This is a genomic window from Microbispora sp. H13382, from assembly GCF_014161445.1.
Lineage (GTDB): Bacteria > Actinomycetota > Actinomycetes > Streptosporangiales > Streptosporangiaceae > Microbispora.
In genome coordinates this window covers 57,672-519,044 of sequence record NZ_JABBXA010000003.1, presented here as the reverse complement: position 1 = coordinate 519,044, position 461,373 = coordinate 57,672, and the positions used below count along the sequence as shown (strand labels likewise).

The window sequence follows — 461,373 nt, the reverse complement described above, 5'->3', positions numbered from 1 at the left end:
GGCGGCGTCCGCGATGGGCACCACCGGCGGCCGCGAGGTGCCGAGCTTGTCCTTCGGCGGCAGGGCGCCGTCCTCGCCTGGGACGACCACGGGCAGCGCGGGCGGCGGATCCGCCGTGCTCTCCATGCGGGCCGCCCCGGTGCCCGCCGCGACCACGGTCATCGCGGCGATCGTCACGGTGGCGAGCGCGGTGAAGCCCGCGTGGGACATCTGCGCCCCCGAGCGCGCCGCGCGGCGCCGGGCCGCCCTGCCCTGTGCCGCTCCCTGTGCCGTCCCCTGTGCCGCTCCCCGCGCCGCGCCGGCCCGGGTGCGCACCCCGCGTGCGGCAGCCCGGCCGGGGGCGGTGCCCGCCGGGTGGGGCACGGGCTGCCAGATCTCGTCGAGCACGGCGGCGACCGCGCGCCGGGGGTCGGCGGTCGCGTGGACCCCGCCCGCGGCGAGCAGGAAGGCGAGCAGCCCGGCCGCGTCGGGGCGGTCGGCCGGCTCCCGCCGCAGCGCCGCCGCCACGCCGTCCCACAGCGGCTTCGGCACGGCGTCGATCCGGGGCTCCTCGACCAGGATGCGCCGCGTGAGCACGTCGAGGTCGCCGGCGCCGAACGGATGCTGCCCGGTCGCCGCGAACGCGACCAGGCAGCCCCAGGAGAAGACGTCCGAGGCGGGGATGGCGTGATGGCCCCGCAGCCGCTCGGGCGCCACCCAGCCCGGGCTGCCCATGATCTGCCCGGCCTGTGTGTGCGCCATCGCGACGTCGAGGTCGCGGGCTATCCCGAAGTCGATGACGAACGGCCCGCGCGGCGACAGCAGCACGTTGCCGGGCTTCAGGTCCCGGTGGACCAGCCCGGCCTCGTGGGTGGCCACCAGCGCGGCGGCGGTGCCGAGGGCCACGCCGTACGCGAGGTCGGGCGTGAGCGGCCCCCGGGCGGCGATGACCTGGGAGAGCGCGGGGCCGGGGACGTACTCGGTGACGAGGTAGGGCCGGTCGCCGTCGAAGCCGTCCTCGATGACGGCGGCCGTGCAGAACGGCACCACGCGGCGGGAGAGCGCGATCTCCTCGGCGAACCGGGCCCGCAGCGTGGGGTCGCCCAGGTGCATCGGATGCGGCGTCTTCAGGGCGACCTGCCCTCCGCCGGGATGCTCGGCCAGGTAGACCACGCCCATTCCGCCGCTGCCCAGCCGGCCGAGCAGCAGGTAGCGCCCGACGACGACCGGGTCGCCCACGGTCAGCGGGCGCACACCGGGAGGCATGCCGTTCTGGAAGGCCGTTCCGCCACGTGCCATACGGAAGCTACCTCTCTCGAAGTGCCGCACAGCCACTGTGGCCGCTTGGAACGCGCCACGCGCTCAACTAGCGCCAAGCGGCATGAGAGGTAAGCCCAATGGCACCTCCAGGTAAGGTCAGCCGGAGAAACCCCAGGTCACATTGGTCCCATTGACCCCAAAATGACCCCTACGCGGCCTCTGCGCCCGCGGCGGAGCGGTGGACGTCGACGGCGTCGAGGAAGCGGGAGACGTGATCGAAGAACAGGCGGCCCTCGGGGAGGACGTCGGCGAGGAGGGGGAAGATGTGCGGCATGCGGTTCCACTCCTCGTAGGTCACCTGCACGCCGTTCTCACGGGCGCTGAGGGCGACGTGGCGGGCCTCGTCGCGCAGGACCTCGGTGGAGCCGGTGACGATCATCAGCGGGGGGATCCCGGTGTAGTCGCCGTATACGGGGGACACGAGGGGGTCGAAGCAGTCGAGGCCGTCGGTCCAGCGGCGGGCGAGCCAGTCGACACGGCCGGCGGGGAGCATGGGGTCCGCCCAGACGTTGGCGCGGCGGCGGCTGGAGCTGAGGTCGGCCCAGGGGGACAGGCAGATCCCGGCGGAGGGGAGGGGCATGCCGCGGTCGCGCAGGGACAGCAGCGTGGCCAGGGTGAGGTGGCCTCCGGCGGAGTCCCCGGCCAGCACGATGTCCTGGGCGTCGTATCCGAGGTCGAGCAGGCACTCGTACGCCTGGAGCGCGTCCGTCAGCGACTCGGCGAGGGAGTGGACCGGCCCCTGGCGGTAGTCGAGCGAGAACACCGGGCGGCCGGTGACGGCCGACAGCCGCCATGTGATCGGCCGGTGGGTGGCCGGGGAGCAGACGAAGTAGGCGCCGCCGTGGAAGTAGAGCACCACCTTGCCCTCGTCCAGGCCCGTCCCGCCGTGCACCCATTCCCCGGTGCACGAGCCGAATCCGTCTGGAACGATGGACACGTGCTTGGGGAGCATGCCCGGGACCCGCTCGCCGAGGCAGCTGATGCGGCTGGCAACGGCCATCCCCCTGGTGTTGCGCACGAGAATGGTGGAGATCGGCTTCATGGTGCCCCGCAGAACCCCGTTGATCGCGGCCGCCTGCCAACTGACCGGATATTCCGGACGGATGTCTACATTCAGCTCATGCTCCATGCAAGCCTCCCAAAAGGGACATTCCCCATTAGGTCAACCGTTCTACCGGCTGGCATGTTTCACTCCGCTTACAGCAGTGTTACGAGCAGGTAACGGCTGGAGGTCATGAGGCTCCCATGGACGAATATTCGAGGGCTCAGCTGCCCCGGAAGCTCGGTGTCAAGCCCGGCCACCGGGTGCTGCTGGTAAACGCTCCGCAAAATATTCGTATGGACGGCGATGAAGGGGACGACGGAAATCCCGAGCCGTATGACGTGATCGTGATTTTCTGCCCCGACAAGGCCGCGCTGGCGGCCGCGTTCCCGCGGGCGCGCGAGCGCCTGGCCCGGGACGGCGGGCTCTGGGTGAGCTGGCCCAAGAAGGCGAGCGGCGTCGCCACCGACCTGTCCGGCGACCTCGTCCGCGCCTTCGGGCTCGGCGAGGGCCTGGTGGACAACAAGGTGTGCGCCGTGGACGAGGTGTGGTCGGGGTTGCGCTTCGTCCGCCGCCTCGCCGACCGGTGATCCCCGGCCACGGCGCCGCCGTCTCCCTCTACCCGCGGCTCGCCTGGTACGGCTTCCGCAGGCACGCGGCCTACTGGGCCGCCGCGCTGGCCGGGGCCTTCACCAACACCGTCTTCGGGGTGCTCCGCGCGTACGTGCTGATCGCGCTGTGGCAGGCCCGGCCGGGGCTCGGCGGGTACGACGTCGCGGCGGCGGTGACCTTCACGTTCCTCACGCAGGCGTTCATCGGGCCCATGCAGCTGTTCGGCGGCGGCCTGGACCTGCCGCAGCGGATTCGCAGCGGCGACGTCGCGCTCGACCTGGTCCGCCCGGCGTCCCTGCAGGCGTGGTGCCTGTCGGAGGACCTGGGCCGGGCGGCGTACCTGTTCGCCGTCCGCGGCGCCCCGCCGGCCCTCGTCGGCGCATCGCTGTTCGGCATCCTCGCCCCGCGCGCGCCGGCCGCGTTCCTCGCGAGCGTCGCCCTCGGCGTGGTCGTGAGCTTCGGGTGGAGGTACATCATCGCGCTGGCGACGTGCTGGGTCATGGACGACCGGGGCCTCGCGACGCTGTCCATGGTGCTCACCACGTTCTTCAGCGGGCTCATGCTGCCCCTGACGATCTTCCCCGGGTGGTTCGGCGAACTCGCCCGCGCGCTGCCGTGGTCGGCGATGGCCCAGGTGCCCGCCGACGTCTACCTCGGCACGGCCGAGCCCGCCCGCGCCCTTGCCTTCCAGGCACTGTGGGCCGCCGTCCTGCTGGCCCTGGGCGCGCTCATGACCCGTGCCGCCCGCAGGAAGGTCGTGATCCAGGGTGGCTGAGCGGTCGTGATCAGGACGTACGCGCTGCTCGCCTGGGCCTGGACGCGGGCCGCGGCGCAGTACCGGCTCTCGTTCGCGCTCACGACGGCGGGCGCCTTCGTCGTCGGCGGCCTCGACATCGCGGTGATCTGGGTGATCTTCGCCAACACCGACTCACTGGCCGGCTTCGGCCTGGCCGAGGTCATGTTCCTGTACGGCGCGTCGGAGCTGGCCTTCGCGCTCGCCGACATGCTGTTCGGCAACGTCGACCGGATCAGCCAGCACATCAGGGCAGGCACCCTCGACGTCATGCTGATCCGGCCCGCGTCGCTCTTCGTGCAGGTGGCGGCCGACCGCTTCACCCCGCACCGGATCGGCCGGGCCGTACAGGCCGCCGTGGTGCTGGGCGTGGCCCTGACGCGGCTGGAGATCCCGCTCGGCCGCGTCTGGATGGTGCCCGTCATGGTGGCGTCGGGGGCCGTGATCTTCACGGCGTTGTTCACGCTGGGCGGCGCGCTGCAGTTCCTGCTCACCGACGCCCCCGAGGTGGCCAACGCGCTCACCTACGGCGGGGCGATGCTCAACCAGTATCCGCTGAGCGTCTACGACGCCCGCATCGTCCGGGGGCTGACCTTCGTGCTGCCCCTGGCGTTCGTCAACTGGCAGCCGGGCCTGTTCGTGCTCGGCCGGCCCGACCCGCTCGGGCTGCCGTCCTGGACGGGTTTGCTGTCCCCCGCCGCCGCGCTCGCGCTGGCCGCCGTCGCGGCGCTCGCCTGGCGGGCGGGGATCCGCCGCTACCGATCGACGGGGAGCTGAACAGTGATCGAGGCAGACGGGGTCGGCAGGACCTTCACGGTCCGCCGCCGGGTCGTGCACGCCGTACGGGACCTGTCCTTCCGCATCGCGGCCGGGGAGTTCGCCGCCTTCCTCGGCCCGAACGGCGCGGGCAAGTCCACCACGATCAAGATGCTGACCGGGATCCTCACACCGACCTCGGGCCGGGTCACCGTGGCCGGTCTCGACCCCTCCCGGCGGCGTACGGCTCTCGCCCGCAGGATCGGCGTCGTCTTCGGCCAGCGGACGACGCTGTGGTGGGACCTGCCGCTGCGGGACAGCCTGGAACTGGTCCGGCTCCTGTACAAAGTAGATCGCAAGGTGTTCCGGGAGCGGCTGGACGAGCTGTGCGACCTGCTCGACCTGGGCGCCTTCCTGCGGACGCCGGTGCGCCAGCTCAGCCTGGGCCAGCGGATGCGGGGCGACATCACCGCCGCCCTACTGCACGATCCCGCCGTGCTGGTGCTCGACGAGCCGACGATCGGGCTCGACGTGGTCAGCAAGGCGGAGGTGCGCGACTTCCTGCGCCGGCTGAACGCCGAGCGCGGGACGACCGTGCTGCTGACCACCCACGACCTGGGCGACGTGGAGCGGCTGTGCCGCCGCGTGTTGCTGATCGACCACGGCCGGCTGGCCTTCGACGGCACGGTGGACGACCTGCGCGCGACGGTGCCGGAACGCGCGTCGATCGAGGACGTGGTGGCCGAGCTCTATCTCAGAAGCCGAGCGACTCCTCGTACTCCTCCTCCTGCTCCTCTTCCCGCTCGCGACCGGCCCAGCGGGACGGCATGAGCACCGGGAGGAACAACGCGACGCCGAGCAGGCCGTACACGCCGGTGGACAGCAACGTGAGCATGCCCCGGCCGGCCTGCAGCAGCTCGGCCTGCACCGACGGCCCGGTGGGCACGAGGCTCGCGGCACGCGACACGTCGAGGACGTAGACCACGGTCCAGGCCAGCAGCGCCATCGACGGGACGAACGTCGCCAGCGGGGACACCCGGCCGACCAGCACCAGCCCGAGCAGCAGGCCCACGACGGCCATCACGCCCAGGGCGATCAGCATGCGGGTGTCCTTGGCCGGGTCGATGCTCTGGGCCGCTCCCCGGACCGCCTCCTGGGAGGCCCATCCACCACCGAGGAGAAGAGCCGCCCCGACGACAACGCCCAGGAGCAGCCCGAAGAAGTGCCGCATGAACACCACCTTGGGTGAGAGGTCCGCGGCAACACTAGCGACAAAGAACGGTAAAGGGCAGCACTTACGCCGTGATGTCCTTGCTCGTGAAGCGCGCCCAGGCGACGGACCCGGCGACGAGGGCGTAGGCGGCGAAGGCGAGCAGCCCCTGTCCCATCTGGTCGAACGCCACCGGCGCCCGCAACGCCCCGTCGAACGCGCCCCACCACGAGGTCAGCAGGAACGGCCGCACGGCCGCGACCTGTGGGATCGCGGACAGGACCTGGCTGACCACCACCAGCACGACGCTCGATGCCACCGCCCCGATCGGCGCCTCGGTCAGTGTGGACACCGCGAGCGCGACCGCGCCGAGCGCGGCCATCCCCGCGGCGGCGTACAGGACGACCACCCCCACGCGCAGCAGGGCGCCGCCCGCCGGGATCGTCGTGCCGGACAGCAGCGTCACCGGCCCGACCGGGAACAGGACCAACCCGGCCGCCAGCGCCGACAGCGCCACCACCGCGCACGCCGCGAGGCAGAAGACCACGACGTTGGCGTACTTGACCGCGAGCAGCCTGGTGCGGCCCGCCGGGGCGACGAGCAGGTAGCGCAGGGTGCCCTGGGCGGCCTCGCCGGCGATCGCGTCGCCCGCCACGACCGCCACGGTCAGGGGCAGCACGATCGGCATCATCGCGACGAACGCGGCGAACGTCAGCATCAGGCCGTTGCCCGCGATCTGCCCGACGATCGAGCCGCCCACGTCCTCACCCGACGCGACCCGCACCGCGACGCCGACCAGCACCGGCACCACGGCCAGCACCCCGAGCATCGCGAGGTTGCGCGGGCGGCGGAACGTCAGGCCGATCTCGGAGGCCAGCAGCCTCGTCAGATGGCGCGTCGTCCGCCCCGCCGACGGCACGCCCGCTGCGGGCCCGGTGGCGTGGGCGGACGGCCGCTCCTCCCGCGCCGGCGGCCCGGCCTCCTCCCCCGGCCGGACCCCGGACACGGCCTCGGACACGGCTGTCGCGTTCTCACGCACCGACATCGAACCCCTCCCCCGTCAGCCCGACGAAGATCTCCTCGAGCGTGGGCCGGACCACGCCGAACCCGCGTACGGCCACGCCCTCGCCGACGAGCAGCGCGCAGAGCCGTTCCGGCGCCTCCTCGCCGGCGACCGCCGTCACCTCGCCGTCCCCCGCGCGCACCTCGCGCAGCCCGGCCCGGGACAGCACGGCCGCCGCCGCGCCGACGTCCGGCGTCTCCACGCGCAGGCGCGCCTGTTCGCCCGACGCTCGAAGGGCGGCGATCGGCCCCTGGGCGACGAGCCTGCCGGTGCGCATGACGCCCACGTGGGTGCACATCTGCTCGACCTCGCTCAGCAGGTGGGAGGAGACGAAGACGGTCGTGCCGTCCTCGGCGATCCTCCTGATCAGCGTGCGCACCTCCCTGGTGCCCTGCGGGTCGAGGCCGTTGGTCGGCTCGTCCAGCACGAGCAGCTCCCTCGGGACCAGCAGCGCGGCGGCGATGGCCAGGCGCTGGCGCATGCCGAGCGAGTAGTTCCGGTAGCGCTTTCCGGCCGCCGCCGTCAGCCCGACGCGCTCCAGCGCCGCGCCGATCCTGGCCCGCGCCGTACGCGGGTCGGCCCCCGGGCCGGCCGCGTCCAAGCGGCGCAGGTTCGCCTCGCCCGACAGGTACGGGTAGAAGGCCGGCCCCTCGACCACCGCGCCGACGCGCGGCAGCGCCCGCGCCAGCCCGGCGGGCATGGGCGTGCCGAGCAGCGACCACGTGCCGGCGGTCGGGGCGACCAGGCCGAGCAGCATGCGGATCGTCGTGGTCTTGCCCGAGCCGTTGGGGCCGAGGAAGCCGAAGACGGCGCCGCGCGGCACCGCCAGGTCGACCGCGTCGACCGCCACCTGGCCGCCCCGGAAGCGCTTGGTGAGACCGGACGTGACGATGGCGTGCGCGCCCGCGCCCTCGGAGGAGGGCGAGGGTGCCCCGGCGTCGTCCCGGAGCGCCCCCGCGCGCGTGCCCACCGTCACCGCGTCCACCGTGATGTCCATCCGGCTGTCCACCGTGATGTCCCGCGTGATGTCCTCCGCGATCCCGTCCGTCCGCGGTGCGTGGGCCGGGTCATCTCTTCTCACCCGCCGCCCGGTAGAGGGCCTCCGGGGTGACGGCGCCGGCGAGCAGGCGGCCGTCGTCGGTGATCAGGATCGACACCACCTTCGTGCGCAGCAGCCTGCCGCTCCCCCACGCCCCGCTGACCGGGGTGGCCGACGAGCGCACGCCGTCGAGCAGCGCCGCGAGATCCACGCCGTCCCGCTCGCCGTCCCGCTCGCCGGACCGTTCGGCGGGGGCGTCGGGCAGGGACGTGACGAGCACGCTGTCCCAGCCCGAGCCGACGACGCGGCCCCGGTCGCGGGCCTCGGCGGCCGCCTCCGGCCGGTGCCCGGCGGAAGGCACGGCGGTCCCCTCCTCGACCTTCGCGCCGGGCGGCGGCGTGAAGGCGAAGTTCTCCGGGGCGGGAGCGGTGAACGACAGCGACTCGAAGCCGACCTCGAAGACCGGCTCGGCCGCGCCCTTCGCGTACACCTGGACACGCAGCGGCATCAGCTTCTCTCCGTCGAGCGCCACCCGGACGTCCTTGATCAGCGAGTCGGCCGCCTTGGGCGTCAGCACGATCTGGTAGGCCGCGCGGCCCGCGACCGTCACGTTCTCGCCGACGCCGATCGCGGTGTCGGTGCCGGCCGCCTCCAGCGCCTGCCGCGCGGCCTGCTCCGGCGTCGCGAACCGCGTGTCGAACGGCGTCGCGGATCCGGGCCGCATCGGGAAGGCGCCCTCCGGCCTGCCGCCGGTGGCCGCCGGAGCGGTCATGCGGGTCGCCTTGTTCGCGGCGCTGTCCCACAGCCACACCTCGTCGCCGTCGGCGATGAGGTCGGTCTCGCTCATCTCCCCCGGCAGCATGAGGCGGAACCGGTTCTCCCCCGCGTACCAGATCTTGAGCTGGTGCGACCCCGACAGCAGCGACGCCGGCGAGGCCCCGGCCGACCCGGGCGGCCCGGACAGGCCCGACAGGCCGGGCAGCGCGGGCAGGCCGAGCGACGCCGTCTCGACGATCGTGCCGGACATCTGCGGCATCCGGCCGTTCTGCCAGGTGCGCGCGACCTCGGCCAGCAACTGCTCCGCCGTACGGTCCGGCAGCGACGGGTCGCTGCGCACCGCCGCGATCACCGGGCCGGTCCCCACGGCCGCCGCCACCACGGCCACCGCCGCCACCGGCACTCCCCACCTCACGGCTCGGGCTCTCTTCGCCATCTCACATCTCCCACTATGGGCGGAAACCTGACGACTCGAGACTGCCGGGAGGTTCCTGTGCCGACGCTGAGACGGGCTGAGAGGCCTCTCAGGCACGCCGCACCCGCACGGACGAAAGGGGCCACACTGGGGCAATGCGGGTTCTGGTGGTGGAGGACGAGCGGCGGATGGCGGCGGCGCTGCGCCGCGGACTGCAGGCGGAGGGCTTCGCCGTCGACCTGGCGCACGACGGCCACGAGGGCCTGCACCTGGCCCGCGTCGGCGACTACGACGTGGTCGTGCTCGACATCATGCTGCCCGGCATGTCCGGCTACAACGTGTGCAAGCAGCTGCGCGCGGAGGAGAACTGGGTGCCGATCCTCATGCTGTCGGCCAAGGACGGCGAGTACGACATGGCCGACGGGCTCGACCTCGGCGCCGACGACTACCTCACCAAGCCGTTCTCGTACGTCGTGCTGGTGGCCCGTCTCCGGGCGCTGCTGCGCCGGGGCGGCGGCCGCAGGCCCGCCGTGCTGCGCGCGGGCGACCTGTCGCTCGACCCCGCGGCCCGGCACGTCGCGCGGGGCGAGGAGCCGGTCGAGCTGACGCCCAGGGAGTTCGCGCTGCTGGAGTATCTGATGCGCCGGCCGGGCGAGGTGGTGTCGAAGCCGGAGATCCTGGAGCACGTGTGGGACACCTACGACACCGATCCGAACGTGGTCGAGGTGTACGTCGGGTATCTCCGCAGGAAGATCGACACGCCCTTCGGGCGCGCCGCCCTGCAGACCGTGCGCGGAGCCGGATACCGGCTCGCGAGCGACGGCGGCTGAGCCGTGCGCCCGCCCGATCCCCCCGTTCTCGCGCGCCCCGTGACGTGGTGGCGGCGGCAGAGCCTGCGGTTCCGGGTGACCGCCGCCGCGACCGCCGTGCTGGCGCTCGCCCTCGCCGTGTCGGCGTACGTGTTCGTCGCGGTGCTCGGCGAGGCGCTCGTCCGCCGCATCGACGACCAGGTCTACCAGCGGGGCCGTGAGATCGTCGCGCTGTCGGACGCGGACCGGCTGTCCGATCCCGTCGTCTCGGCGGACAACACGATCGTCCAGGTGCTCGACCGGGACGGGCGCATCGTCGACGCCACCCCCAACACCGACCGCCTGGTCCCCCTGCTGCCGGCGGAGGCGCGGGAGGCCGCCGTGCGCACCGGCGAGCCCCTCTTCCTGGACGGCAGGCCGTACGCGCTGCCGGGGCCGCTGCGGGTGCGGGCGCTCAGCGCGGATCGCGGCGTGACGGTGATCGTGGCGCGGTCGTTCGCCGAGGTGGAGAGCAGCCTGGTGACCACCGGGCACGTGCTTGCCGTCGGCGTGCCGCTCCTGCTCGCGCTGCTGGCGGCGGTCTCGTGGCTGGTCGTCGGGCGCACGCTGCGGCCCATCGCGCTGCTGCGGCGGGGCGCGGCCGAGGTGGGCGCGACGGCGCGGTCGCGGCGGCTGCCGGTGCCCGAGGCCCGCGACGAGGTCCACGCGCTCGCGACCACGCTCAACGACATGCTCGGGCGGCTGGAGGAGGCCGACGCGCGCCAGCGGGCGCTGGTCTCCGACGCCGCGCACGAGTTGCGCAGCCCGCTCGCGAGCATCCGGCTCCAGCTGGAGGTCGCACTCAGCCACCCGGAGGGGCAGGACTGGAAGGAGACGGCGGAAGGGGTGCTGGAGGACACCCTCCGGCTGTCCCGGCTCGCCGAGGACCTGCTCGCGCTCGCCCGGCTCGACGAGGGCCGCCTGGGCCGGCGGGAGCCGGTCGACCTGGCCGAGCTCGCCCGCCGTACGGCCGAGCGGCACGGCCTCGACCTCGACCTCGCGCCCGGGCCGTCTCCCGTCGTGCTCGGCGACGCCCTGGACCTGCGGCGGGTGCTCGCCAACCTGGTCGGCAACGCCCTGCGGCACGCGGCGTCGGCGGTCCGGATCGGCGTACGCGCCGACGGGGCGGTCGCGGAGCTGACCGTCGCCGACGACGGGCCGGGCATCCCGCCGGAGGACCGCGAGCGGGTCTTCGACCGGTTCACCCGGCTCGACGACGCGCGCAGCCGCGACGACGGCGGCGCCGGGCTCGGTCTCGCGATCGTGCGCACCACGGTCGAGGCCCACGGCGGTACGGTCCATCTGGAGGACGCCTCCCCCGGACTGCGCGCCGTCGTCCGGATCCCCCTGGCACGTTGAGGAGTTCCATGCTTCCCGACCACGGCAGGCCCGTCGCCGAACTGCTCGCCGAGCTCACCGCCCTGAAGGCGGCCGACCTGCCGGTCCGCGGCGGCAAGGTGACGGCCTACGTCTACGACACCGGCCTGCCGGAGGTGCACGAGGCCGCGCACCGGGCGTACGCGGAGATGCTCGAGGTCAACATGCTCGACCCGACGGCCTTCCCCAGCATGGTCGCGCTGGAGCGTCAGGTCGTCGGGGCGGTCGCCGAGCTGCTCGGACGTCCCGGCGCGCCGGGGATCTTCACCAGCGGCGGCACCGAGTCGATCATGCTGGCGGTGAAGGCGGCCCGCGACGCCCGCCCCGGCGCCACCCGGGTCGTGCTGCCGGTCACCGCGCACCCGGCGTTCCACAAGGCCGCGCACTACCTCGGCATGGAGATCGTGCCGGTCCCGGTGGACCCGGCCGGCTACCGCGCCTCGGTCCCGGCGTTCGAGGACGCGCTGGACGAACGGACCGCGCTGGCCGTGGTCTCGGCGCCGTCCTATCCGCAGGGCGTCGTCGACCCGGTCGAGGAGGTCGCCGCGCTCGCCGCCTCGCGCGGCGTGCCGTGCCACGTGGACGCCTGCGTCGGCGGCTGGCTGCTGCCGTGGCTGCGCGAGGCCGGGGCCGCGATCCCGCCCTTCGACCTGAGCGTGCCCGGCGTCACCTCGATCTCCTGCGACCTGCACAAGTTCGGGTACGCGCCGAAGGGGGCATCGGTGCTGCTGTTCCGCGACGCGGAGCTGCGCCGCCGGGCCTACTTCGCCTCGGCGGCCTGGCCCGGCTACACGATCATCAACGCGACCGTGCAGAGCTCGCGCTCGGCCGGGCCGCTCGGCGGCGCCTGGGCGACCCTGCAGGCCCTCGGCCGGGAGGGCTACCTGGAGCTCGGCCGCAGGACGCTGGAGGCGACCCGGCGGCTGGCCGACGGCGTCGGGAAGATCCCCGGCCTGCGGGTGCTCGGTGAGCCGGAGGCCGCGCTGGTCGCCGTCGCCGGCTCCGCCGAGGTGGACGTCTTCGTGCTCGCCGACGAGGCGCGCCGGCTCGGCTGGTTCCTCCAGCCGCAGCTGTCGTACGCCGGGATCCCGGCCAACATCCACGTGACGGTCACCGGCGTGACGCTGGCCGGGGTGGACGCGATGCTGGAGGTGATCGCGGAGGCGGCCGAGGCCGCCCGGAAGCGAGGGCCGGCCGAGGTGCCGCAGGGCCTGCCCGAGCTGATCGCGTCCATCGACCTCGACGCGCTGGACGACGCCACGTTCGCCGAGCTCGCCGCGTCGGTGGGCATCGACCTCATCGCCACCGGGCAGCCCGGGATGGCCGTCGTGAACGCCGTGCTCGACGCGCTGCCGGCCGCGGCCCGCGAGGCGGTCCTCGTCCGGTTCCTGTCGGTCCTGTACTCCTGAGCCGCCTCTCGCGGAGGAGGCCCTCGGCCCCGGTGAGCGCCCCCCGGTTCTCCCGGGGTGGGCACGGGCGTGCCGGTGATGCCAAACTTCGCCTTATGAGGGAGAACGAGCAGCGGTCGCTGGTTCCCAGCATGCGGCTGGACGATTTGCTGGCGGAGTTGCAGGCGCGTCTGGAGGCAGTGCTCGCCACGCGTGACCGGGTGCACGCGCTGCTGGAAGCGGTCGTGTCGATCGGCAGCGATCTGGACCTGGAGGTGGTGCTGCGGCGGATCGTGGCGACCGCCACCACGCTGGTGGATGCGACCTACGGGGCGATGGGCGTGATCGGGGAGGAGAACACGCTCGTCCAGTTCGTGCCGGTGGGCTTGAGCGAGGAGGAGATCGCCAGGATCGAGCACTGGCCGCACGGGCTGGGCCTGCTCGGTCTGCTGATCAAGGAGCCGCAGACGCTGCGGTTGTCGCACATCGCCGAGCATCCCGAGTCCTATGGGTTCCCGCCGGGTCATCCGCCGATGGGGAGTTTCCTGGGTGTGCCGATCCGGGTGCGTGACGAGGTGTTCGGCAATCTGTATCTGACCGAGAAGCGCGGGGGCGGGGACTTCGACGAGGACGACGAGGCGATCGTGGTGGCGCTCGCCACGGCCGCGGGTGTGGCGATCGAGAACGCGCGGTTGTACGAGGACAGCCGGCGGCGGGAGACCTGGCTGCAGGCCTCGGCCGACATCACGACCCGGTTGTTGTCCGGTGGCGAGCCGCAGGAGGTCCTCACGCTGATCGCGCGGCGTGCCCGTGAGATGGCCGACGCCGACGCCGCGGCGATCCTGCTCCCGGGCAAGGGCGACGACACCCTGCACGTGGCACTGGAGGACGGCGCACCGGCCGACGACGGGCAGCAGGGCGTCCGTCTCGTCGGCGACGAGGTCGCGATCGAGGGGTCCCTGGCGGGCCGGGCGTTTCTCAGCGGCGAACCGCTGGCGCTGGACGATCTCGACCACAACCAGGTGCGTCTGGTCTGGGCCGACGACCCGCCGGTGGGCCCGGCCGGCGCCGTGCCGCTGGGTGCGCCGGGAGCCGTGCGCGGGGTGCTCGCCCTGGTCAAACGCTCGGGACGGATGCCGTTCAGCCAGTCCGAACTACGGACACTGCACGCCTTCGCCGGACAGGCCGCCGTCGCCCTGGAACTGGCCGAGACCCGCCGCGACGCCGAACGGCTCGGCCTGCTGGAAGACCGCGACCGCATCGCCAAGGACCTGCACGACGTCGTCATCCAACGCCTGTTCGCCGTGGCCATGACCCTGATGAGCGCGGTACGCCTGGTCGAACGCCCCGAAGCCTCCTCCCGCCTGCAGAACGCGATCGACGAGCTCGACACCACCATCCGCCAGATCCGCTCGACCATCTTCGCCCTGCAGACCCCGCGCGAGCACACCGCGCCCAGCCTCCGCGCCCAGATCGTCGACCTGGTCGAAGGCGCCCGCGGCCACCTGGGCTTCATGCCCGGCCTGAGCCTGGAGGGCCGCCTCGACAACGACGTGCCCCCCGAGGTCGCCGAACACCTGCTCGCCGTGCTCCGCGAGGCCCTGTCCAACCTCGTCCGCCACGCCAAAGCCCGCCGCGCCGACGTCACCGTCCACGCCGCCGACGGGCACCTGACGCTCCTGGTCCAGGACGACGGCGTCGGCATCCCATCCGAAGGCCGCCGCAGCGGCCTGCGCAACCTCGCCGACCGCGCCGAACGACTCGGCGGCGCCTTCGACGTCACCTCCCCCGAGGCCGGCGGCGCCCGCCTCGAATGGACCGTCCCGCTGCACGGATGAGACCCCTCCCCTACGCCGGCGGATCCTCGCCGGCGTAGGCGCCGTCCGGCGGCGGGTGGCGAAGGTCACCGCCGCCGCACGTCACTCGGCCCGCCACGCCATGCCTTCCGCCCGTGGCCACCGCCGCCGGGCGCGGCGAGGCTGAGGCCAGGGCCGCTCCCGGTCCGGTCCCGAAGTAGTCCGGGGTGAGGACCATGGCGGCCGAGCCGAACCCTCTGTCCGAGGACCCGGCGTTGTTCGACATGTACATGACCGCGCTGGACCGGGTGATGGCGCGGCCGGAGATCAGGAGCGCGCTGGCCGACCTCCGCCTGCCCGGAAGCGCGGTGCGGTCGAGGCTGCTGATCGGTGCGCACCGGGTGCTGAGCCTCGCGCCGGACGAGTACGCCGCGTACCGGGCCGAGCTGTCCAGACGTACGCACGTCGGCCGTGAGGAGCTGCCGGGTCCGGATCCGCCCCACGAGCAGGTCGTGCTGCGGTACCTGAGCCGCGGAATCGCCGGGGCGGGGACAGTCATTATCGCGTTCGGCGCCCTCGCCCGGTGGTGGGACTGGTCGTGGATCGCACTCTGGGCAGGAGGCTCGGCGGTGACGGCGGCCGCCGCGGCGCACCTGCTGTCGAAGCCGCGCATCGGGCTCATCATCGGACACAAGATCCTGCTCCCGGGACTGATCCCCGACTGGTATTCGCCGCTCACGCTCGCGCGCGACCGTCTGATCGTCGCGGTGAGCCGCGTCGAGCTCCTCGCCCAGGTGCGGACGCTCCTCAACACGATGCGGGAGAACCGCTTCGACCACGCCTTCTCGGTGAGCAGCAGCCCCGGCCTGAGCGAGGTGTACGACAGCGCGTACAACGTGGACACCCACACCATCGACCAGGTCGACGCACTGATCAGGAGCGTCGCGGGGATCAGCCTCGGCATCGCCGGTCCCCGGGGGTCGGGCAAGTCGACGATCGTGCGGCGCTACTGCTCCCCCGGGTCGCCCCCGGCCGCTCCCGGCGAACCTCCGGGCGCGACGGGCGATGACCTGCGGTGCATGGTCTCCGCGCCCGTCGACTACGCGGCGCGCGACTTCGTGCTCCATCTGTTCGCGACGTTCTGCCGGGCCGTCGTCGCCCATTACGCCACTCCCCGGCACGCGGGCCGGGCGGCGTTCCGCAGGCGCGTACGCGGGCTCAGGCGCGTCCTGGCCGAGCGGGCCGGAACCGTCGTCAATCATGTACTCGTCCTGCTCCTCATGCTCGTTGCGGCAGAGCCGGTCTCGGCCTCCCTGGGAGTGCCGGCGGTATGGATCGTCACGCCGGCGGCGGCCCTCGGTCTGCTCGGACTCGCGCGCCGGACGAAGCGGTGGAGCGGCCTGCTCGTACGGCGGCGCGCGTCCCGGCGTGCCCGGGCGGGCATCGTGGCCGCGGCCCGGCGCAACCTGCTCAGGGTGCGGTTCCTGCAGTCGCGCACCCTCGGGTGGTCGAGTGGGGTCAAACTGGCCGCCGGGTTCGAGGGCCAGGTGACGGGAAGCGTCACCCACGCGGAACAGCCACTCAGCTATCCGGAGGTCGTGGAGCAGTTCCGATCCTTCGCCCACCGGGTCGCCACGTTCGCGCACGCGCGAGGGGAGAACGTGTTCGTCGGGGTGGACGAACTCGACAAGATCGGGTCCGCCGATCAGGCCGAGCGGTTCCTCAACGAGATCAAGGGCATCTTCGGCGTTCCGCACGTGTACTTCATGATCTCGGTGTCCGACGACGCCCTCATGGCCTTCGAGCGGCGGGGCATCCCGGCGAGGGACGCCTTCGACAGCTCCTTCGACGAGATCGCGCGCGTCGGGCTGCTCGACTACGCGGAGAGTCGCAGGCTCCTGTACCGCCGGGTGATCGGGCTGAGCGAGCCGTACGTCGCGTTGTGTCACGTGTTGTCGGGAGGGCTGGCCCGCGACCTGATCCGGTCGGCGCGCCAGTTGGTGCGCATCGGCGCCTCCATGATGGCGGGAGACGCCGGCGAGGAGCCGTCCGCGCTCGTCATGGAGGCCGACCGGTACGTGCTCGCGATGGAGGACGTCGCCGGGCGGGGGACCGCCCTCGCGCCACCCTCGCTCGGCGACCTGTGCTCCGCGCTGGTCCGGGACGAGCTGACCCGCAAGGCCCGGGCGATCGGCCATGCGCTCGGTGTCGCCTGCCCGAGCGGCGGCGGAGATCTCGAGGAGGTCCTCTACGACATCGGTCACGCGGGCGGCGCCGCCAAACCGCCGATGGAGATCATCGACGCCGTGCTGAAGGGGGAGCCGGGCGAATCCGCGGACGCGGCCCGCCTTCGCCTCGACTTCGCCGCCTACGCCTATTTCTGCTCCGCTCTGCACGACGTGTTCGGAGAGTCGCTCGGCCACGACCGCATGCGCGAATGCGCCGGCGGCGGGGAGTGTCCGGGCAGCTTCGACGCGCTCGCGAACGCGCGGCACGCGTTCGTGGTCGACCCACGGATCGCGTGGGCCAGGGTGACCGCCTGCAGACGGGCGTGGCACCTCGAGGTGCGGGAGATCCCTGGCTGACCACGGTGACAGAGTCGCGGATCATGAACCGGCTGCGCGCTCATGGCACGACCGCGCCCGCCGCAGGCGCGACCGCAGCCCGCAGGTGGTGCTGGCCGCGGACATTGCCAGTGCTGTATTCGAGGCCGGTCTGCCGCTGTACGACAGCGACCGCCAGAGCTCGCTCGGCGGTGTGTACCTCGGCCGCGCGTGGCAGGCAGACGGCTACACCGTGCTCTGGGCTCAGCACGACCGGCAAGCCCGCCTTGACGTGCGCGGCTATCAGGTGTTCGCCGACGTGCAAAACGTGATAGGGCCATCGGGGTGCGACTGATTCGAAGGGACGTGGTGTGCACCGCGCGCGGCCCCTACCGCCATCGTCCTTATCGATAGTTGATCAATTTACAGGGGAGCGAGCAGGATGGAGCGCCAGGTCGACGGGGTGATGCTGCGCGGGAAGGTAGTCTTCGCCGGAGACGATCTTCCCGCTCCGGACGCTCCTCGTGAGTACCTCACCGCCGAGGCCGCCGCGCTGATCTACGACGGCGTCGCGGAGAACACGCGCACCGCCTACCGGCGCGCCTGGACACAGTTCGAGTCCTGGTGCGAGCGGTACGGCTTCACCGCGCTGCCATGCGGGGAGCTGACCCTGGCCAACTACGTCGCGACCATGGTGATCGCGGGCCTGTCCCCGGCGACGATCGACCAGGCCATCGCATGCATTCTCAGCCGGCACGAGCTGGCGCACCAGCCGAAGCCGAACACCAAGGCCGCCCGGCACGCGCTGCGCGGCTACAAGCGGCGACTTCTCGAGGACGGCTGGCGGTAACGGAAGGCCCCGCCGATCCTGCCCGAGCAGCTGCACGCCATGGTCGCCGCGCTGCCGCGCACCATGGCCGGCATGCGCGACCAGTTCATCCTGGTGGTCGGCTGGTGGATGAGGCCCGCCGCTCCGAGCTCGTCGCGCTCAACGACGCCGACCTGCGCTTCGTCAAGGAAGGACTGGAGGTCTACGTCGCCAGCTCCAAGACCGACCAGGAGGCGCGCGGCACGGTGTGCCCGCTGCCGTACGGGCAGTGGGCCGACACCTGCCCGGTCCGCGTCACCCAGCAGTGGCTCGACGTCCTGTCCTCGCGCAGCGCACGGACGGCGGTCCTTCGCGGCGTCGACCGTAACGGCCACCTCCGTGACCGGCTCACCGCCCAGTCCATCGACCTGCGCGTCAAGGCAGCCGCCGCGGCCGCCAGCTTGGACAACCCGGGCAGCTACTCCGCCCACTCACTCCGCGCCGGCGGCGCCTCGGCCGCAGCTGCCGCCGGCCGTTCCATGCTGGCCATAGCCCGCCACGGCCGCTGGGTCGAGACCTCACCCGTCGTCCATGGGTACGTCCGGGCAGCGGACATGTGGCGCGACAACCCCATGCGCGGGCTCGGTGTATAACCGGCGACTATCACTTGCGGAAAGTACGCAGCCGTGACCTCGCACGCGCCAAGCAGGCATCGCCGAGGTGCACCTTGTCAGTAGCTGACAGCCCTCCCATGGAGCACATGCCCCGGCCCGCGCAGGCTGAATGAACATCGCGATGCCCGCCAGCTAACCGTGCCCGAGGCACATCACCAACCGGCCTACCTGGCCTACCTCATGAGGTATTGATTGTTCTCGTTACGCGAGCCGGACGTACGGCCAGGACGTTGCGGGATGATTAGCACTGGGGTACTTCAAACACCTCCCCTAGAGGGAGTCGACTATCCAGCCGAGACGCAAGACATGTGGTATGCGCGAATAGGTCCTGCGAAGCCTGCATGCCATCTCTCTTGACTGTTAGCCTCAGTTCCGCCTCGGGTCCCTTGATTTGCATAGGGTTGAAGCAGAAAGCGCACGTGTACAAGTCATCACCAGTCAAGTTTACACCACCGTACCTTTTTCTATCTGAGCGTCCACTTACCTGTCGGTGGAGTGCTGCGTGGTGATGTTCCGCCCAGTGGCAGGATTACGAATCAATATCTGATTTTCGCCGTTCGGCCGCCGCCATACGTAAACCTGGTTGCCGTTCTCGGCGGCAGCCGCTGGCCGTTACATGCTCGCCATCGCCCGCCACGGCCGCTGGGTCGAGACCTCACCCGTCGTCCACGGATACGTCCGGGCAGCTGACACGTGGCGCGACAACCCCATGCGCGGACTCGGTGTGTGACTTGCGACGACCACTTCCAGGAAGTGCGCTTCCATGAAGTAACAGGGTGACAGTGTGCGTGTGATCGCACCTGGGAAGTTCTGTACTGCAGCGCCATGGAGCAGCAACTCCTTGGTACGCACGCATTTCCGCCAGCCTGCATCTACCGCCGAAAAAGGGCGACCAGCCCCTCAACAAGTGGCCCGCCTTTCCCTCCTGAGGAGTGGTGCGTGCGCAGTCACATAGTCCGGTTTACTCGATTCCCGCTGCTCTTGCGCATGCCGCAGCGCCTGTAGCAAAAACGCTCTCTGCTGCGATACATAAGCATGAGCCAGACGGAGACCAGCGGGACGACTGGAAGAAATGCCCGCCTCCTGGCTCAGCCGCACCTCGTGGTTGCCACAGACCTCCGGGCGAGTTGCATCGTTTCCAGGAGACCGTTGTCACCGAAACGCACAAGAACGCCTGACCGTAGAACCTTCCACCAAAGCTCTCCCTTAGCGAAAGGCTCACAGCGCTCAACGTCGTAACCATCTGATCGCAGGTCTTGCAAGAAGCTGCTCCGGTCGGTCGTTTTTCTGATCATCTCTCCACCTAGCACTGTCGGCAGAACCAGGACTTCCCCACGCGGTTCTACTTGTATCAGCCAAAGCATACGGTTCGCCGAGAAACCGAGTTGTAGATCCTCGAAGGCATAGATTGCATCGTCTCCTCCCGTGCTGCCATCAGCAGGACCAAGGAGTGCGATAACCTCATCGAAGCGCATCCCGATTCCTATGGATCGCAGCTTTCCGGTCCTGGCGAAGGACATGACGACATCGGACACGTTGCATCCCGCGGGGTGGGCCTGTAACCGGGCAGGCTGATCGCACAGGGTGGTGCGGGTGCAGCCGGTCCATGCTCGCCATGATCAAGGTACTCCTCGGCCACGCCATATCGGCGTCAGCCCGCCCTCACTCCGACGAGAAAGCGAACCTGCTATTGACACGGACGGCCCGCTTCAAGGAACTGCCGATAAACGAGGTCGAGCAGCGCCGTGTATGCATGTTGCGAGCGGGCGACGGTTTGGTCGCCGCCCGATGCCATGCCACCGAGCCGATCAATTCGCTGCATCAGCTCTTGAAGCATCGTGAGGACATCAACCGGCGCCGGTTTGAAGATCCCGCGTTCCACATATCGAATCACCGTCGTCACGTACTCGTCGGCTTCCGCCAGATCGCTGTGGGCCCGAATAAGGTCCCTGCTCGAACCGCTCCGAGGGAACGGCAGGTTGCGCCACAGGATGTAGGCATCCATGAAGCTGAGGATCACGTCTTCCTTATTCCTAGTGGTCGTCGTCGTACCAGAAGGAAACGACTCGTCCGTCCGGGCCGATGATCCCACCCATGCCTCCGTTAGGATCCGAATATTTCACGCCCCACTTACCGTCGTCGAATTGCATCCTCTTTGCGTTGTACCCCTTCTTGCCGCCCGGCACGCCCCGGCCAAGCTGCACTGGGTCGCCCGCGATAACAAAGAGCGGCTGGAGCTGGCCTACACGGTGGCTGGAATCGACGGCTTGCATGTCGTTGCGGTCGGGTCCCCGGTCCACCAGCGCAGACAAGAGCGCGCCCGCGCCTACTGCCTTCACCAGCTTGTGCTCGAACTGCACGAGTTCGGAGTCGAGCAACTGTTCATGGAGGCCCGCCAGCCAACGCTCAACACCAGGGACGTCACCACTATGCAGCACGCCCGATACACACTGCCCAAGGGCACCCGCTTCCGCATAGATCATCTGGACCGCCGAAGCCACCTCATCGTGACCGCCGGCTGGGTCGCCGAACCCGAAACGTGGTCCGAGCAACCCATCAGCTGAACGCCGCACCATGCAGGAAGCCATGGCGCCCACTGCCGGTACTCCGCAACGAGACCCCGCGGCCACGTACTCATGCAGGCGTGCCCTAGCCGCACGGCCATGCAGGCCCGTACGGCCGAAAATCGTTTGCCTGGCATGACGGGGCTCAGAGAATGTGGTGTCCACGAGGCTCTGACGGACAACACCCCCGCGACTTCCAGATGTCACTGCGCCGACTCGCGCCGTGATGCCGCCTGCTCATGCCCTGTTTCAGCGAAGAGAGCGTCTTTGTCTCACCAAAACTCCCCGCAGGAGTTCCTGCCGCCGCCCACTATGGCCATGGGGTCGGCCACCGTCACCGTGTTCGCCTCCCCCACCAGCTGGATCGAATCCGATGCCGTCGCGCAGTGCAACCAGGTGGCCGCCCTCGACGGCATGATGCACGTCGCCGCCATGCCGGACCTGCACCCCGGCAAGGGCGCCCCAATCGGCGCCGCCATGGCCTCGACCATCTTGTACCCGTTCCTGGTGGGCTCCGACATCGGTTGCGGCATCGCCGTGTTCCCTGTCACGCTCAAGCGCGCCGTACCCGAGAAGCTCGCCGCCCGGTTCCCCGATCTCGATCGCGCGCTGGACCCTGAGCAGGATGCCGACGACCCGGCCTGGGCCGTTGTGAAGGGCGATATTCCCGCCGGTCACCTCGAGGGCCTCGGGACGGTCGGCCGGGGCAACCACTTCGTCGAGCTGGCGCGCATCGGGACCGTATACGAACCGGGCCACGCGAGCCGGCTCGGACTCGCCGTCGGCGACCTGGTCCTCATCGTCCACAGCGGCTCCCGAGGCCTGGGCGAACAGATCCTGCGGGCACACACTGAGCTCCACGGCGCGGGCCCTGCCCCTGATCCCGGCGCCTACCTGGCGATGCATGACGGCGCCGTACGCTGGGGATCACTCAACCGGCGGCTGCTGGCCGCCCGGGTCGCCCACGCGCTGGGGACCGAGCCCACCGAGCCGATCGTCGACCAGTGCCACAACCTGGTCGAGGTCCGCGACGGGCTCTACCTGCACCGCAAGGGGGCGGCGCCGGGCGACGGCCGCGACGTGCTCATCGCCGGAACGCGAGGCACCCCTTCCTACCTGGTGGCCGGCCACGCCGGGCCGGACGCCAACCATTCCGTGGCGCACGGCGCTGGCCGCAAGATGTCCCGTGCGGACGCCCTGCGCCGGGGCCGGGCCAAGCACACGGTCGAAGAGCTGCGCCGCACACCGATGGGGTCGCTGGTGGTGTGCGGCGACCGCCAACTCCTCTTCGAGGAGGCACCAACGGCCTACAAGCGCATCGAGCAAGTCATCGCCGACCTCGTCGACCATGACCTGGCCACGCCCGTGGCCACCACCATCCCTCTGGTCACCTACAAGACGCCCGACCTCGGCTCCACACCCCAGAAGGACCACCGGGACCACCGCCGCAAGCGAGGCCGGCCGTGAGCGTCCACCTGCTCCTGTCAGCCGGACGCGGGCCGCAGGAGTGCGCCTGGGCGCTGGCCCAGCTACTGCACCGCCTGGAAGGCGACGCCACCCGGCACAACCTGGAGACCCATCGGGCCCAAACTGTCCCCGGTGACCGGGCCGGCACCTACCGATCGGTCCTCATCCAGATCTCAGGAGACGGCGTCGAGGCATTCGCCGCCTCATGGACCGGAACCCTGTGCTGGCAGGCCCCCAGCCCATACCGGGCCAACACCGGACGGAAAAACTGGTACGTCATCGCCCAACCGTGCCAGGTCGACACCCCACGCACCACCTTCGCCGAAGCAGACGTCGACATCGTCGCCTGCCGCACCGGCGGCCCCGGCGGTCAACATCGCAACAAAGCCAGCACCGCGGTACGGGCCACCCACCGGCCCACCGGTATCGTCGTCGTGGTCGACACCGAGCGGCAGTTCAGCCTCAACCGCCGCATTGCCATACGGCTGCTGCGACAGGCCATCGAGCACGGCGACGAGGCGGCAGAGCGCGCCGCCACCACCGACCGCTGGCGCATCCATGATGACCTCGTACGCGGCAACCCCACCCGCATCGAACGTCCGGAACCGTCGAAGCAGGACCTGGCCCCGCAGAAGCAGACGCGCCGACGACGGCGGCAGTCCACTGGACCGCGCCCACCGACCGGGTGCCCGCCCGCCAGCGAGGGCGGGTTGGCCGAGGGCGGCAGCGCGGGCAGGTCGAGCACCGAGACCCGGATCTGAAGACGTCGACGCCGGTCGCTTCGGTCAGCAACCGGTGGCCGGCGAGTTCCATACCGCGGTCCCAGGTGAGAGTGCTGAGCAGGCGAGCATCCATCCGTGAGAACGCCTGCTGCAGGGCGGGGATGACCGTCGTGGTGTGACGGCTGGGTAGCGCGACCATGGTCAGGTAGCGTGACTTGCGGTCGACCAGCGTCGCGACCTGGCTGTTCTTGGCTCCCACGATGAGATCGCCTTCGAGGTGCCCGAGCTCGGTTCGGGCGTTGGCTGCGACAGGCCGTTCCTCGATCGGCCGCGCCCCGATGATCTGGGAACGCCACTGGCCCTTGACCGTGTTCTTCTTGTTCTTACGGATGGGACGGCGCGTGCGCAGCTTGGTGCACAGCTCACGCGGGATCACTTTCCAGCGGGTCGTGTAGATCGCGCGGTAGATACTTTCGTGGCTGATCCGCATGAGCGGGTTGCCGGCGTGCATCAGCCGCAGATGCCCCACGATCTGCTCCGGGGACCACTCGTTGTCGAGCAGTTCGATCACCAGCTGGCGCAGCACCGGGTTGTCCTGCAGGGCGGACGGTTTTGGGCGACGTGCCTGCTCTTGAGCGCGTTGCTCGGCGGCGACCGCACGGTACTTCACTCGGCCGCCGTTGCGGGCGACCTCCCGGCTCACCGTGGATGCCGGGCGGCCGATCGACACGGCGATCGAACGTAGCGAGGCTCCAGCCTCGAGGCCGCGAGAGATCGATTCCCGGTCCTCGGCGCTCAAATGGTCGGCCCGGCGCACCCGCTCGGCCGGCGCGATGCCGCCATGGTGCTTCAGCACCGTGAAAACCGACCCCGGGGGCTTGCCCAGTGCCCGGGAGATCACGCTGATGGAGTCACCGGCGCGCCACCGCCGCCACAAGTCTTCTTTCATCGCGTCCGACATTCCCGGCCGACCCATCCGAGCCACGATCCACCCATCCACTAGCAGCGTTGCGTTGATCGTCTGAATCTAAGGATGCCGCCTTGAGGATCTCATTGGCCCGGCGCAGCCCGCGGACCTCCCGTTCCAGTTCCGCGATCCTCCTAGCCTCGTCGGTGGTAGTCCCCGGCCGCCGGCCGCCGTCGACCTCGGCCTAGCGCACCCAGCTGCGCAGGGACTCCGACCCGATGCCGCAGTGCGAACCTGCGCGGCACGGACCTGAGCGGCACGAACCTGGGGCAGGTACGGGGGATGACCGAGAAGGAAATCCGGGCCGTGGCCATTGTCGATGCTGGAGCGCGGTTTTGACGGTGCCCTGGACAAGGTGGCCGCGTGAGTGCCCTTGAGAGCAGCAGGAAGACGCTCAGCCCGCCCAGTGGCGTGCTGACCCCGAGCGGGTGCATCGGCCCGAGTGTGCTCGACGTGAAGGGCGGTTCGACGGCGAACGGGGCGACGGTTCAGCTGTGCGCGCTGAAACAAGAACGCCCAGCAGTACTGGCGGCGGGTCCGCGGACGAGGTCACGCGTCTGGGCGGCGGACGCGGGGAACGGCCTGGCCGCGGCGGGCGGCCTCGGCCTCCAGGCGCTTCCTGAGCAGCCTGCCCTGGCCGAGGAACGAGCGCATCCGCTCGCGGCGGTTCCCCGACAGGCTCCAGTCGTCCAGGGCCCGCTCGACCCGCACGCTCAGCCGGTCGCCCTCTCCGGTCGCGGTCCCGACGAGCACCACGTTCTCCTGCCACTCCATGGCCGGGCCGTGCCGGTGGAAGGTCAGGCACACCGGCCCTTCGGCCGCTTGGACGCCCGCGGGAAGCCGCAGGTCGAAGCCGGTCTCGGTACGTACGGCCGAGCGGGTGCGCACCGCAAGCGGCATGTCGTCGGCCACCATGGTCACGACGGGCTCGCCCAGGCGGGCCGCGCGGCCTGCGAAGGGCCGCCAGTCCGCGGGCGGGGCCGATCGGCTCGGCAGCCAGGGGCCCGTCGGGGCGGGGTCGGAGGCGGGAACCGCGACGTCTCCGGGGGCCGTCCAGACCTCGGGCGTCCTGGACAGGTCGCCCTCGGGCCACCAGACCATCCTCTCGGGGGTGACCTCCACCCAGATGCGAGCGAAATACCACCCCAGCCGCTTCACCAGGAACCACGGCATCCCGGCGAACCCGGCGCCGGTCTTGGCGAGCGACTCGCGGACGTACCGGTCGGTGTTGGCCTGCAGATCCGCGTCGCGTACGGTCGCCCGGCCCTGCACGAGGACGACGGGCGGCCGGCTGAGCCCGCTGCCCGTGTCCTCCGCGCCGGCACCGGAGTAGAGCAGCGCGACGCGCGGATCGTGCCGGGCGCGCTCGGCCTTGCCGGGGTAGGTGAGCCCAGTGCTCACGTCGAGCGTGCCGGCCGCGCCGGCGTACGGCGTGACGGGCCAGGTGACGGGCCGGCCTTCGCGGGTGAGTGAGGCGTATTCGCAGACCATGGCGCGGACGAGAATCTCAGCCACCTCGTGCGGCCACGTGGTCGGTGTGGATGCGGTCATTACGACTCCAGGACAGCGTTCGCGGGGATGGTGACGCCGTACAGGCGGGTGAAGCGCCGCCGGTAGGCCGGCCACCAGAACAGGCGGAACATGAGCCGGGCCACGACCGGCAGGTCGGCGTACGACGTCGCGAGCAGATCGGCGTCCGCACTCGAGGCGAGCCAGCCGAAGATGACGGCGACACGGCGGCGGCCGAAGTCGTCCATCGCCCGGCGTTTGTCGGCCTCGACGTCGTCGAGGGTGAGGTGGCGGAGCATGAGCGGCACGGCGGTCCGCTCCTCGTGGTCGAGGTGCTCGTTGACGAGCTCGTGCAGCCGCCGCAGGGTGGGCGCGCGCTCGGCCAGGGGCACCCCGCGATCGGAGGCGGCCGCGATGAGCGGGTCGAGCACGGAGTGCTCCGACTCCAGCTCGGCCAGCACGTCCGCCGCCTCCGGGGCACGGCCGGCGAGCGTGGGCCACAGGCTGGCATCCTCGTGCGAGTGATGGGCGTGCAGCATGTCCAGCACGAGCGCGAGCTGCTCCTCCAGCAGTTCCTCGTGCGCGTCGTCACGCGGGTTCGCGCACGCCTCGGCCAGGCGGCCGAACTCGGCGCGGAAACCGGCGTGCATCATCAGGAAGCCGGTCAGGTGTTCTGGTGTGATCATCAGTCTGTTTCCTCACGTGTCGGAAACAGACTGCGCGCCCCGCCCCTACGCGCACTTGTCGAGGGCTTGCCGGGCCCTTGTCAGCCAGTAGCCGCCGCCCGCCCGCTCCAGCAGGCGCACCGCCTCCCGCAGGTGGGCCCGCGCCCCCTCGCGGTCCCCGAGCGCCAGCAGCGCCTCGCCCATGTGGCCGTCGTACGCGCCGTCGATCGTGGTGCAGGTGCCGCTCACATGCAGCAGCCCGGCGAAGGGACGGAACGCGTCGTAGACCTCCCGCACGATGTCCGTCTCGCCGAGCCGGATCGCCGCGTGCAAGCGGCACATGGCGGCCATCGCCCAGTGGTAGTCGCGCGGCGGCAGCGGGGTCTCCCGCAGGAGCCGCCGGGCGCGCCCGTGATCGCCCCGGTCCGCCAGCGCGTACGCCAGGACGTAGGCGAGGCCGGCCATGCCCGTCCGCTGGAACATCTCCTCGATCCATTCCGCCTCCTCGCCGAAGCGGTCCTCCTGGATGAGCGTCTCGGCCCGCACGGCGAGCATGCCCACCTCGAAGTACGCGAGGTCGGAGAAGGACAGCGTCGCCCTGACGGGCTCGAAGTGGCGAGTCGGGTCCGGCACACCCTGGAACAGGTCGAGACCCACGTGTGCGATCGCCGCCTGCAGCGCCAGCGTGGGGTTGTGCAGGTCGCGCAGCAGCGCGTCGGTCTCCGCCAGCAGCGCGCGGGCCTGCGGCACCCTGCCGTGCTCGACGTGATGGGCGACGAGGTGGAGCTGTGCGATCGCCCTCAGCTGGGACGACAGGTCCGGCTCTGCCAGCAGGCGCCGCGCGGTCGCGGCGAGCTGCTCGACGAAGTCCTGTCCCTGCATGGCGAGCAGCCGCAGGTGGAGCACGCGCCGCAGCAGGGCGGGGTCGCCCAGGCGCTCGGCCGCCGCCACGGCCCGCGACGAGACCGCGTCGACCTCGTCCTCGCGGCCGGTCTGGGCGTGCACGACGGCCCGGACGGCCTGCGCCGTCGCCCACGCGGACGTGTCCGGGGACAGCTCGCGCACGGCCCGGTCCATCGCCTCCCGCAGGGCGGCCACGTCGAGGCCGTAGCGGAACGGCACCCAGACGCCGTGTCCCATCGCGATGTCGGCGGCCCTGACGGCCTTGTCCAGGTCGGCGCCGGCCAGGGCGAGCGCCTGCTCGACCGCCTCGTAGCCCTCGTCGAACCGCCCGGCGGTGTAGCGGCTCTCGGCCAGCCCGACGGCGAGCTCGAACCGCTCGGCCGGGCCGGCCCCGGCCGGCCCGGCCGCCGCCAGCGCCTCCTGCCACGAGATGGCCGCGTCGTCGGGCGCGTGCCGCCGCAGGGCCACCCGCGCGGCGCGGGCGGAGTAGTCCATCGCCATGCGGGCGGGCTCCGCGCCCAGCTCCGCCGCCGCGAGCCAGTGCCGCGCGATGACCGCCGCGCGGTCGTCCCTGTCTCCGTGGACGCGGGTGAGGACGCCCGCGACCTGCTCGTGCACGCGCGCCCGCCACAGCCGCGACCTGCGCGACAGCAGCGCATCGGTCACCAGGGCGTGCGCGAACTCGTACCCGCCCAGCCGGTACGACGACTCCCGGATCAGCCCCGCGCCGAGGGCCGCGTCGAGCGGCGGCAGCAGGTCGCCGACCGTGCCTCCGGCGACCTGGGCCAGGACGCCCGCCTCGAACTCGTCGCCCATCACGGCGGCGAGCTCCAGCACACGGGCCGCCTCCTCCCCCAGGCCCGCCACCCGGTGCAGCACGACGTCCAGCACGCCCTGCGGCAGTTCCTCGCCCGCCCGGGCCAGCTCCGCCAGGAAGAACGGGTTCCCGGCGGTGCGCCCGCGCAGTTCCTCGGCCTTGCGGCTGCCCGGGTCGCGGCCGGACAACTCCCGGACGAGCGCGCGGACCTCCTCGGCGGCGAGCCCGTCGAGCCCGAGCCTGCGCGCGCCGAACCGCGACAGCGCCGACAGCGTGCCGGTGAGCGCCGACGCCTCGTGCCGCCGGAAGGTCGCCACCAGCAGCAGGCCCGGCCGGGCGGTGGACACCACGTGGACCAGCAGCCGCAGCGTCGCGTCGTCGGCCGCGTGGATGTCCTCCAGCACGACGATCACCGGGCCGGCGCCGGCCAGGAACGTGCCGACCGCCTCGAAGAACCGCAGCCGCGCCCCCTGCGCGTCGGACGCCGGGATCGCCTCCAGGCCGCCCGACAGGAACGTGCTCACCTCGCCGGGCAGGGCGACCTCCGGGGCCGCGGCGGCGAGGTCGCGCAGGACCCGCTCCCAGGGCCACAGGGCGGGCGCGGTCTCGTGGTCGGGACTCGACCCCCAGCCGACCGGCACGTCGGCGGTCGCGCGGAACCGCTTCAGCAGGCTCGTCTTGCCGACGCCCGGTTCACCGTCCACCAGTACGACCTGCCCGGCGGCGGACGACGCCTTCAGCGCCTCGTACAGGAACTCCAGCGCGCTCTGCCTGCCGACGAAGACCGGCTGTTCCGCCGCGGGCTCGGGAGCCCTGCGTGCCGTCGTCTCTTTCGGCGTCCACTGTTCCTGCGTCCGCTGTTCCGGCGTCCGTGCCGCAGGCCGCCGCGGGGGTGACGGCGTGGCAGGACGCTCCGGCGGGAGCAGCGCGGCGTCCTGGCGCAGCACCGCGCCTTCGAGCTCCCGCAGCCGCGGCCCGGGGTCGATGCCCAGTTCCCCGGCGAGCACCTCCCGCACCCTCCGCAGGCAGCCGAGGGCCGCCGCCTGCCGGCCCGCCCGGTAGTGGGCCAGCACCAGCAGTTCCCAGGCACGCTCCCGCAGGGGGTGTTCGCGGACGAAGGAGTCCAGCCGCGCGACCACGTCCGTGTGGCGGCCCAGCTCCAGCAGGGCCGCGGCCAGCCCCTCCACCGCGTCCAGCCGCACCTGTTCCAGACGGGCGATCTCCGGCTGCGCCCACTCCTCGGACCGCACGTCCGCGTACGGGTCGCCCCGCCACAGGCCGAGCGCCTCGGCGAGGGCGTTCGCCGCCACCTCGTGCCGTCCCCCGGCCAGATGGCCGGTCCCGGCCGACGCGAGCGTCTCGAAGTCCCTCGTGTCGAGGTCGAGCCCGCCGGTCATCAGGCCGTACCCGTCGGCGGCGCTGACCAGGACGGCCGCGGTCGCGCCCGGCCGCCGGTCGGGCTCCAGCCGGCGGCGCAGGTTGGAGACGTAGACCTGCAGGCTCCCCTGGGCGCTGGCCGGCGGGTTGCCTGACCACAGCCGGTCGGCCAGGAGGTCCACGGGGAGCACGCGGTCGGCGTGCATCGCGAGGAGGGCCAGGAGAGCTCGCTGCTTCGGCGGTCCGGCCGGTACGGCCTGCCCGGCCACGACGAGTTCCATGGGCCCGAGGACGTTCAGCCGCACGGGCCAATGCTACGGAGACGCATTCAACCGGTCCAGTTGTCACATTCCCGGAGCCGTCCCCGTTCCCGCACCGTGATCGGGACCCGTGCGAACCCTCTGACGCCGGCGACCTGAGCCCCCTCTGATGGGATCTTCACGTCGCCGGTCACAGCTACCATTTGCCCTACAATGCGACGCCATCCCCCTTTGATCCTCGCCTGTCTCCTTGCGACGGCCTGCACCGCCGATCCCACCGCCCGGGCGACCCCCATGCCGGCCGCACCGTCGACCGAGACGCTCCGGTCGCCGGCGGCTGCCCCACCCTCGCCCTCATCCTCGGCGACGTCCGGACCCCGGCTGGTTTCCGTGCCCATGGGTGAGAGCGCCGCCCTCGAAAGCCCGATCTACGCGGCGCCGCGTACGAGCGCGCGCTGCGAGTTGCCGGCGATCAAGCCGGACCACTGGGGCTCGATGAAGAGGTACCTCGCTTCGACGTCGGCCTGCCTGGACCGCGTCTGGACGCGCGAGTTCGCCGCGGTGCGGGTCTTCTACTCCCCGCCCCGGCGCAGGTACATCCGGCACCGCACGCGCGATCCCCAGTGCGGGATGATGCCCGCCAAGGGCGCCGCCGGCACCTACTGCCCGCTCACCTCGACCTATTACATCCTCGTGCCCGGGGACACCATCGGACCGTGGGGGGCGGCGTGGGCGGCGCAGCTGATCGCCCACGAATACGGGCATCACGTGCAGTACATGACGAACATCCTCGACTACGCGGACTTCCGGTCCGAAGGCGCCGCCAAACGAGCGATCGACCTCGCCAGCCGGCGGCTCGAACTCCAGGCCGAGTGCTTGTCCGGAGTGGCGCTCAGGGCAGCGCGCGGCGAACTGCCACCGTTGACACAGTTCCAGGACCTCTACGCCGGCCGGCTCCCCGCACAGTGGGTGCGTGACCACGGCCGCCTGAGCACACAGCGGCACTGGTTCGAGCAGGGATGGCGCAGCGGCAGGCCCGCCGCGTGCGACACCTGGTCGGGACCGGAGCGCGAGGTCAACTGACCTCCGCCTCGGCGCCGTTTCGCGAGCCCGGCGCGCCGCCGAGGCGGGAGACCACCGCGAGAGCCGTACGGGCGCTCGCCGCGTCGTGCACGCGGAACACCCGGGCGCCCTGCAGCGCCGACACGGCGAGCGTGGCCAGCGTGCCGGCGTGGCGATCCTCCACGGGCAGGCCGCCCAGGGTCTCCCCGACGAAGTCCTTGTTGGAGACGGCCACCAGCACCGGCCACCCCGTGGCCGTCAGCTCGCCGAGCCGCCTGCTGACCTCCAGCGAGTGCCACGTGTTCTTGCCGAAGTCGTGAGCCGGGTCGACCAGGATCGCGTCGCGGCGGACCCCCGCCGCGACCGCGCGCTCCGCGAGGTCCGTCGTGTACGCGATCACGTCGGCCACCACGTCGGCGTACGCGATGCGGTGGGGCCGGGTGCGCGGCTCCACCCGCCCGGCGTGCGCGCACACCAGGCCGATGCCGTACGCCGCGGCGACCTCGGCGAGCTCGGGGTCCACGCCGCCCCAGGTGTCGTTGAGCAGGTCGGCCCCGGCCTCCGCGACGACCTTGGCGACCTCCGATCGCCAGGTGTCGACACTGATGATCACGCCGGGGTGCCGCTCACGCACTGCGGCGACGACCTCGGCCACGCGGCGTATCTCCTCGGCCGGGTCGACCTCCGTGCCGGGACCGGCCTTCACGCCGCCGATGTCCACGATGTCCGCCCCTTCCTCGACGAGGCGGGAGGCGGCGTCCACCGCGGCGGAGAAGGCGTAGGTCGATCCCCTGTCGTAGAAGGAGTCGGGGGTCCGGTTGACCACGGCCATGACAGCGAAGTCGCCGGGACCGAAGGCACGGCCGCGCAGGCGCAGGACGGGCGAAGGGCCGGGCGCCTCTGCGGGCATCGGCGTAGTGGGCATCGCCCGCCAGCGTACTAGGTGCGCGTCGTCCGATCCGTGCCCGCGGGAAGCTCACGGCCGTGGAACGCTCCAAACCGCGGGCAGATGGTCATGCCGCGGAGCCGCCCTCGGCCAGGGCCACGAAGTCCTGCGCCATCGCGGGCAGCCGCCGCCGGGCGTGCACGACCGCGATGATCTTCCGGAGCGAGGGATCGAGCGATCGGACCACCAGGCCGGCCCTGGCCGCCTGCTCGGCCATGCTCCGGTACCACAGCAGCGAGGCCCGCCCCTCCCGTACGGCCCGCAGCCAGCCCCGGCGCTCGTCGGACTCGACGGCGGGGATCGGGCGGACGCCGTACGTGGCGAAGATCTGGTCGAACTCCCTGCGGCGCGGGCTGCCGGGGGCGGGCAGCACCAGCCGCATGCCGTTCAGCCGGGCCACGGGGACGGGGTCGGGCAGGTCGAGGCCGGGCGGGGAGATCAGCACGATCTCCTGGCGTTCGAGCGGGTGGCTCACCAGGTCCGTGGGCACCGGGAGATCGGTCAGCCCGAGATCGGCGCGCTGCTCGCGGACCGCGCTGACCACCCCCTCCCGGCCCTCGCACCGCACGATGTGCACCCGGATCCCGGGATGCTCGGCGGCGTAGGCGGGCAGCAGGCGCCCGGCGAGGCCGGGCTCCAGGCTCGGTGTGGACGCGATCCGCAGTTCGGCGCCGGAGGAGTTGCCCTGCGTCGCGAGGGCCTCGATCTCGGCCACCGCGTCGAGGGCCTCGCGGGCCAGCTTCACGACCCGGCGTCCCTGGGCCGTCACGACGACCCCGCGGCCCGAGCGCGCGAAAAGCGTCATTCCGAGTTCGCGTTCCAGGTCGCGAATCGCGCGGGACAGGGCGGGCTGCGCGATATAGAGCGATCTGGCGGCATCGGTCATGGTGCGGTGCTCCGCAGTGGCGACCACGTAACGGAGCTGCTGCAGATTCATGCGAAAAACGCTAGGGCAGACGAGCCCGGCGATTCCGGAACATCGCAGAGATCACGCCGCTCGATTACCCATCGTGCCCGACATCTGCTACATCCGTGATGGATGAGATTTCAGTATTCTTTTGCCCCAAATCCACAAAGGGGGCAATGTCGTGGCGCAGCAGTACCCTCCCCAGGAGCAGCCCGGGGGGAGTTCTCCCTATTCAGGGCCACCGTTTCCGCCGCCCGAGGCTGTGCCCGGCTCGCCGGAGGGACCGCACTCCCCCGGCCCGGCCCCGGGACCGTACGGCCCGCCCGCCTGGGGCGGTGCGGGCGGCGCGGGCGGCCCTGAGGGCGGCGGCCCGCAGCCCTCCGGGCCCGGAGCATGGAACGGGCCGTCCGGATGGCCTCCCTCTCCAGGAGAGCAGCCGCCCGTGCGGCCGGGTGGCCCCGGCCCCTACCCCGGCGCGGCTCCCTATCCGCAGCCCCCGCAGCAGCAGAGCGGTCCCCCTGCGCCCGGGACGCATCCTCAGGGACCGGCCGCGTACCAGAACGGCCCGTCCCACGGCGGTCCCCAAGTTCACGGTGGACAGGTCCACGGGGGGCAGGTTTACGGCGGGCAGGTTTACGGCGGGCAGGTTTACGGGGGGCAGCAGCCCTACCCGCAGGCCGCGCCGCCCCCCGGCCACGGCGCTCACCCGGCGGCCCCGGCGCAGGGCGGCGTCCATCCGCAGAACGGTCCTCAGCCGGGCGCGACGCCGTACCAGCCCGGAGCTCAGCACCCGGGCGGCGCGCAGCCGTACCCGCAGACCCCGGCGTGGCCGGGCGCGACGGGTGAGGGCCCGCACGCACAGGCACACGCCCAGTCCCCCGCCGCCTACGCGCCCCCGCCGTCCCCCGCCGCGCCAGCCGGTTCTCCGTACGACCCGGCGAACGGAGCCCCGGGTCATCCGGGCGGCCAGGCGTACGCGCCGGGCGGGCCCGCGTACCCGGCGAACGGCCGTTTCCAGGCTCCGCCGGGGAACCCGGGGGCCCCCGCCCCGCCGCAGCCCCCGCCGCCCCCGGGAACCCCGGCCTGGGGAACGCCACCCCAGCCAGCACCGCCCCAGCCGGCACCGCCCGCGCCGCAGGGCATGCCGTTCCCGCCGGCGCCGCCGCAGGGACCTCAGGCACCGCCGCAGGGGCCCGGATGGGCGCCACAGCAGGGGGCGCCGCAGGGGCCGCCCCAGGGGCCGGGATGGGCACCGCAGCCTCCGCCTCCCCCGCGCGGGCCGGCCGCGCCCTATCCTCCGCCCGCCTGGCGCCCGCCCCGCCGCAGGTCCGGCGCGGGGGCGGTCGTCGGCGCGCTGATAGGCGTGCTCGCGGTCGTGTTCGTGCTCGTCGTGGTGGTGAGCGCACTGGCGGGCCTGTCGGACCACGAGGAGACGGTCTCGCCCGTCGCGCTTCCGACCCTCACCCTCTCGCCGTTCCCGTCGCACAAGGACACCACGGACGCGGAACCGACCCACAAGCCCACGACGCAGCCCACGACACAACCCACGACGCGGCCGACCCCGGTGCTCAACCGCACGACGAAGAACAACAGCCTCTACCGGGCCGGGTCGCCGGCGAAGACGAACTGCCGGGCCGGGAACGCCAGCATCTACAACCACGCTCAGTTCAAGGCGCTGATCCTCAGGACCGGCACATGCATGGGCAAGGCGTGGGCGCCGGCGCTGCAGCGGGCCGGGATCGAGTGGAGCCCGCCGAAGTACATGATCGCGGCCCGCAAGGGCAGGGGCGCCTGCGGCGACTACCCCGCCCCCGGCAGCAACGTCCCGTACTACTGCCCGAGCAACAGCACGATCTACGCCTCCACCTCGGCGATGGCGAGGGAGTACGGCCCGCTCGGGTCGTGGAACGGGATCATCATCAGCATGATGGCGCACGAGTACGGCCACCACATCCAAAGCATCTCGGGCATCTCCGACTCCTGGTGGCGGCAGACGCTCGACTCCACCTCGCGCAGCGGCCGGCTGGCCCTGAGCCGCCGGCACGAACTGCAGGCGACGTGTTTCGGCGGCATGTTCATGCGGTCGGTCGCCGCCTCGTATCCGATCGACACCACCCGGCGCAACACGCTCCTGTGGGCGTACGGCCACCTGGGCGACCCGCCGGGAGGGCCGCGCGACCACGGGAACACGCGCAGCAACGCCGCGTGGTTCCGCCAGGGGTACACCCGCCCGATGACCTACCAGTGCAACACCTGGGTCGTCGGGTCCGCGTCCGTGTCGTGATCATCGGCTTGATGATCTACGTCTACCTTGTCCGGATATGGGAGTTAGAATCCCTAGCCACGGCTTCGGAGGAGAGAGCGGTGAACCATGCGAGGCGGGGGTCCCGCTGACGACACCGGGGGTCCCCGGGAGGGTCGGCGCCCAGGTCAGCCCGGCGGAGACACAGGTCAGCCCCGCGGAGACACAGGTCAGCCCCGCGGAGACACAGGTCAGCCCCGCGAAGACGCTGGTCAGCCCGGCGCGCATACGGGTCGGCCCGGTGGAGACGCGGCTCAGCCCCGCCCGGAAGCGAGCCGGCCCGGCGGCGGCACGGATCAGCGTGGCGGGGCCGGGAGCGACGGGGGACCCACGGGCTCGCCACGCGCGGCCTCCGCGCGCGGCGGGGCGGCGCGTTTCAGTCCCCCGCTGACCACCGCCTCCCTGATCGGCTGGACGGCGCTGTCGGCCGTCCTCCCCGGGGCGGCCCACCTGCGGGCGGGCAACCGCCGCACCGGGATCGCTCTGCTGGCGACGTTCGGCGTCGTACTGGTCGCCCTGGTGGTCCTGGTCCTGAACCTGAAGGACAACGCGGGCGTGGCGCTGCGCGGCAGCACGCTGACCGCCGTCATGGTCGGCGCGGCCGTGTGCGCGCTCGCCTGGTTCACGCTCGTGTTGCTGTCCTTCATCGCCCTGCGCCCGCAGCGCCTGCACCAGACCGGGCAGGTGGTGTCCGGCATCGTCGCGGGCGTGCTGTGCGTGGCGGTGATGGCGCCGTTCGCCTTCACCGCGAACACGATCAGGACGGCCAACCAGTTACTCGACGACGTCCTGGCTCCGGTGGACGACGGCTCGACTCCCGCCCCCGTACGCGCCGAGGACCCGTGGAACGGCCGCAAGCGGGTGAACTTCCTGCTGGTCGGCGGCGACGCCGCGGGCAACCGGGTCGGGGTGCGCACCGACTCGATGACCGTGGCCAGCGTGAACATCGCCACCGGCAACACGGTCCTGTTCAGCCTGCCGCGCAACCTCCAGTACGTCCGCTTCCCCCCGAGCAGCCCCCTGCGCAAGGTGTTCCCCAACGGCTTCAACGACGAGGGCCAGGGCCTGCTCAACTCCGTCTGGTACTACGCCGACAACAACCCCCAGGTCATGGGAGGCAAGAACCGGGGCGCGCAGGCGCTGAAGGACGCCATCGGCTACACCCTGGGCCTGCACATCGACTACTACGCGATGGTCGACATGTACGGCTTCGCGGCTCTGATCGACGCGGTCGGCGGGCTCAAGATCCGAGTCGAGCAGGACGTCAAGTGGGGCGGCAAGTTCGGCACCGCCGGCACCATCAAGGCCGGTTACCGCACGTTGAACGGCGAGGAGGTGCTCTGGTACGGCCGCTCGCGGGTCGACAGCGACGACTTCTCCCGCATGGGCCGCCAGCGCTGCGTCATCGGCGCGCTCGCCCAGCAGGTGACCCCGGCCACGGTGCTCGCGAACTTCAACAGGATCGCGGCGGCGGCCCGGCACATGTTCCGCACCGACATCCCCCGCGACCTGCTCGAGCATCTCGTCCCCCTCGGCATGAAGGTCAGGAACGCCAAGATCACCAGCCTCCAGTTCGTGCCGCCGCTCATCTACACCGGCAACCCGGACTGGGCCAAGATCAGGAAGCTGACCCTGGAGGCGATCCGCGAGTCGATGACCGACCGGGGCGCCGTCGCGGCCACCGCGTCGCCGATGACCTCCGCGGGATCGGCGTCGTCCGCGACGCCCTCCGGTTCGCCCTCGGGGTCCGTGTCGCCGTCCGTGTCGCCGTCCGCCTCGCCGAGCCCGTCGGCCTCGCGCACGCCGGTCCTCGCCGGGGCGAGCCCTCGCGCCACCCCCACTCCCAACGACAAGCCGGCCAAGAGCCTGTCGGAGCTGTGCGGCTTCTGAGCCGGAGCCGCTGAGGGGGCGTCACGCACGTTGACGTCCCTTCCGTCGCCTGCGCTCGGGATGGCGTGCCGGTCGAGGGCTCTTCGGGGCTACGGCCGAGGCCGGGCGAACGATCCGGGCTCGTCGGCCGGGGGCCGCAGGCCGAGCCACTGCTCGGCGTCCCAGGCCTGGAACCGCTCGACCTCGGTGAACCCCAGCTTCGCCGCGAGGCGCATCGAGCCGGCGTTGGCGCTTTGGGTGGTGAGCACCATCGGCTCGCCGGGAAGGGCGGCGTCAAACCAGTCGAGTGCCGCCGCGCACGCCTCGGCCGCGTACCCGTGCCCCCAGGCCTTCGGCAGGAACAGGTAACCGAGATCGGCTTTCCCCACGGCAGCCGGGCGACGGTGCCCGGTTGCTCTCCTGAGCAGGATCTGGCCGATCATCGCCCCGTCGAGCTCGACGACGAAACTCCCGGGCCATCGCTCGGGCACCTCGGGCATCTCACGCTCAAGCTCGTCACGCGGGCGGGGACCGCCGAGGTAGGTGTGCACCTCCGGCGAGGCGAGCAGCTCGATGAACGTTGTACGGTCCCGCGCCTCGGGCTCGCGGAGCACGAGCCGCTCGGTCCGGATCGGCTCAGGCGGCCACGCCACATTTCCTAGATCCGACATGCGCGCAAGCTAACCAACCCTGTAGGACGACGCTCAACGTGGGCATCGACGCGTGGCTCACCGGCCGGGCCATGAGCGGGCGGGGTTCGGATCGGCAGACGTCGGGTCCGGTCAGGTCCGCCGCCATGACGAGGCCGTGCCACGGGTCGGGCGGCGGGGACACCACATCCGCCATCGGCCCGATACACCCGGGATTCGGAGCCGGCCGGCGGGTCGCCCCGCCAGAGCTTCTGATCGGCGCGACACCGGAAGGTTTTCCGTGAAGGCGTGGACGCGGCCTCCCGGATGCAGCAAGGTGGTCACGTAAAGTATCCGCCCAGTCACCATCCGCCGAGTAACGGAGTGGACTCGTCGTGCGCGTACTCATCCAGTTGCGTCCGTCCCCCGACCTGGTCGCCGCGGTCGCCGACCCGTCGGTTTCGTCGATGGCGTCGGACGTGGCCGACGGCCTGCCCGGGGTCGTCCTCGACCAGTCGTACGCACCCGTGGCCGTGCCCCGCCCGATGCCCGCCTCCCCCGGCGGGGATCCGCTGTCGCTCAACCAGCCGCTGATCTTCTCCATGGCGCCCCAGGACGCCTCGGTCGTGGTCCGCGGGGAGATCGCCGACGACGAGGTCACCAGCAGGATCGCCCTCCTGCCGGCGACCCGCCGCGACGTGGTCGCGGTGTACGCCGACCCGGCGATCGAGACCACGCTCACCTGTGCGGGCGACCCGGCCGTCGGCGACTGGCACGACGTCGAACGGCTGCTGCGCGTGCCCGACCTGACGTCCGAGGGGCTGGACGGCTCCGGCGTCCCCCTCGCCGTCATCGACACGGGAATCAACGCGGCGTACGTCAAGGCGGCCCGCGGCCACGATGTGACGGTCGACCACGAGCGGAGCTGGAACCCCGCGAGCGTCTCCGGGACCCCGGGGGACTTCCCGGTCGACCACGGCACGATGTGCGCCTTCGACGCGCTCATCGCCGCGCCCAAGGCGTCGCTCGTGGACGTGCCCGTGCTGCTGTCGCGGCGGCAGGGCGGCTCGACGCTCGACGGCCTGCTGTCCGACGCGATCGCGGCGTACGCCCACCTGCGCGAGGTCCTCGACGCCCAGCCCGCCGAGTCGCGGGCACTGGTGGTGACCAACAGCTGGGGATCCTTCTCTCCGCGCTGGGACTTCCCGCCCGGCCACCCCGGCAACTACTCCGACAACCCCGCCCATCCGTTCAACCTGATCGTCGGCAGCCTGGCCGAGGCGGGGGCGGACATCCTGTTCGCCGCGGGCAACTGCGGGACGCAGTGCCGCGACAGCAGGTGCGCCTTCCCCGACCGGCCCATCGTCGGGGCCAACTCCCATCCCCGCGCGCTGTCGATCGGCGGGATCGACACCGCGGGGACGCGGGTGGGCTACTCCTCGCAGGGTCCCGGGCGGCTGACAGCGCGCAAGCCGGACGTCTGCGCCTACACGCACTTCGCCGGCTCCGGCGCGCTCGGCGACGGCGAGCCCGACTCGGGCACCTCGGCCGCCTGCCCCGTCGCGGCCGGGCTGGTCGCCGCCGTGCGCTCCCGCTGGCCCGCCACCGTGCTGCCGCCCGCCCAGCTCCGGACCCTGCTGCGCCGGACGGCCGATGATCGCAGTGCCGTAGGGTATGACCACGACTACGGGTACGGCGTGGTGGACGCCGCCGGCATCATCGCCGCGCTGCGCCGCCGCGCCGCGAAGGCGGCCTGAAAGCACAGCGCCGCCAAGGCGGCCTGAAGATCACAGCGCCGCGAGAGCGGCCTGAGGCGGCCGCGCCGCCCGGCGTCGAGACGTCCACCAAGGGGAGGCGGGGCCGGTGGCAGAGGTGCTCATCACCGTGCGGCTTCCCGCGCCCGCGACGCTGGAGGCCGCGATGCGGCGGCTCGACCTCGCCGAGGACGAGGTCGACACCGCGTACGGCCTGGTGCCGGTCGATCCGGACAGGGACCTGTACGTCCTGCGGGTGACGGAGGACGCCGGACGGCGCGTCGGCGACTCGGGGGGCGCCGGGGTGGCGGACGGCGGGCCCTACTCCGATCCGCCCATCGAGCCCTACGGCCCGCCACGATGACCGCTCCCGTCTGGGTGGTGTCCGGTCCGCCGGGCGCGGGCAAGTCGACCGTCTGCGATCTGCTGCTGGCCCGCCTGGATCCCGTGCCCGCCCTGCTCGACAAGGACACGATGTACGGCGGCTTCGTCGAGGCCACCCTCGCGGCGCACGGCAGGCCGCCCGGCGAGCGTGAGGGGCCGTGGTACGACGATCACGTCAAGCGGCACGAGTACGCCGGCATGACGGCGACGGCCAGGGAGATCCGCTCCCACGGCTGCCCGGTGATGCTCGGCGGGCCGTTCACCTCCCAGGTGCACGACGCGGCGCTCTGGCACGCGTGGGTGGAGGCGCTGGGCGGCCCCGAGGTGCGCCTGGTCTGGATCCGCTCCGACGGCCCCACGCTGCGTGAGCGGCTGGTCCGCCGGGGTCTTCCCAGGGACGGGCAGAAGCTGGACAGGTTCGCCGAATACCTGCGTGCCATCCGCGTGGACGAGCCGCCCGCCGTGCCGTACCACGAGATCGACAACCGCCTCGGCGCCCCGCCGCTCGCCGGCCAGATCGACCGGCTGCTGACGAGGACCTAGGCCCACTTCGCCGTCCTTCACGCGGGCCGGGAATTTCGCATCCCGGTCTCGGATCAGAGAGCGTTCTCCGGTGTGGCCCCACGATGGATTCTCGCGAGGGCGGCCGTCAGCCCGGTTCGTACCGTGTTCAGGAGTGCGGGCTGGGCCGTGCGCAGGAAGAAGTGGCCGCCGGGAAGCACCTGGTGCAGGAAGGTGGCCGATGTCTGCTCCTGCCAGGGAGAGACCCGCTCGGCGGGCACCTCCTGGTCCTCCGTGCCGGCGAAGGCGAAGATGGGGCACGTGAGCGGCGGCTCGGGCCGGTACGCGTACGTCTCGCAGACCGCGAAGTCCGCGCGGATGGCCGGCACGAGGAGTTCGAGCAGTTCGGGCTCGGCGATGACCTCCTCGGGCAGGCCGCCCATGGACCGCAGCCGTGCGATCACGACGTCTTCCGGCTGATCGTGGATCCCTGGCCGCTCCCGCCGGAGTTGGGGGGCGGCACCGCCGGAGGCGAACAGTACGCGCGGCCCGGCGGCGCCGCGCCGGCGCAGCTCGCGGGCCAGCTCGAACGCCACCAGCGCGCCCATGCTGTGCCCGAACAGGGCGTACGGCACGTCGAGTTCGCCGGCCAGCGCCGAGGCCAGCGCCTCGACGAGCGGTTCGAGGCGAGTGAAGGGCCGCTCGTGCCAGCGGGTCTGGCGGCCGGGCAGCTCGACGGGGCACACCTCGACGTCATCGGCGAAGGCGTTCTGCCAGCTCGCGTAGGACGAGGCGGCGCCGCCCGCGTACGGCAGGCAGAGCAGCCGGATGGCCGGGGCGGGACGGCGGGGCGCGGCGCCCACGATCCAGCCGTGGGCGCGCGTCGTCCGGGATGCGGTGTGGCTCACCTACGGGTCTCCGTGGTCCGGGATCCGTCGGCGAGCAGCGAGCGGGCTTCTTCGTCGGACATCTCCTCCAGCTCGGACAGCAGCCGGTCCTCGATGAACAGCGCGGTGTCCTCCAGCGTGGGGCTGTCGAACAGCACGCGGATCGGCAGCTCGACGTCGAGTGCCTGCCGCAGGTGGACGACCGCGCGCATGGCCATGAGCGAGTCGCCGCCGAGCAGGAAGAAGTTGTCGTGGACGCCCACCCGTTCGACGTCGAGCAGGTTCGACCACACCTCCGCGACGATCTGCTCCAGGGAGGTGCGGGGCGCCTGGTACGCCCGCGTCTCCTCCTCCAGCGCGTCGTCCGGCACCTCCAGCGCCTTCCGGTCGACTTTGCCGTTCGCGGTGAGCGGGAGCGCGTCGAGTTCGAGGTAGACGCCGGGCACCATGTACGCCGGAAGTTTCCCGCCGAGGAACTCGCGCACGTCCTCCGGCACCTTCCGCGCCGCCCCGGGCACGACGAACGCCACGAGCCGTTTGGCGCCGCGCGGCTCGCCCTGGGCCACGATCACCGCGGCCTGGATGTCCGGGTGCTGGATGAGAGCGGCCTCGATCTCGCCCAGCTCGATGCGGTAGCCCTGCACCTTGACCTGGAAGTCCTCACGGCCGAGGAATTCGATGTCGCCGCCGGGCAGGAGGCGGCCGAGGTCTCCCGTACGGTAGAGACGCTCGCCGGTCTCGGGGTGGACGGGGAAGCTCGCCTCGGTCTTGGCCTGGTCGCGCAGATAGCCGAGGGCGAGGCCCACGCCGCCGATGTAGAGCTGTCCTGGCACGCCCGTCGGCCTCGGGCGGAGGGCGTCGTCGAGGACGTGGAACGTCTGGTTCCGCATCGGGCGGCCGTACGGGATGCTCGTCCAGTCCTCGGGCACCTCGCCGATGGGGTGGAGGATGGACCAGATGGACGCCTCGGTCGCGCCACCGAGGCTGACGAGCTCGGGCGCGCCGAGCACCTGCCGGATGCGGCCGGGCAGCGTGACGGGGATCCAGTCGCCGCTCATGAGCACCAGCCGCAGCCCGCTGCCGGTGGCCGCGTGTACGCTCATGTGCTCGACGAGCAGCTCCATCAGCGCCGGCACGGAGTTCCAGATCGTGACGCCGGCCGTCTCCATCAGCTCCAGCCAGGCGGCCGGGTCGCGGTGCGCTTGCGCGTCCGGTATGACGACCGCGCCGCCGACCGCGAGCGGGCCGAAGATGTCGTAGACCGACAGGTCGAAGCTGAGCGATGACAGTGCCAGGACGCGATCGTCCTGGCCTACGGCGAAGCGTTCGTTCACGTCGGCGACGGTGTTGAGCGCGCCGCGGTGGTCGATCATCACGCCCTTGGGCAGGCCGGTGGAACCCGAGGTGAAGATGACGTACGCCAGATCGCCCGGCGTCGTGGCGACCTCGCGTCCTGCCCCCGCCGGCGGGTCCGGCGCCAGCTCGTCGACGCGGATCACCGTGCGCCCGTCGCCGAAGCGGTCCTCGCCGGCCACCCGCGCCTGGGTCAGCACGGTGCGGACCTGGCCGTGGTCGAGCAGGAACCGGATCCGCTCGTCGGGCAGTTCGGGGTCGACAGGCAGGTACGCGCCGCCCGCCGCGAGGATGCCGAGCACCGCGGCGCACTGCTCCCAGCCCTTCTCCATGACCACGGCGACCAGCTCGTTCGGCCGCGCGTCGAGGCGGGCGGCGATGCCGTGCGCGCGGGCCGCCAGCTCGCCGTAGTCCAGTGTGCGGGACGGTGTGATGACGGCGGGCCGGTCAGGCCTGCGCGCCGCCTCGGCGAAGAACGGCGTGTGAAGCAGCCCCCCGGGCACCGGGCCTGCGGTCCGGTTGTAGGCCTCCCATGCCGCCAGCTCCGCGGCCGGGACCAGTGACGGCATGGGACGGCTCCAGCGCGTCTCGTCCTCCGCCAGCCAGGCCAGCAGCTCCAGCGTTGCGGCGTGCATGGCGGGAACCAGGCCGTCGGGGAAGAGCTCGTCGACGGCGTCGATGTCCAGCGCGAGCGCGCCGTCGACCTCGTACACCTGCGCGTCGATCCAGACCTGCGGGGTCTGCGAGATGCTGTAGACCACCTCGCCGAGCTGCTCGCTGTCGCCGTGGGCGGCGAACAGGCTGGTGAACACCACGGGCATCGCCGCCGCGGCCTCGCCGCGCGTCCGCTTCATCTCTCTCAGGACGCGGACGCCGCTGAACAGGCGGTGGTCCAGATCGGCCGCCAGCCGATCCCGCACGGCCGCCGCGCGCGCCTCGAACGACCGCTCGGCGGCGTCGATCTCCAGAAGCGTCACCGAGGTGAAGTCACCGAGGATCGCCTCGACCTGCGGGTGCAGCGGGAGCCGGTTGGCCATGGGGAGGTTGAGCGTGAAGCGCCGGTTCTTCGACCATGTGGCGAGCACCTCGCTGTAGGCGGCCAGTAGCAACGCGGTGGGCGTGATGCCGCGCCGCGTGCCCCACGCCTTGACGCTCGTCCACATCTCGGCCGGCAGCTCGCCCGCCACGCGGACGAACCGGGGGGCGTCGATGTGGCGCGGATCGCGGGCGAGCGGCAGCTCGGGGGCGAGGGCCAGGTCCGGGATCCGCTCCCGCCAGTACGCCTCCGCGCGGGCGTACAGGCCCGTCGATTCCAGGCTCCGCTCGGCCAGCACGTAGTCGCGGAAGGACAGGTCGAGCTCCGGCAGCGGGAGGTCCGGGTGCAGGTACAGCTGGGTGAGCTCGCGCAGGATCAGGTTGGAGGCCCACGCGTCGGTGATGAGGCCGTCGATGCTGTAGTGCAGGCGGGTGCGGTCGTCCAGGACGGTCGCGCGCAGCTCGAACAGCGGCCAGCGGTCGGTGGCGAAGTTCTGGTGGGAAATGGCGGCACGGGTGCGGTCGAGCACCGCCTGCGCCTCCTCCGCCGGGCGTCCGCGGACATCCTCGGTGACGATGACATAGTCGGGGACGTCCGGCAGGATCCGCTGCTCGCCGTGCGGGAGCACGACGGCGCGGAGCATGCCGTGCCGCCTGATGAGCCTGCGGAGCGCCTGCTCCAGGCGCGACAGGTCCAGATCGGGGACGTCCAACTCCTCGTAGCCGTGCATGCCGACGTTGCCGATGTCGAAGACGCCGGTGCGGCCGATCCAGTACGCCTGCTGCACGTCGGTCAGCGGGAACGGCTCCGACGCGGACCCGGGATCGGGGACGACGGTCGGCAGCGTCTCGATCGGCGCGGACCCGGCCCTGGCCGCCCTGACGACGGCCGCCACGCCCCGGATCGTCGGGTCCTCGACGAAGGCCCGGAGGGGCACCTCGGCGCCGCAGACCGTACGGATCCGGGCGGCGAGCTGGGCGGCGAGCAGGGAATGGCCGCCCAGCTCGAAGAAACTGGCCGACGGCTCGATGCGCGGCACCCCGAGCAGGTCGGAGAAGACGGCGGCGACCTCACGCTCGACTTCGTCCACGGGCGCCGTCACGGCTTCTTCCCTGACCTCGGCGGTGTCGCCCTCCGCGGCGCCCCGCCTCTTGAAGCCGCGCAGAGTGATGCCGTCCAGGGACCGCGACGGGCGAGGGCGCGCGCCGCGCGGCGGGTCGACCCAGTAGCGCTCGCGCTCGAAGGGGTACGTCGGCAGGGCGGTGCGGCGCGGCGTCGTCCCGCCGTGCAGCGCCTCCCAGGCGATCGACGCGCCGTGCCGCCACAGGTCGCCTGCGGCGGCCATGACCTCCGCCTGCGCGTCGCCCCCCGCGCTGTTCATGCCATCCATGCCGGACGACGGCAGCGATGCCACCGCGGCCCCGCCGTCCCGCAGGACGGTGCGGGCCAGAGCGGTCAGGACGTGGCCGGGACCGACCTCCAGCAGCAGCGTGCCGGGGCAGCCGACCGTACGCAGGCCGTCATGGAAGCGCACCGTGGAGCGCAGCTGCCGCGCCCAGTACGCCGGGTCGGTGGCCTCGGTCTCGCTGATCCAGGCACCGGTCACGTTCGACACGAACGGGAGGCGCGGAGGGGCGAGCCGCACCCGCGCGGCCTCCGCCTCGAACGCGGTGGCCGCGCCGTCCATCATGGCCGAGTGGAAGGCGTGCGAGGTCTTGAGCCGCTTGGCGGGCACCTCCAGCCCGGCCAGGCGGGCCTCGAAGTCCGCGACGGCGTCGAGCGGGCCGGAGACGACGCACTGGCGCGGCCCGTTCACGGCGGCCACCGCCAGGCCGTCGCCGAGCAGCGGCGTGAGCTCGGTCTCGGGCAGCGGCACGGCCACCATGGCGCCGGGGAGGGCGTCCTGCATGAGCCGGCCACGCACGGTGACCAGCCGTGCGGCGTCCTCGAACGTCATCACTCCGGCCAGGCACGCGGCCACGAGTTCTCCGATGCTGTGCCCCAGCATGGCCGCGGGGCGGACGCCCCAGGAGATCCACAGTTGCGCGAGCGCGTACTCCACCGCGAACAGCGCGGGCTGGGCGTACTCGGTCCGGTGGATCGTCGCGCTCTGTCTCGCTTCAGCGGGATACAGCAGGTGGCGCAGGTCCCTGCCGAGGATCGGCAGGAGGAACTCTGCGGCGCGGTCCACGTGCGCGCGGAAGACCGGCTCGCGCTCGTACAGGGTGCGCCCCATGCCCGCGCGCTGGGATCCCTGACCGGAGAAGGTGAAGATCACCTCGCGATCCTGGGCGGTCTCGGAGGCGAGGTCGCGCGGCGACCGTTCCAGGGCGCCGGCGGCCTCCTGGAGGCTCCGGCACACGACGAAGCGCCGGTACGGGAGCCGCCGGCGGCCACGCTGCAGCGTGTAGGCGACCTCGTCCAGGCGCTCGCCGGGGTTCGCGCGCAGGTGCGCGGCGAGCGCCGACGCCGAGGCGGCGAGCGCTTCCGGCGTGGCGGCCGAGAGGGGCAGCACGTGCAGGTCACGGCCCGCGCCGGTGATGACGGGCGGACGTGGCGGCGCCTCCTCCAACACGACGTGCGCGTTGGTGCCGCCGATGCCGAACGAGCTGACGCCCGCGCGCAGCACCTCACCGCGCCACTCGGCCAGGGACGCGTTGACGTAGAAAGGGCTGCCCTCCAGGCCCAGCTGCGGGTGGGGCGTGGTGAAGTTGAGCGAAGGCGGGAGCTCGCGGGCCTTCAACGCGAGCACGGTCTTGATCAGGCCGACCACGCCGGCCGCCGTGTCGAGATGGCCGACGTTCGTCTTCACCGAGCCGATGGCGCATCGGTCCGCGTCCGCGAACACGCTCTTCAAAGCGGCCACCTCGATGGGGTCGCCGAGTGGCGTGCCGGTGCCGTGGGCCTCCACGTACGTGATGCTCGCCGGGTCCACCTCGGCCACGCCGAGCGCCTCGGCGATGACGTCGGCCTGGCCCTCGACGCTCGGGGCGGTGAAGCCGACCTTGCGGGCGCCGTCGTTGTTGATCGCGGACCCGCGAATCACCGCGTGGATCACGTCGCCGTCGGCGAGCGCGTCCGAGAGCCGCTTCAGCACGACGAGGCCGGCGCCGCTGCCCGGAACGGTGCCGGAGGCGTCGGCGTCGAAGGCGCGGCAGTGCCCGTCGGGCGAGAGGATGCCGCCCGGCTCGTACAGGTAGCCCTGTCTCTGCGCGACCGTCGCGCCACCCGCCAGCGCGACGTCGCACTCGCCGCCGATGAGCGCCTGACACGCCAGGTGCACGGCCACGAGCGAGGTGGAGCAGCCGGTCTGCACACTGATGCTCGGGCCGCGCAGGTTCAGCTTGTACGAGATCCGCGTCGGCACGAAGTCCTTGTCGTTGCCGAGCGAGGTCTGGAACGCGCCGATCCGCGCCACGAGGTCCGGATTGGGCAGCAGATTGTGCAGGAAGTACGTGCTCGCTCCGACGCCGGCGTACACACCGGTCACGAGCTCGTCCGCATCCGACGCGAGACCCGCGTGCTCCAGCGCCTCCCAGGCGCATTCGAGCAACAGGCGGTGCTGCGGATCGAGTAGTTGCGCCTCACGCGGGTTGAACCCGAAGAACCGCGCGTCGAATCCCGCCGCGTCGTCAAGCACGCCGAGTGCCCGCACGTAGCCGGGGCGCCGGATCTCCTCCGGCGTGGCGCCGTCCGCCAGCAGCTCGTCGTCGGTGAGGGTGGCGATCGATTCGACGCCGTCGCGCAGGTTCCGCCAGAACCCCTCCAAAGTGGTGGCGCCGGGCACCCGCAGGGCCATCCCGACGACGGCGACGGCGTTGGCGGGCGGCACGTTCTCGTCAGTCATCACTCATGTCTCCAACGTCACGGGGTGTGGTCGCCCGCCTTCTGGGGCCTCGTTCGGCCTGGCGCGTCCGCCGGGCCTCGGCCCTGCGGCGTCCCGCGCTCCCGCCGGCGGGACCGTCGCCGGCGGCGAGGTGCCGGGCGAGTGTGCGTACGGTCGGGAATCGGAACAGTTCCACCACCGGCACCTTCGTGCCGAGCAGCGCGGACAACCTGGACTGGACGCGCACGATCAGCAGTGAGTGGCCGCCGAGTTCGAAGAAGTTGTCGTCGGCGCCGACGTGGTCGAGCGCGAGGACGTCGCGCCAGATCGAGGCGACGGCGCTCTCCATTTCGCCGGCGACGGCGCCGCGGAGCTCACCCGCTCCCCTCGGCACGTCCCGCGCGGGCGCCGGGAGCGCGCGCCGGTCGATCTTGCCGCGCTCGCCGCGCGGCAGCCGGTCGAGGACGACGACCATACCCGGCACCATGTAGCCGGGCAGCCGTCCGGCCAGGTACCCGCGCACGTCCCCGGCCGTGGCCCCGTCCGCGAGCGTCACGTACCCGACGAGCATGGGCCGGCCCGGGGTGTCCTCGCGCAGCACGGCGGCTGCCTCGCCGACGGCCGGGTGTGCGGCCAGCGCGGCCTCGACCTCGCCGAGTTCGATACGGAAGCCGCGCAGCTTGATCTGGTCGTCGCCACGGCCGAGGAACTCGAGCACGCCGCCGGCCCCGCGGCGGGCGCGGTCCCCGGTCGCGTACATGCGGTCGCCGGGCGCGCCCCAGGGATCGGGCAGGAAGTGCCCGGCGGTCCTGGCCGGATCGCCGAGGTAACCCTGCGAGACGCCGGCGCCCGCCAGGTACAGGTCGCCGGGCACCCCCCGCGGCACCGGGCGCAGGGCGGCGTCGAGCACGTAGGCACGCACGCCGGGCAGCGGCCGCCCGATCGGGACGGTGGTCCCGTGGACGGGCGCGGGCGGCGGCTCGTGGACGGTGGCGGTGATCGTCGTCTCCGTCGGGCCGTAGGCGTTGAGCCAGCGCACGTGCCCGGGAGCGGCGGCCTGCCACTCGGCGAGCTTGCCGCCGTCGACGCGCTCACTGCCCACGACCACGAGGCGGAGCGAGGGACACGCCGCCGGCGGGTGCTGGACCAGCACGGACACCCACTCGTGCCAGTAGGACGCGGGCAGGTTGAGCACGGACAGGCGCTCCTCCCGCACCAGGGTCGTCAACTCCTCGATCCCGGGGGCGGGCCCCACCGGCGGGAGGACCACAGCCGCACCGCGGATGAGGGTCGCGAACAACTCCTCCGCTGCCACGTCGAACGTGAGCGCCGCGAACTGCAGGACACGGTCGTCCGGTTCGAGCGCATACCGGTCGGCGACGGCCTGGAGCGTGTGCGCGAGGTTGGCGTGACCCACGCACACCCCCTTGGGACGTCCCGTCGTGCCCGAGGTGTAGAGGATGTAAGCCGTCCCTGCGGGGTGCGCCGCGTACGGCACGCGTATGGCGGGCTGCTCGCCGATTTCCTCGACGGCGGCGAACGGCACCGGACAGTCCGGCGGCGCGCCCGTGGCCCGCGACCCGAGGACCAGGACGGCCGCCGAGTCGCGCAGCACGTGCTCGGCGCGTTCGCGCGGGCCGTGCACGTCGACGGGGACGTAGGCCGCGCCCGCCTTCATGATCCCGAGCAGGGCGACCGGCCAGGCGAGCGACCGGTCCATCCAGACCGCGACCGCGCTGCCCGGGCTCACGCCGCGCGCCCGGAGGTGGGCGCTCACGGCGTCGGAGCGCGCGTCCAGTTCGGCGTAGGTGAGCGAGCGGCCGACCTGGCGCAGCGCCGTCCGCTCGGGCCAGCGGGCGACGGCTGCGGCGAAGAGCGCCGGGACGGTGGTGTCGCCGGAGGTGCCGGGTACAGTGCCGGTCTCGAGCAGGGCGGCGAGCTCGTCCTCACCCGCCATCGCCAGGTCGGACACGCGCGTCTCCGGCGCCGCGAGCGCGGATTCGAGCAGGGTCAGGTAGTGCCGCATCATGCCCTCGACCGTCTCCCGGTCGAACAGGTCGACGTCGTACTCGACGCTGCCGCGCAGCTCGCCGGAGCCCAGGGGCGCCTCCTCCCACGCCACCGTCAGGTCGAACTTCGCGACCCGGCCCACCGGCTCACGGGCCGACACGGACAGGCCGGGCAGCTCGGCCGTGCTCATGGACGCGTCCTGCATCGCCAGCATGACCTGGAACAGCGGCGCCCGTCCCGGGTCGCGCGGCGGCTTCAGCGCCTCCACCACCTGCTCGAACGGCACGTCCTGGTGGTCGTAGGCGGACAGCGTCTCCTCGCGCACCCGCGCCAGGAAGCCGGCGAACGTGGGCTCGTCGTCCCAGCGGGCACGCAACACCAGCGTGTTGACGAAGAACCCGACGACTCCGGCCGTCTCCGGCCGGGTACGACCGGAGATCGGCGTGCCGACGCTGACGTCCGTGACCCCCGCGTACCGGCCGAGCAGCAGGTGGAAGGCGGCCAGCAGGGTCATGAACCGGGTGACCCCGTGGGCGCGGCTCACCTCGTTCAGCCGGCGGGCGAGCGCGGCCGGCAGCCGCAGCGGGAACGTCTCGCCCGCGTAGCGGGGCACGGGCGGGCGCGGACGGTCCGTCGGCAGGTCGAGTGCCGGCGGCGCGCCCGCCAGGCGGTCCTTCCAGTACGCGAGCTGCGCCCGGCCCACCCCGTCGGCCAGGTACGCGCGCTGCCAGAGGGCGTAGTCGGCGTACTGGATCGGGAGCAGTGGGAGTCTCGCCTCCTCGCCCCGGCGCGCCGCCTCGTACAGCGTGCCGAGCTCGGCCAGCAGCACGCCCATCGACCAGCCGTCCGCCACGATGTGGTGGACGGTCAGCAGCAGCACCCACCGCTCGTCGGCCACGCGCAGCGCCCGCCCGCGCAGCAGCGGCCCGCGTTCCAGGTCGAACGGCTCCGACGCCTCCGCCGCGATCGCCGCCTCGGCGTCGCCCCCGCGAAGATCGGCGATCTCCATCGGCACCGCCCCGTCCGCCTCGACGACCTGCCGCACCTCGTCGCCGTCGGTGGTGAAGCGGGTGCGCAGCGACGGGTGCCGCGCCGCGAGCGCGGCGAGCGCCGTACGCAGGGCCGTGACGTCCAAAGGCCCGTCGACGTCCAGCGCGACCGGCACGTTGTAGAGCGGGCTGCCGGGGACGAGCCGGTCGAGGAACCACAGACGTCGCTGGGCGAACGACGCCGGGTGCGGCCCCGGCCCGGCCGGTGGGATGGGCGCCGGCGCGTCCGTCCCGCGGGCGGCGCCGGCGCGGGCCGCGAGCGCGGCGACCGTCGGCGCCTCGAAGATCGCGCGGACGCCGAGCCCGACCCCGAGCCGCGCCGAGACGCGCGCCACGACCTGCGCCGCCAGCAGCGAGTGGCCGCCGAGCGCGAAGAAGTCGTCGTGGGCCGAGACGCGCGCCAGGCCGAGCACGTCCTCCCAGACCTGGGCGACGAGTTCCTCGGCCGGGCCGCGCGGCGCCACGTACGTGCCGGCCCGCACGCCGTCCCCGTCGGCCGGGGCGGGCAGGGCACGGCGGTCCACCTTGCCGTTGGGGGTGAGTGGCAGGGCGGGGAGGGCGACGTACCAGTTCGGCACCATCGCCTCGGGCAGCCGCGCCAGCAGGTACGCGCGCAGCGCCGCCGGCTCGACCGCCGGTTCGCGGTCCGCGACGACGTACGCCACCAGGTGCCTGCCGCCGTCCCCGTCCCGCGCGTCGACCACGGCCGCCGACACGCCGGGGCACGTCGTGAGCACGCTCGCGATCTCGTCCGGCTCGATCCGGACCCCGCGGATCTTCACCTGGGCGTCGGTGCGGCCCAGGTAATCGAGCGTGCCGTCCTCGCGCCAGCGGACCACGTCGCCGGTTCGGTACAGGCGTTCGCCGACGCCGTACGGGCTCGGCACGAAGCGCTCGGCGGTGAGGCCGGGACGTCCGGTGTAGCCGCGGCCGAGGCCCGCGCCGCCGAGGTGGAGCTCGCCGGGAACGCCCACGCCGCTCTCGCGACCGCGGGTGTCCAGCACATGCAGGCCGGTGCCCGCGATGGGACGGCCGATGGGCACGCGGGGGGCCGCGGCGTCGGCGTCGGCGACGTCGTACGTGCTCGCGATCGTGGTGCCCTCGGTCGGGCCGTAGGCGTTGACCAGCCGCAGCGCGGGCGCGGCGGCGCGGACGGCGGCCACGCGGCGCGCGTCGGCCGCCTCGCCGCCGAAGAACAGCGTGCGCAGCGGCGCGAACATCGCCGGGTCGGCGTCCGCGCACAGATGGAAGAGCGAGGTGGTGAGCAGCATCGCGGTGACGCCGCCGGTCTCGATCCGGGCGCGGAGCCGGTCCGGCGAGAGCACGTCGTCCTGGCCGATCCCCGCGAGCCGGGCGCCGTTGAGCAGCGCACCCCACACCTCGAACGTGGCCGCGTCGAAGGAGACGCTGGCGACCTGCGCCACCACGTCCGATGGGCCGAAGCCGAGATAGTCCGCCTCGCACACCAGCCGGACGATGCCGCGGTGGGTGATGTCCACCCCCTTGGGACGCCCGGTGGAACCGGAGGTGTAGAGCACGCACGCCCGCTGCTCGGGGTGCACGCCGGGCAGGGGCGCCCCGGGCGCGGCGGGGTCCAGCTCACCGAGCCGGACGACGGGCACGCCGGGCGCGAACGCCGGCTCCCGATCCACGAGCACCAGGCACGCGCCGCTGTCCTCCACCATGTACGCCAGCCGCTCCGCCGGATGCCCGAGATCGAGCGGCAGGTACGCCGCACCCGCGGTCACGACGGCGAGCATGGCCACGACCAGCGCCGCCGAGCGGTCCATGGCCAGCCCCACGACGCTGTCAGCCGTGACGCCCCGCTCGCCCAGCGCCCGCGCCAGCCGCTCCGCGCGGGCGCGCAGTTCGGCGTAGGTGAGCGTGTCGTCGTCGAACGTCAACGCCACCGCGCCGGGCGCCGACCCGGCCCGTGCGTGGAACGCCTCCAGCACGTCTCCCGCCCGCGCCGTCGCGCCGCGCGACCCCCACGCGGCCAGCAGCGCGCGTTCCTCCCGCGTGGTGTGCGGGAGGTCGGACACCGGCGAGTCCGGCGCCGCCAGCGCGGCCTCCAGCAGCGTCACGTAGTGCCGCATCAACCGCTCGACCGTCGCCCGGTCGAACAGGTCGGCGTCGTAGTCGACCGTGGCGCGTAGCTCGCCGGACTCCAGCGGCGTCTCGTCCCAGGTGACGGTCAGGTCGAACTTCGCCGGGCGGACGACGGGCTCGCGCACGGACGCCGACAGGCCCGGCAGATCCGCCTCGCCCTCCGGTGCGTTGGCCATCGCCAGCACGACCTGGAACAGCGGGGTACGGCGTGGGTCGCGCGGCGGGTTGAGCGCGTCCACGACGTGTTCGAAGGGGACGTCCTGGCGTTCGTGCGCCCCGAGCGTCGTCTCGCGGACCCGCTCCAGCAGCGCGGCGAACGTCGGCTCGTCCTCCCATCGGGTGCGCAGCACGATCATGTTCACGAAGTAGCCGATGAGCCCTTCCAGCTCCGGCCGGGTGCGGCCCGAGGCCGGGGTGCCGACGCTGACGTCCTGGACGCCCGCGTGGCGGCCCAGCACGAGCTGGTAGGCGGCCAGCAGCGTCATGAACCGCGTGACCCCGTGGGCATGGCTGACCTCGGCCAGCCGCCGCGCCGTGGCGGCGTCGAGCGTGACGGCGAAGGAGCCGCCGACGTGCCGCGGCACGTCGGGGCGGACGCGATCGGTGACGAGGTCGAGCGTGGGGGGCGCGCCGGCGAGCCGGTCCTTCCAGTACGCGAGCTGTGCCCGGCCCACCCTTTCCGCCAGATGGGCGCGTTGCCAGGCGGCGAAGTCGGCGTACTGGACGGGCAGCGGCGCGAGGTTCGCGTCCTCGCCCCGGCACGCGGCCCCATAGAGGGCGCCGAGCTCCCGCAGGAGGATGCCGAACGACCAGCCGTCGTACACGATGTGGTGGACGGTCAGCAGCAGCACCCACCGCTCGTCGGCCAGGTGGAGCAGGCAGGCGCGGAACAGCGGTCCGCGCTCCAGGTCGAACGGGCGCAGGGCCTCGGCTGAGGCGCGTGCGGTGACCGCGGTCGCGAGGTCGCCGCACGCCCGGAGGTCGGCCACCTCGACCGGCACCTCGCCCGGCGGGTCGACGATCTGCCGGACGTCGTCGCCGGCGCCGGTGAAACGGGTGCGCAGCGGGGCGTGCCGGGCGGCCAGCGCGGCCAGCGCCGTACGCAGGGCCGCGACGTCCAAAGGCCCGTCGACGTCCAGTGCGATGGGCTCGTTGTAGACCGGGCCGCCGGGGTCGAGCCGGTCGAGGAACCACAGGCCGCGCTGTGCGTACGAGGCCGGTTGCGGCCCGTCCCCGGCGGGCGCGATGACCGGTGCCGCGGCGGTCTTCGGCGCCCGTTCCACGCGGCGGGCGAGCGCGCGTACGGTGGGCGCCTCGAACACGTCGCGCACGCCGAGTTCCACCCCGAGCCGCGCGGCGGCGTGGGAGGCGACGCGGGCCGCCACCAGCGAGTGACCGCCCAGCGAGAAGAAGTCGTCGTCCGCGTAGACCTGCGGGATCGCCAGCAGCTCCCGCCAGATCCCGGCCAGCAGGTGCTCGACGGCGCCCTCCAGCGGGGTGTCCGCGGAACGCTCCCCGGCGTCGTCGCGCGTGGGCGCGGGCAGCGCCCGCCGGTCGAGCTTGCCGCTGGGGGAGAGCGGCAGCGCTGTCACGGGCACGTACCAGTTGGGCACCATGTAATCCGGCAGCGCCGCGCGCAGGTGGTCGCGGAGCTCCACGGGGTCGGCGACCGCCCCGGGGCGCGGCACGACGTACGCGGCCAGCCGCTTGTCCTCGGCCTCGCCCAGGGCCGCCACCGCGGCCTCGCGGACCGCCGGATGGCGGGAGAGCACGCTCTCGATCTCGCCGAGCTCGATGCGGTAGCCGCGGATCTTCACCTGGTCGTCGGCGCGCCCCAGGTATTCCAGGACGCCGTCGGCCCGCCACCGGGCCAGGTCGCCGGTGCGGTAAAGGCGCTCGCCCACGCCGAACGGGCTCGGCACGAACCGTTCCGCGGTCAGGCCCGGCCGCTCGACGTACCCGCGGGCGAGCGGCCGGCCGCCCAGGTAGAGCTCGCCCGACACGCCGATCGGGACGGGTGTCAGGGCCTCGTCGAGGACGTACACGGTGGCGTTGGCGATGGGCCGGCCGATGGGGATGGCGCGTGTGGCGGCCTCGGGCGGGCACGGGAAGAAGGTCACCTCGACGGCGGCCTCGGTGGGGCCGTACAGGTTGAGCAGCTCGGGGGCGACGCGCCGCTCGTGGAAGCGCCTGACGAGGTCGGCGCTGAGCGCCTCGCCGCTGCAGAAGACCCGCCGCAGGCTCGCGGTGCGGCCTTCCAGGCCGGGCTCGTCCAGTAGGGCCCGCAGCATCGAGGGCACGAAGTGCACCAGGGTGATCCCGTGCTCGGCGATGGCCCGGACCAGGTACGGCGGTTCGCGGTGGCCGTCGGGCCGGGCCATCACCAGCGTCGCGCCCTGCAGCAGCGGCCCGAACAGCTCCCAGACGGACACGTCGAAGCTGACCGGCGTCTTCTGCAGGATCCGGTCGGAGGCGGTGAACGGGTACACGTGCTGCATCCAGTGCAGCCGGTTCACCACGGCCTCGTGCGTGTTCATCACGCCCTTGGGCCGGCCGGTGGATCCGGACGTGAAGATCACGTACGCGAGCGAGGCGGGGTGCACGGTCACGCCCGGCCGCGCCGGGCTCTCGCCGGCCAGGTCGTCGAGGTGGAGCACGGCCGCGTCCCCGGCCGGGACGAGACCGGCCTGCTCCCGGTTGGTCACCAGCGCCACGAGCCCCGCGTCCTCGGCCATGTTCGCCAGGTGCTCGCGCGGATAGCCGGGGTCGAACGGCACGTACGCGGCGCCGGACTTGAGGATGCCGAAGATCGCCACCATGAGGCCGAGCGAGCGCTCCAGGCAGAGGCCCACCCGCGACTCCGGGCCCGCCCCGGCGCGGATGAGCGCGTGGGCGAGCCGGTTGGCGTGCTCGTCGAGCTCGCGGTAGGTCAGGACATCGTCGTCGAACCGTACGGCGACCGCGTCGGGCGTACGGTCGGCCTGCTGCTCGAACAGCCCTGCGAGTGTGCCCTTCGGCAGGTCCACGCAGGTGTCGTTCCAACGCCTGACCGTGAGCTCGCGCTGCTCCGCGGCACTCATGTGGGCAGGCCGCGCAGACGGCGCGGACGGCTCTGCGGACGTGGGGAACGCGTCCTCGCTCATGGCGTCCTCAGTGCGTCGGCCAGCGAGCCCGGGCGCTCGTCGGTCACCACGCGCGCGACCCGGCCGCCGTCGAGCATGACGACGCGGTCGGCGTCCGTGAGCGTGCCGCGCCGGTGCGCGATCATGAGCACGGTCGCTCCTTCGAGTTCGGTCTTGAGCGCGCGCTGAATGCGCGCGTCGGTCTCCGCGTCCAGGTTCGAGGTCGCCTCGTCGATGAGCACGACCTTCGCGCGGTGGAGCAGCGCCCGGGCCAGGCAGAACAGCTGGCGCTCACCGGCGCTCAGCTCGGCGCCGCCGGTGCCCGCCTCGTGCCCGAGCCCGCCCGGCAGCGCCTGCAGCCTGCCGCTCAGGCCGACCTTGTCCAGCACACCGGCGATCTCCTCGTCGGGAAACGCGCCGAACGGGTCGAGGTTGTCCCGCAGCGTGCCGGGCATCAGCACCGGCTCCTGCGGGATCACCGCGATCTTGGTGCGCAGGTCGCGCAGCCTGAGGGCCGACACGTCCACGCCGTCGATCAGGACGCGGCCCGACTCCGGCTCGGTGAAGCGCAGCAGCGCGGCGAACAGGCTCGACTTGCCGGCGCCCGTCCGGCCCGCGATGCCGGCCTTCTCCCCGGCGGGGACGTCGAAGGTGACGCCGTCCAGCGCGGGCGGCGCGCCTTCCGCGTAGCGCAGGGTGACGTCCTCGAAGCGGACCTCGCCCGCCGAGGGCCAGCCTTCGGGAGCCGGCCGGCCGTCCGCGGGTTCGATCGGCAGAAGCGTGTAGTCGTGGACGCGTTCGAAGCTCGTGAGCGCGAGGTCCATGGTCCGCACGGTGAGCAGGGCCATGGCGAGCGTGCCGGTCAGCGCGTACACGAGGCTGAGCCCGACGCCGGCGAAGCCCGCGCCGATGCCGCCCTGGACGACGAGCAGCACGGCGTAGCCGAACAGGATCGCCGCGCCCAGCAGGTCGAGCCGCAGGTTGAAGTGGCGCGACAGCGAGTTGACCGTGTAGTCGGCGTGCTGCGCGGTCCGTACGCGCGCCAGGAACGCCTCGTCGTAGCCGCGTACGCGGGCCGACCGGCCCTCGATCGAGGTGACGCCCTCGACCACCTCGGAGAGCATCGACAGCACCGGCTCCTTGGCCTGCCGTGCCAACCGGGACGCCTCCACCGTGCTCGACCGCGTACGGCGCTGCCACCGCAGGTAGAGCGCGATCGCGAACGGAGCGAAGATCAGTGCCGGCGGGCTCGTGGTGGCCAGCGCGATCCAGGGGACGGCCAGGCCCACGGCCACCCCGAGCGTGTCCAGCGTGTAGCCGGGCAGTTCGAGGTCGATGGTCTCCATGTCGGCGGAGAAGCGGGTCAGGACGCGACCCGACGGGTTCCTGTCGAAGAACGACAGCGGCGCGCGCAGGACGCGGCCCAGCATCGACCGATGCAGCGTCATGCCGGCCTTCACGCCGCGGGAGAAGGCGAAGGAGAACAAACTGCGGTCCAGCGTCAGCGCCATCAGGCCGAGGACGGCGAAGACGCCCGCGTACAGCAGCGTGCTCTGTCCCGGGCGCTCGGTCCACAGGCCGAGCCAGAACGAGGAGCCGGCCAGCACTCCCTGCCCCAGGACCGCCAGCGCGACCAGCGCCACGAGCAGCACGCCCGGGGTCAGCACACGCAGGTAGCCGCGGTAGGTGTTGCCCACGATCTTCCCGGTGCGGGACGGCAGGACCGGGGCGTCGGCCTCCTCGACCGCTTCCTCGTAGTCCTCCGCCTCCGGCTCGGCGTCCGCGGCGGCGGAGGGGGTGGCGGCGATGGCGGGCAGCAGTTCCGGCAGGCGGGCGGCGATCTCGTCGAATGTGCCGACGGCGGCCACGCGCCCGTCCTCCAAGACGATCACCCGGTCGGCGCGGCGGGCGTAGTCCAAGCGGTGGGTGGCCACGATCCTGGTCCGGCCGGCCAGCACGCCGGACAACAGCTCGTCCACGATGGTGACGGCGACGGCGTCGTCCACCGCGCTGGCCGGGTCGTCGACGAGGTAGACGTCGGCGTCCTCGTACGCGCCGCGGGCGAGCGCGACGCGCTGACGCTGCCCGCCGGACAGGTTCCAGCCGCGCTCGCCGATCACGGTCGCGTCCCGCGCGGGCAAGGCCGCCAGGTCGTCGCCGAGCGCGGCGGCGCGGATCACGGCGGCGTACCTGGCCGGGTCGTCGGGAGCGAAGCAGCGGATGTTCTCCGCGATCGTGGCCTGCATGATCCACGGCTTCTGCGGGACGTACACGATGCTGCCCGGCACCCGCGTGGCGCCGGAGACCGTACGCAAGGTGCCGGCGAGGGCGCCGAGCAGCGCGGACTTGCCGCTGCCGACTCGGCCGAGCACGCAGACGAACTCGCCCGGCGCGATCTCCAGGTCGACCTCGCGCAGGCAGGGCGCCGACTCCTCGGCCCCGGGCCAGGCGAATGAGGCGTTCGACACCGTGACGGCACCGCTGGGGAGGTGCTCGGCGTCCTGTCCGGTGTCCCCGTCGCCGGCGTCCGGCGCGTCGAGGAACGTGCCGATCTTGCCGAGCGCGACCCGCCACTCGTTGCGCATGTCGAGGTAGCGGACGAGCTCGGGCAGCTGCGAACGCAGCACGGTGAGGACGGCGATGGCGGAGAACACGTCCGCCGCCCGCAACGTGTTGCCGAAGGCGGCGTACGTGACCAGCGTCAGCGTGACCATCAGCACGGGTGTCGCCGAGCTCACCAGGTAGAGCGTGGCCAGCCGCTTCTGGCGGCGGACCAGGAGCTCGTTGAGCACCGAGCGCTCCCGGGTGACCGCCTGCTCGGCCACGTCCTCCCAGCCGTGCGCGCGCAGCGTCCGCATGGCCGCGACGAACTCGCTCACCAGCCCGATCCGTACGCCGTTGGCCGCCCGGATCTTCGGCACCAGCGCGTAGACGCGCGTGTTGGCCACGTTCGACAGGGCGAGCCCGGCGATGAGGACCGCGATACCCACCAGCCCGGCCCAGCCCACCAGGAAGCAGAGGATCACGCACGAGCCGGCGATCCCGAAGGGCACCGCCCACGCCATGTGCACGAACCCGAGCTGGCCGACGCGCTGCGCGTCCGACGAGGCAAGGGTGATCACCTCGCCGGTCGGGTGCGCGAGCCGCGCGCCGCGGTCCATCCGCAGGTACTTGCGCAGCACCTGGGTCCGCAGGAGCGCGGTGACCGACTGGGCCGTCTTCCACGCCTCGGACCACTGGTGCTTGTGCGCCACCGACTCCACCACGTGGAACAGGCCCAGGCCCGCGGCTATGAGCAGGCCCATGGCCAGCACGCCCGGCTCGGTCCCCTCGAACCAATCGATGAGCTCGCGCACGATCAGCGGCCCGACCGTGGCGAAGCCCTGGTAGGCGAGGAAGATCAGCGCCGCGAACCAGAACCGCCGCCGGTACGTGTCGTACAGCGCCGCGCGTAACGCGCCCGGTCGCGTCCGCCGGGCGGCGTACGCCTCCTCGAAGGCGGGCACGACGCGCCCGAGGTCGTCGTAGGGCGGGGGCACCAGGCTGTCGGACAGTTGCAACGGACGTTTCGTCCCGATCTCCACCAGGGAGGAGGGCCAGTGGATGAAGATCCGCGAGATGATGCCCGCCTGTCCTTCGCCGTTCGGGCGGATCGGTGTCTCGGTTTGCGCCACGTCTTCTCGTCTCAGGTCGTGTGCGGGGAAGGGGGGGCGTCACTCAGCGGGGCGAATCCGTAGGCCCGCTCGAGCGCGTGACGGGCGGCATCGGGCAGGTAGCGGCGCATCGCGTCGAACTCCCGCTCGCGGCTGTACCTGCTCGACTCGGGAAAACGGGGCCGCTGCTCCAGCCAGTTGGCCACGGTGAGGGCCGCGAGGTCGGAATACTGCGCGTCGATTACGCCGACCTGCTCGCCGGTACGCGTCTCCAGCAGGAACGGGGCGCCGTCGTAGGCGGCGTCGAACAGGCTGGTACGCGTGACGGTGCCGAAAAGGTGGACCAGCGTCTCCGCCTCCTCGCCGATGAGCTCGCGTACCGCGGGCCTGAGCTCGGGCGGTACGGCACCGGTCGGGAAGATCTCGGTGCCGTACACCGAGTGGAACAGTCCCGCGTCGCACAGCGCGTCCCGGGCGCCCCAGCTCCGCAGCAGGGCGTGCACGCCCTGGAGGTGGGCGAGCAGGTTCTCTCCCGAGTGCGCCAGCGCGTCGGCGCCGTGCCGCTCCAGGAATGCGATCTTGTCGGGGTGCCGGCTGATCATTTCCGTCCCCACGACGCCGGCCGGCCACCGACCGAGCCGGTCATGGCGACCAGGAGCTCACGCGGGCCCTCGAAGCGGTTGCGCCCGTGGGCCATGGCGAGGTTGTCGACCATGAGCAGGTCGCCCTCCTGCCAGGGGAAGGCCAGGGCCTCGGCGTCGTAGGCGTCGCGGATCGCCTTCAGATCGGCCTCCTCGATCCGGCTGCCGTCCCCGAGGTAGGCGTTGCGCGGCAGGTCCTCCTCCGCCATGAGTTCGAGCAGCGCCTCGCGGGTCGCCTGGTTCAGGTTGGAGACGTGGAAGAGGTGCGCCTGGTTCATCCAGACGGTCTTGCCCGTGACCGGGTGCTCGGTGACGGCCTGGCACGTCTCGGAGGTGCGCAGCATGCCGTCGTCCAACCACTCGTAGGCGATGCCGCGCTCGTCGCAGAACCGCTCCACGCCCGCGCGGTCCATGCCGGTGAACGTCTCCTTCCACGAGACGCCGAGACCGGGGCGGTAGTTGCGTACGTAGCGCACGCCGTACCGCTCGAACCGTTCCCGTACGTCGGCGGGGATGCGCTGGTAGACGGCGTGGCTGTCGGCGAGCGGCGTCTCACCGCCCACTGGGGCCGCCACCGCGGAGTAGAACCAGATGCGCTGCGGCCAGGAGGTGGTGTAGCTCATCTCGTTGTGCAGCGGGATGATCTCGGTCGCCGGGTACTCGGTCGAGGTGTAGACGTCGCCGACCTTGCTGCGCGGCGTCGAGCGGTAGGTGTACTCGGCCATCTCTTCGCCGAAGACTCGTACGAAGCGGGAGAACACCGAGGCGTCCGGCACGTCGAACCCGCGCAGGAGGCACGCGCCCGCGCTGGTCAGCCGCTCGTTGAGGCGGTCGGCGTGCTCTTGCGCCCACGCCACCGGGTCGACGCCCGGCGTGGTGGCCTCGTACAGCGCCACCCGGTCGCGCTCAGGGAATAGACACGACTCTTTCACGTCATCCATGGGTCCTCGCAAACGATCGCAGGGCGTTCTCGACCAGGCCCGCGAGGCGCTCGACGCGCTCGCGGTCGTGCAGGCTCGCGCTGAAGCGGAAGGTGAGCGTGAGCTTGCCGCCGGAGATGCGGCCGTGGACAGTGAGCGCGTACATCCGGGCGATGCGCGGCGGCTCCCAGCCGTCCTCGACGGGCGGGCCGAGCAGCGGCGACTCCTCCGCCGGCCCCTCGAACTCGCCCCAGTTGCTCAGCAGGATGCCCGGCTGCCCCAGCGGCGCGAGCCGCCGCGCGACCTCCGGGCGGGTGCCGAGGTAGCGCAGCAGGCCGAAGCCGAGCCCGCCGCGCGGCACCGCGCGCACCTGCGCCGCGACCGATCTCAGGAGCGCTCGCGGCCCCTCCTCCTCCGGCAGGTCGAGTAGCCGGGGCGAGGTCATGGAGAAACGGCCGATGGCGCGCGACAGGTCGAGGTCGTCGCCGCCGAGCTCACGGCCGCGGCCGACCAGGTCGAGCAGGATGGAGCGCTGCCCCGACCAGTCGGCGTAGCCGCGCAGCATGGCCGCGAGCAGGCCGTCGTTGAGCGTCAGCCCGTACTCGCGCGGCAGCGTGCGGCGCAGGGCCGCCGTGTCGTCCGCGTCGAGTCCGACGACGACCGTCTCCTCCGAGGACATGAGGTTGTCCCCGCCCTCGTGGTCCAGCGGCAGCCTGGGGACGGGCCGCTCGGCCAGCGCGGTCCAGTACGCGACGTCCTCGTCGAGGTCGGCCGAGCGGGCGAGCTCGTTCATGCTCCGCGCCCACGCGGCGAACGACGAGGTGGGCGGCTCAAGCCACGGCTCGACCCCGTCGACGAGTGCCAGGTAGGCCGTCTGCAGGTCCTCCAGCAGGACGCCCCAGGAGCTGTTGTCCATGAGCTGGTGGTGGACGATGGCGACGAACCGGTCGGGCCGCCCGGCCCCGAACCGCACCAGCGCGACATGCAGGAGAGGGCCGCCCGCGTAGTCGAGCTTGCGGTGCAGCGTCCTGTCCAGCCTGGCGAACGCGGCGTCCTGGGCGGCCGGGTCCAGCGCCGACAGGTCCACGCTGGTGAACGGGGTACGGTCAAAGGAGTTCTGGATCTTCACCCGGTAGGCGTCGCCTTCGCGCGGGAAGCCGATGCGCAGCGACTCGTGATGGGCGATTACGTGGGCCACCGCCTGCTCCATGAGCTTCGGGTCGAGCGGCCGGAGGGTGTCGAAGATGAAGATGTGCGTGTACAGGTGCTTGTCGGCGAAGTCGCGTCGCAGGAACGCGTGGTGCGAGGGCACCAGCGGCACCGTGCCGCCGGTCTCCACCTTCGTGGCGGTGCCGCCGGCCTGTGCCGCCACGGCGGCGAGATCGGCGACGGTGGGGTTGGCGATGAGCTGCGCGGGCGTGATCGCGACGCCCGCCTTCCTGGCCCGGTCCACGACCCGGATGACGTGCAGCGAGTCGCCGCCGAGCGCGAAGAACCCGTCCCGCCGGCCCACGGCGGGCAGCCGCAGCACGTCCTGCCAGATGGCGGCCAGCGTCTCCTCGGTCGCACCGCGCGGCGCGTCGTCCTCGGTCTCGGCGGTGGTCACCTCCATCGCCCGCAGCGCCACGCGGTCGGCCTTGCCGTTGGGCAGGCGCGGCACCGCGTCGACCGGCACCAGCGCCGGGATCATGTAATCCGGCAGCTGGTCCGTGAGCGTCGCGCGCAGGCGCTCCACGGTGGCCGCACCGCCGGGACGCAGGGCCACGTACGCCACCAGGCGCCGCTCGTCGGGGGCGTCCTCGTGGCAGAGCACGACGCACTCGGCGACGCCGTCCAGCGCTCCCAGCACGGACGCGACCTCATCCGGCTCGACCCGGTGGCCGCGGATCTTCACCTGGTCGCCGAGACGGCCGAGGAACTCCACCTTCCCGCTGGGCAGGAACCTGCCGCGGTCGCCCGTACGGTAGAGGCGGCTGCCCGGCGGCCCGAACGGGCTGGCGACGAACCGCTCCGCGGTGAGCGCGGGGTCGCCGAGATAGCCCCTGGCCAGGCCGGGGCCGTCCACGACGATCTCACCCGGGTGCCCGACGGGCACCGGGCGCAGCGCCTCGTCCACCACGTGCAGCCTGGTGCCTGGGATCGGCCGGCCGAGCGGCACCACGGCGCCCCGCCCTTCGCGCTCGGCCGCGATCGGGGCGGCGGCGACGATGCCGGTGGTCTCGGTCTGGCCATACATGTTGACCAGGCGTATCGGCTCGCCCGGCAGGCGACGCAGCGCCTCGGGCAGCTCGTAGAGCAGCGGCTCGCTCGCGGTGAGGACGACGCTCGGCCGCCACCCGTCGAGGCGGGCGAGGGCCGGCTCGACCACGCGCAGGTAGGACGGTACGAGATCCAGGACGTTCACGCCGTGCTCGGCCGCGTACGCCAGCAGCGTCTCGGGCGAGGCGAGCTGGTCGCGTCCGGCGATCACCACCCGGCCGCCGCGCGAGAGCGGCACCGCCAGCTGCCGCACCGAGGAGGAGAACGCGAACGACGCGGTGTGCAGGAACACCGGCTCTCCGGGCAGCGGCAGCGCGGCCGGCAGGGCGTCGAGGTAGGCGGCCAGACCGCCCTGGGTCACGACCACGCCCTTCGGCCGGCCCTTGGTGCCGGAGGTGTAGACGACGTACGCCGGGTGCTCGGGCAGTGGCGCCGCCGGGCGGGCCGCGTGGGTTTCGGCCTCGGCGTCCTCCAGCAACAGCCGCTCACCCGCAGGGGCGGTGGCGGCCAGGGCGCGTGAGGTGAGCACGAGCGCCGGGCGGGCGTCCGCCACGACCGCCGCCACGCGTTCGGCCGGGTAGGCGGGGTCGAGCGGCACGTACGCGGCCCCCGCCTCCAGGACCCCCAGCACCGCCACCACGAGGTCGGCGCTGCGCTCGAAATACACGGCCACCATGGACTCCGGTCCGACGCCCCGGGCGCGCAGCGCAGCGGCCACCGCGACGGAGCGGCGGCGCAGCTCCCCGTACGACAGGGTCACCGGACCACAGGTCACCGCCGGGTCCTCGGGACGGAATCCGGCCTGCTCGGCGAAGCGCTGCGCGAACGTGTGGACCTGCCCGCCCGTGTACGTGCCGCGGCTCAGCTCGGCCAGGCTCTCCCGCTCGCCCGGCAGCATGATGTCCACCTCGAAGACGCGCTGCCCCGGGTCGCGGACGAGCCGTTCGAACAACGTCTCCAGCCGCGCCATCAGGCGGGCGATCGTGCCGGCGTCGAAGAGGTCCGTGCTGTACTCGGCGTGCCCCTCGATGCCGTCCTCGGTCTCCCACAGGTCGACGACGAGGTCGAAGCGGGCCGTGCGCTGCTCGTTGTCGATGACGGTGAGCGTCAGCCCCTCGCCCGGGTCCGGCAGGCCGCCCACCGCGTTCTGCAGCGCGAACCGCACCTGGAACAGCGGCGAGTGGCTGAGGCTGCGCGCCGGCGCGACCGCGTCGACCACCATCTCGAAGGGCACGTCCTGGTGGGCGTACGCGCCGTACGCCACCTCGCGCACGCGCCGCAGCACCTCGGAGAACGTCGGGTCGCCGGACAGATCGACGCGGAGCGCGAGCGTGTTGGCGAAGAAGCCGACGATGCCCTCCAGCTCGGTCAGCGTGCGGTTGGCGATGGGCGTGCCGACGGTGATGTCGCGCTGCCCGCTGAGGCGGGCCATGAGCACGTCGAATCCGGCCAGCAGCGCCATGAACAGGGAGACGCCCTCGCGCCTGGCCAGCTCGCCGATCGCGCGCGCCAGCCCACCGGACCAGCTGATCTCGTGGCGGGCGCCGCGGAAGCTCTGCACCGGCGGGCGCGGCCGGTCGGTGGGCAGTTCGAGCATCGGCGCGTCCGCGAGTTGCCGTTTCCAGTAGCCGAGCTGCGCCTCCAGGTCCGCGCCCGCCAGCCAGGACCGCTGCCACATCGTGTAGTCCAGGTACGTGTACGGCAGCGGCGCCAGCGGTGACGGCTCACCCTTCGCGAACGCCCGATACAGCGCCATGAGCTCGTTCAGCAGGATGTCCAGCGACCAGCCGTCCGAGACCGTGTGGTGCAACGTCATCAGGAGCACGTGCGCGCCGGATCCCAACCGGACGAGCCTGCCCCGCAGGAGCGGGCCACGGGCGAGGTCGAACGGCGTGCGCGCCTCCTCGTTCATGAGCGCGTCGAGCCGCTCCCGCGGCGCGGACCGGAGGTCCACCTCCTCGTACGGGACCGCGTCGGCGGGCAGGATCTCCTGCACCGGCTCGCCGTCCAAGGACGGGAAGCACGTCCGCAGTCCCTCGTGCCTGGCCCACAGCGCCGCGAACGCCTGGCCGAGCGCCTCGGCCCGGAGTTCGCCGTCGAACCGCAGCGCCATGGGAACGTTGTAGAAGGAGCTGTCCTGCGCGAGCCGGTTCAGGAAGTAGAGCCGCCCCTGGGCGTACGACAGCGGCGCCGGCGAGGTGCGCGGCGCCGGCACGAGGCCGGCGCGCGGCGCCTTGCCGCCGAGCGTCTCGACGCGCGTGGCGAGGTCGGCCAGCGACGTCGCCTCCAGGAACACCGTCAGCGGCAGGTCGAGGTCGAGCGCCTTGCGCAGGCGGGCCATGGCCTGCACGGCCAGCAGCGAGTGACCGCCGGCCTCCAGGAAGTTCGCCTCGCGGCTCACCGAGGGCACGCCGAGAACCTCCGACCAGACCTCGGCGATGATCTGTTCGATCGGGGTCGCGGGCTCGGAGCCCGCTTCGGGTCCCGCGGCCGTCGGACGAGGGAGCACGGTCCTGTCGACCTTGCCGTTCGCGGCCAGGGGCAGCGCGTCCAGGACCACGAAGACGTCCGGCACCATGTAGTCGGGCAGGTCGCGGCGCAGCTCCGTACGCAGGCCGGCTTCCAATCCCGGCGTGCCGGTCGCGGTCGTGGTGACGTACGCGACCAGCCTGGCCTCGCCCGGCAGGTCTTTCCGCAGCAGCACGACCGCTTCGCGTACCGCGTCCAGCCGGGTCAGCGTGGCCTCGATCTCCTCCAGTTCGACGCGGTAGCCGCGGACCTTGACCTGGGTGTCGACGCGGCCGAGGCATTCCAGCTCGCCGTCGGCGCGCATCCTGGCGAGGTCACCGGTGCGGTAGAGGCGGGCGCCCGGCGTGGTGGAGAACGGGTCGGGCAGGAAGCGCTCGGCGGTCAGGTCGGGCCGGTTCCGGTAGCCGCGTGCCACGCCGGCACCGCCGACGTACAGCTCTCCGACCGCGCCGCGTGGGACAGGCGCCAGGTTCGCGTCGAGGACGTACAACCGGGTGTTGGCGATGGGCCGGCCGATGGGGACGGTCCCGGACAGGTCGGTGTGCTCGTCCACCTCGTGGACGCAGCAGCCGACGACGGTCTCGGTGGGACCGTACTCGTTGACCACGCGCAGCCCGGGCGCGCGCTCGCGCCAGGCGGCGACGGTGCTGCCGTGCAGGCTCTCGCCGCCGGCGACCAGGTAACCCTCCGCCTCGACGGTGGCCGGGGGAAGCGCCTTGTCCAACGCCTCCAGGTGGGCCGGGGTCAGCTTCACCAGGCCGAATTCGAGCCGGTCCGCGCCGAGCGACTTGGCGAGCATGTCCAGTTCCTCGCCTTCGCGGACGAGCACCACCGGGCGGCCGGCCAGCAGCGGGCAGAACAGCGTGGTCACGGACAGGTCGAAGCGCAGCGGCGAGACGAGCGGCGCGCCGCCGCCGTCGGCGACGCGGTAGAAGGTCAGCGCCCAGGCGAGATAGTTGGTGAGGCCCCGGTGCGTGACGACGGCACCCTTGGGCCTGCCCGTCGAGCCGGAGGTGTAGATGATGTAGCTCGCGCTCTCCGGGTGCGGCCGGGGGTCCTGGGCCTGCTCCGCGTGCTCCTGCGGCACCGGCTGCTCCGGCTGGTCGGGCCGGTCGGGCCGGTCGTCGTCGGCCAGGAGCACGTGCGCGCCGGTCTCCGGCAGCGACTCCCGGCGGGCGCGGGTGGTGATCACGATCTGGGTGTCGGCGTCGGCCAGCATGAACGCCACGCGCTCGGCCGGGTCGCTCACGTCGAGCGGCACGTACGTGCCGCCGGCCTTCAGCGCGGCAAGCACCGCGACCACCAGCTCGACGTCGCGCTCGAGGAACAGGCCGATCCGCGTCTCCGGCTTGACGCCCGCGCCGCGCAGGCGTGCAGTCAGCCGGTCGGCGCGTCGGCTCAGCTCCGCGAACGTGAGCGTTCGGTCCCCCGACACCAGCGCGGGCGCGTCCGGCGTGCGTCGCGCCTGCCGTTCGAACAGTTCGTGCGCGTACGTCTCGCCCAGGAGCGGGTCGTCGGTGCGGTTCCAGTCGACGACGATCTCGCGCAGTTCCTCATCGGACAGCAGGCGGGCGTCCGCGATGGTGCCGTCCGGGGCGTGGGTGAGGCTGTCGAGCAGGGTGCCGAGGTGCGCGGCCGTGTCGGCGACGGTGGCCGGTTCGAACAGATCGGCGGCGTACTCGAGGACACCGTGCAGCACGCCGTCGGCGTCCGGCCAGAGCTCCAGCGACAGGTCGTACTTCGCCGTTCCGGTGTGGTGGTCGACGGTCGTGACGCGCAGGTCGCCCGCCGTGACGTCCAGCCCCGGGTTGTCCACCAACGCGAACAGCACCTGCGCCAGTGGCGCGTGGCTCAGGCTGCGCGGCGGATCGACCGCCTCCACCACCGCGTCGAACGGCACGGCGCTGTGCGCGATCCCTTCCTGCGCGACCTCGCGCACACGGCGCGCCAGCTCGCGGAAGGTCGGGGCGCCCGAGGTGTCGATCCGCAGCACGATCGAGTTCGCGAAGAAGCCGACCATGGTTTCCAGCTCGACGCGCGGCCGGTTGGCCACCGGCGTCGACACCGAGATCTCGCCCTGTCCCGAGTAGCGCGACAGCAGCGCCGCGAACCCGGCGAGCAGCACCATGAACGGGGTCACCCGCTCCTCGCGCGCGAGCTCCTTGACCGCCGGCCAGATCCGCGTGGGCAGGGTGAACCGGTGGCGGGCGCCACGGAAGCTCTGGGCGGACGGGCGCGGACGGTCGAGCGGAAGCTCGATGACCGGGATCGCGCCGTCCAGCTTGTGACGCCAGTATGCGAGCCCGTCAGCCAGTTCGGCCGCCCGCTCCGGACGGGCCTCCCAGGCGGCGTAGTCGGCGTACTGGAGGGGGAGCGGCTTCAGGCTCGCCTCGCGTCCCGCCACAGCGGCGGAGTAGAGCTCGAGCAGCTCGTCGACCAGGACGCTCATCGACCATCCGTCGCACACGCTGTGATGCACGGTCAGGAGAAGGACGTGGTCGGCGGGATCGCGGCCGAAGACCTGCGCGCGCGCCAGCGGCCCCCGCTCCAGCGAGAACGGCCGCGCCGCCGCCTCCCGCAGGACCGGTTCGAGATCGGCGTCGCCGGGTCCCGCGCAGGGGAGCGGAACGGGAGTGAGGTCCACCTCGACGTCCGGCCGGATCCGCTGCACCGGCTCGCCGTCCGCCGCGGTGAAGACGGTCCGCAGCGCCTCATGCCTGAGGAAGAGGCGCCGTACCGACTGAGCCAGCAGGTCGAGCCGCAGCGGCCCCGAGAAGCGGAGCGCCACGGACACGTTGAACATCGCGCTGCCCGGGCTGAGCTGGTCCATGAACCACAAGCGCCGCTGCGCGGACGAGAGCGGGAGCGCCTCCGTCCGCGGCACGGGGACGATGGTGTCGTCGTTCTCGGCACGCCGCCGGACGAGACGCTTCTCGAACAGCAGCCGCTTGGCCTCGGACATGGACTCCAGGCGTGCCTCCGCGGCGGCCCTCTCGTCCCCTCCGGCCTGCCCGACGCCGGTCGCGCCCGCGCTCGCTTCCGAGGTCATCGAGTCGCCTCCTGCCCAGGCGGAGCCACCTGGTCCAGGTACGCCACCAGACTGCGCGGCCGCATGTCCGTCCAGTTGGCGTTGATGTATTCCAGGCAGGAAGAACGGTCGGCCGCCCCGTGAACAATCGTCCAACCAGCCGGCACATTGCCGGACGCCGGCCAGAGCGAGTGCTGACCTTCGTCGTTGACCACGACAAAAAACCGACCAGCGGGATCGTCGAAAGGATTGGACACCAAAACACACCCCTTGACAGTGTTTACTGTGTGATAAGCGCACGGTGCGATCAGCGCACGGTTCACCAAGGCAACGCTTTTCGCAGATCAGGTCGCCAAGCGTGCCGCATCTCCCGCCGATCTCGACGGGAGTGTCCACCGCACGCCATGAGCCGAAGTCGCGTCGCCCGCCCGGATCGCCGCCGTACTACCTGGTAATGGCCTTCAGCAGGCGCGATGGGCCGTCAGAGGCCCTCTAACTCCATGCCGTCGCGGCATATCCCCGAATCCCGCTCACACCCCGTGACGTGGCCGAAAATCCTTGCTTCGGCATACGTCGGACAGCTCTTTCCATATTTCCCCCGGTAACGCCGATCTCTCACCCCTGGAGATCGTCGGAAGGTCCGGCCAACGAAAGGACCCAAGCCATATATATCCGACTCCCTGCTATACGCATAGCCTTACATCGAGAAATCCAACTTTCCCAATGAGGCCGCTCGATCGGCTTCCCCTGCCGCATTCGTCCCGCTGCCTGCCCGGACTCCACGACATCAACAAGCCGGCGGTCGCGAGAGTCAAGCCCCGGTGAAAGACCGCCGAGCGGTCTTCGGCGATGCCGTGCTCCGCCTCGACGACGGGGCGGCCCGCCCCGGGCGCCGGACCGCGAGCTCATCGCGCTGTCCCGGCCGCCGAGGCGTCTCGGCCGCCAAGCCGCCGTAGAAGCCGCCCGAGGCCATGCGGACGGAGATCCGGCGGCACCTGGCCGAGGGCCGGACTCCCGGCCAGGTGTGGGTTGTCACACCACCCGAGGGGACGTCACCGCCTACTCCGGTTCCCCGCGCACGCGGGGATGGTCCCCCGGGAAGTGGCGATCACGAGCTGGGCACCCGTTCGCCCAGGCTCTCGCGCAGGCCCCTGATCTCCTCGCGCAGGGCCGACAGCTCGGCGAGCGTCGAGCTGTCCTGCCTCGCCTCCTCCTCCATGGCGCTCACCACGACCGCGATGAAGAGGTTCAGCACGACGAAGGTGCAGACCAGCACGAACACGACGAAGTAGATCCACGACGAGGGGTGGGTCTCCATCAGCTCACGGTTGATCTCCGACCAGCCGTCCCCCGTCATGACCTGGAACAACGTGTACAGCGACGTGGGCAGGTCGCCGAAGTAGTCGGGCGCGGCGGCGCCGTACAGCTTGGTGCCCATGACGGCGGCGACGTACAGGACGAGGCCGAGCAGGACGACGATCGAGGTCATCCCGGGGACGGCGGTGAGCAGCGCGGAGACCACCCGGCGCAGCGACGGCACCACCGAGATCAACCGCAGCGCCCGCAGGACGCGCAGGGCCCGCAGCACCGACAGGCCGCCCGCGGTGGGCAGGAACGAGAAGCCGATGATCAGCAGGTCGAAGACGTTCCAGGGGTCACGCAGGAACCGCCACCGGTAGACGTAGATCTTGGCCAGGATCTCCGCCACGAAGACGTACAGCGCGACGTGGTCGGCGACGTGCAGTTCCGTGCCGTACCGGGCGACCGCCGCGGCGGAGGTCTCGACGCCCAGCGTGGCCGCGTTGAAGAGGATCACCACGGTGATCGCCTGCTGGAACCGCCGCGACTCGATCAGGCGGCGGACACGTTCACGCACGAAGGACTCCTGGGGGGCCACGGAAGATCGACAAGAGCCTAGTGCCCCCGTCGGACAATTCCGTTCCGGCCGGATGGATCCCCCGGCCGCAGCCGGCCCGACGAGCCCTCGGCACGACACCTGGACGGGGCAGGTGCTTTCGCTACTCTGGCCCGCAGAGCCGTGATCGCGATGGATGAGGGGCTGCATGGCCGAAAGTCCGTTACGTGCCGGAGACCCCGAACGGCTGGGTGACTACCGCCTCGTGGGCCGACTGGGGGAAGGCGGCCAGGGCGTGGTGTATCTCGGCGAAACCCCGGCCGGGGAGAGGGTGGCGGTGAAGGTCGTGCGGGTGCGGCCGTCCATCGGCGTTCCCACGTCCTTCGCCAGGGAACTGGCCGCGGCACGCCAGGTGGCGGAGTTCTGCACGGCGCGGATCATCGACGCCAGGCTGGACGCCGACCCGCCCTACATCGTGAGCGAGTTCGTCGACGGCCCATCGCTCCAGCAGGTGATCGAGAGCGGCGGGCCGCTCATGGGCGCGGTGCTGCATCGCCTGGCCATCGGCACCATCACCGCCTTGGCTGCCGTCCATGGAGCGGGGGTGGTGCACCGCGACTTCAAGCCGAGCAACGTGCTGGTCGGCCCCGACGGGCCACGTGTCATCGACTTCGGCATCGCCCGGCTGGTCGACGCCTCGACCACCACCGGCCTCCCAGCCGGTACGCCGCCGTATATGGCGCCCGAGCACTTCCACGGCGACCGGATCGGGCCTCCGGCGGACGTGTTCGCCTGGGGCTCCACCATCACGTACGCGGCCACGGGGTCGCCCCCGTTCGGCCGGGACACGCCCGCGGCCATCGCCTACCGCATCGTGCAGGGCGACCCCGCCCTCGGTGACCTGACGGGCGGGCTGCGCGATCTGGTGACACGCTGCCTGGACAAGGACCCGGCGCGACGGCCGACCGCCCGCGAGGTCCTCCTGAGCCTCCTGGACGACGTGCCGTCCTCCGGCGGGGACGTCGCGGCGCTCCAGATGGGCCGGCAGGCGGCGATCGAACAGGCCCCCGATCTCCTCGCGCCGGGGGCGACGGGCGGCGGGGAGCACCGGCTCCCCCGCCGGGCGCTGCTGGCCGGCGCGGGAGCGGTGGTCGCGGCCCTCGCGGGCACCTGGATCGCGGTCACCCGCCTGCCCGGCGGGACCGGAGCCGGCGGCGCCGTGCCGTTCGGGTCGAGGTCAGGGGCGTCGCCCGTGCCGACGGCCTCCGGCTCCTCCTCCCTCGCCGCAGCTTCGGGCGGACCCGCCGTGAGCGTCTCCGCCTCCCCGGGCTCCGCGTCCGGCGGGGCCGCCTCGCCGCCGGTGACCCCGGCCCGTGCGTCCGTGCCGTCCCCGGTCGCGGCTCCCGGGACTCCGGCGGAGCTGGGGGCGGCGATCGACGCCGCCGTCACGGCCACTCCTTCCGCAAGGTTCGCCTGTGAGGGCCTGTTCACCGAGAGCGATAGCTACCTGCGAGCCTCCGGCCGATTCACCCATGATCCCGAAGACCGGTACGACGGCGACTCCTACGACATGCGCATCGCCTATTCGGCGGACGAGTGGAAACGCGTCGTCGTCATCGCTCGCGACGTCCACCTTCCGAACGGCGAGAAGCTGCCGCTGGATCTCGACCCGCAGGGAGAGGCCGCCGGTCGGCACGACGCGGCTGCGGCGGGCGCCGCGCTCTTCATCCTCGTCGGCTCGATCCCCACGATCCTGACCCTTGTCGGCGCCACCCCGAGGGTCTACCGCTCCGGGAAGGACGGCAGGACGTACTCGGGCGGCGTCCAGGTCGCGGACGCCGGTTACGTGCTGCGCGATTTCCTCGCGAGCTGGCTGCCCCCGGAGCAGGGCCTGGACAGGTCCCGCATCTCGTACATCCTGACGCTCGACCAGGAGGACCTGCCGGTCAGGTTCGTGTTCACCTGGAAGGCGTCCCTGCCGCGGCGGGGACTGAACTCGTCGTCCTTCACGACGACCTACCGCGAGTGGGGCCCGGCCGTGCGGATCGCCGCCCCGGCTTCCTGAAATCAGCGGGCGGCGGCGTCCACGGCCCGGGCCGACAGGACCTGGTCGAGGACCATGAGGGCGCAGCCGGTGATACCCGCGCCGGGCCCGAGTCGGCCGCGCTCGATGCGCAGGCTGCGGGTGGCGAGCTGGGTGGAGCGCCGGTAGACGACCTCGCGCACGCCGGACACCAGCGGCTGGAACATCTCGGCGACGTCGCCGCCGAGGACCACGACCGCGGGGTTGAGCAGGTTGACCGCGCCGGAGATGACCTCGCCCAGCCAGCGGCCGGCCTGCCGCACCACGGCCATGGTCTCCGCGTCGCCGGCCCGGACCAGGGCGGTCACGTCGGCGAGCGACGTCACGTCGCGGCCCTTGGCCCGCAGGTCGCGCAGGATCGCGGTGCCGCTGGCGACCGAGTCGACGCAGTCGAGGTTGCCGCAGCGGCACAGCACGCCCCCGCCGTCCCGCACGGGGATGTGCCCGATCTCCCCGGCCGCGCCGAGCGCGCCGCGCAGGATGCCGCCGCCGGAGATCACGCCCGCGCCGATGCGGGTGGAGACCTTCACGAACAGCAGGTCGTCGAGTTCGGAGGCGTAGACGACGCGGTGCTCGCCCATCGCGATGACGTTCACGTCGTTGTCCACGAGCACCGGCACGCGGAACCGCTCGGCGATGATCGGCGGGATCACCACGCCGGTCCAGCTCGCCATCACGCGGGCGCTCTCGACCCGCCCGGCGGCGAACTCCACGGTCGCCGGAACACCGAGCCCGATGCCGACGACGTCGTCCCGCCCGTCGAGCAGCTTCTCCCAGGTGTCCATGAGCAGGGGCAGCACGACGTCCGGCCCCTCCTCGACGTCGATGTCCAGGTCGGTGCGGTGCAGCACCTCGCCCGCGAGGTCGCACAGCGCGATCTGGGTGCGCCGGGCGCCGAGCGAGGCCACCGGGACGACTCCCCCGGAGGCGGCGAAGCGCAGCCGCACGGGCGGACGGCCCCCGGTGGAGGGCCCTTCGGCGTCCTCCACGATCAGCCCGCGCTGGAGCAGGTCGGCGACGCGGTGCGCGACGGCCGGCCGGGACAGGCCCGTCACACGGCCGATGTCGGCACGCGTCACCGCCTCCCCGCTCCGGATGAGCTGGAAGACCTCGCCGGTCGTGGCTATACGTGACATCGAGCGTAAGTGAAGCACAGGAACTCACCTAAGTTCAACGACTTATTCATTTCGAGTTACAAAACTAGGCTTGATAAGTCGCATAACTTCCCGATACTGTCCCATCCGTGCCCAATCGACACCTGGTGCCCGATCAACGGATCGGGGGCCGGACGTGCCGCCGGGCGCACGTCCCGGGACGACGCCCCCGGGGCGCGTTCGACCCCGCCTCGCGGCGGCACCGGCAGGAGGAGGACCTTCCGTGACGCACCCCGTTATCACCGAGGTCACCGAGCGCGTGGTGACGCGCAGCCGCGACGGCCGTGGGGCCTACATGGAGCGGGTGCGCCGCGCCGGGGCCGAACTGCGTGAGCGGGGGCCGGCCCGGGGGCGGCTCGGCTGCGCCAACCTGGCCCACGGCTTCGCGGCCGCGCCCACCGAGGACAAGCTCGACCTGCGCGGTACGGCGAAGCCCGGCGTGGCCATCGTGACGTCGTACAACGACATGCTGTCGGCGCACCAGCCGTACGAGACCTATCCGCCGGAGCTGAAGCGGGCGGTCCGCGACGCGGGCGGCGTGGCGCAGGTGGCGGGCGGCGTGCCCGCGATGTGCGACGGCGTCACCCAGGGCCGGGCGGGCATGGAGCTGTCGCTCTACAGCCGCGATGTGATCGCGATGGCCACCGCGATCGCGTTGTCGCACGACATGTTCGACGCGGCCCTGCTGCTCGGGGTCTGCGACAAGATCGTTCCAGGCCTGCTCATCGGCGCCTTACGATTCGGGCACCTGCCGGCGATGTTCGTGCCCGCCGGGCCGATGACCTCGGGCCTGCCGAACAAGGTCAAGGCCAGGGCCCGGCAGTCTTTCGCCGAGGGCAAGATCGGCCGCCTGGAGATGCTCGACGCCGAGGCGGCGTCCTACCACTCCCCCGGCACCTGCACGTTCTACGGCACCGCCAACTCCAACCAGCTCCTCATGGAGGTCATGGGCCTCCACCTGCCCGGGGCGACGTTCGTCAACCCGCACACCGAGCTGCGTCACGCGCTGACCCGGGCGACGGCGCGGCGGGCGGTCGAGATCACCCCGCACGGCGAGGAGTACACGCCCGTCGCCGAGGTCGTGGACGAGAAGGCGATCGTCAACGCGGTCGTCTCGCTGCTCGCCTCCGGCGGCTCCACCAACCACACGATGCACCTGGTCGCCGTGGCGGCGGCCGCCGGCATCGAGCTGACCTGGGACGACATGGCGGCCCTCTCCAAGGTCGTGCCGCTGATCACCCGCATGTACCCCAACGGCCAGGCGGACGTGAACCACTTCCAGGCCGCGGGCGGCATGGCGGTGTTCATCGGCGACCTGCTGGACGCCGGGCTGCTCCACGAGGACGTGCTCACGGTCGCCGGGCGCGGCCTCGGCCACTACCGCTCCGCGCCCGCGCTCAAGGAGGGCGCGCTGGTGTGGGAGGAGCGGACCGAGCCCGGCACCGACACCGAGGTCCTGCGCCCGGTCGCCGAGCCGTTCTCCCCCGACGGCGGCATCCACATGCTGTCGGGCAACCTGGGCCGGGCGGTGAGCAAGGTCTCCGCCGTCAAGCCCCAGCACCTGGTGATCGAGGCCCCGGCCAAGGTGTTCGACGACCAGCTCGACCTGCTCGCGGCGTTCGAGCGGGGCGAGCTCGACGGGCAGGACTTCGTGGCGGTCGTCCGCTACCAGGGCCCCCGGGCCAACGGCATGCCCGAGCTGCACAAGCTCACGCCGCCGCTGGCCGTCCTGCTCGACCGCGGCCAGAAGGTGGCCATCGTCACCGACGGCCGCATGTCCGGCGCCTCGGGGAAGGTCCCCGCGGCGATTCACCTGTCCCCCGAGGCCGCCGACGGCGGGCCGATCGCGCTGGTGCGCGACGGCGACGTGATCCGCCTCGACTCGGCCGCCGGGACGCTCACCGTGCTCGCCGACCTCACCGGGCGTACGCCCCAGGGCGCGCCGCTGACCGACGAGCAGTGGACCGGCACCGGCCGCGAGCTGTTCGCCTCCTTCCGTCGCGTGGTCGGCCCCGCCGAGCGCGGGGCGAGCGTCTTCGGAGGTGCCGCGTGAGCCTTCCCTGGCTGGTCGCGGACATCGGCGGAACCAACGCCAGGTTCGGTTTGGTGACGCGGCCCGGAGGGCAGCCGGATGCGGTAGCCGTACTCGACGTTTCCCAGCATCTCGGCCTTGCCGATGCCGTAGCCGCCTATCTCGCAGATTATGCGGGCGGAGTTCGGCCGGGGGCCGCGTGCCTGGCGATCGCCGGTCCGGTCGACAGGGACCGGTACCGGCTGACGAACGCGGGGTGGTCGGGATCCGTGGAGGAACTCGGCATCCCGCTCACGGTGCTGCTCAACGACTTCGAGGCGCTGGCGATCTCGCTGCCGCACCTCGCGGGGGACGACCTCGTGCCGCTCGGCGGCCCCCCGCCGACGGCGGGCCTGACGAAGGCCGTGCTCGGACCCGGCACCGGGCTCGGAGTGGCCGGGCTGGTCCCCGTGCGCGAGGGCTGGCAGCCTGTGGCCGGCGAGGGCGGGCACGTCGCCGTCCCCGTCGTCACGGAGTTGGAGATGGAGATCGTCCGGGCGCTGCGCGCGGACGGCCTGCCGTACGTCGACGCCGAGCACCTGCTGTCGGGCACCGGGCTGCCGCGGCTTTACCGCGGCCTCGCGCTCGCGCGCGGCGTCGCGCCCGCGACGATCACGGCGGCCCAGATCACGGCGGCCCAGATCACCTCCTCGGACGACCCGCTCTGCGTCGAGACCGTCGAGGTCTTCCTCGCCCTGCTCGGCGGCTTCGCCGGCGGCGTGGCGCTCACCCTCGGCGCGCGGGGCGGGGTCTATCTGGGCGGCGGCGTACTGCCCCGCCTGGTCGCGCGGATCCCCGGCAGCGCGTTCCGGGCCCGGTTCGAGACGACCGCGCCGGCGCTGTCGGAGTACGCCGCCGCGATCGCCACCTCACTGATCATCGCCGAACAGCCGGCGCTTACGGGCGCGGCCGCCTGGCTCGCCCAACGATTTCCCCATGTGGAGCGTGTATGAGCAACCTTCTCGACCTCGCGCCGGTCGTCCCGGTGGTCGTCCTCGACGACGCCGAGAGCGCCGTCCCCCTCGCCCGGGCCCTGGTGGGCGGGGGCCTGCCGGTCATCGAGGTCACGTTGCGGACCCCGGTCGCCCTCGACGCGATCCGGCGGATCGCCGCCGAGGTGCCCGAGGCCGTCGTCGGCGCGGGCACCGTGCGCTCGCCGGAGGACGTGGAGGCCGCGACGGAGGCCGGCGCCCGCTTCCTCGTCTCCCCCGGCACCACGCCCGGCCTGCTCGCGGCCATGCTCGCGGCCGGTGTGCCGTTCCTGCCCGGCGTCGCCACGGCCACCGAGGCGATGACACTGGCCGAGCGCGGGGTGCGCGAGCTGAAGTTCTTCCCGGCCGAGCCCGCCGGGGGCGTCACGTACCTCAAGGCACTGAGCGGGCCGCTGCCCGACGTGCGGTTCTGCCCCACGGGCGGGATCACCCCGTCGAACGCCCCGGCCTACCTCGCCCTGCCGAACGTCGGCTGCGTCGGCGGAAGCTGGCTCACACCGCGCAGCCTGGTGACGGCGGGCGACTTCGCCAGGATCGAGAAGCTCGCATCCGAGGCCGCGGCGCTGCGTCCCTGAGCGCTCCCCCGCGCTGTGTCCCTGAGCGCTCCCTGAGTTTCCCCAGCTCGCCGGCCCGTCCTTCCTCCCTCGACGGAGCCGGTGGCCATGCTCGTGCCCGTGACCCGGGCACGTCCATGGGTGCCGGGCCCGTGACCGCTCACCGGCGGTGGCGGGCCCGGCGTCGTCTCACGACACCGTGCCCCGTCTCACGACACCGTGCCCCGTCTCACGACACCGTGCCCCGTCTCACGACACTGTGCCCAGCAATGCGTCTGGGCCGATCGGGTCCTCGTGCGTGCCCTCGCTGGTGCACGCGTGCGCCCCGGCCACGGCGCCCAGCCGTACGCACTCCTCCAGGGGCAGTCCGGACAGCCGGCCGTACAGGAAGCCGGACACGAACGCGTCGCCGGCGCCGTTGCTGTCGGCCACCGGCCCGGGCAGCGGCTGTGCCGGGAAGTGCCGGATCTCGCCGCGCCCCTGTTCCGGCACGGCGAGCAGGTGGCAGCCCTCGGCCCCGGCCGTGCACACGACCACCGACGCGCGGCCCCGCTCCGCGATCGACCGCATGACCTCCTCCCGCCGCCCGCCGAGCTTCACCGCGGACAGGAAGACCAGGTCGGAGGAGTAGGCGAAGTCCTCGTGGTGCGGGTTCTCCCCGTCCCAGTCGTGCAGGTCGGTCGAGACCGTCGTGCCGTCCGGGATGTCGGCGTACACGTGCCGGGCGAAGTCCACGATCGAGACGTGGACGTGCCGGGCCGACCGGAGGGCGGGCAGGTAGAGGTCGCGCGGCATCCGCTGGCCGGGGACGACCCGGGGGTCGAAGAGCGAAAGCCGCCTGCCGCCGGAGTCCACCAGCAGGACGCTGCGGCGGGTGCCCGCCTCCGACACCGCGTGCGAGAAGTCCACGCCGCGGGCGGCGAGGTGGTCGCGGATCAGCGCGCCCTGCGGGTCGTCGCCGATCAGGTCGACGAACTTCACGCGCAGGCCGAGGGTGTGGCAGCCGAGGGCGACCCCCGCGCCGGTGTTGCCGATGCGGTCCACCACGGGCGGCACGGCGTAGGTGTCGGCGTACGGCAGGGGCAGCCGCGGCACGTAAACGGTCGTGTCGACGCCGGCGCCGCCGACGACGAGGACGTCGAGTGCATGATCAGGAAAGGCGTCGTTCGAGGTCACGCCGGGCTCCACGAGGTTCGGTGCATGATCACGAAGGGTGGACGCGCGGGTGAGCGGCCCTCCGTGCGGCAAACTGCGAGATCACGGGGGGTGGGGAGAAGTCAGCGGTTGACCAGGGGGCCCGAGCTGGTGGAGCCCCGCACCACGAGCTCGGGCTGGTAGACCAGCTCGACGTGCTTGGCCGGGGTGCCGCCGATCTCCTCGAGCAGCGTCTCGACGGCCGCGGCCGCCATCGCGCCGATCGGCTTGCGCACAGTCGTCAGCGGCGGGTCGGTGAACGCCATCAGCGGCGAGTCGTCGAACCCGACGATCGACACGTCCCCGGGCACGGACAGCCCCCGCTCGCGGGCGGCGCGGATCGCGCCGAGGGCCATGAGGTCGCTGGCGCAGAAGACGCCGGTGCAGCCGCGGTCGAGCAGCGCCGCGGCGGCGGCCTGCCCGCCCTCGACGGAGAACAGCGAGTGCTGGATGAGATCGTCGACCTCGGTCAGGCCGAGCAGCTGCGCCATCGCCTGGCGGAAGCCCTCGATCTTGCGGATGACCGGGACGAAACGCCGCTGCCCCAGCGCGAGGCCGATGCGCTCGTGCCCCAGGTCCACCAGATGCTGCACGGCCAGGCGCGCGGCGAGCCGGTCGTCGGGCGAGATGAACGGTGCGGGGATGGCCTCGTTGTAGCCGTCCACGAACACGATCGGCAGACCGCGGTCGGTGAGCCGGGTGTAGCGGTCCATCCGCGCGGTGGTGTCGGCGTGCAGGCCGGACACGAAGACGATGCCGGACACACCCCGGTCGAGCAGCATGTCGGTGAACTCGTCCTCGGGCGCGCCGCCGGGCTCCTGCGTGCACAGGATCGGCGTGTAGCCGTGCTGGATCAGCGACTTCTCCATCGCCTGGGCGAACGCCGGGAAGATCGGGTTGCCGAGCTCCGGGATCACCAGGCCGATCAGGCCGTTGCTGCGCTGGCGCAGCCGCTGGGGGCGCTCGTAGCCCATCAGGTCGAGGGCGGTGAGCACGGCCTGGCGGGTGCCCGGGGAGACCCCCGCCTTGCCGTTGAGCACACGGCTCACCGTCGCCTCGCTCACTCCGGCCTGAGCAGCGATGTCGGCGAGCCGTGTGTTGTTCATGAGCATTACTTTAGACATTGTTCCCGGTCCACCAGGTGGCGGAGTCGGGCGCGAGCCGCACGACCCCACCGGACGTCTCCGGCCCTCCGCTGGCCAGCAGCAGGTCGCCCGGCACCCCGATCTCCACCCAGTCGTGGGTCATGTTGAGCACGCAGACGAACGAGTCGCCGCGGCGGAACGCGAGCGTGCCGGCCGGGCTGTCGAGCCAGGTCAGCGTGCCGTCGCCCAGCTCCGGGTGCTCCCGTCTGAGGGCGAGCGCGGTCCGGTAGAGGCTGAGCGTCGAGGCGCCGTCGCGCAGCTGCGCCTCCACCGACAGGTCGCGCCAGCCGGCCGGCATCGGCAGCCAGCTCTCGTAGATGCCCGGCGGGGTGAAGCCGTACGGCGGCTCGCCCGCGGCGGTCCACGGCAGCGGCACCCGGCAGCCGTCCCGGCCGCTGTCGGGGTCGCGCAGCCGCTGGGGGTCCTGCAGGTACTGCTCGGGCAGGTCGAGCACCTCCGGCAGCCCGAGCTCCTCGCCCTGGTAGATGTAGGCCGAGCCGGGCAGCGCCAGCATGAGCAGCGCTGCCGCCCGCGCCCTGCGCAGGCCGCGCTCGCCGCCGCCGTACCGCGTGACGTGCCGCTTGACGTCGTGGTTGGACAGCACCCAGGTCGAGGGCGCGCCCACCAGGGCCGACGTGCGCACCGACTCGTCGATGACCTCGCGGAAGCGAACGGCCTCCCAGGGCGTCTTCAGGAAGTGGAAGTTGAACGCCTGGTGCAGCTCGTCCGGGCGGACGTAGTTGGCCAGCCGCTCGGGCGAGGGCGCCCACGCCTCGGCCACCCCGATGCGCTCGCCGTCGTAGGAGTCGAGGATGCGGCGCCACGTCCGGTGGATCTCGTGCACGCCGTCCTGGTCGAAGAACGGCACGACCTGCTCGCCGATCATCTCGGCCTGGCCCGAGGCGCCCACGTCGGGCAGGCCGGGCGCCTTGACCATGCCGTGCGCCACGTCGATGCGGAAGCCGTCCACGCCGAGGTCCAGCCAGAACCGCAGCACGTCGGCGAACTCCTCGTGCACCTCCGGGTGGTCCCAGTTGAGGTCCGGCTGCTCGGGCGCGAACAGGTGGAGGTACCACTGCCCGTCCTCGACCCGGGTCCAGGCGGAACCACCGAAGATCGACTCCCAGTCGTTGGGCGGCAGCTCGCCCGCCGCGCCCTTGCCCTCGCGGAAGATGTAGCGCTCCCGCTCCTGGCTGCCGGGTCCGGCCTCCAGCGCCGCCTCGAACCAGGGGTGCCGGTCGGAGGTGTGGTTGGGCACCACGTCCACGATGATCCGGATGCCCAGCTTGTGGGCGTCCGTGATCAGCGCCTGGGCGTCGGCCAGCGACCCGAAGATCGGATCGACGTTCCGGTAGTCGGCCACGTCGTACCCGAAGTCGGCCATCGGCGAGGGGTAGAACGGCGTCAGCCAGATCGCGTCCACGCCGAGGTCGGCCAGGTACCGCAGGCGGCTGCGCACGCCGAGCAGGTCGCCGATCCCGTCGCCGTTGCCGTCCGCGAAGCTGCGGACGTACACCTGGTAGATCACCGCGTCGCGCCACCACCTGGTCGTGACCGCGGACGGCTGGACGGCGAGTTCGGTCATTGGGATCCCCCGATTCTCATATAGGGTCACGCCTTCGTCGCGCCGGCCGTCAGGCCGGTGACGAGGTGGCGCTGGACGAGCAGGAAGACGGCGGCCGCCGGGATGGCGATCAGCACCGACGATGCCGTGAGCAGGCCCCACTCCGCCTTGTGCTGGCCGACGAACTGGCTCAGGCCGACCGCGAGCGTGTACTTGTCGTCGCCCGTCATGAACGCGGTCGCGTACGCCACCTCCGCCCAGGCGGTGATGAACGAGTAGAACGCGGCCACGGCCAGGCCGGGCTTGGCCAGCGGCAGGATGAGCCGCCAGAACGTGCCGAACGGCGTCAGGCCGTCCACCCGGCCCGCCTCGTCGATCGTCACCGGGACGGTGTCGAAGTAGCCCTTCATCATCCACGCGCAGAACGGCACGGTGGAGGTGAGGTACGCGATGACCAGGGACGGGAACTGGTTGATCAGCCCGAGCCCGGCCATCAGGTTGTAGATCGGCACGATCAGGATCGCCACGGGGAACATCTGCGTGATCAGCAGCATCCACATCACGGAGCGGAATCCGGGGAAGCGGAAGCGGCTGACCGCGTAGCCGGTCGTGGCCGACAGCAGCACGCCGAGCACGGCCGTGATCAGCGAGACGATCACGGCGTTGGCGGCCCAGGTGAGGAACCGGGTCTCCCCGAGGACCTGCGTGTAGTTGGCGAGCGTGGGGTGGTCGATCGGCGCGACCGACGCGGTCTCGATGACCGTGCGCGGCTTGAGGGAGGTCAGCACCAGCCACGCGACCGGGAACACCGACACGATGCTCGCGGCGATCAGCGTGAGATGCAGGGCGACCGACCTGCCGGGGCCGCGCCTGTCGCGGCTCCACGTGCCGGCGCGGGCGGGGGCGGCGTGGCTCACCATGCCTCCCCCTGCTGCCTGAGCGCGCGCCGGTAGACCGTGGCCATCACGACGAGCAGGGCGAGGATCACCATGCCCCAGGCGGCGGAGCCCGAGTAGTTCCTGATGCCCTCGAACGCCTGGCGGTAGGCGTACGTCACGAGAATCTCCGTGGAGCCGCCCGGTCCTCCCTTGGTGAGCAGGAAGATGACCGGGAACTGGTTGAACGTCCAGATCGTGCCGAGCAGGACGACCGTGCTGGACACCGGGCGCAGGCTCGGAAGCGTGATGTGGCGGAAGCGCTGCCACGGCGTGGCGCCGTCGACCTCGGCGGCCTCGTACAGCTCGCGCGGGATCGCCTGCAGGCCGCCGAGCAGCGCGAGCATCATGAACGGCACGCCCAGCCACACGTTGCAGGCGATCACCGAGACCTTGGCCCAGAACGGGTCGTCCAGCCAGCTGACCCCGGCGAACCCGGCGGCCCGCAGCATGGCGTTGACCACGCCGAACTCGCCGTTCAGCAGGTAGCGCCAGATGAAGGCGGACACGAAGGCCGGCACGGCCCAGGGCAGCACGAGCAGGATCCGGTAGAGCGACCGCAGCCGCATGGGCCGGTTGAGCAGCAGCGCGAGGCCGAGGCCGATGCCCACGTGCAGGGCGACGCACACGACGGTCCACACGACGGTCCAGGTCAGCCGGCCGAGGAACTCCGACGAGGTGAGGATGTCGATGTAGTTCTTCAGGCCCACGAACTCGTAGGTGGACGGGATGACGTTCATCCCGATCGTGCGGCCCATGTTGCCCTCGGTCGCGTCGGTGAGCGACAGGTAGATCCCCCGGACGAGCGGGTAGCCGACCAGCACCAGCGTCACGACGACGACCGGCGCGGTCATCGCCCAGGCGTACCAGTGACGCGACAGGAGGCGCCGCGCCCCACTACGGGGCGCGGCCCTTCTCGTCACGACGACGTCAGCCGTCATCGCCTAAAGGCCCCAGCCCTTGAGGATGCCCTGGTAGGCGGTGGCGACGTCCTTGAGCATGGGCTCGGTCGTCGTCTGCCCGCCGGCGAGCTTCTGGTAGCCCTCGACCAGCGGCTGGAACAGCGAGGCCGCCTCGGGGATCCAGGGACGCTCGACGGCCGTCTCCATCGGCTTCTGCCACTGCGCGATCTTCGGGTTCGCGGTGGCCTCGGAGGCGCTGTAGGCGGGCGTGCGGGTCGGCAGCAGGCCGAGCTTGCCGGCGATCTTCGCCTGGCTCTCCGCGCTCGCCATGTACTGGACGAACAGGTAGGACGCGTCGAGGTTCTGCGAGCCGGCGTACACGGTGTAGTCGTGGCCGCCCAGCGGCGAGCCCGCCTTCGCCGAGCCGGCCGGGACCGGGGCGACGCCGAAGTTGTCCGGGTTGTCCTTGAACACCTTGCCACCGAGGTTGTCGGCGTTCGACCACGGCCCGTTGAAGATCATCGCGACCTTGCCGTCCTTGAACGCGGTCTCGGCGTTCGTGTAGCTGTCCTGCAGCGCGGGCTTGACCGCGGCGCCGGACGTGATGAGGTCCTCGACGATCTTCACCCCCGCCACGCTCTGCGGGGACGAGATCGTGATCTTCTTGTTCTGGACGTCGACGAAGTCGCCGCCCTCGCCGTAGATGAACGGAAGCAGGAAGTAGGCGTCCACGTTCAGGGCGATGCCGCCGGCTCCGGTCTTCGACTTGACGTCGAGCGCCACCTTCTTGAGGTCGGCCATCGTGGCCGGAGGCTCGTCGTAGCCCGCCTTCTTCAGTAGTTCCTTGTTGTACAGCAGGCCGAGGGTGTCCGTCACCTGCGGCACGCCGTACGTCTTGCCGTTGAACTTGCCGCTGGCCGCCGGGACCGGCAGGAGCTCCTCGGGCTTGTCGACGGCCGGAGTGCCGTCCAGCGGCGCGAGGTAGCCGAGCGAGGCGAACTCCGCGACCCACCCCACGTCGGTGCGCAGCACGTCGGGGGCGCCCGACCCGGACTGCGCGGCGGTCTTGAACTTGTCCCGCGCGTCCGCGAACGGCACGTTGACGTAGTTGACCTTGATCTTCGGGTACTTGGCCTCGAAGCCCTTGATGATCTCCTGGAAAACCGGTCCCTCGGTCGTGGCGTCCGAGGTGTCCCACCAGGTGACCGTGCCGGACACCTCGGCGGGAGCGGCATTCTTGGCCGGGGCCGAGCCGGCGTCGCCGGAACCGTCGCCACAGGCGGTGACCGCCAAAGCGAGCGCCGCGGCCACCGCCGCGGACGTGAGGACTCGCCTCATCTGCGTCGCACTCCTTGCTCAGGGGGATTTGAGCGGAACGTAACAGGAGCACGAACGGGGATGAAAGGCCTTACAGAAACTTTCAGCAATTTCGTTACATTTGACGCTCCCACAGGGGGGCGCGGGAGGTCACGACATCCCCCTGACAGCCGTCTTTAACTTGGGGAAAGTCTGGAGTAACGAGAAGTTGCAGGTAGATGCCGGATCTTTCACGACACGTATGGACACGGGTACCCGCGACGCGATGTACTACCTCATCATTCACACCGAAGGCTGGGGATCCGGGCCTGCCTGCCCGGGAGGAACGAGCTGGCATGAGCACCGTCGTCCTCGACAACGTGTCGAAGATCTACCCGGGGGGGTACCTCGCGGTCGACCGCATGAGCCTCCGCGCGGGCGAGGGTGAACTCCTCGTCCTGCTCGGACCGTCGGGCTGCGGGAAGTCCACGCTGCTGCGCATGATCGCGGGACTGGAGGAGATCACCTCCGGCGACCTGTGGCTGGGCGGGCAGCTCGCCAACCACCTCGCTCCCCGGGACCGGGACGTGGCGATGGTCTTCCAGAACGGCGCCCTGTATCCCCACAAGACGGTGCGCGGCAACCTGTCCTTCCCACTGGAGATCGCCAAGGCGGACCCCACGATGGTCAAGCAGCGGGTGGTGGAGCTTTCCCGCGCGCTGCACATCGACGAGACGCTGGACCGGCGGCCGGGCACGCTGTCCGGCGGCCAGCGTCAGCGCGTGGCGATGGGCCGCGCGATCGTGCGCCAGCCCTCGCTGTTCCTGATGGACGAGCCGTTGTCCAACCTGGACGCCGGCATGCGCACCGAGTTGCGCATGGAGATCTCGTCACTGGTGCGCGCCCTCGGGGTGACCACCATCTACGTGACGCACGACCAGGTCGAGGCCCTCACCCTGGCCGACCGCATCGCCATCATGAACCGGGGCGTGCTGCAGGACATCGGCACCCCGGCGCAGGTCTACAACGATCCCGCGACCGCGTTCACCGCCGCGTTCCTCAACTCCCAGCAGCTCAACCTGCTCGCCGCCACGGTCCGCACGCCTCAAAATCAGTACATAATGCTCGATTTCGGGCCACATCAACTGACCATGCCCTGGACCGATCCACGGGCGTACGCCGTGTCCCAGCACACCGGCATGCAGATCATCGTGGGGATCCGCCCCGACGGGCTGGTCCCCGTGCCGGAGAAGACCGAGGGCCCGACCTTCTTCGGGCGGGTGCGGACGCTGGAGTATCACGGTCACGAGTGGCTCGCCTACCTGGAGGCCGGGATCCCGGGCGTCGAGGTGCCCGAGCCGCCGGACCGCCGGCAGCTCAACGGCGCGGCGAGCGGCGGCAGGGCGCGGTCGATGATGCGCCGGCTGCTGAACGGTTCCACGCCCCCGGAGGAGGAACCGCCGCCGCCGATCTCGCAGTCGGGCACGCACCGCCGCGCGGACCTGATCGTCAGGCTCGGCAACCGCCCCGTGTGGCGCGCGGGCGAGCACGGCCGGGTCGCCGTCGACGTCTCCCGGCTCATGCTGTTCACGATGGACGGCACCCGCATCGACCCGCCCCGCCGCTGACACCCCTCGCACCTCCCCTCACACGGGACGGCTGACGCCGCCGGCCAGCACGGAGACGATCCCCACCAAACGGACGATCTTGTCCAGCTCCGCCCGGTGGAACGCCGGGCCCTGGGAGCGCGCCACCACCAGGTGGACGCCGTCCATCGGCACGCTCACCAGGTGCAGCCCGCCCTCCTCGAACGCCGAGGCGCGCAGCGGGGTGAGGTCGGCCGCGGGCACGACCTCCGGCGCCTGCCAGCTTCCGTGGACGATCGTGCCGTCGGCCGAGTCGACCGCCACCGCCCACTCGGCGCTGACGAGGTCGGGCACCGCGTCGACGAGGGTGACGTACGCCCGGTGCGGCTCCGCGGCGACGTGGCCGAGCAGGTCGTAGTCGGGGGTCGACCCGGGCACCTCCCTGGTCGGCCACACGGCCTCCACCCGCGTGCCGGGGACCACACCGATCCGCTCGCGCAGCTCTCCGGGCTCGAACACGCCCGACCAGGAGACGGTGAAGTCGTCCACCGCGCGGCCCGCCTGCCGCTCCAGCACGGTGACCTGCAGGATGTCGGCTCCCAGCACCCCGAAAGCGCGTGCCACCTGGCCGAGCACCCCGGGCCGGTCGGGGAGCGAGACCCGCAGCCGCAGCAACATCCCCACCACCTCCTTCTCTTGCGACACCAACAGTGTCGGACACACGTTTCGCCGCCGTTACGGCGGTGGGTCACGGAATGGCTGCAATGTTTCTGGAAGTTGCAGCAAAGCCTTGCATGAACCAGGACGCGACACTAGCTTCCGGGCCATGGTGACCCCCCAGCACCGGCGTACGCGCATGCCCATAGCGCTGTCCACCGTCGTGGCACTCGCCGCCGCGCTCATCGCCCCCTGTCTGACGTCTCCCCCGGCGGCGTCCGCCCTGGTCGCACCGGTCCCGGCGGCACCGGTCCCGTCGGCACCGGCCGGCGCGCCGTCCGACGCCGAACTCGCCCGTGACGCCCTCCGTACGGACCTGTCCCGCGAGCGGCTGTACTTTGCGATGACCGACCGGTTCGCCAACGGCGACCCCGCCAACGACCGGGGCGGGCTGTCCGGCGACCGGCTGACGACCGGCTTCGACCCGGCCGACAAAGGCTTCTACCAGGGCGGCGACCTCGCCGGGCTGATCGGGAGACTCGACTACATCAAGGGCCTGGGCAGCACGGCCATCTGGCTCACGCCGTCGTTCAAGAACCGGCCCGTGCAGGGCACGGGGGCGGGCGCCAGCGCCGGCTACCACGGCTACTGGATCACCGACTTCACCAGGATCGACCCCCACCTCGGCACCAACGCGCAGATGAAGAGCCTCGTCAAGGAGGCGCACAAGCGCGGCATGAAGGTGTTCTTCGACATCATCACCAACCACACGGCCGACCTCATCGACTACGCCGAGAAGACGTACGGCTATCGCGGCAAGGCGGCCTACCCCTACGTGGACGCCTCCGGGCGGGCCTTCGACGACCGCGACCACGCCCTGCGGGACGACTTCCCGAAGGTCACCGCCGAGTCGTTCCCGTACACGCCGGTGGTGACGGCGAAGTCGAAGGTGCCGTCCTGGCTGAACGATCCGACCATGTACCACAACCGGGGCAACTCGACCTTCTCCGGCGAGAGCTCCGAGTACGGCGACTTCGACGGGCTCGACGACCTGTGGACCGAGCGGCCCGAGGTCGTCAGGGGCATGACCGACATCTACACGACGTGGGTCAGGGAGACCGGCATCGACGGCTTCCGGATCGACACCGCCAAGCACGTCAACATGGAGTTCTGGCAGCGCTTCGCGCCCGCGCTGCACGGCTACGCCGCCAAGCTCGGCAACGACAGGTTCTTCATGTTCGGCGAGGTCTACAGCTCCGACCCGGCGTTCGAGAGCCGCTACACCACCACCGGCGCCCTCGACGCGACGCTGGACTTCGGCTTCCAGGAGGCGGCTCGGTCGTACGCGAGCGGCGGTGACGCCGCGAGCCTGAGCAGGCTGTACGCCGGCGACGACTACTTCACCGACGCAGACTCCAACGCCACGTCGCTGCCGACGTTCCTCGGCAACCACGACATGGGCCGGATCGGCTACTTCCTCAGGCAGGACGACCCGTCGGCCGGCGACGCCACGCTGCTCGCCCGCGACCGCCTGGCTCACCAGCTCATGTACCTGACGCGCGGCCAGCCGGTCGTGTACTACGGCGACGAGCAGGGCTTCACCGGCGCGGGCGGCGACAAGGACGCGCGGCAGCCGATGTTCGCCTCCAGGACGGCCGACTACCTCGACGACGACCTCATCGGCACCACCGCCACCCACGCGACCGACAACTTCGTCACCACCCATCCCCTCTACACCTCGATCGCCGAACTGGCCCGGCTGCGCGACCGCTACCCGGCGCTGGCGGACGGCGCGCAGATCGAGCGGCTGGCGAGCGGAGGGGTTTACGCCTTCTCCCGGATCGGCGCGAAGGAGCGGGTGGAGTTCGTGGTGGCGCTCAACAACGGCGCCGCCGCGCAGACCGTACAGATCCCGACGTACTCCCCCAGCGCGTCCTTCACCCAGATCTACGGCGGGACGGGCAGGCTCACCGGCACGGCCGACGGGAAGCTGTCGGTGACCGTGCCGCCGCTGTCGGCCGTCGTCTACCGCGCGGACAAGCCCCTGGCCACCCCGGCCACGGCGCCGGAGATCTCCCTCACACTGCCCGGCACGACGCTGCGCGGGACCGCGGCGGACGGCCGCGTGCCGATCGCCGCCGAGGTGCCCGGCGCCGGGTTCGCGCAGGTCACGTTCGCCGTAAAGGCGGGGAACGCGCCGTGGCGGGTGCTCGGCACCGACGACGCCCCCAACGGGCACACCTACCGGGTCTTTCATGATCTGACCGGCGTGCCCGCGGGCACCCCTCTCGCGTACAAGGCGGTCGTCAAGGACGCGGCGGGCCGGTACGCGGGCGCTACGGCGAGCGCGACCGCCGGGCCGGAGCCCGAGCAGGAGCAGCCGGGCGCGGTCAGGCGCGACCACCTGGTGGTCCACTACAGGCGCGACGGCGGCGACTACGACGGCTGGGGCCTGCACGCCTGGGGCGACATCGACCAGACGGTCGAGTGGGGCTCACCCGTCGGCTTCGCGGGCGAGGACGGGTTCGGCCGCTTCGCCTGGCTGAAGCTGAAGCCCGGCGCCACCGAGGTCGGCCTGATCACCCACAGGGGCGACACCAAGGACCAGGGCGACCGGATGGTGAATCCCACGCGTACGGGCGAGGTGTGGCTCGTGGAGGGCAAGCCCGGCGTGTACGCCTCCCGGGCCGCCGCCGAGGGGTACGCCACGATCCACTACCGCCGCACCGACGGCGCCTACGACGGCTGGGGCCTGCACCTGTGGGGCGACGCGATCGCCGACGGCGCGGGCACCGACTGGGGCGCGCCGCGCCCGCCGGACGGGACCGACGCCTTCGGCGCCTTCTGGCGGGTGCCGCTGAAGAACGCCGACGCCCCGCTGAACTACATCGTCCACAAGGGCGACACGAAGGACCCCGGGCCCGACCAGTCGTTCGTCCCGGCCCGGCAACCGGAGGCGTACGTGAGCTCGGGCGAGAACGCGGTCCACGACAGCGCGGCGGCGGCCCGGAACGTCGCGGTGCTGCACTACCACCGCGAGGACGGCGACTACGACGGCTGGGGCCTGCACTTCTGGGGCGACGCGTCCGGCTCGGCCGAGTGGGGCGACCCGCTGCGGCCGGCCGGGACCGACCGCTTCGGCGTGTACTTCGAGGTGCCGCTCAAGGAGGGCGCGAAGACGCTCGGATGGATCATTCACAAGGGCGACCAGAAGGACCAGCAGGCCGACCAGTCGCTGGACCTCGGCGTGACCGGCCACGAGGTGTGGAAACTGTCAGGTGTGGACGGATACCTGCTGCCGCAGCCCGCGGCCACCGGAGCGGACGCCGACCTGTCCAAGGCCACGGCCCAGTGGATCGACCGGGACACGGTCGCCTGGAAGGGCAGGGCCGCCGAGGCGAACCACTACGCGCTGGCCTACTCCCCCAAGGGCGACATCGCGTACGACACGGGCGGCCTGACCGGGGACGTCCATCTCATCCGCCTGACGCCGGGCACGCTCAGCGACGCGCAGAAGGCCGCCTGGCCCCATCTGGCGTCTCCCGGCGCGGCGTACGGCGCGCTGAAGGTGGACCCGCGCGACGCGGACCTCGCGCGCGACGCGCTGCGCGGCCAGGTCGTCGCGATCGAGCGCGGGCCCTCCGGCGCGCTGCTGACCGCCACCGGCGTGCAGATCCCCGGCGTGCTCGACGACCTGTACGGCGGGGCGGCGAAGGTCCCGCTCGGCCCCACGGGGAACGGACGGCTGGCGGTGTGGGCGCCCACCGCGCAGAAGGTCGAGCTGGCCCTCTACGACGGCCCGGCCACCGATCGCAGGACGGTCCACCGGATGCGCAGGGACGACGCGACCGGTGTGTGGTCGCTCGACGGCCCGACGTCGTGGCGGGGCAGGTACTACACCTACCTCGTCACCGTCTACGCCCCGGCCGCCGGAAAGATCGTCACCAACGAGGTGACCGACCCCTACAGCCTGTCGGTCTCGGCGGGCTCGGGGCGCAGCCAGATCGTCGACCTCGACGACCGGTCGCTGCGGCCCGAGGGGTGGACAGGGCTGAACAAGCCCCCGGCGGTGCGCCAGGACCGGGCGTCGATCTACGAGTTGCACGTCCGCGACTTCTCCGCCTCCGACAGCACGGTCCCCGAGGCCGAGCGGGGCACGTTCAAGGCGTTCACCGAGGGCGGCAGCGCCGGGATGACCGAGCTGCGGAGCCTGGCGAAGGACGGGCTCACGCACGTCCACCTGCTGCCGGCCTTCGACTTCGCGACCGTGCCCGACCGGAAGGCGGACCGCACCGAGCCGGGCTGCGACCTGGCCGCGCTGCCGCCGGACTCCGACCGGCAGCAGGCGTGCGTCGCGGAGACGGCCGCGAAGGACTCCTTCAACTGGGGCTACGACCCGCTGCACTACACCGTGCCCGAGGGGTCGTACGCGACCGACCCGGACCGCCGGATCAAGGAGTTCCGCGAGATGGTCGCGGGGCTCAACGGCGCGGGCCTGCGGGTGGTCATGGACGTGGTCTACAACCACACCCACGCCTCGGGGCAGGACCCCGGCAGCGTGCTCGACCGCGTCGTCCCCGGCTACTACCACCGGCTCATGGACGACGGCACGGTGGCCACCTCCACCTGCTGCGCCAACACCGCCCCCGAGCACGCCATGATGGGCCGGCTCGTGGTCGACTCGCTCGTCACCTGGGCGAAGCAGTACAAGGTCGACGGCTTCCGGTTCGACCTGATGGGCCACCACCCCAAGGCCAACATCCTCGCCGTGCGCAGGGCCCTCGACGCGCTCACGCCCGGCAAGGACGGCGTGGACGGAAAGTCGATCATCCTGTACGGCGAGGGCTGGAACTTCGGCGAGGTGGCCGGCGACGCCAGGTTCGAGCAGGCCACCCAGGCCAACATGGCGGGCACCGGGGTCGGCACGTTCAGCGACCGGCTGCGCGACGCCGTCCGCGGCGGCACGCCGTTCGACGCGGACCCGGGCGTCCGGGGCCTCGGCTCCGGCCTGGCCGACGCACCCGGGGACCGGCTCGCGCACTACGAGGACCTGGTCAAGCTCGGGCTCGCGGGCAACCTGCGCGACTTCACGTTCACCGGGTCGGCCGGAACTCCGGTCAAGGGGTCGGAGGTCGACTACAACGGCAGCCCCGCCGGGTACGCCACCGCCCCCGCAGACACGGTGACGTACGTGGACGCGCACGACAACGAGACGCTGTTCGACGCGCTCGCCTACAAGCTGCCCGAAGACACCCCGATGGCCGACCGGGTCAGGATGCAGTCGCTGTCGCTGGCGACGGTCCTGCTCGGCCAGGGCACGGCGTTCGTCCACGCCGGCAGCGAGCGGCTGCGGTCCAAGTCGCTCGACCGCAACTCCTACGACTCCGGCGACTGGTTCAACCGCCTGTTGTGGGACTGCCGCCAGGGGAACGGCTTCGGCGGCGGCCTGCCGCCCGCGAAGGACAACGAGGCGCGCTGGCCGTACGCGCGGCCCCTGCTGGCCGACCCGGCCCTGCGGCCGGACTGCGCGGCGATCGGGGCGGCGCGGGCGCGGTTCGGCGAGTTCCTGCGGATCAGGTACTCCTCCCCCGCCTTCTCGCTGGGCTCGGCCGCGGAGATCGGCAGGCGGGTCTCCTTCCCGCCGTCCGGCACCCCCGGCGTCATCGTCATGCGGATCGACGCCGCCGGTGTCGATCCCGCGAGCACGGCGATCTACGTGGTGTTCAACGCCACCGGGAGGACCGCCGCACCGGCCGTGCCCGCACTGAAGGGCGCCGGGGCCGCGCTGCACCCCGTGCAGGCGGCGTCGGACGACCCCGTGGTCCGGCAGGCGGCGGCGGACCCGGCGACCGGGACGCTGACCGTGCCCGCCCGCACGGTCGCGGTTTTCACCCAGCAGCGGTAGGAGTGGCACCGGGCGCGGGGCTCTCCCGCGCCCAGTGACACGGCGGCTCCACGCCACGTCTCGAAACTGATTGAGCGGGCTTGTGCGGTTTCGTTAGCGTGTCCGGATGCCTTCCCAGCGCCTCCTGCCGCGCTCGACACCGGCCGCCTCGGGGATGTCGTCCCGTTCGATCGCCACGTTGCTGGACCGGCTCGAAGCGGGATCCGTCGAGTGTCACTCCCTGATGGTCGTACGCCACGGTCACGTCGTCGCCGAAGGCTGGTGGGCGCCGTACTCGGCCGGACGCCCGCATCTTCTCTACTCGCTGACCAAGTCGTTCACCTCGATCGCCGTGGGGCTCACGATCGCCGACGGGCTGCTCTCGCTGGACGACCGCGTGGTGGACGTGCTGCCCGAGCACGTCCCGGCCCGCATCTCCGAGCAGGGACGCCGCCTCACCGTCCACCACCTGCTGTCCATGACAACCGGACACCGTACGGACAGCCTCGACGAGGCCTGGCGCCTGGAACCGGGCGACCTGGTGAAGGGCTTCCTGCGCGTACCGTTTCCCGAGGCCGAGGGGACGCGGCACGCCTACGACAACGCGACCACCTTCGTCCTGGCCCGGATGGTGGAACGGGTCACCGGGCGCGGCCTGCCGGAACTGCTCGACGAGCGGCTCTTCTGGCCGATGGGCGTCGACCACGCCGAGTGGGACCGGGTGGCGAGCGGCGCCGCCTTCGGATTCCACGGACTGCACCTCACGACCGAGGCCGTCGCCGCCTTCGGTGAACTGCTGCTCCGGGGAGGCCTCTGGGGCGGCCGGCGGCTCGTCCCGCGCGAGTGGGTGGAGCTCGCGACCCGACGGCACATCGACACCCTGCCGTCCGAGGACGGATCGGAGGACGCCGACTACCTGTGCGGTTACGGTTACCAGTTCTGGGTGTCGCGTCACGGTTACCACGGTGACGGCTCCTTCGGGCAGCAGTGCGTGGTCGTCCCGTCGCACGATCTCGTGGTCGCCGTGACCGGCGCGCATACGCGGGCACAGGCGGTGCTCGACGCGATATGGGAGTGCCTGCTGCCCGGCGTGGACCAGGCGGGGAGCACTGACCTCGCGGGAAGCACTGAGCTCGCGGGAAGCACTGAGCTCGCGGGAAGCACTGAGCTCGCGGGAAGCACCGGGGACGACGAGATCCTCGCCGAACGGCTGCGGCGGCTGTCGTTCGCGCGGGTGCCGGGTTCGGCCGCCCCGGAGCGTGCCGTCAAGGCGAGACTCGACGCCTCCGCCGAGGATTCGGCTCTGCCCGGCGGAACCACGGTGGCCGTCGACCCCGTGGAGGGCGGCTGGCTCCTGCGACTCGGGTCCTCCCTGGACGTCGAGGCCGGCCACGGCGAATGGCGGGAGAGCTCACCGCTCGGCCGCCCCGTCGTCGCGGCCGGCGCCTGGCAGGGCGACACGTTCGTCGCCGACCTCTACGTCATCACCACACCGCACCGGGTCCGGCTGGTGGTCGACGCCGACGCGGGCACAGCGGTGGCGACGTGGAACATCGTGCCCCTGACCGGCCCCGATCTGGCGTTGCATCTGCGGTCGCCGCTGATGACACGGCCCGACGTCGCGTAGGTGACGCATCCCGGCCCGTGAGGGACGCGTACGCTTCGCCGAGTGCCCGCACTCGCCCGGCCGCATAACCTGCGACTGGAATATGGGAGACTTTGAGCAACTTTGGGACGAGCTTTTCGCTGTCGCGAGTTTCCCTAAAGATGACCATCAGTAGCCTCGGGTAATGCTCCTCCCCAGGCGCTCTCCGTCGCTGCGAGCCCGGCTGGCACTCATCGCCACCGGGACCGCGGCGATCCTGCTGATCCCGCTCGCGATCGTGGTGCACGTGCTCGTCCGCGACGCGGTCGCGGACCGCATCTGGGACCGGAGCCTGGACACCGCCACCCACATCGCCTCGCAGATCCGCGACGGACACCTGAGCGACCCCATTCCGGCCGGCGAGAACGGCATCGACCTGATCGAGGTGACGAGGCCGGACGGCCGGATCGTCGCCGAGAGCGCCGGAGCCCGGAAGCTGCCGCGCCTGAGCCCGTTACGCACGGCCCCCGGCCGCGAGATCACCCAGACGACGGCCTGCTCGCCCACCGGGCACGACTGCCTGTACGTGACCGTGCTGCGGGTGTCTCCCGGCGCCGAATCGGACATCGTCTACGCGGGCCGGGCGGCCCCGCCGATCCTCGACACCCCCTTCACACTGCCGGCGCTGCTCCTTGCGGCCCTGCTGCTCACCGCACTGGCGGGCTGGACGGCCTACAAGTTCACGGGCCGCGCGCTGCGGCCGGTGGAGGCGATCCGCTCGGAGCTCGCCGAGATCACCGAGAGGAACCCCGGCGGCCGCGTGCCCGAGCCGCCCGGCGACGACGAGTTCTCCCGGCTGGCCCAGGCGGCCAACGACGCGCTGTCCCGGCTGGACATGTCGATCCAGCGGCAGCGGCAGTTCGCCGCCGACGCCTCGCACGAGCTGCTCACCCCCATCGCCGGGATCCGCGCCCAGCTGGAGAGCGCGCGGCTGCATCCCGAGGACACCGACGAGGCCGTCTGCGCCGCGCTGCGCGACACCGAGCGGCTGGAGGCGATCGTCGCCGACCTGCTCCTGCTCGCCCGGATCCCCACGGTCCCCGAGACCGCCCGGGAGGAGGTCGACCTGTCCCACCTGGTCGTCTGCGAGGTCGAGCAGCGGCGGGAGGGGCTGCCGACCCACCTCCACAACACCCCCGGCGTGATCGTCAGGGGCCTGCGCCGGCACCTCACCCGGGTGGTGGCGAACCTGCTCGACAACGCCGAGCGGCACGCGCTCACGCTGGTGTGCGTACGCGTCGAGCGCACCGAGGACGAGGCCGTCCTGTACGTGCGCAACGACGGCCGGCCGATCCCCGAGAGAGACCGCGAGCGGATCTTCGAGCGGTTCTACCGCACCGACGCGGCGCGCAGCCGCGCCCGGGGCGGCACGGGCCTGGGCCTGGCCATCGCCCGCGAGGTCGTGGAGGCCCACGGCGGGTCCATCCGCGTCGAGGACGTCACGGACGGCGAGCCCGGCGTGCGGTTCGTGATCACGCTGCCGCTGGCCCCGGCGTGCGGCGACACCCAAAGTTAAGAACGGCGCCCCTGGTCGTTCAGCCGAGTAACCCCGAACGAAAGGACCTGCTGGCTAGTTTTCGGGACACCCGGCCCCCTTGGGCCACACGGGTTCCCGATGTCGCAGGTAGAGGAGTCACTCGTGCGAGTGCTGGCCGTCGTCCCCGCCCGTGGAGGCTCGGTGGGCGTCCCACTGAAGAACCTGGAGAAGGTGGGCGGCGTCCCGCTCGTCGCCCGTGCCGTGGACGCCTGTCTGCGCGCCGAGCTGGTGGACGAGGTGATCGTCAGCACCGACCACGACCGGATCGCCGAGGCGGCCGCTGCCGCCGGCGCCCGCGTCGTACGCCGGCCCGATGAGCTCAGCGGTTCGACCGCCTCCAGCGAGAGCGCCGTGCTCCACGCCCTGTCCGAGCTGTCCGGGCTGTCCGAGCTGTCCGGCGAGGAGCCGGAGATCGTCGTGCTCGTCCAGTGCACCAGCGCGTTCCTCGACCCCCGCGACCTCGACGCCGCCGTCGCGAAGGTGCTGGACGGCGAGGCCGACTCGGTCTTCTCCGCCACCGAGACCTACGAGTTCGTCTGGACCGGCGCCGGCCACGGGGTGAACCACGACCCGGCCGTGCGCCCGCGCCGCCAGGACCGCGAGCCCCACTACCGTGAGACCGGCGCGTTCTACGTCATGCGTACGGAGGGCCTGCGCGAGCGCGGCCACCGTTTCTCCGGCAGGGTCGCGGTCCAGCCGGTGCCCGCCCGGCACGCGGTCGAGATCGACACCCCCGAGGATCTGGAGATCGCCCGGGCGCTCGCCCCGTTCGTGGACGAGCCGCTGCCGATCGACGTGGACGCGGTCGTCACCGACTTCGACGGCGTGCACACCGACGACCGCGCGTTCGTCGACTCCGACGGCCGGGAGATGGTCGCGGTCAGCCGCTCCGACGGGATGGGGATCTCGCTGCTGCGCCGGGCGGGCGTGCGGGTGCTCGTGCTGTCGACCGAGCGCAACCCCGTCGTCGCCGCCCGCGCCGCCAAGCTCGGCGTGCCGGTGGTGCAGGGCCTCGCCGCCAAGGACGCCGCGCTGCGCGAGTGGCTGGCCGCCGAGGGCCTGACCCCCGAGCGGGTGGCGTACGTGGGCAACGACGTCAACGACCTGTCCTGCATGGCGATCGTCGGCTGGCCGGTCGCGGTGCCCGACGCCCATCCCCGGGTGCGGGCCGCCGCCCGCGTCGTGCTGTCGGCCCCCGGAGGCGCCGGGGCCGTGCGCGAGCTGTCCGACCGGGTGCTCGCGGCCCGCCCGGCCACCGCGCTGGAGACGGTGCCGGCCCCCGCGCCCGTCACCGCCGCCCGCCACCTCGGGCAGCCGCGGCCGGTGCGGATCGGCAGGTCGCTGGTCGGTCCGGGGCAGCCCGTGTACGTCATCGGCGAGATCGGCATCAACCACAACGGCGACGTCGACATCGCCCGCAAGCTGATCGACGTGGCCGCCGACGCCGGCTGCCAAGCGGTCAAGTTCCAGAAGCGCACCCCGGAGATCTGCGTGCCGCTGGAGCAGCGCGACCAGATCCGGCAGACGCCGTGGGGCGAGATGACCTACATGGAGTACAAGATCCGGACCGAGTTCGGCGCGGACGAGTACGCCCACATCGCCAAGTACTGCGAGGAGCGCGGCATCGACTGGTTCGCCTCGCCCTGGGATGTGCCGTCGGTGGAGTTCCTGGAGGGGATGGACGTCGTCGCGCACAAGGTCGCCTCGGCGTCGGTGACCGACCACGAGCTGCTGCGCGCGCTGGCCGCCACCCGCAAGCCGGTCATCCTGTCCACCGGCATGTCGACGATCGAGGAGATCGACGCGGCGGTGGAGATCCTCGGCACCGAGCGCCTGGTGATGATGCACGCCACCTCCACCTATCCGCTCCCGCCCGAGGAGGCCAACCTCCGCATGATCACCACCCTCCGGCAGCGGTACGGCGTGCCGGTCGGCTACTCGGGACACGAGCGCGGGCTGCAGATCTCGCTGGCCGCCGTGACGCTGGGCGCGGTGACCGTCGAGCGGCACATCACCCTCGACCGGGCGATGTGGGGCTCCGACCACGCCGCCTCGCTGGAGCCCACGGGTCTGGAGCACCTGGTCCGCGACATCCGCATCATCGAGACCGCCCTCGGCGACGGCGTGAAGCGCGTCTACCCGGGCGAGGAGGCCCCGCGGGCCCGCCTGCGCCGCGCCACGGCATGATCACACTTTCGGTGGTGGTGCCGGTCCGGGACGGCGAGGAGTACCTCGGCGACGCGCTCACCTCGCTCGTGCGCAACCGGACGCGCGAGTTCGAGACCGAGGTCGTCGTCGTGGACGACGGGTCCGCGGACGCGACGCCGGAGGTCGTCGAGGACTTCCGGCGCGACCTGCCGGGGCTCAGCGTCGTCCGCAACCCGGTGCCGCTGGGGCTGGCCGGTGCCCGCAACACCGGGCTGAAACTGGCCGCGGGCCGCTACGTCACCTTCCTCGACGCCGACGACTGGCTCGCGCCCGGTTACCTGCCCCGGCTCGTCGCCGCCATCGACGGGCTCGGGTGCGACTTCGTCCGGGTGGACCACGTGCAGGTCGAGGGCCGCAGACGGGAGACGCACCGGGCGCCGCAGCCACGCCGCGGCGTCGTGCTCGACCCGCGCGACGGCATCCTGCCGGCGGATCACAAGACCATGGTCGACTACCCCTACGCGTGGGCCGGGATCTACCGGCGCGAGCTGGACGACCTGCTGACCTTCCCCGCCGGGCTGCACACCGCCGAGGACCGCCCGTGGATCTGGCGGCTGCACCGCCTGGCCCGGTCGTACGCCGTGGTCTCCCTCGCCGGGGTGTTCTACCGGCGGGGGCTCGCGGCCTCGCTCACCCGGATCGGCGACGAACGGCAGCTCCACTTCTTCGACGCCTACGACATCGTGCTCGACGAGGCCGAGCCGCGCTACCTGCCCAAGGCCGCCCGCAACCTGTGCGCGCTGCTCGCCCACCACGTCGAACTGGCCGACCGGTTCACTCCCGCCGTACGCGCCCGGTTCGACGAGCGGGCGCGGGCGGCGCTCGCCCGGCTGCCGCGCGAGACGCGCGCCGAGGCCGTCGGCGGCCTGGAGCCCGGGCGGGCCGCTCTGCTGGGTCCCTATCTGCCGGGAGGGCCGCGTGCCTGACTCCACGCTGTTCTACGCCTCCACGCTGTTCGGCGCGATGACGCTCGCGGCGGCGATCGACGAGGGGCGGTTCCGCGACGGCGGCCGAATCCTCCTCGTGTCGAACAACGCGGCGATCCCCGAGGTAACCCCGGCGCTGGACGAGGCGCCGGGGTTCACCGCGCTGCGTGACAGGTTCGACCGCGTCCTGTCCTGGAACGAGATCATCGCGCCGCTGCACCCGTCGGACTGGAAGCCGCGCTCGATCGAGACGCCCATGCTCGGCCGCCTGCTGGGCGACCTGACCGGCGAGCCGGGCGAGCTGGTGCTGGAGTCGGTCGCGGTGCCCCCGTCGCGTACGCTCGCGGGCCTGGTCAAGGACTGCCCGATCACCGTCTACTCCGACGGCCTGATGAGCTACGGGCCGACCCGCGACCCGCTCCCGCAGGAGATCGCCGGCCGGATCACCCGGCTGCTCCACCTCGACCTCGCCCCGGGCCTGGCGCCCCTGCTCCTGGCCGAGCACGGCGTGCCGGCCGAGGCCCTGGCGGACGCGTCGTTCACCTCGGTGACGGGCCGGGTCGCGGAGGCGGCCGAGGAGGCGCCGCGCGCCGAGGCGGTCATCCTCGGCCAGTACCTGTCCGCGCTCGGCCTGGTCACGGCGGCCGAGGAGGCCGCGCTGCACGAGCGCGTGCTGCGCGGCGTGGCGGCGCGGGGCCACCGGACCGTGCTGTTCAAGCCGCACCCCGCCGCCGGGCGGCGGCACGCCCGCGAGCTGCGGCCGGTCGCCGCGGAGCTGGGCGTCGAGCTCCTCGTGGCCCCCGCGGAGACGCCCGCCGAGGCGTGTTTCGCCGCGCACCGCCCCGAACTGGTCGCCGGATGCTTCTCCACGGCGCTGGTGACCGCACGGCGGCTGTTCGGCCTGCCCGTCGCGGCAACCGGCACCGATCTGGTGCTCGAACGGCTCACGCCGTACGAGAACAGCAACCGGATCCCGGCGACGATCGTGGACGCGACGCTGCCCCGGCTGGAGGCCGACGGCACGATCACCGAACCGCCCGCCGCCGACCTGCCCGCCCTGGTCGCGGCCGTGGGCTACTGCATGCAGAGCACGGCCCACCCCGGCCTGCGCGAGACCGCCGCGGCCTACGTGCGCGCCCACGGGCCGGCGCGTTACTTCAAGAAGCGCAGGCTGGAGTCGCTGGGCCTGATCGAGCCGCCCGCCCCCGCTCCGGCCGTCCCGCAGTCGCGGCTACGCCGCCTGCTGTCCCGCTGAGCCCTCGCTCCGCACATGACAGAACGGGATGGGACACATCGATCGTGATGTCCTAGGCTGTGCGCCGTGCTGAGTCGATCTTCCGCGGCCATCAGCAGCACATGGCGACCACGGTCGGGACATCCGCTGCCGAGGGCTGCGGTGGTGACGCCGTCCGGCCACACCGCGGTGTGCGGACGCCGCGGCCGGCCACGGAAGGCTCGGGGGCGATGAGCAGGCATGGAAGCGGCCGGGATCCCGTGTCGGCGCCGGCCAGCATGGGGCACGGCGCCCGTGGCTGCTGCCGTGCTTCGCCGGACGGGACCACCGGCGCTCGATGCGGGAGAGTGCTCTCGCGCGGTGTGGCCATAGGGCTTCCTCCGAGGCGTGATCAGGGTCGTTGCGGCGCGGAATCGCTCCCTGGAATCAGGGTGCCGGGATCCGTCGCGGATGTCTTGACGCCATCTGCACGGTTGATGGCCATTCGTGCACGCAGCCGATGCGATCACCCCGGCGTGGCTTCACGCCTCGCGCCCGCCCGGGGCAGGCGGGGCTTGCCCCCGTCGCTCCCGGCGCGCTCACAACGCCTGACCGGAGAGTAATCCACGGCTGAGGAACACCCTTTTCCGTAACGACCACTCGCCGAGGACATGTCATGAAGATTCTGGAGTGGAGCACCAGGAACCTGGCCGTTCGGGATCGATTTCCCTACTGGTACGACACGATGTCGCAGGCGCACCTGCACGCGTGGCTGGCCACCGACGACCCCGCCCGGTTCCACGCGTCGGCGCGGGTGTTCGATCTCGGCACGGTGCAGTTGTCGATGATGAGCCACCACACGCTGCGGGTGAACCGGCCCGCCAAGCTCATCCGGCGGTCGGATCCCGAGGTCTTCCAGCTGCACCTCCTCCTCGGTGGCGCCGGCGGCCTGAGGCAGGCCGGGCGTGAGGTGACCTTCCGTGCCGGACAGTTCCTCACCATCGATTCCTCCCGGCCGTACCAGGGGTGGCGAGGACCTGACGGCGATCCGGCCGAGGCCCTGCTCGTCCAGTTCCCGCGGGATGCTCTCGGCCTGCGGTCCGACGTGGTCGGGCGGCTCGCCGCGGCGCCGTTTCCCGTCCGGCCCGGCATCACCGGCGTGCTGGCCGGGCATCTCAAGCACCTGGCGGACAACGCCGAAAGCCTCACCCCGCACAGCGCTCGGGCGGTGGCCACCGTCACCCTCGACCTGATCGCGGCCGCCTACGCCGACCAGCTCGAGGCCGGTGACTCGCTGACACCCGAAGCGCGACGCCAGGCGCTGCTGTCGCTGATCCACGACTTCGTCCGGCAACGGCTCGGCGACCCGGACCTGACCCCCGAAACGATCGCCGCGGCGCACCAGATCTCCGTACGGCACCTGTACAAGCTCTTCCAGGAGCAGGGCCTCACCGTGGCGGCCTGGATCCGCCGAAGCCGGCTGGAACAGTGCCACCGCGATCTCGCCGACCCCCGGCAGCGCTCCCTTCCCATCCAGTCCATCGCCGCCCGCTGGGGCTTCACCGACGCCGCGACCTTCAGCCGTGCCTTCCGCGCCGCCTACGGCATGTCACCACGCGATCACCGGAATCTGGCTGCGGCCGGGCATGCGCCGAACTGAGGGCATCGTGTCTAACTGGGGGCATCGTGCCGTCTCGGGCGGGGACTACAGCGCCTTGAGGTAGCGGCGCATCCGGCGCTTGGCGCGGTAGCCGTACCGCAGCATCCGGGGCGGCACCTCCAGACGCAGCCGGGCGCGGCGCCGGGCCGCCGCGTGCTCGGGGCCGTCGAGGAGCGAGCGCGCCGGCTCCAGCGCCCCCGCGCGGGCCGCGGCGACCAGTGCGGCGATCCGGCCGGTCCAGTCGCTTGCCGAGGGGTCGTGGAAGTAGTTGGCCGCGCACCACTCCTCGGCCGGAACCCGGAAGTCCGCCTTCGCGAGGTCGTCGAGCGTGCCCAGGCAACCGCTGCCCTCGAACACCAGGTTGATCATCTCCGCGCTGACCCCGAAGTCGGACAGCACGAGCAGCGGCACGTTCGCGGCGATCGCCTCCAGCGCGGCCGTGGAGCTGACGGTGACGAACCCGGCGGCGCGGCTCAGGTGCTCGTGCATCGGGCCGGCGGCGAAGCGCACGGCGCCCGCGGGCACGCGGCCCTCGGCCTCCAGCGCGGTCCACAGCCGCTCGTAGTGGTGACGCTCGTTGTGCGTCTGCCGCTCGTCGTCGCGGGCCCGCAGCTTGACCACCACGTCCAGGTCGGGCCTGGCCCGCCCGAGCTCGGCCAGGGCGAGCAGGATGCGCTCCCGCTCCTCGCGCCGGCGGGGCACCTTGGCCTGGGTGGCGAACACGACCCGGTCGCGTACGCCCCCGGTGTCGCGGGCGCCCGGTTCGCGGGACAGGAGGTCGAGGTAGGGCAGCCGGGCCAGCGCGACCGCCCCTCCCCCGCCGAGACGCGCGCCGATCTCGGAGAACTCGGCGACCTCCCGGCCGCTGTGCACGACGAACAGGTCGCAGCCGCTGCGGAACAGCCACGCCTTCTCCGTCGCGGGCACCGAGATGCCGGGCAGGCCCGACACGAGCACCGGCCGGGGGCGCAGCCCGGCCAGCGTCTCCGCCGCCAGCGCGTCCACCACGGGGCCGGTGCAGGCCAGCAGCACGACGTCCGGCCGGAACCGTTCGGCGGCCCGCCGCACCTGCCGGGCCGGCAGCACCTGGGGAAGCCCTCGCGCGCGGGTGCCGCTCACCGCGGCGGCGATCTGCGCCTCCGATGGGGCGATGGGCGTACGGACGACGGCCAGCTCCGTGACCCAGTCCTGCGGGGTCGCGTCGAGCAGGCCCGCGGCCCACTTCAGATAGGAGTCGGAGTCGGCCACGGCGAGCAGGCGGGTCAAGGAGCGACCTTTCCGGGATCGTGCTGGTGGGGCGGGTGGGGCTGGTGGGGCTGGTGAGGCAGGGGCTCGTGGGGCTGATGGGCGAACAGCTGGAGGTGGGAGCGCAGCGAGGGGGCGGCCGAGGCCGTCCACCAGTCCTCCGGCACGTCCACGGTCTCCACCGGCACGCCCCGCGCCGACAGCAGGACGCGCAGCGAGGTCACCGCGGTGGACGGCAGGCTCAGCACCCGCTGGTCCGGCCGCAGGTCGCGCAGCGTCATCTCGGCGGGCGCCCCGGCGTCGTACACGGTCAGCCCGGCGATCCGGCGCACCCGATCGAGGTCGCGGGGGTCCTCCCGGCGGTGCGGGAAGTAGGCGACCGGCTCGTCGAGCCGCTCCAGCCAGCGCAGGTAGCGGTCGCGGTGGATGAGCCCGTTGCGTACGAGCGAGGTGCCGAGCACGACCGTGCCCTCCTGCGGCGGCGGATCGGCCGGCTGGGCGCGCAGCCAGGCGAAGTCGTGCCGGACGAGCCGGACGCCCGCGCCCTCCACATCCTCGGCGAGGCCGGCGGGCACCGGGAGCGCGGTGAACACCATGGGCCCGCGGGTGCGCAGACGGAGCCCGGCGGCGGCGCCCAGCACCCTGCGGCCGACGCCGGGCGTCCCCCGGGCGCGCAGCAGCGGGCGCCGCGCGACCAGCAGCTCCAGCAGGCGGATCGTGGCCAGCCCGTCGTCCACGAGCACCGTACGGCCGGGGACGGCCGTGAGGAGGGCGAGCTGGACGCGCCCGGAGAAGGCGTCGCCGACCGCCCACGTCCGGCCCGGACGGGGAGCCCGCTGGGACGGCTCGGCGAACTCCAGCCCCTCGGGCGGCCCGAGGCGCTCGAGCTCGCGACGGGTCAGCCGCAGCGCGGGCAGCCCGGCCCGCGGCACCACCCTGGTGGCGGAACCGAGGAGCCCCGCGTGGTGCGCCTCGACGACGCACAGCAGCTGCAGGGGGGACTCCACCCACGCGACGGCCTGCCCCTGCCCGGCGGCGTGGCGCCGTCCCTCGTTCTCCACGCCCCGTAATGAAACGTTCACGACGCGCTCACCCTAACCGTCCAACACGACGGCGGCGGGAACGCCCGGTGAACAGACCTGGAAGGGATCTTCGCGGGACGTTACGGCAGCATGGAAGGCATGAACGTCATCACTTTGAACAACAACGTGCGGATGCCCCAGCTCGGCTTCGGCGTCTGGCAGGTCGCCGACGACGAGGCCGAGAAGGCCGTCACGACGGCCCTGGAGTGCGGGTACCGCAGCATCGACACCGCGAAGCTGTACCGCAACGAGAAGGGCGTCGGCCGCGCCCTGCGCGCCTCCGGCATTCCCCGCGAGGAGCTGTTCGTCACCACCAAGCTCTGGAACGACGATCACGGCTACGACAAGGCGATGCGCGCCTTCGACGCCGGCATGCGGCGCCTCGGCCTGGAGACCCTCGATCTGTACCTGATCCACTGGCCGGCTCCCCGGCAGGGCAAGTACGTCGAGACGTGGAAGGCCCTGGAGATGCTGTACGTCGACAAGCGGGTGGCGGCGATCGGCGTGTCGAACTTCACCGTCGCCAACCTGGAGCATCTGCTCGCCGAGACCGAGGTGATCCCGGCGCTGAACCAGATCGAGCTGCACCCGCAGCTCGCCCAGCGGGAGCTGCGCGGCTTCCACGCGCACCGCGGCATCGCCACCGAGGCCTGGAGCCCGCTCGGGCAGGGCAAGGGGCTGCTCGACCTGCCCGTCCTGGCCGAGATCGGCGCGAAGTACGGCAAGACGGCCGCCCAGGTGGTGCTGCGCTGGCACATCCAGCTCGGCAACATCGTGATCCCGAAGTCGGTGACGCCCTCGCGCATCAAGGAGAACATCGAGGTCTTCGACTTCGCGCTGAGCCCGGAGGACATGGCGGCGATCAACGGTCTCGACGAGGGCCGCCGGCTCGGGCCCGACCCGGTCGTCTTCGGCTGACCGGCGGCGAAGGTCGCGGCAGGACCGAGGACGGGGACCGCCGGGCGGCGGCATTCACCGCAGCCCCGCACATAACCGGCGCCGCGCGGTCACGCGGTCACGCTGCGTACGTTTCCCCTGGCGAACGCGTGGCAATGATTGCTGCCGTGCCCCAACCACGACGATCGAGAAAGCTGTGGGCCGGGCTCGCCGCGGCACTCCTGCTGTGTCTCGGGCTCACCGGGGCCGCCCGCGTCGAGCCCGCCCCCGCGGCCCATCGGCCCAACATCGTGCTGATCCTCACCGACGACCTGGACGCCGGGGATCTGAGCCGGTTCCCCAACATCACCGATCTCCTGGTGCGCCAGGGCACCACGCTGTCCCGGTTCTTCGTGACCAATCCCTGGTGCTGCCCCTCCCGCTCGTCCATCCTCCGCTCGCAGTACATGCACAGCCACCAGGTGGAGAGCAACCGGTCGCCGACCGGCGGGTTCCCGAAGTTCCGGCCGCTGGAGGCGTCCACCCTCGGGACGTGGATGCACGACGCGGGCTACCGCACCGCGCTCATGGGCAAGTATCTCAACAACTATCCCGAGGGGGCGCCACGCACGTACGTGCCGCCGGGCTGGGACGAGTGGCATGTCCCCGTCACCCGCCTGTACCAGGAGTACGGCTACACGCTCAACGAGAACGGCGCGCTCCGGCGGTACGGCGACGCCCCGGAGGACTACCTGGAGGACGTGCTGAGCGCCAAGGCCGCGGCGTTCGCCACCGATTCCACCGCCCGGGGGGACGCCCCGTTCTTCCTCTATCTCGCCCCGGTCGCGCCGCACCTGCCCGCGCACCACGCACCGCGCCACGCCGCCGCCTTCGCCGGTGAGCCGGCGCCGCGAACCCCGTCGTTCGACCAGACGGACCTGTCCGCCGAGCCCCGCTGGCTGAGCGAACGCACGCCGCTGTCGGCCGCCGACACACGCAGGATCGACCGCGTCCACCGCGACCGGCTGCGCGCGATGCTCGGGGTGGACGACATGGTCGGCGCCCTGGTCGACGCGCTGACCCGGGCCGGCGAACTGGACGACACCTACATCTTCTTCACCTCCGACAACGGCTTCCACCTCGGCCAGCACCGGTTGCGGCCGGGCAAGACGACGCCGTTCGAGGAGGACATCCGGGTGCCGATGGTGGTGCGCGGGCCGGGCGTGCCGGCCGGGGGCGTCGCCGACGCGCTCGCGTCGACGGTCGACCTCGCGCCCACGTTCGCCGAGCTGGGCGGGGCCGCGGTGCCGCCCACGGCCGAGGGCCGCTCGCTGGTCCCGCTCCTGCGGGGGCACGACGTCGCCTGGCGCGACGCCGTCCTCGTGGAGTTCTACCACCCCTCCTACTCCCCGCACTCGCCTCCCACGTACGCCGTGCTGCGGACCGGGCGGTACGCGTACGTGGAGTACGAGACCGGGGAGCGGCAGCTCTACGACCTGTGGGACGACCCGGCGGAGACGCGCAACCTCGCGGCGTCGGCCGGCCCCGGCCTGACCGCCGTTCTCTCGGCCCGGCTGGCGCTGCTGCGCGCGTGCTCCGGGCCCGGCTGCCGGCTGGCGGACGCCGCGGGCACCGGGGTGTCCGTGGGCGGCGGCGTGTCCCTGGGGACGGCTTCGAGCGGCGCCGGATGAGGTGACGGAGGGCAATAGGACGGGCACCCCGGCGGATTCGGGGTGCCCGCTAATCATTTCTGCCCATATCGGAATGGGAGCGCTCCCAAGCGTAGTATGTCCTACTATGTCCGGTTGAGTGGCCCTAACCACCCAGGGAGTAACAGTTAGGTTTCGGCATATTGACGCCCGCGTTGCTCATAGAGGACCCTTCGTGGGAGCGCTCCCAACGTGTTCACCAACACGGTGCTCAGCACGAGCACAACCTCTGATCGCGGGCCGTGAGATCGGGGACCGGCCTGGGATGCACCTCCCATGAACGATTCGGGATATCACCTGAGAGGGGTCCGGAATGATTAGCAACTCGCGCCGCGGCAGGCTGCTCGCGGTCGCCGCGGTGGCGGCGCTGGCTCTCGGCGCCACCGCCTGCCAGACCGACGACAAGGGGACGGACACCGCGTCCGGTGGCGGGTCCTCGGCGGCGGCCGGCCCCGTCACGGTCACGCTCCAGACGTTCGGCGGCGGCAAGAACTTCGGCTACAAGGAAGCCGTCGACAAGTGGAACGCCGAGCACAAGGACATCCAGATCAAGTATGACAACCTGACCGACCAGTTCGAGCAGGTCTACTGGCCCCAGATGATCCAGTGGCTGCAGTCCGGCGCGGGCGCCGGCGACGTCGTCGGCATCGACGAGGGCGGCATGGGCCTCGCCAAGGCGCACCCCGAGTGGTGGGCCGACCTGGGCGAGTTCGGTCTGCAGAACCGCAAGAACGACTTCGCCGCCTGGAAGTGGGAGAACGGCGTCACCGCCGACGGCAAGCTGTTCGGCCTCGGCACCGACGTCGGCGGCATGAGCCTGTGCTACCGCCGTGACCTGTTCGAGAAGGCCGGCCTGCCCGGCGACCGCGACGAGGTCAGCAAGCTCTGGCCCACCTGGGACGACTTCGTCGCCGTGGGCAAGAAGTTCCAGGACAAGGTCAAGGACACCAAGTTCGTCGACGGCACCAACACGCTCTACAACGTGGTCCTGGTGCAGGAGGCCGCCAAGAACGGCAACGTCTCCTACTTCGACAAGGACAACAACCTGATCGTCGACAAGAACCCGGCGGTCAAGACGGCCTACGACTTCGCCCAGAAGATCAGCCAGGAGGGCCTCACGGCCAAGCTGCGCAACTTCACGCCCGAGTGGAACACCGGCATGAAGAAGTCGCAGTTCGCCACCCTCGGCTGCCCGTCGTGGATGCTCGGCGCGGTCAGCGGCGACGGCGGCGCCGGACCGGACTTCAAGGGCAAGTGGGACGTCGCGGCGGTGCCCGGCGACGGCGGCAACTGGGGCGGCTCCTGGCTCGCCGTGCCGAAGCAGTCGAAGCACCCCAAGGAGGCGGCGCAGGTCCTCGACTACCTGACCGGTAAGGACGCCGAGGTCAGCGTCTTCAACTTCGCCGGCAACATGCCGAGCAACGTCCAGGCCCAGCAGGACCCGGCCGTCCAGGGCGCGAAGAACGAGTACTTCAACGACGCCCCCGTCGGTGAGATCTTCGCCAAGTCGGCCGCCGCGCTCCAGCCGGTCTTCCTCGGCGTGAAGCACGCCCAGGTCAAGAACGCCATCGAGTCGGTCGTCTCCGCCATCGACGACGGTTCCGTGCCGTACGCGAACGGCTGGAAGAAGCTCGTCGACGACGCCGTGAAGGCCGCGGGCTGATCCTGCCCGCCAGGTGAGCACCGGTCCGCCGCAGCGGCACCCCGCCGGCGGGCCGGTCGCCTGCTTTCACCCGAAAGGTAACTCATGAGCCTGCACGTCGACGCCCTGCCGCCCAGCAGGCGGCGCGCCAAGTCGAGCTCGGGCCGGTCCTTCCTGACCTGGCTGGACCTCAAGGCCGCGCCATACCTCCTGGTCTCCCCGTACTACATCCTCTTCCTGGTCTTCGGGCTCTTCCCGCTCGCCTTCACCCTCTACTACTCGTTCTTCGACTACGACCTCACCGGCACGGTCGAGTGGACGGGCCTCGGCAACTACGCCGCCATGCTCGGCGACTCCGCCTTCTGGAGGGCGGTCGTCAACACCCTCGCGATGTTCCTCATCGCGACGGTCCCGCAGATGCTGCTGGCGCTGCTGCTGGCCAACGCGCTGAACAAGCGGATGAAGTTCCAGCTGTTCGTCCGGCTGGGCGTCCTGCTCCCCCTCGTCACCTCGGTCGTCGCGGTGGCGGTGGTCTTCACCCAGCTGTACGGCCGCGACTGGGGCGTGGTCAACTGGGTGCTCGGCTGGTTCGGGGCCGATCCCATCGACTGGAAGGCCGAGCGTCTCCCCTCCTGGCTCGCCATCGCGACCATGGTCGACTGGCGCTGGACCGGCTACAACGCGATCATCTTCCTGGCCGGCATGCAGACGATCCCCAAGGACCTCTACGAGGCGGCCTCGATCGACGGCGCGTCCCGGCGGCGCCAGTTCTGGCAGATCACCGTTCCGATGCTCCGGCCGACGATGATCTTCGTCGTGCTGAACTCGACCATCGGCGGTCTCACGCTGTTCGCCGAGCCGACCACGTTCTACAACGGCAACGTCCACGGCGGCACGACCAGCCAGTTCCAGACCGTCTCGATGTTCATCTTCGAGCAGGGCTTCCGCGAGTTCGACTACGGCTACGCCTCCGCGGCCGCCTGGCTGCTGTTCCTGCTCATCCTCATCGGATCGGCCATCAACTTCCTGCTCATCCGCCGGATCGGGGGCAACAGGTGACCACGATCTCCGCGCCCGCCGGCACGCGGCGCCGCACCAAGGCGTCGAGCGGCGCCACCAGCCTCTGGACCCCCACGCCGATGACGAGGCTCGTCCTCGCGGTCACGATCATCATCTCGGCGTTCCCGCTGTACTACATGATCGTCATCGCCTCGCGCACCAACACCGAGGCGACCGACATGCCGCCGCCGTTCCTGCCCGGCGGCAACCTCGGGGAGAACGTCCAGCGCGTGCTGTCCAACCCCGACGCGCACTACCTGACCGGTCTCACCAACTCGCTGATCATCGCCTGCACGGTGACGGTCTCGGTGGTGCTGATCTCGACGTTCGCCGGCTTCGCGTTCGCCCGGCTGCAGTTCAAGGGCGGCAAGGTGCTGCTCCTGCTGGTGCTGCTGACGATGATGGTCCCGCTGCAGCAGATGGGCATCGTCCCCCTCTACCGCCTCATGGTCAGCCTCGAATGGGTCGGCTCGATCAAGGCCGTGATCCTGCCCTTCCTGCTCAACGGCTTCGGCGTCTTCCTCATGACGCAGTACACCCAGCAGGCGGTGCCCAACGAGCTGGTCGAGGCCGCCCGCGTCGACGGCGCCTCCACCCTGCGGATCTGGTGGAACGTCGTCCTGCCCGCCGTACGGCCGGGCATGGGAGTGCTGGGCATCAACACGTTCATGCTGATCTGGAACGACTTCATGTGGCCGCTGATCGTGCTGACGCCGGACAACCCGACGGTCCAGGTCGCCATCAACTCGCTCAACGCGAAGTACGGGACGGACTACGTGCTGATCTTCAGCGGCACGCTCATGTCGATCCTCCCGCTCATCGTCGTTTTCATCGCGTTCGGCCGACAGATCATCGGCGGACTCATGGAAGGTGCGGTCAAGGCGTGACAACGCAAGACACACGACCCGAGGCAGAAGCCCCCAGCCTGATGTTCCCCACCGGGTTCGTCTGGGGCGCCGCCACCTCCGCGTACCAGATCGAGGGCGCGCTCACCGCGGACGGGCGGGGCCGCTCCATCTGGGACACCTTCTGCAGCCAGGACGGGCGGATCGTGGGCGGCGACAACGCCGAGACCGCGATCGACCACTACAACCGGTACCGCGACGACGTCAAGCTCATGGCGGACCTCGGCCTCACCGCCTACCGGTTCTCCGTCTCCTGGCCGCGGATCCAGCCCGACGGCTCGGGCGCGTACAACGCCAAGGGCCTCGACTTCTACAAGAGGCTCGTGGACGAGCTGCTCAGCTACGGCATCGACCCGTGGCTGACGCTCTACCACTGGGACCTCCCCCAGGCTCTGGAAGAAGCCGGCGGGTGGCCTTCGCGCGACACGTCGAAGCGCTTCGCCGACTTCGCCGCGACCGTGCACGCCGAGCTCGGCGACCGGGTCAGGCACTGGAGCACGGTGAACGAGCCCTGGTGCTCGGCGTTCCTCGGCTACGCCTCCGGCGAGCACGCCCCGGGGCGGCGTGAGCCGGCCGCCGCGCTGCGCGCCGCGCACCACCTCAACCTCGCGCACGGCCTGGCGGTCCAGGCGATGCGGGCGCAGAACGCCGACTCGCAGATCGGCGGGTGCGTCAACGTCTACCCGGTCACGCCCGCCACGGGCAGCGAGGCCGACCAGGACGCCGCCCGCCGCATCGACGGGCTGCAGAACCGCTTCTTCCTGGACGCGCTGCTCAAGGGCGCCTACCCCGAGGACGTGCTGGCCGACCTCAGCCACCTGTCCGACATGGAGTTCATCCAGGACGGCGACCTGGCCACGATCGCCGCGCCGCTCGACATGCTGCTGATCAACTACTACAGCCGCTTCACCGTGTCGGGCGCGCCGGGCGGCGCCGCCTCGGCCGCCGCCGCGCCGACGGACAGCGGCTCGCCGTGGATCGGCAGCGAGCACGTCGGCTTCGTCAACGGCGGCCGCCCGGTCACCTCCATGGGCTGGGAGGTCGACGGCAGCGGCCTGTACGAGATGCTGCGGCGTATCGCCGACGAGTACCCGCGCGTCCCGCTCTACATCTCGGAGAACGGCGCGGCCTACGACGACCTGATCGGCGAGGACGGCACCGTGCACGACCCCGAGCGGGTCTCCTACATCGATGCCCACCTGCGGATCTGTCACTCGGCCATCGAGTCGGGCATCCCGCTCCAGGGCTACTTCGCCTGGTCGCTCATGGACAACTTCGAGTGGGCGTGGGGGTACGGCAAGCGGTTCGGCCTCGTCTACGTCGACTACGAGACCCAGGCCCGCACCATGAAATCGAGCGCTTTGTGGTATGCCGACACCATCAGACACGGCGGACTGCTGAGTCGGGCACAATAAGCGCAGACGCGATAAGGGGGCAGTATAAATGAACGGGGACCGCCGTTCCGGAGGCCGGCCGACTCTGGAAGCGGTCGCCGCGCGCGCCGGAGTCGGCCGCGGCACCGTGTCGCGGGTCATCAACGGCTCGCCGAAGGTGAGCGACCGGGCCCGCGACGCGGTGTTACTGGCGATCCAGGAGCTCGGCTACGTGCCCAACCGGGCGGCGCGCACCCTCGTGACCAACCGGACCGACACCATCGCGCTGGTGGTGTCGGAGTCGGAGCAGCGCGTCTTCGACGAGCCGTACTTCGCCGGGCTGATCCGCGGTATCGGCTCGGCGCTGTCGGAGACCGGCCTTCAGCTCATCCTCACGATGGCGCAGAACCGTGCCGAGCACGACCGGCTGGAGCACTACCTGACCGGACAGCACGTCGACGGCGTGCTGCTCACCTCGGTGCACGGCGCCGACCCGCTGCCGGGGCGGCTGGAGGAGATGGGCGTGCCGACCGTGCTCGGTGGCCGTCCCGTCGGGCTCAACCCCTACAGCTTCGTCGACATGGACAACCGGGCCGGCGCCCGGCAGGCGGTCAAGTACCTGCTCTCCAAGGGCCGGACGAAGATCGCCACCATCGCCGGTCCGCAGGACATGGGCGTGGGTGTCGACCGTCTCGCCGGATACCGCGACGCGCTGCTCGCCACCGGCATGAGCGAGCGCGTGGCGTACGGCGACTTCTCCGAGGAGAGCGGCTCGGCCGCCATGCGCGAACTGCTCGCCCGCCATCCCGATCTGGACGCCGTGTTCACGGCCTCCGATCCGATGGCGCTCGGGGCGCTGCGCGTGCTGAAGGACCAGGGCATGGTGGTGCCCGACGACGTCGCGGTGATCGGCTTTGAGGATTCCAAAGTGGCGCTGCACACCGATCCGCAGCTGACGAGCGTGCACCAGCCGACCGAGGCCATGGGCCGGCAGATGGTCCAGCTCCTGATCGCCCGGATCAACGGCGAGCCGCTGGAGCAGCCGGTCGTCATCCTCGACACCCATCTGGTGATCCGCGCCTCCGCCTGACACGAGGCCACGCATACGACGAGACCGCCGCGCACCCGAGGGTGCGCGGCGGTCTCGCGTTGCGGCGGGCCGTGTTTCGGCGGCCCGTGTTTAGGCGGAACGGGATCAGCCGCCGGCGGACGAGAGCAGGCGCTCGGCCTCCTCCTCCGAAATGTCCTCCAGCTCGGCCACCAGCAGGTCCTCCAGCGCGACCGCCAGCTCGGCCACGGTGCGCCGTTCGAAGATCGTCCGCACCGGGACCTCCACCCCGGTCGCCCGGCGCAGCCTGGCCGCGATCCTCGTCGCGAGCAGCGAGTGCCCGCCCAGGGTGAAGAAGTCGTCGTTCACGCCGATGGAGGCGACGCCGAGCAGTTCCGCCCAGATCTCGGCCACCAGGAGCTCCGCGTCCGAGTCCGGCGGGACGTGCCCTGCCGACGACGCCCGGACCGGCGCGGGCAACGCCGTACGGTCCACCTTGCCGCGGCTGGTCAACGGCAGGGAGTCGAGCACGACCCACGCGGTCGGGACGAGATGGCGCGGCAGAGTCCGCGCGAGGTGCGCGGCGAGCTCCTCCCCCGTCGCGGTTCCGGTCACGTACGCCACCAGTTCCTCGGCGTGGACCGTCACGAACGCCTGGCCGACGCCCGGATGGTCGAGCAGCCGCGCCTCGACCTCGCCCGGCTCGATCCGGAAGCCGCGGACCTTGAGCTGCCCGTCGATCCGTCCGAGGAACTCCAGCGCGCCGCCCTGGTTCCAGCGTGCCCGGTCCCCGGTGCGGTATCTCCGCGACCCGGGCGGTCCCAGCGGGTCGGGGACGAACGCGGCGGCCGTGAGCGCCGGGCGGCGCAGGTAGCCGCGTGCCACCCCGGCACCGCCGATGACCAGCTCGCCGATCGCGCCCTTCGGAACCGGCGCCCCGGCGGCGTCGAGCAGGTGGACCGTCGTCGCGCCGATGGGCCTGCCGATGGGCGGCCTGCCGTACGGCGTCGCGCCGAGGTCGGCCGCGGTCGCGATGACCGCGGCCTCGGTCGGGCCGTAGGTGTTCATCAGGCGGACGCCGTCGCCGAACCGGCCGCGCCAGCGCGCCACCGCGCCGCCGGACGCCTGCTCGCCGCCGATGACGACCAGACGGAGCGCGGGCGGCCAGGCGATCTGGTCGATCTCCTCGACCAGGTGGTGCCAGTACGCCGTGGGCAGATCGAGCACCGTGACCCGTTCCCCGCCCGGGGCGGCCAGCAGGTCGGGCAGCGTCGCCGCCCCGCCGGGCAGCAGCACCAGGGTCGCCCCCGCGGCTAGCGCGGGAAAGACCTCTTCGAGGTGGGTGTCGAAGCTCAGCGACGCGAACTGGACGACGCGGTCGCCGGGCGCCAGGCCGTACTCCTCGCGCATCCACCGGATCCGGGCCGCGATGGCGCGGTGCTCGACGGCGACGCCCTTGGGCCGGCCGGTGGAGCCGGAGGTGAAGATCACGTAGGCCACGTCGCCCGGGCGTGTCTGTCCCGGCTCGCCGGATGCCGCCCCGTCCTCATCGTCCAGCGGGTCGACGGCGGTGAACCCGGCGGGCAGCGCCCGGTTCGTGATCACACGCGTCGCCCCGGCGTCCGCGAGCGCGAAGGCCAGCCTCTCCTCCGGCTCGTCCGGCTCGAACGGCAGGTAGGCCGCGCCCGCCCGCCAGACCGCGAGCAGGGCGGTGATCGCCTCGACCGAACGGGGCAGGCAGACGCCGACCACGTCGCCGGGGCGCACGCCCCGCTCTCGCAGCACCGCGGCGAGCCGTGCCGCCCGCCGGTCCAGTTCCGCGTAGGTGACCTCGGTCTCCCCGCAGGCCACCGCGACGGCGGCGGGCGTGCGCCGGACGGTCTCCGCGATCATCTCGGGGACCGCCGGTCCGAGGGTGCCGGCGCCGTCCCCGGCCATGGACCTCATGTCGGCCTCGTCGTCGGCGGTCCACACGCGCAGCTCGGAGATCCGGCGACGCGACTCGGCCGCGACCGACTCGAGCAGGAGCACGAAGCGGTCGGCGAGCCGGCGGACGGCCTCCGCCTCGTGCGGGGAGCCGCTGGACCCGTCGTGGCCGAACGACATGGCGAGCTCGCCGTCCTCCAGCCATGCCTCGACGTACAGGCCGAGCTTGACCTGGCGGTATCCGTGGGGGAAGGCACCGACGGACAGGTCGCCGAACGGCCGGGTGGGTCCCCCGGCCTGCGTGTGCAGGATGAACATGGTCGGCATCAGCGCCTCGACGGGATGCCCGATCCGCTCGAACGGCACCGACGGGCGGCTCATCGCCGTCAGCGCCTCCTGCCTGATGCGCCCCAGCAGTTCGACGAACGACGGGTCCCCGTCCAGATCGCCGCGCAGCACGACGGTCTGCGAGAGGTAGCCGATCATCGACTCCAGCTCGACCCGGTCGCGTCCGGCGACGGCCGTGCCGACGAGGACGTCGGTGTGGCCGGTGTGCCGGTGCAGGAGCACCTGGTAGGCCGTCATGAGCACGGTGAACAGCGTGGTCCTGTGCTCACGGGCGAGCCGGTCCAGCTCGTCGGCGACCTTCCGGCCGGCTCGGACGAACTGGTACGCCACGCGATCATCGTCGCCGGCGCCCCCGGGGCTCTCGCTGCCGATGCCGCACGGCAGGTCGGGCGGCGGCGGATCGGCCAGCCGCTCCTGCCAGTACGGCACCGCGCGCTCGGCGCGGCGGCGCTGCCAGCGGGCGTAGTCGGACGGCTGCACCGGCAGCGGCGCCAGGTTCGGCGCGCGGCCGTGCAGGCGTGCGGTGTAGTACTCCGCCAGGTCGTCCAGGAGGATCCCCAGCGACCAGCCGTCGCCGATGATGTGGTGCATCGTGACGCACAGGACGTGGTCCAGCGGCCCGATCGCGATGAGGGCGACGCGCAGCGGCACGCCTTCCGCGAGGTCGAACGGCGCGTTCACCCGCTCGGCGACGAGCCGCCGGGCGTGCTCCTCGTCATCGGCCTGGATCCGTTCGACCGGCGGGAGGGATCCCGGCGCCCCCGCCGGCTCGGCGACCGCCCAGGGGACGCCGTCCTCCTCCTCGAACCGGGTGCGCAGGCCCTCGTGCCGGGCCGCGAGGTCGGCGAACGCCCAATCGAGGGCGTCCGGATCGAGGGGCCCGCGCAGCCGGTGGACGAGGTACATGGTGTACGAGGCGTCGTGGGGGCTCAGCTTCTGCAGGAGCCACAGCCGTTCCTGGCCCGGCGACAGGGGCGCCCTCATGATTCGGACGCCATCTCGTCGAGCACGGCCGCCAGGTCCTCGGCGCTGAGGCCGTCGAGCTCGTCGCGGAGCGCGGCGATGTCGGCGAGGTCCAGGTCGTCGTCGTCGAGCCGGTCCATCGCCGCCGCCAGGCCGGCCACGGTCGGGTTCTCGAACAGCACCACGATCGGCACGTTGGTCGCGAAGCGCGCCTGGATCCTGGCGATGATCTGGGTGGCGGTCAGCGAGTGCCCGCCCAGCTCGAAGAAGTCGTCGTCGACGCCCACCGGCTCCGCGATGCCCAGCACCTCGCCCCACATCGCCGCGAGGTCCTCCTCCAGCGGCGTGGCCGCAGGCCGGTACGGCCGGCTGCGGGCCCGGGTCCACTCGGGCACGGGCAGGGCCTTGCGGTCGAGCTTGCCGTTGGGGGTGAGCGGCAGGGCGTCCAGCACCACGAGGTGCGCGGGCACCATGTACTCGGGCACGCTGCGGCGCAGCCGGTCCCGCAGGGACGGCCACAGGTCGGCCCCCTCGGGCTCCCCGGCCGCGCGCACGACGTAGGCGACCAGGCGCGGCAGCCCGTCGGGGCCCTCGCAGACGCCGACGGCGGCGTCGGCCACCTCGGGCGCGGCGCGCAGCACGCTCTCGATCTCACCGAGCTCGATGCGGAAGCCGCGCACCTTCACCTGCTGGTCGGCCCGGCCCAGGTAGCGGAGCCTGCCGTCCTCGATCGCGGCCAGGTCGCCCGTGGCGTACAGGCGGGCGCCCGGCGTTCCGGAGAACGGGTCGGGCAGGAACCTGGCGGCCGTCTGACCCGGCATGCCGCGGTATCCCCTGGCCAGGCCGGAGCCGCCGATGTGCAGCTCGCCGGCCTCGCCGGGCGGCACCGGACGCCCGTCGGGGCCGAGGATGTGCACCGTCGTGTCGCCGATGGGCTCGCCCAGGTCCACAGGGCCAGGAGACGGGGCCACCCGCCCGGCCGTCGACCAGACCGTCGTCTCGGTCGGGCCGTACACGTTCCAGAGCCGGGCGCCGCCGCCGAGGAGGGCGTCGGCGAGGTCGCGGGGCAGTGCCTCGCCCCCGCACAGCCGGGTCGCGACGTTCTCGGGCACGCCGCCGGATTCGAGCAGGATGCGCCAGCTCGCCGGGGTCGCCTGCATGATCGTGACGGCCTCGGTCACGGCGCGCGACCGCAGGGCCCGGCCGTCCGCCGTCTCGTGCCCGGAGGCGACCACGACCCGCGCCCCGCAGGCCAGCGGCAGGAGGAGTTCGAGCACCGAGATGTCGAACGACAGCGTGGTGACCGCCAGCCAGGCGTCGCGCGGGGTGAGCTCCAGCAGGGAGGCGAAGGACTCCAGCAGGTGGACCACCGCGCCGTGCGGCACGGCGACTCCCTTGGGCCTGCCGGTGGAGCCGGAGGTGTACATGAGGTAGGCCAGGTCCCCCGCCGGGCCGTCGGCCGGCACGTCGCCGGGCACCCCGGCGGAGACGGGAACGCCGTCCCACGCCAGCTCGACGACGTCCTCGACGCCGTCGAGCAGCCGGGACTCGACGCCCTGGCCGGCCAGGACCAGCCGGATGCCCGCGTCCTCCCGCATGAACCGGAGCCGGTCCTCCGGGAATCCCGGGTCGAGCGGCACGTAGGCGCCGCCGGCCCGCCACACGGCGAGCAGGGCGACGACCATGCCGGGGCAGCGCTCCAGGCACAGCCCCACCGGAACCTCCTGGCCGACTCCGCGGGCGCGCAGCAGCGCCGCGAGCCGGTCGACCCTGTCGTGCAGCTCCCGGTAGGTCAGCAGGCCCCCGGCGCCGCTCACCGCGACCGCGTCGGGGCTCGTGTCACGCCACCGGCGGATCAGCGCGAGCGCCGTCGCGGCGTCCGTTCCCGTCCCCGGCCGCCCGGCGCCCGGAGGCGCCGTCAGGCCGCTCACCGCGTCACTCACTTCCATGCACCTTTCACTTCGAGAACACGCGCGCGAACGGGCCGCTCAGCGCGGACAGCGGGATGTCGGGGTCGGCCCCGGCCCGCCGTACGACCTCGGCGAAACCGCCGATGAGGCGGCGCGCGGTCGCGGGCGTGAACAGGTCGCTGCTGTAGTCGAGGACGCCGCCCAGCCCCTCCGGTCCCCGCCACAGGTCCATCGAGACCTCGGACTTGGTGTGGCTGGGCGGGACCACGTGAATCTCCCGGTCGAGGTCGGCGAACCGGGTCCCCAGCAGATCTTCCTTGGGCAGGTTGTGCAGGTTGAACATGACCTGGCACAGCGGCGGCCTGCTGATGTCGCGGGGGACGCGCAGCGCGGCCAGGACGTGCTCGTACGGCACCTCCGCGTGCCGCATCCCGGCCAGGGTCGTCTCCCGCACGCGGTCCAGCAGCTCGTGGAACGACGGATCGCCGGACAGGTCGGCGCGCACCACCATCGTGTTGCCGAAGTAGCCGATCAACGGCGCGAGCTCGCTGCGGCTCCGGCCGGCCACCGGCACGCCGACGCAGAAGTCGGTCTGGCCCGACGCCAGGGCGAGGGTCGCCTGGTAGGCGGCGATCAGGGCCATGAACGACGTGCAGCGCCGCTTCCTGGCCACCTTCTCCAGCGGCGTGATCACCTCCGGCGGCAGCAGCAGCTGCTCGCGTCCGCCGCGCCCGGACCACCGGGACAGCCGGGGGTGGTCGGCCGGAAGGTCCAGCGCCGGGGCGCCGGCCAGGCGGCGCGCCCAGAACTCCACGCCCTCGGTGTGGTCCCGCTGTCTCTCCTGCACCGCGAAGCGGGGGTACTGCGTGGGCAGCTCCGGCAGTTCGGGCTCACGTCCCTCGCGTGCGGCGGCGTAGCACTCCGTGAGCTCACGCAGGAGCACGTCGAGCGACCAGCCGTCCATCACTATGTGGTGCAGGACGATGCACACGACCGCGTCGCCCTCCCCCAGCCCGGCCAGGCCGGCCCGCAGGGGAGGCGCGTTCTCCAGGTCGAACGGGCGGTCGACGAACTCCTTCAACGCCCGTTCGAGGTCCGCCTCCCCGGAGAACGCGATCTTCTCCAGCGGCACCGGTCCGGGCGGCAGCACGACCTGCACGGGGGCGTCCCCGCGCAGCCGGAAGCGGGTCCGCAGCACCTCGTGCCGCTCCACGATCCGGGTGAACGCGGCGGACAGCGCGCCCACGTCGAGCGGACCGCGCAGCCGCATGCACCAGGGCGTGTTGTAGGTGGTGTCGGCCGGGTCGAAGCGGCTGAGGAACCACAGGCGCTCCTGCCCGGGCGACAGCGGCCACTCCTGCCCGCCGGTGTCCCGGGGCGCGCCCCCGAGGGAGCGCAGCAGCGCCGCCCGGCGCTCGGGGGGCAGGCCGGCCAGCTTCTCGATCAGCGCGGCGCGGCGCTCGGCGGCGGTCATCTGCCCAGGTCGCGTACGCTCAGCGGCCGCATGTCGGTCCACACCGTCTCGATGTGGTCCAGGCATTCCTGGCGGGTGCCCGCGAAGCCGGTGGGCCGCCACCCGGCGGGCGGCTCGCGGTCGCTCCACCATACGGAGAACTGCTCCTCGTCGTTGACGACCACGAGCATCGGAGAATCGGTCATGTCATCTTTCCCAGGGGTTCGTTGAGGGGGACGGCTCCCGGCCCCCGCCCTCGGCCAGGCGGGGACAGCCGGGCCAGCCGGCGGAATCGGCCGGGGGCGCCGCGCACAGGACGTAGTGGTGAGGGGCGAGCACGTCGGTCCGGCCGGTCGCGGCGCGCATGAAGGCGGTGTGGACGGCCTCGGGCGTGTCCAGCCCGGGGCGCGCGACGAGGTACCCCGTCAGCAGGGGCGCCCCGTCGTCGCCGTCCTCCAGCGCGACCGCGGCCACGCCGGTCCCGCACACCCGGCGCAGCAGCGCCTCGGTCTCCGGCAGGCTCACCCAGTCGTGGCCGATCGCCGTCCATCCGGCGGGGCGCGGCACCGGGTCCAGGCCCGCGATCTTCGCGACCTGGTCCAGCAGCACCTCCTCCGAGACGGCCCGGACCAGCAGCTCCTCCAGGCCGGTGAGCATCCGCTCGGCGACGTCTCCGGGCAGGAAGGCGGTGTCCACCAGCACGTAGAACTCGCAGGTGGACGGGGCGGGACCGGTGGCGAAGAAGATCCTCGCCTTGACCGCGGGGTAGGCGCCGACGAAGAACGTCCTGGTCCTGCCCCGGAGTGTGGCGAGCGCCGCGGCGTCTCCCGGATCGACCTGCGGCAGGCCCTGCCAGCGGCCCGCCTGCCTGACGTCGTTGAAGAACGCGTCCAGGTCGATGTCGGCGCCGCGCCGCCACGCCTCGGCCTCCCACGCGGCCAGCACGAGCGCGGGGTCGTAGTGCCCGTTCCGGTACGTCGCCATGGTCCTGCGATGTCCGTGCCGCAGCGCGCCGGCGAACGTGCCGTCCCCGAGGTCGATGACGCACAGCCCGTCCTGGGCGGCGGGCCCGGCCATCGCCTCCATCCCCGGGTGGTGCCGGTTCGACACGATGAGCTGCAGCGCAGCCGTACGATGCCCGGTCACGGCGCCGAGCAGGGCGGCACTGGCGACCGTGAGCACGCTGGAGGTCGTCACGCCGTGCCGGGCGGCGAGCGCCTCGGCGGCGACGGCCGCCGCCGGGGAGTCCATCCCGTGCCGGACGAAGCGCGGCTCCTCGGGTTCCCGCGCCGGGAAGTCGAACATCGAACGCGGCGCGGATGTCAGGCCGGTCCGCCAGTGCCGCAGCGCCTGGCCCCCGGGCGGCGGGTCCGACCTCTCGAAGGCCGCCTGGTCGAGCGGCTGCCAGTCCGGGCCGGGCAGGTCCTCCCCGGCGACCAGCCGCGGCCATTCCGCGGCCACCGTGTTCAGCGACCAGCCGTCGAGCGCGAGATGGGACAGCGCGAGCGCGAGCGCGCGCGGCCGGCCCCGCTGGCAGACGACCGCGCACCGGATCGGCAGCTCGGCCGCGTAGTCGAACCCGGTCGCGGCCAACTCGGCGGCCAGCGCCTTGGCCGCGCTCATCGGCTTGGCCGCCGCCTCGTACACGCCGACCGTGAGCCGGCCCTCCCGGCTCACCCGCTGGCTGGTGCTGTCCCCGTCCCGGACGAACGCCGTGCGCAGCGTCTCGTGCCGCTCGACGAGGCGGCCCACGGCGCGCAGCACGGCGTCCACGTCGGCCGCGCCGGTCACCGGCAGGGTCCAGGGCAGGTTGAAGTAGGGGTCGCCGTCGTCCAGCCACTGGGTGGAGCGCCAGATCCCCTGCTGGCCCCAGGTCAGCGCGGCCTGCCCGTCCCGGGCGCCGCGGAACTCCACGGTGCGCGGCGGCAGCGCCGTGAGGCCGGGGGCCTCCACCGCCGGCGGACCCGCGGTCACTTCCGCTGCCCCGCGATGTGCTCGACCAGGCCGTCGAGCGTGTTGAGGTGGCCGCCGTCCAGGTCGACGTCGCAGTCGAACTCGGTCTCCAGCAGGTCGATCAGCCGGAGGTAGGCGATCGAGGTGAGGCCGAGCGCGGGCAGGCTGCAGTCCGCCGCCAGGATGTCGGCGGCGGCCAGGTCGCCGCCGCTCGCCTTCGACACCAGCTCGGCCACGCGCTCCCTCAGCATGCCTCCTCCCGCAGGCGGGCGACCTCAGCCGCGATCCCGGTGATCGTCGGCTCGTCGAAGAACACGTCGAAGGACAGCTCCACGTCCATCCGCTCGCGCACCTTCGCGATGATCTGGGTGATCGACAGCGAGTGCCCGCCGAGGTCGAAAAGGTCCTCGTCCAGGCCGATCTCCGGCATGCCGAGCACCTCGCGCCAGATCTCCCCCACCTCCGCCAGGAACGGCCCCGCGTCCGCCTCGCCGGTCGCTCCGGCCGAGGCCGGCCCCTCCCCGGTCCGGGCGAAGGACTGCTCGACCGCGCCGTCGGCCACCGGGGACGGCAGCGGCAGGCCGGCCAGGTCGGCGTCGGGTGCGGCGGCCACCGCACGCAGCAGGGAGAGCAGGTGCCCGGCGACGGCCTCGCAGCCGGAGCGGCTCAGGACGAGCGGGTTGAACTGCAGCCGGGCGGCGGCGCCGTCCGGCGCGTCCACCACCTGGAGGTGCAGCGTGCCGCGCACCGCGCCGTTGAAGGACATCCAGTCCACCGACGCCTCCAGGCCGGGGAACTCCGGCGCGCCTCCGTCACGCCTGCGGTAGCTGACCGACACCGGCGTCAGCGCGGTGCGGGGGCTCACGCCGCCGACGGCACGCGCGAGCGGCACCTGCCGGAACCGGTAGACGGCCCGCAACTCCTCACGCAGGGACCGGGCGAAATCGGCGAACGTCCCGCCCGGGGCCGGGGCCGGCACCGGCAGCTCGTTCACGAAGGGGCCGATGTGGCCCCGTGTCTCCTCGGTCCTGGTCGACAGGTCGACGGCCACCGCCGTGCCCTCGTTGCCGTACGCCGCGAGCAGGGTGTGCACCGCGGCGAGCACGAGCTCGAACCGGGTGACGCCCATCTTGTCCGCGGCGACGGCGAGGTCGGCGGGAAGCGCGAAGTCGACGGCCTCGCCGGCCGCGGCGCGGGTCGAGACCCCGGACAGCCCGGGGAGGCGCAGGTCCTGCCGGTCCCGCCAGCGGTCGCGCCAGAACTCGGCGGCGTCGCCGAGCAACTCGGCCACCCGGGCGTTCTCCCGCTCGACGGCCTCGCCGTAGGTCGTAGGAAGGGCCGGCGTCGGCAGCCCGGCGTAGGCGCGGGCCAGACCCCGAACCAGGATGTCCTTCGACATGCCGTCGAAGACGGCGTGATGGGCGACGACGACGAGCAGGTGCCGCTCCGGCGCGAGCCGGAAGACCGTGAACCGGGCCGTCGGCCCGGTCCGCAGGTCCAGGGCGAGGGACGCCTCGCGCTCGACCAGTTCGCGGGGCTCACGGCCGGAGGCGTCCTCGAACCCGACGGGCGGCGGCACGGCGGCCGGCACCCGGCGCAGCACGCCCTCCCGCTCGGTCAGGGCCGCGCCCAGCTGGGGATGCGCGCGGATCACGTCGTGGCAGGCGGCCAGCAGCCGGTCCACGTCCACGGGGCCGTCGAGCCGGATGGCCAGCGGCATGTGGTACACGCGGCCCCCGCAGCCCATCTGCTCCGTTATCCACATGCCGTGCTGAGCGAGGGACGCCTGCTCCCCCTCGTCTACGAGCGTCGGTGACATCTCATTCGCCTTCCGTGCTGATCACGGAGTCGCCCAGCAGCGCGGGCAGCTCCTTCTTGATGACCTTTCCTGACTGGTTCCTGGGCAGGCTGTCGACCACGAGGACCCGTTCGGGGAGCTCGTGCCAGGCCAGCCGGTCCATCAGGAAGGAGCGCACCTCACTCGCGACGAGCCCCGGCGACCTGGGCACCACCGCGGCGCCCAGCACGGAGCCCAGCACCGGGTGCGGGAGCCCGAACACGGCCGCCTCGGCGACCAGCGGGTGCTCGTGCAGCGCGGCCTCCACCTGGAGGGTGGACACCTTGAACGCCCCGGTCTTGACCACGTCGCTCTCCCGGTCGACCAGGTAGAGGTAGCCGTCGGCGTCCACGTATCCGACGTCGCCCATGCGCACCCAGCCGTCGCGGAACGACCTGGCGCTGGCCTCGGCGTCGCCGTAGTAGGACCGGGTGGCGGTGGGCGAGCGCATCCACACCTCGCCCGTCTCCCCGGGCGGGAGCGGGGTGCCCTCCTCGTCGGTGATGCGCAGCGAGCCGCCGAACGCGGGCCGGCCCAGCGCGGCCGGCCGCGTACGGTCGTAAATCATGATCGTCTGAGCGGGGGCGGCCTCGGTGGACGTGTAGTAGTTCGTCACGGTCGCGTTCGGGAAGGCCGCCGACAGACGTTCCGACACGGCGGGAGGAAGCGCGGCCGCCGCCGACCCCAGCAGCACCACGCTGGACATGTCGTGCCGCTCGTGCAGCCCGGCGTCGAGCAGCTCGATCGCCATGGAGGGCACCAGGAACACGGTGCCGGGGCGGTAGGTCTCGATCAGCCGGGCGAACCGGCCGGGCGTGAACCTCGCCGGGGTCAGCACGGCCGGCCGGGCGTCCAGCGCGTTGACCAGCATGGTCTGGCCGGCGTTGGTGCCGATCGGGAAGGCGTGCAGCAGGTGCCGCGAGTGGGCGAACCTGCGGTGCTTGGGCTGCGTGACGCACCCGTAGGCCAGGTTGGCGTGGCTCGCACCGACCCCCTTGGGCCGCCCGGTCGTGCCGGAGGTGTAGAGGATCTGCGCCAGGTCCCCGGGCCGCACCCGCGGCCCTTCCGGCGCCGGGTCCGGCCCGAGGCCGGCTTCCAGCTCCGCCGGGGTCGCGGTCCACGGCTCTCCCGCCGGCGCCGCGAGGTCCCGGCCGAGCAGCACCGCCGTCGCCGAGCAGTGCTCGATCATGTAACGCAGCTCGGCCGGCGCCAGCCGGTCCGACATCGGCACGGCCACCGCGCCCGCCTTCAGCACCCCGAAGAACGCCACGGCGAAGTCGATCCAGTCGCGGCTGCCGAAGTGCAGCGCCACCCGGTCGCCCGGGATGACCCCGCGGCCCGTCAGCCCGGCGGCGAGCACCGCCGACCTGCGCTCCCACTCCGCGAAGGTGAGCGTCCCGTGCCCCTCCACGATCATCGCCACGCCGTCCGGCTCCTGCCCCGCGCGCAGCCGCAGCAGCTCCGGCAGGGTGAGCGCGGGCACGCCCCGCGTCCTCGTCGCCCCCGTCATGCGTGCTCCTTCTCGGGTTCGCGAGCCGCCCGTGTGCCCACCCCTGTGTCCGCCCGCGTGCCTGTCCGTGTGCCTGTCCGTGTGTCCTTACGGGCGGCCGCGACACGTTCGGTCAGGGCCTGATAGCCGACGACGTCGTCGGGCAGGGCGTCGGGCACGTCGGCGTCGAACCGGCGCAGCACCCGCACCCGCATGCCGACCAGTGCGATGACGGCGATCGCCAGCGCGAAGCAGGCGTACATGAAGCCGATCCCGCGGCCCGGGCCGGTGCCGAGCACCACGCCCACGGTGCCGGCGAGCGGCCCGTCCGGGGCGAGCAGCGGCTCGAAGACCTGCGCGCCGTACGGCGCGACCAGGCCGAACCCGATGGGCAGCGTGGACCAGGCGACCAGCGTGTTCAGCGCGATGACGCGGCCGTGGAACCGCTGCGGCACCTTGACCTGGATGATCGTGGCGTAGACGCCGTTCAGCAGGGTGAGGCACAGCGACATGCCGAACGCGCCGACGGCGATGAGGAACAGGTCCTGGTACAGCCCGGTCAGCAGGCAGAACACCGACAGGGCGAGCGTGGACAGCAGCACGCCGTACAACCGCCGGCGCCGCGGGCCGCCCCAGGCCGCCATCGCCAGACCGCCGAGGAAGGCGCCGAGCCCGCCCGCGAACGACACCCGGCCGACCTCGGCCAGCGACGCGAACGACAGCACCAGCGGCGAGATCATCATGAACAGCGGGGACAGGAAGATGTTCAGCACCGCGAAGTAGAACAGCATCGCGCGGAAGCCCCGGTTGCCCCAGGAGTGGCGGATGCCGCCCAGCATCTCGGCGAGCACGCTCTCCCGTCGCTTCCAGGCCATCGTCGCCGGGAAGCGGATCAGCACGATGGTGAGCGTGGCGACGACGTAGCTGACCACGTCGATGATGAGGATGCCCTCCAGCCCGATCGTCGCCATCAGCCCGACCGCGATCAGCGGCACGATGAGCTGCGCGGTGCCGGTGGCCATCTGGACGACGCCGTTGGCGTGCCCGAGGAACCGTTTCGGTACGAGCTGCGGGATCGCCGAGGTGTACGCCAGCCGTTGGAAGGTGAGCGCGACGGACAGGCAGACCAGCAGCGGATAGATGTGCCAGACCTCTAGGTTGCCGGTCCACAGCAGCAGTCCCAGCATGAGCTGGGTGCCGCCGGCGGCCGCGTCTCCGGCGATCATGACCTTGCGCCGGTCGAACCGGTCGACGATGGCGCCGGCCAGCGGGGCGACGAGCATGCCGGGCAGCAGTCCGAGCACGGAGAACAGCGCGAACCGGGCGAGCGAGCCGGTGGTGAGGTAGATCCACAGCGGGATGGCGAACTCGGTCAGCGCGGAGCCGGTGATCGAGACGAGCTGGCCGGCCGCGACGAGGAGGAAGCGCCGCATGCTGGGCGGCGGGCCGACGCGCACCTGTGTGCCCGCGGCGCCGTCCGGGCCGTCCGGGCCGTCCGGGCCGTCCGGGCCGTCCTGGGCCGTGCCCGCCCCGGTTCCGGTTTCGGTTCCGGTCTCGGCGGACCGGCTCGAGACGCCCTGCAGCCACCAGGTGCGGGCCTCGTCCCGTTCCATCCCCTCCGTACGCCCGGAGGCGACGGCGGCGTGGGTGCCGGTGACGATCTCGGCCAGCTCGTCGCTGCGGTACCGAAGGAAGAAGTGCCCGGCCTCGTCGAGGACGACGCACGCCGCGTCATCCGACAGGCAGTGCCACTCCTTGTAACGTTCCTGGTAGAACTCGGCCGCCGGGTCGCGTTCGCCGACCACGGAGATCACCGGCGCGCGCAGCGCCGGACCGCCGCCCTCCTCGAAGATCCGCGTGAAGTACCGCTCGGCGGCGCGGGTGCCTTCACGGCGGTTGCGCACGATGAGTTTGACCTGCTCCCGGCCGAGATCCTCCACGTCGAGCCCGGCCGCGGTCAGGGCGTTGACCCGCTGCTGGTCGCTGGTGAGGCGGTCGAAGAAGGTCCCGAGCCAGTTCAGGCCGCGACCCGGGCGGGCGAAGGGGAACACGCCGCCGAGATACAGCGCGTCCACGGTTCGGCCGTCCGCCTCCAGCCTCCGGGCGATCTCGGCGGACAGCATGACGCCGAGGCCGCAGTGGCCGTACAGCACCAGCGAGCCGCCGTTCCTGTCCATGATCTCGGAGATCTCGGCCACGCAGTCGACGACGACCTCGTCGAACGGCCGGGCCTGTTCGCCCAGCTCGTGGCCGGGCACGGCGACCGAGTAGAGCGCCCAGTCGTCCGGCAGCGCGTCCGCGAGCGGCTGGTAGACGACCGCGCTGCCCCCGCCGTACGGCACGCACACCAGGGTGGTGGTGGCCGGCCCGGCGGGGGTGAGCCGGTGCAACAGCGAGCGCGGCACGTCCCCCTCGGCCGTGAGCAGCCGGGCCAGCTCGCGGACGGTGCGGTGCTTGAAGACGTCGAGCACCGTGATCTGCCGGTCCGGATGCGCCTTGCGCAGCCGGGCGATGACCCGCATCGCCAGCAGCGAGTGGCCGCCCAGGGCGAAGAAGTCGTCGAGCGCCCCCACGCGCTCGACTTCCAGCACCTCCGCCCAGACGCGTGCCACGTCCTCCTCGGCGCCGGGCGCCGGGGCGACGTACTCGGCCGCCGCCACGTCGGCCTCCGGCTCGGGCAGCCGCGAGCGGTCCACCTTGCCGTGCGACTTGAGCGGCAGCTCGTCGAGCCAGGCGTACCGCGAGGGGACCATGTACGCGGGCAGCCGGTCGGCCAGCCACGCGCGGACCTCCGCGGTCTCCGGTCGTGCGCCGTCCGCGGCGTTCCCGGCGTTCTCGGCGTTCCCGGCGGCGGGGGCGGGGACGAGGTAGGCGACGAGCTGCTCGCCGCGCGGCTCGACCACGGCCTGGGCGACGTCCGGATGGTCGGCCAGCACCGACTCGACCTCGCCGAGCTCGACCCGGTAGCCGCGGATCTTCACCTGCAGGTCGCGGCGGCCGAGGAACTCCAGGTCGCCGGAGCCGGACCACCGGCCGAGGTCCCCCGTGCGGTACATGCGCGACCCGGGCGGGCCGTACGGGTCGGGGACGAACCGGTCGGCGGTCAGGCCGGGACGGTTCAGGTAGCCGCGGGCCAGCCGCTCGCCGCCGAGGTAGATCTCCCCCGGCACCCCGGCGGGCACCGGCCGCAACCGCTCGTCCAGCACGTACGCCCGCGCCCGGGGCAGCGGCGAGCCGATCGGCAGGCTCACGCTCGCCTCGGCCGGGCCGTCGGGGGCGGGCAGCCGCGCGACGTCGTAGGTGGTCACGCCCACAGTGGCCTCGGTCGGCCCGTAGTGGTTGACGACCCGGCAGCGGCCCAGCGCCGCGAGCTCGGCGGCCCAGCCGCGCGGGGCCGCCTCCCCGCCCAGGAGCAGCAGCTTCCTGGGCAGCAGGTCGTCCGGCCCGGCGTCGGCGAGCAGCGCTGCGAGGTGCGACGGCGTGATCTTGAGGTAGTCGATCCCGGTGCGCCGGAAGATCCCCGCCAGCTCGGGACCGGCGGTGCGCGAGGGCACCAGGTGCAGGGTCCCGCCGGTCATCAGGCACAGGTAGAAGACCGTGACGCCGAAGTCGAAGGCGAGTGACTGGAGCAGGGCGAAGGACGAGCCCGGCTCCACTCCGAGCCGTTCGCGCACCCCGGCGAGGTAGACCATCACCTCGTGGTGCTGCACTGCGACGCCCTTGGGCCGCCCGGTGGTGCCGGAGGTGTAGATCACGTACGCGAGGTCGCCCGGCGCCGCGGGTTCCCATGGGTCGCCGGGCTCCGGCGTGTCGTGGTCCGTGTCGTGGTCCGTGTCGTGGTCGAGGTGCACGGCGGTGATCTCGTCCGGCAGCCGGTCGTGCAGGTCCGGGCTGGTCACGACGATCGACGCCCCGGCGTCGGCCAGCACGTACTCGAGCCGGCCGCGCGGGTGCTCAGGGTCGAGCGGCAGGTAGGCCGCGCCCGCCTTGAGCACGCCGAGCACCGCGACCGCGAGCCCGGTGGACTGCTCCAGGCAGATCGCCACGCGGTCGTCGCGCCGCACGCCGAGCCCGCGCAGCCGCCGGGCGAGCCGGTCGGCCGCGGCGTCCAGCTCGGCGTACGTGAGGGCGTCGTCCCCGCTGACGACGGCGGTCGCGGACGGGGTGCGGGCCGCCTGCGCGGCGATGACCTCGTGCGGCGCCGACGCCCCGCCGAACGCGTCCGCGGCGGGCGCCTCGGCCTCGGGCGCCGCTCCCGCGAACCCGAGCACGCGGTCGCGCTCGGCCGCCGGGAGCAGTTCGAGGTCCGACACCCGCGCGTGGGGGTCGGCGGCGATCGACCTGAGCAGGTTCTCGAAGCACTCCGCCAGGCGCGCGATCGTGGCCGGCCGGAACAGCTCGGTGCGGTAGGTGATGTTCCCCACCAGGCCGTCGCCCTGGTCCATCAGGTACAGCGCGAGGTCGAACCGGCTGGCGGTCACGTCGAACGGGTACGCCGACATGGTCAGGCCCTGGGTCCGCAGCGGGGCCGACCGGTAGTTCTGCAGCGCGAACATCACCTGGAACACCGGCGACCTGCTCACGTCGCGCTCGACGCCGAGCTCGCCGACCAGCCGGTCGAAGGGCAGCTCCTGGTGCGTGTAGGCGTCCAGCGCCGTCTCGCGCACCCGGCCGAGCAGCTCGGTGAAGGTCGGGTCGCCGGACAGGTCGGCCCGCATCGGCAGCGAGTTGATGAAGAGCCCGACCACCCGCTCCAGCTCCGGCAGGTCGCGCCCCGAGACGGGCGACCCGACCGCGAAGTCGTCCTGACCGGAGTAGCGGCCCAGGAGCACCTGGAAGGCGGCGAGCAGCGTCATGTACAGCGTCGCGCCGTTCGCCCCGCCCAGCTCCGTGAGCGCGTCCACCAGCTCGCGGTCCAGCACGAGGTTGTGGGCGTCGCCCGCCGATCCCTGCTCCGGCGGGCGCGGCAGGTCGGTCGGCAGCTCCAGCGGCGGCAGGCCGGCCAGCCGCTCCCGCCAGTAGCGGATGTCGTCCTCGTGGGTCCGTCCGCGCTCCCACAGCGCGTAGTCGCCGTACTGCACGGGCGGGTCGGCGAGACCGGCGTCGGTCCCGGTCCGGTACGCCTCGTGCAGGGCGAGCAGCTCCTCCATCACGATGTCGCACGACCAGCCGTCGGTGACGGCGTGGTGCATGGTCAGGAGCAGCACGTGCTCGCGGGCGCCGAGCCGGACCAGGAGCAGCCGCAGCAGCGGGCCGGTCGCCAGGTCGAACGGCCGGGCCAGCTCCTCCTGCACGGCCTCCCGCGCGGTGGCGGCGTCGTCGGACAGCCGCAGCTCGACCAGCCGCAGCTCCACCAGGGGCTCGTCGTCCAGCACGATCTCCGGCGTCCCGTCGTCGGTGGTGACGAACCGGGTGCGCAGGCTCTCGTGGCGTCTGGCCACCTCGACGAGGGCGCGCTCCAGGGCCGCGTCGTCGATCTCGCCGCCGTCCAGCCGGACGGCGAAGGCGACGGTGTAGGCGGTGGTGCCCGGGGCGTACTGCTCCAGGAACCACAGGCGCTCCTGCGCGTGCGAAAGCGGCGGGTGGGTGCCGACCGGCCGCGGCGGCACGGTGACCCTCGCGGCTTTCCCGGCCCTGAGCCGCTGCGCCAGCAGCGCCTGTTTGGCCGGTGAGAGGCCGGTCCGGGTCACGAGGCCGGCACCTCGGTTGAAATTTGCATTAAGAACATGGCATTCCTTTGTGCGCTCTGCGCCCCGGTACGCCGGCGAATCGATGCGAAGACGCGGGCGGCCAACGACCCGGCGGCGGAATCACCGCCGGTGAGCTTCCTGCCTGGTGCCTGGCGCGGCACGGAACCCATTGCCGCTCGCGCCGGTACCCCCATTTCGGACGCATGAGTGGGAACGCTCCCACGGCAGTGGAGGCTAGGGATCAGGACTTTCATTCGTCAAGTGTCATGGAAGTTTCTGTCCGTTATTAGCCCCAAGGCGGGGAATGTGAGTATATTGCCGCAGATCACGAACAATGTGGTCACACTCTCCCAAATCGTCCGTATCGCCAGGCATTGACAAGGCCTCTTACCGGACCTACGCTCCGTGGGAGCGCTCCCAACATGGGTGCTCCTGTCCCTGGCAGCGAAGCCCGGCGTCGAGCGCGCCCTCGACCAGAGACGCACCAGGAGCCGACCACCTGTGATCGTCACCGCTGCACCGGCCCGGAGCTCGCGGCATACCCTCAACGACGGGGATCTCCGCTCACTCCTCCTCATCCGGCACTTCGAACGCGCCCTGCTCCACCTGTTCGAGCAGGGTGTGCTGAGCGGCACGACCCACACCTGCCTCGGACAGGAGTACATCCCGGTCGCGCTGTCGGCCCTGCTCCGCGACGACGACTTCGTGTTCAGCAACCACCGGGGGCACGGTCACTTCCTCGCCCGCCATCCCGACCCGCACGGACTGCTCGCCGAGATCATGGGGCGGGAGGGCGCGCTGTGCGGAGGCGTCGGCGGCAGTCAGCACATCTACCACCGGCGTTTCCTGTCCACGGGCGTCCAGGGCGAGAGCCTGCCCGTGGCGACCGGGGTGGCCCTGAAACTGGCCGGCACGGGTGCGCTGGCCTGCGCGTACATCGGGGACGGCACCTGGGGCGAGGGCGCCGTCTACGAGGCGCTGAACATGGCCTCCCTCTGGAGGGTGCCGCTGCTGGTCGTGGTCGAGCACAACGGCATCGCCCAGTCGACCCCCACGTCCGCGCAGATGGCGGGCACGATCGCCGCCCGGGCGGCGGCCTTCGGCGTCCGCCATCACCACGTCTCGTCCACCGACGCCGGTGAGATCAGGGAGGTCCTCGCCCCGCTGATCGACGCCGTGAGGGCCGAGCCGTCCCCGCTGGTGGTCGAGTTCGCCACGCACCGCCTCGGGCCCCACAGCAAGGGCGACGACACCCGGCCGCCGGAGGAGATCCGCCGGGCCGCGGAGTCCGACTGGTACGACCGGTACGCCGCGGCCGAGCCCGAGCGGTTCGCCCGGATCGACCGGGAGCAGCGAGAGCTCGTCGAGCGGGTGGTCGCCGAGGTCTCCGCCCGGCCCCACACAAGGCCGGGAGGAGCGGCGTGACCAGGGTCTCCGAGCATCTCAACCAGGCGCTGCACGATCTCATGGAGTCCGACCCCTCGGTCCACCTGCTGGGCGAGGACGTCAGCGACCCGTACGGCGGCGCGTTCAAGGTCACCCGGGGACTGTCCGGCCGGTTCGGCTCGCGGGTGAGGTCCACGCCGCTCAGCGAGGGCGCGATCGCCGGGGTCGGGGCCGGGCTGGCCCTGGCCGGCGACAAGGCCATCGTCGAGATCATGTTCGCCGACTTCGTGGCACTGGCGTTCGACCAGATCACGAACTTCGCCGCCAAGTCCACCTCGATGTACGGCAGGCCCGTGCCGGTGCCGCTCGTGGTGCGCTGCCCCACGGGCGGCAACCGCGGCTACGGCCCGACCCACAGCCAGAACCCGCAGAAGCACTTCATCGGCGTACCGGGGCTGTCCCTGTTCGAGATGACGCCGTTCCACGACGCGGGCCGGCTGTTCGCCCGGATGTTCGGCCTCGGCCGGCCCTGCCTGTTCTTCGAGGACAAGGTCCTGTACACGCGGCAGATGCACCGCGTCGACGACCTGTTCCGGTACGAGCTGGTGGACGACGTGGCGCGGGTGTACCTCGACGGCGCGGGCCGGCCCGACTGCACGCTGGTCACCCACGGCGGGCTCGTTCACCGGACGCTCGACGCCATGCGGACGCTGCTCCTGGAGGACGACCTGGTCTGCGAACTGCTGGTGCCCGCCCAGCTCTACCCCGTACCCCGGCTGCCGGGGCTGGAGGACGCGCCGCACGTCTGCGTCGTCGACGACGGGACCGAGGGCGGCACCTGGGCGGCCGAGGTGGCCACGGTGCTCTACCCGCGTCTGTGGGACCGCCTGCGCCGCCCGATCACGCTGATCAACTCGGCGGACCGGGTGATCCCCGCCGCCCCCCATCTGGAACGTGAGGTGCTCGTGCAGGCCGACAGCATCCGGACCGCGGTGAAGGAGGCGCTGTCGTGACCGAGTTCCGCGTACCCAAGCTCAACAACAACGACACGTCGTACATCCTGGTCGAGTGGCTGGCCGAGGACGGGCGGGCGGTGCGGGACGGCGAGCCGATCGTGCTGCTGGAGACGTCCAAGGCGACGGAGGAGGTCGAGGCCCCGGCGGACGGCGTCCTGCGGCGACTGGTCGCCGAGGGGGCCGAGTGCGAGCCGGGGCAGGTGATCGCCCGCCTGCTCGGGAGCGTGGACGAGCCCGTTCGGAAGGCCGCCGAGGAGACCGCGGACGGAAACCCGCACGGGCCGGACACTCCTGCGCCGCCCGGCGACGCCACCGGGGTGGTCGTCACCGCGCCCGCGCGCGACCTGATCGAGGCGCACGGCATCGCCATGGAGCGGGTGTACGCCCTCGGCCGGAAGGTGATCAGGCGGAGCGACGTCGAGGAACTGCTCGGCGAGCAGGAGCCCTCCCCCGCCGCCGTCGCGGACGACGCCCCGGCAGGGGACGACGACGCGCGGTGGATCACGCTGTCGCGGGCGCAGCAGCGGACGGCCGAGGTCGTCGAGCGGTCCCGGCGCGAGATCCCGGCGGCCTTCACGGCGATGAACGTCGACGTGACCGAGGTCGTGTCGCTCGCCCGCGACCTCACCCGCCGGCTGCGCGCCCTGGTCGGCCTGCCCGAGATGGTGGTGAAGGCGGCCGGCGGGCTGCTCGACCGCTTCCCGATGTTCTTCGCGGAGCCCGGGCCCGGCCCGCGCGCCAGAAGAGCCGCCACCGCGGACGTGGGCGTGACGGTCGACGTGGGCCAGGGGCTGTTCATCCCGGTCGTCCGCGACGCCGGCAACCGGACGCTCGCCGAGATCGCCGCCGACCTGGCCGGTTTCCGCACGACCGCGCTCACCGGGTCGTTCCGGGAACGCGATCTCCGGGGGGGCGCCATCACGCTCACCCTGCACACGCACGACGGCATCGTGTTCGCCGTCCCGATCGTCTTCCCCGGCCAGACGTGCGCGCTGTCGCTGACCGCGCCGCGCTCGGAGGTCGTGCAAGACGGCTCAGGCTTCGCCGTACGCAAGACCGCCACACTGGGCCTCGCATACGACCACCGTTACATCAACGGTCGCGATGCCGCGGAGTTCCTCCGTGAGCTCCGCACGGCGCTCGAAACACCCGCGCGTTTCCTCACCGAGAATGGATGAAGCCATGAACTCACCCGCACGGTTTCCGGCCGACTTCGTCTGGGGCGCGTCCACCGCGGCGTACCAGATCGAGGGCGCGACCACGGAGGACGGCCGCGGGCCCTCGGTGTGGGACACGTTCTGCGCGGTCCCCGGCAACGTGCGCGACGGCGACAGCGGTGAGCACGCCGCCGACCACTACCACCGTTACGACGAGGACCTGGACCTGATCGCCGATCTGGGCCTGGGCAGCTACCGCTTCTCCATCGCCTGGCCGCGGATCCAGCCGACCGGATCGGGCAAGCCCAACCAGAAGGGCATCGACTTCTATCGCCGGCTCGTCGACGGGCTGGCCGAGCGCGGCATCCGGCCGATGGCCACGCTCTTCCACTGGGACCTGCCGCAGGAGCTGCAGGACCGGGGGGGCTGGGAGAACCGGGACACGGCCGAGCGCTTCGCCGAGTACGCCGGGATCTGCTTCGACGCCCTGGAGATCAGGGACTGGCTGACGATCAACGAGCCCAAGACGGTGGTGGACTGCGGCTACCGGTTCGGCCAGCACGCGCCGGGCTTCAAGGACGACGCGCGCGCGTTCGTCGCCTGCCACCACCTGCTGCTCGCGCACGGTCTCGCCTCCCGCGTGCTGCACGAGCGGCACCCGGGCCGCCGCATCGGGCCCGCGCTCAACCTGCACCCCACCTACCCGGCCGACGACACGCCGGAGGCGCGCGAGGCGGCCCGCCACCAGGACGGGCTGGAGAACCGGCTCTACCTCGACCCCGTCTTCAAGGGCCGCTACCCCGAGGACACGCTGCGCTGGATCTCCGAGCGCGGCCCGATGGCCGACCACATCCTGGACGGGGACCTCGGGATCATCAGCGAGCCCATCGACGTCCTGGGCGTGCAGTACTACACCCCGGTCTTCGTCGACGGCAAGGGCGAGCGGGTCTTCCTGCACGAGCGGGCCCAGGCCGAGTGGCTGGAGATCTACCCCGAGGGCCTGCACGACATCCTCGTCCGGGTGCAGCGGGACTACCCCGGCGTGCCGATGGTCGTCACCGAGAACGGCCTGGCCGTCGTGGACGGGGTCGACGCCGACGGCCGCGTCCGCGACGATCGGCGGATCGCGTACCTGCGCGACCACCTGAGCGCCGTGCACCGCGCGATGGAGGCGGGCGCGCAGGTCGAGGGCTACCACGTCTGGTCGCTGCTCGACAACTTCGAGTGGGCCGAGGGATACAGCCAGCGGTTCGGCATCGTGCACGTCGACTACACGACGCAGAAGCGCACGCCCAAGGACAGCGCGCTCTGGTACCGCGACGTCGTGAAGAGCGGCGAGCTGCGCTGACAACCACGCAGCCCCCGCGTGATCGTGCAGTTTGCCGCGCCGCCACGGGCTGACCAGCACCTATACCTGTCGTGATCTTGCACGATCTCGACGCCCCCGCCACGCGACCCGCACGGGCACCTACCGTGATCTCGCACTGCGAGATCACGGGGGTGACGGCTGCGCGGAGGAGCTGAAAGTTTCAGCACGGACCGGTGGACATTCGCCCATGCACGTGCACGCGAGATCCGGTCTGCGGCAAATCGGTGCCGTTATACCGATCTACACGATAATCCTGAGATTAAGTTGACGCGTCCGACGAAAAGACTTAGCTTTACCGTCTATGGGAGCGCTCCCACAACTGATGCACCCCGCTTGGATCAAGGGCGATGAGCTGGGATAAGGTCCCTGCATACCGTCAGATGACCCACTTCTTGACGACGCGTCAGCGAGAGGACTCCCCCGTGCCCGATTACACGATTGCCGGCGGCGGTTACCAGGCCACGATCAGCGAGCGGGGCGGCGCCCTCCGGGTGTTGCGCCACGATGGCCGTGATCTGGTGACGAGCTGGCCGGAGGGCGGGCCGGTGCCGTACTACAGCGGCACCATCCTCGCTCCCTGGCCGAACCGCGTCGTCGGCGGCACGTACGTCTTCGACGGACAGCGCCGTCACCTGCCGGTCAACGAGCCCGACCGCGGCCACGCCCTGCACGGTCTCGTCGCCGGCCTCGACTGGAAGTGCGCGGAGCTGTTGTCGGTGGAGGACCACCACGGCCACGTACGGCTGACGCACGTCGTGGAGCCCACCGAGGGCTACCCGCACAGGGTCGCCCTGGGGGTGCGGCACTCGGTGTCCGAGGAGGGCCTGTCGACCACGCTGACGGCGCAGAACGTGGGCGAGACGGCGGCGCCGTACGGCTGCGGGCCGCACCCGTGGCTGCTGGCCGGGCCGGACGTCACCGCCTACGAGCTCGGCCTGCCGGCCGGGCGCGTGCTGCTCACCGACGACCTGCTCGCCCCCACCGACCTGGTGGAGGTCGCGGAAACGCCCTACGACTTCCGGACGCCGCGGGTGATCGGGGACACCGCCGTCGACCACGCCTTCGCCGGCGTGACGGAGGGGCGCGTGCGCGTGCTCGGGCCCGAGGGCGGGGTGGAGCTCACCTGGGACCCGGCGGTGATGCCGTGGGTCCAGATCTGCACGGGCACGGGGCTCGGCCACAGGGGACTGGCCGTTGAGCCCATGACCTGCCCGCCCGACGCGTTCAACTCGGGCACCGACCTGATCGTTTTGCAGCCGGGGGACAAGCACGAGGCCACGTGGACCATCGCGGTCCCCACTCCTACCCGGGAAGACTGAGAAGACCGAATGGACAGCAGGACGAAGAGGCGGTTGTCCCCCGCACAACTCGACGAGGTCGCCCGCGACGCGCTGGGCTGCGGGCTGGCCTCGTCGGAAGAGCTCGCCGACGGCTACGCGAACGCCGTCTGGCGGCTCGGCCTCGACGACGGACGTGAGGTGGTGCTCAAGCTCGGGCCGCCGCCCGACCTGCGGTTGCTGACCTACGAACGGCACCTGCTGCGCACCGAGGCGATGGTCTACCACCTCGCCCAGCCCGTGGGGCTGCCGATGCCCGCCCTGCTCCGGGCGTCGTTCGACGATCCGGTGCTGGGCGGCGACTACCTCGTCCTGTCCGCCCTCGACGGGGTGCCGTGGAACCGGACGACGGTCAGCCCCGCGGAGGAGGGCGCGCTGCGGTTCGAACTCGGCCGCCACCTCGCCCGCCTGCACGCGATCCCAGGCACGGGCGCCTTCGGCTACCCGTACGCCGGGCTGACCGGCCGCACGTGGCGGGAGGCCTTCCTCGTCATGATCGGCGCCCTGCTCGACGACGCCGTCCACTACAACACCCGGCTCCCGGCGACCATCGTGGAGATCGTCGGGCTCGTCCACATGAACGCGCACGTCCTCGACCAGGTCACCACCCCGTCGCTGGTGCACTTCGACCTGTGGCCGGGCAACGTCTTCCTGGACGGCGACAAGCGCGTCCAGGCGCTCATCGACCACGAGAGGGCGTTCTGGGGCGACCCGCTCGCCGACTTCGTCACCCCCACCATCTTCGGCGAACTGCGCGAGGACGATCCGATGCTCGCGGGCTACCGGGAGGAGGCCGGCCCGGTGAGGCTGGACCACGCCGCCCGCGTCCGGATCGCCCTCTACCGGGTCTACCTCTACCTGATCATGCTGGTGGAGGACGGCCCCCGGCAGTATCCGGAGGAGGCCTACGCCCCCACCCGGGACGTCACCACCCGGTCACTGGCCGCGTGCCTGGACCTGCTGCGCGCGGGGTCCCGGAAACACGCCCACGTCTGAGGTCACGCCTCCAGTGTGAGGGACTGCGAGCCGCACCCGTTGCCGGTGTGCGGCTCGGAGTCGGCGGTCGCGGCGAGTGCCGCGGGCGCTCCGACGGTCAGCGACGCCACGAGGGACAGGACCATCGCCCCGGCCGCGACACGCGGCAGGTGGCTGACACGAGCACTCACAGCGAACTCCCGAAGGCCGACTCCTTTGATCACAAAATAGCGGTCCCGCATGCGCTCCGGTAGGCCCACTTCGGGCCGGCCCTGGCGGCCCGGCCCTCCGCGTGAGATGATTTCAGCGGGTGATGAATTATGGAGACGACATGCGTGATCGCGGGCGGCGGGCCCGCGGGGGCCATGCTCGCGCTGCTCCTGGCCCGCGCGGGCGTCGACGTCACACTGCTGGAGAAGCACGCGGACTTCCTGCGGGACTTCCGCGGTGACACCATCCATCCCTCGACCCTCCAGGTGCTGGACGAGATCGGGCTGGCCGAGGCGTTCCACCGGCTGCCGCATCGCAAGGCGTACGTCATGTCGATGCGGACCGACGACGGCGAGGTGCCCATCTCCGACCTGCGGCGTCTGCCGGGGAGGTATCGGTACATCGCCTTCGTCCCGCAGTGGGATTTCCTCGACCTGCTCACTCGCGAGGCGCGCGCCTACCCCGGCTTCCATCTCCTGATGAACGCCAGGGTCACCGATCTCGTACGGCACGACGGCGCGATCCGGGGCGTGCGCTACCGCGACGAGCGGGGCGAGGAGCACGAGATCAGGGCGGTCCTCACGGTCGCCGCGGACGGCCGGCACTCCGACGTGCGGCGGGCGGCCGGCCTCGCGCCGAAGCGGTTCGGCGCGCCGATGGACGTCGTCTGGTTCCGGCTGCCGCGGGCGGCGGGCGACCCCGGGCAGCCGTTCCTGCGGGCGTCGGCCGGGCGGCTCATGGTCGCGATCAACAGGGAGACGTACTGGCAGCTCGCCTACGTCATCCCGAAGGGCGGCTTCGCCGCGCTGGAGGCGGGGGGCGTCGACGGGCTGCGCCGCGAGGTGGAACGGCTGCTGCCCTTCCTCGGCGGCAGGACGTCCGAGCTGCACGGCTTCGACGAGGTGGGCGTGCTGAGCGTCGAGCTGAACCGGCTCACGCGCTGGCACCTACCCGGGCTGCTGCTGATCGGCGACGCGGCCCACGCGATGTCGCCGGTCTTCGGCGTCGGGATCAACCTCGCGGTGCAGGACGCCGTCGCGACCGCCAACATCGTGGGGCCGGCCCTGCTGCGCGGCCGGGCCCCCGCCGGGCTGCTCGCGAAGGTGGAGCGGCGCAGGAAGGCGCCCACGGCCGTCGTCCAGGCCGCGCAGCGGGTGGTGCAGGAACGGATCATCCGGCCGGCCCTCGCCGGTCCGGTGGCGCGGATCCCCGACCTCACCCGCGTGCCGGTGGTGCGCTCGCTGCTGCCCCGGTTCATCGGGCTCGGTGTGCTGCCCGAGCACGTGCGGCTTACTGCGCAAGAAAAAAGATCTCAGCAAGTGGACAGGGAGGGGGCCGCACAGGACGGGGTGCAATAACCTTGGTGACCGTGAGCGCATCGAACCCCGACACCTCGCGTGCCCTGGACACCTGGCGTGACCTGCCCGCGGCCCAGCAGCCGGACTGGCCCGACCGCGGCGAACTGGACAAGGTCGTCGCGGAGCTGGCGTCCCTGCCCCCGCTGGTGTTCGCCGGCGAATGCGACCAGCTCAAGGAGGGCATGGCCGCCGTGGCGCGCGGCGAGGCGTTCGTCCTGCAGGGCGGCGACTGCGCCGAGACCTTCGCGGGCGCGACGGCAGAGAACGTGCGCAACAAGCTCAAGACGCTGCTGCAGATGGCGATCGTGCTGACCTACGCGGGCCGCGTCCCGGTCGTCAAGATCGGCCGGCTCGCCGGGCAGTTCGCCAAGCCGCGGTCCAAGCCCAACGAGGTCCGCGACGGCGTCGAGCTGCCCGCCTACCGGGGCGACATGGTCAACGGGTTCGACTTCACCGCCGAGGCCCGCCGTCCCGACCCGAACCGGCTGCTGCGGGCCTACCACTCGTCGGCGAGCACGCTGAACCTCGCGCGGGCCTTCACCAAGGGCGGCTACGCCGACCTGCGCCAGGTCCACGCGTGGAACCAGGACTTCGTCGCGGAGTCCCCGGCGGGGCGGCGCTACGAGCAGCTGGCGCGGGAGATCGACCAGGCGCTGGCGTTCATGCGGGCCTGCGGGGCCCACCCCGAGGAGTTCCACACCGTCGAGTTCTACTCCTCCCACGAGGCCCTGATCCTCGACTACGACCGGGCGCTCACCCGGATCGACTCCCGTACGGGTCAGCCGTACGACGTGTCGGCGCACATGGTGTGGATCGGCGAGCGCACCCGGCAGCTCGACGGGGCCCACGTCGAGTTCTTCAGCCGCATCCGCAACCCGATCGGCGTGAAGCTCGGCCCGACGACCACGCCGGAAGAGGCCATCGCGCTGATCGACAAGCTGAACCCGGACAACGAGCCCGGGCGGCTCACCTTCATCACGCGGATGGGCGCGGGCAGGGTCCGCGACGCGCTGCCGACGCTGGTGGAGAAGGTCACCGCCAGCGGCGCCACCGTGGCCTGGGTGTGCGACCCGATGCACGGCAACACCTTCGAGGCGCCGAGCGGGCACAAGACCCGCCGCCTGGACGACGTGCTGGACGAGGTCGCGGGGTTCTTCGAGGTCCACCACGCGCTCGGCACCCACCCCGGCGGCATCCATATCGAGTTCACCGGCGACGACGTCACCGAGTGCGTGGGCGGCGGGCACGCGATCGTGGAGGAGGACCTGGCGCTGCGCTACGAGACCGCCTGCGACCCCCGCCTCAACCGCGGCCAGTCGCTCGACCTCGCCTTCCGCGTCGCGGAGCTGTACCGCTCGAGCTGACGGAACCGTTCCGTACCTCCGGCTGTCTGATACCGCCGTCGCCCTCCGATCACTCGGACCGGGTGACGGCGGTTTCGTCTGCCGGGCGGCCCCTCAGCTGTTCTTGGCCTCCGCCTCGATCTGGGCGCGGATGGCGTCCATGTCGAGCGCGCGCAGCTGCCGGATCAGGTCCTCGAGCGCCGGCGCGGGCAACGCGCCCGGCTGGGCGAAGACCACGATGCCGTCACGAATCGCCATGATCGTCGGAATCGCGGTGATCTCGAAGCCCTCCGACAGGGCCGGCTGAGCCTCAGTGTCGATCTTGCCGAAGGTGATGTCCGCGTGCTCCTCGGACGCCTTCTCGAAGATCGGAGCGAAGGACCGGCAGGGGCCGCACCAGGATGCCCAGAAATCGAGCAGTACGATGCCGTTGTCGGCGATGTCGTTGAAGTTCTTCTCGGTTACCTCGATGGTCGCCACGGGCGACTCCTTTCGCTCGGTCTTCAGCGGGCATAACCAGCCGGACAATCCAAGCATTCCATTTCGCGATGCGTATCGCGTGGTTGGGCAGGAGACCTTCTTGACGTAGAAGGAGCACCCGGATGACGACTCATGCCGTACGGCCGTCCGATCTGACGGCCCCGAAGGGTCCCGGCGCCCGGATCGCCTCATGGCTGTCGAGCACGGACCACAAGGTGATCGGCAACCTCTACCTGATCGCCACGTTCGTCTTCTTCCTCATCGGCGGCGTGCAGGCGCTGGTCATCCGGGCGGAGCTCTTCGAGCCCGGCATGCAGTTCGTCACGCTGCAGCAGTACAACCAGCTGTTCACGCTGCACGGCACCATCATGCTGCTGTTCTTCGCGACGCCGTTGTTCGCCGGGTTCGCCAACGCGATCATGCCGCTGCAGATCGGCGCACCCGACGTGGCCTTCCCCCGGCTGAACATGGCGAGCTTCTGGCTGTTCCTCTTCGGCGGCCTGATGGTCCTCGGGTCGTACTGGGCGGGCGGGGCGCCGACGTTCGGCTGGACGGCCTACACACCGCTGTCGGCCGCGCCGTACACGCCGCAGCTCGGCGGGGACCTGTGGGTGATGGGCCTGGCCCTGTCCGGCGTCGGGACGATCCTGGGCTCGGTCAACTTCATCACGACGATCATGTGCATGCGGGCTCCCGGCATGACGATGTTCCGGATGCCGATCTTCACGTGGAACGTGTTCTTCACCTCGATCCTCGTGCTGCTGGCCTTCCCGGTGCTCGCCGCCGCGCTGCTGGCCCTGGAGATCGACCGCAAGTTCCACGCCCACATCTACGACCCGGCGACCGGCGGGCCGCTCATCTGGCAGCACCTGTTCTGGTTCTTCGGCCATCCGGAGGTCTACATCATCGCGCTGCCGTTCTTCGGCATCGTCACCGAGGTGATCCCGGTCTTCAGCCGCAAGCCGCTGTTCGGGTACGTGGGCATGGTCGGCGCGACGGCCGCGATCGCCGGGCTGTCGATGACCGTCTGGGCGCATCACATGTTCGCCACCGGGCAGGTGCTGCTGCCGTTCTTCTCGCTGATGACGTTCCTGATCGCCGTGCCGACCGGGGTCAAGTTCTTCAACTGGACCGGCACGATGTGGCGGGGCCAGCTGACGTTCGAGACGCCGATGCTGTGGTCGGTGGGGTTCCTCGTGACGTTCCTGCTCGGCGGGCTGACCGGGGTGATCCTGGCGTCGCCGCCGCTGGACTTCCACGTGACCGACACCTACTTCGTGGTCGCCCACTTCCACTACGTGGTGTTCGGGACCGTCGTCTTCGCGATGTTCGCCGGCTTCTACTTCTGGTGGCCGAAGTTCACCGGGAGGATGCTGAACGAGCGGCTCGGGAAGATCCACTTCTGGATGCTGTTCATCGGGTTCCACATGACGTTCCTCATCCAGCACTGGCTGGGCACGCAGGGCATGCCGCGGCGGTACGGCGACTACTCGCCCCACGACGGCTTCACCTGGATGCACCAGTTGTCGAGCGTGGGCGCCCTGCTGCTCGGGCTGTCCACCCTGCCCTTCCTCTACAACCTCTGGTGGACCCCGCGGCACGGGGAGAAGGTGACGGTGAACGACCCGTGGGGGACCGCCAACTCGCTGGAGTGGGCGACGTCGTGCCCGCCGCCGCGCCACAACTTCGTGTCGATCCCGCCGATCCGCTCCGAGCGGCCCGCCTTCGACCTGCGTTATCCGCGTCTGGGCGGCACGCCGGGTGAGCCGCCGGAGACCAAGCGGGACTTCGTCGATCCCGACGCGAAATAGACCCGTTTTACAGAAAAGGGCCCCCGTCGCCGGGGGCCCTTCGCGTGCGGGGTCGTCAGTGCTTACCACCGGGCAGGTCGAGCCCGATCAGCAGCGGGTCGTGGTCGGAGGAGCGGAACGCGTCGGGCCGGTACAGGCTCGGCGGGTTGTACTCCAGGTTGTAGTCGAGGATGCGCGGCTCGTCGGCGTTGACGTGCCAGATCGTCGCCCCGGTCACCCGCTTGACCAGCTGCTCGCCGGCCATGGCGTGGTCGAGCTCGCCGGACAGCCCGTCGAACAGGTAGCTGTAGCGCTGGGCCGCGGGGACGAAGCGCTTGGACAGGCTGGTGAGGCCGCCCTCCTCCAGCGTGTCGATCGGGTCCTCCTCGCCGTACGCGTTGAGGTCGCCGATCACCAGCGGGTTCGGCAGGTCCATCGAGCCGATGAGGCCGAGCACCGCCTTGGCCTGCCGTACGCGCTCGGCGTTGTAGCAGCCCTGGCCGTTGCCCTGGTCGGTGTCGCCGCCGGTCGCCTCCTCGTCGCAGCCCTTCGACTTGAAGTGGTTGACGAGCAGCGTGAACGGCTGCCCGCCGCCCGTCCGGCGGAAGGTCTGGATCAGCGGCGGACGCCGGAAGACGGGGTCGGTGGACGACAGCGTCTCGCCCACCGGGCGCACCCGCGCCGGCTTGTAGATCGCCGCGACGTGGATCAGGTCGGTGCCCGGGTGGGGGTGGGTCAGGGCGGCGTACGTGCCCGCGCCCACCTCGGCGTTCAGGGCGGCGACCAGCGCGTTGAGCGCGGTCTGCCCGTTGTTCTCGACCTCCATGAGCCCGACGACGTCGGCGTCGAGGCCCTTCAGCGTGGCGACGATCTTCCTGAGCTGCCGCTGCTGCTCCTCGGCCGTGTCGGCGCCGCGCGAGTCGAGCGTGGTGAACCAGTTGAGCGTGTTGAGGCTCGCCACGCGGACGTTGCCGCCCACCGGCGCGGGCGCCGGCTTTCTCGGGTTGGTGCGCGTGAACGTGATCGGCTTGGTCGGCTCCAGCCGGTAGGCCCCGAAGCCGTAGCTCAGCACGCCGGTGACGTTCTTCGCGGTGTCCCCGAGCCGCACGACCTCCGGACTCGTGTACGGGATCGTGGCCGGGTTCTCGGTGTTCGAACCGTCATCGATCAGCAGCGACCTGCGGGCGTCCAGCGCGGGGTCCACGCCGGGCCGGTCGGTCGGCTGGAAGCGCCTGCCGCCGGCGGCGACCGTCACCTCGCCGAAACGGCCGAGGTTGTAGTGGTCGGTCACGGTCAGCGGCTCGGGGAAGGTCACGAGCACGTTCTCGTACGGCTCGAAGGTGGCGCCGGCGGCCCGCGGCAGGTCGTAGACCTTGGGCGTGATCGTGCCGGTGCCGCACACGTCCACCGCCGTGACCGGGGACAGCTCGGTGAGCCCGTTGAACTCGGTGACCCGGCCGGTGACGAGCACGCGGTCGCCCGCCTTGACGTCCTTCACGGTCGCCCGGGCGAACGCGAACAGGCCGTCGGAGGTCGCCGGGTCGGCGTCGGGCGTCGCGTCCTGGAAGTAGAAGCCGCTCTGCTGGCCGCTCTCCTGGAAGTCGCCGGTCACGATTCCCTCGACCCGGACGGTCTGCCCCACGAGCGGGGAGGCGTCTCCGCTGCCCTGGACCTCGGCGATCTGCCGGTTCGCCGGCACCTCGCAGGGGTCGACGGTCGGCGTCGGCGACGGCGACGGCGACGGCGAGGCAGAGGGGGTCGCGGACGGCGACGGGGAGACGGCGCCGCAGGGAGCCGGGGGCGTCGCCGTGTTGCGCGGCGCGGGCGTGCCCGCGGCGAAGTCGGCGGCGTTGTCGTCGGTGTCCGCGCAGCCGCCGCCGGCGCGCACCGCGGCCGTGGCGTTGCTCAGGCCCGGGGCCGCCGCCGTGCCCTCGAAGTAGTTGGCCGTGCCGTACCCGACGAGGTCGGCGATCTGCGCGGTCTGCTCCGGTGTGCAGGGCGAGGAGCCGCCGTTGCAGGCCAGGCCCGTGGCCGAGCGGACCAGGGCGACCTTGCCGGCCGTGCCGCTCAGGCTGAGGGTGCCGACGGTGTCGGGGGCCGGGAGCGCGCCGCTCGGCGTCGATCCGGCGGACAGCTGGACGAGGTGGTACTGGCCCGGGGCGAGCGAGCCCGACAGGTTCTGCTTCTGGGAGCCGAACAGGCCGGTCCCGGTGGCACTCGTGTACTGGAGGGACCAGCCGTCCAGCGAGATGGCGGCGGTGCCGCGGTTGAAGAGCTCGACGTAGTCGTTGGTGTACGGGGCGCCGGAGTTGCCGCCGCCTCCGTACACCTGGCTGATCACGACGTCGCCCGGCTCGGCCGAGGCGGGCGACGGCGACATGACCGCGACGCCGGCGGCCAGGAGACCGGCGGCCGCGAGCACGGCGATCGCGCGGGCGCCGGAGCGGTCATCGGGACAGGCCCGGGATAGAGCACGCATGTCCCGGACTTTAGGGGTAGACCACCGCGACACCAGGACCAATAAGTGTCTTTATCACAAACTTGTATGAATTTGCCGATTACCTGACGTCGCTAACGTACGCGCGCTGCCCTTGCGCGTCCCGCCTCGGCATGGATCGGTCCCGGCCGGTCAGGACCGGACGACGGCCACCGGACAGGTGACCGCGTCGATCAGCGGCCGGGTGACCGACCCGAGCCTGCCGAGCACGCCCCTGGCGCGGGTCGCGCCGACGACCAGCATGGTCGCGCCTGGAGAGGTGTCGGCCAGCACGTCGAGCACGGGACCCTCGACCGGCTGGAGCAGCGTGTGCACGTCCGGGTACCGCGCGCGCCAGGGCTCCACGGCGGCCTCCAGCGCCTCGACGGCCTCCCGGCCCGGGACATCGGACATCACCATGGGCGCCATGCCCGCGCTCCACACCGCCGCCGGGTAGCGCCAGGCGTGCACCGCGATCAGCGGCAGCGCGCGCAGGACGGCCTCGCGGTAGGCGAAGGCGAGGACGTGGTCGTCGCCGCCGCCGACTCCCACGACGATCGGACCGGGGTGCCTGCGGTGCGGGAGCGACCCCGCGCCGCGGACCACGATCACCGGGCAGAGCGCGTGCGTCGCCACGTGTCCCGCGACCGAGCCCATCACACGGCGCGCCGCGCCGCTCAGCCCGCGCGATCCCACGACGATGAGGTCGGCCGTCTCCGACAGCGCGACGAGCCGGTCGGAGGCCGGCCCCTCGAACAGGTCCTCCCGCACGCGGACGCCGCTCGTGCACTGCCGGGCGCACTCGGCGCCGTGCCACAGCACGTGCTCGGCCGCGTGCTGCAGCGACTTGCGCGCCTCCTCGTCGCCCGCGCCGTACGGCGTCTGCCACGCGTGGCAGACCGTGATGGGCGTGTCCCGGTACTCCGCCTCGTCCATCGCCCAGTCGAGCGCCTGCATCGCGAAGTCGGAGCCGTCGTACCCGACGACGATCCCGGGGTTGGCGTCCGGGCCGCCGGCGGGGCTGTTGGGTTCCATATCCTCATGCTCCGCCGCGGGCCGCACGGCCCGGCAGGGCGGAAAGTCCCGAGACCGGCGGGACATCCGGCCCCGGGGAGGATCAGGATCTGCTGCCGGCGAGCACCCCGGGACGGCGGTCGTGCTCCATGCCGGGCAGCACGACGACGACCGGGCACCTGGCGCGCAGCAGGCAGGCGGAGACGACCGGGTTGAGCACGGGGTAGGGCTCGGACTCGGCCTCGTGCGCCCCCAGCACCAGCAGGTCCGCGCCCTCGGTCGCACGCAGCAGGACCTGGGCCGGAGACCCCTCGACGACCACCGGCTCGACGTGGCGGTCGCCGAGTTCGGCGACGGCCTGGTCGGCGACGTCGAGCGCTCTCCTGCGCTCGTCCTCCCGTGAGGTGCGGCTCGCGATCGGCGCGTAGTGGGCGTGCAGCCCGCCAGTCCACTCCCAGGCGTACACCGCCTCGACCCGCGCGCCGCGCAGCGCCCCCTCGGCGGCGGCCCACCGCAGTGCGGCCTGCGACGCCATCGACCCGTTGATGCCCACCACGATCTTCGGCTGGTTCACGTTCCGCCTCGCTCTCCGCTCTCAGTCTCGCCGACCAGGGTTAACAGGATGTTGCCGCGGCGAAACGGTCAGAAGACACCGCCCACGAGCATCCCTGTACCCAGGAAACCCGCCTGTACCTCCGGCCCCAGCAGGGACAGGCCCATGTTTTTGGGGGGCTGGGCCGCACCCGAGAACAGCGTATCCGCGAAGCTCGACCGTGCCGGTACGCCGCTTTGCCGATCCGGGGACGACCACAGGCCCGTTCATTGCCACGGCACAAGGACACCGCACGACGGCCCGCGGCGGCAGTGCCGTACGGCTCGCACCGCGTGGGACCTTCGGCCCGGCCTTCCCGGTCCCGGCTCAGGATCACCCTGGTGCGCGCCACCCCGCCGCCGCTGCCGGCGACCTACGGGTTCCCCTGGGCCTCACGACGAGTCGTTCCGTAGATTCCTGGCATAGGCGGGGGCCGCCGGCTCCGGTCGGCGGCCACCTCAGTCAGTCCGGCATATCTGCCGAGGCGCATGTGCGCGACCACGGTGGACAGGAACGACGGGTGGCGAAAGGCGCCGTACAGGCCATCCTCGGCATCACAGGAGCTGACGACCCGCTCAGCGAACGTGTGGCACAAGCGACACGCGCCTTCGCCGCGCGAGGTTTCCGGGCACTGGCCGGCAGAGCACGACCACGGCTCGGACGGGCCGCACGGCAATAGGAGGTCGCAGCCGATGACCAGGATGAAAGTAAGAGCGTTGATCACGCTCCTGCCTTCCGAGAAGGGCGGCCTGCCCCACGCACTGCCGCACCGCACACAGTCACTGACAGTCAGCGCACATTATCGGGAGGGAGACGTGATCCACCGCTGGCCCTTCGCCGCGGCGATCACAACCGACGACTGGAAGCCGTTGAGCCCGGGGGACGAAGACCACATCGTGACCATACTCGTCATCGACGACAAGGCCGCCGAATACCTGCGCCCAGGCGAGTGTTTCGACTTGTGGTGCGGACACAATGTCGGCAGCGGCATCGTGTCACGACGCGTCTTCTGACCCATCGCGTGCTGTGACCCGCACGACGCGGGGAAGCGACTGTTCCTCAGGTGTCCCGTCCGTCGGCCCCACCTGGGCCGGTCGTGCTCGGCAAGTCGTGCCCGTCTGCCGGGCCACCTTGTTCCGTACGTGCGATGACGGAAATCGCACCGTTCGGCTCGAATACCGCAAGGCGTACGGCCGCCAACTCGGTGACGCCATGCTGGCGCAAGACGATGTCAAGGTCGTGCCGCGTCATTCCACAGCGGCGCAGGGCAGGCTGTTGCACCACGCCGTCGTGGACGAGCAGGCGCGGCGGCGGGTCGGCCATCCGACGTATCCCGGGGAGGAAGCGCAGGCGGACGACGACGAGATGGGCGAGCAGCAGCGCGATCAGAGCGGCGGCCCCGTCCAGCCAGGAGGCGTCGGTCGCCGTCGCGGTACGGCCGATGAGCGCTCCGACCGCGACGGCCGTGACGAAGTCGAACGGGGCGAGCTCAGCCAGCGCGCGCCGCCCGGTAAGCCGGAACACCACTACCGCGGTAACGAACAGCGCCAACACCTTGACTGCGGCCAGCAACGCCCGTTCCGGAGCGCCCACCAGCGCATCGAGCACACCGCTCATGCCAGACCCGGCCGGCCCCGAACGGCGCCGAAAGTCCTGCCGTCGCCCCCGGCGTCGATCATTGCGACGTTGTCCACGTTCATTGGCCCCGACTTCACGCGACATCGCCGAAACAGCCATCACGGTACGGTGTGCCGGGCTACCGCCCAGAACGCGTGTGAGGCTTTGCCCGTGGCCGGATGAGCCTCCCGTTCAGGCGGCTCAGCGTGGCATGGATCTACCCTGCCCATGATCTACGAAACGTGGCCCTCTCGTGTTCGGCCGAGGCTTCGTGCAGCAGGTCGCGACGGGCCCGGATGGTTCTCCAACGGCCTCACGGAAGATGGCAGCAGGATGCCCGTTCGGCCCCCTCAAACGGCCCGGTGCCTTCTCAGACAGCTGCCGCATCCCCGACGGGGCGTGGCCCGGTGAGTGACCGGTGGAGGTTCCTGCTCGGCGCGGATCTGGCCTCCCGCGGGGATCGCGGCCTCGCGACCGCCATGGCCTGCCGGCTGCGGCCCGGGCTTCGCGGCGACGGCTCAGGGATCACCCTGATGCGCCCCGGACCTCCCGGCCGTACGCTGGCGGCGGAACGGGGAGGGACGATGGGGAACGCGGGTCCGGTCGACGAGTACGTCGCGTCGATGCGCCATGCGCTGCGGGGTCCTCGTGGCGCCAAGCGCGACCTGCTGGCCGAGGCGCGCGACAGCCTGCTCGACGCCGCCGAGGCGTACGAGAGCGAGGGCCTGCCCCGGGCCGAGGCCGAGCGGCTGGCGGTCGCCGACTTCGGGACCGTGCCCGAGATCGCGCCGGGTTTCCAGGGGGAACTGGCGGTGAGCCAGGGCAGGCGGACGGCCGCGCTGCTGTTCCTCAGCGTGCCGCTCACCGCGTTCCTGTGGTCGGTGATCTGGCGGGTCTTCCCCGAGACCATGCGAGTCGAGCAGGTCAAGCCGGACTGGTTCGGGCTGCTGGCCAGGACGGTGGACCTGCTCCAGCTCGGCGTGGGGGTGGTGGGCGGCCTCGCGCTGCTCGCGCTCGGCCGGGGGATCCGGCGCGTCCGGCATCCCGCGCGGCTCACCCGGTGGCTGGGCCTGTTCGTCTGGATCCAGACGCCGCTGGTCGGGGCGATGGGCCTGATGCTGGCGGCGGCCGCGCAGGGCCCGGCGGGCTTCACCGACTATCTTCCCGGGCTGGCCGTGGCCCTGGTCAGCGACGCGTTCTCCGTCTGGCAGCTGTACAACGCGGCGCACTGCCTGCGCTGCACCAGGGCGATCTCCGCGCTCAGCGCAGCGGATCGAGAACCCTCCCTATCGCGGTCGTGAACGACCGCCAGGCCGACCGCTCCCCCGCCAGCGCCTTGCGCCCGGCGTCGGTGAGGCGGTAGGTCCGCCGTTTGCGCCCGCCGTCGGAGGCCCACTCGCCGGCGAGCAGCCCGGCCCTCTCCAGCCGTCGCAGCGCGGGGTAGACCGTGCCCGTCGGCACGTCCAGGGCGCCGCCGCTGCGTTCGCGCAGCGCCTCGATGATCGCGTATCCGTGCAGCGGCTCCCGTTCCAGCACGGAGAGCAGCAGGGCGTCCATATGGCCCCGGAGCGCGTCGGCGTTCACGCCCGCAGCCTATCCCGGTTCCTCATGCGTCCAAGTCTATATGTAGGCTGTCTATATATAGACAGCCTACGCATGGAGAGATCAATGGACGTCGTCGGCCTCGCCCGGCTGCAGTTCGCCGTGACCGGAAACCTCCACTTCCTGTTCGTCGTGCTCACGCTCGGGCTGGCCCCGCTGGTGGCGATCATGCACACCCGGTTCGCCATCGGCGGGAATCCCCTGTACGAGCGGATGACCCGCTCCTGGGGGCAGATCTACGTGATCAACTACGCGCTCGGCATCGTCACCGGGCTCGTGATGGAGTTCCAGTTCGGGCTGAGCTGGAGCGGGCTTTCGCACTACGCGGGCGACGTGTTCGGCGCGCCGCTGGCCCTGGAGACGCTGCTCGCCTTCTTCCTGGAGTCCACGTTCCTCGGCCTATGGATCTTCGGCTGGCACCGGCTGCCGCGCGGACTGCACGTGGCGTGCATCTGGCTGGTGACCCTGACGGCGTACGCCTCGGCGCTGTTCATCCTGGTCGCCAACTCCTTCCTGCAGCATCCGGCGGGCGCGGCCGAGGAGGGCGGGCGGCTCGTGCTGCGCGACTTCGGCGCGCTGTTCACCAACCCCTCGCTCGTCTTCGCGCTCCCCCACGTGCTGGGCGCCGGGCTGTGGGCCGGCGGGTTCGTCGTCATGGGCGCCAGCGCCTACCACCTGTTCCGGCGCACCCCCGAGCGGGAGTTCTTCACCCGCTCCCTGCGCATCGGCGTGCTGACCGCCCTCATCGGGTCGCTGTTCACGGTCGGGTTCGGCTACGCCCAGTTCGGGCCGGTCAGCGACGTCCAGCCGGACAAGTTCCACGGGGCGGCCCCCGGCCTGGCGCTCGGACTGATGATCATGATCGGGCAGCTCGTCCAGTTCGCCGTGATGTTCGTGCTGGCGCCGCTGCTGATCCGCGACCTGCTGGCCCGCTGGCGCTGGCTGCATCCGCTCCTCATCGCCATGACCCCGCTGCCGTTCGTCGCGGCGATCGCCGGCTGGCTCGTCCGTGAGGTGGGCCGCCAGCCCTGGCTGGTGTACGGCAAACTCTCGGTGGCCGACGCCCTCACCCCCGGGCTGACCCGGGGGGACATCACCGTCTCCTTCGCCGGATTCGTCGGCGTGCTCGGGCTGCTCGCCGTCGTCGACTACGTGCTCATCGCCCGTGCCGTACGGCGCGGCCCGGAGCGGATCGCGCTCGGCGCCGCCGATCTCCCCGTCACCACGCCGCCCGTCCCCGCCCGCTCGCTGTGAGGACACGCGTTTCATGGACATCTTCTGGTTTCTGACGTTCGCCGTCCTGCTCGCCGGCTACTTCGCCCTGGAGGGCTTCGACATCGGGCTCGGCGTGCTGCTGCCCGTGCTTGGCCGCTCCCCCGCCGCCCGGGACCGTCTCGTCGGCGCGATGGCCCCGTTCGTGCTCGCCAACGAGGTGTGGCTCGTGGCGCTCGCCGGCGTGCTGTTCGGGGCTTTTCCGGTGCTGGAGGGCGTGACGCTGAGCCGCCTGTATCCCCTCGTCGTGGCCCTGCTGCTGGCGTGGATCGTGCGCGACGCGGGGCTGTGGTTCCGCCGCAGGGCCGGTGGCGCCGCCTGGCGGCTGGTGTGGGACGGCGCGCTGTGCGCGGGCTCGGCGGGGCTGGCCCTCGCCTGGGGCGCGATCCTGGTGGCCGTCGTGCGCGGTCTGCCCGCCTCGCCCTTCGACGTGCCGGGCGTCGCGGGAGGCGTCGCCCTGCTCGCGCTGCTCGCCTGGCACGGGCGCGCATTCGCGGCCTGGCGCCTGCAGGACGGCCCGCGCACGGGCGGGCGGGCGCTGCTGCTGTCGACCTGCGCCGCCGCATCGCCCGCGATCCTGGTCATGGTGGCCACGGCCGCGCACATGGTCGGCAACACCGCCCCGGATCAGACACTGACTGTGCTCAGTGTCATGGTGGTCCCGTTCGCCCCGATCCTCGTGGGCGCGCAAGTATGGGTGTGGCGCACCTTCTCCAGGGGCGCGCTGCCGACGTTCTTCTGATTGGGGACCGTTGCACAAGGATCTCCTCCGGCTGGCCCGCGCCGAGCGGAGCGTCCGCCTCCACCTCGCCTGCTGCCTGGCGGCGGCGGTGGCGGCCGGGCTGCTCGTGCTCGTGCAGGCGGAGCTGCTGGCCGGGGTGCTCTCCGGCCGCTTCGCGGTCGCCGCGCTGTTCCCCCTCGCGCTCGTCGTGGCCTCCCGCGGGCTGCTCGGCTGGGCGCAGGGCGTGCTCGCGGGCCGCGGGGCCACCGCGCTGAAGTCGGCCCTGCGGCGGCTGCTCCTGGGTCGGGTGGAGGGCCTCGGGCCGGCGTACCGCTCGGGTGAGCTGGTGACGCTCGCGGGCCGGGGACTCGACGCGCTCGACCCGTACCTGACCGGTTATCTCCCGTCGGTCGCCGTGGCCGGGGTCGTGCCGCTCGCGGTCGTCGTCCGGCTCTTCGTGGCCGACCTGGCCACCGCCGTGATCGTGGTGCTCACGCTGCCGCTGATCCCGATCTTCGGGGCGCTGGTCGGGTGGACCACCAAGGCGGTGACCGAACGGCAGTGGCGGGCCCTGTCCCGCCTCGGCGGCCACTTCCTCGACGTGGTGCGCGGTCTGCCGACGCTGCGGGCCTTCGGCCGGGCCCGCTACCAGGCATCGGTGATCCGCGAGGTGGCCGAGGCCCACCGCGCCGCGACCATGCGCACGCTGCGGGTGGCGTTCCTGTCGTCGCTGGTGCTCGAACTCGTGGCGTCGCTGTCGCTGGCGCTGGTGGCGGTGCCGGTGGGGCTGCGGCTGCTGTCGGGCTCGCTCGACCTGGGCACGGCGCTGCTCGTGCTGCTGCTGGCCCCGGAGGCGTACCTGCCGCTGCGCGCGATGGGCACGCGCTTCCACGCCGCCATGGAGGGCGTCGCCGCCGCCGACGAGGCGTTCGCGGTGATCACGCCCCCCGAGGGGTCGAAGGAGCCGCAGGAGCGGCAGCCCCGGTTCGCTCCGGCCGTGACGGGCGGCGGACCTCCGCGAATCCGGCTGGAGGACGTCACCGTGCGCTACCCGGGCCGGGAGGAGGCCGCGCTCGACCGTGTGTCGCTGGTCATCGAACCGGGCGAGCGGGTCGCGATCGTGGGCCCGAGCGGCGCGGGGAAGAGCACGCTGCTGCACCTGCTGCTCGGGTTCGTGACCCCGTCCGAGGGGCGGGTGCTGGCGGACGGGACGGATCTGGCCGGCCTCGACCTCGACGAGTGGCGGCGGCGGCTGGCCTTCGTGCCGCAGCGCCCGCACCTGTTCGCGACCTCGGTGGCCGACAACATCGCGCTCGGCTCGGCGGCCACGCCGGAGGAGATCAGAGCCGCCGCCGAGGCGGCGCAGGTGGCGGAGTTCGCCGGCGCCCTGCCGCGGGGGTACGACACCCCGCTGGGCGAGCGCGGGGCGAACCTGTCGGCGGGCCAGCGGCAGCGGGTCGCCCTGGCCAGGGCGTTCTGCCGCCCGGCCGCCCAGGTGCTGCTGCTGGACGAGCCCACCGCGCGGCTGGACGGCAGGAGCGAGGCGGCGATCGTGGCGGCCACGCGCAGGCTGGCGGAGGGCCGTACGGCGATCATCGTCGCCCACCGGCCCGCGATGATCGACCTGGCCGACCGGGTCGTCCGCCTCGACGGCGGCGCCCTCGTCCCCGCGGTTCCAGTCCCCCCGATCTCCGCACGGGACGGTGAGGCCCGATGAGCCGCACGGGAACGAGCACGGGGACGGCCATGGAGACGGCCACGGAGACGGCCACGGGGACGGCCACGGCGTCGCCGCTGTCAGTTGTCGCCGGGATGGGCCGGCGGCTCGTGCTCGCCGCGCTCGCCGGATCGGCGGCCGACCTCGCGGGGGTCGCGCTCATCGCGTCGGCCGCCTGGCTGATCACGCGTGCCGCCGAGCAGCCGCCGCTGGCGGCGCTGTCGGTCGCGATCGTGGCCGTGCGGGCGTTCGCCACCACCCGTGGCGTGTTCCGGTACGGCGAGCGCCTGGCCGGGCACGACGTCGCGCTGCGTGCCCAGGCGGGCACCCGCGAGCGCCTCTACCGGGCGCTGATCCCGGCCGGGCCGCTGCCGCAGCGCGGGGCCGACCTGCTCAGCCGGATGGTGGACGACACCGACGCCGTGCAGGACCTGCTCGTCCGCTGTCTGCTGCCGGCCGCCGCCGCCCTGGTCACCGGCGTCACGGCCGTCGTCATCGCGGGCTTCCTGCTGCCCGCCGCCGCGTTCGTGCTCGCCGCCGGACTGCTCGCCGCCGGGGTGCTGCTGCCCGCAGGCACGGCCGTGGCCGCCCGGCGCTGGTCGGCGCGGATCGCCCCGGCCCGCGCCGACCTGGCCGCCCGGGTGGCCGACCTGGTCCACGGCGCGGCCGACCTCGCGGCGTACGGCGCGCGGGACCGGGCGCTGTCGGCGGCGATGGACGCCGACGGGCGGCTGTCCCGGCTGGAGCGGGGACAGGCGCGGATCAACGCCGCCGCGCTCGGCGTCGGCATGCTGACGCAGGGGCTGACCGTCGTCTCCGTGGTCCTGGTGGCCCAGGCCGCCGATCTCGGCCGGGTCGCGACCGCCGTGGCCGCCCTGACCTCGCTGGTCGCCTTCGAGCCCGCGCTGCCCCTGGCGGCGGCGGGCGAGCGGTTCGCGGGGGTGGTCGCGGCGCTGCGCAGGCTCAGGGAGATCGCCGCCACTCCCCCGGCGGTGCGGGAGCCCGCGGATCCGGCGCCCGTGCCCGAGCCGCCGCTGACGGTCGAGGTCGAGGACCTCGTGGTGCGTCACGGCGACCGCGAGCCCGCGCTGGACGGCGTGAGCCTGACGCTGACCCCGGGCAGGCGGGTCGCGGTGGTGGGCCCGAGCGGCGCCGGGAAGAGCACGCTGCTGTCGGCGCTGATGCGGACCGTGGAGTTCGAGTCGGGCGCGATCCGGCTGAACGGCGCCGACGTGCGGCGCCTGTCCTCCGACGACGTGCGGGCGCTCGTCACGGGCCTCACCCAGGACCCGTACGTCTTCCAGGCCACGGTCCGGGACAACCTGCGCCTGGCCGGGCCGGAGGCGTCCGCCGAGGACGTCGAGGCGGCCGTACGGCGGACGCGGCTGGACGCGTGGACCGAGCGCACCGGCTGGGACACGGTGCTCGGCGAGGACGGCCGGACGGTCTCCGGCGGCCAGCTCCAGCGGCTCGCGCTGGCCCGGGCCCTGCTGTACGACCCTCCCGTCCTCCTGCTGGACGAGCCTGCCGAGGCCCTCGACGAGGAGACGGCCGACCTGCTGATGGCCGACCTGCTGGACGCCACCCGGGGCCGCACGACGCTGCTGGTCACCCATCGGCTGCACGGCCTGGAGCAGGTCGACGAGATCGTCGTGCTGGAGGGGGGCAGGGTCACCCAGCGGGGTACCCATGCCGGCCTCGTCGCCGTCCCGGGTTACTACCGGGACCTGTGGGAGTCGGAGGAGCTCACCCGCCGCTCCTGAACACCTGGCGTCCCGCTGTCTGTTCGACCACGCGCACGATCGTCGCTTCCGAGCCCGCGCCCTCGAAATGATCGCGCGCCCGGACACCGTCGCACGGAAGGTTTCCGTGAACAAGGCATTGCGGATCAAGTCAAATGTAAGTAATTTTCAGGCAACGCAATGACCTTGCATGGCATTTACCTTCATGCGAGGGGTTGGAGGACGTATGCGTTACCGGCGGTTACTGGCTCTGGCGACGGCAGTGGTTCTCGGGGCGGGGGCGGCACCGGCCGTCCACGCCGACGGCGGGAAGGATCCCTGGATCCTCGGCAAGATCGCGAACATGAGTCTCGAGGAGAAAGTCGGGCAGCTCTTCGTGGCGGACGTCTACGGCGAGAGCGGCGACACGACCAGCCCGGCCGACGTGGCCGCGAACCGGGCGATGTACGGGCCGGACGTCGAGAACGGCGACGACCTCGTCGCCAAGTACAAGCTCGGCGCGATCCTGTACTTCCGGTGGGCGAACAACCTGAACGACCCCGTCAAGACTGCGGGGCTCTCCAACGACCTGCAGCGGGCGGCGCTGGCACAGCCCGCGAAGATTCCGCTGCTGATCGCCACAGACCAGGAGCACGGCGCCGTCTACCGGCTGGACGAGCCGTTCACGGCGTTCCCCGGGCAGATGGCGCTCGGGGCGACCCGCAGCCCGGGTGACGCACTCACCGCCGGGAAGGTCACCGGCCGGGAGCTGAGCGCGCTCGGCATCAACCAGGACTACGCGCCCGTCGCCGACGTCAACGTCAACCCGGGCAACCCGGTGATCGGCGTCCGCTCGTTCGGGGAGAACACCGAACTCGTGTCGGACCTGACGCGAGCCTCCGTCCACGGCCTGCAGCAGGGCGGAGTCTCGGCGACCCTGAAGCACTTCCCGGGCCACGGCGACACGATCAACGACAGCCACAACAGCGTGCCGTGGATCTTCCATACGAAGGAGCAGTGGGAGCGGATCGACGCGCCGCCCTTCCGGGCCGGCATCACCGCGGGCGTCGACATGATCATGACGGCACACGTCGTGATGCCGTATCTGCAGAGCGACTGCGACGTGGTGACCCAGCAGGGCTGCGACCCCGCGACGGTCGACCCGGAGATCATGACCGGGCTGCTGCGCGGCGAGCTCGGCTACGACGGCGTCGTGGTCACGGACTCGCTGGGCATGCAGGGGGTGCGCGACAAGTACGGCGACGACCGCATCCCGGTGCTCGCGCTCAAGGCCGGGGTCGACATGCTCATGATCGTCGATGACCCGAGCAGCACGCTGTCCCTCGATGTCGCCTACAACGCGGTGCTGAGCGCGGTCCGCTCGGGCGAGCTGACCGAGGAGCGTGTCGACGAGTCCGTCTACCGGGTCCTGCGCCTCAAGAAGAATCGCGGCCTCTTCGACGGCGACCGGCAGGTCGACGAGGGCAAGGTGCTCGACCGCCTCGGCACACCGGCGAACAAGGCGCTCGCTCGCGCGGTCGCCAACCACAGCGTGACGCTCGTGCGGAACAGCGCCGGCGTGCTTCCGCTGAAGAACACCGGGCAGCGCGTGCTGGTGACGGGCTACCGCAACGTCACGCCGCCGTCCGTCAAGATCCCGCCGACCGAGCGGCTGGCCAAGGCTATCGGCGCTCTCGGGGTCACCACCGAGATGTTCGAGACGGGGGCGGCCCCCAACCAGGCCACCGTCAACGCCGCGGTGGCCAAAGCCAAGGCCGGCGACGTCGTCGTGGTCACCACGGTGAACTCCCAGAGCTCGGCCTCCCAGCGCAACCTGGTCAACGCGCTGCTCGCCACAGGCAAGCCCGTCGTCATCGTCGCCGCCCGGAATCCGTACGACATCGCGAACTTCCCCAACGCTCCGGCGTACCTCGCGACGTACTCCTGGGAGAAGCCGGCGATGGAGGCCACCGCACGCGTGCTGTTCGGCGAGACCGACCCCAAGGGCAAGCTGCCGGTGACGATACCGTCCGCCGACGGCTCCGTGCTCTACCCCTACGGCCACGGCCTGAGCTACTGAAGCTCCTGACCCTCCCCAAAACGGAGCACCCCCTCCCCAGAACGGAGCACCACCCGATGGGTCAGCTCTTCTCCCGGCGCGCCCTGCTGTCGACCGCCGCCGTAGCCGTGCCCGCCGCCATGGCCGGCACAGGCGCCGGCGTCCCCCGGCTCGGCGACCACCCACTGCCCCGCAACTTCCAGACCGGCGTCCAGGTCCTGATGGCCGGCGACTACACGCACGTGCGGGGCCAGAAGGTCGGCATCGTGACCAACCCGACCGGCATCCTGCCCGACCTCCGCCACGAGGTCGACGTGATGGCCGCCAGCCACAAGATCGATCTCGTCGCGGTGTTCGGCCCCGAGCACGGGTTCCGCGGCACGGCTCAGGCCGGCGGCTCCGAAGGTTTCTACGTGGACGAGCAGACCGGGCTGCCGGTCTACGACACGTACCTGAAGAGCGGTCAGGCGCTGGCCGGCATCTTCACCAGGTCGGGTGTGGACACGATCATGTTCGACATCCAGGACGCGGGCGCCCGCTTCTACACCTACATATGGACGATGTTCGACTCCATGCAGGCCGCGGCGCTGGCCGGCAAGCGGTTCGTCGTCCTCGACCGGCCTAACCCGATCACCGGCCGCCGGGCCTACGGGCCCGTCATGACGCCGCAGTTCTCCACGTTCATCGGCCGGGAGGCGATCTCCCAGGCGCACGGCATGAGCGTCGGCGAGCTGGCGAAGCTGTTCAACGCCGAATTCCTGGACCAGCCGGTGGATCTCACGGTCGTGGAGATGCGCGGCTGGAAGCGGGACCTGGCGTACGAGGACACCGGCATGCCCTGGGTCCTGCCGTCGCCGAACATGCCGACCGTGGACACGGCGTTCGTCTACCCGGGCACCGGCATGTTCGAGGGCACCAACCTGTCGGAGGGACGCGGTACCACCCGGCCCTTCGAGCTCATCGGCGCCCCGTACGTCGACCACCGGTGGGCGGACGCGCTCAACGCGCTGGGCCTGCCCGGCGCCGGGTTCCGGCCGGCCTACTTCACGCCCACGTTCTCCAAGCACGTGAACACACTGTGCGGCGGGGTGCAGCTGTACGTCACCGACCGGAAGGCTTTCGACCCGGTCAAGACGGGCATGGCGATGATCGTCACGGCGAAGCGGCTCTACCCGAACGGCTTCGCCTGGCGGTACGACACCTCCGACCCGGCCCGCCCGTACTGGATCGACAAGATGACCGGCTCGACCCAGGTCCGGACCGACATCGACGCCGGGAAGGGCCCCGACGAGGTCGAGGCCGGCTGGGCCGGCACGCTCGGGGCTTTCGCCACGACCCGCGAGAAGTACCTGATCTACCGCGGAGGGAACTAGCGGTGCGTGCTCTGCCTGTTCTCCTGCTCGCGGTGGCGCTCACCGCGACGACCCCCCTGTCCGCGGCGGCGGCCGTCGAGGGCCCGCCGACCGTCACCATCGGCGACGTGCACTTCGCCGACAAGGAGCTGCGGTACGGCGACGCCGGCATGGCGGGCCTGGTCTCCGAGTACGTGGACCGGATCACGCCCGATGCCGCGAGGTTCATGGCGCCGTCGCCGACGCGGCCGCTCTACGCGGGCGCGGTCGTGATCGCGGGCCGCGACGGCGTGATCGCGACCCACGAGGCGATGGGGAAGGCGGTGCGCTACGCCGATTCCAAGCCCACCGAGCTGCCGCCGGACCAGCAGATGCCGATGCGCAAGGACACGATCTTCGATATGGCGTCGGTGTCCAAGCTGTTCACCTCGATCGTGGCTGTGCACCAGATCGAGCAGGGCCGGATCGGGCTCGACACCCCGGTGACCGCGTACGTCCCCGAGTTCGCGGCGAAGGGCAAGGGTGCGATCACGGTCCGGAACCTGCTCACCCACACGTCAGGGCTGCCGGCGTGGATACCGCTGTACAACTACCCGACCATGGAGGAACGGTACGCCGCGGTCTGGAACGTCGCCCCGGCGAACCCGCCGGACAGGGTCTACCTCTACTCCGACCTCAACCTGATCACGCTCGGAGTGATCGTGGAGCGGGTGACCGGCAAGCGGCTCGACGCGGTCGTCGCGGAGAGCCTGACCGGGCCGCTCGGGATGCGCGACACCGGCTACAACCCCGACCCGGCGCTCAAGCCGCGGATCGCCGCCACCGAGTACCAGACCACGACGGAACCTGACCGCGGCATGGTCTGGGGCCAAGTGCACGACGAGAACGCCTGGTCGCTCGGCGGGGTCGCCGGCCACGCCGGGGTCTTCTCCACGGCCTACGACATGGCGATCCTGGCCCAGACGCTGCTCAACGGCGGTCACTACGGCCGGGCGCGCATCCTGTCGGAGGACTCGGTACGGCTGCTGCTGACGAACTTCAACACCGGCTTCCCCGGCGACTCGCACGGCCTCGGCTTCGAGCTCGACCAGATGTGGTACATGGAGGGGCTCTCCTCGCCGGTGACCGGCGGGCACACCGGTTACACGGGGACGTCGTTCGTCATCGACCCGCTGTCCGGCTCGTTCGTGATCCTGCTGACCAACCGGGTGCACCCCAGCCGGGACTGGGGCTCCAACAACCCGGCCCGTCGGGCGGTCGCCCGCGACCTGGCGCTGGCCATTCCGGTACGGCCGGACACGGGGCAGGAGGCGTGGTTCTCCGGAGTCGGGGACGCCCGGACGGCGACGCTCACACTGCCGGTCGGCGCGCCGCAGGGCGGGCGGCTCTCCTTCGCCCTGTGGTACGACACGGAGGCGGACTCCGACATCGGGTCCCTCGAGGCCAGCACGGATGGCGGGGCCACCTGGAGCCCGGTGCCGATGGAGCTGAGCGCCGGCCCGCACCGCTGGTCGTCGGACGGCACGTTCTCGGGTTTCGAGGGCCGCCGGTGGCTGCGCGCGGAGGCCGGCCTCCCCGCCGGGACCACAGGGCTGCGGTGGCGCTACGTGAGCGACCCGCTCTACCAGGGCCGCGGCGTGTACGTGGACACGGTGCGGATCAGCGGGCCGGGGGTTCACTTCGAGGACCAGAACCCGCACGACGCGGACCTGTTCGTCGCCGACGGCTGGACCCGATCCATGTATTGACGTCCGGCTCAGACCGGAATCGATTGTGTAACGCGTTCTTCTACGAGGGGGAGAGATCCGTGAGGGATGATGAGCTCGAGGCAGTCAAGGTGACGGCCCCCACCGAACGTGCCAACCCGCGTACGGCCGACATCGACCTCCGTTCCACCCTCGACACGCTGAAGCTCATCAACCACGAGGACTGCCTGGTCGCCCCGGCGGTCCGCGCCGTCCTCCCCGAGCTGGCCAAGGCCGTCGACCTCGGGGTGAGCGCACTGCTGGCGGGCCGGTCGATCCACTACTTCGGCGCGGGCAGCTCCGGCCGCATCGCGGTGCTCGACGCGGCCGAACTCGTGCCGACGTACACGATCGACCCGCGGCAGGTCGTCGCGCACCACGCCGGCGGCATCGCCGCCTTCGAGCAGGCGATGGAGAACGTGGAGGACGACGAGGCGACGGGCGCCGCCGAGGCGCTCGGCCTGGGCGAGGGCGACCTGGCGATCGGGCTGTCGGCCAGCGGGCGCACGCCGTACGTCGCGGGGGCGCTGCGCGCGGCGAGCGCGGCCGGGGCGGCGACCGTCCTGGTGTCGTCGAACCCACCGGCCCCGCTCGGCGGCGAGGTCGACGTCCACGTCGCGGTCGACACCGGCCCCGAGGTCATCGCGGGATCGACGAGGATGAAGGCCGGAACCGCGCAGAAGCTCGTGCTGAACTCGTTCTCCACTGCGGTCATGATCCGGCTCGGCAGGACATACTCGAACCTCATGATCGACGTGACCGCCACCAACGCCAAACTCCGCGGCCGCCTGGTCACGATCCTCGAAGAGGCCACCGGCCGCGCCGAGGCGCAGTGCGCCGAAACACTCACCGCGGCAGAGGGGGACCTGAAGGTCGCCCTGGTCTGCCTCCTCGCCGATGCCCCCGTGGGAGAGGCGCGAACGGCACTACAGGCCGCCGGCGGCAGGGTCCGCGCGGCGCTTGCCGAACTGGCTACGAGCCGAAAGGAAGTCTCATGAGGAGAAGGTGGATCGCGGGGGCGATCGGGATGCTCGCGGTGGCGCTGGCGGCGTGCGCGCCGGGGGGCGGCGCGTCCGAGCAGGGCGGCGCAGCACAGGGCGACAAGGCGGGCGGTGACAAGGTCACGCTGAGTCTGTGGTCGTGGCGGGTGGAGGACGTCAAGGCGTACGAGAAGATCCTCGCCAAGTTCGAGGAGTCGCATCCGAAGATCCATGTCGAGTTCAAGCCGTTCCAGGCCACCGAGTACAACAACATCCTGGCCACGGGCCTGTCCGGCACCGCCGGGCCCGACGTCGCCCAGCTGCGGGCGTACGGCGGGCTCCAGCCGCTGGTAGAGGCGGGCCAGCTGGCGCCGCTGGACGGCAAGGTGGAGGCGCTGTCCGGCTTCGACGCCAAGCTGCTGGAAGGCGCCAAGGGCCACAAGGACGGCAAGATCTACGGCGTGCCGTTCGCCTACCAGACGCTCCAGGTGCTCTACAACAAGAAGCTGTTCGGCGACAACGGCGTCCAGACCCCCGCCACCTGGGACGACATGATCGCGACGGCCAGGAAGCTGAAGGCGGCCGGGATCACGCCGTTCGCCGTCGCGGCCGGGCCCGACGCGACCTGGACACTGCCGATCGTCCACGAGATCTTCGGCAACGCCCGCTACGGCAGCACCAAGTTCCGGGACGCGCTGCTGACCGGCGAGAAGAAGTTCACCGACCCCGACTTCACGGCCTCGATCAAGATGATCAAGGACCTTGAGCCGTACTTCCCCAAGGACGTGGTGGCGGTCAAGATCCCCGACGTCCAGGCGCTGTTCGCCACCGGAAAGGCCGCGATGTACCCCACGGGCAGCTTCGACCTGGCGCCCGTGCTCGCGGCCAACCCGAGCCTGGAGATCGGCGCCTTCCAGGTGCCGCCGCCGCCCGGCTCCCCGGTGACCACCCCCGTCACGCCGGGCGGGGCCGACGGCTCGTTCGGCGTCAACGCCAAGTCAGCCCACCAGGCCGAGGCGCTCGAACTGGTCAAGTGGATGGCGACGCCGGAGTTCGGGCAGCTCTACGCGAGCGAGCTGAAGCAGTTGTCCGCGGTCCCCGGGGTCACGCCGTCGGACCCGCTGCTGGCCGAGATGGCGAAGAACTACGCCGCCAACGGCGCGCCGTACACGCTGCTCGTCGACTTCCGGTACGGCCAGCCGAACGGTGACGCGGTCTTCCGGGACGAGGTGCAGAAGATGCTGGTGGGCCAGACCGATCCCAAGGCGGTCGCCGAGAGCGTGCAGAAGGGCGTCGGGCAGTGGTTCAAGCCGGGGAACTGAGCACGCCCCGACGCTCTCCCGAGCGACCTCCCGGACGCTTCTCCGGACGCTTCTCCGGACGTCGCCCGGCACGTACCGGCGCCGGTCGCCGGTACGTGCCGCGGTGGCGGGTGCTGGCCGTCTTCCTGCTGCCCGCGTTCCTGCTCTACTCGGTCTTCATCGTCTATCCGCTGCTCACCGCGCTCGACTACAGCTTCTTCGAGTGGCGCGGGATCCGGCAGACGGGGTTCGCCGGGCTCGGCAACTACCGGGACCTGTTCAGCGTCTACCCCTACGACCAGCAGCTGTGGCGGGCGCTGGCGCACAACGCGCTGTTCTTCGCCGGGACGATGCTGATCCAGAACACGGTCGGGCTGCTGTTCGCCCTCCTGCTGTTCCGTCACGGCCGCGGCAAGCGGTTCCTGCAGGCCGCGTTCACCACGCCCTACCTTGTGGATCCGCTGGTCGTCGGCTACCTGTGGAGCCTGCTGCTCAACCCGACGTTCGGCCCGGTCAACTCGCTGCTCGAGGCGGCCGGGCTGGACTCGTGGGCGCTGCCCTGGCTGGGCGACACGCGTACGGCGCTGCCGGTCGTCATTCTGGTCAACGCGTGGCAGTGGGTGGGCTTCCCCATGCTGCTGTTCTCCGCCGCGCTCGCCGGAATCCCGGCCGAGTATCACGAGGCCGCCCGGGTCGACGGGGCCTCGGCCTGGCAGGCGTTCCGGCGGGTGACGCTGCCGCTGCTCACCCCGGCGATCGGCGTGGTGAGCGTGCTGACGTTCATCGGCAACTTCAACGCCTTCGGGCTGGTTTACGCGATGGCCGGGTCGACCGGGTCCCCGGCGGGCTCGACCGACGTGCTCGGCCTGCTGTTCTACCGGGTCGCGTTCGTGGAAGGCGGCGTGAACGCGATCGGGCGGTCGTCGGCGCTCGCCGTGCTGATGTTCGTGTTCATCTTCGGCGTCTCACTGCTGGCCAGCTCGTACTTCCGCCGTCGGGAGAGGAGGCTGCTGTGACGGCCCGGCACCGGGCTCCGGGGCGCGTCGCCGTCCACCTGCTGCTGTGGGGGTACGCGGTCGTCGCGCTGCTGCCGTTGGTCGTCATGCTGCTCAACTCGCTGCGGCCCACCAGCGAGATCTTCACCGCGCCGCTGGGGCTGCCGGCGTCCCCCACGCTGCGCAGTTACGCCCGGGTGTGGACGGAGGCGTCGTTCAGCACCTACCTGCTGAACTCGCTGACCGTCACCTGCGGCGCCGTGCTGCTCGGCACGGCGGTCTCCGCGCTGGCGGCCTACCCGCTGGCCCGCTACGACTTCTTCGGAAACCGGGTGCTCGGGGCGTACTTCCTGGCGGGGCTGATGCTGCCGATCCGGCTGGGCCTGGTGCCGATCTTCTACCTCATGGACTCCATGGGGCTGATCGACTCGCTGCTCGGGCTCACGCTGCTGTACGCCGCGTCGGGGGTGCCGTTCTGCATGTTCGTGCTGTCGGCGTTCTACCGTTCCCTGCCCGGGGAGCTGGACGAGGCGGCACGGCTCGACGGCGCCGGCGAATTCCGGATCTTCGGGCAGATCATGCTGCCGCTGGTGCGGCCCGCGCTGGCCTCGGTGACGCTGTTCCAGTTCGTGCCGCTGTGGCATGAGTTCCTCTACCCGCTGGTGCTGCTGCGCTCCGACGAGAAGTTCACGATCCCGCGCGGGCTGTCGCAGTTCTTCGGCGAGTACACGACCGACTGGTCGGCGCTGTTCGCCGGGCTGGTCCTCGCCACGGCGCCGCTCTTCGTGCTGTTCATCCTCGCGACCAAGCAGATCATCGCCGGGCTGACCGCCGGCATGAGCAAGTAGAGGCAGGGCGGCATGGGCCCCGGCGGAGACTACTCGAACGGGATTCTCGTGCGGCTGCGCGGCGCGATCCGGTCTCTGCGGCCCGCGGAGCAACGGGTCGCGCACGCGGTGCTGGCCGACCCCCAGGGCGTCGCGGACCGGCCGATCGGGGCGCTCGCCCGCGAGTGCGGCACCTCGGAGGCCACGGTGCTGCGCTTCTGCCGGGCCATCGGGCTGCGCGGCTACCCCGAACTGCGGATCGCGCTCGCCCGCGAGGCGACGCTGGAGGCGTCGCGTGCCGGGGACTCCCGCCCGCTCGACGGCGACATCAGCGCCGACGATCCGCTGCACGAGATCGTCGCCAAGATCGGCTACAGCGACTCCCGCGCGGTCGCGGAAACCGCCGAACACCTCGACACCGCCGCCCTGGAGCGTGCGGTCACCGCGATCGCCGAGGCCCGCCGCGTGGACCTCTACGGCGCCGGGGCGAGCGGCTTCGTCGCGGCCGATCTGCACCAGAAGCTGCACCGGATCGGCCTGATGGCCTTCGCCTGGCAGGACTTCCACAGCGCGCTCACCTCGGCCGCGCTGCTTCGCAGGGGCGACGTCGCGATCGGCATCTCGCACACCGGCACCACCGTCGACGTCCTGGACGCGCTGCGGCTCGCCGCCGACCGGCAGGCGACCACGATCGCGATCACGAACTTCGACCCCTCACCGATCACGGAGCTCGCCGACATCGTGCTGAAGACCGCGGCCCGCGAGACCCCGTTCCGCTTCGGCGCGATGGGTAGCAGGATCGCCCAGCTCACCGTCGTCGACTGCCTCTCCGTCGGGGTGGCCGCCCGGCTCACGTACGACGAGACCCTCACCGCCCTGGAGGACACCTTCCGCGCGATAAGCAGCCGCCGGCGCAAGTAGCCACTCTTCCGGAGAAAAGCGATCGCCGGCGGGCCGTCCCCCCGGAGGCCCGCCGGCGACGATCGTGGGTTGTCAGCCCGTGGACGACTGCTCCGCGAGCGCGGCGGTGATGGTGCTTTCCTTGCCGTCGCGGGTGAAGGTGATGGTCACCTTGTCGCCCGGGCGGGCGCTGCGGATGGTGCCGACCAGCGTCTCCGCGCTGTCCACCAGCTTGTCGTTGATCCTGGTGATCAGGTCGCCCTCCTTGAGGCCGGCCTTCTCGGCCGGGCTTCCGGCCGTGAGCGACCTGACCACCGCGCCGGACGCGCCGCCGACCGCGTCGGCCACGCTCACGCCGAAGAACGCGTGGGTCGCCTTGCCCGTCTTGATGAGCTGGTCGGCGACGAGTTTCGCGGTGTTGATGGGGATCGCGAAGCCGACACCGATGTTGCCGGAGCCGGAGCCGGCGGTGGCGATCGCGGTGTTGATGCCGACGACCTGCCCGGAGGCGTTGACCAGCGCGCCGCCGGAGTTGCCGGGGTTGATCGCGGCGTCGGTCTGGATCACGCCTCCGATCGTGACGGCCTGGCTCTGCTGCGGCTGCTGCTGCTCCATCCCCCAGGGGAACTGGGGCTGCTGCTCTTCGGGGCTCTCGGTCAGCGTGCGGTCGAGGGCGCTCACGATGCCGGAGGTGACCGATCCCGCCAGGCCGAGCGGGCTGCCGATGGCGAGGACCGCGTCGCCGACCTGGAGCTTGTCGCTGTCACCGAGCGAGGCGGGGGTCAGGCCGGACACACCCTGTGCCTGGATGACCGCGAGGTCCGTGGTGGGGTCGGTGCCCTTGACGACGGCGCTGGCGGTCCTGCCGTCGCTGAACTTCACGGTGACCGTGCCGCCGCCCCCGCCGCCCATGCTCACCACGTGGTTGTTCGTCAGGATCAGACCGTCGGCCGACAGGATGACACCGGACCCCTCGCCGCCGGCCGTGGCGGACTTCACCTCGATCGACACCACCGACGGCATGATCGCCTTGGCCACCGCGGCGATCGTGGTGCCGGAGGAGTTGGACACCCCCCTGACCACCGGGCTCGCGATCACCGTCTGCCCGCCGTTCACGCTGTTCGCGACGAGGGCCCCGGTGACCCCGCCGCCCAGCGCCACGGCCACGAGGGCGAGGCCCGCGCCCGCCTTCTGGCGAGCGGTCAGCGTGCCCTTCCGCGCCGGAGGCGGCGGAAACTGCGCCGTGTCATAAGCACTGTTGCCATAGGCGCCGTACGACTGGTAGGCCCCCGTGTACTGCCCGTGCCTCGGCGGGGTGCTGCCGAACTGGCTCCAGCCGTGACCGGGGAGTACCTCGGTGTTCTCGTTGCCGGGAACGTGCTCAGGTGAGCTCATCGCCATCCCCCTCAATGGATTCGCCGGTGATCCCGGCTCTCCGCCGGTACACGTAATACGATGGCGCATCGGCGATAAGGTCACGCTAAGCGATCAGCGGCGGGGTCCCCCGAGCGCCCTACGCGTACTTTATGTCAGGCCGTCCGGGGCCAGTACTCGTCCCTGAGCAGGCGCTTGTACAGCTTTCCCGTGGGGTGGCGGGGCAGCTCGTCGCGGAAGTCGACCGATTTCGGGCACTTGTAGTGGGCCAGGCGGTCCCGGCAGTAGGCGATCAGCTCGGCTTCCAGGGCGGGACCGGCGTCGGCCGGGTCGGCCGGCTGCACGACGGCCTTCACCTGCTCGCCCATCTCGGGGTCGGGCACCCCGAAGACGGCCACGTCGGCCACCTTGGGATGCATCGCCAGCACGTTCTCGGCCTCCTGCGGGTAGATGTTCACGCCGCCGGAAATGATCATGTAGGAGCGCCGGTCGGTGAGGTAGAGGAAGCCGTCCTCGTCCACGTAGCCGATGTCCCCCAGCGTGGTCCAGCCGCGGCCCTTGGGGTCCTGGACCGACGCGGTCTTCCCGGGGTCGCCGTGATACTCGAACGTCGGCCCGCCGGAGAAGTAGACCGTGCCGTGCTCGCCGGGCGGCAGCTCGTCGCCCTCCTCGTCGCACACGTGGGCCACCCCGAGCAGCGGCCTGCCCACCGTGCCCTTGTGGGCGAGCCAGTCCTCCGGCCCGGCGTACAGGAAGCAGTTGCCCTCCGTGCCCGCGTAGTACTCGTGCACGATCGGCCCCCACCACGCCATCATCCGCTCCTTGACCTCCACGGGGCAGGGCGCGGCGGCGTGGACGGCGCAGCGCAGCGACGACAGGTCGTACCGCCCGCGCACCTCCTCGGGCAGCTTGAGCATCTTGATGAACATCGTGGGGACCCACTGCGCGTGGGTGACCCGGTATCGCTCGACGAGCGCCAGCGCCTCCTCGGGATCGAACCGCTCCATCACCACCACGGTGGCGCCCAGGCGCTGGAAGGACATGCTGTAGCGCAGCGGAGCGGCGTGGTAGAGCGGCGCGGGCGACAGGTACACGCTGTCGGCCGACGGCGCGAACAGGAACTGGATGAGCTGCACGAGGGCGCCGGGGGTCTCCAGCGGCGCCCGGCCGAGCGGCGGCTTGACCCCCTTGGGGCGTCCCGTGGTGCCCGAGGAGTAGAGCATGTCGGCGCCCTGGCACTCGTCGTCGACCGGCGTCGCGGGCTGCCCCGCCACGGCCTCCTCGTACGACGTGAACCCCGGGGCGACGCCGTCGACCATGAGCCGCAGCTCGACCCCGGGCGTGGCCTCGGTGACGGCGCCCGCCACGCCGGCGAGCTTGGCCGAGGAGATGAAGACGCGCGCCCCGCAGTTGTCCACGATGTACGCGAGCTCGTCGGGCTGCAGACGGGAGCTGATCGCCGTGTAGTACAGGCCCGAGCGGTGGGCCGCCCACGCGATCACCAGGAAGAGCGGATGGTTCTCCAGCATGAACGCGATGTGGTCGCCGGGCTTCAGGCCCGCGGCCCGCAGCAGATGGGCGAGCCGGTTGGACTCCTCGTCGAGCTCACGGAAGGTGACCACGCGGCCGGAGCCCGCCATGATCACCGCCGGCTTGTCCGGCGTCACCGCCGCGATCGCCCCAGGGTGCATGACCGAACGGTACTCGGTTTGCTTCCGATGTGGTAGAAGCGAATTCCGGATGCGCCCGTTCAGCTCTCCAGCGCCCGGTAGGGGTCGCGCAACGGCCTGGCCCGCCCGGCGAACGCCGCCTTGATCTCCGTCATCTTCGGCCCCGGCGCGTAGAAACGGCCCTTCGTCTCGCCGTACGGCTGGAGCCACCCGGTGGCGGCGAGCTCGCGCAGGTCGCGGGCGGCCTGGCCCTGGCTCAGCCCCTCGTCCGCCTGGTACATGCCCCGGCGCAGTCGCCGGGAGACGAACACCTGGTAGAGCGCGGAGACCGTGCGCGGGTGCAGGCCCTGCGCCTCGGTGCGCTCCTCCAGCAGCGTCCACACCTCGCCCGCCTCGGCGAGCCGGCGCCCCACCCGCTGCGCCTGCATGTGGTGGCAGCGCAGCACGAACCGTACCCACGAGCGGGTGTCCCCGTGCGGGCTCCACCGGCCGCGTCCCACCTCGCCCAGCACGTCGTAGTAGTCGTAGGTGGTGCGGCCCTCGCCCAGCCACTCCTCGATGGAGGCGAACTCCGGCGTGGTGATCTGGTCGCGGCCGAGCACGAGCGTCTGCAGCGCCCGCGACATGCGCCCGTTCCCGTCTCGCCACGGGTGGATCTTGACGAGGTTGAGGTGCGCCATGGCGGCGCGGACGTAGCTGGGCGCGTCGAGGTCGCCCTCGTTGAGCCACTCGACCAGTTCCGCCAGCAGGCCGGGGACCTGCTCGTGGTCCGGGCCCTCGTAGACCACCTCGCCCGTGGCGGAGTTGCGGACGTAGATCCCGCCGGGCCGCACCGTGCCCGGCGTCTTGTCCACGTGGTGGCCGATCATCATGAAGTTCAGCGCGTGCAGCAGGCCCGCGTCGTACCGGAAGACCCGGGCCCGCGACAAGGCGCCGATGTAGGTGAGCGCCTGCCGGTAGCCGGCGATCTCGCGGGCCACGGCCGCCGACGTCTCCAGCGGGTCCTCACCCGACATGATCGACTCGATGTCCTCGACGCTGGCGTGGTAGCCCTCGATCGAGTTCGACCCCTGGATCGCCCGGGCCTGCAACTGCCGTCGCAGCAGGCCGTCCCAGCGGTGGGCCTCGGCCAGCCGGTATTTCAGGTCCCGCCGCATCTCCTCGATCTCGCCGAGGACCTTCTCGTCCGCGGCCTCCAGGGCAGGCGTGCCGTACAACATAAGGTCATGACAGCACGAACGAATCATCCGGTCAAGCGACCGGATGATTCGTCCATATATGTGCGCTCAGGAGGCGCGTCAGGAGGCGGGGATGACCGAGCCCTTGAACGTGTCCTCGATGTACTTCTTCACGTCGGCGCCGGTCAGCAGCTCGATCAGCGTCTTCACCCGCGGGTCGCTCTCGCGTCCCTGGGCGACCACCAGGCCGTTGGCGTACGGGTTGCCCTCGGCCTTCTCCAGCACCAGCGCGTCCGAAGACGGGTTGAGGTTCGCCTCCAGCGCGTAGTTGCCGTTGATCACGGCTGCGTCCACGTCGTCGAGCGAGCGCGGCAGCTGCGCGGCCTCCAGCGGGCGGAAGGTCAGGTTCTTCGGGTTGCCCGTCACGTCGCGCTCGGTCGCGGCGGTGCCCACGCCGTCCTTCAGCGTGACCACGCCGTTGTCGGCGAGCAGCTTGAGCGCCCGCCCGAGGTTGGTGGCGTCGTTGGGCACGGCGACCGCGCCGTCCTGCGGCAGCGACGCGAGGTCCTTGACCTTCTTGGAGTACAGGCCGAGCGGCTCGAGGTGCACCGGGGCGACGAAGCTCAGCTTGGTGCCCTTGGAGGCGTTGAAGTCGTCCAGGTAGGGCTTGTGCTGGAAGTAGTTGGCGTCGAGCTGGCCGTCCTGGAGCTGCAGGTTGGGCTGCACGTAGTCGCTGAACTCGACGATCTCCAGCTTCAGCCCCTTCGCGGCGGCCAGGTTGTCGGCCACGTACTTGAGGATCTGCGCGTGCGGCACCGGGCTCACGCCCACCTTGAGCGGGGCCTGCGCCGCCGCCGTGCCGGAGGTGGAAGTGGCCGCGGTGTCCGGGGACGAGGACCCGCAGGCGGACAAGACGAGCGCGACCACGGCGGCGATGGCGAGGCCGAGCGTTCTACGCATGGGACAGAACTCCTTCTATGGATTACCGGTGGGAAAGACGACGGGCGACGGCGTCGCCGACGGTCTGCGCGAGCTGCACCACGACGACCAGGACGACCACGGTGACGACCATGAGCGTGGTCTCGAACCGCTGGTAGCCGTAGCGGACGGCGAGGTCGCCGAGGCCGCCGCCGCCGATCACGCCGGCCATCGCGGAGTAGGAGATGAGCGTGACCACGGCGACGGTCAGCCCGGCGACCAGGCCGGGCAGCGCCTCGGGCAGCAGGACGCGTGTCACGATCGTCACCCGGCCCGCCCCCATCGCCTCGGCCGCCTGCACGACGTCGCGGCCCACCTCGCGCAGCGCGGTCTCGACCAGCCGGGCGAAGAAGGGCACCGCGCCGATCGTGAGAGGGACCACCGCGGCGGCGGTTCCGATCGTGGTGCCGGTGAGCACGCGGGTCACCGGGATGACCGCGATCATGAGGACGATGAAGGGCAATGACCGCCCGACGTTGACGACCAGCCCGAGCACGCGCCGCACGACGGGCGCCGGGAACAGCCCGGCCCGGTCCGTCCCGGCGAGGCAGACACCGAGCGGGAGCCCGAACAGCACGGTGAACAGCGTGGACCAGCCCACCATCACCGCGGTCTGCCCGGTGGCCTCCCACAGCAGGGGGCTCATCTCCGACCAGGTCATCGGTCCTCCTCCGGCATCAGGCCGCGCTCGCGCAGGTGGGTGAGGGCGTCCGCCGCCCCGGCCCCGGTGATCCGCAGCCGCAGCCGGCCCGCCGGGGCCCCCGCGACCTGCTCGACCGCGCCGCCAACCACGGCGACGTCCACGTCGTACGCCCGCGTAAGACGCGACAGCAGGGTCTGGTCCGCGGCCACGGCGACCGTCACGGTGCCGGGCTCGGCGGGCGGCAGCGGGAACAGCTCGGCGGCCAGGCGTGATCCGGGCGTGGCGAGCAGGTCGGGGATGCGGCCCGCCTCGGCGATCCGCCCGTCGCTCATGATCGCCGCCGAGTCGCAGACGGCCTTGATGACGTCCATCTCGTGGGTGATGAGCAGGATGGTCAGCCCCAGCTCCCGGTTGAGCCGCCGGAGCAGCGCCAGGATCGACTGGGTCGTGGCGGGGTCGAGCGCGGAGGTGGCCTCGTCCGACAGCAGCACCGACGGCTCGGCGGCCAGGGCTCGCGCGATGCCGACCCGCTGCTTCTGGCCGCCGGACAGCTGCGCGGGGTAGGCCCCGGCGCGGTCGGCCAGGCCCACGAGGTCGAGCATCTCCGCGACGCGCCGGGCCCGGGCGGCCCGGCCGACGCCCATGACCTCCAGCGGGAAGGCCACGTTGCCCGCCACCGTGCGCGACGACAGCAGCGCGAAGTGCTGGTGGATCATGCCGATGCGCTGCCGGGCGCGGCGCAGGTCGGCCGCGCCGAGGGCGGTCAGCTCGCGCCCGTCGACGGTCACCGTGCCCTCGTCGGGGCGTTCGAGCAGGTTGACGCAGCGCAGCAGCGTGCTCTTGCCTGCGCCGCTGCGTCCGAGCACGCCGAAGACCTCGCCCTTGCCGACGTGGAGGTCGACGCCGTCGAGCGCGACGACCTCGCCGTAGGCCTTGCGCAGGCCGGTAACCGTGATCACTTGCTGTCCTTCGAAGACGTGATCCGGCGCAGGATCAGATCGGGCAGCGGGGAGAGCGTCATCGTCGAGTGCCTTCGTGGGAGGGGTGTGGGAGGACGGGCCTTCAGGCCCCGGGACACCCTCGCTTTGGCGGGTTGACCAGGTTCGATACGCTCACGAACGGCTGCAACGGGGGAAAGCTATCCCTTATTCCCTACCGGTAATGTGTCCTCAATCACAGAGGCCCGCGCCTCCGGGACGGAGACGCGGGCCGGGTGCGCGAAAGGTCAGGCGACCGCCTGCCGGGCGACCGTCGCCGGGGTGAGGGCCAGGTCGAGGACCTCGCGGACGTCGCTCACCGCGTGGACGGTGAGGTCGGCCAGCACCTCGGCCGGCACGTCGTCCAGGTCGGGCTCGTTGCGGGCCGGGATGAGCACGGTCGTGATCCCCGCCCGGTGGGCGGCGAGCAGCTTCTGCTTCACCCCGCCGATCGGCAGCACCCGCCCGGTGAGGGAGACCTCCCCGGTCATCGCCACGTCGGCGCGGACCGGCCGGCCCGACAGCAGCGAGGCCAGGGCCGTGGTCATCGTGACACCGGCCGACGGGCCGTCCTTGGGCACCGCCCCCGCGGGGACGTGGATGTGCACCGACCTGTCCTTGAGCGAGCCGACCGGAAGCTCCAGCTCCGCGCCCCGCGACCGGAGGAAGGACAGCGCGATCTGCGCCGACTCCTTCATCACGTCGCCCAGCTGGCCGGTCAGGGTCACGCCGGTCGCGCCGGTCTCCGGGTCGGCCAGCGACGCCTCGACGTAGAGGACGTCACCGCCCGCGCCGGTCACCGCGAGGCCGGTCGCCACGCCCGGCACCGCCGTACGCTGGCGCGCCTCCGGCAGGGACGACTCGGGCACGTGACGCGGCCGGCCCAGGTAGGAGACGAGATCGTCGGCCGACACCGTCACCGGGAGCCCGGCCTCGCCGAGGGCGACGTTCGCCGTCACCTTGCGCAGGATCCGGGCGATCGAGCGCTCCAGGGAGCGGACGCCGGCCTCGCGGGTGTACTCGCCCGCCAGGCGGCGCAGCGCCGCCTCCTCCACCGTCACCTCGTCGGCGGTGAGACCGGCCTTCTCCAGGTTGCGCGGGAGCAGGTGGTCGCGGGCGATGGCGACCTTCTCGTCCTCGGTGTAGCCGTCGAGCGTGACGATCTCCATGCGGTCCAGCAGCGGCCCGGGCACCTGCTCGAGCACGTTGGCCGTGGCGAGGAACAGCACGTCGCTCAGGTCGAGCTCGACCTCCAGGTAGTGGTCGCGGAACGTGTGGTTCTGCGCCGGGTCGAGCACCTCGAGCAGCGCCGCCGTCGGGTCGCCCCGGTAGTCGGCGCCGACCTTGTCGATCTCGTCGAGCAGCACGACCGGGTTCATCGAGCCCGCCTCGCGGATCGCCCGGACGACGCGGCCGGGCAGCGCGCCCACGTACGTGCGCCGGTGGCCGCGGATCTCCGCCTCGTCGCGGACGCCGCCGAGGGCGACCCGGACGAACTTGCGGCCCATGGCGCGGGCGACCGACTCGCCGAGCGAGGTCTTGCCCACTCCGGGAGGACCGGCCAGCGCGAGGACCGCGCCGCTGCGGCGGCCGCCGACCACGCCGAGGCCCTGGTCGGCCCTGCGCTTGCGGACCGCGAGGTACTCCACGATGCGGTCCTTCACGTCGTCCAGGCCGGTGTGGTCGGCGTCGAGCACCGCGCGGGCACCGGCGATGTCGTAGGAGTCGGTCGTGTGGACGTTCCACGGCATGTCGAGCACGGTGTCGAGCCAGGTGCGGATCCAGCCGCTCTCGGGCGACTGGTCCGAGGCCCGCTCCAGCTTGCCGACCTCCTTGAGCGCGGCCTCCCTGACCTTCTCCGGCAGGTCGGCGGCCTCGATGCGGGCGCGGTAGTCCTCCTCCTCGTCCGAGGGGTCGCCGTTGAGCTCCGAGAGCTCCTTGCGGACGGCCGCGAGCTGCTGGCGGAGCAGGAACTCGCGCTGCTGCTTCTCCATGCCCTCCTGGACGTCCTTGCGGATGGTCTCGGCGACGTCCATCTCCGCGAGGTGGTCACGGGCCCAGCCGACCAGCTTGTCGAGACGCTCGGCCGGGTCGTCGATCTCCAGCAGCAGCAGCTTCTGCTGGATGGTCAGCCAGGGCGCGTACCCCGAGCTGTCGGCGAGGTCCGCGGGGTCCTTGATCTGGTTGACGGCGTCGACGACCTGCCACGCGCCCCGCTTCTGCAGGATCGTGGTGGTCAGGGCCTTGTACTCCTTGGCGAGCTCCTCGGCCCTGGGCCCGGCCGCGACCGGCTCCAGCGCGGTCGCCTCGACCCACAGGGCCGCGCCGGGCCCGGTGGTGCCGGTGCCGACGCGCATGCGGTCGACGCCACGGACGACGGCCGCGGGCTCCCCGCCCGGCAGCCTGCCGACCTGTTCCACGACCGCGCTCACCCCCACGGGTCCGTAGCGGCCGTCTATGCGGGGCACCAGCAGGACCGTGCTCTCGCCGTTCGCGCGCGCCGCGTCGATGGCCGCGCGAACCTCGGAGTCCGACAGATCGAGGGGCACGACCATGCCGGGCAGGACGACTTCGTCGTCGAGCGGGAGGACGGGAAGGATCTGGGACATCAGCACTCCAGTAGGTTGAGTTACGTCGGCTCAACTAACAGGAGTCCGATCCTGTTCCCTGTTCTGCGCCAGTTCGCTGTGAGCGATCGTAATTGTGTAATCGCCGCGGATGGCGGGGCGAGTTCAGGCACCCCACGCGGACGGTTCACACGCACGTGAGCAGCGTGTCCGGGTGGGCGGAGACGATCCCGCCATGAGGGTCACACGCATGTCCGCCCTGGTGGCGGCCGCGCTCGCCGTACCGCCCGCCATGGCGGCCTCACCGGTCTCCGCACGGACCTGTCCCTCGTTCCTGGCCGTGGCCGCGCCGTACGCGGCCGTGCGGGGGCAGGCGCGCGCGGGCACGGTCACCCTGTACGCCGAACGGGACGGGAGGCTGAAGAAGACCGATGTCCTCCATCAGGGCGCGCACGGCGTCGGGGACCGGCCGGAGCGCGGCGACGCGTTCGGCGCGGCACTGGCCGCCGGCGGCTTCGACGGCGACGGCCGGGGCGAGATCGCCGTGGGCGCCCCCGGCGACGGCGGCCTGCGGTACGGCTCGGGCGTGGTGACGATCCTCGACCCGCTCCGGCGGCACGCCGGGATGTACACGCAGGAGAGCCCGGATGTGAAGGGCGCCGGCGAGAAGTGGGACGCCGTCCAGGTCATCGCCGGCACCCGGAAGGGCGGGCTGACCCGCCGTCACGACACGCTGCTCAAGGGGCGCAAGGGCTCCGGCTTCGGCGCGTCGGTCATGGTCACGGGCGACCGGCTCCTGGTCGGCGCGCCGGGAGCGGGCGAGCTGACCCTGGTCGCGGGCAGGGTGCGAAGCAGTTGCGACAAGCGGCCGGGCCGAGGCATGATTTGTATCACGCGATTGATACAAAGGAGTCGGTGTGGGCCCGGTGATCCCCCTTACCTTCGCGGCGCTGCTGGTGCTGGTCGCCGGACTTCTCGCTGTACTGATATCGCTGAGTCGCGTGGTCTCGGTGCCGGCCGGCGGCGATCTGTCCGTGCTGCGCGTGACCACGACACGGCTCCTCCGAGCGCGGCTTGCCGGGCTGCTGGCCGGTCTCGCCGCCTCCTGGTCCGTGTCGAGCTGGGACGGCCTCGGCCGGGGGCCGATGCTGGCCGCCCCCGTCCTGGGCATCGGCCTGCTGCTGGGCACGTTGGCGGGAGAGCTCTCCGCGCCGCGCCCTCACGGGCCGATCCGAGGTGCGTCACTGGAGATCAGAAGGGCGCGTGACTACCTGCCCGGATTCTCGACCCGGCTGGCCGGCGCTCTCACGCTGGTGACCGTCCTGCTGCTGTCCGTCACATCCGTCACCGCGAGCGCCGACGACCTGGGGCGTGCAGGGCGGGCGCTGGCCATGACCAGCCCCGACGGCACGGTGCGCAGCGCGACCACTCCGTGGCCCGGCTGGTTCTACGCGTGGCCCATGCTGGCCGTGCTCGCGGCCGCGTTCCTGCTCTCCGCGTTGGTGATGCACCGCGTCGTGCAGCGTGGACGTCCGGGCCTCGACGCGGCGGCGCGAGCCGTGGACGACGTGCAGCGCGCCCATACCGCTCGCGTGGTCACCGCGGCCTACGGCCTCTGCGTGGCCCTGCCGCTGGCCGGTGTGGCGGTCGTCGCCGCGGAAGCTCTCTTCCGGCAGCGCGATTTCGCGGGCTGGAGCGCGCCCGCGGCGTTCGGCCTCCTGGGGATCGCGGTCTTCGCCGCGGGCTCGGCCACCTGGTACCTGGCCGAGCTGCTCTCGCGGCCGACGATCAGGGCATCATGATCGAGGTCGACGTCACCAGCCCCTCACCGCCGTACGAGCAGATCCGGGCACAGCTCGCAGAGCTGATCAGGTGCGGAGTGCTGGCCGTCGGCAGCCGGCTCCCTCCGGTTCGCCAGCTCGCCGCCGACCTCGGCCTGGCGGCGGGCACGGTGGCGCGAGCGTACAAGGAGCTGGAGCAGGCCGGATATGTGAGCGGTAAGCGCGGTGGCGGCACCCGAGTCCTGCCGCAATCCGACCCTCGGACGGCGCGCGCGGAGCTGATCAGGGGCCACGCCCGCGCCTACCTCGCCGAGGTGGCCCGCCTTGGTGGATCCGCCGAGGAAGCGATCGCCGCCCTGTCCGATGCGGCCGCGGCCATCCACCCGGCCGAGGACGCCACCGGCGGGCCCGGCCGGGCTACGGCTGAAGCGCCGCGTGCCCGGACGGGATCGTGAACTCTCCGCCGAGACCCTGGCGGGGCGCCCCCGGCGGCTGATGTACTCGAGCGTGCGGAACCGCACCCGCATCTCGGAACTCGGGGGCCTGCGAGCTGGAGGCGGGTCCCGCCCAGTTGTTCTCGATCTCGTGGTCGTCGAAGGCGACCAGCCACGGCGCGACCAGGTGCGCCGCCTGGAGATCGTGGTCGGACTTGTACTGGGCGTGCCGCACCCGGTAGTCGGCGAGCGTCCGGCACTTGGCTCCGGCGTGCTCGCGCGCGGTCTGTCCGAGGGCCGTGTAGCCCTGCGGCTCGTACTCGTAGATGTAGTCGCCCAGGTGCACCACGAGGTCCGGCTCCTGCTCGGCCAGGCGGCGGTAGGCCGTGTCGTAACCGTGCTCCCAGTGGGCGCAGGCGGCGACCGCGAACCGCAGGGGCGACATCCCGGCGGGGGCGGTGCGGGTGCGTCCGGCGGCGGACACGTGCCCGCCGGTCCTGAAGCGGTAGAAGTGGGGGCCAGGCCACCGGCTCCGGCCGCGAGAGCGGACAGGAACACTCGCCGGGACACGGATGACGCGTTCGTCTGCACGTGACCAGTGCAATCGACCTGGTCGACGCCGAGGCCCAGGCCGGTGACCCCGCCGGAAACCGCCGATGAACAGCATTGACGAACAGCTCAGCCCAGCAGCGGCTTCAGGTCCTCGCGCAGGGCGGCGGCGTCGCGGAAGTGGACGGCGGCGAGCCCGGCCCGCTCGGCCGCCGCGACGTTCTCCAGCCGGTCGTCCACGAAGACGAGGTCTCCGGGGGCGACCCCGAGCCAGGCCACGGTCTCGTGGAAGATCTCCGGCTCCGGCTTCACCAGGCCCATCCTGCCGCTGTAGAAACGCGGGCCGATCGGCCGCATGAACGGCAGCCCGTCGATCCCCTCGGCGACGCAGACCGGCATGTTGGACAGCAGCGCCATGGGCACGCCGACCCCGGCCAGCTCGTCGACGATCGCCACGGTCTCCTCGTTGGGCCGCGACCAGCTCGCCACGTCGAGGGCGACGACCGCGTCCAGGTCGGCACCGGCCATCGGCCTGCCGTACACGTGGGACCAGTACGCGGCCGGGTCGAGCGAACCCCGGTCGAAGTCGAGCCGCACCTCCCAGTAGCGGTCCTCGAACCCCGGATCACCTCCCGCCATGCGCGCGACGTCCTCGGGGGCCTGGGGAAGCGACACGACGTTGCCGTAGTCGAAAAGCACAGTCTTCATGGTCGTACGATCATAACCGGTGTTCGGAAGTCAGGCCACGTAGGTCTTGAGGTACTCGTTGGCGCTTCCGCAGCGCAGGTAGTTGCGCACGGTGTGGAAGTCGAGCCAGTCGATGTCGCAGGAGACGTCCCGGTCGACGCCGTCGAAGCACGACGCCAGCACGGCCGGGATGGCGGCGATGTCGTCCTTGTCGGCGATGTTGACCCAGCGGCGCACCCCCGGCGGACGCGCCCCCCTGCCCCGCACCGGGACCGGCGCGAGCCGCTCGAAGACCACGTCGCGCATGCCGAGCGGGCTGCCCAGCGTAACGAGCAGGTCGACCGAGAGATCGGGATGCGCCCACAGCGCCTCGTACGCCACGACGCTGCCGAGAGAATGGGCGACGACCACCCGGGGACGGCGCCTGCGCACGACGCCGGCCACCGCGTCGCGGGCCCGCACGCGCGGGTCGCCGCCGCCCAGGTAGGCGGCCACCTCCGGGCAGAAGTCCTGCGCGAAACGCACCGCCTGCGGGCCCATTCTCGTCAGCAGCCACTCGGCCAGCCGGTGGGCGATACCCGTGAGAGACTCCCCCGCCACGTCCCGGAAGGGCCCGCCGAGCTGGGCCGCCCAGTCGGCGAGCACCAGCTTGGCCGGCGCCTCCATCTGCCGGGGCGGCTTCGGCGGCCCGCTGCGCAGATGATGGGCGTAGTAGGCGATCTCGGCGAAGTACTCTCCGGTGCCGTCCTCGCGCCCCGTGAGGCCCTGGTGCAGATAGGCGTTCCACTTGGCCCGCATGGCCTCGGCGGCGCCGCCCGCCGACCGGCCCGCCTCCTCGTAGTAGTGGTACTTGCCGATGCCGTGGACGCCCACGATCGAGGTCATGCTCCCGCCATCCCTTCGCCGGAATACCGTGGGTCACTGTGCACGACCCGATGGACCGCGACAAGCGCAGGCGATGTTCACGGTGATAAATGGCGAGCGGTGGTGATATTCACGGAGATAGGTTGGTCATCCCGATCGAGGAAGGAACGTCATGACAGGCCCCTTGCACGTGCGCGGCTCGGTCGTCGTGCCCGAGGCTGAGCTCGCCTGGCGTTTCTCCCGGTCCTCGGGCCCCGGCGGCCAGGGCGTCAACACCACCGACAGCCGGGTCGAGCTGAGCTTCGACCTCGCGCGCACGACCGCCCTCGGCCCGGCGTTGAAGGCCCGTGCGGCCGAACGGCTCGCCGCCCGCCTCGTGGACGGCGTGATCACGGTGACGGCCTCGGAACATCGCTCACAGCTGCGCAACCGGGAGGCGGCGCGGGAACGGCTCGCCGCCCTGCTCCGCGACGCGGTCGCGCCGCCGCCGAAGCGGCGCCGCCCGACCAAGCCGTCCAAGGGCGCGGTCGAGCGCCGCCTGGCGGCCAAGAAGCACCGGTCCGACCTCAAGCGCCTGCGCCGCACCGAGGGCTGAGCCCGGCCCTGGCGTACCGCCCCTGGCGGCGAAAACGGCCATATCAAACGGCGTCATCAATGAAGCGACAATCGGTGGGATAAGAGCTCGCCGAGGTTCGTTTGCCGCTCCGGCCGCCGAGGAAATTCGGCATACATCGATCCGTCCACGGATTGCAGAGCGGACATTCTCGCCACCAGGAAGAACTCGGGCAGTCTGGCGAGAATTGATTAAAGGGGTGCAATTGCCCACAGTCAGCGACTTCGTCAGAGCCTTCGCGATAGGTGCCGCGTTGACCGTCATCTCCCCCCTGCTCGACGGCGCCGCCACGGCCGCCGTGGCAGTGGATTCCGGCGGCACCGCCGCTTTCTCTCCCGCGCCGTACGGCGGACCCGGCGGCACTTCGCATGGCGGGGGGAACAGGAACAAGAACAAGAAGAGGCAGCGGCAGTATTCGCACCAGAAGAACGCGCAGCGGCAACACGCGCTGCGCGATCTCACGCAGATCCTGGCACCGCTCCAGAAGGCCGGCACGGACACCCGGGCGCTGCCCTACAACTGGCAGGCCGCGGACGCGAAGACCGCTCCGTGGACCAGCCTGAACGACGTTGACAGCGTGGACAACAGGTCACGGGACACGCAGGTCGTCCGCGAACCGGCGGGGACCGCCACGGACACGACGGCGGACCCGGCGGCGGACTCCGCCACGGATCCGGCCGCGAACCCGCCCGCGGACCCGGTGGTGGGGGCTCAACCGGTCCCGACCCCGGTCCCGATGCGCACCACGGGCACCGGCGACTACACCCTGAGCTGGAACGACCGCAACGCGCAGGGGAACACGTACGGCGACCTCATCCGGCAACTTCGCCAGGATCTCCAGTTTTCGCCGCCTGGCTACAGCTACACGAAGGTGTCGGAACTGCTGGCCGGCTCCCTGCCGGGCGGCCCCTTCGCCAACCGGAGATGCCCTGCCCCGATGCAGGACAGCGGGGCGCTGGTCACTCCCCAGGGTGAGCGGGTCCGCAACGTCGTCGACTGGTTCTGCCTGGCCCCCGACGACGCCACAGGCATGTGGACGCCGCAGGGGATCAGCGGCACCTGGGACTCGACCGCGCAGGGAACGGCCTATGAGGACACCGCGCAGGCGTTCGTCTTCTCATGGCACGGGCCCGCCAACAACGCGTCGCGTGTGACCTTCCTGAACGAAGTGGGTGTCGGGCCGTTCAACCACTACCAGCACGTCCTTCTGGTGAATCCGTTCAAGGACGCGAGCGGCCCCGTCTCCTTCGATCCCATGCGGATCCACGCCGGCGGAGTGGTCTGGTATCACCAATATCTGCTCATCGCCGACGACAACAGGGAACATCCGGAGAACAACGGGATTCTCGTCTTCGACCTGCGCGACCTCTTCGATCTGGGATTGAGCGCCGTCAGCGACATCACCAACACCGGAAGGCCCATCGGCCTTCACAACGGCACCTACTATTCGCAGGGATACCGGTACATCCTGCCCCTGCGAGGCATATGGCGGCCGCAGGTCACCGGCGTGCGGTGCGCATCGATGAGCAGCCCGCCGTGCTTCGGATATCTCGGTCTCGACCGCAGCACGAGTCCGCCGAGCGTGCTCACCGGTGAATGGTGCGACCCCCGTCAGCCCACGCCCACCTGCAGGCCGGCCACGCCGCAGGCGGCGGCCCCGACAGGCCGCGTCGCGCGGTACAGGATGGCGCCCGACACCAGCGCATGTGACCGCGGTTGCCTCGCGTACGGCACGGACAACAGGGCACGCGCGACCGCGGCGTACACGCAGCCGACCCCCTGGACGCAGGGCGGCATCTCATGGAACGGCCTCTACCAGTTCACGATGAGCAACAACAGGACGGCCACCCTGGGCCGGCGGTACGAAGCCGTCCCGGGCGGGCAGCCGGTGGCGCACTTCGCGGCCAGGGGGGTGCAGGAGCTCTACTGGCACCGATCCGGCGGTCCGGCCCAGCCTCCGATCCTGTGGTCGATCACCGAAGGGGAAGGGGTGAAGAACCGGGTGTTGTACGGAGTCAATCCCTGGATCCCGTAGGCCGGCGCGCCGAGTCGCGACGGCGGCCGCTCTCCCCGGAGGCTCCCTCTCCGCGGAGAGCGCCCGCCGCCCGCGCGAGATGGGCGGCGATGGCGTCCTCCCAGGAGCGCAGGAACGCGGGGTACCCGGCCGCGAATCCGGCCAGCTCGGCCTCCGCCGCGGCGGTCAGCGGGGTGAGGTCGTAGGTGACCGTCACGTCGCTGTGGCCCTGCGGGACAGGCGCGAGCGTCACGCCGACGGTCCCCGCGTGGGCCCCCTCGCGAACGCGGACATAGGAGACCGACCGGCCGGGCTCGCGGCGCAGGACGATCCACGTGGTGTTCGCACCGTCCGCATGGGTCTGGAACACCGTCCCGGGCGCGGTGTCGTCCTCGGTTCCCTCAGGGAAGCGCGGCTCCCATCCCTCCACCCAGTCCCGTTCGCCGTACGGGGTGAACAGCCGGAACGCCTCGGCCGGCGGGAGCGCGACCCGCAGCCGGCCGGTCAGGCGGCGACGCCGCGGCCCGGCGCTCACCTCTCCTCCAGCCGGTGCGCGTCTGCCGCGGTGAGCGTCAGGCCGTAGACCTCCTTGAGCTGCCCGATCTTCGCGAGGGTCTCCGGCCCGAACGGCGCCTTGCCCTCGAAGGCGTGCAGGACGATCCCCTCGACCAGGTCGCCGAGGGACATGTCCAGATATTCGGCCAGGCCCTTGAGCACCTTCAACGTGTTGCGCTCGATGCGCAGACCGGTCTGCGAGCGCTCGACTGTTACCATGTTACCAAGTTACCAACATTCACATTCGCCGGTCCTCCATCTCCCAGATGTGGTCGGCCACGTGCCAGATGACGCGGCGGGCGGCGTACCGGACCGGCCATCCCTCGCCGCCGGGAGGAAAGGCGTCCGAAGGCTGCGAGAGCACCCGCGTGATGTCCGCGCGCAGGGCGGTCAGGCCGGCCTCGTCCGTGAAGGGCTTGTGCCGCACGCCGACCTTCCGGGCGTACGCGCGCTCGGCCTCCACGACGTGGGCGACCATCTTGTCCCGGTCCCTGCCGCCGCCCCTCGGGCCCTTGCGCAATTCCTCGGGGGACGCGGCGGCCACCTCGGCGAACACCGCCCACGCCGCGCGGGCGAGGGCGGCCGTACGCGCGGCCTCCGGCGCGTCCACCGGCTCCCGGTCGAAGTCCGGGACGGCGGAGATCGCGCCGAAGTCCGTCGTGCTGTCGCCCTTCACGCGCTCGACGACGGCCGGGTCCCCCGGCGCGAAGTCCAGCCCGGCCCGCTCGGCGATCACCCGGTAGCGCGGCGCGTACTCCGCGAGGGCGTCGAGCGCGGCCTCCTCGGTCTTGGCGCTCCTGCACCAGCCGGGCCAGTCGACCGAGCAGGCGAAGACCTTCTTGGCCCCGATTTCGAGATAGACGCGGTGGTTCATTCCACCAGACTGGCAGCCATACCTGACAGACTCCGGCAGGTTCAGACCAGGTCGATGAGGTCGGCCACGGAGTTGACCACCTGGGTGGGCCGGAACGGGTACCGGTCGATCTGGTCCTTCTGGGTGACGCCGGTGAGCACGAGGATCGTGTGCAGGCCGGCCTCGATGCCGCAGACCACGTCGGTGTCCATGCGGTCGCCGATCATGGCGGTGGTCTCGCTGTGCGCGTCGATCTGGTTGAGCGCGCTGCGCATCATCATCGGGTTCGGCTTCCCGACGAAGTACGGCTCCACCCCGGTCGCCTTGGTGATCATCGCGGCCACCGCGCCGCAGGCCGGCAGCGAGCCCTCCGTCGAGGGGCCGATGGGGTCGGGGTTGGTCGCGATGAATCGGGCGCCGTTGTCGATCAGCCGGATCGCCCGCGTTATCGACGTGAAGCTGTAGGTGCGGGTCTCGCCCAGCACGACGTAGTCAGGGTCGAGGTCGGTCAGCACATAGCCGACCTCGTGCAGGGCCGTGGTCAGCCCCGCCTCGCCGATCACGTACGCCGAGCCCTCGGGCCGCTGGTCGGCGAGGAACTTGGCCGTGGCCAGCGCCGAGGTCCAGATCGACTCGGGCGGCACGTCCAGCCCGGCCGCGCGCAGCCGTACGGACAGGTCACGGGCGGTGTAGATCGAGTTGTTGGTGAGAACGAGGAACCGCTTCCCCGACTCCTTCAGCCGCCTGATGAACTCGTCGGCACCCGGCACCGGCTGGCCCTCGTGGACCAGCACCCCGTCCATATCGGACAACCACGACTCGATGGGCTTACGCTCGCTCATGCGTCCAAGCATGGCAGGTGGCGGAGGGGTGAAGCACATCACGCGCCGCATCCGGAAATATCCGGATCCGACCTCAGGTTGGGCCGAGCATGAGCGATGACAACATCCGTGGGGTGCCGCGCGGGACGGCCGAGGTGCCACTGTCGATCCTGGAGCTCGCGACCGTCGGGGAGGGCTCGACCCCCGGCGAGGCGCTGCGCGACGCCACCGGACTGGCCCGGCGGGCCGAAGAGTGGGGCTACCACCGCATCTGGGTCGCCGAGCACCACGGCATGCCCGGAGTGGCCAGCTCCTCCCCGGCCGTGCTCATCGCGCACCTCGCGGCGGCGACCCGGTCGATCCGGATCGGTTCCGGCGGCGTGATGCTGCCCAACCACGCCCCGCTGGTGATCGCCGAGCAGTTCGGCACGCTGCACGCCCTGCACCCCGGCCGGATCGACCTCGGCCTCGGCCGTGCCCCCGGCACCGACATGGCGACGGCGAACGCGCTGCGCCGCTCGGCCGAGGTGGACCCGGACGAGTTCCCCCACCAGGTGGCCGAGCTGACCGGCTTCCTCGACGGCGCCTTCCCGCCCGGCCACCCGTACGAGAAGATCCGGGCGGTGCCGCGCGGTGACGACCGGCCGCCGATCTGGCTGCTCGGCTCCAGCGGGTTCAGCGCCAGGCTGGCCGGGCTGCTCGGGCTGCCGTTCGCCTTCGCCCACCACTTCAGCGCCGCCAACACCGAGCCCGCGCTGGACCTCTACCGCTCCTCGTTCCGGCCCTCGGCGGTGCTCGACCGGCCGTACGCGCTGATCGGCGTGGCGGCCGTCGCGGCCGACACCGAGGAGGAGGCGCTGCGCCAGACCATGCCGGGCGCGCTGTCGTGGCTGCGCCTGCGGCACGGCCGGCCCGGCCGCACCCCCACCCCGGAGGAGGCGGAGGCGTACCCGTACACCCCTATGGAGCGGGAGTTCGTCCGCGAACGGCTGTCGACCGTGGTGCACGGCGATCCGCAGACCGTGCGGGCCGGGCTGGAGGAGCTGCGCAAGCGCACCGGGGCCGACGAGCTGATGATCACCACGCAGGTCCACGGCGGCGCGACACGCCTGCGCTCCTACGAGCTGATCGCCCAGGCGTACGGAATGATCTAGTCGATCCTGCCGGTCATGCCCTCAGCGTGCGTTGATCCAGGCCCTGATCGGGTGTGAAGACACGTCGCTCAAACAGACGGAGATCGGTCAGCTGGAGCGGGAGGTCCGCTCCGGTACGGTCATCGCCGCGCTGTCACCTACCCGGTTGCCTGCTGACACCCCTGCACGTCAAGAACGCGGGGGCTCATCGAGCCCCCGCGCCTTTTCTTGTACGTAGTGATCCGCAGCGCCACGATGGTGATCACGACGGCGACGGAAGATGGACGAACGCGCCTAACAATATGGCGGCAAGGTCGGCCAATACATATTTCTACGGCGAGTTGCCAACCAATTGCCCCTGGTTATCATGCTTCCGGCTGAACGGGAGGACCTCCGCCGGCGTGCCCGGTCGTCTCTTATTTCTACTTGGGGAGGCCGGTCGACTCCTCCGCGTCCGCCTCCGGCAACCCATATGCCGACGCCACGAATCAGAAGTCTTCGGCGATCGCCTCTCGTGCGGAAGTCTCGATCTCACTGCCGGCCGCCTCGAATTCCGCCTCCGGCGCGTTGAACTCCCCCCTCGCGGTCTCCGTGAGCACGTACAGCGCCGCCAGGTGCGACCATGAGCCGGATCCTTTTGCGGTTGTGCCGACATATGCCGATACGCCAGAGTCTTCCCGATCACTGTTGTGGATCTACGTCGACACGGGAGGAAACGGGATGGCGGGTCGCCCGTACGCGCGGCTGAAGAGTCCGGTCCGGCGGACGCGGGGACCCCTGGCGCTGTTCTCGGCGGCGCTGGCGTCGTCCCTCATGGTCGCGGTCCCCGCGGCTGCCGCCCCGGCGACCGGTGCCGGAACGGTCCTGGCGAAGTCCGCGGCTTCCACGGCCGGGATCGCCGAGGACGACCTCCTGGCGCGGCTCAGGGCCGTCCCCGGTCTCCGGGTGGTGTCGGTGAAAAAGGGGCTGGCGAAGGGCTACAAGGACTACACCCTCACCTTCACCCAGCCGGTGGACCACCGGAACCCGCGCGGCGGCACGTTCCAGCAACGGCTCACCCTTTCACACCGGTCGGTGGACCGGCCCGTGGTCCTCTACACCAGCGGATACTTCATGCCGGAGAAGGTGTGGCTCCAGGAGCCCGCCTACGCGCTCGACGCCAACCAGCTCTCCGTCGAGCACCGTTTCTTCGGCGCCTCACTTCCGAAGCGGAAGGACTGGGCGAAGCTCGACATCTGGCAGGAGGCGAGCGACGAGCACGCGATCGTCGAGGCGCTCAAGCAGGTCTACGGCGGCGCCTGGATCGGCACCGGGGCCAGCAAGGGCGGCATGACCGCCGTCTACCACCACCGGTTCTATCCGGGCGACCTCGACGGAGTCGTCGCCTATGTCGCGCCCAACGACGCGGTCAACGCCGACGACCGCGTCTACGAGCGGTTCTTCACGACCGTGGGCACACCGTCGTGCCGGGCCGCCCTGCGTACCGTGCAGCGGGAGGCGCTCAAGCGTCGCAAGAGCCTGGTCCCCCGGCTCACGGCCATGGCCAGGCGCGAGGGCCTCACCTTCCGCCGCACCATCGGCACGGCCGACCGCTCCTTCGAGATGAGCGTGCTCGACTCCGCCTGGACGTTCTGGCAGTACTTCCGGCAGCAGGACTGCAAGGACATCCCCGGTGAGAAGGCTTCCGACGCCGCCATCTTCCGATGGGTGGACAAGATCCAGATTTGGAAGCAGTACACCGACCAGGGCATCGAGCCGTACCTGCCCTACTACTACCAGGCGGCCACCCAGCTCGGCTGGGCGTCCCTGAGCTTCGCCCACCTCAAGGGCCTGACCCGGTATCCGGGGCTCTACCAGCCGAACTCGGTGCTGCCCGCGTCCCTCCGCTCCGGCTTCGACGGCAGGGCCATGCGGGACGTGGACGCCTGGGTGACCCGGCAGGCGAGCCGGATGATGTTCGTCTACGGCGGGCGGGATCCCTGGAGTGCCGAGCGGTTCACGCCGAAGGGGACGGACTGCCATGTGTTCGTCGCCCCGCACGCGAACCACGGCGCGAGCATCAGCCGCCTGTCCTCTCGCGACTTCGCCGAGGCCACGGACACCCTCAGGCGGTGGGCCCGGCTCACCTGAGCGCCTCCGGACACGGACGATCGGAGGCCTGGCCGATTCCCGGCGCGTGCACAGCAGCTGTGAGCGGCGGGTGTGCGACAGCGCGGCCGGCGACCAGGAGACGGTGCTCCACCTGCAGGTACGGCGGTTTCGGTGCGGCAACGACGCCTGCGCCGCGGAGACTTTCGCCGAGCGGGTGCCGGGCTGACCGTCCACTACGGCCGCTACACGTCCCGCCCCGCACGCTGCCGCAGACGATCACCCCGCCTTGAGCGGCCGGGCCAACCCCGACCTCCTACGCGAACGCGTCCTCCTCGCCCACTGAGGCGGGTCAACGCACGGATCAGTGCCAGAGCCCGTTTTCGAGCGTCGTTGACAAAAACGTGCCCAGTGGCGGCCAGGCCAAGGTGACCTGGCGTATGAGCAGGTAAGCGCCCCACTCGTTGTCGGCGATCCCATCCCAGGTCCCCCGGGCCAGGCGTACTTCGCGGTCAGGACGCGAGGTGCCTGCTGAGTACTGACAAGAGGGCTTTATCCAGGCCCTGCGCAGCTTTCATCGGTCCACTGACAAAGTTTACTCATGTTAGCGCTATCTTTCGGTGGGGCTGGAGGTTAGTGTCTGCATCCAAGACCCGGACACCTGCGACATATAGCCCCATCCCCCACTTCATGCCGCCCCCCCACATCTCACAGCGAGGTGAACCTTTGTCTGTGCTGCCCTCGTCTCGTCCGAGCGCTCAGCGAGGCCTGATCACGCCGGGCCTCGCCGGCACGCTGACCACCCTTTCGGGCTTCGCCTCACCCGCCCGTGCGGTCGGCCCCGCCCCGAACGGGGCCGTGCCCCACGTGCCCACAGCGACCGGATCAAGGAGGATCAATTGAGATTGCGACAGCAAGGGTCACGTCACAGGCTGAGTCGCAAGGGTAGAGGTGTAGCCGGCCTGGCCCTGGGTGCGCTTCTCTCGGTCTCGTTAGCAGCGACGCCCTCGCACGCTGCCGAGGAGAATCTCAACGAGGGTCTGGTGCACCACTTCGCCCTCGACGAGACCGGTGGGACGACGCTGGTCAACACGGGTAGCGCGGGCTCGGCGGCGAACGCCACGCTCGTGAATCCGGGGAAGGCGACCTTGACCGGCGATGGAGTCAGGTTCAACCCCGACTCCTACGAGAGCGCCCTCGACGGTGCGTACGTGGCGCTGCCGAAGAACATCACCGCCGGCATGTCGAACCTCACCGTCGACTACGACGTGTGGATCGACCCGGCGAACGTCGGCGAGCACCAGATGTGGGGCTTCGGCGCGAAGTCCGGCTCGTGCGACGTCGACACCGGCGCCCAGGGCTCCATCTTCGCCTCGAACACCCAGCGGTTCCGCGTCGCGGTGGGTTCGGCGAACCTCCAGCAGAACCGGGTCCGCATGCCCGAGGGAGCGTGGACGCACGTCACCTACACCCAGTCGCAGAACCCGAACGGTACGAGCTGGACCGGCAGGCTTTACCTCGACGGCGTGCTGCACGCGACGTCAACGAACCTGACCACGCCGCCGTCGGTGAACGCCGCGGGGACCAACTGCAACTTCCTCGCTCGCTCGCAGACGTCGGGCCACTACTCATTCCGCGGAACGATCCGGGACTTCCGGGTCTACGACCGGGCAGTGAGCCTCGACGAGACACTCGCCCTGGCGAAAAAGACCGTCTCCAATGGCGTTCACGCCGACGCCGCCGCCATCGACCTCGGCCTGACCAGTGCGATCGTACGCGACATCGTTCTGCCCAAGGTGGGCTCCGTGGCGGGCTCGACCATCACGTGGACGAGTTCGGACCCGTCGGTCGTCGAGGTCTACACCCCGCCAGCCGTCGCCAGCGCACGCAAGGTCGCGGTGACCGGCAAGATCACCCGGCCCGCGCAGGGGCAGCCCGACGCGACAGCCACGCTCACGGCGACTGTCCGCAAGGGCGCCCAAGAGGTCACCACACGGGAGATCCCCATTGTGGTGAAGGCCAAGTTCGACGACGCGCAGGCGGTCGACCGTGACACGTTCGACCTGACCCTGTACGCCACCGACGACGTGCGCGGAAACATCAACCTTCCTGCCACCGGCGAGTTCGGATCCACGATCACCTGGAAGTCGACCAGCGACCTCGTCACCCCGACGGGTGAGGTGACCCGCCCGGCCTTCGGCCATGCGGATGTCACCGCCACCCTGACGGCGACCATCACCAAGGGTTCGGCCTCGAAGACGAAGTCGTTCCCGGTGACCATCACCGCCAAGCCCCGTTCCGAGAAGCACGAGCGGTACTTCATGGGGTACTTCAAGGGCGAGAACCTCGCCGACGGCGAGCAGATCATGTTCGCCACGTCCAACGGAAACACCGCTCTGGACTGGACCGGTCTGACCGGAGGCCGGCCGTCGCTCATCTCCCAGCTGGGCGACCAGGGCCTTCGTGACCCGCACATCGTCCGCTCACCCGACGGCGACACGTTCTACATGATCGCCACCGACCTGAACTGGTACGACCAGGGCGGATACGCCATCAACGACACCCAGTACATCGAGGTGTTCGAGTCGCACGACCTGGTGAACTGGACTCCTCAGCGGCACGTGAAGGTCGCGCCCGACAACGCGGGCAACGCCTTCGCGCCCGAGTCGCTGTGGGTCGAGGAGATCGGCGCCTACGCCGTGTTCTGGGCGCAGTCGATGTGGAACGACCCCGTGAACCGCACCGGTCAGGGGAACGCGCAGATGTGGTACACCACGACGCGCGACTTCCAGACGTTCTCCGCTCCCAAGGTCTGGCAGAACCCGGCCCCGCTGTCGCGGATCGACACGACCGCGATCCGGGTCGGTGACTACTACTACCGCGTGACCAAGAACGAGGCCGGCAACCAGGGCTCGGACATCTTCTCGGAGAAGCACACCGACTTCCTGGACAGCAACATCAACAACTGGACGTTGCTGGCTCCGGCTCTGGGGCGCACGACGTGGGTCGCCAACCAGGGGTACGAGGGGCCGGTCATCTTCAAGGCCAACCCTGGTGACACCTCCTGCCCCGGCCAGTTCTACCTCTGGGGTGACCGGTACACCAACGGTGGTGGATACCAGGCCGCGTGCCACGAGAACATCGAGGCTCCGACCTGGAACGCCAAGGCGATCACGATGACCAACGCGGGCGTCGTCCGTCCGCGTCACGGCACCGTGATCCCGCTCACCCTCCGCGAGTGGAACGACATCCGCAAGATCCCGAACAGCGACGTCGCGACCACCACTGAGGTGGCTGTCGAGCCGTACGCGAGCGGGGCCCAGACGACCACGGCCACCGCCACAGTCGAGGCAGCTGACGGGTTCGAGACCGGCGGTCAGGTGCGGTTCAGCATCGGCTCGTGGTCGAAGCTCGCCCACGTGAAGGACGGCGCGGCCACGGTCACGCTGCCGGCGGATCTGCCCGCGGGGACCCGGACCGTCAAGGCCGAGTACCTCGGCTTCGACTACCTGAAGGCGTCGGAAGGTACGGCGTCGTTCGAGGTGCCCTCCGGCCCGGACGCCGTCAAGGTCCATGCGAAGACCGCGCCGGCGTCGGTTGTCCGCGGGGACACGTTCGAGCTGAACGTGACTGTTGGGCCGGCGGGCGGGCAGAAGCAGAACGCTCCGACCCCGACCGGCGAGGTCACCGTCACCTTCGGCGGCACCGAGCAGGTCGTGCCACTGGCGGACGGCGAGGCCGTCGTCACACTGCAGACTGCCGATCTGCAGCGCGGGAACTACACGGTCCACGTTGCCTACTCCGGCAACCCGACCTACCAGCCCTACGCCGCCGACTACCAGAACTTGACGGTGCGGTAGCCGGCAGGTGGCGGGCCGGCGAGCTCATCCTCGTCGGCCCGCCACGAGCGGCCTAGAGCGTTTCGGCGCAGGTAGCAGCGGTTCCAGCACCACCCACTGCGCATCGGGCAGGTGGAACCGCCTCGTCACCGCCAAGGTGGCCAGTTGTCGATCTCCTACGCGCACACGAGCGTCAGAGCGGCGGGACCGCCGGAGAGGACTTCGATACAGGCCCCAGTGCCTCCAATGCCTCCTCCGCGCGGCGCATGGAGTCGCGGGGGTCGGCCTCGGGGTTGCCGATCTCCGGGTCGAAGTTGAGGTCGTGGAAGACCTCGGTGACGCCCTTGGCCGCGAGGTCCTCCACGTCGCGCCGGATCTTGTCGTAGGACCCGGTCAGCGGGCCCTCGTCCCGCGCACGGACGCGGGTGACGCCGCGGACGACGAACCGCAGCGCGTCCGGGTCGCGGCCCGCCTGCCTGGCCGCCTCCTTCACGATGGCGATCTGCTGGTCGATCGTGCCCAGGTCGGCGCGGCTGGAGCTGATCCAGCCGTCGGCGATCCGCCCGGCGCGCTCCAGCGCCACCCGGGCGGTGCCGCCCAGCATGACGCTCGGCGGCGTGGCCGGTCTGGGGGCCTGATGGGATGGCGGCACCTCGTAGAACTCGCCCTTGTGCTCGACGACGTCCTCGGTCCAGAGCCGCCGCAGCAGGCCGACGTACTCCTCCGCGCGTCTGCCGCGTCGCTCCATCGGCACGCCGGAGGCGGCGAACTCCTCGGGCAGCCAGCCGAGCCCCAGGCCAACATCGAGCCTGCCGCCGGACACCTCCTGCAGGGAGGCCAGCTGCTTGGCCATCAGGACCGGGGAGACGAACGGCAGGTTGAGCACGGCCACCCCGAGGCGTACCCGCTCGGTGACGGCCGCCACGTACGCGAGCGCGACGACGGGGTCGTGCACGCTCCGGTAGACCGGCCCCATCGGGTTGCCGACGGGGTAGAGCAGCCGTTGGAACGCCCAGACGCCGTGATAGCCGAGTTCGTCGGCGCGGCGCGCGATCCGCTTCATGTTCTCCGGCGTCGCCCACGAACCCGACACCGGTACGGAAAACCCAATCCTCATAGCCGCACCCTAGGGTGTCCCCCGTGATCGAGGAACTGGCGCGGCTGGCGCGCCGCGACGGGCCGGTGACGGTGCTCAAGCAGGGCCGCGTGCTCGTGGTCAGGGCCGGGGACGTCGTCGTCAAGGCCCACCCCCCGGACACCGACGAGCACGCCCTGCGCGCCCGCCTGGAGGCGGCGGGAAACCTGCCCGGCGTCATGCTGGCCCCTCTCGGCCTCGAACGGCTCGACGGCAGGCTCGTCACGATCTGGCCGGCGGGCGAGGCGCTGACCATCGCCGACGTGGACGCGGGGACCACCCCGTGGGAGGAGGGCGGCCGGCTGCTCGCCCTGTTACACGCCCGGCCGGCGCCTCCCGGCCTCCCGCCCGCCGGCGGGCCGTCGCGGCTGCCGCGCGCCATGGCCGATCTGAGGGCCGCCGGCGTTCCGGACGCCGTCGCCGCCCCCGTCCTGGCGGCGTACGCGACGCTGCCGCCCGCCCGGGACGGCGGCACGCTGACGCACGGCGACTGGCACCTCGGCCAGATCGTCCGGCACGACGGCGCGTGGCTGCTGATCGACCCCGACGACCTGGGCGGCGGGGACCCCGCCTGGGACCTGGCCCGCCCGGCCGCGTGGTACGCCGCCGGCCTGCTCGATCCCCGGGACTGGGAGCGGCTCCTGACCGCCTATCTCGCCGCGGGCGGGACGGCCGTGTCCGCCGACGATCCGTGGCGGGAACTCGACGCGCCCGCCCGGGCGTTGACCGTCCAACTGGCCGCGACGGCGGTGGCCACGGCGGCGAGAGCGGGGGACCCGCCCGACGACGCCGCCATGGCCCTGGTGTCCGCCTGCGGGAGGATCGTCGCGGCCGCGAAGGCCGAGACCTGACATAGGGAGAGTTGTCGGATGCAGTGCCCCAAGTGCCGTGGCAACATGCGGACGTTCGACCGCAACGGCGTTCACATCGAGCAGTGCGACAACTGCCGCGGCATCTTCCTCGACTACGGCGAGCTGGAGACGCTGACCCGGATGGAGTCCCAGTGGGCCCAGCAGCACTACGCTCCCCCGCCGCCCGCGCACGGTGGGCCCGCCTGGGGCGGCCACCACGGCGGCGGCCACTACGGCCACCGCCGCAACAGCTGGGTCGGCATGCTGTTCTCCAGCTGAAAGCCTTTCCGCGGAGGCCGCGGCCCGGATCGGGCCGCGGCCTCCCGCGTGCTCAGCGCGCGGGTTCCAGACCCTCCGGGCCCAGCGTGAGCCACCTGGTGATCCCGATCGACTCCAGGAACGGCAGGTCGTGGGAGACCACCACGAGCGCTCCCCGGTAGGCCGACAGCGCCTGCGCGAGCTGGCGGACGCTGGCCAGGTCGAGGTTGTTGGTCGGCTCGTCCAGCAGCAGGAGCCGCGGCGCGGGCTCGGCCAGCAGCAGCGAGGCCAGCACGGCGCGGAACCGCTCGCCGCCCGACAGCGTCCCCGCCGGCCGCTCGGCCCGCCCGCCCCGGAACAGGAACCGGGCGAGCCCGGCCCTGACGGCGTTCACCGACGCGGCGGGCGCGACCGCCCGCACGTTGTCGACGAGGCTGAGCGCGTCGTCGAGCACGTCGAGCCGCTGCGGCAGGTACCGCACCGGAGCGTTCAGCCGGACCGAGCCCTCGTCCGGTGCGAGGTCCCCGAGGATCGTGCGCAGCAGCGTCGTCTTGCCCGAGCCGTTCGCCCCCAGCAGGGCGACGCGCTCCGGGCCGCGCACGACCAGGTCGCCGATCGGCCCGGCGGCCGTGCGCAGGCCGTCCACTTCGAGCACGGTGCGCCCGGCCGGCACCTCGGTCGCGGGCAGCTCCACCCGGATCTCGGCGTCGTCGCGCACCGCCTCCTCCGCCTCGGACAGCCGCTCGCGGGCCGCGGCCACCCTGTCCTCGTGCATGAGCCGGTGCTTGCCCGCCGACACCTGGGCCTGGCGCTTGCGCTCCTGCATGATGATCTTCGGCTCGCGCTTCTGCTCGTACATCTTGTTGCCGTAGCGCACCCGCCGGGCCAGCTTGGTCTGCGCTTCGGCCAGCTCGCGCCGCTGGCGGCGCAGGTCGCCCTCGGCCGCGCGGACCATCCGCTCGGCGGCCTCCCGCTCGACCGCGAGCACCTCCTCGTACTCGCTGAGCGTGCCGCCGAAGGTACGGCGGGCGGGCAGGTCGGCGATCTGGTCCACCAGGTCGAGCAGCGTACGGTCGTGGCTGACGACGACCATCGTCCTCGTCCACGAGGAGACGGCGTCGTACAGGCGCCGCCGCGCGTCGAGGTCGAGGTTGTTGGTCGGCTCGTCGAGCAGCAGCACGTCGGGCTCGGCGAGGAACCGCGCGGCGAGCCCGACCATGACGGTCTCGCCGCCCGAGAGCGTCGCGACGGTCCGGTCGAGGTCGACTCCCGCGAGCCCGAGACGGGCGAGCTCGGCCTGGGCGCGCTCCTCGACGTCCCAGACCACCGCGTCGTAGTTCGCCTCGCTCAGGTCGCCCCGCTCGATCGCGTGCAGCGCCTCGCGCGCGGGGGTGATCCCCAGCAGGTCGGACACCGTACGGCTCGCGCCGAGCGGGAGGTTCTGCGGCAGGTAGCCCAGCCGGCCGGTGACCGACACCGAGCCGCTCGCCGGGGTCAGCTCTCCGGCGATGAGCTTGAGCAGGGTCGACTTTCCGCTGCCGTTGACGCCGACGAGCCCGGTCCGGCCGGCGCCGAACGTGAAGTCGAGTTCCTCGAAGACGGGCGTCCCGTCGGGCCAGGAAAACGACAGATCCGTGCAGACGATGGAATAAGACATGAGGCGGCTCCGGGTATCCCAGGGGCGAGATGAGAACGTACGCGTGGGACACCGCGGGCACGGGCCGCGAGAGGACACCGGAGAGAGCTCCGCCGAGGTCGCTGCGCCGGACCACCGATGGCGGCCGTGGGCGCGGTGTCGGGACCTCAGAGCTCCAAGTGACCCTCCGGGGGTGCGGCGGCAGGACGTCCGACACGATAACCGGGGGCCGGGGACGGACGCCACGGAATTAATCCGCCGGGGGCTCGGGCCGGACCGTAGTCCCAGGCGTCCCGAAGGTGACAAAGGGCCTACCCCGCTCCACGTGTCGCGGGTCTTGTCGCTAAGGTGAACCTGTCCTAACTTAGGTAAGGCTTACCGTCCGCCCGGAGGGCGATGTGTTCGCAAGTTATCTCATCGGCCTTCGAGAGGGCCTGGAGGCGACCCTTGTCGTCTCCATCCTGGTGGCCTTTCTCGTCAAGAGCGACCGCCGCGAGCGGCTGCCCCTGGTCTGGGCCGGCGTCGGCGTCGCCGTCGCGCTCTCCGTGGGGTTCGGGGCGCTGCTGACCTTCACCGCGGCCCACCTCGCCACCCAGCAGCAGGAGCTCTTCGACGCCGTCACGTCCCTGGCCGCGACCGTCTTCGTCACCTTCATGATCTTCTGGATGCGCACGGCCGCCCGGAAGATGTCAGGCGAGCTGCGCCAGAAGATGGGCGAGGCCCTGGAGCTCGGGGCCACCGCCGTCGTCGTGGTGGCGTTCCTGGCGGTCGCGCGGGAGGGGCTGGAGACGGCGCTGCTGTGGTTCGCCGCCGTCCAGGGCGCGACCAGCAGCGCGAGCCCGCTGATCGGCATCACGCTCGGACTGCTCACCTCGGTGGCGCTGGGCTGGGGGCTGTACCGCAGCGCCCTGCGGGTCAACCTCACGAAGTTCTTCACCTGGACGGGCCTGCTGCTGATCCTGGTGGCGGCCGGGATCTTCAAGTACGGCGTGCACGACCTGCAGGAGTCGGGGCTGGTGCCCGGCCTGAACACCCACGCCTTCGACATCAGCGGCGTGCTCGACCCCAGCGCCTGGTACTCCACCCTGCTGAGCGGGATGTTCAACATCACCCCGCAGCCCAGCGTGCTGGAGGCCGTCGCCTGGCTCGTCTACCTGGTTCCCGTCCTGGTCCTGTTCCTGCGGCGGCCCTCGGCGAAGGCGCCCGCCAGCCCCGCCCCCAAGTCCGCCCAGCCCGCTTCCTGACCGGAGTCGACCCAATGCGCACCCCCATCGTCCTGGCCACCGCGGCACTGGCCCTCGCCGGCCTCACCGCCTGCTCGTCCACGGAGTCGGGCTCCGGCGGCACGACCGAGGCGACCGCGGCCGGAGACGGGAAGATCGCCGTGGCCGCCACCGACACCGAGTGCAAGGTGGCGAAGTCCGATCTGGCCGCCGGCACCTCGACCTTCTCGATCACCAACAACGGCTCGAAGGTGACCGAGTTCTACGTGTACGCGGCGGGCGACCGCATCATGGGCGAGGTCGAGAACATCGTCCCCGGGCTGACCCGAGACGTCGTGATGGAGCTGCCGGCGGGCATGTACGAGACCGCCTGCAAGCCCGGCATGACCGGCAAGGGCATCCGCGGCGCCCTCAAGGTCAGCGGCGAGAGCAAGCCGCTGACCAGCGACGCGAAGCTCGCCGAGGCCGTGGCCAGCTACAAGCGCTACATCAAGAGCCAGTCGGACACGCTGCTCGGCAAGACCAGGGAGTTCACCGAGGCGGTCAAGGCCGGCGAGGTGGACAAGGCCAAGGAGCTCTACCCGGTCGCGCGTACGTACTGGGAGCGCATCGAGCCGGTGGCCGAGGTCTTCGGCGACCTGGACCCGGCCATCGACGCCCGTGAGAACGACGTGGCGGACGGCGAGGAGTGGACCGGCTTCCACCGCCTCGAGAAGGACCTGTGGGTCAAGAAGGACGTCAAGGGCGACGGCCCGATCGCCGACAAGCTCATGACCGACGTGACCACGATCGTGGAGAAGTCCGCGGCGCTGGAGCTGTCTCCCGTGCAGCTCGCCAACGGCGCCAAGGGTCTGCTCGACGAGGTCGCCACCGGCAAGATCACCGGTGAGGAGGACCGCTACTCGCACACCGACCTGTGGGACTTCGACGCCAACCTGCAGGGCTCGAAGGCCGCCGTCCAGGCGCTGCGCCCGGTGCTCGAGGAGCGCGACCCCGACCTCGTGAAGACGCTCGACGCGAAGTTCGCCGACGCCGAGACCACGCTCGGCGCGCACCGCAGCGGCGACGGGTGGAAGCTCCACACCGAGCTGTCCAAGGACGACCTGAAGGCGCTGTCGGACGCGATCAACGCCCTGGCCGAGCCGATCAGCAAGGTGGCCTCGGTGGTGGCCCGGTGACTCGGAAGAGCACAGCGAGCGGAGGCATCAGCCGCAGACGCTTGTTCTTCGGCCTCGGCGCGGCCGGTGTGGCCGCCGTCGGGGCCGGGGCGGTCGCCGGCCGGTCCCTGACGCAGGAGCCGGTCGCCCATGCCGCCTCCTCCTCCGACCCCGTGACCTTCTACGGCCCGCACCAGGCGGGCATCACCACTCCCGCCCAGGACCGGCTGCACTTCGTGGCGTTCGACGTCATCACGAAGAAGAAGGCCGAGCTGGTGGAGCTGCTCCAGGAGTGGACCGCCGCCGCGGTCCGGATGACCCGGGGCGAGGACGCCGGCACCTTCGGGGCCGTGGGCGGGTCGCCCGAGGCGCCGCCGGACGACACCGGCGAGGCGCTCGGCCTGCCCGCCTCCGGGCTGACGCTGACCATCGGTTTCGGCCCGTCGCTGTTCGACGAGCGGTTCGGCCTCGCCGACCGCAGGCCGCCCGCGCTGGCCGACCTGCCCGCCTTCCCCGGCGAGGACCTGCAGCCCGAGATCTCCGGCGGGGACATCTGCGTGCAGGCCTGCGCGCACGACCCGCAGGTGGCGGTGCACGCCATCCGCAACCTCGCCAGGATCGGCTTCGGCAAGGTCTCCGTCCGCTACTCGCAGCTCGGTTTCGGGCGCACCTCGTCCACCTCACGCTCCCAGGCGACGCCGCGCAACCTGATGGGCTTCAAGGACGGCACCAACAACCTGAAGCTCGAGGACACCGCCATGCTGCGCGACCACCTGTGGGCCGCGCCGGGCGACGGCCCGGCCTGGATGGACGGCGGCACCTACCTGGTCACCCGCAAGATCCGGATGCACATCGAGACCTGGGACCGCGCCCCGCTGTCGGAGCAGGAGGCCATCTTCGGCCGCGACAAGGGCGAGGGCGCGCCGCTCACCGGGCACAAGGAGTTCGACACGCCGGACTTCGCCAAGAAGGGCCCGGACGGGCAGCCCGTGATCGCCGGCGACGCCCACGTACGGCTCGCGCATCCCGACGCCCACGGCGGCGCGCGGCTGCTGCGGCGCGGATACAACTTCGTGGACGGCTCCGACGGCCTCGGACGGCTCGACGCCGGCCTGTTCTTCATCGCCTACCAGCGCGACCCCCGCAAGCAGTTCGTCCCCATCCAGCGGATGCTGTCCCAGAAGGACTTGCTGAACGAGTACATCAAGCACGTCTCCAGCGGCCTGTTCGCCTGCCCGCCGGGCGTGGTCGACGGCGGCGACTACTGGGGCCGCACGCTGTTCGCCTGACCGTTCGCGCATTTCGCGGCGCTCGTGCTGGGCAACGGCGGGGGCGGCAGCGGCGGCGGTGAACGGCCGGCGGTCACCGCGATCCGGGGTGTGATCGGCTCTGAGAAGAAGCCCTTCTTCGACGATCCCGCGGTGAAGGCGGCGTTCGCCAGGCACGGACTGCGGGTCGAGGTCGACACCGCGGGGTCCCGCGAAATCGCGACCACGGTGGACCTGCGCCCGTACGACTTCGCCTTCCCCTCCAGCGTCCCCGCTGCGGAGAAGATACGGCAGGCACACAGGATCGCCCGGACGTACTCGCCGTTCTACTCCCCGATGGCGGTCGCGACGTTCCAGCCGATCGCGGACGTGCTCGCGAAGGCCGGCGTGGTCCACGACTCGGGTGCGGGTTACCAGGTCCTCAACCTGCGCGAATTCCTCGAACTCGTCGCGAAGGGCACACGCTGGGACGCGCTGGCGGGCAACACCTCCTATCGTGCCCGCAAGCGGGTCCTGCTCACCACCACGGACGTCCGTACGTCGAACTCGGCCGCCATGTACCTGGCGGCGACCAGCTACGTGGCCAACGGCGACGACGTCGTGACCTCGCGGGCGCAGGTCGCCGAGGTGGCGCGGACGGTCGCCCCGCTGTTCCTCGACCAGGGCTACTCGGAGTCCTCCACCGAGGCGCCCTTCGAGGACTACCTCGCGCTGGGGATCGGCAAGACGCCGATGGTGGTGATCTACGAGCCGCAGTACGCGGCGCGGCTGTTCGCGGGCGGCGCGCAGATCCGGCCCGGCATGCGGCTGATCTACCCCGCCCCGACCGTGCTCAGCAAGCACACGCTCGTACCCCTCACGGACCGGGCCGCCGAGGTCGGCCGGCTGCTGCAGGAGGATCCCGAGTTCGCCCGTCTCGCCGCGAGGCACGGCTTCCGCACGGCCGACCCCAAGGTCTTCGCGGACCTGGTGGCCACGACCGGGGCGCACGTGCCCGCAAGCCTGGTGGACGTCGTCGAGCCGCCGGCCTACGACCGGCTGGAAGAGCTCATCTCGACCATCGAGCAGCGCTACCTCGCCGGCGTGAAGCCGTCGTCCTGACCTTCTACCCGACAAGAGAGGACACCCGTGTCCGAAGATGCTGACTCCGCCCGCCCCGGTGGCGGCGGTGCCGGTGGAGAAGGCGGCCGGCATGCTGCCGCTCCCCGGCGAGCGCGGCGCCGAGCTCGCCCGCAAGGCGTCCGGCTTCGCCGAACAGCTGGCCACGCTCGACCACCGGTCGCCGGAGTTCACCAGGAAGGTGCACGACATCACCTCGATGGGCGACTCGGAGATCCGCGCCTCCTCCCAGGTGGCCAACCGAATGCTCAAGCGCCCGGTCGCGGCGCTGGCCTCGGCCAAGGGCGAGGGCGCCGACGGCCAGGCCCGGGTCGCCGGTCAGCTCGTGGCGCTGCGCCGCACGATCGTCGATCTCGACCCCAAGCAGGCGGCCGCGAGCACCCGGCGGCTGCTCGGGATCATCCCGTTCGGCGACCGGCTGCGCGACTACTTCGCCAAGTACCGCAGCGCGCAGAAGCACATCGACGACATCATCCGGGCGTTGAAGTCCGGGCAGGACGAACTGCGCAAGGACAACGCCGCCATCGAGGGCGAGAAGGCGAACCTCTGGGAGTCGATGACGAAGCTCCAGGAGTACGCCACGCTGGCGGCGGCGCTGGACACGGAGCTGCAGGCGCGGATCGACCTGATCGAGCTCACGGCCCCGGACAAGGCGAACGCGCTGCGGTCGGACGCGTTGTTCGGGGTGCGCCAGAAGCACCAGGACCTGCTGACCCAGCTCGCCGTGTCGGCCCAGGGCTACCTCGCGCTCGACCTGGTCCGCAAGAACAACCTGGAGCTCATCAAGGGAGTGGAGCGGGCCACGACCACGACAATCGCCGCCCTGCGCACGGCCGTCACGGTGGCCCAGGCCCTCGCCAACCAGAATTTCGTACTCGACCAGATCACGGCGCTGAACACCACCACCTCCGACCTGATCCTCGCCACCAGCGAGATGCTGCGCACCCAGGCCGGGGACATCCAGACCCAGGCCGCCGCCACGACCGTGAGCATGGAGGCGCTGAGCAAGGCGTTCGACAACATCTACTCGACGATGGACATGATCGACGGCCTCAAGGCCAAGGCCGCGAGATCATGACGACAACGGCCCGGCGGCCCATCGTGCCCGAGGTACGGCCCGACGCGAGGTTCGGCACGGCCCCGCTGCTGGAGCTGCCTTTCCCCAACCGCCGCAGCGCCGCCGACGCACTGATCGACGCGTACCTCAACCAGATGCGGCGCCCTTCGCGCACGGTGTTCGTGCTGGACACCTCCGGTTCCATGGAGGGCGACCGCAGCGACACGCTCAAGCAGGCGCTCGCGGCACTGACCGGCGCCGACGCCTCGGCCTCCGGCCAGTTCTCCCGGTTCCGCAACAGGGAGACGGTCACGCTGCTGCCGTTCAGCACCACGGCCGGTCCGGCGAGCACCTTCACGGTGCCGGAACGCGATCCCGCGGCGGTCCTGCGTCAGATCCGCGCATACGGCGACGGCCTGGAGGCGAGCGGCGGCACCGCGATCTACGACGGGCTGCGCGGCGCATACGAAACGGTCCGGGGCGGGCAGGGCGGTGACGACTTCACCTCGATCGTGCTCATGACGGACGGCGAGAACACCGACGGCTCCTCCTCCGACTTCGCCGGCTTCTACCGCGGCCTGCGGACCCGGGTTCCCACCTTCGTGGTGCTGTTCGGCGACAGCGACGCCGACGAGATGCGGCAGGTCGCTGCCCTCACCGGAGGCGCGGTGTTCGACGCCCGGCGGGCATCGCTCGCCTCGGCGTTCAAGGAGATCCGTGGCTACCAGTGAGCGGATCCTCGCCTACCTCGGCTCGCTGAAGAACATCGTCGGCTCGGCCCTCGCGCTCGGCGGCCTCGGGCTGCACTTCCTCGGCCTCGCCGGGTCGTTCTGGCCCGTGGTCGTCGCCGGGTTGTACGGCGTGGGCGCTCTGCTCACCCCGCCCGACCGGGTACGGCTGACGATCTCCCACGCCGAGGTCGAGACACGGGCGCTGCGAACCGACCTGGACACCCTGGTGGCCAACGTGTCGCCGCCCCGCTTCCCCGAGGACGTCGTGGCCAAGGTCGGGATCCTCGCCGCGATCCTGCGCGACGTGCTGGCGAGGGCGGAGGCGCTCACCTCCGCCCCCGACCACCTGCACGTCGTCTCGCAGGCCGTCCGCGATTACCTGCCCACGAGTTTGGAGGCGTACGCCAACCTGCCCAGGTCGTACGCGCTGACGCGGCGAGGGCCCCGCGAGCGCAGCGCGCACGAGGAGCTGATGGCCCAGCTCGGCCTGCTGGAGTCGGGGCTGTCGGCGATCGCCGAAGCCGTCTACCAGGGCGACGAGCAGGCCCTCAGAGACCAGGGCCGGTTCCTGCGGGATCGCTTCGGCGGGTCGTCACTCGACCTGTAGTCACACGCGGGACTCGTACACGGCCCTGGCCTTCTCGACCAGGTCGAGGTGGTCGCGGAGCTGGGCGCGGGTCCGCAGGCGGGCCCTGGCCCTGACCAGTTCGTCGAGCAGGTCCAGCCACCGCAGGCACCAGCGCACGTCCTCCTCCCTGGCCACGTGCCGTCCGCGCACGTCGAGGTAGACCGGGCTGGTGTGGGCGTACGCCCGCCCGCGCGGGGACCGCGGATGGGGGCCGCCGCGGACCACGGCGACCACGTAGTCGGCGTCGTCCACGGGCAGGGACGCGGTGATCTCGGGGCCCGGCCCCTCGGCGAGCACGCCGGCGGCGGTCCTGATCTCGATGTGCTCCACTTCGGTCCCGACGGCCCGCGCCCGGACCGCCACCGTCTCGCCTCCGTCGAGGTCGAGCGTCTCCCCCGGCCCCAGGCCGTTCACCGTGAGCTCCAGCCAGGGACCGGTGGTGGCGAACGTACGCCCCCGCCGTACGGCCTCGGCGAACGACTCGGCGCCGAGCGGCCCGTCCACCCGGGCGTAGACGCGCTCCCAGCCCGGCGGGCTGGAAACCGTGTCCTGGCGGGTGAACGACAGCATGGTGTCGGTCCCCGCGAGGGCGGCGAGCCGGTTGCCCGCGCCGACCAGCCTCCGGTAGACCTCGGCGGTGCCCGGCACCGGCGACAGGTCGCTGAAATGGAGCACCTCCACTCCGTCGACCAGACCGAGCGCGGCGTCCACGACCAGGGCGCGGCCGGTGCAGTTCCTGGTTCCCTCGCCCACGACGTCCTCAGGGGAGGAGATCGGGCCGTGGAAGGGATGCGCGTACCCGAGCACGGCCCGCGGCTCCCGCAGGTCGCCGCAGATCGCGGCGTTGGGCGGCCAGTCGGCGTCGGTGCCGAAGCCCGTGTGGTAGACGGCGGGCGGTACGGCCACCCCGAAGACGTGGACGTGCCCGAACAGGTCGTTGCGATACTCCACGCCCATCCGGGCCACGTGTCCGGCGTCCGACCACGGCAGGTCGCGCCCGGCCCAGTGCTGGAGCGCCTCCCGGTCGTAGACGCGCTCTCCCGCGATGTTGCCCGCGACGAGGTTGAGCACGTGCAGGTCCTCGCCGAGCTGCGCGGCGGCCGCCGCCGCCGGGGCGGCGACCAGGTCCCCCGCCCAGTTCATGTGGACGTGCAGGTCGGCGCCGTACCAGCCGAGGGCGGCCGCGTCGTACAGCCGCTGCGGCGCGAGCCCGACCAGGGTCTCCTCCCCCGTCCTGGGCACGACCGTCGTCTGCGCGACGCCGTACTCCATGCCGCGCGTGACCCGGATCGTCACCGGCTCGGCGGGCACGGTCAGCACGACGTCGTCGCCGTGGAAGAACGGCACGTCGTCGTTGTCGCGCCGTTCCGGCACTCCCTCCGGGTACCACCCATGGCCGCCCGGGGAGGTGACGCTCCACCGGCACGGGAATCCGGCGCGCAACCGCAGCCTCGCGGCCGGCGCGGGCCGGGCCAGCCCGGACAGGTCCACCGCCGCGCCGTCCACGGTGAGGACGGTCGCGGTCGTCACGTCGAGGAGCCTGGCCCCGCCCGCCGCGATGCCGTACGGCACGCCGTCGGCGGTCACCTCCACCGGGTGCGGCAGCGCGGAGTCGACCAGCAGCGTCACGGGCACCGGCCCCGGCGACAGCAGCGGCCGGGCCGGGCCGTGCTCCAGACGGGGCTCCAGGCAGTGCTCCGGGCGGCGGCCGTCCGTGGTCAGCCGCAGCGCCACCAGACCCCGGGGGACCTCGCCGTCCAGGGCGTCGCGGAACTCCGCGTCGAGGTCGGGCCGGATGCTCATCCGGTCGGCCTCCTCGGGAAATCGGAGGAACGGCATCATCCGGACGTATCCCAGCGGCGGCTCTCCCCAGGTCATGCCGTGCGCGGACAGCAACGCCCGGTACTCCCGCAGAGCGCGCTCCACCTGCGGCGGCATCATCGGATCGTGGTTCATCGCACCTCTCCGTAATCGAAAGCGCGCACATCGTGGCACGGTTTCGGCCGGGGAAAACACGCAACAGTGCATTCCCGGTTACAGGGGTAGCGATCTTTCTCACTCGGGAGGAAAGGTGATCTCCCGAGTGTCAATCGCGCCGCCGGCGGACAGGAAGGCCGCCAGGATCCGGTCGGCCGCCAGCGCCGGGGTGAGGGTGCCGTCCAGGACCTGCCGCTCGATCTCGGGGGCGATCCCCGCGGTCGTGTCGCGGAGCATGGCCAGCAGCCGGTCGCGCACCAGCGCCCACGTCCACTCGACCTGCTGACTGCTGCGCCTGGCGGCGAGGTCGGCGCCCTCCTGGTGGCGCACGACGTGCCGCCACAGCTCCTCCAGCCCGGCGCCGGTGAGGCCGCTGCAGGTGAGCACGGGCGTGGCCGCGCGCAGCAGCCGCAGCGCCCCGGACAGCTCGCGCGCCGCCTTGCGCGCGGCCATCTCGTGCTCGCCGTCGGCCTTGTTGACCGCGATGACGTCGGCCAGCTCCAGCACGCCCTTCTTGATCCCCTGGAGCTGGTCTCCGGTACGGGCGAGGGTGAGCAGGAGGAACGTGTCCACCATGTCGGCGACCGCGGTCTCCGACTGGCCGACCCCGACCGTCTCGACGAGCACGATGTCGTAGCCCGCCGCCTCCACGACGACGATGGCCTCCCGGGTGGCCTTCGCCACGCCGCCGAGCGTCCCGGCCGTGGGGGACGGCCGGATGAAGGCGTTCGGATCGGCCGACAGCCCGGCCATCCGGGTCTTGTCCCCCAGGATGCTGCCGCCCGAGCGCCGCGACGAGGGATCGACGGCCAGCACGGCCACCCGGTGGCCCTGCCCGGTGAGGTAGGTGCCGAGCGCCTCGATGAAGGTCGACTTGCCGACTCCGGGCACCCCGGACACGCCCACCCTGCGGGCCTTGCCGGAGTGCGGGGTGAGCTCGACCAGCAGCCGCTGCGCCATCTCCCGATGGTCGGCCCTGGTCGACTCCACCAGCGTGATCGCCCGGGCGGTCCACCGCCGGTCGCCCGACAGCACGCCCTTGACGTAGTCCTCGATCGCCGGTGCGGTCACTGCTGACCCAGCCGGGCGGACAGCTCGCGTAGCAGTTCCAGGGCCGCGTCGGCGATCACCGTGCCGGGCAGGAAGATCGCCGAGGCGCCCGCGTCCCGCAGTTCCTCGACGTCGCCCGGCGGGATCACGCCACCGACCACGATCATGATGTCGTCCGCGCCGAGGCCGGCGAGCGCCCGCCGCAGCGCGGGCACCAGCGTCAGGTGCCCGGCCGCCAGCGAGGAGACCCCCACCACGTGCACGTCTGCCTCGACGGCCTGCCGCGCGACCTCCTCGGGCGTCTGGAACAGCGGGCCGACGTCGACGTCGAAGCCGAGGTCGGCGAAGCCGCTCGCGATCACCTTCTGGCCCCGGTCGTGGCCGTCCTGGCCCATCTTCGCGACAAGGATCCGGGGCCGGCGGCCCTCGGCCTTCTCGAACTGCGCGCACGCCTCGCGGACCCGGTCCGCGGCGTCGCCCACCTCCGCGCGGTACACGCCCGATATCGTACGGATCTGCGCGGAGTGCCGTCCGAAGACCTTCTCCAGCGCGGCGGAGATCTCCCCGACCGTCGCCTTGGCCCGGGCCGCGTTCACGGCGAGGTCCAGCAGGTTCTCCCCGCCGGCCGCGCCCTTCGTCAGCGCCTCCAGCGCCCCGGCCACGGCATCGGCCGAACGCTCCTCGCGCAACCTGCGGAGCTTGTCGATCTGCTGGTCGCGGACGGCGGTGTTGTCGACCTTGAGCACCTCGATCGGCTCGTCCGCCTCGGGGCGGTACTTGTTGACGCCGATCACCGGCTGCCTGCCGGAGTCGATGCGGGCCTGGGTGCGGGCCGCCGCCTCCTCGATGCGCATCTTGGGCAGCCCCTGGTCGATGGCCCGCGCCATGCCGCCGGCCCGCTCGACCTCCTGGATGTGACCCCAGGCCGCCCGCGCCAGCTCGCGGGTCAGCCGCTCGACGTAGTAGGAGCCGCCCCACGGGTCGATCACCCGCGTCGTTCCCGACTCCTGCTGAAGCAACAGCTGGGTGTTGCGGGCGATCCGCGCCGAGAAGTCGGTCGGCAGCGCGAGCGCCTCGTCCAGGGCGTTGGTGTGCAGCGACTGCGTGTGGCCCTGGGTGGCCGCCATCGCCTCGACGCAGGTCCGTACGACGTTGTTGAACACGTCCTGCGCGGTCAGCGACCATCCGGAGGTCTGGCTGTGCGTGCGCAGCGACAGCGATTTGGGGTTGGCCGGGCCGAAGCCCTTGACCAGGCGGGCCCACAGCAGCCGGGCGGCGCGGAGCTTGGCGACCTCCATGAAGAAGTTCATGCCGATGCACCAGAAGAACGACAGCCGCGGCGCGAACTCGTCGATGCCCAGCCCCGCCTGGACGCCCGCGCGCAGGTACTCCAGCCCGTCGGCCAGCGTGTAGGCGAGCTCCAGGTCACAGGTCGCCCCGGCCTCCTGGATGTGGTAGCCCGAGATCGAGATGGAGTTGAACTTCGGCATCTTCCTGGAGGTGTACTCGAAGATGTCGGAGATGATCCGCATCGACGGGCCCGGCGGGTAGATGTAGGTGTTGCGGACCATGAACTCCTTGAGGATGTCGTTCTGAATGGTCCCCGCCAGTTTGTCGGGCGTGACGCCCTGCTCCTCGGCCGCGACGATGTAGAGCGCCAGGATCGGCAGCACCGCGCCGTTCATGGTCATCGACACGCTCATCCGGTCGAGCGGGATCCCGTCGAACAGCTGCCGCATGTCGTAGATCGAGTCGATCGCCACGCCCGCCATGCCCACGTCGCCGGCGACGCGGGGGTGATCGGAGTCGTAGCCCCGGTGGGTGGCGAGGTCGAAGGCCACCGACAGGCCCTTCTGCCCGGCCGCCAGGTTCCGCCGGTAGAACGCGTTGGACTCCTCCGCCGTGGAGAACCCGGCGTACTGCCTGATGGTCCACGGCTGGGTGACGTACATCGTCGGGTAGGGGCCGCGCAGGAAGGGCGCGATGCCCGGGTACGTCCCGAGGGACGGACCGTCCGCGAGGTCGGCGGCCGTGTAGAACGGCTTGACCGCGATGCCCTCGGGGGTCTCCCACACCTCGTCACCGGAGTGGACGTCCGGCGCCGCGGCGCTCGACCCCAGGTCAATTTCCGAGAAATCCGGAATCATCGGTTCACTCCCAGGTCGTCGAACGTCGTGCGCAGCACCTCGATCGCGTCGCATCCGGCGTACAAGGTGGCGTCCACCCCCTCATACTCTCCCTTGCCGGCCAGCCAGACCGTGCGCGCCCCGGCCTCCCGCAGCGCCGCGGCGACGGCCGCCGCGTGCTCGCCGTACAGCCGGTCGCTGGAGCACAGGCAGGCCACGGGGGTGCCGCAGTCGCGGAAGGCGGCGGCGATCGCGGCCGGGTCGGTGCCCGGGCCGCCGGCGACGGTCGCGACGCCGCCCGCCGCGAACAGGTTGGCGGCGAACGCCGCCCTCGCGGTGTGCGCGGCGACCGGCCCGATCGTGGCGAGGAAAACCGTGGGCCGCTCCGGCCGGGCGTCGGCGAGGTCGCGCAGCGCCTCGAACTCCTCGGCGTAGCGCATCACCGGCAGCCCCTCACCGGAGGTGACGGCGAGCCCGGGGCCGGGCCGCCGGGACACCGGCCTCTCCTTCAGGTCGGGGAACTCGCTGACCCCGGTGACCGGGTCGCGTCGGTGGGCGAGGTTGTCCGCGCGCCTGGCCCTGGTCGCCGCCAGCCGCTCGGGGACCAGCCGCTCGAGCGCGGCCGCCATGCCGCCGGCCCGCTCGATCTCCTGGAACCACTCCCAGGCCCGGGCGGCGAGGTCGTCGGTGAGCCGCTCCACGTACCACGAGCCGCCGGCCGGGTCGGCCACCCGGGCGACGTTGGCCTCCTCCACCAGCAGCGACTGGGTGTTGCGCGCGATGCGCCGCGCGAACGCGTCGGGCAGGCCGAGGCCGGCGTCGAACGGCTGGACGGTCACCGCGTCCGCCCCGCCCACCCCGGCCGCGAAGCAGGCGAGGGTCGTGCGGAGCATGTTCACCCACGGATCGCGGACCGTCATCATCGCCGAGGAGGTGACCGCGTGCTGGAGTTGGACTCCCGGTCCGCCGACCACCTCGGCGACCCGCGCCCACATCCGCCGGGCGGCCCGGAGCTTGGCGATGGTGAGGAACTGGTCGGCGGTCGCGGCGTACCGGAACTCGAGCTGCCCGAACGCCTGCTCGGCCGTCAGGCCCGCGCCGGTCAGCGCCCGCAGATAGGCGACGCCGGTCGCGATCGAACAGCCCAGCTCCTCGGCGTCGGCGCCGCCCGCGTCGTGGTACGGCAGGGCGTCGACGGTGATCGCCCGCAGGCCGGGGTGATCCGCGGCGCAGCGGCCGGCGAGCGCGGCCGCGGCACCCGCGTCCACGCCGGCACCGGTGCGGGCGGCCAGCCCTATCGGGTCGGCGCCCAGGTTGCCCCCGGGCAGCGCGACTCCCCCGGCGGTCTTCTCGACATGGCGCAGGAACGCCTCCGCCGCCTCCGCCGTACGCGGGCCGGCGTCGAGGACGACCGGGGCGAGGTCGAGCAGGACGCCGTCCAGCACGGCCGGCAGCGCGGCCGGGTCGATCACGTTCAGGTCGAGCCACAGGGACGTGACGCCGTTCTCCAGGTCGGCGTGGATCGCCTCCCGGGTCGCGGCCGGATCGGGGTCGGCGTGCCGCTGGCGCACGTCCCAGGGGCCGGGGCCGCGCACCACGCGGGGCGTCTGCGGCAGGTCGGCGGCGTCGTACAGCGGCGCCACGGCGACGGCGTCGTAGGTCGTGGTGGACAGGGCGTCCTCGACCGCGTCCGGCGGGCCGCCCCAGCCGGATCTGCGCAGCACGTCGGCCGCGAGCGCCCGCCACTGCTCGCGTGTGGCCTGCGGGAACCCCGCTGCGGGATCGGCGAGATCGTCGAGTTCAACAGGCGGCACCGTCATGCACCGGATGCTAGATGCACCGGAGCGGCTCAGGGCTCCCGGGGTCCCGGTCTGTGGACAACGCGGACCGAGTGACTACTCGCGCGCGAAGGCGGCGTTCCAGGTGTCGCGGCCGACGACGCCGTCCACGTCGAGGTGCCGGTCCTTCTGGAACCTGCGGCACACCTCCTGGGAGTCCGGCCCGTACGCGCCGTCGACGGCGATGTCGTAGCCCAGCTCCTTCATCCGGGCCTGCCACGTGCGCACGTCGTCGCCGCGCATGACGGGCGGATATCTCAGCAGGCGGCCGGGCCACTTCGTGGCGGGCCCCGGCTCGGGCTGGGGCTCCGGCTGGGTGGTGCCGGGGCGCGGCGCGCCCTTCTTGATCCAGGCGTACAGCGGGTCGCCCGGGCAGTCGGTGGAGTAGCCGTCGCGGTGGCCCTTGATCTCCTTGCCCGCGCCGCCCTTGGCGCGCAGGTATTCCACCGCGTCCAGAATCGCGTGCAGGATGCCGTCGGTCGGCTGGACCAGCCCGGCGTTGCCGACGAGACCGAGCACGGCGTAGTGGCCGGAGTTCAGGCCGGGGCCGTTGGCGGCCGGCAGGTGCCCCGGCCCACGGCCGACGAAAACCTTCCGATGCGGACAAGCCACCATGGAGTATCCGATATCGATCCAGCCGTTGCCGTCGATATGGAAGTCCTGAATCGACTTCACCATGGCCACGCACTTGGCGTGGTCGCCGACGATGCCCGTATCCACGCGGCCGCCGGTGTAGTGGACCTTCACGCCGCGCGTGGATGCCAGCGACGAGTACGAGCCCCTGGGAGGACGCGCGCCCCAGTCAGCGCGGGACACGAGATCGATGGCCACAGTGCTCTCCGTTGCAAACCGTATGACTGGACACCGAGCGTAGCGGTAACGCCCCAGCAGGTACTGCCTTTTGCCCATATGAAACCGGTTAAACGGCAAGCAACCCGAATAGCACATAAATCCATTCGACAGAGCGAGATGTTCGTCGAGATCATGGCTGTATGTCCGTTGTCAAGGAGGTCGATTTCACTCCTCACTCCACGCCCACGCCGTCGGTGCCGATGCGGATCTGGCTCGACGACTCCGACAGCCCGGCCGACGTGATCGACGCCATGGCCCTGTCGCCGTTCGCCACCGGGGAGCAGCCCTGGTCGCGCACGGCCAACCTCACGCGGGTCCGCGCCGGCGCCCCGCTGGCCCCCGAGGGCGGCCGGCTGCTGCGCGTCGCGCAGCACACCGACGGATACGAGACACGGCTCATGGCGGGCGAGGGATGGACGCTGCGGGTGGTGCGCAACTCCAACCGGTCGGCGACGCTGACCGCCACGGCCGTCAGCGAGGAGCTGGCCGGATCGGTCCTTGAGCAGGCGACCAGGGACGCGGAGGAGGCGGCCCCCGACTCCGACCACGTGCGGATGGGCTTCTGGTGGCGGTCGAGCCACGGCCCCCACCGCTCCGCCAAGCCCATCACCACCTCGTCCTGGCAGGAGATCAGGCGGAACTACCCCCGGGCCGCCGCCGGCCGACTGGACACCCTCATGGCGACCACCGCGGCCGACGTGACGGGCCGGCTGGTCCTCCTGCACGGCCCGCCCGGGACCGGCAAGACGACGCTGCTGCGCACGCTCGCCCGAGAGTGGGCGTCCTGGTGCCAGGTCGACTGCGTGCTCGACCCCGAGCTGCTGTTCAACGACCCCGGCTATCTCATGGACGTCGCCGTCGGCTGGGACGGCCCGGGCGAGGACGACGAGCCGCGCTGGCGGCTGCTGGTCCTGGAGGACTGCGACGAGCTGATCCGCGCCGAGGCCAAGCAGTCCACGGGCCAGGGCCTGTCGCGCCTGCTCAACCTGACCGACGGTCTCCTCGGCCAGGGCAGGGACGTGCTCGTCGCGATCACGACGAACGAGGACCTCAGCCGGCTCCACCCGGCCGTCGTACGGCCCGGGCGGTGCCTGGCCCAGGTCGAGGTCGGCCGCTTCGAGGCGGACCAGGCGGCCCGCTGGCTGGGCCGGGCGGACGGCGTGAGCCCCGGCGGGATGACGCTCGCCGAGCTGTTCGCCCAGCGCGACGGCCGCCCGGCCACCGCCGCAGAACCCACCCCCGCGATCGGCCTCTATCTCTGACCGGACCACGGCGGCCGATGCCGTACTGTCCCCTGTGTCGGATACGTAAACCATCCGATGTGCCAGGTCGGGGCGGTAACAACAATCGGCGAGGTGGTCACCCTGCTGTCGGCCGGACCGAGCCCCCAGGCGAGCCCCGTCGTCCTCCACCGGTGGTCCGTCGAGGCCCGGGAGACGGGGACGGCGAAATACCTGGACCCGTTCGCGCCCGGCGGCGAGCGGGAGTGGCCCTACACGCGCTGGACGTCCCCGGAGCGGGAGATCGGCTTCGCGGCCACCGAGCTGGTGCCCTCGTGGACGGCCGCCGCGCCGCCCGGCGCCTGGCTGGAGATCGAGATCCAGGCGCGCACCGTCACCGGCGCCCTGACCAAGTGGTACGTCATGGGCCGGTGGGCCGAGACCGACGCCGACATCCACCGCACGTCGCTGCCCGGCCAGGGGGACGCCGACGGGGACGTCGCCGTGGACACCTTCCTCGCCGCCCGCCCCGTCACGTCGTACCGCGTGCGCGCCACCCTGTACGGCAGCGGCGGCGGCGTGCGCTCGCTGACCGTGATGGCCTCGGCGGTGGGGCAGGCCGGCAGAGGCGGCCGGCCGGGGCCGCGGGCGGTCGAGCTCGACGTGCCGCGCCGTTCGCAGAAGGCCCACGCGGGACACTATCCGCAGTGGGACGGCGGCGGGGAGTCCTGGTGCAGCCCCGCGTCGTTCACGATGGTGCTGGACTACTGGGGGTGCGGGCCCGCCCCGGCGGACCTCGCCTGGGTCGCTCCCGGCGACCCGTGCCCGGCGGTCGACCACGCCGCGCGCGACATGTACGACCACAGTTACCAGGGGACCGGCAACTGGCCCTTCGGCGTCGCGTACGCCGGGCGGTACGGGCTGGACGGCTTCGTCACGCGGCTGCGCTCGCTGACCGAGCTGGAGCGGTTCATCGCCGCCGGGATCCCGGTGATCACCTCGCAGGCGTTCCGCGAGCACGAGCTGCCGGGTGCCGGATACTCCACCAGCGGGCACATCATGGTCGTCACGGGATTCACGGCCGGCGGTGACGTGATCGCGAACGACCCGGCCGCGCCGGACGACGACGGCGTGCGGCGGGTGTACCCGCGCGCGGCGTTCGAGAGCGTCTGGCTGCGCGCCACGAGCAGCGGGGGGATCGCGCACATCGTGCATCCCCCCGGCACTCCGCTTCCAGACTCCGGGGGGAACTGGTGACCATTCGGGCCGTCGACGTCGCACGGGTGGACGACCGCCCGCTGTGGGTGGAGATCTCGGGAGACGAGGTCTGGTGGGACGAGCCGCGCCCGCGGGAGGGCGGCCGGCGCTGCGTGGTGCGGCGCAGGGCCGACGGCGTGATCGAGGACGTGCTCCCGCAGGGCTGGAACGCCAGGAACCGGGTCATGGAGTACGGCGGGCGCTCCTGGCGCGCGCACGAGGGCCGTCTGGTGTTCACCAACTGGGCGGACGGGCGGATCTACCTGTGCTCCCCCGGCGGGGAGCCGGTCCCGCTCACGCCCGGCGGCTCCGCCCGCTACGCCGACCTGGTCGTCCACGGCGGCGAGGTGTGGTGCGTGCGGGAGCGGGGCGACGCGCGCAGCGGCGAGCGCGACATCGTCGCGGTGCCGCTCGACGGCTCCCCCCTGCGCAGCGTGGTGAAGGCCCATCATTTCCTGATGAACCCGCGCGTCTCGCCGGACGGGCGGTCGCTCGCCTGGATCGGCTGGAACCACCCGGACATGCCCTGGGACGCCACCGAGCTCTGCGTCGGGCCGGTGGAGGGCGGCCCCCACCGCGTCCTGCTGTCCGGCGCGTCCACCTGCCAGGCCGAGTGGCGCGACGACGACAGCCTGTACGCCGTCGCCGACCCCACCGGCTGGTGGAACATCCACCTCGTCGGACTGGACGGCACGGCACGCGACCTGACCCCGGTGCCGCTGGAGTTCGGCGACGCCACCTGGAAGATCGGCGGGACGTTCTTCGCCGTCGCCGGCGGCCGCATCGCCGCCGTGTACGGCACGGCCGACGAGCGGCGGCTCGGGGTCGTCGACGACCCCGCCGGAGCGAATCCCATCCGGGACGTGGGCGGCGACTACACCCACTGGGTGCCCGCCCTGTCGGCCCGAGGCTCCCACGTCGTGGGCGTGGCGGCCTCGCCCCACCGCCCGTACGAGGTGGTGCGGGTCGACCTGGACACCGGGGCGCACGAGGTGCTGTCCCCCGGCAAGCCGGTGCCCGGGGACGCCGAGCTGCCCACCCCCGAGGCCGTGGCCGTCGAGGGAGTGCACGCGCACCTGTACGCCCCGGCCGGTGGCGAGCCCGCGCCTTACGTGGTGTTCGTGCACGGCGGGCCGACCAGTTCGGCCACGCCGGTGCTCGACCTGGAGATCGCGTACTTCACCAGCAGGGGGATCGGCGTCGCCGAGGTCAACTACGGCGGCTCCACCGGCTACGGCCGGGCCTACCGGGAGCGGCTGCGGCACAACTGGGGCGTGGTCGACGTCCGCGACTGCGAGACGGTGGCGCGGTGGCTGCTGGACACCGGGCGGGCGGAGAAGGTGGCGATCAGGGGCGGCAGCGCGGGCGGCTGGACGTCGATGGCCGCGCTCGTCCACAGCGACGTCTTCTGCGGCGCGGTGTCCCACTACGGCATCTCCGACCCCGAGCACTGGGCGGCCGAGACGCACGACTTCGAGTCGCGCTACCTCGACGGGCTGATCGGCCCGCTGCCCGAGACCCGGCAGCGCTACCTGGACAGGTCGCCCGAACTGCACGCCGGACGGGCGTCCGGCCCGGCCCTGCTCCTGCACGGTCTGGAGGACAAGGTGGTCGATCCGGCGCAGTCGGAGCGCTTCGCCGCCGCGCTGGCCCGCCACGGGCACCGGTGGGCGTACCTCACCTTCGAGGGGGAACAGCACGGCTGGCGGCGTGAGGACACCATCGTCCGGGCCCTGGAGACCGAGCTGGCCTTCTACGGGATCGTCTTCGGCTTTCCGACGCCCGAGGTGCCGCCCCTGAAGCTGGAAGGTGGGATGTTGTGAGTGAGGTCGCGGCGATCTGCTCGGAACTGCTGCGGATCGACACCACCAACGACGGGTCCGGCGACGGGCCGGGCGAGCGGCGAGCCGCCGAATACGTGGCGTCCCTGCTCGCCGAGGTCGGCATCGAGCCGGTGGTGTTCGAGTCGGCGCCGCGCCGCACCAGCGTGGTGGCGCGCATCCCCGGCGACAGCCCCGACGCGCTGCTCCTGCACGGGCACCTCGACGTCGTGCCCGCCGACCCGGCCGAATGGCGTACGCACCCGTTCTCCGGGGAGATCGAGGACGGCTGCGTACACGGCCGGGGCGCGGTCGACATGAAGGGCACGCTCGCCATGACCCTCGCCTGGGCCCGCGAGAACGCGCGCAGGGGCGTGCGCCCCCGGCGCGACCTCGTGCTGGCGTTCCTCGCCGACGAGGAGTCCACCGGCGAGTACGGCGCGGGCCACGCGGTAGAGCGGCACCGCGACCTGTTCGAGGGCTGCACGGAGGCGATCAGCGAGTCCGGCGGCTTCTCCTGGTACGAGGGCGACGTCCGCATCTACCCGGTGGCCGTCGGGGAGCGCGGCACCGCCTGGATGCGCCTGACCGCCCGCGGCGTGCCCGGTCACGGGTCCAAGCCCGCCGTGGACAACCCCGTCGCCGAGCTCGCCCGGGCCCTCGCCCGCCTCGCCGACCACACCTGGCCGGTACGGCTGACGCCCGAGGTGGCCCGGCTGATCGAGGAGCTGTCGCGGGCGCTCGGCCGGCCGATCGACGCCGACCGGCTGGAGGAGGAGATCGAGCGGATCCCGCGCGCGGCCGCGCTGTTCAAGGGCGTGCTGCGCAACTCGGCGAACCCGACCATGCTCGACGCGGGATACAAGGTCAACGTCATTCCCGGTACGGCCGAGGCCCACGTGGACGGCCGGTTCCTGCCCGGGCAGCGCGAGGAGTTCCTGGAGACCGTCGACCGGCTGCTCGGCCCGAAGGTCACCCGCGAGTTCGTCAGCTTCGAGGAGGCCGTCTCCTCCCCCGCCGAAGGGCTGTTCGACGAGCTGACCGCCGCCCTGCTCGCCGAGGACCCCGCCGGCAGGCCCGTGCCGTACGTCATGACCGGCGGCACCGACGCCAAGTGGTTCGCCAGGATCGGCATCAGGGGCTACGGTTTCGCGCCACTGCTCCTGCCGCCGGACCTCGACTACTTCGGCATGTTCCACGGCCTCGACGAGCGGGTGCCCGTCGAGGGCCTGGAGTTCGGCGTACGCGTCCTCGACCGGCTGCTCGTCGCGGCCGCGTAGGAACGCTCAGCCCTGGTAGAAGGTCATGTCGACGCCGGAGACAAAGCTGGGGTCTCAGCGCAGGCGGGGGTCGAGGGCGTCGCGCACCACGTCGCCGAGCATGAGGAAGCTCAGCACGGTCGCGGTGAGGAACAGCGCGGGGAAGACCAGCAGGTGCGGGTGCTCGGCGAAGAACGTCTGGGCGATGTTCAGCTGCAGGCCCCACGACACGTCGGGGTACTGCAGGCCGACGCCGAGATAGTCGAGGGTGGCCTCGCCCGCGATGACGTTCCCGACGTTCAGCATGGCCACCACGATGACCGGTGCGATCGCGTTGGGCAGGATGTGCCGGAACATCAGCCTGCGGTCGCTCGCGCCCAGCATGCGGGCGGCGGCGACGAAGTCCATGTCCTTGACGGCGATGACCTGGCCGCGCATCAGCCGGGTCATGGTCGTCCAGCCGAGCAGCACGAGCACGAGCGTCATCGCCCATATCCCGTGGTCGGGGAAGGCCACCAGCACGACGGTCGCGCCCAGCACGAACGGGATGCCGAAGAACACGTCGGTGATCCGGGAGATGAGCGCGTCGGCGACGCCCCCGTAGTAGCCGCCGATCAGCCCGAGCACGATGGAGATCAGCAGGGCGAAGACGGTGACCGCGACGCCGACCACGATGGACGCCCGGGTGCCGTGCACGACCTGCGACCAGTAGTCGCAGCCCTGCAGGTCGTACCCGAACAGCGCGCCGTCGGCCGGGCCGCGTTTGGACATGCGCAGGTCGCAGGCCTCGTTGGGGCCGAGGCGGGCGAACAGCCCGGGGAAGGCCGCCATCGCCAAGGCCACCAGCAGGACGGCGGTGGAGAACCAGAAGACCGCGCGGCCGCGCAGTTCCGCCCATGCGTCACGCGCGAGCACGGCGGATCCTCGGGTCGAGCACGCCGTACAGCAGGTCGACGGCCAGGTTGGCGAGAATGAAGATCATGACGAGCAGGGTGACGACGCCGACGACGACCGGACCCTCCTGGAGCTGGATGGACTGGAACACCTGCTGGCCGATGCCGGGCAGGTTGAAGATGCCCTCGGTGACGACCGCCCCGGCCATGAGGTTGCCGAAGTCGACGCCGAGGTAGGTCACGACCGGGATGAGCGAGTTGCGCAGCGCGTGCAACCCGATGACCCGCCGCCGGGCGAGGCCCTTCGCGGTCGCCGTACGGACGTAGTCGGCGCGCAGGTTCTCCACGAGGGAGGTACGGGTGAGCCGGGCCACGTACGCCAGCCCGAACGAGCCGAGGACCATCCCGGGCAGCAGGTAGCTGCCCGGCCAGCCCTCGTCGGTCCCGGCGGTCGGGAACAGCCCCAGATTGAGGCCCAGCACGATCTGGGCCGTGTACCCGACCACGAACACCGGGACCGCGATGACGAACGTGGTGCCGGCGAGGACCGCCGTGTCGGCGGCCCCGCCGCGGCGCAGCCCGGCCAGGACGCCGAGCCCGACGCCGACGGCGAGCTCGAAGACCCAGGCGGTCAGCGCGAGCTGCGCGGTGACCGCCCACCGGTCCTGGAGGAGCTCGCTCACCGGCTGGCCGGTGAAGGTCTCCCCCAGGTCGCCCTGGAACACCCCGAGCATGTAGCGGCCGTACTGCACGAGCAGCGGCTCGTCGAGGTGGTAGCGCGCCCGCATCACGGCGAGCACCTGCTCGGGCACCGGCTTGTCGCCCGCGAGCGCCAGGATCGGGTCGCCCGGCAGCGCGAACACCATCGTGTAGATCAGGAAGGTGGTCGCGAAGAACACCGGGATCGCCTGGGCCAGGCGCTGCGCGGCGTACCTCACCCTCGGGTCACCCCTGCTTGACGCTGATCGCGTCGAGGTTGGCGCTGTACGGCGTGACGTTCACGCCGCTGAGCCGGTTGGAGTAGCCGATCTGGTCCTGCCAGTTCCACAGCGGGATCATCGGCATCTCGGCGAGCGCGATGTCCTCGGCCTTCTGGTAGAGCGGGAGACTGTCGTCGAAGGTCGGGGCGGAGTTGGCCTGGCCGATGAGGTCGAGGAACTCCTTGTTCTCCCAGCCCATCCGGTTGCCCTCGCCCCACATGGACTCCAGGTAGTTCTGCGGGCTCGGGTAGTCCATGACCCAGTTGTTGCGGTACGGCCCGTCCTGCTTGTGGGCGCGAAGCGTCGACAGGTAGTCGGACGCCGGGATCTTGCGGAACTTGATGTCGGAGATGCCGAGGTTCTGCTTGAGCTGGTTGGCGACGGCCGTCATCCACTGCTCGTAGCTGGGGTCGGCGTTGGAGAACCACAGGTTCAGCGTGCCGCTGAAGCCGCCGGCCTGGTCGAACAGCGCCTTGGCCTTGGCCGGGTCGTACGTGCACGCCTCGCCGCAGGCGTTCTCGCGGTAGCCGGGCACCAGCGGCGCCAGCAGCGACCCCATCGGCTTGAACGTGCCGTTGTAGACCGCGTCCACGATGGCCTGCCGGTCGATCGCCATGGAGATGGCCTTGCGCAGGTCGGCGCTGGCGAACCGCTTGTCGAAGACCGGGAGGCCGAGGTAGTCCATCGTGCCGCCGGCCGTCGCCACGAACCGGTCGCCGAGCAGCTTCTTGGCCTCGGGCGCGCTCGCCGGGGGAATCGTGAGCTGCAGGTCCACCCGGCCGGCCCGCAGGTCGGTGTACGCGGTGTCGCGGCTGGCGTAGATCTTGAAGGTCACCGCGTCGGCCTTGGCCGCGCGCTCGCCGGTGTAGGCGGGCGACCGCTTCACCTTGATCTGCTTGTTGTGCTCCCAGGCGCCGTCGAGGACGAACGGCCCGTTGCCGATCGGCGCCTGGTCGTACGCCTTGAGATCGCCGAAGGCGGCCTTCGGCATCGGCGCGAACGCGATCCACGCCAGCGTGATCGGGAACTGGCTGAACGGCGCGGTGAGCGTGACCTCGAGGGTGGTGTCGTCGACGACCTTGAGACCGCTCAGCTTGTCGGTGGAGGGCTCCCCGCTCTCGGGGTTGAGCTTGTCGTAGCCCTCGATCTTGTCGAAGTAGTAGTTGTTGGTCCACGCGTTCGGCCCGTACGCGGCCGCGTTCCACGCGTCGGCGAAGCTCTGCGCGGTCACCGGCTCGCCGTTGCTGAACTTGCGCCCCGGCTTGATCTTGATCGTCCAGACCTTCTGGTCGGTGCTGGTGACCGACTCCGCCGCCCGCATCTGCGGCTTTCCGGTGGCGGGATCGATCGCGACCGGTGTGTCGAACAGCGCGTCGAGCACGGTGAGCGAGTAGCTGCTCGAAGTGTTGCCTGGAGTGAGATGGTCGGGTTCGGTCAGCGCGACCGAGAACGCGTTCGCGCCCTTGCCGCCGCCGCCGTCGGACGACGATCCTCCCCCGCATGCGCCGCTCAGCATGATGGCCGCCACAGCGAGGGCGGCCGCCCGGCTTCTCGTGACCCTCACTGGTCCTCCGCCTCTCCGTCGTGTTGCGGGTGAGGGTAGGTAACAGGGCCGCCGTCTGCATCGGAGACTTTACGTATTCCTTGCGGAACCTTTACCGGGCAGGCTGAGCATGGAGGATCCATGGACGCAATCAGCCTCAGCGCGCGGAGCCTGCACGCCGTCGCCGAACTCGGCTTCCAGGTGGCCCGGCAGGGGGCGCACGGGGCGATGACCGCATTGGGCGAGGTCATCCCCGTGGAGGCCTACGAGTTCGTCGCGTTCGACCCGGCGACCGGCAGCCACCGCTCGCTGGTCTCCGCCGGCTACACCCGCGTGGACGACGACGCCGCTGAGGAGTACGCCCGGCTCGACGCCTACCGCCGGGCCATGTCCCGGCGCACGCCCGTCGTCATGGGCTCCCCCGGCACCGAGCGCTACTTCCGCCGCCACCTGGAGCCGTACGGCTGGCGCGCCGGGATCACCACGCCGCTTTTCCTCACCGGCGGGCGCTACACCGGGCTGCTGCACGTCGGCTCCCGCGCGGAGCTGCCGCCGGAGGCGCCCGCGGTGATCAGCGCGGTCTCCCCCGCCCTGGCCCACCTCACCGACGTGACCCGCTGCGTCATCGACCCGCTCGGCCTGCCGCCCGGCTTCCACGCCGTCGCGTACGAACGGGGCGGGCGGCACAGGGACGTGGCCGGATGGCCCCCGTCGGAGGCGCTCGCGGCCGAACCGGCGATGGCCGAGCTCGCCAGGGCGTTCATCGACTCCCGCGAGCTGTCGCGGCGGGGGCTGTGGCTGGACGGCGCCGGCCAGTGGCGCGAGCTGCGCCTCCACCGGGCCGGCGTGGGCTTCCACGGCTCCATCCAGGGCGCCGTCATCGCCGAGCGTCCATGCGCCCTGCCGTACGATCTGACCGCGCGGGAGATCGAGGTGCTCACCCGGGTCGCGCAGGGCGACTCCAACCCGCAGATCGCGGCCGCGCTCGTCCTGAGCGTGCGCACCGTGACCACTCACCTGGAGCACATCTTCGCCAAACTGGGCTGCGACAGCCGGACGCGCCTGACGACGAAGGTCCTCGCCGAGGGACTGTGCCGGCTCGACATTCCGTGATTTCCATAATGATCGCCCTCGCGGGACGTGCCGAGGCCGGTTCCGACATTATTGGCGCATGTCGGTTCACGAGCGTCGGCGGCTCCCCACGGGTCTGGAGCTGCTGTTCGGTGACGGCGGCGACGGGCGGGTGCTGTCCGTCGACCTGCCGTCCGGGTCCCTCGTGTGGCCGGACCCCGACTACGACAAACTGCGCACCCATCACCATCCCTCGTTCTGGCTGAGCGACGAGCCGGTGCCGGCCGGGCTGTGGGCCCGGCTGCGCGCCGAGCACCCCCGGTCGGGCCTGTGGCCGGTGCTGCTGGAGGACGGTGTGCAGCCCTGGTCCGCCGGGCAGATCGCGCCGGACTCGCCCGACCATGTCGACTACTACAGCGCCGCCGGGTTCATGGCCGAGGCGTGGCAGGACCTGCTGCTGGGCCACGACGCGTACCTCGCGCCTTTCGGGGCCGAGTGCCCGGGGATCGCACCGCCCGCCGCGCTCGTGGCCGACCCCGACGTGGTCGCCGACTGGTACGCCGACGTGGTGGCCGAGCGGATGACGCCGCTCGGGCTCGCCGCGGTGAACCGCGGCGCCGACGCGATGGTGGCCATGGGCTGGCAGGGGGCGCTGCACCACAACGAGTGGACCGTGCCCCTGGCGGCCGTCGTGCGCAGCTGGGAGGAGCGGTTCGGGGCGCGGGTGGTCGGCATGGGATTCAACACCCTGGAGCTCAGCGTCGCCGCGCCGCCCGCCACGCCCGCGCACGCGCTGCACGTCGCGGCCGAGCACTGGACGTTCTGCCCCGACAGCATCCTCCAGGGCCCGGGCACGCTGGTTGACTACGCCGAGCAGATCGTTGGTCAGAATGCCTGGTCGTTCTGGTGGGATTAGGGCGATAATTACCGGCGGACAATTGTGAGCGAGGGAGACGGCTTGGGCGGCACGGAGCTGGACGGGGGCGAGCGGCCCGCCAAGGTGGCGGGCCTCAGCACCGGCACCGCGAACATCGCCAGGATGAGCGACTACCTGCTGGGAGGCAAGGACAACTTCGCCGCCGACCGGGCGTTCGCCGAGCGGCTGATGACCATCGCGCCCGAGGTCAAGACGATGGCCGTGGACACCCGCGAGTTCCTCGAGCGGGTCGTGCGCTTCCTCGTCGGGCAGGGCGTGCGGCAGTTCCTCAACGTGGCGTCCGGGCTGCCGACCCGGCGCAACACGCACGAGGTCGCCCAGGAGCTCGCGCCCGACGCCCGGGTGGTGTACGTCGACGACGACCCGGTGGTGCTCACGCACGCGCGGGCCATGCTCGCCCGCGACCGCGGCACCGGAGTGGTGGACGGCTCCATCCTGCGCCCGGCGGAGATGCTGGCCCACCCCGAGATGCTGCGGCTCATCGACTTCGAGCAGCCGGTGGGGGTGCTGATCCCGGCCCGGCTGCAGTACCTCCCCGACGGCGCCGAGCCGTACAAGTGCGTGGCCCATGTGCGCGACCACCTCGCCCCGGGCAGCTACCTGGCCATCGGCCACGCCGTCTTCGACAGCCGTCCCGAGCTGGCCGCGCGGATCGTCGAGCTGTTCCGGCAGATCGTGCCGCAGGCCGACGACGTGCCGCGGAGCCGGGAGAAGGTGATGCGCTTCTTCGACGGCACCGAACTCGTCGACCCCGGCCTCGTCTACATCCGCCAGTGGCGGCCGGAGGCCCCGCAGAGCGCCGGCCAGGCGCAGCGGGTGTGGATCGTCGGGGGCGTCGGCCGGGTCACCGGATGAGCACGCAGGACGGAGTGCCCACCGCCAGCGCCTGTTCGGCGGGCCCAGGCAGCCCGTCCTTCAGCGCCAGCACCGCGACCGCGTCCGAGCGCTGGTTGGCGACGTAGAGGCGGTCGCCGTCGACGGCGAAATGGCGTGGCCAGCTTCCGCCCGCCGGCGCCTCGGCCGCCATCGTGAGCCGGGGCCCTTCGACCTCGAACGCGCTGATGGTGTCCGGCCCGCGGTTGGCGACGTACAGGTGGCGGCCGTCGGCGGACAGCGCGATGTGGGAGGGCAGATTATCGCCCTCGGCGCCGCTCGCCCGCACCACGCCCGCCTCCCGCCACTCGCCGTCGTAGACGCGCACGGTCCCGTCCAGCTCGCCGGTGACGTACCAGTGCCCCTCGTGGTGCAGGAAGTGCCGGGGGCCGCTGCCGGAGGCCAGCCGTACGGGACCGCCGGGGTGCGGGCGCATGCCGGGCAGGAAGCGGCGCACCTCGTCGGTGCCGAGGTCGGTCACGTACAGCACGCCGTCGGGCCCGAAGACCGCCTGGTGCGCGTGCGGGCCCTCCTGCCGGTCGGGGTGGGGGCCGCGCCCCTCGTGGGGGAACGTCAGCGGGCCGGGCTCGGGCATCCCGTCCTCACCCAGCCGGTAGGCCGTGACGGTCCCGTCGCCGTAGTTGGCGATCGCCAGCCACCGCGCCTCCGCGTCGAGCGCCAGGTGGCACGGCAGCGACCCGCCGCTCGGGTACTCGGCCAGCGGCCGCGGAGCGGGCTCGTCGGCGAAGACCGCGAGACCGCCGTCCCCGGCGCGTTCGAGCACGGCGTACAGCAGCGGCAGCCGCGGGTGGGCGACGACGAACGACGGCCCTGACGCGGCCGCCTCCGCCACCGCCTCCAGCCGCCCGTCCGCCTGCGCCCGGGCGACCGTCAGGCCGGGGCCCGATCCCTCCGTGTCCGGGGTGTATCCGCCGATCACCAGACCGGGACGGGGCATTGTCACTCCAAGGATCAGATCGTCGGGATACCGAATGGTATCGGCCAGACGGGAGCCGGGTGGACGACCGCGACCGGGCAGGCGGCGCGCCACAGCAGGCCCTGCCCGACCGAGCCGAGCAGCCGGGCCCGGCCGCCCGCCCCGCGAGCCCCGACGACCAGCAGTGGGGCGTTCCCGGCGCATGACAGCAGGGCGGGCAGCGGCGGCGCCTCGACGACCCTGGTCTCGATCGTGACCCCCGCCCGGCAGCGCAGCCGCCACGGCTCGACGATCCGCGTCAGCGCCCGCTCGCCCTCCGGCTCGCCCCCCCGCGTCGCGTAGACCGCGGTCAGCGGCAGCGACCGGTTGCGCGCGACCTCCACGGCGAAGCGCATGGCGCACTCCGCCTCCGGTCCGTCCGGCCGCGCCACATCGATCCCCACCACCACCCCGCCGGCGGGCGGCGCGGGCGCCGGCGCGCCGACCACGACGACCGGGCAGGCGGCGTGCGCCGCGGCGTACGCGCTGACCGAGCCGAGCAGCAGCCCGGTCAGCCGCCCGTGCCTCCGATGCCCCACGACCAGCATCGCGGCCTCCCGGCTGAGGGCGACCAGCGTGTCCTTGGGATCTCCCCGCACGAGCACGGGACGGACCTCCCGGCCGGGCAGCAGGCGTTCGGCCAGCCGTACCCCCTCGAACAGCCGCAGCGCCGCCAGGCGGCGTTCCTCGGCGGCGACGGCCTCGGCGCGCTCCGGGTAGGGGCCGTCCCACACCTCGCAGACCGCGACGCCCGCGCGGCGCCGGACCCGGCACTCCGCCGCGGCCCACTCGACGGCGGCGCGACTCTGCCGCGTGCCGTCGTAGGCGACCACGATCTCCTGCCTCATCTCACTCACGTCCCGGTGTGGCGCGGCGCAGCGCGTCGCACAACGTCACGGTGAGCACGGCCGCGCCGAGGGCCATCGCCCAGCCGAGCGGCGGCAGCGGCACGAGGGCCAGCGGCGCGCCCAGGAAGGGCACGGCGGTGACGAGGGTCTGCAGGACCAGCGTGGCCGCCACCGCCACGAGCACCGAGCGGCCCCGCCACCAGCCGCGCTCGAAGGTCATCCGGCGCGCCCGGGTCACGTACGCCAGGGTCAGCCGGGCGAAGACCAGGGCGAGCACGGCCTGGGCGCGGACCTGTTCGTCGCTCCAGCCGAGCCGCCGCGCCGTCTCCACGGCGGCGAAGACGAGCACCGCGACGACCACCGCACGCAGCCCGATTCGGGTCAGCGCCGTCCACGCCATCAGCCTCTCGCGCCGCCGCAGCGTGAGGGGGTCACCCGCCGGGCGGTCGACACCGAGCGCGATCGCGGGGATCCCGTCCAGGGCCAGGTTGATCCAGAGCAGGTGCACCGGGAGCAGCGGCACGACCAGGTCCGGCCAGACGATCAGCCCGGCCAGGACGATGAGGATCTCCGCGAGGTTGCCGGCGAGCAGGTAGCCGATCATGGAGGCGACGTTGTGGCGCAGCCGCCGGCCCTCCCGCACGCCGGTCACGATCGTGCCGAGTTCGCCGTTCGTCACGACGACGGCGGCGGCCTCGCGGGCCACGTCGGTGCCCTCGTCACCGGCCATGGCGACGCCGACGTCCGCGTGCCGCAGGGCCGGGGCGTCGTTCACGCCGTCGCCGGTCATCGCCACCACCTCGCCGCGCTCCTTCAGCTCACGTACGAGGCGGAGCTTGGTGGCGGGATCCACCCGGGCCACCACGGCGTCGGCGTCGATGCCGACCTCCGCGGCGACCGAGCGCGCGGTCTCCGCGTGGTCGCCGGTCACCATCACGACCCGGATGCCCGCGGCCCGGCAGTCGCCCACGGCGCGGCGCGCGGAGGGCCGGATCTCGTCCTGCAGCGCGACCAGGCCGAGCGGGCGCAGCCCGGAGGCGTCCAGATCGTCGGTCTCCCCCTCGGCGAGCGCGAGCACTCGCAGCCCCCGCTGGGCCAGCCCGGACACGGCCTCCGCGAGCCGGTCGGTCCGCTCATCGGGCGCACAGCGGGCCAGCACCACCTCGGGGGCGCCCTTGACCGTCAGCAGCGGGCGCGCGCCGTCCACGGCGGTGACCACCGCCATCGAGCGGGTCTCGGCGTCGAAGGGACGGGTGCCGATCCGGGTCTCCCCGGCCGGCAGCCGTACGTCCTCGCGGGCGGCGGCCGCGGCCAGCGCGACGTCCACCGCGTCGCCCAGCCCGTCTTTGGCGTCGTTGCAGCGCAGCGCGGCCCGCCACAGATCGGTGCCGGAGACGGCGAGATGGTCGGCCACGGTGAGGTGGCCGGTGGTCAGCGTGCCGGTCTTGTCGGCCGCGATGACGGTCGTGGCGCCCAAGGCCTCGATGGCGGGCAGCCGGCGCACGATCACCCCGAGCCGGGCCATGCGCTGGGCGCACAGCGCCAGCGCGGTGGTGACGGCCGCGGCCATGCTCTCGGGCACCGCGGCGATGGCGAGCGCCACCCCCGCGAGGATGATGTCGACCAGCGACGCCTCGCCCCGGCTGACCCGGGTGAGGCCGATGAGGATCATCAGGGCGCCCGCCGCGACGGCGAGCAGGCCGATCCGCCGCGACACCTGGGCGAGCTCGGCCTCCAGCGGTCCCCTGCCGCCGCCGCGCAGGGCCGAGGCGATGCGGCCGACCTCGGTCGCGGCGCCGGTACGCAGCACTTCGGCCGTTCCGCGGCCGTGCACGACGAGCGTGCCGGAGAAGATCTCCCCCGCGCGGTCGCCCAGCGGCACGTCCGGCCCGCCGGGGCCACCCGCCCGTTTGGCCGCGGACAGCGACTCCCCCGTCAGCGGCGCCTCGTCCACCGCCAGCGCCTCGGCCTCGACCAGCCGCGCGTCGGCGGGCACCCGGTCCCCGGCCGCGACGACGACGAGGTCGCCGGGGACCACCTCGGCCGCGGGCACCCGTCGTACGGCGTCGCCCCGCACGACCGTGGCCATCGGCGCGGTGAGCGCCCGCAGCGCACGCACGGCCTTGTCGGCCCTGGCCTCCTGGCCGGTCCCGATCAGCACGTTCACCAGCAGGATGGCCAGGATCGCGATGCCCTCGGGCACCTCGGCGAGGACGACGAGCGTGACCAGGCCGGCCACCAGCAGCAGGATCGACAGCGGATCCGCCAGCTGACGCGCGGCCCGCACCGGCAGGGCCGGCGGCCGGGGCTGGGGGATCTCGTTGGGCCCGTGCTCGGCGAGCAGGCGCGTGGCCTCCTCCTCGGGCAGTCCACGCAGCGTGCGCACAGCGGATGTCATGTCACCAGCAGATCATCCGCCTCCGGTGGCTGCGCCGGGCGAAAGCCATCGGCCGCCGGGACCTTCGGCCCGCACCAGGCAGGGTAATCATCCGTGCCGGAATCCCCCAGGACGCAGGCCCGGCCACAGCGATACGGGCATATGCCCTATGTCGCTTATATCCACAGCTGAACGGGCAGGTGGGTGCCAGGTGTCTCGTCACTGCGCGGACGTCCCCGGGAGGGGTCTCGTCACGACGGTGCGGCGGCTCGCGGTGGCCGCGCTCGTCGTCTCGCTGGCGGGCCTCGCCGTTCCGGATGCGGCGGACGCGGCCTCCGCGCCGCTGCGCCGCAAGCCTCACGCGGCCGCGGCGGCCAAAGCAAAGGCCAAGGCGGCCAAGGCGGCCAAGGCTGCGAAGGCGAGAGCGAGGGCCAAGCCCAGGCCCGGCCCGCAGAGTTACCAGATCGCCCGGGACTCGCGGACCAGTGCCACGCAGTACAGTTCGGGCAACGGCCGGGACGTCCAGAACCTCAACGGCGTCAGCACACCCTCGCTCCTGAGCGGCCCGCAGTCGACCACCGTCACGTCCGCCGGGAAAATAACCAGTCAGGGCGCGTACTGCGCCCCCGACAGTCCCTCCTGCAACATCTCACAGAACATGAGGTGATCAGCGCGGATGGCGGTCAGATGTGATGGCGGCGCCACCTCCGGTCGGCCGCCGCCCAGGCCGCCTCCCACTCGCGGTAGCGCCTGCGGTCCAGCCGATGACGCCCCAGAACGAAGCCTGCCCAGGCCAGGACGGCGGCCGCCGACACGACGCCGAAGGCGGCCAGCCACGCCCTGGTCACCGTCTCGGCCCGCTGCGGCGGCGCCACGGCCGGCCTGCCCTCGGCATCGACCCACAACCGCGCGTTCGCCGGGCCGTCCCGCAGGAGGAGAGCCACCGGGACCATGCCCTCCCGGACCTCGCCGCCCGGCAGCGTCCACCGCACCGGACTCGCCCCCAGCATCCCGCGGCCGTCAACCGCGACAGCCGACGCGTCCTGGATCAGGGTGGCCTCGACCAGCTGCCGCGCTCCCAGCCCCATTCGCTCGGCCCTGACGCCGCCGTCGTACACCGTACGAGCGATCAGCGAGGCGGGCCACGCGGCGAGCAGGACGACGGCCAGCGCCGCCACCACGAGCGCCGCCTCGATCCGGTCGGAACGGCGGCGCAGCGGGTTGCCATCAGGCCGGTAGCGGCGTAGCCACGACACGACCCAGCGGGCGACCGATCTCATGGGCACACCTCCTGACGACCACAGGAGATCCCACTTCCCCCGGCACGCCCGTCCACGCGCGTTCGGGCGGACCGAGATCGGCCTACCTCACTCCATGACCTCGGAGGGGGCGCGTCGCATGCTCTCGCTCTCGTCGATGACGAACCCCAGGCGCATGATCATCTGCGGCGGCTCTCCCGAGCACAGATGCGTGCGGATGAACTCGCGCAACTCGGGCATCTCAAGTGCCTGTGTGTGGAAGGCGACGCTCACTCCGTACGCGGAGGCGTGCAGCAGCATCCGCTGCAGCGCCTCGCCCGCGCGCAGCCAGTCCTCGCGGCCGTCGCCGTCGGTGCTCAGCAGCGCCACGAGACCCGTCGACGCGGACACCCGCTCGTCCGGCGCCATCCCCCACTCGTGCCCCCGGGCGTAGTCCCGCTGCGCGAAGTGCTGGGGGTGCATACGCCGGGGATCGGTCGGATAACCGGCCGCCGGCACCCCGTCGCGGCGCGAGCTGCCGGGCGGCCGGGCCCAGCGCATGAGTTCCAGGACGAACAACCGGTCCTGTGACTGCACGTCCTGGGCCGCGCCGGTGAGCGCGGCGAGCACCCGGGCGGCGGCGTCCGACGTGATGGGCATCATGTGGCCGCCCTCGGGCGCCGCTTCCGACACGAGGGCGTCGACCAGACGGTCCGGCACCGGCAGAGCCGTGAACCCGGACCGGTGGGTGCGGCGGCGCTCGATCTCGGCATGCAGCAGGCGGATGTGCTCGCCCGGCTCACGCCCGGGCCGCACCCGTATCCTGGCCAGCAGCAGCGGTCGCTCCGGGTCCGGGAAACGGCGGACCTCGGGCTCGTAGCCGAGCGCCAGCAGGGTGATACGCACATTGAACAGCGCGGCGCCGCAACTGATCGTCATCTGCCGGCCGGTGGGATCGGAGACCCGCAGCTTCCTGTCGGGGTCGGCGCGCAGGCAGATCTCGTCGCCGGAGACGCCGAACGACCAGGGCTGGGTGTTGTGGATCGAGGGCGCCCACAGAGCCGCCTCCACCGCGGCCTGCGCGGCCTGCGCGATCCCCTCGGAAGTACGAGTGTTCACGATCTCCTCCCCTGGCTCGGCTACAGCAACGGCGGGGCGATGAGCAGGTCGTCCACGAGGAAGGCGACGTCGGCTTCCACCTCGACGACCCCCTCGACCCGGCGTACGGCGTGCAGCAGCGGCTTGACGTCCGACCTGCGGGGCACCTGTCCGCTGATCCCGACCACGCCGCCGGAGACGGTGATCCGCAGGTCGTCGGGGCCGAGGTTCAGCCGGGCGGCGATCTCCTCGATCTCGGCCAGGATGTCCTCCGCCGGGCGGACGAACACGCGCAGCAGGTCTCCCTGGTGCACCGTGCCCATGATGCGGCCGGTCATGGCGTCGATCACGGGCAGCTGCTTGATGCGGTTGCGGTGCATCAGCCGGGCCGCGTCCCGCACCGACGTGCCACCGGTCACCGTGATCGCGGGGCGCGACATGATCTGGCCGGCCTTCGTGCCCACCGCCTTGCGGTGCTCCTCACGCCTGCGGGGACCGTCGAAGACGCTCTCGTCCAGGACGAACTCCTTCAGGAGGATGTCGTCCTCCGACACCACACCCACCGGGCGCCGGTCGGCGTCGATCACTGTGACCGCGCCCACCTTGAACCGCTGCATGGTGGCGACAAGGTCCGCGAACGACGCGTCCATCGGCACCGCGATGGCGACCTTGCCCATGACATCCTTCACCTTCGTCGTCATGACGACGCCTCCCATCTCCTCATTGCCAGCGTGCCTCGCCGCGTCCTTCCGGGTCAGCGGTGAAGGTCCTGACCACCTGGGACTTTCGGCCACCCGTCGCGTCTGCGTTCCTCCCGTGGCGAAGGACCCGGTTAACAGGGCCCTCAGTCCCTTCGCAGGCCGCCCGATCGGCGGTGCGATGGAAGCGGAAGGCCATGGCCCGGAAAGGAGCCGATCATGCACATGAAGGTGCGAGACGTCATGACCAGCGAGGTCGCCTCCGTCAACGGCAGCACGCCGTTCAGGGACGTAGCCGAGGTGCTCATCGCGCACGAGGTCAGCGCGGTGCCCGTGGTCGACGGCGAGGGCCATGTCATCGGCGTGGTATCCGAGGCCGACCTGCTGCGGAAGGAGGAGTTCCGCGAGCAGTTCTACCGCGAGGGCTACCGGCCGCCGCTGCGGGCCCGCCTGCGTGAGGCCGTGGGGCACGGGGCCTCCAGGACCCAGGAGCGGGCCCACGGTGTGACCGCCGCCGAACTCATGTCCGCCCCCGCGGTCACCACCTGGCCCTACACCAGCGTGGTCAGCGCCGCGCGCCAGATGAGCCGGCACGGGGTCAAACGCCTGCCCGTGGTGGACGACGAGGGCGTGCTCGTGGGCATCATCAGCCGCCACGACCTGCTCAAGGTCCTCGCCCGCGCGGACGCCGACATCGCGAGGGAGATACGCGAGGACATCATCGGCAACTGCCTGTGGGCCGACCTGTCGGGCGTCGAGGTGTCGGTGTCGGAAGGCGTCGTGACGCTCACCGGCGCACTGGAGCGCCGCTCCCAGGCACGCGTGCTCACGCGGATGGTCGAGCGGACCAACGGCGTGATCGGGGTCGTCGACCGCCTGGAGTGGAAGGATGACGACGCCGGCCCCTGGGAGGGCGCCTGATCGGCCCTGCGGGGTGTGATCATGTCTGCGCTCGCCGGGCTCTGGGGTGGTAGGTGAAGACCCAGCGGTCTTCGCCGACCCTCCGGCGGGTGTAGCGGTCGGGGTGCTGGTAGCGGTCGCGGTTGTGGAACTGGCAGGCCGGGCCCAGCAGATTGAGGTCGGTCAGGCCGCCGCTGCTCCAGTTGTCGGCGTGGTCGATCTGGCACCTGGTGGCTGGCAGCGGGCAGCCGTCGACCCAGCAGGTCGCGTACCGGGTGAAGATCGCCCGCCGCTGGGCAGGGGTGGCCAATCTGACCTTGCGGCCCATGTCCAGGACCTGCCCCTCGGCGTCCATCACCAGACGCACCAGGGTGGAGGTGCGGGCCAGCCGGTGCACGCCGGAGACGGGCAGCACCTGCCCGGTCGCCAGCAGCAACCCCGGCGCCGTCCCCAACGTGCCCAGCGCCCCCAGCAGCGCCCCAGGCAGCCCTCCGGCCGACGCTCCCGGTGGCGACCCCGGCTCTCCTCCCGGTGGCCTCTCCGGCTCTGGTCCCAGCACGCCCTGCGGCGTCCCCTGCTCTGGTCCCGGCTCTGGTCCCAGCACGCCCTGCGGCGTCCCCTGCTCTGGTCCCGGCTCTGGTCCCAGCACGCCCTGCGGCGTCCCCTGCTCTGGTCCCGGTGGTGGCCCCGGCTCCGTTCCGGACGTGCGGGACGTCCTCGGCGCTGCGGACGAGCACCGTGCCCTACTGCCGCACCCGCACCCGCACGCGCCCTCGCCATGCCGCTGGTGCTCGTGGCCGTCGCCCTCACGCGTGGCCTGCGCATCGCGGCAGTCCCCCACAGGCAGGTCGGCGCTGTTGACGCCGCTCTCGGCGGTGCTCTCAACGGCGGCCTCTGCGGCTACATCGGCACCGGCGCCTACTCCGGAAACGACTTCCTCGGCCGCCTCGGCGTCCTGAGTGTTCTCGGGCTCTTCGGTGTCCACCAGGCCTTCGAAGGTCTCGGGCTGGCCAGCGCTCTCGGGGCGCTCGGGGCCGGGGGTGGGGTCAGCAGGGAGGGACTCGGCGTTGACCAGCACCAGAAGCTCGGCGGCGATCTTCTCCTCCAGCAACGCCATGAACGCATCCGCCTGACGCACCCTCAATGGCCGGTCATCACCCTCCGCCTTCGGCCTGGCATACGCATCCAGCAACGCCTGCAACCGGGCGGCATGCTCACGCGGAAGGTAGAACTCCCCCTCCAAACCGCCGCCCCTGCCCCGGCGCACCCGCAGGAACCGCCGCCCGAAATCGGCCCGCTCATCACGGTCCTCACCATCGGGGTCCAGCACCGCCCGCAGATAACGGCCCGCCCTGGCCACCTCCGCCGCCCCCGCCTTGCCCGCCAGCTCCAGCAGAATCGGCTCAGCCAAGGCGGCGTGCTCATCGGACAGGCCAGAGATCGCCATGCAGATGGCCTCCACCACCCCCGCCGCCAAGTCACCCGCGGCGAACTTCTCCCGCACCCGCGGCAGCCGCGCCAACTCGATCCCCAAGGTCAGCAGCCGGCCCGCACCCGCGACGCTCATTCCTCCGGCGGTGCGCAGCCAACTGCGGGTGGAGGCATGCCCATGCCGCCCAGCCTGCCCCGCCCGATGCACCCGCCCCACCCGATCCGCCAACGCCGAGATGATCCGATCCCGCGCGAACACCAACTCCTCAGCCTCGGCCAGACAGACATCCACATCGTCCGGAACCGGCGCCAACGCCAACGCCTGCGCCGACTCACGAACAGAGCCCACCAGCACCCACGACGACCGACCCCGGCGATCACCCGCGCCAGCCCCATCCGCCCCGGCAGAACCCGCCCCCCCATCATCGGCGGCAGCAGACGCACCAGTGGCACTGTCAGCAGTGGCACTGTCGGCAGCCGCACTTGGACGCGGGGGCATTTGCCCAAGGAGGAATTTCCACCTTCGCGCGACACGAGGATCACGGGCCGGGTCGCCAGGGATATTTGTTTGGCTTATTCCCCAGATTCGCCCATCGCCGGTTCGCGCGCCTTCCGATGACCAGAGAGGCGAGCAGGCAGTGAGTCGCTCCCACCAGGTCTCATCGGGCATGTTCGAACGACCGGAGCGGTCAGGGTCGATAATTGGCGACGCCATGACACCCCCTCCAGCTCATTCGAATACTTGTATGAATTCTTTCACGCGGTTCTCGCCCACTTCAAGTGCGAAGCCGAATTAGATGGGGTCACAGGCGGCCGGATAATTCCGGCCAATATCAGCCAAAAACGATTCTTATCGGCTCGCTCCACGTTTCCGCTGCCCGGCTGCCCGAGGCCGGGCGGTTCCGCCGGCAGGTGGCCGCCCCTCCCGCCGGAACCCCCGCAGCCCGCCAGAAACGCCGCAGACCACCGGAGCGCCCTCGGCCCGGCCGATCGTGACGACGATTTTCGCGACGGCGGCTGGCGCCGGGATCACGGTGCCCACCTGCGGCGATGCCGAGGCAGCGGTGCCATCGCACCCACCGCGGCAGCGGCGATTTTCCGGAGAGGTGGTTTTCGTTCTCCCATCGGCGGTAGCCCAGAAAGGGACCGACCAAGCGAGAGACAAGGAGAAGCACGTGATCACTCACGAGCAGATCCCCATGATGCTCGACAACCCGGTCCACGACCTCAACGGCGACAAGATCGGCGAGGTCGCGCAGGTCTTCCTGGACGACGCGACGGGACGGCCGAAGTGGGTCTGCGTCAAGACGGGACTCCTCCACACCAAGGAGACCTTCATCCCGCTGCACGACGCGAACCTGACGGCCGGTCATGTCGAGGTCCCGTACGCCAAGGAGCACGTCAAGAACGCTCCCGACGTGAAGCTGGACGCCGACGGGCACCTGTCCGCGGAGCAGGAGCGTGAGCTCTACCGTCACTACGACATGAGCTGGGACGCCGCCTGGGAACGCGCGAACCGGTCCGACAACATCACCGGCTGGGCCGACAGCGGCGGGCGGCGCGAGCGCGAACGCCTGGGGGCCGGCCCCGAGGACCCTGCGGACTACAGAGACCCTGCGGACTACAGAGACCCCGCGGACTACAGGGACTACGCCGTGACCCGCGGCGGGGAGCGGTACGGCACCGACGATCCCGCGCTCGGCTCCAGGGACCGGCTGGACGCCGAGATTCCCGGTACGCATCCGGGTGAGCCTCTGGCGCCGCGCGACCCCGCGACCCGGTCCGGTGAGCTGTTCGGCGGCGGTGATCCCTCGATCACGTCGAGCGAGCGGTACGGCACCGAGGATCCGGCGGCCCGGTCGCAGGAGCGGTTCGGCACCGGCGACCCGTTGACGCGGTCCGGTGACCGCTTCGTCACCGACCCGGACGCCCGTGACCGGGACATCCGCCGCCGGGACGTCCCCGGCGAGGACGAGCCGCGCCTGTAGACCGCGCTTCGTCCGTTACCAGCCCCGTTGCCCCGGTGCGCCTCCGCCGCCGGGGCAACGGCGTGCCCGGCCGCTATCAGTCGTCGTCGACGATCTCGCCGTGCACCACGCGGCCACGGCTCGCCCCGGCGGGCCCACCGAAGCCCTCCGCCCCGTCGAAGCCCGCCCCGCCGAATCCCGCGGTCCGGTCGAAGAGCGGCGCGTACGGCGAGCGGGCGGCGAGTGAGCGCACCCGGCGGCCGAGGAACCACGACAGCCAGCGGCGGGCGATCGGCCGGGTCAACGGCAGGATCATGAAGAAACCGAACACGTCGCTCAGGAAGCCGGGGGTCATCAGGAGGGCGCCGCCGGCGACGATCAACGCGCCGTCGGCGAGTTCCCTGTCCGGCATGCGACCCGATTCGATGGTCGTGCGCAGCGCCGCCCAGGCCCGCCGTCCCTCCCGGCGCACCAGCCAGGCGCCGAGGATGCTGTCGGCGATGAGCAGAGCGACCGTCTCCCACCCGCCGATCACGGACCCCACCCGGATCAGAAACCAGATCTCCAGGACGGGAACCAGGAGGAACCCGAGGAACAGCCCGATCCGCACCATGTCTTGCCCCACTCACCCCGGCACTCGTACGTCTGCGTCAACGTCCCCGCGGCCGCTGGGGTTCCTGTGGATCGCGCCTATCGCCGCGGGCGAAACCGGTCGGCGAACCCCGTGACCCCCCAGACGGCCACGCGCCAGAAGGCCTCGATGATGATCCTCCGGCTCATCTTGCTGCTGCCCACGGTGCGCTCGACGAACGTGATCGGCATCTCCCTGACCCGCAGGCCCTGCCGAACGGTGCGGAGCGTGAGGTCCACCTGGAAGCAGTAGCCCTGCGACTCGACGTCGTCCAGCCCGATCTTCTCCAGCGTGGCCGCCCGGTAGGCGCGGAAGCCGGCGGTGGCGTCGCGGACCGGGATGCCGAGCACCAGCCGGACGTAGGTGTTGGCGCCCCGGGACAGCAGCTCACGCGAGAACGGCCAGTTGACGGTCTTGCCGCCGGGCACCCACCGGGACCCGATGGCGAGGTCGGCGCCGTCGGTCACCGCGTCGAGCAGCTTGTGCAGTTCCTCGGGCTGGTGGGACCCGTCGGCGTCCATCTCCACCAGCACGTCGTAGCCCTCGGCCAGGCCCCACCGGAAGCCTGCGATGTAGGCGGCGCCCAGCCCCTGCTTGCTCGTCCGGTGCAGGACGTGGACGTGGTCGTCGGCCTCGGCCAGTTCGTCGGCGATCCGGCCGGTGCCGTCGGGGCTGTTGTCGTCGGCCACGAGCAGGTGAACGTCGGGCAGCGCCTCACGCAGCCGCCGCGTGATCATCGGGAGGTTCTCCCGCTCGTTGTACGTGGGGACGATCACGAGCACCCGCCCTGGGGTCCGCTCCATCAGCTTTTCCTCCGCCCAGAGATGGCCGCCACCGTCGCTCCGGCTCCCATGAGTATCAAAACCCACTCCGGCAGCGCACCTACCCCTGCCGCCACCGTGTTCTTCGTCCTGACGGGGACGTCCAGGACGTTCATCCCCGCCACCAGCTCGCCCGTACGCCAGCCGACCCGGCCGTCCGGGCCGACGTACGCGGAGATGCCGGTGGTCGCCGCGGTGACCACCGCGCGGTTGAACTCCACCGCGCGCAGCTGCGACATCGCGAGCTGCTGCGGCGGCAGGTTGGTGAGCGCGTAGCTGGCGTTGTTGGTCTGCACGACCAGCGGGGTGCCGCCCGCCAGCACGGTTTCACGCACCGTGCTGTCGAACGCCACCTCGTAGCACTCGACGGTCCCGATGGTCACCGGGCCCATCCGCAGCGCCCCCGGCCTGTTTCCCGGAACCGACTGGCGGCCGACCAGGTTGGCCCGCGACGACAGCGCGAGGAACAGGTCCTTCATGGGGGTGTACTCGCCGAATGGCACGAGCCGCTGCTTGTCGTAGTACGCGCCGGGGCCGGTGACGGGGTCCCAGACCACGCCGCGGGTGGCCCGCTCCTCGGTGCCGATCTTGACCACCGCGCCGACGAGGACCGGCACGCCGATGTCCCTCACAGCGGAGTCGATCACCTGCCGGGCGAACTCGCTGCTGTAGGGGTCGATGTCGGTCGAGTTCTCCGGCCACACCACGATGTCGGGCCGCGGGAGCTTCCCGGCGCGTACGGCCTCGGCCATCCGGTGCGTCTCGTCGGCGTGGTTGCGCAGCACGACGGCGGGCTCGTCGCCGAGGAAGTACATCCCCCGCCCAGGGACGTTGCCCTGGATGACACCGATCCGCACTGTCCTGCCCTCGTCGCCGGGCCGGGGCACGACCAGCCCCAGCACCGGTACGGCTATCGCGGCGAGGAGCGTTCCGGCAACCACCCGGTCGGCCCGCCACGTCGGCGGACGCCGTGTGACCAGCGCGGCGAGCAGCATCCCCGTGAGGGCGACCGTGAAACTTACAAGTGGGGCGCCGCCCAGCGCGGCGAAGCCGGTGTACGGCGACTCGCCCTGGCTGAAGGCCAGCCGCGCCCAGGGAAAGCCCCCGACGGGGAACAGTCCCCGGGCCCACTCCTGTGCCACCCACAGGCAGGCCACCCAGAGCGGCCACAGGCGCAGCCGCATGACGAGGGCGGCGAGACAGGCCAGCGCCGCCCAGAACAGGCTCTCGATGCCCGTCAGGGCCAGCCAGGCGTCGTCCCCGATGGGGCGGACCCAGGCCAGCGTCGGCAGGAGGAACGCCAGCCCCCCGGCGTATCCGATCCAGGCGGCCCGGCGCGGCCTGGTGCCGCGGACGGCGAGGGCGAGCAGCGCCAGGCCCACGGGCGCGCAGAACCACCACCCGAGGGGCGGGAAGGCGAGGTAGAGCACCAGGCCGCCCGCGACGGACGCGGCGAGGCGGATCAGCGCGCCCGGCACTCGCGCCCGGGGCGCCGCGGCGGCGGCCGGCTCCGCGTCCTGTGCCGTCTTCAGTGCCACGGGACAGTTTCTCCTCGCGTGTCGATGGGCCCGCGTCCTGGTGCGGAAAATCACCCCAGGTCAGGGTCGCAGACGGCGGCGGGAGCCGCCAAACCGGCCCTCGGCAACTCTACGAGGAAGTGAAGGGGGCCCGGGCGGCCCTTCGGACCGGTTCCGTCCCGTCGGCGGCGGGCGCGGAGCTCCGTTGTCTACTGGGTGCCCGGGCCCCTCCTGGGTCCAACCCCCCGGCCGGCTGGGGTGCCCCGCCTCGGCGGAACGCCGCCCTGCGCCTGGTGTGCTGACGGGATCACGCTCCGTCATCGACGCAGAGGCCAGCGGCGCCATAGAACGGCCAACCGGTCAGTCCCGTGCTGGACTTTGCAGCAAACTACCGACCTCAGCGCAGATGTCAACCGCGTCCCGATCAGCGGAAACACCACGTTTCCGCAGGTGGGAGCGGTGTCGGTTCAGCGCCGTTCCAGGCCGGTCAGAGCCTCCGGCAGATCGCCGGTGTGGACGACCCCGAGGCGGCTCGTGGCCCGGGTGAGGGCCACGTAGAGGTCGCTCGGGCCGCGCGGCGACTCGCGCAGGATCCGGCCGGGCTCGACCACGATCACCGAGTCGAACTCCAGCCCCTTGGCCTCGGTCACCGACAGCACCGCCACGGGCGCGTCCAGCGCGGCCGGGCCGGGCCCGGTGGCGGCATCGGGCACGACGGCCCGGACCATCCGCCCGGTCTCCCCGACCATCCCCGCAGGGGCGATGACCACGAGGCGGCCCCCCTCGACGACCTCGGCCGCGACCGCGGGACCCGCCTCCACCAGGGACGCGACCCGCAGGGCCCACGGCCGCTCGCCGGTCTCCCGCACCGACTCCGGCGCCTTCAGGTCGGGGCCGACCAGTTCGAGCACGCGGGCGGCGACCTCCATCAGCTCGGCGGGGGTGCGGTAGTTGACGCTGAGCCGCTCCTCGCGCCAGCGGCCCGCGACGTACGGGTCGAGGACCCGCGCCCAGCTCGCCGCGCCGGCGGCCGACCCGGTCTGGGCGATGTCGCCGACGATCGTCATGGAGCGGCTCGGGACGCGGCGCATGATCACCCGCCAGGCCATCTCCGACAGCTCCTGGGCCTCGTCCACGATCACGTGACCGAAGGCCCACGTGCGGTCTCTGGCGGCCCGCTCGGCCGTGGTGAGATATGTCTCCTCGGCCTGCTGCCGTTCGGCGAAGCGCTCGGCGTCCATGATGTCGGCCAGGCCGGTCAGTTCCAGCACCTCGCGGGCGTAGGCGATGCGCTCCTCACGCTCCTGCTCGGCCCGGCGGGCCGCCCGCAGCACACCCTCGTCGATGTCCCCCAGCAGCTCGGCGGCCTCGTCGAGCAGCGGCACGTCGGCCACGCTCCACCAGTTCTCGCCCGGCTTCTCCCCCGCTTTGGGCGGCTCGCGCAGCAGCAGGTCGCACTCCCGCGCGCCCAGCCCGGCCGCCGCCATCCGCTCGCGTTCGGTGAACAGCCCGATCAGCAGCTGCTGCGGGGTCAGGTACGGCCACAGCCGGTTGAGCGCCACCCGCACCGGCTCCTCGGTGCGCAGGTCCTCGCGCAGGTCGGCGAAGTCGGCGTCGTCGAGCGCGCCGCGCCCCAGGTGCCTGGCCGCCTGCCGAGTGAGCGCGGTCAGCAGGTGCCGTACGAACACGGCCCTGGCCTGGTTGTGCGGCCGGCGCGAGCGGTGGGCCTTCGACCTGGCCGACTCCAGCGTCTGCCGGTCGAGCTTCAGCGTGAACTTGTCGAGCCGGATCTCCACGGGCGTGCGCGGCATCCGCTGGCGCTCCCGTACGGCCCGCGCGATCACGTCGGCCATCCCGATCCGGCCCTTGACCGCGGCGGCCTCGGGCGGATCCTCCCGGGTCGCGGTCAGACCGGGGTACAGCTCGCCCACGGTGGACAGCAGCACGTCGGTCTCGCCGAGGGACGGCAGCACCTGCTCGATGTAGCGCATGAACGTCGGGTTGGGCCCGAGGATCAGCACGCCCCGGCGTTCCAGCCGCTCGCGGTAGGTGTACAGGAGGTAGGCGGCGCGGTGCAGGGCCACCACGGTCTTGCCGGTGCCCGGCCCGCCCTGGACGACGAGCACGCCGTTCAGGTCGCTTCTGATGATCTTGTCCTGCTCGGCCTGGATGGTCGCCACGATGTCGCGCATGCGGCCGGTGCGCTTCTCGCCGAGCGCGGCCAGCAGGGCAGCCTCGCCGTTGAGCGAGGCCCGGTCGGCGTCGGTGAGGCCGTCGAGGTCGAGCAGGTCGTCGTCGATCGCGGTGACCCTGCGGCCCCGCGTGTGCAGGTGCCGCCGCCGGGTGACGCCCATCGGGGCGGCCGGGGTGGCCCGGTAGAACGGCTGCGCCACCGGGGCCCGCCAGTCGATCAGCAGCCGGTGCTGGTCGTCGTCCGACAGGCCGATGCGGCCGATGTACAGCCGGCTCGCGTCGGCGTGATCCAGCCGGCCGAAGCACAGGCCGTTCTCCACCGCCCACAGGCGGGCCAGCCGCTGGGTGTACATGACGGCGAAGCTGTCGCGCTCCGAGCGGTTCTGGTGGGTGCCGAAGGCCCCCTGGGCCAGCACGGCGTCGAGCTGCCCGCGCGTGCGCTCCCGCAGCACGTCGAGGCGCTCGTACAGCGCGGCGACGTACTTCTGCTCCCGGGCCAGCTCGCCCGTCGAAGACTGTGGCATAGGCCGCCAGATTCTACGTGCCGTCCCGCTCTTTGCCCGCATCGGGCACGAGGGGGTCACAGGTGGATCTCGGCGTCCAGCGCGCTCTTGACGGCGTCCGGGCCCGTTCGTACGGTCGCGTCCATAGTTAGGAAACTTTCCTAACGCATGGCGGTAGGAGAACGCATGACCCGGCCCATCGCGGGGACGCCGAGCCTGCTGCGCGCGATCAACGACCGCGCCGCGCTGATGGTGCTGCTGGAACGCGGTCCGCTGACCCGGCCCGAGCTGGGGGCGCTGACCGGCCTGTCCAAACCGACCGCCTCCCAGCTGCTGGCCCGGCTCCAGGAGGCCGGCCTGGTCGTCCTGGACGGCATCCGCGAGGGCCTGCCGGGCCGTACGGCGGAGCTCTACCGGATCAACCCCCGCGCGGCGCACGTGGCGGCGCTGGACGTCACCCCGGCGCGCATCGCGGTCGCGGTCGCGGACGTCACCGGCGCGGTCGTCGCCGAGCACCGCCTGGCCACGCCCGGGCGCACCGGCGGCGACGTGGTGGAGCGGGTCAGAGCCGCGCTCACGGGGGCGTGCGGCCCGGCCGGCCTCGACCCGACGGAGCTGAGCCGGGTGGTCGTCGGCATCGGCGGCGCCGTCGACCCCTCGACCGGCAGGCTCGGCTACGCCGCCCACATCCCCGGCTGGCACATCCCCGACCTGATCGGGACCCTCCGCGACGGGATCGGCGTGCCGATCGACGTGGAGAACGACGTCAACCTCGTCGCGCAGGCCGAACGGTCCCGGGGCAGCGCCCGCGGCCACCAGGACTACGTGCTGCTGTGGGCCGACGAGGGCATCGGAGCGGCCCTCGTCATCGGCGGCCGCCTGCACCGCGGGGCGACGGGCGGCGCGGGCGAGGTCGGCTACATGCCCGTGGTCGGCGCCCCCACCGCGCGGGACGTCGGCAGGCGGGCCAACCACGGGTTCCAGGCGCTGTCGGGCGGCCCGGCCGTGCTCGCCCTCCTGCGCGCGCACGGCGTGCGCGGCTCCACCCCGGCGCGCGCCGTACGCAACGCGGTCGCCGCCGCCGCGCGCGGCGGCCCGGCCGGCGAGAGCGCGCGCGAGGCCCTGCGCGACCTCGCCGGCCGTCTCGCGCTGGGGCTGGCCGCGATCACCGCCGTGGTCGACCCCGAGATCGTCGTGCTGTCCGGCGGCGTGCTGCTGGCGGGCGGCGAGGTCCTGCGGGAGACGGTCGAGCGCGAACTGCACGCGCTGACCATCCCCCGGCCCCGCGTGCTGCTGTCCACCCTGGAGGGCAACCCCGTCCTCGCCGGGGCCCTCGACCTCGCGCTCGGCGCCGTACGCGAGGAGCTGTTCGGCGCGGTGAACACATCCCCTTCTATGCGCTAGGGAGGCACCCCCCATGAAACGCCTTCTCCTCGTCTCCGCTGTGACCGGGCTGGCCGCGCTCACCGCCTGTACGGCCGGCACCGAGAGCGGGCCGCCCAAGGTGGCCCAGAGCGGGGCGAGCCACGACCCGGTCACCATCGAGTTCTGGCACGGCTTCAGCGCCGACAACGAGCTCAAGGCCTTCGACGAGACCCTCGCCGGCTTCCGGAAGAAGTTCCCCTGGATCACGGTCAAGCCGACCAAGGCCGTCCAGGACTCCCAGATCCTCCAGTCCGTGCGCGGCGGCAACCCGCCCGACGTGGCCCTGTCGTTCACCACCGACAGCGTCGCCGAGTTCTGCAAGGCCGGGATCTTCCAGGATCTCAACCCGTACCTGAAGGCGAGCGGCATCGACCCGGCGGCGCTGTTCCCGAAGGTGATCGCCGAATACACGCGGTATCAGGGCAGGCGCTGCGTGATGCCCATGCTCGCCGACGCGTACGGCCTCTACTACAACAAGGCGCTCATGAAGGGCCACGAGCCCCCGAAGACGATGAGCGAGCTGGCCGACCTCGCCAAGAAGCTGACGGTCAAGGACGACAAGGGCGACATCAAGGTCGCCGGGTTCGTCCCGACCAGCCAGATGTACGAGAACGCGCCGATCCACACCGGTGTGATGGTCGGCGCGAAGTGGACCAACCCCGACGGCACCTCGGCCATCGGCTCCGACCCCCAGTGGAAGAAGCTGATGACCTGGCAGAAGGACCTCACCGACTGGTACGGCTACGACAGGCTCGAGAAGTTCCGCAAGAGCTTCGGCGACGAGTGGTCGGCCGAGAACCCGTTCACCACGGGCAAGGTCGCCATGGCCGTCGACGGCGAGTGGCGCACGGCCATGCTCGCCGCCGACGCCCCGGACCTCGGCTACGGCACCGCGCCGCTGCCGGTGGCCGACGACCAGCCCCAGCGGTACGGCGCGGGCTTCATCACCGGCACCGTCATCGGCATCCCGCGCGGCGCCGGGCACCCGGAGGCCGCCTGGGAGCTGGTGAGATACCTCACCACCGACACCGGCACACTCGTCACGCTGTCGAACGCGATCAGGAACGTGCCGAGCACGCTGCCCGCGCTCCAGTCGCCCGATCTCAAGAAGGACCCGAACTTCCAGACCTTCCTCGACGTCTTCGCCAACCCGAACAGCACCACGCTGCCGGCCCACGTCAACTCCGTCTTCAACCAGCAGACGCTGCAGGAGGCGCAGATCAAGTGGGAGTCGGGCCGCGCCTCCGACCTGGACGCGCTGCTCGCCGAGGTCGACAAGAAGATCGACGAGAAGCTCAAGCTGACGGCGGGCGGCTGAGCCGATGCGTGGGAACCTGCGCGCCCTGCTCTACCTGTCCCCCTGGCTCGCCGGGTTCGCGATCTTCTTCGTCTACCCGCTGCTGTCCACGGTCTACTTCTCCTTCCAGCGGTACGACCTGTTCACGCTGGAACCGGTCGGGCTGCTCAACTGGGAGTACTTCCTCAAGGACCAGGCGGCCTGGACGGCGATCCGCAACACCCTGTGGCTCGTCGTGGTGATGGTCCCGCTGCGGGTGCTGTTCGGCCTCGGCGTGGCCCAGCTGGTGACCCGGCTGAAGGCCGGCGTGGGGGTCTACCGCACGATCTTCTATCTGCCCGCCCTGGTGCCGCTGGTGGCCGGGACGCTCGGGTTCGTGTTCCTGCTCAACCCCGGCACCGGGCCGGTGCAGGCGATCCTGTCGGCCGTCGGGCTGCCCGCGCCGGACTGGTTCGGCGACCCTGCGTGGTCGAAGTGGGGGCTGACCCTGCTCGGCCTGTGGTCGGTCGGCGACCTGATGGTCATCTTCATGGCCGCCCTGCTCGACGTGCCCAAACAGCTCTACGAGGCCGCCGCCATCGACGGCGCGAACGGCTGGCGGCAGTTCACGTCGATCACGCTGCCGGTGATCCGGCCGGTGCTGATGTTCGCGCTCGTCACCGGGGTGATCCAGACGCTGCAGTACTTCACCCAGGCCGAGGTGGCCGCGCGGGTGGCGTCCGGGGCGACCGACTCGGCCGGGTCGGTCTTCACCCCCGGCTACCCCGACCAGTCCACGCTGACGTTCCCGCAGTGGCTGTTCCAGCAGGGCTTCCGCGACTACGCGATGGGCTACGCCTGCGTGCTCGCGCTGGTGCTGTTCGCGGTGGCGATGGCGTTCACGCTCATCCTGCTGCGGCAGTTCCGCTTCACGGAGGAGGAGTCGTGACCCGGACCGCGCTGCTGTGGGTCGCCCGGCACGCGCTGGCCATCGCGCTCGCGCTGATGTTCCTCGGCCCGCTGGTGTTCATCGCGCTCACGGCCCTCATGAGCGACCGGCAGGCGCTCACCTCCGACCTGTGGCCGCACACCTGGAACTGGGGCAACTTCGCTGAGATCTTCGCGAAGGCGCCGCTGCTGACCTGGATCCGCAACACGCTGCTCTACTCGCTGCTCGCCACCGCGTTCATGCTGGTGTCGTCGATCCCCGTGGCGTACGCGCTGGCGCGGTTCCGCTTCCGCGGGCGGCGGCTGGCGTTCCTGCTGGTGATCACCACGATGATGCTGCCGCCGCAGGTCGTGGCGGTGCCGATCTACCTGATCTGGGCCCGCTTCCACCTGACCGGCACGCTGTGGCCGCTGATCCTGCCGATGCTGCTCGGCGACGCGTTCTCGATCTTCCTGCTGCGCCAGTTCCTCGTCACGATCCCGCGCGACTACTCCGACGCGGCGAAGGTCGACGGCTGCGGCGAGTTCCGGACGCTCGTGCGGGTGATCCTGCCGATGGCCCGCCCGGCCATCGCCGCCGTGGCGCTCTTCCAGTTCTTCTACTGCTGGAACGACTACTACGGGCCCCTGCTGTACGCGGGGACCGACCTGGACAACTGGACGCTGTCGCTGGGGCTGGCGGCGTTCCGGTCGGTGCACCGCGTGCAGTGGAACCTCACGATGGCCGCCACGCTGCTGGCCATGGCCCCGGTGATCGTCGTGTTCTTCTTCGCCCAGAAGGTCTTCATCGAGGGCGTCAAGCTGACGGGAGTCAAATGAAACTGGCCGTTGTCGGGGGCGGTTCCACGTACACGCCGGAGCTGATCGACGGTTTCGCCCGCCTGCGCGGCGAACTGCCGCTGTCGGAGATCGCGCTCATCGACCCCGACGAGCGCCGGCTCGCGACGGTCGCCGGGATGGCCCGGCGGATGCTCGCCCGCGCCGGGCACCCCGCCGCGCTGACCACAGCCACCCGCGTGGAGGACGGCGTCGCCGGGGCCGGGGCGGTGCTGCTGCAGTTGCGCGTCGGCGGCCAGACCGCCAGGAACGTCGACGAGACCCTGCCGCTGGAGTGCGGCTGCGTCGGGCAGGAGACCACCGGGGCCGGGGGCCTCGCCAAGGCCCTGCGGACCGTGCCGGTGGTGCTCGACATCGCCGAGAAGGTGCGCGCCCTCGCGCCCGGCGCGTGGATCGTCGATTTCACCAACCCCGTCGGCGTCGTCACCCGGGCGCTGCTCGACGCCGGCCACCGGGCGATCGGGCTGTGCAACGTGGCCATCGGGTTCCAGCGCCGCTTCGCCGCCCTTCTCGGCGTGGCCCCCGGGCGGATCACACTCGGCCACGTCGGGCTCAACCACCTCACCTGGGAACGGTCCGTCCTGCTCGACGGCGTCGACGTCCTGCCCCGCCTGCTGGACGACCACGGAGAGGAGATCGCCGAGTCCGTCGGCCTGCCGGTGGAGCTGGTCCGCCACCTGCGCGCCGTGCCGTCGTACTACCTGCGGTACTTCTACGAGCACGACCGCGTGGTGGCCGAGCAGCGGACCTCGCCGTCGCGCGCGGCCGAGGTGGCCGCGATGGAGGCGGAACTGCTGGAGATGTACGCGGACCCGGCGGTGGACACCAAGCCCGGCCTGCTGGACAGGCGCGGCGGCGCGTTCTACTCCGAGGCCGCCGTGGCCCTGGTCGCCTCGCTCGCCGGCGACCGCGGGGACGTCCAGGTCGTCAACACCCGCAACAACGGCACGCTGCCGTTCCTCGACGACGACGCGGTGATCGAGGTCACGGCCGCCGTCACGGCCGCGGGCGCCGTCCCGCTGCCCGCCGATCCCGTGGAGCCGCTCCACCGGGGCCTGATCGCCCACGTGTCGGCGTACGAGTCGCTCGCCCTGGAGGCGGCGCTGCACGGCGGCACGGACCGCGTCAGGGACGCCCTGCTGGCCCATCCGCTGGTCGGCCAGGCGTCCCTCGCGGACGGCCTCGCCGCGCGCCTGGTGGAGGCCAACCGCGCCTTCCTGCCTTGGGCGGTGTCGAGGTGACCCTGCCGCGCACCGTGCTGGCGGTGGACGGCGGCAACAGCAAGACCGACGTCGCCCTCGTCCGCGAGGACGGCACGGTGCTGGCCGCCGCGCGCGGGCCCGCGTTCCTGCCGCAGAGCGCCGGGACCGGGGCCGCCGTCGAAGTGATCGGCCGGACCGTACGGCGCGCCCTCGCCGGCGAGACCGCCGCGCCACCGTACGCCGACCACGTCGCGGCGTACGTCGCGGGGGCGGACCTGCCGGTCGAGGAGGAGCGGCTGCGGGCCGAGCTGCTGGCCCGCGGGTACGCCGCGAGCGTGGTCGTCGGCAACGACACCTTCGCCCTGCTGCGGGCCGGGTCGTCCACCGGATGGGGCGTGGCCGTCGTCTGCGGCGCCGGCATCAACGCCGTGGGGGTCTCCCCCACGGGGCGGGTCGCCCGGTTCCCCGCGCTCGGCCGCCTCAGCGGCGACTGGGGCGGCGGCCACCATCTGGGCGAGGAGGCCCTCTGGCACGCCGTACGCGCCGAGGACGGCCGCGGCCCCGCGACCGCGCTGACCGAGGCCGTGCGTGCCTGTTTCGGCACCGCCACGGTCGAGGAGGCCGTCGTCGGGCTGCACTTCGGGGACCTGCCGGGCGACCGGCTGCACGCGCTCGTGCCGTCCCTGCTGGCCGCCGCCGCGGACGGCGACGCGGTCGCCGGGTCGCTGGTGGAACGACAGGCCGAGGAGATCGCGCTGCTCGGCGTCGTCGCCATGCGGCGGCTCGGCCTGCTCGCCGCGCCCTGCGAGGTCGTGCTCGGCGGCGGCGTGCTGACCGCCCGCCACTCCCTCCTGACGTCGCTGGTCGAGCGGCACTACGCCGAGCGAGCGCCGCTCGCCCGGCTCGTCGTGGCCGGCGTGCCGCCGATCGTGGGCGCCGCGCTGCTCGGCCTCGACCGCCTCGGCGCGCCCCCCGAGGCGTACGCCCGGCTGCGGGCGCACTTCGCCCAGGAGGGGGGCGGCGCTCAGCCGGTCACGTCGCCGTCCAGCTCCTTCTCGATCACCGGGGACCGGTAGTCGTACGGCGTGCTGAGGACGACGGTCGTGCGCGTGCTCACGTTGGCCGACGCGCGGATCTGCTGGAGGAGCTCCTCCAGGGCGAGCGGAGAGGCGACGCGGACCTTGAGGATGTAACTTTCATCGCCCGCGACGCTGTGGCACGCCTCGATGGCGGTCAGATGGCTCAGCCGTTCCGGCGCGTCGTCCGGCGCGGAGGGGTCGATCGGCTTGATCGAGACGAACGCGGTCAGCGGAAGGCCGATCTCGTCGTAGTCCACGAGAGCGGCGTATCCGCGGATGACACCACGCTTCTCCAGCCTGCGTACCCGCTGGTGAACCGCGGAGACCGACAGTCCGGTCTCCTTGGCCAGATCGGTGAAGCTCATCCGGCCGTCAGTCGCCAGCAGGGTGACGATTCGGCGATCGATCTCCTCCACCCGAGCAACGGTAGCGGCGGCGGGACCTTCCCGGGGAATCGCCACCGGACGGCCGCCCCGCGCACGGCCCCGCCCCGTCCGCGGCGGCCGATTCCGTGAACGCGCGGAAACGCCGTTTCCCGAGAGCACGCGACGCGGCAGGCCCGCGCACCCTGATGACAACGCCGGTGCCGTGACCTACGCTGAAAAAGCTCCTCTCCGGTACCCCTCCGGCGTCCGCCCGATACCCAGGAGGAAACGGTCGTGAATGACGGTCGAATAGGAATCCCCGATTTGCGGGACGTGTCGCTCGCGGAATTGACCGCGGACGCGGACGGCGCCGTGAACCGCCTGGTGACGCATGTGCTCGGGGAGACGGAAACGACCGGGACGGCGGTGTTCAATTCGGCCATCTGACGGCGCCGCGCCGCCTTTGGTCACCGAATACGTCCTCAAGATTCACAACCGGTGCGACCTGGCCTGCGATCACTGCTACGTCTATGAGCACGCGGACCAGAGCTGGCGCCGCAAGCCGCGGGCGATCGGCGGGGCGACGGTACGGTGGGCGGCCCGGCGGATCGCCGAGCACGCGGCCGCGCACGGTCTCGGCGAGATACGCGTGGTGTTGCACGGCGGCGAGCCCCTGCTGCTCGGGGCTGCGGGGCTGCGCGAGGTCCTGGCCGTGCTCCGCTCCCGCGTCGATCCCGTGTGCCGGCTGGATCTACGCCTGCACACCAACGGCGTGCTGCTCGACGAGACGCTGTGCGCGCTCTTCGACGAGTACGCGGTGCGCGTGGGGGTGTCCCTCGACGGCGACCGCGCGGCCAACGACCGGCATCGCCGGTTCGCCGACGGGCGGAGCAGTCATCCCCACGTCCGCCATGCCCTCGAGCTGCTGAGGCGGCCGGAGTACCGGCACCTCTACGCCGGGCTGTTGTGCACGGTCGATCCGGCCAACGACCCGATCGCGGTCTACGAGGCGCTGCTCGCCGAGTCGCCGCCCAGCCTCGACCTGCTCCTCCCCCACGCGACCTGGGACCACCCGCCGCCCCGGCCCGGCGGGGGCACGCCGTACGCGGACTGGCTGGGCCGCGTCCACGCCCGGTGGACCTCCGACGGCCGTCCGGTCGCCATCCGCCTGTTCGACTCGATGCTGTCCGCCGCGTCCGGAGGGCCCAGCCTGGGCGAGTCCGTGGGCCTCGACCCGGTGAACCTGCTGGTCATCGAGACCGACGGCGGCTGGGAGCAGGCCGACTCGCTGAAGACCGCCTTCGACGGAGCCCCTGAAACCGGGCTGAACGTCCGCACGCACGCGGTCGACGCGGTGGCGGCCCTTCCCGGCCCGGCGGCCCGCCGCGGCGGCCTGGCCGCGCTGTGCGAGACATGCCGATCCTGCGAGGTGGTCCGCGTGTGCGGCGGCGGCCTGTACGCGCACCGTTACCGCACGGGGAGCGGCTTCTCCAATCCCTCCGTCTACTGCCCGGACCTCAAGGCGCTCGCCGGTCTCGTCGTCCCGGCCGCGAAAGCCGCCCCCGCCCCGGACGCCGGCTCCACGGGGACAGCCGCTCACACGCTGTCCCCGGCCGCCTTCGACTCGCTCGCGCGGGGCCCGGGCGATCCCGCGGCGGTGGCGGCGCTCGCGCAGGCCGGGCTGTCGCTGACCCGGGCGCTGGTCGCCCGCGTCGCCTCCGGCCTGCCGGACGGAGCAGGCGAACTGGAGCAGGCGGCCTGGGAAGGGCTGGCCCTGCTCTCCCGGGTGGACCTCGAACGGCCGGCGGCCGTGGCGGAGGTCCTCGCCCATCCCTGTACGGCCGTGTGGGCGTCACGCTGCCTGCGTCCGCCGCGCGCGGCCCGCGCCACGCTGGACCTCGCCCACCTGGCGGGGATCGCCGCCTCGGCCGCGCTGCACGCCGGAATGGAGGCCGAGCTGCCGCTCCCCGTCCGCGACGGCTCCCTGCACCTGCCGGCTCTGGGCGTGCTCCGGCTGGGGCGGCAGGCGGGCCGTACGATCCGCGTCTCGGTCTCCTCGCGGGGGCTGTATGCGGCCGGACGGCGGGTCACCGGGCAGGACCCGCGCTGGCTGCCCGTACGGTCGGCCAGGTTCGGTGATCGCACCGTTCTCGTGGACGACCTCGACGCCTTCCGCGGCCGGTCCGGATGGCGTCCGGCGGGCCGTCTCACAGGCAGCCGCTGGGAGGGCTGGAGGACCTGCCTGGACGGCGCGGGCAAGCGCCTGGAACAGGACGCTCCCGCCTACGCCCGCGCGCTCAGGGCGGGACTGCGGGCCGTGGTGCCGCTGCGCCCCGGGCCGCCCCGCGGGCACCGCGCGGGCGGCCTCCGGCATCCGCTGGGCGCGGTCGGGCTGCCGCCGCCGGGCTCCGGCGATCTCGAGGTCGCCCTGCTCCGCGAGTTCCAGATCGCCAAGCTGGACGCGCTGACGACCCTGCACGGCCTCGTCGAGGTCACCCCGCAGGCCCCCGGCCGAATCCTCCGGGAGGCCTACGCGCGGCTGGCGCAGGCGGAGCTGTGGCGGGTCACGCCCGGCGCGGACGCCCGAGACAGGTTCGGCAGGCTCAGCGCGCGGATCCACGAGGCGATCGACGTCCTGACCGCCTCCGGATCCCTGACACCGCACGGCGTCCGGTTCGTCGCGGGCATGCGGGCGACCGTCGGCTCGTGGGCCGGGGACTGACCTCGCGAACCCCGGAAGTTCTCCGCGAGAAATGGTTACCATCAAAGCGATATAAGAAAGCGGGGTGTGCGGGTTGGGCGATCGGGCTTTCGCCGATCTTGATCCGCGGGCGCCGCTGTTCTTTATGAGTTACGCGCACACGGAGAAGAACACACCGCCGGGCCCCAACGAGCTCGCCATGCGATTCTTCAATGATTTGTGCGTGGACCTGGCGGTATTGGTGCCCCGCATCCCGGGCGCGCCGTACGGCTTCATCGACAGGTCCATGGGCGGCGGCGAACGCTGGGAGGGCGAGCTGCTCGACGCGCTCGGAACCTGCCAGGTGTTCATCCCCCTGCTGATGGCGCCGTACATGCGGAGCAAGTGGTGCGCGATGGAGTGGCACGGCTTCTCCCGCCGGCGCGTCGTGCGGCTGGACGACTCCGCCTCGGTTCACCAGACCTGCATCCTGCCGGTCATCTGGGCGCCGGCGCCGGACGGCTTTCCCGAGATCGTCGGGTCGGTCGAGCGGTTCGCGGGAGAGAACCTGCACATCTTCGCCGAGGAGATCGCTCTGTACGAGGCCCACGGCATTTTCGGACTGCGCCGGCTCGGCAGGTCGAACGAGTACCACACCGTGGTCTGGCTCCTGGCGCAGCGCATCCAGAAGATCCTCATGCACCATCGCGTCGAGCCGCTCGCGCTCGACGTGAGGACACTCGGCACCAGCTTCGAGGAGCCGCGATGACCGACACCACCCGGAACGCCCCCTGGGAACGGCATGGCGGCTACTTCTTCCTCAGCTACGCCCACTCGCCTCCCCTGCCGGGCAGTTCCGGCGCCGATCCCGACCAATGGGTCCGGCCGTTCTTCCGCGACCTCAACACGGCCGTGCGGGCACTCGCCCGCCGCGACCTCGGCGTCTCCCCGGGCTCCTTCGACCAGGACGTCCGCGCCGGCACGGACTGGAAGGCGTGGCTCTCCCGCGCCCTCGGCTCCGCGGAGGTCTTCGTCGCGCTGTACTCCCCCGGGTACTTCGCCAGGTCCTGGCCAGGACGTGAGTGGGCCTGCTACCGGCAGCGGATGGTCGACGCCGGGGTGGCGGATCCGCTCACCCGGATCGTCCCCGTGCTGTGGGCGCCGCTGCCCGACGGCGCGGACCGGCCGGAGCTGCTCCAGCTCGACGCCGGCTCCGTGCCCGGCTACGCGGAGCACGGCCTGCGCGCGCTACTCAAGATCGCTCCGATGCGCGGTTCCTACCACGCGGTGCTCGACCGGCTGGCCCGGCGGATCGTCGAGCTCGCCGAGGGATCGCCCGTCGGACCCTCGGAGATCGCGGACATCACGACGGCCGACAGCCCGTTTCCCTCCGCCGAGGCCCACCCGGTCTTCGAGGTGACCGTGGCCGCGCCGGCCCTCGCCGCCCTCCCGGCGGGCGCCGATCCCCACCGGTACGGGACCAGCTCGTGGCTCTGGCGGCCGTTCCTGGACGAGCAGGAGCTCTCCCTGGCCGAGTACGCGGCCGGCGTCGCCGAGCGGCTGGAGTTCGCGGCCGTGGTCAGGGACGTCCTGAGGCCCGAAGCGGAGCGGCTGCCCGGGGTGGCGCTCATCGATCCCTGGTTCGTCGCGGACGAGGACGCCGCGGGCCGGCTGGACGCCTTCGTCCGGGGTCTACCGCCCTGGGTGGTTCCTCTCCTGGTGCCCGATCCCCGTGGGGGTGAGCGTGCGGACCGGCTCGCGGAGCGGACCAGGGGGCTTCTCGAACAGGCCGGAGCGCTCCGTACGGAGTCGGCCCGCGAGGCCGTCGCCGGCGTCCGCTCCCTGAAACATTTCGCCTCGATCATGCCGCGCCTGGTGGTGGAGGCCGAGCGGCAGTACTTCCGGCACGGTCCCAAGCCCGACCCGGACGATGTCGCGTCGCCGCGGCACCGGCTGGCGGGCGGGCCCGGGCCGAGCACCCTCACTCCGCCACTGGACACCCTCGGCGAGGAGACACATGGCTGACATGGACGACAGCAGGCAGCCGCGCACCCGCGACGGCCAGATCGTCACTTTCTATTCGTACAAGGGCGGCACCGGGCGCACGATGGCGCTGGCCAACGTCGCCTGGATCCTCGCGTCCAACGGCAAGCGCGTCCTCGTCGCCGACTGGGACCTCGACTCCCCCGGCCTCTACCGGTTCTACCAGCCGTTCATCGACATCTCCGTCGCGGGCGAGCCCGGCATCGTGGACCTGATCCGCAGCTACGAGTGGGCGGCACGGCGTGCCCTGCCGGCCGAGGGGAAGCCGGCCGACGCCCGGGCCCGCCTCCGCAGGGTGATCCAGGAGCAGGCCCAGGTGCGGCCGTACGTCTTCTCCCTCGACTGGCCCTTCCCCGACGGCGGCGTCCTGGACTACCTGCCCCGCGGACGGCAGAACCTGGACTACACCCGCACGGTCAGCGCCATGGACTGGGACCTGTTCTTCGACGTGCTGCACGGCGCCGACTTCTTCGACGAGCTCCGCGCGGACATGAGGCGCGACTACGACTACGTCCTCATCGACAGCCGCACGGGGCTGAGCGACGTCGCCGACATCTGCACCATGCACCTGCCGGACGTGCTCGTCGACTGCTTCACGCTGAGCAACCAGGGCATCCTGGGAGGCGCCCAGGTCGCCAGGACCGTCCAGGAGCGCATGCTGTCCAGGGACATCCGGATCCTGCCCGTCCCCATGCGGGTGGACCAGGCGGAGATGGACAAGATGGAGGTCGGCCGCGCGTTCGCCTTCCACGCCTTCCGCGGCCTGCCCGCCGGGCTGAACGAGGCCGGCCGGCAGGAGTACTGGTCCGCCGTCGAGGTGCCCTACCAGGCGTTCTACGCCTACGAGGAGATCCTGGCCGTCTTCGGCGACCCTCCGGGCAAACCCGGATCCCTGCGGTCGGCGTACGAGCGGCTCACGGCCAGGCTCACCGACGGCGCGGTCACCGCCATGCCCTACCTGGACGAGGCGGTGCGCCTGCGCACCCGGCAGCGGTTCATCCGCAAGCCCCCCAACGAGATCCTGCTGGACTACCTCCCCGAGGACCAGGCGTGGGCGGAGTGGATCGGCGGCGTCCTCACCGCGGCCGGCCTCACGGTCCGCGACCCGCTGGACGAGCCCGACCACGACCAGTGGAGCGAGAGCCTGGCGTCCGTCCTCGCCGTCGTCACCCCGGCGTACATCAGGCAGGTCCGCGGGACCCTGTCCCCCCGGCAGCCCGCCTACGCCCTCTACACCGCGAGCGTACGGCCCGTGGCCCCGCTGTCGTCCGCCACCGCGGCCTTCCTCGCCGGCCTGCCGGAGGACGAGGCGGTCGCACAGCTTCTCGAGATGGTCGACATGGGGGCGCCGCCACCCGCCCGGACGCTCGGCGCCCGCTACCCCGGCGCCGCACCGCAGATCTTCGAGGCCCCCGCCCAGAACAAACTGTTCACCGGCCGGGAGGACATTCTCCGCCACATCCGCGACGAACTGCGCGAGAACGGCAGCGCCGTGATGCGCCCCCTCACGATCCTGGGCAGCGGCGGCATGGGCAAGACCCAGATCGCGATGGAGTACGCCCACCGCTTCGCCGCGGCGTACGACCTGGTGTGGTGGGTGGACTGTGAGCAGCCCCAGTTCGTCGACGCGTCGCTGGCCGACCTGGTCGCCCGGATGCGCGGCCCCGCGGCCGCCGGCCCGGCGCTGACCTCCGCCGAGGTCGTTCCCGCCGTCAGGCAGGCGCTGGGGCAGGGTGAGTTCGCCCGGCGGTGGCTGCTGGTGTTCGACAACGCCGACGACATGGAGCACGTCACCCGCTTCCTGCCCGGAGGCAGCGGTCACGTGCTGATCACCTCACGCAACCGGGAGTGGGAACACCGGTCCCACGCGGTCCAGGTCGACGTGTTCAGCCGTGAGGAGAGCGTCGCGCACCTGCTCCGCAGGGTCGGCGAGACCCGCATCAGCATGGCCGAGGCGGGCAACGCCGCAGAGGCTCTGGGTGACCTCCCCCTGGCGGTCGCCGCCGCCGGCGCCTGGCTGGCCGAGACCGACATCTCCGTGGACGCCTACCTGGACCAGCTGAGGGCACAGCCCCTCCGGGCGATCTCGCGGAGCAGGCTCGCCGAGTATCCCGAGTCGCTGTCGAAGGCGTGGGACATGTCTCTGCAGAAACTGCGGGACAGGTCCGCCGCCGCCTCCCGGCTGTTCGAGCTCTGTTCGGTGATGGCTCCCCGCATCGGCCTCGACCTGCTCAAGTCCCGGGCCATGGTGGAACTGCTGCGGCCGCTGGACCCGACGCTCGCTGAGCCGCAGGACATCACCATCTTGATCCGGGAGCTCGACCGTCTGGCCCTGATCAAGAACGACACCCCCGCCCAGCGCATCCATGTCCACCTCGTGCTCCAGGCGGTCGCGAAGGAGCGGATGACGGAGGAGGAACGCGCGACGGCCCGCCTGGACGTGCAAGGGGTGCTCGCGGCGGCCCGGCCGGAGAAGGACGTCGACGACCCGGCGAACTGGCCCAGGTATCAGATGATCTGGCCGCACCTGGAGCCCGTGGGTGCCGTGTACTCCGGCCAGGAGCCGGTTCGCACGCTGCTCATCGACCGTCTCCGCTACATCTGGCTGCGCGGGGACCTGCCGCAGGCGGAGGAGTTCGGCAGGAGGACCGCGGCGGTGTGGGAGGACATGCTCGCGGCCGAGACGGACCCGGACGCCGCGGCCCGGCTCAAGCGGCAGTTGCTGCACCTCAGGTTCAATCTCGGGAACGTCATCCGCAGCCTGGGCCGTTTCGAGGAGGCCCGGGCGATGAACGAGAGCACCCTCGCCGAGCAGCGGCGTGTTCTGGGCAACCACCGCCACACCCTGCTGACCGCCGGCAGCCTCGCGGCGGACCTGCGGGCGCTGGGCGACTACGCCGATTCGCTGGCCATCGAGGAGGAGACCTACCGGACCTGGCGCGCGATCCATGGCGTGGAGGAGCATGGCACCCTGGCCTCCGGGAACAACCTCGCCGTCTCCTACCGGGTCAACGGCAGGTTCCGTGAGGCGCTGCAACTCGACGAGGAGACCCTGAACCAGCGCCGCTCGGCGCTCGGTACCGCCCATCCCTTCACCTTGTTCAGCGCGGTCAACCGGGGTCGCGACCTACTGGAGGCCGGTGACTACGACGCGGCCGCCGCGCGCATGGCGAAGACCGCCGCCGAATGCGCCGAGCATCTGGGCAGCGGTTCGCCCGTCAGCATGAACGCCCAGGTGGTGTACGCGATGGCGCTGCGGGCCACGGGAGCGATGGAAAGCTCGGAGGAGAGGTTCCGGGAGGCCTGGTCACTGCTGCGCCGGCGCTTCGGAGACGACAGCTTCGACACTCTCACCTGCCGCCTGGGCCGGGCGGTGACCTTGCTGGGCCTCGACCGGATCGACGACGCGGAAAGGGAGATCGAGGAGGTCCTGGAGACATACCGGAGCCGGCTCGGCGAGGACCACCCCCACACGCTCGTCTGCAGGCTCAACATGGCGAGCGCACTCCACCTGCGGGGCGACCAGGAGAAGGCGCTGACGGAGGTCAGAGCCGCCGCCGCCGGCTTCGCGGCCAGGCTCGGTCCCGACCACCCCTATCACCTGGCCGCGAAGGCGGCCGAGGCGGCGATGCTGGCCGACGCCGGCCGGCTGGAGCACGCCGCCGACATACAGAAGGACACCCTGGACCGGATGAGCAGGTCTCTGGGGCCACGGCACCCGGACACGCTGCGCTGCCAGGCGAACCTGCTGCTGGTGCGCGAACGCCTGGGGGCGGCGGAGGCCGCCGCCGAGCGCGAAACGCTCCTCGGCCAGCTCGCCGCGGTGCTGGGTGACGACCATCCGACCGTCACGACGCTGCGGGCAGGGCGGCTGGTGGGCCGCACGCTGGACCCACAGCCCTTCTGATCAGCGCGCGAAACCCGTCCCGGCCGACGCGAACCGTGTTCGCGCGGCCGGGTCCACCATCCAGGCGAGAACCTGCGGAAGCACCTCCACGGCGCCGAAGTGCGCCACCCCCGGCTCGACCTTGAGTGTGACGTGCGCGATCTGGTCGGCCAGCCACAGCGTGTGCTCGACCGGAGAGAACATGTCGTCCGCCCCATGCCAGAGCAGGACCGGAACGGAGATGTCGGACAGCTCGAACTTCCAGGGCCGGCGCGCGCCCAGCACGTCGTCGATCCAGCCGTCGGGCCCGCGCCGCAACGCCTCCGCGTACGTGTCGATCAGCAGCCGCCGGATGCCGACATCCTCGATGACCCGGCGGTCGGAGCTGGTCAGTTCGGGCAGGAGGAACCTGAGCAGATACTCCGGATCATGCAGGATGTGGTCTGTGCGCTCGGTCAGGTCGGCCTCGACCGCCGAGACGTCGTCGTCGGCCGAGGTGTACTCCTCGACGTTGGAGCTGGTCATCCCGGCGAACCAGTCGAGATCCGGCGCGTCCGCCGGCGCCAGGCCGACGAGGACGGCGGCCCGCTCCACCCGGCCGGGCAGCAACGCGGCACAGGCCAGAGCGTGCGGCCCGCCCCCGGACCGGCCGACGACGCCGAAGGCGCCGAGGCCCAGCGCGTCCGCGATCGCGCTGACGTCGTCGGCGCTGTCGGACACCGTGCGTCCCGGTCTCCGGCTGGATTGTCCGTACCCGGGCCTGTCGTAACAGATCAGCCGGACGCCGAGTCGTTGCAGGACGACTCCTCGGGGGCGGGGACCGTGACGGCTGCCCGGTGTGCCGTGCAGCAGGAAGACCGGTTTGCCGTCGGGCGCCCCGATGGAGTCCACCGCCAGGGCACGGCCGTCGGCAGCAGTGACCACCTGCGTCAACTCAAGCCTCCACAACGGACGGGCCCGCCTGGCACTGCACTGCCCCCACGCGCAGCCTAGACCGCCGAGGACGAAGCGACTATAGCTCGAATCGCCACTCCGACGATCGGAGCGACAGGCAGTGAGAGACGACCCTTGCCGAGGGGCGGCCGCATCAGTCCACGACGACCAGGTCCCTGGTGGTGTGGTTCATCCGCTCGCCGGCGGTCTCGCCGCAGACGACGATGTCCTCGATCCGGGCGCCGTGCCGTCCGGGCAGGTAGATGCCCGGCTCCACGGAGAACGCGAACCCCGGCCGCATCTCCTCGGCGTTGCCCGTGACGATGTACGGCTCCTCGTGCGTCTCCAGGCCGATGCCGTGGCCGGTGCGGTGGATGAAGTACTCGCCGTACCCCGCCTCCGCGATCACCTCGCGGGCGGCGGCGTCCACCGACTCGCAGCTCACGCCCGGCCTCACGTGGGCGCAGGCGGCCTCCTGAGCGCGCTTGAGCACCTCGTAGTACGCCGTGAACTCCGCCGGGGGCTCGCCCACGCAGTAGACCCGGGTGGAGTCCGAGCAGTAGCCGCTCGGCATCGTGCCGCCGATGTCCACCACCACGGGCTCACCGGGCCGGATCACCCGGTCGCTCACCTCGGCGTGCGGGCTGGCGCCGTTCGGTCCCGAGCCCACGATCACGAAGTCGACCCGCGCGTGCCCCGCGTCGATGATCGCCTCCGCGATGTCCTTGCCGACCTCGCGCTCGGTGCGGCCGGCCTTGAGCAACTGGGGCACCATGTTGTGCACGGCGTCGATGGCCGCCCCCGCCTCCGCCAGCGCCGCGGCCTCGGCCGGCGACTTGCGCATGCGCAACTCGCGCAGGACGCTCCCGGCCAGCACCTGCTCGACCCCGGGCATGGCGGCCCGGAATCGCAGCGACTGCATCGCCCACATCCGGTCGGCGAGCCCGACCCTGGCGACCGGGCCCAGGCGGCGGGTCACCTCGGCGAACGGGTCGTCGGTCTCGTCCCACGCCACGAACTCGACGCCGAGCCGGGAGGCCGGCGAGTGCTCGGCGGCCGGCAGTTCCAGGCGCGGCACCATGAGGAACGGCTCGCCGGACGCGGGCACGACGAGGCAGGTCAGGCGTTCCAGCGGCAGGGCGTCGTAGCCGGTCACGTAACGCAGGTCCGGGCCGGGTGTCAGCAGCAGCGCGTCGAGACCGGCGCGGCCGACGGCCTCCCGTACGGCTGCCGGGCGGGTCGTGGGATACAGGTCGGAGGGTTCCTGGGACATCGTCGTCACGCGACCTAATCTAACGAGCGCGGACTCCGGCGACACACTCAGGTGCTTGTACCACAGGCGCCACGCGGGCGAGCTTCGCGGGGCTCTGGCTTATTCCACGGCATAGAAGAAAACCAACCCCCGGGTAATGCAGGACTGCTACGCTCCGCGTCAGGGCGATCACGGAACGTCCCAACGGCAGTGCACGAGCAACATCGAGAGCGAGACAAATGGTCGGCGTAGTGGGCGGCACAAGGCCGGCCCTTCCCCCCGCGGACGACCGCGACCCGGGCGCGACGCCCGGTGCCGCCCCCGTCGGCATCCTTCCGGGCAAGAACATCGGCGGACGGCGCTGGGCGGAGCGGCGGGAACGGGCCGTCGAGGAGCGCCGCGTCACGCTGGCACTGCGGGAGGCGATCCTGCCCGAGCCGGGCGCGTCGATCGACCTGCCCTACGCCCGGATCGCCGTACGGTACGTCCCGGCGGGCCGCGCGTCGAGCCTCGGGGGCGACTGGTACGACGCCGCTCCGCTGCCCGACGGCCGCATGTTCCTCGCGGTGGGCGACGTGTCCGGGCACGGCCTGCCCGCGATCGCCGAGATGGCGCAGCTGCGGCACGCGCTGCTCGGCCTGAGCATGACCGGAGCCTGCCCCGGCATGCTGCTGACGTGGCTGAACACCCTGGTGCTCACCCGGCTGGACGACACCACCGCGACCGCGGTGTGCGGCCACTTCGACCCGGCGACCCGCCTTTTCACGTGGGCACAGGCGGGTCACCCCGCCCCGATACTGGTGCGCCGCGGGGGCGCGCGCCAGCTCGGGGCGCCCCGGGGGGTCGTGCTCGGGGCGACGTCGAGCCTGCCGTACGGGGTGGCCGACGTCCGCCTCGAGCCCGGCGACCTGCTGCTGATGTTCACCGACGGCCTGGTCGAGCGCCGCTCGCGCGACATCGGCGCGGGGGTGTCCCTCATCGTGGAGGCGGCCGTGGCGACCGGCCTCGGCGCGGCCGGAGCGGATCTCGACGCGGGCCTCGACGGCCTGGTGGAGGCGATCGGCGGCCCCAACCCCGAGGACGACACCTGCCTGCTGGCCGTCGCGGTGACCGGATAGGGCCCACCGCACTCCTGACAGGCGTGACAATGGCAGGGTGCTGATGCTTCTCGACACTCCGTCGCTGTACTTCCGCGCCTTCTACGGGGTCCCGGAGTCGGTGACCTCGCCGGACGGCATGCCGGTCAACGCGGTGCGCGGGCTCCTCGACATGATCGCCACCCTGGTGCGGCAGCACTCCCCCACCCAGATCGTGGCCTGCATGGACGCCGACTGGCGGCCGGCGTTCCGGGTGGCCGCGATCCCGTCGTACAAGGCGCACCGGGTGGCGAGCGGCGACGAGGAACAGGTGCCGGACACGCTGGCCCCGCAGGTCCCGGTGATCGAGGAGGTCCTGGACGCGCTCGGCGTCGCCCGCGTCGGCGTCGGGGGCTACGAGGCCGACGACGTGATCGGCACCTACGCGACCGCCGCCACCTCCGCCGTGGACATCGTGACCGGCGACCGTGACCTGTTCCAGCTCGTGGACGACGAGAAGCCGTGCCGGGCCCTTTACACAGTACGGGGCATTCGTAACCTTCAGATCATCGACGAGGCGTTCGTCCGCGAGAAGTACGGCATCCCGGGCCGGGCGTACGCCGACTTCGCGACGCTGCGCGGCGACCCGAGCGACGGCCTGCCCGGCGTCGCCGGCATCGGCGAGAAGACGGCGGCGGCCCTCGTCACGCGCTTCGGGTCGCTGTCCGCGCTGCTCGCCGCGCTGGACGACGGCGGCGCCGACGGCTTCCCGGCGGGCGCCCGCAACAAGCTCGCCGCCGCCCGCGACTACCTGGAGGTCGCCCCCCTCGTCGTCCGGGTGGCCCGCGACGTCCCGGTCCCGGACGTCGACGTCACCCTGCCCGCCGCGCCGCGCCATCCCGAGCGGCTGGTCGCGCTGTCGGAGAAGTACGGCCTGGACAGCCCGCTCAACCGCCTGCTCGCCACGCTGGCCTGAGCCCCGCCGCGCGGGAGGCTCTCATCGGTGACCGCGGTGGGCGGTCTCCGGGCCCACTACACGCAGGAGCTCCAAAGCCTCGATGCTCCTGGAACCGGGCGGCGGCGTGAACAGGCGGAGGCGCTGATCCGCGGCCTGCGTCTGCAGCAGCTCGTAGTCGAACTCGATGGGCCCGACGGACGGATGCATGACACGCAGCCGGCTGGCGCGGCGCACGGCGACCTCGTGCCGCTGCCAGAGGGCGGCGAACTCCTCGCTCGCCGCCCCGATCCGGTCGACCAGCGAGCTCGAAGGCCGATCGTAGCCACGACGTGTCGCGGCGGCGCGCAGGTCCGCGACGTGCAGTCGGCTGAGACGGTCGTGCTCCTCGGTGGGGTACGGCTCGCGCACGGACGGGTCGGTGAACCAGCGCCACACGATGTTCCGGTCCGGTTCCGCGATCGTGCACACGCATCCGAACAGGGCCTCCGCCAGGGCGTTCTGCGCGAGCAGATCCCCGAGGTCGTTGAGGAGCTGGGCCGGCGTCTCGCCCAGCCGGTCGAGGAGATAGAGCAGACCGGGACGGACGTGATCTCCGGCGCGCGCCCCTTCGGGCGGGCGGTGACCCGCCAGCAGGTAGAGGTGATCCCTTTCGTCCTCGGTCAGCCGCAGAGCCCGGGCGAGTGCGGTCAGCAGCTGGGCCGACGGCTGGGAGCCGCGCGCCTGCTCGAGCCGCATCACGTAGTCGGCCGACACCCCGGCCAGCTGGGCCACCTCTTCACGGCGCAGACCCGGCGTGCGGCGCCGGGGTCCGGCGGCCAGTCCGACCTCCTGCGGCCGGAGCCGCTCGCGGGAACGGCGGAGGAAGTCGGCCAGCTTGGTCCGGTCCATCTTCATGTCATCCATCCTGAGCGTCCCGGCCCCTTCCCGTCCCGCGCACGCTAGGAGAGCCGGTCCTAGGCAATCCCCTCCTCTCCTCATCGCCGCACGCTCCTGGCAGCGTCTCCGGCATCGGCGACGAGAACGGGAGACGGACATGAGGGAAATCACGGTGGGCACCGCGCGGGTGCCGTACCGGGTGATGGGCGAGGGCCGCCCGCTCGTACTGGTGCACGGGGGCAGTCCGGGCTCGACGGCCTGGGACGGCGTGGCCGGGGCGTTCGCGGAGGCCGCCATGGTGGTGCTGCCGGATCTTTCGGGCAGCGACGCGGCGCGGGACGACGGGGGCGAGCTCACGGTCGAGCTGCTCGCCGAGCAGCTCGCCGCGGTGATCTCCGATCTGGGACAGGGACCCGCCGACGTGGTCGGGCACTCCTTGGGCGCCGCGGTGGCCGCCGCGCTCGCCGCCGTCCGGCCCGACCTGGTCCGCGGCCTCGTGTCGGTCGCGGGCTTCGCCGGACTCGGCGACGAGTACCTGCGCAACGCGTTGACCGTCTGGCGCGATCTCGCCGGTGATGCCGGCACTTTCCCGCGGTACACGATGCTGCTCGCATTCAGCCGCGCGCATCTGAATTCCATCGGCCGGGCGGCTGTGGAGGAGCTCGCCGCGGCCTATCGGGCCAATGCGGGCAGGCTCCGGCAGATCGATCTCGCCCTGCGACTGGACGTCCACGATCTGCTGCCGCGGGTCCAGGCGCCGACACTGGTGATCGGATGCGCCCGCGACGCGCTGGTCCCTGTGGAGAACTGCCGCGAGCTGGCCGCCGCCATCCCGGGGGCCTCGTACGAGGAGTTGGACAGCGGGCACATCGTGATGGCCGAGCGGCCGAAGGAGCTCGTGGCGCTCGTCCAGGACTTCATCGGCTGACAGCCTGGAATGTCCGCACTCGGGTAGGTTGATCGCGTGCCGCGCACGATGATCCGCTTAGACGACACAGCGAACGGGCTCCGCGACGGATTCGCCCGCATTCGCAGCGATTTCGACCTGCCGGATGGTTTCCCCGCCCCGGTACTGGAGGAAGCCGAGCGGGCCGCCGCGTCCCCCGTCACGGACGGGGAGGATCGGACCGATCTGCCGCTGGTGACCATCGATCCGCCCGGCTCGATGGACCTCGACCAGGCGCTGTGCGTCGAGCGGCGCGGGGCGGGCTACCGCGTCTGGTACGCGATCGCCGACGTCGGGGCGTTCGTCCGGCCCGGCGGGGCGATCGACGGTGAGGCCAGGGTGCGCGCGCAGACGATCTACATGGCCGGCGAGCGGGTCCCGCTGCACCCGCCGCTCCTGTCGGAGGGCGCGGCCAGCCTGCTGCCCGGGCAGGTCCGTCCGGCGGCTCTGTGGCGGCTCGATCTCGGCTCCGACGGCGAGATCGAGGCGGTGGACCTGCGCCGGGCCCTGGTACGCAGCCGCGAGCGGCTCGACTACGACACCGTCCAGGCGGCCGTGGACACCGGCCGGGCGGAGGGGACGCTCGCGCTGCTCGCCGAGGTGGGCCCGCTGCGGCTGGAGCGGGAGCGGGCCAGGGGCGGACTGTCCCTGCCGACCCCGGAGCAGCAGGTGGTCCCCGACGGGGACGGCGGCTACCGGGTGGAGTTCCGCACCAACCATCCCTGCGAGGCGTGGAACGCCCAGATCTCGCTGCTCACCGGCATGGCGGCGGCCCGGATGATGCTGGACGCGGGTGTCGGCGTGCTCCGGGTCCTGCCCGAAGCGGGCCCGGAGGACGTCGGCAAGGTCCGCAGGGTCGCCGCCGCGCTCGGCGTGCCCTGGCCCGCCGGCGTGTCGTACGCCGAGGTCGTGCACGGGATCGATCCCAAGATTCCGGGCCATGCCGCCTTCCTGCACGAGTCGACGGTGCTGCTGCGCGGCGCGGCCTACGTCTCCTTCGACGGCGCCCCTCCGGCGCGGGCGCTGCACGCCGCCATGGGCGCGCCGTACGCGCACGTCACCGCGCCGCTGCGGCGGCTGGTCGACCGGTACGCCACCGAGGTCTGCCTGGCCGTGGCCGCGGGCGGCCCGGTCGCCGAGGAGGTCACGCGGGCGCTGCCCGAGCTTCCTGAGCAGATGGCCGCGGGCGGCAGGCGGGCCGGCGGGGTGGAGCGGGCCTGCGTGGACCTGGTCGAGGCGGCCGTGCTGCGGCCCCGGATCGGACAGGTCTTCGAGGCCGTCGTCATCGACGTCACCGACGGGAAACCGGGCGGGCAGGTGCAGGTCGCCGAGCCCGCCGTGATCGCCCGTTGCGACGGCGACCGGCTGCCGCTCGGCGAGCGCGTCCCCGTACGGCTCACGCGCGCCGACCCCGCCACCCGCGAGGTCCGCTTCGCGGCCGTCTGAGCCCGCGGGTCAGCTGACGGAGGAGTAGGCGACGACCCCGCGGCGCATGGCGTCGATGGCCTTGGCGGCGTTGTCGGCGACCTTGCTCCCCTTGGGCGCGGCGTCCCGCAGCTGGCCGAGCAGGTCGAGCAGCTGCTTGATCCAGCGGACGAAGTCGCCCGCCGCGAGGTCGCAGTCGGTCAGCACGGCGTCGAGGCTGTGGCCCTTGGCCCAGCGGAAGGCCGCCCAGGCGAAGCCGACGTCGGGCTCGCGCACGAACGACAGGCCGTGGTCCTCCTCGATGCCCTCCAGCTCGCCCCACAGCCGCACCATCTCCCCGAGGGCGTCGCGGGTGGCGCCGGCCGGGATCTTGGGGCTGCGGACGTCGTCGGCCTGCCGCGACTCGTACACCAGCGAGGACACGCACGCGGCCAGCTCGGCGGGGTCGAGGCGGTTCCAGATCCCGGCGCGCAGGCACTCGGCCGTGAGCAGGTCCAGCTCGGTGTACAGCGAGGCGAGCCTGCGGCCCTGCTCCGTGACGGTCTCGCCGTCCAGGTAGCCGAGCTGGTCCAGCACGCCGCAGACCCGGTCGAAGGTGCGGGCGATGACGTGGGAGCGCCCCTCGACCCGGCGGCGCAGCCCCTCGGTCTCCCGGAGCAGCTTGTGGTAGCGCTCGGCCCAGCGGGCGTGGTCCTCACGCTCGTCGCAGCCGTGGCAGGGGTGCTGGCGCAGCTCCCGCCGCAGGCGCGTGATCTCCTCGTCCTCCTGGGCGTGGTCGCGCGCCCGCGGCGGCTTGCCGAGGTCGCGGTCGCCCAGCTTCGCGTGCACGGTCGAGACCAGGTTGGCCCGTTCCTTCGGTGAGCGCGGGTTGAAGCCCTTCGGAATCCTGATCTTGTCGACCGGCTCGACCGGCACCGGGAAGTCGGCCGCCGACAGGCGCTTGACCTGCTTGCCGATCGTCAGCACGAGCGGCGCGGGACCGTCGTGCCCCCGGCCGTTGACGCCCGGGTCGAGCACGACCGCGATGCCCGCGCGACGTCCTCCCGGAACCCGGATGACGTCGCCGGGCTTGAGGACCTCCAGCGACTGCACGGCCTGGGCCCGGCGGGCCGCCCCCCGCTGGCGCGACAGCTCGGCCTCGCGGTCCGACAGCCGCCTGCGCATCGCCGCGTACTCCTCGAAGTCGCCGAGGTGGCAGGTCATGGCCTCGGCGTAGCCCTCCAGGGCCTGCTCCGCCTTGCGGAGCTGGCGGGCCAGGCCCACCACGGCGCGGTCGGCCTGGAACTGGGCGAAGGAGTCCTCCAGCAGCGTCCGCGCCCGCTCCCTGCCGACCTGCCCGACGAGGTTGACCGCCATGTTGTACGACGGCTGGAAGCTGGAGCGCAGCGGATAGGTGCGGGTGCTGGCGAGACCGGCGACCGCGAGGGGGTCCATCCCCGGCTGCCAGACCACCACCGCGTGGCCCTCGATGTCGATGCCGCGCCGCCCGGCCCGGCCGGTGAGCTGGGTGTACTCCCCCGGGGTCAGGTCGGCGTGGGTCTCGCCGTTCCACTTGTCGAGCTTCTCGATGACCACGGACCTCGCCGGCATGTTGATGCCGAGCGCCAGCGTCTCGGTCGCGAAGACCGCCTTCACCAGGCCCTTGGTGAACAGCTCCTCGACGACCTCCTTGAACGCGGGGAGCATGCCCGCGTGGTGGGCGGCCAGACCGCGCTCCAGGCAGTCGCGCCATTCGAGGTAGCCGAGCACCGCGAGGTCCTCGTCGGGCAGGTGCGCGGTCCGCTCGTCGACGATCTGGCGGATCTCGTGGCTCTCGGCCTCGGTGGTGAGGCGCAGCCCCGAGTAGAGGCACTGCATGACGGCGGCGTCGCAGCCGTTCCTGGAGAAGATGAAGGTGATCGCCGGCAGCAGCCCCTCGGCGTCGAGCTTCTCGATCACATCCGAGCGGCCCGGCGTCGTCCCCCGGCCCGGCCGCGAGTAGCCCCGCCTGCCCCTGGCCTGGGCCAGCCGCATCTCGTCTCGGGCGATGCGCATGAGCGACGGGTTGACCCGCAGGGTGCCGTCGCCCTCGTCGACGAACAGGTCGAACATCTTGTTGCCGACCAGCATGTGCTGCCACAGCGGGACCGGGCGGTGCTCGTCCACGATCACCGTGGTGTCGCCGCGCACCTCCCCCAGCCACTCGCCGAACTCCTCGGCGTTGCTGACCGTGGCCGACAGGGCCACCACCCGCACCGACTCCGGCAGGTGGATGATGACCTCTTCCCAGACCGCGCCGCGGAACCGGTCGGCCAGGTAGTGGACCTCGTCCATCACCACGTACGCGAGGCCGGTCAGCGTGTTGGAGCCGGCGTACAGCATGTTGCGCAGGACCTCGGTCGTCATGATGACGATCGGGGCCTCGCCGTTGACGCTGTTGTCGCCGGTCAGCAGGCCGACGTTGCGCGCGCCGTACCGCCTGACCAGGTCGTTGTACTTCTGGTTGGACAACGCCTTGATCGGCGTCGTGTAGAAGCACTTGCGGCCCTGCTGCAGGGCCAGGTGGACGGCGAACTCCCCCACCACCGTCTTGCCCGACCCGGTCGGCGCGGCCACCAGCACGCCGTCTCCGGCCTCTAGCGCCTGACAGGCGTCGAGCTGGAAGTCGTCGAGCTCGAAGTCGTATAGTTCGCGGAACGAGGCGAGCGCGGGTCCGGTTCCGGACTGCCCCTCACGGAAGGCGGCATAGCGTTCCGCTGGCGTACTCATACCGTCAACCCTACCGATAACGGGATTCCGGGTGTCCGCCATCGGTGATCCTTTTACGCGGGCCGCCTCACGCCGTGGATCCCGGAACCAGGACTCGCAGCGCGCCCGGCTCGACGACACAGGTCAGCGGGGCCGGCCCGGCCCGCTCGCCGTCGGCGTACGCGACCACGTCCCCGGCCCCATCCCCGTGCAGGGCCTCGATCTCGACCCGCCGGGCCCGTCGCAGGGTCACGGCGGGGTGAGCGGTGTGGCTGCCCCGGTAGACGCGCGGGAACGTGCGCAGGAACTCGCCCTTGGGCACCGCGCCCAGCACGAGCACGTCGAGCAGGCCGTCGTCGGGCCGGGCGTCCGGGCATACGCGCATCCCGGCGCCGTACGAGCGGGTGTTGGCCACGGCCACCAGCATCGCCTCGTGCTCGGCGGCCTCCCCGTCGAGAGTGATCCGGAACGGGATCGGCGTGAACGACCGCAACTCGCGCACGAGCGCGACCAGGTATTTCGCCATTCCGGGCGGCCGGGTCATGGCGTTGGCCCGCTCGTTGACCCGGGAGTCGAACCCGCAGGCGAGGACGCCGGCGAACCACTCGCCCGTGCCCAGCCTCGCGGCGTCGATCGTCCGGCAGGCACCCGCCGTCACGATGTCCGCGGCGGCGAGCGGATCCTTGCGAGGGATGCCGAGGGCGTCGGCGATGTCGTTGCCGGTCCCCGCGGGCACGATCCCGAGCGGCACGGTCGTCCCCGCCACGGCCTGCACGGCCAGATGGACCAGGCCGTCACCGCCGAAGGCGACGAGCGCGGCCGGCCCGTCGGCGGCGGCCGTGCGGGCCCGGGCGAGCGCGTCGGCGGCCGAGGTGCCGACGATCACCGACACCGGGCGGCCGCCCGCCCGCAGCCGCCGCAGCACCGGGTCGAGCAGGCGCAGCGTACGACCGCCGCGGGCGGCGGGATTGACCAGGACGACGATCTCATCGGCCATGAGCGGAACCTACCGCCACCCGGCCGGCGACACCAGAGGGATGTTCTGTCAGTCCCTGGCCTCGACCGAGTCCGCCGTGCCCTCCGCGGCAGACGGCCCGTCGAGCTCCTCCTCGATGGCCCGCGCGTGCTCCGCGTCGGCGATGTCGCGCTTCTTGTCGTGGAAGTACATGAACGCCATCGCGACGAAGAACAGGCCGACCATCGGGATCGCCAGGGCCAGCATGCTGACGGGGTCCTGGCTCGGCGTGGCGACGGCCGCGAAGACGAACATCAGGAACACGACCATGCGCGTGTGCTTGGCGACCGTCTTGTACTTGAGCACGCCGATGACGTTGAGGAACACGAGCAGCAACGGCATCAGGAAGGAGACACCGAAGATGATCAGCATCGCGAGCGCGAAGCTGAGGTACTCGTTGATGCTCACCAGCGTCAGCGTGCCCTCGGGGGCGAAGCTCAGCAGCAGCGACAGGCCCTTGTCCATCGTGACGTAGGCCAGGGCCGAGCCGGCGGCGAACAGCGGGACGGACAGGCCGAGGAACGCGAACGTGTAGCGGCGCTCGTTCTGGTACAGGCCCGGCGTCACGAACGCCCAGATCTGGTAGATCCAGAAGATGGCCGAGACCACCACGCCGAAGATCACGGCGACCTTGAGGTTCACGAAGAAGGAGTCGAAGACTCCGTTCACGACGAGCGTGCACTGGTCCTTGTTGAGCTGGTGGGCCTGGGGCAGCCGGCAGTACGGCTGCTTCAGGAAGTTCCAGATGGGCTCGAAGTAGACGAACCCGACGGCGGTCCCTACGACCACCGCCAGAATGGCCTTGAGCAGCCGGTTGCGCAGCTCGCGGATGTGCTCCATGAGCGTCATCCGCCCGTCCTCCGGCGTGACGGGCGGCGTCGCGGGAGTCGACCGTTTCAACAGGGCCATCTAGCTCGTCCTGAGATCAGTGGGGTGTGAGACGGCGGGGCGCCCTAGTTGGAGCGCTGCTCGTTCTGCGAGCTCACCGGCTGCTGGCTCTCACGCAGCTTCCGGTTCTCCTCCTCGAGCAGACGCAGCCGCTCCTCGACGGACGGGGTGGTCGGCGGGATCTGCGCCGCCGGCGGGGCGACGGGCTCGGCCTGCGCCTTGACCGTCTGCCGCGCCTCGTCCTCCTCGCTCATCTTGCTGGTTTCCTTCTTGAACATGCGCAGCGACTGCCCCAGGGCCTTCGCGGTGTCCGGAAGCTTCTTGGCGCCGAAAAGAAGGATCAGAACCAGGAGGATCAGAATCCATTCCATGGGTCCGAGGTTGGGCATGTCGTGTCCTTACCGCGAGGGCCGTGGGTACTACTCCTCGATCGTACGCGCACCACACGCCTAAGTTCACCTGTCTCGGGGCTTCAAAATCACATCAATCCCGGGCAAAATCCCGCTATTCGGACATTTCGAGCCGCCCCTTGGCGCGGTCGACCTCGGCGCGCAGCTCCCGCGCCGCGGTGAGAACCCGGGCCGCCGGCCATGCGAGGACGGCGAGCCCGGCCACGGCCACCACCGGCGCGACGAAGATCCAGGTCATACCGGCCATGCTAACGGCCACGACGGCGAGGTGATTGCGGCGCGCTCAATCCACGGCCCCGGCCCGGCGGGCAGCGGCGAGTACGGCAGAGCCCTCGCCCGTCAGACGGCGGTCTCGTAGTTGGCCAGCGCCTGCCTGGCGGTGGCCGTCACCCGCTCGGCGAGCGACGACGGGGACAGCACGCGGCCGCTGTCGCCCAGCCGGAGCGCGAGCCGCACCAGCCAGGACTGGTCGCGGGCCCGCAGCGAGACGCGCAGGCGCCCCTCGCCCAGCTCGGCGACCTCCTCGCAGGGGTAGTACTCGGCCACCCAGCGGCCCGCCGGGGTCAGCTCCAGCTCCACCAGTTCGTCGCTGTCCGACGGCCGGAACACGCCCTGGGCCACGTCCATCGGCTCGGCCCCGGCGGGAGGGTCCACGGGCACGTCGAGGACCTCGACGTCCAGGATCCGGTCGACGCGGAACATCCGCATCGCCTCCGCGCGGTAGCACCAGCCCTCCAGGTAGTGCCGGCCGTCCACCAGCACGACCCGCAGCGGATCGACCTCCCTGGGGGTGATCTCGTCGCGCCCCGGGACGTAGTAGCGCAGCGACAGCCTGCGGCCCCTCCGGGCGGCGTCGGTGATCACGGCGTGGGCGTCCGGGGCCGCGCCGATCTCCACCTGGACCTGGCTGCTCACGGTGGCCGCGCCCTCGCCCGCCGCCTGCTCCAGCTTCGCGATGACCCGGCCGAGCACGTCGCGGCCCTGGAACTCGGGCAGCTCGTCGAGCATGCGCAGCGCGACCAGCAGCGCGCTCGCCTCGTCCACGCCGAGCTTGAGCGGCCGGGCGATCGCCTCGGCGTTGTCGATGAGGATCTCGCCGCCGTCCCAGGAGACGTCGATGAGGTCACCGGGGGTGTGCCCGGGAAGCCCGCACATCCAGACGAGCTGGAGGTCGTCGACGAGCTGCTTCTCCGACAGGCCGAACAGCCGCGCGACCTCGGGCACCTGCGCGCCCGGGTGCGACATGAGGTACGGCACCAGCGCGAGCAGCCGCGGCAGCCGGTCCGAGCTCACTGCAACGCCCCCTTCAGACGGCGGATCACGGCCTCACGCGCGTCCGGCGGGTCCACCACGACGGCGTCGGGGCCGAGGCTGGCGAGCCACCCGGCCAGTCGTTCGGGGTCGGCGAAGGTCACCTCGGCCTCGTCCCACTCGCCCTCGCCCGTCCGTACGGCCTGGGCGGCGTGCCGGAGGCCGAGGCAGGTGCCCTTGCGCACGCGCACCAGGGCGACCCGCTCGTTCGGCAGCTCCTGATAGCCCACCATCGCGCGCAGGTCCAGCCCCTCGGGCACGGTGAACGCCCCCGGCCGCCCGAGTGTGGACACGGCCCCGGTGATCCGGCTGAGCCGGAAGACCCGGGCGGCGCCGCGGTCGCGGTCGTGCCCGGCCAGGTACCACCGGCCGCGCCGGCTGACGACCCCCCACGGCTCGACGGTCCGCCGCAGCACCGACTCGCTGCCGGCCGAGCGGTAGTCGAAGGCGACCACGCGCCGGTCCCGCACCGCCTCCCACAGCGCGGGGAACGCGGGGTCGCGGGTGTCCACCCGCAGCTCCAGGGGGCTTTCCGCGAGGTCGGCGTGCACGCCTCCCGCGGTCAGCTTCAGCAGCGCCCCGCCGGCCGCCTCCGCGAGGCTCGCCCGCTGCCACACCTGCGCGGCCAGGCCGATGACGGCGGCCTCGTCCGGCTCCAGGGTGATCTCGGGCAGCTCGTAGGCCTCGCGCACGATCCGGTAGCCGGGGTCGTCCTCCCAGGGGTCCTTGTGGACCTCGATGGGGATGCCGATCTCACGCAGCTCGTTCTTGTCGCGCTCGAACATGCGCTGGAAGGCCTCGTCGTTGTCCGGGTCGTACCCGGGCACGGCCTGCCGGATCTGCTCCGCGCTCAACGGCCGCCGCGTCGCGAGCAGGCAGATAACCAGATTGAGCAGCCGCTCGGTCTTCCGCCGCGACATCGGGCCTCCCTTCCAGTCGAGAACGCTACCCTTTTCGGCGTGATCAGATGGCGTAAGGGCGAGGTGGTGCGGGTCCGGCGCGAGTGGCCGGGGGCGGTGGAACTCGACGTCGCCGTCGCCGAGGGCGAGTGCCGGGCGCTCGCCTATCCCCCGCTGGTGGGACGCCCTGAAGTGGGCGACACCGTGCTGCTCAACACGACCGCCCTCGCCATGGGTCTCGGTACGGGAGGGTACGCCATGGTGGTCGCCGTCCCGGACCGTTTACCGCAAGATCCGTCCGGCCCCGGCCACCTGGTGAAAGCACGCTACACCCCGTTGCAGGCCACCGTGCTCGGCGCGGACGAGCAGGGGTCCCCGCACCACGAGGCGTTGCGGGAGGCGGACTCGGTCGGCGGGATGCCCGTGGTCGTCGCGGATCTGCACTCCGCCCTGCCCGCGATCCTGTGCGGCCTGTACGCGGACTCCCCGGGCACCAGGGTGGCGTACGTGATGCAGGACGGCGGGGCGCTGCCGGCCTGGTTCTCGATGTCGTGCGCGACCCTGCGCGAGCGCGACTGGCTGTGCGGGGTGGTGACGACCGGCCAGTCCTTCGGCGGGGACGTCGAGGCGGTCACGCTGCACACCGGCCTGCTGGCCGCCCGTCACGTGCTCGGCGCCGACGTCGCCGTGGTCGCGCAGGGGCCGGGCAACCTCGGCACCGGCACCCGCTGGGGGTTCTCCGGCGTCGCCGCGGGCGAGGCGGTCAACGCCGCCGCCGTGCTGGGCGGGCGGCCCGTGGCCGCGCTGCGGGTCAGCGAGGGCGACCGGCGCGAGCGGCACGTCGGGGTGTCGCACCACTCGCTCACCGCGTACGGCCGGGTCGCGCTGGCCCCGGCCCGGGTCGTCGTGCCGGATCTGCCCGGCGCGTTCGGGGCGGCTGTGCGCGAGCAGGCCGCGGCCCTGGCCACGCGGCACGAGATCGTGACCGTGCCGGTTGACGGCCTGCACGACGCGCTGAAGGCGTCACCCGTGCGGCTGTCCACCATGGGCCGCGGTCTGGAGGAGGACCTGGCCTACTTCCTGACCTCCGCCGCCGCCGGGAGGTGCGCGGCGTCGCTGCTCTCGTAGAAGTCCTTGAACGTGAACGCCTCCGGGCCCGGTCCCTGCGCCCGGAGCAGTTCCAGGCGCGCCATGGCCTCGTCGAGCGACGGCCGGTAGCCCCCCGGCACCCACCACATCACCGTGTACGACTCGGCCGCCCGGTGGAACCACTCGCGGCGGCGGCGCATGACGTCCAGGTGGGCGCTGCGGTAGACGAAGTTCCACAGCGCCTCGCGTGACTCCCAGACCGAGAAGTTGACCAGCAGAAGGTCGCCGTACTCGTGCTGGATGGTGTCCGTGGGGTCCTCGCCCCCCTTCATGCGCCAGACGAAGCCGGGGGCGGCGTCGGACAACGCGTTGATCGGTTCCAGTGCGGCGACGAAGTCCGCCAGCGCCGGGGAGTCGAGTGGCGCGCGGAGATGGGCGACGTTGAACTGGGCGAGATGCATACCCCGAGTCTATGTCAATCTTCGTTGTTTTTAGAGGGCGTGAAGGCCACACAACACTCCCCCGGTCTCGGATCGAGCGTCGCGGCGACCCCTGTCTCGCCAAGACCGGCCAGCATCCCCTCGCAGAGCGCGAGGTTCATCGAGCACACGAGCAGCGGGTGAGTTTCGGCCAGCACATGGAAGGGGCAGTTGCGCAACCGCACCCGCCCCTCCTCCTCGTACGGCTCGTAGCCGCGCCCGCGCAGCACCCCCACGAGACCGGCGGCCCCGCCGGCACCGGAGGAGCCGGCGGCCAGGCGCTCCCCCGCCCGCCGGGCGGCCTCCTCGGCCTTCTCCTCACCGCCCAGCAGGTCGACGGTCTCCGCCAGCACGAGCGCCAGCGTGCGGTAGTCCCGCGGCGGCAGGCTCACGGACCGCTCCTCGCGCACCCGCCGGTAGACCTTCGCGGGGCGGCCACCGCCGGGGCCCGCCCTGCCGCTCAGCCGCTTGAATCCCGCCTCGAGCAGGCCCGCCTCCACCAGTTTGTCCAGATGGTGGGCGGCCAGCGTGCGCTGGACGCCGGCCGCCTCGGCCGCCTCGTTGCGGCCCACGTCCCGCCCCTGCTCGGCCACGAACCGGTACAGCGCCCGCCGCACGGGATCGCCGAGCACGCTCATCGACTCCAGGTCGTCGCTCGTCACAGCCGGAGTCTAGGTCGTGCCGCCGGCAGGACCGTTGACACCGTCGCGAGCGTGCTGCTTTCATTAGGAAACCTTCCTAACTAATCCCCCTCATGGAGGGCTCATCCCCGCCCGCCTCCCCCGCCGCAGGCCGGTCGCGGGCGGAGAACGGAGCGACGCACGTGAAAGATCCGCTGATCAGGCGCACTCCCCGGCGCGCGGCTCTGCTGCTCCTGGCCGCCGCTGCGGCCGCACTCCCCGCGGGAGCGGCGGGAGCCGCCACCGGCGGCCCGGCCGCCGCCGGGGAGCCCCTGAAGGTCACGGTCATGGCCGCCCCGGCCGACCTCACCGACCCGAAGAAGAAGGAGATCGCGATGGAGCTCGTCTCCAGCGCGGAGAACTCCTCCCTCGACTGGAAGGCCCAGTACAAGTACATCGAGGACATCGACGACGGGCGCGGCTACACCGCCGGCATCATCGGCTTCTGCTCGGGCACCGGCGACATGCTCGACCTGGTCGAGCTCTACACCATGCGCAAGCCCGGCAACGTGCTGGCCAAGTATCTGCCCGCCCTGCGGAAGGTGAACGGCACCGACTCGCACCGGGGGCTCGACCCGGGCTTCCCCGGGGACTGGCGCGCCGCCGCCGCGGATCCGGTGTTCCGGCAGGCGCAGAACGACGAGCGCGACCGGGTCTACTTCGACCCGGCCGTGGCCCGGGCCAAGGCCGACGGCCTGCGCGCGCTCGGGCAGTTCGTCTACTACGACGCCATCGTCATGCACGGCCCGGGCGACGACGCGGTCAGCTTCGGCGGCATCCGCAAGACGGCCATGAAGAAGGCGAAGACCCCGGCACAGGGCGGGGACGAGGTCGCCTACCTCAACGCGTTCCTCGACGCCCGCAAGGCGGCGATGAAGACGGAGGAGGCGCACAGCGACACCAGCCGGGTCGACACGGCCCAGCGGGTGTTCCTGAGGAACGGCAACCTCGACCTCGATCCGCCGCTGCGCTGGAAGGTCTACGGCGACGCCTACGAGATCCGGAGCTGACGCCCGCACGACGACGGGGCCCCTCCCGCCGGGCGGCGGGAGGGGCCCCGTTGTCGTATGCGGGTGTCAGGCGGCGCCGAGGACGTCCACGACGAAGACGAGCGTGTCCGTGCCCTTGATGCCGCCCTGGGCGTTGCCCTCCTTGCCGTAGCCGAGGTCCGGCGGGATCGTGATGAGGACGCGGCTGCCGACGGGCACCCCGGTGAGCCCCTGCGACCAGCCCTTGACGACCTGGTTGAGAGCGAAGGTCGCGGGCTGGCCGCGCTCCCAGCTGGAGTCGAACTGCTTGTCGGTGCCCCAGATCTTGCCGACGTAGTGGGCGAGGACCGTCTGGTCGGCCTTCACCTCCGGGCCGGCGCCCTTGATCACGGTCTTGACGACGAGCTTCTTGGGCGCCTTCTCGCTGGTCTTGGTGGTCAGCGCCGGGGCCTTGTCACCGCCGGGGTTGCCGATCTTCACCCCGTCGACGCCCGGGTCGACGGCGGTGCCCTCGATGGACTTCAGCGTGGCCGACATGACGTCGATGACCAGCACCTGGGACGCGTTGTTGAAGTCCTGGCCCTGCTGCTTGGCCTGGTCGAGCTGCTCGGCGCTCAGGTTGTCCTTGGCGACGACGGCCATCACCCGGCCGCCGGGCTTGGCGCCGACGAGCGCCTCGTGCAGCGCCTTGGGCAGCTGCGGACTGACCGAGACGAACTCCGACTTGCCCTGGTCGTAGTCGGAGCCCGCCGACTTGTTCTCCTTGCCGTCCCAGTTGTAGACCGTGACGTTGGCGGTGAGGACGTCGCCGTCCTTGGCGGGGGTGCCCTGGCCCTCGACGACCTTGATGGAGGCGGACGTGAGCGAGGGCTGGCCCGACGGGAAGGTCAGGGTGGGCTTCTTGCCGACCTCTCCCGTCACCTTGATGGCCGTGGCCGCGGCCCGGGCCCCGGAGGCGGCGGGGCTCGCGCTGGAGGCGGTCTTCTGCGCGGTTCCGCACGCGGCGGCGAGCAGCAGGGGCAGGGCGGCGACGAGTGCCGTACTACGGCGCATGTAGGTAATCCTCAAACAGACAGCGGGTCCGGGCCAGGCTACCCGAACCCGCCGTCAGAGCGGTGTAAGAGATCACATACCGGCGATCAGCTTGTCGACCCTCTCGTCCACGCTGCGGAACGGGTCCTTGCACAGCACCGTCCGCTGGGCCTGGTCGTTGAGCTTCAGGTGGACCCAGTCGACGGTGAAGTCGCGCCGCTTCTCCTGGGCCTTGCGGATGAACTCCCCGCGCAGCTTGGCCCGTGTGGTCTGCGGCGGAACCGACTTGGCCTCGAAGATCTTGACGTCGTCGGCCACCCTCTCGACGGCCCCCCGCTTCTGCAGGAGGTAGAACAGGCCCCGCTTGCGGTGGACGTCGTGGTAGGCCAGGTCGAGCTGCGCCACGCGCGGCGACGACAGCGGCAGGTCGTACTTCTGCCTGTAACGTTCAATCATCTGGTACTTGGTGACCCAGTCGATCTCCCGCGAGACGAGGTCGAGGTCGCCCGTCTCGACCGCGCGCAGCGTGCGCTCCCACAGCTCCAGCACCCGCTTGGCGATGGCGTCCCCGCCCCGCCGTTCGACGAAGTCCTGCGCCTTGGTCAGGTACTCCTGCTGGATCTCCAGCGACGAGGCCTCGCGGCCGTTGGCCAGGCGCACCCTGCGGCGGCCCGTCATGTCGTGGGACACCTCCCGGATCGCCCTGATCGGGTTCTCCAGGGACAGGTCGCGCATCACCACGCCCGCCTCGATCATGCGCAGCACCAGGTCGGTGGCGCCGACCTTGAGCAGCATCGTGGTCTCGCTCATGTTCGAGTCGCCCACGATGACGTGCAGCCGGCGGAACCGCTCGGCGTCCGCGTGCGGCTCGTCGCGGGTGTTGATGATCGGCCGGGACCGGGTGGTCGCGGAGGACACGCCCTCCCAGATGTGCTCGGCCCGCTGGGAGACGCAGTAGACGGCTCCGCGCGGGGTCTGCAGCACCTTGCCCGCGCCGCAGATGATCTGCCGCGTCACCAGGTAGGGGATCAGGACGTCGGCCAGCCGTCCGAACTCCCCGTGCCGGCCCACGAGATAGTTCTCGTGGCAGCCGTAGGAGTTGCCGGCCGAGTCGGTGTTGTTCTTGAACAGGTAGATGTCTCCCGCGATGCCCTCCTCGCGGAGCCGCTTCTCGGCGTCCACGAGGAGACCCTCCAGGATCCGCTCCCCTGCCTTGTCGTGGGTGACAAGCTCCACGACGTTGTCGCACTCAGGGGTGGCGTACTCGGGATGGCTGCCCACGTCCAGATACAGACGTGCGCCGTTGCGCAGGAATACGTTGCTCGATCGGCCCCAGGACACCACTCGCCGGAACAGGTACCGCGCCACCTCGTCCGGCGACAGCCTCCGCTGCCCGCGGAACGTGCAGGTGACGCCGTACTCGTTCTCCAGCCCGAATATGCGTCGATCCATCACCTCACCCTATTCCCCGAAACCGGCGGCCGAACAGTGATCAGGCGGTGGAATGAAGAGAAGGAGCCGTCAGGCGACGTAAATCTCCGTCACCTTGACGATCTGCCCTCCGTCGACGGTGATGAGCGCCCGCAGGTCGCCCTTGTCGGCGCGCAGGACCAGCTTGTCCCTGGAGCAGCGCTGGGTGCCGAGGTACCGGCCGTCGATGGTCTGGTCCTTGCCGTCGCAGCCGACCGCGCTGAGGAACACCACGTCCTTCGCGAGGGGCGCGGCGAAGGCCGTCACGTCGCCCTCCGGCGGCCCCTCGAAGTGACCGGTCGTGCTGCCGCCGTACTCCTTGACGTACTTGATCGGCCGGTACTCCGCCACGTTCTCGTCGTGCATGGCGACCAGCTGCCCGCGCACGACACCGTCCCTGCTGGGGCTGAGTCCCTTGGTGAAGTCGTGCCCTGGGTCCGACTGGAGGGTCCCCCCGAAGGGAGCCGGCGTCTTGTCCGTGATCGGCGGCCCGGCCGGCTTCCGCGGGGCCGCGGTCGTGGCCGAGGCGGTCGGGGTTTCCGCCGCCGGGGTGCCGGAGTCCTCCGGGGCGGGGGACGGCTCCGCGGGCGACGCGGGGGCGGTCACGGTCACGGTGGCCGTCACGGTGGGCGAGGCCGAGCCGCCGGAGGACCCGGAGCAGGCGGTCAGCGACAGGAGGGCGACGGCGGCGGCCGGAACGCCCGCTCGCCGGAAAAGATCAAAAGTCATCACAACAGGATGAGAGTAGCGAAATCGAGGTTTGGTTGAGCCGTAAGTCCCTGATCCGGCCCCACCGCGGGACGGCGCCGCGCCCCCGGAGAGGGACGCGGCGCCGCGATGGTAGGGACGGAAGTGCGGACTACTCGCCGGAGCCCGTGTCGATCTCACCCTCCGGGGCGATCGGCGGGGTGGCGCCGGGAGCCTGCTCGGCCTGCGCCTCCTCGGACGAGGTCTGCTCGGCGGCGGGCCGCCGCGCGCTCTCCCGGCCCTCCCCGGCGGTCTCCAGGAGCTTGTCCAGGCGGGACCCGGTCAGGCGCAGGAACTTGCGGTGCTCCCTGCCGCGGTCGAGCACGGCGACCTCGAGCTGGGTCGCCGGGGGACGCTCGCCACCCGGCTCGGTCAGGGCGGCCAGCGCGGCGTCGAGGGCCTGCGGCAGCGGCAGTCCCTCGCTGTAGCGCTCCTTCAGGCGTCCGCCGACGGCCTCGGCCTGGCCGCCGATCACGGCCATGCCCTGCTCGTCGAAGACGGAGCCGTCGAAGGTGATCCGGTAGATCTGGTCGTCCTCGGGGGCGTCGCCGACCTCCGCGACGACGATCTCCACCTCGAACGACTTGATCGACTCGGTGAAGATCATGCCGAGGTGCTGGGCGTACAGGTTCGCCAGGCCGCGGCCGGTGACGTCGTTGCGGTTGAACGTGTAGCCGTTGATGTCGGCATAGCGGATGCCGGCCAGGCGGAGCGACTCGAACTCGTTGTAGCGCCCGACCGCGGCGAAACCGATGCGGTCGTAGATCTCACTGATCTTGTGCAGCGCCTTCGACGGGTTGGGCGCCACGAACAGGATGCCGTCGGCGTACTGCATGACGACCACGCTGCGACCGCGAGCGATGCCCTTGCGGGCATACTCCGCCCTGTCCCGCATGATCTGCTCGGGCGAGGCATATCCTCCGAAGGGGATGGACACCGGGGGTGATCCTCTCTTGGGTTAGCGCAGCGGCGCGGTCGGGCCTTCGGGGGCGGCCATCCGCCTCTCCAGCATGGACTCCACGAACTCGGCGACCTCGTCGTCGGGGAGGCGGCGGAAGCCGTCCGCGGTGATGACGGCCACGACCGGCCAGATCTTCCGCATCACGTCGGGGCCGCCGGTGGCCGAGTCGTCGTCGGCGGCGTCGTACAGGGCGTGCAGGCAGGTCAGGGCGGTGTCCTGCGGGCTTGCGTTCTCCCGGTACAGCTTCTTCAGCGACCCCCGCGCGAAGATCGAACCCGAGCCGATGGAGTGGAACTCCTTCTGCTCGTACGGCCCGCCGCCCACGTCGTAGCTGAAGATCCGCCCGGCGTCGCGGCCCGGGTCGTAGGCCGCGAACAGCGGCACGACCACGAGGCCCTGCATGGCCATGGGCAGGTTGCCGCGGATCATGGTGGCCAGGCGGTGCGCCTTGCCCTCGGTGGACAGCGAGCGGCCTTCGGTCTTCTCGTAGTGCTCCAGCTCGACCCGGTACAGCCGGGCCAACTCCAGGCCGGTGCTCGCGGTGCCCGCGATGCCCATGCAGGAGTAGTCGTCGGTGCGGAACACCTTCTCGATGTCCCGCTGCGAGATTATGTTCCCGGAGGTCGCACGCCTGTCGCCCGCCATCACCACGCCGCCGGCGCAGGTCGCCGCGACGATGGTGGTCGCGTGCGGGATCTCGTCGCCCACCGGCGCCGCCAGCGACTCGTTGCGGGCGGGCAGCAGGTTCGGCGCGTGCACGCCGACGAACTCCGAGAACGACGACGATCCCGTATATGTGAAGAGGCTGTTCATCCAGGCTGGCTGAGATGCCACGCGACTCCCTCCAAGCATGCGTTGTTACGCCCGACCATACTCAGGTCTCAGCTCTGGTTGCACTCTTCCCGATCAGCTCAGCGCGAACCAGACATCCCATAAGACGCCGGGCACTCGTCCGCCGAGCCGCTTCTTTACTCGCGGGTAATCGCGTGCGAGGGTCGAGGATGGAGCCGGATTCCTCAGGTCGTGCGGGTCGCGGTGGGTGACGATGGCGGCGAGACGATGACCACCAGGGCCGTGGTCGGCGGGACGTGGACGTTGGACGACCGGCTGGCCGGGCCGGTGGCGGAGGTGCCGGTGGAGGTGCGGCCCGGCACGGCCGCCCTCACGGTGCGCCTGTCCTACGACCGGTCGGCCGGCGTGCTCGACCTCGGCTGCGCCGGGCCCGCCGGCTTCCGCGGCTGGTCGGGCGGCGCGCGCTCCGAGTACACCGTCGCGCCCTCCTGGGCCACCCCCGGCTACCTGCCCGGCGAGATCGAGCCGGGCGTGTGGCGGGTGCTGGTCGGCCTGCACCGCGTGCCCCTCGGCGGGCTGCCGTACGAGATCCGGGTGATCAGGCACGTGCGGCCGCCCGCCCGGCCGCGCCGGCGCCGCACCCGCATCTCCCGCGTGCCCGGGCCGCTCCCGCCCGAGCCCGCCGCCGTGCGCCGCCGCCTGCCGTCGCCGCCCGGACACCGCTGGCTCGCCGGGGACCTGCACGCGCACACCGACCACTCCGACGGGACGCTGAGCGTCTACGAACTGGCCTGCGTCGCGGCCGCGGCCGGGCTGGACTTCCTCGCGGTGACCGACCACAACACCGTCAGCCACCACGCGGAGCTGGCCGCGGCCTCGGCGCTCGCCGGGATCGTGCTCGTGCCCGGACAGGAGGTGACCACCGACCTCGGGCACGCGGGCGCCCTCGGGGACGTCGGCTGGATCGACTTCCGGCTGCCCCCGGACGAGTGGGCGAAGGCCGTACGGGACCGGGGCGGGGTGCTGTCGGTCAACCACCCGGTGGCGGCCGACTGCGCGTGGCGGCACCCGATGGCCGACCGGCCGCGGACCGTGGAGCTGTGGCACCGGAGCTGGCACGACCGCACCTGGGGCGCGCCGCTGGCCTGGGCGCAGGCCTGGGCCGCGGGCCTGACCGGCGGCCTGGTCGTGGTGGGCGGCGGCGACTACCACCGGCCGGAGGAGGGGCACCCGCCCGGCGCGCCGGCGACGTGGGTGCTCGCCGAGGGCGACGGCCGGGGCCCCGAGGCCGCGAGGGCCGTCGTACGCGCCGTCGCGGAGGGGCGGACCGCGGTGTCGGCCTCCCTGAACGGCCCGCTGCTGCTGCGGCTGGAGGACGAGTTCCTGGCCGTGGACGCCGACGGGCTGGTGCTGTGGGGGCCGCGGACCCGTCGCGTGATTCGCGGGGACCTCGCGCTCCTGCCGGCCCGGCCGGGGACGCACCGGCTGGAGACGCCGGTCAACGAGCTCATGGCCGTGTGCAGCTGACGAGGTTGCGCCACGCCGCCGGTGGGGAGGTGCAGGGCAGGTCGCCGAGCGGAGGAGGGTGAGGACGTGGAGACGGTGAAGGTGGGGATCGCCGGGCTCGGCGTGGTCGCGCAGGTCGTCTACCTGCCCCTGCTGGCGCGGCGGCGCGACCTGTTCCGGGTGGCGGCCGTGTGCGACCTCGACCGCGGGCACGCGGAGACGGTGGGCCGGGAGGCGGGTGTCCCGGCGTACGACGACCCGCGGGCGATGCTGGACGAGGGCGGGCTCGACGCGCTGATCGTACTCACGCCGGGCTCCCACGGGCCGCTGGTGCGGGCCGCGCTCGAACGCGGCCTGTGGGTGCTGTGCGAGAAGCCCCTCGCCTACAGCCGGGCCGAGCTGAGCGGCCTGTCCGGCGAGCGGCTGATGACCGGCTACATGAAGCAGTACGACCCGGCCTCCCAGCGGCTGCTGGAGGCGCTGCACGAGGCCGGCGGGCCGGACGTCGTCCGCCACCTGGACGCCACCGTGCTGCACCCGTCGCAGGAGTCCCAGCTGCTGTTCGCCCGCGCGCGGCCCGGACGGCCCTCCCCCGAGCGGACGGCCCCCTACGCGGAGGCCGACGACCGGGCGCTCACCGCCGCGCTCGGCACCTCCTCCGAGCGGCTGCGGCGGCTGTACGCCGAGGTCCTGCTGAGCAGCCTCTGCCACGAGCTGTCGCTGATACGGCTGTTCACCGGATCTCCGGACACGGTGGACCACGTGGCCGTGTGGCCGGTGGAGGCCTTCCCGCCGTCGCTGGAGGTGAGCGGGACGCTGCCCGTGGAGGGCTCCGGCCGGTACGGCCTGCGGTGGCACTACCTGCCGAGCTACCCGGCGTACCACGAGGTCATGACCCTGCACCACGAGCACGGCTCGCTGGAGCTGCGCTTCCCCTCGCCGTACATGCTGAACACGCCCACCCGGCTGACGGTCACCTGCCGCGTCGGCACCACCGAGCGGACGGTCGTCAGCGAGGACGTCGCCGAGGCGTTCGAGCGGCAGCTACGCGCCTTCCACCGTTTCGTCACCCAGGACGAACCGCCGCTCACCGGACTCGACGGGGCCCTGGAGGATATCGTCACGGCGCAGCGCATCGTGCACCGGTACGCGCGCTGGGCCGGCGTCCCCATCGGCGGCGAGTGCGCCCAGGAGGTCACCGGCGCCCCCCGGGAGGCGACCGCCGGGGCCGACGTCAGCAGCTACGCCGAGGAGGGCGCGAGTGGAGCCATCGGTCACGCCGAGCAGGGCGTCCGCGGATAGCGGCGAGATCGTGGTGGTCCCGCACACGCACTGGGACCGCGAGTGGTACCTGCCCTTCCAGCGGTTCCGCGTCGGCCTGGTGCGGGTGCTCGACGAGGTCCTGGACGCCATGGCCGCCGACCCCGCCTACCGCTTCACGCTGGACGGCCAGCTCGCGGCGGTCGAGGACTACCTGGAGATCCGCCCCGGACGCCGCGACGACGTCGCCCGGTTCGTCGCCGAGGGGCGGCTCGCCGTGGGGCCCTGGCTGATCCTCGCCGACGAGTTCCTGTGCTCGGGCGAGACCCTGCTGCGCAACCTGGAGTACGGCATGCGGGGGGCGGCCGCGCTCGGCGGCGCCATGCCGGTCGGGTACCTGCCCGACCAGTTCGGCCACTGCGCCCAGATGCCGCAGATCCTGTCGCTGGCGGGGCTGCGCCTGGCCTGCCTGTGGCGGGGCGTGCCCGCGCACGTGGACCGCGACACCTTCGACTGGACCGGCGCCGACGGCACGACGATCAGGACGAGATACCTGCCCGGCGGGTACGGCAACGCCTCCGGCCTGTTCGCCGGCCCGGCCGAGCGCATGCCCGACCGCGTGGCGGCCTTCGTCCGTGCGGCTGGGGACTGGGCGACCGGGGACTGGGCGGCCGGGGACTGGGCGGCCGGTGGGACCCTGCTGGCGATGTACGGCGCCGACCACTCGGCCCCCGCCCGCGAGATCACCGCGTCGGGACTGCGCGTCGCCACCCTCGCCGAGGCCCTGACCGGCCTCCACGGGCCCGGCGACGGGCTGCCCCGGGTGGTGGGCGAGCTGCGCTCGCACGCGCGGGCCAACCTCCTGCCCGGCGTGATCTCGGCCCGGGTGCCGCTGAAGCAGGCCATGGCGCGGGCCGAGCGGCTCCTCACCCGCTACGCCGAGCCGATGTCCGCGCTGTGGCTCACCGACCGTTCGGCGTGCGGGCGCCTGATCGACATGGCCTGGCGGTCGGTCATCGCCTGCGGCGGGCACGACTCGGTCACCGGGTGCGGCTCCGACGAGACCGCCCAGCAGGTGGCCGCGAGGATCGCCGAGGCCGGGCAGACGGCCCAAGCGGTCGTGGACCTGGTCGCCGCGTCCCTCGCCGGGGCCGCGCCGAAGGACGCGCTCGTCGTCGTCAACCCGTCCCCCTTCGAGCGGACCGGCCTGGTGCTCGCCGACCTGCCGGAGGACCGCGCGTCGCTGGCCGACGGCCGCGGGCGTGCGGTCCCCGTCAACGTTCCCGTGCAGCGGCTCGAACACGCCGCGACCCTGCTCGACGAGACCGTCATGGACGACCTCTCCCTGCTCCTCGGGCGCGTGCACGAGCGGGAGCTGTACGGCCACGAGATCGTCTCCTGGGCCGCCGCGGACGGCGTGTTCACCGTCACCGTGAGCCGCCACGCGTCCGGCGCGTACGCGTACGAGGACCTGCGCAGGGCCGTCCTCGACGCCGGGCCGGGGCCGTGGGCCGTCCGCACGGTGGCCGAGCCCGTGGTCACCGTGGCCGCGCTGGTCACCGTGCCGCCGCTGGGCCGCGCCGTCCTCACCGCACGTCCGGTCGCGCCCGCCGAACCCGCCCCCGTCCCGGGCGCCCTGCGGACCGACCCGTACGAGTTCGAGCCGGTGCTGGACAACGGCCTGCTGCGGGTGCGCGTGGCGGACGACGGGACGCTGTCCCTGCGCGGGGCGGACGGCGTGGAGGTCCACGGCGTCGGGCGGATCGTCCACGGCGGGGACGCCGGGGACACCTACAACCACGCGCCGCCGCCCGGCGACCGGCTCCTCGACCGGCCCTCCCGCGTCACCGTCGAGGAGATCTGCTCGGGACCGCTGACCGGCGCGTACGAGATCACCCGCGGGTACGACTGGCCGGCCGGCGCGGGTGACGCCGCGACCGTGCCGGCGGTCGTCACGACCCGGGTGGAGCTCAGGGCGGGCGAGCCGTTCGCCCGGTGTGAGATCACCATGGACGTGCGCTGCCGCGACCATCGCATCCGCTGGCACGCGCCGCTGCCCCGGGCGGCGGCCGAGTCGTACGCGGAGGGACAGTTCGCCGTGGTGCGGCGCGGCCTGACAGCCGAGGGCGGGGGCGGCGAACGGCCGATCCCGACCTTCCCCGCCGAGTCCTTCGCCGCCGCCGGCGGCCTCGCCGTGCTGCTCGACCACGTCACCGAGTACGAGATCACCGGGGACGAGATCAGCGGGGCCGGGACCGAGATGGCGCTCACGCTCGTGCGGTCCGTCGGGTATCTGTCCCGGAACCGCAATCCCTACCGCGACGAGCCCGCGGGACCCGAGGTGCCGACCCCGGCCGCCCAGTGCCAGGGGCCGCTGACCGTGCGATTCGCCGTCCTGCCGTACGCGGGCGGGTGGCACGACGCGGGGCTGCCGCGGCTCGCGGAGGAGTTCCGCCACGACCTGCTCGCCGTACCGGGCGCCGGCGGGGGCGGTGCGGCCGGGACGGGCCGGGACGGCCGTCTCTCGATCGGCGGGGACGGCGTCGTGATGACCGCTCTGCGCGAGCGGGACGGACGGCTGGAGGTCCGCCTGGTGGCCGAGCATCCCACGGCCACCGAGGCGGTCGTACGGGGAGATTTCACCGCGGCCTGGACGGCCGACGTTCAGGGCTCTCCCCTGGGCCCTCTGGAGGTGTCCCGCGACGAGGGGACCTCATGGCGGACGGTACGCGTCCCGCTCAGGCCCTTCGAGATCGCGACTGTTCATCTCGCCGGGGCGTGACGGCGCCCGGCGGCGGCCCTGCCGGAGGGGTCGGTTCCCCCGGAGCGCCGCCACCGGGCCGGACGCCTCCGTCGGGTTACTGTCCGCCCTTCTGCACGTAGGAACGGACGAACTCCTCCGCGTTCTCCTCGAGGACCTCGTCGATCTCGTCCAGGATCGCGTCGACGTCGTCGGTGAGCTTCTCCTGACGCTCCTGGACGTCCGGGGACGCCTGCGCCTCGGTCTCCTCGACTTCGTGCTCCTGACGCCCAGTCTGCTTCTGGCCGCCGGTCTCCTTGGTCGCCATCCCTGACACCTCCGCTGCTCGGGGGGACGCCTCTCCCCATATCTTCCCCGAACCGACCGACAATGCGCGCGAAAGGGCGTGCGATCTTCGGCGGGGGTGCGAGGCCGGCCCACCCGGTGCCCGCAGGCAAGGCGAACACGGAGAATTCCCCGCGCTCATAGACCGGATCGTTATCGACGTCACACTCCCCGCGGCCGCCTTTCGGCGCGGTGCGACCGCATCCGGGACGACAATTGATGGATCACGGATCTGGGGCTAGCGCACGGGTGGTCGATGGCATCGCACGCACGGCAACTGCTGGCGGATCGGTACAAGCTGCTGACGCCCTTCCGTCGGGACTCCGGGGGGATCATGTGGCAGGCCCATGATCTCCGCCTGAAGCGCGATGTCGCGATCAAGGAAGTGCAGCCGCCGTACCGCGTGGACGTGGCCGACCTGGCCGCCGCACGCCGGCAGGCGCTGCGGGAGGCCCGTTCCGCGGCCCGGCTCAGCCACCCGGCCGTCATCACGGTGCACGACCTGCTGGAGGACAAGGGCCGGCTCTGGATCGTCACCGAGCTCCTGCAGGGCCTCACGCTGGCCGACACCGTGCGCCACCTCGGCCGGCTTCCGGTCCACTGGGCCGCCTGGGTGGGTTTCCAGCTCCTGTCGGGCGTACGGCACGCGCACTCGCTGGGCGTCGTCCACGGGGACATCCGGCCGGCCAACGTGATGCTGACCGAGGACCGGGTGGTGCTGACCGACTTCGGCATCGCCGCCTTCGACCGGGACCCGGCCGGGTCGTCGACCGTGCCGGTGGCGCGGTCCGGCGCCTACCTCGCCCCCGAGCGGCTGCGCGGGAAGTCCCTGGCTCCCTCGGCCGACCTGTGGTCGTTCGGCGCCACGCTCTATCGCGGGGTCGAGGGACGGCCGCCGTACCCGCCCACGGGCCCGCTGCCGGCCGAGGTGCTGCTCGGCCGCAGGCCCGAGCCCCCGCGCCGGGCGGGCCCGTTGCGGCCGCTGCTGGAGGGCCTGTTGCGGCCCGACCCGGACGAACGACTCACCGTCGACCAGGCGATGCACGTGCTGGTGGACGTGTTGCGGCGGCAGGGCATCCCGGCGGCGACGCCGGGCCGGACGGCCGGCGAGCTGCCGAGCCGTACCGCGCCCAGGCAGAGCAGGGAGCATCCCTACGGCCGCGCCCCCGCGCACGGATCGCCGCGGGCGCCCGGGGAGCTCACGGCCGGGCGCCTTTACGACGTAGATCAGCCACAGGGGGACTCGCCCTACTGGCCCGCTCCCACGACCCGCCCCCGCCGGCACCGCAACGGCCCCCCGGCGCCCTGAGCCCGCCTGCCGGTGACGGCTCTCCCGCGTCCTTCGCCGAAGAGCCGTCGCCGCCGTCCCGTCGTACGGTCAGTCGTCGTGACCGCGGCCGTGGTGCCCCCGGTCGTCGTGGCCCCGGTCGTCGTGGCCCCGATCGTCGTGTCCCCTGCCGTGGTGACCCCGGTCGTCGTGCCGTCGGCCGTCGTCCTCGACCCGGAACCTGACGATCCTCCCGCTCGCGACGGAGACGTACACCCGGTACTCCCGATGGCCCTTGCGGAGCTCGACCTTCCACACGCGGCGGCCGTGCTCCCACTCGCGCTCCACCTTGGTGACCCGGGCGCCGGGCACCCGCCTCTTGGCGATCGCGATCGCCCGGCTCCGGCTGACGGCGGTGGAGGCCGAGGCGGTGGCGGTGGAGGCGGTGGAGGCGGTGGCCGGCGCCGCGACGGAGGCGGAGGCGACGGCCGTTCCACCGGCGGTCAGGGCGGCGAGGGTCGTGGCGGCCGCGAGAGCGATCTTCGTTGTCTGTCTCATGACCCAACCGTCGCAGCGATCATGCTAGGGCCGCGCTAAGCGATCCCTAAAACCAGGCGTACCTCCGCACCGCCCAGATCGGACTCGCCGAGAGCCAGGAAGCCGCCCGACTCCTGGGCCACGCGACGGGCGATGTCGAGGCCGAGGCCGGTCGACCCGGCCCCGCTCTCCCCCCGCCTCAGCGGGTCGCCCGGGCCGAAGCCCGGACCCGCGTCCGACACCGTGAGGACCACCGGGCCTCCCTCCCCGCCGACGCCCTCCCCGCCGACGCCGTCCGGGCCGGCGTCACCGGCGGTGAGGCGGACGCGGAACGACGCGCCGTCGGGGGTGTGCGCGAAGACGTTGCCCAGGAGGGCGTCGACGCAGGCGGCGAGGTCCTCGGCGGAGACCGCCACCGGCAGCGGGCCGGGGGCCAGGTCGAGCCCGACCGCCCTGGACTGGTCTTCGGCGAGCACGGACCAGAACGCCACCCTGTCGCGCACGACCGGGACGGCGTCGCACGAGGCCCGTTCCCGCGACCGCCGCCGGACGTCGTTGATCACCGCGGTGACCGCGCGCTCCAGCGCGTCCACGCGCGCCTCGATCCTCGCCGCCTCTCCGGGATCCGACAGCGACTCCGCCTCCAGCCTGAGGCCGGTGAGGGGGGTGCGCAGCCGGTGGGAGACGTCCGCCACGATCTCCCGCTCCTCGGCGAGGAGGTCCGAGATTCGTCCCGCCAGGTGGTTGAGGGCCAGGCCGGCCGTACGCACCTCGGGCGGGCCGAGTGGCGTCGCCCTGGCGGTCAGGTCGCCCGTCGCGAGGCGGTGGGAGACCTCGGCGAGCGCCGTGGTGGGCCGGACGACCGCGCGGGCGAGCCGGTCGGCGACGAGGATGCCGACCCCGACCAGGGCGACCCCGAGGATCAGCAGCGCGAGCCACGTCTGACGTACGCCGCGCATCAGATCGTCGTCGCTGAGGAAGGCGCGGACGACGGCGGTGCCGCCCGGCGCCCCCTCGACCGCCACCAGGATCTCCCGGCCGCCCGGCGCCGCCGCCGACAGGCTGCGGCCCCGCGCCGCGAGGTCCACCGCGGCCGTGCGGGCCGCGGCGGCTCCCAGCACCCGGCCGTCGGCGAGGAAGACCGTCACCGGGTGGCCGCTCGACGCGCTCGCCTGCTCCGCGGTCAGCCGGAGCGTCTCCTCGTCCACGGTGCCGACCGCGACCGCGACCGACTCGGCGGCCCGGGTCGCCGAGTCGACGGCCTCGCTCTGCGCCACAGAACGGACCAGCAGCGCCAGCGGCACGAGCAGCGACACGAGCACGAGTGACGTCGTCGCCGCGACGAGGGCCGCGAGCCAGCGCCTCACCGGCGCTCTCCCGGGCCCGCGCCGGCGCGGGCCGCCGTACCGGTCACGAGGGGGCGGCGAGGCGGACGCCGACGCCTCGGACGGTCTGGAGGTAGCGCGGCTGCTGGGCGGTCTCGCCGAGCTTGCGGCGCAGCCAGGAGAGGTGGACGTCGACCGTCTTGTCGGTGCCCCCGTAGGGGATCTGCCAGACCTCGGTGAGCAGCTCGCGCTTGGTGACCACCTGTCCGGCCCGCGCCGCCAGATAGTGCAGCAGGTCGAACTCGCGCGGCGTCAGGTCCAGCGGGGCGCCGTCGAGCGTCGCCTCCCGGGTCCGCGGGTCCACGCGCAGCGCCCCGACGGTCAGCGAGGTGTCCTCGGGGGCCGTGTCCACGCGGCGCAGCACGGCCCGGATGCGGGCGTCGAGCTGCGCGGCGCTGTACGGCTTGACCACATAGTCGTCCGCGCCCGCGTCGAGCAGGCGGATCATCTCGGCCTCCCCGTCCCTGGCGGTGGCCACGATGACCGGGACCCGGCTCACGGCGCGGAGCATGCGTAGCAGGTCGGCGCCGTCCATGTCGGGCAGGCCGAGGTCGAGCACGATGAGGTCCGGCCGGTCCTCCACCACCGACCGCAGGCCGTCGAGTGCGGTGGGGGCGGAGGAGACGGCGTGGCCGCGCTCGCGCAGGCTCCGGGTGAGGGAGCCGCGGATGGGGGCGTCGTCTTCGATGAGGAGCACGCTTGGCATTTGGCCGCTACGTTAGCCTTTCGCCGGTCTGCGGCATAAGTCCGTTATCCGGGCCTTAGCGATCCCTTAGCTTTCGCGGTGGGAGAGTGGGCGCGTGAACACCCGCCTCGTCCTCGCCGTCGCCGGATGGCTGCTGGCCGCCGCGCTCGCCACCGGAGCGGGGGTCGCGGTGCTCGGCCTGCTCGGCCGGCCGCTCGCCGGAACCGCCGGGCGGCCCATGTCGGCCGAGGAGATCCGCGTCGCGCTGGCCCGGGACACCCCTGCCGCGCCGTCCTCCGGCCCCGCCTCAGCAGCCGTACCGGCGCGGTCCCCCGGCGCAGTACCGGCACGCTCCCCGGGGCAGGCCACGCCGGGCGCCGGGCCCGTCACCGGCCGGAAGCTGATCTCGACCGGCGCGGGCAGCGTGATCGCCCGGTGCGACGGCGGCCTGGCGCGGCTCCAGTCGTGGACGCCCGGTCAGGGTTACGAGGTCCACGACGTCGATCCGGGGCCGGACGACCACGCCCGCGTGCGGTTCGAGTCGGACGAGGGCAGGGTCGAGATCGAGGTGCGCTGCGCCGGCGACGTCCCCGTTCCCCGAATCACCCGCCACGACTGATCATCCGCCGTGGCCGACGCGGTGGTCAGCCCTCGCCGGTGAGCGCGGCGACGAGGTCGGCGGCCGTGCGGCAGCGGTCGAGCAGGTCGCCCACGTGCGCCTTGGTGCCGCGCAGCGGCTCCAGGGTCGGCACGCGCTGGAGCGACTCGCGGCCCGGGATGTCGAAGATCACCGAGTCCCAGGAGGCGGCGGCGACCGACTCGCTGTACTGCCGCAGGCACCGGCCCCGGAAGTAGGCCCGGGTGTCGGTGGGGGGCGTCTCCACCGCGCGGTCGATGTCCTCCTCGGTCACCAGGCGCTGCATCCGGCCCCTGGCGACGAGCCGGTTGTACAGGCCGCGGTCGGGGCGGATGTCGGAGTACTGCAGGTCGACCAACTGCAGCCGGGGGTGGTTCCAGGGCAGGTTGTCGCGGGTGCGGTAGCCCTCCAGGATCTCCAGCTTGGCGACCCAGTCGAGCTCACGGGACAGCTGCATCGGGTCCTCGGCGAGCCGGGTGAGCACCGACTCCCAGCGGTTGAGCACGTCCTTGGTGAGCTCGTCCACGCCCGAGCCGAAGCGGTCCTCGACGTACTTGCGGGCCTGCTCCAGGTATTCCATCTGCAGCTGAACGGCGGTCATCTTCCGCCCGTTGCGCAGCGCGATCTCGTACTTGCAGGTCGGGTCATGGGACACCGCGCGCAGCGCCGCGACCGGCGACTCGGGGGTCAGGTCGATGGTGAGGAACCCCTCCTCGATCATCGCCAGCACCAGGGCCGTCGTACCGAGCTTCAAATATGTCGAAATTTCCGACATATTGGCGTCGCCGATGATCACGTGCAGCCGCCGGTACTTCTCCGGATCGGCGTGCGGCTCGTCGCGGGTGTTGATGATCGGCCGCTTGAGCGTGGTCTCCAGCCCGACCTCGACCTCGAAGAAGTCGGCCCGCTGGCTGATCTGGAAGCCTTCGGTACGCGAGTCCTGGCCGATGCCGACCTTGCCCGCGCCGCACACCACCTGCCGCGACACGAAGAACGGCGTCAGGTGCCTGACGATGTCGGCGAACGGCGTCGCGCGGCGCATGAGGTAGTTCTCGTGGCAGCCGTACGACGCGCCCTTGGCGTCGGTGTTGTTCTTGTAAAGCTGGATGGGGGCGTTGCCGGGCGTGGAGGACGCCCGCACGGCGGCGTCGTACATCACCCGCTCGCCCGCCTTGTCCCAGATCACCGCGGCCCGGGGGTTGGTGCACTCGGGCGTCGAGTACTCCGGGTGGGCGTGGTCGACGTACAGGCGCGCGCCGTTGGTGAGGATCACGTTGGCGAGCCCGAGGTCCTCGTCCGTGAGCTGGCTCTGGTCGGCCACCTCACGGGCCAGGTCGAACCCCCGGGCGTCGCGGAGCGGGTTCTCCTCCTCGAAGTCCCACCGGGCCCGGCGAGCCCGGGCGGCCGACGCCGCCAGGTACGCGTTGACGACCTGTGAGGAGGTCACCATCGCGTTCGCTCCCGGTTGACCGGGCACGGCGATGCCGTACTCGGTCTCGATGCCCATCACCCGCCGAACCGTCATTCGCACCCCGCCTGCTTCAGGCCGTCGTAGTCATATCCGAGCCTAGCCCTTTCTCTATGCCCTGCTACCGAACAGTTACGGCACAGATGCCTCGGGACTTTGCACCGGAATGGTCGTCGCGGTCCGGGAGGCGGGGCCGCGGCCACGCTGGCGGGGCCTGCGGGGGCGGCCGAGCAGGGCCCCCAGCCTGGCCCGAAGCCATCGCTGACCCGGCTTGTCCACCAGCCGGTAGATCAGGTACGCGAGCACGATCGAGACCGCCATCGTGATCCCGGCGAGCGCCCACGGGTCCACCACGTCCCGGTACGCGGGGATCAGGACGGCCGAGACCGTCTGGTGCAGAAGATAGAGCGGATACGTCAGCGCCCCCAGGGCGACCAGGCGGCGCCAGCGCACCCACCGCAGCCAGCCGAGGGCGACCGCGGCCATCAGGAGGTAGACGAGCGTGATCGCGACGACGACGGCCTCCGGGGGCGCCGGGTACCGGGCGATGCCGACCAGGCGCACCCGCTCCCCCACGCGCTCCATGGCGGCGTACAGGGACATCCCGTAGCCGGCGGCGACCATCAGCCACGGAACCAGGGCCCCCGAGCGCGCCCCGAAGCGGTGGATCAGGAAGAAGGCCATGCCGGCGATGAAGTACGGCGCCTGCCGCGGCATGAAGACGAAGACGAGCGTCTCGTTCTGGGTGAACTCGGCCAGCAGTGCCAGGCCGGTCCAGGCCGCCAGGAACACCAGGCAGCGCCGCAGCGTGATCCCCACGAGGGAGAACAGCGCCACGAGGACGTAGAACCGCAGTTCCACCCAGAGGGACCAGAAGACGCCGCCGGCGTGGCCCACGCCGAACGCGCCCTGGAACATGGTCAGGTTGAGCAGGTACTCACCGTCGCTGAGCTTGGGGTCGAAACCCCCGACCCCGCTGAAGCGGTACATGATGAAGATCACGAGCACGGAGAACCAGTACGCCGGGTACAGCCGGGACACCCGGGAGACGGCGAACTCGCCGACGGTGTGCCCCCAGACGCTCATCAGGATGACGAAACCGCTGATGAGGAAGAACAGCTCCACGCCGAGGATGCCCAGCGTGGTCAGCCGGGCGACCGGCTCGAACAGCTTGGTGGGGAACTCGTCCCACAGCGATCTGCTGGCCGCCATGAAGTGGAAGGCCATGACGGCGAACGCGGCCACGAAACGCAGGACGTCGAGCTCGACCAGGCGGCGGCTCCCGGCCGGTGCGGCCGCCTGCGGCACCGGAACCGCGGCCGAAACCGGAGCGCTCTGCCGCATGGGCTGTCTGACGGGCTGTCCCACGGGAGTCACCCGCGCGAGCCAAGGACGATCATGCCATCTTTGACGTGATCACTCCCGGCTTCGGTTCCCTCGGACCGCGAACGTCACGGGAGGCGACGCGCGTTCCGCCCCCGCCGGCGGTCCGGGCGAGGGGCCGGAAAAGCCGGAGGAGCGGCGCGATCGGATCGCGCCGCTCCTCGATGGCACCGGCCCGGCCGGGTGCCGGGTGCTACAGGTACTGACCGGTGTTGGCGACCGTGTCGATCGACCGCCCGGCCTCGGTGCCCTGCTTGCCCTGCACGAGCGTGCGGATGTAGACGATCCGCTCGCCCTTCTTGCCGGAGATGCGGGCCCAGTCGTCGGGGTTGGTGGTGTTGGGCAGGTCCTCGTTCTCGGAGAACTCGTCCACGCAGGCGGCCAGCAGGTGCGAGATCCGCAGGCCCTTCTGCCCGGTGTCGAGGAACTCCTTGATGGCCATCTTCTTGCCGCGGTCCACGATGTTCTGGATCATGGCGCCGGAGTTGAAGTCCTTGAAGTACAGGACTTCCTTGTCGCCGTTGGCGTAGGTCACCTCGAGGAAGCGGTTCTCCTCGCTCTCGGCGTACATCCGCTCGACCACCCGCTGGATCATCGCGGCGATCGTGCCCTCGCGGCTGGCGCCGTGCTCGGTGAGGTCCTCCGGGTGCAGCGGCAGGTCGTTGACGATGTACTTCGAGAAGATGTCCTTGGCCGCCTCGGCGTCCGGCCGCTCGATCTTGATCTTGACGTCCAGGCGGCCGGGCCGCAGGATCGCCGGGTCGATCATGTCCTCGCGGTTGGAGGCGCCGATGACGATGACGTTCTCCAGGCCCTCGACACCGTCGATCTCCGACAGGAGCTGGGGAACGATGGTGTTCTCGACGTCGGAGGAGACGCCCGAGCCGCGGGTCCGGAAGATCGAGTCCATCTCGTCGAAGAACACGATCACCGGGGTGCCCTCGGAGGCCTTCTCACGGGCCCGCTGGAAGACCAGGCGGATGTGCCGCTCGGTCTCGCCGACGTACTTGTTGAGAAGCTCGGGGCCCTTGATGTTGAGGAAGAAGCTCTTGCCGGACTGGCCGGTCTTCTCCGCGACCTGCTTGGCCAGGGAGTTGGCGACGGCCTTCGCGATCAGCGTCTTGCCGCAGCCGGGCGGGCCGTACAGCAGCACGCCCTTCGGCGGGCGCAGCTTGTGCTCGCGGAACAGGTCGGCGTGCAGGTAGGGCAGCTCGATGGCGTCCCTGATCTGCTCGATCTGCCTGCTGAGGCCGCCGATCTCCTCGTAGGAGATGTCGGGGACCTCCTCGAGGACGAGCTCCTCGACCTCGGACTTGGGGATGCGTTCGTAGACGTAGTTGGAGCGGGGTTCGAGCAGGAGTGAGTCGCCGGCCCGCAGCGGCTGGTCCAGCAGCGAGTGGGCGAGCTTGACGACCCGCTCCTCGTCCGCGTGCGAGATGACGAGGGCGCGCCCGCCCTCCTCCAGCAACTCCTTGAGCATCACGATCTCGCCGACGTCCTCGTAGCCGAGGGCCTCGACGACGTTGAGCGCCTCGTTGAGCATGACCTCCTGGCCACGCTTGAGCGAGTCGACGTCCACGGCCGGACTGACGTTCACCCGGAGCTTGCGCCCGCCGGTGAACACCTCGATCGTGCCGTCTTCCCTCGCCTCGAGGAAGACACCGAATCCGGACGGCGGCTGCGCCAGCCGGTCGACCTCCTCCTTGAGGGCGACGATCTGGTCTCTGGCCTCCTTGAGGGTGGCGACCAGACGCTCGTTCTGGCCTGTGAGGGCGGCCACCTGCGCCTGCGCCTCGTGGAGACGCTCCTCGATGACCCTGGCCTGCCGGGGAGACTCGGCCAGCTTCCGGCGCAACGCGGTGATCTCCTCCTGCAGGAAGGAGACCTGTGTTGTGAGATCGGCGACCTCCCGTTCGCGCTGCGCGGCCCGAGCCTCAGCGTCGTCGCGAGCTGCCACGCCCCGTCACCTCCTTCCCCGTCGAGAACGACTACTCAAGACCCTACCTATCTTGGCGCTGTACGTAACCTGGCCGGGCAGTGTTCGTGTAGTTACGTTGGGTGTTCGGCGTTTGATACCTTATGGACCGATTGTTCGGGTCACCATTAGGAACACACCCAAATGTTCCCGTGTCACGTGGCTTTGCCGGGTTGTGGCCGAATCGTCACCCTTGTTCGATCCCCTCTCCGTACGCCCCCTTGGCGGGGCGCCTGCGCCGCGGCGGGGGCGTGACGCCGTCCGCCATGCGCCGGGCCGTGACGAGGAATCCCGTGTGGCCGACCATCCGGTGGTCGGGCCGTACCGCGAGGCCCTCGACATGCCAGTCGCGAACCAGGGTCTCCCACGCGTGAGGCTCGGTGAAACTCCCGTGCTCCCGCAGGGTTTCCACCGTTCTGGACAACTGGGTCGTTGTCGCAACATAGCAGCAAATAACTCCCCCGGGAGTAAGGGACTTCGCCGCCGCGTCAACGCACTCCCAAGGAGCGAGCATGTCCAGGATGACGCGATCCACGTCCGCCTCGTCGAGCGCGTCGACGAAGTCGCCGACCACCAGGCGCCACTGCCCCACGGGGCCGCCGAAGAACTTCTCCACGTTCTTCGTGGCGACCTCCGCGAAGTCCGCGCGCCGCTCGTAGGAGGTCACCTTCCCCTCCGGGCCGACCGCACGCAGCAGGAAGCAGGTGAGCGCGCCGGACCCCACGCCGGCCTCCACCACCCGGGCGCCGGGGAAGATGTCGGCCATGGCGACGATCTGGGCCGCGTCCTTCGGGTAGACCACCGCGGCGCCGCGCGGCATCGACACCGCGTAGTCGGCGAGCAGGTGCCGGAACGCCAGGTACGCCGTGCCGCCCGAGGACCGCACCACGGACCCCTCGGGCTGCCCGATCAGGTCGTCGTGCGGGATCGACCCCTTGTGCGTGTGGAAGACGCCGCCCTCTTTCAGCGTCACCGTGTGCCGCTTGTTCTTGGGGTCGGTGAGCTGGACCTGATCTCCGGCCCGGAACGGGCCGTGCCTGCGAAAACCCATGCGGAAAAGGCTAGTGCCGCGACCGACGAGATTCGCCCGTACGGAGCGGTGTCCAGAGTGGTGCATCGCAAGGCGGAGGAGGAGCCGATGACAGCGTCATCGGCGACGACGACAACGAGGCGAGGTGCCGCTCTGGGCGACGCGACGGGGCAAAGATCGGCGGGAGGGGCACGGGGTGCCGCGACCGACGAGATTTGCCGCCACGGGGCAAAGATCGCCGGGAGGGAAACCACTGGCCGCCGCCGTGTCACTGCTGCTAACAATGGGACATGTTGCCCCAAGAGGCGATTCCCGCCGGACCGGCCGTTCTGCGCCTGCCGGTCGAGGGGGACGCCGACCAGATCGCCCGTGCCTGCTCCGACCCCGACATCGCGCGCTTCATCCCCTTCGTCCCGTCTCCGTACACACGTGACGACGCGCTGGCCTGGATCACCAAGGCCGTCCCGGCCACCTGGGAGAACGGCGGAGCCGACTTCCTCGTCGCCGACCCCGGGACGGGCGAGGTCCTCGGGACGGCCGGGCTGAAGCCGCCGGACCGGTTCGGCGTGACCGAGGTGGGCTACTGGCTCGCCCCGTGGGCCCGGGGCCGCGGCGTCGCCACGGCCGCCGTGCGGGCGCTCGCCGAGCGGGCCTTCGCCCGGGGCGTCCCCCGCATCGGGCTGATCGCGGAGGTCGACAACATCCCGAGCCAGCAGGTCGCCCACCGGTGCGGATTCACGCACGAGGGCGTGCTGCGCGCGGCCGGTTCGGCCCGCGGGGAGGCCCGCGCCGATCTGGCGGTGTTCGGGCGGCTCGCCTCCGACCCGGGCGACCCGATCGCGCCCTTCCTCCCGTTCTTCCCCGGGGGGTTCCCCGGCGGCTCGCTCACCGACGGGGTCGTCCGGCTCACGCCGCTGACCGCCGCCGACGCCGCCGACTACTTCGCGCTGGCGTCCGTACCGGACGTGATGGACTCGCACGTGCCGCCGGTGGAGCCGTCGTACGCCGGCAGCGAGGCCGTCTGCCGGTACGCCGGGCACCGGTGGCTGACCGGCCAGCGGGCCGACGTCGCCATCAGGGACGCCCGCACCGGCGAGTTCGCCGGGGACATCCAGCTCACCGGCGTCGTCCCGCCGCTCGGCCAGGCGATGCTCGGCTACAGCCTCCGTCCGGAGTATCGCGGCAAGGGCATGGTGACGCGGGCGGTGAACCTGCTGGTGGAGTGGGCGTTCGCGAACACGCCGCTGAGGCGGATCGTCGCCGGGACCACGCCGGACAACACCGCCTCGCACCGGGTGCTCGAACGGGCGGGATTCACCAGGGAGCACCTCGTCAAGGGGCTGCTGCCCGGCCCCGGAGGCACCCGCCTGGACGACGTCCAGTGGGCCAGGACACGCCCCTGAGCGGAACGGACCCCCCGCGCTCGGGCGCCGCCCGGAACCCGGCGCCCGAGCGCGGGCCGTCCGCGGCGCGGCACGCCCGGGTGGGCGTTCCGGCCACGCCTGCGCCGGCCGGTCCCTCAGCCGGCTCCGTACGCGGCCCTCAGCTTGGCGAAGGCGGCGTCGGTGCCCTGCAGGGCCCGGTCGATCTCCTCGTCGGTGTGCGCGGCCGACAGGAACCAGTTGTGCCAGGGATGGAGGTAGACGCCCTCCTCCAGACAGGCCCCGGCCCAGGCGATGCCCTTCTCCAGGGTGTCGTCGCCGTCGAAGGACAGCCACGGCACCTGCACCGGGCCGGTCTGGCGGACCACGAAGCCGTGCGCCGCCGCCTGGGCGGCGAGCCCCTCGCGCAGCCGCGTCCCGGCCCGGTGCATGAGCGCGGGCCCGTCGATCTCGCGCAGGATCTCGATCGTCGCCTTGGCGGCGGCCATGGCCGTGGCGGAGAACCAGAAGGAGCCGGTCGAGTACAGCGTCTGGGCCGCCCCGCGCAGCGCGTCGGTCCCGGTGACCGCCGCGATGGGGAAGCCGTTGGCCATCGCCTTGCTCCAGGCCGTCAGGTCGGGGCGCACGCCGAGCGGCTCCCACGAGCCGCGCAGGTCCAGCCGCCACCCTGCGCGTACGTCGTCGATGACCAGGGCCGCGCCGAGACGGTCGGCCAGTGCCCGCACGCCCCGGGCGAACTCCGCGTCGGCGGGCTCCTGGTCCTCGAACGAGTCGTGCTTGAACGGCGTGACCAGGATGGCCGCGACGTCGCCGGCCGCCTGGGCCGCGGCGGCCTCGGCGCTCGCGAGGTCGTTGTAGGTGAACTCGATCGTGTCCGCCCGCTGGTTGGGGGTGACTCCGGACAGGCCGGGCGTGCACCAGGGGTCGGCGCCGTGGTAGGCGCCGTGGGCGACCAGCGTCTTGGTCCTGCCCGTCGCCGCCCTGGCCACCATCAGGGCCTGGGTGGTGGCGTCGGTGCCGTTCTTGGAGAACATGGCCCAGTCGGCGGAGGGGATGAGGTCCACCAGGAGCTCGGCGAGCTCCACCATGACCGGGCCGGGGCCGTTCAGGCAGTCGCCCGCCGCCTGCTGGGCCGCGGCGGCGGCCTCCACCTTCGGGTTGCGGTGACCGACGATCATCGGCCCCCAGCTGCACATCAGGTCGACGTACTCGCGGCCGTCGGCGTCCCACTGCCGGGCGCCCTCGGCGCGGACGAAGAACTGGGGGTAGCGGTCCCCGTGCAGGGCTGCGTTGAGGTGGCCGTACATGCCGCCGGGGATGACCTTGGCGGCACGGGCCCGCAGAGAGGCGTCGACGGACATGGGCGGCACTCCTGAACTCGGGGGAATCGGAGAGGTGGAGCCGGGGTCAGGCGTCCGGGGCGGGGTCGCCGGGGCGGAAGCCGTCCAGGCCCGCGTCGGAGCCGAGCCCGCCGGCGACCCGCGCGGCGACGGCCGTGCCGAGGCGGGCGGCGCCGAAGACGTCCTCGCCGCGCAGCAGTCCGGCGGCGAATCCGGCGCAGTACGCGTCGCCGCAGCCCGTGGTGTCGACCACCGGCACGTCCAGGGCGGGCACGCGGGTGACTCCGCCGGCGGTGGCGACGAGGCTGCCCGCCGCCCCCAGGGTGACGATCACGCCCTTCGGGCCCTCGGCGAGCAGCGCGGCCGCGGCCTCCTCCGGCGTCGGCGCCCCGCTGAGCATGAGCGCCTGCTCCTCGTTCGGCAGGAGGTAGTCGACGTGGGGCAGGAACGCGCGGACGCCGGGCATGAGGTCGGGCATGTTCGACAGCAGGTCCAGCGTGACGGCCGTGCCGCCCTCGCGCGCCTTGTCGAGCAGCGTGTAGAAGGCGGGATCGTGCAGGCCCCAGGTGACGTCCATGCCGCCGAGGTGCACCACCTTCGCGCCGGTCAGACGGCCGGCGTCGAGGTCGGCGGTCGCCAGCCCCAGGTTGGCCCCGGGCACGTGGAACGAGGGCCGGCCGCCGTCGGGACGGATGGGCAGGATCGAGGCCGCCGTCTGCTCCCCCGCCCTGCGCACCACGCCGTCCACGTCGACGCCGTGCCGCGCCATGATCATCAGGAGGAAGTCGCCCAGCTCGTCGTCGCCGACGGCGCCCATGGAGGCGACCGGCACGCCGATCTTCGCCAGGGCCACGGCCGTGCCCGCGGCGGCGCCGGCCGCGGTGATGCGGATCTGCTCCAGCAGGTGGGTGTCCTGACCGGCCGGGATGGACTCGACCGGGCGGGCCAGGACGTCGACGATATGCACGCCGACCGTCACTACCGTCATGAGCGTATAATAGACGGGCGCCCGACTAAAATGTCAACCGAGGTGGTGGGCCATGCCGAAGATCGTCAATCACGAGGAGCGCAGGGGCGAGGTCGTCGCGGCGGCCCGCCGCGTCATCCTGCGCGAGGGCATCGAGGGCGCGACCACGCGGGCCATCGCCAAGGAGGCGGGATACTCCAACGGGGTGCTCACGCACTACTTCGCCGACAAGGACGAGATCCTGCTGTCGGCGCTGGAGGCGTCCCACCGCCGGATCGCCGACCGGCTGCGGGAGAAGCTGTCGGGCCGCACCGGCCTGGCGGCGCTGCGGGAGCTGCTGCTCGACAACGTGCCGCTGGACGAGGAGCGGGCCGGGGAGACCGGCCTGGAGGTGGGCTTCTGGGGGCGCAGCCTGACCAGCCCCGCGCTGCTCGAGGTCCAGCGGCGGGAGGCCGCCGAGCTCCGCTATCTGGTGACGAGCCTGCTCAGGTCCGCGGCCGAGGCCGGTGAGGTCCGTACGGACGAGGACCTGGAGGACGTCGCGGAGCGGCTGCTCGCGCTCGTGGACGGGCTCAGCGTGCACCGGCTGCTCTATCCGTCGCACGTCACCGGCGAGCGGCTGGAACGGCTCATCATGGGCGAGATCGAGCGCCTGCGCGCCTGACCGCCGCCGGGAGCCGGCCAGGCCCCCGGCGGGTCTCACGGGTCAGGCGTTGCGGTGGGCCTCGTACCGCATCGTGCGCGAGACGCCGACGCGCACGGTCGTGCCGGGCAGGATCGGCACCGGCTCGTTCGGCGGGATGTCGTAGAAGTTGGGGTCGCCGGGCGGCTGGATCTGGGTGCCGTTCACCGAGCCCAGGTCGAGCAGGTTGACGTCCCAGCTGTCCAGGAAGACCCGCAGGTGACGGCGCGACACCGAGCCGTCGGGGCTGGTGACCCTGGCCGGCCTGGCCTCGCCCGACTGAACCTCGGGCGCGCGCTCGGGGTCGCGGCCCAGCAGGTAGTCGGCCTCCAGCGGCAGCGCCATGCCGTCGTCGAGCAGCAGCACCCCGAGCTGCGGCCGTGGCCCCTTGTACGGCACCACCGCCCGCTGGTCGATGGGGATGCCGCAGACCGCGCAGTACGGCGCACGCAGGTCGTTGAAGTGGTCGTTCTTGCAGTCGACGCCGTAGACCATCGGCCGCGGCTCCGGCTCGGGCGTCGCGTCCATCTGGGTCGGCTCACCCGGGTCCTCGTCGGCGGGCGCGTGCGGCGCCGGCTCGTACGGCCCGCCCGGCGGACCGTCCGGCCCGCCGAAGTCATGCGGCCCGCCGAAGTCGTGCGGCCCGCCGAGGTCGTGGGGCGCCCCGAGGTCGTGCGGCCCGCCCCGGTCCTCGGCGGGCTCGGGCAGCGGGGGCATCGGCTGCGGCCCGGAGTGATGCGCCGGCCCGGGGTCGGGAAGGGCGGGCGGCAACGGCGGCAGCGGCTGGGAGACGTGGGACGGCGGCTGGACGGGCGGCGGCGCGAGCGGCTGGGACGATCCCGGCGGCGCCTGCTCGCCCGACGGCCCCCCGCCGGGCAGCGGGCCCGAGAACGGCGACACGGGCGGCGGCGGCACGGGCGACGGCACGGGCGATGGCACAACGGGTCCACGCGGGGCGATCGGCTCGGGAGCCCCGATGGGCGGCGGCTGGATGTTCTGCTGCTGTCCCTGGTGCTGCGGCGGGCGCGGGGGCAGCGGCGGGAAGGCGAGATCGCCCTGCTGGGCGAAGTCGCACTCCAGCCCGGCCCCGGCGACCACGCCGCCGTCCAGCCGGGCGTACGGGCTCGACGGGCCCGCTCCGGGCAGCCGCAGCTCGATCCGGGACACCGGGCCGTTGACGAGACGGTCGGTCCAGGTCAGCGCGTCGTGCCCGGCGAGGCGGACCTCGCCGTCGGCCCCCGACACGGTGGCGTACGCGGCCCCGCTGACCAGCACGGCCACACCGCCCCCGGCCGGCCCGGCGACCGCGCAGGCCACCGGCTCCCCGCCGATCGACCTGTCCATGGCGCGCGCGAGGACCTGGGCCACCCGCCGGGCCAGCGCCCGGCCGTCGCCGCCCGTCGTGGCGGTCTCGCTCAGCGCGCCGAGCAGGTCCTCGACCGGCTGGTCGCCGCCGGTGGCGCACACGAGCAGCAAACCGTTCAGATGGGCGACCACGCCCTCCCCCGGCAGCGGGCGGACCACCCCCACGCCCTGTTCCGTCACAGAAGTTCTCCCTCCGGAAACGCCACCGGATGACCGGCACCATCGCCGGCACGCCGTGTGCCGGATCGATCCCCCCAGAAAGTAGCAAAAAAGAACGGTGAACCGGCCTGCGGGAGCGCGCGGCGAGCGACCGAACGGCGCCCGGCCCCGGTCTCGATCAGCACCCGGTGCCCGGCGGGCCGCCGGACGAGTGCGCGGGGCGCCCCGCCGGGGAGGCCGTTCCCCGGGCCGCGCTCACACACCGCTGAACATGCGGTTGACGTCGGCGGTGGCGAGCACGCCGTATATCTCCCCGCCCCGCTCGACGAGCAGATACTCCGGGGCCGGGGTGTCCCGCATGGCGTCGAGCAGGGACTCCCCCTCCAGATCGGCGCCGAGCACGAGCGAGGGCTCCAGGGCGCGCGACAGGGCGCCGACGTTCACCCACGGCCTGCGGTGCTCGGGAGTGGCGTTGACCGCGGCCTCGTTGACGATGCCGACCGGCCGCCCGTCGTGGTCGACCACCACCATGGCCCCGGCCCCCGCCTCCTGGGCCCGGCGCAGGCCCTCCGACAGCGGCACCTCGGCGGTGACCGGGATCGCCCGGCGGGCCAGCCCCCGGGCCCGCAGCTGCGGCAGCCGGGCCCGCACGCGGGCCACCCGCAGCGACTGGGACGCGCCGAACCAGATGAACGACGCCAGCACCACGGTCCAGAGCATGCTGCCCACACTGGGCTCCTGCCCGGCCATCAGGTTCATCAGGAGCGGCACCACGACCACCGCCACCGCCACGCCCCGGCCGACCCACGCGGCGACCAGCGTGCCCGTGCCCGAGTCACGCCTGACCTTCCACACGGCGGCCCGCAGCATCCGGCCGCCGTCGAGCGGCAGCCCCGGCAGCAGGTTGAACAGGCCGACGATCAGGTTGGACAGCCACAGCTGCCAGACGAGCACCTGCGCCAGGCCGCCCGGCGGCACGACGAACGCCTCCGCCAGGGCCCCGATGCCGGCAAGCCCCAGCGACAGCAGCGGCCCGGCGAACGCGACGGCGAACTCCCGGCCCGCCGTCTCGGGCTCGCGCTCGATCTCCGAGACGCCGCCGAGCATGTAGAGGGTGATCCGGCGCACCGGCAGCCCGTAGTGCTTGGCCACGACGCAGTGCGCCAGTTCGTGCAGCAGCACGGAGACGTACAGCAGGACGGCGAAGGCCAGCGCGACGGCGTACGCCGCGGTCTCGCTGAAGCCCGGCAGCATGTCGGCGAACTGCGGCTGGAAGCTGATCGTGATGAACACCGCCACGATGAGCCAGGTGGGCGAGACGTAGACAGGGATGCCGAACGGCCGTCCCATCCGCAGTCCGGTGGACTCCTTGACAGGTGTGCTCATGTGGCCGCCTTCCCCTCCCACGCCCCTCGATGCTACGTGCCGGAGCGTGAGATCAGCCTAAGAGCTCGCCCGCCCGTCGCGCACCGTGCGATCGGCCACGCGGGGCGAGCGGGGGCGAGACGGGAGCGTTCTGTCGGCCCGGTGTCCTACAGTTCGGGCATGACCCTCGCCGAAGAGCGCGCCGTCATCGGGGCGCTTTCCCCCTCCCGGGCCGGTGACTTCATGACCTGCCCCCTGCTCTACCGGTTCAGGGTGATCGACCAGCTCCCCGAGCGGCCCTCGGCCGCCGCGGTCAGGGGCACGCTCGTTCACGCGGTGCTGGAGCGGCTCTACGACCTGCCCGCGGAGGCGCGGACGGTCGCCGCCGCGCAGGATCTGCTCGAGCCCCAGTGGCGGCGGCTGCTCTCCGAGGAGCCCGACTACGCGGGGCTGTTCGAGGACGACGGCGAGCGGGACGCCTGGCTGACGCAGGCGCGCGGCATGGTCGAGCGTTACTTCACGCTGGAGGACCCCCGGCGGCTGGAGCCCGCCGAGCGTGAGATGTACGTCGAGGTCGTGCTCGAAAGCGGGCTGCTGCTGCGCGGCTACATCGACCGTCTCGACGTGGCCCCGACCGGCGAGGTGCGGGTCGTGGACTACAAGACGGGCACGGCGCCGGGGCGCGACTGGGAGGCCAAGGCGCTGTTCCAGATGAAGTTCTACGCGCTCGCGCTGTGGCGGCGCAGCGGCCAGGTCCCCCGGATGCTCCAGCTCATGTATCTGGGGAACGGCGAGATCGTCCGCTACGTCCCGGACGAGGCGGACCTGCGGGCGACCGAGCGCAAGGTCGAGGCGCTGTGGACGGCCATCGAGCGCGCCGTGCGCACCAAGGAGTGGCGCGCCCGCCGCTCGCGGCTGTGCGACTGGTGCGACCACCAGGCGCTGTGCCCGGAGTTCGGCGGCACGCCGCCGCCCGTGCCCGACCGCGAGCCCGGGCTGTCCCCCCGCGTCAGCAGAAGGTCGGCCAGCGACGAACTGTGAGGCCGGACCGGCGGCGCGGCCCTCAGGCTCGGGCCGCTCACTCCCGCCGGTCGTGCCGGAGGCGCGCCTCACTCCCGCCGGTCGTGCCGGAGGCGCGCCTCACTCCCGCCGGTCGTGCCGGAGGCGCGCCGCGAGCACAGCCCCCGTCGCTCGGACTCATCCGCGGGGAGGATGCGCATATCCGTCCCGGGCAGGGTGGACGCGGGCGGTGACCGCCTAGATTTGGTACGTGCGCACCACCCCCGGCAGTACGCGGTCCTGGCTCTGGGCCCATCCCCTGGTCTCCGACTCGATCCTCGCGGTGGTGCTGACGACCGCGTCCCTCTGGACGATCGTCGCCTTCGCCGAGCCCCCGTACGCCCGCCCCGCGGACGCGCTCAACCTGGCGCTGGCGGCCTCCTGCACCCTGCCCCTGACCCTGCGGCGGCAGCGGCCGTTCGTGCTCCTGGTGGCCACCGCCCTTCCCGGCGTGGGGCTGATCGCGCTCGGCTACAGCCCCGGCCTGAGCGGGATCGGCACGTTCGTCCTCCTCTACTCGGTGGCCGCCCACCGCGGGCTGGCGTTGAGCCTGGCCGCGCTGGCCGTCTCCTTCGCCACCTACGCCGCCATGGTCGCCGCCGCGCCCGTCCCGGTCTCCTGGGCCAACCACGTCGTCATGACCACCGTCATGCTGCTGTGCTGGGTGTGCGGCCGGGCGCTGCGGCTACGCCGCGCCTACCTCTCGGAGCTGGTCCAGCGGGCCGACCGGCTGGAGCGGGCGCGGGAGGCCGACACCAGGGCCGCCCGGGCGGAGGAGCGCTCCCGCATCGCGCGGGAACTGCACGACGTCGTGGCCCACCACGTCAGCGTGATGACGGTCCAGGCCGCCGCCGCCCGCAAGATGCTCGACACCAAGCCCGACGTGGCGCGGGACGCCCTCACCGCCATCGAGGAGATGGGCCGCACGGCGATGGCGGAGATGCGCAGCATCGTCGGCGTGCTGCGCACCGACGGCCCGGCCGAGCGCGCCCCGCAGCCGGGCATGCAGGACCTGCCGGCGCTGGTGGAGCAGATGCGCGAGGCGGGCCTGCGGACCCAGCTGTGGATCGAGGGCGAGCGGCGCGGCCTGCCGCCCGGGGTCGACCTCGCCGCCTACCGGCTCGTGCAGGAGGCGCTGACCAACAGCCTGCGGCACGCCGGGCCCTCCGCCCGCGCCTGGGTCACCGTACGGCACGAGCCGGACGAGCTGAGCGTCCACGTGGAGGACGACGGGCGCGGCGCGGCGGAGGAGTCGCTGCGGATCGGGGGCAAGGGCCACGGGCTGGTGGGCATTCGCGAGCGCGTCGCACTCTATGGTGGTGTTCTGCGGATCGGTCCCCGCACCGGGGGTGGCTTCGAGGTCCGCGCCCAGTTCCCGATCAACCACAGGCCCCTCGGTAACAGCCCCCTCAACCACAGGCCACTCAACCACAGCCCGCTCAAGCAGAGCCCCCTCGAGGACAGAGCATGACGATCAGGGTGTCCCCCTCCACCCGGCGGCCCGCCGCCTCCCCCGTAACGGACGCATCATGACGATCCGGGTGTTGCTGGTCGACGACCAGCCGCTGCTGCGCACCGGGTTCCGGTTCATCCTGGAGGCGGAGCCGGACGTCACCGTCGTGGGCGAGGCGGGCGACGGCGCGGTGGCCATGGAGCAGTCCCGGGCCCTGCTGCCCGACGTGGTGCTCATGGACATCCGCATGCCCGGCACCGACGGCATCGAGGCGACCCGCCGCATCGTGCGAGAGGCCGCGCCGAGCGCGCACGTGCCGAAGGTGCTCGTGCTGACCACGTTCGACCTGGACGAGTACATCGTGGAGGCGCTGCGCGCGGGCGCGAGCGGGTTCCTCCTCAAGGACGTGCCGCCGGACGACCTGGTCCAGGCGATCCGCGTGGTGGCGGCGGGCGACGCGATCGTGGCGCCGAGCGTCACCCGGCGGTTGCTGGACAGGTTCGCCAGCCGACTGCCCTCCGCGCACCAGCAGGCCACCCCGGCGCGGCTCGACCGGCTCACCGAGCGCGAGCTCGAGGTGCTGCGCCTGATCGCGAAGGGCATGTCGAACGCCGAGATCGCCGCCCAGCTCGTGGTCAGCGAGACGACCGTGAAGACCCACGTCGGCAACGTGCTGACCAAGCTGGGGCTGCGCGACCGGGTCCAGGCCGTCGTGCTCGCGTACGAGACCGGCCTGATCGTCCCCGGCGCCTTCTCCTGACCGCCCGGCGCGGCGTCGCCGGGCCGGGGGCGTGGCCGGCGGCCACGCCCGGGCTCAGTCCGCGGGCGCCGCGGCCGGCTCCTGCGGCGCCGCCGCCGCGCTCCCGGAAGGCGCGTTCTCCGGGAAGTGGCAGGCCGCCTGGTGGCCGGGGGCCAGCGTCAGCAGCGGCGGCTCGACCTGCCGGCAGATGTCCTGCGCCTTCCAGCACCGGGTGTGGAACCGGCAGGCGGGCGGCGGGTTGAGCGGGGAGGGCACGTCGCCCTGCAGCCGGATGCGGTCCCGCTCCTTGCGCCGCTTCGGGTCCGGGATCGGCACCGCCGACAGCAGCGCGTTGGTGTACGGATGCATCGGCGCCTCGTACAGGCCCTTGCGGTCGGCGATCTCGACGATCTTGCCGAGGTACATCACCGCGACGCGGTCGCTGATGTGCCGGACCACCGACAGGTCGTGCGCGATCACCACGTACGTGAGGTCGAGCTCGCTCTGCAGGTCCTCCAGCAGGTTGACGACCTGGGCCTGGATCGACACGTCGAGCGCGGAGACCGGCTCGTCCGCGATGATCAGCTTGGGCTTGAGCGCGAGCGTCCTGGCGATGCCGATGCGCTGCCGCTGGCCGCCGGAGAACTCGTGCGGGTAGCGGTTGTAGTGCTCCGGGTTGAGGCCGACCAGTTCGAGGATCTCCTGGACCGCCTTCTTGGTGCCCTGCTCGGTCTTGATGCCCTGGATCCGGAACGGCGCGCCCACGATGGCGCCGACCGTGTGCCGGGGGTTGAGCGAGCTGTAGGGGTCCTGGAAGATCATCTGCACGTCCCTGCGCAGCGGGCGCAACCGGCCCTGGGACATGTGCGAGATGTCGTTGCCCTCGAACACGATCGTGCCGCCGGTGGGCTCGATCAGCCGGGTGATGAGGCGTCCGGTGGTGGTCTTGCCGCATCCCGACTCGCCGACCAGGCCGAGGGTCTCGCCCTTCATCACGTCGAAGCTGATGCCGTCGACGGCCCTGACCGCGCCGACCTGCCGCTTGAGCAGGCCCTTCGTGACCGGGAAGTGCTTCTCCAGCCCCTGTACGGACAGCAAGGGCTCCTCGTTCACGAAGCCTCCAGGTTCGGCTTGATCTCGTTCTCCCAGATGGCGCGCCTGCGCTCGCGCGTCAGGTGGCAGCGCACCAGGTGGCCGCCCTCGGTCTCCAGCAGCTCGGGGACCTCCGTCTTGGCCCGCCCGGCGGTGCGCTCCTCGAACGCGCAGCGCGGGTGGAAGGCGCAGCCGGACGGCACGTTGATCAGCGAGGGCGGCGAGCCCTTGATCGGCAGCAGCCGTTCCGTCGGCTCGCGGTCCAGCCGCGGCATCGAGCCGAGCAGGCCCCAGGTGTAGGGGTGCTCGGGCCGCTCGAAGATGTCCTCGGACGTCCCGTACTCGACGCACTTGCCGCCGTACATCACGAGGATGTCGTCGGACAGCTCGGCGACGACGCCGAGGTCGTGGGTGATGACGATCAGCGCGGCGTTGAAGTCGCGCTGCAGGTCGCGCATCAGGTCGAGGATCTGCGCCTGCACGGTCACGTCGAGCGCGGTCGTCGGCTCGTCGGCGATCAGCAGCTCGGGGTCGCAGCTCAGCGCCATCGCGATCATGGCGCGCTGCCGCATGCCGCCAGAGAACTCGTGGGGGTAGCTGTCCACGCGCCGCTCCGGCTGCGGGATGCCCACCCGGCCGAGCATGTCGACCGCGTGCTTGCGCGCGACCTTCTTGCTGACGTCATTGTGGATGCGGTACGCCTCGATGATCTGCTCGCCGACCGTGTAGAACGGGTGCATCGCCGACAGCGGGTCCTGGAAGATCATCGCCATCTTCTTGCCGCGCAGCCCCCGCACGTGCTCCTGGCTGGCGCCGACGAGTTCCTCGCCGTCCAGCCAGATCTCGCCGGAGATGCGGGCGCGGCCGCCCTTGTGCAGGCCGAGGATGCCGAGGCTGGTCACGCTCTTCCCGGAGCCGGACTCGCCGACGATGCCGAGCGTCCTGCCCCGCTCCAGCGAGAACGACAGCCCGTCGACGGACTTGACCAGGCCGTCGTCTGTCGGGAAGTGGATCCGCAGGTCCTTCAGTTCCAGGAAGCTCATCCCAGCCTCACCCTCGGGTCCACGACGGCGTACAGGAGGTCGACGATCAGGTTCGCGAAGACCACGAAGAACGCGGCGACGAGCGTCACGCCCATGACCTTCGGCAGGTCCTGGTTGGTGATCGCGTCGATCGCGTACTTGCCCATGCCGGGCAGCGAGTAGGTGCTCTCGGTGAGCACGGCGCCGCCGAGCAGCAGGCCGAGGTCGAGGCCGAAGATCGTGAGGATCGGGGTGAGCGCGCCGCGCAGGCCGTGCTTGACCACCACCCTCCGCTCGCTCAGGCCCTTGGCCCGGGCGGTGCGGATGTAGTCCTCGTTCATCGTCTCCAGCATGCCCGCCCGGGTGAGCCGCGCGTATCCCGCGGCGTACAGGAAGGCCAGCGTGATCCACGGCAGGATCAGGTTGTAGGCCCACATCGCCGGGTTCTCGTCGAACGGCGTGAAGCTGCCGCCCGGGGCGGTGATGCGGAAGGGAGTGCCATAGCTGAAGACGACCAGCGAGACGATGCCGGTGAAGAAGATGGGCAGTGACACACCGGCCAGGGCGACGCCCATCGCGGCGCGGTCGAACAGGCTGCCGCGTCTCAGCGCGGACAGCACGCCGGTCGCCACACCGGCTATCACCCAGATGACGGCGGCCCCGATGGCGAGCGAGAGCGTCACGGGCAGCCGGTCCATCAGGTCCGGCCAGACCGGGAGCCGGGTGAGGAAGGAGTATCCGAAGCAGGGCGCCGGGCAGTGCTCCACGCCGGGGCCGTAGTCGTAGTCGGCGCCGGCGACGATGCCCTTGGCGAACCGCCCGTACTGCACGATCAGCGGATCGTTGAAGCCGAGCTTGTCAGCCGCGATCTTGACCTGTTCCGCCGAGGCGGTGCGCCCAACGTAGCGCGCGGCCAGGCTCTCGGAGGTGGCGCCCGCCAGGCGGGGCACCAGGAAGAAGATGCCGAACGTGATGATGCTCACGATGGTGAGCATCACCACCGCCCAGATCAGCCGCCGGATGATGTATGTGACCACAGTCCCCCCGGCTCCGGGGGCCGGTCCCGTGGGACCGGCCCCCTTGCCGCGTTCACGCGTCTATCGGATCTGTCTGGTCTCGGTGGACGCTTACTTGACGCCCATGCCGAGGTAGTCGTACATGCCGTACGCGTCGTTGACGAAGATGTTCGTCGCGTTCTTGCTCCGCACGAGCAGGGTCTTCGTCCACACGTTCGGCAGGATGAAGGAGTCCTCCATGACCTTCTTGTCGATCTGGGTCCAGATCGCGTTGCGGGCGTCGGTGTCGGTCTCCTTCATCGCCTGGTCGATGAGCTTGTCGACCTCGGGGTCCCGGACGCTGATGTTGGAGGAGCCGCCGGTGTCACGGATGACGCGGCTGTCGACGATCTGCTGCAGGAAGCCGAAGCCGTCGGGCCAGTCGGACTGCCAGCCGTTCATGGCCAGGCCGATCTTGTTGTCCTTGGCGTAGCCCGGCTTGCCGGCGTACAGGGCGAAGTAGTCCGCCTGCGGGAACGGCTTGAGCGTGAGCTTGATGCCGACCCGGCCGAGCGACTGCTGCAGCGCCTCGGCGGCCTGCTTCTCCTTCGGCCGCTCGGCGCGGTAGGAGATGTTGGTCTCGAAACCGCCCGGCTGGCCGCAGGCGGTCAGCGCCTCCTTGGCCTTGTCCAGGTCGCCCTTGTTGTCGGCGCCCGGCGGGTAGAGGTTGAAGTCCTCGTGGCCGGGGATCGCCGGCGGCAGCAGGCTGGTCGCGATCTGGCCGCCGGAGAACTCGCCGCCCCAGGCGGTCTGGAGGGCCACCTTGTCCGTGGCGTACTGGACGGCCTTGCGGCAGTCGATGTTGTCGAGCGGCGCCACGTTGCCGTTGATCGAGGTGTACCAGAGGCGGGTGCTGGTCGGGTTGTCGGAGTTCGCCTTCATCGCGGGGTCGGGCAGGACCCGGCCGAGGGCCGCCGACTGCACGCCGATGCCCGCGACGTCGACGTCGAGGTCGCCGGCGATGATCCGGTTGTCGATGTCGTCGGCGTTGACGTTGGTGGAGACCTCGTAGCCGTCCGGCAGCGCCTTGCGGTTCGGGTCGGTCGCCGCGTCCCACTGGTCGTTGCGGACCAGCGTGAAGCCCTTGCCGATCTCGTTCTTCTCGAACTTGTACGGCCCGGTGGAGATGATGTGCTCCTTGTACTTCGCGCCGGTGTCCTTGTCCTTGGGGACCGGGATCGTGGCGGGAAGCTGGGCGAAGTAGTCGAAGTTGCTCAGCGGCTGCTTGAGGTGGAAGACGATCGTGTAGTCGTCGGGCGTCTCGATCGCGCTGTCGGTGTTGACGTCCTTGGACTTGTACGCGCCCTTGTAGTCCTTCGGCCAGTCGAGGAAGTCGTTGAAGTAGGTGTATCCGTCGGGGAACACCTCCTTGTCGAACGACCGCTCCACCGCGTACTTCACGTCCTTGGACGTGACCGGGGTGCCGTCCTCGAACTTGATGCCCTTCTTGAGCTTGTACGTCCAGGTCTTGGCGTCGTCGCTGGGCGTGCCCAGGTCCTCGGCGAGGTCGGGGGCGAGCTGGTTGCCCTCCTTGCCCACGGCGGACTTGAACATCAGCAGCGACCGGCCGTACAGGCGGATGAAGTTCCAGGAGTAGCCGTAGTAGGTGTCGCCCGGGTCGAGGGAGTCCCAGTCACCGCCGTTGGCGAACTTGAGGATGCCGCCCTTCTTGTCGGACGGGTTGACCACCCCCGTCAGGGCGGCGTTGAACTCGCCCGTGGCGTTCGCGCCGGCCGCGGCGCCGCCGGAGGACGACGGCGTGCTGCTGCCCGAACCGCCGCCGCAGGCGGCCACGGCGAGGGCGAGCACGGCGCCGGTGGCCGCCACACCCAGTCTTCTTATCTGCATTTGCAAACCCCTTGGTGATAGGAGCCGGGGGACTTTTACGGGAAAAGGAAGGAGCTCAACGAGCCTTCGGGTCGAGAGCGTCCCGCAGGCCGTCGCCGAACAGGTTGAACGCCAGGACCGTGATGAAGATCGCCATGCCGGGGAAGAACATGAAGTGCGGGATCGTGTAGAACCGCACCGCGTCCGACAGCATGCCGCCCCAGGTGGGGGTGGGCGGGCGCACGCCGACGCCGAGGAACGACAGCGCCGCCTCGAACAATACGTTCGTGGGGATCAGCAGCGTCGAGTAGATGAGGATCGGCGCCACCAGGTTCGGCAGCAGCTCGCGGAAGATGATGTACGGCCCCCGCGCCCCGAGGCTGCGCGCCGCGTCCACGAACTCCCGTTCACGCAGCGACAGCGTCTGCCCGCGGATGATCCGCCCGATGTACGGCCAGTTGAAGAAGCCGATGATGAACACCAGCAGCGAGACGCGCAGCGTGTCGCCGGTCAGCCCGAACGCGGTGTCGGGGACGATGCCCGCCAGCGCGATCGCGAAGACCAGGATCGGGAACGCCAGGAAGACGTCCATGGCCTTGCTGATGATCGAGTCCACCAGGCCGCCGAAGTATCCCGCGGTGACCCCGAGCAGGGTCCCGATGACCACCGAGAGCAGCGTGGCCAGGAACGCGATGAGCAGCGAGATCCGCGCGCCGTACACGACCCGGCTGAAGATGTCGCGGCCGTTCACCGGCTCGATGCCGAACAGGTGGTCGGCGCTGATGCCCGTGCCCGTCTTGGGCGCCATGGTGGAGGAGTCGATCAGGTCGGAGTTGAACTGCGTGGGATCCTGCCCGAACGCTCCGGCGATCACCGGGGCGAAGACGGCGACCAGGATCAGGAAGATGACGATCAGCCCGCCGGCGAGCGCGACCTTGTCGCGCTTGAGACGCATCCAGGCGATCTGTCCGAGGGACCGGCCCTGGATCGCCTGGCCTCCCGCCCCTTCGACGACCGCCGGCGTGGCCTGCGTGTCCCCACCGGTGACGTCCATCGGCGCGGTCATCGATCCTCCTTCGCCCTGCCCGAGCCGACCGCGTCCGCGGTGACATGCTCGGAGAAGCCCGGGATCGATCCGGTGGCAGAGAAGCGGTGGCCGCTCACGACCTTGCCTCGCACGGCCATTTGGTGCTGGCCCCCTGGATCCCAGACGACATTGTCCGTAGGGGGTTCGCGTGGTGTGCGACCCCCGGAGGCAGAATCTATGGTCTGAGCTGGGCTGACCAGTCCCCAGAGGCGGCCTGTGGCTCAACTGTGATTCACGCGAAACTCATTCGTGTTGATCTTGAAGAGTTTGTCGGAGTCGCGTGCCGATTGTGTCTTGGGACTGTGACATTGCACTGGCCGGTAACTTGGTCCCACGATGTGGGATTCTCAGCTGATCCCGCGGCGCTTCAGGATGTCCTCGATGTCCGAGAAATCATCCCCAGCGGGCTGTTCGACCTGACGTGGTGCCGTCTTCCCGGTCTGTGCTGTTTTAGGCGTGGCTGTTTTGGGCGTGGCGGACCGCTCGGGTGCCGCGCTGGCGCCGCCCGGCTCCGGCTGTGCCGTACGCACCCGGGACAGGGCACGGCCGCGCAGCGTGCCGGAGACGACGAACAGCAGCGCCGACAGCCCGGCCAGGATCACTCCGGCCCAGACCGAGGGCGACAGGACCAGGCCGGTCACGAAACCCACCGCCGCCGCGCCGATGTTCCAGAGCGTCTTCAGCGCGCCGGTGAGATAGGCGGCCAGCGGCAGCAGGGACCAGGCGGTGGCCCGCAGGCCGGCGGTCACCCCCCGGCGCCGGAAGGCCAGATAGCTGAGCCCGACTCCCACCGCGGTGAGGCCTGCGCACAACGGCAGCCAGGCGATGTCGGTGAATGTCATGAGGGGCCCCCTTAGTCCACGGTGTACCCCCATCCTGGCACCCGCGACGCGATCATGCGGGGGACCGCGCTACCGGACGAGCGCCCGCAGGAAGTCGACGTCCACGTCGAGCAGCGAGGGCATGACGACCCGCCCGGGCGCCTGGGCGATCGGCAGGACGCCCGGCACGGCGACCACCCGGCAGCCCGCCGCGGTCGCCGAGGCGACGCCGTTCGGCGAGTCCTCCAGCGCGACGCACCGCTCCGGGTCCACCGACAGCAGCCCGGCCGCGGTCAGGTACGGCTCCGGGTGCGGCTTGGTGTTCATGACGTCGTCGGCCGTGACGACGATCTCGAAGTGCTCCCGGCCCACGGCCTTTAGCACCGCGTCGGCGATGATCCGCAGCGACGAGGTGACCAGCGCGGTGCGCACCCCGTGGTCGCCGAGCCCGCGCAGCAGGTCGAGCGCTCCCGGCATTGGTTCGACGCCTCTCGACAGGCGGCTCTCCATCCCGTCGATCAGCCACTCCCCCACCACCGCGGGGTCGGCGTCGGCCTGCGTCAGCTCCAGCATGTACGCGACGGTGCGGTCCCAGGAGCCGCCCACGAGCTGCTCCTGGTGCTCCGGGCCCCAGGCTCCGCCGAGGCGGGTGACCACCTCGGTCTCGACCTCGAACCACACCCCTTCGGTGTCGACGAGCAGCCCGTCCATGTCGAACAGCACGGCGTCCACGTGGCCCCTTCCCCCGGTGAGACCCCCGATCAGGGGGGGACCAATATGGTAAGGGGCGCCCGTGAACGCCGGTGCGGCCGGTCAGACGTTGAAGTACTTCGCCTCGGGGTGGTGGACGACCAGGGCCGAGGTGGCCTGCTCGGGGTGCAGCTGGAACTCCTCCGACAGCGTCACGCCGATGCGCGACGGGTCGAGCAGCTCCATGACCTGCACCTGGTCCTCCAGGTTGGGGCAGGCCGGGTAGCCGAAGGAGTAGCGGCAGCCGGCGATGTTCACCTTGAGCATGTCGGCCAGCGACTCGTCGCCGCCGATGCCCAGCTCCGACCGCACCCGCGCGTGCCAGTACTCGGCCAGCGCCTCGGTGAGCTGCACAGACAGGCCATGGAGCTCCAGGTATTCGCGGTAGGCGTCCTTCGCGAACAGCTCGGCCGTGGCCTCGCTGATCCGGTTGCCCATCGTGACGACCTGGAAGGCGACGACGTCGGTCTCGCCCGACTCGCGGGAGCGGAAGAAGTCGGCCAGGCACAGGTGCCGGTCGCGCCGCTGGCGCGGGAAGGTGAAGCGGGTCCGCTCCTTCCCGTCGTCGTCGAGGATGATCAGGCTGTCGCCCTCGCTGACGCAGCGGAAGTAGCCGTAGGCCACCGCCGCCTCCAGCAGGTTCTCCGTCTGCAGCCGCTCCAGCCACATGCGCAGCCGGGGCCTGCCCTCGGTCTCGACCAGCTCCTCGTACGACGGCCCGTCGCCGCCCCGGGCGGCCTTGAGGCCCCACTGGCCCATGAACGTCGCCCGCTCGTCCAGGAAGGCGGCGTAGTCGGCCAGCGGGACGCCCTTCACCACCCGGTCGCCGACGAACGGCGGGGTGGGCACCGGGTTGTCCGCCGCGACGTCGGAGCGGGCCGGCAGGTCCTCCTCGGCGGTCCGCGTGAGCACCGCCCCGGTCTTCACCCGCCGCGCGCGCAGCGGCGGCAGCGTCGCGCCGTCCACGCCGCGCTTGACCGCCATGAAGGCGTCCATGAGGCGCAGGCCCTCGAACGCGTCACGCGCGTAGCGGACCTCGCCCCGGTACAGGTCGGCCAGGTCCTGCTCGACGTACGCCCTGGTCAGGGCGGCGCCGCCGAGCAGCACGGGATACTTGTCCGCGATCCCCCGGGAGTTCATCTCCTCGAGGTTCTCCTTCATGACCACCGTGGACTTGACCAGGAGCCCGGACATGCCGACCACGTCGGCGCGGTGCTCCTCGGCGGCCTCGAGGATCGCCGACACCGGCTGCTTGATGCCGAGGTTCACCACGTCGTAGCCGTTGTTGGACAGGATGATGTCCACGAGGTTCTTGCCGATGTCGTGGACGTCGCCCTTGACCGTGGCCAGCACGATGCGGCCCTTGCTACTGCCCTCGACCTTCTCCATGTGCGGTTCGAGGTAGGCGACGGCCGTCTTCATCACCTCTGCCGACTGCAGCACGAAGGGCAGCTGCATCTCGCCGGAGCCGAAAAGGTCGCCGACGACCTTCATGCCGTCGAGCAGCACGTCGTTGATGATCTCCAGGGCCGGCCGCTGGGCCAGGGCCTCGTCGAGGTCGGCCTCCAGGCCCTTGCGCTCGCCGTCGATGATGCGCCGCTTGAGCCGCTCCCACAGCGGCAGCCCGGCCAGCTCGGCCGCCTTGCCGGCCTTCATGGACGCCGCGTCCACGCCCTCGAACAGCTCCATGAACCGCTGCAGCGGGTCGTAGCCCTCGCGCCTGCGGTCGTACACCAGGTCGAGCGCGACCTGCCGCTGCTCGTCCGGGATCCGGTTCATCGGCAGGATCTTGGAGGCGTGCACGATCGCGGAGTCGAGCCCCGCGTTGACGCACTCGTTGAGGAAGACGCTGTTCAGCACCATGCGGGCGGCCGGGTTGAGGCCGAACGACACGTTGGAGACGCCCAGCGTGGTCTGCACACCCGGGTAGCGGCGCTTGAGCTCGCGGATCGCCTCGATCGTCTCCAGGCCGTCGCGCCGGGTCTCCTCCTGGCCGGTGGCGATGGGGAACGTCAGGCAGTCGACGATGATGTCCTCGACCCGCATGCCCCAGGTGTTCACCAGGTCCTCGACGAGACGGGTGGCGATCCGCACCTTCCCCTCGGCGGTGCGGGCCTGGCCCTCCTCGTCGATGGTCAGCGCGACCACGGCCGCGCCGTGCTCCTTCACCAGGCGCATGATCTTCTGGTAGCGCGAGTCCGGGCCGTCGCCGTCCTCGTAGTTCACCGAGTTGACCACGGCCCGGCCGCCGAGCATCTCCAGCCCGGCCTCCAGTACGGGCGGCTCGGTGGAGTCGATCACGATCGGCAGCGTCGAGGCGGTGGCGAACCGGAAGGCCAGCTCCTTCATGTCGGTCACGCCGTCGCGGCCGACGTAGTCGACGCACAGGTCGAGCATGTGCGCGCCGTCGCGGGCCTGCGCCCGGGCGATCTCCACGCACTCCTCGTAGTCGCCGGCCAGCATCGCCTCGCGGAACGCCTTGGAGCCGTTGGCGTTGGTCCGCTCGCCGATGGCGAGGTAGGAGGTGTCCTGCCGGAACGGCACGTGCTGGTAGAGCGACGCCGCGCCCGCCTCCGGGCGGGGCCGCCGCTCGCCGCGGGCGCGGCCGCCCACCCGCTCGACCACCTGGCGCAGGTGCTCGGGGGTGGTGCCGCAGCAGCCGCCCACCAGCGCGAGCCCGTAGTCGCGGGTGAACGCCTCGTGCGCGTCCGCCAGCTCCTCCGGGCTCAGCGGGTAGTACGCGCCGTCGGCCGTGAGCTGCGGCAGACCGGCGTTCGGCATGCAGGAGATGGGGATGCGCGAGTGCCGGGCCAGATAGCGCAGGTGCTCGCTCATCTCGGTGGGACCGGTGGCGCAGTTGAGACCGATCAGGTCGACGCCGAGCGGCTCGATCGCGGTCAGCGCGGCGCCGATCTCGGAGCCGAGCAGCATCGCGCCGTTGGTCTCGATGGTGACCTGCGCGATGATCGGCACGTCCCGCCCGGAGGCCTCGACCGCCCGCTTCGCGCCGACGACCGCCGCCCGCACCTGCAGCAGGTCCTGGCAGGTCTCGATGATCAGGGCGTCCGCCCCGCCCGCGACCAGGCCGGCGGCGTTGTCCCGGTAGGCGTCGCGCAGCGTCTCGTACGGCAGGTGGCCGAGCGTGGGAAGCTTCGTGCCGGGGCCCATCGAGCCGAGGACGAAGCGGGGCCTGTCCGGCGTCGACCAGTGGTCGGCCCGTTCCCTGGCCAGCCGCGCGCCGGCCTCGGACAGCTCGAAGATGCGGTCCTCGATGCCGTACTCGCCCAGGGCCGCCCGGTTGGCGTTGAAGGTGTTGGTCTCGACGCAGTCGACGCCCACCTCCAGGTACGCGTCGTGCACCGCCCGCACGATGTCGGGCCGGCTCACGTTGAGCACGTCGTTGCAGCCCTCGTGGCCCTGGAAGTCGTCAAGGGTGGGGTCGTAGGACTGCAGCATCGTCCCCATCGCTCCGTCGGCGATCAGAACTCGCTCGGACAGCACTTCTCGGAACGACGGTCTGCTGGTCATGGGGCAAGCCTATCGGCCCCGCCGGACGGAACACGGATCGTGCGCACGAAACGGGAATACCGGCCGGGTAAGGGGCGTCCGATTCCCTGTCGCCGGAACGGCGCCGCAGGTCAGGGGAGCGCGACGGGCCGGTGCCCGGCGGAGGTGACGTACGGGGCCCCTCACCGAATAGTCTTGGACTGAGCCATACTGCACAAGGCCAGTGAGGAGGCGGCGCGTGATCGAGTTCGAAGGGCTCCCCGAGCTCGTCGACCCGGTGCTGATCGCCGCGTTCGAGGGATGGAACGACGCCGGCGAGGCGTCCAGCGGCGTGCTCGCACACCTCGAGTCCGAGTGGAAGGCCACCCCGCTGGTCGAGCTTGACCCGGAGGACTACTACGACTTCCAGGTGACCCGGCCGGTGGTCGAGCTCGGCGACGGCCTGACCCGCTCGATCGTCTGGCCGACGACCCGGCTGCTGCTGGCCCGCCCGCAGGGCGCCAAGCGCGACGTGGTGCTGCTGCGCGGCATCGAGCCCAACATGCGGTGGCGGTCGTTCTGCGCCGAGATCGTCGGGCTCTGCCACGACCTCGGCATCGAGCTGGCCATCCTGCTCGGCGCGCTGCTCAACGACTCGCCGCACACCCGGCCCGTGCCGATCACCGGCTCGGTCAGCGACCCCGGCATGGCTCGCGCGCTCAACCTGGAGCTGACCAAGTACGAGGGCCCGACGGGCATCGTGGGCGTGCTGCAGCACACCCTGGGCACCGCCGGGCTGCGTACGGTGTCCCTGTGGGCGTCGGTGCCGCACTACGTCGCCCAGCCGCCCAACCCGAAGGCCACCCTGGCGTTGCTGCGCCGCATCGAGGACATGCTCGACATCCCGATGCCGTACGGCGACCTGGCCGAGGAGGCCCGGGCCTGGGAGCACGGCGTGGACGAGCTGGCGGCCCAGGACAGCGAGGTCGCCGAGTACGTGCGTGAGCTGGAGGAGCGCAAGGACGCCGCCGAGCTGCCCGAGGCCAGCGGCGACGCCATCGCGGCGGAGTTCGAGCGCTACCTGCGCCGCCGCGACCGCGGCACCGACCGCTGACCCGGCGAGACGGCGTCCGGGCCGGAGCCGGCCCGGCCGGGCAGCGTCCTGCTCACCGCCCCGGCCAGAACGGGTCCCGGCCGATGAAACCCAGCAGTCTGGTCTGGACGTCGGCGCCGCCGGGCACCTCGACCCGGGCGCCGAACTGGCCCGAGGAGCGGATCACCCGCTCCATCGGCTCCATCTCGGCGAGGAGCCGAGCGCATAACCCCTCGTCCAGCCGGTCGTCCTGGCCGGTGGCCCTGGCCAGATCCCAGGTGTGCATGAACACGTCGGCGGTGTAGAACCGGTCGATCGCCGTCTCCAGCGGCAGCCTGCCGACATGCGGGTCGGCGAGCTCCCGGTGCGCCGTCTCCGGATCGTCGAGCACCGCCTGCACACCGTCGCAGTGAACCTGCCACGCGGCGACCGGGTCCTCGTCCGCGGACGGCGCGCGAGAGCGGATCGGCACCGGCAGTTCGACGCCGGCGCCGGAGGCGAGAAATCCGGGGAGCCATTCGGTCAGGTGACGCACGACGTCGCGGGCGGTCCAGCCGGCCACCGGGGCCGGCGCGTCCCAGCGCCGGGTGCCGCGGACCCGGTCGGTGAACAGCCCGGCGACCTGACGGTGCCGCTCGGCCGGGCGGTCAGACAGCGCCATCGGCGAGCATCCGGTCGAGCTTCGCGTAACCCTCGTCGACACCGGTCTCCATACCGCTGCGCAGCCACGCGTCGCGGCTGTCGAAGCTGTCGACCAGCGACTGCGTCCGCAGCCGCGTCCGGCCGTCGCCCAGGTCCTCGAACCACAGCGTCTCCAGCGCGACCGCGTCGGGATCGCCCTCGAACGTGAAGGTCTGCACGATACGGTCCGGCCGAACATCGTGGAAGCAGCCGTGGAACCCGTATTCCGTGCCGTCGTGCACCGAGACGTACCGCCAGCTGCCGCCGGTACGAGCGTCCCAGTGCTCGATCCGGCTGACCGTGGCGTCGGGACCCACCCACCGGACGAACAGCGCGGGATCCGTGTGGGCGCGCAGCAGCTGCTCCGGCGTCGCCGCGAAGTCACGGCTCATCCGGATGACCGGCAGCCTCGGGTCGGCCTCGACGGCCGTCTCGGTGTTCCTCTTCATGCTCGTCTCTCCCCATCTCCGCCAGGACGGCGTCGAGGCGGCGGTAGCGCTGCTCGACGCGGTCCCGGTGCCGCTCGATCCAGGTGTCCATCAGGTCGAGGGCCCCGATCTCCAGGCGTACCGGCCGGGGCTGCGGCCCTCGCGGCCGGCTGACGAGCCCGGCCTCCTCGAGCACCCGCAGGTGCTTGTAGACGGCCTGCAGCGTCATCCGGTACGGCTCGGCCAGCTGGCTCACGGTCGCGTCGCCCTCCGAGAGCCGGGCGACCATGTCGCGCCGGGTCGGATCCGCGAGGGCCGCGAAGACCCGGGACAGCGCGTCCGTGGCCAACACCCCCAGTTTCAACCCAATGGTTTAAAGGACCGTACGCCGCGCCTCCTCCCTTCGTCAACCCCGCGGTTGAAAGCGCTGCTCATGCCGTACGCCGGGTCAGGCCGGCCACCAGCTGAGGTAGCGCTCACCGGTGTCGGGGAAGATCGTCACGATGGTCTGCCCGGACAGGTCCCGGCGGCGCGCGAGGTCCGCGCAGCCGTACGCCGCCGCGCCCGAGGAGACCCCGACCAGCAGCCCGGTGGTGGCCGCGATGAGGCGGGTCATGCGGGCCGCCTCGTCGTCCGGCACGGTGATCACGTCGTCGATGAGGGTGACGTCGGTGACGGGACTGATGAAGCCGCCGTTGAGGCCGGGGATGCGGTGCGGCCCCGGGGCGCCTCCGGACAGCAGGGGGGAGCCCTCCGGCTCCACCGCGACGACGCGCAGCCGGGGGGTGCGCTCGCGCAGGTAGCGGGCCGTTCCGGTGAGCGTGCCGCCGGTCCCGACCCCGCACACCAGCACGTCGACCTCGCCGCCGGTGGCGGCCCAGATCTCCGGTCCCGTGGTCGTGTAGTGGGCCATGACGTTGGCGGGGTTCTCGTGCTGCCGGGCGTACCAGGACCCTGGGACGGCGGCGTGCAGTTCGGTCGCCCGGTCGACGCAGCCCTGGAAGCCGAGGACGTGGTCGGTGAACTCGACCCGGGCGCCCAGCATGCGCAGGGTCAGCGTGCGTTCCTTCGACGCGTTGTCCGGCATCACCACGATGCACGGGTGTCCCCGGCTCACCGCGAGCGCCGCCAGGGCGATGCCGGTGTTGCCCGAGGTGGACTCGATCACGGTCGCGCCGGGGGTCAGCGCCCCGGACGCCTCGGCCTCCTCGATCATGCGCAGCGCCACCCGGTCCTTGACGCTCGACAGCGGGTTGGCCGCCTCCAGTTTGGCGAGCACGGTGGCGTCCGGGGGCAGGCCGTCGAGGGCGAGACGGAGCAGGGGGGTGTTGCCGATGAGGTCGTCGATCCTGGTCGCTATGTCGCCGCGGATGAGGGGGATCATGGGTACTCCTTGCACGGGGCCGGCTCCCCGGCGCCGCGGGGCCCGCGGGAGCCGGCCGTGGGGTCGTGATTGAGGCGGTCATCCGGCGTGGCGCGGTTCCTTCGCGGCCACCAGCAGGTATTCGTGCGAACGGTTGGTCACCATCGGGTCGTCGTCGCTGACCGGCCGGTCGTAGCAGTGGATCCGCTCGTCCCCGAGGGTCAGATGCCGGCCGAGCACCCGGGCGACGTCCCAGGCCAGCGGCACGAACCTGCCGCCCAGCCGGCGGTTCTGCACGGCCAGCACCGCACGCGCGCCCGGCCGCATGACCCTCGTCACCGCGGCGAAGGCGTCGTCGAGCGCGTCCAGGTACTCCTCATAGTCCCGCAGCGCGTAGAACTGGCCCTCCACGCCGGAGTCGGTGTCCAGATTCGTCCCGAAGTAGGGCAAATCCGCCAGGACGAAGTCCACCGACTCCTCCGGCAGGGGCGGGGTGCGGGCGTCGGCGCACAGCATCGTCTGGCCGGGATACGCCTCCAGCCGCCTTCGGGCCTGCTCCGCGCGGTCGGGCGAGACCTCGAAGCCGATGCCCTTCCGGGACTCGACCGCGCACGCCACCAGCGTGGTCCCCCAGCCGGCGAAGGGGTCGAGCACCACGTCGCCCGGCTCGGTCATCTCGACGATCAACGGCCGCAACTGGCTCACCCAGCCGCACTGGCCCGCGGCCTCCGGCAGCGCGTACGCGGGGTCCTCTCCCTGCAGCACGTGCCAGCTCGATCTGCCCATCACTCCACACCAGCCTTCTGTGTCGCCGTCGCCGCGCGACGGTCTTCCGGTTGTGTCTCTTCCGGGTCCTCGGATATCCCCGGGTGGACGGCCCGGGCGGGAAGCCGGGACTCCAGGCGGAGCACGGTGAGGGCCGAGCAGGCGACGCCTCCCGCGAGCAGCAGCCACATGGAGGCCGGCGACACGCCCAGCAGCGCGGTCAGCACGGCCGGAGCCAGCGTGATCGGGATCGCCCAGGAGAACTGGTAGACCGCCATGTATCTGCCGTGGGTCTCCTCCGGGGCCGCGCTGGACACGAGCGCGGACAGCGGCGCGCCGTGCAGCATCTCCCCCAGGGTGAACAGCGCCGTCGCGGCGAAGACCCCGGCCAGGGCGACCGGCCGCGCGGGCACCCCGGCCAGCAGGGCGAACGCCGCGAACGACACCCCGAACGTGGCGGCGCCGGCCGCGACCGTGCGGGTGCGCCGATATCGGATCAGCCGCCGCGTCACCGGGATCTGCAGCAGCGCGATGCCGACGGTGTTGACGGCGTATAGCACGCCGACCAGCGACGTGGGGACGCCCAGTTCCTGGGTGACGTAGACGGGCAGCGCCACCGACAACACCATGTAGCCGAAGGCGGTCGGCACGTTCTGCAGGGTCAGCGCGAGGAACGTCCGGTCGCGCAGGACGAGCCGGTATCCCCCGCCCCGCCGCGCCGTCGCCGCCCGCCCTGCCGTACGGGCCCGTCCGCCGGGGACCGGGATCGTGCGGAGGATCAGCGCCGCGCCGGCGAACGCGGCCGCGCTGACGAGGACGATCACCCGGTAGGCGGCGTCGCTGCCCAGGCCGAGCGCGGCGCCCGCGATCAGGCCGCCGGCGCCGAGGCCGGCGTTGCGCAGGCTGCGCTGGGCGGCGAGGAGCCTGTCGCGATCGGCGCCCCGCGCGATCGCGGCGACGAACGACTGGATCGACGGCGGGTAGGAGCCGTCGCCGAGCGCCACCAGCGCCACCGCGAGGAACATCGTCAGCGGCGAGTCCACCAGCGGGTAGGCGGCGAACCCCACGGCGCGCACCAGGTAACCGCCCACCACGACGGCCCGCGCGCCGAAGCGGTCGACGAGCACGCCCGCGACGGGGTTGCCGACCAGGCTGAACAGCGCCGCCGCGGTCATGATCACGCCGACCCGCTCGATCGGCAGCCCGGTGACGTGGTGGAAGAACAGCAGGGACAGGGGCAGGTACATGCCGCTGCCGGTGGCGTCGACCACCATCCCGGCCATGTACCGCGTCCGCGTCGACGGGCGGGTCATGACGGCACCGCCCCGATCCGCACCTGCTCCTCCAGCCGCGCGCCGAGCGAGCGCAGCCTGCGCTCGCACTCCGCTCGGGTGGGGGCCGAGGCGATCGCCACGGTCAGGAAGTCGGCCGAGCCCGAGGCGGGCGGCACCACCTGGCCCGCCTCGGCGTACAGCCAGAAGTGCTCCACCCAGGGCTCCCGCGGCGCTTGGGGCAGCGCGTGGATCAGTCCCGGCCGCTTCATCATGAGCACCTGCCCCGCCATCCGCGCCGGCTCCGGCCGCCGCCCGGGACGTACGACCCGCTCCACGTCGGGCAGCGGCAGGCCGAGCTGGGCGCGGATGGAGCATTCGGCGAGGTTGACCCCGAACAGGGTGTGGAAGACCTCGCGGATCTTCCCGCCGCCGGAGCGGCAGGCGATTTCGCACAGCACCAGCCGGTCGTCGGGCGTGTGGAAGATCTCCGCGTGGAAGGCGTGGTCGCGCAGCCGGCCGCCGGGCCGCCGCAGCGCCGCGAGCGTCCGCCCGGTCAGCTCCAGCAGGCGGCCGGTGAGCGGGTCGCCGGGGTCGAGCGCCAGGTCGACCCGGGAGCCGGGGTCGGTGCCGAACGACGCGAGCTCGTACTGGTATTGGGACGGCCAGGCCAGCACGACCTCACCGTCGACCACCAGCCCGTCGACGTGGCACATGCGGCCGGGCACGTACGCCTCCAGCAGCAGGTCGTCCCGCTGCTCGGCCCCCCGCAGGTTGCCCTGCTCGTCCCGCCGCTCGTCCCGCTGCGAGCCGTACGTCTCGGCGAGGAAGGCCGTCAGCGCGTCCCGGTCGCGCAGGATGCGCAGGCCGACGGAGTTGAAGCCAGCCCTGTTCTTGACCACGAGGGGGAATCCGTGGAGGTCGGCGAAGGCCAGCACGTCCGCCACGCTCCCCGGCACGGTGTGCGGCGCGACCTCGACGCCGGCCCGCGCGGCGTGCTCCTTCATCAGGGCCTTGTCGCGGAACGGCAGCACGTCGGCGGCCCGGGGGCCGGGCAGCCCGAGCTCCTCGCGCAGGGCGGCCACGCGCAGCACGTCGGCCTCGTGCTCCCCGATCAGGTGCGTGGCGCCGTACTCGGCGGCGAGGCGGGCGACCCGCCCGGCCACCTGGTCGTCGTGGTCGAAGAGCTCCAGGCGGGTGTAGCCGAGGTCGCCCTCCGGCACCCGCTCGCCGAACGGCTCGAACCTGTCGCGGGCGGCGAGGATCACCACGGGGCCCTCGTAGTCGCGCAGCCAGCGGTCGTACGGGAACGGCTCCAGCGGGTTGCGGTGCACGATGACGACACTCATGCCAGAGCCTCCGCGAACGCCGGAGCCGGGGCCTCGGCCACCTGCGCGAGCCAGGTCCGCCCGTTCTCGCCCGCCACCCGGATCCGGATGGCGTCCGCGGCGACCTCCGCGCCGCGGCGGATCGCCGCGGCCGTGTCGGGGCCGGTCACCGCCACCAGGCCGAGCCGGTCCCAGTTGTCGCGCAACGCGTGCACGGTGTCGCCCGGCTTGGCGGTGACGCGCACGTCCAGCACGCCGTCCCGCGCCGCGGCGTCGGCGACGCCCTCCACCGACTCGACCCGCCCCGGCTCGCTCACCAGGGAGCGCACGCTGGCCCCCATGTGCGCCTGCGGCCGGTCGGGCAGCTCGGGGACCAGCCCGAACGGCCAGCCCAGCGCGTACTCGACCAGGTCGATGCCGTACGCGCCGCGCACGAGCTCCGGGATCATGTCGCCGGCGACGCGGTTGTGGCTCTCGATGATCACTGGACCGCGCGGGCCGAGCCGCAGCTCCGTGTGCGTGACGCCGTCCCTGAGGCCGATCAGGTCCAGGAAACGGGACACGCTCGCGCGGATCCGCTCCCCCACCGGCTCGTCCAGCCGGGCGGGCACGGCGTGGCCGAGCTCCGCGAACCGGTCGGCGTGCACGAACTTCTCGGTGATCGCCACCACGACGTGCCGGCCCGCGAAGCTGAACGCCTCGACGCTGAACTCCGGCCCTTCGGCGTACTCCTCCATGAGGAAGTCCCGCAGGAGGTACATGGTCGAGACGCGGTCGGTCCGGGTGCCGCGCAGCCCTTCCACCGTGGCCCACACCCGCTCGGCGTCATCCGGCCCCCCGATCCGGAAGACGCCGATGCTCGCGGTCGCGTCGGTCGGCTTGACGATGAACGGGTAGCCGTGGGCGGCGGCGAAGGAGCCCAGGTCCTCGCGCCGCAGGAGCGGCGCGGCGGCCAGCGCGGACGGGTCGAGCTCGGCGCCCGGCACCGACGCGAGGTGGCGGCGCATGGCGAGTTTGTCGCGGAACCTCCTGGTGACCTCGTAGCCGGTGCCGCCCAGGCCGAACAGGTCGTTGATCCGCCCCGCGTTCTCCAGTCCGGGCTCGGTGATGGACAGCGCGACGCGGAACCCTGGCTCCTGCCACAGCTGCCGGGCGACGGGCTCGACGGCCGCCCAGTCGGTGTAGTCCAGGACGCGCAGGACGTCGGCGAGCTCCTCCTGCTCGGGGCTGACCTTGGTCGGATGCTGGAGCAGCAGGACGGTCAGGCCCAGCTCCTTGGCTTTGCGCACGGTTTCGTCGGTGGCGCCGACTATCAGGACCGTGCTGTCCGGATTCATCGATCCACTCCTTTCGTCGGGGGGCCTGGACAGGGGGGCGCGGGCCGTACGGGACGACCCGCCGCGGTGACGCGGTGACAGCGGTGACAGGGGTGACGCCGGTGACATGGGAGCGAGGGCACGCGCACCGGCGGGCACGTCGTGGAGGACGAGCGCCCGCGCACCGATGACGGCGTCGTCGCCCACGCGCACCGGGCCGAGGACGGTCGCGCCGACGCCCAGCACCACGCGGGCTCCGATCGCCGGGTGCCGGCGTTCCCCGTCCGCGCGCCGGTTGTCGCGCCACCAGCCGACCGCCCCCAGCGTCACCTGGTGGTAGACGGTCACGTCGTCACCCACGACCGCGGTCTCCCCGATCACCACGGCCGCGCCGTGGTCGACGAAGACCCTGCGCCCGAGCACCGCGCCCGGGTGGATCTCCACCCCGGTGACGGCGCGCGCCAGGAGCATCAGCAGCCGGGCCGGCAGCCGTCGTCCGCGCCGGTGCAGCCGGTGGGCGACCCGGTGCAGCCACAGCGCCGGTAGCACCGGGTGCAGCAACGCCTCCTTCCGGTCGCGGACGGACGGGTCTCGCTCGACGATCGTCCGCAGGTCCTCGGCCAGGAGGCGCAGCAGTCTCTCCGGCCGGTCACGGTCGGACGGCGGCGGAGGACTCCTGAAATCGGCATGCGGCATCTTCGCCTCCTCGCATTTCTCGGCGAATGAACCATCTGGCTGAAAACCCGGATTCACGAATGGCGGACCCGCCACATGGCCCGGACTTCTCCGCGACCATTCCCGGGACACTGAATTACGGACCCTTTTTCCTCGGTTATCGGTAAGCCTGAGGGAACCGGAACATGCAGGTCAACCCCTACGACTACGACCTACAACCCGGCCTCGGCGAGGTCACGACCCGGATCCGCCGGCGATGTGCGGCGCATTCGAAACGGTAACGAGGATCCCTGACACGAAAGCCGCAAGGGCAGGCCCATTTCCTCGGGCCGGTGCACGACTACCGACCCGTCGCCGCGTCGGCGATCAGGCCGAGTCGCGAACCGTCGGCAACGAGAACACCACGTTCCGTGAACGATCACCAGTTGTGCATGGCACAATTCCTGGTCGTGCGTAGAATCAGGTTCACGCAGTCAGCGCGGAAGCATCGCATCGGGACAGCGCGGGCACTGGCCGTCATCCGCCGGTAGTGCCACCGCCAGGGCCTGGTCTGGACGAGCAGTGGCACTGGGTCGGCGTGGACGATCGCGGGCTGGAGCTCGAGGTGATCGCCGTGCTGACCGAGAAATACCTACTGGTGATCCACGTGATGCCGACCGCGCTCAGGAGGAACGAGCCATGACCGAGTACACCGGGCCCTGGCCGCCGGAGGACGTCGAGCTCACCGCGGATGACGAGGCGGACGTCGACCTGGGCGCGGAGGAGCTCTACGACAGGCGGGGGAACCGGATCGACGAGGCCTATGTCGAGGCCGCGGTGGAGCACGTCCGGCGGACGGTGGGCCGTCCCTCTCTCACGGCACCGGGCAGGCGATCGCCGCAGGTGACGTTCCGCCTGAGTCCGGAGGAGAAGGCGGCCGCCAGGGCACTGGCCGAACGGGAGGGCAAGACCGTGTCTCAACTGGCCAGGGAGGCCTTCGCCCAGTACCTCCGCGACCACGCCGCCTGACCGGCTCTCGCCCTCGGCGCAGCCGGCGTACGGAAGGCTCGGCCGGAGCCCGCTCAGCGACGCGTGCCGGCGGCGTGCGACGCGGGGGCGGGCGGAACGGCAGTGCCGGGCCGGGCGAGGGCCTCGTCGAAGCGGGTCCAGACGAGGGCGGCCAGGTCGTCGTCCACGCCGAGGGGTGCGCTGACCAGGTCCGCGCCGCTCGTCAGCAGCCGGTCGTGGAAGAAGCCGGGCGCGAGCAGGTAGGAGGCGACGGCGACGCGCGGAGCGAGGCCGGCCCTGGCGCGCTCCAGCGCCTCGGCGACCGTGGGCGTCCCGGCCGAGGCGAACGCGGCGGCGACGGGACGCGAGAGCCGTACGGACAGCAGCCGGGCGGCGGCGCGGACGTCGTCCAGCGCGGCGGGGTCGGACGAGCCGGCCGCGCCCAGGATCACGGTGTCACAGGGCCGCAGGCCCCCAGTGTCACAGGGCCGCAGGCCCGCCGCGGCCAGGCGCCGTGCCAGCACCGAGGTCAGCAGCCGGTGCGGCCCGAGCTGCCCGGCGACGACCGCGTCGGGCCGGGTGCGGGCGACGACGGCAGGCAGGTCGATGTGCGCGTGGTACCCCCCGGCGAGCAGCATGGGGACCACCACGACCGGTCCCGGCACCCGCGACAGCACGTCGGCCAGCAGCGGCGCGCTGATCTCCAGGAACCCGAGTTCGACCCGTGCGGCGGGCCTGGCCCGGCGCACCCGGGCCGCCAGGGAGTCCATGACCGACTCCCAGTGGCCGCTGCGGGCGCCGTGCGCCGCCATCACCAGGGTCGGGGTCACCGCTCGTCCCGGCCGCAGGCGAGGCGGTAGCCGCGCTTGACGACGGTCTCGACGATGCCCGCGGGGCCGAGCGCCCGGCGCAGGCGGGTGATGGCCATCTCGACCGCGTGCTCGGCCGAGTCGCGTGAGGGGCCGCCGGGCAGCACGACCCGCAGGTCGGCCCGGTTCACGACGTGCCCGGGGCGCTCGGCGAGCCGCTTGAGCACGGCCATCGGGGCGGGCGGCAGCGGCTTGAGCTCACCGTCGACCACCACCGCGTGGCCGCGGATCTCCAGGTCGTGTCCGCCCGCGACGAGCCGCGTGACGCCGCTTTCCGGCAGGTGGCGGGCGAGAGTCCGGGCGAGCGCGCCGAGGCGGGCCCGGTCGGGCTGGACGGCCCGCACGCCCCGCTGGGTCAGCGGCCCGGCCGTGACCGGGCCGACGCAGGCGGCCACCACGCGGGCGTCGAACGCCGCCAGCAGGGCCTCCTCCAACCCGTCGGCGCGGGCGGCGCCCAGCATCGCGAGCACCGCGGGAGCGCTGGTGAAGGCCACCGCGTCCACCGAGCCGGTGATCACCTGGCTGATCAGGCGGCGCAGCGGCGAGGTGTCGCGGTAGGGCAGCCACCGGTAGACCGGCACCTCGATCACCTCGGCGCCCGCCGCCCGCAGCGACGCGACGAAGCCGTCCAGCGGCTCGCCGTGCAGCTGCACCGCGATGCGGCGGCCGTGCAGGTCCTGGGCGAGCAGGTACTCCTTGACCTCCTCGCACGACTCGGTGGCCGGGGTCCAGAAGTCCACCAGGCCGGCGGCCCGCACTGCCCCCCGCGCCTTTGGGCCGCGTGCGAGCAGCCGCGCGTTCCCGAGGTGGGCGTTGAGGTCGGCGGACAGGCCCCAGCCCTCGGCCGCCGCCATCCACCCCCGGAAGCCGACGCCCGTGGTGATGACCACGTCGTCGACGGGCGCCTCCAGGCACGCCCGGGTCGCGGCGAGCAGCCCGGCGTCCTCCGCGAGCGGCACGATGCGGATCGCGGGCGCCCGCACGACCCGGGCGCCCCGCCGCTCGAGGAGCGCGGCCAGCTCCTCGCTGCGGCGGGTCGCCGTCACCCCGATCGTGAACCCGGCCAGGGCGTCGGGCGCGGTCTCAAGGGTCATCGGGACCTCCTCCAGCAGCGCGGTCATACCACGCTCACCTCCACGGTTCCGTCCGTCACTCGGATGGGATAGGTCGGTACGGCGACGCCGGGGTCGTCCACGCACGCGCCGGTGACCAGCGAGAACACCTGCTTGTGCATCGGCGAGGCCACGGTCGGCTCGCCGTTCCTGGTGCCGACGATGCCCCGGGACATCACCTGCGCCCCGCTGAACGGGTCGAGGTTGCCCAGGGCGTACAGGGCGCCGTCGAAGGCGCGGAAGACGGCCACCTGCCGGTCGCCGACGAGCACCGCCGCGCCCCGCTCGGGCAGCAGGTCGGTGTAGGTGCAGACCGGGGTCCAGTGGCCGGCAAGGGCCGGGGTCACGTCGAGGACGGTCATCAGCGGGTCACCTCCAGGGGAATCAGCACCGGCTTGATCTGGTCGCGCTCGGTCTCGAAGGAGATCGAGGGGTCGGGAACGCCGGGGGCGTTCACGAAGCTGACGAAGCGGCGCAGCTTGTCGGGGTCCTCGATGGTGGCGCGCCATTCGTCGACGTACGTGGACACGTGCCGCTCCATCTGCGCGTCGAGTTCCGCGCAGATGCCGAGCGAGTCCTCCATGACCACCTCACGGAGGTAGTCGAGCCCGCCGTCCAGGTTCTCCAGCCAGGCGGCGGTCCGCTGCAGCCGGTCGGCGGTGCGGATGTAGAACATCAGGAACCGGTCGATGGTCCTGACCAGGTCGTCGGTGGACAGGTCCGACGCGAGCAGGTCGGCGTGGCGGGGCTTGAAGCCGCCGTTGCCGCCCACGTACAGGTTCCAGCCCTGCTCGGTGGCGATGATGCCGAAGTCCTTCGACCGGGCCTCGGCGCATTCGCGGGCGCAGCCGGAGACGGCCGACTTCAGCTTGTGCGGCGAGCGCAGCCCCCGGTAGCGCAGCTCCAGGGCGATGGCCAGGCCGACCGAGTCCTGCACGCCGTACCGGCACCAGGTGGACCCGACGCAGGACTTCACCGTCCGCAGGGCCTTGCCGTACGCGTGCCCGGACTCGAAGCCGGCGTCGACGAGCCGGCGCCAGATGGCGGGCAGCTGCTCGACCCGGGCCCCGAGCAGGTCGATGCGCTGCGCGCCGGTGATCTTGGTGTAGAGCCCGAAGTCGCGGGCCACCTCGCCGATCACGATGAGCTTGTCGGGAGTGATCTCGCCGCCCGGGATGCGCGGGACGACCGAGTAGGTGCCGTTCTTCTGGATGTTGGCCAGGAACTGGTCGTTGGTGTCCTGAAGCGCGGCCTGCTCGCCGTCGAGGATGTGGCCGCGGCCGAGGGAGGCGAGGATCGAGGCGACCACCGGCTTGCAGATGTCGCAGCCGCGGCCGGTGCCGTGCTCGGCGATGAGCTGGGAGAACGTGGTGATGCCGCGGACGTTGACGATGTCGAACAGCTCGGCCCTGCTGTGCGGGAAGTGCTCGCACAGCGCCTTGCCGACGTCGACGCCCGACTTCACCAGGATCTGCTTGAGCATCGGCACGCAACTGCCGCAGGTGGTGCCGGCCCGGGTGCAGTCCTTGATCCCCTGTACGTCGGTCAGGCCCTTGTCGGCGATGGCCGCGCAGATCCTCCCCTTCGTCACGTTGTTGCAGGAGCAGACCTGCGCATCGTCGGGCAGGTCGACCGACGCCTTGCCCGCACCGGCGAACAGCAGGTCGCTCGGCGCGCCGGGCAGCGGCTTGCCGACGAACGGTCGCAGCGCGTTGTACGGCCCGGCGTCGCCGACGCAGATGCCGCCGAGCAGGGTCTTGGCGTCGTCGCTGATGAACAGCCGCTTGTAGACGCCGCCCACGGGGTCCATGTAGGTGACGTCGAGCGCGCCCGACATGGCCCCGAACTGGGCGACCTCCACGCCGAGCAGCTTGAGCTTGGTGGACATGTCGGCGCCGGTGAAGGCGGCCGACCCGCTCATGATGCGCTCGGCGGCCACCTCCGCCTGGGTGTTGCAGGGCCCGACGAGGCCGTAGACCACGCCGCCGGCCAGGGCGCACTCGCCGATGGCGTAGACGTGCTCGTCGGAGGTGCGCATGCCCGCGTCGACCACGACGCCGCCGCGCTCGCCGACCTCCAGGCCGCAGGCGCGGGCGAGCTCGTCGCGCGGCCGGATGCCGGCGGAGAAGACGACGACCTGCGTGTCGATCGCCTCGCCGCCGGGCTTCACCAGCGACGCGACCCGGCCGTCCGGGCCCGCCTCGATCGAGCGCACGCCCGCGCCCGTGTGGATCGTGAGCCCGAGCCCTTCGATGTGGCCGCGCAGCACCGAGCCGCCGCCCTCGTCCACCTGGCGGGGCATCAGCCAGCCGCTCATCTCGACGATGTGCGTGTCGAGCCCGAGCCCGCGCAGCGCGTCGGCCGCCTCCAGCCCGAGCAGCCCGCCGCCGATGACCACGCCCGCGCGGGCGTCCCGCGACGCCTCCCTGATGGCGTCCAGGTCGTCGATCGTCCGGTACACGAAGCAGCCCGGCAGATCCCCGCCCGGCACGGGCGGCACGAACGGCGCCGACCCGGTGGCCAGCACCAGCACGTCGTACGGCTCGCTGTCGCCGGCGTCGGTGGTGACGACGCGGTTCGCGCGGTCGATCGCGGTGACGCGGACGCCGGTCCTGACCGTGACGCCGTCCGGCACCGGATAGGTGAGGTCCTCGACGCTCCTGCCGCTGAGGTAGGAGGTGAGCGCCACCCGGTCGTACGCCGGACGGGGCTCCTCCCCGAACACGGTGACCGTCCCGTCGAAGCCGCGGTCGGCCAGCGTCTCGATCAGGCGGTGTGCCGCCGGGCCGTGTCCCACTACGACGAGTCTCATGCGCTTACGCCCTCCTGCTCACACAGCCAGCCGACGATGCCCTCCACCGCGTCGCGGCAGCCGCCGCACCCGGTGGTGGCCCGCGTCGCGGCGGCCACGGCCTCCACGTCCCGCGCGCCGGACTCCCAGCACGCCCTGATCTGGCCTTTCGTCACGTTGTTGCACTGGCAGACCCGGGCCGAGTCCGGCATCCGGGTGGGGCTGTCGGCCACGGCCGCGCCGCCGAGGCCGAGGTCGGGGAACAGCAGCCCGGTACGGTCGCCGGGCAGGGGCCCGCCCCGGTCGAACAGCTGGGTCAGCGTGCCCACGGCGGAGGTCTCGCCCAGCAGGATCGCGCCGACCAGCCGTCCGTCGCGGATGACGAGCTTGCGGTAGGTGCCCTTGTGCCGGTGGGAGAAGCGGACGATCTCCGCCTCGTCCTCGGTCAGCTGGGTCTCCCCCATGGCCGCGAGCTCCACGCTCTTGGCCTTCAGCCGGGTGACCAGCCGCGAGCCGCGGTAGCGCGCGCCCTTGTCGGCGCCGGTGACGAGGTCGGCCACGACCGACGCCTGCTCCCAGCCGGGGGCGACCAGTCCGTAGACGCGACCCGCGTGCTGGGCGCACTCCCCGATCGCGAAGATCGACGGGTCGTCGGTGCGCAGCTCGTCGTCCACGACCACGCCGCGCCCGACCTCCAGCCCGGCGTCGCGGGCGAGCCCGACGACCGGCCGTACGCCGCAGGCGAGCACGACCAGGTCGGCGTCGATCGACTCGCCGCCGGAGAGCTCCCCGCCGGCCAGCTCCACGTGCCGCTCGTGGATCGCGCTCACCGTGACGCCCGTGCGGATGGCGACACCGAGCGCGCCGAGCGTCTCGCGGAGGATGAGCCCGGCCTCCTCGTCGAGCTGGCGCTCCATCAGGTGGCCGGCCAGGTGCAGCAGCGTCACCGGGACGCCCCGCCCCGCCAGGCCGCGCGCCGCCTCGATGCCGAGCAGCCCGCCACCGACCACGACCGCGCCGCGCGCGCTCGCGGCGGCCTCCCTGATCCGCTCGCAGTCGTCCAGCGTGCGGAACGCCGTCGCCCGCTCCACGCCGGGGATCGGCGGGACGAACGCCTCGCTGCCCGTGGCGAGCACGAGCACGTCGTACGGCTCACGTGTCCCGTCGGCGGCGACCACCGTCTGGCAGTCCCGGTCGATCGCGGTGACCGCGACGCCGAGACGGGCGGTCACGTCGTGCTCGGCGTACCAGCGGGGGTCGAGCAGCCGGACCTGGTCCGGGCTCGACGTGCCGGCCACCACGTTCGACAGCAGCACCCGGTTGTACGGCTGCCAGGCCTCGGCGCCGAACACCGTGATCCTCACGTCCTTGTCCCGGGCGCGGACCTCGTTGACCAGGCGCGAGCCCGCCATCCCGTTCCCCACCACGACGAGTCTCATGCGACACGCTCCCCGTCTTCGCAGCGTTCGAGGGCGGCGGCGCAGACCTTGAACTCCGGCATCCGCGACGTGGGGTCGAGCGCCGGGTTGGTGAGCAGGTTGACGCCCTCCCAGTGGAACGGCATGAACAGCGTGTCCGGCCGGATCGAGGCGTTCACCCGGGCGACGCCCTCGGCGGCGCCGCGGCGGCTGCGCACCCGGACACGGTCGCCGGGGGCGACGCCCAGCCGCTCGGCGAGGTCCGGGTGCAGCTCCACGAACACCTCGGGCGACGCCTGCGTGAGCGGGCGGATCCGGCGCGTCTGCGCCCCCGACTGGTAGTGGGCGAGCACCCGCCCGGACGTCAGGTAGAGCGGGAACTCCTCGTCCACGTCCTCGGCGGGCGGGCGGTGGTCCACCGGCACCATGCGTGCCCGGCCGTCCGGGGTGGCGAAGCGGTCCAGGAAGGGCCGCGGGGTTCCCGGGTGGGGCTCCCCCCGCGTCTCGGGACACGGCCAGAACACGCCGGTCTCGGCCGCGATCCGCTCGTAGGTGATGCCGGAGTAGTCGGCGACGCCGCCGGCGGAGGCCCGGCGCAGCTCGTCGAAGACCGTGCGGGGGTCGGCGGGGAACTTCTCGCCGCAGCCGAGCCGCTCGGCGAGGCCCCGCAGGATCTCCAGGTCGGTGCGCGCGCCCGGCGGGGGCGCGGCGGCCTGGCGGCGCAGCAGGACCCGGCCCTCCAGGTTGGTCATCGTGCCCGACTCCTCGGCCCACTGGGTCGTGGGCAGCACGACGTCGGCCATGGCCGCGGTCTCCGACAGCACGAAGTCGGAGACCACGAGCAGGTCCAGCGCCTCCAGCCGCCGCGTGACGTGCCCGGCACGCGGCGCCGAGACGACGGGGTTGGAGCCGAACAGCAGCAGCGCCTTCGGTCCCTCCGGGGTGCCGAGCGCGTCCAGCAGCTCGTACGCCGACCGGCCCGGGCCGGGCAGGTCGGCGGGGTCGATCCCCCAGACGGCCGCGACGTGCGCCCGCGCCGCCGGGTCGTCGATCTTGCGGTAGCCGGGGAGCTGGTCGGCCTTCTGGCCGTGCTCCCTGCCGCCCTGGCCGTTGCCCTGGCCGGTCACGCAGCCGTAGCCGGAGCCCGCACGGCCCGGCAGCCCGAGGGTGAGCGCCAGGTTGACGAACGCGGTGACCGTGTCGGTGCCCTTGGCGTGCTGCTCGGCGCCCCGCCCGGTCAGCACCATCGCGCGCTCCGCCTCGCCGAGGATCCGTACGGCCTCGCGCATCCGGGCGACCGGGACGCCGGTGACGCGCTCCACCCGCTCGGGCCACCAGGCCGACACGGAGGTGCGCACCGCCTCGAAGCCGGTCGTGCGGGCGGCCAGGTAGTCCAGGTCGGCGTACCCGTCGGCGATCGCGATGTGCAGCAGGCCGAGCGCCAGCGCGAGGTCGGTGCCCGGGGTGACCTGCAGGTGCAGGTCGGCCATCTTGGCGGTCGGGGTGAGGCGCGGGTCGACGACGACGAGTCTGCCGCCCCCGGACCGCATCGCGGTCAGGTGCCGCACGAAGGGGGGCATGGTCTCGGCGACGTTGCCCCCGGCGAACAGGACGGCGTCCGCGCGGGCGACGTCGGTGATGGGAAACGGCAGCCCCCGGTCCATGCCGAAGGCCCGGTTGACCGCGGCCGCCGCCGACGACATGCAGAACCTGCCGTTGTAGTCGATCTGGCTGGTCCGCAGCGCCACCCTGGCGAACTTGCCGAGCTGGTAGGCCTTCTCGTTGGTCAGCCCGCCGCCGCCGAACACCGCCACGGCGTCCGGCCCGTGTCCGGCCCTGACGGCCTCGATCCGGGCGGCGACGTAGTCGAGGGCCTCGTCCCAGCTCACCGGGCTGCCGTGCAGCAGCGGAGTGGTGAGCCGCTCGGGCGAGGTCAGCAGTTCGGCTGCCGTCCAGCCCTTCTGGCACAGGCCGCCGGCGTTGGCCGGGATGTCCTCCCGTGGGGTGATCTCCCCTTCTCTGACGTACATGCCGCACTGCAACGCGCAGTAGGGGCAGTGCGTGGCCGAGCCCACGGTCGGGTCCGCGGCGGCCTGTGACATCACAGGTCCGGGAGCGTGTAGTGAGATCGGCATGGATCCGATGGTGCTTACAGGCGGTTTCACCGCTGGGTCCCTTCTGTTACCGCTGTGCTACAAGCCGCCAACCGCGCTAACTTGGGCGAGCGCGGCGTGTGAGAGACCCCGTCGTCTCGAAAGCTCACTTGTGCTGTCGCCGCTTGTGAGGCATCGGGCCGGAAAAGAGCGGGCGCCGCTCGGGCGCCCGCATCGGGAGTTCAGACGCGGGCGGCCGCCAGGCTCGGCGCGGCCTTCGCGCCGAGGGTCCGCATGTAGCAGAACCAGGTGAGCGCGAAGCAGACCGCGTAGAAGGCGGCGAAGGCCGCCAGCGCGGCCCCCGCGCCGCCGGTGGCGGCGATGGAGCTGCCGAAGCCGCGGTTGATGAAGAACCCGCCGAAGGCGCCGATCGCGGAGATGAACCCGATGGCCGCCGACGCGTCGCGCTTGCCGGTCGCCAGCGCCTCCTCGTACGCCGGGGTGCCGGGCTCGACGCCGCCGACCGCCTTCGCCCGGAAGATCGCCGGGATCATCCGGTACGTGGAGCCGTTGCCGACGCCCGCGGTGCCGATCAGCAGCATGAAGGCGGCGAAGAACAGCGCGAAACTGTGCGCGGTCATGGCCTGCCAGACGAGCAGGACCGAGACGATCATCGCGGCGAAGTTCCAGAACGTCACCGAGGCCCCGCCGAGGCGGTCCGACAGCCAGCCGCCGACGGGCCGGATGACCGAGCCGACCAGCGGGCCGAGGAACGCGAGCGAGGTCAGCGCGGCCTGCTCGGGGAACTGCGACTTGATGAGCAGCGGGAACGCCGTCGAGTAGCCGATGAACGAGCCGAACGTGCCGATGTAGAGGATCGACATGATCCACGTCTGCGCCCGGCCGGCCGCCTTGGCCATCTCCTTCGGCTCCGCCTTGGCCGAGGTGAGGTTGTCCATGCAGAAGTACGCCCCGGCGGCGGCGGCCAGGATGAACGGCACCCAGAACAACCCGGCGGCGGCCAGCCCGAACCCCGCGATGACCAGCGGCATCAGCAGCTGCACGGAACTGACGCCGATGTTGCCGCCGGCCGCGTTCAGGCCGAGGGCGGCGCCCTGCCTGTTCTGCGGGTAGAAGTAGGTGATGTTGGCCATGCTGGAGGCGAAGTTGCCGCCGCCGAGCCCGGCCGTCGCCGCGATCGCCAGGAAGGCCCAGTAGGGCGTACCGGGGTCGTTCACCGCCACCGCGAGCAGGCCGGCGGGCACCAGCAGCAGCAGCGCGCTGACCACGGTCCAGTTCCGGCCGCCGAACCGGGCGGGCGCGAAGGTGTAGGGGATGCGCAGCGCGGAGCCCACCAGGTTGGGCAGCGAGACGATCCAGAAGAGCTGGTCGGTGGAGAACTTGTAGGCGCCGAGCTTGACGGCGACGATGCTCCACACGGTCCACAACGTGAACCCGAGGTGTTCGGCCAGGATCGAGAACACCAGGTTCCGCCGGGCCACCTTCTTGCCGGAGCTCTCCCAGAAGGCGGAATCGTCCGGTCTCCAGTCACCGATCCAGCGGCCCTTCCCGGGTGTCGCCGCCTGTGTCGCCGTCATCGTTCCTCCCGCGTCTGTGTCGGCTGGGGCCGGTACCAGAAGCTAGGAAGAGCGCGTTACGCACTTTGACCATGCGTGACCGTGCGGCCGTTACATGTGCCGCACCCACGAAACACGCAATCCACAGGCATAACGGATGCAACATCGGGTTAACACGGGCGTGCCCCTCGTGTGGCCCGCGTTTCCTCCGCGTGACGTCGCGCGATCCGCGCCCGGCCCGCCGCCGTCACACAAGGTCAGCACATCTGCCCCGGCCCGTAACGCGGGTATTTCGTGAAATTCCCGCGATCGCGGTAGCGCCATTCCGTGACCGGACTGCGGCATTTTCCGCCGCGGGATGGCACGGACATTTCGGTTGACATGTGACCGGTTTTCCGACCGCAGGAATATCCGCGGCGGAGAAAGGGGATACCGATGCCGCCTCCCCCCGGACGAGGGCCCCCGAGGGCCCGCGCGCACTCGGGGAGGACGGATGCCAGCGGTCTCGCGCCGCGCGTTCCTTAGGTCGGGGTTCCTGCTGCCGGCGCTCCTGGCCGCACACGGTGGAATCGTCGCCGTCGCCACGCCCGTCTGGGCCGGAAACCGCCCGCGGCGGCCGCGCGTGTACACCCGGTCCGACTGGGAGGCCGAACCGCCGAGGAGCAAGGCCGAGGTGCTCGACCGGGCGCCCGACCGGCTCGTCGTCCACCACACGGCGACGGCGAACACGGGCCCTGCCGACCTCGAGGCCGCCTTCCGGCTGTCCCGGTCGATCCAGCGCTACCACATGCGGCGCAACGGCTGGGAGGACATCGGCGAGCAGTTCACCGTCAGCCGGGGCGGATACGTGATGGAGGGCCGCAACCGCTCGCTGCCGGCCGTCGAGGCGGGCAGGCACGTGCTGGGCGCGCAGGCGGCCGACCACAACGACCACACGCTGGGCATCGAGACCGAGGGGACGTACACCTCCCTCCTGCCCCCGGCCCGCCAGCTGTCCGCGCTGACCACGCTGCTCGCCTGGCTGTGCGACGCGTACGACCTCGACCCGCACGAGGCGATCGTCGGCCACCGCGACCTCAACCGGACCGCCTGCCCGGGCGACCGCCTCTACGCGTACCTGCCGCGGCTGCGGGACGACGTCGCCCGCCGTCTCGGCGGTCGCGGGTCCGGACGGGACGAGCCCCCGCCGCCGCGGCTCGCGCTGACGGACGACTACGAGGGAGTCGCGCTCATCCGCGACCTGCCGTACGAGCACGGTCCCGCGGTGGGTCCGCACGACCTGTCCCGCTGACACGGCACGGGCGGCCCCCTCATTTGGGGGCCGCCCGTGGTGGCGGTGTCACAGCCGCTCGACGTTGGGCCCCCGGCAGCGGTTGCGGGTGTCGAGGACGAAGGCGCTCTCGCGCTGGACCAGGGCGTAGTCGAAGCAGTCGTGGTCGGTGAGGATCACGACGGCGTCGGCCACCGCGATCTCCCGCGGCGACGCCTCGGCGAGCGCCACCCCTTCCGGCACGAGGGCGAGGTCGACGTGGGGGTCGGCCGCGCGCACGTCCGCGCCCAGCTTTCGCAGGTGCCTGGCCACTTCCAGCGCCGGGGACTCGCGGCAGTCGCCGGTGTTCTTCTTGTACGACAGGCCGAGCAGCAGCACACGGCTGCCGTTCACGGCCTTGCGCCGGTCGTTCAGCGCCAGGACCAGCCGGTCGGCGACGTGCGCGGGCATGTGGTCGTTGACGTCGTTGGCCAGCTCCACGAACCGGAAGTTGTGCCCGAGGCTGCGCTTGACCTTCCAGGACAGGTACGACGGGTCGATGGGCAGGCAGTGGCCGCCGACGCCGGGCCCGGGGGTGAAGCGCATGAAACCGAACGGCTTGGTCGAGGCCGCGTCGATGGCCTCCCACACGTCGATGCCGAGCTGCCGCGCGAACACCGAAAGCTCGTTGACCAGGGCGATGTTGACGTGCCTGAAGGTGTTCTCCAGCAGCTTGCACAACTCGGCCACCTGGGGCGAGGACACGGGGACGACCCGCTCGACGACGGCCTCGTAGAAGGCGCGGACCCGCGCGAGGGCGGCGGCGTCGAGACCGGAGACGACCTTCGGCGTGTTCTCCAGACCCCAGAGCGCGTTGCCGGGATCGATCCGCTCCGGGCTGTAGCCCAGGTGGAAGTCTCCGGGGGCGCGCAGCCCCGACCCCTCCTCCAGGATCGGCCGCAGGTACTCCTCCGTCGTGCCGGGATAGGTGGTCGACTCCAGCACCACGGTCGCGCCCGCCCGGAGGCGGGGGGCGAGCGACCGCCCGGCCGACGCGATGTGGCTGAGGTCGGGCACGCCGTCGGTCAGCGGCGTCGGCACGGTGATCACGCAGACGTCGAAGTCCTCGGCGTCGGCGTAGTCGGCGCTCGCCCGGTAACGGCCCGTCGCGTGCGCCGCCGCCAGCGCGTCGTCGCCGACGTCCTCGACGTACGACTGGGCGGCGTTGAGACGCTTGACCCGCCACTCGTCCACCTCGACGCCCACCACGTCGAATCCGGCGTCCACCGCGCGGACGGCCAGCGGCAGGCCGACATACCCCTGCCCGACCACGACCAGTTTCTCCATCAAGGACCCCCGTCCCTTGTCTGTCACGATGTGCCGTCTCAGCCGCGGCGATTCGTCAGCGGGCGCCACCAGTCCTGGTGGTCCCGGTACCAGCGCACGAGGTCCGCGAGCCCCTCGTCGAAGTCCACCCGGGGCTCGTAGCCGATCGCGCGGATCTTGCCGCTGTCCAGCGCGTAGCGCCGGTCGTGCCCCGGCCTGTCGGGCACGCGCTCGACCATCTCCCAGCGGGCGCCGAGGGCGTCCAGGATCCGGCGGGTGAGATCGAGGTTGCTCAGCTCCGTCCCGCCGCCGATGTTGTAGACCTCGCCGGGCTCCCCCTTGTCCAGCACGAGCTGGATGCCCCGGCAGTGGTCGTCCACGTGCAGCCACTCCCGCACGTTGCGGCCGTCGCCGTACAACGGCACGGGCCGCCCGTCGATCAGGTTGGTGACGAACAGCGGGATGACCTTCTCCGGGTACTGGTACGGCCCGTAGTTGTTGCAACACCGGGTCAGCCGGACGTCCAGCCCGTACGTGCGGTGGTAGGCGCGGCAGAGCAGGTCGGCCCCGGCCTTGGCGGCCGAGTAGGGCGAGTTCGGCAGCAGCGGCTCCGCCTCCGTCCACGTCCCCTCGTCGATCGAGCCGTACACCTCGTCGGTGGACACCTGGACGAACGTGCGCACGCCCGCCTCCAGGGCGGCCTGCAACAACCGCTGCGTGCCCAGCACGTTGGTCGTCACGAAGTCGCCCGCGCCGGCGATCGAGCGGTCGACGTGGGTCTCGGCGGCGAAGTTCACGACCATGTCGTGCCCGGGGACCAGCTCGCGCAGCAGTTCCTCGTCGCACACGTCGCCGTACGCGAACGTGAAGGCGGGGTTGGTCTCGACCGGGGCGAGGTTGGCCGGGTTGCCGGCGTAGGTCAGCTTGTCCAGCACCGTGACCTCGGCGTCCTCGTAGCCGGGGTAGGCGCCCGACAGCACCGAGCGGACGTAGTGGGACCCGATGAAGCCGGCCGCGCCGGCGACGAGGAGCCTCATGCGCGCACCTGCACCTTGCTGTGGTCTCCGATCATGAGCTGGTAGGCGTTGGGCACCCCGGTCGCCTTCGTGACCTCCGCGTTGCGGCCGATCAGCGAGTGGGTCATGCCGCGGACTCCCCGGACGGCCGAATCGGCGAGCACGATGCTGTAGTCCACCTCGGCGTCCTCGATCACGCAGCCCTCGCCGATGGAGGTGTACGGTCCGACGTACGATCCGATGATCTTGGTGTCGGCGCCGATCACCACGGGGCCGCGGATGACCGAGCCCTCCACGACGGCGCCGGGGGCGATCACGACGCGCCCGCTGACCTCCGACAGCCCGTCCACGGTGCCCGCCACGCCGGGCTCGACCGCCTCCAGCACGATGCGGTTGCACTCCAGCATGTCCTGCAGGCGGCCGGTGTCACGCCAGTAACCGGTGACGAGGTGCGACCGCACGCGGTGGCCGGTGTCGATGAGCCGCTTGATCGCGTCGGTGATCTCCAGTTCGCCCCTGGCGGACGGCGTGATCGCGCGTACGGCCTCGTGGACGGCCGGGGAGAACGCGTAGACCCCGACGATCGCCAGGTCGCTGCGCGGGTGCTCGGGCTTCTCCTCCAGCGCGACGATCTCCCCGTCCGGGCCGAGCTCGGCGACGCCGTAGAACTGCGGCTCGGCCACCCGGGTGAGCAGGATCCGGGCGTCGCAGTCCTCGGCGGCGAAAGCCTCGACCAGGCCGCCGATGCCGCCGACCAGGAAGTTGTCGCCGAGGTACATGACGAACGGGTCGTCGCCGAGGAACTCCCGCGCGACGAGGACGCAGTGCGCCAGCCCGAGCGGCGCCTCCTGCTGGATGTAGGTGACGTCGAGCCCGAACGCCGAACCGTCGCCGACGGCCTCGCGGACCTCCCGGCCCGTGTCGCCGACGATGATCCCCACGTCCGTTATGCCGGCGTCCCTGATCGCCTCCAGCCCGTAGAAGAGCACCGGCTTGTTCGCGACGGGAACGAGCTGTTTGGCCGAGGTATGGGTCAGCGGGCGCAATCTCGTGCCCTTGCCGCCCGCCAGGACGAGTGCCTTCACGCTCTCGATTCCTTTCCTAGAATTTGGCCGCCGACGGGATTTCCCGGGACGCGCACGACCGGCCGATCGCCCGAAAATAACAGCCACCGGTAATCGGCCGCGGATCGCCGCTCCCCGTTTTGCCGTACGGCGTGACACGGGTTGCGGAGCTCAGGCGATGCCGGTCGCCCGGAAAGCCCAGAACCGGTTTGCGAGGTAACTCAGCGGCGGGCTCAGCAGGATTATCAGAGCCTGCGCCGCCATGAGCGGAATCCCGGCGAACTCCACCAGTAGCGGCAGTCCCACCACGGACACGCCGAGGAAGGTCAGCCCCACGGCGTAGAAGCGCAGGTAGCCGGTGATCCAGCCGACCGTGCAGCCACGGAAGACGACGAGCCGGTACGCCGGATAGACGGTCACAACGGTGACGAAATGGCAGCCCACGACGAGGAAAAGATAGGGCACCGAATTCCTGGTCAGCAGCAAACCCAGGCCAAGAAGAACGTAATACACCCCCGCCGTTGCCGCACCCGCCAGCAGGTATGTGATGCGCTGGCCGAGAAAAGCCGGCAGGGCCGCGACCCGGGCTTTCCGGGCACTCCGGCTTTCCAGTTCGAGCATGATTGAATCACTCCGGATGTGCTACCGAGACCGGTCAGCAGGAGTGTAATCGCCGGTGCTCATGAACCGCGCTAACGAACCAGGGGAATCGATGTCGGTGTCGGTGGTAATTCCGTGTTATCGCTCAGCGCGGACCCTTCCGTCGCTGGTCGCCAGGCTCATGCCGGTCCTGCGCCGGCTGTCCCCGTCGCACGAGGTGATCCTCGTCGTCGACGGGAGCCCGGACGACACCTGGCTCACCGCGTCCCGGCTGGCCGGCGAGGTGGACGGCGTGCGCGCCCTCCACCTGTCGCGCAATTACGGGCAGCACAACGCCCTGGTGGCGGGCATCCGGGAGGCGAGGTTCGATGTGGTCGTCACCATGGACGACGACCTGCAGCACCCGCCGGAGCAGATCCCGGTGCTGCTGGACGCGCTGGAGCGGGAACGGCTCGACCTGGTGTACGGAGTGCCGTACCAGGAGGAGCACGGGTTCCTGCGCAGTTTCGCGTCGCGTTCGGTGAAGGCGGGAATGGCGGCCACGCTCGGCGTCGGCGCCGCACGGGCGATCAGCGCGTTCCGCGCCTTCCGCACCCCGTTGCGGGACGCGTTCGAGGGACTGACCGGGCCGCACGCCTCCGTCGACGTGGCGCTGTCGTGGGCGACCACCCGGGTCGGTTCCGCGTCGGTGCACATGGACGAGCGCGGCCACGGCAGGTCCAACTACACCCCCCGGCTGCTCGTCCGGCACACCCTGAACATGCTGGTCGGATACAGCGCGGCCCCGCTCAGGGCGGCCAGCTACCTCGGGTTCCTGGTCGGCGTCGTGGGCCTGGCGCTCGGCGGAGCGGTGTTGTGGCGCTTCCTCATGGGAGGCATCACGGTCGCCGGGTTCACCACGCTGGCCTCGATGGTCGCCCTGTTCTCCGCCGCGCAACTGATCTCGATCGGCGTGCTCGGGGAGTACATCGGGCGCATTCACGGCGGCGGCATGGGCCGCCCGACCTACGTGATCCGCGAGCGGGCCGGCTCCCCTCCCCGGCAGGCGTCCGTGTTCAGCGCGGCAGCGGGCCCCGGATCAGATGCACGGTGAGGAGGGTGTGGACCGGCTCGAACCCGTACCTCGCCCAGGCCCTCTGCACGCGCGTGTTGTGTCCCTGGGTGGAGATGACGACCTCGGCCGCGCCGCGCGAGGCGGCGCGGTCCTCGACCGCCGCGAGCAGGTGCGCGTAGACGCCGCGCCCCTGCGCCGCGGGGGTCACACCGGCGAGCAGGATCTCGGTGCGCGGACCGTCCTGCTCGATCGTCGCGAGCGCGAGCACGCCGTCGGGGCCTCGCAGGGTCACGCATCCGTCCCGCGCCGCCGACCGCAGCGCCCACTCCTCGTAGCCCTCGGCCGCGTCCGCGGCGTCGAACAGCGGGTTGGCGAGGTAGTGGTTGCCGTACGCCCCGAAGGTCCGCCGGACGAAGGCGCGCACCTCCGCCGCGGCCGGCACACCGTCCACGGCCAGGCCGCCCACCGGCTGAGGCCGGCGGCCCTCCCCCGCCCGCAGCCGCCAGTAGACCAGCGAGTCGGCCAGCACGGCGGTGCGGCCGAGCGTCGTCAGCCCGGCGAACCAGCCGACGTACTCCGCCGGGTACCGCAGGATGACGACGTCCGCCGCCGACCGCGCCACGGCATCGCGCACCGTCTCCAGCGGCGCCGCGGACGAGGCGGAGACGGTGAGACGCTCGACCGAACGGCCGAACCTCGCGGACTCCACCGGCGACGGTACCGTCAGCACCACGCCGGGCTCCGTCACGTCCCGCCAGCTCATCGGTCCACCCTGTAGCCGCGCACGGCCTCGATCACCCGGGTGACGCCGGCGTCGTCCAGCCCCGCGAACAGCGGCAGCCGTACGAGCCGGTCCGCGACGTGCTCCGTAACGGGGCAGCCGCCGGGCGCGGTGCGCCCGTAGCGCAGACCCGCGACGGCATGGTGCAGCGGCTGGTAGTGGAACGCCGCCTGCACGCCCGCGGCCGCGAGATGGGCGAGGAACGCCTGCCGGTGATGCAGGTCGGGCAGCAGCAGGTAGTAGAGGTGTGCCGGATGCCGGCGGTCCTCGGGCACCACCGGCTGGGCGACGCCGTTGTCCCCCGCCCACTCCGACAGCCCTTCGTGGTAGGCCTGCCACACCGTGTGACGCCGCGCCTGGATGGAGCCGAACGACTCCAGCTGGGCCGTCAGCATGGCCGCGAGGACGTCCGAGGGCAGGTAGCTGGAGCCGATGTCGATCCACTGGTACTTGTCGACCTGACCGCGGTAGAAGCGGCTGCGGTCGGTGCCCTTCTCCCGGATGATCTCCGCCCGCGCGGCGAGGGCGGCGTCCTGGAGCAGCAGGGCCCCGCCCTCTCCGCACTGCACGTTCTTCGTCGCGTGGAAGCTCTGGGCCGCCATGCACCCGAAGGACCCGAGAGGCCGGTTCCGGTAGAACCCGCCCAGGCCGTGGGCGTTGTCCTCGACAACGGCCAGGCCGTACCGATCCGCGAGGGCCTGTACGGCGTCCATCTCGCAGGCCACGCCCGCGTAGTGGACGACCACGACGGCCCGCGTGCGGCCGGTGATCGCGGCCTCGATCAGGCGCTCGTCGATGTTCAGGGTGTCGGGACGGCAGTCCACGAACACCGGCACGGCCCCGCGCAGCGCGTACGCGTTGGCGGTGGACACGAAGGTGAACGACGGCATGATCACCTCGTCGCCGGGGCGCAGGTCCAGCAGGATCGCCGACATCTCCAGCGCGTGCGTGCAGGAGGTGGTCAGCAGCGCGTGGCCGGCACCGGTCAGCTCGCGCAGGAGCTCGGTGGCCCTGCGGGTGAAGGGCCCGTCGCCGCACGTGAATCCCTGGCGTACGGCCTCGGTGAGGTAGCCGAGCTCGTTGTCGCAGACGTGGGTCCGGTTGAAGGGGACCGCTGTCAGGCTGGTTGTGCTCACCTCCGCCAGTGAACATCGGGCGGGCGGCCCGGCACGTCCGTGACCGCCCGCCGTGGGGATTTCCTTGAGCAAGCCTTACGCCCCGGGGCCGGACGCCGGCTCCCCTACTGGACCACGGGCTCGACCCAGTAGTTCGAGGCGCGGTACGAGCTGACGGGGAAGGTGTCGGTGCCGCTGTAGGTGTAGACGCCGTTGCCGCCCGAGGATCCGTCGGCGAGGGCGACGAGGGCGCCGTTGGCGTGCTGGGAGGTGAAGTAGTTCCGGTCGACCGCGTACCGTCCCGAGGTCGTGTGGTACGAGGCGACATAGGTCGTGTTCGCGGTGATGGGAACGGGCGTGGGGAAGTCCGCCTGCTGCCACCCCGCGGGTGTCTCGCCGCTGAAAGTCACGGTCGCGAGCCTGGTCCCCCCGATCGTCCAGAGGCTGCCGGTGTGGGTGCCGGTGTTCTGCGGGCCCTTCCGGAACCGGATGCCGGTGACCACTCCGTCCTGCGACGACTGGAACTTCACCCCGACCACGATGGGGTTCGAGTCGTTCTGCGAGGCGACGGCGGGGGTCTGCGAGTCGTCCCAGAGGGTCTGCGCCGGGGTGAACATCACGTCGACCCAGTAGTTCGAGGCGCGGTAGGAACTGACGGGGAAGGTGTCGGACGGGCTGTAGGAGTACACCCCGTCGCCGCCCGAGGGCCCGTTGGCGAGAGCGGTCAGCGGTGCGTTCACGTACGAGGTGGTGAAGTAGTTCCGGTCCAGCGAGTAGAACCCCGACGTCGTGTGGTAGGAGGCGACATAGGTCGTGCCGGCGGCGACGGCGACGGGGGACGGGAAGTCCATCCGCTGCCAGCCGGACGTGGTCTCGTTCGTGAAGACCACGGTCGCGAGCTGCCGGCCGTCGGCCGTCCATAAGCTGCCGGTGTGGGTCCCGGTGTTCGACGCGCCCTTGTAGAACCGGATCCCCGTGATGAGGCCGTTCTGGGAGGAGGTGAACTTGACTCCCAGCACGACGGGGCTCGGGTCGTTCTGCGAGGCGACGGCGGGGGTCGCGCCGTCGTTCCACAGGCTGGTGCTCGACACGTACTGCACGACGGGCTGTGACGTGCTGGGCGCGAAGTAGATGACGGCCTCGTTGTCGAAGGTGGGCCCGCCGAGGTAGACGGCCGTGATGCGGTGCTGCCCCGCCGAGAGGCTCGACGTTGTGAGCGTGGCGGGATGCCCCTGGTAGTGCTGGTCCTTGCCGATGACGACGCCGTTGTCCTTGAAGGCCACGTCGCCGGCGGGCACGACCGAGCCCGACTGCGCCTGGACGGTGGCGGTGAAGGTGACCGACTGCCCTGTCTGCGAGGGGTTGGGCGACGAGGTCAGGGTCGTGGTGGTCGGCGGGTTGTTCGGCACGGTGATGCGGGTGGCGGGGATGCTCGTGGTCCCCGTGATGGCGACCGTGCCGCCGAGGGAGAACATCCGGCCGTAGACGGCCGAGACGGGGCCCACCGAGACGTTGCCGTTGGCCAGGACGGTGCCCCGGAAGGTGGGATACATGCCCAGCGAGACGGTGTTGTCGAGTTGCCAGTACACGTTGTTCTCCTGCGCGCCGCCGGTGAGGGCGATGTTGCTGGACTGGGCGGCGGTGAGGGTGGAGGCCCGGAACACGAATATCGCGTCGGGGTTGCTCTGCGCGTCGAGCGTGAGCGATCCGCTGATCGAGAAGGCGCCGGTGCTCGAGTCGTACACGCCGGGGCCCCGGGTCGTGCCGCCGAGGTTGGGCCCGATGGTGGCGGTGGAGGACATCCCGGTGATCTGGTCGCGCGCCACGACCGCGTCGGCCATCGCGTTGGCGGCCGCGGAGTCGCCCGCGTGGACGGACCCGCTGACGGTGCCGGGCGGGAAGCCGCTCACCGAGGTCCCCGGGCTCACCCCGAGATCGCCGGTGACCTGGGTGGAGTCGGTGTTGGTCACCGAGACCGAGGCCAGGACCCCGTAGGTGGCAGCGCGGCCGAGGGACAGGGACGGATCGGCGACGGCCTGCCCCGGCGCCGCGACGAGGGCGCCGGCGGCGAGCACGGCGACGACGGCCGCCGCGAGCCGGTGCCGCCCGGCGTTGCGGAAGAGATCCCGGCGACGTCTCCGGGGCCTGTCCCCGACGGGTTCCCGCCCGCGTTTCCGGGCGGCGGCTGAGCGGTTCATTTCCGACCTACCTCACGTGAAGGTGCGAACGCACGTGTTGTGGGACTCATATCGGAGATCGGCCCCCCCGGATCTCGCGCCGCGGGCACCGATCGGATTCGATCCGCCGGGCGCGCGACGCCGGGCGCGAGTCGTCACGCGGAAAACGATGGCGCGGGAAAGGACGGCCGAAGCCGCGGATTGCCGCACCTGTGCCGATGATCTATACGCGGACGGGGAGGATTTGCAGAATGCCCGCTCAGCAGGGATGCTACTCGCGGCGATTCATGATTTCCATCCTTTCTTTTCTCCTTTCCGCAAGGAGTGTCCGTTCGCCCGTTAAATGCGCTCATATGACGACTTGATTGGCGGCAGGCGGACAGGCAGGGAAAGGAGAAGGAAATCCGCGCCGGGCGGAAACTCGCCGACTCCCGGGTGCCGATCCGGCGGGTTCCGCGACCACTATCCTTCGCGTCACTCCCCCTGATCGTTTGTCGGATCGCGAGGGGTGTGCGATGTCAGGCGAAGTGAGCGTGGCCGGCGTCCGCCGGAGGCGGGGGACATCGGCCACGCGGTTGCTGGGCGCGGCCTCCGCGACGGTGGCCGCCCTGCTCCTGGCCGCCTGGACGCCCGCGCCCGCGCCCGCGGACGACGCTGCGACTCCAAGCGGCGGCACGCCCGGCCCTGTGTCCTCGGCCTCACCCCGCCCTGTGTCCTCGGCCTCACCCGGCCCGGCGCCCGCGGAAAGCGGCCGGAGGACCCGGCTCCCCCGGACGCGGGCCCGGCGCGCGGCGTGCCCGACCACCTCGATCATCTGCCTGGAGAACAGCCTGCCGGGCACCCCGCCGTCCCAGTGGGACGTGCCGGGCGACGGCAGCAGCGACATCACCGGCTTCGCCACGCAGATCAGCGTCAACGCGGGAGACACCCAGCAGTGGAAGGTGTCGGCCCCGTCCGTCACCGCGTACCGGATCGACATCTACCGCGTCGGCTACTACCAGGGGCTCGGGGCGCGGCTGATCACCAGCGTCACCCCGTCCGCGTCCCTGCCGCAGGCGCAGCCGGCCTGTCTCACCGATTCGGCCACCGGGCTGATCGACTGCGGCAACTGGGCCGTCTCCGCGTCCTGGGCCGTCCCCGCCAACGCGGTCTCCGGCGTCTACCTCGCGAACTTCGTCCGCACCGACGGCACCGCCGGCGTGAGCCAGAACATCTTCGTCGTCCGCAACGACGCGCGTAACTCCGACATCCTCGTGCAGACCTCCGACGCGACCTGGCAGGCGTACAACGACTACGGCGGCAACAGCCTCTACCAGGGCACTCCCACGGGCCGCGCGTTCAAGGTCAGCTACAACCGTCCGATGACCCTGCGGGCCGAGCGGCCGGAGACCTACTTCTTCGACGCCGAGTATCCGATGATCAGGTGGCTCGAACTGAACAGCTACGACGTCGCCTACACCAGCAACGTCGACACGGCGACCCGGCCTGCGCTGCTGCTCAACCACAAGATCTTCATGTCGTCGGGGCACGACGAGTACTGGTCGAACGAGATGCGCACCAACGTGACCAACGCCAGGGACAACGGCGTCGGGCTCACCTTCTTCTCCGGCAACGAGTCGTTCTGGAAGACGCGGTGGGAGAACAGCATCGACAGTTCGGGCACGCCGTTCCGCACACTGGTCTGCTACAAGGAGACCATCGCCAACGCGAAGATCGACCCCAGCCCGCAGTGGACCGGGACCTGGCGGGACCCGCGTTTTTCCCCGCCCTCCGACGGCGGCAGGCCCGAGAACGCCCTGACCGGCACGCTATTCCGGGTGAACGGCATCTCCGCGAACAACATCGCCGTCCCGGCGGCGTACGCGCCCTACCGGCTGTGGCGCAACACCGCGGTCGCGAACCTCCAGCCCGGGCAGACCGCCGTCTTCCCCACCGGCACACTCGGCTACGAGTGGGACGAGGCGCCCGACAACGGCGTCGCGCCGCCAGGGCTGGTGCTGCTGTCCGAGGTGAGCGTGTTCACCGGCAACAAGTACCTGCTCGACTACGGCAGCACGTACGGCGCGGGGACCGCCACCCACCACCTCACGCTGTACCGCGGCACGGCCGGCTCGATCGTCTTCGGCGCGGGGACCACGCAGTGGGCCTGGGGGCTGGACGCCGTCCACGACCGCCCGGGCACGCCCACAGACGTCAGCATGAAGCAGGCGACGGTGAACCTGTTCGCCGACATGGGGGTGCAGCCGGCCACACTGGAGCCGGGCCTGGTCCCGGCGACGCAGTCGACCGACACCGCTCCCCCGACCTCGCAGATGCTCACCCCGACGGCCGGCGCCTCGGTCCCCGGCGGGACGACCGTGACGGTCGGCGGCACGGCGGCCGACACCGGGGGCGGCGTGGTGGCCGGCGTGGAGGTCTCGGTCGACGGCGGCACGACCTGGCACCGGGCCGTGGGCCGGACGAGCTGGCAGTACCGCTGGACGACACCGAAGTCGCAGACGGTCACGGTGCTGTCCCGGGCCGTCGACGACATCGGCAACCTGCAGACCACTCCGGCGTCGATGACGTACAACGTCAACGCGGGATGTCCGTGCTCCATCTGGCCGCCCGGCACCACGCCCGCCGTCGCCAACAACCCCGACGCCAAGTCGGTGGAGCTGGGCGTCAGGTTCCGCGTCACCACGCCCGGTTACCTCTCCGGCATCCGGTTCTACAAGGGATCGCAGAACACCGGCACCCATGTCGGCAGCCTGTGGACCGCCGACGGCACGCTGCTCGCCGAGGCGACCTTCACGAACGAGACCGCGTCCGGCTGGCAGCAGGTGAACTTCTCGACTCCCGTGCTGATCTCCACCGGCGTCGACTACGTCGCCTCGTACCACACCCCCGGGTTCTACTCGGTGACCCGGCCCTACTTCACCACGCAGTACTCGAACGGGCTGATCACCGCCCCGGCGAGCGGCGACGGCGGAGGCAACGGACTGTACTCCTACGGCGCGGGGACCAAGTTCCCGAACGGCACCTACCAGACCACCAACTACTGGGTCGACGTGGTCTTCTCACCCGCGACGACCCTCTGGGACGACACCGCGACGCCGTCGAATCCGTCCCAGCAGGACAACAAGTCGGTCGTGGTCGGCGTCAAGTTCCAGGCCTCCGGCTCCGGCAAGATCAGGGGCGTCAGGTTCTACAAGGGCCCGCAGAACACCGGCACCCATGTCGGCAGCCTGTGGACCACGACCGGCCAGCTGCTGGCAAGCGCGACCTTCACGAACGAGACCGCGACCGGCTGGCAGCAGGTGAACTTCTCGCCGGCGATCTCGATCACGGCGGGCACTACCTACGTCGCTTCGTACCTCGCGCCGGCGGGGTACTACTCGGCGGACCGGTACTACTTCGTCAACACCTACACGCGCGGTCCGCTCACCGCCCTGGCCGACGCCGCGAGCGGAGGCAACGGGGTCTACCTCTACACGTCGGCGAACGCCTTCCCCAACAAGACGTTCCAGGCCACCAACTACTGGGTCGACGTGCTGTTCGACCCCGATCCGCCACAGGCCTCCGCCCGGAAGGCCCTCCGGCACGGGCGCGCGGGCGGCCGTACGGGCCTCGCCCCGGCCGCCGGCCCGGAAGGCGAGAGGGGCCGGGCCGGGCGGCGGGAGGCCCGATGCGCCGCGGGCGGCCCGGACCTTCCCGCAGCGGGGAACAGCCGCCGCGCCCCGCGGGACGGCCGCTCCCCGATGCTGGAGCGGCTCCCCTACCTCAGGTCCGCTCCGCCAGGCGGCGCGTGCCCCGCTCCGCGTGCGGCCCACCGGGAGGACCGAGGCGCTCGCGGATGACCGCCTTGTAGAAATCCTCGAACCGGGCCGCCACCCGGGGCCAGCCGAGGTGCGCGACCGCCCGCCTGCCGCGTTCGGCCATCCGTGCCCGCAGCGCCTCGTCGTCGAGGAGGGGGCGCAGATGTCCGGCCAGGTCGTCCGCCGAGCCGCTGCGGAAGACGCGGTAGGCGCCGCGGTCGGCGACCACCGGGTCGAGCGTGGCGTCGGAGGACAGGACTGCCGGGGTGCCCAGCGCCAGGGCCTCCAGCGCCGCCGTCGGGATCCCCTCGCCGATCGAGGGCAGCCTGCGCGAGGCGAGCACGAACGCCTGCGCCCGGCCCACCAGCGCGTAGACCTCCTCGCCGGACAACTGCCCGGCGAACTCCACGCCGCGGCCCGCTCCCGCGAGCCGTTCGAGCCGGGCGCGCTCCGGGCCCTCCCCCACGATGACGAGCCGCGCCTCGGGCCGGACGGCCCGCAGCCGGTGGAACGCCTCGATCGTGAGGGCGTGGTTCTTCACGGGGAGGAGGTTGCCCACGCTGACGACCAGGCCGGGCTCCCTGGAGGCCGCCGACCGGATCGCGTCGAGGAGGGTCAGGTCCAGCCCGGCGGACATCGTCCGGATTGCCCGCACCGGGACTCCGGCCCTGCGCAACTCACCGGCCGGCCGGGCGCCCACGGCCACGAACCCGCCCACCCGGCGGAAGGCCCACGGCATGATCGGCCGATGGCGCATCGCCAGCGCGCCGTGCACGGTGAGCAGCAGCGGAATCCGCAGCCGTGCGGCGGCCGGGCCGAGGAAGAGCGCCTCCCGGTGGTCTCCATGCAGGTTGACGACATCCGGCGGGCCCAGACGCGACAGCGCGTGGGCGCACTCCAGCGCGAACGCCACGGGACCGGACGCGCGGGCGGCGGCCCGGCTCGCCCGGGTCGGCCGCAGGGTCACCGTCTCCACGCCGGGCGGCGCCTCGCCGCACCGGTGGGCCACCAGCACGTGGTGCCCGCGGAGCAGTTCCTCCCGGGCGAGGCGCGCGATGTAGCGTTCCTTGCCGCCCGGCTCCGGGGGCAGCCGATATCCGATGTGCAGAATCCTCACGTCGTCCTCCCTGGAATCGGTGTCGTCGCCCCGCGGGTGAGGCGGCGCCGCCCGCGGGACCGGTGAGGGCCGCTCAGACCCCGGCTGCGGAGAGCCGGTCCGCCCTCCGCCGCCCGGGGCGCAGCGCCGAGTACGCCCACCGGACGTCGCGTGTCCTGGGCAGCAGGTCCGCGACGCCGAGCCCGGCGGCCCGCGCGAACCACGCGGTCTCCACCACCGCCATCGCGCTGTAGCTCGCGGTGGAGGCGAGAGCGGCCCCGAGCGCCCCCCACAGCGGTATCAGCACGGCGTTCAGCGCGAGGTTCAGCGCGAGGGCGCCCGCGGCCACGGCGTTCATCGTCATCGGGCGGCCCAGCCGCACCAGATACTGCTCCACCGGCCGCTGCAGTGACCAGGGGACCATGCCCGGAGCGAGGGCCAGCAGCGGTGCGACGCTCCCCGCGAAGGCGTGGCCGTACAGCAGCGGGACCACCAGGGGCGCGGCGCACGCCAGCACGCAGACGACGGCCGAGACGAGCAGCAGGGTGAGCCTGACCACCCGCGCGGTGATCTCCCGGGCGGCGGTCTCGTCCGGCACCGCCTGACGGGAGAGCACGATCTGGGCCAGCGCGTCGGTGGGCACCCGCGACAGGGACAGGAACGACGTCGCGACCGTGTAGAGGCCCACCTCGGCCGGCGTCGTGAGGGCGTTCAGGAGCAGGACGTCCACGGTCAGCAGGAGCTGGACCGCCACCGTCCCCAGGTGATAGCGGCCCGACAGCGCCACCTGCCGGCGGGCGAGCACCACCTCCCCCGCCGCGGGAAGCCCGAGCGGACGGAAGAACAGCACGAAGGGCAGGATCGTGGAGACCGCCCAGAGGGCGACGACCGCGGTCACGGTGGCGGTTCCCGTCACGGCCAGGAGCAGGATCGGGACGTACAGCGCCACGGCCGGCAGGACGGTGGCCCGGTTGGCCAGGCCGACCCGGGACTGCAGCAGCGCGATCCCCCTGAGGTTGACCGCCGCGACACCGAACGGCACGGCGAGCAGCGCCACGGCCAGGAGATGGGGCGCGGCGACGACGTGCAGCACGGTGACCAGGACGAAGGCCGCCGCGGCGGCCGCGGCGCCGAGGAGCAGTCCGAGGATCGCGGCGTTGCCGGCGAGCGGCCGGTGGCGCTCCAGCGCCGGCCACAGCGCCATCTGCGACCTCCCGACCGACAGATGGCCGACCACAAGGGCCGTCCCCGCGGTCGTGGTGACGGTCGCGTATATCCCCCGGCCTTCGGGCTGCAGGCAGCGGCTCAGTAGAACGCCCGCCACCGCGGCCAGGACCAGCGGGGCGGCCTGGCTCATCATGGTCTGCGGCAGCTTCCGCAGGCTCCCGTTCCCGGCGCCGCCGCCGGTCATGTGCGGCACGCCGTGCTCCCCCGGACGGGCGCGGCGAGCCGCTCGGCAGGGCCGGCCGGGGGCGCGGACGGCTCCGGCGGCTCGCCGGAGCGGCCGTCCGGCACGGTCCTCGACCACGAGACAGCCGACAGCAGGCTCACGACCAGGACGATCGGGATGCGCTGGCGGAACATGAGCCCCATGTTCGACATGGTCGTCGCGTAGGCGACGCTTCCCGGGACGACGAACAGGAGGAGGACCATGAGCACGTTGCGGTTGCGTCGCCACAGCCGCAGGCCACCGCGCACGCCGTGGTAGAGCAGCCAGTACCACAGCAGCGTGTCCACCTTGCTGAGCTGCAGGACCAGGCTCCCGCTCGTCCACGGGAAGGGGGACAACAGCGTGTAGGCCAGCTTCGGCGCCAGGGCGTTCCAGGCGTTGCCGCCGTCGTCGAAGAGCACGCCGGAGGTCCCCTCGGCGTTCGCGAGCCGGACGTGCTGCGACTGCGCGCGGTCGAGCTGTGCCTGCATGGCCGCGATCGGCCCGGCGTGGTCGGCTCCCCGCAGCATGAGCAGCAGGAGCGGCGCCAACAGGACGAACAGGGCGAGCACATTGCTGGCGGAGAGCCGACCCCTGATCTTGGAGACGCCGACGATCAGCGGAAGGACGCACATGAAGACCATGTACGGCCGGACGTTCCACAGCGCCCACAGCAACGGCACGAGGGCGAGCACCTTGCGCATGTCGAAGCGCCGCACGTTCGACGCGGCGACCCCGAGGCAGGCCACCACGAGGAAGGCGTTGAATCCGTCCTTGAACGTGTCGGACGTGTGCAGCACGAATCCGGGGAGGAACGCCGTGATGACCAGCAGCCGGAACGCGGCCCTGTCGTCGGCTCCGGCGAGCCGCGCGAACCGGTAGACCACGACGCACAGCACGCAGGCGAGCAGCGCCACGACGGCGGTGCAGGCGAGCGGAGCCCGGCCGCCGCACAGATACATGACGAGCGCGAAAACGTTGCACGGCACGGCGACGGACTCGACCGAGTCCAGCTCGCCTGGGCCGACGAAGTGCGGGCCCTCCCGCCGCCACAGCTCGACGACCTCCAGGGCTCTCAACTCGTAGGTGAAGTTGTCGCCGCCGTAGCCGACGGCGCTGGACCGGACGACGAAGAAGTGCACGGCGAGCCGTACGGCGAAGGCGGCCAGCAGCACGGGCAGCGCGCGCCACGCCACGCGCGGATCGAGGCTCAGGTGCACCGTCACGACGAGCAGCGCCGCCGCCACGAGAACGACGATGTATTCCATCCGGAGTCACCCGGATTTCCGGCGGCAGACCTCGGCGTAGAGCCGCTCGAACCACTCCGCCGCCCGCCCGATGTCCACCTGCTCCGCGCTCTCACGAGCACCGGCCCGCAGGCTCCGCGCCGTCTCCGGGCGCATCGCGCGCAGGATGCCCTCGGCCAGGGAGTGCGCGCTGCCGGGCAGGGTGAGCAGGCCGTTCCTGCCCGTCTCGATCAGGTCGGGCACACCCCCGACGGCGGTGGACACCACGGGCACCCCCGCGGCCAGCGCCTCCATCACCACGACCGGCAACCCCTCGTACTCGGAGCTGAGCACGAGCAGGTCGGCGGCGGCGATCAGCCGGCGGGCGTCGGCCACGGGGCCGACGACCCGGATGCGGTCGGACCCGACGCGGGCGACGCGGCGCTCCGTCTCCTGCCGCAGCGGCCCCGCCCCAGCGAGCAGGAAGACGGCGCGCGGGTCGGCGGCGACGACCCTGGCGGCCGCCTCGACGAGCAGCCCGTGGTTCTTCTGCGGACGGAAGTTGGCGACGTTCACGATGAGGAAGGCGTCGTCCGGGACCGTCCACTCCCGCCGGGTCGAGCCGGCCAGCGCGGCCCAGCGGCGCTGCTCGGCCACCCGCACACCGTGGACACACGTGAAAGGCCCGCGCCCGCGCCTGCCGGTGCGCGCCCGGGCGACCTGGGGCGAGACCGCCACGATGCGGCCGTCCAGCCAGGCGGTCGCCCGGTCGAGCACCGTCGTCAGCGGGTGGTAGCGCACGTTGTGGACCGTCGAGATGAGGAACGGCCGGTGGCGCCACAGCCGGGACGCCGGGCGCAGCAGCGCGGCGGGAAGGGGCGAGTGCAGGTTCACGACGTCCGGCCCCAGGCGCCTGACCTCCCGCACGAGCCGCGCGAGCCGCAGCGGGCGCGGGCAGGAGGACAGGTCGACGACGCCGATCCCGGCCGACCTGAGGCGGCCGGCGAGCTCGCCGGTCGACGCGCTCAGGCACGCCACGGTGTAACGGTGGGCCGAGCCGGACGTGGCGAGCAACCGCTCGACGAGGAGCATCTCCGCGCCCCCGACGTCCAGCGTCTTGATGACTTCGCACACATGGACACTGCGCATCGCGCTCAATCCCCTAGGAGAATATTCAGGAAAACGGCTCCGGATCGCGTTCAGACGACGCGGTAAATCAGGTAGTCGGCGGACCGGTAGACCGGCTTCGCCCATTCCCCTGCGCGTGGTTCCGGAATTCCCCGCCGGCGTTCGAGGACGAGCCAGCGGACGCCGTACCGGCTGCGCAGAAGCCCGATCGCGGAGGAGGCGGAATCCCGGAACGCGGCGTCGTTGAGCCGGAGCCGCTCCTCGTCCCAGAAGGGAATGCGCTCGATCGGCAGCCCGGGACGCCAGCGGCCGTTGTTCGACGGGGTGTAGGTCCAGCCCTCGACCAGCACACGCCGCTCGGCCAGGGCGGCCAGCCACATGTGCCGGTTGTCGCACGGGCTCTCGTACCCCCACCGGCAGTGGGCGTTGGTCGCGACCAGGTCGTCCGGGCCGGAGTGCGCGCGCAGCCACCGCGCCGCGTCCAGCGCCCCTGCGGGCACGGACGTGACCGGGACCGGTCCGCCGGGCGCGGAGGAGGCGTCCCCCGCGTCACCGGAGAGCGCCCTCGCCGCCCACGCGAAGGGAAGGCCGAGGCCGGTGACCATGAAGACGATGAAGGCCCATCGGCGGGCGCGGCTCCATCTCATGATCGCCAGAACGACGGCGACCACCGTCACGGCGGCCGCCGCGGCGGCGTACGGCAGGTAGAGCGACGCCTGCGGCAGGCCGGGAGCCAACGGGACCCGGACTCCACACAGGGCCCGTACCAGGAGTCCGATCAGCACCCCGGATCCGGCCGCGACGGCGACGGCGCGGTACGGCAACCGCGCGCGCCGCCGCGCGAGGGACAGCCCGTGGACGGCGGTGATCACCAGGTAGGGGTAGCCCCCGGCGAGGAAGTAGATCTGGCTCATCAGGCAGTGCCCGAACACCAGCACCGCGCCGAGCCCGGACAGGCCCATGCCGAGCATGACGAGCACCCCCGGCCGGGTGAGCGCCCGCGACCGGCCCAGAAGTCCGAGCACCCCGAACCAGATCGTCGCCCAGCACAGCACGTACAGGAGGGTCACGCCGAGCAGCGCCGCCGTCCCCGCGCGGGCCTCGTCCTGCCCGGTGAGCTGCCCCCACGTCGTGCGCATGAGCGACAGCGGGTCCACGACGATGCCGTTGCGCGCGCCGCCGAACAACACGAACTGCGCGTACAGCAGGCACGCCGCGGTCATCCCCGCGGCGGCGAGCAGGGCCCGGGACGGCGCGCGCCTCCGGACGAGGGCGGCGGCGCCCGCGGCCGCCAGCCCCGCCGCCAGCAGCGGCAGCTGGGTGGCCTTGGCGCCCATGACCCCGACGAGGAACACGCCGAGCAGGATCCACCGCCCGGCGTCCGCCCCACTCACAGGCCTCCCGCGGGGCTCCAGCGCCTCGATCACCAGCAGGACGACCGGCACGAGCAGGAGCGCTCCGAACGTCTGGGACGGGCTCGTCCACGACTGGACGCGCCAGGTGAACACGCCGGCGCCAGGCCCGGCGTAGAGCTGCGGAGTCGCCATGAAGAACGTGCCCGCGAGGGTGGCCGCCACCGCGGCCCGGGACCTGGCCACGCGCCGGGCGACCATGGCCAGCAGGACGACGAGCGCCGCCAGCACGGGCAGCATGCCGAGGCGGAACAGCAGCACCAGCGGCTCGATGCCGGTGATCCAGCTCGCCGCCGCGTAGTGCGCGTACACGAACCAGTGGTAGAGCAGCGGCTCGCCCGCGACGAGGGGCACCGTGGGCGGCATGTGGTTCTTCAGCTCGCCGACGAGTGCCAGGTGGTACGGCAGGTCGACGTTCGCGACCGCCATCAGCGGCCAGGTCAGGGCGGTGTGCCGGAAGAAGGTGACCGCGCTCCATGCGACCAGGCTCGCGACGGTCAGCGCCAGGAACCACGACCACCACAGCGGCGCGGTGGCCCGCGGGACGGCCGCCCCTCGCCCGCGCAGCCGCGGGAACGCGGCGCAGGCCGCGTACGTGACGGCCGGCCACAGCAGCACGAGCAGCGGCGCCCCGGCGGCGCGGGCGGCTACGTAGGCCAGCACCTCGGCGACGTAGCCGAGCGCCACGCCGAGGGCGATCTCCTCGGCCACCGTGCGGCGGCCGCGGTACAGGGCACGGACCAGCAGGGTTCCGGGCAGCGCCACGCAGGCGACGAGATAGGCGCAGAAGCAGAGCAGGTCCCTGACGGAGACGCCGTAGCGCAGCACGACGGCCGCCGTGAACGCCGTCACCGTCGCGGCCGGCAGCCACGCCAGGACCCGGGCCGCACGGGTGCGCGCGGCCCGGGCGTCCGGCCGCGACGGACGCGCTCGTCCCGCCGGAGCCAGGGTGATCGGACCGGCGTGCCGCAGAGGTGTTGTCTCGGCCATGGGGCCAAGCCTCACGATCGTCCGCGCCCCCGCCCGGCTTCGACGCCGGGGCGCGGCGGAGTCCTTGCCACTCCTTTGTACGGACCCGCATTCGTCCGCGGACCGCGGCGTCGCGCGCATCCGCGCCGAGGCGGAGGAAAAGCGGTCCGTTCCCGGCGGCGCGGCGCGAATACGAACCGGGCCGATGCTTTACGTTTCCGCCGAACGGTGGGCGGACACGCGCCAAACCGCCCGGATCATGGGTCGGTAGGGAATGCGAAAAGGCTTCGCCGGGACCGTGACGGTGCCGGTGAAAAGCCCAAATGCCGAGTTAGCTTCTCCGACGTGAACAGGCCCATCACCGAGGAGCCCGTGATGAGACCGAACGGCCGCATTCGGGTCATGGAAATCATCGCGCGCATGAACATCGGCGGCCCGGCGACCCAGATCCTGGGGCTGCACGAACGGCTGGACACGGACGAATTCGACCACCGCCTCTACACAGGGGACGTGGACGGCGCCGAAGGCGACCACATGCGCCTGCGGGACGCCACGCTGCGGGTGCACCGGATTCCCGGACTGGGCCGCTCCGTCAGACCGGCCGACGACTGCCGCGCGCTGCTGCGGCTGGCCGCCGAGATGCGCGGCTTCCGGCCGCACATCGTGCACACGCGCACGGCCAAGGCGGGAGCGCTCGGCCGTACGGCGGCCCGGCTCGCCCGGGTCGGACCCGCCTGGGGCGGAGGGCGGACGGTGCACGTGTTCCACGGCCATCTCCTCGACGGTTACTTCTCTCCGCTCAAGCGCCGCCTCTACGTCTCGGCCGAGCGGCGTCTGGCCGCCATGTCCGACCGGCTGGTGACGGTGGGGGCGAAGGTCCGCGACGACCTGCTCGCCGAGGGGATCGGCCGTCCCGAGCAGTACGTCGTGATCCCGCCGGGGGTGGGCCTTGGCCCCGTCCCCGGCCGCGCGGCGGCCCGCGCCGGCCTGGGCCTCCCGCCGGACGCGCCCGTCGTCGCCTTCGTCGGCCGGCTCACCCGGGTGAAGCGGCCCGACCGGTTCCTCGCCATGGCGGCGGCCCTGCTCAGGCGCCTGCCCGGGTGCCGGTTCGCGGTCTGCGGCGGCGGCGAGCTCACCGGGGAGGTGGAGCGCGGGATCGCGGCTCTGCCAGACGCCTTCCACCTGCTGGGATGGCGGGCGGACGTCGAGACGGTGTACGCCGCCGCCGACGTGGTCGTGCTGACGTCCGACAACGAGGGAACCCCGCTGAGCCTCATCGAGGCCGGCATGGCCGGGACGCCCGTCGTCGCCACCCGGGTGGGCAGCGTGCACGAGGTGGTCCGCGACGGGGTGACCGGCCTGCTGGCCGGCCCGGACGCGGCCGAGCTCGCGGCGCACGTCTTCCGGCTGCTGTCGGATCCGGCGCTCGCGCTTCGCATGGGTGAGGCCGCGCGCCGCTGGACGACGGACTCCTTCTCGGTCGAGCGCCTGACGGCCGACACCGAGGCGCTCTACCGGTCGCTGTGCGCCGGGCCCGCGCTCACCCGGGGGCTCGTCGCGTGAGGATCCTCGTCACCGGCGGCGCCGGGTTCATCGGCGCCAACCTCTGCCGCACGCTCGTCACCCGCCCCGAGGTCGAGAGCGTCACCGTGCTCGACGACCTGAGCAGCGGGGACCCGGCCAACCTCGCCGGCGTCGGGGCCGGCCTCGTGACCGGCAGCATCCTCGACCGGGACCTGCTGGCCGAGCTCGTGCCCGGCGCCACGCACGTGATCCACCTCGCCGCCCGGCCCTCGGTGCCCCGGTCGGTGAAGGACCCGCTCACCTCGCACGCCGTCAACGCCACGGGGACGCTCCACGTCCTGGAGGCGTGCCGGGCCACCCGCCCGCACATGATCCTGGCTTCTTCCTCCTCGGTGTACGGCGACTGCGCCGAGCCGTGCAAGCACGAGGACCTGCCCACCCGCCCGCTCAGCCCGTACGGCGCGAGCAAGCTCGCCACCGAGGCCTACGCCCTGGCGTACGCGGAGAGCTACGGCCTGCCGGTCCTGCCGTTCCGCTTCTTCAACGTGTACGGGCCCCTCCAGCCGGCCGGGCACGCGTACGCCGCGGTCATCCCGGCGTTCGTGAGCGCGGCGCTGGCCGGCCGGCCGGTGCCCGTGCACGGAGACGGGAGGCAGTCCCGTGACTTCACCTACGTGGGATCGGTGGCGGGCATCCTCGCCGACGCCGCCGTCCGCCGTGTCACGAGCACGACGCCGGTGAACCTCGCGTTCGGCACGCGGGTGTCCCTGCTGGGCCTGAAGGACGCGCTGGCGACGATCCTCGGCCGGCCGGTCGAGGCGGAGTTCCTCCCCGCCCGCGCGGGCGACATCCGGGAGTCGCAGGCCTCCCCCCGCCTGCTGCTGGAGCGGTTCCCCGGCGTGCGGCCGGTGCCGCTCGGCGAGGGCCTGGGCCTGACGGTGACGTGGTTCGAGAAGACTCAGGGCACGGCTCCCCGGTGAGAAGCCCCCGGGCGCGCGCCCGGCGCCGTCCCCCCTTTTCTGCATGCACTCAACTAGCGATCCTTTCAACCGCCACTGCTGGGAGAAGTCGTTGACCATGTCGAGCGGGAACACATATCTGATAACAGGTGGAAGCGGCTTCGTCGGGTCACACCTGACCGACGCCCTGCTGGCGCGCGGGGAGTCCGTGGTCGTCCTGGACGACATGTCGACCGGCCGTGCGGCGAACCTCGCGCATCACGCGGGCGACGACCGGCTGCGCGTCGTCCGGGGGTCGGTCCTGGACGAGCTCGTGGTCGACGAACTGGTCCACGAATGCGACGTGGTGGTCCATCTCGCCGCCGCCGTGGGGGTCAAGCTGATCGTCGAGCACCCCCTGCGGTCTCTCACGACCAACATCCGCGGCTCGGAGATCGTGATCGGAGCCGCGCACCGGTACCGGCGGAAGATCCTCGTCACCAGCACGAGCGAGATCTACGGGAAGAACTCCGCCGGGCCACTGCCCGAGGGGGCCGACCGCGTGCTGGGCAGCCCCGAGATCGTCCGCTGGGCGTACAGCACGGCCAAGGCCGTCGACGAGATCCTGGCCAACGCCTACCACCGGGAGCGCGGGCTACCGGCGATCATCGTCCGGCTCTTCAACACCGTGGGGCCGCGGCAGAGCCCGGCCTACGGCATGGTCATCCCGCGGCTCATCCGGCAGGCGCTGAGCGGAGCGCCGCTCACCGTCCACGGAGACGGCACGCAGACCCGCTGCTTCGCGCATGTCCGGGACGTCGTTGAGGCCCTGCTCCTCCTCCTCGACGACTCCTCCGCGATCGGCCAGACCTTCAACGTCGGCTCCAGCGACGAGGTGAGCATCCTCGAACTCGCCAAGCTGGTCACGGAACTGAGCGGCAGCACCTCCGGGATCGACCTGGTCCCGTACGCGGAGGCGTACGGCAAGGGCTTCGAGGACATGACGCGGCGGGTGCCCGACACCACCAAGCTCCGCGAACTCACCGGATGGGCGCCCAAGCGGACGCTCGACGACATCCTGCTGGAGACCATCGCCGACGCCCGCGCCGAACTCACGGCACCGGACCGGTGAACGGCACCACCCCCCTGGCCGCCGGGGGCATCGCGTTCGCCCTGTGCGCCGCCGCGACCGCCGTACTGCGGCATCTCGCGCTGCGCTGGGAACTGTTCGACCGGCCGGGAGGACACAAGTCGCACCGGCGGCCCACCCCCTACCTGGGGGGGATCGCCATCGCGCTGAGCACACTCGTCCCGCCGCTCGTGCTCGCCGGCCCGGCCCTGAAGCCGGTCGCCGGCGTCCTCGTCGGCGCCGTGGCGATGGCGCTGCTCGGCCTGATCGACGACCTCATCCCGCTCCCCCCGCCGACCCGGCTGGCCGTACAGGGACTGGCGGCCGGGGTCGCCGTGATGAGCGGGATCGTGGCGCCCCTCACCGGGAGCGTCCTGGACGTCCCGATCACCGCGCTGTGGATCGTCGTGGTCACGAACTCGTTCAACTTCCTCGACAACATGGACGGCGCGCTCGGCGGCGTCACCGTGGCCGCGGCGGCCTTCCTCGCCGCGGGTGCCTTCGTCTCCGGGCGGCCGGCGATCGGGCTGGTCCTGGCGGCCCTGTCCCCCGCCGCCCTGGGCTTCCTGCTGCACAACTGGGCGCCCGCGAGGATCTTCATGGGCGACGCCGGCTCTCTTTTCATCGGGTTCGTCCTCGCCTCCTCGGCCGCCCTGCTGGTCACCGGCAGCGGTACGGTCACGGCGGCCGCGGGCCTGCTGCTGCCCACGTTCGTCGCGACCGTCGACACCGGCGTCGTCCTGCTGGCGCGGCGCAGGGCGGGCCGCCCGCTGCTGCAGGGCGGATCCGATCACCTCTCTCATCGCCTGCACCGGCTCGGCCTCGGCAAGAGGCTCACCGCCCTGGCGCTGGCCACACTCGCGGCCGCCGCCGGCGTTCTCGACCTGGCGATGACGCTGGGGTGGGTCCCGGCGTTCGGCGCGGTGACCGGGGCCGCCGCCACCGCGGTCGCGGCCGTCATCCTGGCGCAGCGCGTCCGGGTCTACCCGGCGAAACGTCCGACGACCTCGATTCGTGTGAGGCGGTAACTCTCGTGGAACTGCTCTACTACGCGCGGCTGATGCGCGGATACTGGTGGATCCTGCTGCTCGCGCTGCTCACCGGCGTGGGAGCGGCCCTGGCCGTGACCGCGGGCACCCCGCCGAGGTACGTCGCGACGATCACCATGCTGGTCTCCGCCGACGCCGGGCAGGGCGGCCTCTCGACCGCTCTGCAGGCGGAGACGCTGTCCCAGCAACGGGTGCAATCGTACGCCGCCCTGCTGACCAGCCGCCGGGTGATCGGGAAGATCGCCGGCGGCGGTGACGTGCACGGGCTGGAGGCGGACATCACGGCCGAGGCGATTCCCAACACCTCGCTGCTGCGCGCCACCGTGGCCGACACCGACCCGGTGCGGGCCGCCCACCGGGCCGACGCCCTGGGCTCCGCGTTCACCACGACGATCGATCAGATCGAGCGGCCGGCGCCCAAGACCCCGCCCACGGTGCGGGTCATCGTCGTGGACGGCGCGGAGGTTCCCGAGAAGCCCGTGGCACCCCGGCCGCTGGTCAACGTGGCGCTCGGCGTGCTGATCGCGCTGTTCGCGTCCGTCGGCGGGCTCGTGCTGCGCGACCGCCTGGACACGACCGTCAAGACGGCCGAGACGCTGCAGCGGGTCGCCGGGACATCGATTCTCGGAGTCATCGGCTACGAGCGCGACGCCCGCAGGAATCCCCTGATCACCGGCGGCGGCCGCTCGTCGCGGGCGGAGTCGTTCCGGTCGCTGCGGACCAACCTGCAGTTCATCGGGGTGGACCGGCAGCCGAAGTCGCTCGTCGTCACCAGTTGCCTTCCGAACGAGGGCAAGTCGTCCACCTCGGTCAACCTGGCGATCGCGATGGCGCAGGCAGGCTGGCGGGTGATCCTGATCGACGGCGACCTGCGGCGCCCGAGCGTTCCAGGCTATCTCGGCATCGAGGGCGGCATCGGCCTCACCGACGTGCTCATCGACAAGGCGAGCCTGCCCGAAGTGGTGCAGACGTGGGGCCGGCCCGGCCTGTCGGTGCTGCCGAGCGGGCGCGTGCCGCCGAACCCCAGCGAGCTGCTCGGCTCGCAGGGCATGCGCGCGGTGCTGGCCCAGCTCACCGAGCAGTACGACATGGTGATCGTCGACGCGCCGCCGCTGCTGCCCGTCACCGACGCCGCGGCGCTCGGGGCGATCTGCGACGGCACGCTGCTCGTCGTGCGGCACGGCAGGACGCGGCGCGAGCAGGTGACGCGCGCCGGGGAACTGCTGTCGTCGGTCAACTCCCGCCTCGTCGGCGCCGTCCTGAACTTCGCTCCGGTCAAGCAGAGCGACCACTACGGCTCGGGCTACGGATACGAGCCGGTGGAACAGGACACCGCACGGCAGATCACGCCTATCCCTGTGTGAGCAGGCGGATCGGGACGGCGAGCGAGTCGGCGATCCGGCGGGCCGCCTGCCGGTAGGCCCTGCGGCGCCCTCCATAGGGGTCGGGAATGTCGGGCTGGTCCACCCGGACCAGCCCGCGCAGCGCCCCGGCCTCCTCCAGCAGCACCCGCGCCCTGCCCACCGGATCCACCTGGCGCAGCACCCTGTCCGGAGGAACCGCACGAGCCAGCGCGCCGAACTCGGCGATGGTGAACGCGCGTGCGGCCGCGCCCGGCTGCAGAGCCACCGCTGCGGCGCGGTGCTCGGACGAGGCCGCCAGCACGAGATCGGCACCGGCCACCGCCCCGGCGGTGAGCGGGCGCGAGGCGAAGCCCTCCGGATCCCCCCCGAGCCGCGACAGCACCTCACGCGCCCGCTCCGCCATCGGCAGCCCCGCGCGGGCGCGGCTCCCCGCACTGCTCACGACGATCGGCGAACCCGGCCCGAGCGCGGCCAGGGCGAGCCGCTCGGCCATGGCCGACCTGCAGATGTTCCCCGTGCACACGAACAGGACACGGAAGGTCTCCGTGTCCTGCCGCATCGTGTCCGGGGTCGTCGTCCCCGCTTCACCGGCGCCGTCCATGAACCGGATCCGGGCCTCCGGGATCGCTCCGGCCGCGGCCTCCCCCGCTCTCGTACCACTCGTACGCTCCATGGGCGGGACGCTAGACCGCACCCGGCGCGCCGCCGCTCGCGGCACGCCGGGCTTTACGCTTCCTGGTTCCCCTCGCGCGGGTTCTCAGGAGGACCCGCAGCCCGTTCCGTCGGCCGTGACCAGCGTCTTCTGCGGGCGGACGAGCGGCTGCACGGGGACCACGGGAGCCGCCGCCGAATACGGTTCGAGGAGGTCGACGTCCAGCGTCCTCGACTGGCCGGGGGCGAACTCCAGCACCTTCGAGTAGACGGGATGGGACCGCTCGGCCTCCGCGTAGTACGAGATGGGCCGCCCGTCGAGCCGCACCGCCGTCGCCTTCGCGCCGACCGCCGCGTACAGCGAGACCCAGAGCAGGTTGGACCCGGCGGCGTGCGGGTGCCCGGGGTCGTCGAGCCGGTCGGTGACGTACGTCGGCAGCGGCCCGCGCGGCGCGTCGTTGGTCAGCCGGATCCGCACCCGGGAGGTGCGCTGCCCGTCCGGGCGGCACGGGCCGAGTTCGTAGGTGAGCGAGCGGTCCAGGTAGTAGTCGAGCTTGGTGCCGGCCGAGTTGTTGACCACGAGCCCGGCGTACGGCCCCCGCCGCTCGGGCAGCACCCCGCCGAGCGGGGTGGCCGCCAGGCGGCGCTGCTCGTCCTCGGCCCGGCTCCAGACTCGGAGCCGGTGCTCGCTGACCATGCGTTCCAAGGCGGGCAGCAGCCGCGTGGGCCGGTCCAGCGAGCCGGTCAGCGCCTCGCTGACCGCGCCGGCGATCCTGATCAGGTATTTCTTGCGCTCGGCGGGATCGGGGTAGCGGGCGTAGGCCGCCCGTTCGGTGAGGTCGACGACGTTGCCCGCCGTCACCGTTTCGCCTCCGGGAAGTTTCACCGGCCCGATCGCGCCCAGGATGTAGGAGAGGGCGACCGGGTCGGTCGCGATGGCCCCGTCGAGCTTCTGGCCGGTCTGACGGCGCCACAAGCCGGTCCAGGTGACCGCCGCGTAGGGGAAGTGCGGGGAGAGATTGGACACCGACAGAGTCGTTGTCGCGCCCCGGCCGTACCGCGAGGCGAACCCCCGGCCGTGGTCGGCGACGGGCTTCGCGCTCGCCGCCATGCCGGTGTTCGCGGACAGCCGGGTGACGGACACCCTGCCGCCGTCGGCCTTGAGGATGCCGAACGCGCCGACGAGGCCGCCGGTGCCGCGGGCCTCGGCGTTGGTCTCGAACGCCAGGAAGTAGCGGCGGGGGCCGCCGCCGCCGAGCATGGGCGGCAGGAGAGCCGCGGCGTCCGCGCCCTGGCTCAGCATGCCGCGCAGCCAGCCCGTCTCGCGGAGCACGATGTCGCGCGCCCCGTCCAGGGCGGCCAGCCCCGTCGCCGCCGGCGTGCGCGCGACGCGCGACCTCGCCGCCTCCACGCGGACGACGCCGTCGCGCAGCACGGGTGCCATCGCGTCGAGTGCGGCCAGCGCGCGCCGCAGGTCCCCCGGCGACTGCGCGTTCGTGGACAGCAGCGGCGCGGCGGCGCGCTCCACCCGGGTCAGCACGTCGGTGACGTCCGCGACGGACGCGGCCAGCCCCCTGGCCGTCGCCGCGCCGTCGCCCACCACCGGAAGGTGCGTGAGCAGCCCCCAGTAAAGGCCGCCGGTCAGCCGCCGCGCCTCGGCCGCGTGCGTACGGGCGTCCGCGAGCGCCCTGGCGGCCGAAGCCGACCTGACGTCGCCCGCGCGCAGCCGGAGCAGGGCGGCCCGCGTCGCCTCGAGATGGTCGCGCACGCTCATCCCGAGATGGGCCGCCCAGCCCCCGGCCAGCACGAGGCCGAGGGCCAGCGACGGCAGGCCGACGACGACCAGCCGGCGATTCCTCCTACTAGGCACCGCTGGACCGGCGACGCCTCGCGGACATCAGCGTGCAGCCCAGGGCGACGGCCAGCAGACCCGCACCCGCGGCGGCGACGCCCATCGGCGCGCCCGTGAACGGCAGCTGCGGGCCTCCGGCCGGGCCACCCGCGGCGACCGGTGCCGGACCGCCCCCGCCCATGGTCTCCTCGGGGCCCATGCCCGCCGCCTCGTCGAAGTCCTCGTCCTCGAAGTCCTCGTCGTCGAAGGTCTCCTCCTCAGGCATCTCCTCCTCGGTCTCCTCCTCCGGCACCTCCTCCGACTCCTCCCCGACGGGCCCGGCCGCCTCGGGCGCGCCCTGGGCGGACTGCACCGCGTTCTGCACCGGCATGACCCCGCCGTTGCCGCCCGCGCCGACGGGTGCGACGACAGGCTGCGCGTTGCTGTTCGTGGTGTCGTTGTTGGTGTAGGCCTGCGGCCAGTTCCAGCCCTGCCAGTTGTTCTGCGGCCAGATCCAGCCGTTGTTGTTGTTGGGCTGCGTCACCTGGTTGTCGCTCACCACCACCGGCTCCGTCGGCGTCTGGACGTTCTCCACCACGACGGGCCTGGGCGGATAGACGCCGTCGCCCGACGGGAGGACGGTGAAGCCGACGGACTGCGCCGCCGCGGCCCCGGGGATCCCGAGGGCCAGGCCGCCGGCGACCGCCGCCGCCACAAAGATAGGTATTTTATTTCGCGCCACTTGGACTCCCGATAACGGCCGCTCAATTTATTGAGCATTTGCGCTGATTGCCAGCGACATTTCGCTGCTCGACTGTTATATGCGTCCAGGGAAGACTCTCTCCATCACGGCGCACGGTGCTTACCGAAGGATCGTCCAGGTTTTCGCTTCGTTGACCACAGCCGAATAACCCCGGCGGAATGGTGCGAGACGCACACCGTACGGCTCGCGGGGGCCGTACGGCGCGGGACACGCGACGGACTTACCGCTCCTGTGCTCGACGTCTGGACAGCGAGCGGCCTCGGCCGGCACGAAGACGAGGGCCGACGACGGCGAACGGCGTTGTCCTCGCCGTCTACTCGGCGTCTGCGGAGCGGCGGCGCCGGGAGAACAGCAGGGCGCAGCCGAGGGAGAGGGCGGTGGCGAGCAGGCCCGCGCCCGCGGCGGCGACTCCCATCGGCGCCCCCGTGAACGGCAGGGCGGCGCCACCGGCCGGACCGCCCGCGGGCTCCGCCTCCTCGGGGGTCACCCTCATCGGCGCCTCCGGCACCGTCTTCTCTGGAGCATCCTCGCCGGAAGTCTCCTCGGGCTCCTCCTCCGGTGTGTTCTCGAGGTCGCCTGCGCCGGGCGCGGCCTGCGGCGCCCCCGGGGCGCTATGCGCGGCGTTCTGCGCCGGAGCGATCCCCGCGTTGCCGCCCGTGCCCAGAGGCGCGACGACGGGCTGAGCCGGCGCGTTGCCGTTCGGCGTCTGGTTGTTCGTCCGGACGCCGGGTCCGTTGCCGCCACCCCACGCGGGCTGGTTCCACGTCGGCCACCCGCCGTTGTGGTCGCTGGGCTGTGCGACCACCTGAGTCTCCGGCACAGTCGTCGGTCGCTGCTCCCGAACCGCCGCCGGCACGACCGGTTCGACAACGGTGTCCGCGTCGACGGGCCCGGCCTCCGCGTCCACCGGGGGCTTGGTCTCCGCCTCGTCCTCCGCCTCGGTCTTCTCCGGAGCAGGCCCGGCCGCAGGCTGGGACGGGGTCTCCGGCTCGGCCTTCACCACAGGCTCGACCCGGCTCTCCGGCTGGGTCACCGGCCTGGTCACCGGCTTGCTCTTCTCCGGAGCAGGCCCGGCCGCATCGGTGGCAGGGACGCAACCGCAATCCGCGTCCGCCGCAGTCCCGATCGCCGCCTTCACGGCAGTCCCGATCGCCGCGTTCGCGGCAGGCTCGACCCGCACTCCTACGCCGGCCGAGGACTTAGCCCCTACCCCTACCCCCAGGCCCAGGCCAAGCGACAGGAGGCCCGGGCGCAGGTGGGGCGGGTTCGAGTGCCTCTCCTCCCGGGCTGTGCCGCCGGCGTTTCCGTTCCCGGCGACCACGGGGTCGCAGGGTCCGGGTCCGCACCGATCCGGATGGGCGGCGAGCCCTGGCGCCGAAGAGTGGGACTGGGCATTGGCGATGCCGTTGGCGCCGAGTGTCAGGCCGCCCGCAACCGTCACCGCCAGAAGAACAGGTACTGTGTTTTGTCGCGCCACTTCGGACTCCCGATAAAGCCGGCTCAAGCGAATAAGTATTTACTGAGTCACCAGCGGTATTTCGCTGCTCTACCGTTGTACTCATTCGGGGAAGAGCCTCCAGGTCCGGCACTCAGTGTTTAACGAAAGGATCGTTTACCTTTTCACGGCGTTGACCGATCACCCTCCACCGCAGGTGGGGCGACGGACCGCGCACACGATCGAACGGCGCGGGCCATACGGCGCGGAACACGTGACGAACTCACCGCCCCTTGGCCGACGTGCCAAAGATTCGACCAACGCCCGTTCCAGCGCCACCGCGAGCCTGTGCATGAAGGCGATACTCGGTCCGTGCGGGAAGAAGACGACGGGGCCGTGCGGACGGTCGTACGGGTCATCGGCGAGCTGTGCCTGCCCGCGGGGCTGGTCCTGCTGCTGTTCTACGCGTACCTGCTCTGGGGCACCGGCGCGGAGACCGAGCGGGAGCAGCACGTGCTCCAGCAGAGGCTCGGCGAGGTGTTCGACAGGGACCGGGGGCACGCGGGCCCCGGCGCGGTGCGGCTCGGCGACGCCCTGGCGCTGCTGCGCATCCCCCGGCTGGGGGCCGGATACCGGTTCGCGGTCGTCGAGGGCGTCGGGCCGGCGGAGCTGCGCAAGGGCCCCGGTCACTTCCCCGGCACGGCGCTGCCCGGTCAGGTGGGCAACTTCGTGCTCTCCGGGCACCGCACCACCTACGCCGCGCCGTTCAACCGGCTCGACGAACTGCGGCGCGGCGACGACATCGTGGTGGACGCGCGGGACGCCCGCTACACCTACGAGGTCACGCGCAAGGAGGTCGTCGATCCCGGGGAGGTCGACGTCGTCGACCCCGTTCCCGGCCATCCCGGGCGGCGGCCCACGACCGCGGTGATGACCATGACCACCTGCCACCCCGAGTTCTCCGCGGCGCAGCGCCTGGTCGTCCAGGGCGTGCTCGTGCGCCGCGAGGAACGCCAGGACTGACCGAGGGAGAACCGGCGTGTACAGATTCCTCTGGCGGCGGCTGCCCGGCGGCACCGCGCTCCGGCTGGCCGTCGTCCTGCTGCTGACCGGCGTGACGGTGGCCGCGCTGTGGTACGTCGTGTTCCCCTGGCTGGCCCCCCGGGTGCCGATCGGGTGAACGCCCCGCCTTCCATAACGCGGTAGTAGGGGGAAATTGGCCTGTCCTCCGCCGGGCCCGCCGAACGTACGTTGGCGGCAGCCCCACCCGAGACACCCCGATCACCGGCGCGCCTCGTGGTGGTCATCCCCCAGCCGAGGAGACCCCCATGCGAATGTCCCCGATGCGAGTGTCCCCGATGCGAGTGTCACGGTTCCTCCGGACCGTCGCGGCCCTGCTCACGGGAGCGGCCGTGCTGCTCACGGTGTCGCCGGCCCGGGCGGCGGGACCGGCCGGCGCCACGGCGGCGAACACGGCCGCGAACGCGGCGGTGCGCGTGCTGCGGTACGACGCGAGCAGGGCCGCCGAGTTCCGCACGGTGATGGACCAGGCCGCACAGGTCTGGAACGCCTCCGTCAGCAACGTCCGGCTCGTGGCGGGCACACCCGCGGACTTCGTGGTGCTCGCCGACAACGGCTGGCCCCGCACGAGCGTCACCAGACTGGGCCGGGGCACCATCTGGATGGGCAGGGAGGCGACCGCCGAGGGCTACTATCCCCTGCGCATCGCCACCCATGAAATCGGCCACATCCTCGGTCTGCCCGACCGGCGCACCGGCCGCTGCACCGACCTGATGTCCGGTCACAGCGCCCCGGTGAGCTGCACCAACGCCAACCCCAGCGCGGCTGAGAAAAGCGCGGTCGAGGCGAACTTCGCCGGCTCCGCCCTCCGCGCGGAGGAACCCGCCGGCGAGCTCTTCGTCGACCGTCCTGACACCGCTCGCGACCTGGTTCCCGCGCCGTAGAGCGCGTCCGGCGTGGTCGCCGTCCCCGGGTCAGGCCCGTCGTGGCCGCGGCCTGGGGACGGCCCGTGCCGCCGAGGCGAGGGGCGCCGGTGCCGTCAGGGCGAGGGATGCTCCTATATCTGTCAGAGGGCGACGCCGAGGAGCGCGTCGGCGATGTCGCGCACCAGCGCCGGTGAGGAGGCGTCGTCGCCCTCCGCCGCCGCCCAGGCGTCGATCGCCGCGAGCGCGCCCGGGGCGTCGAGGTCGCCGGTCAGACACTCGCGCACCGCCGCCAGCACCGGGCCGCCCGCGGGGCCCGCCGGGCGCGCCACCGCCGCCCGCCACCGCGCCAGCCTCTCCTCCGCCGTGGCGAGCTGGTCCGGCGTCCACTCCCAGTCCGTGCGGTAGTGGTGCGCCAGCAGGGCCAGCCGGACGGCCATGGGGTCGGCCGTCTGCCGCAGGCGGGAGACGAACACGAGGTTGCCCTTGGACTTGGACATCTTCTCGCCGTCCAGGCCGACCATGCCCGCGTGGACGTACGCCCGCGCGAACGGCCACTCGCCGGTGGCCACGTGGCCTTCGCAGGCGCCCATCTCGTGGTGGGGGAAGATCAGGTCCGAACCGCCGCCGGCGACGTCGAAGCCGCTGCCCAGGTTGCGCAGGGCGATGGCGGTGCACTCGACGTGCCAGCCGGGCCGGCCGGGGCCGAACGGCGACTCCCAGGACGGCTCTCCCGGTCGTTCCGCCCGCCAGAGCAGCCAGTCGAGCGGATGGCGCTTGCCCTGCCTGCCGGGGTCGCCCCCGCGCTCGCCGAACAGCTCCAGCATGGTCTCCTCGGAGTAGCCCGAGACCGCGCCGAACTTGGGTGCGGCGGCGACGGAGAAGTAGACGTCCCCGTCGATCTCGTACGTGGCGCCCCGCTCGGCCAGCCGGACGATCAGATCGACGATCTCCCCGACGGTCTCGGTGACCCCGACGTACTCGCGGGGCGGCAGGATGCGCAGCGCCTCCATGTCGGACCGGAACAGCTCGATCTCGCGCTCGCCGAGGGAGCGCCAGTCGGTCCCGGTCGCCTCGGCCCGCTCCAGGAGCGGGTCGTCCACGTCGGTGGCGTTCTGGGTGTAGTGCACGTCGTGGCCGGCGTCCCGCCACACCCGGTTGACCAGGTCGAAGGCGAGGTAGGTGTTGGCGTGCCCGAGGTGGGTGGCGTCGTACGGCGTGATGCCGCAGACGTACAGACGGGCCTCGCCGGAGGGGGCCGTCTCCCGCACCTCACGGGCGGCGGTGTCGTACAGACGGAGCGGAAGGCCCGGACCAGGCAACCTGGGGACATTCGGAGCAGACCACGATCGCATGGTGTGAAGCCTATCCGCGAGGCCGGCGGACCGGTTCAGCCGGTCTGGTCCACGAGGTGTCGATCTGGTGCCAGGTGTCGGGATCGTCCGGCTGGGGGCAGAAGTCGTAGCGCAGCCCCTGCTCCGCGAGGGCGACCAGCGTGACCGACAGGCTGGCGAAGACCCGGCCGTCCGGCAGCCGCCGCCGCATGACCAGCGCGCGGGGATCGTCCCAGGCCAGCCCGGCGCCCGACGCGGGGTCGAGCCACTCCCCCCAGAACCGTTCGGACGAGCCGCCCGTGGTCCATCCGGGCCGGGCGGCCCGGGCGAACCGGGGCCGGAACCAGGCGGTGCGCGGCGCGCTCTCGCCGCGGTCCCAGCCCGTGTTCACGATCATGTGAACACCCTCGGGCAGCTTCTCCTCGGTCAGGATCTCGCCGTCCCAGCTCCACAGCCGTACGCCGTCGAGCCCGCCGAGAACGAGGTGGAAGGGGTCGTACCAGGACAGGTCGAGCGACGGGAGCTCCCCCGTGGCGGCGGCCAGGAGGGGCAGTTCGCCCCGTGAGTGACGCCGGCCCGCCGGAGCCGCCGTCCCCTCTCCGTTGAGCAGCGCCGCCACGCGCCGCCCCACGGGATCGGCGGCCAGCCAGGTGCCGCCCGCCTCCAGGTCGCGGCCGCCGACCAGGCCGGGATACGCGGGCCAGTGCCGGTCCGGCGACATCCACGGCCGCACGACGAACTCGTCACGCACTCCCGCGAGGAGCACGGGCGTACCGGACTCCGGCTCAACGCTCACGATGACCGTACACAATGCGCGTTCCCTCCAATATCGGTAGAGACCCCTGCAGAGTGCACAATCCGCACGTTTTGCGCAAGCCTGTCTGCGGCGATCAAATCGGGGGCCACGGGATCGCGGGCCAGTCCTCGGAGGGGTGCGGGTGGACCCCGGTGGCCAGCAGCCTCTTGACCCGCTCCCACGTGGCCTCCACCTCGGCCTGGGTCAGCAGCTCACGCAGGCGCCGGCCGAGGCGGCCGCGCTCGATCTCGCGCTCCAGCCGCACCAGCACGTTGACCGACTCGCGCGGCAGCGTCTTGCCGCGCCACTGCCACAGCACGGTGCGCAGCTTGTCCTCCACCGCGAAGCAGACCCCGTGGTCGACCCCGTAGACGTGCCCGTCGGGCAGCGGCAGCAGGTGGCCGCCCTTGCGGTCGGCGTTGTTCACCACGGCGTCGAAGACGGCCATGCGGCGAAGCGCGGGGTTGCGGCTGCGCATGAGGGCCATCAGGTCGGCCTCGGGATCGGCGTCGATCCACAGCTGCACCATCCCCGGGCCGAAGGGGCCGTCCCGGTAGACGGTCGGCGGCACGATGCGCCATCCGGTGGCGGCCGCCACCTCGTAGGCGGCCACCTCACGGGCCGCCAGCGTGCCGTCGGGGAAGTCCCAAAGGGGGCGCTCCCCGCGCACCGGCTTGTACACGCACGCCGCCGCGTGCTCACCGTCGCTGATGGAGCAGTAAAGCGTCATGTTCGTGGCCTCGACGAGTCGCCCGGCCACTTCTAAGGTGCCCTCCCGCAGCAGGCGCATGGCCGCCGCGTCGTCCAGCCCCGGCCCGTCCACGTCGCTGATGCTCGCCTCGTCCTCCGTCGTCATCCGGTTCCTCGCCCGCGCGGCGCGCCGCCGCCCTTCCAGCCGTTCACGCCGTGCCTCTCATGCCGAGAACACCCCGGGATGGTGGCCGTTGAGGCGGACGCAGATGTGCCCCTCGGGATCGAGCGGCCGGCCGCACAGCGGGCACGGCGGGCGGCCCGCTGCGACCACATCGAGCGCCCGGCGGCTGAAGGCGCGGGCGGCGGCGGCGCTGATCCGCACCCTGAGGACGGCGGGCTCGGGCCGGTCGTCGTCCAGCGGCGGCTCGTCCTCCTCGTCGCCCTCCGTCGCCTCCTGCGCCTCGATGATCACCTGCGCGGTCTCGGGATCCCAGGCGAGCGCCATCGTCCCAACCCGGAAGTCCTCGTCGATCGGCAGGTCGAGGGGGCCCTCGTCGGCCAGTTCCGCCGGGGCCATGGCCGGGACCGGCGCGCGCCCCCCGCTGCGCCGCAGCACCTCGTCGAGCAGCTCGTCGAGGCGGTCGGCCAGCACGGCGACCTGGAACTTCTCGAGCGCCACCGTGGTGATCCTGCCCTGGCCTCGGGCCTGCAGGAAGAAGGCTCGTGCGCCCGGTTGCCCCACGGCACCGGCCACGAACCTGTCAGGCGGATCGTAGTCGAAGACCGGCATAGCCCGACCTTATGTGGTCCCGGGTCCGCCGCCGACGGCGGCGTCGCTTCCGGTGAGGGTTTCTCCCCCGTCTTCGTCCTCCGACACCTCCGGTGGGGGCACCAGGTTGGCCACTCCCCCGCCCACGTCGTTCGCCCTGAGCAGGAAGGGACGCAGGGGGGTGTAGCGAATCACCGTGACGGAGGCGGGGTCGGCCGTGATGCGCTGGAACTGGTCCAGGTGGAGGCCGAGCGCGTCGGCCACGATCGCCTTGATCACGTCCCCGTGGCTGCACACCATGTAGGTGGCCTTCTCGCCGAGCCGCTCGTTCCAGTCGCGTACGGCCCGCACGGCGCGGTTCTGCACCTCCGCCAGGGCCTCACCGCCGGGGAACACCGCCGCGCTGGGATGGGCCTGCACGACCCGCCACAGCGGCTCCTCGGCGAGCTCCTTCAACGGCCTGCCCGTCCAGTCGCCGTAGCCGCACTCGCCGAACCTGTCGTCGGTCTCGACCGTGAGCGCGCGCCCCTCGGCGACGGCGGCGGCGGTCTCCCGGCACCGCTCCAGCGGGCTGGACACGATGGCGTCCAGTTCCAGGGGCGCGAGCCGTTCGGCCACCGCACGCGCCTGCTCCCTGCCGCGCTCGTCGAGGTGGACGCCCGGGGTCCAGCCGGCCAGCACCGGGCCGGTCATCGCGGTGAGACCGTGCCGTACGAGCAGAACGGTCGTCATGACTGCACCACCCCGAGGGTCAGCAACGTGAGGAGGAACGTCCCCGCGAAGACGCGGTAGACGACGAAGACGATGGTCGAGTGGCGCGCGACGTAACGCAGCAGCCAGGCGATCGAGGCGTACCCGACGACGAACGACACGACGGTCGCGATCAGGGTCGCCGCCACCGGCGGGCCGCCGCCGTCGCCGACGTGCCGCAGCTCGAACAGCCCCGACAGGATCACCGCCGGGATCGACAGCAGGAAGGAGTAGCGGGCGGCGGCCTCGCGCGTGTACCCGAGGAACATCGCGCCGGTCATCGTGGAACCCGAGCGGGAGGCGCCCGGGATCAGCGGCAGCATCTGCCACGCGCCGATGATCAGGCCGTCGCGCATGTTGAGGTCGGCGACCTCCTTCTTCTTGCGGCCCATCTGGTCGGCCGCGAGCAGCAGCAGGCCGAAGACGATGAGCATGGCCGCGTTCAGCCACAGGTTGCGGGCCGGGCCCTCGATCGCGTCCTTGAACAGCAGGCCGGCGACGCCGATCGGGATCGTGCCCAGGCCGATGTACCACCCCATGCGCGCGTCGAGGTCGCCCCGCAGCTCCGGCGTCCACAGGCTGCGCAGCCACGTCCAGGTGATCCGGACGATGTCGCGCCAGAAGTAGATGAGCACCGCGAGCATGGTGCCGAGCTGGATCACCGCGGTGAACGGGGCGCCGGGATCGTCCCATCCCGCCAGCTTGGGCACGATCAGCAGGTGCGCTGAGCTGGAGATGGGCAGGAACTCGGTGAGACCCTGCACGAGCCCGAGCACGATCGCCTGTAGTACGTCCATGGTGCGGACAGCCTATCGGCTAGTCTGTCCGCACCATGGACCAGCGACTAGTCGGGCGCAGCGGTCTGTCGGTGTCCAGGATCGGGCTCGGCACGATGACCTGGGCCCGCGACACCTCCGCCGAGGAGGCGACAGCGCAGCTCACCGCCTTCGCCGAGGCCGGCGGCACGCTGATCGACACCGCGGACGTGTACGGCGGCGGCGACGCCGAGCGCCTGATCGGCCGGCTCATCCGCGACGTGGTGCCGCGCGGGGAACTGGTGATCGCCACCAAGGCGGTGCTCACCCCCGGCGGGGAGCGGGACGCCTCCCGCCGTCACCTCATCCAGGCGCTCGACGCCTCCCTGGCCCGGCTCGGGCTGGAGGAGGTCGACCTGTGGCAGCTCCACGCGTTCGACCCCCGGGTGCCGCTGGAGGAGACGCTCGCCGCCGTCGACTTCGCCGTCTCCACCGGCCGTACGGCCTACGCGGGCGTGTGCAACTACACCGGCTGGCAGCTCGCGGCCGCCGCCACCTGGCAGCGGTGCGGCGACGCGCGGGCCCCGATCGTCGCGGCGCAGGTGGAGTACTCCCTGCTGGCCAGGGACGCCGAGGAGGAGCTGCTGCCGGCCGCGGGGCACGTGGGCGCCGGGGTCCTCGCCTGGTCGCCGCTGGGACGCGGCGTGCTGACCGGCAAGTACCGCACCGGGATCCCCGCCGACTCCCGCGCCGCCACCCCGCACTTCGCCGAGTTCGTCCGGCCCTACCTGGACGAGCGGTGCCGCAGCATCGTGGAGTCGGTGACCACGGCGGCCGAGGGGCTCGGCGTGTCGCCGCTCGCGGTGGCGCTCGCCTGGGTGCGCGACCGCCCGGGCGTGTCGTCGGCGATCGTCGGCGCGCGCACCCACGCGCAACTCCTCGGCGTGTTGCAGGCGGAGAAGCTGACGCTGCCGTGGGAGATCCGCGAGGCTCTGGACGACGTCTCCGACCCGTGAGCGCCGCGCCCGGTCGCGAGGCGAACGAGAATCGTCCTCACGTATCACACATCGATACCGAACTGCAACTTTCTACTGCATAACCCCGCGCTCTGGCGAAGAGTGACGGGTATGTCGGGGGATGGACCAGAGACTGCGGAAGGGGACACATGGGGATCGTAGGCAAGGCCTCCGCGATCTCCGCCGGGGCTCTCGCGATCGCCCTGGCCGGAGGACTCCCTCTCGCCGCATCCCCGGCACAGGCGCTCGACTGCACGGGGGGCGGTGGCCTGCTCTCGGGCGTCACCGGCGGTGTCTGCTCACTGGTCGACGGCGTGGGCAAGCTGACGGACGGCGTGACCGACGTCGCGGACAAGGCCACGGGCGGGGTGACGGAACCGGTCACGAAGGTCGTGGACGACACGTTGACGACGACCACCAGCGCCGCGGGCACGGCGGTCCACGACGTCGGCAAGGCGGTCGACAAGGCCGGCCAGACGCTGACCGGAGCGGCGGACACCGCGGTCGGCGCGGCGAGCGGAGCCGCCGACACGGCGACCGGAGCGGCGGCGCAGGCGGTGACGGGCGGATCCGCCGCCACGCACAGCCCCGCCCCGAGCGTCCAGAAGCTCACCGACGGGCTGACCCGCGCCGTCCAGGGAACCTGCCTGCCCCTGGTCGCTGGCGAGGGCTGTGCGTCCCAGGGGCACCGCGAGAGCGGCGAGGACGCGGAGGGTGCGCGGCACGCACGGCCGGCCGGCAAGAAGCCGGCCCGGCCGAATGCGTCCATGACCCCAGAGGGCACCCTTCCGCGCGAGCCGTACCGGCCGCGTCTCGTCGCGGCGCACGAGGACGCGCCGGACACGACGCACCGCCGGTCCACGGTGGACCCGGACGAGGACGGCGTGATCCCCCTCCTGTGGCCCGGGCAGAAGCTGCCCGGGCTGCCCGAGCTGCGCGGCGGCCCCGGGGGGGCGCCCGCGCACGCCTCCCGGTCCTACGACGCGGCGGGGACGGCCCTCACCGCGGCGCTGCTGCTGTCCGCGCTGCTGGCCACCCGCGTGGTCTCGGCACGGCGGGCGCGCGCCGGGCAGCAGGAGCCGCGCGAGTCGATCCCGCTCGAGGGCGGCCTGCGGCTGCCCGGCAGGTCGGGGCGTCACCGGCTCGCCTGAGCCCGGCCTCCCCGGCGCTCAGGAGTACCAGGTGGGCTCGGGAATCTCGTCCCGGAGGCGGTAGACCCCCACCTCGCGGCGCTTGTACGCCACGGGGTCGTGCAGGGTGTGGGTGCGCACGTTGCGCCAGAACCGGTCGAGCCCGTGGCGGGACGCGGTCGATCGGGCGCCGGTGGCCTCGAAGACACGCGAGGTGACCTCCAGGGCCACGTCGGTGGCGTGCGCCTTGACCGCGGCCACCCGCACCTCGTGCTCCCCGCGCAGCCGGGGGGTGACCTCGTCCGGGTTGAGGTGGAACCACAGGCCCTCCCGGGCGACCTCGTCGGCCAGCGCCTCGGCCGCCCACAGCTTGGCGGTGAGGTCCCCATAGAGGTCGATGACGTACGGCTCGTCGACCGCGCGCTCGTGTCCGCCGTGCAGCCACGGGCGGGTGTGCTCCCTCGTGTACGCCAGCCCGGTCTCCAGCGCGCCGCGGGCGATGCCCAGGTAGAAGTTGACGAACACGAGCTGGATGGTCGGCACGTTGAGAGTGGCGTAGACGCGCGGCCGGAACTCCTTGTCCACGTATCCCAGGGCGTCGCTCCACGGCGCGCGCACGCCGGAGACGGTGACGCTGCCGCTCTCGGTCAGCCGCTGGCCGATGTTGTCCCAGTCGTCGTGGAAGGCGAGCCCTTCGGAGCCGGAGGGGACGACGGCGAAGACGTGCTTGTCAGTGCCCTCCAGCACGCCCTCAAGGACGGTGACGTCGGAGACCTTGCTGCCGGTGGAGAAGGTCTTGCGGCCGTCGAAGACGAGGGTGTCGCCCTCGTCGCGCACGACGATGTCCCGGTCGCGGGGGTTGACGGCCCCGCCGAAGAACCACCGGTGCCGTGCGGCGCCGGCCTCGATCCGCTCCCACTGCTCGCGGGTGCCCACCAGGCGTGCCGCCCAGTTCCACAGGTAGTGGTAGCCGAGCAGCTGACCGATCGAGCCGTCGGCCGCGGCCACCTCGCGGACGACCCGGTAGGCGGTGGGCCAGTCCTGCCCCGCGCCGCCGTGCCCGGCCGGGCCGAGCAGCGTGACCAGGCCCGAGTCCTTGAGCAGCCCGATCTCGGCGTACGGGGTCTTCGCGGCCCTGTCGCGCTCGGCGGCGTCCACCGCGAGGACGGCCGCCACCTCGCCGGCGCGCGCGATCCACTCGTCGGGAGTGCGCGGCGCGGGTCCGTCCGTCCACTCCGTCCGGCTGGCGTGAGCGATGGTCACGTGTCGTCTCCTCTCGTGTGCGGCGCGTCGCGCCGGCTGTCGCTCACCAGGTTAGGCAACATTCTCTACTTGTTGAGTAGGGAAATCGCCGAACGACCGGTAGGGTCGCCCTTGAACACCCCCTGACAAGGTGGACGACGATGCGCATCGAGCAGCTTGAGTACATCCGCGCGGTGACCCGCCTCGGCTCGTTGCGCCGGGCGGCCGACCATCTGCACCTGTCCCAGCCGGCCCTGAGCGAGACCGTGCGCAACCTGGAGCGCGAGCTCGGCGTCGACCTGCTGGAGCGGCGCCGGTCCGGCGCCACGATCAGCGACAAGGGCCGCGAGCTGCTGCCGTACATCAACGGCGTGCTGGAGGCGGTGGACCGCCTGCGCGGCGCGGCCGACGAGCAGCACCACATGGCCCGCATGGTCAGGCTGGGCACGGTCAACGCGGCCACCGTCCCGCTGCTGATCCCCGCCGTACGGGCCTTCCGCGAGGCCCATCCGGCGACACAGGTCGAGGTCGTCGGCGCGCAGCAGGCCGAGATCCACCGGCGCATCCGGGAGGGCAGCTTCGACCTGGGGCTGGTGAACTACCTGAGCGGCGACGACCTGCCGCCCGACCTCGCCACGACCGAGCTGCTGCGCGGCCGCCCGGTCGTGTGCGTACGGCCGGACAGCCCGCTGGCCTCGCTGCCCGCGATCGAGGTCGCCGACCTGCTCCGCGAGCCCCTGATCGTGATGCGCGCCGGCTATGTCATGCACCGTCTGGTGCACCGTCTCCTCGGCGGGCGGGCGCCGTCGTTCTCGTATTCGACCGACGGCGCCGAGATGGGCAAGCTCATGGTGGCCGAAGGGCTCGGCGCCACCGTGCTTCCCGAGTTCAGCGTGGCCGGCGACCCTCTCCTGCGCAACGGCGCCATCACCTACCGGCCGCTGGCGCAGCGCGTGGCGGAGGTCCTCCTGGTGATCCAGTCGCAGCGCTCCGCCTCGGGCCCCCGGGTGGCCCGCGACCTCCACCGGCTCCTTGTGGACCGGGCACGCGAATGCCGCACCGGCGCACGGGCACGCGCCGCCGGGTGACAGGGCGGCCCTATCACTCCCCCGCCGATCGCGTGTGGAACTCCGGGCGGCGTCGCCGTAGGATCCCGAGTATCTGAGTAGGAAATATCTGGAAGGGGTCCTTCGTGTCCGCGAACGTCAGTCCCGAGCCGCTGCGGTTCGCCTACTGGGTGCCCAACGTCAGCGGCGGGCTCGTCACCAGCACGATCGAGCAGCGCACCGACTGGAGCTACGACTACAACCGGAAGCTGGCGGTGCTCGCCGAGGACAACGGCTTCGAGTACGCGCTGTCCCAGGTGCGCTACATGGCCAGCTACGGCGCCGCGTACCAGCAGGAGTCGACGAGTTTCAGCCTGGCGCTGCTGCTCGCCACCCGGCGGCTGAAGGTGATCGCCGCCGTGCATCCGGGCCTGTGGCACCCGGCGGTGCTGGCCAAGCTGCTGAGCACCGCCGACCACCTGTCGGGCGGCCGGGTCGCCGTCAACGTGGTGAGCGGCTGGTTCAAGGGTGAGTTCACCGCCCTGGGCGAGCCGTGGCTGGAGCACGACGAGCGCTACCGCCGGGCCGAGGAGTTCATCCGCGTCCTGCGGGCGAGCTGGACCGAGGACAAGGCGGAGTTCCAGGGCGACTTCTACCGGCTGCACGGGTACGACCTGCAGCCCAAACCGCTCTCCGCACCCGGCCGCCCGCACCCCGAGATCTTCCAGGGCGGCAACTCCACCGCCGCGCGAGCCATGGCCGGCCGGGTGTCGGACTGGTACTTCAGCAACGGCAAGGACTTCGACGGCGTCACCGAGCAGGTCGAGGAGGTCGGCGCGGCGGCGCGGGCCCACGGCCGCCGGGTGAGGTTCGGCCTGAACGGCTTCCTCATCGCCAGGGACACCGAGGCCGAGGCGCGCGCGACGCTGCGCGAGATCGTGGCCAAGGCCGACGTCGAGGCCGTCCACGGGTTCCGCGACGCGGTCCGGCAGGCGGGCAGGTCCGCCCAGGACGGACGGGGGATGTGGGCCGACTCCTCGTTCGAGGACCTGGTGCAGTACAACGACGGCTTCCGCACCCGCCTCATCGGCACGCCGGAGCAGATCGCGTACCGGGCGATCGAGTACAAGAAGCGCGGCGTCGACCTGCTGCTGCTCGGCTTCCTGCACTACCACGAGGAGGTCGAGTATTTCGGCCGCCACGTGCTGCCCATCATCCGCGAGCTGGAGGCGGAACTCGCGGCGCAGGGCGCGTTCCCGGTGGAACCGGCCCGGGCCTGACACCATGACCGATCTCACGACCGTCCCCGCACCCGTTCACGCATCGGGGACCGCGCACGTCGTCACCGGCGACGAGGAGGCCCTCGCCGTCGCCGCCGAGCTGGCCGGGCGGTTCGCGAGCGGCGCCGCCGAACGGGACGCCCGCCGGGTGCTCCCGGTCGCCGAGCTGGCCGAGCTCTCGCTGAGCGGCCTGCTCGGCATCACCGTCCCCCGTGAGCACGGCGGCGCCGACGTGCGGACCGCCACGCTGGCCGAGGTCGTCCGCCTGCTCGCCACCGCCGACCCCAACATCGCCCAGATCCCGCAGAGCCACTTCGTGTACGTCAACGTGCTGCGGCAGCGGGGGTCGGCGGCGCAGCGGGCGTTCTTCTTCGCCGAGGTCCTGGCGGGCAGGCGGTTCGGCAACGCCCAGTCGGAGGCGGGCACCAGGCACGTGCAGGACTACCGCACCCGCCTGCGCCCCGCCGAGGACGGCGGCTTCGTCCTCGACGGCGTCAAGCACTACTCCACCGGCGCCCTTTTCGCCGACTGGATCACCGTGCTGGCCAAGGACCCCGCCGACCGGCTCGTCGTCGCGTACGTGCCGGCCGGCGCGCCCGGCCTCACGATCGTGGACGACTGGGACGGCATGGGCCAGCGCACCACGGCCAGCGGCACGGTCCGGCTGGAGGGTGTGCGGGTGCCCGCCGACCGCGTCGTCCCCCACCACCTGACCTTCACCGGGCCGCAGCTGCACGGCGCCCACGCGCAGCTGCTGCACGCCGCGATCGACGTGGGCATCGCCCGCGCCGCGCTCACCGAGGCGGCCGAGTTCGTCCGCACCCGCAGCAGGCCGTGGTTCGAGAGCGGGGCCGACCACGCCGCCGACGACCCCCTGACCATCCAGCGCTTCGGCGAGCTGGAGGTCTCCGTACGGGCCGCCGAGGCCCTGCTGGGCGAGGCCGGGCGGGCGGTCGACCGCGCGCGGGAACGGCTCGACGACGAGACCGCCGCGGCGGCGTCCATCGCGGTCGCCACGGCGAAGGCCTTCGCCGATCCGGCCGCCGTCGAGGTGACCGACGCGCTGTTCGAGGTGGCCGGCACCAGGTCGGCGCTGGACTCGCTCAACCTGCACCGGCACTGGCGCAACGCCCGCACCCACACCCTGCACGATCCCGTCCGCTGGAAGATCCAGCACATCGGCAGGTACGCGCTGAACCGGACCCTGCCCCCGCGGCACGGCCTGATCTGATCCGGTCCCATCTGACGGAGGTTCCGCCATGTCCACCATCGTCGTCCTGTCCGGCAGCCCCTCGGCGGTCTCGCGTACCGCCGCCCTCTGCGCGCACCTCGCCGACCGGCTGCGCCTCCTCGGCCACGAGGTCGACGGCGTGCAGGCGCGCGACCTGCCGGCGGAGGCGCTGCTGTCGGCCGACACGCGGCATCCGCGCATCGCCGAGGTCGTCCGCCTCGTCGAGGAGGCGGACGGCGTCCTGGTCGCCTCCCCCGTTTACAAGGCCGCCTACAGCGGGCTGCTGAAGACGGTGCTCGACCTGCTGCCGCAGTTCGCGCTCGCGGGCAAGGTCGTGCTGCCGGTCGTCACCGGCGGCAGCCCCGCCCATGTGCTGGCCATCGACTACGCGCTCCGCCCGGTCCTGACCTCGCTCGGGGCCGACCACGTCGTGCCGGGATGGTTCGTCCTGGACCGGCACATCGCGGTCCGCGACGGCGAGGCCGGCCTCGACCCGGAGCACGCCGCCCCGCTCTACCGCGTGGTCGACGCCTTCGCGTCGGCCGTGGCCGCGCGCCGCCCGCTGCTGGCCGCGTCCTGAAGGGAATGCCATGACACTGACGTTCCACTGGTTCCTGCCCACGTACGGCGACAGCCGTCACCTCGTCGGCGGCGGGCACGGCACCGACATCACCACGGCCGGCGGGGACCGGCCGGCCTCGCTGGCGTACCTCGGCCAGATCGTGCGCGCCGCCGAGCAACTCGGCTTCGAGGGCGCGCTCACCCCGGCGGGGGCCTGGTGCGAGGACGCCTGGCTGACCACCGCCATGCTGGTCGCCGGGTCCGAACGGCTGAAGTTCCTGGTCGCCTTCCGGCCGGGGCTGCTGTCGCCCACGCTCGCCGCGCAGATGGCCGCCACGTTCCAGCGGCATTCGGGCGGGCGCCTGCTGGTCAACGTCGTCACCGGCGGCGAGGACCACGAGCAGCGCGCCTACGGCGACTTCCTCACCAAGGACGAGCGCTACGAGCGCACCGACGAGTTCCTGACGGTCGTACGCGCCCTGTGGCGCGGGGAACGGGTCACCCTGGCGGGCAGGCACGTCGGCGTCACCGACGCCGCGCTGAGCCGGGTGCCGTCCCCCGTCCCCGCGGTGTACTTCGGCGGGTCGTCCCCGGCGGCCGGGCGGGTGGCGGCGCGGCACTGCGACGTCTACCTGACCTGGGGCGAACCTCCCGCGCAGGTGGCGGAGAAGATCGGCTGGATCCGCCGGGAGGCGGCCGCGGCCGGCCGCGAGGTGCGCTTCGGGATCCGGCTGCACGTCATCAGCCGGGACACCTCGGCGCACGCGTGGGCGGAGGCCGAGCGCCTGCTGTCCGCGCTCGACCCGGCGGTCATCGCGTCGGTCCAGGCAGGTCTCGCGCGCAGCGGGTCGGAGGGGCAGCGGCGCATGCGGGCCCTGCACGGGGGCCGCACCGACGCGCTGGAGGTCTCGCCGAACCTGTGGGCCGGGGTCGGCCTGGTCCGCGGCGGCGCGGGCACGGCGCTCGTGGGCAGCCACGCCGAGGTGGCGGAGCGCGTCGAGGAGTACCACGCGCTCGGCGTCGACGAGTTCGTGCTGTCCGGTCACCCGCACCTGGAAGAGGCCTACTGGTTCGGCGAGGGCGTCCTGCCCCTGCTGCGTCGCAGGGGGCTGTGGCGGCACCCGGTGGACACGCTGGAGGACCCGGCTCCTGCCGCCATCCCGTTCGCCGGCGCCCCGTCCCGGTGAGTGTTCCGGTGACGCTTGTTCCGGTTACGCCGTCCTGATGCCGTGCCGCGGGCCCCGGGCGGGACCGGCCGATCGATTCGCGCCGGCCCGCCGGACGTCAGGAGCCGGCATGCCGCCGGCGGACGCCGTCAGGCGCCCATCGCGTGGACGCCGCCGTCGACGTGGACGATCTCACCGGTGGTGGCGGGGAACCAGTCGGACAGCAGCGCGACGCACGCCTTGGCGGCGGGGGCGGTGTCGGCCAGGTCCCAGCCGAGCGGGGCCTTCTCCGGCCAGGAGTCCTCGAACTCCTTGAACCCGGGGATGCTCTTGGCCGCCATCGTGCGCAGCGGACCGGCGGCGACGAGGTTGACCCGGATTCCGTGCTTGCCGAGGTCGCGGGCGAGGTAGCGCGAGCAGGACTCGAGCCCTGCCTTGGCCACGCCCATCCAGTCGTACACGGGCCACGCCTTGGTCGCGTCGAAGTCCAGGCCGACGACCGCGCCGCCCTCCTTCATCAGCGGCAGGCAGGCGACGGCGAGCGACTTGAACGAGAACGTCGAGACGTGGACCGCCGTGGCGACGTCCTCCCACGAGGTGTTGAGGAAGTTGCCGCCGAGGCAGGACTGCGGGGCGAACCCGATCGAGTGGACGACTCCGTCCAGCCCGTCGAGGTGCGCGCCGACGCGGTCGGCCAGGGTGTCGAGGTGGTCGTTGTCCTGCACGTCGAGTTCGATCACCGGCGGCGGCTCGGGCAGCCGCTTGGCGATGCGCTCGACCAGGCTGAGACGGCCGAAGCCGGTCAGCACGACCTGGGCGCCCTCCTCCTGGGCCAGCTTCGCCACGTTGAAGGCGATCGACGCGTCGGTGAGGACGCCGGTGACCAGCAGTCGCTTCCCGTCCAGCAAACCCATGTCCAGCTCCAGTCTGTCGTCCGCTCGGTGGCCTGTTCGGTGGCCTGTTCAGTGGCCTGTTCAGTGGCCCATGCCGAGGCCGCCGTCGACGGGGATGACCGCCCCGGTGATGTAGGAGGCGTCGTCGCTCGCCAGGAACCTGACGACCCGGGCGATCTCCTCCGCCTGCGCCTGCCGCCCGAGCGGGATGCTCTTGCGGATCTGCTCCTGCTGCGCCTCGTCGAGCACCGCGGTCATGTCGGTCTCCACGAACCCCGGCGCGACCACGTTGACCGTGATCCCGCGCGAGCCGAGCTCGCGGGCCAGCGACCGGCCGAAGCCGACCAGGCCGGCCTTGGAGGCGGCGTAGTTGGTCTGGCCGGCCGAGCCGGACAGGCCGACGACGGAGGAGATCAGGACGATGCGCCCGCGCCGCAGCCGCAGCATGGGCCGCACGGCCCGCTTGGCGACGCGGTACGCGCCGGTCAGGTTCGTGTCGATGACGTCGGTGAAGGTCTCCTCCTTCATCATCGGCAGCAACGTGTCCTTGGTGATCCCCGCGTTGGCGACGACCACCTCCACCGGGCCGTGCTCGGCCTCGGCCTTCTCGAAGGCGGCGTCGACGTCGGCGGAGCTCGTCACGTCGCAGCGAACCCCGAACAGCCCCTCCGGCGGCTCGCCGGAACGGTAGGTGATTGCGACGGCGTCCCCCGCGGCGGCGAGCTCACGGGCGATCGCGAGACCGATGCCGCGATTTCCGCCGGTGACGAGTACAGAGCGAACCATGCGACCGACGGTATCGGCTACTTGGGGGTAGTCCTCTTGTCCGCTGGACACAAGATCACAGGGTTAGGATCGTGGACATGCGCCAGATCGACCCCGACTTCCTCGCCCTGCCGCTGCGGCGGCTGGCGGACGCGGCCCTGCAGCGCGCCCGTGACCTGGGAGCCGAGCACGCCTCGTTCCGGCTCGAACGCGTGCGCGCCGAGACGCTGCGCCTGTTCGACGCCCGGCTCGAGGGCTCCTCGGACGCCGACGACCTCGGCTTCGCCGTACGGGTCGTCAAGGACGGCACCTGGGGCTTCGCGTCCGGGATCGAGCTGACCCCGGAGGCGGCGGCCCGGGCCGCCGAGGAGGCCGTGCGGGTGGCGGCGGTCAGCGCGCCCATCAACCGCGAGCCGGTGGAGCTCGCCCCCGAGCCGGTGTACGACGACGTGACCTGGGTCTCGTCCTACGAGGTCGACCCGTTCGACGTGCCGCTGCCGGACAAGGCGGCGCTGCTCGCGGAGTGGTCGTCGGGTCTGCTCGGCCGGGTCGACCACGTCTCGGCCTCGCTGACGCAGGTCAAGGAGCAGAAGTTCTACGCCGACACGGCCGGCACGGTGACCACGCAGCAGCGGGTGCGGCTGCACCCCGTCCTGACGGCGATGCGGGCCGACGGCGACCGGTTCGACGACATGCGCACGCTGGCCCCGCCGGTCGGCCGGGGGTACGAGTACCTGACCGGCACCGGCTGGGACTTCCCCGCCGAGCTGGCCGAGATCCCCGACCTGCTGGACGAGAAGCTCAAGGCGCCCTCGGTCGAGGCCGGGCCGTACGACCTGGTGGTCGACCCGTCGAACCTGTGGCTCACGATCCACGAGTCGATCGGCCACGCGACCGAGCTGGACCGGGCGCTCGGCTACGAGGCGGCCTACGCCGGCACCTCGTTCGCCACCTTCGACCAGCTCGGCAGCCTGCACTACGGCTCGCCGGTGATGAACGTGACGGGCGACCGCACGGTCGAGCACGGCCTGGCCACCGTCGGCTGGGACGACGAGGGCGTGGCCGGCCAGTCGTTCGACATCGTCCGCGAGGGCACTTTGGCCGGCTACCAGCTCGACCGGCGGATGGCGCTGCTCAAGGGGCTCGGCCGGTCGAACGGCTGCGCCTTCGCCGACTCCCCCGGGCACGTGCCGATCCAGCGGATGGCGAACGTGTCACTCCAGCCCGCGGCGGACGGCCCGTCCACCGACGAGCTGATCTCCCGGGTCGGGCACGGCATCTACGTCGTCGGCGACAAGAGCTGGTCGATCGACATGCAGCGGTACAACTTCCAGTTCACGGCGCAGCGGTTTTACAAGATCGAGAACGGCCGGCTGGCCGGGCAGCTGCGCGACGTGGCCTACCAGGCGACCACCACGGACTTCTGGCGCTCGATGGAGGCCGTCGGCGGTCCGCAGACGTACGTGCTCGGCGGCGCCTTCAACTGCGGCAAGGGCCAGCCGGGCCAGGTCGCTCCGGTCAGCCACGGCGCCCCCGCGGCGCTGTTCCGCGGCGTACGGATCCTCAACACCGTCCAGGAGGGTGGCAAGTGAGCGACGGGGTGACCACACCGCAGGAGACGGTGGAGCGGGCGCTCGCGCTGAGCGGGGCCGACGGCTGCGTCGTGATCGCGGACGAGGGCTCGACCGCCAATCTGCGCTTCGCCGGCAACACGCTGACGACCAACGGCGTCGCGCGCTCGTCCCGGCTCACCGTGATCTCCGTCGTGGGCGCCGGGGTGGGGGTCGTCTCACGCTCCGCCGTACGCGCCGATCAGCTCGGGGACGTGGTGGCCGAGGCCGACCGCGCCGCGCGGGAGGCCCGGCCGTCGGAGGACGCCCGGGCGCTGGTGGGGGGAACCGCCGGGGAGGGCTGGGAGCGCCCGGTGGAGCCGACCTCCATCGACGTGTTCCGGGACTTCGCCCCCGCGCTCGGCGAGGCGTTCGCCGCCGCCGACGCCTCCGGCCGCAGGCTGTACGGCTTCGCCGAGCACATCGTGACCTCGACGTTCGTCGGCTCGTCCACCGGCCTGCGGCTGCGCCACGACCAGCCGACCGGGCGGCTCGAACTGAACGCCAAGTCGGCGGACATGTCGAGTTCGGCGTGGACGGGCGTGGCCACCCGCGACTTCTCCGACGTGGACGTGGCCGCCCTGGACGAGACGCTCACCCGGCGGCTGGACTGGGCCAAGCGGCGGATCAGCCTGGAGCCGGGCCGCTACGAGACGCTCCTGCCCGCGACCGCGGTCTCCGACCTGCTGATCTACCTGTACTGGGCGGCGGGCGCGCGGGACGCCGCGGACGGCCGCACGGTGTTCTCACGGCCCGGCGGCGGCACCCGGGTGGGCGAGCGGCTCTCACCGCTGCCGATCTCGCTGCACAGCGACCCGGCGCGGGCCGGCGTCGAGTGCGCGCCGTTCGTCGTCGCCCACTCCTCCGGCCGGGAGCAGTCGGTCTTCGACAACGGCCTGCCCCTGACCCGCACCGAGTGGATCAGCGACGGCACCCTGGCCAACCTCGTGCAGACCCGGCACTCGGCCGAGCTGACCGGCCTCGCCACCACCCCGCAGATCGACAACCTGATCATGACGGGGCCCGAGGGCGGCCGCTCGCTGGAGGAGATGATCGCCTCGACCGAGCGGGGCCTGCTGCTCACCTGCCTGTGGTACATCCGCGAGGTCGACCCACAGTCGCTGCTCCTGACCGGTTTGACCAGGGACGGCGTCTACCTCGTCGAGAACGGCGAGGTCGTGGGCGAGGTGAACAACTTCCGGTTCAACGAGTCGCCGGTCGACCTGCTCGGCCGCCTCACGGAGGTGGGCGCGAGCGAGCAGACGCTGCCGCGCGAGTGGAACGACTGGTTCACCCGCGCCGTCATGCCGCCCGTCCGCGTGCCCGACTTCAACATGTCGACGGTCAGCCAGGCCAGCTAGGCGTCAGTACACCTGGCGCGGTCGCGATCCCGCGCGAGCTCCCGGGGGAACCCGGCCTCGGCGAGCGCGTCCAGCGGCGCCGACGGTCCGGGAAGTGCCGGCGCGGCGCGGACAGCGTTGTGCGCACGTCGCCGGGACGACGCGCCCGGCCCGCCACCGATCGTCACCGCGCGGCGGAGCGGAAGGGCGATCCGGTGGCCGGTGCCAGGGCCTCACATCGCCTCATTCGGCGTCCTCCAGGCGGAAGCCCACCTTCATGCCGACCTGGAAGTGGGCCACCTCGCCGTCCACGATGTGCCCGCGCACCTCGGTCACCTCGAACCAGTCCAGGTGCCGCAGCGTCTGGGCGGCCCGCCTGACGCCGTTGCGGATGGCCTGGTCGACGCTTTCGGCCGAGGTGCCCACTATCTCGGTCACCCGGTAGGTGCGATCCGACATCATGTCCTCCTGCCTGTGCCTGTCGCGTGATCGTATCGCCGTGCGGGCGTCACCCCGCCTCACCCCGGGGTCTACCGTGGAAACCGTGAATCCATGGCGCTGGTTGAGAAAAGACCGCCCGGTCGTTCACCAGGTGACGGACGCCCAGCCGTCGCTGACCGACGACGTGCGCAAGCGGGAGATCAGTTACCTCATCAAGATGGGCATCCGGCTCGTCTGCCTGATCCTGGCGGTGGCGGTACCGGCCCCCTGGCCCGTCAAGGCCCTGTTCGTCGCGGGGGCCGTTCTTTTGCCATACCTTGCCGTAATCGGGGCTAACCAAAGAGGTCATGAGCCTCCTCCGCCCCCGGGCTTTACGTCACCTGACCAAAACGAGATACCACGCCATCGACGCGAGATCGGGTCGTGACAAAGTCTTGACGCAACCCATGGGTTGGAGGTGTACAGTTTAGCCAAGCGCTCTGGTCCCCCGTCGGAGCGCTGGTGCCGGCGTTCCGGGCCCCCGTCGGAACGCCGATGAAGCGGCGCCGGGTGGTTTGCCCCCGTAACCACCCGGCGTCGCCCTTTTCTGACATCTTTACACGGACCTCACGGACCGGCCGTCGCGGTCGTCCCCCCCTAGGAGACGGCCCTTCCGCCGAACGGCCCCCGGCGCCCGCCCTTCCCCCTCCCGCGGCGCGCCGGGGCCGTGGCAGCAGGTGTCAGGAACCGGGGCTGTCAGGAGTCACGAGTGTCAGGAGTGGCGGGCGCCTCCGCGGTCGCCCGCGCCCAGTCCTTCGCCATCCGGGACAGCCGCTCCATCGCGTCCGGCGGCGCGGTGCCGGCCCCCTGCGCCAGCCCCAGCAGGTAGGCGGTCAACGGGGCGGCCGGCCGCGCCACGCCGTGCGCCACATCCCTCGTCAGGTCGAGCACCGCGGTCCGGTCCACCCTGGCGGGGTCGATGCCCAGCTCGCGGCAGACCAGCGCCGCCCATTCCTCCAGCACGTTCACGCGCACTCCCTTCACCCCACGTCCCACGGCCCGTTCGCGGGCCGCGCGGAGATCGTCGACGGTGTCGCAATCGAACCACGGCGGGATCTCGCCCGGCGCCACCGGCGGGCGCACGGGCGCCGGCGCCAGCGGGCCGAGCAGCCCGCGCAGCGACCGCCCCGGGTACGCGCCGAGCGCCGCCCGCAGCGTCGCCGTCCGCCACGCTCCGGTGAGCCACTGCTCACGGCCCTCGTCGTCCACGAGCACCGCGCCCGCGCCGCCCTCGGGCACGGCCGCCAGGAGTGCCCCGACGTGACCGGCGACGACGAACGGCAGGTCGGCGGCGAGCAGGACGACCAGCGGGGAGGTCACCTCGGCGAGCCCGGCACGCAGCGCCGGAACGGGCCCGCCGCCCGGCGGGTCCTCACGGGTGAAAAGCACGCCCGGCATGTCCCTCAGCGGGCCCACCACGACCACGGTGCGGGCGTCGCGGACCGCCGCCGCCACGCGCTCGACCAGGGGCAGTCCGCCGACGAGCGCGCCCGGCTTGTCCGCCCCGCCGAGGCGCTCGGCCCGGCCCCCCGCCAGGATCACGGCGTCGTACGCCGCGACTCCGGTTCCGACGCCGGCGCCGGTTCCGGTTTCGTGGACAGGACGCACGGCGGACTCCAGGACTCTTCGGGGCCCCGTCAGCCGCCGATGGCCGACATCGGACGGGCCGGCTGCAGGAACGCGGGATCGTCGATGCCGTGCCCGGCCTTCTTCCCCCGCACCGCCGCGACCCATCGCTCCGCCAGTTCCTCGTCCGAGGCGCCCGAGCGCAGCGCCGTACGCAGGTCGGACTCCTCGGTGGCGAACAGGCAGTTGCGGACCTGGCCGTCGGCGGTGATCCGGACACGGTCGCAGGCGCCGCAGAACGGCCGGGTGACCGAGCCGATCACTCCCACCCGCTGCGGGCCGCCGTCGACCAGGAACAGCTCGGCGGGGGCGCTGCCCCGCTCGCGCGGGTCGTCCTCGGCGAGGTCGAAGGAGTCCTTGAGCAGCCCGAGGATCTCGTCGGCCGTGATCATGTCGTCGCGGCGCCAGCCGTGCTGGGCGTCGAGCGGCATCTGCTCGATGAAGCGCAGCTCGTATCCCCGGTCGAGGCAGTGGCGCAGCAGCGGCACGGCCTCGTGCTCGTTGACGCCGCGCATCAGCACCGCGTTGACCTTGACCGGTGTGAGCCCCGCGGCCGTCGCGGCGGCGAGCCCGTCCAGCACGTCGCGCAGCCGGTCGCGGTGTGCGAGCCGGACGAACACGTCACGGTCGAGCGTGTCCAGCGAGACGTTGACGCGGTCGAGGCCGGCCCGCGCGAGCGGCTCCGCGAGGCGGACCAGGCCGATGCCGTTGGTAGTCAGCGACACCTGTGGACGCGGGCGCAGCGCGGCGGTCGCGGTCACGATCTCGACGAGCTCCCGCCGCAGCAGCGGCTCGCCACCGGTGAAGCGGACCTCCCGGATGCCGAGCCGCCCCACGCCGATCGTCACCAGGCGGACGATCTCCTCGCCCGTGAGCAGTTCGGGTTTGGGCAGCCAGTCGAGGCCCTCGGGCGGCATGCAGTACGCGCACCGCAGGTTGCACCGGTCGGTCAGCGACACCCTCAGATCGGTCGCGACCCGGCCGAACGAGTCAACCAGCACGAGAGGACCTCCAACCCCCAGAGAGCCTCAAGCCTAAGCCCTGCCGTCATGACGGCGACAACCTCGCCGTCCCCGCCCTGATTCCCGCCCGGCCACCGACCGGCTTCGCAGCCGCCGCACTCACGGCTTGCTCAGGGCCTCCTGCCGGCCGGCCTCCACCTGGTCGTCCAGTGACGGGACGCCGGGATCGGCGGGCGGCAGGGGTGCGACGGCGTCCGCACCACCCGAGCCCTCCGGCGCCGTAATCGGATGGATGCGTTCGGCGGCCCAGCCCCCCTCCGTCAGCGCCCGCCACGCGGACTCCGCCCGGACCGCGGACAGGCCGAACTCCGCGAAGAGGGCCCCTCGATCCGGAGACGCCGTGGCGGCGACGTCGTCGAGGCCGACTCCGAGCTCCGCGAGCCTGGCGAGCAGCAGCGCCAGCTCCCCCGGCCGCTCCCCCACGGCGACCCGCAACCGCACCTGGCCCGGCGGCGTGCCGGTGCGCCTGCCGTGGATCCGGTCGAGTCCGGCGATCCCCCGGCGCAGCAGGTCCTCGATCCTCATCACGCTGTGACCCTCGCGCACCGGTTCGGCCGCCGCGAGGTCGTCGAGTGCGGCCAGCACGGCCGACAGGTCGTCGTTCAGCGCTCGCAGCACTCTGGCGACCGCGGCGGCGTTGGCCTGGAGGATGTCGCTCCACAGGTGAGGGTCGCCGGCCGCGATGCGGGTGACGTCGCGCAGTCCCTGCCCGGCGAGCCGGAAGGCCTCCTCAGGCCCGGCCTGGAGCCGCGCCGCCATCAGGCTGGCCACCACGTGCGGGGCGTGGGACGTCAACGCCACGGCGGCGTCGTGCGCCTGGTCCTCCATCACCACGGGGATCGCACCGCACAGGGCCACCATCTCGAGCACCCGGTTCAGGGCCGGCTGCGAAGTGGCCTGCGTGGGCGTGAGCACCCATGACCGATCCTCGAAGAGGTCGGCGCGGGCCGCGAGCGGGCCCGACCTCTCCCGGCCCGCCAGCGGATGCCCGCCCACGAACGTCACCGGGTCGGAGATGGTGCGCAGCACGTCGCGGGCCGGGGCGGACTTCACGCTCGCCACGTCGGTGTAGGCGTGGGCGAGTCCGCGCAGCTGCTGCTCGGCCAGCACCGCGCCCACCCTGCTGGGCGGTACGGCGATCACGGCGAGGTCCACCCGCTCCGCCGGGGCGCCGGCCACGCCGGCGCCCAGCGCCGCCGCGGTGCGCGCCGCCGTCTCGTCCTGGTCCAGCAGATGCACCATGACGCCGTGCCGGCTCACCGCGAGCCCCACCGATGTCCCGATCAAACCTGTGCCGACCACCGCCATGGTGCGCATCACAGGGTCACTCCCCCTTCTCCCGGCTGTGCCAGGTCCTCGCGCAGCGCCGCCGCGCCCCCCAGGTACACGTGCCGGACGTCGCGGACGGCTCGGGCGGTCCGCACGTGCGCGAGGACGCGCACCGTTCGGGGCAGCGCTCCCTTCACGTCCAGTTCCCGCGCGCACATCAAGGGGACGTGTGTGAGGCCGATCGCGCGCGCCGCCGCAGCGGGGAACGCGCTCACCAGGTCCGGGGTGGCGGTGAACACGATGCTGATGAGGTCGTCGGGCGACAGGTCGTTGGCATCCATGATCTTGCGGAGCATGGTCTGGACGCTCTCCAGGAGGTGCGGCTCGTCGTCCCGCTCGACCTGGATGGCGCCCCGCACCGCCCGGACGGTCATCCCCGTCCCGCCCGGGGAAGCCCCCCTCCCCGCCGGGTCCTGACGGAGCATCTCCGCGACGAGGAAGGCCAGTTCGAGGGACTGGCTGCGGTTGAGCCGGGGGTCGCAGGCGGTCTCGTAGCGCCGGTGCAGGTGGTCGACGAGGATCTCGTCTCCGCCGCCCAGGCACTCGGTGACGTCGTCCCCGGTGAGCTCCACGTGGATGCCGCCCGGGTGGGTGCCGAGCGCCCTGTGCACCTCGAAGAAGCCCCTGACCTCGTCGAGCACGTCGTCGAAGCGGCGGGTCTTGTGCCCGGAGGCCGCCTCGAAGGTGTTGCCGTGCATCGGGTCGCAGACCCACACCACCTGGGCGCCCTCGGCGGTCACCTTCTCCACCAGCTCGGGCAGCCGGTCCCGGACGGCGCGCGCGCCCATCCGGGTGACGAACGTCAGCCGGCCGGGCTCACGCTCGGGGTCGAGCCGGTCGATCAGGGCCAGCGCCTCCTCCGGAGTACTGGACGGCCCCAGTTTCACCCCGATCGGGTTGCGGATCCCGGAGACGAACGCGACATGCGCGTGGTCGAGCTGCCGGGTGCGCTCCCCGATCCACACCATGTGCGCCGACACGTCGTACAGCCGCCCGGTGCGGGAGTCCGTCCGGGTCAGCGCCGACTCGTAGTCCAGGATCAGCGCCTCGTGGGAGGAGTAGAACTCGACCGCGCCGAACTCCTCCGGACCGGCCCCGCAGGCGTTCATGAAGCTCAGCGCCCGGTCGATCTCCCGGGCCAGGGCCTCGTAGCGCCGGCCCGCCGGCGAGGACTTCACGAAGTCCTGGTTCCAGGAGTGCACCTGGCGCAGGTCGGCGTACCCGCCGGTGGTGAAGGCCCGCACCAGGTTCAGCGTCGAGGCGGACGCGTGGTACATCCGCTTGAGCCGCTCCGGGTCGGGTGTGCGGGCCCCGGGGGTGAACTCCATGCCGTTGATGGAGTCGCCCCGGTAGCTCGGGAGCGTCACGCCGTCGCGGGTCTCGGTGGGCGCGGAACGCGGCTTGGAGTACTGCCCCGCGATCCGGCCCACCTTGACGACGGGCATGGAGGCGGCGTACGTGAGGACCGCGCTCATCTGGAGCAGCGTCTTGAGTTTGTTGCGGATCTGGTCGGCGGAGACCCCGCCGAAGGTCTCGGCGCAGTCGCCGCCCTGCAACAGGAATGCCTCACCCCTGGCGACGGCTCCCAGGCGGGCGCGCAGTTGGTCGCACTCGCCGGCGAAGACGAGCGGGGGGTACGACTCGAGGTCCGCGATCACACCGCGCAGAGCCTCGCGGTCGGGGTACTCGGGCTGCTGCGCCGCGGGTAGGTCTCGCCAGGACTGGCCCACCGGGGCACTCTGCGGAGAATTCATGGCTGTGGTGTCTTCCGGCTGGGGACGAGATCGTCCGTGCTTTCGATGGCCATGCACGCGTTGGGTCGCACCTTCTGCCTCACAGGTATGTGTGCCGGGTCCGCATTCCGCGCGCACCCGCCGCCACGCCCTCCGGACGCGCCGGTACGGCGAGAGCCGCCCGGAGGCCGCGGCGGCGGCCGGACCTCGGCGGGCGTGCTACTCCTCGAGCAGGTCGGGCTGCTCGGCGACGATCTCGTCCCAGAGCAGCTGGAAGCTGAACCAGCCGAGCTGCGGATCGCCGAATCCGGCGCCCGCGGCCTCGGCCTGTTCGCGCGTGAACGTCCGCGGGGTGCCGGCCGCCAGGGCGAGCAGCTGCACCTGGGCGCAGCTGTCGTAGGTGAAGAACCAGTGGACCGCCTCGTCCAGCGACCCGCCGACCGTGATCAGCCCGTGGTGCCGCAGCAGGATGGCCCGGTTGTCGCCGAGCTTGTCCGCGATGTCCCGGCCCTGTTCCAGGGACACGGAGGGGCCCTCGTACGCCTCGTACAGGGTCTGCCGGCCGTAGAAGGCGGCCGACTCCTGGTCGATCGGCTCCAGCAGGCGGCCGAGCGCGCCGAGCGCGCGCGAGTGCGCCGTGTGTCCGTGCGCCACGGCGGTGGCGTCCGGCCGGAGCTCGTGGATCTGCGAGTGGATGACGAAGGCGCTGGGGTTGACCCGGTGCCTGCCGTGGACGACCCGTCCGGCGGAGTCGACGCAGATCAGATCGGCGACGCGTACGCGGTTGAAGGAGACGCCGAAGGGGTTCACCCAGAAACGGTCGTGGTGCTCCGGGTCGCGTACGGAGATGTGGCCCGAGATGCCCTCCCCGAACCCGTACTTGCCGAACAGCCGGAGGGCCGCCGCCAGGCGCTGCTTGCGGTGGCGGCGGGTTTCGTCGGGACTGTCGAAGGCCGGCTCGCCCGGGATGGGCAGGCCCGTCGCGGTGTCCGCGAGGTACGCCGGGCGCGGCTCGGCGGCCGTCGTCATGGTCATGGTCGTTTCACCTCTCTGCTGCTGGTCTGTGCTGCTGGGCAGGCCGTGTGAGCTGGTGAGCGGGCGTGGGCGCCGGGACCCGCTACGCGGGGAGCAGGACGTCCTCGGACCGGGCGGCGTCTCCGGCCTCCGCGTGCTGCAGGATGGCCGCGACGATGTCCTCGCTGCGGTCCACCAGGGACGGGATGCCGAAGGTGAAGAAGAGGGCTCCGGCCCCGATGGTGCCGAGTCCGTACAGGCGCGGATCCGGTGCGCCGCCCGCGATGAGGCGGCTCGTCTCCCGGGCCAGCCGGAGTCCGCCGTGCGGATGGGGGCTCGCGGCGCGGCCGGCGGTGAGCGCGGTCACCAGGGACCGGGCGGCGGCCGGTATCCGGTCCTCGGACGCGTTCACCGCGTTGATCACCGTGTCGGCGCCGATGACCTCCCCGTCGGAGGTGGCGAGCTCGAAGCCGCCACCGGAGCGTACGGCGACCTTCTGGAGCCCGGACCGCACGTCCAGCCGGCCGGCGTCGACGAGTTCGAGCAGCCGCGCCGCGCTGCTCGGCGGCATGGGACAGCACAGGCTCATGACGGTGCGGTAGTGGGAACGCAGCATCGCCGCCCTGTCCCGCTCCGTCAGCAACGGCCAGACGTCGGGGCCGATGTCCGGGACCGCGCGCTGCAGGATCCGCAGGCCCGGGTCCGGCGAGTCCACCGCGGCGAGATGACGGCGCAGGCGTTCGACCGGCGGCTCCATGTCCACGTCAACGATCTCGGCGCGTATCGCGTCGAGGTCCGCGCCGGCGTCCACGAGTTCGGCCCGGACGACCGCCGTGAGGTCCTCCACGGACATCTCCCGCCGCTGCCGGGCGAGTGAGCGCATGTGGCACTTGGTGAGATGGCGCAGTTCGAGCTCGATCGGCCGCTGCCGGACGGCGGGGAGCACACCCCTCCTGGACAGGAGGGTGATCCGTCCCTGATGCCCCTGCGCGTCCAGGTGGAGGATGACGTCGACCGCGGTCAGGCCGCTGCCGATGACGGCCACGTCCTGCCGTTCCCCGATGTGGCGGAGACTGCCGGAGACAGGGTACGGGTCGGCGACGAATCCGGGTGCGCCGGTCAGCCCGTAGACGTCCCTGGGGCCGTCGCCGCCCACGCACAGAACCGCGTAGTCGAACGCGCCCGCGCTCGTGCCGCCCGTACTGAGCAGCACGTGGTCGGCGGTCCGCCGGGCCCCGGTGACCGCGGTTCCGACGAGATCGACCCGCCAGCCCTGCCTGCGCAGTTCCCCCAGTGCCGCGTACGCCGTCTGCTCCAGGTACTCGCCGTAGACGGTCCGCGGTACGAAACGTGCTCCCGAGTAGGCGTCGACGTACCCGGCGTCGTCGGCGACGCGCTCCCGTATCTCCAGCCAGCGCTCGAAGTGGTGAAGGTCGCCCACACGTGCCGACATGTCGTCGGGGGTCGCGTTGACCTTGATGACCTCGGTGTCGACCTGGTAGGCCCGGCCCCGCCACAGGTTGGGGGACGGTTCGAACACGGTGATGCTGCCCGGCCTTCCCCGCTCCCGGGCCAACGCGTCGATGAGGCAGACCGCGGACGCGCCGCCTCCGATCACACCGATTGAGATTCCAGACATGTGTCAGCCTCGCCTGTCGATTTATGGAGAAGGAATGGCGCTAGCCGATCCGGTTCAGGTCGATCCGATGAAATGCCCCCTGCAGGAAAACCAACGGCGCCCGCGGATGGTTCGTACCGAGCCCGACTATCTCCCCGACGAGCAGAAGATGGTCGCCGGCCACGATGTGATTCCAGTACCGGCATTCCAGCCATGCCGAGGAGTCCAGGAGCAGGGCCCCGGTCCGCTCGCCCGGCTTCGTGGGGAGACTGCTCAGGGCCTTTTTCCTTTCCTGTTCGGGGCGGGCGAATATCCGGGCCAGGTCCTCGCCTTCGGCGTCGAGGATGGAAACCGCCCAGACCCGGGCCTCCATCAGATCGGCCAGGAACGTCGATTCACGGCGGATACTCAGCGATATCAGCGGAGGGTCCAGCGAGACCGAGGTCAGCGAATTGATCGTCAGGGCGTTGTGTGTGCGGAGCGAAGCGGTGCCGGAGAACGTGGTCACCACGCACACGCCCGTGGCGAAATTACGCATCACCGTGCGCAGGTCGTCCTGCACGGCGACCGCCACCTGATTTGCCGTTGGCGCCTCACCCATCGTTGGTCCTCCCGGGGAGCATCGGACACGAAATATTCAACACATGCTCAGAAAATGACGGCCCCCGCGGGACGGACCCCCGACGGCCTCAAAGCGAAATCGAATCGGCTCGACACCGACGACATTACCCAGCGTCGGCGCGGACATTTGCCGGAGTGCGCACCGGAGATTGCCGGTGCACGACGATTTCAGGGCGACCGGGCCGGGGCGCATGCCGTTCGCGTTTTTCCGGAAAGCGCACGGGCGCGGATCAGCGCCGGGGAAAGCTTCGCCGGGCGCCGGGCCGCAGGGGGACGAAGGCGCCGGGGCCCCAGCGCAGCGCGGTCGCGTGACGGATCTCCACCGCGCGTTCCACGTCGAACTCGACGATCCGCAGCGCCCCGGGCAGCGCCGCGCTTCGCCGTGTGTCCCAGTCGACTCGGGCGCGGCCGGTCAGCTGCAGGGTGTGGCCCTGTTCCCAGTCCGGGAAGAGCAGGCCGCACGAGGGGTTGAGATGCAGGTTCCCCAACGTCATGTAGAAGGAGTTCCCGACGTAGTCGGGCCAGGAGAGCCTGCGCGGTCCCTCGACGGTCACGAAGCCCGGTTCCCCGCCTCGGTGCGAGGCGTCCGCGCCGTGCTCGGGGGAGTGGCTGGCGATGAAGAAGGTGTCCGCCTCCGCGATCCACCGTTGCTGTCGCGGTCCGAGATCCGCCCGGCTCGCCGCGGCGGGCCGTACGGAGCCCGGATCGTCCTCCAGCAGCACACGCTGCCGGAGGTACTTGGGGCAGTTGCCCAGCACCTGTTCGGTCCGCAGGTGGAGCCTGTCCTCGTGCCGCCGGGCCACACCGTTCACCCTGATGCGGCGCATCGTCTGCGGCTCGATCGCCAGCGTCCCCACGGCGCGCTCCGTCTCGAAGGCGTGCTCCAACGGGTCGCCCGCGACGGGCAGGGCGGCGACCACGAGGTTGTGGTGGCCGACCGGGTCGGCGAACCCCGGGTCTCCCGTGACGAGGGAGGCCCACACCGCGCCCCCGGGATCGGCGGCGCCGAGGACGAGCATGCGTTGCCGCCTCAGGAAGTCGGCGAACCCCGGCTGGATCACGTCGTCGAACATGGGAGACCCCCAGCCCGCGTGTCCCTCGCCCGCCCGCTTCTGCACGGCCTGTTCACCCTCGTGGTGGCGCGTCTTGACCACGTCGATCTCCTCGTGTCCGCAGGAAGCTCCGCCCGGCGCCGCCGACGCCGGCCCGCGCTGTCGCCGTCACCCGGTGCGGGGATACGCGCCGGCGGCGGAAAGGCCCGGGCGACGACTGGACGCTAGCGACGCGGCCGTCCGCCCACTTGGCGGGTCGCGCACGTTTCCTTGCGCCGATACGCACGTAAATCGCCCGTGACTGCGCACGGTAGTACGGTTCGGCGCCCGGCGGCATGACCGGATCCAGGTGGGCGGCGTCCGCGGCCCGCCGGCGATGTTTCCGAGGCACATGTGGCAGTCATCGAAAACTTCGATCGCCATAGAAAATCCGGCAAAGCGCATGTTCTCATGTCTTGCGGGCGAAGCGACCCCGGGGCGACATCAATCCGTTCAAGGACCAAGCCCCGTTTGAAGAGGTCGCGGTTGTGCCTTCGCGGAACGGCACGTCTACCACTAGGTCTTACCGACGAGGTGATTGATCGATGCTGCCTGTCCAAGTACCGAATGCACGTCATACCGTCGTCCACACGAAACCGTTCGCGCGTTCACAGGGTCACCTGGAGATCATTCGTGATCACCGGGCGGAGCTCGATGGGACCACGGCGGCCAGGCAGTTCGGTGAAGTGCGGTTCTCCTTGGTCGACGGAGGGCCCCGCGAACTCATCCGGCCCAGCAGGCTGATCGACCAGAGTGCCGAGGGATACCTGAGGGTATGCCGTCCGCTGGCCGGCGAGATATGGGTCTTCCAGGACGGGCGGCACTCGGTCGTCCGCGATCCGGAATTCGTCTGCTATGACAGTTTGCGGCCCTACAAAATCGTCATGCCGGAGCCGTTCCGTATGGCGACCCTGCTGTTTCCGCATCGTCTGATGGGACTCACGCCGAAGGACACCGAACTCCTCACGGCGAGGTCCTGCACCGGTTCAGAGGGACTCGGCGCACTGATGTCCAATCTTCTCATCGGGCTCGAGAAGCACAGCGGGAAAGTCGGCACGGCGATCGAGCTGCTGGGCGGAAGCGTGGCGGGCCTGGCCGCGGCCTTCTTCGCCGAGCGCATGCGGTCGCTGGCCGCCGATGCCGACGCGGGCAGGCAGGCCTTGATGCTGAGCATCCAGGCGTTCATCCGGGAAAGGCTCGCCGACCCGGACCTCACCCCGGCCGTCGTGGCCCAGCGGCACAACGTCTCGCTCCGGTATCTGCAGAAGATATTCCAGGAGCACAACATCAGCCCGGCGCGCTGGATCCGAGACGAGCGGCTGGCCCGCTGCCGGGCGGAGCTGGGCGATCCCGGGCTCGATCACCTGTCCATCGCGGCCGTGGGCGAGCGATCGGGATTCTACGGCGCCTCGCATTTCAGCCGCCTCTTCCGGGACCGGTACGGCATCACCCCCAGGGAGTTCCGGAAGCAGCGGAACACGAACCCCGCCGAGTCCACCGGCAGCCCCGCACCGATTTGACCGACCAGCGGAAAGGTGACGCAGTGACAAGCTTCGAATTCCCCGGACAGTACTACGAGCTGATGCGCAGGGATTTCCGGAACCTCGCGGCGGAGACGGATTTCCTCGCCTCTCTCCTGCCGGACGGCGGGCGGTCTCTCGATCTCGGCTGCGGGACCGGGACCAACCTCCGCGAACTCGGCGCGCGCGGCTACTCCGGCGTCGGCGTCGACCAGAGCGCCAGCTTCGTCGAGTACGCGCGGCGGATGGGCGGAGAGGGGGTCGAGTACGTACACGAGCGGGTCGAGGACTTCGACAGCGAGGACCGGTTCGACCTCGTCTACTGCCTGTTCATGACGCTCAACTACCTGCCGCGGGCTGAGCTGCGGCGCGTTCTGCGGAAGATGCGCGGCCTGCTGCTGCCCGGTGGGCACGTCGTCCTCGAGTTCGGCCACCTGCTGAACTTCGTGGAGAGCTACCAGCCGTACACGGTCGCCCACCACCGCGGTGACGGGGTGCTCGTCACCCGGCTCGCCCGCCAGTCGCTCAACCCCCGCGCGGCGAACTGGAGGAACGAGGAGACCCTGCTCGTACGGGAGGCCGACGGCCGGGTGAGCATGTACGACAACTTCTTCGACCAGGCGGTCCTCACCGGGCCCGAGGTGCGCGAGCTGCTGGCCGACGCCGGCCTCGGGATCTCGGCCGAGTACGGCGGCTTCCGCAAGGAGCAGGTTCCCCCGCACGGGCGCGGACCGGTCGTGATCGTGGCGACCGCGGAGGGGGCGGAGGCGCTGTGACGAACGCCGGCATCTCGCTTCTCGACGGCGGTCCGGTCGTCACCCCCGACGTCCCGCATCTCGGTGAGGCGCTCGTCCGGGCGGCGCGGGCGGGGAGCGCGGAGGGGATCTGCTTCATCCGGCCGGACGGCTCGGAGTCCCGGATGACCTACCGGGAACTGCTGGACGCCGCCTCGCGCATGCTCGCGGGGATCCGCGCGGCCGGTGTCGCGCCCGGGGAGACGGTCGTCCTCCAGGTGGCCGACGACCCGGAGTTGCTGGTCGCCTTCTGGGCCTGCGTCCTGGGCGGTTTCGTCCCGATGCCCGTCAACGCCGGCGCGACCGCCGACCAGCGGGAGGCCGCGCCCGGGCTGCTGGAGCGGGTCTGGAACGGCTACGGGAAGCCGTGGGTGATCACGGGTGCGGAGCAGCCGCTGTCCCGGGAGGTCCTCGCCGATCCGGCCTGGCGGACCGCGTGGCTGGGAGACACCCGCCGGTTGCTCGCACACTCTCCCGACCACCGCCGGCACCCGGCCGAACCCGGCGACCCGGCCATGTACCTCCTCACGTCCGGCAGCACCGGCGTGCCCAAAGCGGTGGTGCTCACGCACGGCAACGTGCTGAGCCGCACCGCGGCCACCGCCCGGGTGAACCGGCTGGGCGGCCGCAACCGCACCTTCAACTGGATGCCGCTCGACCACGTGGGCGGTCTCGTCATGTTCCACGTCCGCGACGTCTACCTCGGCTGCCACCAGGTCCATGCCCGGATCGAGTGGGTCCTCGAAGACCCGCTGCGCTGGATCGCCGCGATGGACCGCCACCGCGCGGACACCACATGGGCGCCCAACTTCGCCTTCGGGCTCATCAACGACCAGGCGGACCGGCTGAAGGAGCAGTCCTGGGACCTCAGCCGCCTGCGGTACATCATGAACGGCGGCGAGGCCATCCGGAACGGCGTGGTCCGCCGATTCCTGGAGCTGCTCGCGCCCTTCGGGCTTCCCGCGGACGCGATGTACCCGGGCTGGGGAATGTCGGAGACCTCCGCCGGGGTGGTGGACTGCCGGTTCTCCGCCGGCGACGGCGGCGACGAGCGGTACGTCCCCGTGGGACGGCCCCAGCCCGGCACGTCCGTACGGGTGGTGGACGAGCACAACGCGCTCGTGCCCCCCGGCGCCATCGGCAACCTGCAGGTCAGCGGCGCCCCGGTGACGGGCGGGTACTACCGCAACCCCGAGCAGAACCGCCAGTCGTTCACCGCCGACGGCTGGTTCAAGTCGGGCGACCTCGCCTACATCCAGGACGGGATCCTCACCGTCACCGGCCGCGCCGACGACGTCATCCAGCTCGGCGGCGTCACCTACCACGGCCATGAGATCGAGGCCCGGGTCGAGGAGCTCCCGTTCGTGGAGCCGTCGTACACCGTGGCCTGCCTGGTGACCGGAGAGGACGGGGAGACGGAGGAGCTGGCCGTGTTCTTCCACCCCCGCGACGGGATGCCGGCCTCCGAGGCGGAGCGCCTGATCCGCGGCCGGGTGGCCGACGCGTTCGGCGTCGACGTGACGTACGTCGTGCCGGTCAACAGGGAGGACGTCCCCAAGACCGGTATCGGCAAGCTCCGCAGGGCGCACCTGCGCGAGCGGTTCGAGGCGGCACGCGACACCGGCCGCGTCGTGGCGTTCACGCCACGCTCCTGACCCGGCCGAGTCCGTGACGCCGGTGCCGCCGGGGGAACCGTTCCCCCGGCGGCATCCGTCGTCCGCCGCGCGGACGCCCCGGGCTGACCTGTGCGGCCTGACCGGCGCGGGCGCGTGCCCGCGTTCAGGACCCGGCGGGGATCCCCCACACGTGCCAGGTGTCGATCTCGATCCAGGCGCTCACCCTCGGCCGTTCGCGGTTCGGGTACGGCTCACCGGTGTAGTGGACGGCGAGGCGGTCGATGTCCTTCAGGTCCGGGTCGTCCTGCAGCGCCACCACCCGCCCCTGCAGGCTGACGTGGCGGTACCAGCCGCCGGAGTCCAGCACCGTGAGCGACACCCGGGGATCCTTGCGCAGGTAGTCCAGCCGTTTGCGCCCGGCGTCCATGTTGACCAGCACCCGCCCGTCCTGCCACAGGTACCAGGTGGCCACGGAGACCGGTGCGCCGTCCTGGCGGACGGTGCTGATGACACAGGGATTCGGACGGACGAGGAGTTCGGCGATGTGCTCGGGCAGAGCGCCACGGGACATGAGCGGAGACCTTTCGAGACCGGAACCGCCGTATGGCCGGTTCAGACGCCGGTGTCGCGAGCCCGCGCGTAGTGCCGGGCGGCCTTGACCCGGTTGCCGCACAGGGACATGGAGCACCAGCGGCGGGTGCCGTTACGGGACGTGTCGAGGAAGTAGCGGATGCAGTCCGGCTGGGCGCACAACCGGATGCGCTCCGGAGCCGCGGCCAGCAGGTCCAGGTAGTCGCGGACGGCGGTCCACGCCGCCCCCCACGCCGGGTCGTCGAACTCCGCCGTCTCGCCGGGTCCCTCCGCGGTGAGGGTGAGCCGGATGCGCCCATGGGCGAGGACGTCGTCGACCTGCCGGTGGACGGCGGGACCCCCCGGGCCGGCGGCCACCGCGGCCAGCACGTCGCGCGCGTGGACGACCGCCTTCAGCGACTCCTCGTCCGCGGCGAAGCGGTCGGCCAGCCCGTGGCCGGCCAGCCACACGCGCAGCCCGGAGGGCGAGTCCAGCAGGTCGTGAAGCCGGCCGTGCTCCTTCCACCGGGTGTTCAGGAGGTCGAGGGCGAGGGGTTCCCGGACGAACGGACGCGGGTCGGGCTCGGTCATGGCGACATCCTCCAACTACCGCCTGCTCTAACCACTCAATCATAAGTGACCGGTTGCAGCGCCGTGTTTCTAACCCTTAAAGTCTGCCATGACGGTTATATGGAGCACTACCTGAGCGTTCGGGAGAGGGGCCATGTCACTGCCGGTCACATGGGCCCTCGCCACCGGGCATGGGGTGAGTCGGTCACGTCCGGCGTGTGCGGACGTACCAGATCGCGTGCGCGTTCGGGCGAACGGTGAGGCGCCGCCGTTCCTAGCGTGGAACCCGCTGCGAAGTGGCCAGGACTGTCACACCGTCCCGCTGTACAGGCCACGGCGGCCTGGAGTCATCAGCGGACGGCGGCAGTCCGTCGCTGCGATCGGACCAGAGACGAAGCCACGAACAGGAGGTTTTCACATGACCATGCCGGAGACTCTGCGGCCCGTGGCAGGGCGCGAGCAGGTTCCCGCTTCGCCGGAGGAGATCCTGGCGCGCGCGAGGGCGGCGGCTCCCCTGCTGCGCGAACGCTCCGAGGAGATCGAACGCACCAGGCACCTTCCCAAGGACGTCGTGGAGCTGCTCCGCGACACCGGCGTCTTCCGCATCGGCATGCCCAACGAGTGGGGCGGCCCGGAACTCACCTTCGCCCAGCAGACCGAGGTGATCGAGGCCCTCTCCTACGGCGACGCCGCGGCGGGCTGGTGCGCCATGATCGGTATGGACACCTGGATCTACGCGGGCTACCTGAACGAGTTCGTCGTCAAGGAGATGCGGGCCAACCCCGACGCGATCACGGCCGGCCTGATCTTCCCGGTCGGCCGCGCCGACCGGGTGCCCGGCGGCTATCGCGTCACCGGCCGCTGGCCGTTCGGCAGTGGCGTCACGCACGCCGACTGGGTCGTCGGCGGGTGCGTCGTCCACCAGGACGGCGAGCCCGAGCCGGGGCCCGGCGGCGCGCCGATGAACTGGCGCCTGATACTGGCCCGCGGCGAGGAGTTCGAGAAGGTCGACACCTGGCACACCACCGGGCTGGCCGGCAGCGGCAGCATGGACTACCAGGTCACCGACCTGTTCGTCCCCGAGGAGCGCTCCTTCGACTTCACCCAGCCGCAGCGGTCGGGACCGTTCACCGCTCCGGACGCCTTCTTGAGCAACGTGCCCGGTGTGCCGCTCGGAGTCGCCCGCGCGGCCCTGGACCACGTACGCGAGTTGGCGGCCGGCCGGGTCGAGAAGACGACCGGTACGCCGTGGTCGGACAGCTACCGCGTGCAGACCGCCATCGGCCAGGCGGAGATGGAGCTCGCCGCGGCACGCTACGCGGTCTACGGCACCCTGCACGATCTGTGGGACCGGCTGCAGTCCGGCGTCGAACCGACCCCGGACCAGCAGGTCTCCTCGGCGCTGGCCCGTGTCAACGCGTTCAGGACGGCTCGCTCGATCGTCTCCCGGCTGTCCGACCTCGTCGGAACCGCCTCGATCTACCGGACCTCTCCCCTGGACCGCTGGCTGCGGGACCTGCACACGATGTGCCAGCACATCCTCGCCCAGGAGCAGATCGTGCAGTCGGCGGGGGCCCACCTCCTCGGCGGGACGCCTCTGGCGCCCTTCCCGCTGGGGCTCAAGGGCTGACCCGCGACGGTGAAGCCGGCCAGGGGCGAGGGCCGGCATCCCCTCGCCCCTGGCTTACCGCCGGCATCGGACGCGGGCGGCAAGAGCCTCCGCTCCAGGCTCGGGATCGGCGCTTCCCATCCCCTCGGCGCGGCGGCAGCGACAATACGACCGGAGTGGATTAGGACAGTCATGACGACTTCACCAGAAGAAAAAGTCCAGACGTTAGCCGAAGCCCAGACGAAGGCACCGGCGGAGGGGAACTCGTGGGGGCTCCGCGAGTGGGGCCTGCTCGTCAGCGTCTGCGCCGCCTTCTTCCTCGACGCTCTCGACAACATCATGGTCGGCATCGCGGTGCCGCCGATCCAGGCGGACCTCGGGATGACCACCGAGTCCGTGCAGTGGGTCGTGAGCGCGTACGTTCTCGGCTTCGGCGGCTTCCTGCTGCTCGGCGGGCGCATGGCGGACCTTCTGGGCCGTCGCCGCATGTTCCTGGCGGGTGTCGCCGTCTTCGCCGTCGGATCGCTGGTCGGCGGCATCACCAACGAGGGCCTGGTCGTGATCGTCGCCCGGTTCGTCATGGGCGTCGGCGCCGCGTTCACCGCCCCGGCCAGCCTGTCCATCATCGTCACCAGCTTCGCCGAGGGCCCGCAGCGCAACCGCGCGCTGGGCATCTACACCGCGTGCGGCGCGGTCGGCTACTCGACCGGTGTCATCGTGGGCGGCTCGCTCACCGAGATCAACTGGCGCTGGACGTTCCTGCTCCCGGTCGCCGTGGCGCTCATCGCGTTCGCCGGCGCCCTGTCGCTCGTGCCGCGCGACGCCGCGTCGGGCCGGCGCGGGGGCTCGTTCGACATCGCCGGCGCCGTCACCGTGACGGCCGCGATGCTGCTGCTCGTCTACAGCATCGTCGAGGCGCCCACCGCGGGGTGGACGTCGCCGGGCACCCTGGGGATGTTCGCCGCCTCGGTGGTGCTCCTCCTGGCCTTCGTCGTCATCGAGCGCCGGACGGCCCAGCCCCTGCTGCGCCTGGGCCTGCTGCGCAACGGCGCGCTGGTGGGCGCGAGCCTGGTCGCGGCGGCGATCCTCGGCACCTATATGAGTTTCCAGTTCATCGGCGGCCTCTACCTGCAGTCGCTGCGCGGCTGGTCGCCGATGCAGATGGCGCTGGCCTTCCTCCCCATCGGCCTGCTCATCGCGACGATCGCGCCGCGGGCCGGCAAGCTGATCTCGCGGTTCGGGGTCCGGTGGATGATCTTCGCGGGATTCGTCGCCTACACCGCTTCGTACCTGCTCTTCCTGCGGATCGACGAGGCGTCCCCGTACGCCTGGGTGATCCTGCCGAGCATTCTGCTCATCGGCGTGGCCTTCCCCTTCTCCTTCCCCGCCGCGAACGTCCAGGCGACCACCGGTGTGGCCGACTCCGAGCAGGGGCTGGCGGCCGGTGTGCTGCAGACGGGATACCAGGTCGGCGCGGCGATCGTCCTCGCCATCGTGACCGCCACGATGGCTGCCGGCGGCGAGGCGGGCGAGGCGACCGCGACCCTGTCCAGCTACCACAACGGCCTCTATGTCGTCACCGGCATCTCCGTCGTGACCATGCTGCTCACGCTCGTCGCGGCGCTGCGCGCCTCCGCACGGCGCCGGGTGGCGGCTTCGGCCGCGGTCGCCGACTACTAGAGCCCCCACGCCGCGGCCGACCGGGATCTCCACCGTCCCCGGGACGGGCTACTCCCGGTCGGTCGTACGGCGGGACGCGGCCGGCGGCGCGGCGGCACGGGCAGGAAATCGCCGGCGTCCGGTTCACGAGCAGGCCCGGCGAAGAGGCGTTCTGTTTTCGGCCCTATAAAAGTGATCCCGAGGCGCGGCTGAATTGGCGGGAAAACCCGCGCCCGGGGCCTGTTTTCACGCATCGCCTCATGCGTGACAGAATGTCGATGGACATGGTAAATACATCGCTGGAAAATGAGCGTGCACCACCTTGACCATACGCTGATCTCGGGTTATAGGGGAGACTTTGTCGTTCTGCGTGAACCTGCAGCAGCTACGCACTTTCTGTGAGGTCGCGGCCGAGCTGAGCTTTACATTGGCAGCAAAGAAGATGCACTACGCCCAGTCCAGCGTTACCGCGCAAATCAGGACCCTCGAAGAAGCCGTCGGGGCGGTCCTGTTCGACCGGAGAGGCCGCCGGATCGCCCTGACGGAGGCGGGAACGCGCCTGCTGCCCTATGCGGAAATGATGCTCCGCATCGCGGAAGCCGCCCACAAGGAAGTGGGCGAGGCCGTGACCGCGGCATAGCGCCGTTTCCGTGCGGGGTCAGCGGTCACGACGGCGCTCGACGCGCTTGCGGCGGGCGACCTCGCGCCGGTGCTCGGCCAGCGCGCGCTCGCGCTCGCGCCGGCTCACGCGCGCCTGGTTCTTGTTGCTCTCCAGTTCGAGCCGCAGCGCCTCCTGCGCCGCCGTGCCGCGCCGCGTGACCCGGGCCGCAGTAACGGCGGCGTCTCCAGAACGGCCATCGCCTTTCCGGGCACCGCGTGGAGCGTGGGGCAAACTGAGGGCATGGAACCGATCTCTCTCGACGTACGGGCCGGGGAACTACTCGAACGCGCCGCCGCCGCTTCCAGCGGGCGCGCGGCCGACAGCGTGCACGGCGGCCACGAGCACGCGCTGCGCCAGACGCTGCTCGCCCTCACCGCCGGGACCGGCCTCGCCGAGCACGAGAGCCCGGGTGAGGCGACCCTGCTGGTGCTGCGCGGTCATGTACGGCTGAGCAGCGGCGACGCCTCCTGGGAGGGGCGGTCCGGGGATCTGCTCGCCATTCCCGACGCACGGCACGCGCTCGACGCCGTCGAGGACAGCGCGGTCCTGCTCACCGTCGTCAAACGCCCCTGACAGCGCCCGCCCGGCGGGTCTTTCCGATCACGGCGCGGACGGGAGGAACCGCTACACGGCCTGGAGGAAGCAGCCCAGGGCGAGCAGCGACAGGACCTTCACGACCTCAAGCGCCACGTAGTACAGGTGCGCCGTCGACCTGTGCCGCGCCGGGTCCTCTCCGGACAGGACGCGGTCGGACCTGCGGTTGAGCGGCGGGCGTACGGCGGCGATCTGGACCACCAGGGCGGCCGCGGCGAGGGCCGTGAGCGCCACCACGGCGGGGCCGGGCGAGCCCGTCGCGACCGCCGCGATCACGACGACCGCCAGCACGGCCTCGGCGGCGTTGAGGGCACGGAAGACGAGGCGGCCGATGCCGAGCCCGATCGCGATCGTCACTCCCGGCGCGCGGAACTTCAGCGGCGCCTCCAGGAATGAGATCGCCAGCACCATCCCGAGCCAGACGAAGGTGGCCGCGCCGCCCACGGCGGCCGAGGCGGAGTTCATCGTCGTTCTCCTCTCGCACGCGCGAATCGGCGGGGCACTCCGGGCGTGGTCCCGCACGGCTTGCGCCGCCGCCCTCGCCAAGGGTTCCACGCGTGCCCCCCGGTTTCCGAGTGAGGGTCACGCGCGGCGCTCGTCACCCGGACCGCGGGCACGGGCCCGGTCGCTTCGCGCTGCCGGAGGTCATCTCCAGCCGGTCCGCTGCCGCAGCCAGGCGAGCGCCACCCGGCCCTGTGCGAGCTGGAACGCGCGGAGCGTGGGCAGACCTGGCGGCGGGGGAAGGCTTCCCCGCTGCAGGAAGAAGCCGGTCACGGCGGCCAGGACCGCGGTGACCGCGTCGCCGTCCGCCTTCGCCGCGACCGGGTGGCGGTCGAAGACCGCGGCCGGCGGCGGCCCGCCCTGCATGGCCACGCTCGGGAGCATCCCGAGCAGGTCGAACCACCGCGTGCTCAGGCACGCCCAGGGCCAGTCGACGACGACCACTCCGCCGTCCGCCGTGAGCAGCAGGTTGTCTGCCCGCAGGTCGGCGTGGGCGAGCGTGTCGCCCTCCGCCGCTTCCTCCCACTCGGACTCCAGTTCCGCCAGCCGGTCCAGGTGCCGCCGGGACCACGCGGCATCGGATCCGTCCATGCCGAGGCCGTCCGGCCCGGCCGCCAGACGCCGCCATCCCCGGTAGTCCTCCCCGAGCCGCTCGGCGGCGGACGGGACGGCCACGGGCGCGGGGGTGAGCGACTCGGCCAGCCCGGCCATCACCCCGAGCACGACGTCGAGCTCCGCCGGGATCCAGGGCTGGGCAGGCTGCCGCCCCTCGACGTCCTCGAACAGCAGGACCACCCAGCCGTCCTCGTCGAAGGACGCGAGCAGCCGGGGCGCGGGCGCGGTCGCCGGCAGCGCGGCGGCCACCCGGGCCTCCGACCGGTGGATGCCGGGGCTGGCCGGGTTCGGCTCGGGCCCGACGGCCTTGACGAAGGCCCTGCCGCCACCCGCGAGCCGCAGGCGGGCCGCCACACCCGGGGAGAAGCCGCCGGGCTGGGTGAGGGCCTCGGTCACGCGGTCGCCCAGGTGCGTCTCGACGGCCAGCCGCAGGTGCGCGGGCACCGCGGCCCACGGCAGTCGTACGCCTCTGGCGGGCGGGGGCGGGCCGTCCTCATCGTGACGGCGACGCCGCTCCTCCCCCTGGCCGCCGGGCTCCCGGGAATCGTCGCGCATCTCCGCATGATGGGCGGGGGGCGGGTAGGGCGGCAAACGACTTTCGCACGCGAATAATTCGGTTGGGATCGCACCCGCCTCCCCGGCACAGTGGATCTCGACCGAGGAGGAGATCCACGATGCCGAAGCACATCGCCCCGAAGCTGCTGTCCTGGGCGAGCGAGATCGACGAGGGAACGATCGATCAGGCCGCCCGCGCGGCGCGTCTGCCGTTCGTGCCCGGTCACGTCGCGCTCATGCCGGACGCGCACGTGGGCATCGGCGCGACGGTCGGCTCCGTCATCCCCACCGAGGGTGCGATCATCCCGTCCGCCGTCGGCGTGGACATCGGCTGCGGCATGGTCGCGACCGAGACCACGCTCACGGCCGCCGACCTGCCCGACTCGCTCGACCCGCTGATGCGGCTGGTGGAGCGGCGCATCCCGGCGGGCGTGGGCAAGGGGCACGACGACCGCGCGGTGGACCGCGCGCTCGGCGAGCTGGGCCGGCCGCACACCGCGCTGACGCCCAAGCAGGAGAACACCGTGGCCTGCCAGTTCGGAACCCTCGGGTCGGGCAACCACTTCGTGGAGGTCTGCCTCGACGAGCGCGACCGGGTCTGGACCGTGCTGCACTCGGGCTCGCGCGGGATCGGCAACCAGCTCGCCACCGCCCACATCAACGGCGCGAAGCGGCTCATGCGCGGCCTGGCGATCGGGCTGGAGGACTACGACCTGGCCTACTTCACCCAGGGCACCCCGGAGTTCACGGCGTACATCGAGGACATGCTGTGGGCGCAGCGCTACGCGATGGGGTCGCGGGCGCGGATGGACAAGGTGCTGAGCGAGGCGCTGTTCCGCGTCGTCGGCACCGGCGCCCGGGTCCGGACGATCAACTGCCACCACAATTTCACCCAGATGGAGACCCATCAGGGCAAGGAGCTGTGGATCACCCGCAAGGGAGCGATCAAGGCGGACATCGGGGACGAGGGCGTCATCCCGGGCTCGATGGGCACCCGGTCCTACATCGTGCGCGGGCGGGGCAACCCGCTGTCGTACAACTCCTGCTCGCACGGCGCGGGACGCAGGATGTCCAGGAGCCGGGCCAAGCGCGAGCTGTCGCCCGCCTCGCTCAAAGAGGCGATGCGCGGCCGGACCTGGAACTCCGACCGGGCCGCCGCGCTGGTCGACGAGCACCCCGAGGCGTACAAGCCGATCGACCAGGTGATGGCGGACCAGAAGGACCTCGTGGAGGTCCGGCACACGCTGCGCCAGGTCTTCAACTACAAGGGATGAACGGAGGGACGCCGCCGCTCCGCGCCCACGGTCTCGCGGGGCGCTGAGCCGGCCGGACGGGCGCCGGACGGACGCAGGACGAAGCCGCTCGCCACCCGGGCCGGGATCCGGTACGGCGAGACGGTGAGGTCCTGCTCCGGCACGGTGTAGTCCAGCCGGGCCAGCCGCGGCGCGAGGGCCTCCAGCAGGCCCACCGCGACCGGCTCGCCCGGGCACCGGTGGCCGTCCGCCGGGTCGCCCCCGCCCTGCGGGATCAGGTCGTACGGGCCGATCTCCCGCCCGGCGAAGCGTCGCGGGTCGAACGCGCACGGGTTCGGCCAGAGCGCCGGGTCGTGGTTCTGGCCCCAGATGTCGAGCAGCACGAGCCAGTCGGCCAGGATCGGCTCGCCCTTCCAGGTGAGGTCCGTGACGGCCTTCCCCGCGACGAACGGCGCGAAGGGGTAGAAGCGCCGCACCTCGTGGGCGAACGCCTCGGCGTACGTGCCGTCGGCGTCCTCGGCCAGGCGGACGCGGTTGACCGGCCAGCAGTGCAGGGCGTGCGCGGCGAACGTGAGGAACCAGCTCACGGCCACGGTGGGGCGCACCAGGTTGAGCAGTTCGACCGCCGCGATCCGGGGCGCGAGTGTCTGTCCGTCGGGCTCCCGGTGGCGGGCGGCCACGGCGAGCGCCGAGGTGTCCGGCACCCGCAGGGCGCCGCGCCGCACGTCCTCGACCAGTCCCGCCAGCCACGCCTCGCGGCGCCTGCGGGCGGCGCGGGCCCGCCAGTGTCGGGGGCCGGGCGACCCGAAGCCGTCGACCAGCGCGACGAGGTCGGCGGCGAGGGGCCCGGTCTCCTCCTCGGTGAGCGGGATGCCCGCCCAACGGCACGCCCCCCGCGTGATGACGCGGGCGGCCTCGTCGAAGAGCACGACGTGTCCCCTGTCCGGCCACGTCGCCACCGCCGCGTCCCACGCCGCGGTGGTCTCGTCCACCAGGGCGGCGACGCTCCGCGGTGTCATGAGCGACATGAACATGCCCTTGCGCGCCCGGTGCGCGGCCTGGTCCAGCGTGTGCACGGCGCCGTGGCCGAACAGCGTGCTCTTGATCGGCTCGGGCAGCGCGGGTGCCCGCTGGACGTGGTTGTCGTCGTAGAAGAAGCGGACGGCGTCCGGCCCGCGCAGCACGACGGCGCGCTGGCCCATCAGCCGGGTGTGGACCATCTCTCCCTGGGTCTCCCGCCATCGGGCCGGCAGCCAGGCGTAGCCCTCGAGCAGCAGGAGCAGCGTGGTGTCGAGCAGCGGCATACGTCCTGACTGCCCGCGTCCGTCCGGGAGAAACGGGTCCGGTCCGTCCGTCCGGGGGCCGGACGGACCGGTGTGACGGTCAGCCCCGGATGCAGGTGCCGCCGTTCAGCGTGAAGCCGGTGGGATCGGGGTTGGCGCCCGTGAATGAGCCGTTGAAGCCGATCTGCAGGGACCCGCCGCCCGGGATGACCGAGTTCCACGACATGGCCGCGGCGGTGACGTCCTTTCCGGACTGGGACCAGGTGGCCGACCAGCCACTGGTGACCTTCTGTCCGGCGTCCGGGAGGACGAAGCGCAGCGTCCAGTTGTTCATCGGCGCCTGGCCCAGGTTGATGATCTTCACGGTGGCCGCGAAGCCGCCGCTCCACGACCACGCCGTGTACTCGATCTTGCAGCTGACCGGAGGCGGCGAGTAGGTGGGGTAGCCGCCCGACGCCGTGGCCGTCACCAGATCGGACGGCAGGCTGAGATTGCCCGCCGCGTCCTTGGCCACCATGAAGTAGACGTACGACTGGCCGGTGACGAGGTTGCCCTCGGTGAAGTGCGTGCCGATGGGCGTGCCCACCCGCGTCCAGCCGACGGCGGTGCGCCGGTAGACGTCGTAGCCGGTGACCCCGACGTTGTCGGTGGACGACGTCCAGCAGAACGACGTCCCCTTGAAGTCGGGCAGGCAGTTGGCCTGTATCCCGGTCGGCCTGGTCGGCGGCGTCGTGTCACCCGTGGGAGGGGTCGGCGTCACGTTCGCGCCGGAGACCGCCGGGGTGCTGAGCAGCTCGGAGGGCCGGCTGGTGTTCCCGGCGGCGTCCCTGGCGACCACGTAGAACGTGTAGGTCCGGCCGTGGACCAGACCGGGGACGACGGCCGTCGTGCGGGAGGTGGAGGCCACCTCGTAGAAGCCGTCGTTCCTGAGAAGGAACACCTTGTACTCGGTGGTGTCGTCGGAGGACGCCGTCCAGCACAGGCCGACCACACCCTGGAAGCTCCCGCTCGGTGGCGGGGGCGGCGGGCACGCCCGCAGGTCGCCCGGGGCCGTCGGCGGCGTCACGTCCGCCCCCGGCGAGGGCGACGGCGACGGCGAGACCGTGGTCAGCGCGCGGACGGCGTGCAGTTCGGCCGCGCCACCCGCGAGCACGGGCGGCGCGGCGATGTTGGCCGCCAGCAGTGCGGCGGCGACGGCGCCCGCCGCGGCCCACGCGGCCGGCCAGGACAGTCTGGGCACGGTTCCACCTCTCCGTGTGACGATCTCGCCGACGAACTCGCCCGGATCATCGGTCGGCCGTACGTGCCCGTCAAAGGACCGGCCCCGTCCCCGCCGGTCGTCCCGTAAGGATTGTGAAACTTTCAGCGGGGCGGGCCGTCGCTACCGTGGCGCAATGCGAATCTTGGTCACCGGCGCGGCCGGCTTCATCGGGAGCCGCGTCGCCGCTCTGCTGCGGGACGCCGGGCACGAGGTTGAGGGATACGACCTGCGCGGTGGCGCGGGCGTCACCGTGGGTGACGTGCGGGACGAGGACGCCGTCGGCCGCGCGCTCGCCGGCGTCGACGCCGTCGTACACCAGGCGGCCAAGGTCGGCCTCGGCGTCGACGTGTCCGACCTGCCGGCGTACGTGTCGGTCAACGCGCTCGGGACCGCGGTGCTGCTCGCCGCGATGGCGCGGCACGGGGTCGCCCGGCTGGTCCTGGCGTCGTCGATGGTGATCTACGGCGAGGGCGTCTACGACTGCGCGGAGCACGGGCCCGTGCGCCCCGGCCCCCGGGCCGGGGAGGACCTGGCCGCCGGCCGGTTCGAGCCGGTGTGCCCGCGCTGCGGGCGGGCGCTGACGCCGGGCACCGTCGACGAGGACGTCCCGCCCGATCCGCGCAACGCGTACGCCACGAGCAAGCTCGCCCAGGAGCACCTGGCGGCCGGCTGGGCCCGCGAGACCGGCGGCGCGGCGATCGCCCTGCGGTACCACAACGTGTACGGGCCGGGAATGCCGCGCGACACTCCCTACTCGGGCGTGGCCGCGATCTTCCGATCCGCGCTGGAGGCCGGGCGGGCGCCGCTCGTGTTCGAGGACGGCGGCCAGCGCAGGGACTTCGTCCACGTCGGGGACGTGGCGGCGGCCAACCTCGCCGCGCTGGACGCGCTGGAGTCCGCCCCGCCCGGCGGGCTCCGCGCGTACAACGTGGCCAGCGGCGAGCCCCGCACGATCGGCGACCTGGCGGAGGCGCTCAGCGCGGCGCGGGGCGGGCCCGCCCCGCAGGTCACCGGCCGCTACCGGCTCGGCGACGTGCGGCACATCGTCGCCTCCCCGGACCGCGCCACCGCCGACCTGGGCTTCCGGGCGCGGATCCGCTTCGCCGACGGCATGCGCGAGTTCGCCCACGCCCCTCTGGGAACGGCGGGTTGAGTCACCAGGGCGACCGGACGAACCCCTGCAGCAGCAGGCCCGCCGCCGCCTGCGCGGCGAGCAGGCGGCGGTCTCCTGTGCGCCCTCCCAGGGCGGCGACCCACAGGGCGTACGGCAGCCAGATGCGCTCCACCTCGCCCCTGGTCACACCGCTGACGTCGAGGGCGAGCACCGCGGCCAGCGCCGCCAGCGGCAGGATCCGCTCCGCGCCCCGCCCCGGCGCCACGAGCCCGACGGCGGTGGCGGGACCGGTGACCAGGGCGAGCACGGCCAGGTTGGCGACCAGGAAGTACAGGTACGGCCGGGCCGCGCCGGGGTCGGCCGCCCATTCGGCGTGGGTGGCCAGCACCCCCGCGGGCCACCAGAAACCACCGGCGGCGAACAGGGCGCTCACCGCGGCCATCCCGGCCAGGCAGGCGGCCACGGTCATCCGCGGCACCCCCACCGCGACCGCCGCGACGAGGGGGACGAGCAGGTACGGCACCAGGCCGTAGCTGAGGTAGGGCAGCGCGCCCAGGGCCAGCCCCGCGCCGAGGCCGAGCGCCACCCGGCCCGCCCGGCTCCGCGCGCCGAGCACCAGCAGCGCCGTCCCCCACGCGCCCACGCCCGCGAAGAACGCGTCCATGGTCGTCGCGATCCACACCGCCGCCGGGGACAGGGCGAGGTACGGCAGCGCGCGCCGGGCCGCCTCCTCCCCCGCGACGCGCCACACGGCCAGCCCGATCGCGGCCGTGGCCGAGCACCCCGCCACGACCACGAGGACGGCCGCCCAGAACGGTCCCGGCAGCCCGGCGGCCGCCGTCGCCCACAGCACCAGCACCGGCAGCGGCGGATGGCCGCGCACGTGCGTGGGGTAGGCCGGCAGGTCGCGGGTGAAGCGGGCCAGCCAGCCCAGGGGATCGCCGCCCACGGCCCCGAGCCCGGCCAGGTACTCCTGCGGGTGGGTGAACGGCCACGCCAGCCCCTCCCCCGACACGGCCAGCAGGACCGTCCAGGCGAGCGACGCGGCGAAGGCCGCCGCCAGCGCCGCGCGCATCGGCAGATGCGCGGTCAGCCGGGGCAGCACCGGGACCGCGACCACGGCGAAGGCCGCCGCCGGGAGCAGGGCGGCGGTGGGCAGGCGCGCCAGCGCGTGCAGCGGCGGGAGGTGGTCGATGCGCAGCACGCCGCGGGCGTGCAGCAGGCCGCCCACCGCGAACGCGCCCGCCACCAGCGCCGCCCAGGCCGTCAGTGCCCGCCGTCGTGTCGTCACGGCCCACAGGCTAGGTTCGCCGGCGGCCGCCCACCCCCCGCCGTAGTCACTTCGTAAGAACTGCGCGGCACCGGCGGCCCTAGCTTCTGCGGCATGCAGATCGATGTGGTGCTTCCCTGCCTCGACGAGGCGGCGGCGCTGCCCTGGGTGCTCGGCAGGATGCCGGACGGCTGCCGCGCCATCGTGGTGGACAACGGGTCCACCGACGGGTCGGCCGAGGTCGCCGCCCGGCACGGCGCGCTCGTGGTGACAGAGCCGCGGCCGGGCTTCGGCGCCGCCTGCCACGCGGGCCTCACCGCGGCGACCGCCCCCGTCGTGTGCTTCATGGACGCCGACGCCTCCCTCGACCCCCGGCAGGTGCCGTACGTCGCGGAGGGGGTGGTGAGCGGCGCCGCCGACCTCGTGCTGGGCCGCCGCAGGCCCGTCACGGGGTCGGCGTGGCCCGCGCACGCCCGGCTGGGCAACCGGGTGCTCGCCTGGCGGCTGCGCCGCCGCACCGGCGCCCCGCTGCACGACCTCGGCCCGATGCGGGCGGCCCGCCGTACGGCGCTGCTCGCCCTGGACCTGCGGGACCGGCGGTTCGGCTACCCGCTGGAGATGGTGCTGCGGGCGAGCGAGGCGGGCTGGCGCGTCGGCGAGGTCGAGGTCGACTACCTGCCGCGGGTGGGCCGGTCCAAGGTGACGGGGACCGTCCGCGGCACCGTCAGGACCGTCCGGGACATGTGGCGGGCGGCGTGACGCCGGGCATCGGCCGGACCGCGGCGCAGATCGTCGTCATCGCCAAGTCGCCCGTGCCGGGGGCGGTCAAGACGCGGCTCACGCCGCCGTACACCGCGCGGGAGGCCGCCGCGCTCGCGGAGGCGGCGCTGCGCGACACCCTGGCGGCCGTCGCCGCCGCCCCCGCCGCGCGCCGGGTGCTGGCCCTGCTCGGCGAGGCGGGCCCCTGGCTGCCCGCGGGGTACGACGTGGTCGCGCAGCGGGGGGACGACCTGGCCGCACGGCTGGCCGCCGCCTTCGCCGACGCCTGGGCGGCGACGCCCGTCCCGGCTGTGCTGATCGGCATGGACACCCCGCAGGTCACCCCCGCTCTGCTGGCCGAGGCGGGGCGGCTGCTGGGCGAGCACGAGGTCGTGGTCGGCCCGGCCACCGACGGCGGGTTCTGGCTGCTCGGGCAGCGCAGGCCCGACCCCGCCCTGCTGGCCGGGCTGCCGATGTCCCGGCCCGACACCGGGCCGCTGCTGATGGAGCGGATCCGCGCCGCGGGCGTGCGGGCCGCCCTGCTGCCCGAGCTGACCGACGTGGACACCGCCGCCGACGCGCGCGCGGTGGCCGCGCTGGCCCCCTCCTCGCGGTTCGCGGTGACGCTGGCGGCCCTCGGCACGGACGTCCCCGCGTGATCGGGCCCCTGTACGCGGAGTCGCTGGACGGCGCGCGGGTCGAGGTCGAGTCGGCGGACGGCGGGACGTGGCCGCTGGAGTCGTGGCGGTGGATCGACGGCGCGGAGGGGGACGAGGCCATGCTCGCCCGCTGCGCCGACCCCACGCTCGACGTGGGCTCGGGACCGGGGCGGCTGACCGTGGCGCTGACGAGGCGCGGGGTGCGGGCGCTCGGCATCGACGTGACCCCCCGGGCCGTCCGGCTCACCCGCCTCGCCGGCGGGCGGGCCCTGTGCCGTGATGTCTTCGGTCACGTGCCCGGCGCCGGCCGCTGGGGCACCGTGCTGCTGGCCGACGGCAACATCGGCATCGGCGGCGACCCCGACGCCCTGCTGCGGCGGGTCCGCGAGTTGCTGCGGCCCGGTGGCGAGGTCGTCACCGAGCTCGATCCGCCCGGCACCGCGACCCGCTCGGAGCGGGTCCGGCTTCGCCGGGAGGGCAGGGCCACCGCGTGGTTCGCCTGGGCGCGGGTCAGCGTGTCGGACATCGGAGCGCTCGCCGGGCGCACCGGCTTCCGCCCGGCGGAGGTGTGGAGCGAGGCCGGCCGCTGGTTCTCCGTCCTGATCCCGCACCGGTGAGGCGGGCCGGAGCTTTGCCGGCCGATGAGGGGAAACGGGGCGGCGGTCCCGGTCCGTGCTGCGGCGACGCCGATAGCCTGCGCGGAAAGCAGGCGGAAGCGGACGACACCAATGCCCGGGATCGCGCGGATTGTCACACGGATGGTCGCATGGCCGTCGCGGGCACGGCGTCGAGACCTCGCCGGCCGGGGCCCCGCCGCCGGAAAACGGGCCGGGGGGACTCGGGCCGAAGGGACCTGTCCTGACGAGAAGCGAGCCGGCGAGAAGTGGACCGGCGCGGACCTCGCCCGCGTCTCGGCCCTCACCGTCGCGGCGGCGGCGCTCTACGCGTTCTATTCGTGCCTGAGGCTGGCGCGTTTCCGGGCGGGCGCCTACGACCTGGTGATATTCGACCAGGCGGTCCGCTCGTACGCGCGCCTCCAGCCGCCCGTCTCGATGCTGAAGGGGGTGCACAACGGGTTCGGGCCGGGGTTCTGCGTGCTCGGCGACCACTGGTCTCCGGCGCTCGCGCTGCTGGCGCCGCTGTACCGGATCCACGACAGGCCAACGACCCTGCTCGTCGCGCAGGCCGTCCTCCTCGCGCTGTCGATCCCGTTCGTGTGGGTGTACGCCTTCCGCGCGGCCTCGGCGATCACGGCCGGACGGCGCGTGGCATACCCCGTCGCGGTCGCCTACGCCCTGTCGTGGCCGATCGCCGAGGCCGTGGCCTTCGACTTCCACGAGGTGGCGTTCGTGCCGCTACTCACGGCGGCCATGCTGGAGCGGTACCAGGCCGGGCGCAGGCGGGCCGCGGTCCTGGCGGGGCTCGCCCTCCTCCTGGTCAAGGAGGACATGGGCCTGCTGCTGGCCGGGTTCGGACTGTTCCTCCTCACCCGCCGCCGCGACCGGATCGCGGGGGCGCTGCTCGTCGCGGGCGGCGCCGCCGCGACCCTGGTGGCGACGAGCGTCCTCATCCCGCACTTCGGGGGCAGGGCCGACTATTACTGGGCGTACTGGACACTGGGCCCGGACCTCCCCCGGGCCGTGGTGCACGCCGTCACACGCCCGGGCGACGTCGCCGCGCTGCTCGCCGACCCGCCGCTGAAGCTGCGGACACTCGTGCTGACGCTGGCTCCCGTGCTGTTCACCGCCGTGCTGTCCCCGTTGGGCCTCACCCTGCTGCCGCCGCTGCTGGAACGCATGCTCGCCAGCACCTACCCGAACTGGTGGACGCCGCGGTACCACTACACGGCCTTCGTCGTCGCGGTGGTCTTCGCCGCCGGGGTCGACGGCGCGCTGCGGGCGGCCTCGCGTTCTCCCGGAAGGCCCGGAGTGCTCCTGCGGGGATGGGCGCTGCTGGCGCTCGCCGTCGCGTTCGCGCTCGTGCCGTTCTTCTCGTTCGGCGCGCTGTTCACGCCCGGCTTCTCCACGGAGACCGCCCGGACCCGCGCGGCCGAGCGGGCCGTCGCGGCCGTGCCGGACGGCGCGCTGGTCGAGGCGGCCGACTCCCTCGCTCCCGCCCTGTCGCCGCGTACGCGGACCCTGCTGTGGGACCGCACGCCGCGCGGGGCGCCCTGGGTAGCCGCCGACGTGGGGGCCAGGGCCTTCCCCTTCGGCTCGGTCCACGCGCAGGTCGCCCGGGTCGAGGCCCTGCGCGCGCGGGGCTACCGGGTGGTGTTCCGGGAGGCCGGATACGTGGTGCTCAGCCGGCGGTGACGACGCCGGGCGTCGCGGCGAGCAGCAGGACGTCGATGCCTGCGGCGCCGATCGCGGCGACGAAGGGCGCCCGGGGCACGCGCCGCCCGAGCAGCAGGCCGGCCGCGGCGCACGCGGCCACCGCCGCGAGCGCGAGCCATCGGGCCGGGCCGGCCGGTCCCGGAGGCCCGGCCACCAGGAGCACGGACGCGGCCAGCAGCGGCAGCGGCAGGACGGCCCGCACCCGGGCGGCGCCGAGGCGCTGCGGCCAGCCGCGCACTCCCGTGGCGACGTCCGCCTCGATGTCGGGCAGCACGTTGGCGAGGTGCGCCGCGCAGCCGAGCAGCGCCGCGGCGAGCACGGCCCACCACGCCGGCGGCAGGCCGCCCGGCATCCCGGCCGCGACGAACACCGGCACCGCGCCGAACCCCGCGGCGTAAGTCGCCCACGAGGCCGCCGTGCCCTTGAGCCACAGGTTGTACGCCCAGGCCGCGGCCACGGCGAACAGGTGCGCGGCCCCGGCGACCGCGCCGCAGGCCAGCGAGATCGGCACGCAGGCCGCCAGCGCGGCGAACGCCGCGGCGCGCACCGTGCGCGCGGTCACCAGTCCCGCGACGATCGGCTTGGCCGCCCGCGCCGCCGCGGCGTCCCTGGCGGCGTCGACGGCGTCGTTGCACCAGCCCACGGACAGCTGACCGGTCAGCACGGCGAGAGCCGCCAGCGCGGTCCCCGCCGGGCCCCACCCGGCGAGCGCCACGAGCGCCGCGACCAGGGCCGTCACCGCCGCGGCCGGACCCGGATGGCATGCCAGGGCCAGCCCGGCCACCGTCCGCGACGGCCCGGCCGGCGGCTCGCCCGCGACGTCCGCCGGGGCGGTGCCCCCGGGACGCGCGCAGCGAACCGGCGCGGCGGCACCCGGGCCGGTTTCGGCCGCCGTTTCGTCGGGCAGGGCCCCTGAACCGGTCACGACCCCGAGCGTAACCGGACCTTACGGATGGGGATCACCATCGCGATCCGAAGGTATGCGGCGGCCCGCAACGGGCAAGAGGGACTTATTACGATTTTCGCCAGCCCGAGGATGTGAGATGACGCGGATCGCGGCCGTCCACGGTGTCGTCCCCCCTCATCGCCACTCGCAGGCGGACATCGCGGACGCCCTGGCGAGGGTATGTCTTCCTCCGGGCGCCGACCGCCGGCTTCTCGACAGGCTGCACGCCGGCGCCCGGGTCGAGCACCGCAACCTGGTGCTGCCCCTCGACCAGTACGGCAAGCTCGACGGCTTCGGCGCGGCCAACGACCTGTTCATCGAGGCCGCGCTCGACCTGGGCGCGCAGGCCGTGACGGCGGCGCTGGACGCGGCCGGCCTCACACCGGCGGACGTCGACATGATCATGTGCACGTCGGTCACCGGCGTCGCCGCGCCGTCGCTGGACGCCCGGCTGGTCAACCGGATCGGGCTGCGCCCGGACGTGAAGCGGGTGCCGGTGTTCGGCCTCGGATGCGTGGCGGGCGCGGCGGGGATCGGCCGGCTGCACGACTACCTGCGCGGCTGGCCCGGTCACGTGGCGGTGCTGCTCTCGGTCGAGTTGTGCTCCCTCACCCTGCAGCGCGACGACACCTCCACGGCCAACCTCGTGGCGGGCGCCCTGTTCGGGGACGGCGCCGCCGCCGTGGTCGCGTACGGCGACGACCGCGAGCCGCCCGGGGCGGGCCGCGCGGCGGGGCCCGCGGTCGTCGCCACGCGCAGCCGCCTGTATCCCGGTTCCGAACGCGTGATGGGCTGGGACGTCCGCGACAGCGGTTTCCGGGTGGTGCTCGACGCCGCGGTGCCCGACGTCGTCCGCGCGTACCTGGGCGACGATGTGCACGCGTTCCTCGCCGACCACGACCTGACGGCCGGCGACGTCACCGCCTGGGTCTGCCACCCCGGCGGCCCCAAGGTGCTGGAGGCCGTCGCGGAGACGCTCGCGCTGCCGGACGGCGCGCTCGACCTCACCTGGCGTTCGCTGGCCGCCAACGGCAACCTGTCGTCCGCCTCGGTGCTGCACGTGTTGCGCGACACCCTCGCCCTGCGGCCCCCGCCGCCGGGCACACCGGGCCTGCTGCTGGCGATGGGCCCGGGATTCTGCTCCGAACTGGTCCTGCTGCGCTGGTAGGGAGACCCGTGTCGCTCTCGTACGCGCTGCTCGTCGCGCTCGTCGCGGTGGAGCGGCTCGCCGAACTCGTCGTCGCGCGCCGCAACGCCCGCTGGAGCCTCGCCCGGGGCGGGGTGGTGTACGGCAGGGGCCACTATCCCTGGATGGTCGCCCTGCACACCGGACTGCTGGCCGGATGCCTGCTGGAGGTGTGGCTGGCGGACCGGCCGTTCGTCCCGGGCCTGGGCTGGCCGATGTTCGGGCTGGTCCTGGCCGCGCAGGCGCTGCGCTGGTGGTGCGTCACCGCACTCGGCCCGCACTGGAACACGCAGGTCGTCGTCGTGCCCGGCATGCCGCTCGTGCGGCGCGGGCCGTACCGGTTCGGCTGGCTGCGCCACCCCAACTACGTCGCGGTGGCGGTGGAGGGCGCGGCGCTGCCGCTCGTGCACTCCGCCTGGCTGACCGCGCTGGTCTTCACCGTGCTCAACGTGCCGCTCATGGCCGTGCGCCTGCGCTGCGAGAACGCCGCGCTCGCCACCGCCGCCCCCGGACCCGCCGCGCGTGGCGCGGGGACTGGGACCGCGGCGTGATCGACGTGCTGGTCGCCGGCGGCGGGCCCGCCGGGCTGGCCACCGCCGTCCACGCGGCCCTCGCCGGCATGGAGGCGGTCGTGGTCGAGCCACGGCCCGTCCCGGTCGACAAGGCGTGCGGGGAGGGGCTGATGCCCAGCGGCGCGGCCGCGCTGGCGGACCTCGGGGTGGCGGTGCCTGACGGCAGGCCGTTCCTCGGCATCCGCTACGTGGACGGGCGGCACCGCGTGCAGGCGGAGTTCCGGGACGGCCCGGGACTGGGCGTGCGCCGGACGGCGCTGCACGCCGCGCTCGCCCTCCGCGCGCGGGAGCTCGGCGTCCGCGTCGTGCCCGGCCGGGTGGACGCGGTGCGCGCCGCCGGCGAGGCCGTTCTCGCGTATGTGCCGGGCGAAGCCCCGCTCGGCGCGCGGTGGCTGGTCGCCGCCGACGGGCTGCACTCGCCGATCAGGGCCCGGCTGGGGCTCGGCCTGCCTTCCCGCGGTCCGCGCAGGTACGGGCTGCGCCGCCACTACCGGGTCGCGCCGTGGACGGACTTCGTGGAGGTGCACTGGGCACCCGGCGGCGAGGCGTACGTCACGCCGGTGGGCGACGACCTGGTCGGCGTGGCGGTGCTGAGCGGCGAGCGGCGGACCTACGACGAGCACCTGGCCGAGTTTCCCGGTCTGCTCGCCCGGCTGGACGGCCCGCCGGTCACCCCCGTGCGCGGGGCAGGACCCCTGCGCCAGCGGGTGCGGCGGCGGGTGGCCGGGCGGGTGCTGCTCGTCGGCGACGCGGCGGGCTACGTGGACGCGCTCACCGGCGAGGGGATCTCACTCGCGCTGCTGTCGGCCCGCGCGCTGGTCGGCTGTCTGCGGGCGGGTCGCCCCGAGGAGTACGAGACCGCCTGGCGGCGCCTGTCGTGGCGCTCCCGGCTGCTCACGGCCACGCTCGTGCGGGCCCGGCGGCATCCCGTCGCGGCCCGGATGATCGTGCCGGCCGCGCGGCGCCTGCCCACGGTCTTCGAGGCCGCGGTGCGGACACTCGCCTGACCCCCGCGCCTTCTGCCCCGGAACGGGCAGGGCCCCCGGAATTGTTACAGCCGGATTCACAGTTGATGAACGCCCGTTTTTAGGACGCCACCGGCAACCCCTATATGCAGTGGTAATAGAACCTGCTTCGACACGAATGAAGTGGCCATATTTCGTGACCGGTATGCAAAGATCTAACGTGTGCACCTAATGGCGAGGCCGATGTTACGGCAAGGATGACTGGAGGGTCGTTACTTGCCTCACTTCGCCCTCATCGCCCTGCTCGTCCTGCTCGGTACGCTCCTGATCGCCGCGCTGGTGATCCTCGCGGTCCACCTGCGCCGGCTGCGCGCCATGCAGGCGGAGGCCGTACGGCAGGCCGCGGCGGAAGCGCGCGAGCAGTTCGGCCGCGACGTGCACGACCTCGTGAGCAGCCGCCTGTGGCTGGCCACCCTGCGCAGCGAACTCGCCTACCGGCTCGCCGACGACGACAGTCCCCTGCGACCGGCGCTCGCCGACGTGGTGCAGGCGATCCGTCAGGCGTCCGCCGACATCCGCAACGTGACCCGCTCCTTCCGGGACGTCTCCCTCGCCTCGGAACTGGCCAACGCACGGGCCGTGCTGCGCGCGTACGGAACCGACTGCAAGATCGAGGTCGCCGAGGCGGAGCTGGGCGACGAGGTGAGCGCGGTGCTCGCGATCACGGTGCGGGAGGCGGTGACCAACGTCCTGCGCCACAGCAGGGCGACCCTGTGCACGATCGAGATCGTCGTGCGGGGCGGCCTGGTGACGCTCACCGTCGCCAACGACGGCGTCGATCCCTCCGTCCCGCCGGGCGACGGCAACGGCCTGGACAACCTGCGCAACCGGGCGGCGGCGCTCGACGGCATGGTGGGAACGATCCTCGACCCGGACGGCTGGTTCCGAATCATCGTCGAGATCCCCCGCAAGGGCGGAGACCGCCGCTGACGCCGGCCGGGCTCACCCGGCTCCAGCGGCGCGGCACGCAGCCTCCGGGACGGCCTTTCCCGGGTCTCTGAGCACCCGGCACCCGGCCGCCCGTCCCCGGGTCTGCGAGCACCCGGCCGGTGTGCGGGCGCCACACACTTGACCAGCGATCTGACCAGATGGTCCGCGAGACATCCCGGACACGGCCGTGAATGGCATCACTGCCCACCCATGACTGCGTCACGGTTCGTTATGTGCAGATTTCACATAGCGCAGTTGACGGGCGTAACTTGGCCCTTCTCCTTATTTCCGGAATTCTTTGACGTGACCGGCCTAAGGGGACTTCTGGTGATTAGTAAGTACGAGATTTACTGCCTCGCAGATCCCTTGTTCTACGACACGCTCGACAGCAAGCGCGCCGAGCACCCCGACTTCGCCATCGCCGCCCGGCCCACGCCCGACGACTGGCGGCACGCCGAGAGCGAGACGTGGCTGCACTACGCGCCGGCCGGTGCGGCTCTGCCCACGCAGGGATGGAAGATCCACATCTCCTCCTCCCTCCCGGAGGCGGAGCGGGTGATCGCGGCGGCGTGGGACTACTGCGTGCCCCGCGGGCTGGCCTTCAAGTTCCTGCGCGGCCGGCGCGTGATGACGATGCAGAACTCCAAGTACGCGTTCCGGGGGTCGAGCGGCAAGCTGGTCACCATCTATCCGGTCGACGAAGCGCAGCTGGAGCTGACGCTCAAGGAGCTCGCCGAGATCCTCGACGGCGTCGAGGGCCCGTACATTCTCAGCGATCTGCGTTACGGCGACGGCCCCCTGTTCGTCCGGTACGGCGGCTTCGCCGAGCGCCACTGCCTGGACGACAACGGCGAGCGGGTGCTCGCGATCGAGGACGCCGACGGCAACCTCGTCCCCGACGTGCGCGGCCCCGCCTTCGCCCTGCCCTCCTGGGTGACCCTGCCGGCGTTCCTCGAACCGCACCTGGCCGCGCGCAACGCGGTGACGCTCGAAGGCGTGCCGTACGACGTGGAGAGCGTCCTGCACTTCTCCAACGGCGGCGGCGTGTACCTCGGGCGCGACAGGCGCACCGGCGAGAAGGTGGTGCTGAAGGAGGCCCGCCCGCACGCCGGGCTCGACGTCGAGGGACGCGACGCCGTCACCCGCCTGCGGCACGAGGCCTCCATCATGGAACGCCTGGCCGGCCTCGACGCCGTGCCGGCGCTGCGCGACTACTTCACGGTCGGCGAGCACCACTTCCTGGTGCAGGAGTACGTCGACGGCACCTCGCTCAGCCAGCTCATCGCCCAGAAGCATCCCCTCACCCGGGCCGACCGCACTCCGCAGGCGGACGCGGACTACACCGAGTGGGCCGTCGGGATGCTCGCCAAGGTGCGGGCGGCGGTCTCGGCGCTGCACGAGCGCGGCGTGGTGTTCGGCGACCTGCACCCCTTCAACGTCCTGGTCGAGGGCGAGCGCGTGGTGCTGATCGACTTCGAGGTCTCCTCGCCGGTCGAGGAGCGCAGGCGGCCCACGCTCGCCAACCCCGGCTTCGTGCCGCCACGCGGGCTGGCCGGCGTCGAGGCCGACGAGTACGCGCTGGCCTGCCTGCACCTGGGCGTGTTCGCCCCGATGACCACCATGCTGCTGCAGCTCCACCGGCCCAAGGCCGCCCAGCTCGGCCGGCTGATCACCGAGACGTTCCCGGTGCCCCCCGCGCTGATCGAGGGAGCCGTACGGACCATCCTCGGGCAGGATCCGCCCGCCCCCCAGCCGAGCCGGCTCCCTCAGCCGGACCGTATGAGAGAGGGCTGGCCCGCCGTCCGGGACGCGCTGGCGAAGGCGATCCTCACCTCGGCGACACCGGACCGCGAGGACCGGCTGTTCCCCGGCGACATCCTCCAGTTCGAGCCGGGCGGCGGTGTGAGCCTCGCCAACGGCGCGGCCGGCGTGCTGTACGCGCTGGCGGTGACCGGGGCCGGGCGCTTCCCCGAGCACGAGGAGTGGCTCGTCCGGCAGGCCGCCAAGCCCGGCGTCGGCATCGGGTTCTACAACGGGCTGCACGGCGTGGCGTACGCGCTGGAGGCGCTCGGCCGCCGCGAGGACGCGCTCGGCGTGGCGGAGCGGTGCGCGCGGGGGCCGGGGGAAGGTCTCGACCTGAGCCTCTACCGCGGCCTGTCCGGCGTCGCTCTCGCCCTGATGCACCTGCACGACGCGACCGGCGAGCCGGAGTTCCGCGAGCGGGCCGCCCGAGTGGTGGCCGAGGTGGCCGACCGGCTCGGGGGCCCGGACGACGTGCCCGAGATCAGCGGCGGCAGGTACCCCCACGCGGGCCTGATGTACGGCTCGTCGGGACCCGCCCTGATGTTCCTGCACGCCTACGAGCGCACCGGCGACCCCGGGCTGCTCGACCTCGCGGCCACCGCGCTGCGGCAGGACCTGCGCCGGTGCGTCGGCCGCGAGGACGGCCAACTCCAGGTGCAGCAGGGCTGGCGGACCAACCCCTACCTCGACGAGGGGTCGGCCGGCATCGGCCTGGTGCTGGACCGCTATCTCGCCCACCGGGACGACGAGACCTTCGCCGGGTCGCTGGACGCCATCAGGCCGGTGACGACCCTGAACTACTACGTCCAGTCGGGGCTGTTCGCGGGCCGGGCCGGCATGATCGCCTGCCTGTCGTCCGGCTCCCGCCCCGACCCCGAGGCCGCCGCGGCGCAGATCTCCCGGCTGGCCTGGCACGAGCTTCCCTACCAGGGCGGGCTGGCCTTCCCCGGAGCCCAGTTGCTCCGCCTGTCCATGGACCTCGCCACAGGGAGCGCCGGCGTGCTGCTCGCGCTCGGCACCGCGCTGCACGACAAGCCGGTCCGTCTCCCGTTCCTCGAGCCCCCCGGACGGTCTCAGGCGCAGGGGCCCCTGCGCACCGCCGCCGGGTCGCACGTCCCGACCAGCACCGGAAGGAGGTGAACGCGCAATGACGCTTCTCGACCTGCAGACCCTCGAGGTCCCCGGCGGCCACGGCGGTGGCGGCGGCGGCAGCAACCTGAGCCTGCTCGGCTGCACCCCGCACGAGAACAGCAGCCTCAGCCTCATCTGCGGCTGACGCCCCTTCGGTGATCACGATCTTCAGCCTCGTTCCGGCTGACGGCACTCATACAAGGAGATGTCCCAAATGGCGCTTCTCGACCTGCAGACCCTCGAGGTCCCCGGCGGCCACGGCGGCGGTGGCGGCGGCGGCAGCAACCTGAGCCTGCTCGGCTGCACCCCGCACGAGAACAGCAGCCTCAGCCTCATCTGCGGCTGACGACCATCCAGACCACGAACTTCGGCCCCAACCGGGGCTGACGGCACGCATACAAGGAGATGATCGAAATGGCGCTTCTCGACCTGCAGACCCTCGAGGTCCCCGGCGGCCACGGCGGCGGCGGTGGCGGCGGCAGCAACCTGAGCCTGCTCGGCTGCACCCCGCACGAGAACAGCAGCCTCAGCCTCATCTGCGGCTGATAGCACGCGCAACGGAGTCCTGGGCGGTCGTCGCGGCCGCCCAGGCTTCCGCGTTTCCGGCCCCGTCCCGCCCTCGCACTCATGGAGGACCACGTGAGCTCTCGTCCGGCGGACCTGCTGATCGCGCGGGCCGTACGGCGCGGCGGCCCCTGGCTCGCGGTGCTGACCGCGACGGCGCTGCTGGGCGCCGCGGCCGACCTGCTGCTCCCGGCGGCGCTCGGCGGCGCCGTCGACGCCGTGGTGGGGGCCCGGGCGGGTTCGGGGGCCGATGCCGGGCTCACCGGCCCGGTCGCGATCGCCGCGCTGCTGGTCGCGCTGGTGGTCGCGTGCGACGCCCTGGGCGTGCTCGCGGCAGGGGTGAGCGGCGCGCGGGCCGCGCAGTGGCTGCGCTCCCGGGTCGTGGCCCACACCCTGTCCGTCGGCTCCGGCATGACCCGCCACCTCACGCCGGGCGAGCTCGTCACCCGGGCCGGGGTGAACGTGGAGGAGGCGGGGCGGACCCCCGAGGCGGTGGTCACCGCCGCCACGCTGATCGTTCCGGCGGCCGGCAGTGTCGTCGCCCTCGCGCTGATCGACCCGTGGCTCGCGGTCACGCTGGTGGCCGGCCTGCTTCTGATCGTGGCCGTGCTGCGCGCGTTCATGCGGAAGACCACGGCGGCCTCCGGCGGTTACCAGCAGGCCCAGGGGGAGATCGCGGCCATGCTCGTCGGCGCCCTCGCCGGGGCCCGCACCATCACCGCGGCCGGGACCGAGGAGCGCGAGGCCGCGCGCGTGCTCGCACCGCTGCCCCGCCTGCGGGCCCACGGCCTGGCCCTGTGGCGGCTGCAGGCACGGGCGGGCGTGCAGGCCGCCGTCGTCGTCCCGCTCCTGGAGATCGCGGTGCTCGCGGTCGGCGGGCTGCGCCTGTCGGCCGGTGGCCTGACCGTCGGAGAGTTGCTCGCCGCCGCGCGTTACGTCGTGCTCGGCGCGGGCCTCGGGTCGGCGCTCGGCTACGCGGCGCGCATCGCCCGCGCCCGGTCGGCCGCCCTGCGGCTGGAGCAGCTGTTCGCCGTGCCGGCGCCCGTGTACGGGGACCGTTCGCTGCCGCCCGGCCCCGGCACCCTGGAACTGCGCGACGTGACCGTACGGGCCGACGGCGTGCGGCTGCTGAGCGACGTCAGCCTGGTCGTGCCGGGCGGCACGTGCACGGCGGTCGTGGGCCGTTCGGGCTCGGGCAAGTCGTCGCTCGCCGCCGTGGCCGGCCGGCTCCTCGATCCCGAACGCGGCGCCGTCCTGCTGGACGGGGTACCCCTGCGGGAGATCGGCCGCGCGCCGCTGCGCCGCGCGGTCGGGTACGCGTTCGAGCGGCCCGCGTTGTTCGGCGAGACGCTGGGCGAGGCCGTCGCCTTCGGGCTGGGCGCCCGGGACGCCCCCGGCGAGCGGAGCGCAGACGCCATGCGGAGCGGAAACACCGAGCGCAGCGGAAACACCGAGCGCAGCGAAAACGCCGAGCGCAGCGGGGACACCGAGCGCAGCGGGGACACCGTGCGGGTGGCCGCGGCGGCCGCCCGGGCCGACGACTTCATCCGGCGGCTGCCGCGCGGCTACGCCACCCCGGTCGGCGAGGCGCCCATGTCGGGGGGCGAGATCCAGCGCGTCGGCCTGGCCCGCGCGTTCGCCCAGGCCGGCCGGCTGCTGATCCTGGACGATGCCATGTCGAGCCTGGACACGGTGACCGAGCGGCAGGTGGCGCGCGCCCTCACCGGGAGCCTGTCCGACCGCACCCGGCTGGTGGTGGCCCACCGGGTGACGACCGCGGCGCAGGCCGACCAGGTCGTGTGGCTGGAGGACGGGCGGGTACGCGCGGCCGGCACGCATGACCGGCTGTGGGAGGACCCCGGCTACCGGGCGGTCTTCCGAGCCGGGGAGGACTCGTGATGAGGCGGCGCGTGCTCGCCGGGAGACCGCGGAAGGCGGACGCGCGGCAGGCCGGCGTACCCCGAGCCGAAATGCAGGGCGCCGATACGCGACCGACCGGGGCGCGGCGGGTGGTCACAGGGGCGCTGCTGCGCGAGCCCTCCCGGCTGCTGTGGCTGGCCCTGTGGTCGCTGGCGGAGGCGCTGCCCGCGCTGTCCGGCGGGTACGCGATCGCGAGGGCCGTGGACGACGGCTTCGCCGCGGGCCGGCCCGGCTCCGGCCTGATGTGGCTGGGCGTGCTCGCCGCCGCCTGGGCGGTCGCCGCGGTGGCCGCCCGGCAGGTGCTGCTGCTCGTCGCCGGGATCGTCGAGCCCTTCCGCGACGATCTGCTGGAACGCGTGGTGACCGGGGCGCTGCGGGCCGGGCGGGGCGGCGACAGCGCGGCCGTCGCCCGGATGAACCATCAGGTGGAGCTGGCCAGGGACGCCTTCGGCGCGATCATCACGGTGGTCAGGACCTTCGTGTTCACGCTGGCCAGCGTGGCGGTGGGGCTCACGACGCTGGCCCCCAAGGTCGTCCCGCTCGTGCTGGCGCCGGTGGCCCTGGGGCTCGGCCTGTTCCTCGTCTCCCTGCCCGCCCTCGCCCGGCGTCAGCGCGAGTTCATCGTCGCCGACGAGCGTACGGCGGCCGCGGTGGCGGCGATGGCGAGTGGCCTGCGGGACGTGACGGCCTGCGGCGGCGAGGAGCGCGTCGCGGCGAGCGTCGGGCGGGAGGTCTCCCGGCAGGCGAGGGCCGCGCGGGCGCTGGCGCGGGTGACGGCGTCGCGGACGCTGTCGCTGGCGGTGGGAGCGTGGCTGCCGGTCGTGCTCCTGCTCGCCGGCGCGCCCTGGCTGGTGCGCCAGGGAGTCACCGGCGGGGTGATCCTCGGCTCGCTGACCTACGTGATGCAGTCGCTCGCCCCCGCGCTCGGGGGGCTCGTGCAGGGCCTCGGCGTCAGCGGCGTCCGCCTGGCCGTCACGCTGGAGCGCATCCTGCACGCCCCCGGCCCGCCCGTCGCGCACGGCGACCGGCGGCCCGACGGGGTCCGCCTGGAGCTGCGCGGGGTGCGCTTCGCCTACGGCACCGCCGGTCAGAAGGCCGCCGAGCCGGTGATCGACGGCCTGGACCTCGTCGTGCCCGAGGGCGACCACCTGGTGGTCGTCGGCCCGAGCGGGATCGGCAAGTCCACGCTGGCGGCGCTCGTCTCCGGCCTGCTGAGCCCGGACGACGGCGAGGTCCTCGTCGGCGGCGTCCGGGCCGCGCGCGTCCATCCGGCCGCCCGCGCGCTGATCCCCCAGGAGGCGTACGTCTTCCCCGGCACCCTGGCGGAGAACCTGACCTACCTCGCGCCGGGGACGCCGGCGGAGCGGGTGGACGAGGCGGTGGCGGTGTTCGGGCTGGCGGAGCTCGCGCGGCGCACGGCGGGCGGCCCGCTCGACCCGGCCGAGCTGTCGGCGGGCGAACGCCAGCTCGTCGCGCTGGCCAGGACCTACCTGTCCCCCGCCCGGCTGGTCGTGCTCGACGAGTCGACCTGCCATCTCGACCCGGCGGCGGAGGCTCGGGCGGAGGCGGCGTTCGCGGCGCGCGAGGGCACGCTGATCGTCGTGGCGCACCGGATCTCCTCGGCCCTGCGGGCCCGGCGGGTGCTGGTCATGGACGGCACCCGCGTCCTGCTCGGCAGGCACGAGGAGATGGTGGCCGCCTCGCCGCTGTACGCGGACCTGGTCGGCCACTGGGAGGCGCCGGGGCCGCTACCGGCGGGAGCGGTAGCGCAGGATGCCGATGTCGCGCCCGGCCGCGGGCCAGAGCCAGCCGCACTCGGAGGCGATCTGGATCGCCTCGACGCGTGAGCGGGCGCCGACCTTGGTGAGGATGCGGGACAGGTAGTTGCGGACCGTGCCGCGTGACAGCGACAGGCGGTCGGCGATCTCGCCGACGGTCGCGCCGCCGGCGGCGGTCTCCAGGACGTCGAGCTCGCGCGCGGTCAGCGGGTTGGCGTCGGCGTCGAGCGCGGCCACCGCGAGCTCGGGGTCGATGACCCGCTCTCCCTTCGCCACGCGGCGGATGCAGTCCACGAGGTGGCCCGGCGAGGCGTCCTTCACGACGAAGCCGCGCACGTTGGCGTCCAGCGCCTTGCGCAGCGCGGTGGGCGTACCGAGACCGGTGAGCACGACGGTCTTGCAGGAGGGTAATCGGCGGTGCAGCTCGGCCGCCGCGGTGAGGCCGTCGACACCGGGCATCCCGATGTCGAGCACCGCGACGTCGGGGCGTCGCAGGCAGCCGAGCCGGACGATGTCCTCGCCCTTGTCCGCCTCGGCCACCACCTCGAGGTCGTCCTCGCTCGACAGCAGAGCGACCAGCGCCTTGCGGATGAGGTGCATGTCCTCGGCGAGCATCAGTCGGATCAATCCAGACCCCCCTACACGCGGTGCGAGCGGTTGCTCGCCGTTCGTGACCGCGACGCTCCACTCACTATGCAGGTTTCACGCGCACGCCGGGACCTCTCTACCCCAACTGTCACCTTTAATCAGGAACCGCGTCAGAGAAAAGCCGACGCCCGGCCCCCATACGGGAGCCGGGCGTCGCGAACGGTTTCCTAGTGGCGCCAGACCTTCACGTAGTCGGTCGCCTCGGAGCCCTTGAGACGGCGGTTGCCGTCGAACCGCACCGCCCAGGTGCCGGACCGCCAGGCCCGGACACTGGCGGCGAAGTCGCCGTCGCCGTCGGTCTCGATGGTGTCCACGTACTGCCAGCGGCCGGAGCCCGAGGGCTGGAAGTAGACCTTCAGGTCCTGCGAGCCCAGCCAGCGCCAGTCGTTCCAGTAGTTGCGGCTGTCGGAGCAGTAGCGGTCGCCGCCGCGACGGCCGGAGAAGTCGTTCCAGTCGTCGTAGTACCAGTCACCCCAGCACTTCGCGACCTGCAGCGTGCCCTTGAGGGTCAGCGAGCGGCCCTTGCGGACCGGCTCGGGCGTGGCGTCGAAGCCGGCGATGCGGGTCGCCTTCGGACCCGACGGACGCGGCGCGTGCCACTCGTTGCGCTTCACCGTGAAGGTGCGGTCGGCGGTGTACTTCTTGCCGTCGAGACCGATCGCCTCCACGTGCACCTTGTAGGTGCCGGTGCGGTCGCTCCAGTCGAAGCGCCACGACCGCGACGCGCGGTCGAACTTCGGACCGTCGTTCGGGCCGCCCTTACGCTTGCCGAACCAGTGGTCGCCGCCGTGGTCGCTGCGGCCCCTCGGACCCCACAGGTCGATGTCGACGCTCTTGACGTCCTTGGTCGTGACCCGGGCGGTGACCTGGGCCGACCGGCCCCTGTTCACCACGACCACGTTCGGGTCGACGTCCACCGACACGATGCGCGGGTCAGGCGTGTACGGCTTGCGGGCGTTGTCCGCAGGAGTGGAGTCCGATGTGGGCGTCGGCGAAGGCGCGACAGGGTCCGCGTACGCGGGCGCAGTCGCGAGCGCCGTGGCGCCCATGGCGACCGCTACCAGGGCGGTAGCGACTCGTTTCTCCATGAGGCTGAATCCTCTCCCCGTTCAGGATCGCACCCCGGTTTGGGGCGCACCTACGTCATAGACGTCACAAGGAAGTGAAAAGTTGCCTCACTCTTGGGATTGAAATATCACAAATTAGTAACAGTCCTTTATGTCCGGCTTTATGGGCTTATAGGGCTCAAATCGGCCTTTATGCCTCACGCTGCGGACTTGCGTCGGCGGCATATCTGGACGTACCGGCATATTCCGCACGCCATGTGCCTTCTCCGTCCGCTCGGACCCGGGTGCTGAACCAGCCGTCCCTCCGGGTGACCGCCTCCCCCACGGTCCTCCAGCGGGGCGACCCGGCGGGCCGGAAGCGGATTTCGACCCGCTGCCCCGCGAAGGGCCGGTAGTCGACCTTCCCGATCGGATCCACCCGCAGCAGCGTCCCGGTGACCCGCACGGCGTCCCCGTCGCGCACCGCCTTGAGTCCCTCGATCTCGGTCGCCCGGCGCAGGTTGAAGCCCGCCCGTGCGACGGCCCGCTCGCCCCGCGCGTTCACCGCCGTCGCGGTGACCGTCCATGGGCCGCTCCGGTACCACCGCGACAACGGCTTGTCCGGGAGGAACCGCCAGGTCTCCCACTCCCCCGACGACGCCGGGGAGACGCGCCAGGCCGGCCGGCCGCCCGCGGGCGACACGCCCACCATTCCGGGCATCGCGGACGCCAGCCCGCCCAGGCCCGGCAGGGGCCCGACAGCGGGCACCGGCGCGGGCACGGCGGGAGCCGGGAAGCCCGGATCCGGGGAGGCGGACGGCACCGGCACGGCGTCGCCCGACGGCGGCGAGGGGGACACGTCCGGTTCGGGCTCCGTGCCGGGCTCGTCGTCTCCCGAGGGGGCGCGGCCGGGTTCCAGGACGACGGAGACGCGCTCCGCACCGCGCGCCACCACGTCGACGACCAGCCGCACCGACCCGCTGGGGCCGACCACCGGATCGGACGGGCGCACCTCGACCGAGCGGATGGCCAGGTCACCGGAGGCGGGGGCCGGCGCGGCCGCCGCCGTCGTCGCGGCCGCGAGGGCCAGCGTCGCGAACAGAGGTCTCATCATGCCCCGTGACCGTACGCACGACCGGGGGCCGCCCCGCCCCCGACACACTCCCGGCCAGGTAAAAAGCCGGCCCGTAAAACTCGGTCCGGTCGTGCGGCCCGGTGGGAACCTCCCCGCGCTCAGCCGGTCGCGTACAACTCCTCGATCACGCCGGCGTACCGCGCGTGGACGACCCGGCGCTTGAGCTTGAGGCTGGGGGTGAGCTCCTCGGTCTCGGCGGTCCACTCGGCGGGCAGCAGCCGCCACCTCTTGATCTGCTGCACCCGGGCGAGCCTGAGGTTGGCGGCCTCGACGGCCGCCTCGACCTCGGCGAGCACGTCCGGATGCCCGGCCAGGTCGGCCAGGGACTCGAAGGGGATGCCGCGCGCCCGCGCCCACTCGGGCGCGACCTCGCCGTCCAGGGTGAGGATCGCCACCGGGTACGGCCGGCGGTCCCCGTACGCGAGGGCCTGCCCGATGAGCGGGTGCTCCTTCAGGTGCCCCTCGATGACGGCCGGGGACACGTTCTCCCCGCCCGAGGTGATGAACAGTTCCTTCTTGCGGTCGACGATGCGCACGAAGCCGTCCTCGTCGATCGACCCCACGTCGCCGGTGTGCAGCCAGCCGTCGGCGTCGAGGAGCTCGGCGGTCGCCTCGGGGAGACCGAGGTAGCCCCGCGTGTTGAGCGGGCTGCGAGTGAGGATCTCGCCGTCCTCGGCGATCCGCACCTCGACGCCCGGCTCGGCCCGACCCACCGTGCCGAGCTTGAAGACGTCCGGCGAGTTGGCGGTGAACGCGCCGGTCGTCTCGGTCATGCCGTACACGTCGATGACCTTCAGGCCGAGGCCGGCGAGGAACCGCTGCACCTCGATCGGCATCGGCGCGGCGGCGGTGGCGCACCAGCGGGCCTGGTCGAGCCCGATCATGCCGCGGATGAGCGACAGCAGCGCCGCGTCGGCCCGCTCGTACGCCTCCCGCACCTCGGGCGTGACCGTGTGGCCGTACTGCAGCCCCTCGATGTAGGCGAGCCCGGCGGCCATCGCGGCGCGCACGTTCTCCTGCTGCTCGGGCGGCTGGCCGGCCAGCAGCGCCTGGAGCCGGGCCGTCAGCTTCTCCCAGACGCGGGGGACGCCGAAGAACAACACCGGGCGCACCTGGCCGAGCGTCGCGCCGAGGTTCGCCATGTCGGTGCAGAAGTACACGTGGTTGACCTTGACCAGCGGCAGGTACAGGCTGAGCACCCGCTCGGCGATGTGCGCGTAGGTGAGGTAGGAGATCTGCGTGCCGTGCATGGGCAGGTCGATCATCCGCTGCGTCGCGGTGAGTTCGAACAGCACGTTCGCGTGGGTCAGCGGGACGCCCTTGGGATTGCCCGTCGTCCCCGAGGTGTAGAGGACGCTCAGCGTGTCCTCCGGGGTCACCGCGCGCCAGCGCGCGTCCACCGCGGCCGGGTCGGCGGCCAGCGCGTCGGCGCCGATCTTGAGGAACGCCTCCCAGCTCAGGAAGCGCTCGTCGCCGGACGGGGCGCCCTCCAGCATGACGATCCTCGTCAGCGCGGGCAGCTCGCCGAGGATCGGCTCCCAGCGGGCCAGGTCGGCGGGGCCGCCGAGCACCGCGATCCGCGCCCCGACGTCGCGGGCGACGTACGCGACCTGCTCGGGGGCGAAGGTGGCGTAGACGGAGCAGGGGACGGCTCCCGCGTGGACGGCGCCGAGGTCGGCGAGCACGTGCTCGCTGCGGTTGACCAGCATCAGCGCGACGGCGTCGCCGGGCCGCAGGCCCAGCGCGGCGTAGCCCGCGGCGATCTCCAGCACACGCCCGTGCGCCTCGGCGTAGGTCAGCGTCGTCCACTCGTCTCCGGCGGGATCGGAGTAGGCCGGCGAGTCCGGATGCTCCCGCGCGGCCCAGCTGAGCTGCTCGCACACCGTTCTGCCCGCGATCTCCCGCTCGATCGCCGCCCGGTCCTCAAATACGCCGGTCATCGCGCCTCCCAAGGGGCATCTCGCACGCGTGGCATGCATCGCACCACAAAAGATCAGCCGCGGACAAGACCCCGGTGGCGAGAAGCGCGGCCGGATGTGATATGCGAGGCAATCTTAATCGGACAAATAAGACATCAAGGCAGGTAAGGTACGAGAACGATGCGTGACCGGGGGGAGAACGCATGGCATCCGGAAGATCGGGTCCGCCGGTGGGAGAGCGGACCTTCTTCGGCCATCCACGGGGGCTGGCCACGCTGTTCGGCACGGAGATGTGGGAGCGCTTCAGCTACTACGGCATGCGCGCCGTCCTCGTGCTGTTCCTGACGGCGCCCGTCGCGCGCGGCGGCATGGGCCTGCCCGAGACGACCGCCGTCGGCGTCTACGGCGTCTACATCGCCTCGGTCTACCTGCTCGCCCTCGTGGGCGGATGGCTGGCCGACCGGCTGCTCGGCGCGCGCAGGACCGTGCTGGCCGGCGCCCTGATCATCATGGGCGGCCACGTCAGCATGGCGATGCCCATGGCCGGGGGGTTCGTCTGGCTCGGTCTCGTGCTGATCGCGCTGGGCAGCGGGCTGCTCAAGCCGAACATGTCGGCGCTGGTGGGCGAGCTGTACCGGCACGAGGACGACGCCCGGCGCGACTCCGGCTACACGATCTTCTACATGGGCATCAACCTGGGCGCCTTCCTCGGCATCATGGTCGTGCCCTGGCTCCAGACGGGCGGCCGCTGGCACCTCGCCTTCGGGGCGGCGGCGGTCGGCATGGCCATCGGCCTGGCGCAGTACATCAGGGGGCGGGCGACCCTGTGCGGCGCCGGCGAGGAGCCGGACCACCGGCTCACACCCGAGGAGCAGCGGCGCTTCAAGCTCGTCGCGGGCGTCGGGCTCGCCGCCGGATCGGCCGCGCTGTCCCTGTGGGCGCTCAGCGGCACGCTGACCGTGGACCGTTTCGCCCTCGTGCTCACGATCGTCACGGCGGTCGTACCGGTCGCGTACTTCGCCTTCCTGTTCTCCTCCCACGAGGTCACCGCGGAGGAGCGCGCCGGGCTGCGCGCCTACGTGTGGCTGTTCCTCGCCGCCGCGATGTTCTGGCTCGTCTACGACCAGGCCGGCAGCGCGCTGCTGCTGTTCGCCAAGCACGACACCGACCTGAACGTGCTCGGCTTCACGATCCCGCCGGGTTGGGTGGGCAACGTCAACTCGCTCGCGATCATCCTCGTCGCCCCCTTCTTCGCGCAGATGTTCCTCAAGGCCGGCACCCGGATCAGCACGCCGCTCAAGTTCGCGGTCGGCCTGGTGGTCGTCGGGCTGAGCTTCGTCGTCATGTCGGTCGCCGCGGGCATCGCCTCGGGCGGCGTGAAGGTCTCGGTCATGTGGCTGCTGTCGGTCTACCTCATCCAGACCGTCGGGGAGCTGTTCCTCAGCCCGGCCGGGCTGTCGGTCACCAACAAGCTCGCCCCCCGGGCGTTCGAGAACCAGCTCATGGGCCTGTGGTTCCTCTCCATGGCCCTCGGCGACTCCGTCGGCGGCCAGGCCTACCGGCTGACCAAGATCGTGCCGATGCCCGCGTACTACCTCACCCTCGCGCTCGCCGCGATCGCGGCGGGGCTCGTCATGCTGGTGTTCGTCCGCAAACTCCGCGTGCTGATGGCCGAGCACGACCACATGCCGCCCGTGCCCGCGCCCAGCTGAAGACCGGTCAGCGGATCGGTCAGAGGATCGGCGTGAGCGGCTCGCGCGGCCGGTAGCCGGCGGGATCGCGGGCGATGCGGCGCACCGCCTCCTCCAGCACGGCCGGCGGCTGCGTGAACGGCAGCCGCAGATACCGCTCCAGCGCGCCGTCCACGCCGAACCACGGTCCCGGCGCCAGCCGCACGCCTCGGGCGGCGGCGGCCGCGGCGACCGCGTCCGCCACCGGCCCGTCCAGCCGCACCCACAGCGAGCCTCCGCCGCGCGGCACCGTGAACGCCCAGCCCGGCAGCTCCTCGCGCAGGACCGCGGCGAGTGCCGCGCACGACGCGCCGAGCCCACGGCGGCGCTCGGCGCGCGCCTCCTCGATCCGCTCGAACAGGCGCGCCACCACGAGCTGCTCGAACACCCCGCCCGCGATGTCGACGGCGGCGCGGAGCCTGGCCAGGCGGCGCACCGTCGCGGCGCTCCCCCGGATCCAGCCGACCCGCAGGCCACCCCACCACAGCTTCGAGGCCGACCCCACGCTGATCACCCGGCCGTCGGTGTCGAACGCGGCCAGCGGCGCCGCGCGGGCCGTGTCGTCCAGCGCGATCTCGGCCCAGCTCTCGTCGGCGATCAGCGTGACCCCGTGCCGGCGGGCCGCGTCCACCAGCGCGCCGCGATCGGCGTCGGACATCAGGTGTCCTGTCGGGTTCTGGAAGTCGGGGATGACGTAGGCGAGGCGGGCCGCCGACTGCCGCATCGCACAGCTCACCAGGTCGAGATGCCAGCCGTCCTCCTGGACGCCCACCGGAACCAGGCGGGCTCCCCGCAGCCGCGCCGCGTCGATCGCGTGCGGGTAGGTCGGCGACTCGACCAGCACCGCGCCGCCCGGCTCGGCGAACGCGGACATCAGCAGGTGGACGGCATGCTGGGCCCCGGCCGTGACGAGGATCTGCTCGGGCCGGGTGGGCAGCCCCCGCTCGCCGTACCTGCGGGCGATCGCCTCCCGCAGCGGCGCGAGCCCGGCCGGGTGGTAGCCCATGCCCAGCGCGTACCGGTGGTAGGCCCGGCCCGCCTCCTCCAGGGCCTCGCCGAGCAGGGCGGTCGCCGGGGGCGCGGCCGCGTGCAGCGGCAGCAGCCCGTCGTCGTCGGACGCGAGCCACGGGTTGTCGGTCCCGAGCGCACCGGCGTCGGGCAGGGCTGTGCGGCTGCCGGATCCCTGCCTGCTCTCCAGGTAGCCCTGCTCGCGCAGCCGGTCGTACGCCGCGGTCACGGTGGTGCGGCTCACGCACAGCGCCTCGGCCAGGTGCCGCTCGGCCGGCACGCGCACTCCGACGGCGAGCCGCCCGTCGAGGACCAGGCCGCGCACCGCCTCCGCGAGCGCCCGGTAGTAGGGCCGGGCGTCGGACGGCACCCGGACGAGCCGGGCGAGCTGGGGAGCGCTGAGATACCGATCCATGAAGGCCAATTTCTCTGATTGGCCCTTTCCTCGCAACCCCGCCGGCCTGCACGATGGGTCGACTATGACCGAACTCTCCACCTCCCCCACCCCCGCTCGCTCCCGCTTGTCCCTCCCCCGCCCCCGCTCGCTCCCGCTGCGGCTCGTCCGCCTCTACGCCGGCCTCGTGCTCTACGGCGGAGGCATCGCGCTGCTCGTCAGGTCCGGGCTCGGCCTCGACCCCTGGGAGGTCTTCCACCAGGGCATGTCGGTGCGCACCGGGTGGTCGATCGGCCTGTGCATCAACTTGGTGGGCGCGCTGGTGCTGCTGCTGTGGATCCCCCTGCGGCAGCGGCCCGGCCTCGGCACGATCAGCAACGTCCTGGTGGTCGGCACCAGCGCCGACGGCGTGATGGCTCTGGTCCCCGCGCCGGCGGCCTGGCCGGTGCAGTGGGCCTTCCTCCTGGGCGGCATCCTCGCCATCGCCGCCGCCTCCGGGCTCTACATCCACGCGGGCTTCGGCCCGGGGCCGCGTGACGGCCTGATGACGGGCCTCAACCGGCTCGGCCTGTCGATCCGGGTCGCCCGCACGGTCGTCGAGATCACCGTGCTCGCCGTGGGCTGGCTGCTCGGCGGCACGGTCGGCATCGGCACGGTCGTGTTCGCCCTGACGATCGGCCCGGCGACGCAGGTCTTCATGAAGGTGTGGGCTCCCGCCGGGGACACCGCCCGGCCACCGGGTACGAAGCCTGCATGATGAGGCGAGCGCTGTGGGAGGGCCTGGTCGCCGGGGCGGCCGGGGTGGCCGTGATGACCCACCGCCACGCCGGCGCCGGACCGCCGCCCGGGAAGGAGGCCCACGCCCGGCGCTGAGGGGACACGCCGTACGGCGTGAGGGGAGGTGAGCGCGTGCGGATCGAGGACTACGCGCTGATCGGCGACACGCAGTCGGCCGCCCTGATCGGGCGGAACGGCTCGATCGACTGGCTGTGCCTGCCGCGGTTCGACTCCCCCTCCTGCTTCGCCCGTCTGCTCGGCGACGAGTCCAACGGTTCCTGGCGGCTGGCCGCCGCGGGACGGGACACGGCCGCCCGGCGGGCGTATCTCGAGGACTCACTCGTGCTGGAGACCGTCTGGGAGACGCCCACGGGGACGGTCAGGGTGGTCGACTTCATGCCCGTCCGTTCCGGCAACCCCGACCTGGTCCGCGTGGTGGAGGGCCTGTCCGGGACCGTGGAGATGACGACGGAGATCCGCATCCGCTTCGACTACGGGCGGATCGTGCCGTGGGTACGCCGGACGGGCGCCCATCTGCACGCCGTCGGCGGCCCCGACTCGGTCTGGATCCACTCGCCCATCCCGCTGCACGGCGGCGACTACCGGCACGAGGCGACGTTCACCGTCGCCGCCGGGGAGCGGCTGCCGTTCGTGTTCACCTGGCACCCCTCCCACCAGCCGCAGCCCCCGGCCATCGACCCCCTCGCCGAGCTCGGCCTGACCGTCGACGCGTGGCGGCACTGGGTCTCCCGGTGCGGCTACCGGGGTCCGTGGCGCGACGCCGTGGTCCGCTCGCTCATCACGCTCAAGGCGCTGACCTACAGCCCGACCGGCGGCATCGTCGCGGCGCCGACCACGTCGCTGCCCGAGCACCTGGGCGGCGTGCGCAACTGGGACTACCGCTACTGCTGGCTGCGCGACGCGGCGATGACCCTCGACGCGCTCCTGCGGGCCGGATACGTCGAGGAGGCGGACGCCTGGCGCGTGTGGCTGCTGCGCGCCATCGCGGGCCGTCCCGAGGACCACCAGATCATGTACGGCGTGGCCGGCGAGCGCCGGCTGCCGGAGATGACGCTCGACTGGCTGCCCGGCTACGAGAACTCGGCGCCCGTGCGGATCGGCAACGGCGCCGCCGGCCAGTTCCAGCTCGACGTCTACGGCCAGGTGGTCAACGCCCTCTACCGGGCGCGTAAGCGGGGCATGCCGCCCGACGACTACACCTGGTCGCTGCTGGTGAAGGGCGCCGAGTTCCTCGAGCACAACTGGGACCAGCCCGACGAGGGACTGTGGGAGGTGCGCGGCCCTCGCCGCCACTTCGTCCACTCGAAGGTCATGGCCTGGGTCGCGGCCGACCGCATGGTCCGCATCATCGAGGAGCTGGGCCGGCACGGCGACGTGGAGCGCTGGCGCGCGCTGCGCGACCGCATCCACGCCGAGGTCTGCGACAAAGGCTACGACCCCGAACGCAACACCTTCACCCAGTCCTACGGCTCACACGAACTGGACGCCGCCCTCCTGCAGATCCCCATCGTCGGCTTCCTCCCCCCCGACGACCCCCGCGTCACCGGCACCATCACCGCCGTCGAACGCGAACTCATGACCGACGGCTTCGTCCTGCGCTACCCCATCGCCGAAGACAACCCCGTCGACGGCCTACCCGGCGGCGAAGGCGCCTTCCTCGCCTGCAGCTTCTGGCTCGCCGAAGCCCGCGCCCTCACCGGCCGCCACGACGACGCCGTCCAACTCTTCGAACGCCTCATCCACCTCGCCAACGACGTCGGCCTCCTCGCCGAGGAATACGACCCCAGAACAGGCCGCCAACTCGGCAACTTCCCCCAAGCCTTCACCCACGTCCACCTGATCCACACCGCCCAGGCGCTGAGCGGCACGAACAGGATCATGGCGGCCCGAGCCGGTTCCTGACGGGGTCCGCGACGGCCCCGCCGTCTCCCGGTCACGGATGAGAAGAACCGCATCCGCGGGTAGCGTGACGGCATGCGGATCGAGGACTACGCCCTCGTGGGCGACATGCAGTCGGCCGCCCTGATCGGGCGGAACGGCTCGATCGACTGGCTGTGTCTGCCGCGTTTCGACTCCCCCTCCTGCTTCACCCGCCTGCTCGGCGACGAGTCCAACGGCTTCTGGCGCCTGGCCCCCGTGGGACACGAGCAGGCCACACGCCGCGCGTACGTCGAGGACACGCTGATCCTGGAGACCTTCTGGGAGACGCCCACGGGCGTGGTCAAGGTGATCGACTTCATGCCGCCCCGGCACGCCAACCCCGACCTCGTACGCGTGGTGGAGGGCCTGTCCGGGACCGTGGAGATGACGACGGAGATCCGCATCCGCTTCGACTACGGCCGCATCGTCCCCTGGGTGCGGCGCACCGACGGGCACCTGCACGCCGTCGGCGGCCCCGACTCGGTCTGGATCCACTCCCCCGTCCATCTGCGCGGAAGCGACTACCGGCACGAGGCGACGTTCACCGTCGCCGCCGGGGAGCGGCTGCCGTTCGTGTTCACCTGGCACCCCTCCCACCAGCCGGAGCCGGAGCGGATCGACCCGCTGGAGCAGCTCACCGAGACCAGGCTCCTGTGGGAGGAGTGGGTCTCCCGGTGCGGCCACCGGGGTCCGTGGCGCGACGCCGTGGTCCGCTCGCTCATCACGCTCAAGGCGCTGACCTACAGCCCGACCGGCGGCATCGTGGCCGCGCCGACCACGTCGCTGCCCGAGCACCTGGGCGGCGTGCGCAACTGGGACTACCGCTACTGCTGGCTGCGCGACGCGGCGATGACCCTCGACGCGCTGACCGGTTCCGGGTACGTCGAGGAGGCGGACGCCTGGCGTTCCTGGCTGCTGCGCGCCATCGCGGGCCGCCCCGAGGACGTACAGGTCCTGTACGGCGTGGCCGGCGAGCGCCGGCTGCCGGAGATGACGCTCGACTGGCTGCCCGGCTACGAGAACTCGGCGCCCGTGCGGATCGGCAACGGCGCGGCGAACCAGCTGCAGCTCGACATCTACGGGGAGTTCGTCGACGCCCTCTACCGGGCGCGCAAGCAGGGCATGGGACCCGACGACCACGCCTGGGCCCTGGTCACGAAGATCATGGAGTTCTTCGAGCACAACTGGGACCAGCCCGACGAGGGACTGTGGGAGGTACGCGGCCCCCGCCGCCACTTCGTCCACTCGAAGGTCATGGCCTGGGTCGCGGCCGACCGCATGGTCCGCATCATCGAGGAGCTGGGCCGGCACGGCGACGTGGAGCGCTGGCGCGCGCTGCGCGACCGCATCCACGCCGAGGTCTGCGACAAAGGCTACGACCCCGAACGCAACACCTTCACCCAGTCCTACGGCTCACACGAACTGGACGCCGCCCTCCTGCAGATCCCCATCGTCGGCTTCCTCCCCCCCGACGACCCCCGCGTCACCGGCACCATCACCGCCGTCGAACGCGAACTCATGACCGACGGCTTCGTCCTGCGCTACCCCATCGCCGAAGACAACCCCGTCGACGGCCTACCAGGCGGCGAAGGCGCCTTCCTCGCCTGCAGCTTCTGGCTCGCCGAAGCCCGCGCCCTCACCGGCCGCCACGACGACGCCGTCCAACTCTTCGAACGCCTCATCCACCTCGCCAACGACGTCGGCCTCCTCGCCGAGGAATACGACCCCAGAACAGGCCGCCAACTCGGCAACTTCCCCCAAGCCTTCACCCACATCCACCTGATCCGCACCGCTATGGCCCTCAGCCGCTGACCGCTGCGCGGTAGCCCAGACTCCTTGCGCAGGCACGGAATCCGAGCGACCGGTACAGCCGGGCGGGCACCGGGTAGGCGTCGTCGCCACGTGGGCTGACCACCGCCCGCCGTGCACCCGCCCGCCGCGCCGCGTGCAGCGCGGCCAGGCAGACGGCACGCGCGAGGCCACGCCGCCGGTGACCCGGCACGGTGCCCGCCGGTTCGATCCGGGCGGCTTGGTTGACCTCGTCCAGCCAGACCAGGCAGAACGCGGCGGCGCTCCCGTCCGGCGCCTCGGCGATCCAGTCCAGATCCGGCCGGTACGGCCAGGCCCGCCGTACCGCCTGGTAGCTCTCCTCCGTCACCCGCGACGGATGGAACGCCGCGCGATGCGCCGCGACACGGGCGGCGACGTCACCGTCGCCCACCGCACGCAGGCGGTATCCGGCGGGCGGGATCGGCTCGGGCAGGCCGTGATCCAGGTCCATGACCATGTGCAGGAAGAAGGGCCCCTCGTCCGTACGCCGATAGCCGTGCCGGCCGAGCGCGGGGAACAGGTGCGTCTCCGCGCTGGAGACCGTGACCGTACGGGCCGGGTCCGGCACCTGCGCGGCGAACCAGTCCAGGACCTCGTCGGCCAGGAGGACCTGCGCGGGATCGGCCAGCAGGTTCAGCTGCCCGGAATCGGCCCATCCCCAGGCCGCGGTCCCGCAGTCCACGTCCCAGAGCATGGCGGGCCACTCGTGTTCCCCGCCCGGGTGCTGGAAGCGTTCCCACGCCAGATCGCCGACGTGCCAGGTCGCCCCGGGCGTCCACAGCCGCTCGGCGAGATCCTGCATCTCCCGCAAATCCTCGGCTCCGGCGTACGGCCTGCGGCCGAAGGGCACGGTCGTCATGCCGGCCAGTCTCACCCGGCGGGCGTCCCCTTCGCACCCGGTTTTCCGCGCGGAGTCAGACCTCGCGGCCGCGCCGCGGCGCGGCACCGGACGCGCGGCTCAGGGCGGCGGCTCAGGGCGGCGGCACCGGACGCGCGGCTCAGAGCGGCGGCTCAGAGCGGCGGCTCAGGGCGGCGGCTTCGGGCGCGGACTACGACTGGCCGGCGATGCGGGCGAGCAGCCGGGCGAACTCGGGCGGCGGGGCGACGACCAGCCGGGTCTGTCCGTCGTGGCTGATGAGGTCGGCCTGGATACGCGTCAGCTTGCCCCGGCGCCACCAGTACACGTGCGGGCTGAGCCCGTCGGGCCGGCCCGCGTGCTCACGGTGCGCGAAGATGCGCAGGCGCTCGATCGCGCGGACCACGCCGATGCCGGCCACCGGGTGCACCGCGACCATGCCCCGGTGCGGCAGCACGGCGAGCATGCCGTCCTCGGGCACCTCCATGTACGCCGCCAGGCGGCGCAGGTGGGCCGCCGCGCTGGGCGCGGTCAGCAGCGACACCTCGGTCCCGGCGAGGTCGAGCCGCGACACGGTGGGCCGCTCGTCGGACAGGGCATTGCCGATGGCCACGTCGAGCGCCTCCGCCGGCGGGATCGGCCAGCAGAACGCCTCCTCCGGGCGTACGGGCCGGGCGCCGATGGTCAGCACCTCGATGAGGTCGGCGCTGAGGTGACGGCCGATGATCCGGGAGGGATCGGGGAAGGCGGGGTCGTCGGCGGCGTGGACCCGGGTGCGCAGCAGCGGCTTGATCGGCGTGAGGTTGCAGGCGTCGAACGGCTCGCCGGACACGGCGTGCGCCAGGTGCTCGGAGACCAGCATCGGCCAGTCCTCGCGGGCACGGCGACCGGCCTCCCGGCGCAGGCCGACGAGGTTCACCACCCGCTCACGCTCGGGCGAGGTCAACGTCAGCGACGTGCCGTCGGCCGCGAACACGCAGGTGTAGCCCATGGTCTCGGCGACCAGGGCCAGCAGCGAGTCGAGATCGACGTCCTCGACGGCTCTCGGAGCGGGATGATCCGGCCGCGTCCGGCTGAGCAGTCGCCGCAAGAGTCCCAACGCACCATCCCTTCGCCACCGCCCGGATGCCTCCGGGGCGGGTCTCAGGTTGCCGCGTCCGAGTCGCGGAACATGCCCAGGAGAGAACACGATTCGGCAACAATAGCCACATTCGTCTCCAACCACACACTCATCTGTGGTGTGCCATGGCCCACAGGCAGCCCCGCCAGCACCGGCACACCCAGCGGGGCCAGGCGTTCGGCCAGCATGGGCAGCGGGTCGCCGCAGTCCACCCACGATCCCAGCACGATGCCCGCCGCGCCGTCGAGACAGCCCGCCTGCAGCAGTTGCGTCACCATGCGGTCGATCCGGTACGGCTCCTCGGTCACGTCCTCCAGCAGTACGACACGGCCCCGCGCGCGCAGCGCGTACGGCGTGCCGCACAGGGCGGCGAGCAAGGCGAGGTTACCGCCGGTGAGCCGGCCCTCGGCCCGGCCCGGCACGATCACCCGGTCACCCTTGATCGGCGCGGGTGTGCCGCCCTCGAACAGGGCCTCCCGCAGGTGGGCGAAGGTGACCGGCTCCGGCTCCTCCGGGCCGCCGATCACCGCGGTGGCCGGCATCGGCCCGAACAGCGTAGCCAGGCCGAGCCGGTCGGCGAAGGCCCGGTGCAGCGCGGTGATGTCGCTCGACCCGAGCAGGATCTTCGGCCCGGCCGCCGCCATCGCGTCCCAGTCGAGCAATCCGAGCAGCCGGGTGGTGCCGTAGCCGCCTCTGGCGCAGACGACCGCCGCCACCCCGGGATCGCACCACGCGTCCCGCAGGTCGGCCGCCCGTGCGGCGTCGGACCCGGCGAGGTAACCCTCCCGCGCGAGGATCGACGCCCCGTGCACGACCCGCAGCCCGAGCCCGGTCAGGACCTCGGTGCCGCGCTCCAGCCGTACGGGATCGACCGGCCCGGCCGGCGCGACCAGCGCGACCGTGTCACCGGGCCGCAGCCGCCGGGGCAGGCCCGGGACCGTTACCGAGGCGTCACCGCCCGCCCCGCCGCGGAAGCGCTCGCTCACCCTTCAAAGGGTGTCAGACTTAGCGGTATCTATGCGACCTCCGACGCACATCCTCGTGGTCAACGGTGTCAAGGTCCGCCGTCCGGTGTTCGTTGTCGCGGCGCCGCACTCCGGCGCGGACCTGCTGGGCCGTGCCCTCAAGCGCTCGCCCGGCTTCCACGTGACCATGGGCAGGGGCCCGGTGGCCCGGGTCGTCTACGCCTTCGCCAGGAGACCGTCGATCGCCCGTAGCGGCGGCGCGCCGCAGGTGCTGCGCGACGTGCTGGCGGAGGCCTGGCAGGTGGTCCCGGCGGCGTGCGCGGAGTGCACATCCGCCTGCCGGGAGGCGGGCGGCATCGTCGGCGCGGGGCCGTGTGTCGGGCCGGGCGCGCTGTCCCGGTTCGGCGACGCCAGCCCCGACCTGCTCTACAGCACGCCGGTGCTGCTGCGGGCGTTCCCCGACGCCCGGCTCATCCAGATCATCCGCGACGGCCGTGACGTGGTCGCCGACATGCTGGCCGACCCCGCCTGCATGACCTGGGTCAAGCCCCACATGCTGAGCGAGGACGCCGAGTTTCCCAACCCGTTCCTCGGCGTGCGCTCGGCCGAGCACCGCGAGCGCTGGGCCGGGATGCCGCCCGCGGGCAAGTGCGCCCTGCGCTGGCGCGGCGCCGTGCGGCTCAGCGCGGCCCTGCGCCGCGAACTGCCCGCCGAGCACCTGCTCACCCTGCGGTACGAGGACATGGTGGCCTCACCGGGAGAGGCCATCGACGCCGTGTCGTCCTTCGTCGAGGCCAAGGTCTCCACGATCGCGCTGTACGGCACGAGCGTTCCCAGGCCGGGAAGCTGGCGCCGGCGGCTGTCGGCAGAGGACGCCGAACTGGTGGAGAAGGTGGCCAGGGAGGAGCTAACCCGCCTCGGCTACCGCTGAGGAGGGCCGTCTCAGGACCCGCCCGCGTCCGAGCCGGTGAACTGGGTGCGGTACAGCTCGGCGTAGGCGCCGCCCCGCTCCAGCAGTTCCTCGTGGCGCCCGCGTTCGGCGACCCGGCCGTCCTCGACCACCAGGATCGTGTCGGCCTCGCGGATGGTCGACAGCCGGTGGGCGATCACCAGCGACGTCCTCCCCCGCAGGGCGGTCTTCAGCGCCTGCTGCACCGCGGCCTCGGATTCGGAGTCGAGGTGGGCGGTGGCCTCGTCGAGAACCACCACCCGCGGCGCCTTCAGCAGGAGCCGCGCGAGGGCGATGCGCTGCTTCTCCCCTCCCGACAGCCGGTAGCCGCGGTCGCCGACGACCGTCTCCAGTTCCTCGGGCAGGTTCTTCACCAGGTCGGCGATCTGGGCCGCGCGCAGCGCCTCCCAGACCTCCTCGTCGGTCGCCTCGGGGCGGGCGTAGCGGAGGTTGTTGCCGATCGTGTCGTGGAACAGGTGGGCGTCCTGCATGACGACGCCGACCGTGTCCCTGATGCCGTCGAGGGTGGCGTCGCGGACGTCCACGCCGTTGATCCGGACGGTCCCCTCGTCCACGTCGTACAGCCGGGACACCAGTTGGGTGATGGTCGTCTTGCCCGCGCCCGAGTGGCCGACGAGCGCCACCAGCTCGCCCGGACGCGCGGTGAAGGACACGCCCTTGAGCACCTCCTGCGAGGGCCCGGTGTCCGGACGGGCCACCGACTCCAGCGACGCCAGCGACACGTCGGAGGCGGCCGGGTAACGGAAGCGGACGTCGTCGAACTCGATCGTGACCGGCCCCTCGGGGATCGGCCGCGCGTCCGGCTTCTCGGCCACCATCGGCTTGAGGTCGAGCACCTCGAAGACCCGGTCGAAGCTCACCAGCGCGGTCATCACGTCCACATGGACGTTCGACAGGCTGGTCAGCGGGCCGTACAGGCGCATGAGCAGGGACGACTGGGCGACCAGGGTGCCGAGCGCGAAGGCGCCGGAGATCGCGAGCACGCCGCCGAGGCCGTAGACCAGCGCGGTCGCCAGCGCGGCGACCAGGCCGAGCGCGATGCGGAACACCGCGCCGTACATGGCGACGATCACGCCGACGTCGCGGACCCGGCCCGCGCGCTCCGCGAAGTGGGCCGCCTCGTCGTCCGGCCTGCCGTACAGCTTGGCGACCATGGCCCCGGCCACGTTGAACCGCTCGGTCATCACCGAGCTCATCTCGGCGTCGAGCTGCATCTGCTCGCGGGTCAGCGCGGACATCCGGCGGCCGACCCACTTGGCCGGGAAGATGAAGATCGGCAAAAGGATCAGCGCGACCAGCGTGACCTGCCACGACAGCACGAGCATGGTGCCGAGCACCATGACCAGGCTGATGACGTTGGACACCACCGACGACAGCGTGCTGGTGAGGGCCCGCTGCGCCCCGATGACGTCGGTGTTCAGCCGGGAGACCAGCGCGCCGGTCTGGGCGCGCATGAAGAACGCCACCGGCATCCGCTGCACGTGGTCGAAGACCTCGGTGCGCAGGTTGTAGATCAGGCCCTCGCCGATGCGGGCGGAGTACCACCGCTGCAGCAGGCCGAGCCCGGCGTCCAGCACCGCGAGCGCCCCGATCGCCACGGCGAGCCAGACCACCACGTCGACCCGCTTGGGGGTGATCCCGTAGTCGATGATCGCCTTCATCAGCAGCGGGTTGGCGACCACGATGACCGCGTCGACCACGACCAGCGCGAGAAAGCCGGCGATCTGCCTGCGGAACGGCCGGGCGTAGCCGGCGATGCGCCGGACGATCCCCGGCGCGAGCCGCTCCTTCGTCACGGAGCTGTCACGCCGTAAGGACCGCATCACCTGGAGACCGTAGCCCCCGTTCATCATCGACATATGCCGTACATCCTCCCAGCCGTGCAGCGGTGGGAGGACTCCCCCGATTCCCCCGTCAGCTCGAAGCGAACAGTCCCGTCACTTCCTGCCCGTCAGTTCCACGCGAACGCCGCCCGCCCGTTCAGGCGAACACTGCCCGTCGACGCGAGGCGAACACCGCCCGTCAGTTCGGCGCGGACACGCCCCCGAAGAGCGCGCGGATGCGCGCGACCTGCTCGGCCCGCTCCGCGGCGGCCTGCTCCTCCAGCGTGCGTCCCGGCGCGGCCAGCAGCAGCCTCTTGGTGGCGGCCGCGGCGGCGCGGTCGGTGGACAGCAGCGCGGCGGCCAGGTCGTCCACGGCCTGGGCCAGCTCGGACACGGGCACCGCGATCTCGGCCAGGCCGAGCCGTACGGCCTCGGCGGCCCCCACGGTGCGCGCGGTAAGGCACATCTCGACGGCCCGGGGAACGCCCACGATATCGGTCAGGGGCTTGGTCCCGGTCAGGTCGGGAACCAGCCCCAGCGCGGGCTCCTTCATGCAGAACTTCACGTCGTCGGCGACGACTCGCAGGTCACACGCGAGCGCGAGCTGGAAGCCCGCCCCGATCGCGTGGCCCTGCACGGCCGCGATCGACACGATCTCCGGCCTGCGCAGCCACAGGAAGCCCTTCTGGGCCTCCGCGATCCGCTGCTCGAACTCGGTGTCGCCGAGCGCGGCGGCGCTCGCGAACGACCCCTGTCCGGGCACTCCCTCAGGCGTGAACATGCGCAGGTCGATCCCGGCTGAGAAGGACGGCCCCTCGCCTCTGACCACGACCACTCTCACCTGCTCCGGAAGGGTCTCCCCGATCCGGGCCAGGGCCGACCAGGTGGCGAACGTCTGCGCGTTGCGCTTGTCCGGCCGGTCCAAAGTGATGGTCGCGATCTCGCCGTCCACCTCGAAGCGCAGTCCGACCTCGGCCGACACGGCCGCCGAGATCGTCGACACATCGGAGCCGCCGCCCGTCTCGGGGACGTGCTCCGAATTCCCCCCCATTGCCGCTTCCGCCATGCCTGCTCCTGCGTCCTGTGCGGAGTGGCGTCGCCTCGCACGGCCGGTCCGGTGCGGCGCACCGTCCGTGCCGGCGTCCGCCCTCCTGTTCATCTCGCGGTCGCGCCCGAGCTTACCGAACATCGTTCTGGCGAGTTGGACGTGACCGCTCCTCCTGCAGGAACGAGCGGCTGCGGTCGCGCGTCTTGAGGTGGATCCCTAGCGCTTGGACTTGCCCCGGGTCGCGCCGCCGCGCCCGCGCAGAGTCACCCCGGACTCGCTAAGGATGCGGTGGATGAACCCGTACGACCGGCCGGTGGAAGCAGCCAGAGCGCGGATGCTCTCACCCGCGGAATAGCGCTTCTTGAGATCGGCGGCCAGTTTTTCCCGGTCGGCCCCGGTCACCCGGGTGCCCTTCTTCAGAGTCTCGGCCACGAGTACCTCCTGTAGTGCCAGACTTCCGCAGCGTTACCTCAGCCCATGATCAGTCATTTCGACGGGATCGGCTACCTACTCCGCGGGAAAAGATCCCTACCCGCTCAAATTAAGATCAGGCAAGCGCCACAAGATCGGAAAATTCGTCGCTCCATGCGTCCTCGACTCCGTCTGGCAACAGAATCACCCTATCCGGCTTCAGCGCCTCGACGGCGCCCTCGTCGTGCGTGACCAGCACAATCGCGCCCGTGTAGGAGCCGAGCGCGGTCAGCACCTGATCACGGGAGGCCGGATCGAGGTTGTTGGTGGGCTCGTCGAGCAGCAGCACGTTGGCGCTCGACAGCACCAGCGTCGCAAGGGCGAGACGGGTCTTCTCCCCGCCGGACAGGACCCCTGCGGGCTTGTCCACGTCGTCGCCGGTGAACAGGAACGACCCCAGCACCTTGCGCAGGTCGACGTCGGCCAGGTCGGGTCCGGCCGACCGCATGTTCTCCAGGACCGTGCGCCCGGGATCGAGCGTCTCGTGCTCCTGCGCGTAATAGCCGATCTTGAGCCCGTGGCCGGGCATGACCTCGCCGGTGTCGGGCTTCTCGATGCCGCCGAGCAGGCGGAGCAGTGTGGTCTTGCCCGCGCCGTTCAGGCCGAGGATGACGATCCGCGAGCCCCGGTCGACCGCCGCGTCGACGTCGGTGAACACCTCTAGCGAGCCGTACGACTTGGACAGGCCGCGGGCCGTCAGCGGGGTCTTCCCGCAGGGCGCCGGGTCGGGGAAGCGGAGCTTGGCGACGCGGTCGGAGCGGCGCTCTCCCTCGACGCCCGAGAGCAGCCGCCGGGCGCGCCGCTCCATGTCCTGCGCCGCCTTGGCCTTGGTGGCCTTCGCCCGCATGCGGTCGGCCTGGGACAGCAGGGCGGACGCCTGCCGCTCGGCGTTGGCCCGCTCGCGCTTGCGCCGCTTCTCGTCGGTCTCCCGCTGGGCGAGGTAGGCCTTCCAGCCGACGTTGTAGGTGTCGATGACGCAGCGGTTGGCGTCGAGGTGGAGCACCCGGTTTACCGTCGCTTCAAGAAGGTTTACGTCGTGGCTGATGATCACCAAGCCGCCCTGGTGCGAGCGCAAAAAATCACGAAGCCAGCCGATCGAGTCCGCATCGAGGTGGTTTGTAGGCTCGTCGAGCAGGAGAGTCTCCGCTCCGGAGAAAAGAATGCGGGCCAGTTCCACCCGCCGTCGCTGACCGCCGGACAGGGTCTGCAGCGGCTGGCCGAGGACGCGGTCGGGCAGCCCGAGGCTGGAGGCGATCGAGGCCGCCTCCGACTCCGCCGCGTAGCCGCCGAGGACGTGCAGGCGGTCTTCGAGACGGCCGTACGCGCGCACCGCCCGGTCGCGTACGCGCGGGTCGTCGGCGGCCATGCCGGCCTCGGCCTCGCGCAGTTCGCGGAGCACCTCGTCGAGGCCGCGGGCCGACAGGATGCGGTCACGCGCCAGCACGCTCAGGTCGCCGGTGCGAGGGTCCTGCGGCAGGTAGCCGACGCTGCCGGAGATCGTGACCGTGCCCGCGGCGGGCAGGCCCTCTCCCGCCAGGACCTTGGTGAGGGTGGTCTTGCCGGCGCCGTTGCGGCCGACGAGACCGATCTTGTCGCCCGGGTTCACCCGGAACGAGGCGCCCTCGATGAGCAGGCGTGAGCCCGCGCGAAGTTCGATGTCGGTAGCGATGATCATGATGAAGGGGACACTCCCGTAGGTGATGAGGTCAGGATCGGCAGCCGGGAGCGATCAATCGGGAGTGCGCATGGGCTCAAGTGTAATGCCGCCGTCCCCACGGCCGCCTGCGGCGAAACCCGCCCCCGGGGGGCGCGGAACGCCCCCGCCCACCGGCCGCTCGCACACCGCCGCCCCGGACTCCGCGGGCCGCCCCGTCGTGCCGCCGGTCAGGGGTCGACCAGGCGGATCCGTACGGCGCGGAACTGGTCCGGCGTGGCCTCCAGGACCGCCAGCCTGGGGTCGGGAACGGTGAGGAAGGGCCCGGTCTCCAGGGCGAACAGCGGCGCGAGGCGCCGGTCCCGCCTGATCTCGTCGATCGAGCGCCGGTCCCCGCCGAGCACGACGGCATCCAACTCCTCGATCCTCGGCACGAGCACCCGGGCGGCCACGTCGGCGGCGGCCCGCAGCGCCTCGGCCGACTGCTTGTCCCTGCGCCGGGCGAAGCGCTGCTGCGACCACCCGCCCGCCGCGCTGCGGCCGTGGACCTGGCGGGAGCCGACCTTGCCGGCGACGAGGCGGGCTCCGGTGAAGACACCGGCGGCGTACCCGCCGAGCCGGGCCAGCAGCACGCCGACGGTCCGCTCACGGCACACGTGGGCCACCAGCGCCGCCGCGGGCGGGGGAAGGCGGAACCCGTCCTCATGCCCGTCGCCGGCCGGACCGTCGGGGGAGGGCCGCAGCGGCGGGAACGGCATGTGGCACTCCGCGACCGCGCCGTCCGCGGCGTCGAGACGGACCACGTCCGGCAACACCACGGCCTCGACCGCGCCGTGCCGCTCGGCGAAGCGCGCGATCCACCCCGCGAGCCGCTCGGGGGCGACCGGGATCCACCTGCCGCCGCCGGCGGCGGGCCGTGCCGTCATGGCCGATCAGCCTACCCGTGCGGTTGTCTGCCGGATCCCCTCCAACTAACGGGGAAATATAGGTGAATTTCCTCCTGCGAACGTCAACGTCCGGGGCCCGGCGTCCCACAATTCAATCGTGTCGCTCCCCTCACCGTCGGCGGCGCCGTCCGCCGCGATCCCGCAGCACGTCCCGGCGCCCGGCCCGGCCCCGGCGACCCCGTTCCCCGCGGACACCGTCCTGGAACACGACCCGGCGAACTTCGTGCGGAGGTACACCCCTGCGGCCTCCCCCCAGCCGTACGACCAGCGCGCGTACGCGCCCGGCCTTCCCGCCGAGCGCCCGGCCGCCCCGCTCTTCCTTCCGGTGGTCGACCTCGACACCGGCGGCGCGGTGGCCGTCGAGGTGATCGCCGGGGGCGCCTCCCCCGCTGCCACGGACGTGGCGGGCACGGTGAACGGGGTGCTGGCCGCCGCCCGGGAGGAGGCCCTGCTGCCGCTGGTCCTGCCGATCCCCGCCGCCGCCGTGGCCGGGGGGTCGGCCGGCCTCGCGCCGCTGCACGAGGCGATGCGGATGCGCGGCCGGCGCCCGCGCGAGGTCATCCTCGCCATCGAGGGCGATCCGGTGCCCGCGGAGCGCACGGCCCTGCTGTCCGGGATCGACGGCCTGCGCGCGGTGGGCTACCTCATCGCGTTCGCCGGGCTCGGCACCGCCGCGCTGCCGCTCGATCTGCTCGCCGACGCCTCGCCGTACGTGGTCGCGCTGTCCGCCGACCTGGTGGCGCGAGGGCCGCGCGACCCCCGGCGCGGGGCGCTCGCGGAGTCGCTGGTCCGTCTGGCGCGCGGCGTCGGCGCGCACGTGCTCGCCCCCGGCGTGCGGGACGAGACGCAGCTGGCGGCGGTACGCGGCTGGGGCATCCGGCTCGCCCAGGGCCCTCTGCTCGCGCCGTCCGACTGGCGGCCCTCCCACGGGTACAACCGCGTCCACGTGCCGCTGCCGGTGCCGGAGGCCACCGCCTCCACGGCCGCGCTGGGTCCCCGGGTGCAGGAGCTCCTGCTTCCCGCGGTGACGCTGCCGGCCGAGTCGACCGCCGAGGAGGTGGTCGCCGTGCTGAGCGCCGAGCCCTCGATCACGAGCGTGGTCCTGGTGGACGAGTACCAGCGGCCCCAGGGCAGCATCGACCGCAGCCGGTTCCTGCTTTTCATGGCCGGGGCGTACGGCCACGCGCTGCACGCGAAGAAGCCGGCCGGCCGCCTGGCGGACACCGCGAAGATCGTGGCGAAGACGACCCCGGTGATCGCGGCCATGCAGGTGGCGGGGCGGGACAACTCCCGCGTGTACGACGACCTCGTGGTGGTCGACGAGGTCGGCAGGTGCATGGGCGTGGTCCGGGTCGGCGACCTGCTGCGGCACGCCGCCGACCTGCGGCCCGCCCGCTGACGCGCGGATCCGGAGGGCGCGTCAGAGCCAGCCCTGGGCCTGGGCCTTCCGGACGGCCTCGATGCGGTTGCGCGCCCCGGTCTTGTGGATGGCCGCGGACAGGTAGTTGCGCACCGTGCCCTCCGACAGGTGCAGCCGTGCCGCGACGTCGCCGATCGTCGAGCCGTCCGCCGCGGCGGACAGCACGTCGCGCTCACGCGGCGACAGCGGGTTCGGCCCGGCGCTGAGCGCGGCGGCGGCCAGGCCGGGGTCGATCACGCGCTCGCCCCGCAGCACCCGCCTGATCGCGGCGGCCAGTTCGCTCGCGGGGCTGTCCTTCACCAGGAAGGCCACCGCCCCCGCCTCCATCGCGCGGCGCAGATAGCCGGGCCTGCCGAAGGTCGTGAGGATCACCACCCGGCATCCGGGGACCCGGCGGCGCAACTCCTCGGCGGCGGCGATCCCGTCCCTGCCGGGCATCTCGATGTCCAGCAGCGCGATGTCCGGCCGGGTCGCCTCGGCGACGGTGATCACCTCGTCCCCGTTCGCCGCCTCTCCGACCACCTCGATGTCGGGCTCCAGGCCGAGCAGGGAGGCGAGCGCTCCCCGCACCATGCTCTGGTCCTCCGCCAGCACGACCCTGATCACTCGGCCAACCTATCCGCGATCATCTCCGCCGTACGGTCCGAGGGCGGCGGAACCTCGGCCCGCAGCCGGAACCCCCGCTTGCCGGCCTCGGTCTCCAGCTCACCGCCCGCCGCGCGCACCCGCTCGCCGAGCCCGGTCAGGCCGTTGCCCGGCTCGTACGGCCCGCCCCCGCCGTTGTCGGCGATCTCCAGCACCGCGCCCTCCTCGCCGTACGACAGGTCGATCTCGCAGCGGGTGGCCCCGGAGTGGCGTACGACGTTGGTGGTCGCCTCGCGCACGGCCCAGGCGAACAGGCCGTCGAGGTCCTCGGGCAGCGGGGTGCCGCGGGTGCGCACGGCGAGGGCGACGCCGGCGGCGGCCAGCGCGGACCTGGCGCCGTCGATCTCCTCCGACAGGCGGCGCCGGCGGTATCCGCTGACCGCCTCGCGCACCTGGGCCAGCGCCTGCCGCGCGACCGACTCGATGTCGGCCACCTCGGCGGCCGCCCTCGGCGAGCCCTGCTCGCCCAGGCGGCGGGCCAGTTCGCTCTTGAGCACGATGAGCGAGAGGCTGTGCCCCAGCAGGTCGTGCAGGTCGCGGGCGATCCGCAGCCGCTCCTCCGTGGCGGCCAGGCGGGCCGCCTCGCCCTGCGCCTGCCGCAGCTGGACGATGAGGACGCGGGTGTTGCGGACGCTCATGAACAGCACGCCGAGCGTGACGACCTGCAGCACGAGCACCCACGGCGCGCCGTCGTCCGCCCCGATGATCTCGCCTTGCACGACGACGAGCGCGGCCATGGCCGCGATTCCGATCAGGGCGCGGCGCGGCGGCAGGCCCATCGCGTAGACGATCACCAGGAAGACCGGCAGGGTCAGCCAGCCTCCGCTGCGGAAGAGCAGCGGGAAGATCACCCCCATCGCCGTGGCGACGCCGAGCAGGGGGAACATCCACCGGGGGTGGTCGTCGTGGTCGCGCGGCCCCAGCACGACTCCCAGGTAGACGGTCAGGAAGGCCGCGAGCGCAGCCATCCGCCAGACCGCCTGCGCGCCGCTCACCGTCCCGTCGACCACCTCGGACACCGGGTAGAACAGGTAGATCAGGCCGAGCGACATGCCCAGCAGGCGCCTCAGCCGGGAGGCGCTCCCGTCCGTGCCGCCGAAGGTGAACACTCTGGCCAGCCGGCTCATCCCGCTCGTCCCTTCCCGGGCGTGATGGATCAGGCGCGCGTCGCGGCGCCCTGTCCGATCATGCACGTGTCGTCGCGTTCTGTGCGGTCATGCACGTGTCGTCGCGCGCCGGTAGGCGACGAGAGCCAGCGCCACCAGCACCACCCCCCAGGCGAGGATGCCGGCCGCGTGGGCCGGGTGCGGGGCGTCGCCCCCCGCGATCCGCCACCCGATGCTCGCGTAGTCGTACGACGGAGTCACGTGGGCGACGCTCTTCATGGCCGCGGGCATGATGCTCTCGGGGAGCCAGAGCCCGCCGAGCATGGCCAGCCCGAACATGCCGACCATCGCGACGGGCTGCGCGGTGTCGGGCGGCAGCAGGGATCCGATCACCAGGCCGAGCGCCGCGAAGGGGATCGTGCCGGCCCACATCGCCAGGATCAGCGCCGCCCACCGCGCCGGCGGCAGCGACACGTGCTGGGTCAGCACCGCGGCCAGGCCGACCAGCACCAGCGACGGCAGGACCAGCAGCAGCGAGGAGACCAGCTTCGTCAGGATGATCGCCCGGCCGGGCAGCGGGGTGATCTGGAGCTGCCGCAGCCAGCCGCTGTGCCGCTCCTGCGACCAGGGCACGGCCGTCGACATCATGGCGGCGGCCAGCGCGCCGTACGCCGCCATCGAGACCATCAGCATGACACTGCCCCGCAGCCCGGTCGCCTGGTCGGACTCCGTCCCCCAGAGGTTCGCGTAGAGGAGGTAGAACCCGACGGGAAAGGCGACCACGAAGACGACGTAGCGCTTGTTGCGCAGCATCCGCAGCAGTTCGACCTTGATGTAGTGCCGCATCGTCAGGCCTCCTTGGTCAGGGCGAGGAAGGCGTCCTCCAGGTCGGCCCCGTGGACCTGGAGATCGCGGATGTCGAGGGTGGTCTTGCGGTACAGCGCGGCGACGGTGGCGTCGAGGTCGGTCGTGCGCAGCGTGACCCGGGCGCCCTGAAGCTCCACACCGGTCGCCCCGGGGAGGGCGTCGAGCCCGGTGACCGGCTGCTCGCCCAGCAGGAAGCTCACCGCCTGGCCGGCGACCCCGGCCTTGATCCCGGCGGCGCTGCCGTCGGCCACGATCCGGCCGCGGGCGATCACGACGACCCGGTCGGCGTTCTCGTCGGCCTCCTCCAGATAGTGGGTGGCGAACAGGATCGTCCGTCCCTTCGCGGCGTACGCCCGCATGTTGTCCCAGAACCTGCGGCGGGACTCGACGTCCATGGCCGCGGTGGGCTCGTCGAGCAGCAGGAGCTTCGGTCCGCCCGCGATGGCCAGTGCGAACCGGACCCGCTGGGTCTGCCCGCCGGACAGCCGGTAGGCCCGCCGCCGGGCGATCTCGGTCAGGTCGGCGAGCCGGAGGATCTCCTCAAGCGGCAGCGGGCGGGGGTGGAGCCGCCGGACGAAGTCCACGGTCTCCGCGACGCTCAGCTCGGGGATCAGCGCGCCCTCCTGGAGCATCGCGCCGATCTCCCCGTTGGCGACGGCGGTCCGCGGCGGTTCGCCGAAGACCCGGATCTCACCGGACGTGGGCCGCAGCAGGCCGAGAAGCATGGTGATCGAGGTGGACTTGCCGGCCCCGTTGGGCCCCAGCAGCGCCACTGTGGCGCCGGCCGGGACCTCCAGGTCGATCCCGTCGACCGCGACAACGTCACCGTATCTCTTGGTGACCTCGGTGAAGGCGATGGCGTTCATGGGCTTCACGGTAGGAATCGGGACCCGTATGCCGTCAGTGCCCTGCCTCCGGCCTTCGCGATGACTTTTGTCATCCGCCGGGCCGCCGGCCCCTCTGCCCGCCGACGCGACCGGCTTCCCCTTATCCGCCCCGGAGCGCCCGCCCCTGGCTTCCGGACGATGTCCGCAGCGTGATAACCAGGAGACGTGCGCCTTCTGGCGACCTTTCGGGATCTCAGCCGGAATCTCGAGGTGAGTCACATACTGCTGGTGATCCCAATCGGGCTCATCGTGATCATCGCGGCTGTCGACCTCGCGCTGCCGCGGAGCGTTCACCTGGGGCCGCTGCTCGTCGTCGCTCCCGCGCTCACCGCGTCGTTCGCCGGTCCGAGGTGCACGGCGGCGATCGGGGCGCTGGCGTTGGCGGCCGACGTGGTGAGCGGTCTCGGACAGGGCGTCCTGCGAAGCTCCGAGCACAACGTCGAGATGCTCGCCCTGTTCGCCGTATCGGCCGTCGTGGTCGTCTTCCGCGTGGTCCACGAGCGGCACCTGGCTGTGCTCCACCAGGTGCGGTCGGTCTCCGAGATCGCCCAACGCGTCCTGCTGCGGCCACTGCCCCGGCGGGTCGGCCCCTTGCGCATCGCGTCGATATACCTGGCCGCGGCCGCGGAGGCGAGGATCGGGGGCGATCTGTACGCGGCCGCCCGGACCGACGGCGTCACCCGTCTGCTGATCGGTGACGTACGCGGGAAGGGGCTGCCCGCGATCAGTGACGCCGCGGCGTCGCTCTGCGCCTTCCGCGAGGCGTCACACGGCCCCACGACCCTCCCCGAGCTGATGACGCGCATGGAGACCAGCCTCTGCCAGAACCTCACCGAGCACGCCGAAACCGACACGGACGCCCAGGAATGCTTCGTCACCGCGGCCGTCGCCGAGATCCCCGACGCCGAACCGAAGGTGCACGTGATCGCCTGTGGTCACCCGCCGCCGCTCCTCCTCCGCGGGAACCGGGTGCTGACCCTGCAGCCGGACCAGGTCGCCCCCCCGTTGGGACTCGAACTGCTGACGGAGTCCGAACCTCGGCCGGCGACGTTCCCCTTCGAACCCGGCGACATCCTCCTGCTCTACACCGACGGCGTCATCGAGGCCCGCGACCGCACCGGCACGTTCTTCGACCTCCCCGCACACCTGGGCGAACGGGCCGGCGAGGACGCCGGCACCCTCGTCGAACGGCTCCGCGAGCGCCTGTTCGAGCACGTGAACGGCCACCTGCACGACGACACCGCCATGATCGCGGTCGAGCGCCTGGCGACGCCGGAACCCTGACATCTGTCAGCGTCCTCCCTCCTTCCGCCGGAAGGAAGGAGGACGCGCAGTCGTCAGGACACGCGGCGCAGGTCCATCTGGAAGTTCTGCCGCCAGGTGGCGCCGCCGTCGAGGGTGTATTCGCCGATCTCGTGCCAGTCCCTGCCGGTGAAGCGCAGGGTGTACCGGACGGTCGGGCCCGCGGTCTGGAGGCTCCACTGGAAGAAGCGGTCGCCGACCAGGGGGACGGTGGCGGTGACGTGCCCCTGCGAGAACGCCTCCCAGCGGTACTGCCCGGTCTGGTCGTCGTAGCTGACGATCGCGAGCGCGGTGTCCACGATCCTGCGCGGGTCGGCCTTGTCCCGGCCCTGACCCTCCACCGTGATCACCTGGCCGCCCGCCTTGTAGGCGACCTTCTCGGTCTGGAGGAACTGCTGCCGGCCGGAGGCGGTGTCGACCCACCCCGAGCCGGCCCAACGCCCGACCATGAAGTCGAGCCTGCGGATCGCGTCGAGCTGTGTCGCGGGGACATCGGCCGCCACCGCGCTCGCCGCGTGTCCCGCCGCGACGGCGGGCGCGGCCGCCGCGAGGGTGAGCGCGCAGATCAACGGCACCAACAAACGGTGTAATCGAGTCATGACGCGATCTTGACACAAGCCCCGCCCGCCGCGACAGCGGGTCGGCGAAGTCCGGTCCAGAGGCGGTCTAGAGGCGGCAGGCGAAGATGGCGGTGACGAGGATGGCCTTGGCACCGATCTCCCAGAGCTGGTCCATCACCTGCTGGTGACCCTTGCGGGGGACCATCGCCCGCACGGCCACCCAGCCCTCACGATGCAGCGGGGAGACGGTCGGCCCCTCCATGCCCGGGGTGATGGCGATGGCCTCGTCGATGCGCTCGGCCCGGATGTCATAGTCGATCATGACGAAGTCGCGGGCCACGAGCACGCCCTGCAGCCTGCGGATGAGCTGCTGGAACCCGTTGGCCTCCGGGGCGCCGGCCCGCTTGATCAAAATGGCCTCGGAGTGCGCGATCGGCTCCCCGAACACCTCCAGGCCGACGTTGCGCAGCGTCGTGCCGGTCTCCACCACGTCCGCGATCGCGTCGGCGACGCCGAGCCTTATCGCCGTCTCGACCGCGCCGTCGAGCTTGATGACCCGGGCGTCCACGCCCTGGTCCGCGAGGTGCTTGCCGAGCAGCCCGGCGTACGAGGTGGCGATGCGCAGGCCGGACAGGCCGGCGACGCCGGAGTAGGCGCCCGGCGTGGAGGCGAAGCGGAACGTCGACCGGCCGAACCCGAGCGGCATGACCTCCTCGGCCGGGGCACCGGAGTCGAAGAGCATGTCACGCCCGGTGATCCCGGCGTCCAGGGTGCCCTCGCCGACGTAGACGGCGATGTCGCGCGGGCGGAGGAAGAACAGTTCGCAGGAGTTGTCGGAGTCGACGACCACGAGCTCCTTGCTGTCCCTGCGCTGGCGGTAGCCCGCCTCCTTCAGCATGGTCTGGGCGGCCTCGGAGAGCGCGCCCTTGTTCGGTACGGCGATGCGCAGCATGGGTGGGAGATCCTTTCAGCAGAACGAGGTCGATGGACGATCTGTAGCCGCCGCGGCGGCTACAGATGC

The 461,373-nt window shown here is 72.1% G+C and carries 371 protein-coding genes and 4 pseudogenes (2 of these 375 running past the window's edge); 170 read left to right on the top strand and 205 right to left on the bottom strand.

Going from position 1 to position 461,373, the window contains the following annotated elements; genetic code table 11:
• A protein-coding gene (locus HHX41_RS09765; RefSeq protein ID WP_182905639.1) for a serine/threonine-protein kinase crosses the window boundary here: on the bottom strand, window positions 1–1,278 show its 5' portion. Its footprint begins 387 nt before the window's first position; only the first 1,278 of its 1,665 coding nucleotides appear in the window; its start codon is at window positions 1,276–1,278; its stop codon lies beyond the left edge, outside the window.
• A 169-nt stretch (window positions 1,279–1,447) separates the two neighbouring features.
• Window positions 1,448–2,428 carry an alpha/beta hydrolase gene (locus tag HHX41_RS09760; protein WP_182905638.1) on the bottom strand — a complete coding sequence of 327 codons (981 nt, stop codon included), beginning with the start codon at window positions 2,426–2,428 and terminating at the stop codon, window positions 1,448–1,450.
• Window positions 2,429–2,637: 209 nt separating this feature from the next.
• On the opposite strand from HHX41_RS09760, the gene HHX41_RS09755 reads away from it, so the two are divergent.
• Genes HHX41_RS09755 through HHX41_RS09740 form a run of 4 tightly spaced genes read left to right on the top strand, consistent with a single transcriptional unit; the run spans window position 2,638 to window position 5,333 of the window.
• On the top strand, window positions 2,638–2,931 hold the full coding sequence (locus HHX41_RS09755; protein WP_220503879.1) for a hypothetical protein: 294 nt from the start codon (window positions 2,638–2,640) through the stop codon (window positions 2,929–2,931).
• A complete protein-coding gene (locus HHX41_RS09750) occupies window positions 2,928–3,728 on the top strand; it encodes an ABC-2 family transporter protein (protein ID WP_310741887.1) in 801 nt (266 codons plus the stop codon). The genes HHX41_RS09755 and HHX41_RS09750 overlap by 4 nt, the downstream gene beginning before the upstream one ends.
• Window positions 3,729–3,734: 6 nt before the next feature.
• Window positions 3,735–4,523, top strand: coding sequence for an ABC transporter permease (locus HHX41_RS09745; RefSeq protein ID WP_182905636.1), 789 nt, complete (start codon window positions 3,735–3,737; stop codon window positions 4,521–4,523).
• Between the two features lie 3 nt (window positions 4,524–4,526).
• On the top strand, window positions 4,527–5,333 hold the full coding sequence (locus HHX41_RS09740) for an ATP-binding cassette domain-containing protein (RefSeq protein ID WP_169982440.1): 807 nt from the start codon (window positions 4,527–4,529) through the stop codon (window positions 5,331–5,333).
• Here HHX41_RS09740 and HHX41_RS09735 read toward each other — a convergent pair.
• From HHX41_RS09735 to HHX41_RS09720, 4 genes are all read right to left on the bottom strand, one after another.
• Window positions 5,257–5,733, bottom strand: a complete 477-nt coding sequence (locus HHX41_RS09735; RefSeq protein WP_182905635.1) for a hypothetical protein — start codon at window positions 5,731–5,733, stop codon at window positions 5,257–5,259. The genes HHX41_RS09740 and HHX41_RS09735 overlap by 77 nt on opposite strands.
• A 64-nt stretch (window positions 5,734–5,797) precedes the next feature.
• Window positions 5,798–6,757: an ABC transporter permease gene (locus HHX41_RS09730; protein WP_182905634.1), complete on the bottom strand. Its 960-nt coding sequence runs from the start codon at window positions 6,755–6,757 to the stop codon at window positions 5,798–5,800.
• A complete protein-coding gene (locus HHX41_RS09725; RefSeq protein WP_310741885.1) occupies window positions 6,744–7,856 on the bottom strand; it encodes an ABC transporter ATP-binding protein in 1,113 nt (370 codons plus the stop codon). Before HHX41_RS09725 ends, HHX41_RS09730 begins: the two co-directional genes overlap by 14 nt.
• A complete protein-coding gene (locus tag HHX41_RS09720) occupies window positions 7,843–9,027 on the bottom strand; it encodes a DUF2092 domain-containing protein (protein ID WP_182905633.1) in 1,185 nt (394 codons plus the stop codon). The genes HHX41_RS09725 and HHX41_RS09720 overlap by 14 nt, the downstream gene beginning before the upstream one ends.
• Before the next feature lie 134 nt (window positions 9,028–9,161).
• Between HHX41_RS09720 and HHX41_RS09715 the strand changes: the two genes are divergently transcribed.
• The 8 genes from HHX41_RS09715 (at window position 9,162) to HHX41_RS09680 (ending at window position 18,419) form a co-directional block, all read left to right on the top strand.
• On the top strand, window positions 9,162–9,836 hold the full coding sequence (locus HHX41_RS09715) for a response regulator transcription factor (RefSeq protein ID WP_169982436.1): 675 nt from the start codon (window positions 9,162–9,164) through the stop codon (window positions 9,834–9,836).
• Between the two features lie 39 nt (window positions 9,837–9,875).
• The gene (locus HHX41_RS09710; RefSeq protein ID WP_310741884.1) at window positions 9,876–11,213 is read left to right on the top strand and encodes an ATP-binding protein; all 1,338 of its coding nucleotides are present in this window, start codon (window positions 9,876–9,878) and stop codon (window positions 11,211–11,213) included.
• 8 nt (window positions 11,214–11,221) lie between these two features.
• The gene (locus tag HHX41_RS09705; protein WP_182905631.1) at window positions 11,222–12,640 is read left to right on the top strand and encodes an aspartate aminotransferase family protein; all 1,419 of its coding nucleotides are present in this window, start codon (window positions 11,222–11,224) and stop codon (window positions 12,638–12,640) included.
• Window positions 12,641–12,735: 95 nt separating this feature from the next.
• Window positions 12,736–14,457 (top strand): GAF domain-containing protein, encoded by a 1,722-nt coding sequence (locus tag HHX41_RS09700; RefSeq protein ID WP_182905630.1) that lies wholly within the window; start codon window positions 12,736–12,738, stop codon window positions 14,455–14,457.
• A 194-nt stretch (window positions 14,458–14,651) separates the two neighbouring features.
• A complete protein-coding gene (locus HHX41_RS09695; RefSeq protein WP_182905629.1) occupies window positions 14,652–17,000 on the top strand; it encodes a hypothetical protein in 2,349 nt (782 codons plus the stop codon).
• An 88-nt stretch (window positions 17,001–17,088) separates the two neighbouring features.
• Window positions 17,089–17,313 (top strand): hypothetical protein, encoded by a 225-nt coding sequence (locus HHX41_RS09690; RefSeq protein WP_182905628.1) that lies wholly within the window; start codon window positions 17,089–17,091, stop codon window positions 17,311–17,313.
• Between the two features lie 87 nt (window positions 17,314–17,400).
• On the top strand, window positions 17,401–17,808 hold the full coding sequence (locus tag HHX41_RS09685; RefSeq protein ID WP_182905627.1) for a hypothetical protein: 408 nt from the start codon (window positions 17,401–17,403) through the stop codon (window positions 17,806–17,808).
• Between the two features lie 104 nt (window positions 17,809–17,912).
• Complete coding sequence (locus tag HHX41_RS09680) at window positions 17,913–18,419, top strand: integrase (RefSeq protein ID WP_182905626.1); 507 nt, start codon at window positions 17,913–17,915, stop codon at window positions 18,417–18,419.
• Between the two features lie 1,109 nt (window positions 18,420–19,528).
• On the opposite strand, the gene HHX41_RS09675 is transcribed toward HHX41_RS09680, so the two are convergent.
• The 3 genes from HHX41_RS09675 to HHX41_RS09665 all read right to left on the bottom strand — a co-directional run bounded on the left by HHX41_RS09675 (window position 19,529) and on the right by HHX41_RS09665 (window position 21,037).
• On the bottom strand, window positions 19,529–19,975 hold the full coding sequence (locus HHX41_RS09675) for a hypothetical protein (protein WP_182905625.1): 447 nt from the start codon (window positions 19,973–19,975) through the stop codon (window positions 19,529–19,531).
• 152 nt (window positions 19,976–20,127) lie between these two features.
• Window positions 20,128–20,460, bottom strand: coding sequence for a hypothetical protein (locus tag HHX41_RS09670; protein ID WP_182905624.1), 333 nt, complete (start codon window positions 20,458–20,460; stop codon window positions 20,128–20,130).
• Window positions 20,461–20,473: 13 nt separating this feature from the next.
• Entirely contained in the window at window positions 20,474–21,037 is a 564-nt protein-coding gene (locus HHX41_RS09665) for a hypothetical protein (RefSeq protein ID WP_182905623.1), read from the bottom strand.
• Between the two features lie 234 nt (window positions 21,038–21,271).
• Here HHX41_RS09665 and HHX41_RS09660 point away from each other — a divergent pair, with 234 nt between their 5' ends.
• Together HHX41_RS09660 and HHX41_RS40390 are read left to right on the top strand one after the other, a co-directional pair.
• Complete coding sequence (locus tag HHX41_RS09660; RefSeq protein ID WP_220503878.1) at window positions 21,272–22,471, top strand: RNA ligase RtcB family protein; 1,200 nt, start codon at window positions 21,272–21,274, stop codon at window positions 22,469–22,471.
• A pseudogene (locus tag HHX41_RS40390) lies at window positions 22,468–23,007 on the top strand (peptide chain release factor-like protein); the annotation flags it as partial. The gene HHX41_RS09660 and the pseudogene HHX41_RS40390, both read left to right, overlap by 4 nt.
• On the opposite strand, the gene HHX41_RS40385 reads toward HHX41_RS40390, so the two are convergent.
• From HHX41_RS40385 to HHX41_RS41670, 5 genes and pseudogenes are all read right to left on the bottom strand, one after another.
• Window positions 22,934–24,142 carry an IS30 family transposase gene (locus HHX41_RS40385; RefSeq protein ID WP_259400801.1) on the bottom strand — a complete coding sequence of 403 codons (1,209 nt, stop codon included), beginning with the start codon at window positions 24,140–24,142 and terminating at the stop codon, window positions 22,934–22,936. The pseudogene HHX41_RS40390 and the gene HHX41_RS40385 sit on opposite strands and share 74 nt — an antisense overlap.
• Window positions 24,143–24,224: 82 nt before the next feature.
• Window positions 24,225–24,365 (bottom strand): annotated as a pseudogene (locus HHX41_RS40380) (IS3 family transposase); the annotation flags it as partial.
• 344 nt (window positions 24,366–24,709) lie between these two features.
• Window positions 24,710–25,711 (bottom strand): hemerythrin, encoded by a 1,002-nt coding sequence (locus tag HHX41_RS09650; RefSeq protein ID WP_169982428.1) that lies wholly within the window; start codon window positions 25,709–25,711, stop codon window positions 24,710–24,712.
• Entirely contained in the window at window positions 25,711–26,355 is a 645-nt protein-coding gene (locus HHX41_RS09645) for a hemerythrin domain-containing protein (protein ID WP_169982427.1), read from the bottom strand. The genes HHX41_RS09650 and HHX41_RS09645 overlap by 1 nt, the downstream gene beginning before the upstream one ends.
• A 45-nt stretch (window positions 26,356–26,400) precedes the next feature.
• A complete protein-coding gene (locus HHX41_RS41670) occupies window positions 26,401–29,736 on the bottom strand; it encodes a BTAD domain-containing putative transcriptional regulator (protein ID WP_182905621.1) in 3,336 nt (1,111 codons plus the stop codon).
• A gap of 351 nt (window positions 29,737–30,087) precedes the next feature.
• Between HHX41_RS41670 and HHX41_RS09635 the strand changes: the two genes are divergently transcribed.
• On the top strand, window positions 30,088–30,774 hold the full coding sequence (locus HHX41_RS09635) for a neutral zinc metallopeptidase (protein WP_182905620.1): 687 nt from the start codon (window positions 30,088–30,090) through the stop codon (window positions 30,772–30,774).
• Here HHX41_RS09635 and folP read toward each other — a convergent pair.
• Together folP and HHX41_RS09625 are read right to left on the bottom strand one after the other, a co-directional pair.
• Window positions 30,767–31,678 (bottom strand): dihydropteroate synthase, encoded by a 912-nt coding sequence (folP, locus tag HHX41_RS09630; RefSeq protein ID WP_259400800.1) that lies wholly within the window; start codon window positions 31,676–31,678, stop codon window positions 30,767–30,769. The two genes, HHX41_RS09635 and folP, sit on opposite strands and share 8 nt — an antisense overlap.
• A gap of 88 nt (window positions 31,679–31,766) precedes the next feature.
• A complete protein-coding gene (locus HHX41_RS09625) occupies window positions 31,767–32,636 on the bottom strand; it encodes a LysR family transcriptional regulator (RefSeq protein WP_182905619.1) in 870 nt (289 codons plus the stop codon).
• Window positions 32,637–33,969: 1,333 nt separating this feature from the next.
• Here HHX41_RS09625 and HHX41_RS09620 point away from each other — a divergent pair.
• Together HHX41_RS09620 and HHX41_RS09615 are read left to right on the top strand one after the other, a co-directional pair.
• Window positions 33,970–34,890: a neutral zinc metallopeptidase gene (locus tag HHX41_RS09620; protein WP_310741882.1), complete on the top strand. Its 921-nt coding sequence runs from the start codon at window positions 33,970–33,972 to the stop codon at window positions 34,888–34,890.
• Between the two features lie 537 nt (window positions 34,891–35,427).
• Window positions 35,428–36,798: an LCP family protein gene (locus tag HHX41_RS09615; RefSeq protein ID WP_310741881.1), complete on the top strand. Its 1,371-nt coding sequence runs from the start codon at window positions 35,428–35,430 to the stop codon at window positions 36,796–36,798.
• Between the two features lie 89 nt (window positions 36,799–36,887).
• Here the strand turns inward: HHX41_RS09615 and HHX41_RS09610 are convergent, their stop codons facing one another.
• A complete protein-coding gene (locus HHX41_RS09610; protein WP_182905616.1) occupies window positions 36,888–37,448 on the bottom strand; it encodes a GNAT family N-acetyltransferase in 561 nt (186 codons plus the stop codon).
• Between the two features lie 353 nt (window positions 37,449–37,801).
• Here HHX41_RS09610 and HHX41_RS09605 point away from each other — a divergent pair, with 353 nt between their 5' ends.
• From HHX41_RS09605 to HHX41_RS09595, 3 genes are all read left to right on the top strand, one after another.
• Window positions 37,802–39,163 carry a S8 family serine peptidase gene (locus tag HHX41_RS09605; RefSeq protein ID WP_182905615.1) on the top strand — a complete coding sequence of 454 codons (1,362 nt, stop codon included), beginning with the start codon at window positions 37,802–37,804 and terminating at the stop codon, window positions 39,161–39,163.
• 106 nt (window positions 39,164–39,269) lie between these two features.
• Window positions 39,270–39,524, top strand: coding sequence for a hypothetical protein (locus tag HHX41_RS09600; RefSeq protein ID WP_310741880.1), 255 nt, complete (start codon window positions 39,270–39,272; stop codon window positions 39,522–39,524).
• Window positions 39,521–40,087 (top strand): AAA family ATPase, encoded by a 567-nt coding sequence (locus tag HHX41_RS09595; RefSeq protein WP_182905614.1) that lies wholly within the window; start codon window positions 39,521–39,523, stop codon window positions 40,085–40,087. The genes HHX41_RS09600 and HHX41_RS09595 overlap by 4 nt, the downstream gene beginning before the upstream one ends.
• A gap of 53 nt (window positions 40,088–40,140) precedes the next feature.
• Here HHX41_RS09595 and HHX41_RS09590 read toward each other — a convergent pair whose 3' ends face one another.
• From HHX41_RS09590 to HHX41_RS09550, 9 genes are all read right to left on the bottom strand, one after another.
• Window positions 40,141–40,953, bottom strand: a complete 813-nt coding sequence (locus HHX41_RS09590) for a thioesterase II family protein (RefSeq protein WP_220503877.1) — start codon at window positions 40,951–40,953, stop codon at window positions 40,141–40,143.
• Window positions 40,950–47,168 (bottom strand): non-ribosomal peptide synthetase/type I polyketide synthase, encoded by a 6,219-nt coding sequence (locus HHX41_RS09585; RefSeq protein ID WP_182905613.1) that lies wholly within the window; start codon window positions 47,166–47,168, stop codon window positions 40,950–40,952. Before HHX41_RS09585 ends, HHX41_RS09590 begins: the two co-directional genes overlap by 4 nt.
• A complete protein-coding gene (locus tag HHX41_RS09580; protein ID WP_182905612.1) occupies window positions 47,161–55,395 on the bottom strand; it encodes a non-ribosomal peptide synthetase in 8,235 nt (2,744 codons plus the stop codon). Before HHX41_RS09580 ends, HHX41_RS09585 begins: the two co-directional genes overlap by 8 nt.
• Before the next feature lie 59 nt (window positions 55,396–55,454).
• Window positions 55,455–59,111, bottom strand: coding sequence for an ATP-binding cassette domain-containing protein (locus HHX41_RS09575; protein ID WP_182905611.1), 3,657 nt, complete (start codon window positions 59,109–59,111; stop codon window positions 55,455–55,457).
• 11 nt (window positions 59,112–59,122) lie between these two features.
• The gene (locus HHX41_RS09570; RefSeq protein WP_182905610.1) at window positions 59,123–59,692 is read right to left on the bottom strand and encodes a DUF6817 domain-containing protein; all 570 of its coding nucleotides are present in this window, start codon (window positions 59,690–59,692) and stop codon (window positions 59,123–59,125) included.
• Window positions 59,689–60,672, bottom strand: coding sequence for a TauD/TfdA family dioxygenase (locus tag HHX41_RS09565; protein WP_182905609.1), 984 nt, complete (start codon window positions 60,670–60,672; stop codon window positions 59,689–59,691). Before HHX41_RS09565 ends, HHX41_RS09570 begins: the two co-directional genes overlap by 4 nt.
• A complete protein-coding gene (locus tag HHX41_RS09560; protein WP_182905608.1) occupies window positions 60,665–68,488 on the bottom strand; it encodes a non-ribosomal peptide synthetase in 7,824 nt (2,607 codons plus the stop codon). Before HHX41_RS09560 ends, HHX41_RS09565 begins: the two co-directional genes overlap by 8 nt.
• Entirely contained in the window at window positions 68,485–68,724 is a 240-nt protein-coding gene (locus tag HHX41_RS09555; protein ID WP_310741898.1) for an MbtH family protein, read from the bottom strand. Before HHX41_RS09555 ends, HHX41_RS09560 begins: the two co-directional genes overlap by 4 nt.
• An 851-nt stretch (window positions 68,725–69,575) precedes the next feature.
• The gene (locus tag HHX41_RS09550) at window positions 69,576–70,343 is read right to left on the bottom strand and encodes an ion transporter (protein ID WP_310741879.1); all 768 of its coding nucleotides are present in this window, start codon (window positions 70,341–70,343) and stop codon (window positions 69,576–69,578) included.
• Window positions 70,344–70,530: 187 nt separating this feature from the next.
• On the opposite strand from HHX41_RS09550, the gene HHX41_RS09545 reads away from it, so the two are divergent.
• Window positions 70,531–72,387, top strand: coding sequence for a serine/threonine-protein kinase (locus HHX41_RS09545; RefSeq protein ID WP_182905606.1), 1,857 nt, complete (start codon window positions 70,531–70,533; stop codon window positions 72,385–72,387).
• Between the two features lie 2 nt (window positions 72,388–72,389).
• On the opposite strand, the gene HHX41_RS09540 is transcribed toward HHX41_RS09545, so the two are convergent.
• On the bottom strand, window positions 72,390–73,541 hold the full coding sequence (locus HHX41_RS09540; protein ID WP_169982415.1) for an ROK family protein: 1,152 nt from the start codon (window positions 73,539–73,541) through the stop codon (window positions 72,390–72,392).
• Between the two features lie 241 nt (window positions 73,542–73,782).
• On the opposite strand from HHX41_RS09540, the gene edd reads away from it, so the two are divergent.
• The 3 genes from edd to eda are packed head-to-tail and all read left to right on the top strand — an operon-like array spanning window position 73,783 to window position 77,197.
• Complete coding sequence (gene edd, locus HHX41_RS09535) at window positions 73,783–75,612, top strand: phosphogluconate dehydratase (RefSeq protein ID WP_182905604.1); 1,830 nt, start codon at window positions 73,783–73,785, stop codon at window positions 75,610–75,612.
• On the top strand, window positions 75,609–76,583 hold the full coding sequence (locus HHX41_RS09530) for a glucokinase (protein WP_182905602.1): 975 nt from the start codon (window positions 75,609–75,611) through the stop codon (window positions 76,581–76,583). The genes edd and HHX41_RS09530 overlap by 4 nt, the downstream gene beginning before the upstream one ends.
• The gene (eda, locus tag HHX41_RS09525; protein ID WP_182905601.1) at window positions 76,580–77,197 is read left to right on the top strand and encodes a bifunctional 4-hydroxy-2-oxoglutarate aldolase/2-dehydro-3-deoxy-phosphogluconate aldolase; all 618 of its coding nucleotides are present in this window, start codon (window positions 76,580–76,582) and stop codon (window positions 77,195–77,197) included. The genes HHX41_RS09530 and eda overlap by 4 nt, the downstream gene beginning before the upstream one ends.
• A gap of 228 nt (window positions 77,198–77,425) precedes the next feature.
• Here eda and HHX41_RS09520 read toward each other — a convergent pair whose 3' ends face one another.
• The 6 genes from HHX41_RS09520 to HHX41_RS09495 all read right to left on the bottom strand — a co-directional run bounded on the left by HHX41_RS09520 (window position 77,426) and on the right by HHX41_RS09495 (window position 84,254).
• Complete coding sequence (locus HHX41_RS09520) at window positions 77,426–78,352, bottom strand: PfkB family carbohydrate kinase (RefSeq protein ID WP_182905600.1); 927 nt, start codon at window positions 78,350–78,352, stop codon at window positions 77,426–77,428.
• Window positions 78,353–78,453: 101 nt separating this feature from the next.
• Window positions 78,454–79,476, bottom strand: coding sequence for a LacI family DNA-binding transcriptional regulator (locus HHX41_RS09515; protein WP_182905599.1), 1,023 nt, complete (start codon window positions 79,474–79,476; stop codon window positions 78,454–78,456).
• 10 nt (window positions 79,477–79,486) lie between these two features.
• Window positions 79,487–81,100: a glycoside hydrolase family 13 protein gene (locus HHX41_RS09510; protein WP_182905598.1), complete on the bottom strand. Its 1,614-nt coding sequence runs from the start codon at window positions 81,098–81,100 to the stop codon at window positions 79,487–79,489.
• A gap of 26 nt (window positions 81,101–81,126) precedes the next feature.
• Complete coding sequence (locus HHX41_RS09505) at window positions 81,127–81,999, bottom strand: sugar ABC transporter permease (protein ID WP_182905597.1); 873 nt, start codon at window positions 81,997–81,999, stop codon at window positions 81,127–81,129.
• Entirely contained in the window at window positions 81,993–82,955 is a 963-nt protein-coding gene (locus HHX41_RS09500; RefSeq protein ID WP_169982407.1) for a carbohydrate ABC transporter permease, read from the bottom strand. Before HHX41_RS09500 ends, HHX41_RS09505 begins: the two co-directional genes overlap by 7 nt.
• A gap of 3 nt (window positions 82,956–82,958) precedes the next feature.
• The gene (locus tag HHX41_RS09495) at window positions 82,959–84,254 is read right to left on the bottom strand and encodes an extracellular solute-binding protein (RefSeq protein WP_182905596.1); all 1,296 of its coding nucleotides are present in this window, start codon (window positions 84,252–84,254) and stop codon (window positions 82,959–82,961) included.
• Window positions 84,255–84,568: 314 nt separating this feature from the next.
• Between HHX41_RS09495 and HHX41_RS09490 the strand changes: the two genes are divergently transcribed.
• Window positions 84,569–85,840, top strand: a complete 1,272-nt coding sequence (locus HHX41_RS09490; protein ID WP_169982405.1) for an ABC transporter ATP-binding protein — start codon at window positions 84,569–84,571, stop codon at window positions 85,838–85,840.
• Window positions 85,841–85,858: 18 nt separating this feature from the next.
• Here HHX41_RS09490 and HHX41_RS09485 read toward each other — a convergent pair whose 3' ends face one another.
• Window positions 85,859–86,476 carry an amino acid-binding protein gene (locus HHX41_RS09485; RefSeq protein ID WP_182905694.1) on the bottom strand — a complete coding sequence of 206 codons (618 nt, stop codon included), beginning with the start codon at window positions 86,474–86,476 and terminating at the stop codon, window positions 85,859–85,861.
• Window positions 86,477–86,624: 148 nt separating this feature from the next.
• On the opposite strand from HHX41_RS09485, the gene pulA reads away from it, so the two are divergent.
• From pulA to HHX41_RS09450, 7 genes are all read left to right on the top strand, one after another.
• The gene (gene pulA, locus HHX41_RS09480; RefSeq protein WP_259400798.1) at window positions 86,625–92,360 is read left to right on the top strand and encodes a pullulanase-type alpha-1,6-glucosidase; all 5,736 of its coding nucleotides are present in this window, start codon (window positions 86,625–86,627) and stop codon (window positions 92,358–92,360) included.
• A 106-nt stretch (window positions 92,361–92,466) separates the two neighbouring features.
• On the top strand, window positions 92,467–93,966 hold the full coding sequence (locus HHX41_RS09475) for a serine hydrolase (RefSeq protein ID WP_182905595.1): 1,500 nt from the start codon (window positions 92,467–92,469) through the stop codon (window positions 93,964–93,966).
• Between the two features lie 163 nt (window positions 93,967–94,129).
• Window positions 94,130–95,500, top strand: coding sequence for a cell wall metabolism sensor histidine kinase WalK (locus HHX41_RS09470; RefSeq protein WP_182905594.1), 1,371 nt, complete (start codon window positions 94,130–94,132; stop codon window positions 95,498–95,500).
• 123 nt (window positions 95,501–95,623) lie between these two features.
• Window positions 95,624–97,708: an N-acetylneuraminate synthase family protein gene (locus HHX41_RS09465; RefSeq protein ID WP_310741878.1), complete on the top strand. Its 2,085-nt coding sequence runs from the start codon at window positions 95,624–95,626 to the stop codon at window positions 97,706–97,708.
• On the top strand, window positions 97,705–98,655 hold the full coding sequence (locus HHX41_RS09460) for a glycosyltransferase family 2 protein (RefSeq protein ID WP_182905592.1): 951 nt from the start codon (window positions 97,705–97,707) through the stop codon (window positions 98,653–98,655). Before HHX41_RS09465 ends, HHX41_RS09460 begins: the two co-directional genes overlap by 4 nt.
• A complete protein-coding gene (locus HHX41_RS09455) occupies window positions 98,648–99,910 on the top strand; it encodes a polysialyltransferase family glycosyltransferase (protein WP_310741877.1) in 1,263 nt (420 codons plus the stop codon). The genes HHX41_RS09460 and HHX41_RS09455 overlap by 8 nt, the downstream gene beginning before the upstream one ends.
• 634 nt (window positions 99,911–100,544) lie before the next feature.
• Complete coding sequence (locus HHX41_RS09450) at window positions 100,545–101,528, top strand: helix-turn-helix domain-containing protein (RefSeq protein WP_182905591.1); 984 nt, start codon at window positions 100,545–100,547, stop codon at window positions 101,526–101,528.
• Window positions 101,529–101,573: 45 nt separating this feature from the next.
• On the opposite strand, the gene HHX41_RS09445 is transcribed toward HHX41_RS09450, so the two are convergent.
• Together HHX41_RS09445 and HHX41_RS09440 are read right to left on the bottom strand one after the other, a co-directional pair.
• On the bottom strand, window positions 101,574–102,794 hold the full coding sequence (locus HHX41_RS09445) for a DUF6716 putative glycosyltransferase (RefSeq protein ID WP_182905590.1): 1,221 nt from the start codon (window positions 102,792–102,794) through the stop codon (window positions 101,574–101,576).
• Complete coding sequence (locus HHX41_RS09440) at window positions 102,791–103,855, bottom strand: hypothetical protein (RefSeq protein WP_310741876.1); 1,065 nt, start codon at window positions 103,853–103,855, stop codon at window positions 102,791–102,793. The genes HHX41_RS09445 and HHX41_RS09440 overlap by 4 nt, the downstream gene beginning before the upstream one ends.
• Before the next feature lie 99 nt (window positions 103,856–103,954).
• Between HHX41_RS09440 and HHX41_RS09435 the strand changes: the two genes are divergently transcribed.
• The 7 genes from HHX41_RS09435 to HHX41_RS09405 all read left to right on the top strand — a co-directional run bounded on the left by HHX41_RS09435 (window position 103,955) and on the right by HHX41_RS09405 (window position 112,509).
• Complete coding sequence (locus HHX41_RS09435; RefSeq protein ID WP_182905589.1) at window positions 103,955–104,773, top strand: aldo/keto reductase; 819 nt, start codon at window positions 103,955–103,957, stop codon at window positions 104,771–104,773.
• Window positions 104,774–104,919: 146 nt separating this feature from the next.
• Window positions 104,920–106,422 (top strand): sulfatase, encoded by a 1,503-nt coding sequence (locus HHX41_RS09430; protein WP_310741875.1) that lies wholly within the window; start codon window positions 104,920–104,922, stop codon window positions 106,420–106,422.
• Between the two features lie 331 nt (window positions 106,423–106,753).
• Window positions 106,754–108,103 carry an ABC transporter substrate-binding protein gene (locus HHX41_RS09425; RefSeq protein ID WP_169982395.1) on the top strand — a complete coding sequence of 450 codons (1,350 nt, stop codon included), beginning with the start codon at window positions 106,754–106,756 and terminating at the stop codon, window positions 108,101–108,103.
• Between the two features lie 84 nt (window positions 108,104–108,187).
• Window positions 108,188–109,141, top strand: coding sequence for a carbohydrate ABC transporter permease (locus HHX41_RS09420; protein ID WP_182905588.1), 954 nt, complete (start codon window positions 108,188–108,190; stop codon window positions 109,139–109,141).
• A complete protein-coding gene (locus tag HHX41_RS09415) occupies window positions 109,138–110,028 on the top strand; it encodes a carbohydrate ABC transporter permease (RefSeq protein WP_310741874.1) in 891 nt (296 codons plus the stop codon). Before HHX41_RS09420 ends, HHX41_RS09415 begins: the two co-directional genes overlap by 4 nt.
• Before the next feature lie 41 nt (window positions 110,029–110,069).
• Window positions 110,070–111,461 (top strand): GH1 family beta-glucosidase, encoded by a 1,392-nt coding sequence (locus HHX41_RS09410; RefSeq protein WP_182905689.1) that lies wholly within the window; start codon window positions 110,070–110,072, stop codon window positions 111,459–111,461.
• 28 nt (window positions 111,462–111,489) lie between these two features.
• On the top strand, window positions 111,490–112,509 hold the full coding sequence (locus HHX41_RS09405; protein WP_169982393.1) for a LacI family DNA-binding transcriptional regulator: 1,020 nt from the start codon (window positions 111,490–111,492) through the stop codon (window positions 112,507–112,509).
• Between the two features lie 105 nt (window positions 112,510–112,614).
• Here the strand turns inward: HHX41_RS09405 and HHX41_RS09400 are convergent, their stop codons facing one another.
• From HHX41_RS09400 to HHX41_RS09360, 9 genes are read right to left on the bottom strand one after another with little or no spacing between them, the layout of a single operon-like run.
• Window positions 112,615–115,725 (bottom strand): non-ribosomal peptide synthetase, encoded by a 3,111-nt coding sequence (locus HHX41_RS09400; protein WP_182905587.1) that lies wholly within the window; start codon window positions 115,723–115,725, stop codon window positions 112,615–112,617.
• Entirely contained in the window at window positions 115,722–117,647 is a 1,926-nt protein-coding gene (locus HHX41_RS09395) for a non-ribosomal peptide synthetase (RefSeq protein WP_182905586.1), read from the bottom strand. Before HHX41_RS09395 ends, HHX41_RS09400 begins: the two co-directional genes overlap by 4 nt.
• A 13-nt stretch (window positions 117,648–117,660) precedes the next feature.
• Complete coding sequence (locus HHX41_RS09390; protein WP_182905585.1) at window positions 117,661–119,088, bottom strand: condensation domain-containing protein; 1,428 nt, start codon at window positions 119,086–119,088, stop codon at window positions 117,661–117,663.
• Window positions 119,085–119,273: an MbtH family NRPS accessory protein gene (locus HHX41_RS09385; RefSeq protein ID WP_169982389.1), complete on the bottom strand. Its 189-nt coding sequence runs from the start codon at window positions 119,271–119,273 to the stop codon at window positions 119,085–119,087. The genes HHX41_RS09390 and HHX41_RS09385 overlap by 4 nt, the downstream gene beginning before the upstream one ends.
• A gap of 1 nt (window position 119,274) precedes the next feature.
• Window positions 119,275–121,041: a condensation domain-containing protein gene (locus HHX41_RS09380; protein ID WP_182905584.1), complete on the bottom strand. Its 1,767-nt coding sequence runs from the start codon at window positions 121,039–121,041 to the stop codon at window positions 119,275–119,277.
• Window positions 121,038–121,271, bottom strand: a complete 234-nt coding sequence (locus HHX41_RS09375; protein ID WP_169982387.1) for a phosphopantetheine-binding protein — start codon at window positions 121,269–121,271, stop codon at window positions 121,038–121,040. The genes HHX41_RS09380 and HHX41_RS09375 overlap by 4 nt, the downstream gene beginning before the upstream one ends.
• Complete coding sequence (locus HHX41_RS09370) at window positions 121,265–122,839, bottom strand: condensation domain-containing protein (RefSeq protein WP_182905583.1); 1,575 nt, start codon at window positions 122,837–122,839, stop codon at window positions 121,265–121,267. Before HHX41_RS09370 ends, HHX41_RS09375 begins: the two co-directional genes overlap by 7 nt.
• A 1-nt stretch (window position 122,840) precedes the next feature.
• The gene (locus tag HHX41_RS09365; protein WP_169982385.1) at window positions 122,841–124,367 is read right to left on the bottom strand and encodes a class I adenylate-forming enzyme family protein; all 1,527 of its coding nucleotides are present in this window, start codon (window positions 124,365–124,367) and stop codon (window positions 122,841–122,843) included.
• Window positions 124,364–130,036, bottom strand: a complete 5,673-nt coding sequence (locus HHX41_RS09360) for a non-ribosomal peptide synthetase/MFS transporter (protein WP_182905582.1) — start codon at window positions 130,034–130,036, stop codon at window positions 124,364–124,366. The genes HHX41_RS09365 and HHX41_RS09360 overlap by 4 nt, the downstream gene beginning before the upstream one ends.
• 501 nt (window positions 130,037–130,537) lie before the next feature.
• Between HHX41_RS09360 and HHX41_RS09355 the strand changes: the two genes are divergently transcribed.
• From HHX41_RS09355 to HHX41_RS09330, 6 genes are all read left to right on the top strand, one after another.
• Entirely contained in the window at window positions 130,538–131,461 is a 924-nt protein-coding gene (locus HHX41_RS09355) for a thiamine pyrophosphate-dependent dehydrogenase E1 component subunit alpha (protein ID WP_182905581.1), read from the top strand.
• Window positions 131,458–132,435 carry an alpha-ketoacid dehydrogenase subunit beta gene (locus HHX41_RS41665; RefSeq protein ID WP_169982382.1) on the top strand — a complete coding sequence of 326 codons (978 nt, stop codon included), beginning with the start codon at window positions 131,458–131,460 and terminating at the stop codon, window positions 132,433–132,435. The genes HHX41_RS09355 and HHX41_RS41665 overlap by 4 nt, the downstream gene beginning before the upstream one ends.
• A complete protein-coding gene (locus tag HHX41_RS09345; RefSeq protein ID WP_182905580.1) occupies window positions 132,432–133,616 on the top strand; it encodes a 2-oxo acid dehydrogenase subunit E2 in 1,185 nt (394 codons plus the stop codon). The genes HHX41_RS41665 and HHX41_RS09345 overlap by 4 nt, the downstream gene beginning before the upstream one ends.
• A gap of 4 nt (window positions 133,617–133,620) precedes the next feature.
• Window positions 133,621–134,943: a GH1 family beta-glucosidase gene (locus HHX41_RS09340; protein ID WP_259400795.1), complete on the top strand. Its 1,323-nt coding sequence runs from the start codon at window positions 133,621–133,623 to the stop codon at window positions 134,941–134,943.
• A gap of 443 nt (window positions 134,944–135,386) precedes the next feature.
• Complete coding sequence (locus HHX41_RS09335; protein ID WP_310741871.1) at window positions 135,387–136,283, top strand: aldose 1-epimerase family protein; 897 nt, start codon at window positions 135,387–135,389, stop codon at window positions 136,281–136,283.
• Window positions 136,284–136,292: 9 nt separating this feature from the next.
• A complete protein-coding gene (locus tag HHX41_RS09330; RefSeq protein WP_169982378.1) occupies window positions 136,293–137,297 on the top strand; it encodes a phosphotransferase family protein in 1,005 nt (334 codons plus the stop codon).
• Window positions 137,298–137,299: 2 nt separating this feature from the next.
• On the opposite strand, the gene HHX41_RS09325 is transcribed toward HHX41_RS09330, so the two are convergent.
• Window positions 137,300–137,467 carry a hypothetical protein gene (locus tag HHX41_RS09325; protein ID WP_169982377.1) on the bottom strand — a complete coding sequence of 56 codons (168 nt, stop codon included), beginning with the start codon at window positions 137,465–137,467 and terminating at the stop codon, window positions 137,300–137,302.
• Between the two features lie 129 nt (window positions 137,468–137,596).
• Here HHX41_RS09325 and HHX41_RS09320 point away from each other — a divergent pair, with 129 nt between their 5' ends.
• A complete protein-coding gene (locus HHX41_RS09320) occupies window positions 137,597–138,844 on the top strand; it encodes an FAD-dependent oxidoreductase (protein WP_182905577.1) in 1,248 nt (415 codons plus the stop codon).
• A gap of 11 nt (window positions 138,845–138,855) precedes the next feature.
• Window positions 138,856–140,208: a class II 3-deoxy-7-phosphoheptulonate synthase gene (locus tag HHX41_RS09315; RefSeq protein WP_310741870.1), complete on the top strand. Its 1,353-nt coding sequence runs from the start codon at window positions 138,856–138,858 to the stop codon at window positions 140,206–140,208.
• Between the two features lie 93 nt (window positions 140,209–140,301).
• Here HHX41_RS09315 and HHX41_RS09310 read toward each other — a convergent pair whose 3' ends face one another.
• The gene (locus tag HHX41_RS09310) at window positions 140,302–140,667 is read right to left on the bottom strand and encodes a co-chaperone YbbN (RefSeq protein WP_169982374.1); all 366 of its coding nucleotides are present in this window, start codon (window positions 140,665–140,667) and stop codon (window positions 140,302–140,304) included.
• Window positions 140,668–140,789: 122 nt separating this feature from the next.
• Between HHX41_RS09310 and ctaD the strand changes: the two genes are divergently transcribed.
• Entirely contained in the window at window positions 140,790–142,478 is a 1,689-nt protein-coding gene (gene ctaD / locus HHX41_RS09305; RefSeq protein WP_182905576.1) for a cytochrome c oxidase subunit I, read from the top strand.
• 55 nt (window positions 142,479–142,533) lie between these two features.
• Here the strand turns inward: ctaD and HHX41_RS09300 are convergent, their stop codons facing one another.
• From HHX41_RS09300 to HHX41_RS09290, 3 genes are all read right to left on the bottom strand, one after another.
• On the bottom strand, window positions 142,534–144,936 hold the full coding sequence (locus HHX41_RS09300) for an ExeM/NucH family extracellular endonuclease (RefSeq protein WP_182905575.1): 2,403 nt from the start codon (window positions 144,934–144,936) through the stop codon (window positions 142,534–142,536).
• A 150-nt stretch (window positions 144,937–145,086) separates the two neighbouring features.
• Complete coding sequence (locus HHX41_RS09295) at window positions 145,087–145,968, bottom strand: universal stress protein (RefSeq protein WP_182905574.1); 882 nt, start codon at window positions 145,966–145,968, stop codon at window positions 145,087–145,089.
• Window positions 145,969–146,050: 82 nt separating this feature from the next.
• A complete protein-coding gene (locus HHX41_RS09290; RefSeq protein ID WP_182905573.1) occupies window positions 146,051–146,521 on the bottom strand; it encodes a universal stress protein in 471 nt (156 codons plus the stop codon).
• A gap of 734 nt (window positions 146,522–147,255) precedes the next feature.
• Between HHX41_RS09290 and HHX41_RS09285 the strand changes: the two genes are divergently transcribed.
• Window positions 147,256–147,552: a hypothetical protein gene (locus HHX41_RS09285; protein ID WP_182905572.1), complete on the top strand. Its 297-nt coding sequence runs from the start codon at window positions 147,256–147,258 to the stop codon at window positions 147,550–147,552.
• A 46-nt stretch (window positions 147,553–147,598) separates the two neighbouring features.
• On the opposite strand, the gene HHX41_RS41660 is transcribed toward HHX41_RS09285, so the two are convergent.
• A complete protein-coding gene (locus HHX41_RS41660) occupies window positions 147,599–148,147 on the bottom strand; it encodes a YetF domain-containing protein (protein WP_220503872.1) in 549 nt (182 codons plus the stop codon).
• A gap of 416 nt (window positions 148,148–148,563) precedes the next feature.
• Between HHX41_RS41660 and HHX41_RS09275 the strand changes: the two genes are divergently transcribed.
• Window positions 148,564–149,457: a permease prefix domain 1-containing protein gene (locus tag HHX41_RS09275; protein WP_310741869.1), complete on the top strand. Its 894-nt coding sequence runs from the start codon at window positions 148,564–148,566 to the stop codon at window positions 149,455–149,457.
• Here HHX41_RS09275 and HHX41_RS09270 read toward each other — a convergent pair.
• Window positions 149,417–149,740, bottom strand: a complete 324-nt coding sequence (locus HHX41_RS09270) for a helix-turn-helix transcriptional regulator (protein ID WP_169982365.1) — start codon at window positions 149,738–149,740, stop codon at window positions 149,417–149,419. The genes HHX41_RS09275 and HHX41_RS09270 overlap by 41 nt on opposite strands.
• Before the next feature lie 84 nt (window positions 149,741–149,824).
• On the opposite strand from HHX41_RS09270, the gene HHX41_RS09265 reads away from it, so the two are divergent.
• The 12 genes from HHX41_RS09265 to HHX41_RS09210 all read left to right on the top strand — a co-directional run bounded on the left by HHX41_RS09265 (window position 149,825) and on the right by HHX41_RS09210 (window position 165,369).
• A complete protein-coding gene (locus HHX41_RS09265; RefSeq protein WP_182905570.1) occupies window positions 149,825–151,012 on the top strand; it encodes a cytochrome ubiquinol oxidase subunit I in 1,188 nt (395 codons plus the stop codon).
• Between the two features lie 13 nt (window positions 151,013–151,025).
• Window positions 151,026–151,772 carry a cytochrome d ubiquinol oxidase subunit II gene (locus HHX41_RS09260; RefSeq protein WP_182905569.1) on the top strand — a complete coding sequence of 249 codons (747 nt, stop codon included), beginning with the start codon at window positions 151,026–151,028 and terminating at the stop codon, window positions 151,770–151,772.
• A gap of 10 nt (window positions 151,773–151,782) precedes the next feature.
• The gene (cydD, locus tag HHX41_RS09255; protein WP_169982362.1) at window positions 151,783–153,468 is read left to right on the top strand and encodes a thiol reductant ABC exporter subunit CydD; all 1,686 of its coding nucleotides are present in this window, start codon (window positions 151,783–151,785) and stop codon (window positions 153,466–153,468) included.
• Complete coding sequence (cydC, locus tag HHX41_RS09250) at window positions 153,465–155,231, top strand: thiol reductant ABC exporter subunit CydC (protein ID WP_259400794.1); 1,767 nt, start codon at window positions 153,465–153,467, stop codon at window positions 155,229–155,231. The genes cydD and cydC overlap by 4 nt, the downstream gene beginning before the upstream one ends.
• Before the next feature lie 322 nt (window positions 155,232–155,553).
• Window positions 155,554–157,269, top strand: coding sequence for a glycoside hydrolase family 3 protein (locus HHX41_RS09245; RefSeq protein WP_169982361.1), 1,716 nt, complete (start codon window positions 155,554–155,556; stop codon window positions 157,267–157,269).
• Window positions 157,270–157,325: 56 nt separating this feature from the next.
• Window positions 157,326–158,621, top strand: coding sequence for an exo-beta-N-acetylmuramidase NamZ domain-containing protein (locus HHX41_RS09240; RefSeq protein ID WP_169982360.1), 1,296 nt, complete (start codon window positions 157,326–157,328; stop codon window positions 158,619–158,621).
• A gap of 2 nt (window positions 158,622–158,623) precedes the next feature.
• Entirely contained in the window at window positions 158,624–160,348 is a 1,725-nt protein-coding gene (locus tag HHX41_RS09235) for a serine hydrolase (protein WP_220503871.1), read from the top strand.
• A 59-nt stretch (window positions 160,349–160,407) separates the two neighbouring features.
• Window positions 160,408–161,343 carry an N-acetylmuramic acid 6-phosphate etherase gene (locus HHX41_RS09230; protein WP_310741868.1) on the top strand — a complete coding sequence of 312 codons (936 nt, stop codon included), beginning with the start codon at window positions 160,408–160,410 and terminating at the stop codon, window positions 161,341–161,343.
• On the top strand, window positions 161,340–162,647 hold the full coding sequence (locus tag HHX41_RS09225) for an extracellular solute-binding protein (protein ID WP_182905568.1): 1,308 nt from the start codon (window positions 161,340–161,342) through the stop codon (window positions 162,645–162,647). Before HHX41_RS09230 ends, HHX41_RS09225 begins: the two co-directional genes overlap by 4 nt.
• Window positions 162,648–162,742: 95 nt before the next feature.
• Window positions 162,743–163,642, top strand: a complete 900-nt coding sequence (locus HHX41_RS09220; RefSeq protein ID WP_310741867.1) for a sugar ABC transporter permease — start codon at window positions 162,743–162,745, stop codon at window positions 163,640–163,642.
• Window positions 163,639–164,469 carry a carbohydrate ABC transporter permease gene (locus HHX41_RS09215; RefSeq protein WP_310741866.1) on the top strand — a complete coding sequence of 277 codons (831 nt, stop codon included), beginning with the start codon at window positions 163,639–163,641 and terminating at the stop codon, window positions 164,467–164,469. Before HHX41_RS09220 ends, HHX41_RS09215 begins: the two co-directional genes overlap by 4 nt.
• Before the next feature lie 12 nt (window positions 164,470–164,481).
• Window positions 164,482–165,369: a MurR/RpiR family transcriptional regulator gene (locus HHX41_RS09210; RefSeq protein ID WP_169982357.1), complete on the top strand. Its 888-nt coding sequence runs from the start codon at window positions 164,482–164,484 to the stop codon at window positions 165,367–165,369.
• A 72-nt stretch (window positions 165,370–165,441) separates the two neighbouring features.
• Here HHX41_RS09210 and HHX41_RS09205 read toward each other — a convergent pair whose 3' ends face one another.
• The 7 genes from HHX41_RS09205 to lon form a co-directional block, all read right to left on the bottom strand.
• Entirely contained in the window at window positions 165,442–166,743 is a 1,302-nt protein-coding gene (locus HHX41_RS09205; protein WP_182905567.1) for a S1C family serine protease, read from the bottom strand.
• 134 nt (window positions 166,744–166,877) lie between these two features.
• Window positions 166,878–168,413, bottom strand: coding sequence for an acyl-CoA synthetase (locus HHX41_RS09200; RefSeq protein WP_169982355.1), 1,536 nt, complete (start codon window positions 168,411–168,413; stop codon window positions 166,878–166,880).
• 59 nt (window positions 168,414–168,472) lie between these two features.
• Window positions 168,473–169,612 carry a Fic family protein gene (locus tag HHX41_RS09195; protein ID WP_182905566.1) on the bottom strand — a complete coding sequence of 380 codons (1,140 nt, stop codon included), beginning with the start codon at window positions 169,610–169,612 and terminating at the stop codon, window positions 168,473–168,475.
• 78 nt (window positions 169,613–169,690) lie between these two features.
• Entirely contained in the window at window positions 169,691–170,530 is an 840-nt protein-coding gene (locus HHX41_RS09190; protein ID WP_182905565.1) for a MetQ/NlpA family ABC transporter substrate-binding protein, read from the bottom strand.
• Between the two features lie 22 nt (window positions 170,531–170,552).
• Window positions 170,553–171,209 (bottom strand): methionine ABC transporter permease, encoded by a 657-nt coding sequence (locus HHX41_RS09185; RefSeq protein ID WP_182905564.1) that lies wholly within the window; start codon window positions 171,207–171,209, stop codon window positions 170,553–170,555.
• Entirely contained in the window at window positions 171,206–172,150 is a 945-nt protein-coding gene (locus HHX41_RS09180) for a methionine ABC transporter ATP-binding protein (protein ID WP_182905563.1), read from the bottom strand. Before HHX41_RS09180 ends, HHX41_RS09185 begins: the two co-directional genes overlap by 4 nt.
• Window positions 172,151–172,416: 266 nt before the next feature.
• A complete protein-coding gene (gene lon / locus HHX41_RS09175) occupies window positions 172,417–174,777 on the bottom strand; it encodes an endopeptidase La (protein WP_182905562.1) in 2,361 nt (786 codons plus the stop codon).
• 109 nt (window positions 174,778–174,886) lie between these two features.
• On the opposite strand from lon, the pseudogene HHX41_RS42255 reads away from it, so the two are divergent.
• The 3 genes and pseudogenes from HHX41_RS42255 to HHX41_RS09160 all read left to right on the top strand — a co-directional run.
• Window positions 174,887–175,285: pseudogene (locus tag HHX41_RS42255) on the top strand (hypothetical protein); the annotation flags it as partial.
• Window positions 175,286–175,661: 376 nt separating this feature from the next.
• Window positions 175,662–176,537 carry a hypothetical protein gene (locus tag HHX41_RS40345; RefSeq protein ID WP_169982348.1) on the top strand — a complete coding sequence of 292 codons (876 nt, stop codon included), beginning with the start codon at window positions 175,662–175,664 and terminating at the stop codon, window positions 176,535–176,537.
• Window positions 176,534–176,971 (top strand): GntR family transcriptional regulator, encoded by a 438-nt coding sequence (locus HHX41_RS09160; protein ID WP_182905559.1) that lies wholly within the window; start codon window positions 176,534–176,536, stop codon window positions 176,969–176,971. The genes HHX41_RS40345 and HHX41_RS09160 overlap by 4 nt, the downstream gene beginning before the upstream one ends.
• On the opposite strand, the gene HHX41_RS09155 is transcribed toward HHX41_RS09160, so the two are convergent.
• From HHX41_RS09155 to HHX41_RS09145, 3 genes are all read right to left on the bottom strand, one after another.
• On the bottom strand, window positions 176,934–177,434 hold the full coding sequence (locus tag HHX41_RS09155) for an alkaline phosphatase D family protein (RefSeq protein WP_310741862.1): 501 nt from the start codon (window positions 177,432–177,434) through the stop codon (window positions 176,934–176,936). The genes HHX41_RS09160 and HHX41_RS09155 overlap by 38 nt on opposite strands.
• Window positions 177,435–177,628: 194 nt before the next feature.
• Window positions 177,629–178,207, bottom strand: a complete 579-nt coding sequence (locus tag HHX41_RS09150) for an HAD-IA family hydrolase (protein WP_169982346.1) — start codon at window positions 178,205–178,207, stop codon at window positions 177,629–177,631.
• Window positions 178,208–178,237: 30 nt separating this feature from the next.
• Window positions 178,238–179,071: a hypothetical protein gene (locus tag HHX41_RS09145; protein WP_182905558.1), complete on the bottom strand. Its 834-nt coding sequence runs from the start codon at window positions 179,069–179,071 to the stop codon at window positions 178,238–178,240.
• A gap of 151 nt (window positions 179,072–179,222) precedes the next feature.
• Here HHX41_RS09145 and arfB point away from each other — a divergent pair, with 151 nt between their 5' ends.
• A complete protein-coding gene (gene arfB, locus HHX41_RS09140) occupies window positions 179,223–179,645 on the top strand; it encodes an alternative ribosome rescue aminoacyl-tRNA hydrolase ArfB (RefSeq protein WP_169982344.1) in 423 nt (140 codons plus the stop codon).
• A gap of 271 nt (window positions 179,646–179,916) precedes the next feature.
• Entirely contained in the window at window positions 179,917–181,698 is a 1,782-nt protein-coding gene (locus HHX41_RS09135) for a hypothetical protein (RefSeq protein ID WP_182905557.1), read from the top strand.
• Here the strand turns inward: HHX41_RS09135 and HHX41_RS09130 are convergent.
• From HHX41_RS09130 to HHX41_RS09115, 4 genes are read right to left on the bottom strand one after another with little or no spacing between them, the layout of a single operon-like run.
• Window positions 181,679–182,212 carry an SRPBCC family protein gene (locus tag HHX41_RS09130; protein WP_182905556.1) on the bottom strand — a complete coding sequence of 178 codons (534 nt, stop codon included), beginning with the start codon at window positions 182,210–182,212 and terminating at the stop codon, window positions 181,679–181,681. The genes HHX41_RS09135 and HHX41_RS09130 overlap by 20 nt on opposite strands.
• Complete coding sequence (locus HHX41_RS09125; protein WP_169982342.1) at window positions 182,209–182,451, bottom strand: hypothetical protein; 243 nt, start codon at window positions 182,449–182,451, stop codon at window positions 182,209–182,211. Before HHX41_RS09125 ends, HHX41_RS09130 begins: the two co-directional genes overlap by 4 nt.
• A 19-nt stretch (window positions 182,452–182,470) precedes the next feature.
• On the bottom strand, window positions 182,471–183,106 hold the full coding sequence (locus tag HHX41_RS09120; protein WP_182905555.1) for a hypothetical protein: 636 nt from the start codon (window positions 183,104–183,106) through the stop codon (window positions 182,471–182,473).
• Between the two features lie 41 nt (window positions 183,107–183,147).
• The gene (locus HHX41_RS09115) at window positions 183,148–183,927 is read right to left on the bottom strand and encodes an HAD-IIA family hydrolase (RefSeq protein ID WP_169982340.1); all 780 of its coding nucleotides are present in this window, start codon (window positions 183,925–183,927) and stop codon (window positions 183,148–183,150) included.
• Window positions 183,928–184,016: 89 nt separating this feature from the next.
• On the opposite strand from HHX41_RS09115, the gene HHX41_RS09110 reads away from it, so the two are divergent.
• Window positions 184,017–185,060, top strand: coding sequence for an LLM class flavin-dependent oxidoreductase (locus HHX41_RS09110; protein ID WP_182905554.1), 1,044 nt, complete (start codon window positions 184,017–184,019; stop codon window positions 185,058–185,060).
• A gap of 467 nt (window positions 185,061–185,527) precedes the next feature.
• Here HHX41_RS09110 and HHX41_RS39630 read toward each other — a convergent pair whose 3' ends face one another.
• Window positions 185,528–185,653, bottom strand: a complete 126-nt coding sequence (locus HHX41_RS39630; RefSeq protein ID WP_220503914.1) for a DUF5713 family protein — start codon at window positions 185,651–185,653, stop codon at window positions 185,528–185,530.
• Window positions 185,654–185,759: 106 nt separating this feature from the next.
• Here HHX41_RS39630 and HHX41_RS09105 point away from each other — a divergent pair, with 106 nt between their 5' ends.
• From HHX41_RS09105 to HHX41_RS09095, 3 genes are all read left to right on the top strand, one after another.
• Window positions 185,760–187,169, top strand: coding sequence for a S28 family serine protease (locus HHX41_RS09105; RefSeq protein WP_259400790.1), 1,410 nt, complete (start codon window positions 185,760–185,762; stop codon window positions 187,167–187,169).
• Window positions 187,170–187,215: 46 nt separating this feature from the next.
• On the top strand, window positions 187,216–187,356 hold the full coding sequence (locus HHX41_RS09100; RefSeq protein WP_182905553.1) for a hypothetical protein: 141 nt from the start codon (window positions 187,216–187,218) through the stop codon (window positions 187,354–187,356).
• 814 nt (window positions 187,357–188,170) lie between these two features.
• On the top strand, window positions 188,171–190,987 hold the full coding sequence (locus HHX41_RS09095; protein ID WP_182905552.1) for an immunoglobulin-like domain-containing protein: 2,817 nt from the start codon (window positions 188,171–188,173) through the stop codon (window positions 190,985–190,987).
• A gap of 172 nt (window positions 190,988–191,159) precedes the next feature.
• Here the strand turns inward: HHX41_RS09095 and HHX41_RS09090 are convergent, their stop codons facing one another.
• Window positions 191,160–192,083, bottom strand: coding sequence for a TIGR03619 family F420-dependent LLM class oxidoreductase (locus HHX41_RS09090; RefSeq protein WP_182905551.1), 924 nt, complete (start codon window positions 192,081–192,083; stop codon window positions 191,160–191,162).
• A 23-nt stretch (window positions 192,084–192,106) separates the two neighbouring features.
• On the opposite strand from HHX41_RS09090, the gene HHX41_RS09085 reads away from it, so the two are divergent.
• Both HHX41_RS09085 and HHX41_RS09080 read left to right on the top strand, forming a co-directional pair.
• A complete protein-coding gene (locus HHX41_RS09085) occupies window positions 192,107–192,952 on the top strand; it encodes a phosphotransferase (protein ID WP_169982335.1) in 846 nt (281 codons plus the stop codon).
• Between the two features lie 18 nt (window positions 192,953–192,970).
• The gene (locus tag HHX41_RS09080) at window positions 192,971–193,231 is read left to right on the top strand and encodes a zf-TFIIB domain-containing protein (protein WP_169982334.1); all 261 of its coding nucleotides are present in this window, start codon (window positions 192,971–192,973) and stop codon (window positions 193,229–193,231) included.
• 52 nt (window positions 193,232–193,283) lie between these two features.
• On the opposite strand, the gene HHX41_RS09075 is transcribed toward HHX41_RS09080, so the two are convergent.
• Entirely contained in the window at window positions 193,284–194,867 is a 1,584-nt protein-coding gene (locus HHX41_RS09075; RefSeq protein ID WP_182905549.1) for an ABC-F family ATP-binding cassette domain-containing protein, read from the bottom strand.
• Between the two features lie 377 nt (window positions 194,868–195,244).
• Here HHX41_RS09075 and efeU point away from each other — a divergent pair, with 377 nt between their 5' ends.
• The 7 genes from efeU (at window position 195,245) to HHX41_RS09040 (ending at window position 202,008) form a co-directional block, all read left to right on the top strand.
• Entirely contained in the window at window positions 195,245–196,090 is an 846-nt protein-coding gene (gene efeU / locus HHX41_RS09070) for an iron uptake transporter permease EfeU (RefSeq protein WP_182905548.1), read from the top strand.
• Between the two features lie 14 nt (window positions 196,091–196,104).
• Window positions 196,105–197,247 (top strand): iron uptake system protein EfeO, encoded by a 1,143-nt coding sequence (efeO, locus tag HHX41_RS09065; RefSeq protein WP_182905547.1) that lies wholly within the window; start codon window positions 196,105–196,107, stop codon window positions 197,245–197,247.
• Window positions 197,244–198,515: an iron uptake transporter deferrochelatase/peroxidase subunit gene (gene efeB / locus HHX41_RS09060; RefSeq protein ID WP_310741861.1), complete on the top strand. Its 1,272-nt coding sequence runs from the start codon at window positions 197,244–197,246 to the stop codon at window positions 198,513–198,515. The genes efeO and efeB overlap by 4 nt, the downstream gene beginning before the upstream one ends.
• 90 nt (window positions 198,516–198,605) lie before the next feature.
• Window positions 198,606–199,595 carry a hypothetical protein gene (locus HHX41_RS09055; RefSeq protein ID WP_182905546.1) on the top strand — a complete coding sequence of 330 codons (990 nt, stop codon included), beginning with the start codon at window positions 198,606–198,608 and terminating at the stop codon, window positions 199,593–199,595.
• Between the two features lie 37 nt (window positions 199,596–199,632).
• A complete protein-coding gene (locus tag HHX41_RS09050; protein ID WP_182905545.1) occupies window positions 199,633–200,691 on the top strand; it encodes a toxic anion resistance protein in 1,059 nt (352 codons plus the stop codon).
• The gene (locus tag HHX41_RS09045; protein WP_182905544.1) at window positions 200,688–201,401 is read left to right on the top strand and encodes a VWA domain-containing protein; all 714 of its coding nucleotides are present in this window, start codon (window positions 200,688–200,690) and stop codon (window positions 201,399–201,401) included. Before HHX41_RS09050 ends, HHX41_RS09045 begins: the two co-directional genes overlap by 4 nt.
• Window positions 201,388–202,008 carry a hypothetical protein gene (locus HHX41_RS09040; protein ID WP_182905543.1) on the top strand — a complete coding sequence of 207 codons (621 nt, stop codon included), beginning with the start codon at window positions 201,388–201,390 and terminating at the stop codon, window positions 202,006–202,008. The genes HHX41_RS09045 and HHX41_RS09040 overlap by 14 nt, the downstream gene beginning before the upstream one ends.
• Here HHX41_RS09040 and HHX41_RS09035 read toward each other — a convergent pair whose 3' ends face one another.
• The 5 genes from HHX41_RS09035 to HHX41_RS41655 form a co-directional block, all read right to left on the bottom strand.
• Window positions 202,009–203,985 (bottom strand): CehA/McbA family metallohydrolase, encoded by a 1,977-nt coding sequence (locus HHX41_RS09035; protein ID WP_182905542.1) that lies wholly within the window; start codon window positions 203,983–203,985, stop codon window positions 202,009–202,011. It abuts the gene before it with no gap.
• Window positions 203,986–204,084: 99 nt separating this feature from the next.
• A complete protein-coding gene (gene meaB / locus HHX41_RS09030; RefSeq protein ID WP_182905541.1) occupies window positions 204,085–205,077 on the bottom strand; it encodes a methylmalonyl Co-A mutase-associated GTPase MeaB in 993 nt (330 codons plus the stop codon).
• Complete coding sequence (gene scpA, locus HHX41_RS09025; RefSeq protein WP_182905540.1) at window positions 205,074–207,203, bottom strand: methylmalonyl-CoA mutase; 2,130 nt, start codon at window positions 207,201–207,203, stop codon at window positions 205,074–205,076. The genes meaB and scpA overlap by 4 nt, the downstream gene beginning before the upstream one ends.
• Window positions 207,200–209,002: a methylmalonyl-CoA mutase subunit beta gene (locus HHX41_RS09020; protein WP_182905539.1), complete on the bottom strand. Its 1,803-nt coding sequence runs from the start codon at window positions 209,000–209,002 to the stop codon at window positions 207,200–207,202. The genes scpA and HHX41_RS09020 overlap by 4 nt, the downstream gene beginning before the upstream one ends.
• 75 nt (window positions 209,003–209,077) lie before the next feature.
• Window positions 209,078–209,851, bottom strand: coding sequence for an N-acetylmuramoyl-L-alanine amidase (locus tag HHX41_RS41655; RefSeq protein WP_182905538.1), 774 nt, complete (start codon window positions 209,849–209,851; stop codon window positions 209,078–209,080).
• Window positions 209,852–210,012: 161 nt separating this feature from the next.
• On the opposite strand from HHX41_RS41655, the gene HHX41_RS09010 reads away from it, so the two are divergent.
• The 4 genes from HHX41_RS09010 (at window position 210,013) to HHX41_RS08995 (ending at window position 215,449) form a co-directional block, all read left to right on the top strand.
• The gene (locus HHX41_RS09010) at window positions 210,013–211,134 is read left to right on the top strand and encodes a DUF5925 domain-containing protein (protein ID WP_182905537.1); all 1,122 of its coding nucleotides are present in this window, start codon (window positions 210,013–210,015) and stop codon (window positions 211,132–211,134) included.
• 93 nt (window positions 211,135–211,227) lie between these two features.
• Window positions 211,228–212,349 carry a C39 family peptidase gene (locus HHX41_RS09005; RefSeq protein ID WP_310741859.1) on the top strand — a complete coding sequence of 374 codons (1,122 nt, stop codon included), beginning with the start codon at window positions 211,228–211,230 and terminating at the stop codon, window positions 212,347–212,349.
• The gene (locus HHX41_RS09000) at window positions 212,346–214,172 is read left to right on the top strand and encodes a prolyl oligopeptidase family serine peptidase (RefSeq protein ID WP_310741858.1); all 1,827 of its coding nucleotides are present in this window, start codon (window positions 212,346–212,348) and stop codon (window positions 214,170–214,172) included. Before HHX41_RS09005 ends, HHX41_RS09000 begins: the two co-directional genes overlap by 4 nt.
• On the top strand, window positions 214,169–215,449 hold the full coding sequence (locus tag HHX41_RS08995; protein ID WP_182905535.1) for a M20/M25/M40 family metallo-hydrolase: 1,281 nt from the start codon (window positions 214,169–214,171) through the stop codon (window positions 215,447–215,449). Before HHX41_RS09000 ends, HHX41_RS08995 begins: the two co-directional genes overlap by 4 nt.
• Window positions 215,450–215,503: 54 nt before the next feature.
• Here HHX41_RS08995 and HHX41_RS08990 read toward each other — a convergent pair whose 3' ends face one another.
• The 3 genes from HHX41_RS08990 to HHX41_RS08980 are packed head-to-tail and all read right to left on the bottom strand — an operon-like array spanning window position 215,504 to window position 218,865.
• Window positions 215,504–216,343, bottom strand: a complete 840-nt coding sequence (locus HHX41_RS08990; RefSeq protein WP_182905534.1) for an ABC transporter permease — start codon at window positions 216,341–216,343, stop codon at window positions 215,504–215,506.
• Window positions 216,330–217,259: an ABC transporter permease gene (locus HHX41_RS08985; RefSeq protein ID WP_169982321.1), complete on the bottom strand. Its 930-nt coding sequence runs from the start codon at window positions 217,257–217,259 to the stop codon at window positions 216,330–216,332. Before HHX41_RS08985 ends, HHX41_RS08990 begins: the two co-directional genes overlap by 14 nt.
• 7 nt (window positions 217,260–217,266) lie before the next feature.
• Entirely contained in the window at window positions 217,267–218,865 is a 1,599-nt protein-coding gene (locus HHX41_RS08980; RefSeq protein WP_182905533.1) for an ABC transporter substrate-binding protein, read from the bottom strand.
• Window positions 218,866–218,985: 120 nt separating this feature from the next.
• On the opposite strand from HHX41_RS08980, the gene HHX41_RS08975 reads away from it, so the two are divergent.
• From HHX41_RS08975 to HHX41_RS08965, 3 genes are read left to right on the top strand one after another with little or no spacing between them, the layout of a single operon-like run.
• On the top strand, window positions 218,986–219,957 hold the full coding sequence (locus HHX41_RS08975) for a LuxR C-terminal-related transcriptional regulator (RefSeq protein WP_182905532.1): 972 nt from the start codon (window positions 218,986–218,988) through the stop codon (window positions 219,955–219,957).
• 58 nt (window positions 219,958–220,015) lie between these two features.
• Window positions 220,016–220,831 (top strand): DUF4253 domain-containing protein, encoded by an 816-nt coding sequence (locus HHX41_RS08970; protein WP_182905531.1) that lies wholly within the window; start codon window positions 220,016–220,018, stop codon window positions 220,829–220,831.
• A 42-nt stretch (window positions 220,832–220,873) separates the two neighbouring features.
• Window positions 220,874–221,707, top strand: a complete 834-nt coding sequence (locus tag HHX41_RS08965; RefSeq protein WP_249350006.1) for an SAM-dependent methyltransferase — start codon at window positions 220,874–220,876, stop codon at window positions 221,705–221,707.
• Here HHX41_RS08965 and HHX41_RS08960 read toward each other — a convergent pair.
• Genes HHX41_RS08960 through HHX41_RS08950 form a run of 3 tightly spaced genes read right to left on the bottom strand, consistent with a single transcriptional unit; the run spans window position 221,697 to window position 225,947 of the window.
• Complete coding sequence (locus HHX41_RS08960) at window positions 221,697–222,683, bottom strand: lactonase family protein (protein WP_182905530.1); 987 nt, start codon at window positions 222,681–222,683, stop codon at window positions 221,697–221,699. The two genes, HHX41_RS08965 and HHX41_RS08960, sit on opposite strands and share 11 nt — an antisense overlap.
• A 14-nt stretch (window positions 222,684–222,697) precedes the next feature.
• Entirely contained in the window at window positions 222,698–223,549 is an 852-nt protein-coding gene (locus HHX41_RS08955; RefSeq protein WP_182905529.1) for a universal stress protein, read from the bottom strand.
• 1 nt (window position 223,550) lies between these two features.
• Entirely contained in the window at window positions 223,551–225,947 is a 2,397-nt protein-coding gene (locus tag HHX41_RS08950; protein WP_182905528.1) for a cation-translocating P-type ATPase, read from the bottom strand.
• 190 nt (window positions 225,948–226,137) lie between these two features.
• Here HHX41_RS08950 and HHX41_RS08945 point away from each other — a divergent pair, with 190 nt between their 5' ends.
• Window positions 226,138–226,593, top strand: a complete 456-nt coding sequence (locus HHX41_RS08945) for a hypothetical protein (protein ID WP_182905527.1) — start codon at window positions 226,138–226,140, stop codon at window positions 226,591–226,593.
• 16 nt (window positions 226,594–226,609) lie between these two features.
• Here the strand turns inward: HHX41_RS08945 and HHX41_RS08940 are convergent, their stop codons facing one another.
• The 3 genes from HHX41_RS08940 to HHX41_RS08930 form a co-directional block, all read right to left on the bottom strand.
• Window positions 226,610–227,206: a hypothetical protein gene (locus HHX41_RS08940; RefSeq protein WP_182905526.1), complete on the bottom strand. Its 597-nt coding sequence runs from the start codon at window positions 227,204–227,206 to the stop codon at window positions 226,610–226,612.
• Window positions 227,207–227,293: 87 nt separating this feature from the next.
• Entirely contained in the window at window positions 227,294–228,283 is a 990-nt protein-coding gene (locus HHX41_RS08935) for an Acg family FMN-binding oxidoreductase (protein ID WP_169982312.1), read from the bottom strand.
• A 20-nt stretch (window positions 228,284–228,303) separates the two neighbouring features.
• On the bottom strand, window positions 228,304–228,963 hold the full coding sequence (locus HHX41_RS08930; protein ID WP_169982311.1) for a CBS domain-containing protein: 660 nt from the start codon (window positions 228,961–228,963) through the stop codon (window positions 228,304–228,306).
• Window positions 228,964–229,179: 216 nt separating this feature from the next.
• On the opposite strand from HHX41_RS08930, the gene HHX41_RS08925 reads away from it, so the two are divergent.
• Complete coding sequence (locus tag HHX41_RS08925; RefSeq protein ID WP_182905525.1) at window positions 229,180–229,881, top strand: CBS domain-containing protein; 702 nt, start codon at window positions 229,180–229,182, stop codon at window positions 229,879–229,881.
• A gap of 19 nt (window positions 229,882–229,900) precedes the next feature.
• On the opposite strand, the gene HHX41_RS08920 is transcribed toward HHX41_RS08925, so the two are convergent.
• Window positions 229,901–231,790, bottom strand: coding sequence for an HNH endonuclease signature motif containing protein (locus HHX41_RS08920; protein ID WP_259400786.1), 1,890 nt, complete (start codon window positions 231,788–231,790; stop codon window positions 229,901–229,903).
• 676 nt (window positions 231,791–232,466) lie between these two features.
• Between HHX41_RS08920 and HHX41_RS08915 the strand changes: the two genes are divergently transcribed.
• Window positions 232,467–233,279, top strand: coding sequence for a PRC-barrel domain-containing protein (locus HHX41_RS08915; protein WP_182905523.1), 813 nt, complete (start codon window positions 232,467–232,469; stop codon window positions 233,277–233,279).
• Between the two features lie 76 nt (window positions 233,280–233,355).
• On the opposite strand, the gene HHX41_RS08910 is transcribed toward HHX41_RS08915, so the two are convergent.
• From HHX41_RS08910 to HHX41_RS08895, 4 genes are all read right to left on the bottom strand, one after another.
• Window positions 233,356–233,871 (bottom strand): FxsA family protein, encoded by a 516-nt coding sequence (locus tag HHX41_RS08910; protein WP_182905522.1) that lies wholly within the window; start codon window positions 233,869–233,871, stop codon window positions 233,356–233,358.
• A 77-nt stretch (window positions 233,872–233,948) separates the two neighbouring features.
• Window positions 233,949–234,692, bottom strand: coding sequence for a polyprenol monophosphomannose synthase (locus HHX41_RS08905; protein WP_182905521.1), 744 nt, complete (start codon window positions 234,690–234,692; stop codon window positions 233,949–233,951).
• Complete coding sequence (gene lnt, locus HHX41_RS08900) at window positions 234,692–236,248, bottom strand: apolipoprotein N-acyltransferase (RefSeq protein ID WP_310741857.1); 1,557 nt, start codon at window positions 236,246–236,248, stop codon at window positions 234,692–234,694. The genes HHX41_RS08905 and lnt overlap by 1 nt, the downstream gene beginning before the upstream one ends.
• Window positions 236,249–236,694: 446 nt before the next feature.
• Window positions 236,695–238,944, bottom strand: coding sequence for an AAA family ATPase (locus tag HHX41_RS08895; protein WP_182905520.1), 2,250 nt, complete (start codon window positions 238,942–238,944; stop codon window positions 236,695–236,697).
• A gap of 165 nt (window positions 238,945–239,109) precedes the next feature.
• Here HHX41_RS08895 and HHX41_RS08890 point away from each other — a divergent pair, with 165 nt between their 5' ends.
• Genes HHX41_RS08890 through HHX41_RS08865 form a run of 6 tightly spaced genes read left to right on the top strand, consistent with a single transcriptional unit; the run spans window position 239,110 to window position 245,687 of the window.
• Window positions 239,110–240,327 carry an ROK family transcriptional regulator gene (locus tag HHX41_RS08890; protein WP_182905519.1) on the top strand — a complete coding sequence of 406 codons (1,218 nt, stop codon included), beginning with the start codon at window positions 239,110–239,112 and terminating at the stop codon, window positions 240,325–240,327.
• A 13-nt stretch (window positions 240,328–240,340) separates the two neighbouring features.
• Window positions 240,341–241,666 carry an extracellular solute-binding protein gene (locus HHX41_RS08885; protein ID WP_182905518.1) on the top strand — a complete coding sequence of 442 codons (1,326 nt, stop codon included), beginning with the start codon at window positions 240,341–240,343 and terminating at the stop codon, window positions 241,664–241,666.
• 4 nt (window positions 241,667–241,670) lie between these two features.
• Entirely contained in the window at window positions 241,671–242,573 is a 903-nt protein-coding gene (locus HHX41_RS08880) for a carbohydrate ABC transporter permease (protein ID WP_169982302.1), read from the top strand.
• Window positions 242,570–243,391, top strand: a complete 822-nt coding sequence (locus tag HHX41_RS08875) for a carbohydrate ABC transporter permease (protein ID WP_310741856.1) — start codon at window positions 242,570–242,572, stop codon at window positions 243,389–243,391. Before HHX41_RS08880 ends, HHX41_RS08875 begins: the two co-directional genes overlap by 4 nt.
• Window positions 243,388–244,650: a 6-phospho-beta-glucosidase gene (locus tag HHX41_RS08870; RefSeq protein WP_182905517.1), complete on the top strand. Its 1,263-nt coding sequence runs from the start codon at window positions 243,388–243,390 to the stop codon at window positions 244,648–244,650. Before HHX41_RS08875 ends, HHX41_RS08870 begins: the two co-directional genes overlap by 4 nt.
• Window positions 244,647–245,687, top strand: a complete 1,041-nt coding sequence (locus HHX41_RS08865; protein ID WP_310741855.1) for a BadF/BadG/BcrA/BcrD ATPase family protein — start codon at window positions 244,647–244,649, stop codon at window positions 245,685–245,687. Before HHX41_RS08870 ends, HHX41_RS08865 begins: the two co-directional genes overlap by 4 nt.
• Here the strand turns inward: HHX41_RS08865 and HHX41_RS08860 are convergent.
• Entirely contained in the window at window positions 245,636–246,106 is a 471-nt protein-coding gene (locus tag HHX41_RS08860; RefSeq protein WP_169982299.1) for an Lrp/AsnC family transcriptional regulator, read from the bottom strand. The two genes, HHX41_RS08865 and HHX41_RS08860, sit on opposite strands and share 52 nt — an antisense overlap.
• Window positions 246,107–246,518: 412 nt before the next feature.
• Between HHX41_RS08860 and HHX41_RS08855 the strand changes: the two genes are divergently transcribed.
• From HHX41_RS08855 to fxsT, 4 genes are all read left to right on the top strand, one after another.
• Window positions 246,519–248,777 carry an FxsB family cyclophane-forming radical SAM/SPASM peptide maturase gene (locus tag HHX41_RS08855; RefSeq protein WP_220503868.1) on the top strand — a complete coding sequence of 753 codons (2,259 nt, stop codon included), beginning with the start codon at window positions 246,519–246,521 and terminating at the stop codon, window positions 248,775–248,777.
• Between the two features lie 124 nt (window positions 248,778–248,901).
• Window positions 248,902–249,504 (top strand): hypothetical protein, encoded by a 603-nt coding sequence (locus HHX41_RS08850; RefSeq protein ID WP_249350002.1) that lies wholly within the window; start codon window positions 248,902–248,904, stop codon window positions 249,502–249,504.
• Window positions 249,501–250,760 (top strand): TIR-like protein FxsC, encoded by a 1,260-nt coding sequence (locus tag HHX41_RS08845; protein ID WP_182905515.1) that lies wholly within the window; start codon window positions 249,501–249,503, stop codon window positions 250,758–250,760. Before HHX41_RS08850 ends, HHX41_RS08845 begins: the two co-directional genes overlap by 4 nt.
• The gene (gene fxsT, locus HHX41_RS08840) at window positions 250,753–254,685 is read left to right on the top strand and encodes an FxSxx-COOH system tetratricopeptide repeat protein (protein WP_182905514.1); all 3,933 of its coding nucleotides are present in this window, start codon (window positions 250,753–250,755) and stop codon (window positions 254,683–254,685) included. Before HHX41_RS08845 ends, fxsT begins: the two co-directional genes overlap by 8 nt.
• Here the strand turns inward: fxsT and HHX41_RS08835 are convergent, their stop codons facing one another.
• Window positions 254,686–255,588: an alpha/beta hydrolase gene (locus HHX41_RS08835; protein WP_310741897.1), complete on the bottom strand. Its 903-nt coding sequence runs from the start codon at window positions 255,586–255,588 to the stop codon at window positions 254,686–254,688.
• Between the two features lie 163 nt (window positions 255,589–255,751).
• On the bottom strand, window positions 255,752–256,870 hold the full coding sequence (locus HHX41_RS08830; RefSeq protein WP_182905679.1) for a Xaa-Pro peptidase family protein: 1,119 nt from the start codon (window positions 256,868–256,870) through the stop codon (window positions 255,752–255,754).
• A 230-nt stretch (window positions 256,871–257,100) separates the two neighbouring features.
• Here HHX41_RS08830 and HHX41_RS40330 point away from each other — a divergent pair, with 230 nt between their 5' ends.
• Together HHX41_RS40330 and HHX41_RS08820 are read left to right on the top strand one after the other, a co-directional pair.
• A complete protein-coding gene (locus HHX41_RS40330; protein ID WP_310741854.1) occupies window positions 257,101–257,967 on the top strand; it encodes a PP2C family protein-serine/threonine phosphatase in 867 nt (288 codons plus the stop codon).
• A gap of 43 nt (window positions 257,968–258,010) precedes the next feature.
• Window positions 258,011–258,901 carry a 5'-3' exonuclease gene (locus HHX41_RS08820; protein ID WP_182905678.1) on the top strand — a complete coding sequence of 297 codons (891 nt, stop codon included), beginning with the start codon at window positions 258,011–258,013 and terminating at the stop codon, window positions 258,899–258,901.
• 21 nt (window positions 258,902–258,922) lie between these two features.
• Here the strand turns inward: HHX41_RS08820 and HHX41_RS08815 are convergent, their stop codons facing one another.
• Window positions 258,923–259,777, bottom strand: coding sequence for a helix-turn-helix transcriptional regulator (locus HHX41_RS08815; RefSeq protein ID WP_249350001.1), 855 nt, complete (start codon window positions 259,775–259,777; stop codon window positions 258,923–258,925).
• Between the two features lie 139 nt (window positions 259,778–259,916).
• Between HHX41_RS08815 and HHX41_RS08810 the strand changes: the two genes are divergently transcribed.
• Both HHX41_RS08810 and HHX41_RS08805 read left to right on the top strand, forming a co-directional pair.
• Complete coding sequence (locus HHX41_RS08810; RefSeq protein ID WP_182905512.1) at window positions 259,917–260,687, top strand: alpha/beta fold hydrolase; 771 nt, start codon at window positions 259,917–259,919, stop codon at window positions 260,685–260,687.
• A 36-nt stretch (window positions 260,688–260,723) separates the two neighbouring features.
• Window positions 260,724–262,151, top strand: a complete 1,428-nt coding sequence (locus HHX41_RS08805; protein ID WP_310741853.1) for an RNB domain-containing ribonuclease — start codon at window positions 260,724–260,726, stop codon at window positions 262,149–262,151.
• A gap of 9 nt (window positions 262,152–262,160) precedes the next feature.
• Here HHX41_RS08805 and HHX41_RS08800 read toward each other — a convergent pair whose 3' ends face one another.
• From HHX41_RS08800 to HHX41_RS08770, 7 genes are all read right to left on the bottom strand, one after another.
• Entirely contained in the window at window positions 262,161–264,878 is a 2,718-nt protein-coding gene (locus HHX41_RS08800; protein WP_169982291.1) for an RNA helicase, read from the bottom strand.
• 67 nt (window positions 264,879–264,945) lie between these two features.
• The gene (locus HHX41_RS08795) at window positions 264,946–265,854 is read right to left on the bottom strand and encodes a diacylglycerol kinase family protein (RefSeq protein WP_182905511.1); all 909 of its coding nucleotides are present in this window, start codon (window positions 265,852–265,854) and stop codon (window positions 264,946–264,948) included.
• A gap of 48 nt (window positions 265,855–265,902) precedes the next feature.
• On the bottom strand, window positions 265,903–266,781 hold the full coding sequence (tatC, locus tag HHX41_RS08790) for a twin-arginine translocase subunit TatC (RefSeq protein ID WP_182905510.1): 879 nt from the start codon (window positions 266,779–266,781) through the stop codon (window positions 265,903–265,905).
• A 44-nt stretch (window positions 266,782–266,825) separates the two neighbouring features.
• The gene (tatA, locus tag HHX41_RS08785) at window positions 266,826–267,149 is read right to left on the bottom strand and encodes a Sec-independent protein translocase subunit TatA (protein WP_076437432.1); all 324 of its coding nucleotides are present in this window, start codon (window positions 267,147–267,149) and stop codon (window positions 266,826–266,828) included.
• 115 nt (window positions 267,150–267,264) lie between these two features.
• Window positions 267,265–267,408, bottom strand: a complete 144-nt coding sequence (locus HHX41_RS08780) for a hypothetical protein (RefSeq protein ID WP_169982287.1) — start codon at window positions 267,406–267,408, stop codon at window positions 267,265–267,267.
• Between the two features lie 101 nt (window positions 267,409–267,509).
• A complete protein-coding gene (locus tag HHX41_RS08775; protein WP_310741851.1) occupies window positions 267,510–268,463 on the bottom strand; it encodes a WYL domain-containing protein in 954 nt (317 codons plus the stop codon).
• The gene (locus tag HHX41_RS08770) at window positions 268,460–269,401 is read right to left on the bottom strand and encodes a YafY family protein (protein WP_182905509.1); all 942 of its coding nucleotides are present in this window, start codon (window positions 269,399–269,401) and stop codon (window positions 268,460–268,462) included. The genes HHX41_RS08775 and HHX41_RS08770 overlap by 4 nt, the downstream gene beginning before the upstream one ends.
• A gap of 39 nt (window positions 269,402–269,440) precedes the next feature.
• Here HHX41_RS08770 and HHX41_RS08765 point away from each other — a divergent pair, with 39 nt between their 5' ends.
• Entirely contained in the window at window positions 269,441–270,508 is a 1,068-nt protein-coding gene (locus HHX41_RS08765; RefSeq protein WP_182905508.1) for a DUF3866 family protein, read from the top strand.
• On the opposite strand, the gene HHX41_RS08760 is transcribed toward HHX41_RS08765, so the two are convergent.
• Window positions 270,454–270,930, bottom strand: coding sequence for a DUF3291 domain-containing protein (locus HHX41_RS08760; protein WP_182905507.1), 477 nt, complete (start codon window positions 270,928–270,930; stop codon window positions 270,454–270,456). The genes HHX41_RS08765 and HHX41_RS08760 overlap by 55 nt on opposite strands.
• A 14-nt stretch (window positions 270,931–270,944) precedes the next feature.
• Window positions 270,945–271,610 (bottom strand): transcriptional regulator, encoded by a 666-nt coding sequence (locus HHX41_RS08755; RefSeq protein WP_310741849.1) that lies wholly within the window; start codon window positions 271,608–271,610, stop codon window positions 270,945–270,947.
• A gap of 161 nt (window positions 271,611–271,771) precedes the next feature.
• On the opposite strand from HHX41_RS08755, the gene HHX41_RS08750 reads away from it, so the two are divergent.
• A complete protein-coding gene (locus tag HHX41_RS08750; protein WP_310741848.1) occupies window positions 271,772–272,638 on the top strand; it encodes a chitosanase in 867 nt (288 codons plus the stop codon).
• 66 nt (window positions 272,639–272,704) lie between these two features.
• Here the strand turns inward: HHX41_RS08750 and HHX41_RS08745 are convergent, their stop codons facing one another.
• The 5 genes from HHX41_RS08745 to prcB form a co-directional block, all read right to left on the bottom strand.
• Window positions 272,705–273,670 (bottom strand): FKBP-type peptidyl-prolyl cis-trans isomerase, encoded by a 966-nt coding sequence (locus tag HHX41_RS08745; protein ID WP_182905506.1) that lies wholly within the window; start codon window positions 273,668–273,670, stop codon window positions 272,705–272,707.
• Between the two features lie 72 nt (window positions 273,671–273,742).
• Window positions 273,743–275,101, bottom strand: coding sequence for a Pup--protein ligase (gene pafA, locus HHX41_RS08740; RefSeq protein ID WP_169982282.1), 1,359 nt, complete (start codon window positions 275,099–275,101; stop codon window positions 273,743–273,745).
• A 69-nt stretch (window positions 275,102–275,170) separates the two neighbouring features.
• Entirely contained in the window at window positions 275,171–275,848 is a 678-nt protein-coding gene (locus HHX41_RS08735) for a hypothetical protein (RefSeq protein WP_182905505.1), read from the bottom strand.
• A 130-nt stretch (window positions 275,849–275,978) separates the two neighbouring features.
• Window positions 275,979–276,803 (bottom strand): proteasome subunit alpha, encoded by an 825-nt coding sequence (gene prcA, locus HHX41_RS08730; protein ID WP_182905504.1) that lies wholly within the window; start codon window positions 276,801–276,803, stop codon window positions 275,979–275,981.
• A 21-nt stretch (window positions 276,804–276,824) separates the two neighbouring features.
• Window positions 276,825–277,640 (bottom strand): proteasome subunit beta, encoded by an 816-nt coding sequence (gene prcB, locus HHX41_RS08725; RefSeq protein WP_169982473.1) that lies wholly within the window; start codon window positions 277,638–277,640, stop codon window positions 276,825–276,827.
• Between the two features lie 246 nt (window positions 277,641–277,886).
• Here prcB and HHX41_RS08720 point away from each other — a divergent pair, with 246 nt between their 5' ends.
• From HHX41_RS08720 to HHX41_RS41650, 3 genes are all read left to right on the top strand, one after another.
• Window positions 277,887–279,146, top strand: coding sequence for a CehA/McbA family metallohydrolase (locus HHX41_RS08720; RefSeq protein WP_182905503.1), 1,260 nt, complete (start codon window positions 277,887–277,889; stop codon window positions 279,144–279,146).
• 66 nt (window positions 279,147–279,212) lie between these two features.
• Window positions 279,213–280,427 carry a Gfo/Idh/MocA family oxidoreductase gene (locus HHX41_RS08715; RefSeq protein WP_310741846.1) on the top strand — a complete coding sequence of 405 codons (1,215 nt, stop codon included), beginning with the start codon at window positions 279,213–279,215 and terminating at the stop codon, window positions 280,425–280,427.
• Window positions 280,387–283,167 (top strand): glycoside hydrolase family 38 C-terminal domain-containing protein, encoded by a 2,781-nt coding sequence (locus tag HHX41_RS41650; protein WP_182905502.1) that lies wholly within the window; start codon window positions 280,387–280,389, stop codon window positions 283,165–283,167. Before HHX41_RS08715 ends, HHX41_RS41650 begins: the two co-directional genes overlap by 41 nt.
• 76 nt (window positions 283,168–283,243) lie before the next feature.
• On the opposite strand, the gene HHX41_RS08705 is transcribed toward HHX41_RS41650, so the two are convergent.
• Complete coding sequence (locus HHX41_RS08705) at window positions 283,244–283,453, bottom strand: ubiquitin-like protein Pup (RefSeq protein ID WP_142572552.1); 210 nt, start codon at window positions 283,451–283,453, stop codon at window positions 283,244–283,246.
• A gap of 273 nt (window positions 283,454–283,726) precedes the next feature.
• On the opposite strand from HHX41_RS08705, the gene HHX41_RS08700 reads away from it, so the two are divergent.
• The gene (locus HHX41_RS08700; RefSeq protein WP_182905501.1) at window positions 283,727–284,779 is read left to right on the top strand and encodes a serine/threonine-protein kinase; all 1,053 of its coding nucleotides are present in this window, start codon (window positions 283,727–283,729) and stop codon (window positions 284,777–284,779) included.
• A 69-nt stretch (window positions 284,780–284,848) separates the two neighbouring features.
• On the opposite strand, the gene HHX41_RS08695 is transcribed toward HHX41_RS08700, so the two are convergent.
• Genes HHX41_RS08695 through HHX41_RS08685 form a run of 3 tightly spaced genes read right to left on the bottom strand, consistent with a single transcriptional unit; the run spans window position 284,849 to window position 287,365 of the window.
• Complete coding sequence (locus HHX41_RS08695) at window positions 284,849–285,295, bottom strand: PepSY domain-containing protein (protein ID WP_182905500.1); 447 nt, start codon at window positions 285,293–285,295, stop codon at window positions 284,849–284,851.
• 35 nt (window positions 285,296–285,330) lie between these two features.
• Window positions 285,331–286,641, bottom strand: coding sequence for a HAMP domain-containing sensor histidine kinase (locus HHX41_RS08690; protein ID WP_182905499.1), 1,311 nt, complete (start codon window positions 286,639–286,641; stop codon window positions 285,331–285,333).
• 43 nt (window positions 286,642–286,684) lie between these two features.
• Window positions 286,685–287,365: a response regulator transcription factor gene (locus HHX41_RS08685; RefSeq protein WP_182905498.1), complete on the bottom strand. Its 681-nt coding sequence runs from the start codon at window positions 287,363–287,365 to the stop codon at window positions 286,685–286,687.
• A 94-nt stretch (window positions 287,366–287,459) separates the two neighbouring features.
• On the opposite strand from HHX41_RS08685, the gene HHX41_RS08680 reads away from it, so the two are divergent.
• On the top strand, window positions 287,460–287,963 hold the full coding sequence (locus HHX41_RS08680; RefSeq protein WP_182905497.1) for a septum formation initiator: 504 nt from the start codon (window positions 287,460–287,462) through the stop codon (window positions 287,961–287,963).
• 25 nt (window positions 287,964–287,988) lie between these two features.
• On the opposite strand, the gene dop is transcribed toward HHX41_RS08680, so the two are convergent.
• From dop to HHX41_RS08660, 4 genes are all read right to left on the bottom strand, one after another.
• Complete coding sequence (dop, locus tag HHX41_RS08675; protein ID WP_169982470.1) at window positions 287,989–289,506, bottom strand: depupylase/deamidase Dop; 1,518 nt, start codon at window positions 289,504–289,506, stop codon at window positions 287,989–287,991.
• Window positions 289,507–289,581: 75 nt separating this feature from the next.
• Entirely contained in the window at window positions 289,582–290,817 is a 1,236-nt protein-coding gene (locus HHX41_RS08670) for an acyltransferase (protein WP_310741845.1), read from the bottom strand.
• 208 nt (window positions 290,818–291,025) lie between these two features.
• Complete coding sequence (gene arc / locus HHX41_RS08665) at window positions 291,026–292,789, bottom strand: proteasome ATPase (protein ID WP_182905496.1); 1,764 nt, start codon at window positions 292,787–292,789, stop codon at window positions 291,026–291,028.
• Between the two features lie 205 nt (window positions 292,790–292,994).
• Window positions 292,995–293,858: a tRNA (adenine-N1)-methyltransferase gene (locus HHX41_RS08660; protein ID WP_169982272.1), complete on the bottom strand. Its 864-nt coding sequence runs from the start codon at window positions 293,856–293,858 to the stop codon at window positions 292,995–292,997.
• Between the two features lie 269 nt (window positions 293,859–294,127).
• On the opposite strand from HHX41_RS08660, the gene HHX41_RS08655 reads away from it, so the two are divergent.
• Window positions 294,128–295,240 (top strand): GNAT family N-acetyltransferase, encoded by a 1,113-nt coding sequence (locus HHX41_RS08655; RefSeq protein ID WP_182905495.1) that lies wholly within the window; start codon window positions 294,128–294,130, stop codon window positions 295,238–295,240.
• Window positions 295,241–295,356: 116 nt separating this feature from the next.
• Here the strand turns inward: HHX41_RS08655 and HHX41_RS08650 are convergent, their stop codons facing one another.
• Entirely contained in the window at window positions 295,357–296,580 is a 1,224-nt protein-coding gene (locus HHX41_RS08650) for an aminotransferase class III-fold pyridoxal phosphate-dependent enzyme (RefSeq protein ID WP_169982270.1), read from the bottom strand.
• Between the two features lie 46 nt (window positions 296,581–296,626).
• A complete protein-coding gene (locus HHX41_RS08645) occupies window positions 296,627–297,547 on the bottom strand; it encodes a carbohydrate kinase family protein (RefSeq protein ID WP_182905494.1) in 921 nt (306 codons plus the stop codon).
• A 52-nt stretch (window positions 297,548–297,599) separates the two neighbouring features.
• On the opposite strand from HHX41_RS08645, the gene HHX41_RS08640 reads away from it, so the two are divergent.
• Window positions 297,600–298,190 carry a TetR/AcrR family transcriptional regulator gene (locus HHX41_RS08640; protein ID WP_182905493.1) on the top strand — a complete coding sequence of 197 codons (591 nt, stop codon included), beginning with the start codon at window positions 297,600–297,602 and terminating at the stop codon, window positions 298,188–298,190.
• 42 nt (window positions 298,191–298,232) lie between these two features.
• Here HHX41_RS08640 and HHX41_RS08635 read toward each other — a convergent pair whose 3' ends face one another.
• Both HHX41_RS08635 and HHX41_RS08630 read right to left on the bottom strand, forming a co-directional pair.
• On the bottom strand, window positions 298,233–299,753 hold the full coding sequence (locus HHX41_RS08635) for an FHA domain-containing protein (RefSeq protein ID WP_182905492.1): 1,521 nt from the start codon (window positions 299,751–299,753) through the stop codon (window positions 298,233–298,235).
• A gap of 234 nt (window positions 299,754–299,987) precedes the next feature.
• Entirely contained in the window at window positions 299,988–301,118 is a 1,131-nt protein-coding gene (locus HHX41_RS08630) for a site-2 protease family protein (RefSeq protein WP_182905491.1), read from the bottom strand.
• A gap of 159 nt (window positions 301,119–301,277) precedes the next feature.
• On the opposite strand from HHX41_RS08630, the gene HHX41_RS08625 reads away from it, so the two are divergent.
• From HHX41_RS08625 to HHX41_RS08615, 3 genes are all read left to right on the top strand, one after another.
• On the top strand, window positions 301,278–302,138 hold the full coding sequence (locus HHX41_RS08625) for a PD-(D/E)XK nuclease family protein (protein ID WP_169982265.1): 861 nt from the start codon (window positions 301,278–301,280) through the stop codon (window positions 302,136–302,138).
• A gap of 229 nt (window positions 302,139–302,367) precedes the next feature.
• Complete coding sequence (locus HHX41_RS08620) at window positions 302,368–303,627, top strand: sensor histidine kinase (protein WP_182905490.1); 1,260 nt, start codon at window positions 302,368–302,370, stop codon at window positions 303,625–303,627.
• 58 nt (window positions 303,628–303,685) lie between these two features.
• Window positions 303,686–304,369: a response regulator transcription factor gene (locus HHX41_RS08615; RefSeq protein ID WP_169982263.1), complete on the top strand. Its 684-nt coding sequence runs from the start codon at window positions 303,686–303,688 to the stop codon at window positions 304,367–304,369.
• 54 nt (window positions 304,370–304,423) lie between these two features.
• On the opposite strand, the gene HHX41_RS08610 is transcribed toward HHX41_RS08615, so the two are convergent.
• From HHX41_RS08610 to metH, 8 genes are all read right to left on the bottom strand, one after another.
• The gene (locus tag HHX41_RS08610) at window positions 304,424–305,461 is read right to left on the bottom strand and encodes an ABC transporter ATP-binding protein (RefSeq protein WP_169982262.1); all 1,038 of its coding nucleotides are present in this window, start codon (window positions 305,459–305,461) and stop codon (window positions 304,424–304,426) included.
• Window positions 305,458–306,483 (bottom strand): ABC transporter ATP-binding protein, encoded by a 1,026-nt coding sequence (locus HHX41_RS08605; RefSeq protein WP_169982261.1) that lies wholly within the window; start codon window positions 306,481–306,483, stop codon window positions 305,458–305,460. The genes HHX41_RS08610 and HHX41_RS08605 overlap by 4 nt, the downstream gene beginning before the upstream one ends.
• Window positions 306,480–307,499 (bottom strand): ABC transporter permease, encoded by a 1,020-nt coding sequence (locus tag HHX41_RS08600; RefSeq protein WP_169982260.1) that lies wholly within the window; start codon window positions 307,497–307,499, stop codon window positions 306,480–306,482. Before HHX41_RS08600 ends, HHX41_RS08605 begins: the two co-directional genes overlap by 4 nt.
• A gap of 90 nt (window positions 307,500–307,589) precedes the next feature.
• A complete protein-coding gene (locus HHX41_RS08595) occupies window positions 307,590–309,365 on the bottom strand; it encodes an ABC transporter substrate-binding protein (RefSeq protein ID WP_182905489.1) in 1,776 nt (591 codons plus the stop codon).
• A gap of 55 nt (window positions 309,366–309,420) precedes the next feature.
• Entirely contained in the window at window positions 309,421–310,410 is a 990-nt protein-coding gene (locus HHX41_RS08590; RefSeq protein ID WP_182905488.1) for an ABC transporter permease, read from the bottom strand.
• 368 nt (window positions 310,411–310,778) lie between these two features.
• Window positions 310,779–311,273: a cellulose synthase gene (locus tag HHX41_RS08585; protein WP_169982257.1), complete on the bottom strand. Its 495-nt coding sequence runs from the start codon at window positions 311,271–311,273 to the stop codon at window positions 310,779–310,781.
• A gap of 69 nt (window positions 311,274–311,342) precedes the next feature.
• On the bottom strand, window positions 311,343–311,984 hold the full coding sequence (locus tag HHX41_RS08580) for an HAD family phosphatase (RefSeq protein WP_182905487.1): 642 nt from the start codon (window positions 311,982–311,984) through the stop codon (window positions 311,343–311,345).
• Between the two features lie 81 nt (window positions 311,985–312,065).
• Entirely contained in the window at window positions 312,066–315,530 is a 3,465-nt protein-coding gene (metH, locus tag HHX41_RS08575) for a methionine synthase (RefSeq protein ID WP_169982255.1), read from the bottom strand.
• Window positions 315,531–315,747: 217 nt separating this feature from the next.
• Here metH and HHX41_RS08570 point away from each other — a divergent pair, with 217 nt between their 5' ends.
• Window positions 315,748–316,602 carry a PAC2 family protein gene (locus tag HHX41_RS08570; protein ID WP_169982254.1) on the top strand — a complete coding sequence of 285 codons (855 nt, stop codon included), beginning with the start codon at window positions 315,748–315,750 and terminating at the stop codon, window positions 316,600–316,602.
• A 52-nt stretch (window positions 316,603–316,654) separates the two neighbouring features.
• On the opposite strand, the gene HHX41_RS08565 is transcribed toward HHX41_RS08570, so the two are convergent.
• The 8 genes from HHX41_RS08565 to epsC form a co-directional block, all read right to left on the bottom strand.
• Window positions 316,655–317,242, bottom strand: a complete 588-nt coding sequence (locus HHX41_RS08565) for a TIGR03086 family metal-binding protein (RefSeq protein ID WP_182905486.1) — start codon at window positions 317,240–317,242, stop codon at window positions 316,655–316,657.
• Window positions 317,229–317,711 (bottom strand): SRPBCC family protein, encoded by a 483-nt coding sequence (locus tag HHX41_RS08560; protein WP_169982252.1) that lies wholly within the window; start codon window positions 317,709–317,711, stop codon window positions 317,229–317,231. The genes HHX41_RS08565 and HHX41_RS08560 overlap by 14 nt, the downstream gene beginning before the upstream one ends.
• Complete coding sequence (locus tag HHX41_RS08555) at window positions 317,644–318,039, bottom strand: helix-turn-helix transcriptional regulator (RefSeq protein WP_182905485.1); 396 nt, start codon at window positions 318,037–318,039, stop codon at window positions 317,644–317,646. The genes HHX41_RS08560 and HHX41_RS08555 overlap by 68 nt, the downstream gene beginning before the upstream one ends.
• 99 nt (window positions 318,040–318,138) lie before the next feature.
• Window positions 318,139–319,074 carry a PLP-dependent cysteine synthase family protein gene (locus HHX41_RS08550; protein ID WP_182905484.1) on the bottom strand — a complete coding sequence of 312 codons (936 nt, stop codon included), beginning with the start codon at window positions 319,072–319,074 and terminating at the stop codon, window positions 318,139–318,141.
• 78 nt (window positions 319,075–319,152) lie between these two features.
• Window positions 319,153–319,839, bottom strand: coding sequence for a TRM11 family methyltransferase (locus HHX41_RS08545; RefSeq protein WP_169982250.1), 687 nt, complete (start codon window positions 319,837–319,839; stop codon window positions 319,153–319,155).
• Entirely contained in the window at window positions 319,839–321,131 is a 1,293-nt protein-coding gene (locus HHX41_RS08540) for an MFS transporter (protein WP_182905483.1), read from the bottom strand. The genes HHX41_RS08545 and HHX41_RS08540 overlap by 1 nt, the downstream gene beginning before the upstream one ends.
• Window positions 321,128–322,438 carry a hypothetical protein gene (locus tag HHX41_RS08535; protein WP_182905482.1) on the bottom strand — a complete coding sequence of 437 codons (1,311 nt, stop codon included), beginning with the start codon at window positions 322,436–322,438 and terminating at the stop codon, window positions 321,128–321,130. The genes HHX41_RS08540 and HHX41_RS08535 overlap by 4 nt, the downstream gene beginning before the upstream one ends.
• A complete protein-coding gene (gene epsC, locus HHX41_RS08530; RefSeq protein ID WP_220503867.1) occupies window positions 322,435–324,429 on the bottom strand; it encodes a serine O-acetyltransferase EpsC in 1,995 nt (664 codons plus the stop codon). The genes HHX41_RS08535 and epsC overlap by 4 nt, the downstream gene beginning before the upstream one ends.
• 508 nt (window positions 324,430–324,937) lie before the next feature.
• Between epsC and HHX41_RS08520 the strand changes: the two genes are divergently transcribed.
• Complete coding sequence (locus HHX41_RS08520) at window positions 324,938–325,090, top strand: hypothetical protein (protein ID WP_182905481.1); 153 nt, start codon at window positions 324,938–324,940, stop codon at window positions 325,088–325,090.
• Window positions 325,087–325,416 carry a plasmid mobilization protein gene (locus HHX41_RS08515; RefSeq protein WP_182905480.1) on the top strand — a complete coding sequence of 110 codons (330 nt, stop codon included), beginning with the start codon at window positions 325,087–325,089 and terminating at the stop codon, window positions 325,414–325,416. The genes HHX41_RS08520 and HHX41_RS08515 overlap by 4 nt, the downstream gene beginning before the upstream one ends.
• Window positions 325,417–325,469: 53 nt before the next feature.
• Here HHX41_RS08515 and HHX41_RS08510 read toward each other — a convergent pair whose 3' ends face one another.
• From HHX41_RS08510 to HHX41_RS08480, 7 genes are all read right to left on the bottom strand, one after another.
• Entirely contained in the window at window positions 325,470–326,225 is a 756-nt protein-coding gene (locus HHX41_RS08510) for a CbiX/SirB N-terminal domain-containing protein (RefSeq protein WP_310741844.1), read from the bottom strand.
• A complete protein-coding gene (locus HHX41_RS08505; protein WP_169982247.1) occupies window positions 326,222–327,385 on the bottom strand; it encodes a uroporphyrinogen-III synthase in 1,164 nt (387 codons plus the stop codon). The genes HHX41_RS08510 and HHX41_RS08505 overlap by 4 nt, the downstream gene beginning before the upstream one ends.
• Window positions 327,382–327,738 (bottom strand): nitrite reductase small subunit NirD, encoded by a 357-nt coding sequence (nirD, locus tag HHX41_RS08500; RefSeq protein WP_169982246.1) that lies wholly within the window; start codon window positions 327,736–327,738, stop codon window positions 327,382–327,384. The genes HHX41_RS08505 and nirD overlap by 4 nt, the downstream gene beginning before the upstream one ends.
• The gene (gene nirB, locus HHX41_RS08495; RefSeq protein ID WP_182905479.1) at window positions 327,738–330,188 is read right to left on the bottom strand and encodes a nitrite reductase large subunit NirB; all 2,451 of its coding nucleotides are present in this window, start codon (window positions 330,186–330,188) and stop codon (window positions 327,738–327,740) included. The genes nirD and nirB overlap by 1 nt, the downstream gene beginning before the upstream one ends.
• Window positions 330,185–331,606 (bottom strand): FAD-dependent oxidoreductase, encoded by a 1,422-nt coding sequence (locus HHX41_RS08490; protein WP_182905478.1) that lies wholly within the window; start codon window positions 331,604–331,606, stop codon window positions 330,185–330,187. The genes nirB and HHX41_RS08490 overlap by 4 nt, the downstream gene beginning before the upstream one ends.
• Window positions 331,603–333,687, bottom strand: coding sequence for a molybdopterin oxidoreductase family protein (locus HHX41_RS08485; RefSeq protein ID WP_259400821.1), 2,085 nt, complete (start codon window positions 333,685–333,687; stop codon window positions 331,603–331,605). Before HHX41_RS08485 ends, HHX41_RS08490 begins: the two co-directional genes overlap by 4 nt.
• 233 nt (window positions 333,688–333,920) lie before the next feature.
• A complete protein-coding gene (locus HHX41_RS08480; RefSeq protein ID WP_182905476.1) occupies window positions 333,921–335,276 on the bottom strand; it encodes an MFS transporter in 1,356 nt (451 codons plus the stop codon).
• Between the two features lie 472 nt (window positions 335,277–335,748).
• On the opposite strand from HHX41_RS08480, the gene HHX41_RS08475 reads away from it, so the two are divergent.
• Window positions 335,749–336,546, top strand: a complete 798-nt coding sequence (locus tag HHX41_RS08475; RefSeq protein ID WP_182905475.1) for a peptidoglycan recognition family protein — start codon at window positions 335,749–335,751, stop codon at window positions 336,544–336,546.
• 48 nt (window positions 336,547–336,594) lie between these two features.
• Here HHX41_RS08475 and HHX41_RS08470 read toward each other — a convergent pair whose 3' ends face one another.
• The 4 genes from HHX41_RS08470 to HHX41_RS08455 all read right to left on the bottom strand — a co-directional run bounded on the left by HHX41_RS08470 (window position 336,595) and on the right by HHX41_RS08455 (window position 340,531).
• The gene (locus HHX41_RS08470) at window positions 336,595–337,851 is read right to left on the bottom strand and encodes a nucleotide sugar dehydrogenase (RefSeq protein ID WP_182905474.1); all 1,257 of its coding nucleotides are present in this window, start codon (window positions 337,849–337,851) and stop codon (window positions 336,595–336,597) included.
• Window positions 337,852–337,889: 38 nt separating this feature from the next.
• Window positions 337,890–338,867: a dTDP-glucose 4,6-dehydratase gene (gene rfbB / locus HHX41_RS08465; protein ID WP_182905473.1), complete on the bottom strand. Its 978-nt coding sequence runs from the start codon at window positions 338,865–338,867 to the stop codon at window positions 337,890–337,892.
• Window positions 338,864–339,931, bottom strand: a complete 1,068-nt coding sequence (locus tag HHX41_RS08460) for a glucose-1-phosphate thymidylyltransferase (protein ID WP_182905472.1) — start codon at window positions 339,929–339,931, stop codon at window positions 338,864–338,866. Before HHX41_RS08460 ends, rfbB begins: the two co-directional genes overlap by 4 nt.
• A 150-nt stretch (window positions 339,932–340,081) precedes the next feature.
• Window positions 340,082–340,531, bottom strand: a complete 450-nt coding sequence (locus HHX41_RS08455; RefSeq protein ID WP_182905471.1) for a GtrA family protein — start codon at window positions 340,529–340,531, stop codon at window positions 340,082–340,084.
• Window positions 340,532–340,592: 61 nt separating this feature from the next.
• Here HHX41_RS08455 and HHX41_RS08450 point away from each other — a divergent pair, with 61 nt between their 5' ends.
• Window positions 340,593–341,603 carry a glycosyltransferase family 2 protein gene (locus HHX41_RS08450; RefSeq protein WP_310741843.1) on the top strand — a complete coding sequence of 337 codons (1,011 nt, stop codon included), beginning with the start codon at window positions 340,593–340,595 and terminating at the stop codon, window positions 341,601–341,603.
• Here HHX41_RS08450 and HHX41_RS08445 read toward each other — a convergent pair.
• The 3 genes from HHX41_RS08445 to HHX41_RS08435 all read right to left on the bottom strand — a co-directional run bounded on the left by HHX41_RS08445 (window position 341,566) and on the right by HHX41_RS08435 (window position 345,658).
• On the bottom strand, window positions 341,566–342,327 hold the full coding sequence (locus HHX41_RS08445; protein ID WP_182905469.1) for an N-acetyltransferase: 762 nt from the start codon (window positions 342,325–342,327) through the stop codon (window positions 341,566–341,568). The genes HHX41_RS08450 and HHX41_RS08445 overlap by 38 nt on opposite strands.
• Complete coding sequence (rffA, locus tag HHX41_RS08440; RefSeq protein ID WP_220503865.1) at window positions 342,324–343,481, bottom strand: dTDP-4-amino-4,6-dideoxygalactose transaminase; 1,158 nt, start codon at window positions 343,479–343,481, stop codon at window positions 342,324–342,326. Before rffA ends, HHX41_RS08445 begins: the two co-directional genes overlap by 4 nt.
• Before the next feature lie 104 nt (window positions 343,482–343,585).
• Complete coding sequence (locus HHX41_RS08435) at window positions 343,586–345,658, bottom strand: DUF4082 domain-containing protein (RefSeq protein WP_182905468.1); 2,073 nt, start codon at window positions 345,656–345,658, stop codon at window positions 343,586–343,588.
• Between the two features lie 494 nt (window positions 345,659–346,152).
• Here HHX41_RS08435 and HHX41_RS08430 point away from each other — a divergent pair, with 494 nt between their 5' ends.
• The gene (locus tag HHX41_RS08430) at window positions 346,153–349,476 is read left to right on the top strand and encodes a DUF4082 domain-containing protein (RefSeq protein ID WP_259400782.1); all 3,324 of its coding nucleotides are present in this window, start codon (window positions 346,153–346,155) and stop codon (window positions 349,474–349,476) included.
• Here the strand turns inward: HHX41_RS08430 and HHX41_RS08425 are convergent.
• The 5 genes from HHX41_RS08425 to HHX41_RS08405 form a co-directional block, all read right to left on the bottom strand.
• Window positions 349,400–350,551 (bottom strand): glycosyltransferase family 4 protein, encoded by a 1,152-nt coding sequence (locus tag HHX41_RS08425; RefSeq protein WP_182905467.1) that lies wholly within the window; start codon window positions 350,549–350,551, stop codon window positions 349,400–349,402. The genes HHX41_RS08430 and HHX41_RS08425 overlap by 77 nt on opposite strands.
• A gap of 73 nt (window positions 350,552–350,624) precedes the next feature.
• Window positions 350,625–351,941, bottom strand: a complete 1,317-nt coding sequence (locus HHX41_RS08420; protein WP_259400819.1) for a lipopolysaccharide biosynthesis protein — start codon at window positions 351,939–351,941, stop codon at window positions 350,625–350,627.
• On the bottom strand, window positions 351,938–353,227 hold the full coding sequence (locus tag HHX41_RS08415; RefSeq protein ID WP_182905465.1) for a hypothetical protein: 1,290 nt from the start codon (window positions 353,225–353,227) through the stop codon (window positions 351,938–351,940). The genes HHX41_RS08420 and HHX41_RS08415 overlap by 4 nt, the downstream gene beginning before the upstream one ends.
• A gap of 6 nt (window positions 353,228–353,233) precedes the next feature.
• Window positions 353,234–354,334 (bottom strand): glycosyltransferase, encoded by a 1,101-nt coding sequence (locus tag HHX41_RS08410; RefSeq protein ID WP_182905464.1) that lies wholly within the window; start codon window positions 354,332–354,334, stop codon window positions 353,234–353,236.
• Window positions 354,335–354,384: 50 nt separating this feature from the next.
• Window positions 354,385–356,715 (bottom strand): hypothetical protein, encoded by a 2,331-nt coding sequence (locus tag HHX41_RS08405; protein WP_182905463.1) that lies wholly within the window; start codon window positions 356,713–356,715, stop codon window positions 354,385–354,387.
• A gap of 354 nt (window positions 356,716–357,069) precedes the next feature.
• Between HHX41_RS08405 and HHX41_RS08400 the strand changes: the two genes are divergently transcribed.
• From HHX41_RS08400 to HHX41_RS08380, 5 genes are all read left to right on the top strand, one after another.
• Window positions 357,070–358,257: a glycosyltransferase gene (locus HHX41_RS08400; RefSeq protein ID WP_182905462.1), complete on the top strand. Its 1,188-nt coding sequence runs from the start codon at window positions 357,070–357,072 to the stop codon at window positions 358,255–358,257.
• Window positions 358,254–359,198 carry an NAD-dependent epimerase/dehydratase family protein gene (locus HHX41_RS08395; RefSeq protein ID WP_182905461.1) on the top strand — a complete coding sequence of 315 codons (945 nt, stop codon included), beginning with the start codon at window positions 358,254–358,256 and terminating at the stop codon, window positions 359,196–359,198. The genes HHX41_RS08400 and HHX41_RS08395 overlap by 4 nt, the downstream gene beginning before the upstream one ends.
• A 97-nt stretch (window positions 359,199–359,295) precedes the next feature.
• On the top strand, window positions 359,296–360,288 hold the full coding sequence (locus tag HHX41_RS08390) for an NAD-dependent epimerase/dehydratase family protein (protein ID WP_182905460.1): 993 nt from the start codon (window positions 359,296–359,298) through the stop codon (window positions 360,286–360,288).
• Window positions 360,285–361,313, top strand: a complete 1,029-nt coding sequence (locus HHX41_RS08385; protein WP_182905459.1) for an MraY family glycosyltransferase — start codon at window positions 360,285–360,287, stop codon at window positions 361,311–361,313. The genes HHX41_RS08390 and HHX41_RS08385 overlap by 4 nt, the downstream gene beginning before the upstream one ends.
• A gap of 5 nt (window positions 361,314–361,318) precedes the next feature.
• On the top strand, window positions 361,319–362,698 hold the full coding sequence (locus HHX41_RS08380) for a polysaccharide biosynthesis tyrosine autokinase (RefSeq protein ID WP_182905458.1): 1,380 nt from the start codon (window positions 361,319–361,321) through the stop codon (window positions 362,696–362,698).
• Here HHX41_RS08380 and HHX41_RS08375 read toward each other — a convergent pair.
• The 4 genes from HHX41_RS08375 to HHX41_RS08360 all read right to left on the bottom strand — a co-directional run bounded on the left by HHX41_RS08375 (window position 362,685) and on the right by HHX41_RS08360 (window position 366,988).
• Window positions 362,685–363,371: a hypothetical protein gene (locus HHX41_RS08375; RefSeq protein WP_182905457.1), complete on the bottom strand. Its 687-nt coding sequence runs from the start codon at window positions 363,369–363,371 to the stop codon at window positions 362,685–362,687. The genes HHX41_RS08380 and HHX41_RS08375 overlap by 14 nt on opposite strands.
• Window positions 363,372–363,455: 84 nt before the next feature.
• The gene (locus HHX41_RS08370; RefSeq protein WP_182905456.1) at window positions 363,456–365,219 is read right to left on the bottom strand and encodes a DUF4012 domain-containing protein; all 1,764 of its coding nucleotides are present in this window, start codon (window positions 365,217–365,219) and stop codon (window positions 363,456–363,458) included.
• Entirely contained in the window at window positions 365,212–365,895 is a 684-nt protein-coding gene (locus HHX41_RS08365) for a hypothetical protein (protein WP_182905455.1), read from the bottom strand. The genes HHX41_RS08370 and HHX41_RS08365 overlap by 8 nt, the downstream gene beginning before the upstream one ends.
• Window positions 365,896–366,256: 361 nt before the next feature.
• The gene (locus tag HHX41_RS08360) at window positions 366,257–366,988 is read right to left on the bottom strand and encodes a hypothetical protein (RefSeq protein ID WP_182905454.1); all 732 of its coding nucleotides are present in this window, start codon (window positions 366,986–366,988) and stop codon (window positions 366,257–366,259) included.
• Window positions 366,989–367,750: 762 nt separating this feature from the next.
• Here HHX41_RS08360 and HHX41_RS08355 point away from each other — a divergent pair.
• From HHX41_RS08355 to HHX41_RS08345, 3 genes are all read left to right on the top strand, one after another.
• Entirely contained in the window at window positions 367,751–368,401 is a 651-nt protein-coding gene (locus HHX41_RS08355) for a class E sortase (RefSeq protein ID WP_310741842.1), read from the top strand.
• A 16-nt stretch (window positions 368,402–368,417) separates the two neighbouring features.
• The gene (locus tag HHX41_RS08350) at window positions 368,418–368,558 is read left to right on the top strand and encodes a hypothetical protein (protein ID WP_169985789.1); all 141 of its coding nucleotides are present in this window, start codon (window positions 368,418–368,420) and stop codon (window positions 368,556–368,558) included.
• A 148-nt stretch (window positions 368,559–368,706) separates the two neighbouring features.
• A complete protein-coding gene (locus HHX41_RS08345; RefSeq protein WP_259400780.1) occupies window positions 368,707–369,342 on the top strand; it encodes a snapalysin family zinc-dependent metalloprotease in 636 nt (211 codons plus the stop codon).
• Between the two features lie 122 nt (window positions 369,343–369,464).
• Here the strand turns inward: HHX41_RS08345 and mshC are convergent, their stop codons facing one another.
• From mshC to HHX41_RS08315, 6 genes are all read right to left on the bottom strand, one after another.
• Window positions 369,465–370,676 carry a cysteine--1-D-myo-inosityl 2-amino-2-deoxy-alpha-D-glucopyranoside ligase gene (gene mshC / locus HHX41_RS08340; protein WP_182905453.1) on the bottom strand — a complete coding sequence of 404 codons (1,212 nt, stop codon included), beginning with the start codon at window positions 370,674–370,676 and terminating at the stop codon, window positions 369,465–369,467.
• A gap of 10 nt (window positions 370,677–370,686) precedes the next feature.
• Entirely contained in the window at window positions 370,687–371,451 is a 765-nt protein-coding gene (locus tag HHX41_RS08335; protein WP_310741841.1) for an NRDE family protein, read from the bottom strand.
• Between the two features lie 94 nt (window positions 371,452–371,545).
• Complete coding sequence (locus tag HHX41_RS08330; protein WP_169985796.1) at window positions 371,546–372,307, bottom strand: SCO1664 family protein; 762 nt, start codon at window positions 372,305–372,307, stop codon at window positions 371,546–371,548.
• 57 nt (window positions 372,308–372,364) lie between these two features.
• Complete coding sequence (locus HHX41_RS08325) at window positions 372,365–372,934, bottom strand: DUF3090 family protein (RefSeq protein ID WP_182905451.1); 570 nt, start codon at window positions 372,932–372,934, stop codon at window positions 372,365–372,367.
• Between the two features lie 9 nt (window positions 372,935–372,943).
• On the bottom strand, window positions 372,944–373,645 hold the full coding sequence (locus HHX41_RS08320) for a histidine phosphatase family protein (RefSeq protein ID WP_169985800.1): 702 nt from the start codon (window positions 373,643–373,645) through the stop codon (window positions 372,944–372,946).
• The gene (locus tag HHX41_RS08315) at window positions 373,642–374,460 is read right to left on the bottom strand and encodes an undecaprenyl-diphosphate phosphatase (protein ID WP_169985801.1); all 819 of its coding nucleotides are present in this window, start codon (window positions 374,458–374,460) and stop codon (window positions 373,642–373,644) included. The genes HHX41_RS08320 and HHX41_RS08315 overlap by 4 nt, the downstream gene beginning before the upstream one ends.
• Window positions 374,461–374,495: 35 nt before the next feature.
• On the opposite strand from HHX41_RS08315, the gene HHX41_RS08310 reads away from it, so the two are divergent.
• Complete coding sequence (locus HHX41_RS08310) at window positions 374,496–375,434, top strand: aldo/keto reductase (RefSeq protein ID WP_169985803.1); 939 nt, start codon at window positions 374,496–374,498, stop codon at window positions 375,432–375,434.
• A gap of 149 nt (window positions 375,435–375,583) precedes the next feature.
• Entirely contained in the window at window positions 375,584–376,585 is a 1,002-nt protein-coding gene (locus tag HHX41_RS08305; protein WP_182905450.1) for a hypothetical protein, read from the top strand.
• An 18-nt stretch (window positions 376,586–376,603) separates the two neighbouring features.
• Here the strand turns inward: HHX41_RS08305 and HHX41_RS41645 are convergent, their stop codons facing one another.
• Window positions 376,604–377,827, bottom strand: a complete 1,224-nt coding sequence (locus tag HHX41_RS41645; protein ID WP_310741840.1) for an acyl-CoA dehydrogenase family protein — start codon at window positions 377,825–377,827, stop codon at window positions 376,604–376,606.
• 140 nt (window positions 377,828–377,967) lie between these two features.
• Here HHX41_RS41645 and HHX41_RS08295 point away from each other — a divergent pair, with 140 nt between their 5' ends.
• From HHX41_RS08295 to HHX41_RS08275, 5 genes are all read left to right on the top strand, one after another.
• Complete coding sequence (locus tag HHX41_RS08295; RefSeq protein ID WP_182905449.1) at window positions 377,968–378,894, top strand: LysR family transcriptional regulator; 927 nt, start codon at window positions 377,968–377,970, stop codon at window positions 378,892–378,894.
• 104 nt (window positions 378,895–378,998) lie between these two features.
• The gene (sfnG, locus tag HHX41_RS08290) at window positions 378,999–380,132 is read left to right on the top strand and encodes a dimethylsulfone monooxygenase SfnG (protein WP_169985808.1); all 1,134 of its coding nucleotides are present in this window, start codon (window positions 378,999–379,001) and stop codon (window positions 380,130–380,132) included.
• Window positions 380,133–380,136: 4 nt separating this feature from the next.
• Complete coding sequence (locus HHX41_RS08285) at window positions 380,137–381,363, top strand: SfnB family sulfur acquisition oxidoreductase (protein WP_182905448.1); 1,227 nt, start codon at window positions 380,137–380,139, stop codon at window positions 381,361–381,363.
• A 28-nt stretch (window positions 381,364–381,391) separates the two neighbouring features.
• Window positions 381,392–381,943 carry an NADPH-dependent FMN reductase gene (gene ssuE / locus HHX41_RS08280; protein WP_169985812.1) on the top strand — a complete coding sequence of 184 codons (552 nt, stop codon included), beginning with the start codon at window positions 381,392–381,394 and terminating at the stop codon, window positions 381,941–381,943.
• A gap of 10 nt (window positions 381,944–381,953) precedes the next feature.
• Entirely contained in the window at window positions 381,954–383,111 is a 1,158-nt protein-coding gene (locus tag HHX41_RS08275) for an LLM class flavin-dependent oxidoreductase (RefSeq protein ID WP_182905447.1), read from the top strand.
• 128 nt (window positions 383,112–383,239) lie between these two features.
• On the opposite strand, the gene fabI is transcribed toward HHX41_RS08275, so the two are convergent.
• On the bottom strand, window positions 383,240–384,004 hold the full coding sequence (gene fabI / locus HHX41_RS08270) for an enoyl-ACP reductase FabI (protein WP_169985816.1): 765 nt from the start codon (window positions 384,002–384,004) through the stop codon (window positions 383,240–383,242).
• A gap of 60 nt (window positions 384,005–384,064) precedes the next feature.
• On the bottom strand, window positions 384,065–384,769 hold the full coding sequence (fabG, locus tag HHX41_RS08265; RefSeq protein WP_169985817.1) for a 3-oxoacyl-[acyl-carrier-protein] reductase: 705 nt from the start codon (window positions 384,767–384,769) through the stop codon (window positions 384,065–384,067).
• A gap of 77 nt (window positions 384,770–384,846) precedes the next feature.
• On the opposite strand from fabG, the gene HHX41_RS08260 reads away from it, so the two are divergent.
• Window positions 384,847–386,340, top strand: coding sequence for a TldD/PmbA family protein (locus HHX41_RS08260; RefSeq protein ID WP_169985819.1), 1,494 nt, complete (start codon window positions 384,847–384,849; stop codon window positions 386,338–386,340).
• Window positions 386,337–387,719, top strand: a complete 1,383-nt coding sequence (locus HHX41_RS08255) for a metallopeptidase TldD-related protein (RefSeq protein WP_169985821.1) — start codon at window positions 386,337–386,339, stop codon at window positions 387,717–387,719. Before HHX41_RS08260 ends, HHX41_RS08255 begins: the two co-directional genes overlap by 4 nt.
• A gap of 222 nt (window positions 387,720–387,941) precedes the next feature.
• Here the strand turns inward: HHX41_RS08255 and HHX41_RS08250 are convergent, their stop codons facing one another.
• Window positions 387,942–388,157, bottom strand: coding sequence for a dodecin (locus HHX41_RS08250; RefSeq protein WP_079314915.1), 216 nt, complete (start codon window positions 388,155–388,157; stop codon window positions 387,942–387,944).
• 85 nt (window positions 388,158–388,242) lie between these two features.
• On the opposite strand from HHX41_RS08250, the gene HHX41_RS08245 reads away from it, so the two are divergent.
• Entirely contained in the window at window positions 388,243–388,566 is a 324-nt protein-coding gene (locus HHX41_RS08245) for a DUF3099 domain-containing protein (protein ID WP_310741839.1), read from the top strand.
• 308 nt (window positions 388,567–388,874) lie between these two features.
• On the opposite strand, the gene HHX41_RS41640 is transcribed toward HHX41_RS08245, so the two are convergent.
• The 9 genes and pseudogenes from HHX41_RS41640 to HHX41_RS41635 all read right to left on the bottom strand — a co-directional run bounded on the left by HHX41_RS41640 (window position 388,875) and on the right by HHX41_RS41635 (window position 398,295).
• A complete protein-coding gene (locus HHX41_RS41640; RefSeq protein WP_310741838.1) occupies window positions 388,875–389,786 on the bottom strand; it encodes an NTP transferase domain-containing protein in 912 nt (303 codons plus the stop codon).
• Between the two features lie 29 nt (window positions 389,787–389,815).
• Window positions 389,816–390,805, bottom strand: a complete 990-nt coding sequence (gene moaA, locus HHX41_RS08235; RefSeq protein ID WP_182905445.1) for a GTP 3',8-cyclase MoaA — start codon at window positions 390,803–390,805, stop codon at window positions 389,816–389,818.
• 120 nt (window positions 390,806–390,925) lie between these two features.
• Window positions 390,926–392,143 (bottom strand): prephenate dehydrogenase, encoded by a 1,218-nt coding sequence (locus tag HHX41_RS08230; protein ID WP_220503896.1) that lies wholly within the window; start codon window positions 392,141–392,143, stop codon window positions 390,926–390,928.
• Window positions 392,143–392,529: a chorismate mutase gene (gene aroH, locus HHX41_RS40295; RefSeq protein WP_259400814.1), complete on the bottom strand. Its 387-nt coding sequence runs from the start codon at window positions 392,527–392,529 to the stop codon at window positions 392,143–392,145. The genes HHX41_RS08230 and aroH overlap by 1 nt, the downstream gene beginning before the upstream one ends.
• A gap of 39 nt (window positions 392,530–392,568) precedes the next feature.
• Window positions 392,569–393,909, bottom strand: a pseudogene (locus HHX41_RS08225) (class II 3-deoxy-7-phosphoheptulonate synthase); the annotation flags it as partial.
• 198 nt (window positions 393,910–394,107) lie between these two features.
• Complete coding sequence (locus tag HHX41_RS08220; RefSeq protein ID WP_182905442.1) at window positions 394,108–394,923, bottom strand: class II aldolase/adducin family protein; 816 nt, start codon at window positions 394,921–394,923, stop codon at window positions 394,108–394,110.
• 82 nt (window positions 394,924–395,005) lie between these two features.
• A complete protein-coding gene (locus tag HHX41_RS08215; protein ID WP_169985833.1) occupies window positions 395,006–396,541 on the bottom strand; it encodes an FAD/NAD(P)-binding protein in 1,536 nt (511 codons plus the stop codon).
• A gap of 40 nt (window positions 396,542–396,581) precedes the next feature.
• A complete protein-coding gene (locus HHX41_RS08210; protein ID WP_220503864.1) occupies window positions 396,582–397,121 on the bottom strand; it encodes a flavin reductase family protein in 540 nt (179 codons plus the stop codon).
• Between the two features lie 250 nt (window positions 397,122–397,371).
• Window positions 397,372–398,295, bottom strand: coding sequence for a pyridoxamine 5'-phosphate oxidase family protein (locus HHX41_RS41635; RefSeq protein ID WP_310741837.1), 924 nt, complete (start codon window positions 398,293–398,295; stop codon window positions 397,372–397,374).
• Window positions 398,296–398,777: 482 nt separating this feature from the next.
• Here HHX41_RS41635 and HHX41_RS08200 point away from each other — a divergent pair, with 482 nt between their 5' ends.
• The 3 genes from HHX41_RS08200 to HHX41_RS08190 are packed head-to-tail and all read left to right on the top strand — an operon-like array spanning window position 398,778 to window position 402,201.
• Window positions 398,778–399,752 carry a helix-turn-helix domain-containing protein gene (locus HHX41_RS08200; RefSeq protein ID WP_182905441.1) on the top strand — a complete coding sequence of 325 codons (975 nt, stop codon included), beginning with the start codon at window positions 398,778–398,780 and terminating at the stop codon, window positions 399,750–399,752.
• Window positions 399,753–399,775: 23 nt separating this feature from the next.
• Complete coding sequence (locus tag HHX41_RS41630; RefSeq protein ID WP_182905440.1) at window positions 399,776–400,528, top strand: bifunctional 2-polyprenyl-6-hydroxyphenol methylase/3-demethylubiquinol 3-O-methyltransferase UbiG; 753 nt, start codon at window positions 399,776–399,778, stop codon at window positions 400,526–400,528.
• Window positions 400,525–402,201, top strand: coding sequence for an AMP-binding protein (locus tag HHX41_RS08190; RefSeq protein WP_182905439.1), 1,677 nt, complete (start codon window positions 400,525–400,527; stop codon window positions 402,199–402,201). Before HHX41_RS41630 ends, HHX41_RS08190 begins: the two co-directional genes overlap by 4 nt.
• Before the next feature lie 124 nt (window positions 402,202–402,325).
• On the opposite strand, the gene HHX41_RS08185 is transcribed toward HHX41_RS08190, so the two are convergent.
• Together HHX41_RS08185 and HHX41_RS08180 are read right to left on the bottom strand one after the other, a co-directional pair.
• Window positions 402,326–402,733, bottom strand: a complete 408-nt coding sequence (locus HHX41_RS08185; RefSeq protein WP_169985841.1) for a PPOX class F420-dependent oxidoreductase — start codon at window positions 402,731–402,733, stop codon at window positions 402,326–402,328.
• 41 nt (window positions 402,734–402,774) lie between these two features.
• On the bottom strand, window positions 402,775–403,323 hold the full coding sequence (locus HHX41_RS08180; protein WP_169985842.1) for a CGNR zinc finger domain-containing protein: 549 nt from the start codon (window positions 403,321–403,323) through the stop codon (window positions 402,775–402,777).
• Window positions 403,324–403,720: 397 nt separating this feature from the next.
• Here HHX41_RS08180 and HHX41_RS08175 point away from each other — a divergent pair, with 397 nt between their 5' ends.
• The 3 genes from HHX41_RS08175 (at window position 403,721) to HHX41_RS08165 (ending at window position 407,210) form a co-directional block, all read left to right on the top strand.
• On the top strand, window positions 403,721–404,932 hold the full coding sequence (locus tag HHX41_RS08175) for an acyl-CoA dehydrogenase family protein (RefSeq protein ID WP_182905438.1): 1,212 nt from the start codon (window positions 403,721–403,723) through the stop codon (window positions 404,930–404,932).
• A 171-nt stretch (window positions 404,933–405,103) separates the two neighbouring features.
• Window positions 405,104–406,591: an MFS transporter gene (locus tag HHX41_RS08170; RefSeq protein ID WP_169985846.1), complete on the top strand. Its 1,488-nt coding sequence runs from the start codon at window positions 405,104–405,106 to the stop codon at window positions 406,589–406,591.
• 349 nt (window positions 406,592–406,940) lie between these two features.
• The gene (locus HHX41_RS08165) at window positions 406,941–407,210 is read left to right on the top strand and encodes a LysR family transcriptional regulator (RefSeq protein WP_182905437.1); all 270 of its coding nucleotides are present in this window, start codon (window positions 406,941–406,943) and stop codon (window positions 407,208–407,210) included.
• 18 nt (window positions 407,211–407,228) lie between these two features.
• Here the strand turns inward: HHX41_RS08165 and HHX41_RS08160 are convergent, their stop codons facing one another.
• Window positions 407,229–407,462, bottom strand: coding sequence for a DUF2992 family protein (locus HHX41_RS08160; RefSeq protein WP_182905436.1), 234 nt, complete (start codon window positions 407,460–407,462; stop codon window positions 407,229–407,231).
• Between the two features lie 9 nt (window positions 407,463–407,471).
• Here HHX41_RS08160 and HHX41_RS08155 point away from each other — a divergent pair, with 9 nt between their 5' ends.
• On the top strand, window positions 407,472–407,804 hold the full coding sequence (locus tag HHX41_RS08155; protein ID WP_182905435.1) for a cupin domain-containing protein: 333 nt from the start codon (window positions 407,472–407,474) through the stop codon (window positions 407,802–407,804).
• A gap of 51 nt (window positions 407,805–407,855) precedes the next feature.
• Here the strand turns inward: HHX41_RS08155 and HHX41_RS08150 are convergent, their stop codons facing one another.
• Both HHX41_RS08150 and HHX41_RS08145 read right to left on the bottom strand, forming a co-directional pair.
• Window positions 407,856–408,290: a hypothetical protein gene (locus HHX41_RS08150; protein WP_169985854.1), complete on the bottom strand. Its 435-nt coding sequence runs from the start codon at window positions 408,288–408,290 to the stop codon at window positions 407,856–407,858.
• Window positions 408,291–408,470: 180 nt separating this feature from the next.
• Window positions 408,471–409,496 (bottom strand): phosphotransferase, encoded by a 1,026-nt coding sequence (locus HHX41_RS08145; RefSeq protein WP_182905434.1) that lies wholly within the window; start codon window positions 409,494–409,496, stop codon window positions 408,471–408,473.
• A gap of 119 nt (window positions 409,497–409,615) precedes the next feature.
• Between HHX41_RS08145 and HHX41_RS08140 the strand changes: the two genes are divergently transcribed.
• Window positions 409,616–410,770 carry an RtcB family protein gene (locus HHX41_RS08140; protein WP_182905433.1) on the top strand — a complete coding sequence of 385 codons (1,155 nt, stop codon included), beginning with the start codon at window positions 409,616–409,618 and terminating at the stop codon, window positions 410,768–410,770.
• On the opposite strand, the gene HHX41_RS08135 is transcribed toward HHX41_RS08140, so the two are convergent.
• Window positions 410,758–412,053: a cytochrome P450 gene (locus tag HHX41_RS08135; RefSeq protein WP_182905432.1), complete on the bottom strand. Its 1,296-nt coding sequence runs from the start codon at window positions 412,051–412,053 to the stop codon at window positions 410,758–410,760. The two genes, HHX41_RS08140 and HHX41_RS08135, sit on opposite strands and share 13 nt — an antisense overlap.
• Before the next feature lie 79 nt (window positions 412,054–412,132).
• Complete coding sequence (locus HHX41_RS08130) at window positions 412,133–413,272, bottom strand: cellulose binding domain-containing protein (RefSeq protein WP_182905431.1); 1,140 nt, start codon at window positions 413,270–413,272, stop codon at window positions 412,133–412,135.
• Window positions 413,273–413,426: 154 nt separating this feature from the next.
• Between HHX41_RS08130 and HHX41_RS08125 the strand changes: the two genes are divergently transcribed.
• Window positions 413,427–414,446 carry an NAD(P)-dependent oxidoreductase gene (locus tag HHX41_RS08125; protein WP_182905430.1) on the top strand — a complete coding sequence of 340 codons (1,020 nt, stop codon included), beginning with the start codon at window positions 413,427–413,429 and terminating at the stop codon, window positions 414,444–414,446.
• Between the two features lies 1 nt (window position 414,447).
• On the opposite strand, the gene HHX41_RS08120 is transcribed toward HHX41_RS08125, so the two are convergent.
• Window positions 414,448–415,698, bottom strand: coding sequence for a hypothetical protein (locus tag HHX41_RS08120; RefSeq protein ID WP_169985866.1), 1,251 nt, complete (start codon window positions 415,696–415,698; stop codon window positions 414,448–414,450).
• A gap of 93 nt (window positions 415,699–415,791) precedes the next feature.
• Between HHX41_RS08120 and HHX41_RS08115 the strand changes: the two genes are divergently transcribed.
• The 4 genes from HHX41_RS08115 to HHX41_RS08100 all read left to right on the top strand — a co-directional run bounded on the left by HHX41_RS08115 (window position 415,792) and on the right by HHX41_RS08100 (window position 419,407).
• Window positions 415,792–416,436 carry a glycosyltransferase family 2 protein gene (locus HHX41_RS08115; RefSeq protein WP_182905429.1) on the top strand — a complete coding sequence of 215 codons (645 nt, stop codon included), beginning with the start codon at window positions 415,792–415,794 and terminating at the stop codon, window positions 416,434–416,436.
• Complete coding sequence (locus HHX41_RS08110; RefSeq protein ID WP_310741836.1) at window positions 416,433–417,095, top strand: TIGR04282 family arsenosugar biosynthesis glycosyltransferase; 663 nt, start codon at window positions 416,433–416,435, stop codon at window positions 417,093–417,095. Before HHX41_RS08115 ends, HHX41_RS08110 begins: the two co-directional genes overlap by 4 nt.
• The gene (locus HHX41_RS08105) at window positions 417,092–417,712 is read left to right on the top strand and encodes a methyltransferase domain-containing protein (RefSeq protein ID WP_310741835.1); all 621 of its coding nucleotides are present in this window, start codon (window positions 417,092–417,094) and stop codon (window positions 417,710–417,712) included. The genes HHX41_RS08110 and HHX41_RS08105 overlap by 4 nt, the downstream gene beginning before the upstream one ends.
• 141 nt (window positions 417,713–417,853) lie before the next feature.
• Window positions 417,854–419,407, top strand: a complete 1,554-nt coding sequence (locus HHX41_RS08100) for a DUF2079 domain-containing protein (protein ID WP_182905428.1) — start codon at window positions 417,854–417,856, stop codon at window positions 419,405–419,407.
• Here the strand turns inward: HHX41_RS08100 and HHX41_RS08095 are convergent.
• Entirely contained in the window at window positions 419,394–420,353 is a 960-nt protein-coding gene (locus tag HHX41_RS08095; protein WP_310741834.1) for a UbiA family prenyltransferase, read from the bottom strand. The genes HHX41_RS08100 and HHX41_RS08095 overlap by 14 nt on opposite strands.
• A 118-nt stretch (window positions 420,354–420,471) precedes the next feature.
• Between HHX41_RS08095 and HHX41_RS08090 the strand changes: the two genes are divergently transcribed.
• From HHX41_RS08090 to HHX41_RS08045, 10 genes are all read left to right on the top strand, one after another.
• Window positions 420,472–421,542 (top strand): type III polyketide synthase, encoded by a 1,071-nt coding sequence (locus tag HHX41_RS08090; RefSeq protein ID WP_182905427.1) that lies wholly within the window; start codon window positions 420,472–420,474, stop codon window positions 421,540–421,542.
• Between the two features lie 8 nt (window positions 421,543–421,550).
• Window positions 421,551–422,111, top strand: coding sequence for an isoprenylcysteine carboxyl methyltransferase family protein (locus HHX41_RS08085; protein ID WP_169985872.1), 561 nt, complete (start codon window positions 421,551–421,553; stop codon window positions 422,109–422,111).
• The gene (locus HHX41_RS08080) at window positions 422,108–423,139 is read left to right on the top strand and encodes an NAD(P)/FAD-dependent oxidoreductase (protein WP_182905426.1); all 1,032 of its coding nucleotides are present in this window, start codon (window positions 422,108–422,110) and stop codon (window positions 423,137–423,139) included. The genes HHX41_RS08085 and HHX41_RS08080 overlap by 4 nt, the downstream gene beginning before the upstream one ends.
• Before the next feature lie 234 nt (window positions 423,140–423,373).
• Window positions 423,374–424,087 (top strand): sensor histidine kinase, encoded by a 714-nt coding sequence (locus HHX41_RS08075; RefSeq protein WP_182905425.1) that lies wholly within the window; start codon window positions 423,374–423,376, stop codon window positions 424,085–424,087.
• A 327-nt stretch (window positions 424,088–424,414) separates the two neighbouring features.
• Window positions 424,415–427,030, top strand: coding sequence for a class III lanthionine synthetase LanKC (lanKC, locus tag HHX41_RS08070; protein WP_310741833.1), 2,616 nt, complete (start codon window positions 424,415–424,417; stop codon window positions 427,028–427,030).
• A gap of 7 nt (window positions 427,031–427,037) precedes the next feature.
• On the top strand, window positions 427,038–427,166 hold the full coding sequence (locus HHX41_RS08065) for a SapB/AmfS family lanthipeptide (RefSeq protein ID WP_182905424.1): 129 nt from the start codon (window positions 427,038–427,040) through the stop codon (window positions 427,164–427,166).
• Window positions 427,167–427,235: 69 nt separating this feature from the next.
• Complete coding sequence (locus HHX41_RS08060; RefSeq protein ID WP_142559413.1) at window positions 427,236–427,367, top strand: SapB/AmfS family lanthipeptide; 132 nt, start codon at window positions 427,236–427,238, stop codon at window positions 427,365–427,367.
• Between the two features lie 68 nt (window positions 427,368–427,435).
• Window positions 427,436–427,567 carry a SapB/AmfS family lanthipeptide gene (locus tag HHX41_RS08055; RefSeq protein WP_142559413.1) on the top strand — a complete coding sequence of 44 codons (132 nt, stop codon included), beginning with the start codon at window positions 427,436–427,438 and terminating at the stop codon, window positions 427,565–427,567.
• A gap of 93 nt (window positions 427,568–427,660) precedes the next feature.
• Window positions 427,661–429,484: an ABC transporter ATP-binding protein gene (locus HHX41_RS08050; RefSeq protein WP_396794197.1), complete on the top strand. Its 1,824-nt coding sequence runs from the start codon at window positions 427,661–427,663 to the stop codon at window positions 429,482–429,484.
• A 110-nt stretch (window positions 429,485–429,594) separates the two neighbouring features.
• On the top strand, window positions 429,595–431,352 hold the full coding sequence (locus HHX41_RS08045) for an ABC transporter ATP-binding protein (protein WP_310741832.1): 1,758 nt from the start codon (window positions 429,595–429,597) through the stop codon (window positions 431,350–431,352).
• Here HHX41_RS08045 and HHX41_RS08040 read toward each other — a convergent pair.
• The 4 genes from HHX41_RS08040 to HHX41_RS08025 form a co-directional block, all read right to left on the bottom strand.
• Window positions 431,254–431,910 (bottom strand): DNA-binding response regulator, encoded by a 657-nt coding sequence (locus HHX41_RS08040; RefSeq protein WP_182905421.1) that lies wholly within the window; start codon window positions 431,908–431,910, stop codon window positions 431,254–431,256. The genes HHX41_RS08045 and HHX41_RS08040 overlap by 99 nt on opposite strands.
• Window positions 431,911–432,098: 188 nt before the next feature.
• Window positions 432,099–433,019: a hypothetical protein gene (locus HHX41_RS08035; RefSeq protein WP_169985888.1), complete on the bottom strand. Its 921-nt coding sequence runs from the start codon at window positions 433,017–433,019 to the stop codon at window positions 432,099–432,101.
• A 169-nt stretch (window positions 433,020–433,188) separates the two neighbouring features.
• Entirely contained in the window at window positions 433,189–434,091 is a 903-nt protein-coding gene (locus HHX41_RS08030; protein ID WP_182905420.1) for a hypothetical protein, read from the bottom strand.
• A 119-nt stretch (window positions 434,092–434,210) separates the two neighbouring features.
• On the bottom strand, window positions 434,211–436,052 hold the full coding sequence (locus tag HHX41_RS08025) for a long-chain fatty acid--CoA ligase (RefSeq protein WP_182905419.1): 1,842 nt from the start codon (window positions 436,050–436,052) through the stop codon (window positions 434,211–434,213).
• Between the two features lie 182 nt (window positions 436,053–436,234).
• Here HHX41_RS08025 and HHX41_RS08020 point away from each other — a divergent pair, with 182 nt between their 5' ends.
• Entirely contained in the window at window positions 436,235–437,743 is a 1,509-nt protein-coding gene (locus tag HHX41_RS08020) for a peptide MFS transporter (RefSeq protein WP_182905418.1), read from the top strand.
• Between the two features lie 19 nt (window positions 437,744–437,762).
• Here HHX41_RS08020 and HHX41_RS08015 read toward each other — a convergent pair whose 3' ends face one another.
• Window positions 437,763–439,184, bottom strand: coding sequence for a PLP-dependent aminotransferase family protein (locus tag HHX41_RS08015; RefSeq protein ID WP_182905417.1), 1,422 nt, complete (start codon window positions 439,182–439,184; stop codon window positions 437,763–437,765).
• 64 nt (window positions 439,185–439,248) lie between these two features.
• On the opposite strand from HHX41_RS08015, the gene HHX41_RS08010 reads away from it, so the two are divergent.
• The 3 genes from HHX41_RS08010 to HHX41_RS08000 all read left to right on the top strand — a co-directional run bounded on the left by HHX41_RS08010 (window position 439,249) and on the right by HHX41_RS08000 (window position 443,693).
• Window positions 439,249–439,920, top strand: a complete 672-nt coding sequence (locus HHX41_RS08010) for a YitT family protein (RefSeq protein WP_169985898.1) — start codon at window positions 439,249–439,251, stop codon at window positions 439,918–439,920.
• Between the two features lie 152 nt (window positions 439,921–440,072).
• Window positions 440,073–441,863: a glycoside hydrolase family 15 protein gene (locus HHX41_RS08005; RefSeq protein WP_182905416.1), complete on the top strand. Its 1,791-nt coding sequence runs from the start codon at window positions 440,073–440,075 to the stop codon at window positions 441,861–441,863.
• Between the two features lie 72 nt (window positions 441,864–441,935).
• The gene (locus HHX41_RS08000) at window positions 441,936–443,693 is read left to right on the top strand and encodes a glycoside hydrolase family 15 protein (protein ID WP_182905415.1); all 1,758 of its coding nucleotides are present in this window, start codon (window positions 441,936–441,938) and stop codon (window positions 443,691–443,693) included.
• Here HHX41_RS08000 and HHX41_RS07995 read toward each other — a convergent pair.
• The 3 genes from HHX41_RS07995 to HHX41_RS07985 form a co-directional block, all read right to left on the bottom strand.
• Window positions 443,683–444,570: a GNAT family N-acetyltransferase gene (locus HHX41_RS07995; RefSeq protein WP_182905414.1), complete on the bottom strand. Its 888-nt coding sequence runs from the start codon at window positions 444,568–444,570 to the stop codon at window positions 443,683–443,685. The two genes, HHX41_RS08000 and HHX41_RS07995, sit on opposite strands and share 11 nt — an antisense overlap.
• Window positions 444,571–444,760: 190 nt before the next feature.
• The gene (locus HHX41_RS07990; RefSeq protein ID WP_259400779.1) at window positions 444,761–445,666 is read right to left on the bottom strand and encodes a hypothetical protein; all 906 of its coding nucleotides are present in this window, start codon (window positions 445,664–445,666) and stop codon (window positions 444,761–444,763) included.
• A gap of 44 nt (window positions 445,667–445,710) precedes the next feature.
• On the bottom strand, window positions 445,711–446,673 hold the full coding sequence (locus HHX41_RS07985) for an LD-carboxypeptidase (RefSeq protein ID WP_169985906.1): 963 nt from the start codon (window positions 446,671–446,673) through the stop codon (window positions 445,711–445,713).
• Window positions 446,674–446,704: 31 nt separating this feature from the next.
• Here HHX41_RS07985 and HHX41_RS07980 point away from each other — a divergent pair, with 31 nt between their 5' ends.
• Window positions 446,705–447,583 carry a sulfotransferase gene (locus tag HHX41_RS07980; RefSeq protein WP_169985908.1) on the top strand — a complete coding sequence of 293 codons (879 nt, stop codon included), beginning with the start codon at window positions 446,705–446,707 and terminating at the stop codon, window positions 447,581–447,583.
• Window positions 447,584–447,594: 11 nt separating this feature from the next.
• On the opposite strand, the gene HHX41_RS07975 is transcribed toward HHX41_RS07980, so the two are convergent.
• The 5 genes from HHX41_RS07975 to HHX41_RS07955 all read right to left on the bottom strand — a co-directional run bounded on the left by HHX41_RS07975 (window position 447,595) and on the right by HHX41_RS07955 (window position 453,544).
• Complete coding sequence (locus HHX41_RS07975) at window positions 447,595–449,481, bottom strand: ABC transporter ATP-binding protein (RefSeq protein WP_182905413.1); 1,887 nt, start codon at window positions 449,479–449,481, stop codon at window positions 447,595–447,597.
• A gap of 163 nt (window positions 449,482–449,644) precedes the next feature.
• Window positions 449,645–450,511 (bottom strand): enoyl-CoA hydratase/isomerase family protein, encoded by an 867-nt coding sequence (locus HHX41_RS07970; protein WP_169985913.1) that lies wholly within the window; start codon window positions 450,509–450,511, stop codon window positions 449,645–449,647.
• Between the two features lie 198 nt (window positions 450,512–450,709).
• Window positions 450,710–450,925, bottom strand: a complete 216-nt coding sequence (locus tag HHX41_RS07965) for a helix-turn-helix domain-containing protein (RefSeq protein ID WP_030507271.1) — start codon at window positions 450,923–450,925, stop codon at window positions 450,710–450,712.
• A gap of 115 nt (window positions 450,926–451,040) precedes the next feature.
• Window positions 451,041–452,639 (bottom strand): ABC-F family ATP-binding cassette domain-containing protein, encoded by a 1,599-nt coding sequence (locus tag HHX41_RS07960; RefSeq protein WP_169985915.1) that lies wholly within the window; start codon window positions 452,637–452,639, stop codon window positions 451,041–451,043.
• Between the two features lie 209 nt (window positions 452,640–452,848).
• Window positions 452,849–453,544 (bottom strand): acVLRF1 family peptidyl-tRNA hydrolase, encoded by a 696-nt coding sequence (locus HHX41_RS07955; RefSeq protein ID WP_182905412.1) that lies wholly within the window; start codon window positions 453,542–453,544, stop codon window positions 452,849–452,851.
• 118 nt (window positions 453,545–453,662) lie between these two features.
• Between HHX41_RS07955 and HHX41_RS07950 the strand changes: the two genes are divergently transcribed.
• Window positions 453,663–454,964, top strand: a complete 1,302-nt coding sequence (locus tag HHX41_RS07950) for an EAL domain-containing protein (RefSeq protein WP_310741831.1) — start codon at window positions 453,663–453,665, stop codon at window positions 454,962–454,964.
• A gap of 21 nt (window positions 454,965–454,985) precedes the next feature.
• Here HHX41_RS07950 and HHX41_RS07945 read toward each other — a convergent pair whose 3' ends face one another.
• The 4 genes from HHX41_RS07945 to HHX41_RS07930 form a co-directional block, all read right to left on the bottom strand.
• Window positions 454,986–455,591 (bottom strand): response regulator transcription factor, encoded by a 606-nt coding sequence (locus HHX41_RS07945; RefSeq protein ID WP_182905411.1) that lies wholly within the window; start codon window positions 455,589–455,591, stop codon window positions 454,986–454,988.
• Window positions 455,588–456,757 carry a sensor histidine kinase gene (locus tag HHX41_RS07940; protein ID WP_182905410.1) on the bottom strand — a complete coding sequence of 390 codons (1,170 nt, stop codon included), beginning with the start codon at window positions 456,755–456,757 and terminating at the stop codon, window positions 455,588–455,590. Before HHX41_RS07940 ends, HHX41_RS07945 begins: the two co-directional genes overlap by 4 nt.
• Before the next feature lie 87 nt (window positions 456,758–456,844).
• Entirely contained in the window at window positions 456,845–457,582 is a 738-nt protein-coding gene (locus HHX41_RS07935) for an ABC transporter permease (RefSeq protein ID WP_169985923.1), read from the bottom strand.
• Window positions 457,583–457,584: 2 nt separating this feature from the next.
• A complete protein-coding gene (locus tag HHX41_RS07930) occupies window positions 457,585–458,469 on the bottom strand; it encodes an ABC transporter ATP-binding protein (protein ID WP_182905409.1) in 885 nt (294 codons plus the stop codon).
• A 231-nt stretch (window positions 458,470–458,700) separates the two neighbouring features.
• On the opposite strand from HHX41_RS07930, the gene HHX41_RS07925 reads away from it, so the two are divergent.
• Complete coding sequence (locus tag HHX41_RS07925) at window positions 458,701–459,774, top strand: PP2C family protein-serine/threonine phosphatase (protein WP_220503863.1); 1,074 nt, start codon at window positions 458,701–458,703, stop codon at window positions 459,772–459,774.
• 53 nt (window positions 459,775–459,827) lie between these two features.
• Here the strand turns inward: HHX41_RS07925 and HHX41_RS07920 are convergent, their stop codons facing one another.
• The 3 genes from HHX41_RS07920 to HHX41_RS07910 all read right to left on the bottom strand — a co-directional run.
• Window positions 459,828–460,367 carry a hypothetical protein gene (locus HHX41_RS07920; protein WP_182905408.1) on the bottom strand — a complete coding sequence of 180 codons (540 nt, stop codon included), beginning with the start codon at window positions 460,365–460,367 and terminating at the stop codon, window positions 459,828–459,830.
• Window positions 460,368–460,458: 91 nt separating this feature from the next.
• On the bottom strand, window positions 460,459–461,304 hold the full coding sequence (gene hisG / locus HHX41_RS07915; RefSeq protein WP_169985929.1) for an ATP phosphoribosyltransferase: 846 nt from the start codon (window positions 461,302–461,304) through the stop codon (window positions 460,459–460,461).
• Between the two features lie 59 nt (window positions 461,305–461,363).
• Window positions 461,364–461,373, bottom strand: the 3' end of a protein-coding gene (locus HHX41_RS07910; RefSeq protein WP_169985931.1) for a phosphoribosyl-ATP diphosphatase. 254 nt of this gene lie beyond the right edge of the window; only the last 10 of its 264 coding nucleotides appear in the window; its start codon lies beyond the right edge, outside the window; the stop codon is at window positions 461,364–461,366.

Coding starts and splice junctions, on each gene's coding strand:
- HHX41_RS09365 (WP_169982385.1), bottom strand. CDS start 124,367: ATGACGGGGGCGACGAGGACGCGGGGCGTGCCCGCGCTCACCCTGCCG.
- HHX41_RS09510 (WP_182905598.1), bottom strand. CDS start 81,100: ATGACCGAACTCGCCGTCCAGCCGTCCGCGGTCACGACCAGGTGGTGG.
- HHX41_RS08975 (WP_182905532.1), top strand. CDS start 218,986: ATGGACGCAATCAGCCTCAGCGCGCGGAGCCTGCACGCCGTCGCCGAA.
- HHX41_RS08540 (WP_182905483.1), bottom strand. CDS start 321,131: ATGACCCGCCCGTCGACGCGGACGCGGTACATGGCCGGGATGGTGGTC.
- HHX41_RS09420 (WP_182905588.1), top strand. CDS start 108,188: ATGAGCCTGCACGTCGACGCCCTGCCGCCCAGCAGGCGGCGCGCCAAG.
- HHX41_RS08025 (WP_182905419.1), bottom strand. CDS start 436,052: ATGACCGGCGTATTTGAGGACCGGGCGGCGATCGAGCGGGAGATCGCG.
- HHX41_RS08060 (WP_142559413.1), top strand. CDS start 427,236: ATGGCGCTTCTCGACCTGCAGACCCTCGAGGTCCCCGGCGGCCACGGC.
- HHX41_RS09545 (WP_182905606.1), top strand. CDS start 70,531: ATGGCCGAAAGTCCGTTACGTGCCGGAGACCCCGAACGGCTGGGTGAC.
- lon (WP_182905562.1), bottom strand. CDS start 174,777: ATGTCCCAGATCCTTCCCGTCCTCCCGCTCGACGACGAAGTCGTCCTG.
- aroH (WP_259400814.1), bottom strand. CDS start 392,529: ATGACCGTCCGGGCGGTGCGGGGCGCCATCCAGGTCGAGCGGGACGAC.
- HHX41_RS08745 (WP_182905506.1), bottom strand. CDS start 273,670: ATGCGCCGTAGTACGGCACTCGTCGCCGCCCTGCCCCTGCTGCTCGCC.
- HHX41_RS08625 (WP_169982265.1), top strand. CDS start 301,278: ATGACCCTCGCCGAAGAGCGCGCCGTCATCGGGGCGCTTTCCCCCTCC.
- HHX41_RS09295 (WP_182905574.1), bottom strand. CDS start 145,968: ATGGAACCCAACAGCCCCGCCGGCGGCCCGGACGCCAACCCCGGGATC.
- HHX41_RS08480 (WP_182905476.1), bottom strand. CDS start 335,276: ATGACGGCGACACAGGCGGCGACACCCGGGAAGGGCCGCTGGATCGGT.
- HHX41_RS08055 (WP_142559413.1), top strand. CDS start 427,436: ATGGCGCTTCTCGACCTGCAGACCCTCGAGGTCCCCGGCGGCCACGGC.
- HHX41_RS09495 (WP_182905596.1), bottom strand. CDS start 84,254: ATGAGGCGAGTCCTCACGTCCGCGGCGGTGGCCGCGGCGCTCGCTTTG.
- HHX41_RS09515 (WP_182905599.1), bottom strand. CDS start 79,476: ATGAACAACACACGGCTCGCCGACATCGCTGCTCAGGCCGGAGTGAGC.
- HHX41_RS09700 (WP_182905630.1), top strand. CDS start 12,736: ATGAGGGAGAACGAGCAGCGGTCGCTGGTTCCCAGCATGCGGCTGGAC.
- fxsT (WP_182905514.1), top strand. CDS start 250,753: ATGGCTGACATGGACGACAGCAGGCAGCCGCGCACCCGCGACGGCCAG.
- HHX41_RS08180 (WP_169985842.1), bottom strand. CDS start 403,323: ATGACCGAGCCCGACCCGCGTCCGTTCGTCCGGGAACCCCTCGCCCTC.
- HHX41_RS09500 (WP_169982407.1), bottom strand. CDS start 82,955: ATGACGGCTGACGTCGTCGTGACGAGAAGGGCCGCGCCCCGTAGTGGG.
- HHX41_RS08705 (WP_142572552.1), bottom strand. CDS start 283,453: ATGGCGACCAAGGAGACCGGCGGCCAGAAGCAGACTGGGCGTCAGGAG.
- HHX41_RS09080 (WP_169982334.1), top strand. CDS start 192,971: ATGCAGTGCCCCAAGTGCCGTGGCAACATGCGGACGTTCGACCGCAAC.
- HHX41_RS08065 (WP_182905424.1), top strand. CDS start 427,038: ATGACGCTTCTCGACCTGCAGACCCTCGAGGTCCCCGGCGGCCACGGC.
- HHX41_RS08250 (WP_079314915.1), bottom strand. CDS start 388,157: ATGTCGGATCGCACCTACCGGGTGACCGAGATAGTGGGCACCTCGGCC.
- HHX41_RS40385 (WP_259400801.1), bottom strand. CDS start 24,142: ATGAAAGAAGACTTGTGGCGGCGGTGGCGCGCCGGTGACTCCATCAGC.
- rfbB (WP_182905473.1), bottom strand. CDS start 338,867: ATGAGGCTCCTCGTCGCCGGCGCGGCCGGCTTCATCGGGTCCCACTAC.
- HHX41_RS09110 (WP_182905554.1), top strand. CDS start 184,017: ATGAGCGATGACAACATCCGTGGGGTGCCGCGCGGGACGGCCGAGGTG.
- HHX41_RS08820 (WP_182905678.1), top strand. CDS start 258,011: ATGCTTCTCGACACTCCGTCGCTGTACTTCCGCGCCTTCTACGGGGTC.
- HHX41_RS09120 (WP_182905555.1), bottom strand. CDS start 183,106: ATGAACCACCGCGTCTATCTCGAAATCGGGGCCAAGAAGGTCTTCGCC.
- HHX41_RS08565 (WP_182905486.1), bottom strand. CDS start 317,242: ATGGCGCTGTCTGACCGCCCGGCCGAGCGGCACCGTCAGGTCGCCGGG.
- HHX41_RS08035 (WP_169985888.1), bottom strand. CDS start 433,019: ATGGAGAAACGAGTCGCTACCGCCCTGGTAGCGGTCGCCATGGGCGCC.
- HHX41_RS09565 (WP_182905609.1), bottom strand. CDS start 60,672: ATGGATGACGTGAAAGAGTCGTGTCTATTCCCTGAGCGCGACCGGGTG.
- HHX41_RS07960 (WP_169985915.1), bottom strand. CDS start 452,639: ATGATCATCGCTACCGACATCGAACTTCGCGCGGGCTCACGCCTGCTC.
- fabG (WP_169985817.1), bottom strand. CDS start 384,769: ATGGTTCGCTCTGTACTCGTCACCGGCGGAAATCGCGGCATCGGTCTC.
- HHX41_RS09435 (WP_182905589.1), top strand. CDS start 103,955: ATGAACGTCATCACTTTGAACAACAACGTGCGGATGCCCCAGCTCGGC.
- HHX41_RS08930 (WP_169982311.1), bottom strand. CDS start 228,963: ATGACGACGAAGGTGAAGGATGTCATGGGCAAGGTCGCCATCGCGGTG.
- HHX41_RS09145 (WP_182905558.1), bottom strand. CDS start 179,071: ATGACCTCGATCGTGGGCGTCCACGGCATCGGCAAGTACCACTACTAC.
- HHX41_RS08030 (WP_182905420.1), bottom strand. CDS start 434,091: ATGATGAGACCTCTGTTCGCGACGCTGGCCCTCGCGGCCGCGACGACG.
- HHX41_RS09715 (WP_169982436.1), top strand. CDS start 9,162: ATGCGGGTTCTGGTGGTGGAGGACGAGCGGCGGATGGCGGCGGCGCTG.
- HHX41_RS08815 (WP_249350001.1), bottom strand. CDS start 259,777: ATGAAGATGGACCGGACCAAGCTGGCCGACTTCCTCCGCCGTTCCCGC.
- HHX41_RS09185 (WP_182905564.1), bottom strand. CDS start 171,209: ATGACCTGGTCGGAGATGAGCCCCCTGCTGTGGGAGGCCACCGGGCAG.
- HHX41_RS09390 (WP_182905585.1), bottom strand. CDS start 119,088: ATGACCGCCGCCGAGCGCCGCGCCGCGCTGATCGAGAAGCTGGCCGGC.
- HHX41_RS08830 (WP_182905679.1), bottom strand. CDS start 256,870: ATGTCCCAGGAACCCTCCGACCTGTATCCCACGACCCGCCCGGCAGCC.
- HHX41_RS08560 (WP_169982252.1), bottom strand. CDS start 317,711: ATGAAGAGGAACACCGAGACGGCCGTCGAGGCCGACCCGAGGCTGCCG.
- HHX41_RS08895 (WP_182905520.1), bottom strand. CDS start 238,944: ATGCCACAGTCTTCGACGGGCGAGCTGGCCCGGGAGCAGAAGTACGTC.
- HHX41_RS09300 (WP_182905575.1), bottom strand. CDS start 144,936: ATGCGTGCTCTATCCCGGGCCTGTCCCGATGACCGCTCCGGCGCCCGC.
- HHX41_RS08420 (WP_259400819.1), bottom strand. CDS start 351,941: ATGACCGGCGGCGGCGCCGGGAACGGGAGCCTGCGGAAGCTGCCGCAG.
- HHX41_RS08000 (WP_182905415.1), top strand. CDS start 441,936: ATGCGGATCGAGGACTACGCCCTCGTGGGCGACATGCAGTCGGCCGCC.
- HHX41_RS08150 (WP_169985854.1), bottom strand. CDS start 408,290: ATGAACTCCGCCTCGGCCGCCGTGGGCGGCGCGGCCACCTTCGTCTGG.
- HHX41_RS09570 (WP_182905610.1), bottom strand. CDS start 59,692: ATGATCAGCCGGCACCCCGACAAGATCGCATTCCTGGAGCGGCACGGC.
- HHX41_RS08880 (WP_169982302.1), top strand. CDS start 241,671: ATGCGTGGGAACCTGCGCGCCCTGCTCTACCTGTCCCCCTGGCTCGCC.
- HHX41_RS08695 (WP_182905500.1), bottom strand. CDS start 285,295: ATGAGACAGACAACGAAGATCGCTCTCGCGGCCGCCACGACCCTCGCC.
- HHX41_RS08210 (WP_220503864.1), bottom strand. CDS start 397,121: ATGGGTGAGGCGCCAACGGCAAATCAGGTGGCGGTCGCCGTGCAGGAC.
- HHX41_RS08640 (WP_182905493.1), top strand. CDS start 297,600: ATGCCGAAGATCGTCAATCACGAGGAGCGCAGGGGCGAGGTCGTCGCG.
- HHX41_RS09485 (WP_182905694.1), bottom strand. CDS start 86,476: ATGTTGCTGCGGCTGCGGGTCTCGCTCCCCGACCGGCCCGGGGTGCTC.
- HHX41_RS09635 (WP_182905620.1), top strand. CDS start 30,088: ATGGGTGAGAGCGCCGCCCTCGAAAGCCCGATCTACGCGGCGCCGCGT.
- HHX41_RS08615 (WP_169982263.1), top strand. CDS start 303,686: ATGACGATCCGGGTGTTGCTGGTCGACGACCAGCCGCTGCTGCGCACC.
- HHX41_RS09150 (WP_169982346.1), bottom strand. CDS start 178,207: ATGAAGACTGTGCTTTTCGACTACGGCAACGTCGTGTCGCTTCCCCAG.
- scpA (WP_182905540.1), bottom strand. CDS start 207,203: ATGATTCCGGATTTCTCGGAAATTGACCTGGGGTCGAGCGCCGCGGCG.
- HHX41_RS08435 (WP_182905468.1), bottom strand. CDS start 345,658: ATGAACCGCTCAGCCGCCGCCCGGAAACGCGGGCGGGAACCCGTCGGG.
- HHX41_RS09125 (WP_169982342.1), bottom strand. CDS start 182,451: ATGGTAACAGTCGAGCGCTCGCAGACCGGTCTGCGCATCGAGCGCAAC.
- HHX41_RS08685 (WP_182905498.1), bottom strand. CDS start 287,365: ATGCCAAGCGTGCTCCTCATCGAAGACGACGCCCCCATCCGCGGCTCC.
- HHX41_RS08185 (WP_169985841.1), bottom strand. CDS start 402,733: ATGTCCCGTGGCGCTCTGCCCGAGCACATCGCCGAACTCCTCGTCCGT.
- HHX41_RS09035 (WP_182905542.1), bottom strand. CDS start 203,985: ATGAACCACGATCCGATGATGCCGCCGCAGGTGGAGCGCGCTCTGCGG.
- HHX41_RS09490 (WP_169982405.1), top strand. CDS start 84,569: ATGAGCACCGTCGTCCTCGACAACGTGTCGAAGATCTACCCGGGGGGG.
- HHX41_RS08505 (WP_169982247.1), bottom strand. CDS start 327,385: ATGACCGCGCTGCTGGAGGAGGTCCCGATGACCCTTGAGACCGCGCCC.
- HHX41_RS08515 (WP_182905480.1), top strand. CDS start 325,087: ATGACCGAGTACACCGGGCCCTGGCCGCCGGAGGACGTCGAGCTCACC.
- HHX41_RS08545 (WP_169982250.1), bottom strand. CDS start 319,839: ATGGGCAGATCGAGCTGGCACGTGCTGCAGGGAGAGGACCCCGCGTAC.
- HHX41_RS08405 (WP_182905463.1), bottom strand. CDS start 356,715: ATGGCCGAGACAACACCTCTGCGGCACGCCGGTCCGATCACCCTGGCT.
- HHX41_RS08645 (WP_182905494.1), bottom strand. CDS start 297,547: ATGACGGTAGTGACGGTCGGCGTGCATATCGTCGACGTCCTGGCCCGC.
- cydC (WP_259400794.1), top strand. CDS start 153,465: ATGAGCCGCACGGGAACGAGCACGGGGACGGCCATGGAGACGGCCACG.
- HHX41_RS09225 (WP_182905568.1), top strand. CDS start 161,340: ATGAGGAGAAGGTGGATCGCGGGGGCGATCGGGATGCTCGCGGTGGCG.
- HHX41_RS08010 (WP_169985898.1), top strand. CDS start 439,249: ATGACCGAACTCTCCACCTCCCCCACCCCCGCTCGCTCCCGCTTGTCC.
- HHX41_RS09050 (WP_182905545.1), top strand. CDS start 199,633: ATGCTGACTCCGCCCGCCCCGGTGGCGGCGGTGCCGGTGGAGAAGGCG.
- HHX41_RS08660 (WP_169982272.1), bottom strand. CDS start 293,858: ATGGGTTTTCGCAGGCACGGCCCGTTCCGGGCCGGAGATCAGGTCCAG.
- HHX41_RS08260 (WP_169985819.1), top strand. CDS start 384,847: ATGCGCCAGATCGACCCCGACTTCCTCGCCCTGCCGCTGCGGCGGCTG.
- HHX41_RS09375 (WP_169982387.1), bottom strand. CDS start 121,271: ATGCTGAGGGAGCGCGTGGCCGAGCTGGTGTCGAAGGCGAGCGGCGGC.
- HHX41_RS07995 (WP_182905414.1), bottom strand. CDS start 444,570: ATGACGACCGTGCCCTTCGGCCGCAGGCCGTACGCCGGAGCCGAGGAT.
- HHX41_RS08315 (WP_169985801.1), bottom strand. CDS start 374,460: ATGGACGTACTACAGGCGATCGTGCTCGGGCTCGTGCAGGGTCTCACC.
- HHX41_RS09210 (WP_169982357.1), top strand. CDS start 164,482: ATGGGCCCCGGCGGAGACTACTCGAACGGGATTCTCGTGCGGCTGCGC.
- HHX41_RS07970 (WP_169985913.1), bottom strand. CDS start 450,511: ATGGCGGAAGCGGCAATGGGGGGGAATTCGGAGCACGTCCCCGAGACG.
- HHX41_RS09540 (WP_169982415.1), bottom strand. CDS start 73,541: ATGTCACGTATAGCCACGACCGGCGAGGTCTTCCAGCTCATCCGGAGC.
- HHX41_RS09625 (WP_182905619.1), bottom strand. CDS start 32,636: ATGAATCTGCAGCAGCTCCGTTACGTGGTCGCCACTGCGGAGCACCGC.
- HHX41_RS09400 (WP_182905587.1), bottom strand. CDS start 115,725: ATGAGGGCGCCCCTGTCGCCGGGCCAGGAACGGCTGTGGCTCCTGCAG.
- HHX41_RS08780 (WP_169982287.1), bottom strand. CDS start 267,408: ATGACCTGGATCTTCGTCGCGCCGGTGGTGGCCGTGGCCGGGCTCGCC.
- HHX41_RS08700 (WP_182905501.1), top strand. CDS start 283,727: ATGGCATCGCACGCACGGCAACTGCTGGCGGATCGGTACAAGCTGCTG.
- HHX41_RS09685 (WP_182905627.1), top strand. CDS start 17,401: ATGGAGCGCCAGGTCGACGGGGTGATGCTGCGCGGGAAGGTAGTCTTC.
- nirB (WP_182905479.1), bottom strand. CDS start 330,188: ATGAGACTCGTCGTAGTGGGACACGGCCCGGCGGCACACCGCCTGATC.
- HHX41_RS08485 (WP_259400821.1), bottom strand. CDS start 333,687: ATGTCACAGGCCGCCGCGGACCCGACCGTGGGCTCGGCCACGCACTGC.
- HHX41_RS09385 (WP_169982389.1), bottom strand. CDS start 119,273: ATGACCGATTCTCCGATGCTCGTGGTCGTCAACGACGAGGAGCAGTTC.
- HHX41_RS08430 (WP_259400782.1), top strand. CDS start 346,153: ATGTCAGGCGAAGTGAGCGTGGCCGGCGTCCGCCGGAGGCGGGGGACA.
- HHX41_RS08230 (WP_220503896.1), bottom strand. CDS start 392,143: ATGCGCACCATGGCGGTGGTCGGCACAGGTTTGATCGGGACATCGGTG.
- HHX41_RS09425 (WP_169982395.1), top strand. CDS start 106,754: ATGATTAGCAACTCGCGCCGCGGCAGGCTGCTCGCGGTCGCCGCGGTG.
- HHX41_RS09705 (WP_182905631.1), top strand. CDS start 11,222: ATGCTTCCCGACCACGGCAGGCCCGTCGCCGAACTGCTCGCCGAGCTC.
- HHX41_RS09330 (WP_169982378.1), top strand. CDS start 136,293: ATGGACAGCAGGACGAAGAGGCGGTTGTCCCCCGCACAACTCGACGAG.
- HHX41_RS08140 (WP_182905433.1), top strand. CDS start 409,616: ATGCCGAAGCACATCGCCCCGAAGCTGCTGTCCTGGGCGAGCGAGATC.
- HHX41_RS09090 (WP_182905551.1), bottom strand. CDS start 192,083: ATGAGGATTGGGTTTTCCGTACCGGTGTCGGGTTCGTGGGCGACGCCG.
- HHX41_RS07930 (WP_182905409.1), bottom strand. CDS start 458,469: ATGAACGCCATCGCCTTCACCGAGGTCACCAAGAGATACGGTGACGTT.
- metH (WP_169982255.1), bottom strand. CDS start 315,530: ATGACCAGCAGACCGTCGTTCCGAGAAGTGCTGTCCGAGCGAGTTCTG.
- HHX41_RS08550 (WP_182905484.1), bottom strand. CDS start 319,074: ATGATCCCCCTCATCCGCGGCGACATAGCGACCAGGATCGACGACCTC.
- HHX41_RS09320 (WP_182905577.1), top strand. CDS start 137,597: ATGGAGACGACATGCGTGATCGCGGGCGGCGGGCCCGCGGGGGCCATG.
- HHX41_RS09760 (WP_182905638.1), bottom strand. CDS start 2,428: ATGGAGCATGAGCTGAATGTAGACATCCGTCCGGAATATCCGGTCAGT.
- HHX41_RS09265 (WP_182905570.1), top strand. CDS start 149,825: ATGGACGTCGTCGGCCTCGCCCGGCTGCAGTTCGCCGTGACCGGAAAC.
- HHX41_RS09580 (WP_182905612.1), bottom strand. CDS start 55,395: ATGAGTGCCGCGGAGCAGCGCGAGCTCACGGTCAGGCGTTGGAACGAC.
- HHX41_RS08795 (WP_182905511.1), bottom strand. CDS start 265,854: ATGGCCGATGAGATCGTCGTCCTGGTCAATCCCGCCGCCCGCGGCGGT.
- HHX41_RS08605 (WP_169982261.1), bottom strand. CDS start 306,483: ATGAGCTTCCTGGAACTGAAGGACCTGCGGATCCACTTCCCGACAGAC.
- ssuE (WP_169985812.1), top strand. CDS start 381,392: ATGTCCACCATCGTCGTCCTGTCCGGCAGCCCCTCGGCGGTCTCGCGT.
- HHX41_RS09645 (WP_169982427.1), bottom strand. CDS start 26,355: ATGATCACACCAGAACACCTGACCGGCTTCCTGATGATGCACGCCGGT.
- HHX41_RS08375 (WP_182905457.1), bottom strand. CDS start 363,371: ATGGAGCGTACGAGTGGTACGAGAGCGGGGGAGGCCGCGGCCGGAGCG.
- HHX41_RS08760 (WP_182905507.1), bottom strand. CDS start 270,930: ATGCATCTCGCCCAGTTCAACGTCGCCCATCTCCGCGCGCCACTCGAC.
- HHX41_RS09755 (WP_220503879.1), top strand. CDS start 2,638: ATGGACGGCGATGAAGGGGACGACGGAAATCCCGAGCCGTATGACGTG.
- HHX41_RS08850 (WP_249350002.1), top strand. CDS start 248,902: ATGAGTTACGCGCACACGGAGAAGAACACACCGCCGGGCCCCAACGAG.
- tatC (WP_182905510.1), bottom strand. CDS start 266,781: ATGGCCCTGTTGAAACGGTCGACTCCCGCGACGCCGCCCGTCACGCCG.
- HHX41_RS08720 (WP_182905503.1), top strand. CDS start 277,887: ATGACCACCAGGGCCGTGGTCGGCGGGACGTGGACGTTGGACGACCGG.
- HHX41_RS08870 (WP_182905517.1), top strand. CDS start 243,388: ATGAAACTGGCCGTTGTCGGGGGCGGTTCCACGTACACGCCGGAGCTG.
- arfB (WP_169982344.1), top strand. CDS start 179,223: ATGACAGGCCCCTTGCACGTGCGCGGCTCGGTCGTCGTGCCCGAGGCT.
- HHX41_RS08925 (WP_182905525.1), top strand. CDS start 229,180: ATGCACATGAAGGTGCGAGACGTCATGACCAGCGAGGTCGCCTCCGTC.
- HHX41_RS09460 (WP_182905592.1), top strand. CDS start 97,705: ATGATCACACTTTCGGTGGTGGTGCCGGTCCGGGACGGCGAGGAGTAC.
- fabI (WP_169985816.1), bottom strand. CDS start 384,004: ATGGGTTTGCTGGACGGGAAGCGACTGCTGGTCACCGGCGTCCTCACC.
- HHX41_RS09105 (WP_259400790.1), top strand. CDS start 185,760: ATGGCGGGTCGCCCGTACGCGCGGCTGAAGAGTCCGGTCCGGCGGACG.
- folP (WP_259400800.1), bottom strand. CDS start 31,678: ATGCCCACTACGCCGATGCCCGCAGAGGCGCCCGGCCCTTCGCCCGTC.
- HHX41_RS09045 (WP_182905544.1), top strand. CDS start 200,688: ATGACGACAACGGCCCGGCGGCCCATCGTGCCCGAGGTACGGCCCGAC.
- HHX41_RS08470 (WP_182905474.1), bottom strand. CDS start 337,851: ATGGAGAAACTGGTCGTGGTCGGGCAGGGGTATGTCGGCCTGCCGCTG.
- HHX41_RS08970 (WP_182905531.1), top strand. CDS start 220,016: ATGTCGGTTCACGAGCGTCGGCGGCTCCCCACGGGTCTGGAGCTGCTG.
- HHX41_RS09200 (WP_169982355.1), bottom strand. CDS start 168,413: ATGCACCCTGGGGCGATCGCGGCGGTGACGCCGGACAAGCCGGCGGTG.
- HHX41_RS08310 (WP_169985803.1), top strand. CDS start 374,496: ATGGACCAGCGACTAGTCGGGCGCAGCGGTCTGTCGGTGTCCAGGATC.
- HHX41_RS08320 (WP_169985800.1), bottom strand. CDS start 373,645: ATGACGACCGTTCTGCTCGTACGGCACGGTCTCACCGCGATGACCGGC.
- HHX41_RS08145 (WP_182905434.1), bottom strand. CDS start 409,496: ATGCGCGACGATTCCCGGGAGCCCGGCGGCCAGGGGGAGGAGCGGCGT.
- HHX41_RS09260 (WP_182905569.1), top strand. CDS start 151,026: ATGGACATCTTCTGGTTTCTGACGTTCGCCGTCCTGCTCGCCGGCTAC.
- HHX41_RS08910 (WP_182905522.1), bottom strand. CDS start 233,871: ATGGTGCGGATCGGGCTGTTCCTCGGGTTCCTCCTGGTTCCCGTCCTG.
- HHX41_RS08800 (WP_169982291.1), bottom strand. CDS start 264,878: ATGAGTACGCCAGCGGAACGCTATGCCGCCTTCCGTGAGGGGCAGTCC.
- HHX41_RS08020 (WP_182905418.1), top strand. CDS start 436,235: ATGGCATCCGGAAGATCGGGTCCGCCGGTGGGAGAGCGGACCTTCTTC.
- HHX41_RS07975 (WP_182905413.1), bottom strand. CDS start 449,481: ATGTCGATGATGAACGGGGGCTACGGTCTCCAGGTGATGCGGTCCTTA.
- HHX41_RS09450 (WP_182905591.1), top strand. CDS start 100,545: ATGAAGATTCTGGAGTGGAGCACCAGGAACCTGGCCGTTCGGGATCGA.
- HHX41_RS08155 (WP_182905435.1), top strand. CDS start 407,472: ATGGAACCGATCTCTCTCGACGTACGGGCCGGGGAACTACTCGAACGC.
- HHX41_RS08650 (WP_169982270.1), bottom strand. CDS start 296,580: ATGTCCGTCGACGCCTCTCTGCGGGCCCGTGCCGCCAAGGTCATCCCC.
- epsC (WP_220503867.1), bottom strand. CDS start 324,429: ATGCCGCATGCCGATTTCAGGAGTCCTCCGCCGCCGTCCGACCGTGAC.
- HHX41_RS09560 (WP_182905608.1), bottom strand. CDS start 68,488: ATGACCTCGGAAGCGAGCGCGGGCGCGACCGGCGTCGGGCAGGCCGGA.
- HHX41_RS09735 (WP_182905635.1), bottom strand. CDS start 5,733: ATGCGGCACTTCTTCGGGCTGCTCCTGGGCGTTGTCGTCGGGGCGGCT.
- HHX41_RS09650 (WP_169982428.1), bottom strand. CDS start 25,711: ATGACCGCATCCACACCGACCACGTGGCCGCACGAGGTGGCTGAGATT.
- HHX41_RS08810 (WP_182905512.1), top strand. CDS start 259,917: ATGAGGGAAATCACGGTGGGCACCGCGCGGGTGCCGTACCGGGTGATG.
- HHX41_RS08955 (WP_182905529.1), bottom strand. CDS start 223,549: ATGAGGCAGGAGATCGTGGTCGCCTACGACGGCACGCGGCAGAGTCGC.
- HHX41_RS08885 (WP_182905518.1), top strand. CDS start 240,341: ATGAAACGCCTTCTCCTCGTCTCCGCTGTGACCGGGCTGGCCGCGCTC.
- HHX41_RS09695 (WP_182905629.1), top strand. CDS start 14,652: ATGGCGGCCGAGCCGAACCCTCTGTCCGAGGACCCGGCGTTGTTCGAC.
- HHX41_RS09730 (WP_182905634.1), bottom strand. CDS start 6,757: ATGTCGGTGCGTGAGAACGCGACAGCCGTGTCCGAGGCCGTGTCCGGG.
- HHX41_RS08345 (WP_259400780.1), top strand. CDS start 368,707: ATGCGAATGTCCCCGATGCGAGTGTCCCCGATGCGAGTGTCACGGTTC.
- HHX41_RS09405 (WP_169982393.1), top strand. CDS start 111,490: ATGAACGGGGACCGCCGTTCCGGAGGCCGGCCGACTCTGGAAGCGGTC.
- HHX41_RS08585 (WP_169982257.1), bottom strand. CDS start 311,273: ATGACATTCACCGACATCGCCTGGCTGCCGTTGTGCGCAGGCCTCACC.
- HHX41_RS09370 (WP_182905583.1), bottom strand. CDS start 122,839: ATGTCACCGACGCTCGTAGACGAGGGGGAGCAGGCGTCCCTCGCTCAG.
- HHX41_RS08415 (WP_182905465.1), bottom strand. CDS start 353,227: ATGGAATACATCGTCGTTCTCGTGGCGGCGGCGCTGCTCGTCGTGACG.
- HHX41_RS08905 (WP_182905521.1), bottom strand. CDS start 234,692: ATGGAGCGGACCCCAGGGCGGGTGCTCGTGATCGTCCCCACGTACAAC.
- HHX41_RS08175 (WP_182905438.1), top strand. CDS start 403,721: ATGACCATGCCGGAGACTCTGCGGCCCGTGGCAGGGCGCGAGCAGGTT.
- HHX41_RS07980 (WP_169985908.1), top strand. CDS start 446,705: ATGCGACCTCCGACGCACATCCTCGTGGTCAACGGTGTCAAGGTCCGC.
- HHX41_RS08845 (WP_182905515.1), top strand. CDS start 249,501: ATGACCGACACCACCCGGAACGCCCCCTGGGAACGGCATGGCGGCTAC.
- HHX41_RS08285 (WP_182905448.1), top strand. CDS start 380,137: ATGACCGATCTCACGACCGTCCCCGCACCCGTTCACGCATCGGGGACC.
- HHX41_RS08125 (WP_182905430.1), top strand. CDS start 413,427: ATGCGAATCTTGGTCACCGGCGCGGCCGGCTTCATCGGGAGCCGCGTC.
- HHX41_RS08475 (WP_182905475.1), top strand. CDS start 335,749: ATGCCAGCGGTCTCGCGCCGCGCGTTCCTTAGGTCGGGGTTCCTGCTG.
- HHX41_RS09240 (WP_169982360.1), top strand. CDS start 157,326: ATGGGTCAGCTCTTCTCCCGGCGCGCCCTGCTGTCGACCGCCGCCGTA.
- HHX41_RS08090 (WP_182905427.1), top strand. CDS start 420,472: ATGACGCGGATCGCGGCCGTCCACGGTGTCGTCCCCCCTCATCGCCAC.
- HHX41_RS09245 (WP_169982361.1), top strand. CDS start 155,554: ATGAGTCTCGAGGAGAAAGTCGGGCAGCTCTTCGTGGCGGACGTCTAC.
- hisG (WP_169985929.1), bottom strand. CDS start 461,304: ATGCTGCGCATCGCCGTACCGAACAAGGGCGCGCTCTCCGAGGCCGCC.
- HHX41_RS09075 (WP_182905549.1), bottom strand. CDS start 194,867: ATGTCTTATTCCATCGTCTGCACGGATCTGTCGTTTTCCTGGCCCGAC.
- HHX41_RS08950 (WP_182905528.1), bottom strand. CDS start 225,947: ATGACATCCGCTGTGCGCACGCTGCGTGGACTGCCCGAGGAGGAGGCC.
- HHX41_RS09205 (WP_182905567.1), bottom strand. CDS start 166,743: ATGAGCTCACCTGAGCACGTTCCCGGCAACGAGAACACCGAGGTACTC.
- eda (WP_182905601.1), top strand. CDS start 76,580: ATGAGCAACCTTCTCGACCTCGCGCCGGTCGTCCCGGTGGTCGTCCTC.
- HHX41_RS09195 (WP_182905566.1), bottom strand. CDS start 169,612: ATGTTGTACGGCACGCCTGCCCTGGAGGCCGCGGACGAGAAGGTCCTC.
- HHX41_RS08295 (WP_182905449.1), top strand. CDS start 377,968: ATGCGCATCGAGCAGCTTGAGTACATCCGCGCGGTGACCCGCCTCGGC.
- HHX41_RS08325 (WP_182905451.1), bottom strand. CDS start 372,934: ATGCCGGTCTTCGACTACGATCCGCCTGACAGGTTCGTGGCCGGTGCC.
- HHX41_RS08655 (WP_182905495.1), top strand. CDS start 294,128: ATGTTGCCCCAAGAGGCGATTCCCGCCGGACCGGCCGTTCTGCGCCTG.
- HHX41_RS09020 (WP_182905539.1), bottom strand. CDS start 209,002: ATGACGGTGCCGCCTGTTGAACTCGACGATCTCGCCGATCCCGCAGCG.
- tatA (WP_076437432.1), bottom strand. CDS start 267,149: ATGCCCAACCTCGGACCCATGGAATGGATTCTGATCCTCCTGGTTCTG.
- HHX41_RS08490 (WP_182905478.1), bottom strand. CDS start 331,606: ATGAGACTCGTCGTGGTGGGGAACGGGATGGCGGGCTCGCGCCTGGTC.
- pafA (WP_169982282.1), bottom strand. CDS start 275,101: ATGGATCGACGCATATTCGGGCTGGAGAACGAGTACGGCGTCACCTGC.
- HHX41_RS08445 (WP_182905469.1), bottom strand. CDS start 342,327: ATGAGCTGGCGGGACGTGACGGAGCCCGGCGTGGTGCTGACGGTACCG.
- HHX41_RS09010 (WP_182905537.1), top strand. CDS start 210,013: ATGTCCGTTGTCAAGGAGGTCGATTTCACTCCTCACTCCACGCCCACG.
- HHX41_RS07935 (WP_169985923.1), bottom strand. CDS start 457,582: ATGCGGCACTACATCAAGGTCGAACTGCTGCGGATGCTGCGCAACAAG.
- HHX41_RS08770 (WP_182905509.1), bottom strand. CDS start 269,401: ATGTCGCGGCGGAAGACCGAGCGGCTGCTCAATCTGGTTATCTGCCTG.
- HHX41_RS08960 (WP_182905530.1), bottom strand. CDS start 222,683: ATGCCCCGTCCCGGTCTGGTGATCGGCGGATACACCCCGGACACGGAG.
- HHX41_RS08735 (WP_182905505.1), bottom strand. CDS start 275,848: ATGACTTTTGATCTTTTCCGGCGAGCGGGCGTTCCGGCCGCCGCCGTC.
- HHX41_RS08940 (WP_182905526.1), bottom strand. CDS start 227,206: ATGAGATCGGTCGCCCGCTGGGTCGTGTCGTGGCTACGCCGCTACCGG.
- HHX41_RS08450 (WP_310741843.1), top strand. CDS start 340,593: ATGAACCGCGCTAACGAACCAGGGGAATCGATGTCGGTGTCGGTGGTA.
- HHX41_RS09585 (WP_182905613.1), bottom strand. CDS start 47,168: ATGACTGACGAGAACGTGCCGCCCGCCAACGCCGTCGCCGTCGTCGGG.
- HHX41_RS09720 (WP_182905633.1), bottom strand. CDS start 9,027: ATGGCGAAGAGAGCCCGAGCCGTGAGGTGGGGAGTGCCGGTGGCGGCG.
- HHX41_RS08170 (WP_169985846.1), top strand. CDS start 405,104: ATGACGACTTCACCAGAAGAAAAAGTCCAGACGTTAGCCGAAGCCCAG.
- HHX41_RS08390 (WP_182905460.1), top strand. CDS start 359,296: ATGTCGAGCGGGAACACATATCTGATAACAGGTGGAAGCGGCTTCGTC.
- HHX41_RS08400 (WP_182905462.1), top strand. CDS start 357,070: ATGAGACCGAACGGCCGCATTCGGGTCATGGAAATCATCGCGCGCATG.
- efeO (WP_182905547.1), top strand. CDS start 196,105: ATGCGCACCCCCATCGTCCTGGCCACCGCGGCACTGGCCCTCGCCGGC.
- ctaD (WP_182905576.1), top strand. CDS start 140,790: ATGACGACTCATGCCGTACGGCCGTCCGATCTGACGGCCCCGAAGGGT.
- pulA (WP_259400798.1), top strand. CDS start 86,625: ATGGTGACCCCCCAGCACCGGCGTACGCGCATGCCCATAGCGCTGTCC.
- dop (WP_169982470.1), bottom strand. CDS start 289,506: ATGACGGTTCGGCGGGTGATGGGCATCGAGACCGAGTACGGCATCGCC.
- HHX41_RS08920 (WP_259400786.1), bottom strand. CDS start 231,790: ATGCCCCCGCGTCCAAGTGCGGCTGCCGACAGTGCCACTGCTGACAGT.
- HHX41_RS09505 (WP_182905597.1), bottom strand. CDS start 81,999: ATGGTGAGCCACGCCGCCCCCGCCCGCGCCGGCACGTGGAGCCGCGAC.
- HHX41_RS08135 (WP_182905432.1), bottom strand. CDS start 412,053: ATGCCGCTGCTCGACACCACGCTGCTCCTGCTGCTCGAGGGCTACGCC.
- HHX41_RS08630 (WP_182905491.1), bottom strand. CDS start 301,118: ATGAGCACACCTGTCAAGGAGTCCACCGGACTGCGGATGGGACGGCCG.
- HHX41_RS09190 (WP_182905565.1), bottom strand. CDS start 170,530: ATGCGTAGAACGCTCGGCCTCGCCATCGCCGCCGTGGTCGCGCTCGTC.
- HHX41_RS08410 (WP_182905464.1), bottom strand. CDS start 354,334: ATGCGCAGTGTCCATGTGTGCGAAGTCATCAAGACGCTGGACGTCGGG.
- HHX41_RS08215 (WP_169985833.1), bottom strand. CDS start 396,541: ATGTCTGGAATCTCAATCGGTGTGATCGGAGGCGGCGCGTCCGCGGTC.
- HHX41_RS07955 (WP_182905412.1), bottom strand. CDS start 453,544: ATGACGGCACGGCCCGCCGCCGGCGGCGGCAGGTGGATCCCGGTCGCC.
- HHX41_RS08305 (WP_182905450.1), top strand. CDS start 375,584: ATGGGGATCGTAGGCAAGGCCTCCGCGATCTCCGCCGGGGCTCTCGCG.
- HHX41_RS08890 (WP_182905519.1), top strand. CDS start 239,110: ATGACCCGGCCCATCGCGGGGACGCCGAGCCTGCTGCGCGCGATCAAC.
- HHX41_RS09610 (WP_182905616.1), bottom strand. CDS start 37,448: ATGTCGGATCTAGGAAATGTGGCGTGGCCGCCTGAGCCGATCCGGACC.
- HHX41_RS08455 (WP_182905471.1), bottom strand. CDS start 340,531: ATGCTCGAACTGGAAAGCCGGAGTGCCCGGAAAGCCCGGGTCGCGGCC.
- HHX41_RS08115 (WP_182905429.1), top strand. CDS start 415,792: ATGCAGATCGATGTGGTGCTTCCCTGCCTCGACGAGGCGGCGGCGCTG.
- HHX41_RS08100 (WP_182905428.1), top strand. CDS start 417,854: ATGGTCGCATGGCCGTCGCGGGCACGGCGTCGAGACCTCGCCGGCCGG.
- HHX41_RS09340 (WP_259400795.1), top strand. CDS start 133,621: ATGAACTCACCCGCACGGTTTCCGGCCGACTTCGTCTGGGGCGCGTCC.
- HHX41_RS09470 (WP_182905594.1), top strand. CDS start 94,130: ATGCTCCTCCCCAGGCGCTCTCCGTCGCTGCGAGCCCGGCTGGCACTC.
- nirD (WP_169982246.1), bottom strand. CDS start 327,738: ATGACCGTCCTCGACGTGACCCCGGCCCTTGCCGGCCACTGGACCCCG.
- HHX41_RS08590 (WP_182905488.1), bottom strand. CDS start 310,410: ATGACCGCGCCGATGGACGTCACCGGTGGGGACACGCAGGCCACGCCG.
- prcB (WP_169982473.1), bottom strand. CDS start 277,640: ATGAACAGCCTCTTCACATATACGGGATCGTCGTCGTTCTCGGAGTTC.
- HHX41_RS09115 (WP_169982340.1), bottom strand. CDS start 183,927: ATGAGCGAGCGTAAGCCCATCGAGTCGTGGTTGTCCGATATGGACGGG.
- HHX41_RS09595 (WP_182905614.1), top strand. CDS start 39,521: ATGACCGCTCCCGTCTGGGTGGTGTCCGGTCCGCCGGGCGCGGGCAAG.
- mshC (WP_182905453.1), bottom strand. CDS start 370,676: ATGCGATCGTGGTCTGCTCCGAATGTCCCCAGGTTGCCTGGTCCGGGC.
- HHX41_RS08200 (WP_182905441.1), top strand. CDS start 398,778: ATGCTGCCTGTCCAAGTACCGAATGCACGTCATACCGTCGTCCACACG.
- HHX41_RS09160 (WP_182905559.1), top strand. CDS start 176,534: ATGATCGAGGTCGACGTCACCAGCCCCTCACCGCCGTACGAGCAGATC.
- HHX41_RS08535 (WP_182905482.1), bottom strand. CDS start 322,438: ATGAGTGTCGTCATCGTGCACCGCAACCCGCTGGAGCCGTTCCCGTAC.
- HHX41_RS08595 (WP_182905489.1), bottom strand. CDS start 309,365: ATGCAGATAAGAAGACTGGGTGTGGCGGCCACCGGCGCCGTGCTCGCC.
- HHX41_RS08015 (WP_182905417.1), bottom strand. CDS start 439,184: ATGGATCGGTATCTCAGCGCTCCCCAGCTCGCCCGGCTCGTCCGGGTG.
- HHX41_RS09475 (WP_182905595.1), top strand. CDS start 92,467: ATGCCTTCCCAGCGCCTCCTGCCGCGCTCGACACCGGCCGCCTCGGGG.
- HHX41_RS08275 (WP_182905447.1), top strand. CDS start 381,954: ATGACACTGACGTTCCACTGGTTCCTGCCCACGTACGGCGACAGCCGT.
- HHX41_RS08330 (WP_169985796.1), bottom strand. CDS start 372,307: ATGACGACGGAGGACGAGGCGAGCATCAGCGACGTGGACGGGCCGGGG.
- HHX41_RS07940 (WP_182905410.1), bottom strand. CDS start 456,757: ATGAGCCGGCTGGCCAGAGTGTTCACCTTCGGCGGCACGGACGGGAGC.
- HHX41_RS08220 (WP_182905442.1), bottom strand. CDS start 394,923: ATGACCATGACGACGGCCGCCGAGCCGCGCCCGGCGTACCTCGCGGAC.
- HHX41_RS09410 (WP_182905689.1), top strand. CDS start 110,070: ATGTTCCCCACCGGGTTCGTCTGGGGCGCCGCCACCTCCGCGTACCAG.